Here is a 461,373-nt window from a genome sequence, read left to right as displayed (position 1 = left end):
ACCGAAAAAATCGTTTGTGGCTTGGTAAAGTCAATCCCCAATTTCTTTCCGCGCTCCATCACATCCGTTGGATTAACGATGGGTTGGGTCAAAAGTTCCTGGAGAAAATCACTCGCCACAAAAATTTCCCTCTGTTTATTGACAATTTGTTCAAGGAGTTCTTTCGTAATCATTGAAAAATTAATATTTGCAGGGATTTCAATTAAAGGCAGAGCATGTTGATCTGCAATTGAAATAAAGGATTGCGGAATTTCTTTTAGATATAAACCCGTATATAAAGCTACACCAGATAATTTTCCAAGGGCTAAAAGCCTCTTAAACTCCGATTGTTTTTCTTCATCTTCTCCAAGTCCGAACCCTGTCGTAATCAGGAATTCCCCTTCTTGAAGCCGATTAATATCCTCAATGACTTCCACAATGGTTACCCATTTCACCCAATTTTGTAACCCGTTTTTACCGGCAATCAATTTTGTTTGCTGCATAATCGGAAGTTGCAACGCTTCATGGATGCGAATTGCCAAAGAAACCAGTCCCTCTTCTTATTATTTCTAGCTATTATACATCGTGTATAAATCCAACTCTATTATTTCATCTTTTTGTAGAATTGTGAATCTTTAAAAAAGAATTTACTATTTTAATTATAGTAGAAAAAATATTATTCCAATTTATTTATAATAGTGAATTTGCTCTAGTGAGAGGGGTCAGAGGACATGGAACGTGATTATTTAATTAAACCGGTATTAGGTGCTAAATATCCTGTTGCTTCACATGGAAAAGGAATTTATATCTATGATATTGACGGCAATGAATATATTGATGGTGCTTCAGGGGCAGTAACCGCAAGCATTGGACATGGTGTACAAGAGGTTATGGATGCAATGGTTGAACAGGCCCAAAAAATTTCTTTTTCTTATCGGGGGCAATTTACTAGTGAACCTGCGGAAAAGTTAGCAAAAAAATTGAGTGATTTAGCGCCTGGAGATTTGAATTGGTCCTTCTTTGTTAATAGTGGCTCGGAAGCGACGGAAACCGCCATGAAAATTGCCATTCAGCATTGGAATGAAAAAGGGCTACCGCAAAAGAAACGGATTATCTCTAGATGGATTGGTTACCACGGTATTACAATCGGAGCCTTATCCATGTCAGGGCATGTATTAAGAAGGCGTGGATTTAATTCACTATTAGCAGATTATCCGACGATTTCGGCTCCATATTCGTATCGTCGTCCAGAGGGTATGACGGAAGAAGAGTGGGGGATTGCCTGTGCAGACGAGCTTGAGACGGCGATTCAACGATTTGGTGCAGATACGGTTGCAGCCTTTATTGCGGAGCCAATTGTGGGTGCCTCAGGAGGTGCGATCACACCTCCACCGGGATATTACGAACGGATCAGAGAAATTTGTGATCGTTATGACGTTTTATTTATTGCTGATGAAGTCATGACCGGTATTGGCCGTACTGGAAAGATGTTTGCAATGGAACATTGGGATGCTATTCCTGATTTGATTACTTTAGGAAAAGGTATGAGTGCAGGGTACACTCCTATTGCTGCCACTATTGTCAGTGACCGTGTTATGGCCCCAATCGTAAATGGCTCCAAGTCAGTTTTGGGCGGACATACCTATAGTGCCAATCCACAATCAGCGGCCGTTTCATTAAAGGTTTTGGAATATGTTGAGAAACATCAATTAGTTCAAAAAGCAGAAGAACAAGGACAGTATCTTTTTGAGAAATTAAAAGACTTATATAACACCTATGAAATAATTGGTGATGTAAGAGGAAAAGGACTCTTGTTAGGGATGGAATTTGTTTCAGACCGTGCCCAAAAAACATCCTTCCCTTCTCAATTGAATATAACAGGCAGAATCATTGAACGTGCATTTAAAAAAGGTTTAATCGTCTATCCAGCTGCGGGTGCAATCAATGGGGAAGGTGATTCAATTATCATTTCTCCGCCACTTATTATCACAAAAGCAGAAATTAACCGTTTAGTGGGCATTTTGGAAGAGGCAATTTCTGAGGTACAGTATGAGCTTACACAAACAGGAGGGAAGACCGATGCAGTCCCTGTCTAAAAAAGGCAAAGTAGCTTCATTAGAAGAGGCTCTCTCACATATTACAGATGGATGTACTTTAATGTACGGCGGATTCGGCGGAATTGGTACGCCCCCATCATTAGTAGATGGAATTTTAGAAAAAGGCTGTAAGGACTTACACTTAATCGGAAATGATACAGGTTTTCCTGATATCGGAATTGGAAGATTAGTCAGTGCCGGAAGAGTGAAGAAAATCATTACTTCCCATATCGGTTCTAATCCAATCGCAGGACAATTGATGACCGCTGGTGAATTGGAGGTAGAGTTTTCCCCACAAGGAACTTTGATTGAACGGATTCGTGCAGGCGGTATGGGATTAGGCGGCATTTTAACGGATGTTGGTTTTGGAACAATCGCTGAGGAAGGAAAAGATGTCGTTTCGGTGGATGGTAAGGAATATATGATTGAAAAAGCACTTACCTCCGAAGTTGCCATTGTTCATGCTTTAAAAGCAGACCCGCTCGGAAATCTTGTCTTTGATAAAAGTGCCCGTAATTTTAATCCACTTGTGGCGATGGCCGGGAATTTTACGATCGCCGAGGTAGAGGAAATTGTTCCAATTGGAGAACTGGATCCAGAGGCAATTGTTACACCGGGAATCTTTGTAAATATGGTAATACCGAGTAAGGGAGTGACATGGAAATGGGTTTGGGAGTAGAAGTAAGGCAACGGATTGCTAGACGTGCTGCGCAGGAAATTGAGGATGGTATGATTGTGAACCTTGGAATCGGAATTCCTACATTGGTTGCTGATTATATTCCTTCTGATATTTTTGTTCAGTTCCATGCGGAAAACGGGATATTAGGGACTGGCCCTACCCCGGTAAAGGGGGAGGCAGATCCGAACCTCTGCAATGCCGGCGGTTACCCTGTAACGTTAATGAAAGGAGCTTCCTATTTTGATAGTGCCATAGCCTTTGGAATGATTCGCCGCGGCTATCTTGATATCACGATCCTTGGCGCGCTCGAAGTAAGTGAAAAAGGAGATTTGGCCAATTGGATTGTTCCAGGAAAACGTGTTCCAGGAATGGGAGGAGCAATGGACCTCGCTCAAAAATCAAAGAAAGTGATTGTCCTGATGAATCACACGAATAAAAATGGCGAATCAAAAATTTTAAAGGAATGTACATTACCACTTACTGCTAAAAGTTGTGTGGATTTGATTATTACGGAAATGGCCGTAATTGAAGTTACTGAACAGGGCTTGCTGTTAAAAGAGGTAATGGAACCATATACCGTGGAGGATGTTATTAAGTATACCGATGCGCCTTTAACAGTAATGGTTGGGTTACCGAATTAAGGAGTGAAGGAAATGAATGAGGCTGTCATTGTAGCGGGTGTTCGTACGGCGGTAGGAGCATTTGGGAAATCTCTTAAAAATGTACCCGCCACTGAAATGGGACGACAAGTGCTGGAAGGGTTAATGGATAAAACCACTATAGAAAAAGAAGACGTGAATGAAGTGATTTTTGGCCATGGTTATGTTCATGGCGGCGGCTTAAATTCGGCAAGGATTTCTTCGCAATTAGCAGGATTCCCCGCCAGTGTACCAGGCAGTGTTGTCATCAAGGCATGTGGTTCAGGTTTAAAAGCGATTACGAATGCAGCACTAACGATTCAAACTGGTCAGGAAGAGGTCATCATTGCCGGCGGTGTAGAAAGTATGAGTCAGGTTCCATATCTAGTAAAAAATCGCTGGGGAAGTAAGTTCGGGAATCTTGAGATGGAAGATGCCTTATTAACAGACGGCCTTATTTGTTCGCTGGAAAAAGAACATATGGGCATGACCGCAGAGCGATTAGCAGAAATATACGGTATTTCTCGTGAAGAACAGGATCAATTTGCTTTAGAAAGCCATAAAAAGGCGGCACGAGCGATTGAAAACCACTATTTTGAGGAGGAAATTATTCCACTTGAAGTTAAAGATCGAAAAGGGAATTATTTTTTTCAAACAGATGAGTCCGTACGAATGGATATACAAGTAGGGAAGTTAACAAAACTTCCGCCTGCTTTCAAAAAGGATGGTTTGATTACGGCAGGTAATGCTTGTCCGATGAATGATGGTGCTGCGGCAGTATTGATGATGTCAAAAGAGAAGGCGGAAGCAAGAGGGATAAAACCGTTATTAAAGGTTAGAGCATTTGCAAGTGCTGGGGTAGAAGCAAATGTTATGGGAATTGGCCCTGTCCCAGCTACGAAAAAAGCTTTGCAAAAAGCAGGATTAACATTGGATCAAATTGGACGCATTGAACTGAACGAGGCGTTTGCTGCACAGGCATTGGCTGTAATAAAAGAATTAGATTTAGACCCTGAAAAAGTAAATGTTAACGGTGGGGCGATTGCACTTGGTCATCCAGTTGGGGCAACAGGTGCGAAATTAACGGTAACTTTAATGAACGAAATGTTACGAACCAATACAAAGTACGGCATGGTAACACTGTGTATGGCCGGAGGCATGGGGCTGTCTGTTATCTATGAAAACCTTTGCTTATAGTTTTGAAGATAAAGAGAATGAGGTGAAAAATGATGCAAACGATTGTAAATGATATTCAAGCTTGGCTAAAGGATCATTTTGAAGAGGGGACTCTTCTTTTGCAGCGCCTAGTTCAGGCTCCAAGTATTGCAGGCAATGAGGCTGGTGCTCAATCCATAATTGCTAAAAAATTAAACGAAATGGGTTTAAAGGTAGATGTATGGGAGCCGGATGGAAATGAACTAAAAGCGAATGAATATTTTTGTTCGCCAAGAGAACAATTTACTGGGAGCCCAAATGTTGTCGGAGTATTAGCTGGAACCGGCGGAGGCCGTTCGATGATTTTGAATGGTCATATTGATGTTGTTCCTGAGGGGGATCATGAACAATGGTCTGATGATCCTTATAGTGGTGTTGTGAAAGATGGAAAAATGTACGGACGCGGGGTCACGGATATGAAAGGTGGTTTAGTTTCATTTCTCCTCGCAATTGAGGCCATTCAAAAGCTCGATATTAAGCTTAAAGGTGATGTAATTTTCCAAAGTGTTGTGGAAGAAGAGAGCGGCGGGGCAGGTACATTGTCTACCCTTCTTAAAGGTTATAAAGCAGATGCTGCCCTGATAACAGAGCCTACCAATATGCGAATTTTTCCGAAACAGCAAGGGTCGATGTGGTTTCGAATCTTAGTGAAAGGGCGCTCTGCTCATGGTGGCACGCGCTATGAAGGGGTAAGCGCTCTTGAAAAAACCATGCTGGTGGTTAATCAAATTAGAGGTTTAGAAATCAGGCGAAACGAACAAATTGATGATCCTCTTTATGAAAAAACGCCAATCCCAATTCCGATCAACATTGGTGTTGTATCTGGTGGAACTTGGCCATCTTCTGTTCCAGATTTAGTTAAAATAGAGGGCAGAATGGGAGTAGCTCCAAATGAGAAAATGGAAGACGCTAAGCGGGAAATGAGTCAATGTTTGCAGCAACTTGCGGAAATTGATCCATGGTTTGCAGAACAGCCTGTTGTTTTAGAATGGTTTGGTGCACAGTGGCTTCCTGGTTCAATTGATATCGAACATGAATTGATGAATTCCCTTGTTCATCAGTACCGTGAATCAGTCGGTGAGGAACCGGTCATTGAAGCGGCACCATGGGGAACGGATGGGGGATTACTCACAGAAATCGGAAAAATCCCAACAGTTGTTTTTGGCCCAGGTGTAACGGAAATGGCTCATTATCCAAATGAATATATCGAAATGGAAAAAGTTTTTAAAGCGGCAGAAGTTATTGCGTTAACCCTGCTTCAATGGTGTAATTCTCAGAATTAACATTTAGGAAGTCCAAATCTCTTCTTTAGTAAAGAGGTTTGGACTTTTTTGATTTAGGCTATGTTAAAGAACAATGTTGATTTTTAAAGAAAGTTGATTGGAGCGGAAGGCACGAAGACTCCTGTGGGAGTACGGGGTAGGGGAGACCCCACAGGAGCAAAGCGACGAGGAGGCTCCCCAGACCGCCCACGGAAAGCGAAGTGCCTGGAGCGGAAATCAACAACCAAGTTTAACAGAGCCTTTATTTAAAAAGGATTTCTCGCATTTATTGACGAAACATGATATTTATCATGTATGTGACATGACAGGTATGACTACAAAAGGCAGATTTTCTTCTTTAATATGAGTGATAACATGATGTAGAAGGGAATCAAAAACATGATTGAACAAAACCAACGAAATTTGCGCAAGCAGGTTGCCCCGTTTGAAAAAGCAAATACAAAAGACAGTGTCTGGCAATTGGTCAATACACTTATTCCGTTTTTTCTATTATGGTTCATTGCTTATAAAAGCCTATCGGTTTCGTATTTGCTTACATTATTATTTGCGGTTATCGCTGCGGGATTTTTAGTAAGGGTTTTCATCATTTTTCATGATTGCTGCCACCATTCATTTTTTAAAAGCCGTAAGGCCAATAAAATTCTTGGCACTATAACGGGTGTGTTAACCGTTCATCCATATAGTCAATGGCAGCACGAGCATTCTGTTCACCATGCTACAAGCAGTAATTTGGATAAGCGGGGCACAGGCGATATTTGGATGCTAACGGTCGATGAATATCAGGCAGCGACGTTTTGGACACGTGCAGCCTATCGTTTTTATCGAAATCCAATCGTGATGTTCGGCTTGGGGCCAATATATGTTTTTCTTCTTAAAAATCGCTTTAACCGAAAAGATGCAAGAATGAAGGAAAGAATGAATACGTATCTAACCAACATCTTGATTGTTGTATTAGCCGCATTCCTTTGCTGGGGAATCGGCTGGGTTAATTTTCTTTTAGTTCAAGGACCGATATTCATGATTTCCGGAGCAGCGGGGATTTGGTTATTTTACGTACAGCATACGTTTGAGGATTCTTATTTTGAAGAAGATCAGGATTGGGAATATGTAAAAGCAGCTGTTGAAGGCAGTTCCTTTTATAAGCTTCCGAAACTGTTACAATGGGTGACAGGGAATATTGGCTACCACCATGTCCATCATTTAAGTCCAAGGGTGCCGAATTACAAGCTTGAAGCTGTACACAACCATACGGAGCCTCTTAAAAATGTTCCAACCATTACACTTTCGACAAGTCTAGCATCACTGAAATTTCATTTATGGGATGAGACGGCGAAAAAGTTTGTGGGCTTTAAAGATTTACGATCTTCAGTTAAAATGAAAAGTGTTAAACAAATATAAAAATGGATGCAGGATAAGGGCCAAGGTGTTCTTGTCCTTCATTTTTATTCCGTCGAGTAATGAGGTTTTGCTAATGATAAAAAAGTATATGACCTTCCAGAAGAGTAATGGGATCGCTCCTTATATTTGGACGGTTCTATGTATTCTACCGTTTTACTTTATTTTCCAATCTCAATCAGTAATTAAAATTGTTGTAGGAATTTTGCTTACCATTTTATTTTTTATTTTTTATCGTATTGCTTTTATTTCGAGAGGGTGGCCGGTCTATCTTTGGACATTAATTCTGATTGGTATTTCGATTACCTCGAGCAGTCTTTTTAGCTATGTTTACTTTGCATTTTTTCTGGCTTATTTTATTGGAAATATAAAAGACCGGGTTCCCTTTCTGATTCTTTATTTTATTCATCTGTTTAGTACATCGGCCTCTATTAATTACAACATAGTTGTTCATGAAAAGTTGTTTTTACAACAGTTGCCTTTTGTCATTATTATCTGGATCAGCGTGATTCTTCTTCCGTTTAGTATTTATAATCGGAAAGAACGAGGGCAGCTTGAGGAAAAGCTAGAGGATGCCAATAAGAGAATTTCGGAATTGGTTAAAATGGAAGAGCGGCAGCGGATTGCCCGAGACCTTCATGATACACTGGGACAAAAACTTTCTCTTATTGGACTAAAGAGTGATTTAGCGCGAAAATTAATTACGAAGGACCCCGAACAAGCGCGAAATGAATTAAAGGACGTTCAACAAACAGCACGAACTGCATTAAGTGAAGTGCGAAAAATGGTATCATCGATGCGCGGAATTCGGTTGAAGGATGAAATACAAAGAGTAAAACAGATTCTGAAAGCTGCGCAAATTCAGTTCAAGTGTGATGAAGAACCGACATTAACGAATGTTTCCCTATTAACAGAGAATATATTAAGTATGTGCCTGAAAGAGGCTGTAAATAATGTGGTTAAGCACAGCGGAGCTGCTTCCTGTACCCTGACCATTGAGCAAACATGGAATGGAATTGTAATGAAAATTAGTGATGACGGAGTTTTTAACCGTGTTGAAAAATTTCAATACGAAGGTCACGGATTGCTTGGAATGAAGGAACGTCTCGAATTTATTAATGGAAGTCTGGACCTTTTAACAGAAAAGGGCACAACCTTAATGATAAGAGTTCCGAATGATGTTACGCCGAGAGATAGGGTGGGGGATGGAAAATGATTTCAATTGTCATTGCGGAAGATCAGAAAATGCTATTAGGGGCCTTTGGATCCCTTCTTGACTTAGAAGATGATATGAGTGTAGTTGGGAAGGCATCTAATGGTGCAGAAGCTGTTTCCCTTGTTAAAAAGCTAAAGCCGGATGTTTGTATTATGGATATTGAAATGCCTGGAAAAAGCGGGCTTGAGGCAGCTGAAGAGCTTAAGGGCTGTGGCTGTAAGGTCATCATTTTAACTACCTTTGCGCGCTCTGGTTATTTTCACCGTGCATTAAAAGCAGGGGTGAGCGGCTATTTGTTGAAGGATAGTCCGAGTGACGAGCTAGCGGGTTCTATCCGAAGTGTAATGGCTGGAAAAAGAATCTATGCACCAGAGCTGATGGATGATGTTTATGGCGAGGAGAATCCCCTCACCGATCGTGAAAAAGAGGTACTTGAGCTGGTGGCTGATGGTAAAAATACAAAGGAAATTGCCGAGGAGCTTAGCATTAAAACCGGAACAGTCCGAAATTATATTTCGATTATCCTCGATAAACTGGAAGTAAAAAATCGGATAGAAGCTATTACCCAGTCCAAGGAAAAAGGATGGTTTAAATAAATTAATGCCTGTATCTTTTTTGAGATATAGGCTTTTTTAATTAATGAAGGACAAAAATAGGAAGGGGAGGGTGGAAAATGTCCTTCATGAAGCTGATGAAGGACAAAATTGAGTAGGGAACCGTGCAAAATGCCCTTCATGAAGCTGATGAAGGACAAAATTGAGTAGGGACCCGTGGAAAATGTCCTTCATGAAGCTGATGAAGGACAAAATTGAGTAGGGAACCGTGGAAAATGTCCATCATGAAGCCGATGAAGGACAAAAATCGGAAGGGGCCCGTGCAAAATGTCCTTCATAAAGCCGATGAAGGACAAAATCGGAAGGGGAGGGTGGAAAATGTCCTTCATAAAGCCGATGAAGGACAAAATTGAGTAGGGAACCGTGTAAAATGTCCTTCATGAAGCTGATGAAGGACAAAAATCGGAAGGGGCCCGTGTAAAATGTCCTTCATAAAGCCGATGAAGGACAAAAATCAGTTGGAACTGTGCAAAATGTCCTTCATGAAGCTGCTGAAGGACAAAATTGAGCAGGGACCCGTGCAAAATGTCCTTCATGAAGCCGATGAAGGACAAAAATCAGTTGGAACCATGCAAAATATCCTTCATGAAGCTGATGAAGGACAAAATTGAGTAGGGAACCGTGTAAAATGTCCTTCATGAAGCCGATGAAGGACAAAAATCGGAAGGGAACCGTGCAAAATGTCCTTCATGAAGCCGATGAAGGACAAAAATCGGAAGGGGCCCGTGGAAAATGTCCTTCATAAAGCAAATGAAGGACAAAAATCAGTTGGAACTGTGCAAAATGTCCTTCATGAAGCTGATGAAGGACAAAATTGAGTAGGGAACCGTGCAAAATGTCCTTCATAAAGCCAATGAAGGACAAAAATCGGAAGGGGAAGGTTCAAAATGTCCTTCATCGTGCTCCATAAGTCCTTCCAAGTTAGACAGCAGCCAAAAATCTCTTGATATGTTGATATACTTCTTCTGGACGTTCCTCGGGGACAGCATGCCCAGTTTCTTTTAAAACAATCAGCTCTGAATTAGTTAAATCCTTTTTTAATCGTTCTCCCACATGAAGCGGCATAGAGCGGTCGTGTTCGCCCCAAATTAATAAACAAGGTGTTTTGATTTTGTGAAGAACCTCAACTGGCAGATCTCCCTCACGGTGGCGAATCATTTTGGTAAGAGCGACAAAGATTTTATCCTGTAAAAATGGCTGCAGATAGCCATTTATCATTTCCTCATTAATTAATGAATGATTAAAAAGAGAATCCTGAAGGTTTTTCTTCACGCCGGTTCGGGCCAGCCAATATTTCACAAAGAGGTGGAAATAGGGAATGTAACTGGTGAGAATCAGCGGTAACCCAAACCGTTTCAAATAAGACGAACTGCAAAGCAGGATGGCTTTGTCAGCTAGCTCCGGCATCATATGCAGGATGTTAAGTACAATCTGACCACCCATGGAGTGGCCTAATAATGTCATTTTTTTTATCCCAAAAAGCTCGGTAAGTTTTATCACCGTTTGAGCAAGATTTTTATAAGAGTATACATAACGACTGGACTTATCACTTTTCCCAAAAGGGGGGAGGTCAATGGATAAAACTTGATAATCCTGCTTTAATAAAGGTATTAAATGGCGAAAGGTAAAAGTGGATGAAAGAAAGCCATGCAATAAAATAACCGTTTTGTCCGTTGTTGATTTTGGATAGAATTCATAATAAATATTGATGTTATTTACCTGCTGGTGCCCGGTTAACACAGCCTGTTCCATTTAATCCGCCTCCAACTCTTATTAAAAAATGGATGGCTATAATTTTCCCAAATACAATCTAATTACCCGCTAAAAAAAAATTACCAAAAATTTTTAAAATAAAGTGTTTGAATTTTTAGAAAATTATTAGTATAATAAAAAAAAACTAAAGGAGTTGATTTCCGATGGAAAAGAAATTACTTAATTCACCACAACAATCAAATGAAGAGATGGATTCAAAAATTGCTGAAATGGTGTTAAACAATGCCTTGCTCGAATTTCGCAAAGCAAAAATTCGGGAGGAAATCGATCACTCCTTACAGGAAAGAAATAAAGAAAAATTCCTAAAGCTGACAGAGGAATTAAAGAAAATTTCGTAGCTCACTAACCATAATTTTAATTTAAAAATCTGAACCCCTTTTCAATAAGAAAAGGGGTTCTTTGTGCTCTCTATTTTTTTGCCTAGCATTTTTTAAATACAACTTCTATCTATCATTTTGGCTGCATAGGATTTTGATAGAGGGAGGTACAAACCAATGAAAAAAAATAAGCCTTTTAGTTTGTTTATCCGGATCAATGGTGCAGTTTTATCGGTTATTTTCATTTTTATTCTAATTGCCGGAATGACGACAATCCTTTCGTTAAAAATGTCCTCGGATTCGGTAGGAGAAGTATTGGAAACATCTGATTTAAATAAACTATATCTTTACTTTTTTGGTAGTGAAAACAAATATTATATCCAAAATAGTAAAGATATTAAAGATATTCCATTAACAAAGGTTGGCTTTCAAATCGCAACCAATATAAAAATTAGCGATATTCGAACCTTCTTTGAAAGAGAATTGCCCGGTTTCGCTGAATTTAATACAAAAATTGAACTTGCCGGTCAAGGAACCGATTTAACCACACTACCAATCGAATCCGCACCACCGATGGATGTTTTATTAAAAGAAAGAGATATTGCCCAAAACGAATTAAATGAAAATGACTCAAACGAAAATAACAACACACCACCGCCAAGTCAAACCACAAATGGGAAACAAGTAGTGTTTATCTATCATACACATAGCTGGGAATCCTATCTGCCACTATTAAAGGGTGTTACAAACCCGGATGAAGCTGTTAGTTCCAACAATCGCGTTAATGTTGTGGGAGTAGGGGATTATTTGGTTAAGGATTTAGCTGCAAGGGGGATTGGCAGTGACAATAGCACAATTAATGCTACGCAAGAGCTTCACAAAAGAGGGTTGGATTATTACTCGGCTTACCAATTTTCAAGGGGCGTTGTGCAAGAGGCGATGGCTGGAAATCATGATTTGAAATTTATGATAGATATTCACCGTGATTCATTAGGAAGGCAAAAAACAACTACGACCATTAATGGGAAGAGCTATGCAAGGTTAGTTTTTATCGTCGGGCAGAATAACTCCAATTATGAAAAAAATACTATTTTGGCTAAAAACCTTCATAAGGCATTAGAAAAGAAATATCCAGGATTAAGCCGAGGGGTCGTTTCAAAAGATAAAAGTGAAGGAAATGGGGTTTACAATCAAGATCTTTCCCCACGGGCAATACTACTAGAAGTTGGGGGCGTCGATAACAATATGACAGAACTCCATAATGCAATCGATGCGTTTGCAGATGTGTTTAGTGAATATTATTGGCATATGAAAAATGCTAAAGCATTTTAACGGGAAAAGGAGGCCATGACTAGGCCTTCTTTTTGCATTTATGTAAATAAATGTTTTTAATGTGTTGAAAAATGTGATTGTTCAACATTTATTCACAAATTGTTCATATAGTTATATTGTTTATGGTACCAAGGTCAATTATGATGTGTATTGGAAAGGTTTTTAGGGGGTGGATAAAATGTTACCCGTTGAACGGAGAAAGCAAATTGTTACATGGTTGAACCAAGAGGGAGCCTTATCAATTTCAGAAATCAGTAAACGCCTCAATGTATCGGAAATGACGGTTTATCGAGATATTAAACCGCTACTTGAAGAAAAGAAAATTATCAAAACCTCAGGCGGGATATCTTTAACACCGATCACGAATGATTTCTTGAACGCTTGTACATATTGTTTAAAAGAATCGAATAATCGTCACCCTGTCCAAATCATTCTGAATGATTTACGGGTAGAACAATTATGCTGCCCACATTGCGGACTGCTTCGTTATAAAGATATTGAAAAGGATGTCTCGCAAATAATCTGCCGTGATTTCCTGAGCCATTCAACTGTGAGTGCAAGGATGGCCTATTACCTTATGGACGCTGATTTTAACTTAAGTTGCTGTCAGCCGCAGGTATTAACCTTTGAGTCACTAAAACATGCAGAGCAATTTCAAAAGGGATTTGGCGGAAACATTCGAAGGTTCCAAGAAGCAGTTGAGGAAATTCAGAAGAGAATGAATGGCGAACACGACTGCACCTGTCATAAGTAGATGCTGAACTACAAGGAAGGGAGGTGGAGCTATGAATGTAAAAAAGAAAAGCAGTCTATTTTTGCTTACGCTTATTATTTTCATTTGTTTATTTCCAACTATTTCTTCTGCACATGCTTATATTAAAAAATCAACACCAGTAGAAAATGAAATTTTAGAAAAATCACCATCTCAGGTCATGATTCAATTTGATGAAACGATCCAACCGGAGTTTAACTCCATTCAGGTATTTGATTCAGACGGGAAACGGGTGGATAAAAAAGATGGCCGGATTGATCCGAAAAAGCCATCGATTCTGGAAAGTGATTTAGAAAAAAATCTACAAAATGGAACGTACCGAATCGAATGGAAGGTTGTATCCAATGACGGACACCCTGTCCAAGGTGTGATTCCGTTTCAAATTGGAGAGAACAGCACAGGGAATGCTGTTATTCATCCAACATCAAAAGGGTACTCTCCCACCGTAGATTTAATCGTGATACGGTGGCTGCAATACATCAGTAATGCCTGTTATGTTGGTGTACTCTTTTTTGTCTTAGTAGTCATTTCAAAAGAATCTGTTGAAAAGCCATTAATCAAGACAGTAAAGTTTTCGTATATATTCTTATTGCTTAGTATCCTATTGAATTTGCCGCTTCAGGCAACGATTTTAACAAGCAGCAGCTGGATAGATGTATTTAATTTTTCAACCTTGCAAGATATGATTTTAAATACCCAGTTTGGAGATATGTGGCTTGTACAGGTGGTCATGCTTATTATCCTAGCGATTCCTACTTTTTTATTAAGCAGGAATATATCCAAAAATAATGTCCTTAATTGGATATGTCTTGTTTTGGGAATCTGTTTATTGCTAACGAAATCATTAACAAGTCACGCTGCCTCTACAACCAACAAATTTCTTTCGGTTTTGATTGATTTCGGGCATTTACTGGCTGCATCAGTCTGGATTGGAAGCTTAGTTGCAATGATTGTACTACTGCCATTGGTCAAAAGTTCTAAAACCAAGGATGTCTATTTAAATATCATCGGAAGATTTTATAAATGGGGCCTCATTCTGGTAGTACTTTTAGCGTTTACAGGAGTATTCAGCAGCCTTTCCTATATTCCAAATATATACTCCCTCACCCATACAGATTATGGGAAGGTGTTAGTTGGCAAGGTAATTTTACTTCTTTTCATGTTACTTTTAGCCGCTATTAACTTTTTAAAAGGGAGAAGGAGGAAGGCAAAGGGACTTACCGGTACGATTTGGAGTGAATTGTTGATTGGAGCAATGATTTTAATCCTCTCTGTTTTGCTTACCAATTTGCCGACAGCGATGTCCGCTCCTGGTCCTTTTTTAGAAACGAAAACAGCAAATCATGGAAATAAGGTGCAATTAAGAGTTACCCCGAATGTGATAGGCGAAAATTTATTTGAGGTTACGGTAAAAGATAAAAAAGGACAGCGTTTGAACGGGATTGAGCAAGTTACCCTTACGTTTACTTCTTTAGATATGAATATGGGGGTTAATACGGTTACCTTAAAGAAAAAAGCCGAAGGAATATACAGCCTCAAGGGCATGAGCCTTAATATGGCCGGCAGCTGGAGAGTGCATGTACATGTGCTAACAAAGTCGCTTGACACACTTGATAAAGATTTCCAATGTATAGTAGGAAGTCAATAATAATGAATGAGGAGAATTCAAATGAAAAAAATAGTAGGGAAGATGTCGAGAATTTTTATTCCAGCGGTGATTAGTTTATTTTTGTTTTCCAGTATTGCAAGTGCACATGTAACGGTTACTCCGAATACTTCAACAACTGGTGCATGGGAAACCTATACACTTAAGGTTCCAGTTGAGAAAAATGTTGCAACCACCAAAGTAACGGTAAAAGCACCAGCGGGAATCGAAATTATGTCTTATCAACCGGTAGCGGGCTGGAAATATTCAGCCGATAAGGATTCAAGTGGTAAGGTAAGAACCTTTACATTTGAAGCAACAGGGGAAGGAATTCAAGCTGGACAATTCCAACAATTTGTCTTTGTTGCTAAGAACCCAGATAAAGCTACAAAAGCAGCATGGGATGCTTTCCAATATTATAAAGACGGAAGTGTCGTAGAGTGGACGGGGGATGAAAATTCAGATTCTCCACATTCCATAACGGATATTGTTACTGCAACTTCTACAGATCATCACGATTCTCAGCCTGCTGCCCATGAAGATAAGAAGCCTGCAGAAACAACAACAGAAAAGTCTAAATCAAACAACGCACTTCCAATCGCAGCCATCGCGATATCTGCTGTGGCACTTGTACTTTCATTACGTAAAAGAGGGTAAATACTACACAAAAGACCGGGGTTTCACTACCCGGTCTTTTTACATAACCACACTATCAGGAGTTGTCTTCTGATTTGTCTTTTTTACTGCTTGGACTAAAATTTTAAAGCCTTTTAAGGAACGCTGGAAAATTGGACTTTGAATAAAGGTGTATAAAAATGTTGCAATAAAGACGGGTCCACCTAATACTAAGCCCATAATTAAGACAAGACTTTCAACAATCATCCGTGCCTGACTAACGGAAAATCTTGTTTTGTCGGAGATGGATAACATAAAACCATCGCGCGGGCCTGCTCCAATCCCTGCTGCAACATACATTCCCCCGCCAATCCCGGTAATGACGACGCCGGATAGAAGAATCAGGTAGTCCACCCATGTATGGGTTGCACGTGGAAGGATATCTAGCCAGAGGAAAAAATCCATGACCGGACCAATAATCAAAGCATTTAAGAAGGTTCCGATATTGATATACCTTCTGTCAGCTACAAAAGATACAATAACAAGGAGCAGTCCGCAAATGACTGACCATGTGCCAATCGAAAGACCAAAATGATTGTATAAAGCAACATTCAAAACTTCCCATGGATGTAACCCAACATGCTTCACCTTAACTGCAATCGCATTTCCTAGTCCAAAACAGACTAACCCCGCGAAAAATAAAAAATATCGAAAAAGGATAACCACCACTTTAACCCCCAAAACTCAAACTGGACTTATCAGAATTTTGAAACCTATCTTACGATTTTAAAATATAGCGATAGTATTAGCAATTCATTTTTTTGAAATCCGCTAATATCCGTTAATAAATGTTTGTTAAAATAGTTTTGAATTGTTTTATAATTAAGAGAGTGAAAATTTTCAATCAGATAAAATATTATCCTGAAAAACTAATAGCATGAGGTGATTGGTAATGAAACTGGTTGCAGCAGAAAAGCTTCAGAAAATGACGACAAGCATCTTTCAAGAGGTTGCTGACCGTAAGCAGCAGGCCATAAGGAATGGAAAAGATGTAATTGATTTAAGCGTTGGGAGTCCTGATTTACCGCCCCCTGAATTTGTGGTTGAAACGTTAATTGACTTTGCCAAGGATAAAAGCAAATACGGTTATACCTTAAAGGGAATTGCTGAATTTCATGAAGCGGTAAGTTATTTTTATCGGCATCGCTATGGAGTCAACCTTAACCCAGAAACAGAGGTACTGCAGCTTATGGGGTCCCAGGATGGGCTAGCGCATTTGGCTACTGCTATTTGCAATCCTGGTGATTATGTATTAGTCCCGGACCCGGGTTATCCGATTTACGAAGCAAGTGTAACGATTGCGGGGGGTGTGGTTTATCCGATGGCGTTGCTTGCGGAAAACCACTTTCTGCCACAGCTTGATGAAATACCGTTAGAGGTTTTAGAAAAGACGCGGATGATGATTCTGAGCTATCCCGGTAACCCGGTGACGGCCCTAGCTGATCAGGACTTTTTTGAAAAAGTAATACGGTTTGCCAAGCAGCATAATATTTTGATTGTTCATGATTTTGCTTATTCAGAATTAATTTTTGATGGTCATCCGCAAATTAGTTTTATGTCGGTTCCGGGAGCAAAGGAAGTTGGCATTGAATTTAATTCTCTTTCGAAAACCTTTAATATGGCTGGCTGTCGGATTGGCTATGTTGTCGGAAATGAAGAGGCGCTGAAAATTCTCGGTGCATTAAAATCGCATATTGACTATGGCATTTTTTATCCCATTCAACAAGCAGCCGTCAAGGCACTAACTTCGGACTTTACATCACTAAGTAATCAGCTGAAGGAGTACGAAATTCGCCGCGATGCGTTAATTGCTGGTCTTGAAAAAAGCGGCTGGAGTGTACCGAAATCTCCTGCGACCATGTTTGTTTGGGCGAGGATTCCGGAGGGGTGGACCTCTCGCCAATTCTCCTTTGAATTGATTGACCAGGCAGGGGTAGCTGTTATTCCAGGTGATGCCTTTGGGCAATTGGGTGAAGGCTATGTACGGATTGCGATGGTGCATCCTCCGGAACGTTTAACGGAAGCGGCAGAACGGATTCATGTATTCTTAAAGGAACACTCGTATAGTGTGAAGTAATGATTTTCATAAGCTATCTAGAGGTATTTCTTCTATTCTCACTTACTTAATCATATATCTATGTAAAAGGCCTTCAATTTAGGTAATTGAAGGTTTTTTATTTGGAAAGGGAAAGAGGGAAAATAATGCCAAGCGGAATGCACCAAGTAGTTTTAGATTTGCCCATCGAAGTGGTTTGGGGGTTCGTGAAGGATATGGATCATTGGGCGCCACTTGTCCCTGGCTATATTCACCATGAAAAATTAGATAACCGCAGTTCTACATGGGAATTTAAAAGTGACATCGGGATTATGAAAAAAAAAGTTAAATTATTAGTTGAAATAACGGAGTGGAATGAGCCGACAAAAGTGTCCTTTACCTTAAAAGGAATAAAAGAAAAATATAGTGGCGGGGGCTACTTTAAGGCGGAAGCTCTCAGCGCAAACAAAACCAAAATGACAGGATTCTTGGATGTTAGTGCAAGCGGCGCTACAGCACCAATGGTCAATTCAGTTTTAAAAAATTCCATTCCAAAGCAGGCAGAGGAGATGGCTCTAGCGATCTCCACAAAATTGGAAGAATTAAGGCGAGTATGAGAATATGAAAAACCCCGGATCATTAAGTCCGGGGTTTTTCATATTTAAAAAATAAAGTTAAGAAAATCTTAAGCATCGAATGATACAGTTAGTCCAAATTAGAAAACTTTGATTTTTATTGATATAGGAGGAGTTTCGATGCAAAAAGGTAAAGGAGCGAAAATCATTCTTGCTGCATCCCTGGTCAGTATGGGTTCGTTCTCATACATCCCTTCAACCTACGCTGCCACCATGGATCAAACAGCAGTTCCGACGAATTCTCTGGAGCAAAATCCAAATACTTTATCAGGATTAGAAATTGTCGGCGTTCCACTTGATCAAACCTTTTCTCCTAGTCTCAAGGAGTACTCGGCAACCGTAGAAAATAATATTCCGGAAATTAACTTGGCTATTAAAAGTGAAAATCCTGAAGCAAGTTTAACAGTAAATGGTCAGCCTTTCCATGATGGATTATACACAATTCATACGAGAGAGAACACATTTGAAATAGCTGTTAGGGATGGAAGTCATTCTGTCAATACGTATAAACTTACCGTTAACAGAAAACAAAATAATAATAATCTGCTGAAAAATATTAAACTATCAAAGGGAGAGTTATCGCCTAAATTTGATTCATCCATAGTGGATTACAGTATCAAGGTAGATAATGAGGTGAAAACCCTTACGGTTACTCCAGAATCTATGAAGAAAACTTCCAGCATTCAGATCAATAATAAACTGTTTAAGGGTGAGAGGGATACCGTATCGCTGCCAGAAGGAAAATCAATTATAACTATTTTGGTTACGGCTGAAAATGGTGAAATGAAAACCTATACTTTACATGTAACAAGGGAGCGTAAACAAGCAAGCAAACCTCCTGTTTCACCAGCCCGAACGGTAAAAGCTGCAAATAATTCAAAAGCAAGTGGATCAAATAGAGGGATGAATCAAATACAGAAAACCATTCCAACTAAGAGCGTTACCCCTGTGAGTACTCAGAACAATCGCTCAACAAGTCAGACTCAAGCCACCGTTCAAAAAATAAATAAAGCAACCTTATCCTCTCTAACAGTATCGACAGGTACTTGGAATAAGGATTTTATTACAGACGAATATACCTACCATTTATCAGTTGCGAGTGATGTGAAATCCCTTACCATCAAGCCGACAGCGAAATACAGCGATTCCACCGTCAAAATTGAAGGTGGAAGCAGTCAAAATATTAAGCTGGATGGTAAAAAAACGATTATTTCTGTAGTTGTAAGCAATGGGGAAGACCGAAAAACGTATGTTTTGATTTTTAAGAAAAAAGTTGAAAAAAGTACATCCTCTTCAACGAATAATGATACCGCAGATTCAACTGTAAGTAGTGAAGCTAGTACCCAAGTTACCAATTCAAATAATAACCTAACGACAGTACAAACAAGTGCATGGCAGGGAAAAGGAAATCATCAATCTATATCCTTTTGGGGAAGGATTACGGAGAGTATTAGTCAATTTTTTAGTAAATTATTTTAAAAACGAAAAAAGCCTGGCTTTCAGCAGGTTTTTTTCGTTTTAACAATTAACAGGATAAAACCAGTAATGTGTTGGTTCAGAAGGATCATGAATAATGAAAACGCTTTTTTAATTTAATAGGGTAAAATTTTATAAAAAGGAAGGATTTTTATTCTACAATTTCCGAAAATTATGTTATATTATTATTTAAAAATTTATTAGAATTTTTCGATTAAGGGAAGGTGAGAACATGACAACGGAATTAAAAGTAAATGACAGCAGTCTTCCATTGCGTAGAGATGTCAAATTACTTGGCCAAATGCTTGGTGAAATCCTTATCAGTCATGGTGGGGTAGAGCTATTCGAAAAAGTTGAAAAAATTAGAAACATGTGTAAATCCCTCCGAAATCAGTATGAAGAAGAAATCTATACCGCTTTAAAAAAGGAAATCTCCACCTTAAGTAATCCAATGCGTATGCAAGTGGTCCGAGCTTTTTCCATGTATTTTCATTTAATCAATGCAGCGGAACAAAACCATCGGATTCGCAGACGCAGGCAGTATCAATTGGAGTCAGAAAACGTTCAACCTGCATCAATTGAAAGTGCGATCCTCTCATTAAAAGAAAACCATATATCGAAAGAAGTCATTCAGGAAGTTCTAAAAACGTTGTCACTTGAGCTTGTGATTACTGCCCATCCAACAGAAGCAACAAAGCGGTCGATTCTTGAAATCCAACAGCGGATTGCTGCAATTTTGGAGAAGCTTGATAATCCAATGCTGACAAAAAGAGAGAAAAAGAAGCTCGAAGAGGGTTTATTTAATGAGATAACCATACTTTGGCAGACCGATGAATTACGGCATAACAAGCCGTCCGTAATGGATGAAGTCCGCAATGGCCTCTATTATTTTGATCAAACCCTTTTTGAGGTTCTTCCTGAAATCCATTATGAGGTAAAAGACAGCCTTGAAAGAAATTACCCTGAAGAAAAATGGGACGTTCCAAATTTTCTCCGTTTTGGTTCATGGATTGGCGGGGATCGTGATGGAAACCCAAATGTTACTCATGATGTGACTTGGGAGACTTTAATTCGCCAAAGAAGAGTGGTGTTAAAGAAATATAAAGGGGTCCTGACCGATTTAATGAAGCGGTACAGCCATTCCACTACAAGGGTAGACGTAAGTGAAGAACTCCTGCAACTGCTGGAGGCGCAAGAAGATAAGTATTTAACGGAAGATAAAAAGTGGCCAGTTAAAACGGAGGTTTATCGCCGAGTATTTGCGGTTATGATTGAACGGGTGAGACAGGTAGGGAAATCTGAGGTTGGTTATCAATCGGCTGAAGAGCTGTTAAAGGATTTATACGTCATTCAAAGCAGCTTAAAAAGCCATCACCCTGCTGCCCATGAATTGCGGTCCATTCGAAAGTTAATTCGCCAAGTCCAGTTGTTTGGCTTTCACCTTGCAACTCTCGATATCCGAAATCATAGCGGTGAGCATGAAGCTGCGATTACTGAAATCTTAAGGAAAGTAAGAATCACAGAAAACTATGCCGAGCTTTCCGAAGAAGAGAAGCTTACTATTTTGCAGAATATTTTAATCGACCCTCGTCCGCTTCTTTTGCTAAATGAAGATTATTCAGAAGAAACACAGGAAATGATTAAAGTATTTCAAATGATTAAAAAGGGTCATGAAGTATTTGGAAAACGTTCCATTTCTGTTTATCTTGTAAGTATGACAAAATCTCCAAGTGACCTGTTAGAGGTACTAGTTTTGGCAAAAGAGGCTGGAATTTACCGTCTCCATGCAGATGGTACTTTGGAAAGCCATTTGAATGTGGCCCCGCTTCTTGAAACCATTGATGATTTATCTGCAGGACCAACGATTATGGAAACACTTTTCAAAATGCCGTTATATCGTAATCATTTACAGTTTTTAGGTGACCGGCAAGAAATTATGTTAGGTTATTCAGATGGAAGCAAAGATGGTGGAACTTTAACTGCCAACTGGAAACTTTATAAGGCCCAAATTGAAATTCATGAGATGGCCAAACGTTATGAGATTGGACTGAAATTTTTCCATGGCCGCGGTGGTTCTCTTGGACGTGGGGGCGGTCCATTAAACAAGAGTATTTTATCACAGCCAGCTGAAACAATCGGTGATGGCGTGAAAATTACTGAACAAGGTGAAGTATTGTCTTCGAGATATTTACTTGAGGACATTGCCTATCGAAGCCTTGAACAAGCAACATCCACACTGCTTAAGGTTGCTACACATGTATCAAAAGACGCTGATCAAGGGAAATTACGAAATTCTGAATGGGAAAAAGCGCTTGATGAAATATCAAGTGAATCTTTAGGAAAATATCAATCGCTCGTGTTTAATGATCCTGATTTTCTTACTTATTTTAACCAAGCCACACCACTCCGGGAACTTGGGGATTTAAATATCGGTTCAAGACCAATGAGCCGGAAAAAACAGGGGAGATTTGAAGATTTACGGGCGATTCCATGGGTATTCGCATGGACGCAAAGCCGTCAGCTGTTGCCTGCTTGGTTTGCTGCGGGGACTGGTTTAGACAATTTTGCCTCAAAGAATGGGAAGAATTTGACTTTGTTACAGGAAATGTATCAAAAATGGCCTTTCTTCCAATCGACAATTGATAACTTGCATATGGCTTTGATGAAGGCAGATCTTACAACCGCCAAGGAATATTTGTCACTCGTTGAGGATCAAACCATTGCTGAGAGAATTTTTACCACTATTCTTGAGGAATTTGAAAAAACAAAAGCCATTCTATTAAAAATAACTGGTGATCAAGAATTGCTTGATCATACGCCAAATATTAAGGAATCAGTCTATAGACGTAACCCATACGTTGATCCGTTGAACTTTTTACAGGTTGAGTTAATAAAAGAATTACGCAGCCAGAACGAGCCTAATGACGAATTGTTAACGGAGGTATTACTAACCATCAGCGGAATTTCTGCAGGACTACGAAATACTGGTTGATAAAAAAAAACAAACTCTTGATTACGAGAGTTTGTTTTTTCTATTTTAATGATTCTGAAAATTATATATACTATTAATAAAAATAGAAATCGGGTGAATAGGTTGGCGACTTATAGTCATTCAAGTATTTTATCAGAAAACGAGATTGATTTTTTATTGGATTTATTGCCTATTTCACAAAGCCGAATACCCGATATTTACATATTTGAAGGCTGGCAGGAAATTGCCACACTATCGGGAAATCTATCTTCTCGCTATTATTTACTAAAGCATCTTGTCAAAACTTCTATTTTTTCGAGCTATAATTATCAACAATGCAAAATTTTTATCTATTTATTCAACCTGCCCTACCATGATCCATTATTAAAAAAGCTGCACGGCGTTTTTTGCTTATTTCATGAAATGCGCCATCATCATCAATTCACTACAAATAAACATAAGTTTTTACAGGCACTATCAGGCCCCCCATTACTAGGTTCATCTTATTCATTTTCATGGGTGGAAAAAGATGCAAATAAGCATGCCATCAAGTGGATGCGCAGAAATCGAAACAAAATAAATCATCAATTTCAGCTGCATTTCCATCAATGGGATATTAGAGTGAATGAAGAAAATAAACTAAGAATACTTCCGGGCTAAAAGTTTTTTGAAGATGCAATCAAACTGATTGGGTCTTCTTTTTTTTGAACAAATTGTTAAATTTCGGGGAAAAATAGCCTTTGAAATATAAATGTAATATTATCATAACTTTTTTGACAAATTTAGATGATATACTACTAATTGCAACAAAAAAAGTAATTATTGGGTCATTTGTATGAAAATGACCATATACATAATGATAGAATTTATGGTTAATAGACGAGAATACATAGAAATTTGTCAAATGCTTGGCTTGGATTTTGTCGAAATTCAATGGAAAATTTGGCAATGGGAAAGCAGGGAATCAATTGAAAAAGAAACTAACCGTACTTAGTACGCTTGTAATGCTTGGATTTGGAAGTGCCTATTCCATTCCAGCTGTAAAAGCTGCACCAAATAACGATTTACAAAGTATTAAAGGTCAACGTTCGGGAGTTCAAGCAGGTATTTCAAAAGCAAATGCTGAAGTTACTAAGGTGCAAAGTGATCTTGCTAGATTAATAGATCAATCAAACCGAGTCGATCAGGCGATTAAAGATAATAATTCCATGATGGCGAAAACAGAAAATAACATTAAGGATTCGAAATCCCAGGTTCAGAAAATAGAGCAAGAAGTTGCTGTTATAAAGAAAAGAATTGATACACGCAATGAAATCTTAAAAAAGCGTGCCGTATCATACCAAGAAAGTGGCGGAACAGTTAGTTATCTAGATGTCTTGTTAGGTGCCTCCAGCTTTAGTGATTTTATTGATCGAATTGGTGCTGTTTCTACATTTGTTCAAGCAGATCAGAATTTTATAAAACAGTATGAAGATGATAAAAAGGAAGTTGAAGTAAAACAAGCTGCCGTTCAAAAAAAGCTGACAGAGCTAAAGGAAATGAAAACAGAACTTGAAGGTATGCATGAGCAGATTTTGGATCAAAAAAAGGAAAATGATACATTAAAGGAAAAACTGAAACAAAAAGAACAAGAACAATTGGATCGTATTGCGAAACTAAAAGGAAAAGAAAAGCAACTTGCCTTAAAAGAATATGAAATGATTCATGCAAATGATGTTGCACCTGCACCTGCATCTGCACCTGTATCTGATGACAAAAATAGTTCAGATAATAATAGCAACAGTTCAAATTCTGACAATAATTCTAGTAACTCTTCTTCTTCATCCAATCAGTCCGATTCAAATGATAATACTCCAGTAGCGACTCACTCCGGTTCAAGCGGAAGTGTTCAAGATGTCATTACTGCTGGAAATAAATATATTGGAAATTCCGTGTATGTCTTCGGCGGCGGACGTTCAGCATACGATGTTGCCCATGGAAGATTTGATTGTTCAGGCTTTGTTCATTGGGCCTTTGCACAAGCTGGATATAATATTGGTTCAAGTACGGATTCCTTAAAGTATGCAGGCAGACAGGTTCCTTCAAGCCAAATGAAGCCGGGAGACCTTGTATTCTTTAACACATATAAGACAGATGGACACGTTGGAATTTATGTTGGCGGCGGAAAATTCATCGGTTCCCAAAGCTCGACAGGTGTGGCAATTGCGTCCATGTCAAATAGTTATTGGAAATCAAGATTTAACGGCCGCGTTGTTCGAATTATTGAATAAAAACAAAAAGAGAAGCGGGAAGCCCCGCTTCTCTTTTTGTTTTTGGGAATTTTGCTAGTACCGTGTTTGAACTGCTTGCAAAACTTTCCTTTATTAATATAAAAATTCCACTGAGAGTTAAAAAACTATAAGGACAAATCTGTATGTTTTATGTTTGCTCGTCAAAACCATCACCATTTCTTTGAATGCTTCAAAAATTTTTCTTTAATCTGGTAAGCTTTCTTTTCCAAAGGCTACTTCTTTTTCTGCACCTTCATCTTGATTGGTGGGATGGATCGTTTCAGCTTTGGTAAATTCCGGCTTCCAAGCGATACAAATGGCTCCACCAATAATTCCAAGAATGGTTCCGACTAAAATACCTCCAAGTGCTCCCATAATGGATAAAACTGACGAGAAAATCGCCAAGATTCCAAGAAGCGAGGAGAGCTTGGGCATAATATAGGACAAGACTCCCATTAATAGTGTCAGGCCGCCCCCCAAAAGGGGAAATAGGACAGAAGTAGCTGAAAAGCCATTCGAATGGGGATTATTAAATAAAAAAGGATTTACATTCAGAAAGTCGAATTTCCTGGAAATTGGAATTTGGCTTCTTTTTTGGATAAAAATAACTTTATTCTGGCAAGATAAGGTAACAATGTTAGGGGTTGTTTGGTCCATGGTAACTTTCTCATTCTTCCTAATCGCACTATTTCTAACTGGACTTCTTGCCCTATTTGATACGCAGCTATTTGGATACACCTTTATTTCAGCTATACATCATTTACTTTTTTCAGAAATTGCTGCTGGCAGATATATTGTCATAACTGGAGCGATAGTGGGCCTTATTTCGAGTGTTGTCATCGATATACGGATTTATTTATCGAAAAGAAAAGGTAAAAATACGGAAGGGAATCAAGTTTCGTAATGGAAAAAGAAAATATATCTTTAGGTCAACTCCTGACACTTCTTATTAACTTCTTATTGGGAAGTGCGATTGTTGTTGGAATTGGCGGTGATGCCAAAAATGATGCATGGCTTGCGGTAGGGTTATCCACTTTTTTAGGAGTTGGGGTTATTTGGTTTTTTTATACTTTAACAAATCAGCTTGAAGGTAAGAATTTGTTTCAAATTATGGAGTTTTGCATCGGGAGAAAACCGGCCATTATTTTAACCTTCCTTTATATTATTTATTTTATATATATTTCAAGTAGAGTGGTAAGGGATTTTGGAGAATTAATGGCTTCTGCAATTATGCCTAACACTCCGATTGAAGTTTTTTCGATGACATTTTCTCTCCTAATGGGGTATGTAATCTATCTTGGTATCGAAGTGCTTGCACGAACCTCTGAAGTTTTTACTCCATATTTATTTATTTTTTATCTATTATTAGCTATTTTTTTATTTGCAAGCGGCAATGCAAATATTGAGCAAATTCAACCAATCCTTGGAGAAGGGATTACACCTATTTTTAAAACTCTTTTTAAGGATTTGATTTTTTTCCCATTTGGTGAACTGATATCCTTCACTGTCATCTTTTCGAGTGTTACAAACAAGAAGTACAGTCTGAGATTTTCATTTATTGGGGTGGGAATTGCCTCCTTTTTACTTATGATTGCCTCTTTTTTAATGATTATCACGCTTGGAGTCGATTCAATGCTCCGCTCCAACTTCCCGCTTTTAAGTACAGGAAGGAATATTTCGGTAGGAAATTTTATTGAAAGAATCGATGCGATTGTTGTTTTCATTATGATGTTGGGAATCTTTGTGAAAGGGACCATTTTTCTATTTGGTGGTTTAAAGGGGTTAGAATATATTTTTCAGCTACCCTATCGTTATTTTGTACTCCCGATTTCTACACTTATAGCTTTATTTTCGGTGCTTGTATCCATTGATTTTGCTGATCATATCCAAGAAGGTTTGAAAATAGTTCCTTATTACTTACATTTTCCTTTCCAATTTTGTATTCCAGTGATTCTTTTCATTATTTTACTTTGGAAGCAAAAGAAAAAAAGGTCTAGTTAAATTGAGGTGTTTTCCTTATGTCTCCGATAAAACCGATTCGTAGTTTGCGCAAGAAAAAAATGAAAATGGATGATTATTGGAAGGAACTTCAACCACAGAATAGTGAGAATAATGGTACAATTACACACTTTTCGTTCCAAGAGTTAAAAAGTGAATTGGAATTTTCTTTTGGAAAGTCTGCTGATTTTCGGAGTGTTATGGCAGAGATTGACCATAAGGGAGCATTGCTAATTTATCTGGAAAGCATGGTGGATACGAAGACCTTGAAGGAAACGACTCCAAATTTATTTTCATCCCATTTTAATGAGGGGGGCTCCTTAAATTCGATTGAGGAACTTACTTCACTATGTAAAAAGGTTTTTGGAGGGACAGATTATCAGCTTTTAGGGACAAGGGAAGAAATTTGCCGGGCTGTATTAAATGGATCCATTGTAATCGTTATTGAGACAATCGAGAGAGCCATTTCTATTGGTATGACTAGTGATGAAAAAAGGTCGGTTACCGAACCTAGTACACAAACGGTGATAAGGGGACCAAAGGATGGGTTTATTGAGTCACTTTCAACCAATGTCAGTTTAATTAGAAGAAGGATTCGTAATAAAAATTTATATTTTGAGTCTTTTATTATAGGGGAAGATACGCAAACCACAGTATATATAGGATATATAAAAGGCATTGCGAATGAAGCCATACTGCAAGAAGTGCGAAACCGGTTAAAAAAAATAAAAGTCAGTGCCATCTTTGAATCGGGGAATATAGAAGAATTAATTGCTGATAAAACTTTTACCTTATTTCCTCTAGCCCTAAACACGGAACGTCCTGACACGGTTGCTGCTAATTTAATCGATGGAAAAATTGTCATCTTAATTGATGGAACCCCTTTTTGTTTACTTGTACCGGCTGTTTTAGTGGACTTTTTTGAAATTTCAGAGGATTATTATCAGCCATTTTTATTAGGGACATTTTTAAGGGGGATTCGTTATCTGGCATTTATGATTGCGCTGTTAACCCCTTCCCTATATGTTGGAATACTAACCTTTCATCATGAATTACTGCCGACCACCTTGCTGCTAAGTGTCATTGCCCAGCGCCAGGGTGTACCTTTCCCAGCTGTGGTTGAGGTTTTAATTATGGAGGTTACGTTTGAAATTTTACGCGAAGCAGGAGTGAGGATGCCACGGACGGTTGGGCAGATGGTTTCGATTGTTGGGGCTCTCGTCATCGGTCAGGCGGCTGCTGAGGCAGGCATCATCTCCAATATAATGATTATTGTTGTCGCGATCACGGCTATTGCCAATTTTGTCTCTCCGGTATACAGTTTTGCGTCTGCTTCAAGACTATTAAGGTTTATGCTTGTATTTTTTGCTTATATTTTAGGATTATATGGCGTTCTGATCGTCTTAGTCGCAATGGTTGCTCATTTAAGTTCTCTTCGTTCTTTTGGCGTTCCCTATTTGTCACCTATTGCTCCAATAATTGTTGAGGATCAGAAGGATGTTTTTTTTAGAATTCCTTATTGGGCTATGAAAAAAAGGCCTAAATATTTAAGAACGGAATTGGAAACTAAGGTTTTTTCAGAAGCCTCGCCAAGCCCTCCGCAATCGGAAGGTGGGAATAATGCTTGAGGAATAAATTATTTTGCTGGATTATTATTTGTAATTTTCTATTAACAGGCTGTTGGGATCAACGGGAGTTATCAGAAATTTCGGTGGTAACTGGTATGGCGATCGATAAAAGTGATGAAGGGAAATATTCTTTAACTAGTGAAGGAATCTCTGCCGAAGAATTGAATCCAAAAACCGGGACAGGTTTGACCCCCTCGATTGTTTTTACTCTTCACGGTAATACCATTTCTGAGCTCTCGCAAAAAATGAATGTGGGTGCTTCAAAAAATGTGATCTATTCACATATGCAGACTTTGATTATCGGAGAAGAGGTTGCAAAAGAGGGGTTAATGGAATTTATTGATTTTTTGGAAAGAAATCGTGAAGTACGGGATGATTTCAATATTATCATTGCTCATAATGTGAGTGCTGCTGATGTATTAAAGGTTACTTATCCCATTCAAAAATCGTCATCCTTAAAGCTGCACGTTCAGATCGATTCCATGGTACAGAACTGGGGAGGTGACCCAGATATAAGGTTAAATGATGTCGTCCAAGCCTTTACTTCGCCTGGTAGACATCCGGTAATGGCAGCGGTAACCATACAGGGAAATTCAGAAGAGGGCAGCAGTGTAGAAAATATGAAAGAAGTAGCTCCAAAAGCAATGGTGGTCCTTGATTCACTCGCCATTTTTAAGAACGGCAATCTTCTTGATTTTTTACCACTTAACGATACACGGAATTATTTATGGGTTGAGGATAAAATAATTCGTACCGTTTTGTCCGTCCCTTGTCAAAAAAATAAATACTTTGCAGTAAGGATTTACAATTCAAAAACTAGAGCGAAGGCAAGAATGATAAGAGGGTTACCTGTTATTAATATAAATGTCAGGTCAGAAGCATATTTGGACGGTACTCAATGTGCAAAAGATATGACAGAAATCAAAACTTATGAGCAATATGAAAAGTTCACCGAGAAAATGATTGAAAAAAACATGATGCAAACTATTCAAAAGGTTCAAGAGGAATACAAAACAGATATTTTTGGTTTTGGTGAAGAAATGTACCGTCAGGATTATCGGAATTTCAAAAAGGTTCAAGATCATTGGGATGAGCTGTTTCCCGATGCCATTATTAATGTCCATGTAAAGGTACAATTAAGAAGGTCGGGTATTCGGACCAAAAGTCTTCTAAATAACTCTAAATAACACGCCCATCTGCCTGAAAAGATGGGCTTATTCTTTTTTTTCAAAATTGGGTAATAGGGATAAGTGTCTAGTGCACATTTCTAGGTGCCTGAATAGGATATATAGAATTTAAATAAGGAGGTAATGAAAATGACTGGTGCAGGCTTTGCAGGCGGCGGCTTTGCCCTTCTAGTAGTATTATTTATTTTGTTAATCATTATCGGAGCTTCATGGGTAATATAAAAATCAGGAGGTAATGAAAATGTTTGGATATGGTGGATATGGTGGTTTTGGCGGCGGATGCTGCGGTGGTTTCGGATATGGTGGAGTAGGTTGTGGCTGGGGCGGCGGTTTCGCGTTAATCGTTGTCTTGTTCATCCTATTAATTATTGTAGGGGCGGCTTGCTTCTATTAAAATTTGATATGAAACGTGTATTTAATAAGCGCAGCGATTTATACAATCGCTGCTTTCTTTCATTTTATAAATGGACAAACTATCCATATTTACCATGGAAATGATTAAAGGTTGGGTGAGCATGGAATCCATGTTAAGGTTATATCAGAGCAAAACACTAGATAAAGGGGGAACTGAATATGAAACTTATTGTGAGTGTTTTTATGACGGCATTCCTTTTTCTTTTCATGCTTGTTCAACCTGGACTATTGGGGCGTGTTGATGCACAAACTCTTGAAACTGTAAAAATTTATAAAGTTCATGATGAAACACCAGTTCAAGTCGCACTTAAATATGGTGTTTCCAAATCAAAAATTATAAAAGTTAATGGAATTAAAAATAATAGACTTACCCCAGGTGAAAAAATTATTATTCCAAAGCAGATTTCTCAAAAAGAAAAGGATTTACTTGCAAGATTAGTGACAGCAGAAGCAAAAGGTGAGCCTTATAAAGGGAAAGTGGCAGTTGCTGCTGTTGTGTTAAATCGAGTGAAAAATGACCAATTTCCTGATTCTATTCACCAGGTGATTTATCAAAAAAGGCAGTTTCAACCTGTTGCCAATGGGATGATCAATAAGCCTGCTGTTGAAGATGCAAAAAAAGCAGTGAATGAGGCTCTGGCCAAAAACGGACAAATAACCGATGCCTTATATTTTTATAATCCGGATAAAACTGACAGCAAATGGCTTCGATCTAAGAAGACAATTAAAAAAATAGGTCATCATCGGTTTGCTATATAGAACCCTCTTGATCAATCAAGAGGGCTTTTGCTTTGTCCAGCGCCAACGTCTAGCCCCTCAAGGTTGCTTCGGCTTTTCTCTTCTTTCCATTTTTCAAATTCATCTAATTCCCCTGATATTTTTTTGATAGCGTATCCGATTACTGCTGCATCATCGACAATTCCTAATCCAACAATAAAATCGGGAATCATATCGATTGGGGAAACAAAATAGAGAATAGCGCCTATAACAGTCGCCATTGTACTCTTGGAAATATTTCTATAATCGCCTTTGGAATAGGCTTTAATTAGTTCAATCAAGAGTTCGATCTTACCGAAAGCGTCCCCTAATGAATTTTTCTTTTCTTTCACTTTGGTTGTTGCTTGTTTCATTAATTCATTTGTTTCTTGTTTCTGATTGATGAATTCCAATGCTTTGTCTTTATATTTAGTGAATTCTTTTTCGATTTTTTCTTTATTACCGAACAATATAATCACTTCCTTTTAAGGAATACATGGTTAGTTTACCACGAATGAGTAATAAAAAAACACGAGGTGCGTTTACACACCTCGTGTTTTTAATTTAAGCCGAAACTAAATTTCCTAACACAATTTCATCCACTTCGTCGCCTTCAAGTGTCTCCTTTTTTAATAAAGCATGCACTAATTGCTGATACTGTTGATGATGGTTTTGAATTAGGGTTTGGGCTTTTTCTAATCCTTTGTCAAAAAGTTCCTGCATCTTTGCTTCTTTATCTTGTTTATTAAATGTAAGAGTAAATCCATTTTGGAGCATTCCTGTATCAACCATTTGTTCAATAATTTGTTTTGCCTGCTGGACATCACCGCTAACACCAATACTATGTTCACCCAGCATCAATCTTTCAGCCACACCGCCGGCTAAAATCATTGCAATCCGCTCAAGTAAATCACTAGTGGTTGATAAATGAAGTTCTTTTGGAATTGGAGCAACATAGCCAAGTGCATCACCACGAGGAATGATGGTGGCTTTTCTAACAGAACCCGGTTTTGTAACAGAAGCAACTAGCGCATGTCCTGCTTCATGAATGGCTACACGGCGCTTGGTTTCAGAATCCTGTAAGGTACGTGATGTGCTTCCTAAAATTGTACGGTCTAGTGCATAATCAAGGTCTTCCTTATAAATCATATCTTTGCTGTTTCGAACAGCACGTCGGCTTGCTGTTTCAAATAAATATTGAAGCTCGGCACCAGAAAAACCAGATGTGCTCTCGGCTAAGTCATCCAATGAGGCAAGAACATCTTTAGCGATTGCCTTTCCCTTTGTATGAATAGCGATAATTTCCTTTCTTCCCTTTGTGTCTGGAAGAGGAACATGGAATGAGAAGTCAATCCTTCCGGGACGCAAGAATGCATCATCGAGCATATCTTTACGATTGGTTGCTGCGATAAATAGGATCCCGTCATTGTCATGACCGCCATCAAGCTGTACAAGAAGCTCTGTTAATGTTTTTTCAGCCTCTTCCCCGCCATGTGCTTTTCTTTTTCCAGCAAGAGCATCCACCTCATCAATAAAGATTACAGCTGGACTTTGCTTTCTTGCTGCTTGGAATAAAGAACGAACCCTGCTGGCCCCGACACCGACAAATAGTTCATTAAAGGCTGATCCGCTAGCGGAAAAAAATGACGCATTTAGCTCGTGTGCCATGGCTTGGGCTAATAATGTTTTACCAGTACCTGGAGGTCCGTATAACAGAACTCCTTTAGGCGGTTTAATCCCTAATTTTAGTGCTCTTTCCGGCTCCTTTAAGGTTGAGAGGGTTTGTAAAATTTCTTCCTTCATTTCCTCTCCAATACCTCCAACATCATCTAGTGTAGTGGAAGGTAGAGTACGTGCTTTCGCAACACTATTTTTCATGGAGTTGCCTATCCCGAAACCGCCCTTACTCTTTTGCAGGGCGAATGCTGCTCCGGCAAGAAGAATAATGACACCGCCAAGTACCCATTTTCCGTATGGGCTGCTATCCGAATAGGAATAATTAACATTATATTTTTCAACTAGCTTGTCTACCATTTGGCTGTTAGGGGGAACATGGGAAATATATTGAGCGTTTCCTGCTTTAATGTGAATACTGCCATCAGGCCGTTCAGTTAAAGTGACTGTCTTACCCTGCTGATTTTGGATCGTTTTCTCCACAGATGAGAATGGAATTGCTACCTCAGCTTTCGAATTTTGAACCACCCAAATAATACCCGTTACCACAACTATAAACGCTACAAAGAGCGGAATAAACTTTGAAACTATTCTTTTCGTTTTTTCATTCAATTAAGATCAGCTCCTTTAACAAGAGTACTACTCTATTATAAAAGGGATTTCAGAAAAAAGGACGTGGGAATCAGAGGAAAAAACATAGATGTCAGGAAAAAAGAGCCTTTCCGCAATCAGAAAGGCAGCTATATCGAATGAGAATTAAAGGGTCCGAAGCGTTGGAATAATGGGTGACAATACACTTTGAGCAAGGACACCGATACTCACTCCGTGGCTTTGCGCTTTGCTCCATTTAAAAACATGAACTTTTTCTGTCTTTCCTTCATACAAAAATAATAACTGATCGCCATCTTCGACAATCCCGATTTTTTTATAAGGGATATGATTCTCCTTAAGTACAATCTCAAATGCTTTATGTATTAAATTTAAGGTAGGTTGATCAAACGATGTAATATTCATTATTTCCTCCTAAATTTTTATATTATAATTAATAAATGGCTTTCTTCATTATATTCTTATTTCCTGGGATAAAAAAGAAATAATTGATGTCGATTAATTGAAGATTGCAAAGTATTCACAAGACATATAAGATTGAAGTTATGGACAAAAACTAATTGTCAAAAAAAGAGAGGAAGTCAAGATGGGAAACAAATTTAAAGAAGAAGTATTATCGCGCCGTACCTTTGCTATTATTTCCCACCCAGATGCCGGTAAAACAACATTGACTGAAAAATTGTTGTTATTCGGTGGCGCCATTCGGGATGCGGGAACGGTAAAAGCAAAAAAGACAGGGAAATTTGCGACAAGTGACTGGATGGAAATTGAAAAGCAGCGGGGAATTTCTGTTACATCCAGTGTGATGCAATTTGATTATGATGGATTTCGTGTCAATATATTGGACACTCCTGGGCACCAGGATTTTAGTGAGGATACGTATCGTACTTTAATGGCCGTTGATAGCGCCGTTATGATTATAGACTCCGCAAAAGGGATTGAGGAACAAACACTTAAATTATTTAAAGTTTGCCGGATGCGGGGAATTCCAATTTTCACGTTTATGAATAAGCTTGATCGCCAAGGAAAACCGCCGCTTGAGCTTCTCGCAGAATTGGAAGAGGTACTAGGAATTGAATCCTATCCAATGAATTGGCCAATCGGAATGGGGAAAGAATTCCTAGGGATCTATGACCGTTACCACAATCGCGTTGAGCAATTCCGTGTGAGTGACGAAGATCGATTTCTCCCTTTAAATAAAGAAGGCGAGATTGACGGGGATCACCCGATTAAGAATTCCGGTCTTTATGATCAGACACTTGAGGAAATCCTGCTCCTTAACGAAGCGGGAAATGAGTTTTCCGCAGAAAAGGTAGCTGAAGGTACGTTAACACCTGTTTTCTTTGGCAGTGCTTTAACGAACTTTGGTGTACAAACTTTCTTGGAATCTTACCTGCAATTTGCTCCGGCGCCCAAAGCACGAAATTCATCTATTGGGGAAATTGATCCGCTTGGTGAGAATTTTTCAGGTTTTGTATTTAAAATTCAAGCGAACATGAATCCTGCCCACCGTGACCGGATTGCCTTTGTTCGAATTTGTTCAGGTAAATTCGAACGCGGGATGACTGTAAATATCCCTCGCCTTGGGAAACAATTAAAGCTTTCCCAATCGACCTCGTTTATGGCGGAAGAAAGAAATACAGTGGATGAGGCTGTAAGCGGTGATATTATTGGCTTATATGACACAGGTACCTATCAAATCGGAGACACATTGACGACTGGAAAAGATGATTTCCAATATGAAAGACTGCCGCAATTTACACCTGAGCTCTATGTGAAGGTATCTGCAAAAAACGTCATGAAGCAAAAGTCCTTTTATAAAGGGATTCAACAGCTTGTTCAAGAAGGGGCAATTCAGCTCTACAAAACGTTTAGGATGGAAGAATACTTGTTAGGTGCTGTTGGACAACTGCAATTTGAAGTCTTTGAACATCGTATGAAAAATGAATACAATGCTGAGGTCCTAATGGAGCGTATGGGATCAAAGATTGCCAGATGGGTCGAAGGTGATGAAGTGGACGAAAATTTATCCAGCTCTCGAAGTTTGCTTGTAAAAGATCGTTATGATCATAATGTGTTTTTATTCGAGAACGAATTCGCGCTAAGATGGTTCCAAGAGAAAAACCCATCGGTCAAACTATATAACCCAATGGACCAACATGAATAATTGTTTAATAAAAACCGCAACCCCCATTTTATCTTATGGGGGTTTTTTCCTGTATAAAAATTATTTATAAACCCCCACAAACCTCTTTAACATAACCGTACTTTTGTAATGAAAAAGCGATATCAAAAAATCTAAAAGAAAGGAAAAAATTTACAAGAAAACGGTCTCATTTTGGACAATAAACTTGATGATTAACAGTTGTAACAAACTGTTATCTATTGGTAATGACCCCCCTAAAATCTATAACATCATCCGTATGGTATAATTGGGTGAATAGAGAGGTGAGTCTAATGCTCAGTTTGTTGTTCATGACCAAAAAGAAGAAAAAAACTCTAGAGGAATCGGTAAAATTAATTCAGCAAGGGGACCGTATCCTACTTAATGAACTGATTGAATCATACAAACCATTTATTGCAAAAACAGTTTCTTCTGTATGCAAAAGATATATATATGAAACGGATGATGAATTCAGCATTGGTCTTTTAGCCTTTAATGAAGCGATTGAAAAATATTCATCCGAGCGGGGAAGTTCCCTATTAAGTTTTTCTGAAGTTTTAATCAAAAGAAGAGTTATTGACTATATTCGTAAACAAACAAAAAATCAACATATAAGTCTTGATTTCCAAACCTCATCCATCGAAGAGGAGTCTCCCGGTACGGTAATTGTAAACGAATTATCTCTTGAAAATTATCATAAAAAGGCGGATGAGCAGCTTAGAAAAGATGAGATTATTCAATTTCAACAACTGCTGAAAACCTTTGATTTAAACTTCAGTGATTTAGTGGAAAATTCTCCAAAGCATGCAGATGCACGAAAAAATGCAATTCTTATCGCTAAAATGATTGTTGATCATCCGGAGCTTAAAGAAATATTACTTGAAAAAAAACGTCTTCCCATTAAACAATTAGAAAAAATGGTAGATGTCAGCAGGAAAACAATTGAACGAAATCGTAAGTATATTATTGCAATCGCACTTATTTTATCAGGTGATTATGTTTTTCTAAAGGATTATATAAAGGGGGTGCTTGAGACATGAAAAAAGGAATTGTAATGGAAATTGATGATGCATTTCTATTGCTATTAACCCCGGAGGGTGAATTTTTACGCGCAAGAAAAAGGAATCAGCCCTATGAAATCGGTGAAGAAATTCACTTTTTTCCCATTGAAAATAATGATTTACCTGCATCCCAATCCAGACGTTCTGTAAAAAATCTTTTCAAATTGAAACCTGTATGGGTAGGGTTAATGGTTCTCCTTTTAATTCTTGCTTCCTTTATTCCTGCTTATCAGGATAACAAAGCGTATGCCTATATGTCGATTGATGTAAATCCAAGTATTGAGCTTGGTGTAAATAAAAAGATGCAGGTGGTCGAATTAACAGGCTTTAATGAAGCAGGAAAGGAAATCATTGCGCATATTCCTAACTGGCAGAAAAAGGACGTATCTGACCTCACTCAAAACCTTCTTAGCGAGATGAAAAAAGAAGGCTATTTGATTGATCGTAAACAGGTCATTATTTCTACCGTTCGGACGGAACAGGCAGAAAAACCGGTTGAAGATGAGCTAAAAGAAAACATTGAGGAAATTAAAGAATCAGTAAATAAACAGAATTTAGAGGCCACTGTCCTAAGTGGTTCTGAAAAAGAACGGAAAGAAGCTCGTCAATTAGGGCTTACGACCGGGAAATACAAAGAAAATAAAATCCAATCGCTTCAAGGTGCTGATCAAACGGAAACAAAATGGATTAATGGAAAGTCTAAGAGCCAAAACGCAGTTCCTGCACCTACGGCACAACCCGCATTACCGCCGGGACAGCAGAAGAAACTTGATGGGGACAAAAATAAATCTAATAATGTCACTGTTAAAAAAGGAAAACAAATGAATCAACCTCCATCGAACCGTCCACAAGGTAAGATGAAAAATAAATCGGAAAAGAAATCGAAAAAACAAGAAAAAAAGGACCACAGTTCAAAGGATTCAAAACCTGGCCATAAAAATAATTCAAATCAAAAGAAAAATTCAAGTCACAAGAACCAAAACAATAAAGAAAACATTTCCAATCAGAAGAACCAAAACAATAAAGAAAACATTTCCAACCACAATAAACAATTAAGTAATAAGAATAAATCCAGTCACAAGGGAAATTCAAATCAAAAAGCAAAGGGAAAAGAGAAGCACCCTCAATCAAGCAAGACTAAAAATAGCCAAGAATCGTATCGTTACAAGCATAAAAATTAGTAAAAAGTCCGGCTATCCTGCCGGACTTTTTTTCAGCCAATTATGAAATTATTCTTGTGAGGAATTTCCTGATAATTGTGCCTGAGCCTGCTTGACCAGTCGCTTTGTTATTTCGCCCCCAACAGAACCATTTGCCCGTGAGACTGTATCTGATCCTAAGTGTACGCCAAACTCTTGCGCTATTTCATATTTAACTTGATCCAGGTACTGTTCAATGCCTGGAACTAATAATTTGTTACTGCTATTAGCCATAATCGTCAACTCCTTAAAATCGTTACAGAGAAAAAATCTCTGTATGCATAGTATTTTTCATTGCTTTATTTTAATGTGTGGTAATGTTTTTCGGATATGGATATCTTAGAAAAAATAATTTAGTCTGTTCCCTTTCCAACATCCTTCGAAGGGTGCATAAAAGGGTAAGCTTTTGGTTTCCGTTTACTCTCAAGTAATTCCTTATTTTCGGTTGTATTCCAGCCGATATCGTTTGTTGGATGAACCCACTCATCTCCAGCCATAATTTCAGGATCTGTTTCATCGGTCCAATTTTCTAAAGGAGAATTTTCAGATGCATACATACTGTCACCAATCACTACCCCATGCTTGTTAACAAATGGTGTTTCCATTTTTATACCAGTACCCTCAAAACTCGGAGCACTGATTTGATGTGGCAAGGTTTCATCTATATCCAATGGTTTTAGAGATTTTTCGCGATTTTGCTTCGTCATGAATCATTCACTCCTTTTTCTTATATTTTCCTACAGCAAAGAAAATTTATATTAAGAAAAAAAAGGAAATGAATGATTATTATTGTTTGATAAAAACTACTTGTGTAAGATTATTTTTTTGGGAGGATTATACGATGGCAAAAAGGAAAGCAGAAGTTAATGCAGTTGAAAAGTATTCTAAAACCCCACATAAAAATGTTCAGGAAAGTGAATTTTCAGCAGAATTTTCTCATGGAGAAGATGATCATTTAAAGGGTGCCAATCGAAATTCCAAATTAGGAAGAAAGGGAAGAGGGTAATGAAGCCAGGCAGCAAGGCACAAATTCCGAAAGAAGAATTCAGCATTGAATTTGGAGATGTAAACGGGACAAAGCTGTTTGAAACACTTCAAATACCAAATAAAAATAAGAAGAAAACAGAGTGTAAAAAACAATAAAAAGCCGGCTTTAAGCCGGCTCCGGCTGTCGAAAAAATTCGATAGCCTTTATTCGTTTACTTACTTACAATTCTATAAGGTATTTGATTAATATATTGGCAGTTCTACAGGTCCGTTGATTTCCGCTCCAGACACTTCGCTTTCCGCGGACGTTCCGGGGGGCCTCCTCGTCGCTTTGCTCCTGCGGGGTCTCTCTGCCCCGTACTCCCGCAGGACAATGAATTGCTTTCTTGAATCCGCCCACGCACGAAGAAAATGCGTTAGCATTTTCGAGGAGTCTCCGTGCCTTCCGCTCCAATCAACAGGCCCCTTAGCATGGAAAGTCTTTAAATAAAAATCGGTATTTAAGTATTTAAGTTTTAGAAAGAATGGAAAATTGCCGAGAAATATAATCTTCCTCGACAATCCGAGGCGGGTTAAAGCGCCTGACTATTTTTCCTTGAATGAGAAAATCACCGTTTCTTCGTTTGTCGGGTTAAAGTAAGCAACCAAACGGGTTGGATGGGCAATAATTCTTCCTGATTCAAGATATTCCTTAAGGTCAAAGGAAAGATTCTCAAGCATGGTATGCTTAAATAAATCTTTTTCATCAAGCCCTAAATCTATAAAAGACTGTCCTAATAAGGAAGGAACCTCCGAGATTTGTTTATAAATTTTTACGCGCTCTTCTTTTGTGAAACTCTGTTCCCACCAAGGCTTCCTTGGTTTATATTTATGATGGATCAGATAGTCGTATTTCATCAGTCCGATTACGATTTCCAAGTCCTTTATAGAGATATGTTCTAAGAAGGAATGCAGTCTACGGAATAAGTCCTCCAATTGATGGCCGATTCTTGACCATCCTTGTTCATCCCAGAAGGTTCCGAATTGTTGGAAGAAATCAAATGGTGAAGAAAAGACGTTTGTAACTAAATATTCTACTGTCAGGTCCATTCGATGGTCGTTCCAATATTTTTCTAATACATCTTCCACTTGTTTTATTTTGACAATGTCATCAAAGGAAAGTACGTTATTCCCCAAAATTTCATATGGCGAATGGTCCATATAGATATACCCATGGTCATTAGCACGAAGCCGTACTCCGGTTCCTCTGAGCATTTTTAAAAATCCAAGTTGTAATTCCTCCGGCCGTAATTCAAAAACATCATTAAACGTTTTTCTGAAGGAATTGTAGTCTTCTTCCGGCAGGCCGGCAATTAAATCAAGATGCTGATCAATTTTACCGCCATCTTTAACCATCGTTACCGTTCGAGTTAACTTTGTAAAATTTTGTTTTCGCATTACCAGTTCGTTTGTAAAGTCATTGGTGGATTGAACACCAATTTCAAAGCGGAATAACCCTTTGGGTGCCTCTTGATTGAGAAAATCAATGACTTCAGGGCGCATAATATCTGCAGTGATTTCAAACTGGAATACCGTCCCTGGCAGGTGTTCATCGATCAAAAAGCGAAACATGTCCATTGCATAACTTCTACTGATATTGAAGGTACGATCGACAAACTTAATCGTTTTGGCACCGTTTGCCATTAAATAACGAATATCCTCTTTAATTTTTTCTCTTTCAAAATAGCGAACCCCGACTTCGATAGAGGATAAGCAAAATTGGCAGCTAAACGGACAACCACGGCTTGTCTCAATATAGGAGACACGTTTGCCCAGATGCGGGATATCTTCTTCAAAGCGGTAGGGTGAGGGGAGCTCTTTTAAATCAAGCTTATTCAGTTGCGGCGTAATCACAGCTTGACCCTCATTCCGGTATGCAATGCCAGGGACATTTCGATAGTCTTTGTTTGTTTCAATTTCTGAAAGAAGCTGTTTAAAGGTTTGTTCCCCTTCGCCCATCACAATAAAATCGACCTGAGGAACTTTTTCCATCCATTCCGATGTATCATAGGAAACTTCAGGACCCCCAAAAACAATGATAATGGAAGGATCGATTTTTTTAAGCATGTTTACGACTTTAATTGTTTCTTCTATATTCCAAATATAACAGCTGAATCCTATAACGTCCGGCTTTTGCTGATAGAGGTCGGTGACAATATTCATGACCGGGTCTTTTATCGTATATTCTTTAATTTTTATATTAAATTCAGGCAAAGCATAAGCCTTTAAATAACGAATAGCCAGGTTCGTATGAATATACTTAGCGTTTAAAGTAGTACAAATGACTTTCATTCTATTTCTCCTTATTTATAATAAATAACATTTAATTATAACCCATTCTTGGCTAATAGAGTAGATGTTAAACAAATGAAGTTGTAGGGAACAGGTTGAACTGCTCTCTGTTATACCACAGTTTTAACCCTGTTATATAATTATGGAAACGCTTCAAAGTCATTTGTATTAGGGTTTTTTAATAAAAATTACAAAGTGTTATAAGGAACTTCCTGTATGTATAACATTTGTCACAGACTTATTAGAAACAATTGCCTTACAATACTCTTGGGGAAGTTAATCTATTTTACTTTTTTAGAATAAGCACATCGATGCTTTTTGTCTATCGGGAGGGGATACTATGTCGGTATTACCGAAGAAAAATGATTTGGGATTTTTTGAAATCCGTTTGGAATCTATTGGGGGATTAGGTGCGAACTTAGCTGGAAAAATGCTAGCTGAGGCAGGTGTATTAGGGCTTGGCTTAAATGGCTCTAATTTTTCGTCCTATGGTTCGGAGAAAAAAGGTTCTCCAGTGAAAAGCTTTATCCGCTTTTGTGAGCCTGAAGTTCAAATTAGGGATCACAGTCCAATCGAACAGCCACATATAGTAGGTGTGTTCCATGAAGCACTATACAAAACGATTAATGTTGTCAGCGGCTTAAATGCTGATGGGATCGTATTAGTAAACACAGCAAGAGATTTTGATGAAGTAAAAAGAGATTTAAAACTTGAATATGGAACACTTGCCATCGTTGATGCTTTAACGATTGCTGTGGAAGAAAAAACAAAGGTAAATACAGCAATGCTTGGAGCGCTGTATCGAATTTGTGATTTCTTGGACCCGGAGTCGATGCGAGATGTGATTCGTAAAACGTTTGAAAAAAAATATCCACATCTTGTAGAACCAAATATTCGTACCTTTAATCGCGGTTTTGAAGAAGTTCAATTTAAAACTTATCAAGTGCCGAATGGGGCGGAAGGTAAAGCATTTACTCGTCCACAGTCACTGTTGGGATTTATGACCCAAGAAATTGGCGGCTCCATTATAGCACAAGGTAATAGTATTTTAAAAGATTTGAGTGGCTCAAGACAAGGATTTCTGCCGGAATTTAACCGGGATAAATGCATAGACTGTGCAGCCTGTGATAATGTTTGTCCAGATTATTGCTTTGTATGGGAAGAAGGAGAAGATAAACGGGGCCGAAAGCAAATGTTCCTGAAAGGAATTGACTATCAATATTGCAAAGGCTGTCTAAAATGTGTAGAAGCATGTCCTACAGCTGCGCTGGGCGATCTTCGTGAGATGATTGGCTATGCAGATGCTAACCGCGTTAAGCAAAACTTTCCTTATGTAGCAGGGGGTAGATACTAATGGCAATTTTAGAAGATAAATTATTGGCAAATCAGGTTGCTGAACAATTATCAACCTTTGAATCTGGGAATGAAATGGCAGCGATGGCTGCTGCTCAAATCAACTATCATATCATGGGGTATTTCCCAATTACACCATCAACAGAAGTAGCCCAATTCTTAGATCAAATGAAAACGCGCGGAGAGCATGATATCAAATTAATTCCTGCAGATGGAGAGCATGGTTCCGCGGGAATTTGTTATGGTGCCGCAGCAACAGGTGCCAGGGTATTCAATGCGACAAGTGCAAATGGATTCCTTTATATGATTGAACAGCTGCCGGTACAAGCTGGTACACGTTTTCCAATGGTTATGAACCTTGTGACTCGTGCCGTCAGCGGGCCGCTTGATATTAGAGGAGATCATTCCGATCTATACTATGGCTTGAATATTGGCTGGGTCATTTTAACAGCCAAAACACCCCAGGCAGTTTACGATATGAATATTATTGCACTTAAAATTGCAGAACATTCTAAAGTACGCTTGCCGGTTATTGTTGCCTACGATGGCTTTTTTACTTCCCATCAAAAACGAAGAGTTGAATATTTCAAAGACCGAAGTAAAGTTCAACAATTTGTAGGGGAGTGTCCAACTGATTATAATTTTATTAGGGACCCGCAGAAACCGGTTACTATTGGAGCCCACATGAATGGGCAGGATTTGATGAATAACCATTTCCAGCAATCAGAAGCGTTATACAATGCTGGTGAAGTTTTTAAAGAGGTTGCAGCTGAATATGCAAAATTATCCGGAAGAGAATATCCAGTTCTTGATTTATATAAAATGGAAGATGCTGAGGTTGCCTTATTCCTATTAAACTCTGCTGCCGAATCGGCAAAGGATGTTGTTGACGGGTTACGGGCAAAAGGAATTAAAGCCGGTGTAATCAGCCCCAATATCATTCGCCCATTCCCTGCAAAGGAAATTCGGGAAGCACTAAAAAATGTGAAAGCCTTATTAGTTGGTGAACGTGCCGATTCATATGGTGCGCATGGACCAAATTTAACACATGAAGTGAAGTCTGCTCTTCAAGACGACAAAGCCAATCAAACGATTGTCTTAAGCCGCGTGTTCGGACTTGGCGGGAAAGACTTTTATGCTGGTGATGCACAGGAATTTTTCAACTTAACGATGGATGCAATGGAAAAGGGTTATGCTGAGAAGCCATTTGATTACTATGGGCATTTTCCTGGGAACCCGGAAAAGATTCTTAAGCCAGTTATTTCCCCGCAGCATGGGGATGTTTATAAATCTGGATTAATTGAAGTAAAAATGGATGAAGAAACAAATAAATTAAAGGTGAAAATCCCGCCGCTCCGAGCCTTAACAGGTAAACCGAAAAGAATTGCCTCCGGCCATGGAGCCTGCCCAGGCTGTGGAATTTTCGCAGGTCTTGAACTGTTTTTTAAAGGAATTGAAGGCGATATTGTCACGCTTTTCCAAACTGGCTGTGCCTATGTTACGACTACTGCTTATCCGCATAGTTCCCATAAGCAAACAATGATGCACAATTTATTCCAAAACGGGGCAGCTACACTTTCAGGAACAGTTGAAGCCTTTATGGAATTGAAGCGCCGGGGGGAAATTCAAGTATCGGATGATGCCACATTTGTTATGATAACTGGTGACGGCGGAATGGATATTGGAATGGGCTCTGCAATTGGTACAGCCCTTCGCGGCCATAAACTGATTATGCTTGAATATGATAATGAAGGCTACATGAATACGGGTTCGCAAATGTCTTATTCCACTCCTCTTGGCCATATGACAAGCACATCGGGGGTAGGAAAGGCACAGCACGGGAAAGCCTTCCATCATAAGGATACTGCTCAAATCATGGCAGCTACGAATATTCCATATGTATTTACAGGCTCTGAGGCATTCCCGCAAGATTTGATTAAAAAGGGAGCAAAGGCTCAGTGGTATGCACAAAATGTTGGGACTGTTTATGGGAAAATCTTGATTACCTGTCCATTAAATTGGAAATCGGATGACCGGTACGGTACAACCATTGTAGAAGCAGCTGTAAACTCCTGTTTCTTCCCACTTTATGAGGTGGAACAGGGAGTTACCAATATCACCTATAATCCGGAAGAGAAAAACAGACGGATTCCACTTGCTGATTGGCTTAAATATATGGGCAAGACAAAGCACCTTTTAAAAGATGAAAACAAACCAATTTTAGAAGAATTTGAAGCTGAAGTAGAAAAAAGATGGCAGCGGTTAAGAGCCAAGCATGAAAACCCTATGTTATAAGTGAAAAAAGGCAAAGCGCTTAGCGTTCTGCCTTTTTTTAGTAGAAAAGGAGTACTATAAAGGATTTTTGTTCTATAATGTAGAATATATAAACTTATAATATGATGAGTGGAGCTACATTATTGGAAGTCGTGGGGTGCGATACGTGGAAAAGCAGGTTCAGAAAAATAACGCTTTACCTTTAGATGAAGCGGGTAACATACATATAGAAGAAAATAGGAATACCCACGTTGGGATTAGAAATACCCCCAAGTATCCATTTCTTGAAGAATTAAGGAAACTAAAAAAAAGTGAACGGAAGTTTAGAATGATTTTTGAGGATTCGATTGATGGGCTCCTTTTATGGAATGATCAATTTCAGATTGTCGATCTTAATAGCAGTGCAGAAGACATATTTGGTCTTTCTAAAGACCTTTTAATTGGTAAGAATCTTTTTGGATTATTCAGTGAAACTAAGATCAAACCAGAAATCATCAAACATGTTGAACAGGCAATGGATAAGGGGAAGCATTCTTCGACGATTATCATTGAATCAGAAGAAGGCCAAAAAAGATATTTTGACTATTCATCAAAACACGAGATTGTTGAGGGCTTAAATCTTACGGTTATTAAAGATATTACCGAAAAGATAGAAATACAGGAGCAGCTTCGGAAATCCGATACGTTAAACGTAATTGGAGAGCTTGCTGCTGGGATTGCACATGAAATTCGTAATCCAATGACGGCCTTAAAGGGGTTTATTCAATTACTTGAAGGCAGTATTAAATTAGAACATGAAATGTATTACCAAGTTATAACGTCAGAATTACAGCGTATCGATTCAATTATTAATGAGTTTTTAATTTTAGCAAAGCCGCAGGCAAAACGGTTTCAGGAAAAAGATATTAAACAAATAATGAAGGAAACGGTTGACCTTCTGAACGCTCAAGCAGTCTTGCATAATGTACAATTTATTACAAGCTTTGAGAACAAGCTTCCGCTTATTTTTTGTGAACCGAATCAATTAAAAAAGGTTTTTATTAATATTATCAAAAATGCGATAGAAGTAATGCCGGATGGCGGTAATATCTTAATTAAAATCAACCAAACAGAAAATAACCAAATTCGGATTTCGATCTGCGATGAAGGGATGGGGATTCCGGAAGAAAAAATAAAAAAACTAGGTGAACCTTTTTATACGACTAAGGAACGGGGAACCGGCCTAGGTTTAATGGTAAGTTACCGGATTATTGAAGAACATCAGGGAACCGTTCAAATTGAAAGTGAAATAGGGAAGGGAACCACTTTTACCATTATCCTTCCACTTTTAGCAAATTCAAAATGAAAAGCAATCCAGGCGGATTGCTTTTTCTATTTTATCGTTTCTTTTATAGCAGTGATGAATTCAGTCAACCCATTTATTTCCTTCCGCTGTTTTATGAGTAATGTCCCTAATTCCAATGATTTTCTTTTTGCGGTTAATCTGACGTTTTCATCTTCAATACGGTCCAAATCAGCTACATGGGCAAGGCCAATTGTTCTTCTAATCAATTCACAGCCTGCAAATCCAAGGGCATCCTCAAAGTATTTTGAGACAACGTGGTTCAAAAATAATTGGGTATTTACTAATTTCTCTTTATTTTCTACTTCCCAAAGGCGGCTGAATTCTTTATGAAAAACATTCCAGACCGTTTCGACATGGTTAATAAAGATATTGCGGTTATCATTGTTAACAATGACTTGGAACAGTAGATTTGCAAATACCTGCCCTATATCAAAACCAGCAGGACCATAATAAGCAAATTCCGGATCAATCACTTTTGTCACGGAGTTATTTGCGAACATACTTCCCGTGTGCAAGTCACCATGAAGAAGAACTTCTGCTTCTGTTAAAAAACTTTTTTTCAACACGGAAACATGAAAGATTAAATCTTCGTCATTCCAAAGGGATTCAACATCCGCTCGCAAACCCTCTTCAAATTCATTCGTTTCAGCCTCATAATAAGGATCCGTAAAAATAAGGTCTTCTGTTATATTGCATAGTTCCGGATTAATAAATTTTTGTACCTGCTCCTTTTTTACCGCAGGTCCTAACCCATAATCGGAGGTATAAAATAATGTTTTCGCTAGATATTCACCAAGATGCTGTGAAATTAAAGGATAGGTTTCCCCATTGATAAATCCTGTTCTTGCAATGGAAAGATGGGAAAGGTCCTCCATCACAGTTACGGCTAATAAATCATTGGTATAATAAACTTCCGGAACGTAGGCTGGTGCTAGATGACCAAATATTTTTAAAGCATCGGCTTCTATTTTTGCTCTTTTAACGGTCAACGGCCAGCTTTCTCCAACAACTTTCGCATAAGGTAGCGCTTGCTTAATAATAATACTTTTACTGCTTTTTTGCTCTACGAGATGAAAAACTAAGTTTAAGTTCCCATCCCCAATCTCCTTACAGGTTATTTGAGAATCAGCATCAAATATATTTAGTTCTAATGCTAGCTGGACTGCGGTGGTTTCTGTTAATGGCTGGTATGTTTCTAGATTTAAAATACTCATGATTTATTCCTCCTGTTTATTAGAGGCTTTTTCAAAAGAAAAAAGCCTCTTTCTCATCTGAAAGAGGCTAAAGGACAATTGTTTTTTGTTCTTCGCACCTCTTATCTCTCAGAAAGTAATCTTTCTGTTGGAATTAGCACCGTGCCTTGTGGGAGAATTCCCGGCGCAGCTGCGCCCCATTTTACAATGGAATTACGGTCGGTTGCTGGGCTTCAAAGGGCCAAATCCCTCAGCCAGCTCGTGATAAGAGAAAATCTAATTTTCATTTTTTTCAATATGTTGAAATAATAACAGTCAAATAATAATAGTGTCAATGTTTTTAAAAATTATTTATAATATTCAGGTTTTCTAACTTCGAAAATTGGAATCTGCCGAATTTTTACTTTACAAGCCGTTATAAAAGTAATATCATTACTGACTAGAATTTCAATAATAATTTACTTTTTAAGCAGGTGAGAACATTTGAACACTTTTCCACCATCAAATCTATTAGAAAATCTACCGAAACAATTTTTTGCGTCATTAGTAAAAAAAGTGGGGCAGTACATTAAAGCAGGTCACGATGTTATTAACTTAGGCCAGGGTAACCCTGATCAACCAACCCCAAAACATATTGTTGAGAAGCTAAAAGAAGCCGCCGAGAAACCGATAAATCATAAATATTCACCTTTTCAAGGTTATCCATATTTGAAGCAGGCGGCAGCAGAATTTTATCAAAGGGAATATGGTGTTTCAGTTAACCCCGACAAAGAAATCGCGATTTTATTTGGCGGAAAAGCAGGTCTGGTTGAATTGCCGCTATGCCTGTTAAATCCCGGCGATACCATTCTAGTCCCCGATCCCGGATATCCGGATTATTGGTCCGGGGTAGCCCTAGCACAGGCAAAGATGGTTACAATGCCTTTAAGGGAAAAAAATCATTTTTTACCTGATTATGAGGAATTAACACCAGAAGCTTTAAAAAATGCAAAATTAATGTTTCTTAACTATCCGAATAATCCTACGGGAGCGACCGCAACAGAGGAGTTTTTCACTGAAACCGTTAAGCTAGCAAATGAACATAATTTTTGTGTTGTCCATGATTTTGCTTATGGTGCAATTGGCTTTGACGGGGAAAAACCTCTAAGCTTTTTACAGGTAGAGGGAGCAAAAGAGGTTGGAATCGAAATCTATACATTGTCTAAAACTTATAATATGGCTGGCTGGCGTGTTGGGTTTGCTGTAGGAAATGAAAGAATCATTTCTTCAATTGAGCTTTTGCAGGATCACTTATATGTTAGTCTGTTTGGCGCCGTACAGGAAGCAGCTGCGGAAGCATTAACGGGACCACAGGATTGTGTATGGGAGCAAAACCAGCTGTATGAGCGAAGACGGAATATTTTAATTGATGGACTTCGAACAATTGGCTGGGAGGTAACTGCACCGAAAGGATCCTTTTTTGCCTGGTTAAAGGTTCCCACTGGATTTACCTCTGAGGAATTTGCTAATCTTCTACTTGACCAAGCCCATATTATGGTTGCACCCGGGATTGGCTTTGGCAGCTTTGGTGAAGGGTATGTTCGTGTTGGGTTATTAACAGACGAGGAGAGGCTTAAAGAAGCTGTCAGAAGAATAAGTTCCTTGGAAATTTTCAAAAAATAGTTGACAGATTTTTTTTTTCTTGGGATAATCCTTTATAAAGTTAAGCAACGTTTAAAAGTGAATATAACGAATGTTTTCTTATCAAGAGCAGGCGGAGGGACCAGCCCTATGAAGCCCGGCAACCGACTTACCCAAAATGGTAAGCACGGTGCTAAATCTTGCAGCAAAAAGCTGAAAGATGAGAAGATGTTAGTTTTGAATGCTAACCTCTTCTTTTCGAAGAGGTTTTTTATTTAACGAAAGGTAGTTGAACATCTATGACTGAAATCATTGCTACATACCTACTTCATGAGGAAAAAAACCCGAAAAAAAAAGCGGAAGAAATCGCACTAGGATTAACGGTAGGTTCCTGGACAAATCTGCCTGAACTTGAAAAAGATCAATTGCGCAAACATAAGGGCAGGGTGGTGTCCGTTGAAGACTGGCATTCAGAAAAACCGTCAGTTATCCGGATTGCCTACCCAACCGTTAATTTTTCAAATGATTTACCGGCAATTCTAACGACTGTTTTTGGAAAGTTGTCCCTCGATGGGAAAATTAAACTCCTTGATTTAGTGTTTGGCCAAGAAATAAAAATGCAGTTTCCGGGACCTAGATTTGGAATTGAAGGCATTCGTGAAAAGGTAGGTGTCCAAGGGCGTCCCTTGTTAATGAGCATCTTCAAAGGGGTACTGGGAAAAGATCTGGCTTTTTTAGCGGAACAATTGAAACAGCAAGCACTTGGCGGAGTAGACCTGGTAAAGGATGATGAAATTCTTTTTGAAAATGAACTTACACCATTTGAAAAAAGAATTACAGAGGGTAAAAAAGTTCTACAAGCGGTTTACGAAGAGACAGGGCATAGAACCTTGTATGCAGTAAATTTAACGGGCAGAACATCACAGCTTAAGGATAAAGCTAGAAGGGCTGCAGAGCTTGGAGCTGACCTTTTATTATTTAATGTGTTTTCTTATGGCCTTGATGTCCTACAGGAATTAAGGGAGGATGATGGCATTGGATTACCATTGATGGCACATCCTGCGGTAAGTGGTGCGTTAACATCATCATCGCAATATGGACTATCCCATTCTTTATTACTTGGAAAGCTGTTACGCTATGCGGGTGCAGATTTGTCATTATTCCCGTCACCATACGGAACGGTTGCTTTAGATAAACCTCTAGCTTTATCGATAGCAGATGAGCTTACAAAAGAAGATACTTTTAAGACAGCATTTCCTGTCCCTTCTGCTGGAATCCATCCAGGATTGGTTCCACTGTTAATTCGTGATTTTGGTGTAAATTCCATTATCAATGCAGGCGGCGGCGTTCATGGACATCCGGATGGAGCAAAAGGGGGCGGCACAGCTTTCAGGCAGGCAATTGATACCAAATTAAAAGGTGATTCCTTGGTGGAAGGTGCTAAAGTTTATCCGGAGCTTAAAAAGGCTCTTGAATTATGGGGAAATGCGGAGGTTACGGTTTAATGACGAAACCTGTAATTTATTGTGATTTTGACGGGACGGTTACCGAGAGTGACAACATTATTGCCATTATGAAAAGATTTGCACCTCCAGGATGGGAAGCTATCAAGGATCAAATTTTATCCCAGCAAATATCAATCAGTGAAGGGGTAGGAAAATTATTTTCGTTATTGCCAAGTGATTGGAAAGATGAAATTACTGCATTTGCAATTGAAAATGCTAAAATTCGACCGGGTTTCAAAGAATTTGTTGAATTTGCCCGCAGTGAAAAAATTCCATTCTACATAATTAGTGGTGGAATCGACTTTTTTCTTCATCCGATTCTAGAGGAGTTCGGTCCCTTTGATGGAGTTTATTGCAATGGGTCAAATTTTTCCGGTGAAACAATCGAAATTTTATGGCCGCATGAATGTGATAAACTATGCAGCAATCAATGCGGCTGTTGTAAGCCGAGCATTATTCGACAATTAAACATAGAAGAAGATCCTTTCAAAATTGTCATCGGTGACTCTGTTACCGATTTAGAAGCAGCAAAACAGGCGGACTTTGTGCTCGCAAGGGATTTGCTTCAAGAAAAATGTGTTGAATGGGGAATTAATCACCAGGGGTTCAATACGTTCTTTGATTGTATCGAAGAAATAAAAAAAGAATTGGGGTGGATGAGATAAAATGCTAAAGAAAAGATGGTCTGAATTGGCGGATGTTAAAGACGAACTGGCAGAGAGAGATTGGTTTATGGGGACAAGTGGGAACCTTGCGATCAAAGTTAGTGATCATCCACTGCAATTTTTGGTTACAGCAAGCGGCAAGGATAAGCGGAAACGTACGGATGAGGATTTTCTTCTAGTCAATGAATTCGGCCGTGCTGTCGATCAAACTCATTTAAAGCCGTCTGCGGAAACTTTGCTTCATGTGGAAATTTATCAAAAAACAGGTGCCGGATGCAGTCTCCATGTTCATACGATTGATAATAATGTCATTTCTGAAGTGTATGGCGACCAAGGTGAGGTCACGTTTAAAGGCCAGGAGCTTATTAAGGCATTTGATATGTGGGAAGAAGATGCTGTCTTAAAAATTCCGATTATTCATAACTATGCCGATATTCCTACACTTGCTCGTGAATTTTCAGAGCATGTTTCAGGAGATTCCGGTGCTGTTCTAATTCGAAATCATGGGATAACAGTTTGGGGAAAAACCGCCTTTGAAGCCAAGAAGATACTTGAGGCATCAGAATTTCTGTTTCGTTATCAGTTACGACTATTAGAGTATAAACAAAATCAGTTATTTAAAGTGGTATAAATTAAATTATTTATAAGGAGAGAATGAAAATGGCTTATATTACATTCCAAAGTAAAGAAGAACAAATTCATGATCAGCAGGAGGTTGCAGGCTTCCTATCAAGTCAGGAAGTTATTTATGAGCAATGGGATATTTCAAAATTACCTCAAGCTTTAGTTGAAAAATATAACTTAAGTGATGAGGAAAAAGAGGAAATCTTAGCTGTTTTTGCAACTGAAATTGCAGATATTTCGGCAAGAAGAGGCTATAAAGCACAGGATGTAATCTCTTTATCTGATACAACACCAAACCTGGATGTTCTTTTGAAGAACTTTAAACAAGAGCATCATCATACAGATGACGAGGTTCGTTTTATCGTAAGCGGACATGGTGTATTCGTTATCCAAGGAAAAGATGGCGAGTTCTTTGAAGTTCATTTAAATCCAGGAGATTTAATTTCTGTTCCGGAGAATATAAGACACTACTTTACACTTGAAGCAGACCGTAAAGTCGTTGCTGTCCGTATTTTCGTAACGACAGAGGGCTGGGTACCAATTTATGAAAAAGAAGAGGTAAATCAATAAGAGATAATAACGAAGATACGGCCGGCAGATCTGCCGGCCGCTTTTATTTATAATTCTTAAAATCTGCAAATCTAGAAAACTGTGTCGAAAGAACGGAATAATTATAATGTTTTGTCTACTTTTGCGATACGGTTTACTTTTTGACAAATTCTTGTATAATTCATCAAGTAGCCTAATTTAGTGGATTAGAGTGTAAGAGTAAGGAGAAGGATGAAATTGTACAAGCATGGAAGTAGTTGTTCAGAAATGTTAGCAGAAATAAAAGTAAAAAGAGAACTTATGATGGAATGTGCAAATAAAAAAGGCTTTACAAGTGAAGAGACCATCAAATATAGTCAAGAGCTTGATGAATTAATCTACGAGTATCAGAAAGTTGCAGGTCAATCTACTAAAAAACAAGAGGAGGTAAAGCTTTCTTTTAAACAATCAATATTAGTATGGCCGAAGGTGATTGTGGGTTTTTAAAAAGAAAAGATTGGAGTGTGGATGCTGCTGCGATTCTTAAAAAGTTTCGATAATCAATACCATTGCAAGCAAGCCTGTAATAAAGGCATAGGTTGATGTTCTTTCATTACCGTCCCCATGACTTTCCGGAATTAACTCCTTATAGATAATAAACAACATAGCTCCTGCCGCAAATGAAAGTCCATATGGTACAAGCCCTTGAACAAATGCTGTCAAATAAAATCCCATTAATGAAGTAACAATTTCAATCGCACCCGTTAACGTCGCAAGGATGAAGGCCTTAAATTTACCCATCTTTTGATTGATTAGAAATAACGCAACTAGAAGGCCTTCCGGCGCATTTTGAAATCCAATTGCCAGTGCAATTAGATTCCCCGTCTCTCCCGTATTAGAGGCATAACTCACACCTACTGAAAGCCCCTCCGGGATATTATGAAGGGTGATTGCGGAAATGATCAAAAAAGCCTTTTCGTCAAACTGAATCCCGTATTGATTATGGTCAAGTTCAATATGCGGTATTTTCTTTTCTAAAATCGTTAATGTAAAAACTCCGAGAAGCACTCCAATAAAAAGTGAAAGAAACCCCCCGATTTTTAATGCTTCAGGAATAAGTCCTATTGTAGAGGCAGTCATCATAATCCCTGCACTAAAGGCTAATAGGATATCTTTAAAGCGGTGTGTAACGGAATGATGGATAAAAAGAATAATTAATGCACCCGCTCCTGTTGATAACGCAGAAAGAATACTTCCAATCAATACACCAGCCATTTACACTCCAATCCTTTCCCTTTCTTAAAGATAGGCTCTGTTAAGCATAGTTGTTGATTTCCGCTCCAGGCACCAACGGTTCGTGGGCTGTTCGGAGAGCCTCCTCGCCGCTTCGCTCCTGCGGGGTCTCGCCTGTCCCGTACTCCCACAGGACACTGAATTGCTTCCTTGAATCCGCCACGCACGAAGAAAATGCGTTAGCATTTTCGAGGAGCCTTCGTGCCTTCCGCTCCAATCAACGCTGTTCAAAAATCAACATTGTCCTTTAACGCAGCCTAATGATAAGAAATGGAATATTAATAATTTTAGATAACAATGTGATTTTTATCATTGTTTATATCTTAATATTTCATATAGTTATATTAAAGATATTAATAAACTTACATCAGGATTTTCTACATATGCTTCTAGATTTTTACATTCCCTTTCATTCCCACTCAGTTCCGTATTAACCAACATCCAGAAAAGCTCACATGTATTGAAGTCTATTCAAAAGTTCAAGAAAGGTTCATACACTCGCTTTTGAATTTAGACTAAAATTAACAAGTAAGGAAAAAACAGAAAATTAACTTAGTTTAGTACTATGCCTATGTTGCGATTCCTATATCGCAATAAAAGCATTTTCTATCTGAAAGCAATAGCTTTCAATTACCAGATTTTATGGAGGAGGGAAAGTCCTACATGCACATTGTCGTCTGTGTCAAACAAGTACCTGATACAAAAATTATTAAAATTAATCCCAAAACCAACACACTCGACCGCCGCAGTGCACCAGCCATCCTAAACCCTTACGATGCACATGCTGTACAGGAAGCTGTAAAGATTAAAGAGAAAACAGGCGGTACGATTTCTGTGTTATCCATGGGGCCACCTCAAGCAACAGAGGTCATTAAAAAAAGTATTGAAATTGGTGCAGATAGAGGCTATCTAATCTCAGACCGTGCATTTGCAGGGGCGGATACGCTAGCAACGAGTTATGCTTTATCTAAAGCGCTGGAAAGAATCAGCAAGGATTTTCCTGTTGATATGGTTATTTGCGGAAAGCATGCTATTGATGGAGATACCGGGCAGGTTGGTCCCGGGATAGCAAGAAGGATGGATATCCCTCCAGTTACAAATGTAATCGAAGTATCGGAAGTGAATTTAAACGAAAAGACCGTTTTATTAAGAAGAAAGCTATCCAGCGGATATGAATTAATTCAGGCAGAATTGCCATGTCTGCTTACAGTTGAAAAGGAAATTAACGAGATTGAATATGCACCTATGCCAAACATGTTGAAAGCAGCACGATACGAATCAATTGTTTGGACAGTTAGTGATCTGGAAAATGTGGAGCGCACACAGCTTGGTCTAAAGGGTTCCCCTACGGTTGTAGGAAAAATGTTTACCCCCCCAAGGCCGGAAGGTGGAGTGAAACAACTTGAAGGCTCTGCGAATGAGCAAGTGAAACAGCTCATGGGAGTCTTAATGGATAAAAAAGATCTGTTCGCCATCCAGTCATCAAAATAAACCTTTATCTTTTTAACGCAGGGAGGGATTTAAATGAATCTTGAGGAATATCGTGGAGTTTGGGTCTTTATCGAACAAAATGATGGGAAAATCGAAGGGGTTTCTTTAGAGTTGTTAGGTGCCGGCAGAAAATTAGCTGATAAGCTGCAAGTTCCGCTGGGAGGATTTTTACTTGGACAAGGCATTAAATCATTGGCAAACAAAGTTATTGAATATGGAGCAGATGAAATATATATCATTGATCATCCTATATTAAAAGATTATCGCACGGAGTCTTATATGAAGGGTGTAGACATGCTTGCCGAAAAGTATAAGCCTGAAATCATTCTTTATGGTGCGACACCGAATGGAAAAGATTTAGCTAGTGCAGTAGCGACCGATTTAAATACCGGTTTAACCGCAGATACGACAATGCTTGATATCGATTTAGATAACCGGCTATTAGAAGCATGCCGTCCTGCTTTCGGCGGTAATATTATGGCTACAATTCTTTGTAAGAAACATCGGCCGCAAATGGCAACAGTTCGTCCTAAAGTTATGAAAGCAGTGGAGCCGGTTGCAGGCAGAATAGGGAAGGTTATTGAAGAACAAATCACTCTCAAAGAAGAAGATATGCGTACGAAAGTACTACAAATTGTGAATGATGTCACAAAGAAGGCGAATTTAGCGGATGCCCACGTCATTGTATGCGGCGGAAAAGGGATGGGGGACGAAAAAAACTTTCAACTCATTCATGAATTTGCTGAAACAATTGGTGCGAGTGTCGGTGGAACGAGGGATGTTGTTGAAGCTGGCTGGCTTCCGCATTATCTTCAAATTGGTCAGACGGGTGAAACGGTTACACCGAAAATTTTCTTTGCAGTGGCAGTGTCAGGTGCCATCCAGCACGTGGTTGGGATGAAAAACTCAGATACCATAATCGCCATCAATAAGGATCCGAAAGCACCTATTTTCGACGTAGCAACCTATGGAATAGTGGGAGATGCTATGGAAATATTGCCAAAATTAATTGAGCAATTTAAACAGGTTCAGAAGGGCGGTGCAATAAGCTATGTCTGAGAAATTTGATGTAATCATCGTTGGAGCAGGTCCAGCAGGCTCAGCTTGTGCACTGGTTTGCGCAAGAAACGGTTTGAATGTATTGCTTCTTGAAAGAGGAGAATATCCTGGCAGCAAGAATGTTATGGGCGGCGTCTTATTCAGCAAACAATTAAGGGATCTTGTTCCTGAATTTTGGAAGGAAGCCCCACTTGAGCGTCCAGTTGTTGATCATAGGTATTGGGTGTTAGGTGAAGAATCAGCCATTCAAGTAGGGTATAAAGGTATGGAATGGGGTGCAGAACCCTACAATAGTTTTACCGTTCAAAGAGCCAAATTCGACCAATGGTTTGCGAATAAAGCAGTGGAAGCAGGGGCGTTGCTAGTTAATGAAACCGTGGTCACAGAATGTATTGTAGAAAACGGTAAGGTTGTTGGGGTTCGTACAGACCGTCCCGACGGAGAACTATGTGCCGACGTAGTGGTATTAGCCGATGGAGTAAACTCCCTTTTAGCTAAACAGCTAGGCTTCCGGAAAGAACACCCACCGGAACATGTTGCTTTATGTGCCATGGAAGTTATTAATATGCCAAAAGAAAAAATTAACGAACGGTTTAACATTGCGGAAAACCAAGGTGTAGCAATTGAAATTTTTGGTGAATCGACAAAAGGAAATTTTGGTGCAGCATTCCTTTATACGAATCAAGATAGCATAAATATTGGGGTCGGTACAACACTTGCCGCTATGATCAAAGATAAATTAAAGCCATATGATTTATTAGATCAATTAAAAAATCATCCAACGATTAAACCTTTGATTGAAGGTGGGGAATCTGCAGAGTATCTTGCCCACCTAATCCCTGAAGGGGGATACAGGTCAGTACAAAAGGTAGTTGGAAATGGTGTTGTTGTCGTTGGTGATGCAGCATCGCTTGTTAACGCTATGCACGGTGAAGGATCCAACTTGGCTATGTACTCTGGGGAACTAGCAGCACAGACAATTGTTCAAGCGAAAAAACGCGGAGATTTTAGCGAATCCAGCTTAAACCAATACCGCGAAGCTCTTAACAATAGTTTTATCATGAAGGACTTGGATAAATATAAAGATGCACCTCATACATTTGAGTCATATCCACAATATTTTAAAGAATACGCTCCAATGCTAACCAAAGCAATGGGTAAATTCTTTACTGTTGATGGTACACCTAAACGTGATAAACAAAAACAAATTATGAAGAGTTTTACAGACGGAAGAGGAACTTTCAAAGTGCTTACTGATATTTATCGTGTTTGGAAGGCGGTGAAATAATGTCAACGACAACTCTTGAGGAAAAACAATATCTTCTAAGATTTAAGTGCGACACGAAATCACACTTAACCGTGCTTGATCATGATGTTTGCATGACCAAATGTCCGGATAAACTTTGCACAGTATTTTGCCCGGCCGAGGTTTATAAATGGGAAGGAACACGGATGCAGGTAGGCTTTGAAGGATGCCATGAATGTGGAAGCTGCCGGATTGGCTGCCCACAGGAAAACATTAAATGGGAATATCCAAAAGGCGGACACGGGATTGTGTTTAGGTTAGCTTAAAACCGTGAGCATTTTGTGAGCAAATGTGAACATACAGTAATCGAGGATACCAGATTTGTTAGCTTTGATAAAAAGAATTGTTGTGCATTCTTCTGTGATAGTGAGGCAGAACCTGGAGTCATTGTTGTAGATTGTAGACAAATTGTAGGATTCCGTTTTGAAGCTGAAGATTAATAGGATATAAAAAATAGGGACGATGCTATTTAGTGAGCATCGTCTTTTTGTTTATCCTCTTCATCTATAAGTATTAGTAAATCGCTTAATTCAATTTCTAAGACAAAACATACTTTACCTAATGTGTCCCGTTGATAGCTTTTCCGGTGCTTTTTACTATTTATTCATACTACCTTTTTCTCGTACAGGTGCCTGTAAAGGGACAGCTGGTGCTAATATTTGTGCACCTGGTGCTACTGGTGGATGTATTTGATACCATTCAGGCAAAGCAGAGGACCGTTTAATAGGACCAGAACTACCGATTTGCAAAACTGAAGTATTGACCATTTCGGTGATTTTCAAAAAATAATTTTTATTCCTAATCGAGTTTTAAAATTCACATTTATCACCCCTTATGAATATATGCTCAATTGCTAATTTCTATTTATTCTTATTTTCAAGGAATCCATCAAGCAGATCTTCTTCATTTTTTAAATGAATAACGAACCTCCGAAAAGATCTCAAATTGGTTCTTTATTTACAGAAATACCAACACTAATTGTTTAAAAGAGCCAACATGAAAAGAACTCCCTTCGAAGGAGTCCTAATTCATCTATAATTTCTAGGGGTAAATTTATTATACCAATTTTATTTATGTAAAAAAGAGGAAAATACACTAAGGAATGCTAGTTCAATTTATCTAAAATATTTTTTTCTTAAAGAACATATTTGCCAAATCGAGCGGATAAAAGGTCGCTCTTTTTTTCTTCTTCAGTAAGGTCGTATTTTGAATCAATACTATATATTATTTATAACTAATTTTACCTTGTTTCTTATAATTTTGAATCAGTTGTTCAAATAGCTCATTATCTGTTGAAATTAAATATTGAGCTTCCCAAAGGCTGCTTCTATCGCAAAACCGTTAATATTTCATGACCTTTGAAAGAAATTCCCCCTTCGTGTTTGGAAGGCGGTGAAATAATGTCAACGACAACTCTTGAGGAAAAACAATATCTTCTAAGATTTAAGTGCGACACGAAATCACACTTAACCATGCTTGATCATGATGTTTGCATGACCAATGTCCGGAAAAACTTTGCACAGTATTTTGCCCGGCAGAGGTTTATAAATTGGAAGGAACACGGATGCAGGTAGGCTTTGAAGGCTGCCATGAATGTGGAAGCAGCCGGATTGGCTGCCCACACGAAAACATTAAATGGGAATATCCAAAAGGCGGACACGGGATTGTGTTTAGGTTAGCTTAAATTAAAAGGTGCTGTTTGCGAGAGCAATAGCACCTTTTTTTATGGCTCTTTTCTTAAACTTTGTTGCTCTTGATAAAATCTGATCCATATAGGGGCCTTTTCGGACAGGCTATGATGGATTCAAGGTAATCGTGTCTGAATCAGGGGGTCATTTGGACAACTTTTTTGAAACCAAGCAAAGGGCAATGTGTCCGAATGGATGCCTTAGGGTGAAAAGTTTACAGATTAAATCTGTTCGAAAAACAACAATCCTTGCGAAAACAGCCTTTTTTATTGAATCTGGTTGCATTTTTTCAAAAAAAATCTTTTATTATCCTTTTGGAAAGCAGAAAAGAAATCAAATTTACCACTATATGTATATTTTTTCACAATGGAGTGCAAAAAAGAGGGGAAAGCAGAAGGATTAACTTTATGAGGTTTAGCTGATTTTCTCTTTAATGGTGGATGGGGAAAGCTCGTCGTTTTCACAAGAAACAATAAATGTTTTGGCCAAATCGATTGCACAGTCCATGGACTGCATAAGATCGGAAGAATAAAAAGGATGATTCCAATTAAAGGAACCCTCATAATTTGATGGATAAATACTTACCTTCCAGTGATAATATCCTGTTGGCTGCTGAATGGTTTCACCTTGGATCCCGACTAACCAATGCGTCGCTTTCAAATCGATTTGTTGAATTCCAGACTCCTTTAAGACCATCATGTCATTTAATCCAATTGGGATTAATGCCTTTTGGTAAAAATCACGATAATTTGGAGTTTGCAGGATAATCAGCCTCCCTTTTGTTTGACTACCTTTATTATATGATGGTTTTTATGTTTTTTTGAGTAAAAATGTTAAAATTTTTTGAAAATTGTATGCGCCTTCACCCAATTGTCAAAATAAAGGATATGCCTATTCAATACAAGGATTAATGTGACCTATATCACAACAATTCTTCCATGTTCCTTTTATACTATAAGAAGTTAAATTTGAAGAGGTGACTTTAATGAGTGGCTGTATGAGTGGTTTTGGCGGTATGCCTCAAGCTGAATTAAGCAAAGGATTAAAACAGTTAAAGGGAGAGCATCCACCATTATTAGACCAATTAGATGAATTATTTAAATTAACAAAGCAAATTGAAGATGAAAAAGATATTGAACAAAATTTTACCGTATTAATTACAAAGGTGAAGGAATTCAAGGCCGAGCTTGATCCTCATTCTGAACGGGAAGAAGGAGTCCTTTTTCCGATGATGGGCGCATATATTGGAACTACTTCCGGCCCCATCGCTGTGATGGAATATGAACATGATCAGGCAAAATCGAAAATAGCTGCATTCCTTGAAAAAGCTGAAAATGACCTGCTTTCCTCTACTGAAAAGAAAAACTTAGCCGATTTAATCAAAAATGCCTATTTCATCTTAACCGAGCATTTCGCTAAAGAAGAAAATGTGTTGTTCCCAATGGCAGAAAGAATACTAACAGATGAAGAAAAAGAAGAGCTGTATAGAAAAATTCAAGAGATTAAATAAAGGATGGGTTCCCCCATCCTTTTTAAAATTATCCTTGATGCCACTCACGCAGCTTTTTGTCAGATGGTAAAAGTAGTGCTGTTAGTCCAAGTAACGGTAATACACCAATTCCAGTTACCATCATTTGTATACCTATTAGGTCTGCAATGTACCCAAGTCCTACCGAGCCAATGGCACCCATTCCAAACGCAAGTCCCACCGTTAAACCCGACATGAGTCCAATTTTTCCTGGAACAAGCTCCTGTGCATAAACAACCGTGACTGAAAAGCTCGTCATCAAGACGAAACCAGTACATAAAAGGAAGATAAAGGCCACGCCTGATGGCACAAACGGAATCAGAATCGAGAAAGGCACTGTTGTGAGCATGGATAAAGCAATGACTGTCTTCTTACCAAACTTGTCGGCGAGCGGCCCTCCAAAAAAAGTTCCAAATGCACCTGCTACTAAAAATGCAAATAAATAAAGCTGGGATTCTTTAATTGTCATAGCATATTGCTTTATGGCAAAAAAAGCATAAAAGTTGGTCATACCCGAAATGTACCAGGATCTTGCAAAGATTAAAAGTAAAATTAGCACGAGTGCCTTTTTAATATCCTTGGATATTCCTGTTTTTGCACCAGCGATTGCTGTTTGTTTCTTCAACCGCGCTGTAGAAACTTTTAATCTTTGATTATACCAACTTGCAATATAAATAAGTAAAATGACGGCAAGTGCTGCAACGATTGTAAACCAGGAAGCACCTATTTGGCCGAGCGGTACTAAGATAAGAGCGGTAATCAGCGGGGCTAATGCCTGACCGGTATTGCCACCAACCTGGTAAATCGATTGAGCAAGCCCTCGGCGGCTACCAGCTGCCATATGAGCAACCCTTGAGCCTTCCGGATGAAATACAGCCGAACCGAGGCCGATAAAAATAACGGATAACACAATAAGACCGAAGTTTGGAGCCATCCCCAAGCCAAGTACTCCGAATAATGTTAGAGTAAGTCCAATGGGTAACGCGAAAGGCATTGGTTTTTTATCCGTAAAAATACCGACAACAGGCTGCATGACGGATGAAACCATGTTTAAAGAAAAGGCAATGATTCCTAGTTGGGTAAAAGATAATCCCATTGATTTTTCCAAAATTGGAAACATCGCGGGCACTACGGATTGAATTGCGTCATTTAATAAATGGCAAAGCCCGATAATAAAAAGAATTTTAAACATCGTTGACTCATTCGCTTTTGGGGCTTTAGCGTTAAGAATTGCTTGTTGGTTCATTGTAGTCTCCTTTTTCAATTTGAACAAATTTTTTCTATTCTAATCTTACAAAATTTTCATTAAAAGTAGAATGAAAAATTTCTAGTTTCGAAATAATTTATTATTGCTTCAGAAGATGGATGAAGCCCAAAACGCATCCAAGGAGCGGTGGAAATGGTCTTCAAAAGGTGGATGAAGCCCAAAACACATCTAAGGAGCGGTGGAAATGGTCTTCAAAAGGTGGATGAAGCCCAAAACGCATCCAAGAAGCGGTGGAAATGGTCTTCAAAAGGTAGATGAAGCCCAAAACGCATCCAAGGAGCGGTGGAAAAGGTCTAGATAAGGTGGATGAAGCCCAAAACGCATCCAAGGAGCGGTGGAAAAGGTCTAGATAAAGTGGATGAAGCCCAAATCGCATCCAAGGAGCAGTGGAAATGGTCTAGATAAGGTGGATGAAGCCCAAAACGCATCCAAGGAGCGGTGGAATAGGTCTAGATAAGGTGGATGAAGCCCAAAACACATCTAAGGAGCGGTGGAAATGGTCTTCAAAAGGTGGATGAAGCCCAAAACACATCTAAGGAGCGGTGGAAATGGTCTTCAAAAGGTGGGTGAAGCCCAAAACGCATCCAAGGAGCGGCGGAAATGGTCTAGATAAGGTGGATGAAGCCCAAAACATATCTAAGGAGCGGCGGAAATGGTCTTCAAAAGGTGGATGAAGCCCAAAACACATCTAAGGAGCGGTGGAAATGGTCTTCAAAAGGTGGATGAAGCCCAAAACGCATCCAAGGAGCGGCGGAAATGGTCTTGATAAGGTGGATGAAGCCCAAAACGCATCCAAGGAGCGGTAGAAATGGTCTTCAAAAGGTGGATGAATCCTAAAACGCATCTAATAAACGAAAGAAATGTCCTTCATTAGGCGATGAAGGACATTTTGTGCAAGAATACGTATTCTATTGTTTTCATTATGTGTTTTTTGCAAGCGGTAAGGTTAATTCTACTTTTGTACCTTTTCCTGCAGCACTCAAAATCTTTATTTTTCCGCCAAAGGATTGAATAATCCTCTTACAGACAACCAAACCAAGTCCAGTTCCCGTTTCTTTTGATGTATAAAAGGGCCGAAAGATTTTATCCAATTCCTCCTTACTCATTCCTTTACCATTATCAATGATTTCCAGTTTGCAAAACTGTGAATCTTTTTGGAGAATTATTTCTAATTTTCCCGAACCTTCCATAGATTCAAACGAATTTTTTGCAATATTTAACACAACCTGTTTAATTTGGTCTTTAACACATTGAACCATTATCGGGTTCGAAGGAATGCCCCAACTACAATCTACATTGCATAAATTTCCCTCCGAAATAATCAACGGTTTCAGCTCTTGCAATGTTTCAACAATATTAACATTATTAGTTAACTGTGCAGTCGGTTTCCCTAGAATTAGAAACTCGCTGACAATCTCATTAATACGGTTTAACTCTGAATCAATCACTTCAAAATAATATTGGTCTTCTGGCGCAGTATATTTTTCACTCAAAAGCTGCATAAGTCCCTTCACACCCGTTAGCGGATTACGGATTTCGTGGGCAGTACTTGCAGCTAAAGTCCCTACTAGTTCTAATTTTTGTACTTCATTTTGTTTCCGTTCTTTAACCGTGTGCTTTTTTAATAGAATGTATTCAATAAGTAAAAATAGCACATGTGTGATAACTAGGATGATAAAAAGTGCTTCACTAAATTCTCCAGCAATCTCTTTTATATTTCGATTTGCAATTTTCACCTTGATATTCCAAGGCAAACGGTCCATTGGCAAGTGAATCCAATTATTTCCATCATTTATCGTTGAATCCTTGACATTTAGTTTTACGATTGGTTTGTTATTACCGTTTACTACAACCAGTTTGGATTTTGGTGTAAGAACCTTCATGAGGTTTTGCATATAATCAATCCGTAAGTGGGCAACAAGTATAGCCATTACGTGATGGTTTTCGTCTAAAACAGGTGTGGCTAATCCTAATATTCGCTGATTATTTTGGGTTATTTCTTGATGATCGGAGATAATCGTATCCTTTGTCTTAATCACATCTTGAATATATTTTTGCCGGGAAAACTCCACTGTGTAGTTTCGTAATTCTGAACCTGTGAGCACTTTCCCATTTTTATCAAGAAGATACAAGCCTCCATACCGTAGATCCTTATCGTGAATTTCTTTCAGTAAGGGCTCCACTTTTTCGGGAGAAGACAAATTCCCTTTAACAGAAAGAGATAGAATTTCTAAACTTGTGGTTGTCTCGCCAATAAACTGATCCCAGCTTTTTTGGTAAATGGATGCGACCCAGCGTGCCTGTTCTTTTCTTTCTTGATTGTGTTCTTTTAGAATGTTAGAAAAATAATATGAGCCTATAATAATAACAGGAAGAACTACTATAATTAGATATAAATAAAAGTTGCTCTTGAAATTTTTCATGTTAGTACCTCAAACATCGATAAGTTGACCAAATCATTATATCATCAGATTTAGTTTTTGAGAAAATATTCCTGCAATAAAAAAAATAGGCAGCTTATTTTTGAATGGGCACGTATCATGTGGTTCGCTTCACCGGTTAAATTGACATATTTTAAAAAGTTTTTTATAATAATTTTGAAATCAAGATAATTTTAAAATTGGAATTTACAGTTTTTAAAAAATAAAGAGGATGAAATTTATATGGAAAATGAAGCTATTTCTCAATCTTTAAAGCTGTTTATTGTTCTTTCAAGAGCGTATAAGGCAATTAATGAGCATGTAAATAAAGGAATTCAAGCAAGTGGTCTTAATCCGACGGAATTTGCAGTCCTTGAGCTTTTATATCACAAAGGTGATCAGCCAATGCAGCAAATTGGCGGTAAAATTCTTCTTGCCAGCGGAAGTATCACCTATGTAGTTGATAAACTAGAACAAAAAGGATTATTAAAACGAATTGCTTGTCCAAAAGATAGAAGGGTTACCTATGCCCAAATTACCGATGATGGAAAAAACTTTATTGAAGGGATTTTCCCTGAACACGCTGAAAGTATTCACAAATTAATGTCAAGTCTAACTGTGGATGAAAAGTCGGAAGCCATTGAATTATTGAAAAAACTCGGCTTACCTGCAGGGAAATTTTAATGCGGCCAATTGGTCGTATTTTTTTTTAACAGGAATATTAATGAGTAGTGTCGAAAACAACAAGAAGGTTAATATAAAGATAAAGGGGTTGTTAAAATGAGCTTTGAAAGCTATACATATCAACGGCCAAACTTAGATGAAATGAAAAAAAACTTTCAATTAGCGATTGACCGTTTTAAAAGTGCATCATCAATTGATGAGCAATCAGCAGCCATGGATGATATCAATAAACTAAGAAATGATCTTGGAACGATGTTCAACCTTTGTTATATTCGTCACTCGGTTGATACAAACGATGAATTTTATAAGGAAGAACAGGATTACATGGATGAAATCCAGCCTGAAATTGAGGGATTGGTGAATCAATATTACCAAGCACTTGTCGACTCTAAGTTTCGCATTGAATTAGAGAGAAAATGGGGGAAACAGCTTTTTGCACTTGCTGAGGGACAACTGAAAACCTTTAAACCGGAAATTGTTCCTTTATTGCAAAAAGAAAATCGCCTTTCCACCGAATATACAAAACTTCTTGCTTCAGCCAAGATTGACTTTGAAGGTGAGGAGAGAACACTTGCTCAATTAGAGCCGTTTACACAGGCAACCGATCGTGAGATGAGAAAACGGGCTAGCGTGGCAAAATTTAATTTCTTTGCCGAGAATGAGGCTGAACTGGACCGCATTTATGATGATCTTGTTAAAGTGAGAACAGAAATTGCCCAAAAACTAGGTTATAAAAATTTCGTTGAGCTTGGTTATTATCGGATGATGAGAACAGATTATAATGCCGAAATGGTTGCAAAATTCCGTGCCCAAGTAAAGGATTTCATTGTCCCGATTTCAACAAAACTAAAAACAAGGCAGGCAGAGCGAATTGGCCTTGACCATTTAAAATATTATGATGAGGGATTTGTCTTTAGGACAGGAAATGCCATACCAAAAGGGAGCCCGGAATGGATTATAGACAATGGTCAAAAGATGTATGAGGATCTTTCAGTCGAAACTGGTGCCTTTTTCAAATTCATGCGGGAAAATAATTTGATGGACCTTGTAGCGAAAAAAGGGAAAGCAGGCGGTGGTTATTGTACTTTTATTGAAAATTTTAAAGCACCGTTTATTTTTTCAAACTTTAACGGCACCTCCGGTGATATTGATGTTTTGACACATGAAGCCGGTCATGCCTTCCAAGTTTATTCGAGCCGTCATTTTGAAATTCCTGAATATTACTGGCCAACCTATGAAGCAGCTGAAATTCATTCAATGAGTATGGAATTTTTCACATGGCCGTGGATGGACTTGTTCTTTAAAGAAGATACCGAGAAATATCAATTTGCCCATTTAAGTGATGCTCTCTTATTCTTACCTTATGGTGTATCTGTTGATGAATTCCAGCATTGGGTATATGAAAATCCAGAAGCATCTCCAAAAGAACGGAAGCACCAATGGCGAGAGATTGAAAAGAAATACCTGCCGCATAAGGATTATGATGGAAATCAGTATTTAGAAAATGGCGGCTTTTGGCAGCGTCAAGGGCATATATATAACTCACCTTTTTATTATATTGATTATACACTTGCACAAATTTGTGCCTTCCAGTTCTGGAAAGGCTCTAGAGAGAATCAAGAAGAGGCTTGGAGAGATTATGTGAACCTTTGTAAGCTTGGCGGAAGCATGTCCTTTACCAAGCTTGTGGAAGCCGCAAATTTAATCTCACCATTTCAAGATGGCTGCGTCGAATCGGTGATTGGTGAAATCGAAAAATGGTTGAATTCTGTTGATGATAAAAATTTGTAAAAAGAAAAGCGAAGCCTGATTTATTTATAGGCTTCGCTTTTCTTTTTAAATTATGGCTGTGTTAAAGGACAATGTTGATTTTGAACATCGTTGATTGGAGCGAAGCGACGAGGAGGCTCCCCGAACCGCTTATTCCTGGAGCGGAAATCAACAACCAAGTTTAACAAGAGCCTAAATTATAGAACTGTTGCTGTTTCCGCCGATACTTTGATTTTACCTTCATGAATGATGGCTTCAACCTTTTTTGCATCGGGTTGATCTAGAATAAAGTCAGCCATTTTATCTTCAAGCTGTTCTTGAATAACCCGACGTAATGGGCGGGCACCGAAGGCAGGGTGAAACCCTAGTTCAGCAAGTTTTTCTTTTACTTCAGGTGTTATTGATAATTCAATATTTTGTTCGGTTAATGTTTCTTTTAATTCAGTAAGCATTAAATCAACAATTTTGAGAATATCTTCCTTCTCAAGTGTGTTAAACTCAATAATACTGTCAAAACGGTTTAAAAATTCCGGTTTAAAGAAGCTTCCTAAAGAATCCAAGATGGATGCTTCTTCAATCGCCTCACTTGTTCCAAAACCAACATGAATGGGCTTATAGCCAATACCGGCGTTACTTGTCATGATAATGACGGTATCTTTGAAACTTACCGTTCTTCCCTGGCTGTCAGTGAGACGACCATCTTCAAGAATTTGCAGAAACATATGCTGTACATCAGGATGTGCTTTTTCAATCTCATCCAATAAAATAATGCTGTAAGGGTTTCGACGTACTTTTTCAGTTAATTGACCTGCCTCATCATGACCCACATATCCTGGAGGTGAACCGATTAATTTTGAAACACTGTGTTTTTCCATATATTCACTCATATCCAGACGAATCATTGAATCCTTTGAACCAAATAATTCTTCAGCAAGTGTTTTTGTTAATTCAGTTTTACCGACCCCGGTAGGTCCTACAAAAAGGAAGGAACCAATTGGGCGCTGTTTTGATTTTAAGCCAGCACGGCTTCTTCTAATTGCTTTCGCAACCTTTTCCACCGCTTTTTTCTGTCCAATTACTTTAGATTCTAGATTTTCTTCCAGATGCTTCATTTTAAGCTGCTCATCTTCTTGAAGTTTGCCTACAGGGATACCTGTTTTTTTCTCAATGATTTCTTGGATATGTGCAGCTTCAACAGTTGGTCTTTCGCTATTATAAGCTTGGCTTAACGCTTTTTCCAGCTTGGTTTCCTCGTCTCGAAGCGTTGCTGCTGCCTCATAATTTTCTTTTTTTAATGCAGCCTCTTTTTCAGTTTGAATTTCCTTTAAGCGGTTTTCAAGTTGCTCTGTACTCTTATAATCCGAATTAAGATTCAATTTAGAACCCGCTTCATCAAGCAAGTCAATTGCCTTGTCAGGTAAGAAACGGTCTTGGATATATCGGTGTGATAATTGCACGCATGCATGAATTGCCTCATCTGAATAGGTAACTTCATGATAGTCTTCATATTTCTTTTGAATACCTTTTAAAATCTGGGTGGTTGCTTCTGGTGATGGTTCTTGAACATGAACTGGCTGGAAGCGGCGCTCAAGAGCAGAGTCTTTTTCAATTTGACGGTATTCTTTTAAAGTGGTTGCGCCAACAACCTGTAATTCACCACGTGCAAGTGAAGGTTTTAAGATATTTCCCGCATCCATAGAACCTTCAGCTGAACCAGCTCCAACAAGTAAATGGATTTCGTCAATAAATAAGATAATATTCTTACGTTCTTGTAACTCTGAAATCAATTGCTTAATTCTCTCTTCAAATTGGCCACGAATTCCTGTGTTTGCAACTAATGAAGCAACGTCAAGCAAATAAACTTCTTTATTTTTTAATTTATCCGGTACTTGTCCTTCGGCAATATTTAGAGCAAGGCCCTCAGCGATCGCTGTTTTACCGACACCAGGTTCACCAATTAAGACAGGATTATTTTTATTACGTCTATTTAAAATTTCAATTACACGCTTAATTTCTTCATCACGGCCGATGACTGGGTCAATAAGGCCTGCTTTTGCCATTTGTGTTAAATTACGTCCAAATTGGTCGATAAAACCGCCGCCATTAGAAGGACGTTTTTCATTTTGCATGTTTTGCTGACCATTCATTTGTCTATTTTCAATTGAATTCTTTGAGAAAAAAAGATCTTCAAATGGAAATCCTGAAAAAGCATTCATCGTTGGCCCGATTCCTGCCCCGATTGTATTTTTTCCTTTTGAATAGCATTCATGACAAAGTTTCATTTCTTTTCGCTGTCCATTTATGACGATGTTAAATTGTACAGTTGCATGGTTTTCTTTACACATTTGACATAGCATATTAAAAACCTCCTATAAATACATTATAAGGTGTTTGACTTTGACTAACTTTGACCTTATATCTGTAGTATACTCTGACCTTTTTTGACTTTCAAGGGGTTTGTTTATGGTAATTATTTCTTAAATATTAAAGTTAGCTCGTCTTTGTTTGTCCATCTCTTCATATAGTTAAATAGAGGGGGAGATGATGTGAAGAAAAATTGGTCAGCAGCTTTTCAAATTGCAGCAGTCTACGTTGGGACGGTCGTAGGAGCTGGTTTTGCCACAGGAAGAGAGATCGTTGAATTTTTTTCACGCTTTGGCTTCTTTGGCTTAATAAGTATTTTAATGAGCGGCTACCTCCTTGTTGTTTTAGGTTCCAAATTAATGAGAATAGCGGCTCATATAAATGCAAAATCCTATCAGGAGTTTAATGAATATTTATTTGGGAAGTGGGCAGGTAAAGCCATTAATATCATTATGCTTGTGATGCTTCTTGGTGTAAGTGCCGTGATGCTCGCTGGGGCAGGGGCAGTATTTGAAGAGCAATTGGGCCTTTCGAAAAACTTCGGAGTCCTATTAACCATATTTCTTTCTTTTATTGTCATGATGACTGGTACAAAAGGGCTTTTTGCAGTAAATTCTTTTGTGGTACCCTTAATGATTTGTTTTAGTTTATTGTTAATGGGCTTTTCTGTAAAATTGCCTCATTTCATGGATCAATTTTTATTTATTCCACATGTTGATGATGGCTGGAAAAGCGTGGTGGCTCCCTTTTCCTATACTGCGCTAAATTTAGCCTTGGCACAGGCAGTTTTAGTACCGATTGCCACAGAAGTAAAGGATGATTGGACAATTAAGTGGGGAGGAATACTAGGAGGAGCTGCTTTGACCCTTATACTACTCTCAAGTCATTTTACTTTAATCATGCTTCCAAATCTTGAGAATTATGAAATTCCTATGGCCATAATTATGAAACAAATTGCTCCATTTTTTTATTGGATTTTTGTGATGGTCATTTATGGGGAAATTTTTACTTCGGTAATCGGAAACGTATTTGGTTTAGATCGGCAGCTTAAGCAATATGTATCGGTCTCGACCATCACCTCTATTTCAGGGATTTTTGCCATTTCCTATGTAATTAGTCTTATAAATTATGGGAAATTACTGTCATACCTCTATCCGTTGTTCGGATACATAAGCCTGATATTCTTCATCTTGTTATGGATGAAGCAGTTACCCAATAGAATCAAGTAAATAAGGACTCAATTCTTTGAATGGAAATGATTTGCTCAATTTTCATTCTTTTTCCTATGATAAGGAAAAGGGTTTTTGAAAAAGATAGTAGGTGAAAGGAGTGAATGGTATGAGCAAATCACAGAGGCAGCATGAAAGGGAATGGACTGTTCGAAAACAAGATCAAAATCCGCATGGCAAAGTGAAATCCCTTAAACAGATTTCAAACGAAATAGGAAAACAGCCATAAAATTAAGTTAAATGGGTCTTGTTTAAGTAATTATACAGAGGAAAAAGGCAGCCGATGGCTGCCTTTTTAATGGCTCAAAACAATTTAATAAGCGCTTTCTTTTACAATCTTATAGTTTTTATGATTTACAACCGTACGCTGGTCCAATTCTAAATCACGGTAATTGTCCATGTATGTTAGATCGACTATTACAGAATTTTCATTTACCTTTTCCACTATTCCCTGTAACCCACCACGGAATTCAATGATATTTCCTATTTCTGCTATTTTCATTCAGTCTCTCCCCTTTGCCATACAATCTCATCTATCCCATTTAATTAACAGTTTGCACTACTTTTCCAATTTCGTAAAGGATTTTATTTGACAATTACGTTAATTTTGATAAAAAAATTAATTAACTATAATAGTAGATTTATTGTTTAAAAAAATTCTTAGAATTGAAGGGTATTTCCTCGGAAATTTCGACAAAAAATACTCTTTAATAAAGATTTACGATAAACTACTTTTGGAAAGGTGGTGCATATTGTGAATGGAGATGCTGTAAACGAAATACTGGAACAGTTAAAGGCCGGAACGCTTTCTGAGTATTATGTAAAGCAGGATGATTTTTTGGAATTCCGGCAAATTCTTGTTAAAAGAGAGGATTTTAAACATTTCCGAGGGATTGCTCAGAGGGGTGGAGATGTACTTTATCAATATTTGCAAGAGCCAAGAAGTTAAATTGGGTTCATATACTATTAGGAAAAGATTAAAAATGGAAGGAGGGCAATGATGATTAACCAAAGCATATTACCAGCATCAACGAATATGAAAGAGTTTGAGCGTTTTTTAAAGAGCTCCTTTGAAATCGGGGTTTTTTTAGACATGCATATCGCTCAGTTAAAAAATATAAGTGCACTTGCAAAACAACATGGAAAAAAAATGATTTACCATGTTGACCTCATACATGGGATAAAAAATGATGAATATGCGACGGAATATATATGCCAGGAATATAAGCCTTTTGGTTTAATTTCAACGAAATCTAGTGTGATACTGAAGGCTAAGCAGAAGGGAGTTATTGCGGTTCAGAGAATTTTCCTTCTTGACACTCATGCATTGGAAAAGAGCTATTCATTGATTGAAAAGACACGTCCTGACTTTATTGAGGTTTTACCTGGGGCTATCCCTTGGATGATTACTGAAGTAAAGGAACGCATTGGGATCCCCATTTTTGCAGGCGGACTTATTCGGACACCAGAAGAGGTGCAAAATGCACTGAATGCAGGTGCTACAGCCATTACGACTTCAAAACGGGAGCTTTGGGATACATTTGCAGTCCAAAAATAAAGTTTCAATAGTTTGGAATAAAAAAAGGATTGACAACGCTTTCATTGGTTTATATACTTTAATCAAGTTAATAGAATTGTGACGGAGATAAGGAGATTCACGCGAAAGACCATGGTTTGTGGTTTTTTATGTGTGAATCTCCTTTTTTGTTTTCTGTCAGAATGAACAACATATAATGAAAAAGGAGAGATGAAAATTGACACCATTTATTGGAGAATTAGTAGGAACCATGATTTTGATTGTCCTCGGTGCTGGAATTGGAGCGGGATCTTCGTTAAAAAAATCCTATTCTAATAATGCCGGATGGATTGTAATTACCATAGCGTGGGGACTGGCAGTAACAATGGGAGTTTTTGCAGTAGGATCGGTGAGTGGAGCACATCTGAATCCGGCCGTTACCATTGCGCTTGCACTAAATGGAGACTTCCCGTGGTCCGATGTGCCTGGGTATATTCTTGCCCAAATGATTGGAGCTATTCTCGGTGCAGCCCTAGTTTATTTACATTATCTGCCTCACTGGAAAGTAACAGATGACCCAGGAACAAAGCTAGGCGTTTTTGCGACAAGCCCGGCAATCTCGCATACATTTTCAAATCTATTTAGTGAAATTTTTGGTACATTTGTTCTTGTACTTGGTTTATTATTTATTGGAGCTAACAAGTTTACAGAAGGATTAAATCCACTGGCGGTTGGACTATTGATTGTCGTGATTGGAATGTCATTGGGTGGAACCACTGGATATGCAATTAATCCTGCTCGTGACCTTGGGCCGCGGATTGCCCACTTCCTACTGCCGATTCCGGGTAAAGGGAGCTCTAACTGGGGCTATTCATGGATTCCGGTTGTAGGGCCGCTGTTAGGCGGCAGCCTTGGAGCCGTAATCTATAAAGCTATATTTTTAGGGAAAGTTACCGGAGCCCTATGGGGAGTTATAGGACTTAATCTAATCGTACTATTCCTTGCATTTTTTGCAGGAAAAAAACAGAATATGAACAAGAATTTAAGAAGAAAAGCAGCTTGATATAAAATCAAAATTGGAGGGCGTAACCATGGAAAAGTATATTCTATCATTAGATCAGGGAACAACCAGTTCACGAGCAATTTTGTTTAATCAAAACGGGGAAATTGTTCATAGTGCTCAAAGGGAATTTACGCAATATTTTCCAAAGCCGGGTTGGGTTGAACATAATGCCAACGAAATATGGGGTTCTATCTTGTCTGTCATTGCTGAAGTTTTATCTGAAACAGGAGTTAAGCCAGAACAAGTTGCTGGAATTGGAATTACCAATCAGCGCGAAACGGCTGTAGTTTGGGATAAAGAAACCGGAGAACCCGTTTATCATGCAATTGTTTGGCAATCCAGACAAACGAGTGAAATTTGTGAGGAATTAAAAGAGAAAGGTTACGGTCAGCTATTTCGTGAAAAAACAGGTTTGTTAATTGATGCCTACTTCTCAGGGACTAAAGTAAAGTGGATTCTTGATCATGTTCCTGGGGCACGTGTAAGGGCTCTCCAAGGTAAGCTTCTATTTGGTACAATTGATACATGGTTGATTTGGAAGCTTTCAGGGGGAAAGGCGCATGTAACCGATTACTCCAATGCATCCCGTACTCTAATGTTTAATATCCATGACTTAAAATGGGATGAGGAATTACTTGGAATTTTAGGTATTCCTAAATCGATGCTTCCTGATGTTCGGCCATCCTCAGAAATCTATGCTAATACAGTAGATTATCATTTCTTTGGCAAGGAAGTGCCAATTGCCGGAGTTGCTGGCGACCAGCAGGCGGCATTATTTGGCCAGGCATGTTTTGAAAAGGGTATGGCAAAAAATACGTATGGTACGGGCTGCTTTATGCTCATGAATACTGGAGAAAAAGCAGTAAAGTCTGAACATGGATTATTGACAACGATCGCATGGGGATTAAATGGAAAAGTAGAGTACGCTCTAGAAGGAAGTATTTTTGTAGCGGGTTCAGCAATTCAATGGCTTCGCGATGGTTTAAGAATGATTAAGGATGCTAAAGATAGCGAAACATATGCAGCAAAGGTTGAATCTACAGATGGGGTTTATATTGTACCAGCATTTGTCGGGCTTGGAACACCTTATTGGGATAGTGATGTCCGAGGTGCTGTCTTTGGATTAACACGTGGAACAACAAAGGAACAATTTATTCGTGCCACACTTGAGTCGCTTGCTTATCAAACAAAGGATGTGTTATCGGCGATGGAAGCCGATTCAGGCATTCAATTGAAAACACTGCGTGTTGACGGTGGTGCGGTTAAAAATAATCTCCTAATGGATTTCCAAAGTGACCTTTTAAATGTTCCTGTTGAAAGACCTGTGGTAAATGAAACAACATCCCTTGGAGCCGCTTATTTAGCGGGACTTGCAGTTGGGTTCTGGAAGAGTCAGGAAGAAATCTCGAAGCAATGGGCAATCAGCCGGAAGTTTGATCCGAAAATGAACGAAGAGGACCGTAAACTTCTGTACGCTGGCTGGAAAAAAGCCGTAAATGCGGCAATGGCATTTAAATAAACTATTCTGTTTCGTAAATATATGGTATAATAATACACAAGTTAATATATTGGCAGGAGAATTTGGAGAGACCACAAAAACATTACCAGTTGGTAATGTCTTTTGTGGTCTCTTTTTATTTCCCCTTAAAAATATCTAAGCATATAATAATAAGGCTTCTTAATCGGGAGGAAAAAATAATGAAATTTTCGAATTTAAATCGTAAAGAAATTGTATCGAAATTGAAGGAAAAGAAGTTTGATGTTTTAGTTATTGGTGGTGGAATTACCGGAGCCGGTATCGCCCTTGATGCGTCTTCAAGAGGAATGATTACCGCACTGGTCGAAATGCAAGATTTTGCGGCAGGTACATCAAGCCGGTCTACAAAATTAGTGCATGGAGGATTAAGATATTTAAAACAATTTGAAGTGAAAATGGTCGCAGAAGTAGGGAAAGAACGTGCGATTGTCTATGAAAACGGCCCGCATGTCACTACTCCAGAGTGGATGCTCCTGCCAATGCATAAAGGCGGAACATTTGGACCATTCTCTACTTCTATTGGTTTACGTGTTTATGATTTCTTAGCAGGAGTAAAAAAATCAGAACGAAGAATGATGTTATCTGCACAGCAAACCCTTGCAAAAGAGCCGCTCGTTAAAAAAGAGGGTCTAAAAGGCGGGGGGTATTACGTAGAATATCGTACTGATGATGCAAGACTAACGATTGAGGTAATGAAAGCGGCGATAGAAAAGGGTGCAACTGCTTGCAATTATACAAAAGTTACAAATCTTATCTATGAAAATGGAATCGTTGTCGGTGTAATGGTCCAAGACCTGTTTACAGGTGAAAAATATCAGGTCCGTGCCAAAAAAATTGTCAATGCAGCGGGTCCATGGGTAGATCAAATACGGGAAATGGACCATTCGAAAAAGGGAAAGGTTCTTCAGTTGACAAAAGGTGTCCATCTCGTAATTGATCAGTCTCGTTTCCCTTTAAAGCAAGCCATTTATTTCGATACGCCAGATGGTCGAATGGTATTTGCAATCCCTCGAGATGGAAAGGCTTATGTGGGTACAACGGATACCTTTTATGATCAGGATAAAGCTCATCCTTATATGACATCAGCTGACCGCAGCTATATCATTAAGGCGATTAATTATATGTTTCCTGATGTGAAAATAACCGAGAAGGATATTGAGTCCAACTGGGCAGGAGTTAGACCACTTATATATGAAGAAGGAAAAAAGGCATCGGAAATTTCTCGTAAGGATGAAATTTGGGAATCCAAAACAGGTCTTATTACAATTGCTGGAGGAAAATTAACGGGATATCGGAAAATGGCGGAAACGATTGTGGATTTACTTGCAGCGAAATTTAATGATGAAGAGGGGACGAACTACCCGGCTTGTATGACGAAGGATATGCCAATTTCCGGCGGCGATGTTGGTGGTTCTATCCATTTTTTAGACTATGTTAGTAGAAAGGTAAAAGTTGGTCTCGAAGTGGGTTTAACGAATGAAGAGGCAGAACAATTAGCAAAAATCTATGGCTCAAATATTGAAGACGTTTTTGAACTTCTTAATACGAATAAAAATGATGCAGCTCGATATGAATTGCCACTCACATTATTTGCTATGTTAATTTATTCGATTCACTATGAGATGGCAGCAACTCCAATTGATTTCTTTAATCGCCGAACAGGTGCGATATTGTTCAATATTCAACTTGTACAAAAATGGAAGAACCAGGTTTTAGCTTATATGGCTGATCAATTTGGATGGAACGAGCAAGAAAAGCAAAAATATACCAATGAATTGGAAGAAGCCCTAATACATGCAGTAATACCAATTGATGAACAGAATAATGAATTTCCTAAGGCAGTAGGCGGAAATTAATAGATGATAGGCCGTAAATTTTTTGCGGCCTTTCTTTATTTTTGTGAGCTTTACTACTGTTCAAGTGAGTAAGAAAATGATATTCTATCCTTTGTATTATTTTTCACAATCTATGCCTTTTATTTAAAACATAATTGTGTCATTTTAGGGAAAAAATAATATTGATTGTATTGCTTTATTTATTAATCAATTAACGGTTTAGTTGACTAAAATGAACAAATTGTTTAGATTTATTAGGCAGGTAATAAATTTAAATTTATTATATTAATTGACATTAAAGGAGTTTGATTTACATGGCAGAAAAACAATTTAAAGTAACAGCTGAAACAGGTATTCACGCAAGACCGGCAACCTTGTTAGTACAAGCAGCTAGTAAATTCAATTCTGAAATCAATTTAGAATATAAAGGGAAAAAGGTTAATTTAAAATCGATTATGGGTGTAATGTCTTTAGGAATTGGTCAAGGAGCAGACATCGTGATTTCTGCTGAAGGAAACGATTCTGAAGAAGCTTTATCAAGCATTGAAGAAACACTGAAAAAAGAAGGTTTGGCTGAATAATGAGTTTTTTACATGGTATTGCTGCATCAAACGGTATCGCAATTGCAAAAGCTTACCGTCTTGTAGAACCTGATTTATCCTTTGAAAAGAAAACCATTGATGACACGAATTCAGAGGTAAAAAGATTTCGAATGGCAATGGAAAAATCTACGTCTGAGCTTGAAGTCATTCGCGACCGGGCAAAGGTAGAACTTGGGGAAGATAAGGCAGCCATTTTTGAAGCACATCTTCTTGTTCTAAGTGACCCTGAATTGACAGGACCGATTGAAGATAAAATTCAATCTGAAAAAATCAATGCTGAGTTTGCCTTAAAAGAAACGGCAGATATGTTTATAACAATGTTCGAACAAATGGATAACGAGTATATGAAGGAGCGGGCTGCAGATATTCGTGATGTGACGAAACGTGTTCTTTGCCATTTACTTGGTGTTCAATTGGTAAACCCAAGCATGATTGCCGAAGAAGTTATTATCGTGGCCGAGGATTTAACTCCCTCCGATACCGCTCAATTAAATCGTAAATTTGTAAAGGGCTTTACCACAAATATTGGCGGCCGTACCTCCCACTCAGCGATTATGGCAAGATCATTGGAAATTCCTGCAGTAGTTGGAACCAAAGCAGCTACAGTTGAAATTAATAATGGTGATATGGTCATTGTGGATGGACTTAAAGGTGAAGTACATATTAATCCGACACCTGAGCTAGTGGAACAATACCGTAAAATCCATAACGAATTTGAGGCACAAAAAGCTGAATGGGCAAAATTAGTTAATGAAAAAACTGTTTCTGCAGATGGTCACCATGTTGAATTAGCCGCCAATATCGGAACTCCGAATGATTTAAAAGGAGTTATGGATAATGGTGGTGAAGGAATTGGTCTATATCGAACCGAATTCCTTTACATGGGCAGAGATCAGCTTCCCACCGAGGAAGAACAGTTCGAATCCTATAAAGCCGTCTTAGAAGGAATGAATGGCAAGCCAGTGGTCGTTAGGACTTTAGACATTGGTGGCGATAAAGAATTACCATATTTGGAATTACCAAAAGAATTGAACCCATTCTTAGGTTTCCGTGCGATTCGTTTATGCCTGGAAGAGCAGGAAATTTTCCGAACCCAATTGCGTGCACTGCTGCGGGCAAGCAGTTATGGTAATTTAAAAATTATGTTCCCAATGATTGCAACCCTTGATGAGTTTCGCCAAGCAAAGGCAATCCTGGAAGAAGAAAAAGCGAAGCTTCAAAGCGAAGGGCAAACCGTTAGTGAAAAGATTGAGCTTGGAATCATGGTTGAAATTCCTTCAACTGCGGTTTTAGCTGACCAATTTGCCAAAGAAGTTGATTTCTTCAGTATTGGGACAAATGACCTCATTCAATATACAATGGCAGCTGACCGTATGAATCAGCGTGTATCCTATCTTTATCAGCCATATAGCCCATCTATTTTAAGATTGGTCAAAATGGTTATTGATGCTTCACATGCAGAAGGAAAATGGACAGGCATGTGTGGTGAAATGGCAGGAGATGAAACAGCAATTCCAGTTCTTCTAGGACTTGGTCTTGATGAATTTTCAATGAGTGCAACATCCATTTTAAAAGCCCGTTCATTAATTCGGAACCTCAAAAAATCCGATATGGAAAGTCTTGCGCAAAAGGTATTAAATATGCAAACAACTGACCAAGTAATCGAGGCTGTAACAGCAGCAACAAAATAATATACCTTAAAACCGGCTGAGAAATCAGTCGGTTTTTTTTGTGAAAAAAGAAGGGATTTTTAGACTAGTATGGAATTATAATATAGTAAGAAAGACTTATTAATCCTAAAAGTTGATAGGTCAATCGTACAATGTGCAGGAGCATGCAGGGGGTGAAAGGAATTATGGAACAGAAACCGTTACATTATGATGGTAGTTTACAACTAGACTCTTCACTAACTGAGTCAGTGGTTAATGAACCATTCCAAATGACCGATGAAATGAGAGTAAGTATTGGTCGTAACCCATACTCAGTTGATACAAATGAATAAGAGGCTGTTTTTGAGGATTTGTCTAAATGACAAATCCTTTTTATATGGGTTACTTTAAAGCAGAAATGTTGACCGAACCATTTTTTTTATTTAAAATTACCTCGAATTGAAAATATATTAATTAAAAGTTTGTGAAAAAGTTTGGTTAATTTCTATATTTTTGATTTAAACTAAAATGTCAACATACACGAACAGAAAGGTGATGGAAGAATGGCAAAAGTATTATATATAACTGCACACCCACATAATGAAACACAATCCTACAGTATGGCCGTAGGGAAAGCGTTTATCGATACGTATAAAGAAGTAAATCCGGGAGATGAAGTGGTTCATTTAGATTTATATAAAGAGAATATCCCCCATATAGATGCAGACGTTTTTAGCGGATGGGGTAAGCTTCGCTCTGGACAAGAGTTTGATCAGCTATCTGCAGAAGAAAAGGCCAAGGTTAGCCGGCTGAATGAATTAAACGAACAATTTATTGCCGCAGATAAATATGTTTTCGTTACTCCGTTATGGAACTTTTCATTTCCTCCAGTAATGAAGGCATACCTTGATTCTGTCGCAGTTGCAGGAAAAACATTTAAATACACGGAAAAAGGTCCGATTGGACTTTTGACTGATAAAAAAGCACTGCATATCCAAGCACGCGGTGGGTTCTATTCAGAAGGACCTGCAGCCCAAATGGAAATGGGCCACCGGTATATTAGTATTATGATGAGTTTCTTCGGTGTTCCAGCCTTAGAAGGACTCTTCGTTGAGGGGCATAATGCAATGCCTGATAAAGCACAGGAAATCAAAGAAAATGCCATTGCTCGTGCGAAGGATCTTGCGCATACGTTTTAAAGCAGTAATAAATTTTGGGAGACAGATTAACTCTGTTTCCTTTTTTTCTTGTAAGATTAAAGAAGAAAAACAAAGGGAGGAAATAAGGATGGAATTAAATCTAAAGGGTAAAACAGCGATTATCGCTGCCTCCAGCCAGGGGCTCGGTTTTGCGATTGCGGAAAGACTCGTAAGGGAAGGCGCAAATGTCATGATTTCAGGCCGGGATGAGGAGAAACTGAAACAAAAAGCAGCTTTGCTTGAAGCAATTGATCTTGGAAAAGTCAGCTACCATAGAACCGATGTAACAAATCCTCAGGAAATTAAGCAGCTTGTTCAAGTGACAATTGAAATCTTTGGTGAAATCCATCTGCTTGTAAATAATGCCGGCGGTCCGCCTGCAGCTGCTTTTGAAGATCTATCCGATAATGAATGGCAGAATGCATTTGAATTAAATCTATTATCCTATGTAAGGCTAATCCGCGAAAGCTTGCCTTACATAAAAAAACAAGGAGGAAAAATCCTTAATATCGCTTCTTCTTCTATAAAAGAACCGATTCCTGGATTAATTTTATCAAACACATTTCGAACTGGAATTGTCGGGCTTTCAAAAACACTCGCTTCTGAATTAGCACCATACAATATTTTAATTAATACAATTGCCCCTGGAAGGATTGCAACAGATCGAGTAAAACATTTAGACCAAGTCAATGCAGATAAGCAAGGTGTTGACCGAGAAGTTATTGAAGAGAAATCAAAAGCGGCAATTCCTCTAAAAAGATATGGGAAACCTGAAGAATTTGCCAATGTCGCTGCGTTCCTTTTATCGGATGCAAATACCTATATGACAGGAAGTTCGTTCCTTGTTGATGGGGGCATGATTAAAGCGATTTAACTTCCCGCTCCTTTTATTAGCCATTTCTAACGTTTACTTCCAATAATTGATGGTTATGGTAGTAATAAAGGGAGTGTTAGGATGCTGAAAAAATTGCGGATGCTGTTATTATTATCAATTGGAATCCTCAGTACATCTTTTTTAACTGGATGCGGGCTGCAATTTTCTGATGAACTAATTGTCAACCGATTTGCGGATGCCTTATTAACAAAAAATAATGAGCTTCAGTTTCGTTTTCGCATAAATGACCAAATATTAAATGACCGCCAATTATATAAGGTTAAAGTGGCCATCCATGATGATAAACTAGCAGCAGCTATTGGTCAAAGAGAAATTGTATATGGTGAAGAACAGGTCATTAATGGAGAATTTTTAGATGTGGGGCGAAGTGAAAAATATATTTTTATGGACCCTATTCCCTTAAAAAAAGACTTACATATCCATGAATTAGAAAATATGATTGAAAATAAGAATGCTGTATCAATAGAAGTATTCAACAATCAAGAGGTTTTTGGGCGTGCTTACCTAACTAATTTTTCTTCGGAGCTCTAAAGTGAAGATTAACTTTTCGTCAGGGTGGATACAATAAATATGTGCATAAATTTGGAGATTTTAGCGCGGGGACCGGGTCAAGAAAAATGACCTGGTCTTTTTCAATACTTTCAAAGAAATTTAGTGCTAAAATAGAGGTAAAATGAGGAGAGGAAGATAAATTTGTTAACTCCAGAAAATACGGTAATCGGATTTATTGGAATAGGCGTGATGGGAAAAAGTATGGCAAGCCATTTATTAAATGCGGGATTCCCTGTAGTTGTTTATTCGAGAACAAAGGAAAAAGCTACAGACCTTTTGGAAAAAGGTGCGACATGGGCTGGAAATCCCCAAGATGCGGCTGAGAAAGCCCAAGTTATTTTTACGATTGTCGGTTATCCGAAGGACGTGGAGGAAGTTTATTTTGGTGAGGATGGACTAATTGCCCACGCTAAAGCAGGAAGTTATCTAATCGATATGACGACTTCTGCTCCTTCGCTTGCCAAAGAAATATATGAGGCTGCTAAGAAGAAGGGAATCCAGGCCATTGATGCTCCTGTTTCAGGCGGGGATGTCGGAGCAAAAGAAGCAAAGCTCTCGATTATGGCTGGCGGTGAGCGGGAAGCTTTTGATGCGGTTCGTCCGATACTCGAGCACCTTGGAACGAACATTGTCTACCAAGGAGAGGCAGGGGCAGGGCAGCATACAAAAGCATGTAACCAAATTGCGATTGCTTCCAATATGATTGGGGTATGTGAAGCGATCATCTATGCAGAAAAAGCAGGATTGAACCCTGACACTGTACTAAAAAGCATTTCAACTGGGGCTGCTGGGAGTTGGTCTCTAAGTAATCTTGCCCCAAGAATGCTGAATGGAAATTTTGAGCCAGGGTTTTACATAAAGCATTTCATTAAGGATATGAAAATTGCCCTTGATGAAGCAGAACAAATGGGAATGGACGCCCCGGGTCTGTCATTGGCTAAATCCCTTTATGAACAATTAGCTGAAAAAGGTGAAGAAAACAGCGGAACTCAAGCATTGTATAAATACTGGAAGAACTAAAGGTATCGAATAAATTCCTTCTCTAAATAGAAACTAAAAGAGAATTATTTATAGGAGGAATTGCAAAAATGGCTAAACGGACAAAAAAAAATGATCCCCAGCAAAAAAATAAAAAAGGATTTGATTCATCACAGCTGAATGAAGAATTTGCTCATGAAATGGGTTCAGCTGCAACAAATAAAATCCATAAAGATAAAGCAAAGAAAGAAAAAGCACCAAAGAATAACGGGGAATATAAAGGCCAATAAAAGGAACACCCTCACTCTATTGCAGTGAGGGTGTCCTTTTTAATTCAGCTTTTTTAAATAGTTTTCTACCCCATTTAAACCTTTTTCTAATGTTTCCATTGAACAGGCGAAAGACAAACGGAAATAGCCTTCTCCATATTCTGAAAAAGCACTCCCCGGTACGACAGCTACTTTTTCTTCCTTCACAAGATTAAGGGCAAAATCAAAACTGTTTAACCCTACGGTCTTCGGTATTCGTACGAAAAAATAAAAGGCTCCATCCGGTTTCACAACGCTAAGTCCCATAGCATTTAACCGATCAAATACATACTCTCTTCTTTTCTCATATTCCATTTTCATAGGAAGGGCATCATTCATACCCGCTGTAAGGGCCTCAATCGCTGCTTTTTGGGCAATAGAATTCGCACAGGACACATTATATTGATGAACCTTTAGAATATGTTTGGTCAGTGTCTCTGGTGCAAATAAGAGGCCAATTCTCCAACCTGTCATCGAATGTGATTTGGATAAACCATTTATCACAATTGTTTTTTCTTTTAGGTATGAGGCAATGGACCTATGGGGCTGTTCATAGGTTAGTTCGCTGTATATCTCATCTGCAAGGATAAAGAAATCCTGATTCTTACAGAAGTCAGCAATTTCCCGTAATTCGTCTTCAGAGAGGCTCACCCCTGTAGGGTTGGATGGATAAGGCAAAACAATGCATCGTGTTTTTTCAGTAATGTGAGGTTTAATCATCTCTAACGTAAAGCGGAAATTATTTTCTGTCACATCCACATGTATAGGTGTTGCCCCCATCATTCGAATAATCGGTTCATATCCAGGATAAATGGGACCTGGCAAAATTACCTCCGTTCCTTCTGTTAATATCGTTCGGAACGCTATGTCAATTGCTTCACTGGCCCCCATTGTGACAATTACTTCCGTATCTGGCTGATAATGAAGGCCATATTTCTTTTCCATAAAGGTGCAGGCTGCTTTTCTTAATTCAAGCATACCCGCGTTATGGGTGTAAGATGTATAGTTTTCTTCAATGGCCTGTATTCCAGCTTGTTTTACATGTTCCGGGGTAGGGAAATCTGGTTGTCCAATCGTAAGGGAAATTAAATCTTCAATATGAGAAACCATATTAAAAAATTTTCTAATTCCGGAAATTTCAATATCTTTAACTCTTTGATTGATTAAATGCTCCATAGCTCGTTCATCCTTCCCATTTGTACCTATATGTCTTTAGTCCAGTTTGAATATAGATGGATATGTATCAATATTCTACCATCTAGGGGTGCTTAAGCATATGAAAAGCCGGACTTCTCCGGCCTTAATTCGTATATCTTTCTCCCAGTTTCTTAAAGACAGGTTTTTGATAGGAGCGGCGGTTACCCGGATTGGAGGGAGAATGCTGGATTTCCTTTATTCCTGTATAGGATTGTAATAATGCTTTTGCAATATTAAGTGAAAGATTTGCTTTTGGATTTCTTACTCTTTCATCTAGCTTCCCTAAATGGGGGAGCTCGGCAAAATCTGATTTTGTCGGAGGAATATGGAATGTGTACCTTCCGCACTCAACTAAAACATCAGATTGCTGCTGGCTGTTTTTTGGATGTTCTGAAAAATGAAGTCCTACTTTTTTAGCTTTACCTTCAACAATTAATTTTTTTAATGCTTCATGTTTTAATTTGTATAAAAATTTGGGATTAATAGCTGTTTTTGCATGGCGATTTACAATAAATACAGCCTGAGAGAGGTTTTCGATGGTAAAATTAAGTTTGGTAAGAGGGCGTTTCTGGTCCGGGTTCAAAATAAGTACTCCTTTCTGTAGTTCAAAAGCATCTTTATTATACACATTTTTTAATTGAAAAATAAGGGGTAGGACAATTGATATCAATAAAAAAGAAATAATCCCAGCCAAAATTTCCAATAATATTTAATATAGGTTTAACTTTCACAGCATAAAGCTAAAATAATAGAAAATTTTACCGGAATAATGAATAAATTCGATATTTTCACTTATTTAGATTGTAAAATAGAAATACACAAATGTAAAAACATTATTGTAAAAATATGCGAACTTTTTATGTCTAAAGGATGATAAAATGGAGCAGTCAATCAACCTACTATCTTCAAAATTTAGTGCGGACAAAGTAAGTGAATCATCATTAAACTATTTAAAACAATTCCCAATGGATGTTTTAAAAATTGACCAATCCTTCATTAAGGAAATCCCTAAAAACGAAAAGGATATGGCTATTACAACCACGGTTATTCACCTTGGAAAAAGTTTAGAATTAGAGGTCATAGCTGAAGGTGTAGAGAATCAAAATCAGGTAGAATTTTTAGCAGAAGCGAAATGTCATAAAATACAAGGGTATTATTATTCAAAACCACTGCCCGCATTAGAAATTGAGGAAAGATATCTAGTTAAGAAAAAATAAAAAAGTTTTCAATAAATAAAAATCCTTATCTCCATTAAAAATAGATAAGGACTTTTTTATATAGCTTTTTCATATCTTAGTGTGAAAATGGTTAGTTCTGGCTTGGCCATAAAACGAAAAGGGAGACGTGTTGTTCCAATTCCTCTATTAACATATAAAGTAAGATTCCCAATTGAATACAGTCCCTCAGTGTAAATTTGGGCAAAAGGCGGGGTAACAAGTGCCCCTAAAAACGGAATTTTCACTTGACCTCCATGACTATGTCCGCTGATCTGCCATTGTATTGGGTACTGTGATGCGGTATCCGCAAGGTCGGGAGCATGTGATAATAAAATTTTAAACCTATTGTTGGGTATATGACTTGAAGCTAAGGCGATATTGGGTTTTCCTAACATCGCATCATCTACTCCAATTAAATAGATGCTCGTACCATCTTCTAGTTTAATGGATTTAGATTCATTCAATAAGACTGTAAAATTTCCTGCCTCCATAATATTCCGATAAATGTCAGTGCCATAACCCCCATGATCATGGTTGCCAAAAATACAGAACTTTCCAAGTGGAGCATTTAACTGCTTCAAGAGTGGAATAATTTGATTCATCTTATTATATCGATTCGGTTCATCCATTAAATCTCCTGTAAAAAGAATGAGATCAGGATTGAGGTTATTAATTTTTGTCATTAGTTTTTTTAGCTGATGGAGATTATATTGAAAGCCCAAGTGGGTGTCACTAAATTGAATAATCCTTTTTCCGTCAAAGCTTTTTGGGATTAAGGGATGTTTGATTTCCAGGTTATTAGCGTCTAGCAGGGAAGGTTCAATCCGGTTGGCATAAAAATATCCTCCTGAACTAAGGCCGAAGATTGTGAGGAATGCACCGAATGAACGCTTTAAAAGGAATCTTCTTGTCATTTTTGTTTGCATCTTTTCTTCCATTCCACCTCACTTTTTATTTTTTTAAAATGGCTGTGTTAAACTAGTCAGTTGATTTCCGCTCCAGGCACAAGCGGTTCGCGGGCGGTCCGGGGAGCCTCCTCGCCGTTTATGCTCCTGCGCAGTCTCTCCCCTGCCCCGTACTCCCACAGGGGTCTTCGTGTCTTCCGCTCCAATCAACATGGTTAAAACATTGTACTTTAACACAGCCTTAAAAATAAACGTCATTTCGTATTTTCTTTAAAATTGGCAAAGAAAGCAAGTGTTTTTAACAAAAAGATCTTTTACGGCTGCTTAATACGTTAATATTCAAAACTTGGACAATTATTCATAAAAAAGAGATACCAAAAATTTGGCATCTCACAATTCATTGCATTTATTTATAACTAACTGCCCGGCAATTCAATGCTTTCCAGGAGGAAATAAATCGATCTTTACCAACTCTTACTTGTTTTCTACCTGATAATGGGTCATTTAAATAGACGAAATTCCTATCGTATCCAACGAGTACCACCGCATGGAGGTCTAAAGGCGTTTTAATGTATTGTTGCCCATGATACCATGACTCCCAGCGGTCTGGAAGCCTATAATCTCCAGTTGTCCAAACAACGACAGGATATCCATCTGAAACATGCTGTAATACCCGTTCAAAAGGCTGATTTGTTAAATTAATTGCCCGACCGGGTAGCTTTTGATTAATTAATTGAACCATTGGACGATCAAAAACTGCATAGCCCGGGGTCTTTCCTGTCATATCACCAACAAATCCTTCTGCGGGATTTCCCCACCTCCGAATATCACCATTCGTTTTTACGAGCGGGTCGGAATCCTTTTTAATCAGGCGGTAGAGCTCCATTTTATCCGTTTTGACACCTGCATATTGGAGAACCATTGTAAGGCTGGTGACTTCACATCCATACCTTAATTCAGGGTTTTGCCTAATTAGAGGTACATTAAGCAGTTGTGAAGCTTTTTTAGGGTTTACATTTGCAGGCTTCGATTGTTTTGCTTGTATTGGTATCATTTCATTTAATACGCCGGTTGAGTTAATATTTTGCATTTTTACCTGATTGTTTCTTTCAATAACAGCGGCTGGGGCCGTTTTTTTTGTTCTATTTGAAAGGGTATCATCATCTAAATTACTGCATCCAAGCAATGGAAGAATGGTGGCCAAAGCAAAAAGCTTCTTCAATACTTCTCCCCCTTTAAATGGACTTGAATTTAGGGTGTGATTGTATCTCTTCTTATATGATGGTATCCTGTTGGAAACGAACGTGAGAAGGCTTTTCTGCGTATTGTATATATTGGTATGGTATAATGAGAAAAATCTTTTTTGGAGGGCAAGTAAATGGATGCATTGGATATCCTAGCGGATCTTGAAAATGTCATTCCTTTTTTTCAACCAATTTTTAGTGCGGAAGAACATAGTGTGGTCGCATATGAAGTATTGGGAAGATATAAGTCAGAAGGGAACATCATTAGCTTAGGACCCTTTTTTCAGGATGATCAGATTCCGGATGAATATAAATTTGAAGTAGACCAAATTGTGGTAAGTAAGGCATTAGAAAAAGCACTTAATTTGGATGATCATGTCAAGATTTTTTTAAATCGAAATGCTGATTTATTAATGTATGGACATGGCGAACCATTTTTACAAGAGCTTTTAGAATTTGAAAAAAGAGGAATTCGATTGAGCAGAATTGTTCTTGAAATATCGGAACAAAATTATACAGGGGATTTCGATCAATTAGATCACTTACTGCAATACTATCGTACGTATGGGATCCAAATTGCGATTGCCAGGATTGATAGTGCAAAAAATTATTTTCAGCGAATTGGAGAAATAGAACCTGATATTTTGAAGGTCAATCTAGAAGCTTTAAAATCAACGTCAACTGGAACGAATTTTAATGACGTATTATTTACTCTGTCATTATTGGCCCGGAAAATCGGGGCAACATTATTGTTTGAAAATATTGAAATGAGTTATCAGCTCCAATTTGCCTGGAAAAATGGGGGAAGATACTATCAAGGATATTATCTCCATCCGCCAGAGGCAGAATTTATTCAAGGGGATATGTTAAAAGAACGATTAAAAGAGAAATTCCACGACTTTATTTCATATGAAAAAAGAAAATTAGAAGCGGTATATACGACCGCCGAGTTTTTTCAAATTAAAGTTCAGGAAATTGTTATAAAAAACAGGAAGACAAGTTATGAGGATTTATTTCAAGCTTTGATAAAAGAATTGGATCAAATCGCCTTCAGAATGTATGTATGTGATGAAGATGGCTTTCAAAAATCGGTTAATATCTTTAAAGAAAAAAATGACTGGATAACTCAAGCACAGTATCTTAATAAAAACTGGAGCTGGCGTCCTTATTTTTTAGAAAATATTATCAAAATGCGTAATGAGCGAAAAGGAATCTTGTCAGATTTATACAGTGATATTGAAACAGGTGAAACGATTCGAACTTTTTCTTTTCCCATGAATGGCGAAGAATATTTGTTTATCGACATATCTTATCAATATTTATTTGAGCATGAGCAGCTTTTATAATGTGACTTAATGCACCCTTTAATAAAAAAATTTTTCCTTTCCTCCAATTTTGCTTGGACAAATGCCGTTCCTTATTTTATTCTTTTAATATTGGCATATAAAAACTTGGTAGTTAAAATTAAACCATAATCCGTTTGGATAGAAACATGTCAAAAGAGAAACATAAATGTAGGAAGTTTGTTTGTGTTTGAAAGGAGATAGGCAAATGTCACAGCTTCAAGGTATATTAACTCGATTAAAAAACCTTCAGGAACAATCGGGGGGTGGAGAACCTGCACAACGTTATTTCGAGGTAAATGGCGAGCGCAAGTGTCAGGTAACGTTTCATCCTAAGACAGAAACATTTGAATTAGAAGTATACAATGAGAAGGAAAAACCAAAACGGTATCAATTTGATAATATTGATATGATTACAATTGAAATTTTTGATTTGATTCAATAAGGGACCTTCGGGTTCCTTTCTTTTTCGGTTTTGAACATGTAAAAACCGTACAGTATCAAAGGAACTATGGTAAAATAAAGAGGAATCAAACAAAAAATTTGAGGGGTTCGGCTCATGATAAGTCTTCACAGTGGGGAATTTTTAGAATTAAGTATAAAAGATTTTATGATCCCTTCCGAGCGGGTCGCACATGTTCAGATTGGGAACAATCTTGAGCATGCTTTATTAGTTTTAACCAAAAGTGGATATACTGCTATTCCTGTTTTAGACCCACATTATAAGCTCCACGGGTTAATTAGTACGCCGATTATCATGGATTCCATTTTAGGATTGGAACGGATTGAATTTGAAAAGTTGGAGAATAAACGGGTAGAAGAGGTCATGAAATCGGATATTTCACGGGTAAAGATTTCCGAATCGATTATAAAATGCCTTGAGCTGCTCGTAAATCAACCTTTCATTTGTGTTGAATCTGAGGATGGTTTTTTTGAAGGAATTTTGCCAAGAAGTACAGTATTAAATCAATTAAACAATTTAGTTAAAAGATTTATTAAATAATTGATCAGAGCTCCCTTGATAGGGAGCTATATTATTGAGTTTAAAAAGAGGTGTTATAATGGGGGATACCGCAGCAGAAAAGAGTATTGGAGGATCTCAAAAAAAGCGAACCAAAAAGCACCTGGTTTTAGCTGCTGTTATGCTCGCTATGTTTATGGGGGCAATTGAAGCAACTATTGTTTCAACAGCGATGCCTGCCATTGTTGCTGATTTAGGTGGCTTCCAATTATACAGTTGGGTGTTTTCAGCGTATTTGTTAATGAATTCTGTAACGGTTCTCATTTATGGAAAGTTATCAGATTTATTTGGACGAAAACCCATCATGTTTTTTGGTGTTATCATTTTTTTAATAGGATCGACACTTTGCGGTTTTGCCTCATCAATGAAAATGCTGATTATTTTTCGCCTCATACAAGGGTTTGGAGCTGGCGCTGTTATGCCGATTGCCACAACCATTGTAGGGGATATTTATACGGCTGAAGAGCGGGCAAAAATCCAAGGCTATCTTTCAAGCGTTTGGGGGATTTCTGCCATTACAGGGCCGGCTGTTGGCGGTCTGCTTGTTCAATATGTCAGCTGGCATTATGTTTTTTGGATCAATATCCCATTAGGAATTCTTTCTCTTGCTGGATTATGGCTGTTTTTACATGAAAATGTGGAAAAGAAAAAACACGAAATTGACTATCTCGGAGCTATTCTACTAACGGTTGCCATTTCTTCGCTTATGTTAGTTCTAGTTGAAGGGGGCAGTCATTGGGCCTGGAACTCTTGGCAGGCTTTATCGCTTTTTACATTGTGCGGGCTTACATTGGCAGCGTTTGTTTTTCAGGAGGGAAGGGCAAAAGAGCCTGTCATGCCATTTAATATTTGGAAAGAACGGTCCATTTTTATTGCAAATATTACCTCGTTGACAACTGGAATAATGTTAATCGGGATTTCAAGCTTTTTACCTACATTTGTTCAGGGGGTAATGGAACAAACAGCCATTATTGCAGGATTTACCTTGACGACAATGTCAATTGGCTGGCCAATTGCATCCACAATGTCTGGAAAAATGCTAATTTCTCTAGGGTATCGAACCACCTCGATTATTGGTGGAGTAGCATTAGTGCTTGGCAGTATCTTTTTTGTCACAATGTCCACTTCTGTCGGTCCTATCTGGGCCGCTGCAGGCTCATTTATTGTAGGAATTGGAATGGGGTTAACTTCGACTGCCTTCATCGTTTCCATTCAAAGTACTGTCGAATGGCAGCAACGCGGGATCGCAACAGCAGCTAATATGTTTATGAGAAATTTGGGGAACACGATAGGGGCTGCTTTATTAGGCGGAATTCTTAATAATCGGTTAAGCAGTTATTTAAATGAAAATGCTGCAGAAGCCGGGAAGAAACTAACTATTAATTCGGCTAATATTCTTTTAAATGCAAAAGAGCGTGCACAGTTAACTGAAACGGTAAGAGAAGTGCTTCAAAATGGTTTAACTCTATCCCTGCATACTGTCTACTATGTAGTTCTAATTTTTGCGCTAATAAGTTTGATTTTGGTTTTCTTTATTCCGAAAAAAGGGAATAGCTCTGTTTAAAAACAGAGCTTTTTTCCATTAAAAGGTTTTTTGAAAAAAAGTATAAGGTGGTTTAAACGTTGTCTTCACTGTCTGAATTTCAATTATTATCTGTTTTGGCTCAAGAAATGAATATGCGTAAGGCTTCTGAGCGCCTGTTTGTCTCCCAGCCGGCATTATCACAGCGCCTGCAAACCATCGAAAAAGATTGGGAGACGAAATTGTTTATTCGTTCTCAAAAAGGACTGGCGCTGACCCCATCAGGGGAGCAAGTTATCCAATTTGTAAATGAGGTCTTGAAAAAGGAAGAAAAGGTAAGGGAGTCGATTCATTCACTCCAGGGCGGTGTGTCCGGAACATTAAAAATAGCAGTTGCTTCAATAGTTGGGCAAAATTGGCTTCCTCAAGTATTAAAGCAATATATTGATACCTATCCCCAGGCAAAAATTTCGCTTGTAACTGGCTGGAGCAGTGAAATTTTAAAATGCTTGCATGATGACCAGGTTCATATCGGGATTATTCGCGGAACTCCTGATTGGAAAGGGGCTAAGATCCACCTCTTTAGTGATCCGCTATATCTAGTAGACAGAGTTATTACAAAGCCAGAGCAGGTTTTGGACACTGATCGTCCGTTTATTCAATTTAAAAGTGACTCTAACTATTATCAAGAAATTCAAGATTGGTGGATGAGAAATTTTAAGACCTCACCAAAAAGGACCATTGTTGTCGATCAAATTGAGACCTGTAAACAAATGACGTTTAATGGAATCGGCTACTCCATCCTGCCGTCGATTACCTTAAAAAGCGCAGAAAAAAATATATTTAAAATCCCGCTTCTCAATGAAAATCAGCTGCCGCTTAAAAGGGATACATGGCTTTTAGGTTATGAATCAGCTTTTCAATTGAAACAGGTAAATGCGTTTGTTGAATTAATCAAAGAATATATTTCTGAAAAAAAACAATAATCCCATTTTTTTTATTGTTTTCATCGCTTTCGTTTGTTAAAGTAATTTTTAGTACAAGCCATAGGGAGGAGAATAAATTATGAAAAAGATGGATGCACATGAAATTATTTCGTTTATCCAAAATAGTAAAAAATCTACACCTGTAAAGGTTTATTTAAAGGGTGACCTTGATGGAATTGATTTTGGAAGCAATTCAAAGGTATTTGTGAATGGAAATACAGGGGTTGTTTTTGGTGATTGGGCAGATGTTAATGCTGCATTAGAAGCCAATCAAGCAAAGGTTGAAGATTATGTAATTGAGAATGACCGCCGTAATTCAGCATTGCCATTACTTGATATGAAAAATGTAAATGCCCGAATTGAACCAGGTGTCACGATTCGCGATCAGGTTGAAATTGGTGATAATGCGGTTATTATGATGGGGGCTGTCATTAACATTGGTGCAGTTATTGGTGAAAATACAATGATTGACATGAATGTAGTAATGGGCGGCAGAGCAACGGTTGGGAAAAGATGTCATATTGGTGCCGGTGCTGTTTTAGCAGGAGTAATCGAACCACCATCTGCAAAACCTGTTGTGATCGAAGACGATGTTGTAATTGGAGCAAATGCAGTTGTACTCGAAGGTGTAACAGTTGGAAAAGGGTCCGTTGTTGCAGCAGGTGCAGTTGTAACGGATGATGTTCCACCAAATACAGTTGTTGCTGGAATTCCTGCAAAAAAAATAAAAGATATTGATGAAAAGACTAAATCGAAGACAGAAATAATGGATGCGCTTCGTCAATTATAATCAATAGGAGGAAAGCGTGGATAATCCACGCTTTTTTTCTAACCAAGGGAGTAACCTGAATGAATTCATATGTGAAAATTCGTCGTGATTTACATCAAATTCCGGAATTAGGGTTCCAAGAATATAAGACCCAGGCTTATTTATTATCTTATTTACAAGGTTTACCTCAGAATAGGCTGACGATTAAAAAGTGGAAAACGGGGATCTTTGTAAAGGTACATGGTCTTAATCCAAACAAAACCATTGGGTATCGAACAGATATCGATGGGCTGCCGATTTCAGAAGAAACAGGGCTGACTTATAAATCAACTCATGATGCGCAAATGCATGCGTGCGGTCATGATTTTCACATGAGTATTGCGGTTGGAACTCTTACCTATTTTGTGGAAAATCCTATCCAAGATGATTTATTATTTATTTTTCAACCGGCAGAGGAGGGCCCTGGGGGGGCGGAACCGATGCTGCAGTCAGAAATCATGCAGGAATGGAAACCGGATATGATTTTTGCCTTACATATCGCCCCAGAATACCCTGTAGGAACGATTGCTTTAAAAGAAGGACTACTCTTTGCTAATACGTCTGAACTATTTATTGATTTAAAAGGTAAAGGCGGCCATGCGGCCTATCCTCATCAAACCAATGATATGGTTATTGCTGCCTGTTCGTTAGTCAATCAACTACAGACCATCGTTTCTAGAAATGTCGATCCGCTGGATAGTGCTGTAATTACAATTGGTAAAATTACTGGGGGAACTGTGCAAAATATCATTGCCGAAACAGCTCGTTTAGAAGGGACTATTCGAACATTATCACCTGAATCAATGAAAAAGGTAAAACATCGAGTAGAGTCTCTGGTTAAAGGGATTGAAACAGGCTACGAATGCGAGGCCAAGATTGATTTTGGAGCGATGTATCATCAGGTCTATAATCATGAAAAATTGACAGGTGATTTTTTCGAATATATGAGTCGGCAAAATGAAGTAAAGGTAATTGAGTGCAAAGAAGCCATGACGGGTGAGGACTTTGGCTATATGCTTAAGGAAATCCCAGGATTTATGTTTTGGCTTGGAGTGGACTCGCCATTTGGCTTGCACCATTCAAGGTTAAATCCTAACGAAGATGCTATTGATGTTGCTATAAAGGTAATGACAAACTATATTACTTATCAAGGGAATAAAGCGTAAATCACAATGCGTTTTGTTTTATACTTTTTGGAAATCATGATAAAATTATAGCAAATAATGGTGAATTTTGTTACATAGAAAAAGTTTAATCTTCATCTAAAACGGTAAAACTGATGGAGGGGAAATCTAGGTTATAATTAAAATTAGTATTTATTTAAATTAATTATAATTTAATATTGACTCAAAATAAGAATTATCCTATAATGAAAAGTGTCAAAGGGATAGCAAATGAGAATTGCTATAAAGTTATCTCATTTAATTAATATTTGGAGGGATTCGATATGCCAGAACGTATGGTAGGTAAACAAGCTCCACGCTTTGAAATGGATGCAGTATTACCAAACAAAGAATTTGGAAAAGTTAGCCTTGAAGAGAACATGAAAAATGATAAATGGACAGTATTGTTCTTCTACCCAATGGACTTTACATTCGTTTGCCCAACTGAAATCACTGCAATGTCTGATCGTTACGAAGAATTCGATGACCTTGATGCTGTTGTAGTCGGTGCTTCTACAGACACCATTCATACTCACCTTGCTTGGATTAAAACAGATCGTAAAGAAAATGGTCTTGGCGATTTAAATTATCCATTAGCAGCAGACACTAACCATGTTGTTGCTCGTGAATATGGTGTGTTAATTGAAGAAGAAGGTGTTGCACTTCGCGGTTTATTCATCATTGACCCAGAAGGCGAATTAAAATATTCTGTAGTAAACCATAACAATATCGGCCGTGACGTTGATGAAACACTTCGTGTTCTTCAAGCACTTCAAACTGGCGGACTTTGCCCTGCAAACTGGAAGCCAGGACAAGCTACACTAAATGTTTAAAATAGAAAAGCGGAAGCGCCTTGTTCAGGGGCGCTGGAGCTAGACAATTTTTAAATCAAACACGATAGACCTAACCTTTAAAGTGTTAGGTCTATTTTTAAAATAGGGGGGATTGAAATGAAATTACGTGAGCCAATGCCGGAATTAACAGGTGCAACCGAATGGGTGAACGGTCAGGTGACGAAAGAAGAGTTAGTTGGAGAAAGGCCTACACTAATTCATTTTTGGTCGATTAGCTGCCACCTTTGTAAAGAAGCAATGCCACAGGTCAATCAATTCCGTGATGACTTCAAAGAAAAATTAAATGTGGTCGCTGTTCATATGCCTCGTTCTGAAAATGATTTAAACATTGAAGAAATCAAGCAAGTGGCTGCAGAACATGGAATTACCCAGCCGATCTTTGTTGACAGTGAACACAAACTTACGGAAGCGTTTGAAAATCAATATGTGCCTGCTTACTATGTTTTTGACCGTGAAGGTAAGCTTCGTCATTTTCAAGCAGGCGGAAGTGGCATGAAAATGCTTGAAAAACGGGTAAATCGTGTTTTGGATGAATTAGAAAAAACTGAATAGAATAATATAGTAATCAGAACTGTTCGTATTAAAACGAGCAGTTTTTTTTATGGAAAAAATTTCTTAAAAATGTAAGCAAAGGACTAGAAAAATACTTCGAAACCCGATATATTAAATATTGCGCCTTTATTCAAAAAATTGAAAATTGTAAGGAAAGGGGATTGAATGTGGAAACGTTTAAAAAATTAAAATCTTACTATTGGCCTTACAAAAAGTATTTTTTTATTTCCATGAGTTTTTTGTTAGTCGTTACAGCAATAACTGTTGTATATCCAATGATTTTACAGCAAACAATTGATGAGGTGGTGTTAAAAGAGAAGTATTATTTGGTTCCATACCTGGCCATTGGTTTTATTTTTCTAATGGGCATAAAAGGGGGAGCCACCTTTATCAATCAATACACAGGTGATTTATTTGGAATTACCTCCGTATATAAACTGCGAAATTCCTTATATGAAAAGCTGCAGTTTTTACCGTTTAGATACTATGATAATGCCAAAACGGGAGATTTAATGTCCCGATTAACGGCAGATGTCGAAGGATTTCGCTTTTTTCTTTCCTTTGGCTTTTCAGAATTACTTAGATTCCTCTTGTTAATCGCGCTTAGTGTAGCCGTGATGCTTTACTATTCCATCAGTCTGACCATCATTACACTCATCTCACTTCCCTTTTTAGCTATCATCGTTTATAAATTTGATCGTGCGGTGCACCCTGCCTTTAAGGGGATTCGACAATCATTTGGACGATTAAATACAAAAGTTCAGGAAAGCATCAGTGGTATCAATACTGTTAAATCTCTATCAAGAGAGGGATTTGAAATTGAAAAATTTAACGCTTCAAATGGTGATTATAAGCAGCAAAATATCTTCACCTCCACCATATGGGCAAAGTATTTTCCATTAATGGAGCTAATGGGAAATATCAGTGTTGTTCTTTTATTAGGATACGGCGGTACTCTTGTCATGAAGGGTTCATTAAAACCGGGGGAACTTGTCGCTTTTTATAGTTTGGTTTGGTATATTATTTGGCCGATTGTTAATCTTGGATTTGTAATTAATTTGTTTTCACAAGCAAAGGCTTCAGGGGAACGGCTTTTAGAAGTCCTAGAAGTGAATAACGAAATAACTGATCAAGATGAGGCAATTGATTCGGGCAGGTTAAACGGTCGAGTAGAGTTTAAAAACGTCTCCTTACGCTATGATGAGGGCTTAAAGGAAGCATTATTTGGTATTTCCTTTAAGATTGAGCCTGGAAAAGTAATTGGACTCATTGGCCCTACCGGTTCAGGTAAAACAAGCATTACGCAGCTTATGACGAGATTTTATGAACCAAGTGAAGGAGAGGTTTTGATTGATGGTAAACCGGTAAGCGATTTTTCTCTAAGGACCTTAAGAAGCAATATAGGGTTTGTATTGCAGGAATCCTTTTTATTTTCGACTACCATAAAAGAAAATATCTCCTACGGAAGACCTGAGGCAGACATGGATCAAATTATTAATGCAGCTAAACGGGCCCAGGCGCATGATTTTATTATGGAACTTCCGAATGGTTATGAAACGATACTTGGAGAACGGGGAATGGGCCTTTCAGGAGGCCAAAAGCAAAGAATTGCGATTGCCAGAGCTATTTGTGTGGACCCAAGTATTTTAATTTTAGACGATGCTACAAGTGCAGTCGATATGGAAACGGAATTAAATATCCAAAAGGCATTAAAAGAAGTCATGAAAGGCCGGACTACCTTCATCATTGCTCACCGGATTTCCTCCTTAAAGCATGCAGATGAAATTTTAGTATTAAATAATGGCCGGATTGTGGAACGGGGAAAACACGAGAAATTGTTCAATAATAATGGTCCATATCAACGGGTATTTGAAATCCAATATAAGGATTGGCAGGAAAAGGCATCATCTAAAACAGGTTAAAGGAGGGAATGTTTTTGATTGAAAAAAGAGCGCATCCAAGTATATTAAAACGGTTTCATTATTCCTCAGATCAAGTGATTGAAAAACCCTTTAACTGGATTCAAATGGCAAGGCTGTTTAGTTATCTTAAGCCATATAAGAAAAATTTATTACCTCTCTCAGCAATAATGGTCATCATCACCACAGCCATTCGCTTAACCATTCCGATTTTAATTGGAGTCTATACGCTAGATAAAGCCATCATCAATAAAGACATCCATTTATTGACCATCCTAGTTATCATCATTGCCAGCCTCTATTTCATATCGTACATTGCAAATATTTTTCGAATTCGCTGGATGAATGAACTGGGGCAGGGGGTCATCTACGATATTCGAAAGCATCTTTTTTCACATGTACAAAATCTTTCGCATCAGTTTTTTGACCAGCGTTCTGCTGGTTCGATTCTTGTTCGGATTATGAATGATATCAATTCATTGCAGGATTTATTTACCAACGGAGTTATTAATTCATTAATGGATTCATTATTGTTAATAGGTGTTTTGATTGTATTATTTTCACTTAGTCCGTCACTTGCCCTTGCTGTAATGCTCATTTTACCGATTATGTTCTTTATATCCACCAGCCTGCGCCGAAAAATTCGCAAATCTTGGCAGGTCGTAAGATTAAAACAGGCGAAGCTTAATTCTCATTTAAATGAAAGCATCCAGGGAATTCGCGTTACCCAATCCTTTACCCAGGAAAAGGAGAATATGGCTTTTTTTCAGGGCGTAAATCAGGAGAATTTCGAAAGCTGGAAAGTAGCCTCCCAAAAAAATGCGATGTTTAGGCCGCTTGTTGAAATAACCAATGCCCTTGGTTCTGCGGTTTTAATTTGGTTAGGGAGCTATCTTATTTTAAATGATTCAATGAAAATTGGTGAATTTGTTTCGTTTGCCTTTTATCTTGGAATGTTTTGGGAACCAATTTCAAGGTTAGGACAGGTGTATAATCAGTTATTAGTTGGTATGGCCTCTTCTGAACGGATATTCGAGTTTCTAGATGAAAAGCCGATTGTTTCAGAAAAAGACGACCCGCAGGAAATGAGGGATATAAATGGACATATTCAATTTGAAAATGTTGTATTCTCTTATAGTGAGAGTCGGCATGCATTAAAAGGAGTGAGCCTTGAAATAAAGGCGGGACAAACAACAGCACTTGTGGGGCACACCGGTTCAGGAAAGACAACGATAGCCAATCTTATCTCACGCTTTTACGACGCAACATCAGGGGAAATTTATATTGACCATCACAATATAAAGGATATCTCACTGAAGAGTCTTAGACGGCAAATTAGTGTGGTCTTGCAGGATACTTTTATTTTTTCAGGGACGATTATGGAAAATATTCGCTTCGGGAGACCTGATGCAACGGACGAGGAAGTCTTATATGCAGCAAAAGCTGTTGGAGCGTATCACTTTATTGAAAGGCTTCCAAATGGTTTTCATCATGAAGTAGAAGAACGTGGGAATATTTTATCCGTCGGTGAAAGGCAGCTTCTCTCGTTTGCCAGAGCACTTTTAGCAGACCCAAGAATTTTAATTTTAGATGAGGCGACAGCAAGTATTGATACAGAGACAGAAGTACTTATCCAAAAAGCTTTAAATACTTTATTAAAAGACCGAACCGCCATTATCATTGCCCATCGTCTTTCGACTATTCGAGATGCTGAACAAATCATTGTATTAGATCATGGTCAAATAAGTGAAAAAGGCAATCATGAAGAACTAATGGAGCTTCAAGGAGAGTATTATCATTTGGTAAGGGCGCAGTTTAACCGGGCTGAAGTTATGTAAATTATCCATAAATAGGTGTTTTTACCTTTTTTTGTAACCATTTTTATTTTTACTCGTCGGTTTAAATAAAAAGGGGTGTCGTGCGAATGAATAGATTCATTAAATGGATCCCAATTGTTTTTGTATTTCTTCTTCTTTCAGCATGCAGGTCGGATAGTAAAAGTGAGAGTGCCAAAATGGATTTTGCTACTAGCAAGACCGCCGATTCTGCCCAAAATGGAAGTCAAGCAAAAGCGTCATTACTATCAGCTGAGAACTTTAAAAAAGAAATGAATCAATCAATTGAAATCCAAATTCCCGAAAAAAAGGTCATTTATACTGCAGACTTAGAGCTTCGTGTGAAAAAGTTTGAACAGACCGTACGAAGAATCGAAGAAAAAGTAGAAAAATACGGCGGCTATATCGCGGAATCTAACGTAATAAAAGAGGGGAAAGAGCAGGTGAGTGGAAGCATTCGAATTCGAATCCCTCAAAAGTATTTTCAGAGTTTTTTACATGATGCCGAGGGGCAGGCTGTTGAAGTGATTCAGCGAAATATTACGGGTCAGGATGTAACTGAAGAATATGTGGATTTAGAATCCAGATTAAACTCAAAAAAAGTTGTGGAGGAACGCTTACTCTCTTTTATGAAAAAAGCAAACAAAACCGAGGACTTATTAAAAATTTCTGCAGATTTAGCATCTGTTCAGGAAGAGATTGAAACGATTGAAGGGAAATTAAAGTTTTTAGAAAATCAAACCGCCTTTTCAACGGTAAATATCATGTTGCATGAATATAAGGTGATTGTTCCTAATATTGATAAGGACAATCTTAACACCTTGGAGAAAACAAAAAAACAGTTTATGAAAAGTATCAATACACTTATAGCTGTCGTATCCTGGCTAGTTGTTTTTGTCATTGGCAATCTTCCAATTCTAATTATTATTTCAGTGATCGGTTTGCTTCTTTATCTTTACATCAAGAAAAGAAGAAATCATAGTCCAAGAGGATAAAGGATAAACGACTTATTACCGTGCAACGTTGTATATGCTAAAATGTACAAAGATAGAGAACCTGATTCTGGAGGAGAATTCTGTGAAAAAAAGCTTTGCAGTCATAGGACTTGGCCGGTTTGGCGGGAGTATTTGCCGGACACTTACAGAGGAAGGAATTGAAGTGTTGGCCATTGATAAAAATGAAGAAAGAGTGAATGAATATTCGATGATTGCTTCTCATGCCGCTGTAGGAGATACAACGGACGAAGCAGTTTTGAAAAGTTTAGGAATCCGCAATTTTGATCATGTAATTGTTGCCATTGGTGACGATATCCAATCAAGTATATTAACGACACTTATCTTAAAAGAGTTAGGTGTCCCCAATATAACTGTTAAGGCCCAAAATGATTACCATGAGAAGGTCCTCAGGAAAATTGGTGCGGACCAGGTTGTCCACCCTGAAAGGGATATGGGACGTCGGATTGCTAACAATTTAGCATCTAATAATGTCCTTGATTATCTTGAATTATCTGATGATCATAGTATTGTTGAAATTGTTGCCAATGGAAAGATCGCTGAGCATACGATTATGGATTTAGATATTCGCAAAAAATATGGCCTTAATATCGTTGCAATAAAAAGAGGCGAAGAGCTGATTGTTTCCCCGCAGGCTAAAGAAACACTTCGTGTGAATGATGTATTAGTTGTAATTGGAAGCGATGTAGACATAGACCGATTTGGGAAAAAGGCCATGGCATAAAATAGGCACCTTAAAAAACGGAAATGCCCTAAGTATTTCCGTTCAGATTGTCGAGAAAGGATATTTTTCTCGGCAATTTTTTATTATGTCAGAATGTACCATTTTTTCATTTGATATTCGCACCTGCTAACGGGCTTGTTGATTTCCGCTCCGGGTGCTTCGCTCCAATCAACGGGGAGAATCAACCTGATGAATTACCAAACACTTTTTCTAGCCTGTCTAAGAGTGACAATTTTTTTATATTTTGGCAGGCAGCAGTAGGAGAGCCTGCTCACTTACATTCTACAATCACCGTAACTGGAAGTAGCGTAGCCAAAGCAATTTTTTGAGTCTGTGAAGCTTCGCTCAACTTTTTCCTTTCTGAAATTAAAAAGAATTTTACCCGTTTTAGTTATGAGATTTAACCTAACCTTTTCTATGCGCTTTTCCCATATATGCCTTGTTACGACTTTTACTATTTAAAGGAAAACTCCAATAAACATAAGTTTACAAAAAGTTTCATCCTACTACCGACCTATTCTCTAAATGGAAATTTATATAAGATAAAGAACGAGATTAATACATTTGTCCTAATCAAGAATTAACATATAGAACAACACCCCGGTAAGGGTAAAGCGAATACAAATTTAATACGAAGAAGTGTGGAAATTCCCCATTACTATCCCACGCGCTTGAAGGATAAGAGTATAGTCCGTAAATAGAACCATCCCAACTATTTTGTAATTCATTGCTAGGAGAACAATTTCCGAAAATTTCCTAAAAATATCGATTTCTTTAAAAATGTGTCGATGATTCCACTAATCGTCGAAGGGTGAGGAACTGAATCATTGAATTTTAGACCTAAAAACTAACTTTAGACAATGATCATCTTAGTTTAAAGGAATGTCTTTATTGAACACTACAAAGTTGATTGGAGTGGAAGGCGCGAAGACTCCTGTGGGAGTACGGGATAGGGGAGACCCCGCAGGAGCGAAGCGACGAGGAGGCTCCCCAGCACGCCCACGGAAAGCGAAGCGCCTGGAATGGAAATCAACGGACCTGTTGAAAAGAATATATAATAATGTTGTATCAGAGTAGTGCGGTGAATTGTTAAAGAAGGAGAATAAATTAAAAGGCTATCGAATGTTTCGATAGCCTGAACGGAAACGCCTAACCGTTTCCGTTTTTAAACTTCCATAATGATTGGTAAAATCATTGGTCTCCGTTTTGTTTTTTCATAAAGGAATGGTGCGAGTGTGTCTGTTATTTCATTTTTTATTTCTGACCATTGAGTCGTTTTTCTTTCCATTACCTTATTGATATGTTTAGTAATTAAGTTTTGAGCATCATTAATTAAATCACCGGATTCTCTCATATAGACAAATCCTCTTGAAATTAAATCAGGACCAGAGGCAATTTTGAAATCCTTCATATTGATGCTGACTACGACAACCACTAAGCCTTCCTCTGAAAGAATTCTTCGGTCTCTTAGTACGATATTTCCAATATCACCAATACCGCTTCCGTCAATATAAACTGAACCGGAAGGAATTTTACCTGCTACTTGTGCCGTATTTTCTGAAAGAGCCAAAACCTCACCATTATCCATGATAAAACAGTTTTCTTCCTGTACCCCACAGTCAACGGCAAGTTTGGCATGCATTCTCTGCATCCGGTATTCTCCGTGAATTGGCATAAAAAACTTCGGCTTTATAAGACGGAGCATCAACTTTTGTTCTTCCTGTCCGCCATGCCCTGAAGTATGAATATTACTTAATTTTCCATGGATAACATCGGCTCCTGCTCTAAAGAGAAGGTTGATTGTTCGGCTGACGCTTATTGTATTACCAGGGATTGGCGAGGAAGAAAAGACTACTGTATCTCCCGGTATAATTTGAATTTGTCGATGTGTACCATTCGCAATTCTTGAAAGTGCTGCCATTGGTTCTCCCTGGCTTCCTGTGCAAAGAATGGTTACCTTATCTGCAGGAAGTCGGTTAATCTGATTGGATTCAATAAACGTTTCTTTTGGAGCAAGTATATATCCCAATTCAAGACCGATATTGATGGCAGCTTCCATACTTCTTCCAAATACAGCGATTTTTCGTCCATTTGTTACTGCTGCTTCTACTACTTGCTGTAGGCGGTGGATGTTTGAAGCAAAGGTTGCAAAAATGATTCGGCCATCAACTTTTCGGAAAATATCATGTATGCTCTCGCCAACACGGCGTTCCGACATCGTAAATTCAGGAATTTCACTGTTTGTACTATCAGAGAGTAAACATAAAACTCCCTCTTTTCCAATTTCGGCCATTTTGGTTAAATTAGCTGGTTCACCGACAGGGGTGAAATCAAATTTAAAATCACCTGTGTGGACAATTTGACCTGGAGGGGTTTTTACGACGATTCCATAGGAATCAGGTATACTATGTGTGGTGCGGAAAAAAGTAACAGATGTTTTACGGAACTTAATCACATCATCTTCTTTGATTTCAATCAGTTTAGCATTTCTTAGAAGACCATGTTCTTCTAGTTTATTTTTGATTAACCCAAGAGCAAGTTTACCACCGTAAATAGGAATATTGATTTCCCTAAGCAAATAAGGAATTCCACCAATATGGTCCTCATGTCCGTGTGTAACAAACAGCCCTTTTATTTTTTCTTCGTTTTTTACTAGGTAAGTGTAATCAGGAATTACATAATCAATTCCTAAAAGCTCGTCTTCTGGGAATTTTATACCAGCATCAATTAGGATGATTTCATCCTGAAATTGAACAGCATATGTGTTCTTACCGATTTCACCCAGTCCTCCCAGGGCAAAAACAGCAGTTTGATCATTTTTTACAAATTTCATAAATTATCAAATCTCCAATACTTTGTAATCTTCATTTTGTTGTTCATACTCTAAAAACGCACCTGAAACTGCTTGTACAAATTCAATGTTATAGCCGCGGTCTGCAAGCTTTTTCCGAACATCTCTTTCTGATTCTCCCTCCATATAAAGGGTTTTTGTGTTCTCTCTCACTGGTACCTGTTTAATGCTTTCTTGATAATATACTTTATATATCATGACAATATCGCTCCTTAATCGATCATACCTATTTCTATTATATAAAATTTTTACATCTTTTTCATGTGTTTTATTATATTTGACAAATAAACCAAGACATGGACGTTTAGTGAAAAGTATGTAAAAGCATCACTGCTTATCAATTTACAATAAGGAAGGAGCCCTTCGCAAGTATGAAGGGCTCAAAATTTCAGGCAATCGATTTTTTTCGTAGTAAATCTTTCCACTGTTTTAAGAGCTTCTTTCTTAGCTTCTTTAACATAGTGGATCATCTCCTTAACTTTATTTTAAACGATCCTTGTCCAATGTAAAGCAAGCCATGACAGATTAATGAAGATTTTTTTCAGATAAAAGTTTTTTGCTATTATTATATGGTGATTTTGCTAATTCTTTCATGGATAATCATGGAATTCAATTAATTGTTAACGAATTGACAATTTTTTTAGGAAGGGTTAGTGTTTTTATAGAAAAATATTATACGCAGCTTTTGAAGGAGTTTATTATGAAGAAGATTGTTTTTTTCGACATAGACGGTACATTATTGGATCATGAAAAAAAACTGCCTACGAGCACAAAAAAGGCTATCCAGCTTTTAAAGGATAGTGGTGTTTATGTCGCAATTGCGACCGGTAGGGCCCCGTTTATGTTTGAAAGTATACGCAAGGAACTTGGCATCGATTCATATGTTAGCTATAACGGTCAATTGGTTGTCTTTGAGGGGGAGGTAATCTATGAGAACCCCCTTAATCAAACTGAGCTTGAAAAACTATTGATTGAAACGGAGCAGAATGGACACCCTTTAATAGTAATGAATGAACAAACGATGAAGGCAACCGTTAAACAACATCCCTTTATCGACATTAGTCTGGGTACATTGAATTTTTCCCATCCTGAGCAGGATGCTACTTTTTATAAAAATAGGAAGATTTATCAATCCTTGCTTTTCTGTGAAGATAAAGAGGAATTAGTGTATTTTAATCACTATCCAAAGTTTAACTTTATTAGATGGCATGATTATTCTGTCGATGTTTTACCTAAAGGGGGTTCCAAAGCGGAAGGCATCAAAAAAATGATTGAGCGTCTGGGATTTGAATTAAAGGATGTCTATGCTTTTGGAGACGGTTTAAATGATTTGGAAATGTTAAAGGCAGTCGGTACCAGTGTTGCGATGGGTAATGGGGTCCCAGAGGCGAAAGAACATGCAGATTATATTACAACAGATGTCGCTGAAAATGGAATTTGGAATGGTTTAAAGGAATTACAGTTAATATAATAAAAGGCTGTGTTGATTTTTAACAAAGTTGATTGGAGTGTAAGGTGCGAAGACTCCTGTGGGAGTATGGGGTAGGGGAGACCCCGCAGGAGCAAAGCGACGAGGAGGCTCCACAGACCGCCCACGAACCGCTTGCTTCTGGAGCGTAAATCAACAACTAAGTTTATGAAAGTCTTAAAAAAAACTGCCGGCTCCTTAAGGAACGGCAGTTTTTTTATCTTTCAATGACGATTGCCCCTTCAATCGGTTTGAAAGGGTCTTCTTTATTAATATAATCATAAAACATAATCCCATTTAGATGATCAATTTCATGTTGGAAACAGATGGCCGGAAGCCCTTTTAGACGAAGTTTTACCTCTTCTCCATTCTCGTTGATGCCTTTTATCGTTACTCTTGCGTGCCTTGGTACAAAGCCTGGTATAGCTTCATCGACTGAGAGGCAGCCTTCACCTGATTGCAGATACGATTTTTCAACTGAGTGACTAACAATTTTTGGATTGAAAAGTGCGTAACTATATGCGGCTTTTTCGTCCTGTATATGAACAGCAATCATTCGTTTTGAAACATTGATTTGCGGAGCTGCTAAACCGATACCCGGTCTTAATTTGTATTTTTCAGCAATCTCAGGGTTTTGACTGTTTTTAACATATTCTAAAAGCTCTTGTAAGATCCGTTTGTCTTCATCAGAGGCGGGGAGGGGAACTTCCGCTGCTATTTTTCTGAGAGTTGGATGACCATCGCGTATGATATCTTCCATTGTAATCATGTGCTGTCTCACTCCTGTTTTCTGTTATAATAATGAATAAGATTAGTCTATCAAACAAAATTAAAAAAGTTAACCACTTTGTGATGTATCTAGATGGTTCTTAGATAAGGGGGATACACTTGCCTTTTGTGATCAAAAGACGTTTATGGCTTTCTATTATTACTACTGTGGTGATTTTATCCGGTTGTTTCAATCAAAAAACACCCGTTGAAAAAATCTATGATATTTTAGAAAAGGTTGTGGAGAAAGAAAAGGGATTTGAAAATCAGCAGGAACCGCTCGTAGCATTAGAAAAAAAAGAAAAAGCTACATATGAAAAAATTCTTGACCTTGGAATGAAACAGCATGATAAAGTTGTAAAGTTGGCTGATGCGGCTTTAGCAATGGCTGACAAGAGAGAGCAATATATGAACGAAGAAACCAAAAGTATCTTGGAGTCCAAAGAGACATTCCAAAAAATTAAGCAATATACAAATGATTTAAAGAATCCTAAACTAAAAAAAGCTTTGGAACATCTTTATCAGATTATGATCAATAGATATTCCGCCCACGATGAACTGAATAAGGAATATCTTAATGCCTTAAAACTTGATAAACAATTGTATGGATTGTTAAAAAATAAAAATTTATCCTTTGAGGACTTAGAGGCAAAAGTGAATAAGGTGAATGAATCCTATCAAAAAGTCTATGCGGCAAATAAAAAGTTTAATGAACTTACAAAGGAATACAATGATCAAAAGCTTGCATTTTATAAAATGTCAGGGTTGAAAATAAATGAATAATATTTAATTTTCTAATAAACCGGCTGAAAGAGCCGGTTTTTCTTTGTTATAACAGAACAGAAATTTGTTTGATTTTATATAACAGATTGTTTGTTTTAAATAATACAGCTGTGTTTAAGATGTCTCCTATTGTTAATGTAGAAATGATGAAAAATTATGAGATTTAGTATTTGACGCGTTTAAAAAGTTGATGTAAACTCGGATATGTAGATAATAATTGTATCAATAAAATAAACAAAAATACTGATACAGAATATGATGGGATGGAGAGATAAATTTCCATTCAATATTTTTTGTCTTTTAGGGTTTTTGGGTAACCTACAAAGGTGGAATGATTAATTTATACTTATGTTTTTTTGAAAAGAAAGGATGAGGTGACCTAAATGGCTTCTAAACTTAAGAACGCCCAGCTCGATGCGAAAAAGTCGCTCGAAATCGTCGAAGAACAGTTTCAAACATTTCAAATATTAAATGAAGAAGGCGAAGTCGTTAACGAAGCGGCAATGCCGGATTTAACAGATGCTCAACTTCAAGAATTAATGCGCAGAATGGTATACACACGTATTCTTGACCAACGTTCAATTTCTTTAAACCGTCAAGGAAGACTTGGATTCTATGCTCCAACTGCCGGACAGGAAGCATCACAATTAGCATCCCAATTTGCTTTGGAAAAAGAGGATTTTATTTTACCTGGATATCGCGATGTACCACAAATCATTTGGCACGGGTTACCACTTTATCAAGCATTCTTGTTCTCACGCGGACACTTCCAAGGAAATCAAATTCCTGAAGGTGTAAACGTTTTATCACCACAAATCATTATTGGTGCGCAATACGTTCAAACTGCAGGTGTAGCGCTTGGACTGAAAAAGAATGGCAATAAAGCTGTTGCTATCACGTACACAGGTGATGGCGGAGCATCACAAGGGGATTTCTACGAAGGAATTAACTTTGCAGGGGCATTAAAAGCGCCGGCAATTTTCATCGTTCAAAATAACCGTTTTGCAATTTCGACACCTGTAGAAAAACAATCAGCAGCGAAAACCGTTGCTCAAAAAGCTGTTGCTGCAGGAATTCCTGGAATCCAGGTTGATGGTATGGACCCATTAGCTGTTTATGCGGCAGTTCACGATGCACGTGAGCGGGCGATCAATGGCGAAGGACCAACCTTAATTGAAACACTTACGTATCGTTATGGCCCACACACAATGGCGGGAGACGATCCAACTCGTTACCGTACGGCTGAACTTGATAACGAATGGGAAAAGAAAGACCCACTTGTTAGATTCCGTAAGTTCTTAGAAAACAAAGGTTTATGGAGCGAAGAAAAAGAAAACGAAGTAATTGAACAAGCAAAAGAAGACATTAAAGAAGCAATCAAAAAAGCAGATGCGGCTCCGAAGCAAAAAGTGACTGATTTAATGTCGATTATGTTTGAAGAAATGCCTTCTAACTTAAAAGAACAATATGAAATTTATAAAGCAAAGGAGTCGAAGTAAGTCATGGCTCAAATGACAATGATTCAAGCGATTACTGATGCATTGCGTATTGAATTGCGTAATGATCCAAAAACATTAATATTTGGAGAAGATGTTGGCGTGAATGGCGGGGTTTTCCGTGCCACTGAAGGGCTCCATAAAGAATTTGGCGAAGAGCGTGTTTTTGATACACCATTAGCAGAATCAGGGATTGGTGGTTTATCTATCGGTCTTGCATTAACAGGATACCGTCCAATTCCGGAAATTCAATTCTTTGGATTCGTTTTTGAGGTAATGGATTCTATCGCAGGTCAAATGTCTCGTATGCGCTACCGTTCTGGAGGACGCTATAATATGCCAATTACAGTTCGTTCACCATTTGGCGGCGGCGTTCACACTCCTGAGCTTCACTCAGACAGTTTAGAAGGATTAATGGCACAGACCCCTGGATTAAAAGTTGTCGTTCCATCAACACCATATGATGCAAAGGGATTGTTAATCTCAGCTATTCGTGATAATGATCCAGTTGTATTCTTAGAGCATTTAAAATTATACCGTGCATTCCGTCAAGAAGTACCTGAAGAGGAATACACGATTCCACTAGGAAAAGCCGATGTGAAACGTGAGGGAACAGACCTTTCTATCTTTACTTACGGTGCAATGGTTCACGAATCATTAAAAGCTGCTGAAGAATTAGAAAAAGAAGGCCATTCAGTCGAGGTTGTCGATTTACGTACAATTAGTCCGCTTGATATTGAAACAATCATTGCATCTGTTGAAAAAACGGGCCGAGCAATTGTTGTTCAAGAAGCACAAAAACAAGCGGGTGTTGCAGCGACAGTAGTAGCTGAAATTAATGACCGTGCGATTTTAAGCTTGGAAGCACCAGTATTACGTGTAACAGCGGCTGATACTGTTTATCCTTTCTCCCAAGCAGAATCTGTATGGCTTCCTAACTATAAAGATGTGATTGAAACGGCTAAAAAGGTATTGACGTTCTAATATAATCGAAAAAAAGTCTGCTCTATTTCCCGCATAATGTTTGAATACACCTGCGAAAATAGAGGAAGTATAGGAGGATGAATTACAGTGTCATTTCAATTTAAAATGCCTGACATTGGTGAAGGTATTCACGAAGGTGAAATTGTCAAATGGTTCATAAAACCAGGGGACAAGGTTCAAGAAGATGATGTACTTTGCGAAGTGCAAAATGATAAAGCAGTAGTTGAAATTCCTTCTCCAGTAGAAGGTACTGTAATTGATGTTTTAATTGGTGAAGGCACTGTTGCAACAGTTGGACAGGTTCTTGTTACATTTGATGCACCAGGATATGAAGACTTGCAATTTAAAGGCGATCACGGTGATGATGAACCAAAACAAGAAGCAGCACCAGCAGCACCAGCACCTGAAACAAAGCAAGAAGCAGCACCAGCAGCACAGGCAGCAGTTACAGCAGCTGCTGTAACACAACCTCAAGCTGATGTAGATCCAAATCGCCGAATCATTGCAATGCCATCTGTACGCAAATATGCACGTGAAAAAGGTATTGAAATTGCTCATGTTGCTGGTTCTGGTAAAAATGGCCGGATCATGAAGGCTGATATTGACGCATTCTTAAGCGGTGGTGCACCAGCAGTACCAGTTGAAACTGCTGCTGTATCCGAGGAAGTAAATGTTGAAGTTCCAAAAGCAGCACCAATTCCACAAGGTGAATATCCTGAAACACGTGAAAAAATGAGCGGTATCCGTAAAGCAATTGCGAAGGCAATGGTTAATTCTAAGCATACTGCTCCACATGTTACCTTAATGGATGAAATTGATGTAACGAAACTTGTTGCTCACCGTAAAAAATTCAAGGAAGTAGCTGCAGCGAAAGGTATCAAGTTAACTTTCCTACCTTATATCGTAAAAGCATTAACAAGTGCTTTGAGAGAGTTCCCAGCATTAAATACTTCTTTAGATGATGCAACAAGTGAGATTATTCATAAACATTACTATAATATCGGTATTGCAGCTGATACAGAAAAAGGTTTATTAGTACCAGTTGTTAAGGATGCAGACCGTAAATCCGTGTTTAACATTTCAAATGAAATCAACGAATTGGCAACAAAAGCACGGGATGGAAAGTTAGCTCCAAATGAAATGAAAGGTGCATCTTGCACGATTTCTAATATTGGTTCAGCTGGCGGTCAATGGTTTACTCCTGTTATTAATCACCCTGAAGTAGCGATTTTAGGGGTAGGTCGAATTGCGGAGAAACCAATCGTAAGAGATGGTGAAATTGTTGCTGCACCAGTACTAGCTCTTTCATTAAGCTTTGACCACCGTATGATTGATGGTGCTACAGCACAAAACGCAATGAATCATATTAAGCGATTATTGAACGATCCTGAACTATTGCTAATGGAGGCGTAAAAAAATGGTAGTAGGAGATTTCCCAATTGAAACAGATACTATAGTCATCGGTGCAGGCCCTGGTGGATACGTTGCTGCTATTCGTGCTGCACAGCTTGGACAAAAAGTAACGATTGTAGAAAAGGAATATGTGGGTGGAGTATGTTTAAATGTCGGCTGTATTCCATCTAAAGCGTTAATCGCTGCAGGTCACCGCTATGAAACAGCTATGCATTCCGATCAATTTGGAATTACAGCAGAAAATGTAAAGGTTGACTTTTCAAAAGTTCAAGAGTTTAAAGGCAGTATTGTAAATAAATTAACAGGCGGCGTTGAAGGGTTATTAAAGGGAAATAAAGTAAACATCGCTCGTGGTGAAGCGTATTTTGTCGATGCCAATACACTTCGTGTGATGGATGAAACTTCAGCCCAAACATATACCTTTAAAAATGCAATTATTGCAACTGGTTCTCGCCCTATTGAGCTACCTGCATTTAAGTACTCAAAACGTGTTTTGAACTCTACAGGCGCACTTAATTTAAATGAAATTCCTGAAAAAATCGTTGTTATTGGCGGCGGGGTAATCGGTATTGAACTTGGCGGTGCTTACGCTAACTTTGGCAGCCAGGTAACGATTTTAGAAGGTGCCGATGAAATTTTAGGTATGGGTGTTTTTGATAAGCAAATGGCAGCCCTTGTTAAGCGTAATATGAAGAAAAAAGGTGCAGAATTCTATACAAAAGCATTTGCTAAGGGTGTAGAAGAAACCGAAAATGGCGTTGTTGTAACGTTTGAAACAAAAGGTGAAGAGAAGAAAATTGAAGCTGATTACTGTTTTGTAATGGTTGGACGTCGTCCAAATACAGATGAGATGGGCTTAGAGCAAGTCGGTGTTAAATTAAGCGAGCGCGGATTAATTGAAATTGATCAGCAATGCCGTACCAATATTAGTAATATTTACGCGATTGGTGATGTGGTTGCAGGCCCTCAATTAGCACATAAAGCATCATATGAAGCAAAAATTGCTGCTGAAGCGATTGCTGGTCATTCTTCTGAAATTGATTACCTAGGTATTCCTGCTGTTGTCTTCTCAGAGCCTGAGCTTGCATCAGTTGGTTATACTGAAGATCAAGCGAAAAAAGAAGGAATTGAAGTGATTGCAGCGAAGTTCCCATTTGCGGCAAATGGTCGTGCGCTTTCACTTGACAGTGCAGATGGATTCTTAAAATTAATCACTCGTAAAGAAGATGGTCTTGTAATTGGAGCTCAAATTGCCGGTGCTAGTGCATCAGATATGATTGCAGAACTTGGTCTTGCTATTGAAGCTGGTATGACAGCAGAAGACCTTGCAATGACTATTCATGCACATCCAACCCTTGGGGAAATAACAATGGAAGCGGCCGAAGTAGCTTTAGGAAGCCCAATCCATATTATTAAATAACACTGAATGGTTCTTTCCAAGAGGAAAGAACCATTTTTTTTAAGAAAGAGCTTTTCTCGAAAATAACTATATTTTTTTTACATATACTATAATATTCATGGTTTTAGATGAAGTTTGTGTGGTGATAATTTTGAGGGTTTATGTTGTGATGCTGCTGCAATTTATTATTTGGAGCGGTTATACTTTGATTGAGTGGTTATCAAAGCATGATCAATTAGTATATAAAGTCATTATGTTTTTTGTCTTTTTTTATTTGGCCTATTTGATTGGTAACGGTATAACGAAATCCTCAAGAAAAACATTATTTCTCACCGCTTTAAGCCTTGTGATCTACACCTCAATACATTACACACTAGAGCTCTATACCCACTAAAAAACTCCCTTTTTAGGGAGTTTTAGATTGTCGAGAAAAGATTATTTTTCTCGACATTTTTTTGCATATCAAAATATCAATTTATTGATAGTACCTGCAAAGGGCCTGATGATTTCCGCTCCAATCATCAGGGGGGCAAATAAATTATTTATTTCCTCAAATATTCGCCAGTCTCTACCTCTACTTTCTCGAAGATCTCAATAAAATTAGCTTTAAAAAATAAGCAAATTAGTTGGGAGGCCAATATCTTAACTATAATAAGGACGAACTTTTTCAAGAAGAAAGGAAAAATTAATATATTTGTAAATCAAGCTTAGAAGGTGATATCTTGAACTAATTCATTAATTGAAACAAAATCAGATTTTCTTTGGTTAAACACTTTTGATTTAAATATTGAATTCACCATTTTTTTAAAATAGTTAATGAGTTGAAATTTTATTAAATGCACGTGTTGATTGGAGCGGAAGGCACGAAGACTCCTGCGGGAGTATGGGGCAGGGGAGACCCCGGAAGCGCCAAAGCGCTGAGGAGGCTCCCCGGCACGCCCGCGGTAAGCGAAGTGCCTGGAGCGGAAATCAACAGACTTTTTACACAGACCAACCTATATGTATTATAATTATAAGTAATTAACGCGGTTAATTACTAAAGAGGGTGAATAAAATAAAGGCTATCGAAAGATTCGACAGCCAGGAACTCCCTTTTAGGAGTTTTTTAATTATTTTCTTGGATAATAATACATGACTCTTTCATTGAAAAGATGCAGTTCTCCTTGCATTTTTTTTGCAAGAAATTTACAAAATTCATTGGCTTTCCCTTTATCCCCATATGTGGATTGCTCTGGCAGGGTTACTTGAATGTAATGCTGCTCTCTTTCTTCGCCGTTCTCATCGCGAATTGCTTCTGTGTCAACACCAATTAAAATAGCAAAATACTTTTCATGGTCGGAATGTAAATAAAACCATTTTCCTTTTCCTTCTTCCTTTTCCTTTACTTCATAAGGAAAGGCAGCGTTTCCAAATTGCCAATCAACTTGATTCCCTGTTTTTGAGGTAATATCTTTATAATAATAAAAAAGTTCTTTTACTTCATCAATTGTAACTTGTTGTTTTGCAGATGCAGGCACTAGCTTGATGTATGCATTTTTCGCCAACATCATTCCCCCCTAACACTCCAATTATATCCCTTTCTATTTTAGCATTGAATAAAATCCAATGACAACCGTTACAAAAATAAGTTTCTTGTAATTTTAGTGAAAATAAATTACAATAATATTCTAAATATTTAAAGAATGGAGGAGTCCAATGGAATTATTTGAAAAGTTATATGATGAGCAGGAAAATGTAAAGGTGAGGTTTGTCGGTTTTACGACTGAACATACCCGCTATGACTTTGGAATCGTTTTTACGAATATGTTTTTTGGAAAACCTCTGGTAGTCTGCATGCAGACCGGCCGTTCTACCCTCCTCGACCCTAAAGACATCGAAGATATTGACCACTTGCAATCCGTTTTCCGAATTACCGACCGACAACAAGCAGCCGATCTAGCTGAATTTTTCAGCGTAACCATTCCTTCCGTTCATTCTTATACTCAGTATGAATAATGGGACAAAAAGGGTCCAGTATGGACCCTTTTTGTTTACATAAAAATTAAATGTGACATACAATTTAGGCTTGAAAAATTAAATGTGATATATTATTATTATCTCAAGGATGTTTTAACCGCTTACATTTCATATAAAGGGGATAGAAAAGATGGGTACAATCGTATGCCAAGCTTGCAATTCTACTATTGATCATTTTGAAGACGAAAAAGTTACAGTTTTATATTCTTCAAAATGCACTTGCTGTAACGAACACCATTCAAAAGAAGAAAAATAATTTATGTATAAAATAAAATAGGATTCCAAAGTGGAATCCTATTTTTTTATTTAATTGCCTTGTATTCCTTTATAACTCTAATTGTTTTTAATTCATCATCTTCAGGCCCCTGAACAGGAAGTCCTGCTTCGATGTTTTTCTGGGTATAGAGCAGGTTTTCCTTTGTAATAATCTCACCTGGGATAAAAATCGGAATTCCTGGCGGATAAACCATCACAAACTCTGCAATAATACGGCCTTCAGATTGTTCAAAAGGAATTACTTCCGTTTCTGAATAAAAAGCATCTCTAGGTGTTAAAGCAAGTAAAGGGATATCTGGAAGTAATACTTGAACTGGTTCGATTTTTTCTGCACGATCCTTAAATTCCTCAGATAGATCTTTCAAGGCATTTACTAAAATGTCAGCCTCATTATCAGTATCACCGAACGTAATAATACAAAGAATGTTATATAGATCAGATAATTCTACCTCTATATTATGCTTTTCTCTTAGCCATTTTTCTACTTCATACCCTGTTAACCCTAAATCTTTAACCGAAATAATTAGCTTTGTCGGGTCGTAATCGAACGTAGCTTTCGAACCTAAAATTTCCTCTCCAATACAATGAATGTGCTCAATCTCATTAATTCTTTTACGAATGGATTGTGCCAATTGAATTGATTTTTCTATGAGGTCCTTCCCTTTGGTAACCAACTGTTTACGAGCAACATCTAGAGACGCAAGTAATAAATAAGATGTGGAAGTCGTTGTCATCATACTGAGTATCGATTGAACATGTTTAGCAGATACAAGTCCTTCCTTGACATTTAAGATGGAGCTTTGGGTCATTGAACCTCCAAGTTTATGGACACTTGTTGCAGCCATATCAGCTCCAGCCTGCATAGCAGAGAGGGGAAGTTCATCGTGAAAATGGATATGCACACCATGTGCCTCATCGACCAGAACGGGTACGTTATAAGAATGAGCAACTTCAACTATTTTTTTCAAGTCCGCTGAAATGCCGAAATAGGTTGGATTGATGACTAGAACTCCCTTTGCATCCGGGTGCTGCTTTAATGCTCGTTCCACTGCATCCGTTGTAATTCCATGAGAGATCCCTAATTCCTCGTCGATTTCGGGATGAATAAATACAGGGATAGCACCAGAAAATACAATGGCTGACATAACCGATTTATGAACGTTTCTAGGAACAATGATTTTGTCTTCCGGACCGCAAACAGCCATTACCATAGCCATAATCGCTCCGCTTGTTCCTTGGACCGAGAAGAAGGTCCGATCGGCACCAAATGCTTCGGCAGCAAGGTCTTGAGCCTGTTTAATCATGCCCTTTGGTGCGTGCAGATCATCGAGTGGTCCGATATTAATTAAATCAATCGAAAGAGCATTTTCACCAATGAAATTTCGAAAGTCCGGATCCATACCAGCACCTTTTTTATGGCCCGGGATATGGAATTGAACAGGATTCCTTTTTGCATGTGCTAATAAACCGCTGAAAAGCGGTGTTTGATTTTGCGACAATTTAGTACCACACCTCTTTATTTCAAATACTTATATTTTCATTTGAATAAAAATACATAAAACATATGAATTATAGCACTATTCGTTCCCCTTGCATAGAGAAACGTTTCTTAAAAGTTAGTTTCCCTAAAAAACAGGAAAATTACCCTTTAAACGAGAAATAAACAACAATGAGTTATTGGAGGGGTACGAATGAATTGGCAAACTCGAGTCACTGATTTACTCAATATTCAATATCCAATTGTCCAAGGAGGACTAGCATACCTTGCTTATTCAGAACTTGCTGCTGCAGTTTCAAATGCCGGAGGTCTCGGGCAAATTACGGCTATGTCACTTGGACATCCGGAAAAATTAAGAGAAGAAATTAGGAAAGTTAAACAGATGACAGACAAACCATTTGGTGTTAACTTTGCTATTGGGCAGCATGGAAGATCCTTTGCGGATTTCTTACAGGCAGCTATTGAGGAAGACGTGCCAGTTATTTCAATGACAGGCGGGAATCCAGCTCCTATTTTTGAACAGCTAAAAGGAACTTCAATTAAAACCTTAGTCCTTGTTGCAGCAAGAAGACAGGCTGTTAAAGCAGAGGAACTTGGTGCGGACGCGGTTATGGTTGTTGGTCAAGAAGGAGGAGGACATCTTGGGAGAGATGATATCGGTACAATGGTCTTAATTCCACAAGTTGTCGATGCTGTTTCAATTCCTGTCATTGCTTCCGGAGGAATTGGTGATGGAAGAGGATTAATGGCTGCACTTAGTTTAGGGGCTGAAGGGATTGAAATGGGAACAAGATTTATAGCTACAAAGGAATGTGTTCATGCGAATGAACGATATAAGCAAAGATTAGTGGAGGGAAATGAGGCAGATACTGTTGTGATCAAGCGTTCCCTCGGTAGTCCGGGAAGAGCCATTGCAAATACATGGACTGAAAAAATACTTGAAATCGAAAAAGAGGATGGGGGCTATGAACAGCTAAAACACTTTATTAGCGGTTCAGCGAATATTCGCTATATTTATGATGGAGTAGAGGACGAGGGATTTGCATGGGCAGGTCAGGTTATGGGATTAATAAAAGACGTACCCACCGTTGAGGAATTATTTTCACGAATGATTTCCGATGCAGAACAAATTCGCAAAAAATGGGGAAAATAAGTTAAAGCAGAGATATATTAAGCAGGTGAATAGAATGGAGTACCAATATCCAATTGATTATCATTGGTCAACAGAAGAAATCGTGTATGTAATAAAATTTTTTGAAGCGGTTGAAAGGGCGTATGAAAAGGGAATTTCCCGTGATGAAATCATGAATGCCTATCGTCGCTTCAAAGAAATTGTACCAGGCAAGGCAGAGGAAAAGAAAATATGTGGTGAATTTGAAGAAACAAGCGGGTATTCTTCCTACAAGACCATTAAAAAGGCCAAAGAAGCAGATACAGGTGTTAAAATTTCTATGACATAATAAGAAAAGCTCCTGAACAAGTGTTCTGGAGCTTTTCTTATTTGTGATTTACGGCGATCTTGTATAATGGAGCAACTTGTTTAAATACTGTCTCGATTTCTTCAAGCAACTCTTCAGGTTTTAATTGAATAACTTTTTCGCGATCCATTACGAAGCCGGAAAGAATTTCAGCTTTTTTAACCGTTTGGAGCCGCTGGAAAAATGATTGTAATTCCTCTTTAGACAGTTCTTGATGTTTAACTGTCTCTGGTTTTGTGTGATCAACAGACCAAACAAAATCTTTAGGTGTTTCTTTATATAATTTATTTAATTTTTTTGTGAACCTTTCACCAATGACCTCTTTTTGTGGTGACTCATATATGACCGCAAACCAAATAAATAAATGGGTATTCCATAAACCGATTTGGAAATGAGGTAGCATCTTATAGCCGCGTGCATTATTTGCTAAGGCCACCCATGTGTCCTTTGGCGGATTGATCGTTCGTCTGGCGTGTTTTGCTACATGAACATACATTTCATCCCCTGTAAGGGCAGCTAATTGGGGAGAAAAATATTGTCCCAAGAACTCTAGCTTTGGACGAATGGTTTCCTTAAGCGCCTCCATTCTTGCTTCTAAACCATCTATTAAGAACACATCAAAATCCTCTTTTGTAAAACTTTTAAACTCCATTTTGCAACCCCCTGCAATAACCTTTGTCCACTATTGTAGCATATTGGCGGTTTTTGAAGAAATCTATTGCTTATCTAGGTTAACGCACAAATTTGTTACATCCTTACGTGTTGGTTCATAGTATAACAGTAAAAAATAGTCTGAAAAATTAGTAAATAACAATCGTGAAAGGGAGGAAAACCATGAAACAACTAATGAATTCAACGCTTAAAAAAGCCGGAGAAAAAGAAAGAACTGCCTATTTGAGATTGGAAATGGACTATGAGTTGGCTACTTTATTTGAAGCAATTGAGGAAAAAAATGAAAAGAAAATAAAAGAATGTAAGCAGAAATTGGAAAAAATCCGTCAGGAACTTTTACGTTTAAAAGCTCTTTAATTAAAACAGGTATTTCTTCTAAGGAGAAACTCTACAGGAATGATACAAAATAGAAAAGTAGTCGAACTTATCTAAAACGAACTCCAGTGACAAAATGGGAGTTCGTTTATTATTGCTTCCATTTGTTAATCTATTCACGAATGTATAAAAATGGAACAACAGAGTTGATGTGTTAAAGCAATTTGATTAAGCTATAAGTACATCAATCTTTTTTGGGTGTTCATACTACATACATTAGCTACAACGCGCGAAAATTAGTAAACATTGGAGGGACGAAATGAATTGGGAAAATATTTATAAGCTTGCACTTACTTGGGTGAAAGAAGCCGGGGAAAGAATTAGATCATCCTTTGATCAGACATTGAATATTCAAACAAAATCAAATGCGAATGACCTTGTCACAAATATGGATAAAGAAATTGAACAATTTTTTATTGGGAAAATAAGAGAAAGCTTTCCAGACCACAAAATTTTAGGCGAGGAAGGATTTGGAGACGAGTTAAAGGATTTAGAAGGAATTGCCTGGATGATTGACCCGATTGATGGAACAATGAATTTTATACATCAGCAGCGGAATTTTGCCATTTCGTTAGGAATTTATGAAAATGGAATAGGGAGAATTGGGATTATCTATGATGTAGTCCATGACGAATTATATCATGCCTTTAAAGGTAAGGGCGCCTATTTGAATGATAAGGTTCTCCCGGCTTTAAGTGAGACAAATATCCAAGAATCGATTATTGCCTTAAATGCTACTTGGGTAATGAAAAACCATCGTATTGATCATAATTTACTCATTCCACTTGTTAGGGATGCAAGGGGTACTAGGTCATATGGGACGGCAGCACTTGAAATGATCTATGTAGCGACAGGACGAGTGGATGCTTATATTTCGATGCGACTTTCCCCATGGGATTTTGCAGGAGGGGCCGTAATTGTAGAAGAATTAGGGGGAATCGTAACAAATTTAAGGGGAGAAAAGCTTGAGTTCCTAAATAAGGATTCACTTCTTGTAGCAAAGCCTGGACTTCACCAAACAATTTTAAAAGATTATTTAAAAGAAGGAAAATGGTAAAAATGAGCCTGAGAAATCAGGCTCACTTTTTTATAATTGACCGTTCTCACGCATTCTTTTTTTTGTTTTAAATCCCATACCCATAACTAAAATCACGGCAATAATACAGGCAAGTGTACCAATGATACTTTGTTCAGCAATCGCAACTCCAATACCAGCAATCAACGCCGCAGCAAGGATTGCGTATAAAAGTAAAGTCCATTTAATTTGTTTCATAATTATCCCTCACTGTTATTTTCAAGACTAATTTCCTTTATCTTTATTATTGTACATAAATTCTTTATAGGTTTCCACCTTAATTATGGTATAATGTTTTAGTTGTATTTGAAAAACTATAATAAGCTTTATTTTTATGAATAGAGGTAGGAGTGAATTTTTTGAAAATAAGAGAAGATATTCGCAATATTGCCATAATTGCCCACGTTGACCACGGGAAAACAACCCTAGTTGACCAGCTGTTAAAACAATCCGGAACCTTCCGTTCCAATGAACATGTTGAAGAGCGTGCAATGGATTCAAATGATCTTGAAAGAGAACGTGGAATTACCATTCTTGCTAAGAACACTGCAATTCAATATAAGGACACCCGCATCAATATTCTTGACACCCCGGGACACGCTGACTTTGGCGGAGAAGTAGAACGTATCATGAAAATGGTTGATGGGGTTTTACTTGTAGTTGATGCTTATGAAGGTACAATGCCGCAAACGCGATTTGTTCTAAAGAAAGCATTAGAGCAAAATCTTACGCCAATTGTTGTTGTAAATAAAATCGACCGTGATTTTGCCCGTCCAGAAGAAGTTATTGACGAAGTTATCGATTTGTTTATTGAACTTGATGCAACCGAAGACCAGCTTGAGTTCCCTGTTATATACGCTTCGGCCATTAATGGGACAGCAAGTACCAATCCACATCAACAGGATGAAAACATGCAATGTTTGTACGATTCCATTGTTGAAAACATTCCTGCGCCAGTTGATAACAGCGATGAACCGCTGCAATTCCAGGTAGCACTTCTTGATTACAATGATTATGTAGGAAGAATTGGAATTGGACGGGTATTTCGTGGGACCATGCATGTAGGTCAACAGGTTGCCCTAATGAAATTAGACGGATCTGTTAAACAATTCCGTGTTACCAAGATTTTTGGATTCTTTGGTTTGAAACGTCAAGAAATCCAAGAAGCAAAAGCTGGCGATTTAATCGCTGTATCCGGAATGGAAGATATTAACGTAGGGGAAACAGTTTGTCCGACTGAGCACCAGGAAGCATTACCTGTTTTACGGATTGATGAACCTACACTACAAATGACCTTCGTAGTGAATAACAGTCCTTTTGCAGGACGCGAAGGAAAATATTTAACGGCGAGAAAGATTGAAGAAAGACTTCGTGCCCAATTACAAACAGATGTAAGCTTACGAGTTGATAATACTGATTCTCCAGATGCTTGGATTGTTTCAGGTCGTGGCGAGCTTCATTTATCGATTTTAATTGAAAACATGCGTCGTGAAGGCTACGAACTTCAGGTATCTAAACCAGAAGTAATTGTTAAGGAAATTGATGGTGTGCGCTGCGAGCCTGTTGAACGGGTACAAATCGATGTTCCTGAAGAGCATACTGGTTCTGTAATGGAATCCATTGGTGCTCGTAAAGGTGAAATGATTGACATGATTAACAATGGAACAGGGCAAGTTCGTTTAATCTTTAATGTTCCGGCTCGTGGATTGATTGGATATACCACTGAATTTTTAACCATGACACGTGGATATGGAATTATCAACCATACTTTTGATAGCTATCAGCCAATGCTCCAAGGGCAAGTTGGAGGACGCCGTCAAGGAGTACTTGTTTCAATGGAATCAGGTAAAGCTTCGACATATGGTATCATGCAAGTAGAAGATCGTGGAACGATTTTTGTTGAACCAGGTACTGAGATTTATGAGGGTATGATTGTTGGGGAACACACGCGTGAAAATGATATTACTGTTAATATTACAAAAGTAAAACAAGCAACAAATGTTCGTTCAGCAAATAAAGACCAAACCTCGGTCATTAAAAAACCAAAAATTATGACCCTTGAGGAATCACTTGAATATTTAAATGAAGACGAATATTGTGAGGTTACTCCAGAATCCATCCGTCTTCGTAAGAAAATTCTTGATAAAAATGAACGTGAACGTATGGCTAAAAAGAAAAAATATGCTGAAATGAGTTAAGATAAGCTTTTTAGTAACCATCAGTGGCACAAAATGAGGGACCCTTTAGCATCCAGCGAAACCACTGATAAAAATAGTTTTAAAGGAGGTTTTGTGTGTGAATGTTGCAGAACGTCTTTCATTTTTTGCCGCACTTTATAAAGTAACAGAACAGCCTAAAGTTGGGATGTGGCTTTTATACTTAACAATTGTAGCCTTATCGATTGTGGTCTATAAGCTTGGCTTCGCCAAAAAGCTCCCATTGGGTAAATCCATTGTTATTTATATTTTTCTGTGTGTCGGCTGTACCCTTCTCACTTTTTTAGGAATCTTTTTGCCTGTTGCGGAGGGACTTGTCATAGCGGCATTAATCTTGATTATTTATAAAATTCGCTTGCATCAATCGAAAAAACACCAAGCTGAAGCAAAGTAATTGGGGGAAACGGAGATGAAAATGAAGTCCTTGCAGGATGCATTATATAATTGGCTTACGATTAAGGTTGTAAGTGATGCCCGTCCTGATGATACGGCTGCTAAGGAAACGGTTGAACTCTTTGAAGAGATTCTTGTATCTGATTATCATCTTGCAAATATCGAGATTACAACAGATGATGTCATGTATTATGTATCTTTTCTTCAAGAGGGTGAAAGTAAGAAACAACGTTTCCCCCGTGAGGTTATAGAGGTAATCTTAAACCAAATTAATGACGAACCAGATAAATATTGCAACTTCCCTGCGGAGGAAGAAGAATAAAAAAAGAAGGTGTCCCTTTGACACCTTCTTTTTTATTTGAAAATATTCATTAACAAAATGTACATAAAGACAATTACTTACTCATGAATTTTTCTTATAAGATGTATTTGATATCTCATTTTATATAGAGAGGAAGTAGGTTATGCAACTATTAAAGCAACGTACCGAATCAATTGAGTTATTGGTCATGAGAATATTAAACACCCGGATGGAATTATTCCTACAAGACAAAAGACGCTATTTAAATCTTGAAAAAGGTTATCAAGGGGAGGTGATATTTGACAAATTAACTGTAAAACTTGAAAGCGATCTCTATATAATAAATGACTTAAGTCTGAAGGTGAATAATCAGGTGTTTCAAATTGATACTCTTATCATTTCACAAGAAACCATTTTTACAATGGAAGTTAAGAATTATGAAGGAAACCACTATTACGATTCCAAAAAGGATGGGTTTTTTACTATATCCAATAATGAGATAAAAAACCCACTTGATCAGTTGAAAAGTAGTAAATTCCTACTCCGTCAGTTGCTCCAAAATATTGGTAAACAGTTCCCTGTTGAAGGATATGTTGTCTTTGTAAACCTCGAGTTTACATTATATGAAGCCCGCGTAAACATGCCCATTATTTTTCCTACTCAGCTTAATTCCTTTATGAAAAAATTAAATCAACTTTCATCAAAACTAAATGGTCGCCATCTGAAGGTTGCAGAACAATTAATCTCGGTGCATCGAAATATTTCACCCTATACTCGGTTACCACCCTATACTTATGAACGGGTTAAAAAAGGTTTAACTTGTGCCTTGTGCTATTCATTTTCTATTAATATTAAGGGTAACAAATGTGTATGTAGTCAATGTGGTCATGAAGAAAAAGTTGAATTTACTATGTTAAGGAATATTGGAGAAATAAAGCTCTTGTTTCCGGATAGAAAGGTTACCACTAGTGCCGTTTATGAATGGTGTAATGGAGTGTTTCCAAAAAAGATGGTTCGGAGGGTGTTGAAGGCAAACTTTATTTCAATAGGGGAGAGGCATCTAAGATATTTTGAGTAAATTATATAAGAGTATCTTAGGTGGATTACCTCTGACAAGTGGTTTAATTGTAAAAGGGTAAAAGGAACGGCTCTGGATTGCCCGAGAGAGCAATTTTTTCGTGAAAAGGGTAAAAGGAGCGGGCCTGGATTGCCCGAGAAAGTGTTTTTATTATGAAAAGGGTAAAAGGAACGGCTCTGGATTGCCCGAGAGAGCAATTTTTTCGTGAAAAGGGTAAAAGGAGCGGCTCTGCAATGCCCGAGAAAGTGTTTTATCATGAAAAGGGTAAAAGGAATGAGCCTGCAATGCCCGAGAAAGTGTTTTTATCATGAAAAGGGTAAAAGGAAGAAGCCCGCATTACCCGAGAAAGTGTTTTTATCATGAAAAGGGTAAAAGGAATGAGCCTGCATTGCCAGAGAGAGTAGTTTTTTGTGAAAAGGGTAAAAGGACCGGCTCTGGATTACCCTTAAGAACGAATTGATAAGAAAAAAGGCAAAAGCAATGCCCTTGCATTATCTGCAAGAGCACAATTTTCTGGTCAAATCAATAATGCATTACCACAAAATCACTTTAATCCTTGTATTGGTTCACCAATCGTCCTTTTCTGGTCGTTCGCGGTAAAAACGAAATTTTCCAGTATCAATCCTGGCTTTTGTTCTTTCAGATATCCTGATACTGCAATCCTGGCACATATATGTATGGATTGGACGATTACGCAGCCGTTTTGCTACTAGCGTTTCATCCTCAATTTTTTCTATCTTATCGCATATTACGCATTTTACTCTCATTTTAACCCCCCAATTACCTCTATGACCGCTATTTATTATTATAGTATATCATATTAAGCTTAGAGAAAAACCAGCGTTAGAAAGTTGATGAATAAAATAGATAGTAGTAATATTAGAATAACTGTTTTTAAAGGAGGTGTAACCATGGCTAACCTAGTGGAACCTAAATTAATTAAGCCCCTCTACGATGAGCTGCAAAAAGAGAGGTTCGTAACATTGGCAACAATAGATTACGAAACAGGCGGACCTAATGTCAGTGCAATTTCCTGGATTTTAGCAAAGGATGAGGGTACCCTTTATTTTGCAGTAGATAATCGCTCAAGAATCATTCAGAATATCGGTGAAAATAATCAAGTCGTCATTAATTTGATTGCCAATGAATCTACATATTCCATCCAAGGCACAGCTTACATTAAAGAGGAAAGACTACAGGATGTTCCCTTGAAATTGGCGTTAATTGAAGTATCTATAAACGAAGTCAGAGACGTAATGTTTTATGGTTCAAAAATTGTATCTGAGGTCAAGTATGATAAAACATATGACAAGGATGCAGCTGCCAGATTGGACAAACAAGTAATGGATGCCATGAAAAAAGCTTAGTTTTCACTAAGCTTTTTTCATTTATAATAATTAGACTGTTCTTCTTGTTTCTTATTCAAATTCTTTTCTTCGTTTGGTGATAGACTCTTATCCGGCTTATCCGTAGCATTCTTTGGATTTGGTGTAATGATGTCACCAGGTACCTCTGGCATTAATCTTCCTGCGACATCAGCAAGTTCTTCCATGATTCCTTGAATCGGTCTTCCCTTATTAATATCCGAGGAAATTTCCCTTAATCGTTCTGTTGTATCAGCATCTGCCACGACAATGGATTTTGCCCCATAAGGGTCCTTTTTTAAACTTTCCGCGACGGAATACTTTATGGTTCCTACCTGTGAACGTTCTAATTTTGAATTCACATCAATCCCTACGATTGCATAACGCCCAATGACAACGGCAGTGGCATCATTAACATTTGGGACACTAGTTGCCAATTCAACTAAGCGTTTAGAAATCTCTTGCCCCGTTTTTCGATCGACATTTTCAATATAGCTGTTTTTAACATTCACTAATGATGATTTATTTTCTTGTTTTTTATTGGCCTCATTGTTTGCACATCCGGCAATGCAAAATAATATAATAATTGCTGCCGCAATTTTCAACATCTATATTCACCTCCGGGAAACATTGATCGAACAGTTCAATTGATTTTGCTAACAATTATTGTGCATTAATCCTTCTATCTTTATTCGAATAAACATATATTTTACCAAAGTAGTACAGGTAACACGGCTTGTTGAAAATCACAAACAAGCCAAAACAACTAGAAAAGCGGGAGGCGTCTCTTTGAGTAAAATATACGTATTAGATACAAATGTCTTATTACAAGACCCGTATTCCATTTTTTCATTTGAAGATAATGAAGTGGTCATTCCTGCAGTAGTTTTGGAAGAAGTGGACTCAAAGAAAAGGTATATGGATGAAATTGGTAGAAATGCTAGGCAGGTTTCAAGGTTAATTGATGGCCTCCGAGCGGCAGGAAAACTCCATGAAAAAATCCCGCTGGAAAATGGGGGAACGATCAGAATTGAATTAAACCATCGCTCCTTTCATGAACTTCAGGATATTTTTATTGAAAAAACAAATGATAACCGAATTCTTGCGGTTGCAAAGAATTTATATATGGAAGAACAAACAAAAGAAAATGGAAAGCCAGTCATTATCGTCAGCAAGGATGCGCTAGTTCGGGTTAAAGCGGATGCGATCGGCCTTGATGCAGAGGATTTTCTAAACGACAGAGTAGTTGAATTTGAACATATTTACACAGGGTTTATCGAAGTTTTTCTGCCGATTGAATTACTTGGAAGATTTTACGAAAAAGGGGAACTGTATCTTTCGGAAATTGCCAATCATCCTTTTTATCCGAGCCAATTCCTCATCATGAAAGATGCGCTGGGAGGTTCGGCGTCTGCGATTGGGATGGTAGATAAAACGAGCAAGAAGGTAAAAAAACTGGTCTTAAATCAAGAGCATGTATGGGGAATTCATCCGCGAAATGTACAGCAGACGATGGCTATTGAACTACTGCTTCGTAAGGATATCACCTTGGTAACACTAATCGGTAAGGCTGGGACTGGGAAAACTTTGCTTGCACTTGCAGCTGGTCTAATGCAAACGGAGGACTTTAGGGAATATAAAAAACTCCTTGTTGCCAGACCGATCGTACCGGTAGGAAAGGACTTAGGATTTCTTCCTGGTGAAAAGCAAGAGAAGCTTAGACCGTGGATGCAGCCTATATTTGATAATTTGGAATTTCTTTTCAATACAAAAAAACCGGGAGAATTGGATGCGATTTTAGCCGGAATGGGTTCGATTGAGGTGGAAGCCTTAACCTATATCCGGGGAAGAAGTTTACCAAAACAATTCATCATTATTGATGAAGCACAAAATTTAACGAAGCATGAAGTGAAGACGATATTAACCCGGGTTGGAGAGGGCAGTAAAATCGTATTAATGGGCGATCCGGAGCAAATTGATCATCCTTATTTGGATGCATATAATAATGGGCTTACGTATGTGGTTGAAAAGTTTAAGGATCAGGATATTTCAGGTCATGTAAAGCTTTTAAAAGGAGAAAGATCGGGGCTGGCAAGACTTGCCGCAGACCTTTTATAAAAAACAAACGGGCGCTTAATAAACAGCACCCGTCTTATTTTATTTAATATTAAATTGTTTAACATTTTTAATTGGATTGTGTTGATTTGAGCCATCACCATAATAAAGATGTACTGGTCCATCAGAAGTTAATGGCTTGCCGTCTTCAGAAAATTTGAGGATAAACTCGAATGCCTCTTCAAGGGGAAATTCAATTTCCCCTTCTGAGGTTTCCACAACCACCATCTTTGCATCTGGGTTAGGCTCGGCATTTTGTAAAAAAGGTCTTAGTGGAATACCAAAAGTACCTGTTAACATCTTTATTTTTTCATATTTCTTTTCAGTCTTTAAGGTCGGCGGATAAACTGCTCCTTCCATGATTTCGCGGTCCCAATGTTTTGAAACAGCTTTCGTATATTCTTCGAGTGGATCCTTATCTTCCTTTTCTTGAGAAAAATAGGTAGTTAAATCAATACGGCGATCGTCAAAAATCCATACACTTGGATCAAGTGTAATCGTATATTTACTATTACCTGAAATTAAAATAATTTTATCCAAATTTTTTACCCCCGTTCATGACACGAATTAAGTATAACTTTTTTTTAGACGAATGTCATATTCGGGAGATAAAATGAATTTCAGCCTACACCTATATGTCATTATTCTTGCATTTTTATGCTCTAAACGTTAAAATTTAAAGATAAGTGGGATATCGCTCTGAAATGGGGGGATGAATGTTGGCGTCTGAAATGATCGTGAATCATCAGGAAAAAGCATATGCCTTATTGCAGGCTGACGCTGAAAAAATATTAAAGCTTATTAAGGTGCAAATGGACAATCTTACGATGCCTCAATGCCCTCTTTATGAAGAGGTATTGGATACACAAATGTTTGGATTATCAAGAGAGATAGATTTTGCAGCCCGACTAGGTTTAATTGATATTAAGGACGGAAAAGCACTTTTAGATCAATTGGAACGTGAACTATCCGCACTCCATGATGCATTCAAAAGAAAATAAATGACCAAAGAACTCAAACAGTAAAGATTTCCATTTGTTTGAGTTCTTTATTATTTTTACTCCCTTTTTTCACTTTAAAAATTATTAGAGGTCAGTAACTTTTCCTCAAGAAATATGTCCAATTTTCTATTATAATAGTATTGTTAAATTAAATCTGAAGATGAGGAATAAATGAATGGTAAAAAAAATATTAAAGTCCTACGACTATACCTTAATCCTCGCCATTATCCTATTGTCAGCATTTGGATTAGTAATGGTTTATAGTGCCAGCATGGCATCTGCTGTTCAACGGTATCGGCTACCCAGCGATTACTTTTACCAAAAACAAAAAATATTTTTACTAGGATCATTAGTGATTTTTATTTTTACAGCTATAATCCCATACAAAATAATGAAATTTACAAAATACTTTTTAGCACCAATGGTATTTTTATCGATTATTGCGTTATTAGGCTTATTTGCTTTTGGAACGGTTGCAGGAAATGCCCAAAGTTGGTATCAAATTGGCCCTATAAAAATTCAACCTTCAGAGTTTGTTAAGTTGGCAATGATTATTTATTTATCTGCCGTTTATGCAAAAAAACAGAATTATATCAATCAATTTAACAAGGGAGTGCTGCCCCCTTTAGTATATTTAATGATTGTCGTTGTTTTAATTGCAAAACAACCTGACTATGGGACGGCACTTATTATTGTTCTCATTGCTGGAACCATTATTATCTCATCAGGTATGAATTTAAAAAGTATGTCTAAATTACTGTTGATTGGGGTAGTCATTGGTTTAATTTTTATTGTTTTTGCAAGAGGGGAAATTTTTTCACAAAAACGGGTTGATCGTTTTTCCGTTCGAAGTGATCCTTTTAAAGAAGAACAAACATCCGGATATCATTTGGCTAATTCTTATATTGCAATTGGTTCTGGCGGGGTTAACGGATTAGGATTGGGAAGAAGTATTCAGAAACTAGGCTACCTGCCAGAATCACACACAGATTTTATCATGGCTGTCATTGCCGAAGAGTTAGGGGTTTGGGGAGTTGGCTTTGTAATTCTAACTCTGGCCTATATTGTTTTAAGAGGAATTTATATTGGTTTAAAATGTAAGGACCCTTTTGGGAGTCTCCTTGCAATAGGGATTTCCAGTATGATTGGAATTCAAACTTTCATAAACCTTGCCGGGGTTTCCGGAGTAATGCCCCTTACGGGTGTACCACTTCCATTTGTAAGCTACGGTGGTTCCTCACTGCTTATGCTTGCGATATCAGTCGGAATTCTTGTCAATGTCTCGATGTTTGTTAAATACGAAAACGCAAAGAATAAATCAGATCAAAAAGCGAACAAAAAACGTACCCAAGACGGGAAAGTATTCTATATTCAACAATAAAAAAGCTGCCAAACATGGCAGCTTTTTTATTTATTAGTTTTTCTGGACCTTGAATATAAGAGTAATAAATAACTTAACACCCCAAATAAACAAGTGATGAAAAAGGCGTGCAATAGAGCAATATAGAGATTTAGTCTGCTGAAAATAATCAAGGCGCCGGCAATCACTTGCAAGCATACAAGGCAAAATGAAATAATCCAGCCCCAATAAAGAACCTTTTGATCTTTATAATCGCGTATGGCCAAGTATGTAACATAGGCAATCCAGATAAATATCAAAGCTGCGGCAGTACGATGACCCATTTGTACCCATTCATAGATGTTGGTTGGTAAGGATGGAGCGTCGTTAAGACATAAAGGCCAATCACGGCAGACAAGGCTTGATTTTGTATGGCGGACAAGCGCGCCGGTATAGATGACAAGATAACTGTAGATGGAAACACCAACAATGTGAAACCCCATCCTCTTGTCGATAAAAAGCTTGTCTGCATCAAATTTCTTATCTATTTCAAAAATAAGCAGGGTAAGTAAAAAAACGGCTGCAAAGGATACAAGGGAAATTCCAAAGTGCAATGCCAGAACAAAGCTAGATTGGCCCCACATGACAGCAGCTGCCCCAATTAATCCCTGCAGAAGAAGGAAAAAGAAGGAGAGAAACGATAGAAACTTTGTTTCCCGAATATGACCAATGACCTTCCAAGTCCAAATGGATAAAATAAGGACCATCATACCTTCAGCACCGGAAACTAGCCGATGGGCAAGCTCGATAATTAATTCTGGAGTTATGTCAGATGGGACAAATTTATCCTCGCATAGCGGCCATGATCTTCCACAGCCCATTCCGGAACCCGTTTTTGTTACAAGTGCTCCGCCAAGTAAAACTAAAATCATCCCAATCGTAGTGGCGACAGCCAACCACTTTAAAGAACGTTGCAAAAAATTCACCTTCCAAACTTAGTTCAAAAATTTGTCAATGGATATTATTGTAAGTATAATAAATAAAATGGTACAAAAAAAGCCCTTATTCATCATAACGAAAAGAATGGAAAAAGAACAGAATTTCGATATTTTTTTTGATGATTTTTAAATTCTAATAAGGTTTGGATAATTTTAAATTTTCACTATTATTATAGTGGAAACTATTGAAACTTACCTAACAGTTTGTTAAAACTATAAATGATAGCTATATTTAGGAATTATTTCCCTATTATCAAGGAAATAACGGATTTTTGAGTATTCTGAAAATCACGGACACAATTTAGTAAAAAATTATTCAAAAAAAATTCACAAAAAACACTCGAAGTGTGATTTAATATACAGTGAAAGTGTTTTTTAAAACACTTCTTTTTTAAAACATATTCTTAACTTAGGAAATTATAAATTCAGACAGTATCTTTTCCAGATGATTAACTAGAAAAGATAAAATAAATTAGGTATCGTAACAACGGATATTGCAAATATTGTAATAAAGGATTAGGAGGAGAAAAAATGTCCAATACAAAGGCTTTTGGTGATACAGCTATAGAAAACGACGCATCAAGCCTGCAAACTGGTATCGAAAAAACGTCGGCATGGAAGGACTTTTTAGCCCTTATAAAAATTGGGATTGTCAATTCCAATCTCATTACAGCGTTTACTGGCCTATGGCTTGCACTTCATTTTACCGGACAAAGTTTTTTACATAACTTAGATATCGTATTCTTTACTTTAGCTGGATCAGCCCTTATTATCGCTGGGTCATGCGTTATTAATAACTGGTTTGACCGAGATATTGATCACTTAATGGATCGAACAAAAGCTAGACCGACCGTTACAGGGAAATTGGCTCCTGCAAAGGTATTGACATTTGGAATTATCCTAATAGGTATGGGAACACTGTCTTTATTATTTACTACTTTAACTGCAACAGTAATAGGACTGCTTGGAGTTTTTAGTTATGTTTTCCTCTATACATTATGGTCAAAACGACAGTTGGTTTCAAATACCATCATTGGAAGTATCTCAGGTGCTGTCCCGCCGTTAATTGGCTGGGCTGCCGTTGATGGAAATCTTGATAAAATGGCTTGGGCATTATTTGTTCTCATGTTTGCGTGGCAGCCTCCCCATTTTTATGCATTGGCAATGAGAAGGGTGAAGGAGTATAAAGCAGCAGGAATTCCAATGCTTCCAGTGGTTAAAGGATTTAAAACCACAAAAAGACATATTGTTCTATGGGTAGCAGTTTTATTGCCTATCCCATTTTTCTTGAAAAGTTTAGGAATCCCATTTCTAATTCTTGCAACCGTGTTAAATCTCGGCTGGCTTGCATTAGGGATTTATGGATATAGGATCAAAGATGATATTAAGTGGGCAAAACTAATGTTTGTGTACTCATTGCAATATTTAACTATTATATTTGTAGCGATGGTTATTGTTACATTGATTTAGTTTTGCGGTGATATTCTTCTACGCTAATGGAAGTTATTCTGCCATTGGTAATAGGATGCACACGGTGGGCTTTAAAATGAAGCCCCGCCGCAGGGTATTCTTACATAAAAGGATGAATCATTCTACATACTTCTTTGATCTAACATTTATATTAAAGAAATTTTTTACGAAAGAGGGGTTTGATTGAGCTATGAAAAGGCTTGCGAAATGGCGTTTAATTTCGTTGTTTGCGATCTTAGCGCTAATTCTCTCCGGATGTGGTGAACCGTTCCTATCAACGTTACAGCCCGCTGGTGAAGTTGCAGATATGCAATATGGTTTAATGAAGTTAAGTACTTATATCATGGTGGGAGTTATCCTAGTTGTCATGATCATTTTCGTCTTAGTTTTCTTCCGTTTTAGAAGAAAGGACGATAAAATTCCTAAGCAGGTTGAGGGGAGTCATAAATTAGAAATTATTTGGACAGTTATTCCGATTCTATTACTTCTAATTCTGGCTGTTCCAACGGTTGCTGCAACGTTCAAGCTTGCAGATGTGTCAAAAATGGATCAGAAAAACACTAAAGCACTTGTTATTAATGTGCGTTCCCATTTATATTGGTGGGATTTTGAATATCCAGGTCAAAAAATTGTAACTAGCCAAGAGTTAGTTGTTCCTACAAATGAAAAAGTTTATTTTAGCTTAAAGTCTATGGATGTAAAACACGCTTTCTGGATTCCAGCAGTAGGTGGGAAAATGGATACTAACACAGATAACATTAATAAATTCTGGTTAGAGTTCGACAGTAAAAAAGCTGATGAGGCAGGAAACTTATTCTATGGTAAGTGTGCTGAGTTATGCGGACCATCCCATGCATTGATGGACTTTAAAGTTAAGACAATGTCCCGCGATCAATTTGATAGCTGGGTGAAAGCAATGCAAAATGTAAAAGAACCACAAAAAGCGGATTCCGCTGTAGCACAGCAAGGACAGGAAATCTTCAATAAAAGTTGTGTAGCCTGTCATGCTGTAACTCCACAAAACAATAAACCTGAAGCAGCAAGACTTGCACCAAACTTAACAAACTTTGGTGATCGATCTCGTGTTGCTGGTATTTTGGATCATAATAAAACAGAAATAAAAAATTGGATTCGAAATCCTGAAACATATAAACCAGGAAATAAAATGACTGGTAAATACCCAGAAATGTCTGAAGATCAATTAAATGCTTTATCTGAGTATTTAATGGGCTTGAAAGTACAACAGTAGTAGGGGAATTGGTTGAAAGGGAGGTAAAATTGTGAGTACCTATGCTCAAAAAAAGGGATTCGGCGCAACTTTATGGGATTTTTTAACTACAGTTGACCATAAAAAAATCGCGATCCTCTATATGATTGCAGGCGGATTTTTCTTCTTAGTAGGTGGAATTGAAGCGGTCTTTATCCGTATCCAGCTTGCAGTGCCAAATAATGATTTTGTTAGTGCTGGACAATTTAATGAAATTATTACGATGCACGGAACAACGATGATTTTCCTTGCAGCGATGCCGCTAATTTTTGGTTTTATGAATGCGGTAATGCCTTTACAGATCGGGGCACGCGATGTAGCGTTCCCATATGTAAATGCTTTAGGATTTTGGTTATTCTTTTTCGGCGGTGTTTTCCTAAACCTTTCATGGTTTTTAGGCGGGGCACCAGATGCAGGCTGGACATCTTATGCATCACTAGCTGTTGCATCTAAAGGACATGGTGTTGATTTCTATATTTTAGGGTTACAGATTTCTGGTCTTGGAACCTTAATTGGTGGTATTAACTTCCTCGTAACCATCATCAATATGCGTGCACCAGGAATGACGTATATGAGGATGCCATTGTTTACTTGGACAACATTTGTAACATCTGCATTGATTTTATTTGCATTTCCTCCATTAACAGTGGGTTTAGTGTTAATGATGTTTGATCGCTTGTTCGGAGCGAATTTCTTTGAAGTTTCTATGGGCGGTAACACCGTTATTTGGGAACACCTTTTCTGGATTTTTGGACATCCAGAGGTTTATATTTTGATTTTACCTGCTTTTGGTATTTTCTCTGAAATATTCCCGATTTTCTCAAGAAAACGCTTATTTGGTTACTCCTCCATGGTATTTGCAACCGTTTTAATCGGTTTCTTAGGATTCATGGTATGGGCTCACCACATGTTTACAACAGGATTAGGACCAGTAGCGAACGCTATTTTCGCTGTTGCAACAATGGCAATTGGTGTACCAACTGGTATTAAAATTTTCAACTGGTTGTTAACAATTTGGGGTGGTAGTGTTAAATTTACTACACCTATGCATTGGGCCTTTGCGTTTATTCCATCGTTTCTTGCTGGTGGTGTAACAGGGGTTATGCTCGCATCCGCTGCTGCAGACTACCAGTATCATGATACGTATTTCGTAGTTGCCCATTTCCACTATGTAATTGTCGGTGGTGTAGTATTTGCCGTTTTTGCCGGAACTCACCTCTATTGGCCAAAAATGTTTGGTACAATGTTAAATGAAGCAATGGGTAAAATAACTTTCTGGTTATTCTTTATTGGGTTCCATATGACATTCTTTATCCAACACTTTTTGGGACTTTGGGGAATGCCGCGTCGTGTTTTCACATACCTTCCAGGTCAAGGATTTGACACGGCTAACATGATTAGTTCAATCGGTGCTGCCTTTATGGGTGCAGCAGTTATCGTAATGCTAATAAACATTATTGTCACATCTGTAAAAAATGTTAAAGTTGGTAACGATCCTTGGGGAGATGGTAGAACCCTGGAATGGTCGATTCCATCACCACCTCCATTCTACAACTTTAAGCAGCTTCCGCTAGTTCGTGGATTAGATGCATACTGGTTAGAAAAAATGGAAGGTAAAAAGGAAATGACTCCGGCTGAGCCGCTTGGTGATATTCACATGCCGAATTCATCATTCCTTCCATTTACAACGGCTCTTGGTCTTTTCATTGCCGCATTCGGTGCTATGTACCATGTAAATGATAAAGCATGGGCATTACCGGTTATGATTATTGGTTTACTTATTACTTTTGGGTCCATGTTCTTACGTTCAGTAATTGATGACCATGGTTTCCATATCCATAAAGAAGAATTACTTGAAGAAGAAAAGGGGGCTAAGGCATAATGCACGCTGAAGAAAAATTCACATATGAAAACTGGCCTGCTGAGCCTGAAAAATCCACCCTTGAGTCAAAAAATAAGTTCTTAGGATTTTGGTTTTTCTTAGGCGGGGAGACTGTACTCTTCGCTTCTCTCTTCGCAACCTATCTTGCATTAAAAGATAAGGTTCCGGATTCAAGTCAGCATTTGGCAAAAGATTTGTTTGAACTTCCGCTGACATTTGTTGCTACAATGCTTCTTTTAACAAGTTCGCTAACAAGTGTATATGCAATGTATCATATGAAAAACTTTGCCTTTAAGAAAATGATGGTATGGCTTGGATTGACTGCTTTATTAGGTGCCGGATTCCTTGGACTAGAGGTTTACGAGTTTAACAACTATGTTCATGAGGGGCATACCTTTACAAGCAGTGCATTTGGTTCTGCTTTCTATACATTAGTTGGTTTCCATGGTGGTCACGTTGCATTTGGTTTATTATGGTGTTTAACACTAATGTTCCGAAATGGAAAGAGAGGTTTAGACCTTTACAACGCGCCTAAATTTTATGTGTTTAGTTTATATTGGCATTTTATCGACGTTGTTTGGGTATTTATCTTTACAGTAGTATATTTAATGGGAATGGTGGGATAAACTGATGGCAAATCCACAGGTAAATTCAGGTAACCCAAGAGTTGACATTGAATATCGTCGGAAAAAAAGCGCTGAAGAAATGAGATATCAAGTTATTTCTTTCGCTTTAATGATTTTCTTGACTTTGATTGCTTTTGCAGCAGTTGCAGTCAAAGGGTTTACTGCATGGTTCACAGTACCATTTATTATTCTTTTGGCTGTGGTTCAAGTCATTTTTCAGCTCTATTATTTCATGCACATGAGCCATAAAGGGCATGAAGCTCCATCATTATTCTTGTATTCAGGGGTACTAGTAGGAGCAATCACAATATTAACATTTACTACCATCATTTGGTGGTAAGCAAAATAAAAAGAAAATCGGCTGAAAGGCCGATTTTCTTTTTATCATGATATAATGATATAAATATTGTCATTCTTGGCTTTAAGGTGAACAAAAGGGTATACTAATGGATGGCTTTTTAAAAATATATTGAGGTGATTTTCGGTGCTTACATTAGATATTTTTGGATTCAAAGCACTATGGAGCCCGTACTTTTTATCAATTTTAATTGCATTATTGGTTGGTTATTTTTTAATTACGATTAAATTCAGGAGCAAGTTTAATGACAGCGAGCCATTAACTAGAAAGCAAGCAGTGTACTTTGTATTATGTATTAGCCTTTTATATACCATTAAAGGTTCGCCACTTGATTTAATGGGTCATTTGATGTTTTATATCCATGCCACCACAATGATTTTGTTAGTGTTTCTTGTTGCACCATTGTTTGTATTAGGGATCCCGCCATGGCTTTGGAGAAAAGTGTTAAGTCTTAAAATAGTAAAACCTATTTTTAATCTAGTAACAAAGCCAATTTTGGCACTTTTACTTTTTAATGGATTATTTTCTTTGTATCATATTCCAGTTATTTTTGATAATGTAATGCAAAATGGATTTTTCCATGCTGGTTATTCGATATTGTTATTTTCTTCCGCGGTTTGTTTGTGGTGGTCATTAATATGCCCGCTTCCGGAACTAAAAGGTATAACCGGATTAAAAAAAGTAGGGTACCTTTTTATAAACGGAATATTATTGACACCCTCATGTGCATTAATTATCTTTGCAGATCATTCATTTTACGCGACTTATTCTGACCCAAATGTATGGGGGAGGGTAATGAGTTTATGTGTCGGATCTTCGACCTTCGAGGGTTTAAATCTTAGTGGACCACAACTATTTAGTTCCATGTCATTAGTGGATGACCAACAGTTAGGTGGAGTTATTATGAAGGTTCTTCAGGAAATCATTTTTGCTTTTGTATTAGGGCATGTATTTTTTGAATGGTACCGCAAAGATCAAGCTGAATCTGAGGCAGAACTAAATAAAACTTTAAAGCCAACCCTTGTTGAATAAAATCTCCCTGTCCCAATGGGAGATTTTTTTCCGAATTAAACCAATTTAGCTTTATGTTTGAAAAAGAATGTGAAGTACTTTAAAATTGCATTAGAATAATTAAAAAGCGAGGAAGCTTAAATGTCCTTACCTATTTTACCTACGATTAGTACGTCCTTTATCATTCTAAGTGCCATTACAATGGCAATTGGCTGGCGGCAAATAAAACAAAAACGAATTGATGCCCATAAAAAAACAATGACACTTGCGGCCATATTTGCTCTTATTTTCTTTATTATTTATGAGTCAAGAACAGTGTTTATCGGAAATACATCCTTTGGCGGTCCTGATAATATTAAGATTTTCTATACAGTGTTTTTAATCTTTCATATTACGCTTGCCACTACGGGAGCAGTATTAGGCCTTATTTCCATAATAACTGGCTATAAAAATAAACTTAAAGTTCACCGCAAACTTGGACCTATCACATGTATTGTCTGGTTTTTTACGGCCATCACCGGTGTAGCGGTCTACCTATTATTATATGTATTTTACAAGGGTGGAGAAACTACCTCTTTAATCAAAGCAATTCTCGGATTTTAAAGAAAAGACGCATGAGCAAATCATGCGTCTTTTTTTATTCAGCAAACTTTTCAATTTTACCTTTAATTTCTTCTAAAGTTTTTTTACATTGGTTTACAAGGCCGCTTGGGAAGTTTTCACCTTCACCATATTCTACTCCGTGTGGATAGTAGTATTTCCCTAGTAATGGTGTCATCAATTGAATAGTAGCTTTGTGCGAGCCCACGTCCCCCTGGGTGGCATAACCAAACACACGCAAGTAGAAAATGCCCTCTTTTAATTCAAATTTACGATCATATGTAACACGTTCATAATCCCATTGGCCTTCACGTACTAAGCCATGTTCATCCATGACCTCATCCAAGCGGTTTAAATCAGCTTTAAATTTTTCAATTCCAGTATTTTCGAATTTCACTTTTGAATTCCCTCCTAAAAACGTGCCATTACCCCTATGTTACATTATTCGGTATTATAGCAGATTTAATTCAATTTAATAATAGTTGAATTTGTATCAACTTGCAATGAATTCATTTACAGAATAATTTAATCTCTTGGGGGAATTCTATATTATTGTTAAGAATTTTATTATTATAGGGGGTATTTGTTATGGAAAAAATTCGTGAAATTATGACCGACAAGGTTGAAAGCTGTTCTTTACTTGATAATGTATTTGAAGTGGCAGTTAAAATGAAGGATTTAAATGTTGGGGCCATTCCCATCGTGGATAATGATAAGCTTGTCGGAATGATTACTGACCGTGATATCGTTTTACGATGTGTTGCAGAAAAACATCCTGCTTCATCGAAAGTGGAAGATATAATGAGTAACGATTTAATTACGGTTTCACCTGATGCTTCCAGCAGGGAAGCAGCTAAATTAATGGCGGAACATCAAATTCGTCGCCTTCCTGTTGTAGAAGGCGATAAGCTAGTAGGAATAGTATCACTTGGGGACTTCGCAATCAGGGATTTAACAGACGATCAGGCAAAACAAGCCCTTACGGAGATTTCCGAATCAAATTATAATGGAATTCAGCATTAAAGAACAAGAAAACAGGTGCCGTTGGTACCTGTTTTCTTGTTCTTAATGTTACTATTCTGTTAAGATGATGTATACATATCACTTAAAAAGATATAGATGATATAATTAATTTATCTATATTACATAGAAAAGTATTAGAGAGGGTGTTGGCCTCTGCGAACACTTATAAGAATTCTTGTTGTCTTGGCTCTTTTCTTATCCATTGGTTTTTATATAAGTGTAAAAGACGATAGCAGTGATGAGGTCTTAATAAAAGACCATCACACTTCAGAAATGAGTCCGACATTGCCGAAAAATCCAGATATAAAGCAAAGTAAAATCTCTCGGGAAAGGCCAAAAGAAGGGCTATCCCTACTAATTGGGAAAAAACTATCGGCTTTGGAAAAAGAACTTGGAAAGCCGCAGCGAATTGACGAATCAGCCTATGGTTATCAATGGTACATTTATAACTTAGATTATTCCCGCTATGTGCAAGTTGGGGTTGAAAATAACCGAATCGTAACAGTCTATGCAATTGGTAAGAATTTAGATGTTGCACCGTTTGAAATTGGCCAGCCAGTGGAGGAAATCTTTAATACTCAATATATTGATGCCAATATTGAAATTGATCAGGATGGGAACTCTTATCGGTTTGAATTGAATGATACAGATTTAAATATACGGCCTGTCGTCCGATTAGGAAATGTGTATGTACAACTCTATATTGATAAATTTACAGGAAATCTTTCAAGTGTTCGGTTCCTTGATGCTGATACCCTCATTAAACAGCGTCCTTATGAGCTTGTTTATAGTGGGAAATTAATAGAGGCCGATGAACCAAGTATTGAAATGTGGAGAGAGATTGAAGTAGGAGAAGAAAAGCAAATTTTTGACATTACAAATGTTTTAAGAGTAAGACATGATTTAAAGCCGCTATTGTGGGATGAAAAAACCGCGAAGGCTGCATATGGCCATAGTAAGGATATGGCTAAAAATAATGATTTTTCCCATACATCAAAGAAATTTGGCACCCTTTCCGATCGGTTAAAGTCAGCTAAGGTTGTTTATCAAGCTGCGGGGGAGAATATTGCTGCTAATTATATTGATGGACCAGCATCAGTTGAAGGCTGGCTAAACAGCAAAGGACATCGTGATTCCATGTTAAATAAAGATTTTTCCCATCTTGGTGTAGGAGTATTCCAAAAGTATTATACACAGAACTTTATTCAAAAGTGGAAACAATAAAAACAGCGGTCTATTGAAGGCCGCTGTTTTTTTTTATTCTTTCAAAATGACTAAAGACTAATTGGCTGCTTTCCCAACAACCGTATACTTTTAGAAATTCACCCACTTTAAAGGTTTCAATCTTTGTTGTTTTGGTAAGAGGAGTAATTTTTTTTACAGTGACTTGCTGCGATTTTGTTTGTAGCTTTATTTCCTGGACAAAAATGTAGCGATGATAATAATAGCGCTGTTTTTCCTCATAAATACTCTTAATTTCTCCAACTGCAACGGCCTCTTGAGGGATATTTTCTAGCGAAAGCCATTTAGTATCTTGTACCTTCATTTCTTTTTTTGTAATCAAATAAAAGTAAAGAAGGATAACAGGGATTACAATGGCGGTGACCATATGTTTGACCCCCTAAATATTATTTCTTTATGACAAAAAATGTTCCGGTTGCATAGGCAATTTTTTTACCATCATCCCGATGGACTTCACCGGTGACGACCAATGTTTTGTTGCCTTGGTGGATAATCTCGGCGTTACAGCGGAGACTTGCCCCAATTCCAGGGGCAATGTAATGGATATTCAACTGATTGGTAACAGCACCATATCCTTCTGGAAGAAGGTAATTTGCAAGTGTTCCCATTGCCGTGTCAAGGAGCGTTGCTGTTACTCCACCATGGACAATATCAAACGAATTGTTTAGAATCGGGTTTAATGGAATCGTTATTTCACAGCAGTTTTCGTCAAGCTTACTATCCATATGAAAAAACTGATCGATAAAAGATCGTTTACCTACGTTAATTTTTCTTTGCAAAACCTCTAAAAATTGGGCAATGGCAGTTATATCATTTTCAGTACCATTTTCTAAACATGCTTCTAATAATGTGAATAATTTGTCCTTCATCTTTTTACCTCTTTCATTTCATTTCAAGAACATCTTACCACTTATAAATAATTTAAGCATCATTAAGTCTTTCACACATTTTATTTTCTGACATATCGTAATATAGGCATGATGTCGGCAGAGGTGAAAAAAATGGCTCAAAAAAAACTACATCCATCTGTGGCGAAGTTTAAGGAATTTGTAAAGAATAATCCTAAGATGATCCAAGAGGTACGGAAGGGTAAAACCACCTGGCAGGAATTGTACGAGGATTGGTATCTGCTGGGAGAAGAGGATGCGCGATGGGAAAAAATTGGAAATGAAAATAATGACTTGTCTGAAAAACCAGAGGAACAGGAAACAAATACAGAAAAAAAGGGGGACTTAATATCGAATATAATGGGAATGGTTAACAAAATGGATCCAAATCAAATTCAAAACCATATTAACAATTTAAGTCAAGCAATTGGAGCGATTCAAGGTGTTTTATCACAATTTCAAGGGAGTAACGGGGCAAAACCGCCCGGAAAACCGCCAGAAGGGCCAATAAATCCTTTTACATTTCGAAAAGATTAAAAGAAAGGATTTTAAAATATGCGTAAAGATGTCCTAGAGTATTTAGGTGGACAAAAAGAGTTCAAGCAATTTATTCGGGAGCAGCCGCTCTGGTACCGAAAACTTAGCAGAAACCCTTATGATATACAATCATTAGAAATCGCGTCATTGCACTATTATAAGAAAACAATCCCACATCAAGTGGAAAAATTCTCTAACAGTGTACAAATGGCTTCAATGATGTTGAATATGTTTCAATCGATGAAAAATCAAGGGTAATCAAGACCACATAAAAAAATTATGTGGTCTTTTGCTTGTTTTATTTAGATTAAAAAACAAAAAGGAAGCGAACAATACAGGAAAGGAGTGATGGGATTGAAAAGGAATTTTTGGATGCTGACCCTTTCCATTTTTGTACTTTCCATTATGACAGGATGTCAAAACGATCTGCCCAAGCCGGAATCAAAGTCAAAAATAATACCATTTGTACAAGCTAGTACATATAAATTTGATTCTAACTCTGAATTAAACCAAAATTCAGAGGAAAAGCCTTCCTTATTTGTTCAATACAAAACAAGAGGGACGAATGTGATGGTGGAGTGTATTTTATCCGGGATTAGTTTTCGAGAATCTGACAGTTCAAAAGAAAAACTTGGGAAGATGGTTGTGTGGGTCGATGATAGGAAATTTCAAGAGGTTTCTACAGCGGCGTTTATCGTTAAAGGACTAACACCTGGAAATCATAAAGTAAGGCTTGAAGTGATTGATTTAAATAATCGGCCATATGGATTAACGAAAGAATTCATGGTAAATATACCTAAGTAAAAAGGAAAATTTCGCTTTCTCCTATCGTTCGTGTTAAAATATGAGTGGAGGTGGGCGACATGCTTGCTACATCTGAGCGAGTTGAATTAGTAGAAAATGCAGAAGAATTGGCTAAAATGATTTTAGAATCTGATGTTGTTGAACAATATCAAATTTCCTTATATAAATTGCGGCATAATCGGGAATCACAAAGGAAAATTAAACGGTTTATCCGCGTAAAAGACCTATATGAAGAAGTGCAGCGCTTTGGTAAATATCACCCTGATTATAAAAAAATCATGACAGAAGTCCGTGAATATAAGCGGGAAATGGATTTGGATCCGCTTGTAGCAGATTTCAAACTGGCAGAAAATGATTTGCAGGCACTTTTGGACGATATCAGTGTCTTAATCGGTGGATCTGTCTCAGAGCATATTAAAGTGCCTACAGGGAATCCATTTTTTGATACAGGACATAGCTGCAGTGGTGGCTGCAGCAGCGGCAGCTGTGGTTAATGGGATTAGAATCGGCTAAGGAAGCCGATTTTTTTATAGAGATAAAAAAAAAAATTCGACTTTGAGAATTGTCTAGCTCCAGCGCCTAGCCCCTCGAGGTTGCTTCGGTCCTGTCGATGAAGTCAAAGAACGACTTCACCGCCAGGACCTCCAGCACTTGTCGGGGCTGACCAAGGTGCTTCCGCTTTTCTAATTACAGAAAAGTTTGAATTGAAAAATACTGATTTGATATGCTAGACTAATTAAAATGAAGGTTTGTTGAAGGGGAAAAAAGTATGTTTGTTCAAAGACAAGGTTTAGTTATTTGGCTGTACTCATTAAAACAAGCCAAAATGTTACGGCGATTTGGGAATGTCCATTATGTTTCAAAAAAACTAAAATATGTGGTTTTGTATTGTAATCAAGAGGATTTAGAGGGAATTATGGAAAAATTAAGCTCTTTTTCCTTTGTAAAGAAGGTCGAACCCTCCTATAAACCTTTTTTGAACAAGGAATTTGAAAATTCGGCGCCGGACAAGGCAAAGGAATACGACTATAAAATGGGAATTTAAAAAGGTGAGGGCAGCTGCCCCCACTTTTTTAATGTAAAGGTAATAAATAATGATTTAATCGTAAAATCCCGATTAAATACTGATAATAAAGTTCTTTTTCATGGAATATCGTGGATGGTTTTACAGAGAGTTCATGAATTGTTTTGTTAAGGATTTCTGCTGTTTGGGCAAACAAACCATAACGTTGATTCGCCAAATAATTTGGATTTGGAATTCCTTCTCGGCAGATATATAAGGCTTGAAATTTTCCAGGATCTGTTGGCTTCAAAACAACGACTAAGGAGGTTACCTGCTTATCGTCGATGGTTGTATGTAATGCCATCATGTGCAGCAGACGATGCTGATTTGCTTTGGCAAGCTCTATTAACTCATATATATCAGAAAAACCCTCACCTAATTCAATAAAACGCTGGATCAATAGTCTGACTCCCCTTTTTTTTAGACTCAACAATACTTTATCATTTTGTGTAAAAATAAAAAACCCCGCAGAAATAAATCTGCAGGGTCCTTCTATATCCTTAACCAAGGATAGAAGGCAAAGGGAGAGGAGAAACCGGAGGAAGAACTTATGGGGAAACGTAAGTCTTCTCCGCGGTTGGCAACAACATCCTCGAATTGATGTTGTTAATAACATTATCCCCACAACGAAAAAGCTTATACACGCTTTTTTATTTTTTTCTATTATGATGTTGAAATGATTTGATATTTGGCTAGTTTATTCAATTATGGTAGGATAGGGGAAGAAAAATGATTTTTTAAATAAATGTGGTGATAGTTCTGAGAGTGGTTTCAGGTATTTGTAAAGGTAGACCCCTTAAAGCAGTACCGGGAAATACAACAAGGCCAACAACAGATAAGGTGAAAGAAGCCTTATTTAATATGATTGGGCCTTATTTTAACGGTGGAATCGGACTCGATTTATTTGCAGGGAGCGGCGGTTTGGGAATCGAAGCTCTAAGCCGAGGCTTGGATAAAGTGATTTTTATTGATCGTGACGCCAAAGCCATTCAAGTGATTCGCGAAAATATTAAATCGTGCAGCTTTGATGAAAAGATCGAGGTATATCGAAATGATGCTGAGCGTGCATTAAAGGCACTTATAAAAAGAGAAATCCGTTTCGATTATATTTTTTTGGATCCACCGTATAAAAAGCAGCAGCTTATTAACTTAATGCAAACAATTGTAGAAGAGAACCTTTTGAATGAAGACGGGATTGTTGTTTGTGAACACAGCCACGATGTAGAGCTTCCGCTATCGGTAGGGGCCTTAACACAAATAAAACATGAAAAATATGGGATTATTACGGTTACGATTTATTCGTCAATCTGTGAGTAGTGATAAGGGGGAGTCATTTTGGCTAGCATAGCCGTTTGTCCAGGGAGTTTTGATCCAGTTACATATGGCCATTTAGATATTATTAAGCGAGGGGCCAAAGTTTTCGACCAGATATATGTTGTAGTGTTAAATAATTCTTCTAAAAATCCTCTTTTTACAGCGGAAGAACGCATTCACTTGATTAAGGAGGTAACAAAACATATACCTAATGTAATTGTCGATGAATTTGCAGGTTTACTTGTTGAATATGCGAAAAGCGTTAAGGCGAATGCCATCATTCGCGGCTTGCGGGCTGTTTCCGATTTTGAATATGAGATGCAAATTACTTCAATGAACAGGGTTCTAAATGAAGAAATTGAAACATTCTTTATTATGACGAACAACCAATATTCCTTTTTAAGTTCTAGTATTGTAAAAGAGGTAGCCAAGTACAATGGAAAAATATCAGAACTGGTGCCTCCATATGTTGAAAAAGCGTTGCATGCAAAATTTTACAAACATGAATAAAAAAAGCCGGGCATAAGTAATTATGTCCGGTTTCTTTGTAATCTAAAAAATAAGATGACCGTATAAAGTGCAAGTGAAAATATCGTAATTATCGGTCCAGCCTCGATCATTCGTTCGTAAAAGCTATGCACCCAAGAACCTTTTTCAAAAAATCCAACAGGTACGGCACTGGTTGGATGGTCGGTTTGGTAAAAACGGAGGTAAACTGGCTTCCATAAGAGATAGGCAAAAATACTTGCGAGTATACCATGGATAATCCGCGCTATGAAAAATGGCTGAAAGCGAATATTTGCCTGGGCTAGAATACTTGCAACCTGTGCCTGAACACTGAAGCCGCTAAATGCCAGGATAAAACTTACCATCATGGTCTGTTGCAAAAGAGGTGCATCCTGTACTTGGCTTGTCAGCTTGCTTCCTAGTGTAAGTTCAAATATTCCAGAAATAAGAGGAATGCTTAAGTTTTCCGTAAAGGAAAACACGGAAAGAAGCATTTCAACAGCTTTAGCTAAAATCGCGGTAATATGTAAATGATACAGCAGTGTGTTTATGACTGAAAATAGGATAATAAATCCACCAATCATTAACAAGGTTTGAATGGAAGAGTTAACGGCATCGCCAAGCATTTTTCCGATGGGGCGATTATCCTTTAACCTTGTACGATGCAGGGTGGAAAAAGCTGATCGGATGATGAATTTACGCTTTGGTTCATCCTGATGGCGTCCCTTGTCTTTACCGTAAAAACGCATTATGATACCAACACAGATATTCCCTAGATAATGGGCCAAGGCCAGTATGATGCCCAATTTGGCATTATTGAAAAAACCAACAGCAACTGCACCAAAAATAAATAATGGATTCGAAGAGTTCGTGAATGAAACAAGACGTTCTGCTTCAATTTGAGTCAACTGACCTTCCTGGCGCAGGCGGGCAGTAAATTTGGCTCCTGCAGGAAACCCGGAGGCCATTCCCATCGCCCATACAAAACCTCCCACACCGGGTACGCGAAAAACAGGCCGCATAAGGGGTTCCAATAGGACTCCAATAAATTTAACGACTCCAAAGCCGATTAGCACTTCGGAAACGATAAAAAAGGGCAGCAAGGAAGGGAAGACAATTTCCCACCACATCTTGAGACCACGGACTGAAGCTTCCAAGGATTCCTTCGGAAAGCTGATAAGTGAAGCAGCTAGTATGGTAATGAATATGGATAAGACAATCGTTTTAACTTTTGAACGAAACACGAAGGGGACCTCCTTCCTTGGGGTAACAGTAACTATGCATTTCCCCCGTATCAATGATAAAATAAGAAATATTCACGCAAATGTCCTTTTACTACTCGTCCTCATATAAATCAAATATACTCATAGTTCGAGAAATTAGACCATAAGATTGAACGAGATTTCACTTTTGCGGGTGAGTGAGGTGGTAACTTTAATGGTACAGCCTAAAATAGGGTTAGCACTTGGATCTGGCGGAGCACGCGGGTTTGCGCATTTAGGTGTGATCAAGGTAATGGTGGAAGAGGGGATCCCATTTCACCTGATTGCAGGAAGCAGTATGGGTGCCCTTGTGGGGAGCTTTTACGGTGCCGGTATAGAAATGAATCGATTATACAAACTTTCAACAGCTTTTAAACGAAAGTATTTTTTAGACTTTACTGTTCCAAAAATGGGGTTTATTGCAGGAAAGAAAGTGAAGGAATTTGTCAGGGTATTTACGCACGGAAAAAATATAGAAGATTTATCCCTTCCAATTGGAATTGTCGCAACTGACCTTTTAACTGGAGAAAAAGTAGTGTTTCAAAATGGTCCTGTTGCAGAAGCCGTTCGGGCTAGTATCTCCATTCCGGGAATTTTTGTTCCGGAAAAGTACAAAGGGAGGATTTTAGTAGATGGGGGTGTTTCCGACCGTGTACCTGTATCGGTTGCAAAAGATATGGGTGCAGATATCGTCATTGCCGTGGATGTCTCGATGGTGAAACGAAACGCTGAAATCACCTCGATTTATGATGTGATTATGCAAAGTATTGATATCATGCAGACTGAGATTATCAATACAAGGGAGATTGCCGCGGACATTATGATCCGTCCTCCGGTTGAAATGTTTAGTTCACGCGCATTCACCAACATTGAAGAGATTATTAAGGCAGGAGAAGAAGAAATTAAAAAACATATTCCTCAAATTAAACAGGCTATTGAGCAGTGGAAGGGGTAAAAAGTGGAATGCGTAAGAAAATATATTTCAGTGCTATATTAATTATAGCGATTGTGTTAATTGGCGGTTTGTTTTATACACTCCCCTTTTATGTAACAAAACCGGGGATGGCTAAAGAACTTCATCCTATAATAAAGGTAGAAGATGGATACAAGGAAAAAGGCAACTTTATGTTGACAACAGTAAGAATGGGAAGAGCAACAATCTACTCCTATTTAGAAGCAAAAATAAAAAAATATGAAGAACTCTATCCAGTAGAACAGGTTTTAGATAAAACCGAGACAGATGAGGAGTATAATGCAAAACAGCTCTATCTCATGGCCCAATCCAAATTAAATGCGATTGATGTTGCGTACCGAAAAGCTGGCCTTCCGGTAAATTATAAATATAAAGGTATTTATGTGGTGGATGTCGTTCCGGGAATGCCGGCGGATGGCAAGCTTCAAGCAGGTGATCGAATTTTTAAGGTTGATGGCCATCAGTTCCCTTCCTCAGAAAAATTCATTGCCTATGTTGGTGAAAAAAATAAGGGTGCCCAAGTTACCTTAACGTTTATGAGAGATAAAAAAACAAAAACAGCCAAACTCTATGTCCAGCCGTTAAAAAAGCAGCCTAATCGAGTGGGAATCGGAATTTATTTAGTTGATGACAAGGAAGTAAAGGTAAATCCACCTGTTGAAGTAAAAACGGATGAAATTGGCGGCCCTTCAGCTGGATTGATGTTTTCACTCGAAATTTATAATCAATTAACAAAAGAAGACTTGACGAAAGGCTATCAAATAGCAGGAACCGGTACCATTGATGTGGATGGGACGGTTGGTCCAATTGGGGGAATTGAACAAAAAATTGTAGCAGCAGATAAAGCAGGAGCGGAAATTTTCTTTGCTCCTAATGAAAAAGGTGCAAAAGATTCCAACTACCGGGCAGCTGTGAAAACTGCCAAAGATATCAAAACAAAAATGAAAATTGTACCGGTAGATACATTTGATGATGCCGTTACCTATTTAGAAAAATTGCCTAAAAAGTAAAAGACGGTGCATAGCACCGTCAGATTGTCGAGAAAGGGTATTTTTCTCGGCAATTTTTTATTATCTGAATTTAAATTTCTTATTTTACCTAAATCGTTTGTTCCTGCTAACTGTCCTGTTGATTTCCGCTCCGAACACTCGCTTTCCGCGGGGAGGTCCTGGAGCCTCCTCGCCGCCTTGGCGCCTGCGGGGTCTCCAGTGACCTCTTTATCCCGCAGGAGTCGAGTGCCCTCCGCTCCAATCAACAGGGGGAGAATCAACCTAATGTATTGCAACACACTTTTCTAACATTGCCAAATGTGTTGCAATCTTTTTTATATTTTGGCAGGCTGCCGTAAGGAGAGCCTGTTCACTTGCCTTTTTCACCCCCCGTAAACGGCAGTAGCGAAGCCCGTGCAGCTCTTTTGAGTCTGAGAAGCTTTGCTCGATTTTTTCTTTTCTAAATTTATAAAGCATTTTTCCCGATTTAGATAGTCGATTCAATCTTACTTTTTCCTTATCTTCTCCCCAAACGTGACGTGTTACTACCTTTACCTTATTATTTGAACGGGTACATTGAGAGAGAAGTGGACAATGTTCACACCTCTTTGAATCCTATTTATATTCTCTATATCCTTCCCGATTTGTTGTTTTGTATTTTAATTCTGGACTATTAGGACAAACGTACAAATCACGGCCATTATCCTCACTATAAAATGGACGAACTTTTTCAAGAAGAAAGGAGAAATCAATATATTTGTCAATTAAAAGCGAAGAAGATCATCAGGAACTAATTCAGGTTTAAACATTAAATTCAGCACTTATTATTTATAATTTTTATATTATGAGGATGGCTCTATTGTTACGCCCTGTTGATTGGAGCGGAAGGCGCGAAGACTCCTGCGGGAGTACGGGGCTGGGGAGACCCCGCAGGAGCGCAGCGACGAGGAGGCTCCCCGGCACGCCCGCGGAAAGCGAAGCGCCTAGAGCGCAAATCAACAGCCCTATTTGAAGCGTATACATTAATATTATTACAATAAATTAACGCGGTAAATTATAAAAGTAAATATATAAAATAAAAAGCTATCGAAGGTTTTCGACAGCCTGACGGTGCATTGCACCGTCTTTTTACTTTACTATGATTGGAGTTTGTTTATATTCTTGCTGGATGAATTCATTTCTTAGGTCCAAAGGGATGCCAAATGAATAGATTTGTGCTGCTTTGATATCAAGCATAATTTCTTTTTGTTTATAGGAAGATAGTTTTGAAACGAGCGGGAGCTTAAGCTCGGATTTCACTTTGTTTAAGTATGTTTTTCCTTTTTGGGTCATCCCTAATAATCTTAAATAGTTTGCACCTTCAGGTTTGCTCATTTCTTCTTTTACTGCATTCGTTAAAATATGTACGCAAATTCGTTGCAGTCTTGTCCAGGTATAACGCTTAGTTTTTATTTTTTCCATGAATTCCTGAAAACTGCCAGCGGTTAAGGCAGCAGCTTTCAGCCGATTTTCAATTCCTTCTTCAACCTCATAAATATTCCTAAGCTCTTCCGGGGTACACTGAATCAGTCGAAATTGTAGATAGCTCCAATAATTTTCCCATTGATGAAATCCCCTATAATGATTGTAATACTCCTTTAATAATTCAGTCGTCGGTTCAGGGACATACTGGTCGATGGTAAATGTTCTATCATCAGTTGAAAAAAGGGCTTTACGTATACTTGTTGCACTCGCAATCGTTTCAGAAGCAAAATGCTCATCATGGTAATTGGCATTCTTTCGGGCAATGGTTAGCGGTTTTATTTTACTATTTACTTTTTTTATCGACTTTATATACTGAAATCCCAGGATGTTATTAGGCTTTGTTAGGTTTAATAAACCTTCTGTATCAGTAAAATCCTGAAACGAAAGTGATAATGCTTTTGGATAGCTAACACCCGATTTAATATGTCTTCTTACATTCTCATCAAAGATTTCTTGATGCTCTTCCAAAAAGTCAATGGTTTTTAAAAAGGAGGAAATGTCACCGCTTTCACTTCCAAAACAAAAAGATTCACAATGCACCGCATCTAATATAGAAATAGCCCCATCAGCAAAAAACTCTGCATTTTGGGTAGCAAATTGATATGGAAGCTCAAATACGAGGTCTACTCCCCCCGATAAAGCCATTTTCGTTCGGTACCATTTGGAAACTAGTGCAGGCTCTCCTCTTTGCAGAAAATTTCCACTCATTACTGCAATCACAATATCGGCATTCGAGGTTTCTCTTGCTGCTTGGACGTGAAAAGCATGTCCATTATGAAAGGGATTATATTCGACAATTACGCCAACAGCTTTCATTTGTATACTCCTTTAATTAATTTGGTAAAATCATTATACCAAGAATTCTCTCAGACTTTAAATTCGCCAATTTGATATGATGTTTGTAATAATGGTAAATGGTTACACTAATAAATGATTTGTTTTTATGAACTTTATTGCTTCAAAAATCACCTTCCTAGGTGTAAAGAAAAAACATTGACAAAAATTTAATCGAAGGCTATAATTACCTTTGTTGCCTTGGGGTGATTCAATTGAAATGGACATTAAGCCAATTACAAAAATATCGAAACAAGGATTTTCCGATTGATGAAACGATTCGGGTTGATGAGATTAAACAAGATGATCCTTCCATCCGAGAGGTATCTCCAATGTATATTACCGGCAGAGGAGATATTGATTCAACGAAAGTGACCTTTCATTTAAAAATCGAAGGTTATTTAATACTTCCTTGTTCTCGTACTTTAGTGGATGTGAAGCTTCCAATTTATGTCGAAACATCTGAAACTTTCCTCTTACAAACTTCGAATTACGAAATGGAAGAGGAAGTGCATCAAGTAAAAGGGGATTGTATTGATTTAATGCCAGTCATTAGAGAAATTCTTTTACTTGAGATTCCGATGCAGGTTTTTTGCGAAGATGTCACACATGAAGATGCTGCGCCACAATCCGGTAAGGATTGGGAAGTGATTCATGAAGAGGATCAATCGAAAAAAATTGATCCAAGACTAGCTGGACTTGCTAAGTTTTTTGACAATGACAATTCTTCCGAATCATAATCGGCAAAACATGGAGCAACGTGAAGACTTTAAGTAATTCGTCTTCATGACTTTCTTTAAACTCTTTAAGGAGGTGGGAAGAATGGCTGTACCTTTTAGAAGAACTTCTAAAACTGCAAAGAGAAAGCGTCGTACTCATTTTAAATTAAACGTACCTGGTATGGTAAGTTGCCCAAACTGTGGTGAAATGAAACTTGCTCACCGCGTGTGTAAAGCTTGCGGAACATACAAAGGAAAAGACGTTGTGAACGACTAATTTCATTGAGATAAAAAGCACAAGGAGCATAAAGCCCTTGTGCTTTTGTCGTTTAAAGGGGATGTTAATTTCCAAACTAAGTGATTAGTGCGATAATCAATGAGTAATTTTAAAAGAAGCAATCCATACATATTTCATATTGAAGGGAGAAAGGATTATGGCTTATACCATTGAAAAATCAGAAAAGGGTTATTTATTGTTTACCATCACAAGAGGCAATAAAAGAAATGCAGTAGATTATGATGTTATGGAAGGGCTTTCGAAAGCGATTCATCATGCAGCTGACCCTGATGTTTTGGCTTTGGTTATTACGGGAGAAGGAGAAAATGCCTTTTGTTCTGGAGGAGACCTATCTGTCTTTCACTTGCTTGAAACCGAAGAAGAAGCCTATTCAATGCTCTCAAAAATGTCTAAAATTCTTTACTCGCTGTTAACATTACCCATTCCTACTATTGCCCTTATGAACGGACATGCAGTTGGTGGCGGATGTGAGATTGCCATTGCCTGCGACTTTCGTCTAGCACGGAAGGGAATAAAAGCTGGTTTTATTCAAGGAAAGCAATCAATTACAACTGGCTGGGGAGGGGGAACGATTTTGGCAGAAAAGCTGCCAAATCCCCTTTACATGAAGCTGTTAATGGATGCTGAGGTTCATAAGATAGAAAGATTAAATGAGATAGGTTTGATTGACGCCCTTTATGAGACTGACCCTATAAAAGAATGTGAAACATTCTTGGAAAATCTCTTATTTAAGGACAAAGGTGTACTGCAATCCTATAAACAGATATGGATTGGAAGGTGGGAGGAAACGAAACTGCAAGAGAGAATAGAGAAGGAAGTCCGAAATTGTGCCCGCCTTTGGGAGAATGAATCCCACCATCAATATGTCAAAATGTTTATGAATAAAAAAACAAACAATTAAACCGAAAACAGGTGTTGTTTCAGTCTATCTTTTCTAGTAGATGCATATGTATGAATAAAAACACTAGGAGGGATCTGAATGTCGCCAACTCGCCAAGATGCATGGTCACAAGATGAAGATTTATTGCTTGCCGAAGTTGTTTTAAGACATATCCGTGAGGGAGGAACGCAGCTACAGGCTTTTGAGGAAGTAGGAAAACAGCTGTCAAGAACTTCAGCAGCCTGTGGTTTTCGCTGGAATTCTTTCGTTAGGAAACAATACAAGTCAGGAATTGAACTTGCCAAAAAACAAAGAAAGGAAATGAAAAAACAATTACCTCAAGTGGAAGAAGAAAAAAATGTTACCGAGGTTATGGTGGAAGCCGCCTCATCCATATCCAGTGGTGAATCTGTTAGTTTTCAAACCGTTATCCATTTTTTAGAGGGACTTCATAGGAAAGCTGAGGTTAGCTCCACCATTGAAGAGGACCGAGAAAAGTCAGTTGAAACAATAAAAGAATTAGAAAAGAAAATCTTCTATCTGGCAGCCGAAAATGAAAAATTGAGTAAAAACTTAAAAGCGATTGAGGAAGATTATCGATCATTGATTGAAATCATGGAAAGAGCAAGAAAAATGGTTGTTCTTCAGGAGGAAGACCGTCAGCAAAAGGTAAAATTCCAAATGGATAAAAACGGGAATCTTGAAAGAGTGGAAAAATAAAAAAGCGGACTTTATGTCCGCTTTTTTATTTTAATGCTGTGCTTCTACACCTGCAGGATACCATACAAGAGGATTTTCACCGCGGTCACGTTCCATATCATACTCAACAGCATCAAAATCCATCTTATTCCAAAATTCACTTGAATGAACTCTAGGATTAGTTTTAATAGGCAGACCAAAGCTTTTTGCAAATTCTACAAGCTGTTTGCCGTAGCCTTTACCTTGATAGTCAGGCAGTACTTCTAGCTTCCAAAGCTCTAAATAATTTTGTGGTGGATAGAAATAGCGGTCAAATTTCGCGTCAATTTGGTATAAACTCATTCTTGCTACTAGTTTGTCTCCAAAATAAATACCATAAAATGGTGAATCACTATGATCTTCCACCATATTGGCTTCTAAATCTTCTAGCATAGATAGCTCTTGAATTCCATATTGCTTAAACTTTTTAAATTCTTCAAGTGTTTTAAAATTGATTTTTAATTTTTCAACTTTTGACCCCATAAAGGAACCCCCTAAAAAGAAAGTGATTGGATACATCATCCGTATATCTTCAAGTGATACTGAATAACATGGATATGAGATAATTTTTGAATTATTCAAATCGAACTACTACGTTTATTATATAACAAAATTATATAAATTTCCTCCATTAAAACTTCAGGAAGCGTTTTCAAAGTTTGCAGGAAATTTCGTGAAGGTTGTAGAAACATATAATTATGGAGGGACTAAAGGGGTTTAGAAAGGGGTAATCATGTGCAAAAAATTTTAATAGCCAACAGGGGAGAGATTGCGCTTCGGATTATTAAAACCTGCCATGAGATGGGGATTGAAACAGTTGCTATTTATTCAGATGCCGATAAGGAAATGCCCTATGTTAAAGCCGCATCTAAGGCAGTGTATGTTGGTGAGCCTCCAGTTACTAAATCCTATCTGCAAGTTGAAAAAATTTTAGCTATTGCCAAAGAGGAAAAGGTGGATGCCATTCATCCTGGATATGGATTTTTATCCGAAAACAGCGGATTTGCCTTGAGAACAATTGAGGAAGGAATCATTTTTATTGGTCCAGAACCGAAAACCCTTGAGCTAATGGGGGATAAAATTGTTTCTCGGCAAACAATGGAACACGCTGGTGTTCCCGTGGTTCCGGGAAGCGCTCATGGATTAAAGACACTTGAAGATGCCTGCTCCTTAGCAGCAACAATTGGATACCCCATAATGCTGAAAGCAAGTGGTGGAGGCGGGGGAATCGGAATGGTGTTATGTGAAAATGAGCAAGCGCTCGGTAAAGCCTATGCATCGACAAAGTCGAGAGCAATGGCTTATTTTGGCTCAGATGAGGTTTTTATCGAAAAATATATTGCAAACGCAAGACACATTGAAATACAAGTTTTTGGTGACATACATGGAAATATCGTTCATTTATATGAAAGGGATTGTTCGATTCAAAGAAGACACCAAAAGGTGGTAGAGGAATCCCCGTCACCATTCCTTTCCAATGGAGTTCGTGAAAAAATGTATGATACAGCTGTTAAAGCAGCAAAAGCTGTTGACTACACTAATGCCGGGACAATTGAATTCATAGTAGATGAACAAGAAAATTTCTACTTTTTAGAAATGAATACGAGAATTCAGGTAGAACATCCTGTTACAGAAGAAATCACTGGACTAGACCTTGTTAGGTGGCAAATTTTGATTGCAGAGGGAGAAAAGCTTCCGAAAGTTCAATCTGAAATCACGTTAGAGGGGCATGCCATTGAATTCCGTCTTTATGCGGAAGACCCTGTACGTTTTTTGCCATCACCGGGTAAAATTGCAATTTTTGAGTGGGAAAGTGGGCAAGGTGTCCGGGTAGATGCCGGTTATGTAAGCGGAGGTACTATTACTCCTTTTTATGACCCAATGATAGCGAAATGTATTTTTCATGGTGATACTCGCGATCAAGCATTAATAATTGCAGAACGATTCTTTAAAAGCCTAAAAATTGATGGAATTAAAACAAACGCGCCGCTTTTCTTAAAAATACTGGCGAATGAAGATTTTAAAAAGGGTATCTATACAACAAATTTCTTAACAAAACAATTAAAAAACTAAGGAGAGAATGAGTATGAGAGAAATTACTGCTTCTATGGCTGGTACCATTTTAAATATTTTTGTTTCAAACGGTGAAAATGTGAAATTGGGGCAGGAGGTTTTAATGCTCGAATCAATGAAAATGGAAATCCCGATTGAAAGTCCCACAGAAGGAATTGTTAGAGAATGTAAAGTGAGCATTGGAGATTTTGTTAATGAAGGGGATGTTTTAATAGTAATTGAATAGCAGTTGATAAGGGGGGAGAACAATGGAAACACCTAATACGCTGAATAAACGATTGACCGAAAATCGTAAAAAAATTGAGGCTGGCGGGCTTAAAAAATATCACGAGAAGCTAAAAGAACAAAACAAGTTGTTTGTACGTGAGAGGCTTGTGTTATTGTTCGATGAAGGAATATATGAAGAAGACGGGAAATTTGCTAATTTCCAAGCGGGTGATCTACCGGCCGATGGGGTGGTTTGTGCGATTGGAAAGATAAACGGCCAAACTGTTTGTGTTATGGCAAATGATTCAACGATTAAAGCTGGATCTTGGGGAGCCCGCACGGTTGAAAAAATCATTCGTATTCAAGAAACCGCTGAAAAATTAAAGGTTCCATTACTTTATTTAGTTGACTCTGCTGGTGCGAGAATCACCGACCAGTTAGAGATGTTTCCAAATCGCCGCGGCGCCGGAAGGATTTTTCATAATCAAGTAAAGCTCTCCGGTATGATTCCGCAGGTTTGTATTCTTTTTGGGCCCTCAGCGGCAGGAGGGGCCTATATTCCGGCATTTTGCGATATCGTTATTATGGTGGATCAAAATGCTTCCATGTATCTTGGTTCGCCGCGCATGGCGGAAAAGGTGATCGGTGAGAAGGTAACCCTCGAAGAAATGGGTGGAGCCCGGATGCATTGTTCGGTAAGCGGCTGTGGCGATGTTCTTGCCTATAGTGAGGAGGAAGCGATAGAATCAGCAAAAAAATATATCGGGTATTTTCCGGCAAACTTTAAAGAAAGAACACAGTTAATTGCTGGAATTGTGCCAAAGGAAGGCCGTGAACTAGAAGAGATTATTCCGGAAAATCAAAATGCCCCGTTTGATATGTACCAATGTATTGACCGCTTAGTAGATGAGGGAAGTTTTTATGAGATTAAAAAGCTGTTTGCAGCGGAGCTTATCACGGGTCTGGCGCGAATCGACGGCAGGGCAGTTGGAATTATCGCCAATCAGCCAAAGGTAAAAGGGGGCGTCCTGTTTGTTGATTCTGCTGATAAAGCAGCAAAATTCATTCAACTATGTGATGCCTTCCATATTCCCTTATTGTTCCTTGCTGATGTCCCAGGCTTCATGATTGGAACAAAAGTAGAGCGAGCCGGAATTATCCGCCATGGGGCTAAATTAATTGCCGCAATGAGCTCGGCAACTGTTCCTAAAATTTCTGTCATTGTGAGAAAAGCATATGGTGCCGGACTTTATGCAATGGCTGGTCCTGCATTTGAGCCAGATTGCTGTATTGCTTTACCAACGGCACAAATTGCTGTAATGGGTCCGGAAGCAGCTGTAAATGCAGTTTATTCAAATAAAATAAACGAAATTGCCGATCCAAAAGAGAAAATCGCTTTTGTTCAGGAAAAGCACAAAGAATATAAAGAAAGTATTGATATCTATAAGCTTGCCTCGGAGTTAATTGTGGATGAAATTGTTGCCCCGGAGGAATTGCGGGATGTATTAGTTCAGCGTTTTGATTATTATGAGACAAAAGAATTAACATTCAGCGTTCGGAAACATCCGGTGTATCCAGTCTAAATAGAAATGCGGAAGCCCCTAGGCGCTGGAGCTAGACAGTACAAAGTCCCTTTTCACTTTTGATGAAAAGGGATTTTTCTTACCAAGTGAAAAACCTTCTGATAAAATAATAGAAAAGTGAAAAAATGAGGGATATGCTTGGAAATTGGAATTATTGGTGCCGGGTCACTTGGCCTATTATTTGCATCTTATTTGAGTCGTGTTTTTAAGGTTACACTTTATACACGAACAGAAGAACAAGCAATGGAAATTGAAAAAAACGGAATTATTTTAAAAAAGAACACTAATAGGGCTCAAGCCTTGGTCCGTGCTTTACCATTAAGTAAATGGGAAGGAACGGAAGATCTTATCATCATTACGGTAAAATCCTACCATCTAGAAGAGATTATTAAAAATATAAATAGACTATCAATAACTCCAAAAAACCTGTTATTTTTACAAAATGGAATGGGTCATTTAAAGCATTTAGAAACACTAACGGGAACACAGATTTTTGTCGGATCAGTTGAACATGGTGCATACAGGGAAAATGCTTTTACCGTCAGTCATAATGGAGAAGGCGTAACCAATGTTGCTGTCTTTCGCGGCGATACTTATGTGTTAACAGCATTAATCGAAGCCGGACCTAGTGAATTTCCAATCTTGATGAACGATGATTTTTACAAGATGCTGGTGAATAAATTAATTGTCAATTCGGTTATAAATCCATTAACAGCTATCCTTGGGGTGAAAAATGGTGAATTAATTAAAAATGAATATTATTTTAAAAATGTTGTTCATTTATTTAACGAAATCTCAATTCTATTAAATATAGAAAACCCTGATTTTCATTTGAAGAAAATAATCGATATTTGTCATAAAACAGCCGAAAATCGTTCTTCTATGCTAAAGGATATTGAAGCAAATCGAAAAACTGAAGTGGAAGCAATTTTAGGCTTCTTATCGGAAAAGGCAAATGAGGAGTTCAAAAAGGTTCCTTTAATTGAAAGTTTTTATCTCCTTTTAAAGGGGAAAGAGCTTGGAAAAGGTGGTTTGATATGATTACGTTTATTTCAACTGTTTTATCAGTCCTTTTCGTTTTACCGCCATTAGGATTTGTAGCGGCATATATTATATTTAGGATGATCACAAAGAATAAACGTAAATCTGTCCATAAGGCATTAGATTTTACAACCTTCTTATTTATTATTGCTGTTCATTTTTTAATCGTAACCATTTGGGGAAAATCGCTATTCTGGTTAATAATAATAGTGGTGATTCTAATTGCAATGACTTTTGCGGTGGTTCATTGGAAAATAAAAGGTGAAATTTTATTCGGTAAAGTGTTGAAGGGATTTTGGAGGTGCAATTTTATCGTCTTTTTCCTTTTTTACACGGCTCTTACATTTTATGGGTCAATTCATCGGGCCCTGACCTTTACCTTTTTTTCATAAATAATTTTGTTTTCAAGAATTTTCACAAGCAAAGTTTTTTTTGAAAAAGAGTGGTTAATGCTATACTCTTAAGGAATGAATATGGTTGATTAGAAAGGATGTACATAAATGGAGATTTTAAATCTCTCTTTACCGGCTGTAAACCGATTTGCTTCTAATTATTTGGAGCAGGCAGCTGATATACAATCATTTTTCCACTATCGTTATAATCAAATATCCGACGACCAGGATCGATTAACAGAGTTGAAAAATCGAAGCTTCCCCCGCGCAGAATTAACTGCACACATTAGAGAGTTCATGAAGAAATATCCCTCTTCAAAGGCAGTGGAAAATTCACTTGAAAAACTGTTAAATCCTAAAAGTGTAGTTGTCATTGGCGGGCAGCAGGCAGGAATACTAACGGGACCACTTTATTCGATACATAAAGTTATTTCCATCATTAAATTAGCTGAGCAAAAAGAGAGACAGCTTGGTGTACCTGTTATTCCTGTTTTTTGGATTGCCGGTGAGGATCATGATTTTCAGGAAGTAAATCACGTTTTTGTTCCGGTAGAAAACCGAATGGATAAATGGATTTATCCAGAGAAAGTTTTTCAAAAGAAAATGGTTTCTGATATTCACTTGGATAAAGATGTATGTCTTGCATGGGTACGAAATGTGATTGAAAACTTTGGTGAAACCAATCATACCAATCGTCTTATTGAATTTGCAGAAGAGCAAATAAGCAAATCGGATACGTTTGTAGACTTTTTTGCAAACATTGTCATGGAAATGTTTAAAGATTACGGCTTGTTAATTGTTGATTCAGGTGACCGATTTTTTCGCCAGATTCAAAAAGAATTTTTGACAGAACAAATTATTCATCATAACTCGATTACTTATTCTTTGCTAAAACAGCAGGATCTGATTAGTCAAAAGGGTTACCCGATAACGATTGAAGCACACGATCAGGCTGCGAATCTTTTCTATTGCGATGAAAGAATGAACGAACGAATTCTCCTGGAATACAATCTAGAAATAGACCGGTTTGTGGGGAAAAGTGGAGTCATCTCCTTTACAAAAGAAGAATTAGTGGAGATTGCAGCAAAAGATCCCGGCAGATTGAGCAATAATGTGGTAACAAGACCTTTAATGCAGGAATTACTTTTCCCAACCATTGCGTTCATTGCTGGCCCGGGGGAAATCTCTTATTGGGCAGAACTTAAGCATGTTTTTGAATTGTTTAATATGAAAATGCCCCCGATTGTGCCAAGGCTGAATATTACTCTGCTTGACCGCTCTGTTGAAACGGACATGAATGAGCTAAATTTAACTTTGTCTACTGTTTTAACCAAGGGGACAACAACCGACAAAGAATTGTTTCTTGACTCAATCAAAGATAAAGAAGCTGAAGAACTCTTCTTAGCAACAAAGGAACAATTGGCTTCGCAATACCGTCTGATTGAGGCAAAGACTGCCCAGCTTGATAAAGGACTTTTGCCATTATTAAAGAAAAATGAGAAAAAACTTGTAGAAGAAATTGAATTTATGCAAAAGAAACTAGATGATTCGGTAAAATTAAAACACGATGTCATCCTAAGAAAATATGGACGTGTGGATCTTTCATTAAGACCTGACGGGTTCCCGCAGGAGAGAACATGGAATGTGTTTTATTATTTAAATCAATATGGGCTTAATCTCATTAGTGATGTAATGCAATTAAGTTTTGAGTTTGATGGACGGCATAAAATAATTAAAATGTAGAAACTTCCCGTTTTGTGAAGTTTCTTTTTTTTGAGAAAAATTACAAGTTTTAAAGGGATTTTAAATCTTTAGAACGAATAGTAAAAATAAGTGGAGGAAAGTGGGGGAATGTGGTACATTTTATATAGAAAGTGGGGGTAGCGGGTATGTTCATGGGTGAATACCATCACAGCATCGATAATAAAGGCCGTATCATCGTGCCCTCCAAATTCCGTGATGATCTTGGTGAAATGTTCATTATCACGAGAGGTTTGGATCAATGTTTGTTTGGTTACCCATTAACAGAGTGGAAAGTGATAGAAGAAAAACTTAAAGGCTTACCACTAACTAAGAAAGATGCCCGTGCTTTTACTCGATTTTTCTTCTCAGGTGCAACTGAAAGCGAGTTGGACAAGCAAGGAAGGATTAATATTCCTGCCCCATTACTTCAATATGCAAAATTAGAAAAAGAATGTGTTGTCTTAGGTGTTTCCAATCGAATTGAGATCTGGAGCAAGCAGATTTGGGAAGACTATTTTGTGCAATCTGAGGATTCTTTTGCTGAGATTGCAGAAAATATGATTGGCTTTGATATATAATGGAAAAGTTATATAAACATAACTTATTATATATCGTTTGATTCGATAAGGAGAATTGGAAAATGTTTGAACATACAACTGTGTTATTAAACGAAGCGGTAGAAGGCTTAAATATCAAACCGGATGGTATTTACGTTGACTGTACATTAGGCGGAGCGGGCCATAGTGAGCTCATTCTTTCGAAATTAGGGGCAGAGGGAAGATTATTTGCCTTTGATCAGGATGAAGTGGCGATTGCCAATGCCAAAGAAAAGTTATCGTCTAATCTTGAAAAATTAACGATTATTAAAAGCAATTTTTTATATTTAAAAGATGAGCTCCAAGCCTTAGGAATTAAGAAAGTTGATGGTGTTCTTTATGATTTGGGAGTATCATCCCCACAGTTAGACACACCGGAAAGAGGATTCAGCTATCATCATGATGCTCCATTAGATATGAGAATGGATCGTGAAGCACACACTTCTGCCTATGATGTCGTTAATCACTGGGAATATGAAGATTTAGTCCGAATCTTTTTTCGCTATGGTGAAGAGAAATTTTCTAAGCAAATTGCAAGGAAAATTGAAGCAGCCCGAGAATCCAGACCAATTGAGACAACAGCGGAATTGGTTGAATTAATAAAGGACGCAATCCCTGCACCCGCCCGAAGAAAAGGCGGACATCCTGCCAAGAGGGTTTTTCAGGCGATAAGAATTGCAGTAAACGACGAATTATCCGTTTTTGAACAATCATTAAACCAAGCAATGGATATTTTAAATCCGGGAGGAAGAATCAGTGTGATTACCTTCCACTCATTAGAGGACCGAATTTGTAAGGCGGCATTTAAAAAAGCTAGCGTTGCCCCTGATTTACCCCATGGTTTACCGATTATTCCAGAACAATACAAACCAACGTTAAAATTAATCTCTCGAAAACCCATTCTTCCATCTGAAGAAGAACTCGAACAAAACAATCGTGCCCGATCTGCGAAGCTTCGTATTGCAGAAAAAATATAAAAAATTGCTGGAGGGGAAAAAATTTGAGTAATCTTGCCAGGAAATATCAAGAGCAGCAACAAGTGACTGAAACCGTTCAAGAAAAACTAATACAAAAAGTAAAAGCTAAGAAGTCCTGGCTTACACCCGGGGAAAAAGTACTCGGGATTGCGTTTGCCGGTATGGTTTGTTTTGGTGCTGTTCACATGATTTCGAACCAGTCGCAAATATGGCAGGTGAACAAATCGATTCAAGAAACTGAAACATCAATTGAGAAGCAAAAGAAAGTAAACAATGACTTAAAAGTACAAGTTAGCGAACTAAGTACGTATGAACGTATTTATGAAAAAGCAAAGGAAATGGGACTCGTTTTAAACGAAAATAACGTCAAGGTTGTGCAAAAATGATTAAGAAACAGCCCTATATGAATGTTGGAGCAGCCTGTTTATTTGGAATATTCGGCCTGCTCTTTTTTATATTGCTTTTCCGATATTTTTCAATCGAAATATCCGGGGAAGCTGCCGGTCAGCCGCTTGCAGCGAAGGCACAGAAAAAATATACAAGGGTCGGAACACTTGAAGCCTCCAGAGGGATTATTTATGATCGAAACGGAGAAGTCGTCGCAGAAGACACCGCTTCTTATACACTTCTTGCCATTTTAAGTAAAAAGATGACGACGGACCCGAAACATCCCATGCATGTTAAGGATCCGCATAAAACTGCAGAAGAATTGGCCAAATATATTGATATGGATGAGTCTGAGATTTATAGTAGATTAACCCAAAAATTGTTTGAAGTTCAATTTGGCTCTGCCGGAAAAGATATCTCGATTGAAACGAAAAGGAAAATTGAGGCTTTAAAGCTTCCGGGTATTACCTTTATCCCACAAATGAAGCGTTTCTATCCAAACGGGATATTTGCCTCTCATTTAGTAGGATATGCTGACCCTGATGAAAAAAAAGATAATAAAATAGTAGGACAGATGGGAATTGAGAAATCTCTAAATAATTACCTAACAGGCTCAAATGGAAAAATAAATTACGAAAGTGACTTATGGGGCTATATACTTCCGGATAAAAAGGAAAACATCACCCCTGCAAAGGATGGGGATGATGTTTATTTAACAATAGATCAGAAAATCCAAACATTTTTAGAAGATGCCATGAATAAGGTTGCAAAGGAATATAATCCGAAAAAAATTATTGCGATTGTAGCAGATCCGAAAACAGGTGATATTTTAGCGATGGGGCAGCGTCCGTCTTTTGACCCGAAAACGAAAGAAGGCATTACGGACAGCTGGCATAATGAAGCCATTGAAACCTCATATGAACCTGGTTCGACCATGAAGATTTTCACGCTTGCCGCAGCGGTGAATGAAGGGGTTTTCAACCCGAATGAATTGTATAAATCAGGATCCTATCAGGTTTCTCCAAGGTCACCGGCGATACATGATCATAATTATTCTGGCTGGGGAACCATCTCCTTTTTAGAAGGTTTGCAGCGTTCATCGAATGTTGCCTTCGCAAAAATAGCTCATGAAAAATTAGGCTTTGAGAAATTCCGAGAGTATTTAAGTAAATTCGGATTTGACCGGCCGACCGGAATCGATCTTCCCAATGAAGCATCAGGAAAAATTCAGTATAATTACCCAATCGAAAAAGTAACAACAGCCTTTGGACAAGGTACAGCGATAACACCAATTGAGCAAATTCAGGCAGCAACATCGATTGCCAATGATGGTAAAATGATGAAACCTCATGTAGTAGAGAAAATTGTCAATCACGATACCGGAAAAACGATTAAAGAAAACAAACCTGAAGTGGTATCCACACCAATAACTGCTGAAACCGCAAAAACTGTTCGTAATTATCTTGAAACAGTTGTTACTTCAAAAAATGGGACAGGCGGTCGCTACAAAATTGATGGATATAGCGTCGCTGGTAAAACCGGGACAGCGAATATCCCAAACCCAAATGGCGGGGGATATTTAACTGGTTCACAGAATTATATTTTCTCCTTTCTTGGAATGGCGCCAAAAAATGATCCGAAATTAATTGTTTATGTTGCAGTGCAACAGCCGCAAGTAGACAACTATGAATTTGGCTCACGCCCTGTTTCAGAGATTTTTAAACCGGTAATGAAAAATAGTTTGCAATACTTAAATATCCGTCCATCGAAACTTCAAAAGCCTAGTTCGATTAAGCTTGGAAATTTCACTGGTGATGCAATAACAGAAACTGTAAAAAATTTAAATAATCAAGGATTTAGTCCGATTGTGCTTGGAAAAGGACCGGAAGTAACCACCCAGCTTCCTAAAGCTGGAACAACCATTCTCGAAGGAGAAAAGGTTTTATTAGGTACGAAAGGTAAGATGTTTGCTCCTGATATGACAGGCTGGTCACTCCGTGATGTTATGCAGCTTGCAAAAATAGCGAATTTGAAGTTTAACGTTGCAGGCAGCGGGTATGTAGTGAAGCAGAATATTAGTCCTGGAGCTACGTTAAAAAAGGGAGATAATTTGATTGTACAATTGCAAACTCCCGAGCAGCAGTCAATAAACACAGAGGATGCCAGTCAAGAAAAAAAACCTGATCAAAATATTAGCGATTAAGGAAAACTCGCCCTTTCATCAAAGGGTGAGTTTTCTTATTTCTTAACGGTCTAATTTTTTTTGTACAAGCATATAAATGGAACGACCACACAAAGGAGGCTCGTTCAAAGTATGCGTGTTTCAAATGTAACTGTCCGTAAACGGTTAATGATTGCACTTTTCGTTGGAATACTTGTCTTTTTAATTATCGATGTCCGGCTTGGGTATGTACAGTTTGTTCTTGGTGATATGCTTACAGGAAAAGCCAAAGATTCGTGGAGCCGAAATATACCCTTTGAGCCTGAGCGAGGAGAGATTGTCGACCGAAATGGGGTCCCGCTTGCAACAAATGTCAGTGCTCCAACGGTTTGGGTTGTTCCAAGACAAATTAAAAACCCAGCGGAAACGGCTGAAAAACTTGCCTCCGTGCTAAATATAACTAAGGAAAAGGCATATAAAGAAATTACCCAGGGACAATCGATTGTCAGAATCAAAGAGGGAAGGAAAATATCCCATGAAAAGGCCAAAGAAATAAGGGCATTAGGTCTTGATGGAATCTATATTGGTGAGGATTCTAAACGCCATTACCCATATGGAAGCTATCTTTCTCATGTTCTTGGTTTTGCCGGAGTGGATAACCAGGGCCTGATGGGTCTTGAGAAGTATTATGATAAGGAACTTAGCGGGGACCGGGGTTCCGTAAAGTTTTATGCAAACGCAAAAGGACAGCGGATGAACGATATGGCGGATGATTATGAACCGCCTAAAAATGGTCTTAATTTAAAATTAACCATAGATACAAAGATCCAAACCATTGTGGAAAGGGAGTTAGATATTGCCGAGGCTAAGTATAATCCAGATGGAATTATAGCCATTGCTATGAACCCTAATAATGGAGAAATATTAGCAATGTCCAGCCGCCCTACATTTAATCCTTCTAATTTTAGAAATGTTTCGCAGGAGGTTTACAACCGGAATCTTCCAGTATGGTCAACCTATGAGCCTGGTTCTACCTTTAAGATTATTACCCTTGCTGCTGCACTAGAAGAGGGAAAGGTGAATTTAGAGAAGGATCAATTTCATGATCCTGGATATGTTACCGTTGCGGGGGCGAGGCTGAGATGCTGGAAGCGCGGAGGGCATGGCAGTGAAACATTTTTACAGGTTGTACAAAATTCATGTAACCCTGGATTTGTAGAATTAGGAGAGCGTTTAGGTAAAGATACATTGTTTAAATATATAAAGGATTTCGGATTTGGCCAAAAGACAGGAATTGATTTACAAGGAGAAGGTACAGGGATTTTATTTAATTTAAATCGGGTCGGTCCGGTTGAATTAGCGACTACGGCATTTGGCCAAGGGGTATCAGTTACCCCCATTCAACAGGTTACAGCGGTTGCGGCGGCTATTAACGGAGGAATTTTGTATAAACCGTATATTGCGAAAGAGATTGATGATCCTTTAACAAATGAAGTAGTTATGAGAAATTCACCCGTAGCAAAACGAAGAGTGATTTCTGAGGCAACGTCTAAAAAGGTTCGCAATGCACTTGAAAGTGTTGTTGCTCAAGGGACTGGTGGTAAAGCATTTGTTGACTCTTATCGAATTGGCGGTAAGACAGGGACGGCCCAAAAAGCACAAAATGGACGTTATCTAGAAAATAATCATATTGTTTCCTTTATAGGGTTTGCGCCAGCGGATGACCCGCAGCTAGTTGTTTATGTGGCTGTCGATAATCCGAAGGGTGTTGTTCAATTCGGGGGTCAGGTTACAGCGCCAATAGTTGGAAATATCATGAAGGATAGTTTGCGAGCCATGGGGGTTGAGCCACGTAAAAACCAAATTGAAAAGAAAAAGGCTTGGGATGATGTCCCGGTAATTGAACTGCCTGACCTGGTTGGATTGACAAAAAGTGAAATTGGCGAACAAATGATCAATTTGAAAATTGATGCAAGTGGTGAAGGTGATACAGTGGTAAGGCAATCCCCTGCACCGGGAACAAAATTAAAAGAGGGTTCGAAAATTAGACTTTATTTTGGCAATGGTGAATAGAATTAAAAGTAATGGGGTAGGCGGCTGGAATATGTATTCTGCCGCCTATTTTTCCGCTGCAATTAATGGTAGAATGGAATTTGGTTTTATTTTCATGTAAAATAAGAAAAGCTGATGCGCCTGGTTAGTCCTAAAAGCAACCTTAAGGGCTGGGCACTGGAGCTGGAATACTCGAAGTAGAATATTTTAACCTTCTTCAAATTAGGCAGCCATGTACTTCCTGGTCATGAGAGGATTTGAGAGAACATGAAGCTACAAAATCTACTTGAATATTTGCATTCATTAGTCCCTTATTCGGGCGCCAATCCGGAAATTTCATCGATTGAAAACGATAGCCGTAAGGTGCAAAAGGGAAGTTTATTTATTTGTATTAAAGGCTACACAGTGGATGGTCATGATTATGCAAAAGCCGCTGTTATGAATGGTGCAGCCGCTGTTCTTGCCGAAAAAATACTTCCGCTTGATGTACCGGTTATTTTAGTAAAGGATACTCATCGTGCCATGGCGGTCCTTGCCGATGCCTATTACGGGCAGCCATCGAAAAAAATGCATTTAATTGGCATTACCGGAACGAACGGGAAAACCACCACTAGTCATTTAATTGAAAAGATTTTTGCAGATGCGGGGAAGAAAACTGGCTTGATTGGAACGATGTATACAAAAATTGGTGATAGGACAATTGAAACCAAAAATACGACCCCTGATAGTCTGACATTGCAAAAAAATTTTCAGCAAATGGTCAAGGCCGATGTTGAACTAGCGGTAATGGAGGTTTCTTCCCATGCTTTAGATATGGGAAGGGTCCACGGCTGTGATTATGATGTTGCGGTTTTTACGAATTTATCCCAGGATCATCTTGATTACCATAAAACCATGGAAGATTACCATCGGGCAAAATGCTTGCTATTTTCCCAGCTCGGAAATACCTTTGAAAAAAGCAAACCGAAATTTGCCATTTTGAATGCAGATGAGCCTGCTTCGGTATTATTTGAAAAATCTACGGCTGCGCATGTCATTACATACGGGATTAACAACCATGCGGATATCCGGGCGGAAAATATTCAAATGAAGTCCTTTGGCACAAGCTTCGAATTAATCATTAACAAGGAAAGATATCCGGTTAAAATGCAGCTCTTAGGGAAATTCAATGTGTATAATGTGTTAGCAAGCGTTTCAGCTTCAATCGTTTCAGCCGTGCCCATAACGCAAATTATCCAGTCAATTCAAAGTATTAAAGGAGTGGCGGGAAGATTTGAACTAGTTGATAAAGGTCAAAACTTTACAATCATCGTTGATTATGCGCATACACCGGACAGCTTGGAAAATGTTTTGAAGACAGTCCGGCAATTCGCCCAGAAAAAAATATTTGTCGTTGTTGGCTGTGGGGGTGACCGGGACCGTACGAAAAGACCTCTGATGGCTCAAATTGCCTGCAAATTTGCGACAGACCCGATATTTACATCAGATAATCCAAGAAGTGAGGATCCAATGGCCATACTTAATGATATGGTTTCAGGAGTACAAGGTTTAAGCTTTGAAGTTATACCCGACAGAAAAATGGCAATTGAAGCAGCAGTTGAACGTGCATCTGAAGGTGATGTAATTCTTATTGCCGGTAAAGGTCATGAAACCTATCAAATTATTGGTAGCAAGGTATATGATTTTGATGACCGGCTTGTAGCTCAAGATGCACTCAAGGGGAGATAGGAGATGTATTTAGTTTATAATGATGTTGCCAATTTCATTCATGAAGTTCGGGGCGCCCATGATCCCACTCTAACTTTTTATACGGTAACGGACCAATCAGCGGCAATTCAGCCGAAAGGGATTTTTGTACCACTCAGTGAAGAATCAGGTGAACTAAAAGAGGCACTTGCCAATGGGGCAATCGCTGCCATTTGGGATAAAGAAAAACAGCTGCCGCGCTATACTCCGAACCACTTTCCGGTTTTTCTTGTGGAAGATCCGGAGGAAGCTTTGCGGATGATCCTACAACACTATATAGATAAATTAGATGGAGAAACAGAAAAAACAATGAATATAACAAAATTTGATTTTTTAAAGAAAAAACTTCTTAACAAAAATAAACAAACATATGATATTGCTGTGATGTTGAATGAATTATCAGATAAGTTAAATGTAGCTGATGAAGGAAGGAGGGGATAAAATGCTGGAGCAAGTTATTTTATTTACTATCATTATGGCATTTCTAATTTCTGTATTGTTATCTCCCATTTTTATCCCTTTCTTAAGAAGGTTAAAATTTGGACAAAGCATTCGTGAAGAAGGCCCGAAATCCCATCAAAAGAAAACAGGTACACCGACAATGGGCGGGATTATGATCTTATTCTCAATTATTATTACCACTCTAGTGATGACCGGAAAGTTTTCTGCGCCAACCGTAAAAACCTATTTGCTTTTACTAGTGACATTCGGCTTTGGGTTACTCGGTTTCCTTGATGATTTTATCAAGGTGGTATTAAAGCGAAATCTAGGGTTAACGTCCAGACAAAAACTTTTGGGACAAATCATTATTTCAGTCATTTTTTATTTTGTTTATAAACAAAATGATTTTCCGACGGAGATTACTTTACCTTTTGGAGATTATTCCTTTGATTTAGGTTGGTTCTATGTCTTTTTCATTATTTTTTGGCTTGTAGGTTTTTCCAATGCAGTCAATTTAACAGATGGACTTGATGGGTTAGTATCGGGTACAGCGGCCATTGCTTTTGGTGCATATGCTGTACTGGCCTGGAATCAATCGCAGGTAGAGGTAGCGATTTTTTCCGTTGCAATTGTTGGAGCAGTGTTAGGATTTTTAGTTTTTAATGCGCATCCTGCTAAGGTTTTTATGGGAGATACTGGTTCGCTTGCATTAGGCGGGGCGATTGCCGCTATTGCCATTTTAACGAAGCTTGAAATTCTGCTCATCATTATTGGCGGCGTATTCGTCATTGAGACCTTATCAGTTATTCTGCAAGTCATTTCTTTTAAAACAACAGGGAAGCGGATTTTCCGGATGAGCCCGTTGCATCACCATTATGAATTAGCCGGCTGGTCTGAATGGCGAGTTGTTGTTACTTTTTGGAGTGTAGGACTAATATTAGCGATTCTTGGAATCTATATCGAGGTGTGGTTGTAATTGAAACAGATTGAGACGTATCGTCATAAAAAGATTCTTGTTCTTGGACTTGCAAAAAGCGGGGTGACCGCTGCTGCACTTTTACATAAGCTTGGGGCATTTGTAACGGTAAATGATCGAAAGCCATTATCGGAAAACCCTGAAGCACGTGGATTGTTGGAAGAAGGGATCAAAGTTATTTGCGGTGACCATCCTGTAGAGCTTCTTGATGATGGGTTTGAACTAATTGTTAAAAACCCAGGAATTCCTTATAACAATCCAATCATTGAAGGGGCTCTTGAAAAAGGGATCCCTGTCATTACGGAGGTTGAATTGGCTTACCAAATTTCCGAAGCGCCGTTTATTGGGATTACCGGTACAAATGGAAAAACGACGACCACAACTCTAGTTTATGAAATGCTGAAGGAGGGACAAAAGCAGCCGCTGATTGCCGGTAATATTGGAACAGTGGCTTCAGGCGTGGCAGAAGAGGCGACGAAAGAAAATACGATTGTCATCGAGTTATCTTCCTTTCAGTTAATGGGGATTGAGGCATTCACTCCTAAAATTGCAATTATCACAAATATTTATGATGCTCATTTGGATTATCATGGCTCAAGGAAAGAATATATAAAGGCAAAAGCAAATATAACAAAAAATCAAACCGAAAATGATTATTTAATCGTTAATTATGATCAAGAAGATACGATGGAAATTGCCCGTCATTCCGGGGCTAAAATTATTCCATTTTCCACGAAAAGTGAATTATCTGAAGGGGCTTATCTTTGTGGTGAATGGATTTGTTTTAACGGTGAAAAAGTGATGGAAGTGAAAGATATTGCCCTGCCTGGTGTACATAATCTTGAAAATATTTTATCTGCGCTTGTCGCAGCCAAACTTACCGGGGTGGACAATCTCGCCATTCAAGAAGTACTCAAAACATTTACAGGAGTAAAACATCGTCTGCAATATGTTAGTGAAATAAACGGACGTAAATTTTATAACGATTCAAAAGCTACCAATATTTTAGCTACAGTAAATGCATTAGCTGCTTTCAAAACTCCTGTTATTTTATTAGCAGGTGGTTTGGACAGAGGAAATGAATTTGATGAACTGATTCCCTATTTAAGGAATGTTAAAGCGTTAATAACGTTTGGTCAAACTGCTCCGAAGCTTGAACGTGTAGCGAAAGAGGCTGGAATAAAAATGATGAAGCGTGTCGATAATGTTGGAGAAGCCGTGCCTGTGGCTTATCAGTATTCCCAATCAGGTGACGTTATTTTGTTATCTCCTGCATGCGCCAGCTGGGATCAATATAAAACTTTTGAAGTAAGGGGAGACATTTTTATCGAAGCCGTGCATAAGCTTAAGTAAGGGCTTGTCCAAAGGGAAGCGCAAGGCGCCTATCGGCCGCTAGCGCTAGACAATCATAGTGTTCTCCACCGAGGTTCGCTATAAGCCCTAAAACTGGTAGTTGAGGTGTTTAGTGGTGCCGACAAAGAGAACAACCCCTGATTTTATTTTGATGATTGTAACCTTCACGCTTCTTGCCATTGGGCTGATAATGGTTTACAGTGCCAGCGCTGTATGGGCAGAATATAAATTTCATGATTCCTTCTTCTTTGCAAAAAGACAAACCCTATTTGCAGGGGTAGGAATCGCTGCAATGTTTTTCATTATGAACATCAATTATTGGACTTGGAGGACATGGGCAAAAACGATCGTAATTGTTTGTTTTGTTTTATTGGTCCTTGTTTTGATCCCTGGGATTGGTAATGTTCGAAATGGTTCAAGAAGCTGGATTGGCGTAGGCGCATTTTCAATTCAGCCATCTGAATTCATGAAGCTGGCAATGATTTCCTTTTTAGCGAAGTACTTATCTGAACGGCAGAAATTTATTACTTCCTTCAAAAAAGGGCTTATCCCTTCACTTGGACTTGCATTTATTGCTTTTGCCATGATAATGCTCCAGCCCGATCTTGGGACGGGGACAGTAATGATAGGAACTTGTGTGGTGATGATTTTTGTTGCTGGTGCCCGAATTAGTCACTTTACTTTTTTAGGACTGCTGGGGGTTGCAGGATTCGTTGGGTTGATTGCTTCGGCCCCTTATCGTATTAAGCGGATTACCTCTTTCCTTGATCCTTGGTCTGACCCACTTGGAAGCGGTTTTCAAATCATCCAATCGCTGCTTGCGATTGGTCCGGGTGGTTTGTTTGGATTGGGTCTTGGTCAAAGCCGGCAAAAGTTTTTCTACCTGCCGGAACCGCAAACAGACTTTATCTTTGCGATTCTTTCTGAAGAGCTCGGATTTATCGGCGGTTCATTTATCCTATTGCTGTTTGCATTGCTCCTCTGGAGGGGGATTCGAATCGCACTGGGTGCTCCGGACTTGTACGGAAGCTTCCTAGCTGTTGGAATTATTGCAATGGTTGCGATTCAAGTTATGATCAATATCGGTGTAGTCACAGGACTGATGCCGGTTACGGGTATTACACTGCCATTCCTAAGCTATGGAGGGTCATCGCTGACCTTAATGTTAATGGCTATTGGTGTTCTATTAAATATTAGCCGTTATTCAAGATATTAATTAGATGCCCTGTTTTAATAACAGGGTATTTTTCACTATAAGGCAACTAAGCCCCTATCTTCAACTGACGGCTCGCCAATCGGCGAGTTTTCTTTACATTTACATAACATTCTTTTATCAATTACTTTATTTTATAGATTTTTATAGTAGAATGAGGAAGGTAATTACGTAGGCAGCAATTATTAATGAGGTGTATTTATGAAGATAGTTGTCAGCGGAGGCGGAACGGGAGGACATATTTATCCTGCACTTGCCCTTATAAGAGAAATTCAAAAACAGACAAAAGATGCGGAATTTTTATACATAGGAACGAAAAATGGTTTAGAGAGCAAGCTTGTCCCAAGAGAAAAAATTCCTTTTAAACCAATTCATATTACCGGGTTTCGGAGAAAAATCTCCTTTGAAAATATTAAAACAATTTTTCGATTCTTCAAAGGAACACGAGATAGCAAAAAAATCTTGAAAGAGTTTAAACCGGACGTTGTGATTGGAACGGGAGGCTATGTTTGTGGTCCCGTCGTATATGCAGCCGCAAAACTTGGGATTCCATCCATTATTCATGAACAAAACAGCGTTCCAGGTTTGACCAATAAGTTTCTAAGCCGTTATGTGAATAAAATTGCCATTTGCTTTCATGAAGCGAAAGAATATTTTCCTATAGATAAGGTTGTTTTTACTGGCAACCCCCGGGCATCAGAAGTGATTGGCCAAGATGGGGTGAAAGGAAGATTATCAGCCGGCTTAAGTGCAACCGCTCCTTCCGTACTTATTTTTGGCGGAAGCCGTGGTGCTAAACCGATTAATGATGCGGTTGTAAAAGCATTATCTGAATTTGGCAGTAAATCATATCAGGTTTTGTATATAACCGGTGATGTGCATTTTGAGGATGTAAAAAAAGAAGTGGAGTTAATCGGTAATCCAAGTAATGTCATCATTAAGCCGTTTATTCATAATATGCCCGAAGTACTCTCAGGAATTGATTTAGTAGTATCAAGGGCAGGTGCTACCACGTTAGCAGAGCTTACTTCACTTGGGATTCCAAGCATTCTTGTCCCAAGTCCATATGTTACCAATAATCATCAGGAAAAGAATGCAAGATCATTGAGCGAAAATGGTGCAGCAAAAATATTGCTAGAAAAAGATTTGAATAGCAAGAGTCTCGTTGGAAGCATTGACCAAATTTTATTAAACAAGGAAAAACTGAAAGACATGAAGGCCAAAGCGAAGAAAATCGGCGTTCCAGATTCCGCCAACAGACTTTATGATTTAATAAAAAGTTTGAGCTAGATACCATAGTTTATTAATTTAAGCGGAAGGCACGAGACCCATGCGGCGGAGTACGGAACTGGGGAGACCCCACAGGCGCTTCAACGGCCGAGGAGGCTCCCCGGAACGCCCACGGAAAGCGAGAGCCTGGAGCGTAAATGAGTTTATACAACTAATAAAAAAACTAACAAACGAAAAACTAAGGTAGCCCAAATTCACTTTAAGCATAAATTGTATAAAAAAGGTTTAGAAAGTCAGGGTGATTAAGTGAACGAAATAATTAAACAATTGAAGGAATTAGACATTGGAAAAGTAAAACAAAACGAACTGCTAGCAAACCATACCACCATCAAAATAGGCGGTCCAGCCGATTTATTTATTGAACCCTCTTCAACTGAAAATTTAATAAAAGTAATGGAATTAGTCCGTAAGCATCAATTCCCATGGAGGGCAATCGGTCGTGGTTCCAATCTTTTAGTTTCTGATAAGGGAATTGAAGGTGTGGTAATTAAACTAGGTACCGGCTTAGATCAACTTACTGTTAAGGATTCTGAAATTAGAGTCGGCGGCGGCTATTCACTTGTAAGCTTAGCTACAAAAATTAGTAAAATGGGTTTAACAGGCCTTGAATTTGCGAGTGGAATTCCAGGTTCTGTCGGCGGGGCAGTTTATATGAATGCAGGAGCACATGGATCGGACATTAGTAAAATATTATCGAAAGCCCTCATTCTTTTCGAAAATGGAACAATGGAATGGCTCTCAAACGAAGAAATGGAATTTACCTATCGAACATCTGTACTACAAAAGAAACGTCCGGGAATTGTGGTCGAGGCTGTTTTCCAACTTGAATCGGGAGAAAAAACAAGCATTGTTTCACAGATGCAAAAAAATAAGGATTACCGAAAAGAAACACAGCCATGGAATTTTCCTTGCGCGGGAAGTATTTTTCGGAATCCTCTTCCAAACTATGCCGGAAAGTTAATCGAAGTGGCTGGATTAAAGGGGCATAGCATAGGCGGGGCCAAAATCTCAGAAATGCATGGCAATTTTATTGTCAATGCTGGAAATGCAACAGCTGGTGATGTCCTTGCTTTAATACAATATGTAAAGGACACGATTTATAGCTTATATGAAGTTAAAATGGAAACAGAAGTAGAAATCATTGGCAGAAAATAGAAAAAGTGATATGTTAAATACCAAAATTTATTGCTTTTTTCTAACGTTAATTTTTCGTCCGAATGACAAATATTGTGATATAATTACTAATCATAAATAAAAAAACGGAAGAAAATGAATGACGGCATGATTATTCGTGCCGTTGTTTTCACTTTAAAAGCAAATTGGAAATTTTTTAAGCTATTTTTGGGGACAAGCTTAATGTTGTTCTTTTGACGGGGGGAAAGGAATGGATAAAGGTAAAATTGTTGCTTTAGAGGACAGAATACCTAAGTTAAAAGAGCAAAGACGGCGAAAAGCAAACAGAAGGCTTATTCTCCTGCTTCTTCTTTTTTTTACATTCATTGCAGCTATCGCCTATATGCAATCACCATTAAGCCATGTTAAACGTATTACTGTGATAGGAAATGATTTATATTCCAGTCAGGAAATTATCAAAAAAACTGGGGTCACGAAAAATACGAATATTTGGAAGGTTAAGAGCAAGGAGATTTCTCAAAAATTAAAGGAACTTTCAGAAGTTAACAAGGTAAAAGTTAAGATTCAATGGCCCAACACTATTATGATTACCATCCAAGAGCATAAACGAATTGCCTACCTGAAAAAAGAAGGCTCCTATTATCCAGTTATGGAAAATGGGAAAATACTTACGGAGAAATCGTTTAAAGAAATTCCGAGTAATTCTCCCATTCTTTTTGATTTCGAGGAAGGCACTGTCTTAAATGAAATGGTTGATGAACTAAAAAATCTTCCCGCTGAAATTGTAAATTCCATATCTGAGATTCACTATACTCCGAAAAAAACAGACAAATATCATATCTCCTTATTTATGAATGATGGTTTCGAAGTGAGTGCAACCTTAAGAAGCTTTTCAGAAAAAATGGTTCATTATCCTTCAATCGTGAGCCAATTAGACCCAAATAAAAAAGGGGTGATTGACTTAGAAGTAGGCTCTTATTTCAAGGCATATGATACAAAGACGGAGGAACAAAAAGGTGGGTAGGATAAAGGTCAAGGGTAATCACGTAATCTTGTCCCTTGTGTGTTTGGTGCTTGGGTATCTAATTGCCTTTTCCTATCATTTAACTCAAAGAGAACACATGAGTGATACGAAGAGGCTTTCAGACCAACAATGGGAGAAAACCCTTGATTTAAGGAACCAGTTGAATGCACAAAAGGAATCAAACAGAAAACTTGAAAAGGAATTAGCAAAAAAGCAAAATATGGTTTTTGAAAATGAAAAAGACCTTTCGAAGGAAGCGCAGGTCTTTTACAACCTTGCAGAAGATGCGGAGAAATACCGGATGTTTTTAGGAAAGGTAAAGGTAAAGGGCAGAGGGGTCAAAGTGACTCTGGCGGATGGTGCCTATAACCCTAAAGTGGTCAATGTTAATAATTATTTAGTTCATGAATTCCATGTGTTTAAAGTTATAAATGAATTATATATCTCAGGTGCAGCGGCAATTGCCATCAATGGCCAAAGGCTGACAAGTCATTCCTACATTAATTGCAATGGTCCTGTCATTACTGTTGATGGTGTGCAGCATCCGGCACCTTTTATGATAACGGCAATAGGAGACCCCGATGTTCTAACTGCTGCATTAAATCTTACCGGAGGGGTAAAGGATCAGCTTGTGAATGATAATATTGTTTTTAGCCTTGAACAAGAGAATGAAATAACTCTAAATCCTATTTTAGGGAATTAGTAGATGAAAACAATGTCCACAATTTAATATATTAAAAGGTTAGGTGAAAAAGGTGGACAAACCGAAGAAAAACTTAAGCTTTACCTTGATTACTGCCATAATCGGTTTTATGATTGCGATTCAATTTCAAACGATAAAAAAACCGGTTGATCGTGATACACGAGATATATGGGAGATTCGTGAGGCCTTGTTAAAGGAAAAGGAATTGCAGTCGACTCTTTTAAGTGAAATTCGTTCAAATGAGGAAAAATTGACCGCATATGAGTCGAAACGAAAGAAGGGTAAGGAGCAGGCACTGAAAGATACATTAAATGAGTTAAAGGTTGAAGCCGGGTTAACAAAGGTAACAGGCCCCGGAATTACCTTGAAAATCGAACCCGCGCTTGAGGAAATTGAATTAGGGGCATCTGTAACCCAAGAAGTTTCTCCGGATCTTTTGCAAAGATTACTAAATGAATTAAATATGTATGAGGCAAAATATGTCTCAATTGATGGACAAAGAGTGATTAATACTACCGTTATTCGTGATATTAATGCCCAAACGAAAATTGATGGACATACCATTAAAAGCTTGCCAATAGAGGTAAAAGTGGTCGCAGACAGTATCGATACTGCAGAAAAATTGTATAATCGAATGAAGGTTTCAAAGTCTATTGAGGAGTTTTACATTGAAAATTTGCGATTGACTGTATCTTCACCTAAAACAAAAGTGACGGTTCCCTCCTATGAAAATCCAATTCGAATTCGTTATATGGAGCCGGTTAAAGGAAATGAAGGAGGAGGCAATAAGTAATGTGGCTGCCCATACTTGGATTAATCATTGGGTCGGTTCTCGGGTTGTTTACTGATATTCGAATTCCCGAAGAATATGCAAATTATTTATCGATTGCTGTGCTCGCTGCACTGGACACATTGTTTGGGGGAATTCGAGCAAATCTGCAAAATATTTACGATGAAAAAGTATTTGTTTCCGGCTTTTTCTTTAATATCATCCTTGCAGCAAGTTTAGCTTTTCTAGGTGTCCATCTTGGTGTAGACTTGTATTTAGCAGCAGTGTTTGCATTTGGAGTCAGGTTGTTTCAAAATATTGCTGTCATTCGACGAATTTTAATAGCAAAATGGTCATCTAGCAAAGAAAAATTAGAAAAAAATTGATGAATTTTAAAGGGAATCATTTAGTTGTGACGAATAATTTTATAAGATATGTATAGGAAACTTTTTTTGAACAAAATAAAATTGTTGTTCGACTGAAGGAATGCTAAAGGAGGTGCCAAAGAATGAACAGCAATGAAATATATGTTAGTCTTGACATCGGTACATCCAGTGTAAAAGTTATCATTGGTGAAATGGTCAATGACTCATTAAATATAATTGGTGTTGGTAATGTAAAATCGGAAGGTTTACGTAAAGGATCAATTGTAGATATAGACGAAACCGTTCATTCAATAAAGAGAGCGATAGAGCAGGCAGAAAGAATGATTGGAATGGAAATTAGACAAGTCATTGTCGGAATAACGGGGAATCATGTCATGTTGCAGCCATGCCATGGCGTTGTAGCCGTTTCCAGTCCGAATCGGGAAATTACCAATGATGATGTCCTAAGGGTAATTGACGCGGCCCAAGTCGTTTCCATTCCTCCTGAAAGAGAAATCATCGGGGTAGTCTCCAAACAATTTATCGTTGATGGACTTGATGAAATCAATGATCCGCGCGGTATGATTGGTGTTCGTTTAGAAATGGAAGGGACCATCATAACAGGGTCTAAAACCATTTTGCATAATACACTCAGATGTGTTGAAAAGGCAGGTTTGGAGATTCTTGACATAACCCTTCAGCCGCTTGCTGCGGGTTCATTTGCCTTATCAAAGGATGAAAAAAATCTTGGGGTGGCCTTAATTGATCTTGGCGGCGGTTCTACCACCCTGGCAGTTTTTGAACAGGGTTATTTAAAATCAACCAGTGTCTTGCCGGTTGGTGGAGAGCATATTACAAATGATCTTTCAAAGGTTTTATGCACCTCTACGGAGGATGCCGAAAAAATCAAGATTAAACATGGACATGCTTTCTATGATGAAGCTTCAGAGGATGAAGTATTCAGTGTTCCGATAATCGGAAGTGATCAGCATCAACAATTCAACCAACTAGAAATTTCTGACATAATTGAAGCGAGATTAGAAGAAATTTTTGACTTGATTTTACATGAAATGAAACGAAAAGGCTTTAATGATTTGCCTGGAGGGTATGTGTTGACCGGCGGAATCGCAAATATGCAAGGAGTGCTGGAGCTTGCCCAGGTGATATTGCAAAATAGAGTTCGCATAGCTATACCTGATTATATTGGAGTAAGAGAGCCTCAATATACAACAGCGGTTGGTCTAATCAAATATGCTTACAAGAATGCTAGATTACCAGGGGGTCCTGTTGCTGCACCATCGCCAGTTTCGGAACCGATCGAAAAGAAAGTCCCAAAACAACAACAACAACAGCCAAAAGCAAAGGTAGAAAAGCAACCAGAAGAAAAGATGTCATCAAAAGTTAAAAAAATCCTTGGTTACTTTTTCGAATAAGCATACGAAAAGGAAAATCGACGAATTAGGAGGATTTGTCATGTTAGAGTTCGATACCAATTTAGATTCTCTTGCGACAATAAAAGTAATCGGTGTTGGCGGAGGCGGAAATAACGCAGTCAACCGAATGATTGAACATGGGGTACAAGGCGTTGAATTTATTGCTGTAAATACAGATGCACAGGCCTTAAATCTTTCAAAGGCAGAAGTAAAAATGCAGATTGGCGGTAAATTGACCAGAGGTCTTGGGGCTGGGGCTAATCCTGAAGTAGGAAAAAAAGCTGCTGAAGAAAGTAAAGAACAATTAGAAGAAGCTTTACGCGGGGCGGATATGGTATTTGTAACCGCAGGCATGGGCGGCGGAACAGGTACCGGAGCGGCGCCTGTCATTGCACAAATTGCTCGTGAGCTTGGGGCATTAACAGTGGGTGTCGTTACACGTCCATTTACCTTTGAAGGGAAAAAACGTTCTACACAGGCATCCGGGGGAATTGCTTCGATGAAGGAAGCGGTAGATACCCTAATTGTCATTCCAAACGACCGGCTTTTAGAAATTGTTGATAAAAGCACACCTATGCTTGAAGCATTCCGTGAGGCTGATAATGTACTTCGTCAAGGTGTTCAGGGTATTTCTGACTTAATAGCGGTTCCAGGATTGATTAACCTGGACTTTGCGGACGTAAAAACGATTATGTCGAATAAAGGCTCTGCATTAATGGGGATCGGTATTGCAGCTGGTGAGAATCGTGCAGCTGAAGCTGCAAAGAAAGCAATTAGTTCTCCATTACTTGAAACATCCATTGATGGGGCGCAAGGTGTATTGATGAACATTACCGGCGGTTCAAACTTGAGCTTGTACGAAGTGCAAGAGGCAGCCGATATTGTTGCAACAGCATCTGACCAAGAAGTAAACATGATTTTCGGATCTGTTATCAATGATAATCTAAAAGATGAGATTATCGTAACCGTCATTGCTACCGGATTTAATGAGGAAGTCATTCAGCCGAAAGTGGCTCGCCCTTCATTTGGGCAGGCTAAACCGCCAATTGGAAACGTTAAAAGAGAACCAAAGCGTGAAGAAGTACCACAAGAACCGGTACGCAATACAAATAATTCTCAAGAAGAAACTTTAGATATTCCAACTTTCTTAAGAAATCGGAATCGTAGAAGATAGATTTTTTTAAAAGAAAAGGCACGGTCCTGCATAGGGACCGTGCCTTTTCTTTTTATATGACTGGAAAAATACGACAAAATCTCTGACATATAGTGAAAATTTCTGCTTTTTTGTTTACAGAAAGTGACACACTTCAGCGCTCTATGTGCGTTATACTTTTTCCTAAACAAGATAAAAAACAGAATAATAGAAATATAAAGAGGTTTAGTTTTCTTTTGGGGGAATCAATGAAGGGGGAAGCTATTTGATTGTATATTTAGATGTAATCTGGGCTCTAAACCTTTTATTTGATACTCTGCTCCTATATTTAACAGCGATTTTTTTAAAGAGAAAGATTCGATTATGGAGGTTGTTATCTGGTGGATTTATCGGTTCCTTGATTATTTTATTATCGTTCACACCCATACATGCCTTTTCAAACCATCCGATTACAAAACTTCTCTTTTCGGTATTGATGATTCTTGCCACGTTTGGATATAAGCGACTGGTCTATTTTATAAAGGCATTAATGACATTATATGTTTCTACGTTTTTGATTGGTGGTGCACTGATTGGGGCGCATTATTTTCTACAAACAGAGTCCATCCTGCTTGCTGGACTAAAGGGGTTTGGAGATCCGATCAGCTGGCTGTTTGTTTTTATCGGGTTTCCGATTGCTTGGCATTTTTCAAAGAAGAATGTGGAAGGGATGGAAATGACGAAGATTCAGTTTGATCAAATTGTTAGTGTTAACCTTACGATCAATTCTGAGACCTATGCATTCAAAGGATTGGTGGATAGTGGAAATCAAGTGTATGATCCTTTAACAAGGCTTCCCGTTATGTTTATCTCGATTAAAAACCAAATGGAAGTTATGTCAGAACCAATCAAGCGGATGGCAGCGAATTCTGAGACTTTATTAATGGGAGAGGAAGAATTACCTTCAGAATGGCAAAACAAGCTTCGAATAATTCCTTTTCGTGTGGTTGGACAAGAGCATCAACTGATTATGGCGGTAAAACCTGACTCTATATTAATTGAGAAAAACGGTGATTGCTTCCTTTGTGAAAAGGGTCTTGTGTCGTTTACTATGCAAGAGCTTTCTCCCGATGATGCTTTCCAATGCATCGTCCATCCAAAAATGCTTACTGGACCTAGACAGCCCGGGAATACAGAAAAGGTAAGTTAATATTACTATACTCAGAAAAACATATTTTTAGAAGGAGGAACTTGCATGAAAAAATGGAGAATACGCTTTTCCTATTACTGGTATAAACTACTAATCAAATTGGGATTTAAAACGGACGAAGTTTATTATATTGGCGGAAGCGAGGCATTGCCCCCTCCATTAAGTAAAGATGAAGAAGAACTGCTTTTAAAAAAATTACCTGGCGGGGATAAAGCAGCACGATCCATTTTGATTGAACGAAATCTCAGACTTGTAGTTTATATTGCCAGAAAGTTTGAAAATACAGGAATTAATATTGAAGATTTAATCAGTATTGGTACCATCGGTTTAATTAAAGCAGTCAATACGTTTAACCCGGAAAAGAAAATTAAGCTTGCTACATATGCCTCGAGATGTATTGAGAATGAAATTCTGATGTACTTAAGAAGAAATAATAAGATTAGATCAGAGGTTTCCTTTGATGAACCATTAAACATTGATTGGGATGGAAATGAATTATTGCTTTCAGATGTACTTGGAACAGATGATGATATCATCACAAAGGATTTGGAAGCAAATGTGGATCGTAAGCTTTTAACAAAAGCCCTCCATCAATTAACAGATCGCGAAAAGCAAATTATGGAACTTCGCTTTGGTCTTACAAATGGAGAAGAAAAAACGCAAAAAGATGTTGCAGATATGTTGGGGATTTCCCAATCCTATATTTCGAGACTTGAAAAAAGAATAATCAAGAGATTAAGAAAAGAGTTCAATAAAATGGTTTAGTTTTGGAAAAAAAGAAAATTTTTCTAAGCAAAAAAGCTAATAATTTCGGGATGTAAGCACGATTTTCGATCTATTAGGGTCAATCAGCTGCCAAGTAAAAGTGCATATTTTTCCTGCCCAAGGAGATACTGTTTTTTGTACAGCAGCTCCTGTGAGGAGGGAAAAAGGATTGACTCGAAATAAGGTTGAAATTTGCGGTGTGGACACATCAAAGCTTCCAGTATTAAAAAACGAAGAAATGAGATTACTCTTCAAGCAAATGCAAGAGGGCGACCTAACTGCCCGTGAAAAGCTCGTCAACGGAAATTTACGACTCGTGTTAAGTGTTATTCAACGATTTAACAATCGTGGAGAGTTTGTTGATGACCTGTTTCAGGTGGGCTGTATTGGACTAATGAAATCAATTGATAACTTTGATTTAAGTCAAAATGTAAAGTTTTCCACCTATGCCGTACCAATGATTATTGGAGAGATTCGTCGGTATTTACGTGACAATAATCCGATTCGTGTTTCCAGATCTCTGAGAGATATTGCTTATAAGGCCCTGCAAGTTAGAGAAAGGCTAATGAGTGAGACGTCCAGGGAACCAACTGCCGAAGAAATAGCGAAGGTTTTAGAGGTTCCCCATGAAGAAATCGTCTTTGCACTTGATGCGATTCAAGACCCAGTTTCTCTCTTCGAGCCAATTTATAATGATGGCGGCGACCCGATTTATGTATTGGATCAATTAAGCGATGAACGAAATAAAGATATCCATTGGATAGAAGAGATTGCCTTAAAAGAAGGTATGCGCAGGTTAAACGACCGCGAAAAATTAATCTTAAGAAAAAGGTTCTTCCAAGGTAAAACGCAAATGGAGGTAGCTGACGAAATTGGAATTTCTCAAGCCCAAGTTTCTCGTCTAGAGAAAGCCGCAATCCGACAAATGAATAAAAACATCCAAAATTAAGCTGTCCAAAATGGGCAGCTTTATTTAATTGTCTAGCTCCAGTGCATAGCCCCTCTAGGTCGCTATCCTGCTCCTTCGGCAAAGCATATTCAAAAAGTGCCGTTCACCTCGTCGTATGCCTTCAAGGATGCAAATTCAGTGTTGTAGGCATGCTGATGAAGTCAAAAAAACGACTTCACCGTCAGGCCCGCAAGCAGCTGTTGGGTCTGATCACTAAGGAAAACTACTTAGAATAATCATCACAGGAACAAGCTGTGCTTGTTCCTAAGGCGGTTCCGCTTTTTCTTTTGTAATTCAAAATAAATTCCATCTTTTTATCATATATTTTCTATAGTATATAGAAAAATGGGAGTGAATAAGGATGGTTAAAATTTCTGATTTTCAAATAAAAGACGTTGTCAATGTCTCAGATGGGAAAAGGCTAGGGAATATCGGGGATATTGAAATTAATTTATCAACAGGAAGAATTGAAGCCGTCGTCATAAGCGGAAGCGGCAGGGTCCTCGGCCTTTTTGGAAAGGATCAAGATATTGTGATTCCATGGAAGAATATTATCAAAATTGGCCAGGATGTAATATTGGTCCGTTATAAAGGCTTTGAAGAAAAAATCTCTGATGAAGCCTAAATGTCACCAAGTTATCCTTGCGGTGACCAATCTTACTATTCATGTTAAACTATAGGAAAAAGAAGAGGTAGATCATGGATTCATTTGTTAAAGGAAATCAATCATTTTTTACAATACAAAGCTGGATGGAGAAATTCCCCGGTTTAGTTGCCGGTATTACGACCAAAAAAGGCGGGGACTCACTAGGGGAATTTGAAAAGCTAAACATGGGGTTTCACGTCGGTGACAATCCAGTTCATGTATGCTCCAATAGAGCGAAGGTTGCTGACCTGCTCCAATTCCCTTTGAAACAATGGGTTGGTGCTGAACAAACACATGATATTGTGATTCAAAAGATCACAAAGGCGGACCGAGGAAAAGGTTCTGATGCTTATGAACATTCGTTTAAAGGGACGGATGGTTTTTATACAATTGAAGAGGGCATTTTATTAACTCTCTGCTTTGCAGATTGCGTCCCTCTTTTTTTTATTGCACCGGAGAAACATTTGATTGGAGCCGCCCATGCCGGCTGGAAAGGAACGGTCAATGAAATAGCCGCCACTATGATTATGAAGTTTAAAGCGGAAGGAATTAGTCCTGACCAAATTTTTGTGGCAATTGGACCGTCTATTTGTGAAAAATGTTATATTGTAGATGACCGTGTTATTGATTTTGTAGAAAAAGCACTAGAAGATGTCGAAAAAAAGCCATATAATTTAGTAAATGATGGTCAATATTCATTAGATTTGCGTGAGCTTAACAAGCAAATTTTGATAAAGGCAGGTATACCTAATCAAAATATTCTCGTGACCGGTTTTTGCTCCAGTTGCGATGAAGGGGAATTTTTTTCCCATCGTCGTGATAAGGGACGGTCAGGAAGAATGATGAGTTTCATTGGTTGGAAGGAGAGCTAAAACGATTATGAAAGTAGCAGCAAAGCTTGAACATATTAATGAGCAAATATTAGAGGCATGTCGAACAGTAAATCGAAAGCCCGACGAAATAAAGGTCATTGCCGTTACCAAATATGTGAGTACGGAAAGAGCGATGGAAGCAGTTGAAGCTGGTATCTTAAATCTGGGAGAAAACCGTGATGAAGGTCTTCTTAAGAAATGGGAAGTGTTAGGGGACAAGCCTAAATGGCACTTTATTGGAACTTTGCAAACAAGAAAAGTAAAGAATATCATCGATAAAGTTGAATATGTCCATTCATTGGACCGACTTTCCCTGGCAGAAGAAATCAATAAGCGTGCAGTGAAACCAGTTAAATGTCTCGTTCAGGTGAATATTTCCGAAGAGGAATCAAAACATGGCTTAACACCTGAAGAAGCAATTGAATTTATTATACAGCTTCAGCCATTGAAAAACATTCGGGTTGAGGGCTTAATGACAATGGCACCTTTTACCGATGATGAGAACGTGCTTCGCAATAGTTTTCGCGGGTTAAGACAGTTGCGGGACCAAATCATGGAACTTCAACTAGATTATGCGCCTTGTACAGAGCTTTCGATGGGAATGTCTAATGATTTTGCAATTGCAATTGAAGAGGGAGCAACAATGGTAAGAATAGGAACAGCACTAGTAGGCGAAGATGGTTAGGAGTGGATGATGATGAGCATAAAGTCAAAATTAAAAACGTTTTTCTTTTTAGATGAGGAATTTGATGGAAATGAGGACATTGTAGAAGAAGTCCAGCCTGTCAGACAGCCCAAACCAGCTGCTAAACCTCAAAATGTTGTAAGCTTGCAAAGTGTACAAAAGTCTTCAAAGGTTGTACTCGTCGAACCGCGCACTTATTCTCAGGCGACTGAGATTGCTGATCATTTAAAAAATCGCCGTGCCGTTGTCGTTAACTTGCAGCGCATTGATAGTGAACAGGGAAGACAAATTGTAGATTTTTTAAGCGGTGCAGTATATACCATCAGCGGAGAAATTCAAAAAATTGGCGAAAAGATTTTTTTGTGTACACCTGATAATGTAGAAGTGTCCGGTAATATTACAGAAGCATTGGTAAAGGAAAGTGAATTTCAGGATACGAGGTGGTAAACGGAAATGGATTTAATTTTTAATCTATTAATTCAGTTAATCGGAATTTATCGTTGGATTCTAATCATTTATATTTTAATGTCTTGGTTCCCAAATATGAGCAGCTCGCAAATTGGTTCTTTCCTTGCACGAATTTGTGAACCGTTCCTAGAGCCATTTAGACGGATTATTCCTCCAATCGGCATGATGGATCTATCCCCATTGGCAGCATTTTTCGTTCTCTATTATGCTCCGGTAGGACTAAGAGCATTGCAAAGTTGGATTGTTTAATTTCGGTTTTACCGCTTTAGTTAGGAGACGGTTATGAATATTTATCAGCATTTTCGGCCTGAAGAGCTGGAATTTATTGATCAGGTATTACATTGGAAGGATTATGTGGAATCCTCTTATTCTACTAGGCTGACGGATTTCCTTGATCCAAGGGAACAGCATATTTTAAAAGTCCTGATTGGTGAAAATAGTTCAATTCAATACCGCCTCTTTGGCGGTAATTTAGGCGTTGAAAGAAAAAGAGCGCTAATTATTCCTGATTATTTTTCAGAGACCCTTGATGATTTCCAAATTGCATTATTTGAAATTGTATATCCCTCCAAATTTTTGACGATTGAACATCCAAAGGTATTAGGAACACTAATGTCATTGGGCTTGAAGCGGGGGAAATTCGGAGATATTCTGTTTGAGGAAGAAAGAGTTCAATTTTTTGCTTCAAAGGAAGTTAGTGATTATATTAAAATGAATCTGCAATCCATTGGGCGGGCCACCGTACGATTAAAGGAAATAGAACTTGATCAGGCAATTTCTGTACACAATGAATGGGTAGAAAGTGAAATGACAGTTTCATCCTTGCGTTTGGATACGGTAGTGTCTGGAATTCATCATCTTTCCAGGCAAAAATCGCAGCTTCTGATTCAGCAAGGCTTAGTTAAGGTTAACTGGACTCTAACCGAAAGCCCTTCCTTTGAATGTGGAGAAGGCGATTTAATCTCTGTCCGCGGACACGGCAGAGTGAAAATTTTGTCAATTGATGGAAAAACAAAGAAAGAAAAATGGCGAATACAAGTTGGGAAACAAAAATAATTTATATTTCAGCAGGAAAATCGAAAATCTTGTCGAATTAATAATGTTATACATACAGACGCATACATTGATGGAGGTGGCATCATGCCCTTAACGCCGTTAGACATACACAATAAAGAATTTAATAAAGGTTTTCGAGGCTACGATGAGGATGAAGTAAATGAATTTCTTGATCAAGTAATAAAGGATTATGAATTAGTTTTACGCGAGAAAAAAGAATTGGAAGAGCGTTTAAATGAAATGAATGAACGCTTGAGCCATTTTGTAAATATTGAAGAAACATTAAATAAATCAATTGTTATTGCTCAAGAAGCGGGTGAAGAGGTAAAACGAAGTGCGCAAAAGGAAGCTAAGCTGATTATTAAAGAGGCTGAGAAAAATGCTGATCGGATTGTAAACGAATCCCTATCTAAAGCACGAAAAATTGCAATGGAAATTGAGGATTTGAAAAAGCAGTCAAAAGTCTTCCGCACAAGATTTAAGATGCTAATTGAAGCCCAGCTCGATATGTTGAACACAGATGATTGGGATCATTTATTGGAATACGAAATTGATGCAACCGAACTAAAAGTTCACGAAGAAGAAGATTCATTAACTTGACGAATCTTTAGTTAATAGCATATAATTTTCTAACAGATTAAATAGTATGGACAATGACGATGAAAGGGACAGTACAATTTTTCGGATGCTTTTTCTAGCGAGCCGGGGAGGGTGAAAGCCCGGTAAAGTTGAAAAGTTGGAAGATCACCCTTGAGTCCCAGGCTGAAAATCTATATAAGGTTAGTAGGCTTTGGCGTATGATTCACGTTACGAATGGTTAAGCGGATGGGTATATATGTACTTGTCTATCAGGGTGGTACCGCGGGAAAACCTTCTCGTCCCTATTTTGGGATGAGAGGGTTTTTTTATTGTAAGGAAATATTAAAGAACAATATTGATTTTTAAACAAAGTTGATTGGAGCAGAAGGCACGAAGACTCCTGTGGGAGTACGGGGTAGGGGAGACCCCGCAGGAGCAAAGTGATGTGGAGGCTCCCCAGACCGCCCACGGAAAGCGAAGTGCCTGGAGCGGAAATCAACAACCATGTTTAACAGAGACAATTGTAAAAATGGTCTAATCTGTTCAATAGAAATATTTATTGGAGGAAGAAAAAATGGATTATAAAGATACGTTATTAATGCCAAAGACTGAATTTCCAATGAGGGGCAATCTTCCGCAAAGGGAGCCAGATATCCAGGCAAAATGGGAAGAAATTGATATTTATGCAAAAGTACATGATCGGACAAAAGGACGTCCAATGTTTGTCCTTCATGATGGACCTCCATATGCAAATGGCGATATCCATATGGGTCATGCTCTGAATAAAATTTTAAAGGATTTTATCGTTCGCTATAAATCATCGAGCGGTTTCCAAGCGCCATATGTACCGGGCTGGGACACACATGGTCTGCCAATCGAACAGGCATTAACCAATAAAGGTGTAAAGCGGAAAGAAATGACCGTTGCGGAATTCAGAAAGCTTTGTACTGAATATGCCTTACAACAAATTGATAACCAACGAACTCAATTCAAACGTCTTGGTGTTCGCGGTGATTGGGAAAACCCTTATATCACTCTGAAACCGGAGTATGAAGCACAGCAAATTAAAGTATTCGGGGAAATGGCGAAAAAAGGTTATATTTATAAAGGCCTAAAGCCTGTTTATTGGTCACCATCCAGTGAGTCAGCTCTTGCTGAGGCAGAGATTGAATACCAAGATAAACGTTCAGCCTCCATTTATGTTGGTTTTAAAGTGAAAGATGGAAAGGGTGTTCTTGATGCCGATACCCAAATTGTCATCTGGACAACAACTCCTTGGACGATTCCTGCAAACTTAGGGATCTCTGTTCACCCTGATTTAACGTATGTAGTTGTAACTGCAAATGGAAATAAATACTTAGTTGCCGAAGCTCTTTTAGAAGCTGTAACAAAGGAAATTGGCTGGGAAGAAACAGCTGTTGTACAAAAACTAAAAGGTTCTGAACTAGAAAATATCATTGCTTCGCATCCGTTGTACGGCCGTGATTCATTAGTTATGTTAGGGGAGCATGTCACAACAGATGCCGGTACTGGCTGTGTCCATACTGCTCCAGGCCATGGGGAAGATGACTTCTATGTTGGTCAAAAATATGGTTTGGAAGTACTTTGTCCAGTGGATGATAAAGGGCATATGACGAATGAAGCACCTGGTTTTGAAGGATTATTTTACGATCAAGCGAATAAACCGATTGCAGAAGCGTTAGAAAAAGAAGGGGCACTGTTAAAGCTTTCATTTATTACACACTCCTATCCACATGATTGGAGAACCAAAAAACCGGTCATTTTCCGAGCTACTGCCCAATGGTTTGCTTCAATTAAAGATTTCCGAAATGAGCTCCTTGAAGCGGTTAAGGAAACCAAATGGGTTCCTGCATGGGGAGAAACTCGTCTATTTAATATGGTGCGTGACCGTGGTGATTGGTGTATTTCCCGCCAGCGTGTCTGGGGTGTACCAATCCCAGTATTCTACGCAGAAAATGGGGAAGAAATCATCACGGATGAAACAATTAATCATGTATCAGACTTATTCCGCCAGTTTGGTTCAAATGTTTGGTTTGAACGTGAAGCGAAAGAGTTGCTTCCTGAAGGATTTACCCATCCGGGCAGCCCGAATGGCACATTTACAAAAGAAACAGATATCATGGACGTTTGGTTTGACTCAGGATCTTCCCATCAGGCTGTCTTACTAGAAAGAGAAGATTTAGTCCGCCCGGCAGACCTTTATCTTGAGGGTTCCGACCAATATCGCGGCTGGTTTAACTCATCACTTTCTACAGCTGTTGCCGTTACAGGAAAAGCTCCATATAAAGGAGTTCTAAGCCATGGTTTCGCACTTGATGGTGAAGGCCGAAAAATGAGTAAATCATTAGGAAATACAGTACTTCCATCGAAGGTTATGAACCAGCTTGGTGCTGATATTTTACGCTTATGGGTAGCTTCTGTTGATTATCAAGCGGATGTCCGTGTATCAGATGCCATTTTGAAACAAGTTGCCGAAGTGTATCGAAAAATCCGTAACACGTTCCGTTTCTTATTAGGAAACTTAGCAGACTTTAACCCAGCTTCTGATAAGGTTGCTTTTGAAAACTTACGAGAAGTGGATCAATTTATGCTTGTCAAATTAAATAAGCTAATTAAAAATGTCCGAAATGCATATGAAAATTATGAGTTTTCCGGTATTTATCACGCAGTAAATAATTTCTGTACACTTGACTTGAGCGCATTCTATTTGGATTTTGCAAAAGATGTCCTATATATTGAGGCAAAAGATAATCATGAACGCCGTGCCATCCAAACTGTTTTGTATGATTCATTGGTTGCTTTAACTAAATTGGTTTCACCGATTCTTTCTCATACAGCGGATGAGGTTTGGAAGTTTATTCCTGATGTTGAGGAGGAGAGTGTTCAATTGACAGATCTTCCTGAATACGTAGATTATGCAAATGCAAAAGATTTAGAGGAAAAATGGTCATCATTTATGAAACTCAGGGATGATGTCTTAAAAGCGCTAGAAGAAGCTAGAAATGAAAAAGTAATTGGAAAATCGTTAACAGCAAAAGTTACTCTGTATGTAAATGAGCAAACAAAAGCTCTTTTAGATTCGATTCAAGAAAGCTTGCAGCAGTTATTTATTGTCTCTGGTTTTGAAGTTGCAGGCTCTATGGAGGATGCACCTGAAAATGCTCTTAAACTTGAAAATGCAGCGATTGTTGTCACCAAAGCGGAAGGTGAGACATGTGAGCGCTGCTGGGTTGTCTCACCAGAGGTCGGCCAGGATTCAGAGCATAAAACACTTTGCCCGCGCTGTGCAGAAGTAGTAAAAGAAAATTATACACATTTAGCCTAAAGATTAAGCCCTGTGTTAACAGGGCTTTTAAATTTTTCCACCTCCGTTAATTGTTGTTTTTGATGTCAAATGTTTATCCGTGTCAGCTTTGGTCAGACGGTGGATAATAATGAAACAATAATGAAAGCGGAGGTAACAACTATGAATGCAATGCAGGAAAAGCTGTTTTTGGAACTCCGTCAAACAAAAGAAGAAATTGAACATTCATTAAAACACAAGAGTAAGCGGGAGTGGATTACCTCTATATTGGAGGAAGAACTTGCTGATATTGATTCTGCTATGGAAAAAATGAAAAGGGGCCAATATGGTCAATGTGAAATTTCAGGTGAATTACTGCCGGACGATTTATTACAGTTAATCCCCACGTTAAAGTCAACAAAAGATTCAGAGTATTTGGTTAGATTTTATAAAAAACCGATAAATTCCTCTTTTTAATCCATCACATTGTCGTTTCGCTATTCATTATGCTAAAATGCTAAGGAAGTAATGTTAAATGTGGAGGTATTTCTTAGTGTTTTATTACTTAATTGCGATTTTTGTTATTGTATTGGATCAAATTACGAAGTGGCTAATTGTAAGTAAAATGCATTTTGGCGAAAGCATCACCATTATAGAAAATTTTCTTTATATTACCTCCCATAGAAATCGAGGAGCTGCATGGGGAATTTTACAAGGACAAATGTGGCTATTTTACGTCATCACCTTGGTGGTCATTATTGCTTTAATTTACTATTTACAAAAAGCAGCAAAAGGTAAATGGCTGCTTGGAGTTTCCCTTTCTTTTATGCTTGGAGGGGCTATTGGGAATTTCATTGACCGGGTGATTCGTAAGGAAGTTGTCGATTTTATTCATACGTTTATTTTTGGTTATAATTTTCCAGTATTTAATATTGCAGATTCAGCATTAGTAATCGGCGTAATTTTATTAATGATTTCGATGCTGCGTGATGAGAGAGAATCAAAGGAGAAATCATATGGAGAAAATGGAACACACCATTCTTGAGGAACAAAAGGGCGACCGCATTGATAAAGTAATTTCTGCCCTTGATGAAGAATGGTCAAGAACACAGGTCCAACAATGGATAAAGGATGGAAATGCCCTCGTTAATGGACAAGTGGTGAAAACAAATTATAAATGTGCAGTAAATGATCTTATCGAGATTACGATTCCAGATCCAGAACCACTCGATGTGATTCCAGAGGAAATGGACTTAGATATTTATTATGAGGATACCGATGTGTTAGTTGTAAATAAGCCGCGAGGAATGGTCGTTCATCCTGCGCCAGGTCATTTAACGGGAACGCTTGTAAATGGCCTAATGGCACATTGCAAGGATTTATCTGGTATTAATGGGGTATTACGTCCTGGAATTGTTCATCGAATTGATAAAGACACCTCAGGTCTTTTAATGGTTGCAAAAAACGATATGGCGCATGAGAGCTTAGTAAATCAATTAGTTGAAAAATCAGTAACCCGTAAATATAAGGCAATTGTGCATGGGGTTATCCCGCATGATTTTGGTACAATTGACGCACCGCTGGGAAGGGATCCAAAGGACCGTCAAAGCATGACTGTGGTGGATGATGGCAAACATGCGGTGACCCATTTTCATGTGCTGGAGCGTTATAACCATTTTACCTTGGTAGAATGTCAATTAGAGACAGGGAGAACCCATCAAATTCGTGTCCATATGAAATACATTGGCTATCCACTTGCGGGAGATCCTAAGTATGGACCGAAGAAAACACTTGAAATTGACGGACAGGCATTACATGCAGGGGTACTGGGTTTTGTTCATCCGCGAACTCAGGAATATCTGGAATTTGAAGCACCGATTCCATCCGATTTTGAAAGGCTGTTAGATCAATTACGAAATAATCGTTGACACGGGAATAAAAAGTATTGTAAGATAACAACAGTTGAATATGACCTTTAAATCAGTCCTGTGAGGCTGAGAAGGTAACGGTTTATGTCTTTAGGGGGTTTTTGCCTAATTTCAGAATTGTCAACCTCTCGCCAAGCACAGCGGGAGGTTTTTTTATGAATAATCAAAAGGCAATTGTTCTTGATGAGCAGGCGATTTCGAGAGCTTTAACACGGATTGCTCATCAAATTATTGAAAAAAATAAAGGTATTGAAGAATGTGTTCTTGTTGGGATTCGGACTAGGGGAATTTATATCGCTGAACGCCTGGCAAAAAAAATTGAAGAGATTGAAGGTAAACCTATTCCTGTAGGAGAACTGGATATTACCTTGTATCGAGATGATTTGACGAAGAAAACGGATAATCAAGAACCACTTGTAAAAGGCTCAGATATTCCTGCGGAAATTACTGATAAAAAAGTTATTCTTGTAGATGATGTATTATATACAGGACGAACGGTAAGAGCAGGGCTAGATGCCATTATGGACTTGGGCCGCCCTTCTGTAATCCAGCTAGCCGTATTAGTAGACCGTGGACATCGAGAACTTCCAATTAGAGCCGATTATGTCGGGAAAAACATTCCGACATCAAGTGTGGAAAAAATCGTGGTTGAATTAGCAGAAATTGACCAAGTTGATCAAGTAAGTATTTATGACAAATAAATAGCACCCTTTTAATAGCAGTCCCGTGAGGCTGACAAAGGGGAAAAACCGGGTATACACTCAATATTCGGTAATTCTATCCTCTTTGTACCATTCCGGGCAAAGAGGTTTTTTTATGAAAAAAAAATCCATGCTAATAAATAAAGAAAAACCCCTTATGAAAACTGGAGGAGAAAAAATGTCAAGCTCACCAATTTTAGACGTAAAAGACGTTCCAAAGCCAGGACAATGGCTGACTTTAAGTCTACAGCATTTATTCGCAATGTTCGGTTCTACAATTCTTGTTCCGTATTTGGTTGGATTAAGTCCAGCGATTGCGCTAATATCGAGCGGACTTGGGACCTTGGCGTTTTTATTAATTACACAATTTAAAGTTCCTGCCTACCTTGGTTCTTCCTTTGCGTTTATCGCCCCGATTATTGCAGCAAAAACAGCAGGCGGTCCAGGGGCAGCAATGGTTGGCACTTTCATGGCAGGGCTTTTATACGGAATTGTCGCACTGATCATTAGCAGGGCCGGTTATCGTTGGATCATGAAACTCCTCCCTCCGGTTGTTGTTGGTCCAGTGATCATTGTAATCGGTTTGGCCATTTCCGGAACGGCTGTTGGAATGGCGATGAATAACCCAGTGACACAAAAATATAGTTTGCTTCATTTCTCAGTGGCTCTTGTGACACTTGCAGCAACCATTATCTTTTCAATCTACTTAAGAGGCATGTTGAGTATCATCCCAATATTAGGCGGAATCGTTATTGGTTATATATATGCATTAATAGTAGGGATTGTCGACTTCAGTCCAGTATTAAAAGCACAATGGTTTGAAGTTCCGGATTTTATCTTCCCGTTTATCAGCTATAAAGTTAAATTCACTTTGGATTTAGTCCTGCTGATGGTTCCGGTTGCCGTAGTGACCTTATCGGAACACATTGGCCATCAGCTGGTCTTAAGCAAAGTAGTTGGACATGATTATATTAAAGATCCTGGTTTACACCGATCAATTCTTGGTGATGGAACAGCGACACTCATTTCATCACTTATTGGAGGGCCGCCAAAGACCACATACGGTGAAAACATTGGAGTCCTTGCGATTACCCGTATCTACAGCGTTTATATCATTGCCGGTGCAGCAGTTTTTGCCATTATCTTTGGGTTTGTAGGTAAAATCTCAGCATTGATTAGCACCATTCCGACACCTGTTATGGGCGGTGTTTCCATCCTGTTATTCGGAATCATTGCTTCTTCAGGATTAAGGATGTTAGTTGATAGTAAAATTGATTTTGGGGATAAAAGAAACTTAGTTATTTCATCTGTTATCCTTGTCATTGGTATTGGCGGGGCATTCATTAAAGTATCTGATACATTCCAAATTCAAGGAATGGCCTTAGCAGCAATTTTCGGTGTTTTACTTAACCTTATTCTTCCTGGAAGACCTCCGGTGAGTGAAAATATGTTTGACGAAGATGAAGTGGAAAATAAGAAGAAAACAGCATAATTGCAAAATCCTTTTAAATGAAGTCCAGAGAGGCTTATAAGGGTGTAGTACAAAAACGATAGGTTAATGTTTGATAGCCTTGTTTTTAGTACAGAGTTTTTACACCCTGACACTAGAAAGTCAGGGTGTTTTTTCGATAAAAGAGAGGCGGGATGAACTTATGTTAACTCACTTATTGACAACAAATGAATTAAAGGTTGAAGAGATTTACCAAATTTTAAGTGATGCGAGGAAGTTTTCAGAAGGGATGAAATGGCAGCCGGCAAAACAGGTTTTTACCGCGAATTTGTTTTTTGAGCCTAGTACAAGAACAAAAAGCAGCTTTGATATGGCTGAAAGAAAGTTAGGCCTCGAAGTAATCCCATTTGAAGTGCTTACTTCAAGTGTCCAAAAAGGTGAGACTCTCTACGATACAGTAAAAACCTTGGAGTCAATTGGTGTAAATGCAATCGTTATTCGGCACCAGCAAGACCGGTACTTTGACGAATTAGTGGGCAAGGTAAATATCCCGATTATCAATGGCGGGGATGGCTGCGGCCATCATCCTACACAATCTCTTTTAGATCTTATGACAATTTATCAAGAGTTTGGCCGTTTTTCCGGTTTAAACATCGCTATTATCGGCGACATCCGTCATAGCCGGGTGGCACGCTCAAATGCGGATGTATTAACGAGACTGGGAGCGGAAGTTATTTTTTCAGGGCCGGAAGAATGGTTTGATAACCAAAGTTTAAGCTTATCGAAGTTTAGGCCCATTGATCAGGCCATTAAGGAAGCGGATGTAGTCATGCTTCTTCGTGTGCAGCATGAAAGGCACCAGCAAAAAGGAAGCTTTACAGCGCATGATTACCATAAACAATATGGTCTTACAATAGAAAGAGAAAAGTTAATGAAGCCGGAAGCCATTATCATGCATCCAGCCCCTGTCAATCGAAATGTTGAAATTGCTGACAGCCTAGTTGAGTGCAAGCGTTCGAGAATTTTTAAACAAATGGAAAACGGTGTATATGTCAGAATGGCTGCTTTAAAAAGAGCTCTAGAAAATCTTGAAGGAGGAAATAACAATGAAACTGCTTATTCAAAACGCTTATTACACAGCATCTAATGGAGAAAAAATTCAATCAGATATATTAATAGAAAATGGTGTGATTACTAAAATTGAGGAGAATATTACAGCGGCTGTTGATCGTAAAATTGATGCAGCAGGATTGCTTGTTACTCCTGGATTTATCGATTTGCATGTCCATCTTCGTGAGCCTGGTGGAGAAAAGAAGGAAACCATTGCAACGGGGACATTAGCTGCTGCTAAGGGCGGATTTACAACCATCGCAGCTATGCCGAATACGAGACCGGTTCCTGATTCCAAAGAACAAATGGAGTGGATGCAACAAAGGATCAAGGAAACAGCAAGTGTCCGCGTTTTACCGTATGCTTCAATCACAACCAGACAGCTTGGGCAAGAATTGACCGACTTTGCGGCACTTAAAGAGGCAGGAGCATTTGCCTTTACAGATGATGGTGTAGGGGTGCAATCTGCTGATATGATGCTGCAAGCGATGAAAAAGGCAGCAGAAGTGGATATGGCGATTGTTGCGCACTGTGAGGAAAACACGTTGATTCATAAAGGCAGTGTCCATGAAGGAGAATTTTCAAAAAATAATGGTTTAAATGGAATTCCATCAGTTTGTGAATCGGTTCAAATTGCAAGAGACGTCCTACTTGCTGAAGCGGCAAACTGCCATTATCATGTCTGCCATATTAGTACCAAGGAATCTGTCCGGGTAGTAAGAGATGCGAAAAGAGCAGGAATTCAGGTTACTGCGGAAGTAACCCCGCACCATTTATTACTTTCTCAAGATGATATTCCTGGACTTGATGCAAACTATAAGATGAATCCGCCGCTAAGGGATGCCAGCGACCGTGAAGCGCTCATTGAGGGTCTTTTAGACGGAACAATCGATTTTATTGCAACAGACCATGCACCACATACTGCAGAGGAGAAAAGCGAAGGGATGGTCGCAGCACCATTTGGAATTGTCGGCTTAGAAACGGCTTTCCCGCTACTTTATACAAACTTAGTATTAAAGAATATCATTACGCTTGAGCAATTAATTGAGTTTTTAACAAAGAAACCGGCAGAAGCATTTGGCCTGCCATATGGGAAAATCGAGGTTGGGGCACCGGCAGATCTTGTCCTATTGAACCTAACAGAAGAACAAAATATAAACCCAGAGGAATTTTTATCAAAGGGAAAAAACACCCCGTTTGGAGGCTGGGCATGTAAGGGCTGGCCGATCATGACAATCGCAGAAGGAAATATAGTTTGGGAAAAAGGATGTGTTACAGCATGAAGAGACAGTTGGTTTTAGAGGATGGAACGATTTTTATCGGTGAAGGTTTTGGCAGTGATAGCGAAACGGTTGGAGAGGTAGTATTTAATACTGGAATGACCGGATACCAAGAAATTCTATCCGACCCGTCCTATTGCGGACAAATCGTTACATTGACATACCCTTTAATTGGAAACTATGGGATTAACCGTGATGATTTTGAAACAATTAATCCGGCAATAAAAGGATTTATCGTAAAAGAAGTATGTGATTTTCCTTCAAACTGGAGAAGTGAATTTACTCTTGATGAGTATTTCCAAATGAAAAAAATTCCTGGTATTGCCGGGATTGATACACGTAAATTAACAAGAATTATCCGTCAGTACGGAACCTTAAAAGGAGCTATCTGCAGTATTGAAAAAGATGCAAATGAAGTAATTGAATCATTACGCAGCAAAACACTTCCAATCGATCAGGTAAGACAGGTTTCTACGAAAAATCCGTATCCAAGCCCAGGACGTGGAAAAAGAGTGGTTCTTGTAGATTTTGGAATGAAACACGGCATTTTACGAGAATTAAATAAGCGTGACTGCGATGTAGTTGTCGTGCCATACCATACAACTGCTGAAGAAATCCTTCAACTGCGTCCGGATGGAATCATGCTTTCGAACGGACCTGGAGACCCAAAAGATGTTCCAGAAGCAATTGATATGCTAAAAGGAGTATTAGGGAAGGTTCCTCTATTTGGAATTTGCCTGGGTCATCAATTATTTGCTCTTGCTTGCGGGGCAGACACAGTAAAAATGAAGTTCGGCCACCGCGGATCCAATCATCCGGTAAAAGACCTTGCTACTGGAAAAATCGCGATTACATCACAAAACCATGGCTATACTGTCGAAGCAGATTCTGTTAAAAATACAAAATTAGCAGTTACGCATGTTGCGTTAAATGATGGGACAGTTGAAGGTTTAAAGCATCTGGAATATCCTGCATTTACCGTTCAATACCATCCTGAAGCCTCACCAGGACCGGAAGATGCAAATGGATTATTTGAACATTTTATTGCGCTTATGGAAGAGAACAAACAGGAGGTAACAGCACATGTCTAAACGTACAGATATTAACTCCATTTTAGTAATCGGATCAGGCCCAATTGTAATCGGCCAGGCTGCGGAATTTGATTATGCAGGCGCACAGGCTTGTATCGCTCTTAAAGAGGAAGGCTACCGTGTTATCCTTGTCAATTCAAATCCTGCTACGATTATGACAGATACAGAGATGGCTGATGCTGTCTACATCGAACCTCTGACAGTAGAATTTGTCAGCCGCATTATTCGCAAGGAACGCCCTGATGCTCTATTAGCAACTCTTGGAGGGCAAACAGGTCTTAATCTTGCCGTTGAATTATCAAAATCAGGCGTTTTGGAAGAGTGTGGCGTAGAAATTCTCGGTACAAAGTTATCGGCGATTAACCGAGCTGAGGACCGTGAATTATTCCGGAATTTAATGAACGAATTAAACGAGCCTGTTCCTGATAGTGAAATTGTCCATGAATTGGCTGAGGCACAGGCCTTTGTTGAAAAAATTGGTTTCCCTGTAATTGTTCGTCCAGCCTTTACGCTTGGAGGAACAGGCGGTGGGATTTGTCATAATCCTGAAGAATTAGAGGAAATTATTACAAGCGGTTTGAAGAACAGCCCGGTTCATCAATGTTTACTTGAGAAAAGTATTGCCGGTTATAAAGAGATTGAATATGAAGTCATGCGTGATGCAAATGATAATGCCATTGTGGTATGTAATATGGAAAACATCGACCCGGTGGGAGTACATACGGGCGATTCAATTGTAGTAGCACCAAGTCAAACCTTAAGTGATCGTGAATATCAACTGTTACGTAATGTTTCATTAAAGATTATCCGTGCGCTTGGAATTGAAGGTGGTTGTAACGTCCAGCTTGCCTTAGATCCATACAGCTTTCATTACTATATCATTGAAGTAAATCCAAGGGTCAGTCGTTCTTCCGCACTTGCATCAAAAGCGACAGGATATCCAATTGCTAAACTGGCAGCAAAAATTGCTGTAGGTTTAACACTTGATGAAATGTTAAACCCGGTAACAGGAAAAACCTACGCAAGCTTTGAACCGGCACTTGATTATGTCGTGACAAAAATCCCAAGATGGCCGTTTGATAAGTTTGAATCCGGAAACCGTTCACTTGGAACACAAATGAAAGCAACGGGCGAGGTCATGGCAATCGGGCGTACATTTGAAGAGTCTCTGTTAAAAGCAATCCGTTCTTTAGAAGCTGGAGTGTATCATTTTGAACTAAATGGTGCAGCAGATATTGATGATGAATTAATTGAAAAGCGGATTCGTAAAGCAGGGGATGAGCGTCTCTTTTACATCGCTGAAGGTTTAAAACGAGGTTTAACGATTGAAACGATTCATCAATGGAGTAAAATTGATTTGTTTTTCCTTAAGAAGTTGGAAGGAATTATTCAGCTTGAAGCTAAACTCTCTGAAAATCCTTTTGATAAGGATCTGCTCCTTTTGGCAAAACAAAAAGGATTTACTGATGAAAAGATTGCAGAGCTTTGGAACAGTACGGAAAAAGATATTTACAAATTGCGAAAAGATACCGGACTTGTCCCAGTTTATAAAATGGTCGATACATGTGCATCGGAGTTCGAATCGGAAACACCGTATTATTATGGGACATACGAAGAGGAGAACGAATCTGTTGTAACGGGCAGAAAAAGCGTTGTTGTATTAGGTTCAGGTCCAATCCGGATTGGTCAGGGGATTGAATTTGATTATGCCACTGTCCATTCTGTTAAGGCGATTAAAGAGGCCGGCTATGAAGCAATTATTATTAACAATAACCCGGAAACTGTTTCAACTGATTTCAGTATCTCAGATAAGCTTTACTTTGAACCACTTACAATCGAAGATGTAATGAGCATTATTGATTTGGAAAACCCAATCGGAGTTGTCGTACAATTCGGCGGACAAACTGCCATTAACCTTGCTTCAAAGCTTGAAGATCATGGGGTGAAAATCTTAGGAACAGGCTTAGCGGACCTTGACCGTGCTGAAGACCGGGATAAATTTGAACAGGCGCTTGTCGCACTAAACATTCCTATGCCGCTTGGTAAAACAGCATTATCAGTAGAGGAAGCACTTGTGATTGCAGAAGAGATTGGGTATCCAGTTCTTGTCCGTCCATCTTATGTCCTTGGCGGCCGGGCAATGGAAATCGTCTACCGTAAAGAAGAACTTCTACATTATATGAAAAATGCAGTGAAAATTAATCCAGAGCATCCAGTCTTAATTGACCGTTATTTGACCGGTAAAGAGATTGAAGTAGATGCAATCTGTGACGGTGAAAATGTATTAATCCCAGGAATCATGGAACATATTGAACGTGCCGGAGTCCATTCAGGAGACTCAATTGCTGTATATCCGCCTCAAACTCTTTCTGAAGAGTGTAAACAGACTCTCGCTGAATATACAGTAAAACTGGCTAAGGGATTAAATATAATCGGCTTACTAAACATTCAATATGTGTTAGCAGGTAATCAAGTTTTTGTACTTGAAGTAAACCCGCGCTCAAGCCGTACAGTACCATTTTTAAGTAAAATAACCAATGTGCCAATGGCGAAAATTGCGACGAAAGCGATTTTAGGTACATCCATCATTGAACAGGGTTATACACCTGGGCTTGTTTCGGAAAAAGAAGGCGTATTTGTAAAGGTTCCAGTCTTCTCGTTTGCAAAATTAAAGGATGTCGATATTACCTTAGGGCCTGAAATGAAATCAACTGGTGAGGTAATGGGTAAGGATGTAACGTTAGAAAAAGCTCTTTATAAAGGATTAGTTGCATCAGGAATGAACATTCAAAAGTTTGGTACGGTATTATTTACGATTGCTGATAAAGATAAGCAGGAAGCACTGCAGCTTGCGAGACGTTTCTCCACTATTGGATACCGCCTTATGGCAACAAGCGGAACCGCATCTGTACTGGAAGCAGCAGGCCTGCCGGTTAAAGTAGTTGGTAAAATCGGTTCGGAAGGAAAAACCTTGTTAGATGTCATTCATCATGGAGAAGCACAATTCATCATTAATACATTAACAAAAGGAAAACAACCTGAACGCGATGGCTTCAGAATCCGCCGTGAAGCTGTTGAAAATGGTGTTCCATGTTTAACTTCATTGGATACTGCTGATGCAATTCTAAAGGTAATTGAGTCGATGAACTTCTCTACAGAAGCGATGACAAGCGAGAAAAAAAGAGAGGCGGTTTTTGCATGATCCGTAAAGAGGTATGCAAAATCATCAGCCAAGAGGAAATTGCTCAGGATATTTATGAGCTGACAGTCGCAGCTGATTTTGTAAAGGATATACGTTCACCAGGGCAGTTTGTCCATATTCGCGTTACCAGCAGCTGGGATCCACTTTTACGTCGACCGATTAGTATTTCATCCTACGATGATGAAAAGTTTACGATGATCTATCGAAAAGAAGGTCATGGAACTGGGATGCTTGCAGAAATGAAAGCAGGTATGGAACTTGATATTCTAGGACCACTGGGAAATGGTTTTCCAGTTGAAGAAGCTGCAGTTGGCGAAACAGCATTGCTTGTTGGTGGAGGCATTGGGGTGCCTCCGCTCTACGAGCTATCCAATCAATTGCGGAAAAAAGGGGTCAAGGTCATTCATGTCCTCGGCTTTCAAACAAAATCTGCTGTATTTTATGAAGAAAAGTTTGCGGAAAATGGGGCAACCCATATAGCTACTGCAGACGGATCTTATGGTTATAAAGGATTTGTAACCGATGTAATGAGAGATTTGAACTTTGATTTAATTTATACATGCGGTCCAACACCAATGCTAAGAGCCATTGAACAGAGCCATTCTGATAAGAAACTATTTTTATCGTTAGAGGAACGGATGGGCTGCGGTGTAGGAGCATGCTTTGCCTGTGTGTGTAAAACGGTGGAGGGTTCAAGCACTTCATATAAGAAGGTATGCAGTGATGGACCTGTATTTCGTGCCGGGGAGGTTTTAATATGAGCCGTTTAAATATCAATCTGCCTGGTTTAAACTTGAAAAATCCGGTTATGCCTGCCTCAGGTTGTTTTGGATTTGGCCGAGAATATAGCAAGTTTTATGATTTAAGTCTTCTTGGAGCAATTATGATAAAAGCAACGACAGTCGAGCCAAGGTTTGGAAATCCGACACCAAGGGTTGCGGAAACGACTTCAGGGATGTTAAATGCCATTGGATTGCAAAATCCGGGATTAGAAAAGGTCGTTTCGGAAGAACTGCCATGGCTCGCGCAGTATGATGTTCCGATTATCGCGAATGTAGCGGGTTCCCTTGAGGAAGATTATATAGCTGTTGCCAAGGAAATTTCAAAGGCTCCGAACGTTCATGCCCTTGAACTCAATATTTCTTGTCCAAATGTAAAAACGGGTGGAATCGCCTTTGGGACGATTCCCGAGGTGGCAAAACAGTTAACACGGAAAGTGAAGGAAGTTTCCGAAGTACCAGTTTATGTAAAGCTTTCACCGAATGTTACTAATATAGTGGAGATGGCTAAAGCAGTTGAAGATGGCGGTGCTGACGGATTAACAATGATTAACACCCTAGTTGGAATGAGACTCGATTTAAAAACAGGCAAGCCGGTTTTAGCGAATCGGACAGGCGGCCTCTCCGGTCCAGCAGTTAAACCCGTTGCAATTAGAATGATCTATGAAGTTAGTCAAGCAGTTAACATTCCGATTATCGGCATGGGCGGCATTACCTCTGCAGAAGATGTGATTGAATTTTTTTATGCCGGGGCAAGCGCTGTAGCCGTAGGTACAGCCAATTTCGTTGACCCATTTGTTTGTCCGGCAATTATTGAGGAATTACCTGTTTTATTAGATAAATTAGGATATGAACACATTAGTGAATGTCGCGGAAGGAGCTGGAAGCAGCATGAACAACTCGCTTATCATCGCGCTTGATTTTGCTAATGGTAACGAAGTAAAACAATTTTTACAACCATTTGCTGGAAAAGAACTTTTTGTGAAGGTGGGCATGGAGCTATACTACCAGGAAGGCCCTTCAATTATTCATTTGTTAAAGGAAGCTGGGCATCAGATTTTTTTAGATTTAAAGCTTCATGATATTCCAAATACGGTAAAGAGTGCAATGCGAGGTTTGGCTAAACTGGAATGTGATCTTGTGAATGTACATGCTGCTGGTGGCAGGGAAATGATGCAGGCCGCATTAGAAGGTTTAGAAGCTGGCACCTCTGCTGGCCGCAAGCGTCCTGACTGTATAGCGGTGACACAATTGACAAGTACTTCTGAGGAGCAAATGAATCGCGAGCAGTTGATTCCTGGATCCTTGATGGATTCCGTTCTTCATTATGCGTCGTTGACAAAGGAAGCGGGTTTAGATGGTGTCGTTTGCTCGGCATGGGAAGCGGGAGCAATCAGGGAAAAACTCGGCCCTGATTTTTACACAGTAACTCCTGGGATTCGAATGGTTTCCGATCATATCGGCGATCAAAAGCGCGTAGCTACTCCGGAATTTGCAAGAAATACGGGGGTTACTTCCATTGTCGTTGGGCGCTCAATTACTAGGTCAGCAGACCCATTAAAAAGTTATGAACAATGGATGGAAGCATGGAAGGGAGTAACAATATGAAACACTCGATTGCTGAAAAACTTTTAGGAATTAATGCAGTAGCGTTAAAACCGAATGAACCATTTACTTGGACTTCAGGGCTTCGTTCCCCGATTTATTGTGATAATCGTTTGACTTTATCCTATCCGGAAGTAAGAAGAGCGATTGCTAATGGGTTGCGTCAACTAATTGTTGAGAAATTCCCGGAAGCAGAAATTATCGCCGGCACGGCAACTGCCGGTATTCCGCATGCTGCCTGGGTAAGTGAATTGATGGATTTACCGATGTGTTATGTCCGTTCAAAGCCAAAGGGTCATGGAAAAGGAAACCAAATCGAAGGGAAAGCGGAACAAGGACAAAAGGTTGTTGTGGTTGAGGATTTAATTTCAACCGGAGGCAGTGTCATTACGGCTGTTCAGGCATTAAGAGAAGCGGGCTGCGACGTGCTTGGTGCTGTTTCGATTTTCACATATGGACTTGATAAGGGAAAAGAGGCATTTGAGCAAGAAGGAATTGCTGCTGTTTCCCTAACGGATTTTGCTACATTAGTTGAATCAGCAATTGAAAAAGGCTATATTAGTGAAAATGATAAAGATAGTCTTTTAACATGGAGCAAGAATCCTGCTGAATGGAGTAAGCGGTTCGAATAATAAATGAAAAGACCCCGGGGGACAGGGGTCTTAGGTTGTCGAGAAAGGGTATTTTCTCGGCAATTTTTTACTTTGTCAAATCTAAATAACAATTTTATTGGTTGTCCTAACAAAAGGGCCTGTTGATTTCCACTTCGGTCACTCGCTTTCCGCGGGGAAGTCCTGGAGCCTCCTCGGCGCTTGCGCCTGTGGGGTCTCCAGTGACCTCTCTATCCCGCAGGAGTCGAGTGCCCTCCGCTCCAATCAACAGGGGGGTAAATCAATTGTTTAGATCTTCAAAATATTGGCCAGTCTCTACCTCTACTTCTTTGCATATTTATGTTAATTTTGTGCCTGCGTTTAAATGGGGTGAAACTGTAAATAAAACACGTCCCCTAACCATATTGTTTATATTGAACGTATCCTAAAAAGATACCTAATATACATCATCTTAAAAGTAAAAGCAGATTAGTTGGGCTGCCACATTACAATAAGTATGAACTTTTTTAAGAAGAAACAAAAAATCAATAATATTGCAATCAAGTCTAGAACGTAGTCATTGGAACTAATTTATTAATAGAAACAAATTCATATTCACTTTGAGGAACCTCTTTTGGCTTAAACATTAAATTCACCACTTATTTCAAATAGTTAAGGATTTGAAATAAGTGGTGAATGCACCTGTTTATTGGAGCGGAAGGCACGAAGACTCCTGCGGGAGTACGGGGCAGGGGAGACCCCGGAAGCGCCAAAGCGCTGAGGAGGCTCCCCGGCACGCCCGCGGAAAGCGAAGTGCCTGGAGCGGAAATCAACCGACTTTTTGTACAGACCCAACCCTATAATATTAAAATGAATTTAACGCGGTGAACAATTAAAGAGAGCGAACGAAATAAAAGGCTATCGAATGATTTCGACAGCCTGAGACCCCGGAATCCCCGGGGTCTTTTTACTGTTTCTTCAATTTAAGTACCAATTCTTCATCCGGTGTTACATAGACCGTCTGCTGATTGTCATAGATCACGAATCCTGGTTTGGCACCGCTTGGTTTTTTAACAAATCGAACCCTGGTAAAGTCCACAGGGACCGAGCTTGAATTCCGTGCCTTACTGTAATAGGCAGCAAGTGAAGCGGCTTCCAAAATGGTTGTGTCAGTTGGTTCCTTACTGCGAATCACAACATGTGACCCGGGAATATCCTTCGTATGGAGCCAAATCTCATCTCTTGCCGCAAATTTATTGGTTAAATAATCATTCTGCTTATTATTTTTCCCGACAATAATTTCGGTATTATCAGATGCTGTAAAATAATCAAGTACAGGTTTTGCATTTTGCGCCTTTTTTCCATTCCGTTTCTGACGGTCGCGAATATAGCCGCCTTCAACAAGCTCCTCACGAATCTCAACGATATCTTTAGGGGATGCGCTTCCGACCTGCTGCAGTAGATTTTCAAAATAAGCGACTTCCTCGAGAGCTAATTGAATTTGTTCCTCGACAATCGATACCGAATTTTTTGCCTTTTGATATTTTGAGAAATATTTTTGGGCGTTTTCTGAAGGTGACTTCCTTGGATCAAGTGGAATCGCCACTGTTCCACCTGTCTCATCATAATAATCCAGGACCTCGATTTCTTTCATCCCTTTTTTAGCTGCGTATAGATTCGCGGTTAACAGCTCTCCATAGCGTTGAAATTGCTCCGCACGTTCAGCATCAAGTAATGTAGCCTTCAACTTAGCAATTTTTTTCTCATTCTTTTCCTTTTCATTGATAATGAATCGTTCAATGTCATTGCCCTGCTGCTTGACTCTGTCTCGTTCCGCCTTACCAAAATAAAACCGATCTAGCATTTCGCTAAGGGTTGGATAGTTCCGGGATTCTCCTTTTAAATGATGGAGTGGAAATAAATAAAAAGCTTCTTTTCCGCCCGCTGAAATAATCGAAGGTGTAATTTCATTATCTCGAATTTGTTTAATCATTCCAATAAACGTTTTTGGTAGGGTGGTGCGGTTAGCAAGCCCGCTTTGAAAGATTGCTTCTTTAGCAAATACTGGAGAAATACCGGCAAACTTCTCGACAAGTTGACGGTCCAGCTTACCGTCGTTAAAATCCAATTTCATTAACACGTCTTCTTCCACTGCTTGAAAGGGATTTTGCTTATTTTGCTCAGGAGGGAAGACATACGGCTGCCCTGGTAAAATTGCCCTGTAGCTGTTAACGCTAAAGGATATGTGTTTAATACTATCAAGGATGAGATTTCTGCTTTTATCAACCAAAACTATGTTGCTGTGCCTTCCCATAATCTCAATAATTAATTGTTTGTAACTTATGTCTCCAATTTCATTCCGACCTTTAATTTCAAAAATAATCAATCGGTCATTTTCTACTTGATAAAGATCTTCTAAAATATATCCTTCAATATGCTTTCTAAGCAGCATACAAAACATTGGCGGTTCACTTGGATTTTCATAAGCTTCATTTGTAAGCTGAACCCTGGCATAGCTCGGATGTGCGGATAATAGCAGCTTTTGATTCACACCATTGGCCCGGATTGTTAAAATCACTTCGTTTTTATATGGTTGATGCACTTTATTAATCCGCCCGCCTTTTAAGGATCGGGAAAGTTCGTTCACCATTGCTTTTGTAAATAAACCATCAAATGACATAGATAAACATCCTTTACTTGTCTTTATAGGTCAATTATATCGTACTCAATTAAAACCTGTCTTATTTTAAATTTTATCATAGCATTTTTTGGGACGAGCGCGAATAAGCTTTCTTTAGAGTAAGTCTATTAAAGGGGGAAGTGAGATGGTCGGATGAAGTTCCATGAAATGGAGATTAAACAAGTAGAAAAGGTCTTAGAAACCGACTTTTCTTCTGGTTTATCAACGGAGGAAATAAAAAAGCGCATAGCCCAGCACGGTCATAATGAATTAGACGAGGGAGAAAAGCAATCGGCTTTACTCTTATTTTTTAGTCAATTTAAAGATTTTATGGTTTTAGTGCTGCTGGCAGCAACATTAATTTCCGGTCTACTAGGCGAATATATTGATGCAATTGCGATCATTGCGATTGTAATCATTAATGGGTTTTTAGGTTTTTTCCAAGAGAGAAAAGCAGAAAAGTCTTTGCAGGCATTAAAGGAATTGTCCGCACCCCAAGTATCCGTCTTACGGGATGGACAATGGCTAAAAATTCCTTCTAAGGAAATAGTTATTGGCGATATTCTAAAATTTACAAGCGGTGATCGGATTGGCGCGGATGTCCGTATCATTGAATCGAAAAGCTTAGAAATCGAAGAATCTGCCCTAACGGGTGAATCTGTGCCCGTTTCCAAATCGATAGATGCCTTACAAACAGCAAATCCAGGTATTGGTGACATGGAGAATATCGGCTTTATGGGCACGATGATTACAAGAGGAAGCGGGTTAGGGGTTGTTATTGCAACCGGGATGAAAACCGCAATGGGGCAAATTGCTGATTTACTGCAAAACGCTGAGTCCCAGGAAACACCCCTGCAGCGCCGTTTGGAACAGTTAGGGAAAATTCTTATCACAGTAGCATTAGTATTGACCGTGCTTGTTGTAGTAATTGGGGTATTCCAAGGACATGAGTTGTATGAAATGTTCTTAGCTGGGGTTTCCCTAGCTGTCGCGGCAATCCCAGAAGGTCTGCCAGCGATAGTAACCGTCGCATTATCTCTTGGCGTCCAAAAGATGATAAAGAAAAATGCGATTGTAAGAAAGATTCAAGCAGTGGAAACCCTTGGCTGTGCCTCAGTTATTTGTTCTGATAAAACGGGAACAATGACGCAAAACAAAATGACGGTAACACACTTATGGAGCAGCGGGCATACATGGACTGTGGACGGTGTCGGGTATCAACCGCAAGGGAAATTTTATCGGAATGAAAAAACAGTTCATCCAAAGGATGAGAAAGCACTACAGCAAATGCTAATTTTTGGAATGCTGTGTAATCATTCTGATTTAGTCATGAACGAAGAAGAAATTATTCTTGATGGTGATCCAACAGAAGGTGCACTCCTTGTTAGTGCAATGAAAGCCGGATTTGACCGCCCTGCCTTATTAAAGGAATTTACGGTTATCAATGAATTTCCATTTGATTCAGCGAGAAAAATGATGAGTATGCATGTAAAGGATAAGCAAGGTAGGCATTTTATTGTGACTAAAGGGGCTCCTGATGTTATATTGGGAAATTGTGAATCCATTCTCTGGGAAGAGAAAACACAATATTTGGGGCAGGAAATACAGAATAAAGTTCAAGATGCCATCAACGGACTTGCTGCTAAGGCATTAAGAACCATTGCAATTGCCTTTAAACCGGTTCCAGCACATACAGTTATCATAAGCGAGCATGAAGCTGAGAAGAAATTAACCTTTATTGGAGTTCAAGGAATGATTGACCCGCCAAGACCTGAAGTGAAAGATGCGGTAAAAGAATGTAAAGAAGCCGGTATTAAAACCGTCATGATAACAGGAGATCATGTCATTACCGCAAAAGCGATTGCCTCGCAGCTAGGAATTCTAACAGGTAAAAGCAAGGTTCTTGATGGGAAGGCATTGTCTGATATGTCTGTTGAGGATTTAGAAAATGTGGTGGAGGATGTATCTGTTTTTGCTAGGGTTTCACCGGAGCATAAATTAAAAATTGTCAAAGCCTTACAAAATAAAGGACATGTTGTGGCGATGACCGGGGATGGGGTAAACGATGCACCAGCAATTAAAGCAGCAGATATCGGGGTGGCAATGGGAATTACCGGGACCGATGTAGCCAAGGAAGCATCGGCGCTCGTATTGTTAGATGATAACTTTGCAACCATAAAGGCGGCTATTAAAGAGGGAAGAAATATATATGAAAATATTCGAAAATTCGTCCGCTATTTACTTGCCTCCAATGTTGGTGAAATCTTGGTTATGTTATTTGCCATGATTTTAGGCTTGCCGTTGCCTTTGGTACCCATTCAAATTCTTTGGGTAAACCTGGTAACAGATGGGCTACCTGCAATGGCACTCGGTCTTGACCGACCTGAAGAAAATGTCATGAAGCGAAAGCCGCGAAGTCCAAATGAAGGTGTCTTTTCAAGAGGTTTGGGCTGGAAAGTGGTTTCAAGAGGTTTTCTTATTGGATTGGTTACATTACTTGCATTTATGATCGTCTACCAAAACGATTCAAGTCGTCTTGATTATGCCCAGACAATAGCATTTGCAACACTTGTAATGGCTCAGTTGATTCATGTTTTCGATTGTAGGAGTGAAAAGTCGGTACTCTCAAGAAACCCTTTCGGAAATCAATATCTTGTTTGGGCAGTAATTTCTTCTTTAGTGCTTGTACTGGTTGTCATATATTATCCGCCATTACAACCTGTTTTCCACACCCTGCCGATTTTAGCAAAGGATTGGCTGTTAATCATGGGATTATCCTCCGTTCCAACTTTTTTACTAGCGGGTTCATTTTTATTAAGAAAAACAAAATAAAGTATGATATAATCCAAAAGGTAGTAGAGGAAACACTCTATTACCTTTTTTGACTAACCGATCACATATGATTGGATGTGTATACAGAATGGTTATTAGCATGACAGGCTTTGGAAGAAGTAAAAAGGAATCGGGGGCATTTTCAGTAAATGTTGAGGTGAAAACCGTTAACCACCGATTTTGTGAATTTAATATTCGAATGCCAAGGCAGCTTTTGAAAATTGAAGATAAGATGAAGAAAAAATTAAATCAGCATATCCGCCGCGGTAGAGTTGAGGTTTATGTGACCATCGAAGGGGAAAGTGCTGTTACCCGCAAAATCCATGTTGACTGGAAATTAATAGAGGAATATTACCAATTTATTAATAGTGCCCGTGAAAAGTATGAGCTTGATGGAAAGGTAACCCTTCAGGATTTACTAAATAATAGTGAACTTATACATATTGAAGAAAGTGAATCAGGGAATGAAGAGCTTGAAAATTTAGTCCTCACTGCAACAGAGGAAGCTGTCATTTTATTAAAACAAATGAGGCAGGCTGAAGGGGAGGAACTTAAAAAGGACTTGCTCTCCGCACTAACTCAATTAGAGAAAAATATAGGTGCACTTCAAGAGTTTGCTCCATTAGTTCTTCAAAACTATCAAGAGCGGCTAATGAAACGAATGGAAGAGCTGGTAAAGGGTCAAATAGACGAAACAAGGATTCTAACAGAAGTTGCTGTATTTGCCGATAAGGCAGATATTAATGAAGAAATTACACGTCTAAAAAGCCATATCGGTCAATTCATTCAAACACTAAATGAACAGGAACCTATTGGCAGAAAACTTGACTTCCTTGTGCAGGAAATGAATAGAGAAGCAAATACAATCGGATCCAAGGCAAATGATGCGGGCATTGCCAAGAAGGTAGTGGAAATCAAAAGTTTGCTTGAAAAATTAAAGGAACAGGTTCAAAATATCGAGTAGTACCTGTTTAGAAAAGGATTTCCACGGTCAAAATATATTATTAATGATTGGATGAGAGACATGTTAATTAAATTGATTAATATTGGATATGGAAATATTGTTTCGGCCAATCGAATTATTTCGATCGTTAGTCCGGAATCTGCTCCAATAAAAAGAATAATTCAGGATGCCCGCGATCGTGGCTCCTTGATTGATGCAACATATGGACGACGTACACGTGCTGTGATTGTGATGGATAGCGATCATGTTATTTTATCAGCGGTCCAGCCAGAAACGGTGGCACATCGATTAGCCGACCGTGATGAAATTATTGATGAAGGGTAGGATGTAAGAAATATGCAGGAAAAAGGATTGCTTATCGTACTTTCGGGGCCATCAGGGGTAGGGAAAGGTACGGTCCGAAGGGAAATTTTTTCACATCCTGGTAATGCCTTTGAATACTCCATTTCCATGACAACTCGCAAGCCTCGTGAAGGTGAGGTAGATGGAGTCGATTATTTCTTTAAGTCACGGGAAGAATTCGAAAAATTAATCGACCAAGGGAAGTTATTGGAATATGCCGAGTTTGTCGGGAATTATTATGGTACACCTGTAGATTATGTGAGAGAAACACTTGATTCTGGAAAAGATGTTTTTTTGGAAATTGAAGTAAAAGGTGCCCGCCAGGTCCGTGAAAAATTTCCGGAAGGATTATTTATCTTTTTAATGCCGCCAAGTCTATCTGAATTAAAAAACCGGATTGTGACACGCGGAACCGAAACAGAGGACTTAATTCATAATCGTATGCTGTCTGCACGGGAAGAAATTGAAATGATGGAATTATACGATTATGTTGTGGAAAATAATCAGGTTGAGCTCGCTTGTGAACGAGTTAAGGCCATTATTATGGCAGAACATTGTCGCAGAGAACGAGTAGAGCATCGCTATAAAAAATTGCTGGAGGTTGAATAGAATGTTATATCCTTCTATTGATTCATTACTTGAAAAAATTGACTCAAAATATTCGCTTGTTTCTGTGGCGGCAAAACGTGCCCGAGTTATGCAGCAAGCAAGAAATGAAAAATTACCTAAATATGTTTCCTATAAGTTTGTGGGAAAAGCGCTTGAGGAAATATATAGTGGTGAACTTACTTACCGCATTTCCAAAAAAGCTGAAACTTCAGCGGAATAATTTAGATTTATTCCTTAAGGAAATCATAAAAAGAAGGTCTGACGGCAAAGGGACTCCTTATGTGTCAGGCTTTTTTATTTTGGGAGTGTTAAAGGTCAAGTTATTTTTAAAACAATGTCGCATTTTGTTGAAAAAAAGAGGAAATAGATGAAAAATTAACGGTTTTCTAGCATAATAAAAGAAATGACAAAGTGTGGAATAGAAGCGGGGGTTCTTTATGTTACAGGATAAAAAAATCGTATTATGTGTTTCAGGGGGAATAGCTGTATATAAAGCTGCTGCCTTAACAAGCAAATTAGTACAGGCAGGCGCACAGGTGAAAGTGATTTTGAGTGAGTCTGCTGCAAAATTTGTAACCCCATTAACCTTTCAGGCATTATCACGGAATGAAGTCTATATAGATACTTTTGATGAAAAAGACCCAAGTGTTATAGCCCATATCAATCTTGCAGATTGGGCGGACCTGATTCTCGTTGCACCTGCAACCGCCAATACAATCGCAAAGCTTGCAAATGGACTTGCGGACAATATGCTGACAACTACATTATTAGCAACGCAAGCACCTGTATGGATTGCACCGGCCATGAACGTACATATGTATGACCATCCGGCTGTGAAAAAAAATCTCGCTATTTTAGCGGAGTATGGGTATCAGTTTATTGAACCAAGTGAAGGCTATCTTGCCTGCGGTTATATTGGAAAAGGACGCTTAGAAGAGCCTGAAAAAATAGTAGAGTTGCTACAGTTGTATTTTCAAAAAGACGCTCCCTTACTTAAGGGGAAAAACGTAGTCATTACTGCAGGGCCGACAAGGGAAAAAATTGATCCGGTCCGGTTTATTTCGAATCACTCGACAGGAAAAATGGGTTATGCTCTTGCAGAACAGGCTAGAAAAAATGGAGCAAAGGTGGTTCTGATTTCCGGACCGGTTTTCTTGCCAGATCCTGCTGGAATAAAGGTAGTAAAAGTAGAAAGCGCGGAGGAAATGTACAAGGCAGCACTCCGGTTTTTTGACGATGCCGATGTTGTGGTTAAAACGGCTGCAGTTGCCGATTACCGCCCAAAAATGATCCATGAACAAAAGGTTAAAAAACAACCGGGGGACGCGGTAATTGAACTTGAAAGGACCAAGGACATTTTAGCTGAGCTTGGAAAAAGGAAAAATAAGCAGGTACTGATTGGCTTTGCTGCTGAAACCAATAATGTAGAGGAATATGCCCGCAAAAAATTATATAGCAAAAATGCAGATTTAATTGTTGCCAATAATGTTAAGGCAGAGGGCGCGGGGTTTGGAACAGAAACGAATATTGTCACGCTGTTTAAACGGGACGGAACGGTTAAGGAATTGCCAATCATGTCTAAACAAGCCGTTGCTGAAAAAATTATTGAAGAAATTTCCTCGATACTAAAGGACTTGGCTGAAAATGAAAATTGCTAGTGTTATTGTCGATGTCCCGACAAAACAAACTGATAAGCCTTTTGATTATTTAATTCCGGACCAATGGAAGGATACTATACAACCGGGAATGAGGGTAATTGTTCCATTTGGTCCCAGAAAGATACAAGGGTTTGTAACGGAGCTGAAAAACCAATCAGAATTTAAACAGTTGAGAGAAATATGTGAGCCGATGGACCTTGAACCGGTTTTAAATAAAGAATTACTGGAGCTTGGAAACTGGCTGACGGAACACACTCTTTGTTTTAAGATTTTTGCGTATCAAGCGATGCTGCCCGCAGCTTTAAAAGCAAAATATCAGAAAAAAGTAAAACTTGCCAGCAGGACCAAGCTTAATGATTTACCGGAGCCTCTTCCGCTATTCTTTCATCAAGACGGAACTATTCATTGGGACGAGGCATTAAAGTCCGGGATTGTACCTAAGCTTCAGCGGGAAGCGGCGAAAGGCCATCTTGAGGTGATCTATGAGGTAAAGGGTAAACTCAAAAAAAAACAAATTAAAATGATCCGACCATTGCTTCCTCTACCTGAATTAACAGCTGAAATGGCACAAATACCGGCAAGGGCCGCAAAGCAAAAAGAAGTACTCAGGTATTTTATTGAAAACTATCGTGAAATTGAACTAAAACAATTATTGGATGACTTACATACCACTAAGAGCACAGTCAATGCATTAATTGAAAAGAAAATTCTTTTTGAAAGGGATGCAGAAGTTTATCGAGACCCATTTGAGCATCGAACATTTGAACGGACTTTCAGCTTACCGTTAACTGAGCACCAGCAGAAAGCTATTGGGCCGATTTTAAATTCTATCAATGAAGATCAGCATGAGGTTTTTTTACTTTATGGTGTTACCGGTAGTGGTAAAACCGAAATCTATCTGCAATCGATTCAGGATTGCCTTGAAAAGGGAAAAGAAGCGATTGTCCTTGTGCCTGAAATAGCGCTCACTCCGCAAATGGTGAATCGCTTCAAAGGAAGGTTTGGAAATCTTGTCGCGGTTATGCACAGCGGATTGTCAGCCGGAGAAAAATACGATGAATGGCGGAAAATTTTACGCCGTGAAGTGAGTGTAGTGGTCGGAGCACGATCAGCCATCTTTGCTCCTTTTGAAAACCTGGGAATTATCATTATCGATGAGGAACATGAAACAAGTTATAAGCAGGAGGACATGCCGCGTTATCATGCGCGTGATGTTGCCATTAAACGTGCGGAAACCTATAATTGTCCGGTCGTACTCGGAAGTGCTACCCCCTCTTTGGAATCATTTGCCCGTGCTCAGAAAAGGGTGTATAAGCTCTTGTCACTTCCAAGCAGGATGAATAATCAAGCCCTTCCATCAGTGGAAATCATTGATATGCGCGAGGAATTGCGGGAAGGAAATCGTTCTATGTTTTCACGAAGCTTATTCGATAAGTTGAAGGATCGTATAGAAAAAAAGCAACAATCAGTTTTATTTTTAAATAAACGAGGACATTCATCGTTTGTGATGTGTCGGGATTGTGGTTATGTAATTAATTGTCCGAATTGCGATATATCCTTAACCTACCATCGTGCAAGTGAACAAATGAAATGCCACTATTGTGGATATGAAAGCTATGTACCGAAGCAATGTCCGGAATGCTTAAGTGAACATATCCGGTATTTTGGGACTGGTACTCAGAAAGTGGAGGCAGAACTCGGAAAAATTCTGCCTGAGGCAAGAATTATTCGTATGGACGTAGATACGACCGGCCGAAAAGGGGCACATGAAAAACTTTTACAAGAGTTTCAGGATGGAAAAGCCGATATTCTTTTAGGGACGCAAATGATAGCAAAGGGACTTGATTTTCCCAACATTACGCTTGTTGGCGTCCTTTCAGCTGATACGATGCTTCATCTTCCCGATTTCCGCTCCTCTGAGAAAACCTTTCAGTTACTAACACAGGTTAGCGGGAGGGCAGGTAGGCACAAATTGCCTGGAGAGGTAATTATTCAAACCTATACCCCAGAGCATTATAGTGTTGAACTTGCGGGTACTCAGGATTATGATCTTTTTTACAATAGAGAAATGATGGTTCGAAAAGTTCATCATTACCCGCCATTTTACTATTTAACCCTTATTACCGTCAGTCATGAGCAGTTGATGACAGTCGTTTCAGTAACGGAGAAAATTGCAGGTTATGTCCGCTCACGGGTATCGAATGAAACGGTTGTTTTAGGACCGACTGCCTCGCCTATTCCCCGTATTAATAATAGATATCGCTATCAATGTTTGATAAAATACAAGCGGGAGAAAGACCTTTCTAGAACGCTTAAAACAATTCTTGATCAATATCAAAAAGATATGGCCCATGGATTACAAGTCTCGATTGATTTAAATCCGTTTATTTTGATGTAGGCTGCTTGATTATATGACGTTTTCGATTATGAATAGAAACTTTTGGTGAAAATAAGTAGTAATAATATTCTTATTTTTTATCCTATATACAACCAAATATAGGGAGGAACAGATTTGACAATACGTAAAATTGTAAATTACCCTGCAGAAATTTTAGAGCAGCCTTGTAAACCTGTCATAAAGTTTGACCGGAAGCTTGGAAAATTACTGGATGATATGTATGATACAATGATTCAATATGATGGAGTTGGGCTGGCAGCCCCGCAAATAGGTCTTGACGTGAGAATAGCCATTGTTGATATTGATGATGAACATGGAACGATTGAAATGATTAATCCAAGGCTCATAGAGGCCAACGGGGAACAAACAGGACCTGAAGGCTGTTTAAGTTTTCCAGGCCTTTTTGGAGATGTCACAAGAGCTAATTATGTAAAGATAGAAGCCTTAAATAGAAAAGGGAAAAAGTATACGTTTGAAGCAGAAGGATTCCTTGCCCGGGCGATTCAGCATGAAATGGATCATCTTGATGGAGTTTTGTTCACTTCAAAGGTCATCAGATATCTTGAGGAAGAAGAGTTAAAAGGAGTAGAACCGGAATGACCAAAATTGTTTTTATGGGTACGCCTGATTTTTCCGTACCAGTATTGCGCCGAATCATCGATGATGGCTATGAAGTTATTGGGGTGGTGACTCAGCCGGACCGCCCTGTTGGCAGAAAAAAAGTGTTAACTCCTCCGCCTGTGAAAGTAGAGGCATTAAAGCATAAAATTCCAGTGTATCAGCCTGAAAGAATCCGAGAAAAAGAAGAACTTGAAAAAATTCTGGCACTTGAGCCGGACTTAATTGTTACTGCAGCATTTGGACAAATTTTACCAAAAGCACTTTTAGAAGCTCCATCACTAGGGTGCATTAATGTTCATGCTTCCCTGCTTCCGGAACTTCGCGGTGGTGCTCCCATTCACTATGCGATTATTCAAGGAAAAAAGAAAACGGGAATTACGATAATGTATATGGTGGAAAAACTTGATGCCGGAGATATCTTAACGCAAGTCGAAGTCCCAATAACGGATGAAGACAATGTGGGTACACTCCACGACAAATTAAGTAAAGCAGGTGCGGACCTCCTATCAGAAACAATTCCAAAGTTGTTAGCAGACAATCTTACTCCGATTCCGCAAGAGGATGCTGCAGCGAGCTTTGCCTCCAACATAAAACGTGAGCAGGAAAAAATTGATTGGGGCAAAACAGGGGAAGAAATCTATAATCATATTCGCGGTTTAAATCCTTGGCCGGTTGCTTTTACATTGATGAATGGCCAAGTTCTTAAGATTTGGGAGGCTGAAAAGGTATCTGGTACGAAAAGTGAGATACCTGGTTTAATCGTCGGAATCGAACCGGATGGTTTAGTGGTTAGTACCGGAAATAAAACCGCGATTAAAATAACTGAACTTCAGCCTTCCGGTAAAACAAAAATGACGGGTAAAGATTTTTTACGAGGAGCAGGTTCAAAAATTTCCACTGGCGTGAGACTTGGAGAGTAATATGACATCAAAAAGAAAAAATGTGCGTGAAGCTGCAATGGATTTGCTGGCAGCAATAGAAAAAAATCAAGCTTACAGCAACTTATTATTAAATAGTACAATTGAGAAAAATCAAATACCTTCTATAGATATAGGGCTATTAACAGAATTAACCTATGGAACGCTTCAAAGAAAAATGGCGTTGGATTTCTTTTTAAAACCCTTTATTAAAAATAGCAAGAAACTAGAAAACTGGGTGCCGCATCTTTTAAGATTGACGCTATACCAAATGGTTTACCTTGATAAAATTCCGGATCGGGCAGCAATCCATGAAGCAGTTGAAATTGCTAAGAAGCGCGGCCACAAGGGAATCGCCGGTTTGGTAAATGGTGTACTTCGCAGTATCCAACGCGAAGGTCTTTCAGCCCTTGACGAGATTAATGATCCAATAGAGCGGCTTTCTATCGAGACAAGTCATCCAGCATGGCTTGTTTCTAGATGGGTGGACCAATTTGGCTATGAAAAAACAAGAGAAATGTGTGAAATGAACGTCTTGGCTCCATTACAAACGGCAAGAGTTAATCTGACAAAAACCACCGTTAGAGAATGTATCGAGGAACTTGATGAGGAAGGATTCCTAATTGAAAAGAGTCCGATTATTCCGGAAGCGATTCGCTCATTGAAGGGAAACTTAGCCTCATCAAAAGCTTTTCAGACGGGTAAGCTTACGATTCAAGATGAAAGCTCAATGCTTGCTGCTTATGCTTTAGGTGCTAAAGAAAATGAGAAAATTTTAGATGCTTGTGCAGCCCCAGGTGGGAAAAGTACACACATTGCTGAAAAAATGCAAAGTACAGGTGTTATATATTCGATTGATTTGCATGAACATAAAGTTAAATTAATTCAAGACAATGCTAAGCGTTTACGTTTGGGTAATATTAAAACAATAGTAATGGATTCAAGGGGTGTTGGAGAAGAATATCCTGCAGAATCATTTGATCGGATTTTACTGGATGCACCATGCTCAGGTCTAGGTGTAATCAGAAGAAAACCTGATATGAAATATACGAAAAAAGAAGAGGATATCCTACATTTAAGCAAGATTCAACAAACATTATTAAATGCTGTTTCACCTTTAGTGAAAAAAGGTGGAATCCTAGTCTATAGTACCTGTACTGTTGATAAAGAGGAAAATGAGAAGACATTAGAGACGTTTTTACAGGATCATCCCGATTTTGCGGGAGATATGACCTTTAAAGACCGTATGCCCGAAGCCATTCAACCTTTGATTACTGGTTTTGATTTACAAATCTTCCCACAGGATTTCGGATCGGATGGCTTTTATATTTCAGTTTTAAGAAAGAAGGGGTAACCGTTGGAACAACTAAAAACAACTAAGACTCAAACAACATTGGACAACAAAAAAACATCTATTTATTCTTTGCAGCTCCATGAATTAAAGGAATGGCTCTCAGAAAACGGAGAAAAGCCATTTCGAGCAGAGCAAATCTTTGATTGGTTATATAAAAAACGAATTACCTCGTTTGAAGAGATGAGTAATTTATCAATAGATCTGAGGGAAAAACTCGAACATCATTTTGTTGTCACCACATTAAAAACCGTTATTCAACAAACATCATCTGATGGCACGATTAAATTTTTATTTGAACTGCATGATGGCTATTCCATCGAAACAGTGCTCATGCGGCATGACTACGGGAACTCGGTTTGCGTTACCACACAGGTAGGATGCCGAATCGGCTGTACCTTTTGTGCATCGACGCTTGGCGGGTTAAAAAGACATTTAGAAGCAGGAGAGATCGTTGCGCAGGTTGTAAATGTGCAGCAGGCACTTGATGAAACAGATGAAAGAGTAAGTTCGGTTGTGATTATGGGGATTGGAGAACCGTTTGATAATTATGATAACATGCTTTCCTTCCTTAAAATCATTAATCATGATAAAGGTTTGAATATTGGTGCACGTCACATTACCGTTTCCACTAGCGGAATTATTCCGAAAATTTATCAATTTGCTGATGAAGATATGCAGATTAATTTTGCTATTTCCCTGCATGCCCCAAATACTGAATTAAGATCGAGATTAATGCCAATCAATAAAGCATATAAACTTGATGACTTAATGAAAGCGGTACGGTATTATATCGATAAGACGGGAAGACGGATCAGCTTTGAATACGGACTTTTTGGCAGTGTCAATGATTCTGTAGAACATGCTGAAGAACTTGCTTCATTGTTAAAGGGGATTAAATGCCATGTAAATCTTATCCCTGTTAACTATGTTCCGGAACGTGATTATGTCCGTACTCCAAAAAATCAAATTTTTGCCTTTGAAAAAACGCTTAAAAAGCGTGGAATAAATGTTACAATTCGCCGAGAGCACGGTCATGATATTGATGCAGCATGTGGACAACTTCGTGCAAAGGAGCGGAAAGAGGAGACGAGGTGAAGATAAGTGAAAGCTTTTTTTAAAACCGATCAAGGTAGAGTTCGTCAAAATAATGAAGATAATGGCGGCGTTTTTCAAAATAAGGATGGGCACTTTCTTGCGATTGTAGCAGATGGGATGGGCGGCCACTTGGCTGGTGATATAGCCAGTGAAATGACCGTTCGGCACCTAAAGGATTTATGGGAGCAAGCAGAAGGATTACAAACAGCGGATCAGGCCGAAGAGTGGCTTAAAACGCATATTAATCAAGTGAATAAGCTGTTGTTTGAGCATTCAAAAAATAATCCGGAGTGTGAGGGGATGGGAACGACCATCGAGGCAATTATTGCGACAGATCGTTTTACATCCGTTGCACACGTCGGAGACAGCAGGTCGTATATTTTAAATGAGAGCGGATTTCAACAGTTGACAGAGGATCATACACTAGTAAATGAATTGGTCCGCTCTGGGCAGATTTCAAAAGAAGATGCAGAACATCACCCAAGAAAGAACGTAATCCTTAGGGCTTTAGGAACAGAGCAGGAGATAAAAATTGATTTCAAAACAATCATGTTTGAGGAAGGTGATTTCCTTCTTTTATGCTCAGATGGTCTGTCAAATAAAGTAAAAGAACAGGAAATGATTCAAATTCTCCAAAATGAAGAAATTCTAGAGGAAAAAGCAGAAACACTTATTAAAATAGCCAATGATAATGGCGGCGAAGATAATATCACCCTAATCATAGTAGCGTTCGATGATGAGAATGAAAGAGGGTGAAAATAAATGATTATTGGGAAAAGAATAAGCGGCCGCTATAAGATCCTTGAAATGATCGGCGGAGGTGGAATGGCAAATGTTTATTTAGCGCATGATATGATTTTAGATCGCGATGTTGCAGTCAAAATCCTGCGTCTTGATTTTGCCAATGATGAGGAATTTATTCGTCGATTTCATCGAGAAGCCCAATCCGCAACCAGTCTAGTCCATCCCAATATCGTTAGTATTTACGATGTAGGTGAAGAAGATTCCATTTATTATATAGTCATGGAATATGTAGATGGCCAAACATTAAAGCAATACATACAGGGACGGTCAGCACTTCATATGGAAGAGGCAATTGATATCATGAAACAATTGACCTCGGCAATTTCCCATGCCCATCAAAATCATATTATTCACCGGGATATTAAACCACATAATATTTTAATTGATCGAAATGGGAATGTAAAAATCACAGATTTTGGGATTGCGATGGCGTTAAGTGCTACCAGTATTACGCAAACAAACTCTGTTTTAGGTTCTGTTCATTATTTATCACCGGAACAGGCTAGAGGCGGCATGGCGAACCGGAAATCAGATATTTATTCACTTGGTATTGTGATGTTTGAATTATTAACTGGAAGACTGCCATTTTCGGGTGAGTCGGCTGTTTCAATTGCTTTGAAGCATCTTCAATCGGAAACTCCTTCGGTTCGCAGATGGTATGCAAACATCCCTCAAAGTGTTGAAAATATTGTTTTAAAAGCAACAGCAAAGGATCCTTTCCACCGCTATAACAGTGTAGAAGAAATGGAGGAGGATCTAAGAACCGCTTTAAACCCGGAAAGAATGAATGAGCGAAAATTTGTTGTCCCCATTGATGAGGAAGCAACGAAGGCGATACCGGTCATTACAAATGATCGTCCTTATCAAAATCTTGATGAAACATTAGTCCATAATACCGATAAAAATACCATTAAACCGAATGAACCTGTAAAAATTGGAAATGACAAAAAGAAACGTAAAAAATGGCCGATTATCTTAATTTCTACTTTTATTATACTTGCACTTCTTGGACTTTTTTCTTTTTTAGTTTTACCAGGCCTATTATCTACAAAAGATATTAAAATCCCGGATGTTAGCGGAATGAATGTTAATGATGCAGTTTCAAAGCTTAAGTTAGAAGGTCTTCAAGCAGGTGAAAAAATAGAAATAACCGATGAAAAAGTAGTGGAAGGGCATGTCATAAAAACAGACCCGGAGGCTGGAAATACGGTAAAAGAAAATCAAAAAGTTACGATTTATATTAGTTCAGGAAAAGAAAAATATGAACTGTCTGATTATACTGGGCGCCTATATAATGATGTCGTTCAATTTTTAGAAAGTAAAAACTTTAAAGATATCCTTAAAACTGAAGTTTATTCGGATAGTGACCCCGGGACCATTATCAACCAAAATCCCGGTAGCGGAGAAAATATTGTACCTGAGGAAACAGTCCTGCAGTTTGAGGTAAGTAAGGGACCGGAGAGAATTACTTTAAAAGACTTGAGGCAATATACAAAAAAAGCGGCAGAGGACTATGCGGATGAGTCAGGATTTGACATTGATACCTCGGAAGAACGATATGATGACAAGATCCCGGAAGGTATGGTTATTTCTCAATCGCCTGATCCAGGGGCACAATTACAGAAGGGTGATCATATTTCTGTCGTTATCTCTAAGGGGCAAGAGGAAAAACCGCCTAAGAATGTTCCAATTGAATTGAACATCCCATATGAACCTGCAACACCGGGTACACCACAGGAGATTCGAATCTATATTGAAGATATGAATCATAGTATGACAGAACCGGCTGAAAGTTTTGCCATTACCCAGGATACAAAAAAAATGATTGAATTAGAAATTCCTTATGGTAAAAAAGCAGGGTATAAAGTGATTCGTGATAACCAAGTAATTATTGATGAAAATAGGAAATACTCTGATGATGAGGAACAATAAGCTGAGTAACTTGAATAAATCATGATTATAAAATCATTAATATGAACAAGTAAGGAACAGGCAAGGAGTGTTGCTATGCCAGAAGGCAAAATTGTCAAAGCATTAAGTGGTTTTTATTATGTTCTTCACAATGAAGAACTAATTCAATGCCGCGGAAGAGGGGTTTTTCGCAAAAATAAGATTACCCCTTTGGTTGGCGATGAAGTCATTTTTCAAGCCGAAAATGATCTAGAAGGATATATCCTTGAGGTAAAGCAAAGGAAAAATGAGTTAATTCGTCCGCCCATTGCAAATGTAGATCAGGCTATTCTTGTTTTTTCAGCGGTTGAACCAGACTTTAGCACAGCTTTATTAGACCGTTTTCTTGTCCTGGTTGAATTTAATCATATTCAGCCGCTTATTTGTATTTCGAAAATGGACCTTACAACAGAGGAAGAATTACAAACCATTTCGGAATATGCGGAGCAGTATCAAAAGGCCGGCTATGAAGTCATCCTTACTTCATCGGAAACAGAGACGGGGATTGAACGGCTAAACCCGCATGTTGAGAATAAAATATCTGTTTTTGCCGGCCAATCGGGTGTAGGAAAATCATCCTTATTAAATGTCCTGCGGCCAGACCTCGAATTAAAAACCAATGATATTTCAACACATCTTGGCAGGGGAAAGCACACAACAAGGCATGTTGAGTTAATTAAAATCGGCAATGGGCTGATAGCTGATACTCCTGGTTTCAGTTCATTGGAGTTTACCAATATAGAGGCTGAGGATTTGACTTTTTGTTTTCCCGAAATAGCAAAGGCGAGTGAAAATTGTAAATTTCGCGGCTGCCTTCATGTAAGTGAGCCAAAGTGCGGGGTGAAAGCCGGGGTAGATTTAGGAGAAATTCCAACCTATCGTTATGAACATTATTTGGATTTTCTAAAGGAAATTAAAGAGAGAAAGCCGAGGTACTAACCATGGTAAAAATTGCACCTTCAATCCTTTCAGCGGATTTTTCTAAATTGGGAGAAGAAATTTTGGCGGTAGAAAAAGCTGGAGCGGATTATATTCATGTTGATGTCATGGACGGACATTTCGTGCCAAATATCACGATTGGTCCTTTAATTGTTGAAGCAATTCGTCCCGTTACAAAACTGCCGCTTGATGTCCATTTAATGATTGAAAATCCCGACCAATATATCGAAACATTTGTAAAGGCGGGAGCAGATATTATCACCGTGCATGTAGAGGCTTGCCGTCATCTCCATCGTACCATCCATCATATCAAATCTTTAGGGGTTAAAGCTGGGGTTGTTTTAAATCCAGCGACTCCTGTGGAGACGATACAGCATATTATTGCAGATGTTGATATGGTATTATTAATGTCCGTTAACCCTGGTTTTGGGGGGCAAAAATTTATTCCTGAGGTTCTGCCTAAAATAAAAAAGGTAAAAGAACTAGCGGAGCATAAGGGTCAGGAGCTTGAAATTGAAATTGATGGCGGAGTAAACCCTGAAACCGCTAAACTTTGCATTGAAGCAGGAGCAAATGTCCTTGTTGCAGGGTCAGCGGTCTATAATGAAGATGACTATGCAAGAGCAATATCAAGAATTAGAGGTTAGTAAGGAGAGAAGCCGGCGAAAGCTGGCTTTTTGCTTCCGGAAAGAAGGTTGTTTGTATGATTATCAATATCCTGGCTGGAGGCCCTGAAGAGGAACTCCCCGAATTAGCCCTTTTTTCAGAATCAGATGTGGTATGGGTAGGAGTGGATCGTGGAGTTTATCAACTATTAAAACGAAACATTACTCCTGAAATTGCTTTTGGCGACTTTGATTCGGTTACACCCGAAGAACTGGTTTTTATCGAAAGTAAAGTAAATCATCTAAATCGGTTTAAACCGGAAAAAAATGAAACAGATATGGAACTGGCGTTGGACTGGGCTTTAAAACAAAACCCAGTTAAAATCCGACTATTTGGAGCAACCGGGGGCAGGCTTGATCATTTATTTGCCAATGTCCAATTATTACTCCACTCTTTATTACAGAAAAATCAGACATCTGTTTACATAATTGATCGACTCAATGAGGTTTGGGTAAAGGGGCCGGGAAGCTTTCAAATTGAAAAAAGATCCGATAAAAAATACATTTCGTTTATTCCTGCTACTCCAAACGTTGAAAACCTTACCCTTGAAGGCTTTAAATATCCATTAAAAAATCGTCATATTTCCCTCGGGTCCACACTATGTATTAGTAATGAACTTAATAGTGAATATGGTACTTTTTCATTTACTGAAGGCATATTAATAATCATAAGAAGTCATGATTAAGATGGTACTGATTTCATTCGATTGAATAATATGGTAAGGGCTTTTGAAAAAAAGAGATGTGGATGACGTTGAGGAGGGACAATATGAAATTCTATACCATTAAACTGCCGAAATTTTTAGGTGGACTTGTCCGAGCCATGATAGGGGCTTTTAACAAAAAAGAATAGAGATATTTATAATTTTCAGCGCCCGTTTACGGGTGCTTTTTGTTTTAAGGAAGTATGAAAATTTTTAAAAAAGAAAAGGCATCCTAAATGGATGCCCAATCAAAACATTATTAAACGCGTTCTACTTTACCAGATCTTAACGCTCTTGCAGAAACCCAAACACGCTTAGGCTTTCCGTCAACAAGGATACGTACTTTTTGTAAGTTAGCACCCCATGTACGCTTGTTAGCGTTCATAGCGTGAGAACGTGCGTTACCAGTCGTGGTTTTCTTTCCAGTTACAACACATTTACGTGGCATAATGATTTCCCTCCTTAACACCAAAAGCTTTATACAGCATTTACATATTCAGATGCTTCCATCTGGATATAGAAAAATGGACGTGCCATATTTTCTAGCCTAAAGATACCTTAATAATTTATCATACAACCCGTACGATTGCAATACTTGTTAGGAAAGGTTTCAAGAAAAATTCCTTGACATCCATTGTTATTAAAAGCTCATAATATGAGGAATGACTTTAATTATTCTAGCGACTATAGTAAAATGACTGTAGTCAAGGAGCAATTTCCAAAAGGGGGAACGATTCATGTCCATTGAATTAAAAACAAAGTTCGGACAAATTGATATTTCAAATGAAGTAATCGCTACCATCGCTGGAGGAGCAGCAATCGATTGTTATGGAATCGTCGGTATGGCTTCAAAAAATCAAATTAAAGACGGTCTTACGGAAATATTAAGAAAAGAGAATTTTACACGTGGAGTTATTGTTCGCCAAGATAATGAGGAAGTACATATTGATATGTATATAATTGTCAGCTATGGAACGAAAATTTCCGAGGTTGCCCACAACGTGCAATCAAAGGTTAAATACACCCTCGATAAAACTGTTGGACTTGCCGTTGACTCGGTAAATATTTACGTTCAGGGAGTTCGAGTGACGAACCCATAAGTTCGTGTTACGAACCTCTGTAAGGAGGAAGGTTTGTGTCAATAACAGCTTTAGATGGAAAACGTTTTGCAGAAATGGTGATACAAGGAGCAAATCACCTGTCTGCAAATGCAAAAATGGTTGATGCGTTAAACGTTTTTCCCGTGCCTGATGGTGATACCGGTACAAATATGAACTTATCCATGACCTCAGGGGCAAAGGAAGTTAGAAATAATGTTCAGGAACATATTGGAAAGGTAGGCGTGGCTCTCTCAAAGGGATTACTAATGGGTGCACGCGGGAACTCAGGAGTGATTCTTTCTCAATTATTCCGTGGTTTCGCCAAGGCGGTTGAAACTAAACCCTACATTTCGGGCAAGGATTTTGCGCAAGCATTAGAATCCGGGGTTGAAACAGCTTATAAAGCAGTTATGAAACCAGTTGAGGGGACAATTCTAACAGTTGCAAAGGATTCCGCAAAAAAGGGAGTTCAGGCCGCTCAAAAAACTGATGATGTAATCACAATTATGGAGGAGGTTTTAAAGGAGGCGAAAGCTTCTTTAAAACGGACACCGGATTTACTTCCTGTTTTGAAGGAAGTCGGAGTGGTTGATAGTGGTGGTCAAGGGTTAGTATTTGTCTATGAAGGATTCTTAGCAGAACTAAAAGGAGAAAAGCTTCCGGATTCACCTGCCGCTCTTCCTTCAATGGATGAGATGGTTAATGCCGAACATCATAAGAGTATACAAGGTCATATCAATACAGAAGATATCGTATTTGGCTACTGTACCGAATTCATGGTGAAATTTGAAAGTGATAAGGCAGTGAAACACCCCTTTAAAGAAGAAGTGTTTCGGACGGATCTTAGCAAATTAGGAGATTCATTACTCGTCATTGCGGACGAAGAACTAGTTAAAGTGCATATCCACTCTGAGAAGCCGGGAGAAGTTTTAACTTACGGGCAACGTTATGGAAGCCTTATCAATATGAAAATAGAAAACATGCGGCAGCAGCATTCCAATATTGTCGGTGAAACTCATACCCCGCTGGTTTCTGATAAACAAAACATCCAAAAAGAAAAATCAGAATTTGGAATTGTTACAGTTTCAATGGGTTCCGGTATTGCAGAATTATTCAAGAGTATCGGAGCAAATGCAGTAATTGAGGGCGGCCAGACAATGAACCCGAGTACCGAGGATATTGTGAAAGCTGTTAAGGAAGTCAATGCAAAAAAGGTCTATATATTACCAAATAATAAAAATATTATTATGGCTGCACAGCAGGCTGCAGATATTACAGAAGAAGACATCTATGTGATTCCGTCTAAAACGGTCCCTCAAGGATTAGCAGCATTATTAGCTTTTAATCCTTCCACAGATGCAGAGACGAATAATACGGCAATGCAGGATGCTATGCAGCATGTGAAAACGGGACAAATTACATTTGCCGTCCGTGATACGCAAATTGATGGTTTAGAAATTGAAAAAGATGATTTCATGGGAATTGCCGAAGGGGAAATTATCGTAAAAAACAAAGGGAAAATTAAAGCGGCTGAAGAACTGCTTGTTAAAATGCTCGATGATGATTCAGAAATCCTGACGATTCTTTACGGTGAAGATGTAACCGAAGCGGAAGTGAAAATGCTTGCAGAATATGTGAAAGGGCAGTATCCAGACGTGGAAATTGAGATTCACTACGGTGCTCAGCCATTATATTCTTTTATCTTTTCAATTGAATAAGGAACAGATACAATAGAAGGGGGAGACCCCTTCTTTTTATGTGCAAAGAATGGAATCGTCCCTCTGAAAATTTTCTTAAAATAATTTTGACCGATAGATAGTTTAAACATAAGGGAGAGAACTCATTTGAAATATAGAAGTGTGTTTGACATTATTGGACCTGTTATGATAGGGCCATCAAGTTCACATACGGCAGGAGCGGCGCGAATCGGCAGGGTGGCGAGAAGTTTGTTTGGAAGAGAGCCGAAATGGGCGAACATTTCCTTATATGGCTCTTTTGCTAAAACCTATAAAGGTCATGGGACAGATGTTGCCATCGTTGGTGGATTATTAGATTTTGATACGGATGATGTCCGGATTATTCATGCAATTGATATTGCGAAAGAAAAAGGAATGAAGCTTCGTTTTATTGAGGAAGATGCGGTAACCGATCATCCAAACACAGCACGAATCATTCTGGGTGATCATAATGGGGAGCTTGAACTTGTTGGTATCTCTATTGGCGGGGGTAAAATTGAAATAACCGAGTTAAATGGTTTCGAACTAAAGCTATCAGGCAATCATCCAGCTATTTTAGTGGTTCATAATGACAAATTTGGAACGATTGCAAGCGTTGCCAATACACTTGCCAAATATCAAATCAATATCGGACATATGGAGGTTTCTCGAAAAGAGGTTGGGAAATTGGCCCTTATGACGATTGAAGTAGACCAAAATATTGATGATAAACTAATTAACGAATTAGAACAGCTCCCAAATATATTGAAAGCAACTAAAATTGTAGATTAAACAAAAAGCTCCAGCCCCCTATGTGCTGGAGCTGGACAATAAACAAAAGCGGAAATGGATACACCAAAGAGGAGGAAGGCTTGTGTTTCGAAATGTTGGCGAACTTTTAGAGCTTGCAAATAGTCAAAATAAAAAAATATCAGAAATTATGATTGAACAGGAAGTCACTGTTACCGGCCGTTCCAGAGAAGAGGTTATTGCTTTTATGGACCGTAATTTGCGGGTCATGGAGGAAGCGGTTGAACGTGGAATTAAAGGAGTAAAATCCCACTCAGGGTTAACAGGAGGGGATGCCGTTCTTCTCCAAGCGTATATTCAAAAAGGAAATTTCTTAACAGGGGAAACAGTGCTTGATGCGGTAAGCAAAGCAGTTGCCACAAATGAAGTAAACGCTGCAATGGGGACGATCTGTGCAACGCCTACTGCCGGATCAGCTGGTGTGGTTCCAGGAACATTATTCGCTTTGAAAAATAAATTGAACCCAACGCGTGAACAAATGGTAGCGTTTCTATTTACTGCCGGTGCCTTTGGTTTTGTTGTAGCAAATAACGCTTCTATTTCCGGTGCTGCTGGGGGATGTCAAGCGGAGGTAGGTTCAGCAGCAGGGATGGCTGCGGCAGCCATTGTAGAAATGGCCGGAGGAACTCCTGATCAATGTGCTCAGGCAATGGCCATTACCTTGAAAAATATGCTTGGTCTTGTCTGCGACCCTGTAGCTGGATTAGTTGAGGTACCCTGTGTAAAAAGAAACGCAATGGGTGCTGCGAATGCCATGGTCGCGGCCGATATGGCTTTAGCAGGGGTTACCAGCCGAATCCCTTGTGACGAAGTCATTGACGCAATGTATAAAATCGGTCAAAATATGCCGACTGCATTAAAAGAAACTGCTCAGGGAGGTTTGGCGGCAACACCGACAGGTCGCAAACTAGAAGCGAAGATTTTCGGTATTCCGCTAGAAGAACAGTGAATCCGGAATTAAACCAATCAGTAACTGTTTTAAAAGGAATTGGTGGGGAAACGGCTGAAACCTTGGCAGAAATGAAAATCTATACGATTCATGATTTGTTGGAGTATTTTCCTTATCGTTACCAAGACTATCGACTCCGTGACTTAACGGAGGTTCAGCATGACGAAAAAATTACGGTAGAAGGGAAGGTTCATAGTGAGCCTTCTCTTGCCTATTATGGGAGAAAGAAATCGAAGATTACCATTAGGCTTTTTGTGGACCGATACCTAATCAAGGTGGTTTTTTTTAACCAACCCTATTTAAAAAATAAATTCGTAATCAATGAAACCATTACCGTCACTGGAAAATGGGATGCACACCGGCAAACGATTACGGCTAATGAAATGCAGGTCGGCCCGAATTCGAAAGGGCATGATTTTGAACCTGTATACGCTTTAAGAGGAAAAATGACGACAAAAGGTATGCGGAAGTTTATTAGTCTTGCCTATCAGCAATATGGAAATAAGATTGAAGAAAATCTACCGCTATCACTTTTAAATAAATATCGGCTGCTTGGGCGCCGTGATGCACTTTGGGCCATGCATTTTCCTAATACCTCAGATGATGTCAAGCAGGCAAGACGTCGTTTTGTTTATGAAGAATTCCTTTTGTTCCAACTTAAAATGCAGGCCTTAAGAAAGTTTGAAAGAGAACAATCACCGGGAATATCCCAAAATTATTCGCAGCCAAAATTAAAATCTTTTATTGATGCACTTCCTTTTCCGTTAACCAATGCTCAAAAACGAGTCGTGAATGAAATTTTAGCTGACTTGAAGTCAGGCTTCCGCATGAACCGTTTGTTACAAGGGGATGTCGGTTCAGGAAAAACAGTCGTTGCTGCCATTGGTTTATATTCAAGTGTAACGGCTGGCTTTCAAGGAGCGTTAATGGTACCAACCGAAATATTAGCAGAACAGCATGCTGAATCCCTTAATAGCTTATTAGACCCTTTTGCGATTCGCTGTGAGCTGTTAACTAGTTCCGTAAAAGGGAAACGCAGACGTGAAGTTCTACAGGACTTAGCTGAAGGAAGGGTGGATATTCTAATTGGTACCCATGCGCTCATTCAGGAGGAGGTAACCTTTAAAAATCTTGGTTTTGTGATTACGGATGAGCAGCATCGTTTTGGGGTCGAACAGCGAAGGATATTAAGGGAAAAAGGTGAAAATCCCGACGTATTATTTATGACTGCAACTCCGATTCCCCGTACATTGGCGATAACTGTCTTTGGTGAGATGGATGTATCCATCATTGATGAAATGCCGGCAGGCAGAAAAAAGATTGAAACGTATTGGGCAAAACCTGAGATGCTAGATCGAGTCCTAGGATTTGTTGAAAAAGAACTGGGCAAAGGCCATCAAGCCTATGTTATTTGTCCATTAATCGAAGAATCGGACAAGCTCGATGTTCAAAATGCTATCGATGTTCATACAACCCTTACCCATTACTTTCAAAACCGTTATAAGGTTGGCCTTATGCATGGCCGTTTAAGCTCGGATGATAAGGATAGCGTTATGAAGGCTTTCAGTGCAAATGACGTTCAGATACTTGTTTCTACAACCGTTGTTGAAGTGGGCGTAAATGTTCCAAATGCGACGATGATGGTAATTTACGATGCTGAAAGGTTTGGTCTGTCACAGCTACATCAGCTCAGAGGGCGGGTAGGAAGAGGCAGCGATCAATCCTATTGTGTCTTGCTGGCGGCCCCAAAATCCGAAGTTGGTCAGGAAAGAATGAAAATTATGACTGAAACAAATGATGGCTTTGTTCTAAGCGAAAAAGATTTAGAGCTGCGTGGACCAGGGGATTTCTTTGGAAAAAAACAAAGCGGGATTCCAGAATTTAAAGTAGCAGATATGGTCCATGACTATCGTGCACTAGAAACTGCCAGAAATGATGCAGCATTGTTAATTCAATCAAAAGCGTTTTGGTCATCACCGGAATATAAATTTTTACGGAATGAGCTTGAGTGGTCAGGTGTTTTAGAAGGAGAAAAGCTAGACTAATTCTCATGAATTTAATGAATAATAAAGATGAGAATTGTCTAGCTTCGGCGCCTAGCCTCTCGAGGTTGCTTAGGTCCTGCCGATGAAGTCAAAGAACGACTTCACCGTCAGGCCCTAAAGCCTTGTCGGGGCTGACCAAGGCGCCTTCGCTTTTCTTATAAGCAGATGGCAAGTGTGAAAGTATTTCTTGCAATCTGCTTTTTCTACTTTTATACTACTATTAGTACCTAGTCATAAGAGCTCGGACGGTGTAAAATCATGAGAAGAAATAAAAAAGAACGGCAGCAATTGCTAACCTCTACCATAAAAGAAAATCCATTTACGACGGATGAAGAGCTTGCGGAAAAATTTCAAGTCAGTGTTCAAACCATCCGTCTCGATCGATTAGAGTTATCGATACCGGAACTTAGGGAACGAATTAAAAATGTAGCTGAAAAGCGATTTTCCAATGAGGTCCGTTCATTGCCACTTGATGAAATCATTGGTGAAATTATTGATATAGATTTAGATCATAGTGCGATATCCATTTTGGATATCAAAGAAGAGCATGTTTTTAAACGAAATAAGATTGCCCGCGGCCATCATTTATTTGCGCAGGCAAATTCTTTGGCCGTTGCTGTCATCAATGATGAACTAGCCTTAACAGCGAAAGCAAATATTCAATTTAAACGATCTGTAAAGCAGAATGAACGGGTAATAGCAAAGGCTAAGGTGTTAAAAATTGACGACGAACTCGGGAGAACCTTTGTTGAAGTCAATAGTTTTGTAAATAATGAGCTTGTTTTTATCGGAGAATTTGAAATGTACCGTTCGAAAAATCATTAAGGGATGAGACAAAATGAAACTTGCAATTGATGCAATGGGTGGCGACCATGCCCCAAAAGAAATAGTCCTTGGTGCAATAAAGGCTGTTCAAGAATTTTCTGATATACATATTACCCTTGTTGGGGACGAAAGTAAAATTAAGGAATATTTAACAGGGCATGAGAGAATTTCAATCCTTCATACAACTGAGGTAATCCTTGGAACGGATGAACCGGTACGGGCAGTCCGCCGTAAGAAAGATGCCTCAATGGTTTTAGCTGCAAAGCAGGTAGCAGAAGGCAATGCCGATGCATGTATCTCCGCCGGTAATACGGGTGCATTGATGGCAGCAGGACTGTTTGTAGTGGGCAGGATTGACGGCATTGACCGCCCGGCGCTCTCCCCCACCTTACCAACCATCGGAGGAGAAGGTTTTCTACTATTAGATGTTGGAGCGAATGCGGATGCAAAGCCGGAACATTTAGTCCAATATGCCATCATGGGATCTATTTATAGTGAAAAAGTAAGAGGAATTTCGAAACCACGAGTTGGATTGTTAAATATTGGTACGGAGGAAAAAAAGGGTAATGAATTAACGAAAGCATCCTTTGAACTTTTAAAAAAGACCAATATCAATTTTATTGGCAATGTGGAAGCTCGGGATTTGCTTGAAGGGGCAGCCGATGTGGTCGTTACCGATGGCTTTACAGGAAACATGGTATTAAAAACAATTGAAGGTACGGCTCTTTCCATGATGAAAATGTTAAAAACAGCTTTAATGAGCAGTTTAACAAGCAAACTGGCTGCTGCTGTTCTAAAACCAAATTTGTATTCGTTGAAAAGCAAGCTGGATTACTCCGAATATGGCGGAGCTGCACTTTTTGGTTTAAAAGCACCAGTGATTAAAGCACATGGTTCCTCGAATGCACAGGCCGTCTTTAGTGCCATTCGCCAAACAAGAGAAATGGCAGGAAATGATGTCGTTGGTTTAATAAAAAATGCTGTTGAAGAAACAAATGTTTCGAAAATTGAACAGTAAGAAGGAGTGCGAAAATGGGTAAAATTGCATTTGTTTTTCCAGGGCAGGGTTCCCAAACAGTTGGTATGGGAAAAGAAGCTGCTGAACAGAATTCTGAAATGATGAGCTATTTTACAAAAGCAGATGAAACACTTAATAGTTCTTTAAGTAAAATTATCTTTGAAGGCCCACAAGAGGAGCTGACGCTAACCGTGAATGCGCAGCCAGCCTTGTTAACAACAAGTATTGCATTGTTATCCTTGTTTGAAAAATCAGGGATTCAAGCAGGTTTTCTTGCTGGCCACAGCCTAGGTGAGTACACGGCTTTAGTTGCTTCCGGTGCCTTAACCTTTGAAGAAGGTGTATATGCCGTCAGAAAAAGAGGCGAGTTCATGGAAGTAGCCGTTCCGAATGGAGAAGGCACAATGGCGGCAGTGTTAGGTCTTGACCGTGTAAAGCTTGCAGCTGCATGTAACGAAGTGAGTGAATCAGGCTATCCGGTTTCTTTGGCTAATTTAAATTGTCCAGGGCAAATTGTTATTTCCGGTTCACGAAAAGGAGTAGAGCTTGCAGGTGAAAAGGCAAAGGAAGCAGGGGCTAAGCGCGTAATTTCACTTGAAGTTAGCGGACCTTTCCATTCTTCACTAATGAAACCAGCCGCTGCTGAATTAAAGGGTGTTTTAGATGGATTGAATATGCAGGATGCGAAAATTCCTGTTATCGCCAATGTTTCAGCGGAACCAATGGAGAAGGCTGAAGAAATCAAAGAAAAGCTAATTGAACAACTCTTTTCACCTGTGTTATGGGAAGATTCCGTTCAGAAGATGATTGAACTTGGTGTTGATACCTTTATCGAAGTTGGACCTGGGAAGGTTTTATCAGGATTAATTAAGAAAATAGATCGTTCCGTTAAAACGTATTCTGTATCGGACGCGTCAAGCTGCAAGGATGTAATTGAAGCATTAAAGGAGGGGCAATTATGAATTTAGCAGGCAAAGCAGTACTAGTAACAGGGGCATCAAGAGGAATCGGTCGTGAAATTGCTCTTGAGTTAGCACGGCAGGGAGCAAATGTGGCTGTGAATTTTGCCGGTAGTGAGGCAAAAGCTAATGAAGTAGTGGATGAAATTAAAGCGTTGGGAAGAGATGCTTTTACAGTAAAGTGTGATGTTTCCAATTCTGAAGAAGTAGCATCAATGGTTAAAGAGACAGTTGACCGCTTCGGAAAACTGGATATTCTCGTTAATAATGCAGGGATTACAAAGGATAACTTATTGATGAGAATGAAAGAAGAAGAGTGGGACGATGTCATCAGTATTAATTTAAAAGGGGTTTTTCTTTGTACGAAGGCTGTAACAAGACAAATGATGAAGCAACGCTTTGGAAGAATTATTAATATTGCTTCAATTGTTGGTGTCAGTGGTAATCCAGGTCAGGCTAACTATGTTGCGGCAAAAGCGGGTGTGATTGGTTTAACGAAAACAACTGCGAAAGAACTTGCTGCCCGAAATATTACGGTAAACGCGATTGCACCGGGATTTATCACAACGGATATGACTGACAAATTAACAGAGGATATCAAAACGGAAATGCTCAAACAGATTCCATTAGCCCGTTTTGGAGAACCTAAAGATATCGCAAAAGTAACAGCATTCCTTGCTTCTGATGACAGTTCCTACATGACAGGACAGACTCTTCACATCGACGGCGGCATGGTGATGTAATTTTTTATAATTAAACATTTATTATTTTAATCAAATACTCTATAATAGCTTGAGGGGAGGTGAACAAGCATGGCAGAGGTATTAGAACGTGTAACAAAGATTATCGTGGACCGTTTAGGTGTAGACGAGTCTCAAGTTACGCTTGAAGCTTCTTTTAAGGACGATCTTGGCGCTGATTCCCTTGACGTAGTTGAACTAGTAATGGAATTGGAAGATGAGTTTGATATGGAAATTTCTGACGATGATGCTGAAAAAATCGGCACAGTTGGTGATGCTGTTAATTACATAAATAGCAAAAAATAATCGTTGGATTTCTAAAAAGTTAGCTCCGTTTACAAACGGGGCTTTTCTTCAACTTGGCAGTTCAACCGTACTGCCAAGTTTCTTTGCGTTTTTAACAGAACTTTTTTAAACTATTACTAGTGAATGTATGTGAATACTAATTGCAAGGTGGAGACTTTCATGCGCAAAAATGGCAAGGAAAAAGAATCAAGCAGTCGCGCAAAAGAAAATCAATTCAAAGATTTTCAACAGAATATTGGAATTCATTTTGATAATGAGAAATTATTAAAACAAGCTTTTACCCATTCATCCTATGTGAATGAGCATCGCAGGAAGCCTTATGAAGATAACGAAAGGCTTGAATTTTTAGGAGATGCCGTACTTGAACTTACTGTTTCACAATTCCTTTATAAAAAGTATCCAATGATGAGTGAAGGAGAACTAACAAAACTCCGGGCCGCTATTGTCTGTGAGCCATCACTTGTTTCTTTCGCAAATGAACTTTCCTTTGGAAAATATATTTTATTAGGAAAAGGAGAAGAAATGACAGGAGGCAGAGAGCGTCCTGCATTACTTGCAGATGTATTTGAAGCCTTCATTGGGGCGCTTTATTTAGAAAAAGGAATTGGTACAGTGATTGAATTTCTTGAAAAGGTGGTTTTTCCTAAGGTTAATGCGGGTGCTTTTTCTCATGTGATGGATTTTAAAAGCCAGCTTCAGGAACTTATCCAACGCGATGGGACAGGCGTGATTGAATATCGAGTTCTCCAGGAAATCGGACCTGCACATAACAAAGAATTTGTTTCAAGGGTCTCATTAAATGGTGAAGAATTAGGGACTGGTACTGGTAAATCCAAAAAAGAAGCAGAACAGCATGCAGCCCAAATGGCGCTTGGAATTTTAAAAGGAAAAACAACCATGTAATACATCTTAACGCGCTTTAAGGGAGGATTTTCAAATGTTTTTAAGGCGGTTGGACATCATTGGATTTAAATCATTCGCTGACCGTATCGGAGTGGATTTTGTCCCTGGCGTAACGGCTGTGGTTGGGCCAAATGGCAGTGGGAAAAGTAATATTACGGATGCAATCCGCTGGGTATTGGGAGAACAATCAGCAAAATCATTAAGAGGGGCAAAAATGGAAGACATTATTTTTGCCGGGAGTGATTCGAGAAAACCACTTAATATTGCTGAAGTAACCCTAACTTTAGATAATCAGGACCAGGGTTTATCAATTGATTATAATGAAGTAAGTGTAACAAGAAGAGTATCCCGTTCTGGTGATAGTGACTATTTTATTAATAAACAGCCGTGCAGACTAAAGGATATTGTGGATCTTTTTATGGATTCCGGATTAGGAAGGGAAGCCTTTTCCATTATCAGTCAAGGAAAGGTTGAGGAAATCTTAAATAGTAAACCGGAAGACCGAAGAACAATTTTTGAAGAAGCTGCCGGAGTATTAAAATATAAAAATCGTAAGAAAAAAGCTGAGGGGAAGCTGTCGGAAGCACAAGAGAATTTGAATCGTGTGACAGATATTCTCTACGAGCTTGAAAGCCAGGTGGAACCGCTTAAAATTCAAGCATCGATGGCAAAAGACTTTTTAGAGCAAAAAGAAGAGCTTGAAAAAATTGAAGTAGCACTAACAGTTTATGAAATTGAAGAACTCCATCAAAAGTGGGAAAAGTTAACTCATCTGCTAGAAGAGCATCAACAAGAAGAATTAAAGCTCTCGACCCAGCTGCAAAAGAAAGAGGCTCAAATTACTGAAACAAGGGATCACGTAACAGCCATTGATGAGTCGGTTTCTGATTTACAAAATGTTCTCCTTTATGCAAGCGAAGAACTTGAAAAATTGGAGGGCAGGAAGCAAGTTTTAAAGGAACGAAAGAAAAATGCTGCTCAGAATAAAGACCAATTAATCAAAAATATTTCTGAACTAGCGGAGAAGGTGGACCTGCTTAAAAAGAATCGCGATACGCAAGCAGAGTCGGTTCGATTTTTAAGTGAGCAGGCACAATCACTTAAAGCTCAGTTAAAGGAAAAGCAGGAGAAGCTCCAATTATTCGCAGAAAACATGGATGAAAAAATTGAATCATTAAAAAGTGAATATATTGAATTGCTGAATGATCAGGCAGGAGCTAAAAATGAACTAAGGATGATTGTCCAGCAGCTTGAGCAGCAAGAGAAGAAGAACTTACGGCTCGACGAGGAAAATAGCAGATTTATTGAGGAACGCCAAATTGCTGCAGAGAAAAAATTATCTATCCAAAATAGATTAGCAGAAATCCAGAAAAAGCTGGGCGATCATGTTGTATTATTTCGCGAGCAGCAAAAGAAGCTGGAGTCGGCTAAAAACAATTACCAAAAGCAAGAAAAAACCTTGTATCAAGCTTATCAAATACTGCAACAGGCTAAATCAAGAAAAGAAATGCTTGAAGAAATGGAAGAGGACTTTTCGGGCTTTTTCCAAGGCGTTAAAGAGGTTTTAAAGGCACGCGGGAAAAAGTTATCCGGAATTGAAGGTGCAGTTGCAGAACTAGTAACAGTGCCAAAACAATATGAGACCGCCCTTGAAACAGCCCTTGGGGGTGCATTGCAGCATATCGTTGTTGATACAGAGGTAAATGCACGAATGGCCATTCAATTTTTAAAACAAAATTCGTTTGGGCGCGCGACCTTTTTACCGCTTAGTGTCATAAAAGGACGGCCATTGTCATCTTCCCAACTGTCTTCCATCGAAAATCATCCTTCCTTCATTGGAACTGCAGTAAGTCTAGTCCAGTTCAACCAAAGATACGCAGAAGTAATGAATAATCTTCTTGGCAATGTGGTGATCACAAAAGACTTAAAGGGTGCTAATGAATTGGCAAAAATCCTTCAATATCGCTCCCGCCTCGTAACCATTGACGGTGATATTGTAAACCCTGGCGGTTCCATGACAGGCGGTGCCCTTAAGCAAAAAAATTCCTCGCTGTTAACACGAAAAGGTGAGCTAGAAGATTTGAAAACAAAGCTCACGGTAATGGAGGAAAAAACCTCTGGATTAGAGAAAACGGTGAAAGCGCTAAAAGAAGAGGTTCAAACAAATGAAGGTCTTCTTGAAGAAATTCGCAAAACTGGTGAGGAATTAAGGGTAAACGAGCAATCACTAAAAGGGGATTTACATGGTGCTGAGCTTGAGGAAAAGAATATAAATGAGCGTTTAAGCATCTATGATTTAGAAAAAGGTCAATTTTTCGAAGAACGAGATCGTTTAACAGAGAGAAAAAGGGAATTATCCCATGATCTTGAAACCTATCAAGAGAAGATTGCTGGCCTTGATGAGCTTATAGCAAAGCTAACCGAGCAAAAGACCCATGATTTATCTTCAAAAGAAACCTTAACAAATGAAATGAATGAATTAAAGGTTGAATTTGCTTCTAAAAATGAACAGTTGACGAATGCAAAAGAACGTTTTGCGATTACAAAGGAAGATTTAGCTGAAAGCGAAGAAAAATTAGCGATTTTATCGGACGACTTGCAGATGCTTTCATCAGAAATGACTAATAGCTCTTCTGGAGAGGAACAATTGGAAGAACAAGTAGTCAGGAAGCAACAGGATAAACAAGAAACGATTGGGCTTATTTCATCAAGAAGAAAGGAACGCTTGGAGCTGCAAACAGTTCTAGAGGATTTTGAGCTCGAAGCAAAGGAACTTAAGCGTCTTCACCGTGGAATGACCGAAGTGTTAAAGGATGAAGAAGTCAAAATTAATCGTTTGGATGTAGAACTTGAAAACCGTCTGAGCCACCTCAGAGAAGAATATTTATTATCTTTTGAAGGGGCAAAAGAACAGTTCCCGTTAATGGTTCCAATTGAGGAAGCCCGAAAAAGGGTTAAGTTGATTAAATTGGCAATCGAAGAGCTTGGCAATGTAAATCTTGGCGCGATTGAAGAATATGAACGGGTCTCAGAGAGATATGAATTTTTAAATGAACAAAAAAACGATCTCCAAGAAGCAAAAGAAATGCTTTTCCAAGTGATTGAAGAAATGGATATGGAAATGAAGAAACGGTTTGAACAGACGTTTGAAGGAATCCGAAATCATTTTGAACCGGTATTTCGCGCTTTATTTGGAGGCGGCCGCGCCGATTTAAGACTTACAGAACCGGAGAATTTATTAAATACGGGTGTAGAAATTGTTGCGCAGCCCCCGGGGAAGAAACTACAGAACTTGGGACTTCTATCCGGAGGAGAAAGGGCGTTAACCGCTATAGCCTTGCTATTCTCAATTTTAAAGGTTAGGCCGGTGCCATTTTGTATTCTTGATGAGGTCGAGGCTGCCCTTGATGAGGCAAATGTTCACCGTTTTAGTCAATATTTAAAACGATACAGCTTAGAAACCCAGTTTATTGTCATTACTCATCGAAAAGGGACGATGGAAGAGGCAGATGTTCTTTATGGGGTAACAATGCAGGAATCTGGTGTTTCAAAGCTTGTGTCGGTTCGGTTAGAGGAAACAAAAGAGCTTGTTGAATCTTAAGATAGGGAAGTGAAATCATGAGCTTTTTTAAAAAATTAAAAGAGAAAATTACGAAACAAACGGATTCTGTTACGGAAAAGTTTAAGGAAGGTCTTACAAAAACACGGGATAGTTTTTCCGGTAAGGTAAATGATCTTGTTGCCAGATACCGTAAAGTTGATGAGGACTTTTTTGAAGAATTAGAAGAAATCCTCATTCAGGCGGATGTGGGCTTTGAAACAGTAATGGAATTAATTGATGAACTGAAAATGGAAGTAAAACGCCGCAATATTCAGGATCCGAAGGAAGTTCAAAGTGTAATTTCCGAAAAGTTGGTGGATATTTATAATGCGGGTGAAGAGCTATCTTCGGAGTTAAATATTCAACCGGAGGGACTTACTGTTATTTTATTTGTAGGTGTCAACGGGGTTGGAAAAACAACAACGATTGGAAAGTTGGGACATAAGTTCAAAAGTGAAGGAAAAAAGGTGCTGATGGCCGCCGGGGATACTTTCCGTGCCGGTGCAATCGAACAGCTTGAGGTATGGGGCTCGAGAGTAGGTGTTGAAGTAATCAAGCAAGCGGAGGGTTCTGACCCGGCAGCGGTTATGTATGATGCAATTCAAGCAGCCAAAGCCCGTAAAGCAGATATTCTATTATGTGATACAGCTGGACGATTGCAAAATAAAGTAAATTTAATGAAGGAACTCGAGAAGGTCAAACGGGTAATCGAACGGGAAATTCCCGGCGCACCACATGAAGTTCTCCTTGTTCTTGATGCAACTACAGGTCAAAATGCGCTTATCCAGGCGAAAACCTTTAAAGAAGTAACGAATGTAAGCGGGATCGTATTATCAAAATTAGACGGAACAGCAAAGGGCGGAATTGTCCTTGCTATCCGCAACGAATTAAAAATCCCAGTAAAATTCGTTGGCTTGGGTGAAAAAATGGATGACCTGCAAGAATTTAATGCAGAACAATATGTATACGGATTATTTGCCGACCAAGTAGAAAAGACAGAAGAATGATTTCTCAGAAAAGCAGTATTTTTAAAGTACTGCTTTTCCTTTTTATAAAATTCTGTTTAATAAAACGGTTGATTGGAGCGGAAGGACGGGACAGGGGAGTACCCCGCAGGCGCTTTCATCGCCGAGGAGGCTCCCCGGACCGCCCGCGGAAAGCGAAGTGCCTCGCGGCAGGCAAAAGGCAGCCTGTCACTGCGATGATTATTCTAGGAAGCTTTCCTTAGTGGAGCGTAAATCAACAGACTAGTTTTACAGAGCGCTATGATGAAATCTGCAAAAATATGAATCAAGTAACGTTGGAAAGGCCTTATCTTGACAGGGACAGGTCCACTGTGTAAACTACATTGTAAAGGCTTTTCACTTAACAACAGGAGGGATGAGCATGCTTGAGAAAACCACACGGATGAATTATCTCTATGATTTTTACTATTCGTTGTTAACTCCAAAGCAGCAAAGCTATATGTCTCTCTATTACTTAGATGATTACTCACTAGGAGAAATTGCCGAAGAGTATAATGTCAGCCGACAGGCCGTTTATGACAATATTAAACGGACGGAAGCAATGCTCGAGGAGTATGAGGAAAAGCTGCTGCTGTTTCAGAAATTTCAAGAGCGCAGCAATCTATTAAAGCATGTAAGAGAATTGCTAAACGCGGAACAACCTTCAAAGCAGGCGATGCTTGAAGCAGTCGCCGAGCTTGAGAAACTGGATTAGGAGGCGGCATGTATGGCGTTTGAAGGATTAGCCGACCGACTGCAAAGTACCATTCAAAAAATCCGCGGTAAAGGGAAAGTCTCTGAAGCGGATGTAAAAGAAATGATGAGAGAAGTTCGTCTCGCCTTATTAGAAGCAGACGTAAACTTCAAGGTTGTAAAAGAATTTGTCAAAAAAGTCAGTGAACGGGCAGTAGGACAGGAAGTCCTAAAAAGCTTAACTCCTGGACAGCAAATCATTAAAATTGTTAATGAAGAGTTGACAGAATTAATGGGTGGCGAGCAAAGTAAAATTGCTGTTTCGAATCGCCCGCCAACTGTAATTATGATGGTTGGTTTGCAGGGGGCAGGTAAAACAACAACTACTGGAAAGCTTTCGCTTCTACTGCGGAAAAAGTATAACCGGAAACCATTGCTGGTTGCCGCCGATATTTATCGTCCAGCCGCGATCAAGCAGCTGGAGACACTTGGCAAGCAATTGGACATGCCGGTTTTCTCACTTGGTGACCAAGTGAGCCCGGTAGAAATTGCGAAGCAAGCCATTGCGAAGGCAAAGGAAGAGCATCATGACTATGTCTTAATTGATACAGCCGGACGACTTCATATTGATGAAACTTTAATGGACGAGTTAAAGGACATTAAGGAACTTACAAAACCCGATGAAATCTTTCTTGTTGTCGATGCAATGACAGGTCAGGATGCTGTCAATGTTGCCCAAAGCTTTAATGAAACTCTTGGGTTAACTGGCGTAGTGTTAACAAAGCTTGATGGGGACACCCGTGGTGGTGCTGCCCTTTCAATTCGTGCCGTTACCCAAACCCCGATTAAATTCGTCGGTTTAGGTGAAAAAATGGATGCACTTGAACCGTTTCATCCAGAACGGATGGCATCGCGAATTCTAGGCATGGGGGATGTACTGACGCTTATTGAAAAAGCTCAGGCCAATGTCGATGAGGAAAAGGCAAAAGAACTCGAACAAAAGATGAGAACAGCATCCTTCACTCTTGATGACTTTTTGGAACAATTAGGTCAGGTTCGTAATCTCGGACCGCTTGATGAATTATTAAAAATGATGCCGGGAGCTAATAAGATTAAAGGACTGAATAATCTTCAAATCGATGAAAAGCAAATTGCTCATGTTGAAGCGATTATACGCTCGATGACCAAAGAAGAAAAACTTCATCCGGAAATCATGAACTCAGGCCGCAAAAGAAGGATTGCCAAAGGAAGCGGTAGAACAGTACCTGAAGTTAATCGCTTGCTTAAGCAATTTGAAGACATGAAAAAAATGATGAAACAAATGTCAGGGATGCAGCAAAAGGGGAAGAAAAAAGGCGGATTTAAATTTCCGTTTAAGTTTTGAGACCATTTTTGTGTAAAAAATTTGGAACCGTGCTCCTGCGCCAAAGCTTATTCGGAGAAGCATTGTTAGGCTCGTCGCAAGCCTGCAATGAAGATAATTCAGCGTAGAAGGCTCGTAAAGAGAAAAACCTTTACAAGCTAATTTCTTTCTGTTAATATTATTTCTTGTGTGAAACATATTCGGAGGTGCTTATATAAAATGGCAGTTAAAATTCGTTTAAAACGTATGGGAGCTAAAAAAACTCCTTTCTATCGTATCGTAGTAGCAGATTCTCGTTCTCCTCGTGATGGACGTTACATTGAAGTCGTTGGAACTTACAATCCAGTTGCACAGCCAGCTCAAGTTCAAATCAACGAAGAATTAGCTCTTAAATGGTTACAAGACGGTGCTAAACCATCTGATACAGTTCGTAACCTTTTCTCTAACCAAGGCATCATGGAAAAATTCCATAATGCAAAATTAAGCAAGTAAGGATTCGCAAATGAAACAATTGATCGAAACAATTGTTATGCCTTTGGTTGATTTTCCGGAAGACGTTCGCGTCGATGTTAAGGAAGATGAGCAGCGAATCACGTTTCATCTTTCCGTCAACAAGACGGATATTGGTAAGGTGATTGGAAAGCAAGGGCGCGTTGCAAAGGCCATTAGAACTGTTGTCTATGCAGCAGGATCATCACAACAGAAGAAAATATTTCTAGAAATTGGTGAATAGCTTTTTGCATCTAGATTAAAGGGAGGGATATATATCCTCCCTTTTTTGCTAACTTTTTTAACTCACTTATTAGATGGGTAAAGGAGACCTACTATGCAAATTATTCAATCTGTTGTGGTTAAGCAGGTATTAACGGAAAAGAGCAAGGAAAAACTGTTTGAAAAATTTAAAGCTCAAAAACTGCAGCTTCAAAAGGAACGGGATCAGCTGCTCTTTGAATTAAAACGTTTAGAGAAATCAAAGAATTTTTCACCGGGTGCATTGAAAAAACATTTTGAAAAAGAAATTCAGATGCGTCACGAAAAAGAGAAGCTTCTAGATTTTCAAATTGAACAATTACATATTCTGCCTATCGGCAGTGAACTAAAGGAAAAAGAAGTACAAGCCCTGATCGAAATAAAGGTTGGAGACATATGGGATGAGAAATTCGGACAACCTACGATTATTATCCGAGATGGGATTATTGATGATATACGATAGAGGTGAACAATGGCATGGAAAAATGGTTTAATGTCGGGAAGATTGTCAATACACATGGCATCAGAGGAGAAGTAAGAGTGATATCAAAAACCGATTTCCCTGAAGAACGGTACAAAACAGGAAATATTCTTTACTTATTTTTACCGAAAGCAAAGGACCCAATTGAATTAAAGGTTAAAAGCCACCGCTCCCATAAAAATTTTGATTTGCTGACATTTGAAGGTTTAGAAAATATTAATGAAGTAGAAAAATTTAGGGATGGAATTTTAAAGGTTCCGGAATCCTATCTTGGTCAATTGGAGGAAGATGAATTTTATTTTCACGAAATTATCGGCTGCTTGGTTGCGACTACCAAGGGTGAAGAAATTGGCAAAGTCACTGAAATCCTTACCCCGGGTGCTAACGATGTTTGGGTAATAAAAGGCAAGGGCGGTAAGGAGACATTAATTCCCTATATCCATGATGTAGTAAAGAAAGTAGATGTAAAAGAGAAGGTCATTTTAATCGAACCGATGGAAGGGTTACTTTCATGATGAAAATCGACATCCTTACTCTTTTTCCGGAAATGTTTACAGGAGTATTGGGACAATCCATATTACACAAGGCTGCTGAAAAATCTGCGGTTAAATATAATGTTGTGAACTTCCGTGAATATGCCGATAACAAACATAATACTGTGGATGACTATCCGTATGGCGGAGGTGCAGGGATGGTACTTAAACCGCAGCCAATTTTTGATGCTGTGGCGGACCTAAAAGAAAAAGCTGCCAGCCCAAATACGAGAGTAATTTTACTCTGCCCTCAGGGGTCACGGTATGACCAGAGAAAAGCGGAAGAATTGGCTCGCGAGGACCATTTAATTTTTATTTGCGGACATTATGAGGGGTACGATGAAAGAATACGCGAAAATATTGTCACAGATGAAATTTCGATCGGAGATTATGTTTTAACGGGCGGGGAACTCGGTGCAATGGTTGTGATTGATAGTGTTGTCCGCCTATTACCGGAAGTGCTGGGAAATGAAGAGTCTCATATGAAAGACTCGTTTAGCACCGGACTTTTGGAACACCCGCATTATACACGTCCGGCTGATTTTCGCGGTTTAAAGGTTCCGGAAGTTTTATTGTCCGGAAATCATAAATTAATAGAGGAATGGCGAAATAAAGAGGCTTTAAGACGAACGCTGTTACGGAGGCCGGATTTATTAGAAAAGATAGATTTGACCGATGAGCAGGAAAAATGGCTACAAGAGGTAAAAAAAGAATCCAAGTAGTTATTGCACAGTGTTGCTGTTTATGTTATGATACTATTTGTGACTTGGGCTGTTGTTTAACAGTTTGGTCTTATAACGATGTTCCGCTGCAAGTAATAGCTAAATAGCTATGCAAGAGCATCTGTTGGAAGGAGTTGAATACGATGCATAAATTAATCGAAGAAATCACAAAAGAACAACTTCGCTCTGATCTTCCTGCGTTCCGTCCCGGGGATACTGTACGTGTACACGTAAAAGTTATCGAGGGTACTCGTGAGCGTATTCAGTTATTTGAAGGTGTTGTGATTAAGCGTCGTGGTGGTGGAATTAGCGAAACTTTTACAGTTCGTAAAGTTTCTTACGGAGTAGGCGTTGAGCGTACTTTCCCTGTACACACACCAAAAATTGCGAAGCTAGAAGTTATTCGCCGCGGTAAAGTTCGCCGTGCTAAACTTTATTACTTACGTAAACTTCGCGGTAAAAAAGCAAGAATTAAAGAAATTCGCTAATATGAAAAAAAAAGAGCTTGCTCTGCAAGCTCTTTTTTCTATCGATTTATGATTAGGCACTTCCGCGTTAAAATATTAAAGTTTCATTAAAAAATTATGTCCCATCGTGTTAAATCTCTTGAAGTTATGTAAAATATGCTTTATAAACTTATTTTTTTGCAAAAGATTGGTGGGAATTTAATGTCAAAAAAGAAAAATGAACTATGGGAATGGACAAAGGCGCTTCTAATAGCTGTTATCTTAGCGGCAGTTATTCGTTATTTTTTATTTGCCCCGATTGTAGTGGATGGATTGTCGATGATGCCAACACTGAAGGATCAGGACAGAATGATTGTAAATAAGTTTAGCTATAAAGTAGGGGAGCCGCATCGGTTTGATATCATTGTCTTCCATGCTCCTGAGCATAAAGATTACATAAAACGCGTAATTGGACTTCCGGGCGACCGGATTGAATATAAAAATGATACCCTATACGTGAATGGGAAAGCGTATAAAGAACCGTATTTAGATAAATATAAAAAACAAGTTACAGATGGACCATTAACAGAGTCATTTAAACTCGAAGAAACGGCTGTAGGTCAAAAGACCGTTCCAAAGGGCGAATTGTTTGTAATGGGAGATAATCGGCGTTTCAGTAAGGACAGCCGACATATTGGTGCAGTCCCTCTAAGTAAAGTAATCGGCAAGACAAGCATAGTTTATTGGCCGTTAAAAGATGCACATATTATTAAAGTAAAATAGAAATCTGAGAGGTGGTGGCTAATTTGACGATCCAATGGTTTCCCGGCCATATGGCCAAGGCTCGCAGAGAGGTCACGGAGAAATTAAAGCTGGTTGATATCATTTTTGAATTAGTGGACGCGAGAATCCCTTACTCTTCCAGGAATCCAATGATCGACGAAATCATTCAGCATAAACCAAGACTTGTTTTATTGAATAAAGCAGATATGGCGGATAAAGAGGCAACAAAGGAATGGATTGCCTTTTTTGCAGAAAAGGGAATCCGTGCAATTGCCATTAATTCACAAGCAGGAGTAGGAATGAGGGAAATTGCTCAGGCGGCCCAAGAAATCCTAAAAGAGAAGTTTGCACGCTTAAAAGCAAAGGGTGTAAAACCCAGGGCGATTCGGGCGATGATTGTCGGAATTCCAAATGCAGGGAAATCTACTCTAATTAATAGGCTGGCAAAAAAAAATATTGCAAAAACCGGCAACACACCGGGTGTAACAAAATCCCAGCAATGGATTAAAGTCGGTAAAGAAATGGAATTACTGGATACACCGGGGATATTATGGCCTAAATTCGAAGACCAAGAGGTCGGAATGAAGCTAGCTATTACAGGAGCGATTAAGGATACCCTGTTAAACCTACAGGAGCTGACAATCTATTCGATTAGGTTTCTGGAAAAAGCCTACCCTGACCGCTTAAAAGAGCGGTATCAGCTTGATGAAGTCCCTGCTGACGTGGTGGAGTTGTTTGACCATATCGGGAAATTAAGAGGCTGTTTAATGGGCGGCGGCTTAGTTGATTACGATAAAGTAGCTGAGCTCGTAATTCGTGAGATTAGATCAGAAAAATTTGGCCCTCTGACGTTTGAGCGGCCAAAGGATTTCTTCGTTGAGAAGGAATCTAACTAAATCAGGCTCTCCCTAGGGGGAGCTTTATTTTTTGGCTGTGTTAAAGGACAATGGTGATATATTGTACGGCGTTGATTGGAGCGGAAGGCACGTAGACTTTTTGAAAATGCTAACGCATTTTCTTCGTGCGTGGGCGGATTCAAGAAAGCAATTCAGTGTCCTGTTGGGAGTACGGGACAGGGGAGACCCCGCAGGAGCGAAGCGACGAGGATGCTCCCCGAACCGCTTGTGCTTGGAGCGGAAATCAACAACCAAGTTTAACAGAGCCTATTTTTTAGGAAAAACAGGTGAACGATATGAAAAGACTATCCATTGCTGAAATTGAAGCGCATTTAATGACCATCGAAGATGACTCAAATCCATTCCTTCTTGAGCTTGAAAGTGATGAACGTAAGGGAGTTCAAACCGCTATTGGCCGATGGAAAAAAAGACTGGAACAGAAGCAAGTTCTTCAAGCGAAATTTTTTGAAATGAATCATTATGAACGAAAATACAGGGCGGAAGGTTTTCAGCTTATTGCTGGTGTGGATGAAGTCGGAAGGGGGCCGCTGGCTGGTCCGGTTGCGTGTGCCGCTGTAATTTTACCGGAAGACTTTTACTTGCCGGGAATTGATGATTCCAAGAAACTAACCGAAAAAAAGCGGGAGGAATATGACGCTATTATTCGGAAAGAAGCTATTGCTCTAAGTATCGCTATGGTACATGCTGATGAGATTGATAAAATAAATATTTATGAGGCAACAAAAAAAGCAATGAAATCTGCCATTGTTTCTTTGGAGCCTAAACCGGACTTCTTGCTAATTGATGCGATGAAACTCGACACTCCTTTTCCTGCTGACTCAATTATCAAAGGGGATGCCAATAGTGTCACCATTGCGGCTGCCTCCATCATTGCCAAGGTGGCTAGAGACAAGATGATGAAAGAATTATCGAATGAATATCCGAAATATGGTTTTCAACATAACATGGGCTATGGGACAAAAGAGCATCTTTTAGCTATAGAGAAATATGGGATAACCCCTTACCACCGAAAAAGTTTTGCGCCAATTAAAGATTCTATTGCAAAATATTGATGGCAATACATAAAAAGGTATAAAGGGTATATGCTATTAAACAGGCTTAGGCCTGTTTTTTAATTATGGTAAAAAAATAATTGTCTGCCATATTTGGAAGGATTTATATGATGAAAATGGCTAAATAAGTATTTGTCTTACTTATATTTTTAAGATGAATATAATTTTTATGTATTATGGTGGACAAGGTATGTGACATTATATACAATGTAAACGGAGTCAATTTTTTGAAGAGTTTGATAGGAGGATGGGAAATGAATATCCATGAGTATCAGGGGAAAGAAATCCTCAGAAAATATGGGGTAGCAGTTCCAAATGGTAAAGTGGCATTCACAGTTGAAGAAGCGGTGGAAGCTGCAAAAGAACTAGGCACACAAGTATGTGTGGTAAAAGCGCAAATCCATGCTGGCGGACGGGGTAAAGCTGGCGGTGTTAAAGTGGCAAAAAACCTTGATGAAGTTCGTACATATGCAAACGAAATTCTTGGTAAAACCTTAGTTACACACCAAACTGGCCCAGAAGGCAAGGAAGTAAAACGCTTGCTTATCGAAGAAGGCTGCGACATTAAAAAAGAATACTATGTTGGTTTAGTATTAGACCGTGCAACTTCCCGTGTTGTCTTAATGGCATCTGAAGAAGGCGGAACAGAAATTGAAGAGGTTGCAGAAAAAACTCCTGAGAAAATTTTTAAAGAAGTAATCGACCCGGTAATTGGATTAATGCCTTTCCAAGCACGCCGTATCGCATTCAATATCAATATTCCAAAAGAATTAGTCAATCAAGCTGTAAAGTTTATGACAGGTCTTTACAATGCTTTTGTTGAAAAGGATTGCTCGATTGCTGAAATCAATCCGTTAGTCGTAACAGGTGACGGAAAAGTTATGGCGCTAGATGCTAAATTAAACTTCGACTCTAATGCACTATACCGCCAGAAAGATGTTTTAGAATATCGTGACCTTGAAGAGGAAGATCCAAAAGAAATCGAAGCTTCTAAATATGATTTAAGCTATATTGCTCTTGATGGAAACATCGGCTGTATGGTTAACGGTGCTGGTCTTGCAATGGCAACAATGGATATCGTTAAGCATTATGGCGGAGATCCGGCTAACTTCCTTGATGTTGGCGGCGGTGCAACTGCTGAAAAGGTAACGGAAGCATTCAAAATTATCCTTTCTGATCCAAACGTAAAAGGTATTTTTGTTAATATCTTTGGTGGAATCATGAAGTGTGATGTTATTGCCGAGGGTGTTGTCGAGGCAGCTAAACAAGTTGGACTTTCTATTCCGCTAGTTGTTCGCTTAGAGGGAACAAATGTTGAGTTAGGTAAGAAAATCCTTGCTGAGTCTGGCCTTAACATTACTGCTGCTGAATCCATGGCAGATGGAGCACAAAAAATCGTTTCATTAGTGAAATAGGATCTTAAGAAAGGGGAATTAACGTGAGCGTTTTTATTAATAAAGATACCAAAGTAATTGTTCAAGGGATTACAGGTGGAACTGCCCGCTTCCACACAAAACAAATGCTTGAATATGGTACAAAAATCGTTGGGGGTACCTCTCCTGGTAAAGGTGGACAAGAGGTAGAAGGAGTACCTGTTTTTAATACAGTAAAAGAAGCTGTGGAAGCTACTGGTGCTACTGCTTCTGTAATTTACGTTCCTGCGCCATTTGCCGCAGATTCCATTATTGAGGCTGTTGATGCCGAATTGGATCTTGCAATTTGTATTACTGAACATATTCCAGTACTGGATATGGTAAAAGTTAAACGTTACATGGAAGGCAAGAAAACCCGCTTGGTTGGACCTAACTGTCCTGGTGTTATTACTGCTGATGAGTGTAAAATTGGAATCATGCCTGGATACATTCATACAAAAGGCCATGTTGGTGTTGTTTCCCGCTCCGGAACATTAACATACGAAGCGGTTCATCAATTAACACAAGCAGGTATCGGTCAAACAACAGCAGTTGGTATTGGTGGAGATCCTGTAAATGGAACAAACTTTATCGATGTATTAAAAGCATTTAATGAAGACCCTGAAACTTATGCTGTGATCATGATTGGTGAAATCGGCGGTACAGCAGAAGAAGAAGCTGCTCAATGGGTAAAAGCAAACATGACAAAACCAGTTGTTGGCTTCATCGGCGGCCGTACTGCACCTCCAGGAAAGCGTATGGGCCATGCTGGCGCCATCATTTCAGGCGGTAAAGGTACTGCTGATGAAAAAATCCGTGTCATGAACGAATGCGGCATCAAAGTTGCTGACACTCCATCCGTAATGGGTGAAACATTAATCGAAGCATTAAAAGAACAAGGTTTATACGAAAAGTGCAAAACGCATTAAACTAGAAAAGCGGAAGCGACCTCGAGGAGCGAGTCGCTGGAGCTAGACACTAGTTAAAGCATAAGAAGTCATCAAAGACCAACAGATAGTCCCTCGTATCTTGAGGGGCTATTTCTACTGTTTTAAAAATTCTATAGGGAGGGTCCTATTTTGGACGATTTTAAAGAAAAATTAATCCACTTGCTCCATTACCCCAATATTTCCTGGAATGCCGTATATCAAATGTTAAAAAAAGATCCCGCACTTCATTCACTTTATCACCTGCATACACAATTACTTCAACAAAAGTCTTCATTTCCACCCTTAAATACCTTTCAAGATACAGGTCAAACTTCCTTTCTAACTTTCCAATCTGACATCATTCATGAACAAATCCGCCAATATAAAACAAATGAAATTATTGTTATTTCGATTTTTGACAAAGAATATCCAGCTGTATTAAAGGAAATTTATCAGCCTCCTTGGGCATTATTTGCAAAAGGAGATATATCGTTGTTGGATAAGGAGCCAAAGCTTGCTGTGGTAGGCTCTAGACAGGCTACACTTTACGGAAAAAATGCAATCAGGCTTATATTTCCAAAATTAATCGATGACGGGGTACTCATTGTCAGTGGTCTTGCCAAAGGAATAGATGCACTGGCCCACGATACTGCTATTAAAAATGGTGGAAAGACAATTGGTGTGATTGCAGGAGGAATATATCATATCTATCCTAAGGAAAATATGAACCTGGCATTAGAAATGATGAAAAATCAATTGATTATTTCAGAATATCCACCGGATACGAAGCCGCTCAAATGGCATTTTCCGGCACGGAATCGAATCATCAGCGGTCTTTCAAAGGGCACCCTTATAATAGAAGCTAAACGTAAAAGCGGGTCGCTTATTACGGCAAATTACGCAGTAAACGAGGGGCGGGAGGTGTTTTCACTTCCGGGAAGCATATTTAATCCCTTTTCAAGTGGGACGAACGATTTAATCCAACAAGGGGCAAAGCTAGTAACGAGTGCAGAGGATATCTTAGAAGAACTGAAATCATGAATCATATTTTACAAAAATTATGCAAATAATGAATAAAAAATAAAAAATATAGAAGGTTTTTTCGCATTTTTTGGAGAAATAAGCTTAAATAACTTGAAATTATTTCTAATCTGTTATACATTTTCCAACAGATGATTCGATTGGAAAAAGAGGCCGTTTCATGTGAAAACGGTTTCTTCACATGACATGTTCATTGACAAGAACAAGGAATATGTTCAATAATAATGGATATTTTGATATTTAATTTTCTTTTTAAGCATATTTTGAATATCAAGGAATAATATTGTCGATAAATCGAAAACTTTGGGATAAGTCATTTTTGTAAAGTATTTTTCCAGTCCATATTTTTTAATATTGGAATAAAAGGAAAGCTTGTCAAATTGTAAGCATCTTAGAAACAGGCTAAAGCCCGCTTCAAGGCGCTTCCACATTTCTTCTATCCCTCTTAAGGAGGATTACCTAAATGTCTGAGTATCTTGTAATCGTAGAATCGCCAGCAAAAGCGAAAACGATTGAACGGTATCTAGGAAATAAATATAAAGTTAAAGCATCAATGGGGCATGTCCGCGACCTTCCAAGGAGCCAAATGGGTGTAGAAGTTGAAAAAAGCTTTGAGCCGAAATATATTACAATTCGGGGAAAAGGTCCTGTTCTCAAGGAATTAAAGACAGCTGCTAAAAAGGCAAAAAAAATCTTTCTGGCAGCTGACCCGGATCGTGAAGGGGAAGCCATTGCCTGGCATCTTGCCCATAGCTTGGACGTTGATATTCATTCTGACTGTCGAGTTGTCTTCAATGAGATTACAAAGGATGCAATAAAGGAATCCTTTAAGCATCCGCGGCCAATCAATATGGATCTTGTTGATGCCCAGCAGGCGAGAAGAATTCTAGATCGTTTAGTTGGTTATAATATCAGCCCGCTACTATGGAAAAAAATCAAAAAAGGATTAAGCGCAGGCCGGGTTCAATCGGTTTCCGTACGTTTAATTATTGATAGGGAAAAAGAAATTCAAGCTTTCATTCCGGAGGAATACTGGACCATTGAAGGTGAAGCAGTAAAAGGAAAAAGCCAATTTCGTGCGGCATTCCATTCAATCTTGGGTAAAGAAAAAATTGAACTACATTCGGAAGAGGATGTTCAAAATGTCTTGAAACAAATGGAAGGCAATCAATTTACGGTAACGGCTGTTACTAAGAAAGAACGGAAAAGAAATCCGGCTCCGCCTTTTATCACTTCGACCCTCCAGCAGGAGGCGGCTCGGAAGCTTAATTTTCGGGCAAAGAAAACTATGATGTTAGCCCAGCAGCTATATGAAGGAATTGAGCTTGGTAAGGAAGGTACCGTTGGTTTGATTACATATATGAGAACCGACTCAACCCGCATTTCAGATGTTGCCCAAGGAGAGGCGGCTAAATATATTCAAGATGAATATGGTGAACAATACCTAAAAGAAGAACAAAGAAAAGAGAAAAAACAATCAGGTGCACAGGATGCTCACGAAGCAATTCGTCCAACGAGTACTTTTAGAGATCCTAACAGTTTAAAAGAATTCTTATCTAGGGACCAATTGCGTCTATATAAATTAATTTGGGAACGCTTTTTAGCAAGCCAAATGGCCCAGGCTGTTATGGACACAATGAGTGTGGATTTACAAAATGGAAATGTTATTTTCCGAGCGACAGGGTCAAAGATAAAATTTCCCGGGTTTATGAAGGTGTATGTTGAGGGAAGCGACGATCAAGTGGAAGAAAGGGATAATATGCTTCCTGATTTAAAAGTAGGAGATGAAGTGTTTCAAAAGGATATTGAGCCGAAGCAACACTTCACACAACCTCCGCCTAGATATACGGAGGCAAGACTCGTTAAAACGCTTGAAGAATTGGGAATTGGCCGTCCTTCTACCTATGCACCAACCTTGGATACGATTCAAAAAAGGGGATATGTTGCCCTTGATAATAAACGGTTCATTCCGACTGAACTGGGGGAAATTATTAATGAAGCGATTCAGGAATTTTTCCCTGATATTCTCGACGTTGAATTTACAGCCAGGATGGAGAAGGGATTAGATTATATTGAAGACGGCAAAATCCGCTGGGTGGAAATCATCGATGAATTTTACAAGGACTTTAAGGTTGATTTAGAGAAAGCTGAAAAGGAAATGGAATCAGTTGAAATAAAGGATGAGCCTGCAGGTGAGGATTGCGAAAACTGTGGAAGCCCGATGGTATTTAAAATGGGACGCTACGGAAAATTTATGGCCTGCAGCAATTTCCCCGATTGCCGTAATACAAAACCAATTGTGAAAGAAATCGGGGTTACTTGCCCGAATTGTAAAGAAGGCAATATCATTGAGAGAAAAAGTAAGAAAAAACGCCTTTTCTATGGATGCGACCGCTTCCCTGAATGTGATTTTATTTCATGGGATAAACCGCTGCCAAGAAACTGTCCAAAATGCGAAACGTATCTGGTTGAGAAGAAATTAAAAAAAGGTGTTCAAGTACAATGTCCGAATTGCGATTACAAGGAAGAGCAGCAAAGCTAAGAGTGGGCGGATGCCTACTCTTTTTTTCTTCGTTTTAAAAATATTTTAAACCAAAAAACTTTTTTGTTTTTGAAACGTATAGTAAAATGCAAGATGGACTAAATTGAGGGAAAAGTATACTATAGATGTTTGGTTACATAATTAAGAAAGTGGTCTAGGAGGACATTCATGAAAGAAATGACAGTTAATGTTATTGGAGCAGGACTTGCGGGCAGTGAAGCAGCCTGGCAAATTGCAAAACGTGGGATTAAAGTTCACCTTTATGAAATGCGACCTGTTAAGCAAACTCCTGCTCATCATACAGATAAATTTGCAGAATTAGTCTGCAGTAATTCTTTAAGAGCAAACACGTTAACGAATGCTGTTGGTGTGTTAAAAGAAGAAATGCGAAAGCTAGATTCCGTCATTATCGCGGCAGCGGATGCCTGCTCAGTTCCTGCCGGTGGTGCTTTAGCAGTTGATCGGCATGAATTTGCGGCAAAAGTAACAAACTTGGTTAAAAATCATGAAAATGTCACGGTCATTAATGAGGAAGTAACTAAAATTCCTGAAGGACCGACAGTTATTGCAACAGGGCCGCTGACAAGTCCTGAACTTTCAGCGCAGCTAAAGAATTTAACAGGGGAAGAATATCTTTATTTCTATGATGCTGCAGCACCAATTATTGAAAAAGAAAGTATTGATATGGATAAGGTATATTTAAAATCCCGTTACGATAAGGGAGAAGCAGCATATTTAAATTGTCCGATGACAGAGGAAGAATTTAACCGATTCTATGAAGCGTTAATTTCAGCTGAAACCGTTCCATTAAAAGAATTTGAAAAGGAAATTTTCTTCGAAGGCTGTATGCCAATTGAAGTAATGGCGGCTAGGGGAAAGAAGACGATGCTCTTTGGCCCTTTAAAGCCGGTTGGTTTAGAAGACCCGAAAACAGGGAAAAGACCTTTTGCAGTTATTCAGCTAAGGCAGGATGATGCGGCAGGAACATTATTTAATATTGTTGGGTTTCAAACTCATTTAAAATGGGGTGCACAAAAAGAGGTGCTCAGCCTTATACCGGGGCTTGAAAATGCTGAGATTATTCGTTATGGCGTTATGCACCGGAATACATTTATTAATTCCCCTAAGGTTTTGAGAGCAACCTATCAATTCCGTGAGCGGGAGGATTTATTTTTTGCAGGGCAAATGACCGGAGTAGAAGGATATGTAGAATCAGCAGCTAGCGGATTAATTGCCGGAATTAACGCATCCCGTTTAGTTGAAGGAAAAGAAACGGTGGAGTTTCCCGATGAAACTGCAATTGGAAGTATGGCACACTATATTACCACCACGAATGCGAAAAATTTCCAACCGATGAATGCAAATTTTGGACTTTTTCCTGAATTACCAGTCAAAATTAAGGGGAAACAAGAAAGAAATTTACAGCATGCAAATAGAGCGTTAGAAACAATTCAGAACTTTATGAAAGTTTTGTAAAATTACTTGCATGGGCTATGGAAGTATGTTACGATTTAGTAGGCCTTGCTTGCTGGAAGCATGATAAATGTGAATGTTTTATTAACATTCTATCTCGATTATTTACAAATAGAGAAGAATTACTCAAAATATAGAATTGAACATTTTCAACATGATTTTAGTACATTTATTGTTCACGTTTGAACAAGGAGTTCACGATGCTTTTTTCATTCTTGGGTTAATCGGAAAATAGAAAACTCCAAAAGAGGAGGGTTTTAATTAATGGAGCAATTTCATGCTACTACGATTTTTGCGGTTCACCATAAAGGTGAATGTTCGATGTCAGGTGATGGGCAAGTCACATTTGGAAATGCGGTTGTAATGAAGCACACAGCAAGAAAAGTCAGAAAGATTTTTAATGGTAGAGTATTAGCCGGTTTTGCTGGATCCGTTGCGGATGCTTTTACATTGTTTGAGTTATTTGAAGGTAAACTTGAAGAGTATAATGGAAACCTTCAAAGAGCGGCAGTGGAACTTGCTAAGGAATGGCGCAGCGATAAAATGCTGCGAAAGCTTGAAGCGATGCTGATTGTTATGAATCGAGAGAGTTTGCTTCTTGTTTCCGGAACAGGAGAAGTCATAGAGCCTGATGATGGTATACTTGCGATTGGTTCCGGTGGCAATTATGCCTTAGCTGCAGGCCGCTCTTTAAAGAAATACGCAGGGGATCATTTATCTGCAAAAGAAATTGCCAAAGCTTCTTTAGAAATAGCTGCTGAAATATGTGTGTATACGAATCACAATATTATTGTTGAAGAGCTATAATGGGAAGGGAGTCCTGATCAATGGGAAAAACAACAAATTTAACCCCGCGCCAAATCGTAGAGAGACTTGACCAATATATTATTGGGCAGAAGGATGCGAAGAAAGCTGTAGCTGTTGCACTTAGGAATCGATATAGAAGAGGTTTGTTAACCGAAAAATTACGGGATGAAATTATTCCGAAAAATATTCTAATGATTGGACCCACTGGTGTTGGTAAAACAGAAATAGCCCGCAGGATTGCTAAGCTAGTCGGGGCTCCTTTTGTTAAGGTTGAGGCAACCAAATTCACTGAGGTGGGCTATGTTGGCCGTGATGTAGAGTCAATGGTCCGCGACTTAGTGGAAACTTCTGTTCGGTTGGTGAAAGAAGAAAGAATGCTTAATGTTAAGGAACGGGCAGAGGAAAATGCAAACAGCAGACTTGTAGACCTGCTGGTACCTTCAGCAAAGAAGGCAACCGGTTATAAAAATCCACTTGAAATGTTATTTGGCGGTGGAAACTCTCAAAGTGAACATGAATCATTGCAAACCGATGATTATTCGATTAACGAAAAGCGAAAAATTGTTAAGGAAAAGCTAGCATTAGGTCAACTAGAGGATGAAATTGTTTCTGTTGAAGTGGAAGAGCAGGCCCCATCCATGTTTGATATGCTTCAAGGCTCCGGTATTGAACAAATGGGCATGAATATGCAGGATGCCTTGAGCAGTTTTATGCCAAAGAAACGGAAAAAAAGAAAATTAACCGTCCGAGAAGCTAGAAAAGTATTAACGAGTGAAGAAGCCCAAAAGTTAATTGATATGGATGAAGTAACCTCAGAAGCGGTTTACAGAGCAGAACAAAATGGCATCATTTTTATTGACGAAATCGATAAAATTGCAAGCAAGAATTCGGGTGGATCATCAGCAGATGTTTCTCGTGAAGGGGTTCAAAGGGATATTTTACCTGTTGTCGAGGGGTCAACGGTGGTAACCAAATATGGTTCGGTTAAAACGGATCATGTCTTGTTTATTGCAGCCGGAGCCTTCCATATGGCAAAGCCTTCTGATTTAATTCCGGAATTACAAGGCCGATTCCCAATTCGGGTTGAATTAACAAAATTAAATGTAGAAGATTTCTTCAGGATTCTTATTGAGCCTGATAATGCCCTTATCAAACAATATCAAGCATTATTGGAAACTGAAGGTATACAAATTGAATTTTCTGACGATGCTATTCGTAGAATCGCTGAAGTTGCTTTTGACGTGAATCAAAATACGGATAATATTGGAGCAAGACGTCTCCACACCATATTAGAAAAACTTTTGGAGGATTTATCCTTCGAAGCACCTGATATTACAATGGAGAAAATTACGATTACGCCGCAATATGTCGACGACAAACTTGGAGCGATCTCAAAAAATAAGGACTTAAGTCAATTTATTCTTTAAAAGAGGGTGTTACCAGCCCTTTCTTATGGGGAAACATTAAAAACACCTAATATTCAAAAGATGATTGTCACATAAAATTTAATATTGGTTGCAGATCATTAGGAGGAAGAATTACATGGATTTACTTTCAAAAACTAGAAAAATTAATGCGTTATTACAAAAGGCTGCAGGAAAGCCGGTAAACTTTAAAGAAATGGCTGAAACACTAAGTGAAGTGATTGAGTCAAATATTTATGTTGTTAGCCGTCGTGGTAAATTATTAGGTTTTGCAGTTAATCAGCATTTTGAAAATGAACGCATGTCAAAAATGTTGGAAGAGCGTCAATTCCCTGAAGAATATACGAAAGGTTTATTTAATATTCAAGAAACATCTCCAAACCTTGATGTTAATAGTGAATATACTGCCTTTCCAGTTGAAAACAAAGAACTTTTCCCTGAAGGCTTAACGACTGTTGTTCCGATTATTGGCGGCGGTGAACGGTTAGGAACATTAATCCTCGCAAGAGTACAGGAAAAATTCCTGGATGATGATTTAATTCTTGCGGAGTACGGTGCAACCGTAGTAGGTATGGAAATCCTTCGGGAAAAAGCAGAGGAAATTGAAGAAGAAGCTAGAAGTAAAGCAGTTGTACAAATGGCGATTAGTTCGCTGTCTTATAGTGAACTTGAAGCAATTGAACATATTTTTGAAGAATTAAACGGTCATGAAGGCTTATTAGTTGCATCAAAAATTGCCGATCGTGTTGGGATTACCCGCTCTGTTATTGTCAATGCATTAAGAAAGCTCGAAAGTGCAGGCGTAATCGAGTCTCGTTCCCTTGGCATGAAAGGAACGTACATTAAAGTCTTAAACGACAAGTTCTTAGTTGAGCTTGATAAATTAAGATCTAATTAATAAAAAGTAAACCTAAAAAGGAGAATCCCCTATTTCAAAAAATAGGGGATTCAATTTTTTGAAACTAGTTCTTGATTTGTGTTCTATATTTATGCTATATTATTTCATGGTGTTAATACACACGCTTGTTGATTTAAACAGACGGTGCTGTTAAACAAAACAGTTTTTGTTTAAAGATGAGATAAGCGGAGGAAAACAAACCATTAGGAGGAAAAAACATGTCAGTCATTTCTATGAAACAATTGCTTGAAGCTGGTGTACATTTTGGACACCAAACTCGCCGTTGGAACCCAAAAATGAAGAAATATATCTTCACTGAGCGTAACGGTATCTATATCATCGACCTTCAAAAAACAGTTAAGAAGGTAGAAGAAGCTTATAACTGGGTAAAAGAACTTGCTGGTAACGGCGGAACAGTTCTTTTCGTTGGTACTAAAAAACAAGCTCAAGATTCTGTTAAAGAAGAAGCAGCTCGTTCAGGTCAGTACTATGTGAACCAACGCTGGTTAGGTGGTACATTAACAAACTTCGAAACAATCCAAAAGCGTATTGGCCGCTTAAAAGATATTGAAAGAATGTCAGAAGACGGTACTTTCGATGTTTTACCTAAAAAAGAAGTTGTTCAATTAAAGAAAGAACAAGAACGTCTTGAAAAATTCCTAGGCGGAATCAAAGATATGAAACAGCTTCCAGATGCATTATTCATCATTGACCCTCGTAAAGAGCGTATCGCAGTTGCAGAAGCTAAGAAATTAAACATCCCTATCGTAGGTATTGTTGATACAAACTGTGATCCGGATGAAATCGATGTAGTTATTCCTGCGAACGACGATGCAATCCGTGCAGTTAAATTATTAACTGGCAAAATGGCGGATGCAATCCTTGAAGCAAAACAAGGTGAAGAAGTAGCAGTAGAAGCTTAATTCTATAGTGCCAACGAACAAAAAGGTGATAAGAGGGAGACCCTTTATCACCTTTTTTTAAAGAAAATTCAATGCTAGGCTGGTCCCTTGGGTAACAAACAAAGGTGTAGTTTAAAAGGCAAGAAGGTTTATCTTAGGTTTGATTGGCTAAGATATGAATACATAGTATATAAGGAGGAAATACATTATGGCAGTAACGGCTCAAATGGTTAAGGAACTTCGTGAAAAAACAGGCGCAGGAATGATGGATTGTAAAAAAGCTTTAACAGAAACAAATGGTGATATGGAAAAAGCAATTGATTACCTTCGTGAAAAAGGAATTGCAAAAGCTGCAAAGAAAGCAGATCGTATTGCTGCTGAAGGAACAACTTACGTTTTAACAGAAGGAAACGAAGCAGTTATCCTAGAAGTGAACTCAGAAACTGACTTCGTTGCAAAAAACGAAGGTTTCCAAACACTTGTTAAGGAACTTGCTGAACACCTTCTAAAAAATAAACCAGCAACAGTAGAAGAAGCTTCTGAGCAAAAAATGGAAAATGGTGCAACAGTTTCTGAATATATCAATGCTGCAATTGCTAAAATTGGTGAAAAGCTTTCCCTTCGCCGCTTTGTAATTGTATCTAAATCTGATAATGATGCATTCGGTGCATACCTTCACATGGGTGGTCGTATCGGTGTTTTATCTGTACTTGAAGGCACTCCTGATGCAAGTGCAGCAAAAGATGTTTCCATGCATATCGCTGCGTTAAATCCAAAATATGTTTCTCGTGATCAAGTCTCACAAGAAGAAGTTGAGCGTGAGCGCGAAATCTTAACACAACAAGCTCTTAACGAGGGTAAGCCGGAAAATATCGTTGCAAAAATGGTTGAAGGCCGCCTAGGAAAATATTTTGAAGATGTTTGTGTTCTTGACCAAACATTCGTTAAAAACCCTGATCAAAAAGTACGCCAATTCGTTGAATCAAAAGGTGCTACTGTTCGTGAATTCATTCGCTATGAAGTAGGCGAAGGCATCGAAAAACGTGAAGATAACTTTGCAGAAGAAGTTATGAACCAAGTAAATAAAAAATAATTTAAATAGGGAGCACATTGTGTTCCCTATTTTTGAAGCATGAAGAAATTAAATGGTAATACATCATCAAAAATTCGGAGGTTTATATGGGTAGTCCTAAGTACAAACGCGTCGTTTTAAAATTAAGCGGGGAAGCACTTGCGGGAGAGTCGAGCTTTGGAATTAAACCTTCTGTGATTAAATCCATTGCTGCTCAAGTAAAAGAGATTGCTGAACTTGGAGTTGAAGTAGCTGTTGTTGTTGGCGGCGGCAATATTTGGCGCGGGAAAATCGGCAGTGAGATGGGAATGGACCGGGCAACGGCTGATTATATGGGAATGTTGGCGACGGTAATGAATTCCTTAGCACTTCAAGATAGCTTAGAGCATTTAGGGATTGAATCACGTGTGCAAACTTCAATTGAAATGCGTCAGGTTGCAGAACCCTATATAAGACGTCGTGCAATAAGACATCTAGAAAAGAAACGTGTAGTAATTTTTGCAGCAGGTACTGGAAATCCATATTTCTCAACGGATACAACTGCAGCACTCAGGGCAGCAGAAATTGATGCAGAAGTAATTTTAATGGCAAAAAATAATGTGGATGGGGTATATTCTGCAGACCCTCGTTTAGATAAAAATGCAACTAAATATGAGGAGCTTTCTTATCTTGATGTAATCAAAGAAGGATTGGCCGTAATGGATTCCACTGCTTCTTCTTTATGTATGGATAATGATATTCCGCTTATTGTTTTCTCAATTATGGAACAAGGAAATATTAAACGCGCTGTAATGGGTGAAAAAATTGGAACAATTGTTAGGGGGAAAAACTAATGCCAAAACAAGTCATCTCCACCGCAAAAGATAAAATGTCAAAAGGGATTCAAGCATTTACACGTGAGCTTGCAAGCATTCGTGCCGGTAGAGCAAGTGCATCCCTATTAGACCGGATTACTGTTGATTATTACGGAGCACCAACTCCAGTAAACCAGGTTGCTGGAATTACAACACCTGAGGCAAGACTTCTGGTTATTCAGCCGTATGACAAATCCATTCTTGGTGATATCGAGAAGGCGATTCTAAAATCCGATTTAGGTTTGAATCCATCAAATGATGGGATGCTCATCCGGATTGCGATTCCACAACTGACGGAAGAACGCCGTAAAGAACTTGTTAAATTAGTAAAAAAAGAATCAGAAGAAGCAAAAGTAGCGATTCGAAATGTACGTCGTGATGCAAATGAAGACTTGAAAAAGTTAGAGAAAAAAGGCGATATTACTGAAGATGATCTTCGTGGTTATTCTGATGATATTCAAAAATTGACAGATGAAAATATCAGTAAAATTGATCAAATTACAAAAGACAAAGAGAAAGAAATTATGGAAGTATAACAAATTTACTTGGCAGGGCGACCCTCTATTTTAGGGGGTTTTTTCACTATTTGAGCTAAGATTCTTTTTTGAGATTTATCAAAATAAGTTTTCTGAATATTATTCTTAATTCCTTATATTTTACATAAGTTAGTTATTAGAAGATATCTTCATGTTTTTTTGGTATGATAAAAACATGCTAAAATGATCATTCATAGGATTTATTATTGGTTCGATTAGAGAAAAATCTATTATCGGAGTATATGATTAACTTAATTTGGAGGAGCATTGTCATGTTTAATAAAATAAGGCTTTGGAAGAATCAAAATAACTCTTCCACACTCCGAGAAAAAATAGAAGAGATAAAAAAATTACCGATTCCTGAGCATGTTGCGATTATTATGGACGGGAATGGAAGATGGGCAAAAAAAAGGGCATTACCACGAATAGCAGGACACCATGAAGGGATGAAGGTCGTTCGTAAAACTACACGTCTTGCCAATCAGCTTGGAATTAAAACCTTAACCTTATATGCCTTTTCAACTGAAAATTGGAAACGACCTAAAAACGAAGTGGAATATATCATGAAATTACCTGAGGAATTTCTAGGTGCGTTCCTTCCGGAATTAATTAAAGAAAATGTTCAAGTGAAAATGATGGGATACAAAGATAAACTCCCTGTACATACATTACACGCGATTGAAAAAGCTATTGAAGAAACAAAAAATAATAATGGACTAGTCTTAAACTTTGCGCTGAATTACGGAAGCAGGGCTGAAATCATTGATGCAGTCAAACAAGTCGTAAGTGATTGCAGAAGTGATATAATGAATGAAAATGATTTAAATGAAGAGGTTTTTTCCTCGTATTTGATGACAGCAAACATGACGGACCCTGATCTATTAATTCGAACAAGTGGTGAAATTCGCCTGAGCAACTTCATGCTTTGGCAATTGGCTTACACAGAATTCTGGTTTACTGAGGTTTTATGGCCGGACTTTGGTGAGGAGCATCTGCTTGAGGCGATTGAAACATTTCAAAATCGTCAGCGCCGGTTTGGAGGAATATAGTCCATAAAGGTGTGAAACTAATAGATGAAGCAAAGAATCATAACAGCAGTCGTGGCCGCCGCACTTTTTGTTCCGATTGTGTTTTATGGAGGACTCCCATTCGTCCTATTATCGTATTTCTTGGCAACTGTTGGCTTGTACGAGCTTTTAAAAATGAAAAACCTTTCTATTTTTACCGTACATGGCTTTTTGGCAACATTGTTTCTTTGGGTGATTATATTTCCAAAACAATATGACCACATCATGAATACTTTTTATTATACAAAAACAGAAGTGGCCATTGCTTTTGTGTTGTTGTTGTTGGCCTATACAGTTATAACGAAAAACCGATTTACTTTTGAAGATGGAGCTTTTTCCGTACTGTCTTCCGTTTATGTTGGAATGGGGTTCTATTTTTTCATGGAAGCTCGTGATGCCGGCCTTGTTTATATTTTTTATTCCTTGTTTATCATGTGGGCAACCGATTCTGGTGCATATTTCATCGGTAAAGCTGCCGGTAAGAACAAATTATGGCCGGAAATAAGTCCAAATAAAACCATAGAAGGTTCCCTTGGCGGTGTAGTATGTGCTCTTATTGTCGGCGTTTTATTTGCTTTATTTTCCGATTTTAATGCATCATTACTTGAAATATTAGGGATTACCATAGTGTTATCTGTTTTTGGACAAATCGGTGATTTGGTTGAATCGGCGTTTAAACGTCATTTTAATGTAAAGGATTCTGGGAAAATTTTACCTGGACACGGTGGGATTCTTGACCGATTTGACAGCCTATTGTTCGTATGGCCATTGTTGCATTTCTTCCACCTTTGGCCCAATTTATAAGTGGTTTATTTTTTGGGAGTTGAATATAGTTGAAAATAATTAGCCTACTGGGTGCCACAGGATCCATTGGAACCCAGACTCTAGATATTATTCGCGAGCATCCTGATACCTTTCAGCTAGGTGCAATGTCTGTTGGAAAGAATATTGACTTGGCAAGAAAGTTCATCTATGAGTTCAGGCCACAGCTTGTTTCAGTACAGGATTATCAAGACTGCGCAACCTTAAATACTGAGTTTCCAAATACAAAATTTACATTTGGGCACGAAGGTTTAATTGAGGTTGCTATTTATGAAAAAGCAGAAATTCTTGTAAATGCGGTGCTTGGGAGCGTTGGACTAAACCCGACATTACAAGCAATTGAAACCGGGAAGGTCATTGCAATTGCCAATAAGGAAACACTTGTTACAGCCGGACATCTTGTCATGGATGCTGTGAGAAAAAATAATGTTAGTCTACTTCCTGTCGACAGCGAACACTCTGCTATTTTTCAAGCGCTACAAGGAGAAAAGCATAAGAATATAGAAAGATTAATTTTAACAGCATCTGGCGGAAGTTTCCGTGACCGCTCGCGTGCGGAATTAGAAAATGTTACGGTTAAAGATGCTTTAAATCATCCAAACTGGTCAATGGGTGCAAAAATTACCATCGACTCGGCCACAATGATGAATAAAGGATTAGAAGTAATTGAGGCACACTGGCTTTTTGATATGCCATATGAGAAAATCGATGTCTTGCTTCACAAAGAGAGTATTATTCATTCAATGGTTGAATTTCATGATAGCAGCATAATCGCCCAGTTGGGAACTCCGGATATGAGGGTGCCTATCCAATATGCTCTTACCTATCCGGAACGCGCTCAGCTCCCGTCAGCAAAACGATTAGACTTAGCGCAAATTGGCAAACTGCATTTTCAGGAAATGGATCAAGATCGTTTCCGCTGTCTAAGGTTCGCCTATCATGCCGGAAAAGAGGGCGGAACAATGCCAACTGCTTTGAACGCTGCGAATGAAGTGGCTGTTGCAGCGTTTTTGGAAGGGAAAATTCGTTTCTTGCAAATTGAAGATTTGATTGAAAAAGCAATAAACGCTCATCAAACGATGGCACACCCAAGTTTAACTGATATCCAAGAGGTCGACAAAGAAACGAGACAATATGTACGTTCACTTCTATAAGGAAAGCTCGGAGCGCCAAAGGCGCTTTAGCTAGACAGTTATCGAAGTTAAAAGTTACTTCCTTATCCTGATAAAAGGTGGTTTTACTATTGACAACAGTTATAGCCTTTATTGTAATCTTTGGCGCACTTGTCTTTTTTCATGAATTGGGTCACTTAATTTTTGCAAAACGAGCAGGTATTCTTTGCCGGGAATTTGCAATTGGCTTCGGCCCAAAGGTTTTTTCACATAAAAAAGGAGAAACAACCTATACCATTCGCTTGCTTCCTATTGGAGGATTTGTTCGTATGGCAGGTGAGGATCCTGAAATGGTTGAAATCAAGCCTGGATACCGTATTGGCTTATTGTTTGATAAAGATGAAACAGTAAATAAAATTATTTTAAATAATAAAGAAAAGTATCCTGATTGCCGGATCATTGAAGTTGAATTTGCTGATATTGAAAAAGACCTTATCATCAAGGGGTATCCAGATGATGAGGATGACCAACTAAAGACTTTTGTGATTCATCCAAAAGCAATGATTGTAGAAAATGGAATCGAATCTCAAATTGCTCCACTTGATCGCCAATTTGGAGCAAAAACATTATGGCAAAGAACGATGGCTATTTTTGCAGGGCCAATGATGAATTTTGTTCTCGCTTTTATCATTTTTATTGTGATTGCCCTTTTGCAAGGGGTTCCTACTAATGATCCTAAATTAGGTGAAATTACTGCTGATGGGGCTGCAAAAGCTGCAGGGCTTCACAAGGGAGATGTAGTCCAAAGTATTAATGGTGCCGAGGTTACCAGCTGGGCTGATGTGGTAGAAATCATTCGAAATAGCCCGAATAAAAAATTAGATTTTACAATTACCCGAGATGGGAAAGATATGGATGTGCAAGTAACGCCAATTGAAAAAACGGTTGATGGAAAGAAAATGGGGTTAATCGGTGTATATAGCCCTGTTGAAAAATCACCTATTCAAGCTATTTCTGCCGGGGTTAAAGATACGTATACCTGGACAATGCAAATCATCGGGATGCTTGGAAAATTGGTTACAGGTCAATTCTCAATTAATATGCTTTCTGGTCCAGTAGGTATTTATCAAGCTACCGATACAGTTGCGAAATCAGGTATTTATTATCTAATGAAATGGGCAGGAATCTTAAGTATAAATTTAGGCATAATGAATTTACTGCCAATACCGGCACTTGACGGTGGAAGATTAATGTTTTTTGCAGTTGAAGCACTTAGAGGGAAACCAATCGACCGTCAAAAAGAAGGGATGGTTCACTTTATTGGGTTCGCTTTGCTAATGCTTTTAATGCTAGTTGTAACTTGGAATGATATCCAAAGATTTTTCTTATAAAGTATTCTAGGTACCTTTTAAGGGGTACCTTTCTTTTTTGATTAGGCTAGGCTTGTTAAGGACAATGTTGATTTTTGAACAACGTTGATTGGAGCGGAAATCCACAACCAAGGTTAACAAGTCTTTGACTAAAATTAGATGAAGTTTCCTGTCGAATAAAGACGAATCAACTTGGTTGATATGATATAATTATTTTTTGAATAGGCTGTGTTAAAGGACAATGTTGATTTTGAACAGCGTTGATTGGAGCGGAAGGCACGAAGACTCCTGTGGGAGTACGGGACAGGGGAGACCCCGCTGGAGCGAAGCGACGAGGAGGCTCCCCGAACCGCCCACGGAAAGCGAAGTGCCTGGAGCGGAAATCAACAACCAGGTTTAACAGAGCCTTTGAATAAAAGACAATAGAGATTAAAGATAGATGGGAGAGAGAATGATGAGCGAAAATGCCTTAGGCAGTAAAGAGCGATTCTTACTCTTGCTCCAGCAGCTGCAAATGCAAGAAGATGCTGTGGTAGCACAATTTCCAAATGCACAAATTGAAAAACTAATCGTCGAAAAAAAAGCCCGTAAGTGGCATTTTCAATTTCTATTAGAAAAAATCCTTCCCTACAATGTATATATCCGCTTTACGACCCAATTGGAAAGAACATTTTCAAATATTGCCCGTATTTCGTATGAGATAAATGTTACCGAGCAAACCTTTTCACCGGATTTATTATTAGAGTACTGGAACCATTGTATCCAGCAGATTGATGGCATTGCTCCGCCTTTATTAAAGCTATTAAATGAACAAATCCCGACGATTAACGGGAATAAAGTATCGCTTTCAGTACGAAATGAAACCGAGGGTCTTGCACTTTCACGAAAATATGGAGGTGTGATCAGCAAGATTTATCAATCCTTTGGCTTTCCAGTTCTAACAATTGAAACGAATGTCCAAAGTCTAGAAAAGAACGATGAATATGAAAAATTTTTACAAGCTAAACAAAAAGAAGACCAGGAACGCGGGCTTCAAGCACTCGTAGAGCTACAGAGGAAGGAAGCGGAAAAAGAGCAATCGAACGGTGATATTCCGCAAGGTCCGCTTACAATTGGTCTTACAATTAAGGATGATCAAGATTACCGCACGATGATTGATATTGTTGATGAGGAAAGAAGAGTAACTGTTCAAGGGTACATTTTTGATGCTGAAACGAGAGAACTTAGAAGCGGACGTACCCTGCTAACCTTTAAAGTTACAGATTATACAAGTTCAATCATGGTTAAAATGTTCTCGAGAGATAAAGAGGATGCAGCCCTATTTCAACATGTTAAAAAAGGAATGTGGGTAAAGGTTAGAGGAAGTATCCAGAATGACACATTCGTCCGTGATCTTGTGATGATTGGAAATGATATAAATGAAATAAAACCAGCAGGCCGGAAAGACACTGCTCCAGAAGATGAGAAGCGTGTAGAACTCCATCTTCATACTCCGATGAGTCAAATGGATGCCGTTACACCTGTAAGCACCCTTATTGCTCAGGCGAAAAAATGGGGCCACAAAGCAATTGCTGTTACCGATCATGCAGTTGCTCAATCTTTTCCGGAGGCATTCGGTGCAGGTAAAAAGAATGACATTAAAATTTTATATGGAATTGAGGCCAATCTAATTGATGACGGCGTCCCGATTGCTTATAATGACGCACATCGGCTTTTGGCTGAAGATACCTACGTAGTTTTTGACGTAGAAACCACGGGGCTTTCAGCTGTATATGATACGATCATCGAGCTTGCTGCTGTAAAAATACATGATGGGGAAATTATTGACCGCTTTGAGTCATTTGCAAATCCACATCATCGTTTATCAGCAACAACGATTAATTTGACCGGTATTACGGATGATATGGTCGAAAATGCACCAGAGGTAGCGGAAGTCATCCGCAATTTCCATGACTGGGTTGGAGATGCTGTCCTTGTCGCTCATAATGCATCCTTTGATATGGGCTTCCTGAATGTCGGCTACAAAAATATTAGTCTAGAAAAAGCGAAAAATCCGGTAATCGATACGCTGGAACTCGGTCGTTTTCTATATCCTGAACTAAAAAATCACCGCCTAAATACGCTGGCGAAAAAGTTTGATATTGAATTAACCCAGCACCACCGTGCTATTTACGATGCGGAAGCAACAGGCTATTTATTGCTAAAAATGCTTAAGGATTCACTTGAAAAGGGTATTGAATATCATGATCAGTTCAATGACAACATGGGGAAAGGAAATGCCTATCAAAGAGCACGTCCATATCACTGCACCCTACTAGCACAAACTGAAGTAGGTTTAAAAAATTTATTTAAATTAGTTTCTATTGCACATATTGAGTACTATTACAGGGTGCCTCGTATACCTCGCTCCGTTCTTCAAAAATATCGCGAAGGAATCCTTGTTGGTTCCGCCTGTAATAAAGGGGAAGTATTTGAAGGGATGATGCAAAAATCCCCTGAAGAGGTAGAAGCCTTTGCTCAGTTTTATGATTATCTTGAAGTAATGCCAAAACCTGTGTATGCGCCAATGATCGAAATGGAATTAATCCGAGATGAGAAGGCGCTTGAAGAAATTATTGGGAACATTGTTAAGCTTGGAGATAAGTTGGGTATCCCCGTTGTTGCAACGGGAAATGTTCATTATTTAAACGAAAACGATAAAATTTATCGAAAAATATTAATTAACTCTCAAGGTGGTGCAAATCCACTTAACCGTCACCAGCTTCCAGATGTTCATTTCCGCTCGACGAATGAAATGCTTGATGAGTTTTCATTTTTAGGTGCGGAAAAGGCTAAGGAAATTGTTGTAACGAATACCAATAAAATTGCCGATATGATTGATGTTATTAAACCAATTAAAGATGATTTATACACGCCAAAAATTGAAGGCGCAGATGACGAAATGAGAGAAATGAGTTATGCCATGGCTCGTAAAATTTATGGTGATTCGCTTCCGGAAATAGTGGAAGCCCGTTTGGAAAAAGAATTAAAAAGTATCATTGGCCATGGGTTTGCCGTAATTTATTTGATTTCGCATAAACTCGTTAAAAAATCGCTTGATGATGGATACCTTGTTGGTTCACGTGGATCGGTCGGTTCCTCATTTGTTGCAACTATGACGGAGATTACCGAGGTAAACCCACTTCCGCCACATTATATTTGTCCAACCTGTAAACATTCCGAGTTCTTTAATGATGGTTCGGTTGGTTCCGGATTTGATTTACCTGATAAAGATTGCCCTGAGTGCGGAGGGAAATACCGAAAAGATGGACATGATATTCCGTTTGAAACCTTCCTTGGCTTTAAAGGGGATAAGGTTCCGGATATTGACTTGAACTTTTCCGGTGAGTATCAGCCGCGCGCACATAACTATACAAAGGTGCTTTTCGGTGAGGAATATGTCTATCGTGCTGGAACAATCGGAACAGTTGCCGATAAAACGGCTTTTGGCTATGTTAAGGCATATCAACAGGATAATAATCTCCAAATTCGGGGAGCAGAGGTTGAAAGACTGGCTTCCGGATGTACAGGAGTAAAACGGACCACGGGTCAGCACCCGGGTGGGATTATTGTTATTCCAGATTATATGGATGTATATGATTTTACACCGATCCAGTTTCCAGCAGATGATAAAACTTCAGAGTGGCGGACCACTCATTTTGATTTCCATTCGATACATGATAATGTACTAAAGCTTGATATACTCGGACACGACGATCCAACCGTAATCAGGATGCTGCAGGACCTTAGCGGAATTGACCCAAAAACGATTCCGACTGATGATCCGGAAGTGATGAAGATTTTTAGTGGAACCGAATCACTCGGGGTAACCGAACAGCAAATCATGTGTAAAACCGGAACATTGGGTATCCCGGAATTTGGAACAAGATTCGTTCGGCAAATGCTTGAAGATACAAAACCGACAACCTTTTCTGAACTTGTTCAAATTTCCGGTCTATCCCACGGGACAGATGTATGGTTAGGAAATGCCCAAGAACTAATTCATAATCGAACTTGTACGCTTAGTGAAGTTATCGGCTGTCGTGATGATATAATGGTCTATTTAATTTACCAAGGACTTGATCCGTCTTTTGCTTTTAAAATTATGGAATCCGTTCGTAAAGGGAAAGGCTTAAGTGAAGAAATGGAAGCAGAAATGCGCAAAAATGAAGTTCCGGAATGGTACATTGATTCCTGCAAAAAAATCAAATATATGTTCCCGAAAGCCCATGCTGCTGCATATGTATTAATGGCCGTAAGGATTGCCTTTTTTAAAGTACATCTGCCGCTTCTTTATTACGCAGCCTACTTCACTGTCCGTGCTGAGGATTTCGATGTGGAAGCAATGGCCCGCGGTTCAGAAGCTATTCGGGCAAGAATTGAGGAAATCAATGCAAAGGGACTTGAGGCGTCAAATAAAGAGAAAAACCTTTTGACTGTTCTTGAATTAGCTTTAGAAATGACGGAAAGAGGATTTTCATTTAAGAAAATTGATTTATACAAATCTTCCGCCTCAGAGTTTATTATAGAGGGAGATTCATTAATTCCACCGTTTAATTCTATCCCTGGTCTAGGAACAAACGTTGCTTGGAGTATTGTAAAGGCAAGGGAAGAAGGCGAATTTTTATCGAAAGAAGACCTGCAGCAGCGTGGAAAAGTATCCAAGACCATTCTTGAATATTTGGACAAACAAGGCTGCCTTGGATCCCTGCCAGAACAAAACCAGCTGTCGCTTTTCTAGATGTCTACCTCCAGCGCCTAGCCCCTATGGTCTACAGCCGATCCGTCAAAAGGTAAAGAGTAACCTTCTCGCCGGCTCGTCTTATGCTATGCCTGAGGCTGATCACTAAGGAAAGCTTCAAAGAATAATCATCGCAGGAACAAGCTGTGCTTGTTCCGAATGCGCTTCCGCTTTTCTTGTTTGCATATATATAGTGACTATGGTATAGTTTTATTGGAAATACTAAGAAATACTCTCGAATCAAGGAGTGGGGCAACCCACTCTTTCTTGTTTGTAAATAGGGTAAATTGATAAAACTTTCCGTGAACTACATATAATATGGGTGAAAAAAGTCGGTAAAAGGAGGTTAAGCATGAGCAAAGTAACTGAAGTAGTAGAAAAGCTAGCAGAACCAATCCTTGAAGAACTTGGTTTGGAGTTAGTCGAGATTGAGTATGTAAAAGAAGGAAAAAGCTGGTTTCTCCGCATATATATTGATAAAGATCTCGGAGTCGATATTGAAGACTGCGGAGTAGTGAGTGAACGTCTTAGTGAAAAACTCGATGAATTGGATCCGATTCCCCATAATTATTTCCTTGAAGTATCTTCACCCGGTGCTGAACGTCCTTTGAAAAAAAGTAAGGACTTTGAAAAAGCAATTGGAAAAAATGTATTCATAAAAACATATGAACCTATTGATGGTGAAAAAAGCTTTGAGGGTCTATTACAAGCGTTTGATGGGCAGACCGTCATCATAGAGGTAAAAATAAAAACTCGCAAAAAAAACATTGAAATTCCTTATGAAAAGATTGCAAATGCACGACTGGCTGTTTCTTTTTCATAATTGAGAAATTTAAATAATGGTTAGGGGGATACAAGAAAATGAGCAGCGAACTATTAGATGCTCTTACCATACTGGAAAGAGAAAAAGGAATTTCCAGAGATGTTTTAATCGAAGCGATTGAAGCGGCACTTATCTCAGCATATCGCCGTAATTTTAATCAGGCACAAAATGTGAGAATTGATTTGAATTTACAATCAGGATCAATGAGGGTTTTTGCTAGAAAAGAGGTAGTGGATCAAGTATTTGACCCGCGTCTTGAAATTTCAATTGAAGATGCACGAAGAATTAATCCAAATTACCAAGTAGAAGATGTAGTTGAAATGGAAGTAACACCTAAAGATTTTGGGAGAATTGCAGCTCAAACAGCAAAGCAAGTGGTGACACAGCGTGTTAGAGAAGCTGAAAGAGGTATTATTTATTCTGAATTTATTGATCGTGAAGAAGATATCATGACAGGTATCGTTCAAAGACTGGATTCTAAGTTTATCTATGTAAGCCTTGGCAAAATTGAAGCATTGCTTCCGGTTAACGAACAAATGCCAAATGAACGCTATAAACCACATGATCGTATCAAGGTATTTATTACAAAGGTAGAAAAAACAACAAAAGGACCGCAAATCTTTGTATCTCGTACACATCCGGGATTGCTCAAACGCTTGTTTGAAATCGAAGTACCTGAGATCTACGATGGAACGGTTGAAATTAAATCCGTTGCCCGCGAGGCAGGAGATCGTTCCAAAATTTCCGTTCATTCCGATAATGCTGAGGTTGATCCGGTGGGTTCTTGTGTCGGACCAAAAGGAACACGTGTTCAAGCAGTTGTGAATGAGTTAAAAGGTGAAAAAATTGATATCGTAAAATGGTCAGATGATCCTGTTGTCTTTGTTGCTAATTCCTTAAGTCCTTCTAAAGTTTTGGATGTTATGGTAAATGAAGCGGATAAAGCAACAACAGTAGTTGTCCCAGATTATCAACTTTCCCTTGCAATTGGTAAACGCGGTCAAAACGCAAGACTGGCAGCGAAGTTAACGGGATGGAAAATTGATATTAAATCAGAAACCGAAGCACGTGATATAGGAATTTATCCACGTGAAGAAACAATCAGACTTTTTGATGATCAAGTCGAAGACGATCATTTCGAATTCGAAGATGAATTAGATTAATTGGTGGAGGTGAATGATCGTGAACACGCGTAAAAAAGTTCCAATGCGTAAATGTGTGGCAACTGGTGAAATGAAGCCCAAAAAAGAACTCGTTCGCATCGTTCGCTCACAGGAAGGAGATGTCTCCATCGACCTGACCGGGAAAAAATCAGGCAGGGGTGCATATCTTTCAAAGGACAAGGAAGCTGTCCTTCAAGCCAAGAAGAAAAACATCTTATCTAACCACCTACAGGTTTCTATAGAAGAATCATTGTATGAAGAACTACTAGAGCTGATAGAGAAGGAGAACAGACTATCCAAATGAACCAGCAACAATGGATGTCATTGCTTGGCTTAGCCAATCGAGCACGTAAGATCACATCGGGTGAGGAGCTTACCGTCAAACAGATTCAGAGTGGAGGCGCAAAGCTCATTTTATTATCAGCAGATGCATCTGGAAATACAACCAAAAAAATTTCAGACAAGTGTAAATCGTATGAAGTTCCATTGAAAATAGTGGAAAATCGTCATCTTCTTGGCCATGCAATTGGTAAAGAAGCCCGCGTAGTTGTAGCTGTTTTGGATGATGGATTTGCTAAAAAACTGGTAACGTTGCTCGATTAATTTTAGCGGGGGTGAAAAAATGAGTAAAATACGTGTTTATGAATATGCAAAGAAACATAATGTTTCAAGTAAAGATGTAATTACAAAATTAAAAGAAATGAATATAGAGGTTTCTAACCATATGGCAACAATTGAAGATGCAGATATAGTAAAACTTGACGTAACCTTTAACAAAAACACAAGCAATACACAACAGAAACAAACAAAACCGCAACAGCAGAATCGTTCAAATCAAAGACCACAACAGCAGGGAGAGAAGCCACAGGTGCAGAGTAAAACAAGTCCAAAGGCTTTTGATGATGATGACTCAAAAAACGCTGCTCCTAGTAAGGTAAAAGTTGTCTCTCCTCCAAAAACGGCTGAAGGTAAAAAGCAAAACCAAGAATTCCAATCAAAGGAAAACAAAGTTTTCAATTCAGGAAAAGGTAATAAAAAACCTTTTAATAATAATCAAAATCGCAATAATAATAACAATCGTAAAAAGAACCATACACCTGTTCAACAAGCACAGCCACAAAAGAAGAAAGAAAAAGAGCTACCGGCTAAAATTACCTTTAGCGAATCTTTGACTGTTGGAGAGCTAGCTAAAAAAATATACCGTGAGCCTTCTGAAATCATCAAGAAGCTCTTTTTACTTGGTGTTATGGCGACAATCAACCAAGTATTAGATAAAGATGCGATTGAATTGATTGCAAGTGAATATGGAGTTGAGGTTGAAGAGGAAATCAAAATCGATACAACCGATTTAGAGGTCTATTTTACAGAGGATCCAACGGAAGAACTTGTAGAAAGACCAGCGGTTGTTACGATTATGGGGCACGTTGACCATGGGAAAACAACTTTACTTGACTCTATTCGGAATACAAAAGTAACCGAAGGAGAAGCGGGTGGAATCACCCAACATATTGGTGCTTATCAAGTAGTTGAAAACGGGAAGAAAATCACCTTCCTAGATACACCGGGACATGCTGCCTTCACGACGATGCGTGCTCGCGGGGCAAAAATTACCGATATTACCATCCTTGTTGTTGCTGCAGATGACGGTGTAATGCCGCAAACGGTTGAGGCCATTAACCATGCAAAGGCTGCTGAGGTTCCAATTATTGTAGCTGTTAATAAAATGGATAAGGAAGCCGCAAATGCCGATCGTGTTATGCAGGAATTAACAGAGCATGGATTGGTTTCAGAAGCATGGGGTGGGGATACTATCTTTGTACCACTTTCTGCAAAAACAGGGGATGGAATCGATAATTTATTAGAAATGATTCTCCTTGTCAGTGAAGTAGAGGAATATAAAGCGAATCCTAACCGAAAGGCTTTAGGTACAGTTATCGAGGCACAATTGGATAAAGGCCGCGGATCTGTTGCAACCTTACTGATTCAAAACGGTTCATTAAAAATCGGGGATCCGATTGTTGTAGGAAACACTTTTGGTCGTGTTCGGGCAATGGTAAATGATAAAGGACGCCGTGTCAAAGAGGCAGGCCCATCGACTCCTGTTGAAATTACTGGGCTTAACGATGTTCCACAAGCTGGAGATCGCTTTGTTGTTTTTGACGACGAAAAAACGGCACGTCAGGTTGGGGAAGCTCGTGCACAACAGGCACTTGCCGCACATCGTGGCGAAAAGTCCCGTGTTAGCTTAGAAAACTTATTTGAACAATTAAAACAGGGTGAAATGAAGGACTTGAATGTCATTATTAAAGCAGACGTTCAGGGATCAGCTGAAGCTGTTGCCGCCTCGCTCATGAAAATCGATGTAGAAGGCGTTAATATCAAAATCATACACAGTGGTGCTGGAGCGATTAACGAGTCTGATATTACGCTCGCTGCTGCTTCTAACGCGATTGTGATTGGTTTCAATGTTCGTCCAGATGCAAATGCTAAGCGTGCTGCTGAAGCGGAGGATGTTGATGTACGTCTACATCGCATTATTTATAAAGTAATTGAAGAAATTGAAGCGGCCATGAAGGGAATGCTTGATCCAGAATTTGAAGAAAAGATTATTGGTCAAGCTGAGGTCCGCCAAACCTTCAAGGTTTCCAAAGTGGGAACGATTGCTGGTTCATATGTAACGGATGGAAAAATCACCCGCGACAGCGGCATTCGCTTAATTCGAAACGGCGTAGTCATCTTTGAAGGGCAAATTGATGCCTTAAAACGCTTTAAAGATGATGCAAAAGAAGTTGCACAAGGGTATGAATGCGGAATTACCATTAAAAACTTTAATGATGTTAAAGAGGGAGATATCATTGAAGCCTATGTAATGGAAGAAGTAGAACGGAAATGATCATCGGCTCGGCCGTATGTGAATGCATCATCTACGATGCCCATTCATTAAAGGATAAACGTTCCGTTCTGCAACGAATCCTAACTCGGTTAAGGCAAAAATTTAATGTTTCTGTTTCAGAGGTAGATTTCCAGGATGTATGGCAAAGAACAAAAATTGCCATTGTTGTGGTTACCCAGGCAAAAGTTTCAACCGAACAGGAACTACAGAATGCCTTACGATTGATTGATTCGTTCCCAGAGATAGAGAGAGCGATCACCGAGATTGAATGGCTTTAGATTAAGAGGTGAATGTGATGAGCCACAGAGCAAATCGTGTGGGAGAACAAATGAAGAAAGAACTGAGTGACATCATCGGACGTAAAATTAAAGATCCACGGATTGGTTTTGTGACGGTTACAGATGTCCAGGTTACTGGAGATCTCCAACAAGCAAAGGTATATATATCCGTATTAGGCGATGACGAACAAAAGGAGAATACATTAAAGGGTCTGGCTAAAGCGAAAGGATTTATTCGTACAGAAATCGGCCACCGTATTCGACTGCGCAAAACACCAGAAATCATCTTTGAATTCGATGAATCCATTGATTACGGAAATCGAATTGAAAACCTTCTTCATCAATTACACCATGAAGATAAACCACTTCAAAAGAATGATGAAGAGTAGATATCGATGGATAGACATTTGTCTATCCATTTTTTGATAGGGAGTGAATTTGTTGGAAGGTATTTTACCATTATTTAAACCAGCCGGAATGACGTCACATGATTGTGTATTTAAATTAAGGAAGATATTAAAGACAAAAAAAGTTGGACATACAGGTACACTTGATCCAGATGTAACCGGAGTCCTTCCAATTTGTATTGGAAAGGCCACGAAGGTAGCAGAATATATCACAGATGCCGGCAAAGCGTACGAGGGAGAAGTAACAATTGGGTATTCTACGACAACAGAGGATGCATCTGGTGAAGTAGTTGAAGAGAAAAAAGTTAACCGTTCTATTCCAAGAGAAGAAATACTCCAAGTCCTACAATCCCTGTCTGGTGAAATTGAGCAGACCCCGCCAATGTTTTCAGCGGTTAAGGTCGATGGTGTCCGCCTTTATGAATATGCGAGAAAAGGGATTGAAGTAGAACGGCCAACCCGGAAGGTTTTCATCAAATCCATTGAACTTCTTGATGATAGGGAAGTATTCTCGGGAGACACGATATCCTTTCGATTTCGAGTCAGTTGCAGCAAAGGAACCTATATCCGAACCCTGGCAGTAACAATAGGTGAAAAACTTGGCTATCCAGCCCATATGTCAAAATTAACAAGAATTCAATCAGCAACCTATACGTTAGAAGATTGTTTAACCTTTGATGAAATAGGAAACTTAATGGAAACAGGAAGGATCAAAGAAATATTAAGGCCTCTAGAATCAGCACTTTCCCATTTGCCGAAATACGTAATTAATGATACAGTAGCAGAGAAAGTAAAGAATGGTGCGATTTTACCGATTCCAGAACATTTAAAAAATAGTAACGGACCTATAGTCACTGAAACTGGGGAAGGACAGGCACTCGCTATCTATGCAGAGCATCCAGGCAAGCCCGGACTTATGAAACCAGTTAAAGTGTTAAGAAATGATCACGATTAATCAAGGTACGGTATAGAAAGAGTGAGTTTCAATTGGAAGTAAAGAAGCTTAATTTTCCTAATTTTACAGACATTAGTGATTTACCGCCATTATCAATGGCTCTCGGATATTTCGACGGAGTTCACCTTGGCCATCAACAAGTAATTTTAGAAGCAATGAGACAGGCGAAAGAGCTTGGTTTGAAGAGCGCTGTCATGACTTTTGATCCACATCCATCCGTGGTGCTGGGGAAATCTGAGCAGCATGTCCGTTATATTACACCATTATCAGAAAAAATTTACATCTTCGAAAAGATGGGTATTGATTATGTATTTATTATTCATTTTACTACGGAATTTGCCAACCTTCTTCCGCAAGAATTTATCGACCAATATGTAATAAACCTAAATGTTAAACATGTCGTGGCGGGTTTTGACTTCACATACGGAAGAATGGGAAAAGGGACAATGGAAACCATCCCTTTCCATTCAAGAGAACAATTCACCTTTTCAGTCATTCCAAAGCTAACCAAAAAGGAAGAAAAGGTGAGCTCGACCCGGATAAGGAATTTATTAAAAGAAGGGAGAACAGCTGAGCTTCCCGATTTATTAGGAAGAAACTATACAACTGCGGGAACCGTTATTCATGGTGATAAACGCGGAAGGACAATTGGATTTCCTACCGCGAACGTGGATGTTGGGGAGGAATATCTATTACCTCCGCTTGGTGTTTATTCGGTGAGAATGAAGGTAGATGGAAAGTGGTACAACGGGGTATGTAATCTCGGGATAAAACCTACTTTCAATAATGAAGCGAAAAAGCCCTCAGTTGAGGTTCATTTATTCGAATTTAATCAAATGATTTATGGTAAAGAGGTAAAGGTTGAATGGCATCAATTTATTCGCAAAGAACAAAAGTTTTCGGGTATTGAAGAATTGGTAGCGCAAATTGAAAGAGATAAACAAACTGCGCTGAATTATTTTAAAAAATTCGACAAAGTCTCCGAAGATTGTAGTGAATCAACCACTTTCTTACATTAAAATCAAGGTTTCACTTGCATTTTAGACTGAAACATTGTATTCTTATTAACGTATTAAAAAACCTTTGCTTGGCAAGTCGAGTCACCGACGCTTGCTCAGTAACAGGGGATTCATATTTTAGGAGGTGAATTAGGATGGCAATCACTCAAGAGCGTAAAAATGAAATTATCGCTGAGTATAAAACTCATGAAAACGATACTGGATCTGCAGAGGTTCAAATCGCTGTCCTTACTGAATCAATCAACAATTTGAATGAGCACTTACGTACTCACAAAAAAGATCACCACTCACGTCGTGGTTTGTTGAAAATGGTTGGTAAGCGTCGTAATCTTTTATCATACCTACGTAACAAAGATGTTCAACGTTACCGTGTGCTAATCAATAAGCTTGGTCTTCGTCGATAATCAACAGAAGCGGGATTTTTCCCGCTTTTTTGTTAGCTTTTTAAAAGAAAATTGGAAACGTCTTAACCAGTCCCGATAAGCTCTAGAATTGTACAAAAATAAAGAATCCTCTATACATATTTAAAATCGCGGAATTATGTGCATACTATTCTTATATTTGAAATTTCTAACATAAGCTTTTTACGGCTTTTTATATATGAAAAATGATGATTAAAGCGAAAATATTTTTCGAATCATCCTCTGAAATGATTTTTGACCTGAGAGGGGTAACAATATGGAACATAAGAAACATGATTATTCCATGGAGTGGGCAGGCCGCAAGCTGACTGTCGAAATTGGACAATTAGCAAAACAAGCAAATGGTGCTGTCCTTGTCCGTTATGGTGATACAGCAGTTTTAAGTACAGCAACTGCTTCAAAGGAACCAAAAAACCTTGACTTTTTTCCGTTAACTGTAAACTACGAGGAACGTTTATACGCAGTCGGTAAGATTCCAGGGGGCTTTATTAAAAGGGAAGGGCGTCCAAGTGAGAAAGCGATTCTAGCGAGCCGCTTAATCGACCGTCCAATCCGTCCATTATTTGCTGACGGATTCCGTAATGATGTACAAGTTATCAGTATTGTAATGAGTGTGGATCAAGACTGTTCTACTGAAATGGCAGCAATGTTCGGTTCGTCATTGGCATTAAGTACATCTGATATTCCATTTGAGGGTCCCATTGCGGGAGTCGTAGTTGGCCGTGTCAATGGAGAATTTGTAATTAATCCTACTGTTGAGCAATCAGAACAGAGCGACATCCACTTAACTGTCGCCGGTACAAAGGATGCCATTAACATGGTTGAAGCGGGTGCAAATGAAGTACCTGAAGAAACAATGCTTGAAGCCATTATGTTTGGACACGACGAAATCAAACGCTTAATTGAATTCCAGGAGAAAATTGCTGCAGAAATTGGCAAAGAAAAAATGCAAATTTCGCTTTACGAAATTAATAAAGAACTTGAAGCAGAAGTCAGAGCAATCTGTGAAGCAGATATGATTAATGCCATTCAAGTTCAAGAAAAACACGCACGTGAAGCTGCGATAACTGAAGTGAAAAAACAAGTTTTAGCTAAATATGAAGAACAGGAAGCAACGGATGAGAATTTAAAACAAGTTAAGCAAATCCTTGACAAAATTGTTAAGGGTGAAGTTCGCCGCTTAATTACTGTGGAAAAGATTCGTCCAGATGGCCGTAAAATTGATGAAATCCGTCCACTATCTTCTCAGGTGGGGCTACTTGCACGTACGCATGGATCTGGTTTATTTACACGTGGTCAGACTCAGGCTTTAAGTATCTGTACACTCGGTGCAATGGGAGATGTTCAAATACTTGATGGTTTAGGTATTGAGGAAGAAAAACGCTTTATGCATCATTATAATTTCCCTTCCTTTAGCGTTGGAGAAACTGGTCCTATTCGCGGCCCGGGTCGTCGCGAAATCGGTCATGGTGCATTAGGAGAACGGGCACTTGAACCAATTGTTCCGAATGAAAAGGATTTCCCATATACCATTCGATTGGTTTCTGAAGTTTTGGAATCCAATGGTTCTACTTCACAGGCAAGTATTTGTGCAAGTACTCTTGCTATGATGGATGCCGGTGTACCGATTAAAGCACCTGTAGCAGGAATTGCAATGGGACTAGTAAAATCCGGAGAACATTACACTGTTTTGACAGATATTCAAGGAATGGAAGACCATCTTGGCGATATGGACTTTAAAGTAGCTGGAACCTCTAAGGGAGTAACTGCTCTTCAAATGGACATCAAGATTGAAGGTCTATCCCGTGAAATCTTAGAAGAGGCACTTCAGCAGGCGAAAAAAGGAAGAATGCAAATTTTAGATTCCATGCTTGCAACAATTAATGAACCAAGAGCTGAGTTATCAAAATTTGCTCCGAAAATTTTAACGATGACAATCAACCCGGATAAAATCCGTGATGTTATTGGACCAAGTGGCAAGCAAATTAATAAAATTATTGAAGAAACTGGTGTTAAAATTGATATTGAGCAAGATGGAACAATCTTTATTGCATCTGCAGATCAGGAAATGAATCAAAAGGCTAAAAAGATTATTGAAGATATTGTACGTGAAGTAGAGGTCGGACAAATGTACCTTGGTAAAGTAAAACGGATTGAAAAATTTGGTGCATTTGTTGAAATTTTTGCCGGAAAAGACGGATTAGTCCATATATCTGAACTTGCAGAAGAGCGGGTTGGAAAAGTAGAAGATGTTGTAAAAATTGGTGATGAAATACTTGTCAAGGTAACAGAAATTGATAAACAAGGCCGCGTAAACCTTTCACGGAAAGCTGTTTTAAAGGAACAGAAAGAAAAGGCTGAAGAGCAGCGATAATGGATAAACCCCGGTCTTGTCAAAGCTGCCAGACAAAAGAAAGTCAGGGGAACCCCCTGACTTTCTTTGTGTAAATAACTGTCCGCTTGTTTTATGTTCTACCTTGTCCCTTTTATTCATAATGTTTATGGAAGGGGGAACGGGAAGATGAAAAAAGTGATTATATTTATGCTGATTTGTTTGGCTGGATGGGTCTCGGTAAATAATCCAATTGTAAATCCGTATGTAGATACCCTGAAGGATTCTGCAATGATGGTTTCAAAGCAACATTCCAATCCTCTTTATGAAAGCATTGTTAAAAATGCTCCTACATATGAGGTCCCACCTTCCAATGCCAAAGTTGACCCAGTTTGGAAGGCGATACCAGGTTATAATGGATTAAAGGTTGATATTTCAGCCTCCTATAAGAAGATGAAAAGTAAAAATCAATTTGATGAGAAGAAATTGGTTTTTACACAAACTTCACCGAAAGTGCACTTAAAGGATTTACCGCCTTCACCTATATATAAAGGCCATCCTGATAAGCCAATGGTTAGCTTTATTATTAATGTAGCATGGGGAAATGAATTTTTATCGGATATGCTTGCAACCTTAAAAAAACATCATGTTACCACAAGCTTTTTTCTGGAGGGCAATTGGGTGAAGAAGAATCCGGATCTGGCCAAAATGATTGTTGACGCTGGTCACGAAGTGGGGAACCATTCCTATTCCCACCCGGATATGAAGAGACTTACTGCCTCCCAAACGAGAGTGGAAATGATAAAAGCGAATGAAGTCATTGAAGCGGCAACTGGGAAAGTATGCAAATGGTTTGCTCCGCCTAGCGGAAGCTATCGTAATGAGACTGTGACGGTGGCAAATCAGTTAAAAATGAAAACGGTTATGTGGACCGTCGACACTGTCGACTGGCAAAAGCCAACTCCAGATGCCCTTATTAATCGTGTAATAAGTAAAGTTGATAACGGCTCGATGATTTTAATGCACCCTACCGAGTCAACTGCTAAATCTCTTGACCGCCTCATTACTTTAATTGAGAAAAAAAATCTAACAATTGGTACTGTTTCAGAGTTAATGAGCGAGGAAAGAATAATGAAATAACATCGGAAGAGTAGCATAAAATATAAGTAATGAGGTTTTGAGCTGTTATAATCAGGAGGAATTCGATGATAAATAGATACACTTGTCAAAATGGAGTAAGAATTGTATTAGAACAAATTCCTACCGTTAGATCTGTAGCCATTGGTGTATGGATTGGTACCGGATCTAGGAATGAGCATCCCGAAATTAATGGGATTTCCCACTTTTTAGAGCATATGTTTTTTAAAGGTACAACCACACGGTCTGCAAAAGATATTGCTGAATCCTTTGACAGTATTGGCGGTCAAGTGAATGCTTTTACCTCAAAAGAATATACTTGTTATTACGCCAAAGTTCTCGATACTCACTCGAAATTTGCTTTAGATGTATTAGCTGACATGTTTTTTAATTCAACTTTCGTAGAAGAAGAATTAAATAAAGAAAGAAATGTTGTCCTAGAGGAAATTAAAATGTATGAAGATACTCCTGATGATATCGTTCATGACTTATTAAGCCGTGCCGTATACGAGGATCATTCGCTTGGTTATCCAATCCTGGGAACGGAAGAGACACTTAATACGTTTACGGGTGAAAAGTTAAAAGAATATATACATGAGCGCTATACTCCGGAAAATGTTGTCATTTCAATTGCCGGTAATGTTTCAGATGCGTTTATTAATGAAGTGGAAAAATACTTTGGCTCGTACACTGGTGGCAACCATGAATCACGTGAAAACACCCCTGTTTTTCATTCTAATCAGATTTCTAGAAAAAAGGAAACAGAGCAGGCCCATTTATGTTTAGGTTTTGAAGGATTAAAGATTGGTCACGAGGACATCTATAGTTTAATTATCGTAAATAACGTCCTTGGCGGCAGTATGAGCAGCAGATTGTTTCAGGAAGTCCGTGAGCAGCGTGGTTTAGCGTATTCTGTTTTCTCTTATCATTCCGCTTATCAAGATAGTGGAATTGTCACAGTATATGGGGGGACAGGGGCTAAGCAGCTCGATTTATTATTTGAAACCATTCAGGAAACATTGGATAAGTTAAAACAAGATGGAATTACCGAAAAAGAGATTACGAATACTAAAGAACAATTAAAAGGAAGCTTGATGCTGAGTTTGGAAAGCACCAATAGCAGAATGAGCCGTAACGGGAAAAACGAATTATTGTTAAAACGTCATCGTTCATTGGATGAAATTATTGAACAAATTGATCAAGTAACCAAGCAAAGCGCAGATGAAATGGCAAGGTCCATTTTCACTGATCAATTTTCCGTTTCCTTAATCAGTCCTGATGGAGAATTTCCAAAGGGCCTAAAATAAAAAGAAACAGTTCGAGGACTCGAACTGTTTTTTTTTATAGTCCAGCTCCAGCGCCTAGCCCCTCGAGGTTGCTTCGGCCCTGACGATGAAGTCAAAGAACGACTTCACCGTCAGGGCCTCCAGCACTTGTCGGGGCTCTTCAAGGCGCTTCCGCTTTCTTGTTCTATTCTTGGACTTCCCCTTATAAAATAGAATATAGAAAGTGAAGGGAGTCCGTATTGATGAGACTGAGTGAGTTAAGTGGAAAAGAAATTGTTGACGTGAAAAAAGCGGAGCGACTTGGAGTCCTTGGTCAAACGGATCTTGAAATTAATGAGGGAACGGGCCAAATTCAAGCTCTTCTCATCCCATCCCTCAAATGGTTTGGTTTTCGAAAACAGGGAGAAGAAATTAGAGTTCCTTGGAATCATATTAAAAAGATTGGAACAGACATGATTATCATCGATATTCCTGAAAATGAAGATGAATAAAGAATAGACTAAGGTTCAAAGCCCAAGCAAATGGATATTTGCTTGGGCTTTTTTTATGAACTAATCATGAATAACTCACAGATTGATGTTCTCCTACATAAGATGTTGAAGTGAATAGAAGAAACAGATTTCTGAATTGGATTTTTTTAAAAAGAAGGTGAATGTTTTCATGCTGACAGGGATGCAGATAGCCGTAATCGGTGGTGATGCAAGACAGCTGGAAATTATCCGGAAGTTAACCGAGTTAGATGCCAGATTATCGCTCATTGGCTTCGAACAGCTTGATCATGCCTTTACTGGTGCTGTTAAGGAAAAGTTAGATGAGGTGGATTTTTCTACTATAGACGCCCTTATCTTACCCGTGCCCGGTACAAATTTAGAAGGACAGGTTGAAACAATCTTTTCAAATGAGAAGGTTATTTTGACAGAAGATATGCTTATAAAGACACCTGAACACTGTACGATCTATTCAGGGATAAGTAATGCATTTTTAAATGAAATCACGACTAAATCGAAGAGAAGACTTATCCAACTTTTTTCAAGGGATGATGTAGCTATTTATAATTCGATTCCTACGGTTGAAGGAACGATTATGATGGCCATCCAGCATACGGATTATACGATTCACGGATCAAATGTAATGGTTTTGGGCCTAGGAAGATGTGGTATGAGTACTGCTCGAGCCTTTCATGCCCTTGGGGCGAAGGTAAAGGTCGGTGCACGAAAAAGTGAACATCTTGCAAGAATTACAGAAATGGGCGTAACACCTTTTCATTTAAGTAATCTTGTAAAAGAAGTGTCGGATACCGATATATTAATCAATACGATTCCGCATCCAGTGGTAAGTGCTGCTGTCATTTCTAAGCTGCCTGCCAATACACTCATTATTGATATTGCCTCTAAACCGGGTGGAACTGATTTTAGATATGCGGAAAAACGGGGAATAAAGGCATTGCTCGCACCAAGTTTACCAGGGATTGTAGCTCCTAAGACTGCCGGATTAATTCTCGCGGATGTTCTGACACAATTACTTCAGGATGACCTATTAAATAGAAAGGGGAAAGAATAATGAGTTTAAAAGGAAAAAGAATTGGCTTTGGATTAACAGGGTCACATTGTACGTATGATGCTGTATTCCCTGAAATTGAGAAACTAGTGCAAGCAGGTGCCGAAGTCGTTCCGGTAGTGTCCTATACCGTAAAAAGTACCGACACCCGCTTTGGCAATGGCGAAGATTGGGTCAAAAGAATTGAAGACCTTACCGGTAATAAGGCCATCGACTCCATTGTTAAAGCAGAGCCGCTGGGACCCAAAATGCCTCTTGATTGTATGGTCATCGCACCATTAACAGGGGTTTCCATGAGTAAATTCGCAAACGCTATGAACGACAGTCCTGTTTTAATGGCAGCCAAAGCAACACTAAGGAACCTTAAGCCGATTGTGCTCGGAATTTCTACGAATGATGCATTAGGTTTAAATGGGGTAAATTTAATGAGGCTGATGGCTACCAAACACATTTATTTTATTCCTTACGGACAGGATGATCCGGTTAAGAAACCAAATTCAATGGTAGCAAGAATGACAATGTTAATGGAAACGGTGGAAGCTGCAATTGAAGGAAAACAGATTCAACCCGTACTGGTAGAAAGATTTCGAGATGATGTTTAATTATTCCCTCTTTCGTATGAAAATGGTTATTTCTTTTAAAGGAATATGTTAGAATATATAAATAATTCAAATGCTGGAGATGGTTATTCTCTTCATGCGAATTGTTTTTACTAATTAAATTATTTCCAAAAGAAATAACTGGATAAGAGATTGAAAGGGGTCTTATAGTAATGAGTCAGCAAAGCGGATTTAACGTCGCAGTAGTCGGAGCAACAGGAGCAGTTGGACAGCAGATGATCCAAACCTTAGTAAAGGAAAATTTCCCTTACAAGAAATTACTATTATTATCATCAAGCCGTTCAGCAGGACAAAAAATTGTCGTGAACGGTGAAGAATATACGGTTCAAGAAGCGAAGCCTGAGAGCTTTGAAGGTATTGATATTGCATTATTTTCAGCAGGCGGCAGTGTTTCCAAAGAACTTGCGCCGGAAGCCGTAAAACGCGGGGCAATTGTTGTTGATAATACGAGTGCATTTAGAATGGATGCCGATAAACCATTGGTAGTGCCGGAAGTAAATGAAACAGATTTACACCAACATACAGGGATTATTGCCAATCCAAATTGTTCAACTATCCAAATGGTCGTTGCCTTAGAACCAATTAGACAAAAATTCGGTCTAAAAAAAGTTATTGTTTCAACTTACCAAGCCGTTTCAGGTGCAGGTGCAAAAGCTGTGCAAGAATTAATGGATCAAACGAAATCTATTTTGGCAAATGAACCAGTGGAACCAAAAATTTTACCAGTAGGCAGCGATAAAAACCACTATCAAATCGCTTTTAATGCCATTCCGCAAATTGATAAGTTCCAAGAAAATGGTTTTACTTTCGAAGAAATGAAAATGATCAATGAAACGAAAAAAATCATGCATTTACCTGAATTAGCTGTATCAGCTACATGTGTCCGTCTTCCAGTTGCAGTAGGTCACTCTGAGTCAGTTTATTTTGAAATTGACCAAGAGAATGTCAGTGCTGATGAAATTAAAGCTTTGTTAAAGGATGCACCAGGCGTCATTTTACAAGACGATCCAGAAGACCAGGTTTATCCAATGCCAGCAAATTGTGTTGGAAGTAACGATGTATTTGTTGGAAGAATCAGAAAGGACCTTGATGAAGACCAAGGTTTCCATATGTGGGTCGTCTCTGATAACTTACTAAAAGGCGCTGCCTGGAACTCTGTACAAATTGCACAAAGTTTAGTGAAACTTGGTTTAGTGAAAGAAAAATAGAAAAGCGGAAGCGCCTTGCCCAGGGGCGACAAGCATAAGGCGGGCCGGCGAGAAGGTTGCCTTTTACCTTCTTGACGGATTGACTTATGACCTCGAGCCCCTAGGCGCTGGAGCTAGACAAATAAAGTTTTCATAAAGAGGCAGGTTTTGAATGTCAACATGAAAATTATCGTGCAAAAATTTGGAGGTACATCTGTCAGGGATGAAAAAGGCAGGAAACATGCTAGTGTTCATATTGAAAAGGCGTTAAAAGACGGTTATAAGGTAGTCGTAGTGGTTTCAGCAATGGGAAGAAACGGGGATCCTTATGCAACGGATACCCTTCTTTCCTTAATTGGCGGGAATAACAGTAAAATAAGTAAACGCGAACTAGATTTGCTTATGTCCTGCGGTGAGGTCATTTCGAGTGTTGTTTTTACAAACAAGTTGCTTGAGTCAGGAATCAAAGCTGTCGGATTAACGGGCGCCCAGGCGGGGTTTCGTACAAATAGCGAACATACAAATGCTAAAATCGTAGAAATGAAATGTGACCGGATTTTAAGAGAATTGGAACATGCTGATGTGGTTGTCGTGGCAGGGTTTCAGGGAGCAGCAAAAAATGGGGATATCACAACGATTGGAAGAGGTGGAAGTGATACTTCTGCAGCTGCATTAGGTGCTGCCCTGAATGCGGAATGGATTGATATTTTTACCGATGTAGAAGGAGTTATGACCGCTGATCCCCGGATAGCAGAAAATGCAAGGCCGCTTTCAGTTGTTACTTATACCGAAGTATGTAATATGGCCTATCAGGGGGCAAAGGTGATTCATCCAAGAGCGGTAGAAATTGCGATGCAATCGAAAATTCCCATTCGAATCCGCTCAAATTATTCTGAAAGTCTCGGGACACTCGTAACAACCTTAAATAAAGAAAATCGCGGCAGTGATATTAAGGAACGAATTGTAACCGGAATCGCTCATGTTTCCAATGTAACGCAAATTAAAGTTTTTGCCAAAAAAGATCAATACTACTTGCAAGCCGAGGTTTTTAAGGCAATGGCAAATGAAAATATTAGTGTTGATTTTATCAATATTTCTCCGAACGGTGTTGTTTATACGGTGACGGATGAGATGACGGATAAGGCGATCAAAACTTTACAGGATTTGGGTCATGAACCTGCAATTGAACGCAACTGTGCAAAAGTTTCCGTTGTGGGTGCTGGAATTGCCGGTGTCCCTGGGGTGACTTCCAAAATCGTTACTTCGTTGTCTGATCATGGAATTCGAATTTTGCAGTCAGCTGATAGCCATACCACCATTTGGGTTCTCGTCAAACAAGAAGACCTAGTCAAATCAGTCAATGCACTGCATGATGCATTTCAATTGGAAGAAGAAGCAATTGAAGTATATCGAAATGAAATGTAAGGTGTAAACTGTATGAGGCAAGGAGTCTATATAAAAGACTCATTCTAACCCGGCAACCAAATGGAAGGAGCTTAGAAAATGGTTCATTTTGGTCGAGTATCGACGGCGATGGTGACTCCTTTTGATAAAAAGGGGCATGTTGATTTTTCAAAGACCACTCAATTAGTCAATTATTTGATTGAAAATGGAACTGATTCACTTGTGGTGGCTGGCACAACAGGTGAATCTCCCACATTGACAAAGGAAGAAAAACTTGCTTTATTTGCTCATGTTGTCAAAGTTGCTGCCAAGAGAGTTCCGGTCATAGCCGGAACTGGCAGCAATAATACGTACGCATCCATTGAACTCACCAAAAAAGCAGAAGAACTTGGCGTTGATGCAATAATGGTTGTGGCACCATACTATAATAAACCAAATCAAGAGGGATTATATCAGCATTTTCAAGCAGTAGCTGAAGCAACATCTCTACCAGTGATGGTTTACAATATTCCAGGGAGATCCTCGGTCAATATACTTCCAGAAACAATTATTCGACTTTCCAAAATTCCCAATATAGTTGCAGTAAAAGAAGCTAGCGGTGATTTAAATGCAATGACCCATATCATTGCTAATACAGATGAAAACTTTGTATTATACAGTGGTGATGATGGCTTAACATTGCCAGTTCTGTCGATTGGCGGTGCCGGTATTATTTCGGTTGCGTCACATATAATTGGAAATGAAATGCAAGAAATGATAAAGGCCTATTTTGATGGGGAGAATTCTAAAGCAGCGAATCTCCATCAGCAATTGCTGCCAATCATGCAAGGCCTATTTGCAGCACCAAGTCCTGGTCCGGTCAAAACAGCGTTACAGCTTAATGGGTTAGATGTAGGTTCAGTAAGGCTTCCATTGGTCCCATTAACCGAACAGGAACGCACCAGATTGACGGCGCTCTTAAAAAAGTAATAATTAAAAAAATCCAATCGATTTTCGGTTGGATTTTTTTAGTTTAATGGAGTAGATTGCCTCAAATCGCAGAATATGGTTGTAATGATTTTCGTGTTTCAAGTATAATAATCATAACTGATTTCGGTCGGCATAAATAACGTAGGAGGATTCAAACATTGATCACAAGCAAAAAAAATAATTCCATTAAGATAATTTCTCTTGGTGGTATCGGAGAAATCGGAAAAAATATGTACCTTGTCGAAGTGGACAAGGATATATTTGTCATTGATGCCGGCTTAATGTTCCCCGAGGAAGAAATGCTCGGTATCGATATCGTAATCCCAGATATGACCTATTTGACAGAGAATAGAGACAGAGTAAAAGCTATTTTCCTTACCCATGGTCATGAAGATCATATTGGTGCACTCTCTTATTTATTAAGGCAGGTAAATGTTCCGGTTTATGGCATGAAATTAACATTAGCTCTTGCAAGCGCAAAACTTAAGGAACAAGAATTTAACGGAACACCAACGTTTATTGAAGTGGATTCCGATACCATTTTAAACATGAATTCTGTAGATATCAGTTTTTTTAAAACGAATCACAGTATTCCGGATTCTGTTGGCGTTTGTATTCACACTTCTGAAGGTATTATCGTCTATACGGGTGATTTTAAATTTGATCAGGCCGCAACGAAGCTTTATAAGCCTGAAATTGGAAAAATGGCTGCGATTGGGGAAAAAGGAGTACTATGTCTGTTATCGGATAGTACAGAAGCTGAAAAGCCAGGCTATACCACCTCAGAGGCAATTGTTGTAAGAGAAATGTCCAATGCATTTTATAATGCACCTGGAAGGATTATTGCTGCTTGTTTTGCATCTGATATTAACAGGATTCAGCATATTTTTGATTCTGCAATAGAAAACCGCAGAAAGGTTGCGGTCGTTGGGAAAAGCCTCGAACGAATTTATCATATTGCACTTGATTTAGGTTATTTAGAGGTTGAAGAAGATTTAATCATCCCCATTAGTGAATTAAAAGACTATAAAGACAATGAAGTAGTCATTTTAATGACAGGAAACCAAGGTGAGCCGATTGAAGCCTTGCAGAAAATGGCGAAACAAACGGCTAAATTCGTCAATATTCAACCGGGTGATACCGTTTTAATTGCTGCTTCACCATTAAGGGGAAGCGAAGTGTTTTTAGCGAAAACGGTTGATATGCTGTTTAGAGCTGGAGCAAATGTCATTTCTGGTAAACGGACTATTCACGTATCCAGCCATGGAAGTCAAGAAGAATTAAAATTTATGATTAACCTGATGAAGCCTAAGTATTTCATACCAGTTCATGGAGAATACCGCTTGCTTCAAGCACATCGGAAATTGGCACTGGAAATTGGCCTCAAGAACGAACAGATTCTAATCCCTGAGCGTGGAGAAATTGTTGAAATTAAAGATGGGAAAATTGGTTTTAGCGGTAAAGTGCCTTCAGGGAATGTTCTGATTGATGGGATTGGTGTCGGTGATGTTGGAAATATTGTATTGCGGGATCGAAAACTTTTATCCCAGGATGGCATATTGATTGTGGTTGTTACCTTAACAAGACAGGATAAAAAAATTGCAGCCGGTCCTGAGATTATTTCACGAGGGTTTGTTTATGTTCGTGAATCAGAAAAGTTGATGGATGATTCGACAAAATTGGTTCGTGAAATCGTGGAAAGGAATATTGCAAAGGAAACCTTCGAATGGTCAAGCCTAAAGCAGGACATCCGCGATGAACTAAACCGCTATTTATTTGAAAAAACAAAAAGAAGACCGATGATTTTACCAATCATCATGGAAATTTAATTTTAAAGGCACTGGAAATTCCAGTGCCTTTTATTATTTGAAAAAAAGGCATGAATTTCAAGCAGACGTCAATACTAAAGTCATCATGTGTGAAGGGAGTCTAGGGATGGATATTTTAAATAATATTTTTCGAAATGAATCCGAAAATCCAGACGGAGGGGAGCCTCAAAAAGAGGAAAAACCATCTTCCAATTTAATAGAAAAAATTCAACAGCTTGGTCAAACAAATGTTCCTCAATTATCATCTGACTCGAGAATCCACTGTTTAACGATTGTCGGACAAATAGAAGGTCATTTAGCATTGCCGCCGCAGAATAAAACAACGAAGTATGAACATCTCATACCGCAGTTAGTTGCCATTGAGCAGAATCCTAAAATTGAAGGAGTGCTCATTATTTTGAATACGGTAGGCGGGGACGTGGAAGCAGGTCTTGCCATTTCAGAAATGCTTGCAACGATTTCAAAACCGACTGTTTCTGTTGTTTTGGGTGGGGGGCATTCTATAGGGGTACCTATTGCCGTTTCCTGCGATTATTCCTTTATTGTAGAAACCGCAACGATGACCATCCATCCGATTCGCTTAACAGGGCTAGTCATTGGTGTTCCTGCAACATTTGAATATTTAGATAAAATGCAAGAGCGGGTCGTGAACTTTGTTACAAAGCATTCAAAAATTACCGAGGATACATTTAAAGACCTAATGTTTGCAAAGGGCAATCTGACTCGGGATATTGGGACAAACGTAATTGGTGCCGATGCTGTAAAAAATGGTCTAATTGATGAAGTTGGCGGAATTGGAGCTGCGATGAAAAAGTTAAATGAGTTGATTGATTTACAAAAAGAAGAAAAAGAAGGGCTGATTCAATGATTCTTTATACGATGATGCCGCAAGAACTTATTTTTCCAAGCGAAACAGAAGCTTTCTCGAAACAGCAATTGATTAACTATCAAGGGGTTCCACTATTAGTGGATATGATGGATCCTCAAAATGTTCAGGTAATCCGTGTACTAAGCAGTGATCCTCAGCATTTCCTAGACGATCGATTTTGTCCGGGAGCAAAAATTTCTTTTTCGAACAGTGAAGGTTTGTCCGCATTCTAACAGGCATTATGGTATAATTAGGACAAGAAGACAAGAGCAGCCAAGCAGGCTGCTTTCTTCCTTTTTATCCTAAAAATGCTATTTCAGAATAGTTGAAGAGTTAATATAAACGATTACAGGTGATTTAATGGCGAAAAAAAAGAGAAGGCAAGCCAAAAAAAGAGACAGTCAATTAAAAAAGACTGTTCAATATGAATTAACAGCATTAGCGTTATTAGCTTTAGCCATTATTTCAATGGCGAAGCTTGGGGCAGTGGGGAAATCTTCAGTCTTATTCTTCCGTTTTTGGATGGGAGAATGGTATATGCTCTGTTTAATTGGATTAGTGGTGATGAGTGTATATTTAATGTGGAAAAGAACCGTGCCCTTTTTTTTCAATCTTAAATTAGTAGGTTCTTATTTTATTATCTCATCGATTCTACTTTTAAGCCATGTTACGTTGTTTCATTTACTATCCAACGGTGGTAGATTTAAAAATCCTAGTGTAATAAATAACACCTGGGAATTGTTTATGATGGAGGTAAAAGGGGAAACCAGTACAACCGATCTTGGCGGCGGGATGATTGGAGCCGTGTTATTTGCATTATTTCATTTTCTATTTGCGGAAACCGGGACCAAAATTGTTGCTTTTATCTTTGTTCTGATTGGTTTTATTTTAATAACGGGGAAATCATTTGGAGACTTTATTGGAAAAGTTCTCATGACCATTTTTGCCTTTGGAAAAAGTCAGTGGATTGCGTTTAAAGCAGACATGGCTGAGTGGAAACAAAAACAGGAAGAGCGGAAAGTAGAAAGAAGGAACCAGCAGCGGGAGCAACGGGGAAATCGACGTTCTAGAGTTCAGCCTGAAAACGTCGATCCGACTGAGCCGGAAGAGATTAGAATGCCTGAACCTATCATATCAAGTTTTGCTGACAGGGCCTATCAGGATGACGTACCATCAGTAAGTGAACAACAAGAGGGAATGCAGGAAAATGCGATGGTACCAACCGTAGAAGAAGATGATCAAAGTCCGCCGATTACGTTTACCGAGGTGGAAAATACAGCTTATGAACTGCCACCTCTTAGATTGCTGCGGATGCCGCGGAAAACAGACCAAAGTGGTGAGTATGAATTAATCCATGCAAATGCTGCCAAGCTTGAACGGACGTTTCAAAGTTTTGGTGTTAAAGCTCGTGTAACTCAAGTTCATTTAGGGCCGGCAGTAACCAAGTATGAGGTTCACCCAGACGTCGGGGTAAAGGTTAGTAAAATCGTCAGCCTGAGTGACGACTTAGCACTAGCGCTAGCTGCAAAGGATATCCGGATAGAGGCACCTATTCCCGGAAAATCAGCTATTGGCATCGAAGTGCCTAATTCAGAAGTAGCAATGGTTTCACTAAGAGAGGTTCTTGAAGCAACGCAAAATGATAAGCCTGAAGCCAAGCTGTTAATAGGATTAGGCAGGGATATCACAGGGGAAGCGGTTCTTGCAGAACTAAATAAAATGCCCCACTTACTGGTTGCCGGTGCTACAGGAAGCGGAAAGAGTGTTTGTATCAATGGAATTATTACTAGTATTTTAATGCGGGCAAAGCCGCATGAAGTAAAATTAATGATGATTGATCCAAAAATGGTTGAATTAAATGTTTATAATGGTATCCCCCATTTATTAGCACCAGTCGTGACTGATGCAAAAAAGGCATCTCAGGCATTAAAAAAGGTTGTTAGTGAAATGGAAAGACGCTATGAATTATTCTCCTATACTGGAACTAGGAATATAGAAGGTTATAATGATCATATGAAACGCCACAATTTGGAAACGGGTGAAAAACAGCCATTATTACCTTATATAGTGGTTATTGTTGATGAGTTAGCAGATTTAATGATGGTGGCCTCCTCAGATGTTGAAGACTCCATTACAAGATTGGCGCAAATGGCTCGAGCAGCCGGGATTCACTTAATTATTGCAACACAACGTCCATCTGTTGATGTCATTACAGGGGTTATTAAAGCAAATATTCCATCAAGAATAGCTTTTGCGGTTTCAAGTTCAACCGACTCTAGGACGATCCTTGATATGGGTGGTGCGGAAAAACTTCTGGGCAGAGGGGATATGCTTTTCCTCCCGGTGGGGGAATCGAAGCCAATTAGGGTTCAGGGAGCCTTTCTCTCCGACGATGAGGTTGAGGATACAGTAAACTTTGTTATTGGACAACAAAAAGCACAATATCAAGAAGAAATGATTCCAGACGATCTCCCCGAAACCACCGGTGCAGTGGACGATGACCTATATGACGAAGCAGTTAATTTAATTATTGAAATGCAAACGGCCTCTGTTTCGATGCTGCAGCGGAGATTTAGAATTGGATACACGAGAGCTGCCCGGCTCATTGATGAAATGGAAGCACGCGGTGTCGTTGGACCATATGAAGGTAGTAAGCCGCGCGTAGTATTGTTAACAAGTAAACCAAATGAGGAGATTAGTTCCTAAATAAATGAAAAAAAGAGCCAGCTTCTGGCTCTTTTTTTCTATAATTTCACTAAAGAAACATATAATATTGGGAAACTCCTTATTGCAAAAGTCCTATATGATATATTTGGAAGAGGAATTATATCATATTTGCAAGTTCAAAACACTTGAAATTTCGACAAATTTCATCAATTGTGGCTTTTTTCGACAAAATGAATAATTTCTATTTATTTATCACCGAAAAAATGTTATATTATTTTCGATTAGTAGGAATGATTATACATCAGATGTCTGATGTCTTAGGAAAAGGCTGGAGGAACCTGCATGTCTATTAGGTCAGATAATCGGCACTTGTATTTACAAGTTATCGATCGGTTAAAGCAAGATATTGAAGAAGGTGTTTATAAAGAAAAAGAAAAATTACCTTCCGAATTTGATCTTGCAAAACATCTAGGTGTAAGCAGGGCTACTCTTCGAGAGGCGCTTCGTATTCTCGAGGAGGAAAATGTGATTATAAGGCGCCACGGAGTGGGAACCTTCGTAAACTCGAAGCCATTGTTTACTTCTGGGATTGAACAACTTAATAGTGTCACTGACATGATTAAGCAAGCGGGGATGAAACCGGGGACGATATTCCTAAGTTCATCTACCCAAAGACCTACCGAGGAGGATATTCGCCGTTTCTCATGTTCTATAAATGAGGAAATGGTTGTCATGGAACGGGTCAGAACTGCAAATGGGGAACCGGTTGTCTATTGTGTTGACAAGGTACCTGAAAATATTTTGCCCGAAACTTTTTCTCACGGGAAAGAGTCAATCTTCAAGATTTTAGAAGAAGAGGCGAATCGCAAAATTACATATGCAGTTGCCCAGATTGAACCAATTGGTTACCATGAGAAAATTTCCCCAATTCTAGAATGTGACCCTGAAACTGCTTTGCTTGTTTTAAAGCAAATGCATTTCGATGAAACGGATGAACCTATACTTTTTTCGGTAAACTATTTTAAAGCAGATAAGTTTAGTTTTCGTGTGCTTCGGAAAAGATTTTAATTTTTTTTAGGCGATTATGAAAACGGAAACATTTCTGCTTTCTTCGATTTCTACTTAATCAAAACAACAATCTTTAGGGGGTCAATATCTTGAAAAAGCGTAAAATTGGAATGGCGCTATCACTCGTTCTTGCTGCTGGAACACTTCTAGGTGCTTGTGGAAAAAGCAATGACAACACAAACGATACTGCTAAAGATGGCGGCAAGAAAGAAAAAGCCTTTACTGTAGCAATGGTTACAGATGTCGGCGGTGTTGACGACAAATCATTTAACCAATCTGCTTGGCAAGGTCTTCAAGATTATGGTAAAGAAAATGGATTAACAAAGGGTAAAGAAGGATTCGATTACCTTCAATCTACTTCTGATGCTGACTATTCAACAAACTTAAATACACTTGCACGCCAAGGCTTTAATTTAGTATTTGGAATTGGTTTCCTCATGCACAATGCTGTGGATGAAATTGCTAAACAACAACCTAAAAATAATTTTGCTATCATTGATGATGAAGTAAAAGAACCAAATGTTGCCAGCGTCCTATTTAAAGAGCAAGAAGCTGCATTCCTTGCTGGTGTTGCGGCAGCCCTGCAAACAAAGACAAACAAAATCGGTTTCATCGGTGGTATGAAAATCCCTGTTATCGAACGTTTTGAGGCTGGCTTCTTAGCAGGTGTAAAAGCTGCTAAGCCTGAAGCAAAAGTTGATGTACAGTATTCAGGTGCATTTGATAAAGCAGAACTTGGTCAAACTATTGCTTCTAAAATGTATTCTTCTGGTGATGACGTAGTATTCCATGCTGCTGGTGCGACAGGTAACGGTCTATTCAAGGAAGCTTCTGACCTTAAGAAGAAAGATCCAAGCAAGGAAATCTGGGCAATTGGTGTAGACCAAGACCAAAGCTTTATGGGTCCGGATGTTGTCTTAACATCTGCAATGAAACGTGTTGACCTTGCAGTTAAAGATATTGCTACAAAAGCGAAAGAAGGCAACTTCCCTGGAGGCCAAACAACTGTATACGGCTTACATGAGGATGGAGTTGGCTTAGCGCCGATTAACAGCAAGGCATCTAACAAGGCTGCAATTGAAAAAGCAGTAAAAGATTGGACAGATAAGATTAAATCTGGTGCTGTAAAAGTTCCTGGAACACTTAAAGAATTAAAGACATTTAAAGCTAAATAAATAAGAAAAGCGGAAGCGCCTTGTTCAGCCCCGACAAGTGCTGGAGGGCCTGACGGTGAAGTCGTTCTTTGACTTCATCGGCGGGACCGAAGCAACCTCGAGGGGCTAGGCGCTGGAGCTGGACAATTCTCAAAGTCAAGAAATAATTCATTTTACTATAAAATGCGGGTTTAATTACCGGCCCGCTTATTTTTTTGAACCTTAAATGAAGAGTAGAATTATATTTTTAATTCTACTTTTCAGTTAGGGTTTACCTAGGGAAGAATTCCCATTTTTTTAATAAAAATTAAGGTCTGACCTCTTACTACTTATGTATAAAATTTCAAAAACCTTTTAAAAGGAAGTGAGATATGATGGAATATGTTATTGAAATGCTTAATATCCGCAAGGAATTTGGCAGCTTTGTTGCAAATGATAACATTACCCTTCAATTGAAAAAGGGAGAAATCCATGCGTTACTGGGGGAAAATGGAGCCGGGAAAACTACATTAATGAACGTCCTTTTTGGTTTATATCAACCAGAGCAAGGGGAGATTCGGGTTCATGGTAAACCTGTAAAAATATCAAATCCGAACATTGCCAATGACCTTGGAATTGGAATGGTGCATCAGCATTTTATGCTTGTTGATAAATTTACGGTAACAGAAAATATCATTTTAGGAAAAGAAATCACAACCGCCGGAAGGATTGATCTAAAAAAAGCGGAAAAAGAGGTTCGTGACATTTCAGAGCGTTATGGGTTAGCCGTTGATCCACAGGCTAAAATTTCGGATATCAGCGTAGGGATGCAGCAGCGTGTAGAAATTTTAAAAACACTCTACCGCGGGGCGGAAATTTTGATCTTTGACGAACCTACCGCAGTTTTAACGCCTCAGGAAATTCATGAACTTATTCAAATCATGAAAACGTTGATAAAAGAAGGTAAATCCATCATTATCATTACTCATAAATTGAAAGAAATTATGGAGGTTGCTGACCGCTGTACTGTTATTCGTAAAGGAAAAGGGATCGGTACAGTTAATGTCAGTGAGACCAACCCAAATGAACTGGCGAATTTAATGGTTGGACGTGAGGTTGTTTTTAAAACGGAAAAGAAACCGCCAAATCCGAAACAAGATGTGCTAGAGGTCAAGGATTTACTAGTGAAGGACTCACGCGGTGTAACGGTTGTAAATGGACTTAGCTTAACAGTTCGTGCGGGTGAGATTGTTGGAATTGCCGGAGTCGACGGGAATGGCCAATCAGAATTCATCGAGGCCATTACTGGGTTAAGAAAGGCTGATAGCGGAAGTGTGAAAGTAAATGGAAAAGAACTTTTCGGACTTTCACCGAGAAAAGTAACTGAATCCGGGGTCGGTCATATTCCACAAGACAGACATAAGCATGGTCTAGTTTTGAACTATCCAATTGCTGAAAATATGGTGCTGCAAACCTATTATAAAAAACCATACTCAAAGAATGGAATATTAAATTTTAAAGAGATATATAACAAAGCAAGAAAATTAATATCAGAATTCGATGTTCGAACTCCTAGTGAATATGCTTTGGCACGTGCATTATCTGGTGGTAATCAGCAGAAAGCGATTATCGGCCGTGAAGTAGACCGAAATCCGGAATTACTGATTGCTGCACAACCTACACGCGGTTTGGATGTCGGGGCAATTGAGTTTATTCACAAACGTTTGATTGAGCAACGAGATAATGGTAAAGCAGTTTTACTTGTATCTTTTGAACTGGATGAAATTATGAATGTCAGTGACCGGATTGCCGTTATTTATGAGGGTAAAATTGTTGCAGTGGTAAACCCAAAAGAAACCACGGAACAAGAACTGGGATTGCTGATGGCCGGTTCGAATCGAAAAGAAGCGGGGGAAGGAACACATGTCTAAACGCTTACGCAATATTTTAACACCCCTTATTGCTGTTATTTTAGGGGTAATTGTTGGGACCATCATCATGTTAGCAAGTGGTTATGACCCTGTTGCCGCCTATGCAGCATTGTGGGATGGTGCTTTCGGTGATATTTATTATATTGGAGAGGTAATCAGGCAGGTAACACCATATATTTTAGCAGGACTTGCCGTTGCCTTTGCCTTTAGAGTTGGGTTATTTAATATCGGTGTTGAAGGTCAATTTATTGTTGGCTGGCTTGCCGCCGTTTGGGTAGGGGTATCTTTTGATTTACCCAAAATCATTCATTTACCGTTAGCAATCATCGCAGCAATGGTTGCCGGTGGACTTTGGGCCTTTATTCCAGGCCTGTTAAAAGCACGTTTCCGTGTACATGAAGTAATTGTTACCATTATGATGAACTATGTTGCTTTGCATACTGTTAACTACATTATTAATAATAAATTAAATCAAGGGTCATCTAAAACCGGAATGGTTCGTGACTCAGCGTCATTACGTTCTCCATGGCTTCAAGAATTAACTACCCATTCAACCATGCACTGGGGGATCATTATTGCCATCATCTGCTGCTTTATTATGTGGTTCCTATTAGAAAAAACAACCCGTGGTTATGAGCTGCGTGCCGTAGGATTCAATCAAGATGCAGCACATTATGCAGGGATGAGTGTAAATAAAAATATAATTCTTTCAATGGTGATTTCCGGATGCTTCGCAGGAATAGCCGGTGCAATGGAAGGTCTTGGTACTTTCGGATATATGGCGGTTCAAGGCGGGTTTACAGGAGTAGGCTTTAACGGAATTGCGGTTGCATTATTGGGCGGTAATACTGCACTTGGAGTATTTTTCGCAGCCCTTTTATTCGGTATTTTAAAAATTGGAGCATTATCCATGCCGCTTGAGGCAGGAGTACCAAAGGAATTAGTGGATATCATTATTGCCTTGATTGTATTCTTTGTTGCTTCAAGTTATATCATAAGAATAGTTCTTGACCGATTCAGTAAGAAGGGGGTGAAGTAAGTGAGCTTAATGGAGATTTTGACGATTGTAGTACCTTCCACCTTATTATGGGCAGCTCCACTTGTCTTCACTGCATTAGGCGGTGTATTCTCTGAACGTTCCGGTGTTGTTAATATCGGACTTGAAGGATTAATGGTTATAGGTGCTTTTGCAGCAGTTGTCTTCAACTTAACATTTGCCGGTACATTCGGTGCTGCAACTCCTTGGATATCGTTATTAGTAGCAATGGCAGCCGGAGCGATTTTTTCCATTCTCCATGCCGTGGCGGCAATCACATTCCGTGCGGACCATACGGTTTCCGGGGTGGCCATCAACTTGCTTGCAACAGGGCTTACCTTATTCCTTGTTAAATTAATTTACAATAAAGGTGAAACGGACATTATCCAACAAAGCTTTAGTAAAATCGACGTTCCAATTTTAAAGGATATTCCTGTTATCGGAAAAATCTTTTTCCAAAATACCTACTGGACTTCATTTGTAGCTATAATTGTTGCAATTATCGCATGGTATATTATTTATAAAACTCCATTCGGACTGCGTCTTCGTTCAGTAGGTGAACACCCAATGGCTGCAGATACAATGGGGATTAACGTAACCAAAATGCGTTATTTAGGGGTTATTATTTCCGGTGCTCTGGGCGGAATTGGCGGCGGCGTTTATGCTGAATCGATTTCTTCAAACTTCAGCCATTCCACGATCAGTGGTCAAGGTTTTATGGCACTTGCTGCAATGATTTTTGGTAAATGGCATCCGCTGGGTGCGATGGGTGCGGCACTATTCTTTGGTTTTGCCCAAAGTATCAGTATTATCGGCTCAAGTTTACCTTTTTTAAAAAATATTCCGGATGTATACCTATTAATTGCTCCATATGTATTAACGATTTTAGCTCTAGCTGGTTTTATCGGCCGGGCAGAAGCACCAAAAGCAGATGGGGTGCATTATATTAAAGGCAGTCGTTAAAATTTCTTAAACCCTTGGACCAAAAGTCCAAGGGTTTTCTACGTTTGAAACTTGTGTGGACCAACGTGGCAAATTATAGTAAAAGTATACGTATGTTTAACTAAGGAAAAGATAAAATAACTGCATGAATTTTTACATATGGTTAGATAAGGGATTTTTTTAATTTGAAGGAGGTATGAAAATGGATGCTGCTGCAGAAAAAATGACAGAAATGCAAGGATACAAGCTTCATGTCATTGAAACAGATAAATATAAAACCAATACATTTATATGGAAAATGAAAGCACCATTATCACAAGAGAACGTAACAAATAGGGCGCTGCTTCCCCATGTTTTACAAAGCAGTTCGGCAAAATTTCCATCTACTACAGCACTTCGTTCATATTTAGATGAATTGTATGGGGCAACCTTGTTTGTGGATTTATCAAAAAAAGGTGAAAATCATGTTATAAGTTTTACGATCGAAATAGCTAATGAAAAATTTCTAAGTGACCCAAGTCCTTTATTGAAAAAGGGTTTTGAGTTATTGGCAGAAATATTAACAAAACCAAATGCTTCCGACAAAGCTTTCGATTCCGAGACAATTGAGAAAGAAAAACGAACATTAAAGCAGCGAATTCAATCTGTTTATGATGATAAAATGAGATACTCCAATGTCCGTTTGATTGAAGAAATGTGCAAAGGGGAGCTGTATGCTCTCGATGTAAACGGGAACTTAGACGATGTTGATAAAATCACACCAGAGACCTTATATGAATTTTATAAAAAAGCATTTTCTGAAGATGAATTAGATTTATATGTAATTGGTGATGTGAAAGAGGAAGAGGTTAAAAAAATAGCTGATGAATTGCTCAAATTTGAAAAGCGAACACCGAAAAAAACGAACGAAGCTAATCAAAAGAAGATTGAGCAAGTGAATGAAGTGAAAGAAAAGCAGGATGTCAAGCAAGGGAAATTAAATATCGGCTACCGCACGAATGTTCGCTACGGGGACCCCGATTATTTTGCCCTGCAAGTCTTCAATGGTATTTTCGGTGGTTTTTCTCATTCTAAACTATTTATTAATGTAAGGGAAAAAGCCAGCCTTGCCTACTACGCCGCAAGTCGCTTGGAAAGTCATAAAGGATTAATGATCGTCGTTTCGGGCATTGATTTAAAGAATTATGATCAAGCAGTTGGAATTATCCATGAACAAATGGAAGCGATGAAAACGGGTGATTTCACGGACGAAGAATTAACCCAGACGAAAGCTGTGATTCAAAATCAAATGCTTGAGACTATAGATACCTCAAGAGGCCTAATTGAAGTTTTATATCATAATGTGGTAGCTGATACCGATATTCATTTAAGTACCTGGGTTGAAGAAATGCAAAAAGTAACAAAGGAACAAATCGTGGCTGTTTCAGAAAAAATTCAGCTTGATACGATTTATTTCTTAACAGGAACGGAGGCGGGCCAATAATGGAGATACTTAAGTCTGACCAGCTCCAAGAAGAACTTTTTCATGAACAAATGGACAATGGACTCCAAGTCTATATTTTACCGAAAAAGGGCTTTAATAAAACCTATGCAACCTTTACGACCAAATATGGTTCTGTTGATAATTGCTTTATTCCGCTTGGGAAAAATGAGTATGTTAAGGTGCCTGATGGGATTGCCCACTTTTTAGAGCATAAGTTATTTGAAAAAGAAGATGGCGATGTTTTTCAGCAATTTAGCCGTCAAGGTGCATCCGCCAATGCCTTTACTTCGTTTACAAGGACTGCTTATTTATTTTCCAGCACATCTGATGTAGAAAAAAATCTAGAAACGTTGATCGATTTTGTACAGGAACCTTATTTTTCGGAAAAAACAGTGGAAAAGGAAAAAGGAATCATTGGACAGGAAATTACGATGTACGATGATAATCCCGACTGGCGTCTCTATTTTGGCTTAATTGAAAATTTATATCAAAACCATCCGGTTAAAATTGATATTGCCGGGACAATTGAGTCAATTTCCCATATTACGAAAGATTGGCTTTACGAATGCTACAATACTTTTTACCATCCAAGCAATATGTTATTGTTTATTGTCGGACCGGTTGATCCAAACGCAATTATGGACCAAGTAAGAGCAAACCAGGCGAAAAAACCATTTAAAGACCAGCCGGAAATCAAACGGAAATTTGACGAAGAACCAACTGAGGCTGCGGAAAAGAAACAGGTGCTTGAAATGAATGTGCAAACGCCTAAGTGCTTAGTAGGAATCAAAGCTCTTCATGTGGATCAAAAAGGCGATGACCTGTTAAAAAATGAATTGACGACCAATATCTTGCTTGATTTGCTATTCGGTAAGAGCTCGGAAAATTTTGATCAGCTCTATAAAGAGGGGCTGATTGATGACTCGTTTTCTTATGATTATACCCAAGAGCAGGGGTTTGGATTTGCGATGGTCGGCGGGGATACAAGGGATGCAGATCAACTTGCTGAAAGACTTGAAAAAATGCTGCTGGATGCAAAGAATGGCAGCATCTTTACGGAAGAGCAACTGGAGCGGACGAAAAAGAAAAAAATAGGATCGTTTTTACGTGCAGTCAACTCTCCTGAATATATTGCCAATCAATTTACCCGGTATGCATTTAATGATATGAATTTATTTGATGTTGTTCCTACGCTTGAAAAGATAACCTTAAAGGATGTACAGCAATTGGCATCTGAAATTGTTTCTGAAGAGCGATTTTCGGTTTGTCAGGTTATTCCGAAGAAAAATTAGTTTAGGAAAGCGTCGTAAAACGGCGCTTTTTTATTTTATAAATAGAAAGAGTGAGGCTTTTGAAAAAATATGCACTCATCACGGGGGCAAGTGGAGGAATCGGACAAGCGATTGCTTTAACATTAGCTGCAAAAGGCTACCATTTATATTTACATTACAATCGAAATGAAAAAATGATAACGGATTTAATGGAAAAGTTGCAATTGTATGGCGGGGAGTATATGCCTATTCACGCGGATCTGGCCGACTCAAATGGATACAAACACATTTGTTCACAAATTTTTTCACTTGATGCCATGATTCATTGCGGCGGCAACAGTCTTTATGGACTGCTAGTGGATTTGTCACAGGAAGAGGCGGCAGCACTTATGAACATACATGTTCTTAATCCTTTAATGATGACCAAAGAATTATTGCCGAAATTATATCGTAAAGGGTCAGGGAGTATTGTGGTCATCACTTCCATTTGGGGACAAACTGGAGCTGCCTGTGAAGTTGCCTATTCCACTGCGAAGGGCGCACAAATTGCCTTTGTAAAAGCCTTAAGTAAGGAAGTAGCACGGAGTGGCATTCGTGTAAATGCGATTGCTCCGGGCGCCGTAGCAACGCCGATGATGACGGGTTTTACTAAGGAAGAATTGGAATCAATCCATGAAGAAATCCCAATGGGAAGGCTTGGATTACCGGAAGAAATCGCAAAAGGCACCGCCTTTTTATTATCCGAAGAATCGTCGTATATAACAGGACAAATTCTTGCCATAAACGGCGGCTGGTACACTTAAAAATTAATTTCTAGGATGAATAAATCTCTTCGGAAAGTCACAAAATATCCTTGTACTATTCTAAAGGAGGGTATTAATATGTCTGTTTTAGATAACTGGAAACAGTGGGAAGACTTTTTAGCTGATCGTCTGCATCATGCGCAAAATGAGGGAATGAGTGAGGGAGCTGTCACCAACCTTGCATTTCAAATTGGAGATTATTTAGCAAGCCAGGTAGAGCCAAAAAATGAGCAGCAAAGAGTTCTTTCAGATTTATGGTCTGTTGCAGACAAACAAGAACAACAAGCTATTGCCAATATAATGGTTAAACTTATTTCAAATAATGGTACTCGTTAAGAGAGAGGCAGGTCCTCTCTTTTTTTCTTTGTTTATATTTTCTCCAGATTTAAGGTCATTCTCCTTGTTTTTTCTTTCATCTTCACTCAAAATCATTTATTATAAGGTTTAGATATCGGAATGTGAAAATTTGTCGAATCAATCACGCCTATACTTAGGGGGTTTTTATTGTGGAGAAAAAAGAATGGTATTTAGAATATGAGATTCAAAAAAACCGTCCCGGTTTGTTGGGCGACATTTCATCACTATTAGGTATGCTTGCTATTAATATTGTAACAATTAATGGTGTGGATGAAGGCAGACGCGGCCTTTTAATTAAAGCAAAAGATGATGATCAAATTAAACGTTTAGAGTCAATTCTTAATACAATGGATACAATAAAATTAATTAAGTTGAGAGAACCAAAGCTGCGTGATCGTCTTGCCGTCAGACATGGACGTTATATCCAGAGAGACGCGGATGATAAAAAAACATTCCGCTTTGTAAGGGATGAACTTGGATTATTAGTTGATTTTATGGCAGAATTGTTTAAGCAGGAGGGCCATAAGTTAATTGGAATTCGCGGGATGCCTCGTGTGGGCAAAACAGAATCTCTTGTTGCGGCAAGTGTTTGTGCGAATAAAAGATGGTTGTTCGTTTCTTCCACTCTTTTAAAACAAACAATCCGAAATCAGCTAATTCAAGATGAGTACAATGAAAATAATTTATATATTTTGGATGGGATTGTCTCAACAAAACGCGCAAGTGAACGCCACTGGCAGCTTGTTCGTGAAATAATGCGCATGCCTGCCGTGAAAGTGATTGAACATCCAGACGTTTTTGTTCAAAATTCAGAGTACACGCTAGATGATTTTGATTATATTATCGAACTAAGAAATCACGCGGACGAAGAGATTACATATGAGGTAGTAGAACAGAGTAACATACTCTCCGGCTCTGATTTTGGAGATTTTGATTTTTGAAAATTGGAAGGTGTTAAAAGTTGACTGAATTAGGTAATCGACTAAAAGAAGCCCGATTAGCCAAAAACTTGAGTTTGGATGATGTACAGGCCATTACAAAAATCCAAAAGCGTTACTTAATTGGTATTGAAGAAGGAAATTATACTAGTATGCCCGGGAATTTTTATGTTCGTGCCTTTATAAAGCAATACGCAGAGGCGCTTCAACTAAATCCCGATGAAATTTTTGAAACCTATAAAAGTGATATCCCTATCACTCATAATGAAGAAATAACGGATCAATTATCGAGGGTGAAAAGCCGCAAAGCGATTTCAGAAGGGAATTCGAAATTTTTTGATGTGCTCCCGAAAATACTAATTGGTGTTTTTGTTATTGGGGTTGCAGGGTTAGTCTATTATTTTCTATTAAGTCATGCGAGCAGTGATTCGAATGAATCCGTTAATAAGGTAAATGACCAGGCGAAAATTGAAAAATCTCAAAATCTTGAAGAAGCAAAAGCGACAGAAACAAAAAGTTCAAAAGCTACAAAAGTTAAAAACAGCGCAAATGAAAAAAAGAACAGTGTGGATACCTCTGCAGAAACTGTTTCTAAGCAGGATTTAAAAGTGGTTCAGAGCAGCGGCCCAAATACCACATTTAAATTAAGCAATACAGATAAGTTTAAAGTGAAATTGGTTTCAAAGGGTCAAACATGGGTGAATATAAAAAATGGCAAGGGCTATTCTTTTTTCCAGGGGATGCTTACAACAGATGGTACAAAAAGTAAAACAGTAGATTTATCCAAAGAAAATCAAGCTGTGATTGTTGTAGGAAGGACATTGGATACTGAAATCTATGTGAATGATCAAAAGTTAGAGTATGAAGTGGCACCGACTGAAATGGTTCGTCAGAACATTACGATTCAATATGTTCCGAAGAACAAATAGTCATCGAAATGATGACTATTTTTCAGTTTATTATTAAATTGAAATAGTTTCAGTTTATTTCAATTGTGTTCTTGTTTTTTAATTAGGAGGAAATTTTTATGAATATACCAAATAGGATAACGGTATCGAGAATATTATTAATTCCTATATTCTTAATCATTATGCTAGTCCCCTTTAAATGGGGAAATTTACATTTGCTTGGAGTAGACCTGCCTGTTACCCATTTTGTCGGGGCTCTCATCTTTATTATTGCCTCTACTACTGACTGGGTAGATGGTTATTACGCCCGTAAATATAATCTTGTGACAAATATGGGGAAATTCCTAGATCCCCTTGCTGATAAATTACTTGTTTCCGCAGCTTTGATTGTGCTAGTTGAGCTGGGGTACGCTGCGTCATGGATTGTCATTGTTATTATTAGCAGGGAGTTTGCGGTTACCGGACTACGCCTGCTGCTTGCCGGTGAAGGCGAGGTTGTTGCAGCCAATATGCTTGGGAAAATTAAAACCTGGACGCAAATCATCGCGATTTCTGCACTTCTTTTACATAATATTTTATTTGAAATGGTCTCATTCCCATTTGCTGATATTGCTTTATGGGTAGCATTGATTTTTACCATCTGGTCGGGCTGGGATTATTTTGCGAAGAACAGCCATGTGCTAAAGAATTCTAAATAATAGGAAGTGATGGATTGTGAACGCAGAAATTATTGCGGTTGGCTCAGAGTTACTTCTTGGGCAAATTGTCAATACAAATGCACGGTTTATCTCCCAGCATTTAGCAGGTGCAGGCATTAATGTCTATTATCATACCGTAGTTGGAGATAACCCTGATCGTTTAAAATCAGCTATCGAGATTGCCGAAGACCGATCTGATTTGATTATTTTTACAGGCGGTCTGGGGCCAACGAAGGATGATTTGACGAAAGAAACGATTGCAAAGCATATCGGTAAGGAATTAGTTTTTGACGAAAATGCCTTGGAGTCAATTGAGGCATATTTCAAAAAGACAAATCGTCAGATGACGGAAAATAATCGGAAACAAGCACTTGTATTAGAAGGCTCTTACGTTTTGGCCAATGATCATGGGATGGCACCGGGAATGGTGGTTGAGAGTAAACGGCATGTTTATATGCTTTTGCCTGGACCGCCGAAGGAAATGGAACCGATGTTCATTGAATACGGTCTTACGGCATTGTCATTGCAAGTAAAGAGCAATGATAAAATTGTATCCAGAGTGCTGCGCTTTTTCGGGATTGGCGAAGCCGCATTGGAAACTGAAATTATCGATCTCATTGATTCACAGAGTAATCCTACGATTGCGCCATTAGCTGGAGATGGTGAGGTAACCTTAAGACTGACGGCGAAGCATCAGGACCATGATACGGCTATTAAAATGCTCGATGAGGTTGAGCAAAAGATTAGTGCCCGAGTCGGACAATTTTTATATGGCTATAACAATACATCGCTAGTTGAAGAGTTAAGCAAAGTTTTAAAAGCGAAGAATGTAACGATTGGGGCTGCCGAAAGCCTGACAGGCGGAATGTTTCAGAAGGAGTTAACCTCCGTCCCCGGTGCAAGTTCGATTTTAAAAGGCGGCGTGGTTTGCTATACAAATGAAGTGAAACACCAGGTGTTAAAAGTGAAGCAGGAAACTATTGATATGTACGGAGTTGTAAGTGAGCAGTGTGCGCTGGAATTAGCTGAAAATGTTTCAAGTCTTGTAGGTGCGGATATTGGCATCAGTTTTACAGGTGTTGCCGGACCGGATGAACAGGAAGGAAAGCCGGTTGGTACGGTTTATATTGGACTTTCTATTCAGGGACGGCCGGGTGTTGTGGAAAAAGTAATCCTTGCTGGTTCAAGGGAAGCGAACCGGACCCGTGCGGTGAAATTTGGTTATTATTATTTGCTTAAACATTTAAAAGAATCACAGAATGCTTAGAGGCGTTCTGTGATTCTTTTTTGTTTTGATGGTGGTTTTGATTGGGGGGATGAGTGGTGGGGAATAAAGAGGTGGACGTGGAAAATAAAACGGGGAAAGTGGAAAGTATTTTGTGAAAATCGGAAAATAAAATACTTCAAGTGGAAAATAAGGACTTGAAATACCTAATTTTCATCAAAAATTTGACTCTATTTTGATAGTACCTTGGATTAATAGTCTAATTTTCGGGTCTTTTAAGGGTATTGGAAAAAAAGATGGCTCAAGTGGAAACTAAATAGTGTAAACTGGAAAATTTTATACTCTAACTGGAGAATAATATGGAATATGTGGTAAGTACAATCAATCGCCAAAAAATTAAAATGTAATTATCAGATAATAATTGGAATTCCTTTATTTGCCTTGGACAAATTCATATAAAAGTTCCATTTATCCGACGGATTTACCTGTTTTTACATATAGATTCCACGCAATTTAGTCGAATGAATGTTCGTCTTTTTTCTCGACAAAAAGATGAAAAGAGGTTATATTATTAATAGGTTTTAATTTAATAGTTTGTGGCTTTAATCATTATATTTATATATATGAGGAGGAACGATTTAGTGAGTGATCGTAAAGCGGCTTTAGAAATGGCTCTAAAGCAAATAGAGAAGCAATTTGGCAAAGGCTCAATCATGAAAATGGGTGAGCAGACAGAAACAAAGATTTCAACAGTACCAAGTGGATCATTAGCACTTGATACAGCTCTTGGTGTTGGGGGATATCCAAGAGGACGTATTATCGAAATATACGGACCGGAAAGCTCGGGTAAAACCACAGTAGCATTACATGCAATTGCAGAAGTACAAGCAAAAGGCGGCCAAGCAGCGTTTATCGACGCCGAGCATGCACTCGATCCAACTTATGCACAAAAGCTTGGTGTAAACATTGATGAGTTATTATTATCACAGCCAGACACAGGTGAACAAGCCCTTGAAATTGCTGAAGCACTTGTTCGAAGCGGTGCAGTCGATATTATTGTTATCGACTCAGTAGCAGCCTTAGTTCCAAAAGCGGAGATTGAGGGCGAAATGGGAGACGCTCACGTAGGTTTACAAGCACGTTTAATGTCTCAAGCCCTTCGTAAACTATCAGGTGCTATCAATAAATCAAAAACAATCGCAGTATTTATTAACCAAATTCGTGAAAAAGTTGGAGTTATGTTCGGAAACCCCGAGACAACACCAGGCGGTCGTGCGCTTAAGTTCTATTCAACGATCCGTCTTGAAGTCCGCCGTGCAGAAACCTTAAAACAAGGAAATGACATGGTCGGTAATAAAACAAAAATTAAAGTCGTCAAAAATAAAGTTGCACCTCCATTCCGTACAGCAGAAGTGGATATTATGTATGGTGAAGGGATTTCTAAAGAGGGTGAGATCATCGATCTTGGCTCAGAATTAGATATCGTTCAAAAGAGTGGTTCTTGGTATTCTTATAATGACGAAAGACTTGGCCAAGGACGTGAAAACGCGAAACTATTCTTAAAAGAAAACCCTGAAATTCGTCTGGACATTCAACAGAAAATTCGTGATCACTACGGATTAGATGGAGATAAGACTGTTACCGAGACAGACGAACCAGATCAAATTGAACTAATTGACTAATAAAAAAGAGCAAATCCGGACATCGGCTTTGCTCTTTTTCAAAAGAATGAATTTCAATACATAAAAATGTATATTTATTCAAAACAAAATTCCTCCAAAGTTTGTAAATCATTGAACAATTTCAAAATATTTCTAACGTCTGTCTGTATCTACCCTTGACAATAAATTTGCGCACATTTACAATTAACATGTATATTTTACATTTTTGGAAATATTACATTGAAAAGCCATGGTGCTTGCTGTATGTTGAGTCTAAACAATGTACATGCCGACACTTAAAAATGTAACAAAAGTTCATAGCAAGAGGAGGTGTAACGATGGAACCAATTACACTCATCTCCATTTTGCTTGGCCTTATCGTCGGTGCCGTTGTTGGCTATTTTATTCGTAAATCCTCTGCCGAAACAAAAATTGCAGGAGCAAAGAGTGCTGCAGAGCAAATCCTTGATGATGCAAAGCGTGATGCTGATGCATTGAAAAAAGAGGCATTGCTCGAGGCGAAGGATGAAATTCACAAGCTTCGTACTGAAGCTGAACGTGAGGTTCGTGAACGAAGAAATGAACTGCAAAAACAAGAAAACCGTTTACTGCAAAGAGAAGAGAATTTAGATCGAAAAGATGAATCGTTAAATAAGCGTGAAACTCTTTTAGAAAAGAAGGATGATTCTCTAAACCAAAGACAACAGCATATTGAAGAGATGGAAAGCAAAGTGGACGAGTTGGTTAGAACACAACAAAGTGAACTCGAACGAATTTCGAGCTTGACGCGCGAAGAAGCAAAAGCGATTATATTAGATCGTGTTGAGCAGGAACTTTCTCATGATACAGCCATAATGATCAAGGAAAGTGAAAATCGAGCGAAAGAAGACGCCGACAAGAAAGCAAAAGAAATTTTATCGCTGGCAATCCAGCGTTGCGCTGCTGACCATGTTGCGGAAACAACTGTCTCTGTAGTCAACCTGCCGAATGATGAAATGAAGGGTCGTATTATCGGCCGTGAGGGACGTAATATCCGTACTCTTGAAACATTGACAGGGATTGATTTAATTATCGATGATACGCCAGAAGCTGTCATTTTATCAGGGTTTGACCCAATTCGTCGTGAAACTGCACGACTTGCACTGGAAAAACTAGTTCAAGATGGTCGGATCCATCCTGCACGTATTGAGGAAATGGTAGAAAAATCTCGTCGGGAAGTTGATGAGTATATTCGTGAGGTTGGAGAACAAACGACATTTGAAGTCGGTGTTCACGGGCTACATCCGGATCTTATCAAAATTCTTGGCCGTTTGAAATTCCGCACAAGCTACGGGCAAAATGTTCTTAAACACTCGATGGAGGTTGCACAGCTTTCAGGGCTGCTTGCAGCTGAACTTGGAGAAGATGAAACATTAGCACGCCGAGCAGGATTACTTCACGATATCGGAAAAGCGATTGACCATGAGGTGGAAGGAAGCCATGTTGAAATCGGGGTTGAACTTGCTACGAAGTATAAAGAACACCCTGTTGTCATAAACAGTATTGCTTCTCACCATGGGGATACAGAACCAACATCCATTATCGCTGTACTTGTGGCTGCAGCCGATGCATTATCTGCAGCTAGACCAGGGGCACGCAGTGAGACTCTTGAAAACTATATCCGCCGACTAGAAAAGCTCGAAGAAATTTCCGAGTCATATGAAGGCGTTGAAAAGTCATTTGCGATACAAGCTGGTCGTGAAGTTCGAATCATTGTTAGACCAGATGCAATCGATGATTTGGCTGCACATCGCTTAGCACGTGATATTCGTAAGCGCATTGAAGAAGAACTTGATTACCCAGGACATATTAAAGTGACAGTTATCCGTGAAACACGGGCTGTAGAATACGCAAAATAAAGCGGTGCATTCGCACCGCTTTATTTTTTGCCTAAGATTAAAGGGATTAATATTGTGTTACAATTTAAGATAGAAGATAATTTTAGAGAGAAAGGGTAAAAAAATGAATATATTATTTATCGGTGATGTTGTAGGGTCACCAGGCCGAGATATGGTCAAAGAATATTTACCTAAATTAAAAGAGAAATTCCGCCCTAATTTTACAATCATCAACGGAGAGAATGCAGCTTCAGGAAAAGGAATCACGGAAAAGATTTACCGTGAATTTTTAAGTTTCGGGGCGCAGGCAATCACACTTGGGAACCACGCTTGGGATAATAAAGAAATCTTCGAATTTATCGATAGTGCCAAAAATATGGTCCGGCCTGCAAATTTTCCGGAAGGGACTCCTGGCAAAGGGCTTGGATTTTTTAAATTGAACGATGTTGAAATTGCTGTGATAAATTTACAAGGGCGTACCTTTATGGCTCCATTAGACTGTCCTTTTAGAAAAGCAGATGAATTGGTGGAAATTGCACGTGCTCGGACCCCATTTATTTTTGTTGATTTTCATGCTGAGGTAACGAGTGAAAAGCAAGCGATGGGCTGGTATCTTGACGGCCGAGTCTCAGCTGTTGTTGGGACTCATACACATGTTCAGACAGCGGATAATCGTATCTTGCCTGAAGGGACAGGATATCTAACCGATGTTGGAATGACGGGTCCTTATGATGGGATTCTCGGTGTAGAAAGGGATGCGGTTCTCAAGAGGTTTCTAATGAGTCTCCCAGTTCGCTTTGAAGTGCCAAAAACAGGCCGAACACAGCTAAGTGCAGTAATGATTGAATTGGATCGGAAAACCGGCAAATGTAAAAAGATCGAGCGAATCTTAATAAATGATGACCATCCATGGTATTCTTAAACCCTTCTATATGCAGGGTTTTTTCGCATTTTAATTGAACTTTTTTTGTCCAAGCCGGAATATGTTTTTTGCCGCCCGAATATAGTAGCAGTGGAGTATTATATATACCTGATTGGTTCATGAACTGCTCATGCGGGATCGGGATTAAACAAGGAGGAGCTAGGAATGGAAATATTAAAAGTTTCAGCAAAGTCTAATCCTAATTCTGTAGCTGGTGCGCTTGCCGGAGTTCTTCGTGAAAGAGGGGCAGCGGAGATACAGGCAATTGGTGCGGGTGCATTAAATCAAGCCGTTAAGGCAGTAGCGATCGCTCGAGGATTTGTAGCACCTAGCGGAGTTGATCTGATTTGCATCCCTGCGTTTACCGATATTTTAATAGACGGGGAAGAACGCACAGCTATAAAGCTCATTGTTGAGCCGAGGTAAACAAAGTAGAAAGTATTAAATAAAGGGCTACAATAATCAATCCTTTACCTGCCGGTTTAAAGCTGAGCAGGTATTTTTATGTAAATTTACCAGTGAAATTATTATATTGGTATATATAAAACAATAGTAGGATATAGGATATGGACAATAAAAAAACTGTAGTAGGACAGCATGATTCTACGTTTTTTAATTAACAATTTAATTCGATAAAACATTACCAAAACAGGCAGTTTTTTAATAATAAAAAAATATTCATATTTTAGTCAATATTTTTATTTAAAGGGTTGCAATTTTTAGTTCATAGGTCTATTATTGTAAGCGTTTAGTACGTATCTAAATATAAAACACTTTTTGGCTTTAAAGTGTAAAAGTCTAGTGGTTTACTTGGAAATGTGCTATAGTATTAGATGATTAGTTTACTTATTTTTTACATATCCAAAGGGGTGTAAGTCATGATCAATCAACTTTCGTGGAAAGTTGGAGGACAACAAGGGGAAGGTATTGAAAGTACTGGGGAAATCTTTGCAATTGCATTGAATCGCCTGGGGTATTACTTGTATGGTTATCGTCACTTTTCTTCACGTATTAAAGGCGGTCATACAAACAACAAGATTAGAGTAAGCACTACAGATGTTCGTTCAATTTCTGATGATCTTGATATTCTTGTTGCGTTTGACCAAGAAACGATTGACGTTAACTACAAAGAACTTCCTAGCAGCGGCGTAATTCTTGCAGATGCAAAGTTTAATCCAAAGAAACCGGAAGATACGGAAAGCTCGTTGTATGCGGTTCCATTTACTGAAATGGCTACAGAATTAGGTACTTCTTTAATGAAAAACATGGTAGCAATTGGTGCTACATCTGCGGTATTAGATTTAGACATTCATGTTTTTGAAGAAGTAGTTCGTGAAATTTTTGGTAAAAAAGGCGAGCAAGTAGTTGCGAAGAACATGGATGCAATCAAAGCCGGCTTTGAGTATATGAAAGAAAAAATGGATGCTAACGTTCCAACAATGGAACTTGCAAAAGCTGATGGTAAAAAACGGATGTACATGATTGGTAATGATGCCATTGCTCTAGGTGCTATTGCAGGTGGATGTCGTTTTATGGCAGCATATCCAATTACTCCTGCTTCAGATATCATGGAATATTTAATTAAAAAATTACCTGCTCTTGGCGGAACAGTTATTCAAACTGAAGATGAAATTGCTGCATGTACAATGACAATTGGTGCAAACTATGGCGGCGTTCGTGCCCTAACTGCATCTTCTGGCCCTGGGTTATCATTGAAGATGGAAGCAATTGGCCTTGCAGGTATCACTGAAACTCCAATTGTAATTGTTGATACACAGCGTGGAGGTCCTTCAACAGGATTACCAACAAAGCAAGAACAATCAGACTTAATGGCCATGATTTATGGTACGCACGGAGAAATTCCAAAGATTGTTATGGCTCCAAGTACGGTTGAAGAGGCTTTCTATGATACAGCAGAAGCGTTCAACCTTGCTGAAGAATATCAGTGCCCAGTAATTGTTTTATCTGATCTTCAATTATCATTAGGTAAGCAAACAGTGGAACCACTTGATGCTTCTAAAGTTGAAATTAGACGCGGTAAACTTGTAACTGAAGAACTTCCTGAAATTGAAAACAAAGGTTATTTCAAGCGTTATGAAGTAACAGAAGATGGTGTATCACCGCGTTCAATTCCAGGAATGAAAAATGGTATTCACCACGTAACAGGTGTTGAACACGCTGAGACTGGTAAACCATCTGAATCAGCAGCAAATCGTATTGCTCAAATGGACAAACGTTTCCGTAAGGTTGAAAATATTCGTTTTGATACACCTGTTTATAAAAATGCACCACATGAAGATGCTGATCTCCTAGTTGTAGGTTTCAACTCAACTCGTGGGGCTATTGAAGAGGCAATGGGCCGATTGGATAAGGACGGAATGAAAGTTAATCATGCACAGGTTCGTTTAATCCATCCGTTCCCATCAGACGAAATTCTTCCGCTTATTCGTTCTGCGAAAAAAGTACTTGTTGTTGAAAATAATGCAACAGGTCAGCTTGCTAATATTATGAAAATGAATGTTGGTCATGCTGAAAAAATTACGAAGTTTGTTAAATATGATGGAAATCCATTTTTACCACATGAAGTTTATTCAAAATGTAAGGAGTTGTTCTAAGTGGCCACTTTTAAAGACTTTAGAAATGATGTAAAACCGAACTGGTGCCCTGGCTGTGGCGACTTCTCTGTACAAGCTGCAATGCAACGTGCAGCTGCAAATGTTGGTTTAGAACCTGAAAATCTTGCGGTTATTTCTGGGATTGGATGTTCTGGTCGTATCTCTGGTTATATTAATGCTTACGGCTTCCATGGTATTCATGGACGTTCACTTCCAATTGCTCAAGGTGTTAAAATGGCAAACCGTGATTTAACTGTAATCGCATCCGGCGGTGACGGTGACGGTTATGCTATCGGTATGGCACATACAATCCATGCGATTCGCCGTAATTTAGACGTAACGTATATCGTTATGGATAACCAAATTTATGGTTTAACAAAAGGTCAAACATCACCACGTTCTGCTGAAGGCTTTAAAACAAAGTCAACTCCAGGTGGGTCTATTGAACAAGCAATTTCTCCAATGGAAATGGCATTAACAGTAGGTGGTACTTTTGTAGCACAAAGCTTCTCAACCGATTTAAAAGATTTAACAGCTTTAATTGAAGCTGGAATTAAACATAAAGGTTTCTCTTTAATTAACGTTTTCAGTCCTTGTGTTACTTACAATAAAGTGAACACATATGACTGGTTTAAAGAAAACTTAACAAAGTTAAGCGACATTGAAGGTTATGATCCATCAAACCGTGAAATGGCTATGCAAACATTAATGAAGCATAATGGCCTTGTGACTGGTCTTATTTACCAAAACACTGAGCGTGCTTCTTATCAAGAATTAATTAAAGGATACTCTGAGGAGCCTTTAGTAAATGCTGATCTTAACCTTGATCAAGCGCATTTTGATAAACTAGCAGCAGAGTTTATGTAATAGAATTTGTAAAAACCCGTGGGTACGAACCACGGGTTTTTTTTATCAACTCTATGAAATTCCAAATTCCTCCTTTCGAAGGTTTAATCTCTAGCTGCTTAGTCTACACTTTATGTATTACGTGAGGATTGTCACATATTTTTTTTGGAAAATAAGCTACAATTAGCCATTGAGCGGTGAATTCTACAAAGGTATATTTTGATTGCCCAACCATTTTATCGTTGGTGTGTAGATAGGGATTTTCTATTGTTTTCATTCCTATAAACCTTTATACTATAATAATGTGCAGATTATTGTGCACCCTTTCCAAACTACAAATAAATGGTAAGGACTGGCAAATTTAATTTTCATAGAGGAAGCATCTTATGATTAAAATCAAGAAAGGAGATTTTTCCTGATGAATGAACAACAACGTTTAGATAGTAAACAAGTAAAGTCTGCTAATTCTTCGGACAAAAAATCCGCCAAGGATTACAGTAAGTATTTTGAACAAGTGATAACGGCTCCTTCGTTAAAGGAAGCGAAAAAGCGCGGAAAAGAAGAAGTTAAGTATCATAACGATTTTTCCATTCCGGAAGAATTTCGCGGCATGGGTGAAGGGCGTAAATTCTATATTCGCACCTATGGATGCCAAATGAATGAACATGATACAGAGGTAATGGCAGGAATCTTTTTAGCTTTAGGCTATGAGCCGACAGATAACACGGAAGATGCCAATGTTATTCTTTTAAATACTTGTGCCATCCGTGAGAATGCAGAGAACAAGGTTTTTGGTGAATTGGGTCACTTAAAGGCATTAAAAATGGAAAAACCCGACCTGCTTTTAGGTGTTTGCGGCTGTATGTCCCAAGAAGAGTCTGTCGTCAATAAGATTTTAAAAACCTATCAACAGGTTGATATGATTTTTGGAACCCACAATATTCACCGCCTGCCAAACATTCTGCATGAAGCCTATATGTCAAAAGAAATGGTGATTGAAGTTTGGTCTAAGGAAGGCGACGTAATTGAAAATCTTCCAAAAGTCCGCCGCGGAAATATTAAGGCATGGGTAAACATCATGTACGGTTGTGATAAATTCTGTACGTACTGTATTGTGCCTTACACACGTGGAAAAGAGCGCAGCCGTAGACCGGATGAAATTATTCAGGAGGTTCGTCATTTAGCTGCACAAGGATACCAAGAAATTACACTTCTTGGTCAAAACGTGAATGCCTACGGCAAAGACTTTGAGGATATCAACTACGGTCTAGGTGACTTAATGGATGAGCTAAGTAAAATTGATATACCAAGAATACGTTTTACCACAAGCCATCCACGTGATTTTGATGACCATTTGATTGAAGTGCTTGCCAAGGGTGGCAATTTAATGGATCATATCCATTTACCTGTTCAATCCGGCTCAACGGAAGTACTAAAAATCATGGCTAGGAAATATACGAGAGAACAATATTTAGAGCTTGTTCGTAAAATAAAAGCTGCGATTCCAAATGTTGCATTATCGACTGATATCATCGTTGGATATCCAAATGAAACGGATGAACAGTTTGAAGAAACCTTATCACTCTACCGTGAAGTTGGGTTTGAAATTGCTTATACATTTATTTATTCTCCACGGGAAGGTACTCCTGCTGCCAAAATGCAGGATAATGTTCCGATGGAAGTCAAAAAAGAGCGTTTGCAGCGTTTGAATAATCTTGTGAACGAGCTTTCTGCTGAAGCAATGAAAAAATATGTAGGCCAAGTCGTGGAAGTCCTTGTCGAAGGTGAAAGTAAGAACAATCCAGATGTTCTTGCAGGATATACATCTAAAAACAAGCTTGTTAACTTTTTTGCTCCCAAAACTGCAATTGGCAAGATTGTAAAAGTAAAAATTACAGATGCAAAAACATGGTCATTAAACGGAGAAATGGTGGAGAAATTCGAACCGGCAGAGGTGAAGTAAAGTGACGAAGTATACAAAAGACGATATCGTCGCTCGTGCAACAGAGCTAGCGCGTATGATTGCGGAAACAGAGGAAGTTGATTTTTTCAAGCGGGCAGAAGCACAGATTCATGAAAACCCTAAAGTTAAAGTATTAATTTCTGATATTAAAGGGTTACAAAAGCAAGCGGTAAACCTGCAGCATTATGGAAAACCGGAAGCTTTGAAGAAAGTGGAAGACAAAATTGCATCCATTGAACAAGAATTGGATGAAATTCCTGTTGTCCAAGATTTTAAACAATCACAGCTTGAAGTGAATGAATTACTACAGATCATAGCTTCAACGATTTCTAATACGGTTACCGATGAAATCATTACTTCAACCGGCGGAGATGTATTGATGGGTGAAACGGGTGCCAGCTTGAAACATGGCGGCGGTGCTTGCGAAGGCCACGATGATTGTGATCACGAACATTAAAAATTGTAAGCCAGGCTTTTATAAAGCCTGGTTTTTCTTATGATTAGGTTATGTTAAAGGACAATGTTGATTTTGAACAGCATTGATTTGAGCGGAAATCAACAACCAAGTTTAACAGAGCCTATGATTAAATACCTTCTAAGTCCAGCACGCCCTTCATAAAAATAGGAAGAGACCTCAAAATCCTGATTACTTCGGAACATACATAAATATCCCGCATAAAATGAATTATGACTAAACTTTTAACCAGTGTTCTTCAAAATATATCGCACACTAGTCTAAATATTAGCATAGGATGAAATGAAACTGAATGAGGAGGGTTCGCGCGAAATGGGAGAATACAGAGAGATAATTACGAAAGCCGTAGTCGCGAAAGGACGTAAATTCACCCAGTCCAATCATACGATTAGCCCGGCGCATAATCCAACAAGTATTCTTGGCTGTTGGATTATCAACCATAAATATAACGCGAAAAAAGTCGGCAAGACAGTAGAGATACACGGCTCCTATGATATCAACGTTTGGTATTCATATAATGATAATACTAAAACAGAAGTAGTGACCGAACGTGTTCAATATTGTGATGTCATAAAGTTAAAGTATCGTGACCATGACTGCCTTGATGACAATGAAATTGTTGCACGGGTGCTGCAACAGCCGAATTGTTGTGAAGCCGTCATTTCCCCTAATGGTAATCGCATCATCGTCCATGTTGAAAGGGAATTCCTTGTCGAGGTAATTGGCGAAACAAAGGTTTGTGTAGTCATTAACCCTGAAGGATGCTCCTGTGACGATGAAGAATGGGGAATGGATGTTGACGACGAAGAATTCGAAGAACTAAACCCAGATTTCTTAGTCGGCTCAGAGGAAGAATAAAGATACTAGGAAGTTTTTACTTCCTAGTTTTTTCTTTTTTCTTTGCAGGGGATGTTTTCAGACTTTTGATTAACAAATTCTGCATTCGTCCTGTTTATAATAAAGGTAAGGGAGTGAGGAGAATGAAAATCTATCAGTTACAGTTAAAATGCTTTAAACTGGATGAAATGAAGAAATTTTATACAGAGGATTTAGAAATGGAACTCATAAGTGATGCAGAAACTTATTTTGCAGTAAGGGCGGGGACAACCAAACTAATATTTGAACTGGACAATCATTCACCATATTATCATGTTTGCTTCCGGACAAACTCGGAATACTATGACAAAATGTATGTGAAACTTGCTGAAAGAAAGCTTTTATTACCGGATGAAGACGGGCATTACAGCATGTTTTGGCAAGGAAAACAAGCGTATTTTCATGATCCGGACGGTAATATTCTCGAAATGCTTGAAAGACCTTTTCACTGGGGAGAAAATCGGCCGAAATCCTCATGGTATGATGTTGGAGAGATTGGTTTGCCCGTTCCTTCCGTAAAGGATATGCAAAATCTTTTGTTTTCGAAAGTATCCGACAATCAAAAGAGGAAAGTGAAACCTTTGCTTTTTATGGAGATAAACAGGGGGTTTTTGTGATTGTAAGGGAGGGAAGAAATTGGTATCCAACAGACCGAAGTGCAACGATTCATCCTATTACCGCTATTGTGTCCGGGTTACAGTCGGAGAGGTTCAATCATCCTGATCTTCCGTATACCATCATTGTGAGAAAGGAATGGAATGAAAGTGTTCCAGCAGTACAATTCCGGATGGCACGTCCAACGAATCAAATCGATAAAATAATTGAATTTTATCGAAATGGCATTGGTTTGGAACAGATTGGCGAGTTTCGCGGCCATGAAGGGTATGATGGAGTGATGTTCGGTCTGCCTAATAACAGTTACCATTTAGAATTTACTCAGTCAGAGGAAAAGGTGGAATTGCCAATCCCGACAAAAGAACATTTACTAGTTTTTTACCTTCCTAATCAGTTTGAGTTGGAGCGAATGATACATAGACTGTCGGCGATGGGGTACGGTGAAGTCACCCCTGAAAACCCTTATTGGGGAAGAGGCGGTGTTACGATTGAAGATCCCGATGGCTGGCGAATTGTCTTGATGAATTCTGTGGGCATTTAAAAGGATTGAATGATTTGAAGGGAAAATAAGCACCCTATCTCTAGGAGGTGGGTTGTGTATGAATCCAAAACAGCCTGGAAATAAAAAGCTGCCTGATTTTGACAAATTAAATGACCGGATCATTGCGGAAAGACCATCCGAGCCCATGTTAGTGATTAAAACCAATCTTGATTCAAAAAATGTAAAGGAAGAAAATCCTTATTATCATGGAGAAAACACAAAAGAATTTCAAGAATTTTTTGATGAATAGAAAAAGCCAGTGATTGCTCCTGGCTTTTTAAATTGTCTAGATCAAGCGCCTTTCTTTTTCCCATTCAGGCTTTAATAACGAAAGGACATACGTGTCATGGGATTGATTATTTTGTTTGATGTAGCCGCGAAGTAATCCTTCCTTTATGAAACCTATCTTTTTAAGAAGGTTAACTGATGCCACATTTTCGGGATATACAACCGCTCCAATCCGATATAAATCTAATTTTTCAAAACTAAATTGTAAAACCTCATTAATTGCCTCAGATGTATATCCATTTCTCCAATAATGAGGGTGTATTTCGTATCCAATCTCGGCTCGTTTATTTTTTAGCTGTAATCCATTGAGTCCTATAGTACCAATAAACTTTTGATTCCCTTTTAAGACAATCCCCCAGCGAATCCCTCGTTTTTCAATAAAATTTCTTTGAAACATATCTATTAATCTTGAAGCTTCAGCAGGGAAAGTAAAACGGTCAGTCCCATAGTATTTCATTACTTCGTCTAATGATAAAATTTCATATAGGCTGTTCACATGCTGGTGGCCAATTTCAATTAGCCTAAGTCTTTTTGTTCCTAAAATGGGAAATGCCATCTTATCCCTCCATTCTTTTTCATTTCAAATCAGTTTTTCAATTATTTTTACTGTATACTCAGTGTATTACGTTGCATATAAAAAAGGAAGGAAAAAAGGAAGTGAGTGGGGAAAATGAGCACGGATCATTATATCAAACTAATAGAAAATGAATTATTGCCTAATATACAATTAATCTCTCCCAATCCATTTGACCCCATTTTTGTTCGAAATCAGTCGAAGTCATGGATAACAATTGGAAATGGAAATTATGCCGGTGTTTTTTCACATGGTTCTGATCCAGGTCGTGTTGTCAAGGTTTACGGAAGAAGTCCTGAGGAACTGAAAAAAGAAATTGAAGTCTATAAGCGATTAGGTAATCATGAAACTTTTTCGAATTTAATAGCTTATGGGGAGAATTATTTAGTACTAAAAAAGCTTGAGGGAATTACGTTGTTTAATGCAATCATAAAGGGAATTCCGATACCGGAAACGGTAATAAAGGATATTGATCGTGGCTTAGACTATGCCAGATCAGTTGGTTTAAACCCCTATGATGTTCACGGGAAAAATGTCGTGATGTATGAGGGAAGAGGCTATATCGTAGATGTCTCGGATTTCTATAAAGTGGGATATTGTAGTAAATGGGATGATCTGAAAAAAGCCTATTATAAAATTTATCAACCATTTTTATTAAAACATCATCCAAGGATTCCTTTTTTTATCATTGATGGGGTTAGAAAAGGATACCGGGTTTATCGGAAATTAAAGAAGCGAAGGAGTTGAGTAAAATCACTCTTCTCTTATTCTATGAATATAGTTAAAAAATAGTAAAAGGGAAGAATTATTTTCCAATATTCTGATACTATAGAGGGGAGAAGGGAGGAAGGATGAAATGCAGTTTCCGTTCTATATCTTTGGAATACACCCCCATTTTTTATTCGAATCACTTGCTTATTTCATCGGCTTTCGCGTTTATTTATATACAAGAAATAAGGAAAGGATTCCAATAGACAAAGCATTGTGGGTTGTTGTCGGTGCTACATTAGGTGCAGCTTTGGGTTCAAAACTGCTTTATTGGTTTGAGGACCCCAAAAAGACGCTGGAACATTGGAATAGTATCCTATATTTAATGGAAGGGAAAACCATTGTCGGTGGTTTATTGGGCGGATTAATTGGGGTGGAAATTGCGAAGAAATGTATCGGATGGACACGTTCCACTGGAGATGATTTTGTTCTTCCTCTAGCAGTGGGTATGATGATTGGGCGGATTGGCTGTTTTTTAACTGGGTTAGATGATCATACCTACGGGGTTGCAACAACATGGTTTACAGGTGTGGACTTTGGCGATGGTGTAAAAAGGCATCCAACACAGCTGTATGAAATTTTTTTCCTAGGAATTCTTGTATTCTGTCTGTTTCAAATGAAAAGAAAAAAATTCGGTTGGGAGGGGCTTTTGTTTCAACTCTTCATGCTTAATTATTTAACGTTTCGCCTTTTAATTGATTTTATCAAACCAACACCGCATCCTTATTGGGTTTTTAATAATATCCAAATTGCTTGTTTGCTTGGAATTACGTATTACATATGGCTGGTAAACAAAAAACAAACCGAAAAGAGGAGAGCACTTTATGCCTAATCGTCCGTATTTGTTTTATGAATTGACCAATAGTATTTGTTCCACCTGTTTGCGAAAAGTCGAAGCTAAGGTCATTATTGAAAATGAAAAGGTTTACCTCGTGAAGAATTGTCTGCAACACGGCAGGGAAAAGGTCTTAATTTCAACAGATGTTGAGTATTACAAATGGTGCCGTGAGTTTATTAAGCCTTCGGAAATGCCATATCGCTGGAACACACCAATTAAATATGGATGCCCCTATGACTGCGGTCTATGTCCCGACCATGAACAGCACAGCTGCTTAACACTACTTGAAATTACCGAGCGCTGCAATTTAAAATGCCCGATTTGCTATGCAGAATCCTCCCCGCAAAAGGGAACCTTCCGTAGTTTAGAAAAAATTGAGTTTATGTTAGATCAAATTATTAAAAACGAACGGGAACCGGATATTGTGCAAATAAGCGGTGGGGAACCAACGATTCATCCGCAGTTTTTTGAAATTCTTGATCTCGCAAAATCAAGACCAATCCGGCATATAATGGTCAATACAAACGGCCTCCGGATTGCTAATGATAAAGAATTTGTGAAGAAGCTCGCCACCTATTCACCAGGATTTGAGATTTATCTCCAATTTGATAGTTTTGAAAAAGATGCACTTGAAGAATTAAGAGGCGTAGATTTAAGAGATATCAGACAAAAGGCAATCGAAAACCTAAATGAATACAATATTTCTACGACACTAGTAGTTACTTTGAAAAAAGGGCTAAATGATCACGAAGTAGGAAAAATCATACAATACGGCCTGCAGCAAAAATGTGTTCGCGGTGTGACTTTCCAGCCGATTCAGGCGGCAGGCAGATTAGAAGAATACGATCCAGCAGTCAACCGTTTAACATTAAGTGAAGTCCGCCAAATGATCATCGACCAATCCAATGTATTTGGCTCAAAGGATATCATCCCTGTCCCATGTCATCCTGATTGCCTTGCAATGGGTTATGCTCTCAAACTCAATGGAGAGGTTACTCCTTTAACTGGGTTAGTGGATCCAAAGATTCTGTTAGAAGGGGAACGCAATACCATTGTTTTTGAACAAGACGAAACAATCAAAAATATGATTTTCAAATTATTCTCGTTAAATCATTCGCCCGATTCCTCTGCCTTATCGTTAAAGGATTTATTATGCTGCCTGCCAAAGGTGGCGATGCCGGGAGAAATCGGCTATGATAATGTTTTTCGCGTCATTATCATGCAATTTTTAGATGCCTACAATTTTGATGTCCGTTCTGTTAAAAAATCGTGTGTACACATTGCTCATCCAGATGGAAGAATTATTCCGTTTGATACCTATAATTTATTTTACCGTGACGACAAGGAACTTGAGTTACTGAAAATCAGGGAAGAGCTTGAGGGGAAAACAACCGTTAAATAGTTAATTTTAAAGGAGCTGAGTGGTTTGGACCAAAATCAGGATGGGAAAGGCGGAAATGGATCTTTAAAAGACCTTTGGAGAGGGATTGGAATATCAGTTGGGATTTATTTATTAGGTCTTCTGATCATGTTTGCCGTTCCAATGATTACCATTTTTTATATCTTTGCTGCCCCGATTGCCCTTATTATTTTGACCGTTGTCAGCTTTTCGAAAGGAAAAAAACAATTAGGTCAGGGATTATTGATTGGTATTGGTCTTAATATCTTGTTGTTTGCTGCATGTTTTGGTATTATCATTTTCAATCTTGGATGACAAAATGATTCCCTATAGTGCCAGAGACCTTTTAGAAGGTATCTGGCATTTTTTCGCATAAATTGGTAAAGCTTTGTTTGTTATAAATAATGAATAGTTGTGCATCTGCGGGAATTGGCTCGTCTAATTTTTGATTGATGTGAAGATCACCGCCATCGGCAATAAGAGTGGCTCCTTTGTTAAGAAGATCCAAAAATGCGTCTCGGTAGGTTTTCCAATGAGCTTGTTTTGTAATTTCGAAGACAGATTCCCCTGCCTCAGTGCTCAATAATTCTGAATACATATGTGTTACACCGTGAGAAAAGAGTGATCTAACTGCAGCATGTGAAATCATTTCTTCCGTCGGGATAAATTCATCAACATTGACTTGCTTGAATAATGGTAAATGGTTTTGATTAATGACTTCTGCCGTTACATGGATTGATTTATTTAATTTTTCCTCCATTGTTGTGATGGCAGTGGCAATTAATAACGTTTTCCCATCGACTAACAGGGGATCTTTTTTAGGAAAGGTTTCTTGTGATGATCGATCAGCAAAAATAATAACCCCTTTTGCCTTTGACAAGTTTGCTTGCTTTAGGGTTTCCTCATTTGTAGCATCCCCGCGAACATAAAACAAGCGTTCTTCCATTATTGGTGCAGTTTCGACATGATCAATTACGACAATATCAACTTTTTTATCAGTTTTAAAAATTTCTTGAATGGCTAATTTTGTTTTTTCACTCCATCCAATTAAAATAAAATGATTTTTACCTGTATATTTCATTTTCCCTCCAGCTTTATGCTTTTCAAATAACCTAAATGAGGCAAAGATTTTCCCAAAGAATAAACTTAAAAGGCCAACTCCGGTAATATAAAGAAAAATGGTAAAGGTTTTTCCAACATTGGTGACAGGAGCATAGTCACCGAAACCAACTGTTGCTAACGTAGTAAGAACCCAATAAACACTAGTAAGATAGGACTCAAAGGTTTTGGGTTCAAGAGAATAAGCAATAAATGAAGCGATTAAGATGTAAAAAAGAATAAAGGGCAGAAAAATTCTACCCCTTACCATGGTTAGGTAATAGAGGAATTTGATTAATTTCATGCCCATAAAATCATGCCAAGCTTAAAAGAGAAACAAATAATTTTCTTTATGTTTCCCGAAATAAACGGTAAATTAAACATAGAAAATACAGTTGTTTTTTATCTACTATATAACAACATTTACTGGAGTGATTGTATAATGCATTCAATAAAAATAATCAAAAAAAATCAACAAAAAACAAGCTTATGGTCGGGTGGAAAAACAACCCAATTGGCTATTTACCCGGAAAATGCGGACTATTCTTTGCGTAATTTTAATTGGCGGATTAGTACTGCTGAAGTAGAAGTTGAAGAATCCCTTTTTACGCACCTACCAGGAATCAATAGAGTCATTATGATTCTTGAAGGTGAAATGTACCTTGAGCATGAAGGACAACGTTCAGTGTATTTAAGGCCGTTTGACCTGGACCGTTTTGATGGAGAGTGGACAACACGGAGTAAAGGGAAGGTAACAGACTTTAATTTAATGTTGGCAAATGGATTTGAGGGGGATCTTTCTGCGATCCATCTTGGAAAAGTGAATCCTGATGTTAGGTTGGTATTAAATGGACAAACTGAGATTTTCTATTGTGTCGATGGAACGGTTCATGTTGACGCAAGTGAAGATGAAGCATTCTTGTTAGAAAAGGGTGACACAATGATTATCAACTCAGAAGTAAGGAATATCACCTTACAAAGGGATAAGGACATTAATACTTCTATTATAAGAGCTAGTATTTATTAAGAGAGAATCTACCTTTTAGGGTAGATTTTTTTATGGGAAAAATACGAAAAAAATTTTTTCTTAAAAACTATTGATAAAAGAAAATTTCTTTCATATAATCAGAGTATGCCTTGAAAGTGCTTTCATCAATTATTGGCCAAATAATGATATAAAGTTTTTCAACAAAATGAGAGAAAAAATTTTATAGACGTTCGAAAGGGCTTACAAAAAAAGGGAAGGTGAATTCAACGTATGACAAGCTTATTGCTTACCTTATTAGCTATTATTATTGTTATAATCGGAGTTTCAGTGTTTAAATGGCATGCATTTATAAGTTTAACAGTCGCAACTCTATTTCTAGCCATTTTTTCAGGTTTATCGATGGATAAAATTGTTAGCGGAATTGAAACAGGAGTTGGCGGTGCTTTAGGTCATTTAGTCGGTATTTTAGCATTAGGTACAATTTTAGGTAAAATGATGGCTGAATCAGGAGCAGGCGTTCAGGTTGCGAATTTCTTCGTTAATAAATTTGGCGTAAAAAAACTTCCATGGGCCATGATGTTAGCCGGTTTTATTATCGGGATCCCTGTATTCTTTGAAGTTGGAATCTTAATTGTACTTCCATTGGTTATTTCAATCCATAAAACATCAAAACAAAATATTTTATTGATTGCCCTTCCAGCCATCGCAGGATTATCTATCGTGCATGGTTTAGTGCCACCGCATCCAGGTGCAATTGCCGCTATTTCGATTTATAATGCGAACATGGGAAAGGTACTGCTATATTCCCTGCTTATTGCAATCCCATCTGTAGTCATTGCAGGTCCAATATTTGCTAAATGGGTTCACAAGCGGGTCATTCCAGAGAATGAGCCTGAATTAATTAAAATCAATATGGCAGCACAGAAATTACCTAGCACAGGATTATCATTCTTTATTATATTACTACCTGTAATCTTAATGATTTTCTCAGCTGTCGCTCCATATATAGGGATTCCAAGCGGAATTACGAAATTTTTCATCTTTATCGGTAGTCCGCTTATTGCACTCTTAATCGCTTGTTTTGCCGCTTTCTACTTCCTTGGAATTCGTCAAGGCATTGATAAAAATGGGATTAAGAAATTTACGGAGGAATGCTTCCTTCCAGTTGGTTCTATCATTGCTATTATTGGTGCTGGGGGCGGATTTAAACAAATCCTTATTGATAGCGGCGTAGGTGCTACAATCGGTGATATGTCACAGAATATCCACCTATCACCACTTGTGTTAGCATTTATGATTGCAGGACTAATTCGTATTGCAACTGGTTCAGCAACTGTTGCTTTAACAACGGCAGCAGGAATTGTGGCACCTATCGTTCAACATATGTCAGGTGTCAATATGGAGCTTCTCGTAATTGTTACAGGTGCAGGTTCACTAATGTTCTCACATGTAAATGATGCAGGCTTCTGGATGGTGAAAGAATATCTAGGCTTGTCTGTTAAGGAAACCTTTAAAACCTGGACAGTATTAGAAACGATTTTGTCATTCGTAGCTTTTGGTGTAGCTTTAATTGTAAATATGTTTATTTAATGAAAAAACCTCCTTCATCGAATACAGGTGAAGGAGGTTTTTTTTATAGATGAAAATTTATTTCGTCTCTTGGTTTATCTTATTTAGATTGGCAATATTTAAACATAAGGCATCGATCATACTTATTTGAGCAATTTGTGATTCAAATCCCACTGATAGGTACTCGATTTCCTCGGTATTGGTATAAAGTGCTACATCAACGTTTAAACTAATTGGGGATTTAGGAAATCCCGTTATTCCAATCGTTTTGGCACCGGTTTCATGAATGATTTTTAAAATATTCATAGTCTCTTTGTTTGACCCTGAATGAGAAATGATAATGGCTGTGTCCTCTTCGGTTAAATGGGAAGCAGACATCAGTTGATAATGGGTTTCCATATAGGAGGAAGCTCTAATACCAGCCCGACCGAGCTTGGAGAAGGCGTCCATTGCAATAATGGCAGAACCGTTTGTACCAAAAACCTCAACCCGTTTAGCCTGAAGGATGAAATCGATTGCCATTTTAATTTTATTATGATCAACGATTTGTAATGTATTTTGTAATGTTCTTATATTTGATTTGAAAATTTTTTCCGTCAGAGTTTTTTCGTTATCCTTAAATGACACTTCTTCATGAATGGTCCGTATCGGAGTCATAATTTCTGAGGCAAGAGCAATTTTCATTGCTTGAAAACCTTTGAAACCAATCCGTTTGGAAAATCGAAACACAGTGGCATCCGCTATATTTAAATCATCCGCTACTTCGTTGATGGTACGGTGAATAATTGTTTCAGGTTTTTCTAATATATAATCAGCAATTTTTTTTTCTTTTTCGCTAAATTTGGCATAGTTGGATCGGATGGAACCTAAACAATTTAGTGTCATACATGAAACTTTCCTTTCAATATGGTCCTAATCTGAGTATAGCATAATTGATGAATGAAAAAAATTTTTTCATGAAACCGTTTGCTAGGTGAAATTTTTTTCGTATAATTAAATTGTATGAAAAAAAATTTCATAAGATGTAAAAAAAATATAGATTAGTGAAAAATATATTCTTTTTTGCAACAAAGATTTTCTAGGAGGAAAATAGAATGAATTCAAAATATGTAATCGGAGTAGATATCGGAACAACAAGTGCAAAATCTGTTCTTTATGCCGTAGATGGAACAGTTATCGCAAATCATGGAATTGAATATCCCTTATTTTCTCCAACACCTGAAACGGCTGTACAGGATCCGGAAGAAATATTTCAGGCCGTTATCAATACAGTCAAAAATATCATGCAGAAAAGTCATATTGACCCGGCGAATATTCTCTGTGTTTCCTTTAGTTCTGCCATGCATAGTTTAATTGCAGTTGACCAGGAAGGAAAGCCATTAACAGAATGTATAACTTGGGCTGATAATCGAAGCTCTGACTGGGTCGAAAAAATTAAAACAGAAATGAATGGACACGAAATTTATCTTCGTACGGGAACACCGCTTCATCCAATGACCCCATTAGCGAAGTTAGTTTGGCTGCGTAATGACTATACTGAGCTTTTTACCAAGAGTTCAAAATTTATTTCTATTAAAGAATATATTTTATATAAGCTGTTTGGAAAATATGTTATCGATTACTCCATTGCGTCTGGAACAGGCTTGTTTAATATCTATACATTAACATGGGACGCGGAAGCGCTTAATGTTGCAGGGGTAACAGCGGATAAACTTTCGGAGCCTGTCCCGACTACCTATCAATTAAATGGGATGAACGCGGGATACGCCAAAGAGATGAACCTGCTTCCGACGACACCATTCGTTGTTGGCGCCGGGGATGGACCGTTATCGAATCTAGGAGTCGATGCCATTGAGCCAGGAGTCGTTGCGGTGACAATTGGCACAAGTGGAGCTATTCGGGCTGTAACGGATCGGCCGATGACTGACCCTAAGGGAAGAATTTTTTGCTATGCCTTAACAGAAAATCATTGGGTCATTGGCGGCCCTGTCAATAATGGCGGAATGATTTTCCGCTGGGCTCGCGATCAGCTGGGTGATGCGGAGGTTGCGACAGCGAAACGTTTGGGAAAAGACCCCTATGAGGTGTTGACAGAAATTGCCGACCGGGTAACGCCTGGTGCTGATGGATTATTATTTCATCCCTATTTAGCTGGGGAAAGAGCACCATTGTGGAACTCAAATGCCAGAGGATCATTTTTTGGCCTTGGTATGCATCATAAAAAAGAACATTTAATCCGCGCCGTGCTTGAAGGAGTCATTTTTAACCTTTATACCGTTCTTTTGGCGTTGTCGGAATTAATGGGAGAGCCGAAAAAGATTCAGGCTACCGGGGGGTTCGCCAGATCTGAGCTATGGCGGCAGATGATGGCTGATATCTTTAACCAGGATGTATCGATTCCGGAGAGCTTTGAAAGCTCTTGTTTAGGGGCAGCAATTTTGGGGCTTTACAGTATGGGCGAAATTGATTCATTAAATGCAGTTTCGGAAATGGTCGGCGCGACCTACCATCATACACCAAATAGCGAGAATGTATCGATTTATGAAGATTTAACGCCAATTTATATCCGTCTATCACGGATTTTGCAGGAAGAGTATGAAAATATTGCCGCATTCCAGAAGAAATGGGTGTAAAAGGCTTTTTTGGGGTTGAAGACTGTCCTTCATCGAATGATGAAGGACAATTTTTTTGAGCTATTAAAGAGATTTAGTCTTCATTGAGGGGATGAAGACCATTTTCATAGATGTGAGGAAGAGATATGGTCTTCATCGAATGATGAAGGACAATTTTTTTGAGCTATGAAAGAGATTTAGTCTTCATTGAGGGAATGAAGACCATTTTCATAGATGTGAGGAAGAGATTTGGTTATCATCAAGGGAATAAAGACCATTTTCATGGATAAGAGGAAGAGATTTGGTTATCATCAAGGGAATGAAGACCATTTCCATGGATAGCAGGAAGAGATTTGGTCTTCATCGAAGGAATGAAGACCATTTTCATAGATGTGAGGAAGAGATTTGATTATCATCAAGGGAATGAAGACCATTTTCATGGATAAGAGGAAGAGATTTGGTTTTCATCGAGGGGATGAAGACCATTTTCATAGATGTGAGGAAGAGATTTGGTTTTCATCAAGGGACTGAAGACCATTTTCATAGATGTGAGGAAGAGATTTGGTTATCATCGAGGGGATGAAGACCATTTTCATGGATGTGAGGAAGAGATTTGGTTATCATCGAATGATGAAGGACAATTTTTTTGAGCTATGAAAGAGATTTAGTCTTCATCAAGGGAATGAAGACCATTTTCATAGATGTGAGGAAGAGATTTGGTTATCATCAAGGGACTGAAGACCATTTCCATGGATAAGAGGAAGAGATTTGGTCTTCATCGAATGATGAAGGACAATTTTTTTGAGCTATGAAAGAGATTTAGTCTTCATTGAGGGAATGAAGACCATTTTCATAGATGTGAGGAAGAGATTTGGTTTTCATCGAGGGAATGAAGACCATTTTCAAGGATAAGAGGAAGAGATTTGGTTTTCATCGAAGGAATGAAGACCATTTTCATAGATGTGAGGAAGAGATTTGGTTTTCATCAAGGGAATGAAGACCATTTCCATGGATAGCAGGAAGAGATTTGGTTTTCATCGAGGGGATGAAGACCATTTTCATAGATGTGAGGAAGAGATTTGGTTTTCATCGAAGGAATGAAGACCATTTTCATAGATGTGAGGAAGAGATTTGGTTTTCATCGAAGGAATGAAGACCATTTTCATGGATAAGAGGAAGAGATTTGGTTATCATCAAGGGAATGAAGACCATTTTCATAGATGTGAGGAAGAGATTTGGTTTTCATCGAGGGAATGAAGACCATTTTCATAGATGTGAGGAAGAGATTTGGTTTTCATCGAGGGAATGAAGACCATTTTCAAGGATAAGAGGAAGAGATTTGGTTTTCATCGAAGGAATGAAGACCATTTTCATGGATGAGAGGAAGAGATTTGGTCTTCATCGATGGAATGAAGACCATTTTCATAGATGTGAGGAAGAGATTTGGTTATTCATCAAGGGGATGAAGACCATTTTCATAGATAAGAGGAAGAGATTTGGTTTTCATCAAGGGAATGAAAACCATTTCCATGGATAAGAGAAAGAGATTTGCTATTGGATAACAATTATTTATTTTTTATAAATTCAAAAAGTGTTCATTTTTTGTGGGTTATTTTACAATGTATAAAGTATTCACCAATGTTAAAATTTGAATGTAACCGGATTCAAAGAGTTTCAGATTCATTCATGTTACTAACTTCAAGGGAGAGATTGTTTTGAAGACAGATGTTCAGATTGCTCAGGAAGCACAAATGAAGAAGATTCATGAGATTGCAGATTACCTTGGAATTCATGAACACGAATTAGAACCATACGGAAGATATAAAGCGAAGGTTTCATTAGAAGTCTTAAAGAGACTAGAGAACAAACCAAATGGCAAGCTTATACTTGTTACAGCCATTAATCCAACCCCAGCCGGAGAGGGAAAAACGACGATAAATGTTGGACTTTCAATGGCATTAAATAAGATTGGGAAGAAAACAATCACCGCATTAAGAGAACCATCGCTCGGACCATGCTTCGGCATAAAAGGCGGTGCAGCAGGCGGGGGCTATGCCCAAGTCGTGCCAATGGATGACATTAATCTGCACTTTACCGGAGATTTCCATGCGATTACTTCTGCACATAATTTACTGGCAGCACTGTTAGATAACCATATACATCAAGGAAACGCGCTTAACATCGATCCAAAGAGAATAGTTTGGAAAAGGGTTCTCGACATGAATGACCGGGCTCTCAGAAATATCATTATCGGTCTTGGCGGTAAAGCAGACGGCTTTGTTAGACAAAGCGGCTTTGATATTACGGTAGCATCAGAAATAATGGCTATACTATGTTTATCAACCAGTTTATCAGACCTGAAAGAACGACTTTCCAAAATGGTCGTAGCCTATGCCACTGATGGAAAGGCTATTACTGCGGGAGAATTACAAGCAACCGGAGCAATGGCGTTATTATTGAAAGATGCTATTATGCCCAACCTAGTGCAAACCCTTGAAAATACTCCTGCGTTCATCCATGGGGGACCTTTCGCAAATATAGCCCATGGATGTAACTCGGTTATGGCGACAACCATTGCTTTAAAACTAGCGGAATATGTCGTAACCGAAGCCGGATTTGGAGCCGATCTTGGTGCGGAGAAATTTTTTGATATTAAGTGTAGATTTGCCGGTCTAAAACCGGATGCTGCCGTGATTGTTGCGACCATTCGTGCGCTTAAGATGAACGGCGGTGTTCCTAAGAATGAACTTGGCTTTGAAAACCTTCCTGGACTTGAAGCAGGAATTGCGAATCTCGAAAGACATCTTGAAAATGTTGAGAAATTTGGTGTTCCTGCAGTTGTTGCGATCAATAAATTCCCAACAGATACAGATGCAGAGATTGAGCTGTTACGAGAAAAATGTGCCACAAAGGGTGTAGAAGTTGTTCTAGCTGAAGTCTTTACAAAGGGCGGCGAAGGCGGAATTGAATTAGCCCATAAAGTAGTAGAAATTTGTGAAACTAAAGAAGCACATTATGCCCCCCTTTATGATGTTGATGGAACCATCGAGGAAAAAATCACTACGGTTGCAACAGAAATCTACCGTGCCGGAAGAGTGGAATTCACTTCTGCTGCTAAAAAACAGATTGATGAAATCGCAGCTCTTGGTCTAGATAAGATGCCAATTTGTATGGCAAAAACACAGTATTCATTCTCTGACAACCCGGGACTATTAGGTGCGCCAACCGGATTTACTTTAACAGTCAGAGAGGTGAAGGTTTCTGCAGGTGCCGGATTTATTGTGGCACTGACCGGCGACATTATGACAATGCCAGGTCTCCCAAAGACTCCGGCGGCGAATGGAATGGATATTACAGAAGATGGAGAGATTATTGGTCTTTCTTAAATGGAGGAGTTTTAATGGGTATAAGACTTAATGGAAAGCCAGTCGTTCAGTTTTTAAGGGAACATATTAAATCACGTGTTGGTGAATTAAGAAAGAACCATATTTTTCCCACGCTTTTATTGATTCGACTTGGAGAACGTGAGGATGATATTTTCTATGAAAAAAGTATTTTAAAGAATTGTGAACTTCTAGGAATTAAGGGAACAGTTAAACAACTTCCTTCTTCGATATCAATGGATCAACTTAAAAAGGTTTTCGTGGAGGCCAATAACAATCCTTCTATTCATGGAATCATGATTTTCAGACCTCTTCCGGATCACCTGGATTTGAATATCATTCGTAATTTAATTGACCCTATCAAAGATATTGATGGCATGTCCCCAGTAAACCTTGAAAAGGTCTTTGAAGGCAATTCCACTGGGTTCGCACCATGCACATCAAAAGCAGTGATGGAAATATTGAAATATTATGATATTCCTCTAAATGGAGCAAATGTTGTTGTAGCAGGCAGAAGTCTTGTTGTCGGTAAGCCGCTTGCCATGCTTTTCTTAGAAGAAAATGCTACAGTGTCAATCTGTCATTCGAGGACAAAAGAGATGCCGTCTCTCACATCTAAGGCAGATATTGTCGTTGCGGCCATTGGTAAAGCTAAGTTTATGACCGGAGAATATTTTAGTGAAAATTCGATTGTTGTCGATGTAGGTGTTAACGATGATGGCACTGGAAAAATTTGCGGGGATGTCGATTTTGATTCCGTTTTGGAAAAAGTCAAAGCGATTACGCCGGCAACAGGGGGAGTCGGAATTATCACGACGACAATTTTGTTGGATCATGTGGTGCAGGCATGTGAAAGATTAACTGGTATTTAAATAAATTAAACGTAGAAGCAGACTCTTTTATTCTGCCTTCTTTTGGAGATTTTTACATATAGGGGGAATTCCTTTGTTAGAAAAAAGCTGCAATGATTTTATCGAGGAGCTTTCATCAAAATCACCCGTGCCGGGTGGAGGCGGTGCTTCAGCATATGTAGGAGCACTTGGAATGGCATTGGGGAGTATGGTCGGAAACCTTACCATTGGGAAAAAGAAATATAAGGATGTTGAAGAGGATATCATCGAACTTTTGAATAAATCAGAAGTGATAATTGGTCAACTGAAAGCTTTAGTTCAGAAGGATGCCGAAGTATTTTACCCGTTGTCACAGGCCTATGGCTTACCTACAGCAACAGAAGAGGAAAAGAACTATAAGGAGTCCGTTTTGCAGGAAGCTCTTATTGAAGCATCAAGGATACCGCTTGAGATTGCAAAAAACTGCTTAGAAGCAATCTTATTACATGAAGAATATGCAAAAAAAGGTACTAGGATTGCTATTAGTGATGTCGGTGTGGGGGTTGCATTTTGTAAGGCGGCACTTCAAGGGGCAAAGCTCAATGTATTGATTAATACGAAAATCATGAAGGATCAGGAGCTGAAAAATAAGATTGAAAATGAACTTTTTGAAATTGAGAGAGTTGGATTAGCTAAGGCGGATCAAATCTATCAGGAAGTTGAAAAGTTGTTGAGTTGAATTGTGGAGGCTGGAATTTTCCGGTCTTCTTTTTTTGGAAGTTATAATAACGGATATTTTCCAGGTTGATGAAGTTATTTTCTAGTTTTATCAAAATACTCCCCGCTTTAGTCTATTTATTTTCCCCTTTTGTAATAATACTTTCCACTTTCTCAGCCTATAACCAAAGTCCAAGTTCGTAATTTTGTCATGATTAATAAAATCTTGAGGTTAAAAATCAATGTAGAATAAAAAGGGAAAATAGTTTTTGAAAGGTCTGGTCTCATGAAAATAGTAATGTTCTATATGATAAGTCTGTTGGTAATCATCATCGCAGGTTGCGGGGGAACAAAAGACTTTCAAGTTAAGCTTTCAACACCTAATACCTTTACGGAGGGAAAGATCTTTCCGATGCAAATTAAAATTACAGATCAAAAGGGAAGTCCGGTCAAGGGAGCTCATGTTACGGCAGAATTAAATATGAAAACCATGGACCATGGAACAATCCCTGTAACGGTTGAGGAAGCCGAGGACGGGAAGTATATTGGCCTAAGTAATTTAGCCATGAATGGGGATTGGATTGCCACCATAAAAGTGGAGAGAAACGGAAAATCTGTTGAAGAGGAAAAGGAATTTTCAGTCGAGGCTGCTACAAAGGAAAATGTCCATAGGGTAACAAAACAGGTCTCCCTGCCAGATTTTAATCTAAAAGACCAAAACGGAAACCAAATCACAAAAAAGGACTTTTTAGGGAAAACTGTGGTATTGACCTTTACGTATGTCAAATGTGCAGATCCTACTGCTTGCCCAGTATTATTGGCGAATTTTCACCATTTACAAGAAGACCTTAAAACAAGGGGGATAGATACAGACAAAATTCTGCTCGTATCCGTCTCTGTTGACCCAGAAAATGACACTCCACAAGCGATGAAAGAACATGCAAAAGAAATGAACTTTGACATGACCTATTTTAAAATGTTGACTGGAAAAATGAGTGAAATCAATAAAGTAGCCAATACCCTCGGTGAGCATTTTAAAAAACATGGTAATGTTGTCATGCATGACAATAAAACGTTTATTTTTAACCCTAATGGGGAATTAACGCACGAATTTAGCGGGAGCATGATAGATAGGGAAGAATTATTTCAAGTAGTAGCTAAAAATAAATAATCTAAAAAAATGCCAGGCACCATGTGAAGTTTTCACATATGCTTGGCACTTATTTTTTAATTACCGTTAGGCTTTACGAGCCCATGTTTTTTAATATGATATTGTAAGCTTTGTCTCGTGATTCCAAGTGTTTTGGCTGCTTTAGAGATATTCCAATCCACTTCGTCCAGTGTCTTTTGGATGTAGTGTTCCTGTGAGTTCGAAAAAATCGATTTAAAAGGATTCTTTTTTAACTCTTTTTGCTTTTCTACTTTTATCGAAGGTGCTGTTAATATTTTTTTCTTCATATAGGCTGGAAGGTGGTCGGTTCCAATCTCCTCATCATTTTCATTGGCTCGTATGATTAAATTTTCGATTAAATGCTCCAATTCCCTTGTGTTACCGGGCCAATGATATTGAAGCAACATCGAATGCAATGCATTTGAGAGATGAGGTACCTCTTTATTAAATTTCCTCTTATATTTTTCAATGAAAAACTGAATGAAAAAGTGAATATCTTCTGTTCGCTCGCGCAGTGGAGTAATAAAGAGACTTGTGTGTGCAAGCCTGTAAAACAAATCAAGACGCATCCTGCCGTCGTCGATTAATTTTTCCGGATCTTCGTTGGAGGCACTAATTACCGTGCATTCTACAGGTGTTACCTCATTGGACCCAACCCTGCGAACTAATCGCTCCTGAAGAACACGAATTAATTTAGATTGTAGGGTCATGGGCATCGAGTTAATTTCATCTAGAAAAAGTGTGCCGTTTTTGGCATATTCAAAAAGTCCAATTTGGTTTGATGCTCCTGTAAAGGCTCCCTTGACGGTTCCAAATAATGTACTTTCTAATAGCGTTTCCGGGATAGCAGCACAGTTTATCGCAACAAAGGGACTTTCCGCTCTTGGACTGTGATTATGCAAACTTTGTGCAAATAGTTCTTTACCAGTTCCTGTTTCCCCAACGATTAACACATCGGTATTATGGACTGCAATGTTCTCCGCTTCCTGAATTAAGTTTTTCAGCGCCATACTCTTGCCCTTAATATCATTAAAGGCAAAAGTTGTTCCATTTTTATTGGGCCGATCATTGGCGTCGGAATTGACAATTTGCCTTCTCATTTCAATCGTTTGATGGAGCTGATTTTTAAGATGGGATTCATTTGTACTAATCGAAAATACAGCGACCGTTTCCCCGTCTTGTTGGATTGGGTACGTACTATAATTTACATATTTAGGTACTCCATTAACCGTGGAGTGTGCTCGATACCGGGAGAATATAGGTTTACCAGTTTTAAAAGTATGTTTATGCTCTGAATACTGCGGGTTATAATTATAGGCCTCCCAAAGATGTTTTCCAAGAATTTCTCTGCTGTCCAAACCTTCTAACTTTTCCTGCGCATTGTTATAGAGCACAATCTTCCCATCCCTATCACTCATCATTACGCCTTCGTTCAGAGATTCTATAATTTTTTCAAGGCAGTATACCCTAGCTTCCTGATTGGTTAAAAGATTAGTTGTATCTTTTATACATAAAATCAAATATTCCGCGTTACTTGAGAATTTTTTAACCTCTATTGCCAGCTTCTTTTCGTTTATGGTCACTTGAAAGATTTGATTCTCTTCTAAAGGTTCCTGGTTACATGGCAGAAAAAGAAAGATATCCATCCCAACCGTGAGATTCAATTGAAGGTCATCTTTCACATCATAAAATAAAATTTCATTATGATCGTCTAAAACAATAACTCCATCTACAAAACTTCTAATCAGTGAACTGATTGATGCTGGATTCATTAAAAAGCCCTCCTTTATACACACCCATTTCAGAATATATTATTTATAAGGAAAAGTTAAAACAGTCTGCATGCAAAAAACATCTGCATAATAGAAAGTTTGATTTTACAAGAATGGAAACTTAATTACTTTAGTGCTTTATTAGGTTATTGCAAAAAATATCTGCGTTTTTTTAAACTATTTTTTAAAAGTAAAGGTTATTAAAAAAAATTTCAACCTCTATAATTTCACACTTTTCTGAAAAAGTAAAGAAGATGGCAGGACTATGGCATATTTCTTGCAATAAATAGAATGAGGAATTTTACTAGATTTTATTTTTAAAAGAAAGTGAGTGGTGTGCAGTGAAAAAACGCAGTTTTATTCTTTCCGGTTTGTTAGTGATCTCATTGTTGGTAACAGGCTGTGCAAGCAATCAATCGTCGGGTACCACATCAAGTAAGGATGCAATTAAAATCGGCTGGGTAGGTCCTTTGACAGGTCCGACATCAACAGATGGTACACTTAGCCGGAATGCCGCACAACTTGCCATTGAACAATTTAACAAAGATGGCGGTGTGGATGGTAAAAAGGTCGAGCTTGTTGCGGAAGATGATCAAGGAAAACCGGAGGAAGCATTAAAAGCCGTACAGAAGCTGATAAATAGTGATAAGGTTTCGGGAATCGTTGGCGGTGGTTACAGCGGTCCGATGAAAACGGTTACACCAAAGATTCAATCTGCTAAGGTTCCGATGGTTGTGGCCTATGCAGTTCATCCAGATATCACAAAAGGCGGCCATTATGTAAATCGTGTCATTTACACGGCAGATGTTCAAGGAAAGGCAATGGCTGATTATGCGGTTAATGATCTGAAAAAGAAAAACATTGCCGTTATGTATGTAGATATTGATTATGGAATCTCCATCTATAATGCCTTTAAAACCGAAGCCAAAAAACTTGGAGCTAATATCGTGATTGAGAAACCATTTAAAATGGGGGATAAAGATTTTAGCTCTGTTTTAACTGCTGTGAAAGAGTCGAAACCAGATGCTTTATATGTTGTTGGCTACTATAATGAGGCAGCAGGAATCGTTACACAATCGAAGGAATTAGGGATTAATGCACAGTTTTTAGGAGTAGATGGTTTTGATTCACCTAAATTCCTGGAATTGGGTAAGGAAAATACACAAGGTGCAACCTTTACTACCTCGTTCTTTGCAACAGATACAAGGGAGGCAGTTCAAAACTTTGTTAAGGCATGGCATGACAAATATAAAGATAGTGAACCAGATATGCTCTCATCCCAAAGCTTTGATGCAACGGAAGTTATATTAGAAGCCATGAAAAAGGCTGGAACAGATCGAGAAAAATTAGCTAAAGCAATTAACGAAACAAAAGATTTTGAAGGAACTTCAGGGAAAATTTCTTTTGATGCCCAACATGAAGTAGTAAAACCGGTCATCTTTATGACAGTGAAGGATGGAAAATTCCAATACGTAAAATCTTTGAATTACTAAGGTTCATTTGGACTTGAGCGGGATGAGGAGGCCTTGGGTCTCCTCTTTGCTTTTGATATAAGAAAAATCGAAAGGAATGAGGTAAAAATGTTAGCACAACAGCTTGTAAACGGGTTTGCAATAGGTTTTGTCTATATCCTTGTCTCTGTTGGCTTGACGATGGTGTATGGAGTACTGAAACTATTGCATTTTGCACATGGCGTTATTTATATGGTCGGCGCCTTTGCTGCCATGATTGGAATTATGTATCTTCATTTACCGTTTTTGGTCGCTTTAATTTTTGCGATGGTCGTTTCCGCAATCCTCGGGATGGCAATTGAACGCTTCGCTTATCGTCCACTTAGAGGTGGGCACCCAATTACAACATTAATTAGCGGTGTAGGTGTAGCGATCTTTCTCGAGAATTTATTTCAAGTTATTTTTTCTTCCGATACACAGCCGTTTCCAGAAACAGGGACAACCAATACCATCTATCATCTCAGTCAATCAGTCTCGCTTACGAATTATAAATTTTATATAATCCTAGCCGGTGTCATTGGACTCGGACTTCTATTCGCCTTCTTAAAATTTACGAAAATGGGCTTAGCAATTCAAGCAGTAGCACAGGATATGCGCGCAGCATCTTTAATGGGGGTAAATTCCAATCGTGTTGTTTCGGTGACGTTTATGCTTGGGTCTGCTCTTGCAGCAGCTGCCGGTGTATTAGTTGCTTTAAATTACAATTCTTTATTTCCAAGCATGGGCTCGATTCCTGGTCTAAAAGCATTTTGTGTTGTGGTACTTGGAGGATTAGGATCCATCGGCGGCACGATTATCGGTGGATTAATCCTTGGCCTGGTAGAAACGATGAGCGATGGATATTTGTCTGGAATGGTGATTGATAAAGATGCGATAGCCTTTGTTATTTTAATTTTTATCCTATTAATTAAACCGTCCGGATTGTTTGGGAAAAAAGTCGAGAAAGTGTAGGTGAGGGTGATGGATGCAATATTTAATCCTTATTATGTTGACATTATTGTTTTCTTAATTATCTATATCGTACTTGGTTTAGGACTGAATTTGATTACCGGTTACGCAGGTCAAGTATCACTTGGACACGCTGCCTTTTTTGGAATTGGTGCCTATTCCTCAGCAATCCTGTCTACGAAAGCTGATTTAAATCCGTGGCTAGCGATTCTCTTTGCCATTGTAATTACTTTTATTATTAGCGCAATTTTAGGATTACCATCTCTCAGGGTCCGTGAAGATTTTCTTGCAATCACCACACTGGGAATGGGTTTAATTATCCAGTCCTTTTTTAAAAATGCCAGCATTACCGGTGGGGCTTTCGGGATTGATATGATACCTACTCTCTCTCTGTTTGGGATGAAGCTTGAGAATGTGAGTTATTTGGTACTTCTTTTGATTGTCATGCTGATAGGGATCTATGTAGTCAGGAAAATGACTCAGTCCCGAATCGGGCGAGCCTGGATGGTTATTCGTGAAGATGATGTTGTCGCCCAATCAATGGGAATCAACACCACCTATTACAAGGTATTGGTGTTTGCAATCGGCGGCGCATATGCCGGTGCGGCAGGTGCTTTCTTTGCTCATAAAGTTACTTACATTAGCTCGGACTCTTTCGGTTTTTCGATTTCCGCGACAATCTTGAGCATGGTGGTAATCGGTGGCCTAGGCAGTATTCGTGGCACATTATTTGGTGTAAGTGTACTTTATTTATTACCTGAGTTGTTCCGCCTATTCCAATTCACTTTTATCGATATGAAATATCTCGATATGTATAAAATGATGCTCTATGGCTTGCTGATGGTTGTAATGATGCGTTACCGTCCAAATGGAATTTTTGGTAAACAAGGTGCGAAAAAGGTATTAGTCAAATCTCTTCGTAAAAGGAAATCAGCAAAGGGCGGTGAACATGTTGCTTAAGATAGAAGGAATCACTAAACGATTCGGTGGTTTAGTTGCAGTAAGCGATGTAAGTCTTCAGGTAAAGCAAGGAGAAATTTTTGGACTAATCGGTCCGAATGGTGCAGGGAAAACAACATTTTTTAACATGTTAACAGGGATCTATAAACCAAATGAAGGGAAAATTCTTTTTGAAAATCAACCGGTTCAAGGATTAAAGCCATTTCGAATTGCGAAATTAGGAATTTCCCGCACTTTTCAGAATATCCGTTTGTTAAAAGAGGAAACTGTCCTCGAAAATGTTATGGTCGGGATGTTTGGAAAGACGCATTCAGGACTCTGGTCTGCCATTTTGGGCTTACGTTCTGCAAAAAATGAAGAAGAGATCGTTAGGGAAGATAGCCGAAAAATTTTAGAGCTTGTTGGTTTAAAAGGATTTGAAAATGAGCTCGCTAACAGTCTTTCTTATGGAAATCAGCGGAGGGTCGAAATAGCACGTGCATTGGTTTCGAAGCCAAAACTGCTCCTTCTCGATGAGCCGACAGCAGGAATGAACGATGAAGAAACAGACGAAATTGGCAAGCTTATTTTTAAAATTAGAGAAAATGGTACAACGGTTATCTTGATTGAACATAATGTTGGCTGGGTCATGGGTCTTTGTGATCAAATTGCCGTTTTTGATCACGGTGAAAAAATTGCCGATGACGTACCGGAAGTGATTATAACAAATCCTGAGGTAATCGAGGCATATATCGGTAAAGAAGATGTGGAAAGGGAGAACGAATATGCTGCAAATTCATAATCTCAATGTGTCCTACGGAAGCATCCACGCTGTAAGAAATCTTTCCCTGGAGGTACAAAAAGGAGAGGCAGTGGCCCTAATTGGGGCAAATGGAGCTGGGAAAACAACCACCGTTAATGCGCTTTCCGGTGTCATTTCTTCAAAAGGTTCGATTCAATATGAGGGGAAAGAGATTAATGGGATGGCTCCACACAAAGTCGTAAAAGAAGGAATTATTATGGTACCGGAGGGCAGGCGGATTTTTCCAAAGTTATCGGTGGTTAATAACCTAATTATGGGAGCGTATGCGAGAAAGGTATCAAAAAAAGAATTGCATCAGGAAATTGAGAAGATTTATGAATTATTTCCCCGTTTGGAAGAGAGGCGCCAGCAAATGGCTGGTACATTGAGCGGCGGGGAACAGCAAATGTTGGCCATCGGCCGCGCACTAATGGCTAAGCCAAAGCTGCTTATATTAGATGAACCTTCGATGGGCTTGGCGCCTATTGTCGTAAAAAGTATTTTTTCAACGGTAAATAAAATTAAGCAAGAAGGATTAACGATTCTTTTAATTGAACAGAATGCATCAATGGCCCTATCGGTAGCGGACCGTGGATATATCTTGGAGAATGGAGAAATTCATTTACAGGATACGGCCAAAAATCTACGTGAAAAAGATGTAGTTAAAAAAGCATATCTAGGGTAATCAAGAAGCAGGAGTTTCTGTGAAAACTTTGACAGAACTACTTGAATACATGAAAAATCCATAAGGCAAGCAAAGTTAAATCTGCATGCAAATTTCATCTGCAGACCAGAGAATAGAACCGTTTACAAGGACTATACATGTTTTATATTATCCTAGCCGATAATGTGCAAAAAACATCTGCGGTTTATATGAATGAAATACATTTTTCTAACCAATGTATCGCAAAAGCTAAACTGAATTTTTAGTGTAATAGAGCGTTTTTAAATAAAATTCACAAAATATTAACCTAATTCAACCAACTTGGCACGGTACTTGCAATATATAAAAGCAAGAACAACATTTAATCTAGGAGGAATTATTTATGTCGAAACCAGAAATCTTATATTCCGTTAAAGCGCAAAGAGGACCTGAGCTCCGTTGTAAGGGCTGGAGACAGGAATCAATCCTAAGAATGCTTGAAAATAATATGGAAAATGCTGAAAAACCGGAGGAATTAGTCATTTATGGCGGTATCGGTAAAGCGGCTCGTAACTGGGAATCCTACCATGCTATCGTCAAATCATTAAAAGAACTTGAAGACGATGAAACATTGGTTGTGCAATCTGGAATGCCGGTTGCAATCTTTAAAACTCATAAATATGCTCCGACCGTTGTAATGGCAACAACAAATATTATGAAAGCCGATTGGCCAACATTCTACGATCTTCAAGACAAAAACTTAACGATGTATGCAAACTATACGGCTGCACCATGGGAATATATCGGAACGCAAGGCGTTATCCAAGGAACTTTTGAAACACTTTCTGCGATTGCACGTCTACACTATAACGATTCACTTGTTGGAAAAATCCTACTAACAGCAGGTGCAGGTGGTATGGGCGGTAACCAAACAAGGGCAATGACGATGCACGGTGGTGTGGCCATCCTTTGTGACTCTAACGTAGAAATCATTAATCGCCGGATTGAAAAGAAATTTATTGATGTTTTAGTAGATTCATTGGATGAAGCAATTGTAATGGCTAAGGAATACGCGGCTGCTGGAAAGCCACTAGGAATTGGTGTTGTCGGTAATGCTGCAGATATTTTTGAGCAGGTACTTCAATCAGGATGGTTACCAGACATTTCTACATCCATGACACCTGCGCATGACCCGATTTCGTATTTGCCATCTGGATACACAGTTGCAGAAGCAGAGGAACTACGTGATACAAACCGGGAGCTTTATTTAGAAGAAGCCCGCACAACCATGGTACGTGAGTTAGAAGCTCTTATTAAATTTTTAGACCTAGGCGTTAAGTCCTTTGAATACGGTACAAGTATCCGTAAAGAGTGTATCGATGCCGGTATGGATGAAAAAGAAGCAAAACGTCTTCCAGGCTTTGTTGCAGAATACATTCGCCCATTATTCTGTGAAGGCCGTGGACCATTCCGTTGGGTATGTTTATCCGGTGAAGCAGAAGATTTACGTAAAATCGATGAAATGATTCTTGAAGAGTTCAGCGACGATTTATTGGTAACCCGCTGGATTAAACTGGCAATGAAACATATTCCAATCGAAGCGTTACCAGCACGTATTTGTTACATGGGCTTTGGTCAACGTAAGAAATTCGCTTTAAAAGTAAATGACATGATTCGAAATGGTGAACTTGCAGGACCAGTTGCCTTCTCCCGTGACAACCTTGACTCTGGTTCGATCGTTAACCCTACATTTGAATCTGAAAACATGAAAGACGGCGGCGATTTAATCTCCGACTGGCCAGTATTGAACGGTCTATTAAACGCAGTGGGTATGTGTGATTTGATTGCCCTTCAAGCGAACTACTCTATGGGTGAAGCCGTTCATACCGGTGTAACGATGATCGCAGACGGAACTGCAGAATCTGATATGAGACTTGAAGTAGCCATGACAGTTGACTCCGGAATCGGGGTTATCCGCCACGCACAGGCAGGCTATGAAACTGCCCGTGATGTTGCCAACGGTAAAGGAAAGCTTACAGATGAAAGCATTAAAGTACCATTATGGTGGTCACCAAAAGCAACATTTGGTCCGAAAGATTTAGAAAAAGAAGATGTAAAGGCTTAATAAATGAAATAAAACTAGATAGTAGAGATCGTCATCTTGCAGGTCTCTACTATTCTTTTGTTATTTTAAGAGTCTACATAGCAATTACTAACCACGAAATGACAGAAAATGTTGGGGGGGGTTTTAAAATGTCTGATACAAAAGTGAAGATAAAAGTAGATTTATGGATTTCAAATGCTGCTGAAGTCATTACCTGTGCAGGAGAAGGCATGAGTGAAATCGGTGTCTTGGAAAATGCCTGGGTTGCCGTCAAGGATGGGAAAATTGCCGGTGTCGGAACGGAAGCGGAAATCAAAGAAAGCTTTGAACTAGAAGGATCTGATGTAATTGACGCAAAGGGGAAAGTCGTTGCTCCAGGATTTATTGATTCTCACACCCATTTAGTATTTTACGGTACAAGGGTAGAGGAATATGCAGCTAAGGTGGCAGGATACACTCCTGAGAGATTAGAAGAACTAGGAATTTCAATGGGGCCGAATCGGACCGTTGAATTAACAAGGAACAGACCTTCAGAAGAATTGTTTGAACAATCAAAAAAACGGCTGATGACGATGCTCAATTATGGAATCACAACAGTGGAAAGCAAAAGTGGCTATGGTTTGACAACTGAGAGTGAAATCAAAATTTTAGAAGTTAGTAGAAGGCTGCACGAAGAAACACCGCTTGATGTGTTAAACACTTTTTTAGGTGCTCACGGATTCCCTGAAGATTTAACAAAGGAAGAATACCTGGATGTAATCATTAATGAAATGATTCCGCGGGTAGGAGAACGTGGTCTCGCTGAATTTTGTGATGTCTGGTGTGATGACGGTTATTTTACAGCAGAGGAATCAGAGAAAATCCTAAAAGCTGGACTGAAATATGGGATGAAGCCCAAAATTCATGCGGATGCTTATTCCTATATTGGCGGTACGGATTTGGCTGCTGAGATGAAAATGGTTTCAGTCGACCATTTGAATTATACACCAGTTGCAGTGATGGAAAAGCTTGCGGAAGCAAACGTTACAGGAGTGTTAATGCCATCCCTTGATTTTGCGGTAAGCCATAAAAGACCATTTGATGCACGAAAAATGCTGGATTTAGGCATGCAGGTGGCACTGGCAACGGATCTTTGCCCGGCTAGTTATACGCAATCCATGCAATTTGTCATTAACCTTGCATGCAGACTCTATCAATTCTCCGTAGAGGAAGCCATTAAAGCCGCAACATATGGTGGGGCAAAAGCGCTTGATCTTAATGACAGGGGTACGATTCAGGAAGGAAAAATAGCCGATTTGCAAATTTGGGATGTCCCAACTTATAAACATGTTGCATATGAACTTGGAACAAACATTGTGGAAACAGTAATCAAAAACGGTAAGGTTGTCGTTTGCCGTTAGGAGGGACTTTTATGAAAACACAAGTATCGAAAGCTGCTGAACATGTAAATGCAGAACGATTGCAAGAATTATTTTTAGAACTTGCCAAAATTAACGCTCCAAGCGGAAAAGAAAGCCTTGTGGCGGAATATTTGAAAAAGGTGCTTCCAGAGCTTGGTTTTACCCTGGAATTTGATGAAGCACATAAAAACTTTAATGGTGAAGTCGGTAACCTGATTGCGTATCGTGAAGGTACAGATTCGTCGATTCCGCCTCTATTTTTCTCGACTCATATGGATACCGTTTTACCAACTGAAGGTTTGAAACCAGTCATTAAGGATGGTGTGATTTATTCTGATGGTACGACAATTTTGGGCGCAGACGACAGAGCTGCGTTAGCCGCTTATTTAGAAGCCATTCGCGCCATCATTGATAGCGGTGTGCCACATGGCGCCATTGAATTCATTCTAACTGTAAATGAACAACCGGGTCTTGTTGGGGCAACTTATATGGACTATAGCAAGGCGAAAAGTAAATTAGGCTATATTTTTGACAGCAGCGGTGATGTTGGCCAAACGATTTTAAAAGGGCCATATAGCAGCCGGATTTGGATGGAAGTTAAAGGGAATGCAGCACATATTGCCTTGAATGCTGAGGAAGGAAATAGTGCTTTCATTCTTGCAGCCGAAGGATTAACGAACATGAAGCTCGGTGCAATCGATGAAGAAACGCTAGCAAATATTGGAATTATTAAAGGAGGGGAACTGACATCGATTATCCCGGGAAGTGTAACGGTTGCCGGTGAAGTACGAAGTTTTTCTAAAGAAAAATTAGATACCCAACTTAAACATATGGAAGAAGTCATGAAGCAGGCTGCCGAGAAAAAAGGTGGAAAGGTAGATGTCCGCATCGAGAAAAAATATCTTGGCTTTGATATTCCGGAAGACCATATTTTAGTGAAAAACACCTTAGAGGCTGCGCAAAATATTAACGTTAAGCCGTATTTAACGGAAACCTTGGGCGGGGCCGATACAAATGTGTTAAATGAAAATGGGCTTACCACGATCACACTTGGATTAGGATTCCAAAATATTCACTCTTTCAGGGAATGTATCAGCATCGAAAACCTTATTAATACGGGTAAATTAACAGCAGCATTAATTGAACAATGGTATGTGAACCATAAAAATTCCTAAAGGAATGCAAAACATCCCAGATTAACATTTTTAGAGAATGGTAGTATAGTGAGGATTTTGTCGAGAAATTGATTTATAATATTGGATAAAGTCGAAATATTTTGGCGGAACATTATAGGAGATGGGACCGATGAGCAGCAAAGAATTAGTAGAGTTAAAATTAGTAGACTTAGACGGTTTTTCTTTAGACCGCTATAAAGTGGAAAGTGTTGCTAAAGGTGAAGCGAAAGTTGCAATCCCAGAAGCAAACTGGCAACGGGTAAGAGAAAGCCGAAAACGAGTCGAAAAGGCCATTAATGACGGAAAAGTAGTTTACGGTGTCAATACTGGTTTTGGAAAATTAAGTGATATCGAAATTAATCCTGAAGATAATGCAAAATTACAGTTAAATTTATTGCGAGCTGATGCTGTTGGAGTTGGTGAACCACTCCCAATTCCAGTTGTAAGAGCGATGATGACGTTAAGAGCTAACTCATTATCAAAAGGTTTCTCAGGTATTAGAGAAGAAACACTGCAACTGCTTCTTGATATGATTAATAACGATGTACATCCGGTTGTGCCATGTAAGGGTTCCGTTGGGGCAAGCGGTGATCTCGCACCCCTATCCCATATTGCTATTTGTTTAGTGGGTGAAGGGAAAGCCGAATACAAAGGCGAAATCCTGCCAGGCGGAGAAGCCTTAAAACGTGCTGGTCTAAAACCAGTTTCTTTAGAAGCGAAGGAAGGGTTGGCTCTTATCAATGGAACACAAGCAATGTCAGCAGTTGGTACAATTGCACTAAACGAAGCAGAACGTGTTGGTTTAGCCGCAGATATGGCAGCATGCCTAACAATGGAAGCATTAAATGGTATTATTTCTGCCTTTGACAATGAGCTTTTAGCGGTGAGACCTCACCCAGAACTTGAATTTGTGGCATCACGGATGAGGAACTGGCTTGAAGGCAGTAAACGGGTAACACGCCAGGGAGAGATCCGTATTCAGGATTCTTATTCGATTCGCTGTATTCCACAGGTTCACGGTGCATCCTGGCAGGCATTTAATTATGTCAATGAACGCCTAAGTGTTGAAATGAACGCTACAACAGATAATCCGATTGTACTTGAAAGCGGTGAAATTCTTTCAGGAGGCCATTTCCATGGACAGCCAATCGCACTATCAATGGACTTTCTAAAAGTAGCTGCAGCAGAATGGGCGAATATTTCTGAGCGTAGAACAGAACGTCTTGTTAACCCGCAATTAAGCGGATTATCTCCATTCTTAGCAACAGATCCAGGATTAGAATGCGGTTTGATGGTTGCACAATATGCCGCAGCATCCCTTGTTTCTGAAAATAAAGTCCTTGCCCATCCTGCAAGCGTTGACTCGATTCCTACATCGGCCAACCAAGAGGACCATGTGAGTATGGGAACCATTGCTTCACGTCAAGCACGAGAAATCATTCATAATTCCGCTAGAGTCATCGCGATTGAAATGATTTGTGCTTCACAAGCGATTCACTTAGAAAATGCAGAAAAAGAATTAGCCCCGGCAACAAGAGCCTATTTAGAAAAAATCCGTGAAATCTGCCCGCCGCTTGAAGGCGACCGTGCCATTTCGGATCAAATGGAAGAGCTTGCACAATTTATCTTAAAAGACAATTCATTAGTTAAATAATATTCTGGAGGCCGTCCATGAAATAGAGATTAAGGATGGGCCTCCTTTCTAAAAACTCCATTGAAAAAATTCCCCATGATCAATCACAATTTACTCCGAGATTTACTTCAAGTTTTCACCGCATTTTTAAGGCTATCCAGGAATAATTAGTTTATAAAAAGTCTGAATTTTCAGTTAAATAAATTTAATAATCTTAGGGGGTCAATTATGAAAGCATTAAAGTCTTTATCTATGGTTTTAGTTTTAATGGTTATTCTATCTGCCTGTGGGACAAGCCAGACAAGCAACAGCGGGGAGAAAGTAAAGGAATCTGAAAAGAAAACGCTAAAGGTTGTAACCAATGCCGAATATGCTCCATTTGAATTTCTCGATAAAGGACAAATCAAAGGCTTCGACCTTGATTTTATCAAAATGGTAGCGAAGGAAGCGGGATATGACATTAATGTGGTAAATACCGGCTGGGATCCACTATTCGTTGAAGTAAAAGGAAAAACTGCAGATTTTGGTATTTCCGCCATTACGATTAATGATGAACGAAAACAAACCTATGATTTCTCAACACCATACTTTTTATCTACAAATGAAATTCTCGTACCAAAAGACAGCCCAATTAAAAGTGCTGCGGATTTAAAGGGTAAAAAAGTAGCCGTTCAAAATGGAACTACCGGTCAAGAAGCGGTAGAAGCATTAATAGGAAAAAATAATCACGATCTTAAGAAATTTAAAAGTAACAATCTAGCGATTATGGAATTGAAGAGCGGCGGGGCAGATGCCGTTGTCGCAGATAATACAGTTGTCGAAGAATACGTTAAAAATAATCCGAATGAGAACTTAGTCGTAATAAAAGACGATACAGCATTTGAAAAAGAATTTTATGGGTTAATGTTTCCAAAAGGCAGCGGGCTAAAAGCTGACTTTGACAAGGCGATTACGAAAGTGCTTGAAAACGGTGAATATGCAAAGATTTATCAACAGTGGTTTAAGTCAGACCCAGATGTAAATGCATTGAAGCAATAACCAAATTTATAGGTAAGGTTGTGTAAGTGGGGTGGTCAATTGTGGCCACCCCGCTATTTATTTTTTCTAGACTAGAATGCTCTATGGCGATTGGAACGGTTTATCCGACAATTGGGGCATTCAAAACGATAAATGGGAACATGCTATCCGACAATGAGAGGACCAAATCCAACAATTAGAGCATACTAGGAAAGATTTGCATGCAAATTTTATCTGCAGCATTTGATTGGAACCGTTTACGCAATTCGAACTATTTGTCGAATAATGAAGTGTTTCGCTGTGCAAAAAACACCTGCGGTTAAGAATAGAATACAAGATTTTTTAATCAGAATGGAGAATAGATTTTTACATAGATTCCTAAGATTTCAGCCCTTTTTAAAGGAAAAACACAAAATTCCCCCAATTCAACCAACTTGGCACGGTACTTGCAGTATATAAAGACGAGTATACCAAATTACATATTAGGAGGAATTAGTAATGACAAAACCAGAAATCTTATATTCAGTCAAAGCACAAAGAGGACCAGAACTTCGTTGTAAGGGCTGGAGACAGGAATCAATCCTAAGAATGCTTGAAAACAATATGGAGAATGCTGAGAAACCTGAAGAGTTAGTAATCTACGGCGGTATCGGTAAAGCAGCTCGTAACTGGGAATCCTACCACGCGATTGTTAAATCCCTAAAAGAACTTGAAGATGATGAAACATTAGTTGTTCAATCTGGTATGCCGGTTGCCGTATTCAAAACCCATAAATATGCACCAACCGTTGTGATGGCAACGACAAATATTATGAAGGCGGACTGGCCAACATTCTATGATCTTCAAGATAAAAACTTAACAATGTATGCAAACTATACGGCTGCACCTTGGGAATATATCGGTACACAAGGCGTTATCCAAGGAACTTTTGAAACACTTTCTGCGATTGCACGTCTACACTATAACGATTCACTTGTTGGAAAAATCCTACTAACAGCAGGTGCAGGCGGTATGGGCGGTAACCAAACGAGAGCAATGACGATGCACGGCGGTGTAGCCATCCTTTGCGACTCTAACGTTGAAATTATTAACCGCCGGATTGAAAAACAATTCATTGATGTTTTAGTAGATTCATTGGATGAAGCCATAGTATTAGCAAAAGAATATGCGTCTGCTGGAAAGCCACTGGGAATTGGTGTTGTCGGAAATGCAGCTGATGTATTTGAGGCAGTATTGGAAAAAGGGTTCTTGCCGGATATAACAACATCCATGACACCAGCTCATGACCCAATTTCTTATTTACCATCTGGCTATACAGTGGAAGAGGCAGATCATCTCCGCGATACGAATCGCGAGCTTTACCTTGAAAAAGCCCGCGCGACAATGACTCGTGAATTGAAAGCATTGATTAAATTCCTAGATTTAGGGGTGAAATCCTTTGAATACGGTACAAGCATCCGAAAAGAGTGTATCGATGCCGGTATGGATGAAAAAGAAGCAAAACGTCTACCAGGCTTCGTAGCAGAATACATTCGTCCATTATTCTGTGAAGGTCGTGGACCTTTCCGCTGGATTTGTCTATCTGGTGACGCAGAAGACTTACGCAAAATCGATGAAATGATTCTTGAAGAGTTTAGCGATGACCTGCTAGTAACCCGCTGGATTAAACTGGCTATGAAGCATATTCCAATCGAGGCACTTCCGGCACGTATTTGTTATATGGGCTTCGGACAGCGTAAGAAATTTGCTTTAAAGGTAAATGATATGATTCGAAAAGGAGAACTTGCCGGACCAGTTGCCTTCTCCCGTGACAACCTTGACTCCGGTTCAATCGTGAACCCAACATTTGAATCTGAAAACATGAAGGACGGCGGCGATTTAATCTCTGACTGGCCAGTATTGAATGGTCTATTGAATGCGGTTGGAATGTGTGACTTAATTGCGCTTCAAGCAAACTATTCCATGGGTGAAGCAGTTCATACCGGCGTAACGATGATTGCAGATGGTACAGAAGAATCCGATATGAGACTGGAAGTAGCAATGACTGTTGACTCAGGGATTGGGGTTATCCGCCATGCCCAAGCAGGTTATGAAATTGCCCGTGATGTTGCCAACGGAAATGGAAAACTTACAGAAGAAAGTATTAAAGTGCCATTATGGTGGTCACCAACAGCAACATTTGGACCAAAAGATTTAGAGAAAGAAGAAGTAAAGGCTTAGTTCCTTAAAAGGATGGTAGGGGCCGGATCATGTCCCTGCCATCATTTTTGTAAATCAGCAGTTTTAAACCGTCTCCCTCATTAGTCCTTGCTTATAATCTATCAATATATGTTCTATTCATATTAGGGGGTATTCTTTTGGAAAATCAACAGCTGCAATATTCTTCTGAAATCGAATCTCAGTCATCTGGTAAACTTCAAAAAAAATTAAAACCACGTCATGTGTCAATGATTGCCTTAGGCGGAACAATCGGAACGGGTGTTTTTCTTGGAAGCGGGCCAGCCATTCAAACAGCGGGACCGGGTGGGGTTTTAGTAGCCTATGGAATTATTGGAATTATGGTGTATTTTGTCATGACTGGGCTTGGGGAACTGGCAACCTTTATGCCGACAAGCGGTTCGATTAGTACTTATGCCACACGTTTTATTGACCCAGCACTTGGATTTGCATTTGGTTGGAACTACTGGTTGTCATGGGCAATGACCCTTGCCGCTGAACTTTCGGCCTCTGTCCTGTTAATGAAATATTGGTTCCCTGATAGTCCATCACTGTTGTGGAGCGGATTATTTTTAGCCTTCCTCTTCTTTTTAAATGTCTTATCTGTTAAGGGTTTTGGTGAAGGAGAATACTGGTTTTCTTTTATTAAAGTAGCAACAATCATCATCTTTATCGTGGTTGGAACCTTAATGATTTTTGGAATCATGAATGGCCATCAACCTGCTGGATTTCAAAACTTTACTGTAGGTGATGCACCGTTTGTTGGCGGTTTTATCGGAACATTAGGAATCTTTCTTGTTGCTGGATTCTCCTTTTCAGGGACTGAATGCATAGGTGTTGCTGCAGGAGAGAGTGAGGATCCGGTCAAAAATATCCCACGAGCCATACGGAGTGTTTTTTGGCGAATTCTTCTGTTTTACATTTTAGCGCTTCTCATTATCTCGTTTCTTGTACCTTATACGAATGAAAGTCTTCAAAACTCAACTGTTATGGCCAGCCCTTTTACTATCGTGTTCAAAAGAGCGGGGCTAGCTTTGGCCGCTTCAGTGATGAATGCCGTAATTCTAACATCAGTTTTATCAGCCGGAAATGGCTGTCTTTATGTGACGAGCCGGATCATGTATGCAATGGCTCAGGAAGGACAAGCACCACGAATTTTTGCTAAAGTAAACAAACGTGGTGTCCCTGTTGCAGCTCTTGTTGCTACAACATTTGTCGGAATGTTAGCTTTTTTAGCATCCTTTGTAGGGGATGGAACCATCTATCTTTGGTTAATGAACTCCGTCGGGGTGACGACATTTATTTTCTGGCTTGGAATTGCGGCTAGTCATTACCGTTTCCGTAAAGCCTATGTGGCACAAGGGCATTCGATAAAAGATCTTCCATATCGCGCAAAATGGTATCCTTTTGGACCGATTTTTGCTTTCGTGGTTTGCTTGGTGATTCTGATTGCTCAAGACTATCAGGGGTTCACTTCAGGACATATTGATTGGATGGGGGTTATTGCAGCCTACCTGGGCATCCCTGTGTTTCTTGCGTTTTGGATTGGCTTTAAATTTATTAAGAAAACGAAAGTTATTCCTTTGGAAGAATGTAAGATTGATGTCAAAGAATTTCAGAGCTAACAAAATTAGGCCACAGTTCTTGGAACTGTGGCCTAATTTTGTTCTTTTTTAAGGATTGATTCATTATTTTCAATTGCAAAGATTTTTGTCCATCTTTTAGTTTTTTCGTATTCCAGACATTGATTCCTTGGATTTAATATAGCTGTTGTTTTTTTGTCAACAAATTTTAAGCGGACATACAAATTTAGTCAATGAACGTAATACAATGTAAAAAAATTAGGAGTGATTTACATTGTCTTGGCTAATCATCTTGGCATTTGCAGCATCATCAAGCATAGATAATTTAGGTATTGGTATTTCTTACGGTGTTCGAAAGATCCGAATTGGCATTGGGGCAAACATTTTAATGGCCATTATTTGCTATCTTATGAGCCTTGCTGGTATTACTTTTGGAATTTGGGTTTCGCGTATTCTGCCTGGCATCTTTCCAGTGGTAATTGGAGGATTATTGCTCTCAATTATTGGAATTAGAATTATTTTGTTAGCAGCTCCCCGAAAGAATGTGGCAATAAAGGAACATGATGGATATGACGGTCAATCCACTAGTATAAAAACGGTTATCAAAAATCCAGAATTAGCCGATGTGGACCAATCGGGAGAAATTGGCTGGGGGGAAGCCATGCTTCTTGGTGTTGCTTTATCATCTAACGCACTTACGAATGGCTTAGGTGCAGGCTTACTTGGATTTTCGCCCCATGCTATTTCTCTAACAGCTGCAATTGGCAGTCTAATTAGTGTTTGGGCAGGTGTTAAGTTAGGTTTTAAATTATCCGCAGTTCGGATTGGCCCCTATACATTGGGGCAATTTGGTACCATTATTAGCGGAATCATTATTCTCATTATTGCGATAACCGCTTTCTTTTAAAATAACTGAATTGACAAATATTAATGACAATATTGACGAATTGTCAACGTGTAGATATATTAGTGAATAGATTTAAGGCCATTTGGAACTGGGGAATACTGTGAAGGGGTATATGAATATGGGGGAGTAGGAAATGTCAGAAGATCAAAAAAATAGCAATATTGGGTTGGTGTTAAAAGATTTATTAAAACAACAGTCCTTATCCATGAGGAAATTGAGCGAGCTTACGGAAATCGACACTGCCACCATTTCACGTATTATTAATGGTAAACGAAAAGCTACACCTGAACATTTAAATAAATTTGCAGTCTCTCTTGGAGTTCCGTTTGCAGCTTTATTTCGTGCTGCAGGGTACCCAATTGATCAAAAGACAGAAAAAAGCTATTCAGATGATCTTAATGCAACGGTGGATAATATTGAAAAAATCCTAGAATCTTCTAATTTGTATAATAAAAAATTTACAATTGAAAGTGTAGAAAAACAATTAGTGAAATACGAGCAGTTCGCGCAAACGGAAGAAGGGGAAGAAACCATCCTAAATAACTTTGAGAAGAAGCTCCAAAAATTAGGGGGAATAGGTCCATTTATTAGTCATTTAAAAGTAATGTTTGAACAATTTTGTACGAAGAAGGCTTCTTCACATCATTTGGCCGTTATAGGAAGTGCCCTTTTATATTTCATCATGCCAGTTGACGTTATTCCGGATTACATCTTTCCGATTGGTTATTTAGATGATGCCGTCGCCGTACAGCTTGTATCGAATTTACTATCAATGAAAAAATGAAAACAGATCCAAATTATTAAAAGTTTAAATTGAACAATTTTCTTAATGGCATATTTTATTTTAAGTTTAGTATAGGAAGGCGAATAATTTTGGGAGATAAAGAAATTAACCTAGTAGAGCATTTGGATGAATTACGTAAAAGACTAATAATCACAGTTGTGGCCTTTCTGATTTTTCTAGTGATTGGACTCGTTTATTCCAAAGAGATTTATGTTTTTTTTATGGGGAATTTAGGTTATAAACTTATGGTTTTAGGGCCAAGTGACATCATTATGATTTATTTTCATCTTGCATCGGTTGTTGCCATTGCAGGATCGATTCCTGTTGCAGCATGGCAGATTTGGATATTTGTTATACCGGCATTAAAACCTTTAGAAAGAAAGGTTGCTTTAGCCTATATTCCATCCTTATTTTTACTATTTATCGGAGGTTTGGCTTTTGGATACTTTTTCATTTTCCCAAACGTCATGAGGTTTCTCATCGGTTTGGGTAATGGTTTAATGACTACCTCTTTTACAGCAGAAAAATACTTTAGCTTTTTAATCAATATGACTTTACCGTTCGGTGTTGCCTTTGAATTGCCTCTTGTCCTGATGTTTTTAACAACGATGGGAATTGTCAATCCTTTTCGAATAGCTAAAATGAGGAAATATGCATATTTAATCTTGGTCATTATTGCTTCTATGATTTCTCCGCCAGAGCTCATCTCTCATCTTTCAGTAGCAATACCGCTTATTATTATTTATGAAGTAAGCATTATGTTATCAATCATGGTTTATAAACGAAAGCAAAAAAGTTACAGTGGTATTCACTTTTGAAAAATAATAATCTTGAAGATTCACATGGTATGGTTACTCCATGTGAATTTTTTTTCTGCACAAATTATAGTGTTTTTTAAATTTTCGCATTTTTTGATAATATAGAGGTAGGTTTTTATATAGAAGGGAGTATCTGTCATGGTTTTATATCTAGAAAATGTTTCATTAAAACGAGATGGTTCTTGGATTTTACAAAATATATATTGGCAAATTGAAAAGGGGGATCACTGGATATTATTTGGTTTAAATGGTGCTGGGAAAACAGCCATTCTTCAACTGATAAATGCTTTTTACTTCCCGACTAGCGGAAAAGTCACAGTGCTCGGTCTTGAATTTGGAAAGACGTATTTAGGAGAAAAGCTCCGGAAACAAATTGGTTTTGTTTCGTCGTCATTACAGGAAAAATTTCACCCTGGCGATAATGCATTTGAGGTTGTTTTAAGTGGGGCTTTTGCTTCCATAGGTTTGTATGAAATTCCTACAGATGAGATTCGTGAAAAAGCGACTAATTTACTTGAAAATCTTGGCTGCATTGAGTATGCGAATCGAAACTATGAAACCTTGTCCCAAGGGGAAAAACAACGGGTCCTGATTGCCAGGGCATTAATGGCCGAACCTTCACTGCTAATATTGGATGAGCCAACGAACGGACTAGATTTTATCGCGCGTGAACAATTGTTGGAATCGATTGAATTGATTTCGAAAAATCCAGATGCACCGACAATGATTTATGTCACCCACCATGTGGAAGAAATATTACCTGTTTTCTATAAAACCTTGTTACTTAAACAGGGAGAGGTTTTTGCGGCAGGAGGAACATGTGAAATGATCTCCGGAGAACAGCTTACCGAATTTTTTGGATTGCCAGTTAAGGTTTTTTGGGAAAACAACCGGCCATTATTATCAAAATTGCAGGCGGCAGAAATAGATTAGGAGATTTCAACATGGGCACTATCGGGGTGACAGTGCCCGTGTGGTCGAAAAAGAAGAGTTTGCGGTCATCGAAAAAGGTTCTAAATGCCTGCAATTGAAAGAAAAGAGTACTAACGGTAACCAAGAGAGGCTCTAGATGCCCACAAACAATAAAAAAGAGTTCACACGGTAACCAAGAGAGGCTCTAGATGCCTGCAAACAATAAAAAAGAGTTCTCACGGTAACCAAGAGAGGCTCTAGATGCCTTCAAACAATAAAAAAGAGTTCTCACGGTAACCAAGAGAGGCTCTAGATGCCTTCAAACAATAAAAAAGAGTTCTCACGGTAACCAAGAGAGGCTCTAGATGCCTTCAAACAATAAAAAAGAGTTCTCACGGTAACCAAGAGAGGCTCTAGATGCCTTCAAACAATAAAAAAGAGTTCTCACGGTAACCAAGAGAGGCTCTAGATGCCTTCAAACAATAAAAAAGAGTTCTCACGGTAACCAAGAGAGGCTCTAGATGCCTGCAAACAATAAAAAAGAGTTCCCGCGGTAGCCAAGAGAGGCTCTAGATGCCCGAAAACAATAAAAAAGAGTTCCCGCGGTAACCCAGCACTATCTAGGGTCGCCGCTTTTGCAGCCTTATACAACTCATCACTGGCTGTCGTTTATAAACGCTAAGCCCGAACTACTGCAAATGAATCAATCAATAGATCCGATTAAAACACTAAAAACAGCAATTGATATGATATTAAAATAATATTAATATTGAATGCACTTTCACATTTCCATTCTAAAACCGTAACTAATCCCCGTACTTGTAGGATTTTCTCAATAGGAAATTTTTTCTTCAAGTTTCATACTTTGTTCAATATTTCACAATATTTTCTTCAGAATACATGCTAAGATAAAATCACAAAAGGTAATAAGGAGTGATCAACATGATGCTGTGTGAATGGGAGACTTTTTCAACTGATTCTGAGACCTATACATTAGATACGTTTGAAGCAGTAGTTGAGGACGAATTTGAGGCGATGATGTTAAAAAAAAATGAGCAGATTCCTTCCTATATTTGGACCGTCAATTATGTAATCATCGTAAAAAGAAGCTCAAAGGTCACAACAGACATTTATTTTGAAAAAATACCGCGTAATCCTGATTGTGAGTGAAAAAATTTTGGATTAACATGTGAAATAATTCACAATCATGACCTATTGGAGGGAATAAATATGGTAATCGATGAAAAAGTCAAGCAAACCCAAACAGTCGCAGAAACAATTGATAAATTAGTCGAGAATGGTTTAAATGCATTGGCAGAATTCCGCAGCTTTAATCAAGATACAATTGATGAAATCGTCAAACAAATGGCGTTGGCGGGACTTGACCAGCATATGCCACTTGCAAAACTTGCCGTTGAGGAAACAAAACGAGGCGTGTATGAAGACAAAATTATCAAGAATATGTTTGCGACCGAATATGTCTATCATAATATTAAATACGATAAAACGGTCGGAATAATTAATGAAAACGATCATGAAGGCATCATTGAAATTGCCGAGCCTGTGGGGGTAGTTGCAGGAGTTACACCGGTTACCAATCCAACATCTACCACAATGTTTAAGGCATTAATTTCAATTAAAACAAGAAACCCGATTATTTTTGCCTTCCATCCATCTGCACAAAAATGCAGCAGTGAGGCAGCAAGAATACTAAGAGATGCCGCAATTAAAGCCGGTGCTCCGGAATATTGTATTCAATGGATTGAAACACCATCCCTTGAAGCTACCCAAACCTTGATGAATCACCAGAATATTTCGCTCATCCTTGCTACAGGTGGAGCCGGCATGGTCAAATCTGCTTATAGTTCTGGTAAACCGGCATTAGGAGTTGGGCCGGGGAATGTTCCATGCTATATAGAAAAATCAGCCAATCTAAACCAAGCAGTAAATGATTTGATTTTATCGAAAACCTTTGATAACGGTATGATTTGTGCATCTGAGCAGGCCGTTATTATAGATAAAGAGATTTATAATAACGTGAAAAGAGAAATGATTGCCAACAATTGCTACTTCCTTAATGAAGATGAAAAAGAGAAGGTGGAAAAACTAGTCATAAATGAACATTCCTGCGCCGTAAACGCGGATATCGTTGGAATGCCTGCATTTAAAATAGCTGAAATGGCCGGGGTAACGGTTCCCGAAGGCACCAAAATTCTGATTGCCGAATTAACAGGTGTAGGGCCGGCATATCCCCTTTCAAGAGAAAAATTAAGCCCGGTTTTAGCCTGCTACAAGGTGAACGGTCTCGAAGAGGGGCTTAAAAGAGCAGAAGAAATGCTCGAATTTGGCGGTTTAGGCCACTCTGCTGTGATTCACACCAATGACCAAACAGCTATTAGAGAATTTGGCATGCGAATGAAAGCCGGCCGGATTATTGTTAATGCACCTTCTTCACAAGGGGCAATTGGTGATATTTATAATGCCTATATGCCTTCACTAACATTGGGATGTGGTACGTATGGAGGAAACTCTGTTTCTACCAATGTTGGTGCCATCCATATGATTAACATTAAAAAGGTTGCGAAAAGGAACGTGAATATGCAGTGGTTTAAGGTTCCATCCAAAATTTATTTTGAAAAAAATTCAACTCAATACTTAGCAAAAATGCCAAAAATCTCGAAGGCGTTTATTGTCACAGACGCTGGTATGGTGAATCTTGGCTATGTGGACCGCGTACTCTATTATTTAAGAAAACGTCCTGATTATGTACACTGTGAAATCTTTTCAGAAGTGGAGCCGGACCCTTCCATCGAAACCGTGCTGAAGGGGGCGGAAATGATGGCAAAATTCCAGCCAGATGTCATCATTGCCCTTGGAGGTGGTTCTGCCATGGATGCTGCGAAAGGAATGTGGCTCTTCTATGAGTATCCGGATTCTGAATTTTTTGGCCTAAAACAAAAATTCTTAGATATCCGTAAGCGGATTGTAAAATATCCGAAGTTAGGGGAAAGAGCCCAATTCGTGGCGATTCCAACCACATCTGGAACTGGCTCTGAAGTGACCTCTTTCTCAGTTATTACCGATAAAGAGGCAAATATTAAATACCCGCTGGCCGATTATGAATTGACACCTGATGTCGCCATCATTGACCCACAATTCGTGATGACGGTACCAAAATATATTACGGCTGACACTGGACTCGATGTATTAACCCATGCAATTGAAGCGTATGTTTCCTGTATGGCAAATGATTTTACTGATGGCTTAGCCATGAAAGCCATTCAATTAGTATTCGAATATTTACCAAGGGCCTATAAAAATGGAAATGATGAAGAAGCACGTGAAAAGATTCATAATGCATCCACAATTGCCGGTATGGCATTTGCCAATGCCTTCCTTGGAATCAACCATAGTCTTGCACATAAGTTGGGAGCTGAATTTCATATTGCCCATGGCCGTGCCAATGCGGTTCTCTTGCCACATGTCATTCGTTATAATGCAACAAAGCCGACGAAGTTTACGGCATTCCCTAAATACAATCATTTCATAGCGGACAAACGATACGCAGAAATCGCCAGAACCCTTGGACTTCCTACTCGGACAACAGAAGAGGGTGTTGAAAGCCTCGTGCTGGCCATTATTAAACTAGCTAAAGAGCTTGATGTTCCAATGAGCTTAGAAGTCAATCATCTTGATCAAGTTGAATTTGAGAGCAAGGTGGAATTTTTAGCAGAGCGTGCCTTTGAAGACCAATGTACGACCGCAAATCCGAAGCTTCCGCTAGTTACGGAATTGGCTGAGATTTATCGTTTGGCATATAAGGGAGTTTAATCTCCGCTAATCAGAAGAGAGTCTTCCTTGCAAAGGAGAGGTTCTCTTCTTTGCTTTTTGAAGGTTTCTCCTTTCATTTTTCATAAAATTCTGTTACAATCACTCGAAATAGGGGGTGTAATCATGGCTGGTAACGTAACAGAATTACTTGGTGCTCCGTATGAAAATTTAATTGAGGCCCAAGTTGATAAAAGTCCAAGCGAAATTGTTATTTCGAATAACGATGGCGAAACCTATTACATAGTAACGCCTGAAGTATATGAAAGCGATCTTAAACAACACGGATATGAGATCGTAGTGTCTGCCGGAGAGTAAAGTTACTCTCTGGTTTTTTTATGAAATTTTAAATATTCTCCTAAACTTTCATTTAAACCACAATATATTACAAAATTATTTCATTTAGCTAACAATTTTCGACATAATCTAGCAATCTCTCCAAATAGTAAGTAAACTGGAAAAGTGATTATATAGATAGCGTGGGGGAGAAAATGAAAAAGAAACTTTTAACATTGGTAGCAGCTACAGTATTTGGGACTTCTTTATATAGCACTTCAGCAATGGCCATGAATATTAAGGTTAAAAAAGGAGATACCTTATCAAAGTATTCCAAGCAATACCATATTTCAGTTGCTAAAATAAAATCTGCGAACAAATTAAAAAATGATCGAATCATTGTCGGGCAGAATATTAATATCCCCGTAAATGGAAAAAGTGTTGCCAAAGTGAGCACCACTCCGACTTCATACATATATACAGTAAAAAAAGGCGATACACTGTCAGGAATCGCTAAAAAATATCATACAACTGTAAACCAATTGAAGTCATTAAATGGACTGAAAACAGATTTTATCCGACTAGGTCAAAAACTTAAAGTCAGCGGTAAAATGACCACTCAATCGATTAAAACGAATGAAACCACAAGTTCTACCGCGGAAGAATTAAATTCAGATCAGTTGATACGCGATGCTAAAGCAGTGATTGGAACCCCTTACAAATGGGGAGGAACGACAACAAGCGGCTTTGATTGCAGCGGTTTTATTTACTATGTAATAAAAAAACAAAAGCCTATCTCTCGTCAGACGGTTGCTGGTTATTGGAGCATGATGAAGCCGGTATCTTCTTTATCGGTTGGTGATTTTGTTTATTATGAAACGTATAAATCAGGTCCTTCGCATATGGGGATTTATGTAGGGAATGGAAAGTTCATTCATTCCGGATCATCTCAGGGAGTCGAAATTTCCGATATGGATAATTCTTATTGGAAGCCTCGGTATCTAGGTGCAAGGCAATTTTAGTTTATTGAAGGAACTCTTATTTTGAATAAGAGTTCCTATTTTTATAGAGTAAGAGATTGCTTTTATTGACTGGTCAAGGCTGAGAAATCTGTGGCTTTTTTCAAATCTTTATCCGAAATGTTAACATGCGCCTTTTTAAATTCAGCTTTTAAAACAGTTGCAATCTTTTCCTGCGTGACCTTTGTTTCTTTCACTTGATCTGTAAGGGTATTTTTCATTTGTGCGAATGATTTTTTCGCCTTTTTATCTGTCAATTGAATAATATGGTATCCATATTGAGTTTTGACCGGGTCACTGACTTCTTTTAGTTTTAAAGCATAGGCTGCTTTTTCAAAATCCGCGTCCATTTCACCAGTTCCAAACCACCCAAGATCACCGCCATTTGATGAACTTGCTGGATCTTGTGAATACTTTTTCGCCAAATCTTCAAATTTTTCGCCTTTTTTGAGTTTAGCTTCCACTTCATCTGCAGTTTTCTTATCGTTGACCAAAATATGACGGGCACGAATTTCTGGCTTGTAACTAGCGTATGCATCCTTTAATTCTTGATCGGTAACTTTAAGGGTTTTATATACCGCTTTCTCCTCTAAAAGATTTAGCTTCACTACGTTCCTATAGTCGGCCTCATCTTTGTAGCCGTATTGCTGTAAAGTGGTTAGAAATTGATCACCCAGTTGTTCTTTTACTTTTTTAACCTCCGCATCAATTGCAGATTTAGTAACGGTATATTCTTTAGACAAAACTTTTTCAACCGCAAGCTCTTGAAGTGTCTGTGTACCATACTTTGTTTTCAATGCTTGATATAATTCATCTTGTGAGATATTTCCTGAATCGGATTTCATGACGGTACTATTGCTGCAAGCAGACAATCCCAGTGCACTGATCATGATGCCCGTAAGAATCCATTTCTTCATTCTTCCACTCCTAAAATTTGTAATCTATTAGATGTTAAAAACTATATTAATGAATGAATATGAATAAATAATGAACAGGCTAAGAAGAATGTAAGAAGAAATTAAGAAATAATTTAGTAGATTTTAATAGAAATTTAAGAAAATAAAGGGACCAAATTTAAACAATAAAGGAGTCGTTTTATTGTGAAATAAAAAAAGCGATGTATTATAACTTAAAAATAACATCGCTTTTATTTATTTCCTTAGACACTTCCATTTCTTGAGCAGTAGTTTATTGTCGTTACACAACATTTATAATAGAAACTATCTAAACGAAGCACGGGTCATTAAAATAAATTACTTCGGTTAAGATCAAATTTCCGCCCATTTCTAGCATTGCATCTCTAGCTTCTCTTTCAGTAGAAAATTCAAATATTTTAATACTTTCCTCCGTATGCAAGGTGATTACCCACATATAAAATGTCCCCGTTTCTTCTTAATTTTTATGACTTCGACAATAGTAGAAAGTTAATTTGCTTGAGCAGCTAGTTCTAAAATTTGATAATTTTCCTTTGTAAAAACAAAACCCTCAAGGATGGTTCTGGCTGTACGAACTACCTTTATTGCATTGATATGGCCGGCAAGCAAATCTACCTTTGTTTCCATAATTCCGGCAGGGTGTGCCAATCTAACAATTTCATGGTTAGGTATTACAATATCTGATAAAATAGTATCCCTCAGGAAAGCAGCCGCAGTTGTACAAATCGCGCCTGTAATCGCAAGCGCTTGATGCGGCTTTTGCATGGACATCATTCTGATTGTCAGATCCATATCCGACGCTTTTCTCATCGTACCTGTTGAATCAATATACTCCATTGGAGGGGCAATGATAGTCATTTTCGGTACGGCAGGAGATTTTTTAGTTGCGTCCTCTTTTTTAGAAAAGTGGCACATTTCAGCTGCTGCAGATCTAATTTCTTCTAAATCCATTAATTTTTCAGGAGTGTACTCGTTAGGCGATTCATTTCCAATAAGCCCCACATCCTGTGCTCTGACGAAAACAAGTGGATTGGCAACGTCAATAATCGAAATGGGTATGGTTCCATTTTTTGTTTCAATCCAGTCCAATGGTTTTCCGGTCGGAAAAAGCCTTCCGGTTACAGCCCCTTCCGAACGGGTGAAGGAAAGGTAAATAGGGGAACCTGTTCCCGGGACACCAGGGATTGAACAACTTCCTTCTGTTTGAACTTTCCCATTTTTTACTTCAACTTCAGATATAATTAACTTGTTTGTGTTTGTATTTAATATTTTGATTTTTGTAACTGGTTCAATTGGATGTACAAGACCTTGTTCAATTGCATAGGGCCCAACTGCAGAAGAAATATTGCCGCAATTACCACTAAAATCTACGAATTGATTATCAAGGCTTACCTGTGCAAAGGTATACTCAATGTCTACACCTTGAATAGTAGATTTTTTAATAATAGCAGCTTTACTAGTTAAGGAATTTGCACCGCCAAGCCCGTCAATTTGCCTTTGATCGGGACTGCCCATGATATCAAGAAGAAAGTCCTCCCAAATAGCACGATTTTCCGGCATGTGCTCATAATTGAGAAATACTCCCTTACTGGTTCCACCACGCATAATGACAACTGGGACTCTCATGTTACAAAACCACCTTTTTGATTTTTTGAAAAACTGTTGTTCTTTTGAAAACATAATATGATAAGCTAGATCATAAGTAAAATAGATAATTTTGTAGGAAAATACAAAAAAAAATTTATAACTCTATGAATGGAGGATTCCAATGGACGAGAAAGATTGGGTTGCGATCAAAGTTTTGTTCGAAGAAAAAAATATTAGCAGAGCATCGGAGCGGCTATATATTTCACAGCCAGCTTTAACCTACAGATTGAAGAATTTAGAAAAAGAGCTTGGAACGGAATTGTTTTATAAAATAAAAGGAGGGATTGAATTTACTTCAGAGGGTGTTTATTTAGCTGATTATGCAGAAGAAATGATAAAAAAACTTCAACAAACGAAAGATTACATCCTTAATATGAAGGAGGAAGTAAGAGGAACTTTGCGATTAGGAGTATCGAGTAACTTTGCACAATATAAGCTTCCTAAACTATTAAAGCAGTTCTCTACCGAATATCCTAATGTTCAATTTAGTGTTAATACGGGTTGGAGTACCAGTATTATGAACTTACTTAATGCTTCAAGTGTCCAATTGGGAATACTGCGCGGAAATTACGATTGGTATGGAGCTAAAACGATGCTCCACGAAGAAAGACTTTGTCTTATTTCCAAACGTGAGGTCGACATGAAAAAATTGCCGGAACTTCCCTTTATTCATTATCAAACAGACAGTTCCCTAAAAAATCTTATTAATGGCTGGTGGCACGACCGATTTACAGAACCGCCACTCGTAACAATGGAAACGGATCGACAAGAAACCTGCAAAGAAATGGTTAAAAATGATTTAGGAATTGCAATATTGCCTGAAATTTGTTTGCAACCCTCTGATAATTTATTTACTTATGGATTGTCTTACAAGAATGGTACACCTGTTTTAAGAAGTACGTGGTTAATGTACAATAAAGACGAATTGCAGCTAACAACTGTAAAAACTTTTATAAATTTTTTAAACCAAAATCCTAATTTATGAAAAAAGTGTAAGGAAAAGTTATACTTTTTTCTTGTCTTCACTCTATAAATCGCTTGCAATAAAATAAACGAACGGGATTATAAGTTTTTTTTTAGAAAATATTAAAAAAATATATATTTTACTTATTTTGATTGATGAAATATTCTAAAAATATAGTTTTCAGAGAATTAATAGGGTTGGAAATAACCATTATCTTTTTTTCTCTGGGTTTGTAAGCGATTTCTTTGATGGAGGGGATTTATATTATTACTTTTTTAGGAGTTTCAATGGTTGTCGTATTTACTTACTTGATTATGTCAAAGAGATTATCTCCGGTTATAGCCCTTGTAGTGGTTCCAATTGTCTTCGCATTAATTGGCGGCTTTGGCTTAAAGCTGGGAGATATGATGATGGAGGGTTTAAAGGTTGTTGCCCCTTCAGCGGCACTATTATTGTTTGCAATTCTTTTTTTCGGTATTTTAATTGATGCAGGATTGTTCGACCCGCTTATTAAGCAAATGTTAAGATTCGTAAAAGGGGATCCGGTAAAAATCGCCATTGGAACTGCAATCATTGCCTTGCTAGTTGCTCTTGACGGAGACGGTACAACTACACACATGATTACGATTTCAGCAATGCTGCCCTTATATTTGCGATTGGGCATGAGTCCACTAGTACTTGGGACTATATCAATGCTTTCTGTCAGTATAATGAGTGGTATGACTCCATGGGGAGGGCCTGCTACAAGGGCCATTGCCTCTTTGGGCCTTGACGCAAATGAATTTTTTCTCCCGCTCTTACCTACCTTGTTTGCTGGAATTGGAAGTATCCTTGTTACAGCCTATTTTCTAGGCAAAAAGGAACGAAAAAAAATTGGTGTAATTACTATAGAGCCACCTTCCAGAAACCTTTCAGCTATTCCTGAAGCCGCTATTGCGATTGAGATGCCAGGAAATATCAAGCGTCCCAAACTAATATGGTTCAATCTGCTGTTAACAATTGCGGTAATGGTTGTTTTGGTAATGGGAATATTACCGGCTCCGGTACTATTTCTTATTGGGTTTGTATTAGCTTGCCTGATCAACTATCCAAATTTGGAGCAACAAAAAGAGCGGATAATGGCACATGCAGGAAATGCGTTGACGGTTGTTACACTCGTTTTTGCAGCGGGAATCTTCACGGGTATTTTTTCTGGAACAAAGATGGTGGACGCAATCGCTCATTCACTCGTTTCGATTATTCCCGATTCTTTAGGGTCATTCTTTCCAGCAGTAGTAGCTCTGACAAGTATGCCTTTTACTTTCGTTTTGTCAAATGATGCTTATTATTTTGGAGTGTTACCAATCTTGGCGGAAGCGGGGTCCACATATGGGGTAGACCCATTAGAAATCGCCAGAGCTTCTGTATTGGGCCAGCCTGTACACTTTTTAAGCCCTTTAGTAGCCTCTACACTGCTATTAGTAGGAATGATTAATACCGACCTGGGAGAGTTCCAGAAGTCTGCATTTAAATGGTCTGTATTCTGCTCTTTCGTTATCATTATCGTTGCTATACTAACTGGTGCATTTAGTATTTTTTAATAATGAAAAAACCAGAGCTACTTTAGAAATTTGTAAAGGAGCTCTGGTTTTTTTAAATAATGGTGTTTATTTTATTGTATGACAAATAATTTTTACAATGGTTCTTGCAAAATTAAAAATAGTAAATAAACGGGTGTCATTGAGAAACTGTGATGCTGGTAATGGATCAATATAGTTAATCATACTTTTGAAATGGTAATCCCCCACTTTCGGAAGAATTTTTTCAAGGGCACTCCCAGGGGCGAGTGGTCCTTTGTTAAAATAAATAAAACCGACTTGGTTTTTTTCTCCCAAACAAGCATCAATACTGATAATTAACGGCTTTTTATGTTGCTTATGGATGTCTTTCAAAATATCCTTTAAGTTAAAGGCATGTACGGGTTCTTTCAAGGTTCCGTATATATGATATGGAACATCGCTTTCTCTAAGCATCGTACCCACTAGTGGTCCCAGTGAGTCTCCGACATATCGATCTGAGCCAATACATAGAAAAACAATTTCCCTATTGTCAAGGATAGAGCGTGTGATGATTTCTTCGATAATTCCTGAAGAGACCTCAATTTCTTTTTCTTCCATCATTTCCTTCACTTTGATTTTAAATAGAGTGTTCCCTTGTTCTGAGTTTCCTTGATAATTATAAAAAGGACACATTTCAGTTCCCCCAAATGGCATGTAACGTATTTTTAAAAATGTATGTAAAACAATTATATCAACTTAAGCTTCTTTCAAGTAAGTTAAACTTTGGTACGATGGGAAGAATTCTTTTTTAATCCCAATCTCACAACAATTCCAAAAGAAATATTAGAATTAAACACAGTTGCGGCTTTTTATGAATTTCTGAAAGAATTTTATTTTAAAAGGATTCCCTAACTAACGAATTATAGTTATAGTAGAAAGAATTAGGTAATTTATACTGTAAGTTTCAGTGAATAAAAAGAAAAATCTTGAATTTTCAGGAAAATGGATTGACACATTTTATCGAAAAATGATATAAACACAATAAGAATTTTAATAAATAAACGTATTAAAGGTAAAATAATTTTAGTATGTGGGAAAATAGGGGGAGTTACATCATGGGACAACGTAGTAAAATTTTAGATTGTACGATTCGGGATGGTGGTTTGGTTAATAATTGGGATTTCAGCGTCGAATTTGTTCAAGACCTGTATAATGGACTAAGTGAAGCTGGCGTTGAATATATGGAGATTGGTTACAAAAACTCACCAAAGCTTCTTAAAGCAACGGAACCCAATCCATGGAGATTTCTTGACGATAACTTCCTAAAAGAAATCATTCCTGAGAAAAAGTTTACGAAGTTATCTGCTTTAGTAGATATTGGTCGTGTAGACCCTAATGACATCCTGCCACGCGAACAGAGTGTTTTAGATATGATCCGAGTCGCTTGCTATATCCGAGAAGTGGACAAGGGCTTGGAACTTGTTAAAATGTTTCATGATTTGGGGTATGAGACTACCCTTAACATTATGGCGTTATCAAGTGTACCTGAAAAGCAACTAATTGAAGCTTTTGAATTGGTACGAAACAGTCCTGTAGATGTTGTGTATATCGTTGACTCCTTTGGAAGCTTAGATCCTGCTGATATTGAACATCTCGTGAAAAAGTTTAAAGATTTGGTGCCTAACAAAGAACTTGGAATTCATACACATAACAATATGCAGTTAGCGTTTGCCAATACAATCGCTGCAATGCGAAGTGGAGTTACTTTCTTGGATTCCTCTGTATATGGTATGGGTCGTGCAGCCGGTAACTGTCACACAGAGCTTCTTGTTAGCTACATTCAAAAAACAAGCTATGAGCTTAAGCCTGTTCTTGGTATTATTGAAAAACATATGCTGGAAATGCGTCAAAAATGGGAGTGGGGCTATATCATTCCTTACATGATTTCCGGTGTATTGAATGAACATCCACGTGTTGCAATGGCATACCGTAATACTGAGGATCGTGATAAGTTCGTTGATTTCTATGATAAGGTTACGTCACCAGAAGTGGAAATGGCGACCGTTACAAAATAATTAGGATTGTGAAATCGATTAGGTATCCAAGTAAAAACCCTTCTTCCAACCTAAGGGAAGAAGGGTTTTTCGATGTATTTAAATGCCGCCCCATACGCTTTCAGCAATTTTTACGATATGCTTTATCTTTTTCCATTGTTCCTCTTCTGTTAAAACATTTCCTTCTTCTGTGCTGGCAAATCCGCACTGAGGGCTTAATGCCAAGTTTTCTAATGGAATCGATTGACTTGCTTCATTAATTCTTGCTTTAATCGTTTCGGGATCTTCTAATTCAGGGAATTTAGAGGTAATTAATCCTAATACAACGGTTTTGTCATCACGTTTAAAGCTTTTAAGTGGTTCAAAATCACCTGAACGATTATCATCATATTCCAAGAATAAGCCATCTACATTTAAATTTGCAAAAATTGCATCAGAGATTTGATCGTATCCTCCGCTCGTTATGAAAGTAGATCGGAAGTTACCACGACAAATATGCATCGTAATTAATAAATCATTAGGCTTCTTAGCAATGGCATCATTTAAGCAGCGTACTCTAGTATCGATAATGTCTTGTACATCCATGCCAAGTTTTTCAACAACAGCCTTAATCCGTTCTTCGGAAACAAAATCAATCCAGGAAGTATCGTCTAATTGTAAGTAACGGCAGCCCGCATCATAGAAAGCTTGAATGGCCTTTTGGTAAGCTGTTACTGTATCATGGTAGAACTGCTCTGTGTCGCCATTGTAATACTCATCGCCCTGAATTCTTGTGAATAACATATTGGGGCTTGGAATGGAGAACTTAGCAACTTGAGTTCCATCACCGTATTGATCAACGGCATGCTTTAGGAATTTGAAGTGCTCTAACATATAATGACCATTAAAGTCGATTTTACCAACTACCTTAATTGCTTTATTTTTTGTTTTGGCACCTTTGAAGTTACTTACATACTCCGCTTCGAATTCCTCAACACCTTCTAAACCAGCTAAAAAGTCTAAATGCCACCATGCACGTCTAAACTCACCATCCGTGATGGATTTAAGGCCTGCCTCAATTTGTTTCTGTACCAGTTTTTCAATTTCTTTATCCTCTATCACCTTAAGGGCTGCATGATCGATTTCCCCGTTTGCATATGCTTTTCTTGCTGCTTTAATCTGTTCCGGTCTTAGAAAACTACCGACATGGTCTGCTTTAAATGGAGCCTTGACTAGTGTTTTGGTCATAATTAATTTCCTTCTTTCAATAAAAATTAAAAACCCCTCTTCATAAATAAGAAGAGGGGGGCATAAACGTAATCGATTCTCTTCTTATCTTCTAGCAAAACGCTACTGGAATTGGCACAGTACAAAAAGTCTGCTGCCGAGGTTTCAAAGGGCCAGTCCCTCCACCTCTCTTGATAAGAATATTCTAAAATATTTAACTAATATTTACGTTACACCTGTTCTAGTATTCTGTCAACATTTTTGTGAAGTGTTTAACAAAGTAATATCAGTTATGTAAAGCCCATGCTAGTGTCCAGCCTTATTTCTTTTAGTGGCTATTTTCGCTTATGGAATGGGAATCCTAACACATAAAAACCCTCCAAAAAGGAGGGGAATCGTACTCCAATATGAAGCTATTTAATCTTGCTGTACAATCAAGGATTATTATTTTTCGCCTTACTTCCTGCCCAAATCGCTAAAATTAGAAGGATAACTCCAAAAATGATGCTGTTCCATAAGGCGCCGGTGTTATCAGTAAAGTTGTATACCCACGGAGAGAAAAATACCCATATACCAATTAAACCTGTAAGCCATAGCTGCCACATCAAATATCGACCCCTTCCAAAAGAAGATTCGAATATTGGAGTACTTACCTTATCCTATTCACCTTTTTTGAAAAACATTACTTAAACGTTAAAAACAATTTTTATACTGTCTTCAGCAATTAAGAAAAAATGCGTAATTCATTGCATACAATTTTACACATGCCTTGGCTAATCATTAATGTTAATATGAGAAATTCAGTTTATAATGTCTCAATGTTGTGACATTGTCTGGAGGTTAAGATATTTGGAGAATCAAAGAATGAATTCGATCCTGTTATTATTTGTGGTGTTTGGCGGCTTTTTTATCTTTGGTTTATCGGAAAATGTAAAAGGCCCTGCTCTGCCGGTCATGCAATCCGAATTCAAACTGCATGAATCTCAGCTTGGTTTCTTGCTTGCCTTAAATTCTTTTGGGTATCTGCTGGCGTGCTCATTTACTTCAAACCTGTCCAATAAGATCGGAATTAAATGGATAGGAATCCTTGCATTTGCCTCGATGACATTGTAGGATATTTTCATGTTCTTGTCTAAGGGGTATACATCATTAACGCTATCTTATTTTATGTTATATCTGGGAAACGGCATACTCGAGATTGGGCTTGGAATCATGGCTGCCCGCATATTTACTAAGAACACGGGGACAATGATGAACCTTGCCCATTTTTTTTATGGCCTCAGTTCAATCGGGGCTCCTATTTTGGGTGCTTCCATGATGGGATGGAATGTTTTGAATGGGGAACTTGACTGGCGAGGTATGTATTTAATGGTTCTTTCACTATCCATTTTGCCCATCATTCCTTCATTTTTTGGAAGGTTTCCAGAGGAACATCAAAAAGATGGTGAATCCACATCGTTTCGAAATCTGATTCGGGATCCGATTGCTTGGAAGATTGTGGCCATCCTTTCGTTTGGAGTGGTGTCTGAAATATCAATCGGAAGCTGGCTTGTTTATTATTTGGAAAATGCTTATGATTGGTCATTAAATAGAGCATCGGGAATGCTTTCGTCCTTTTTTCTGTTCTTTACCCTTTCAAGGCTGTTTGCCGGACCCATCACGGATAAAATTGGATATACCCTTTCCATTATGTTTTTTTCTGCTTTTTCTGGTGTATCCAGCCTTGCTGCCATTTTCAGCGGAGAAAAAGGGGCCATTCTTTTTGCCATTGCAGGTATTGGGATTGCTCCAATTTATCCGACCGTTATGGCGTTGCTTGCCAAACAATACTCTAAAGGAGTAGGGACAGCGATCACTTTTACGGTAACTCTCTTAGGAATTTCCAGTATAATGGGAAATTTGCTTGTCGGTTTTATCATTGATTTTTTCAATCGGGTATGGGGGCAGAGGAGTGCAGGAGGTGAACTAATTGGCCTTCAGGCTGGTTATGTGTTTATCGCAGGATTGGCCATACTATGCTCAGTTTGCAGCGTATCTTTATATAAAACCCTTCGAAACCTTAATAAGGTTGAAGGAAAGGTAAAAGGTTCAGAAATCGGATTCTGAACCTTTTTATAATAAAGGAATTTAACCTAATGATTCAGTTTATAAATTTCCCGAGCCATTGATTCTAAAATATAAATAACAGGTACCTGTGTTGTAATATTCGATTCTTCAAAAACTTCCTCTGTTACATAATAAGCAATGTTGATATCAGAGATTTTTGCAATCGTTGAGAATTTATTGTTTGTAATACTAATAATTTTACTGCCTTCCTGTTTAAGCTGGTTAAGATGCGCGACGGTAAAATTATTTTCTCCAGATACAGATAAAGCAATGGTGACACTGTTAAACATGAGCTTGGAGTGAATCGGAAAGTGTGGATCCTTAATATACAAAGAAAATTTCCCTAAGCTTGAGAAATATCTTGCACCATATTCAGCAAGAATACCAGAGCTCCCAATTCCAATAAAAATAACATTATCTGCCTCGGAAACAAGCCTTGCAGCCTCGCTAATTTTTTCTTCTAAATCGCCCTTTAATGTTCGCTCAAAAAAATCAACTACCGATTGTTGAGAACTCTTTACTATCGTTTTTTTTTGCTCTTTTGACAGCATTTTAAGCTTTACTTTAAATTCGGAAAATCCCTCACAATTAAGTTTCCTGCAAAAACGTAAAATTGTTGCTGTCGATACATGGGTTTCATCTGCCAGTTCACGAATTCGCATATAAGCCACTTTCTCACTATTTTGACTAATATAGTTGTATAAAGAAGTCTCTAGTTCATTAAATGAAGCGATAATCTCATTTGAAAACATGGATTAAGTATTCTCCTTTATTAAAAAATGGATAATCGCATTTTAACATACATATTCAATGGAAAACACTGTGTTACATTAATGTAACAAGTTACTTCTTTTGTTATTAAAAACTAGATAATCTGCATTTATTTACTAGCCTACTAAACGTAGTTATCATTTTATTGTAGTCTTTGTTTTTATTTTAAAAGGAAGAGAATTAATAAATTCACTTAAAAAACAAATATTAATGATGGAATAAATTTTGGAGGTACTTAGAATGAAAAAATATGATTTTCCCGAAGGGTTCCTATGGGGAGGGGCTACTGCGGCCAATCAAATAGAAGGCGGTTTTAATGAAGGGAACAAAGGACTAAATATTGCCGATGTCCTTCCAGGTGGAAAAGAGCGGTATAAAATTTTACTAAACCCAGGTTTTGATTTTGAGATCCACCCTGATCAATATTACTATCCAAATCATGAAGCAATTGACTTCTACCATCGATATAAAGAAGATATTGCCTTGTTTGCCGAAATGGGGTTCAAAGCCTTCAGGATGTCGATTGCCTGGACGCGAATTTTTCCAAACGGCGATGAGGTAGAGGCAAATGAGGAAGGGCTGGCATTTTACGACTGTGTGTTTGATGAATTGAATAAACACGGTATTGAACCAGTTGTAACCATTTCCCACTATGAAATGCCTCTGCATTTGGTAAAAGAATATGGCGGTTGGAGAAGCCGGAAAGTGGTGACGTTCTTTGAAAGATATGTAAAAACCATTTTTAACCGATACAAAAATAAAGTAAAGTACTGGATGACTTTTAATGAGATCAATAGCAGTTTGGTGATGCCGATACAAGGTCTTGGTTTTTCCATTCAAAAAGAACAGGATAGATACCAGCCTACCTTCCAGGCCTACCATCATCAATTTCTTGCCAGCGCTCTTGCGGTTAAAATGTGTCATGAGATTATTCCGAATTCCAAAATTGGCTGTATGATTCTTTTTGCACCTGTTTATTCCTTTGATAGCAATCCAGAAAATGTGATGTATGCCCTTCAGGAAGAACAGCTTTTTAATTATTATTGTACGGATGTGCAAGTACGGGGGGAGTATCCGGCGTTTATTAATCGCTACTTTAAAGAACATCATATTGAATTAGAAATTCAAGAAGGTGACTTGGAATTAATGAAAGAAGGGACGGTTGATTATATCGGCTTTAGTTATTACATGTCCCGTACAGAGAAGAAAGCGAAGACGGATGAGGATAGTTCGGAAGGGAATATTATTGGCGGCATTAGAAATCCATTCTTAAAAACAAGTGACTGGGGCTGGGAGATCGACCCAGTCGGATTACGCATTACATTAAACAAATTATACGACCGCTACCAGAAGCCGCTGTTTGTTGTCGAAAATGGGTTAGGCGCCTATGACAAGGTAGAAGAAGACGGCACAATAAACGACGACTATCGAATTAACTATCTTCGTGAACATATTCAAGCAATGGGTGAAGCTATAGAAGATGGGGTTGAATTAATGGGCTATACAAGCTGGGGCTGTATTGATATGGTAAGTATGTCGACAGGCGAGTTCTCGAAACGGTATGGGTATATTTATGTAGACAAACATGACGATGGCAGCGGTACATTAGAACGCAAAAAGAAAAAATCCTTCTTCTGGTATAGGGATGTTATCTCTACAAATGGAGAGAAACTTTAATTTTTCAACAAAAAGAGTGCTTAAATCTAAATGGATTAGGCGCTTTTTTGTTGAAGTTAAAATGGAATAACGCGGATGAAAGAACTTAAGCTTATATTAAGGTTCTCCCATTAAGATGGAAAACAGATAGAGACAAAATTTAAATTTGGGGGAATTAACTTGAAAAAGAATTATACAAGAATTGTTCTGGATTTATTAATGGCAATCACTTTTGTGTTGTTAATGGATCCAAGGGTATTAAATGGTTTACCTTTTCATGAAGTGGCAGGTTTGGTAATCGGAGTAGCGATTCTTACACATATCGGATTGAACTATCGCTGGGTGATTAATACAACTAAAAAGATTTTCGATTCTAAACTTCCTAAAAAAACAAAATTTAGTTATTTGTTAAATATCCTGCTTTTAATTTCTATGGCTACCGTCATTATTACAGGTATATTTATTTCAAGGGTAGTTTTTCCAAATCTTGCGGTACAAAGTGGACACTCGATTCGAGGAATCCACAGTTTCTCAGCAGACGTAACGCTTGCATTAGTGGGCCTTCATGTTGGGGTCCATTGGCAATGGGTAATGAGTATTTGTAAAAAGGCGTTTAAATCAAAAGATGGAAAACTTAGAAAAGGGGTAATTGCAACAGTAGTCCTATCCATCGCCCTTTTAGCAGGCGGAATTCAATTGTTTTCCGCAACAGCTTCTTCAAATATTGCTGATTTTGCACCTAAACAAATACAACAAAGTGAGCAGGCATCTAACAATGGGAATACAGGGATAACAACAAATACAGTACAGGGACAGCCTAGTGGAGATTTTCGTGAAGGAAAATTTCATGGAAAAGATGGACATGGTGGCAGCAGCAACCCGTTTCGTGATGTTCTAAATTATTTTGCGATTTGGGCGGCCATCATCATACCAACTTATTATTTTGAAAGGCGAAACCTGACGAATAAACGAAAATCAAGAAACTTAAATCTTCAAAATTAGTAATCAAGGTTCAACAACTATTGAAATCAATCATCTTTCACACGATCCAAGAAAAAGTGAAAGAAGGCACATTTTATGTTGCCATAAAGGTTCTAGCCCTCCTATTAAAGCAGGGCTATTTTTTTATGGATATTAAATTCCACACATGAACTAAATGAACAAAATATATTTTATTTATGAAAAAAACTTAATTTGGGAAACGTTCTCACTTCAGAATATTTTGATTATACTTTATTTGCAATTAAAAGAGGTGAAAACAATCTTGAAGGAGTGGAAAACTTATGTGGGTCATTACTGTCTATTTAAAAGAAGAAATTACCATGTTTGAATTTAATAACGAAAAAGAAGCAAGAGAAGCTTTTGGCAACGTACAGGGTTATAAGGTTCTATCTGAGGTTATTTACTATAACGACATTGAAAATTCACTGCACCTTCTTCAAACATAGATTGTAAAGTAGACAGCTGTGTGTCCCCTTTTGCTTTGTAGAAATATAGGGCAGGACAAACATCCATTTTAACTGACATGTTATATTACCATTTCCTTTAAAGGATAAAGATGCATATTAATATTGTAAACAACCTTAAGGAGGTGCGTTTACTATGTGCGGATGGTGCGGTTGTGGTGGTTATGGCTATGGCGGATTCGGTGGATATGGAGGATTTAGTCCATTTGTTTTAATTGTTGTATTGTTCATTCTTTTAATTATTGTTGGAGCAAGCAGTTTCTATTAATAACACACAGAAAATGAGGTGGTCTGGATAAGACACCTCATTTTTCTGTGTTTCAATGGGTGTATCATCTCAATATTGTAATCATTTCACAATTTTATGAATAAATATTGAGGAATGAACGATAAAGGAGAGGATTAAACTGACTCCAACGGTATTGCTTGTTGTAGTAATCTCATCCCTTGCCTACATTTTTGGAGGTTTTCTCGTTTTATTTAGGAAAAATTGGTCGGAAAAAACCTTATTGTCCTTGGTCGCACTTAGCGCTGGTTTATTGATATCCATTGCTCTTTTGGATTTAATTCCTGAAGGACAAGAAGGCCTAGAACATAGTACTTTGTTTGTCCTAATTGGTTTCCTTATTATGTATTTTATCTTTCTGCCAACAACAACAAACGGGAAAAATGGGTTAGAAAACAGTGATAATGCAACCATAAGGGGATTATCTATTGGAATGCTGCTTCACAATTTTTTTGAGGGGTTATCTATCGGGATCAGTTATTCTGCATCTTTTGAATTAGGTGTCTTTGTTTCAATCGCACTGGTAATTCATAAAATTCCAGAGGGACTTTCTTATACTTCCGTTATGCTTGCTTTTTTAAATGGCCGCAGAAAAACGACAATTTATCTTATCGTTCAAGGAATTTTCACTTGGTTAGGAGCAGGATCTGCAATTTTAGTATCTGGGCTTAAAGATTATCAAGAACAAATTGTGGCCATAGGCTTATCCATAACAGCCGGAATTTTCCTATATCTTTGTGGAACATTATTATTGCCATTAATTAATCGTGGAACCTTTAAAATTACACCATGGTTCTTTTTAGGTGGAATCTTACTTTATTTCGTGTTACATAGTATATTTTAGTAGTTTAAATGGGGGACTGCTTCGTGCTTCGGCGGTCCCTTCTTATTGGACTAACGGAAAATTTATATAATTGGAACGGAGTAACAATAGTTTATGCAGTATGGCACTTAATTAAAACAGCCTAGCCCTTACTAAAGGCTGTTATTTTTTTGTGTCTAGTACGCTCTCTACTGTATCGATTTCATTATTTCTTTTTCTTTGCTTCCTTTAAGCAATATCTTGGCTTCAATTAGTGGTGGTGGCATTAGCAATGCAATTAAATCCGGCGGAACTGGTCACATGGCTTTGGCGTTATTGCTATTATTGACCTGGTCGATTTCAACGGGACTTAGCCCATTCTCAGGTCTTAATGTAATGGTCAGCCGTTTTGCCGGTGTTTCAGGAGTACAAACAGGTCTACGGCTAAATGGCCTCCATCTCTCTATTTTAGCCTTAATTGGCATCACTATTATCTCCTTAATCGATTAGAGAGGAAGAAAAACATCCTTCACTGTATTAGTGAAGGATGTTTTTTTTAGAGGGCATCTCAATTATGAGGAATGTCTCATTTTACATCTCACGAATCCTAGTAAGCCAGGTTTAGGAATTGAAGTCGATTCGATTAAATTTTAAAGGCAAATGAACTTTATAAAAACATGGGATTAGGTTTCTGTGACGATGCGGCCGAAATGCAATAGTTAATTTCAGGCTGGAAATTTGATAATAAGCTTCCGTGTCTTGTACGATAAAAAATGGGGTGACTAAAACGTCACATTCCATTGTTTGAACAAGAAATTTAGGAAAAGGACAGATTGTGATGAAATTTGTGCTAGCGCCAGATTCATTTAAGGAAAGTATGACTGCGAAGAATGCTGCCCTTGCAATGGAAAAAGGAATCAAAAAGGTTTTTCCTAATGCAGAATGTGTCATTGTTCCGATGGCAGATGGCGGGGAAGGTACTGTGGAATCCCTTGTGAGTTTGTCAAACGGCGAGGTCATCAAAGCAGAAGTAATCGGGCCATTAGGAAAAACTGTTACAGCAGAATATGGCCTTTTAGATGGAGGACAAACCGCAGTTATTGAAATGGCAAGTGCAAGTGGATTAGGACTTATTAAACTCGAAGAACGAAATCCACTATTAACGACTACTTATGGGACGGGTCAATTAATTAAGCATGCACTCGATAAGGGTGTGAGCCGTTTTTTAATAGGAATTGGCGGAAGTGCTACCAATGATGGCGGAATGGGAATGCTTCAGGCACTTGGAGTTTCTTTTAAGGATCAAGGTGGAAAAGAGCTTCCATTTGGCGGGGGCGCATTGGACCAATTACATTCGATTGACATAAGTGGATTGGATGAACGGCTTAAAACGGCAAAGATTGATGTCGCTTGTGATGTAACCAACCCCTTAATTGGTGATAATGGTGCGTCAGCCATTTTTGGGCCACAAAAAGGGGCAAATTCGGAAATGGTGAAACTCCTTGACCAAAATTTGGCTTATTTTGCCCAAGTCATAAAGACTCAATTGCAGCTCGATATTGCATACATTGAAGGTGCAGGAGCGGCTGGCGGACTTGGCGCGGGATTATTGGCGTTTTTAAATGCCCGACTAAAAAAAGGGATTGAACTTGTCATCGAGTATACGGGACTTGAGGAGAAAATCATAGGGGCGAATTACGTTTTTACAGGAGAAGGCAGCATTGATGGTCAGACCTTGTTCGGTAAAACACCGTACGGAGTGGCTGGAGTTGCAAAGAAACACTCCGTTCCTGTAATAGCTTTTGCCGGTAGAATTGGCAATGGTGTTGAGGTTTTATACAATAATGGATTTAACGCCATTATCGGTATCTTAAAAGAGGTTACCCCACTCGAGGAAGCTCTCAAATCAGGCCAAGAAAACTTAGCTTTTGCTGCAGAAAATATTTGTCGAGTGTTAAAGGGATAAAGAAAACACAATCGCAGCTCGTATACAAGCGCCGTTTTGTGTTTTATCCGCTGAAAAGTAGTTTACTTTGTAAAAATCTGCTGAAAAATTTACAGGTGAATTTGCCTAATGATTTTTTATACGATAATTATTCAATTAAAATATGGTCGCTTTAAAAATTAGCTAATGTTGAAGTTAATGATTAACTGAATACCCACCTAAATATTAAAACATTTTAATATCCGAAATTTCACATCGTATTTATCGAGGATTCTCGCAGAATAAAGCTTTCGTTGCGAAAGCATTTAGAATTAAGTTAACAAAGTAAGGTAAATTCTGCTGTATGTTTTGCAGCGTTTTTGTATTTACAAAAAAAAACCTTGATTTCTCAAGGTTTTGTACGTCCCGAAGAGGATTCGAACCTCCGACCTACAGTTTAGGAAACTGTTGCTCTATCCTGCTGAGCTATCGGGACAAAGTGGAACTTAATTATTTTGTTTGCACACCCAAATTTTACTCATATCCCGTCCTGCCCTCAGAATGATTAATCAAGAAGCAGTTCGGTCAGTACGCTGAAGCATATTCATGGAAGCAAATTCATTCGTGCTGAGCTATCGGGACATATTTTTTGGAACGTCTTTAAGTATAATGAATTGGATAAAAAAGGTCAATAAAAAGTTCTTTTATTTACATGTTGCCTGACGACATGTGAAGTTTTCAGACCTCTTTCTCTAAAAATTAGCCAAACAATCAAGCTAAAAGTAATGAGCAGACCTTCCATCGATAAGATATACCAAGGGTAGGGGCCGAGGATATCCAATAAACTGGCGGTAGTAGGTTTATAACTTAAAAACATATAATTACCGCCTACCAGTTTATTGGTCAATATGACGAATGGCAATAGCACATTTAGAAACACAAAGAGTTTGACTACAGACCAGATGGTGGGCCTGTATTCGTGCACCCAGGTGAAATACAATGGCACCCAAATAATCATTAAGTGCGTGTAGAAAAAATGAAAAAAGCGAAAATGCGGAAAATCGAAATGTAATACCGGTGTAATGAGTGCCTGAGTTGCACCGAGCAATGCTGTGAAGAGTAAAATTTCATAGATTATTTTTTTGCGAGTAAGCAGGAGTAAAACGGTTAAGATTAGACTGATGTTGCAAAGCTCAAGAGGCAGAGCGGAGCTGAGTTCCCAGCTACCATTTATAAGCATCCAGATATGATAAATGATTTCAAAGGCTAATAGGGCTAACGCTGTTCCAATTTCTGCCGTTCTCCACTTTATTTTGTTTCGGAAAAAGTAAATCCAAGCTGCACCAAGAATCAGGATAGTGAGGATTGCCAAATGGCTGACTGTATACATTTCAAAGACATATCCATTATTACTGCCTCCAAACCATTTCGGCATACACCCACCCCAATTCTCTGTATTTTTCTATATAAAATTATATGCAGGTGGATCGAATGGCTAGACTAGGTTAAAAGGTCAATGTTTTATTTATAAAATTCTTTACCGCAGCCTTTTATAAAAGGTTTATCTGCGATACCGCCCCGCTCGCTATGAATACCCCCAAAAACTAACTTGGTAATTTCCACATGTGCCCCACACCATTCCAATATGATATAATAGTTTGTCGAAGATACTCGAAATGATGAAAACGTGGAGGTCATTATGGCAGCTGGATATACGCCGATGATACAACAATATTTAGCAGTAAAGGCAGATTATCAGGATGCCTTTTTATTTTTTCGCTTAGGCGATTTTTATGAAATGTTCTTTGATGATGCTATTAAAGCATCGCAAGAATTAGAGATTACGTTAACGAGCCGGGAAGGCGGGACGGAAGACCGGATTCCGATGTGCGGCGTTCCGTACCATTCTGCGGCCAACTATATTGAACAATTAATCGGTAAGGGCTATAAAGTAGCCATTTGTGAACAAACCGAAGACCCGAAACAGGCCAAAGGGGTTGTCCGCCGTGAAGTCGTGCAGCTGATCACCCCTGGGACCGTGATGGAGGGAAAAGGGTTATCAGATAAAGAGAACAACTATATTGCTTCGATTACCGCTTTTGATGATCAAACCTATGGTTTTGCCTACAACGATATTTCAACAGGTGAAAGCAAAGTAACATTACTTTCAAACAACTTTGAAGAAGTACTCAATGAAATCGCAGTATTAAGTGCCAAAGAAGTAGTAGTGAGGAGCGATTTTGCTGGGGATCTTCAAAAGAAAATGCGTGAACGAGATGTTTTGGCGATTTCTTTTGAGGATAATAGTTCAATAGAAATGAATTTTGCTGGGCTGCTGGAGGACTTAAACCAAGATAAATTGAAACAAACTGCAGCAAGGCTTTTTAACTATTTGTACCGCTCGCAAAAGCGCAGCCTCGACCATCTTCAACCCGTGACAACTTATCAAATCCATCAATATATGAAAATTGATTATTATTCAAAGCGAAATCTTGAGTTAACAGAAACCATCCGTTCAAAAGGGAAAAAAGGATCCTTATTATGGCTTTTGGATGAAACGATGACCGCAATGGGGGGCCGCATGCTCAAGCACTGGATTGACAGGCCTTTGATTAATAAAGAGGAAATTGTGCATCGACATACCCTTGTTGATGTCCTGATTAATCACTATTTTGAGCGCCAAGAGCTTCGTGAAAAAATGAAAGAAGTTTACGACCTAGAACGTTTAGCAGGCCGCGTTGCGTTCGGGAATGTAAATGCTAGGGACTTAGTCCAATTAAAACGTTCCCTGCTCCAAGTCCCATTTTTAAAACAAATCTTACAAAACATGCAAAACCAAGAAATGATTCAAATTGCGGAATCTCTTGATCCTTGTGAAGAAGTAACCGATTTGTTAGAGCAGGCGATTGTCGAAAATCCGCCGCTTTCGTTAAAAGAAGGAAACATCATCCGCGATGGTTATCATGAACAATTGGATCAATACCGGGATGCGAGCCGCAACGGGAAAACGTGGATTGCCCAATTGGAACGGGAAGAGCGTGAAAAGACGGGCATTAAATCCTTGAAGGTCGGTTATAATCGCGTTTTTGGCTATTATATAGAAGTAACCCGTGCGAATCTGCATCTGTTACAAGAAGGGCAGTACGAACGGAAACAAACGTTAACAAATGCTGAACGATTTATTACACCGGAATTAAAGGAAAAAGAAGCGTTAATTTTACAAGCGGAAGAAAAATGTGGGGAGCTCGAATATGAGCTATTTACCGAAATTCGTGAAATTGTAAAAGAGCAAATCCCAAGGCTGCAGGCTTTGGCTAAAGCAGTCAGCGAGCTCGATGTCCTACAGTGCTTTGCACAGGTAAGCGAGGAGCGCCGTTATGTGAAGCCGAAATTTTCAGATGAACGTCGTGTTGTGATTAAGGATGGCCGTCACCCGGTTGTCGAAAAAGTTCTCAACTCACAAGAATATGTTCCGAATGACTGCTTTATGGATGGTGATCGCGAAGTTCTTCTCATCACAGGACCAAACATGTCCGGTAAAAGTACGTACATGCGTCAAATTGCGTTAACGGCAATTCTTGCGCAGATTGGCTGTTATGTACCGGCAGAGGAAGCTGTCCTGCCGATTTTTGATCAAGTGTTTACCCGGATCGGGGCGGCAGATGATTTAATTTCTGGGCAGAGTACATTCATGGTAGAAATGCTTGAAGCCAGAAATGCGATTGTCAATGCAACACAAAACAGCTTGATTCTGTTTGATGAAATCGGCCGCGGAACTTCCACATATGATGGAATGGCGTTGGCACAAGCGATCATTGAATATATTCATACCCGAATTGGGGCGAAAACACTTTTTTCAACGCATTATCATGAACTAACCGTTTTAGAAGAAGAACTATCCAAATTGAAAAATATTCATGTTAGTGCGATTGAGCATAATGGCAAGGTAGTTTTCCTTCATAAAATTAAAGAAGGACCTGCGGATAAGAGTTACGGGATTCATGTAGCCCAGTTGGCGGAACTGCCGCCGGAATTGATTGATCGGGCAAATGAGATATTGACGGCGTTAGAGCAGCCGGATATTCAGGCAATTCCAAGGAAATCGGAGGCTCATGTAATTCAGGCTGCTCCGGCAAAACCTGATACAGTGGTGGAACAGCCGGCCCAGTTATCCTTTTTCGACGAACCTGCTGAGAAGAAGAAAACAGACCTATCTTCAAAAGAAAAACGTGTGTTAGATAAAATTAAAGAAATAGATTTATTGGATGTAACACCACTTCAGGCGATTAATTTGTTGTACGAGCTCCATAAAAAGTTGAAATAGGGGGTGACGTAAATGGGCAAGATTATTCAATTGGATGATATCCTGTCCAATAAAATTGCCGCGGGAGAAGTTGTTGAACGACCTGCATCTGTTGTAAAAGAGTTAGTGGAAAATGCGATTGATGCCGGAAGTACGGTAATTGAAATTGAGGTTGAAGAAGCGGGTCTTGCGAAAATCCGTATTACGGATAATGGCTACGGGATTGAAGAAGACGATGTGTTAATCGCATTTCAGCGCCATGCCACAAGTAAAATTAAGAATGAAAGTGACCTCTTCCGAATCCGGACACTAGGGTTCCGCGGCGAAGCCCTGCCAAGTATCGCATCCGTTGCAAGGTTAGAGATGAAAACTTCAACAGGAGAAGGTGCCGGAAATCGAGTCTTAATTGAAGGCGGAAAGGTCGAAGTGTTTGAAAAAGCATCAAGCCGCCGCGGTACTGATATCACGATTACGGATTTATTTTTCAACACGCCTGCTCGCTTGAAATATATGAAAACCATCCACACTGAGCTTGGGAATATTACGGATGTGGTCAATCGTTTGGCGCTTTCGCATCCAGAGGTGGCCTTTCGCTTAATTCATAATGAACGGAAATTGCTGCAAACGAACGGAAACGGTGATGTTCGTCAAGTTTTGGCGTCCATATATGGTCTAGGGATTGCTAAACAGTTGGTGCCAATAACAGGAACGTCACTTGATTATAAAATTAGCGGTTTTGCTTCCATGCCGGAAGTAACGCGGGCATCACGAAACTATATCTCAACGATGATCAATGGACGTTTTATTAAAAACTATCCATTGGCGAAGGCCATTCAAGAAGGCTATCATACATTGCTGCCGATTGGGCGCTTTCCGATTGTCCTTCTAAACATTGAGATGGATCCACTGCTGGTTGATGTGAACGTGCACCCTTCGAAAATGGAGGTTAGGATTAGTAAGGAAGCGGAGTTAAATGAGCTGGTGACATCGATCATCAAAGAGATGTTTAAATCGAAGATTCTAATTCCTACTGCTTATACGGTTGCAAAAAAAGAACTGCCGAAGTCGGAGCAGACTTCATTGGTTCTGGATGAGGGAACAAGGGAAATACCAGCAGCGAAGGTAATGGAGCCGCAGCCTATTCCGGCTCCGGTAATTCAAGAAACCCGACCTCGGCTGGAACCATCATTTTTTAATCATCCGATTCAAAAAGAACCGGAAACCTGGGATTTTCCAGAATCGTTTAAAGAATTTCATGAAGAACCTGTCGAGCAGGAGATGGAAGAAGATACGTTCTGCGAACCGCCTGAGGTTGAAGAGCAAAATGAAAGCCGGGTTCCGCGAATGTACCCGATTGGGCAAATGCACGGAACGTATATTTTTGCCCAAAATGAAAATGGCTTATATATAATCGATCAGCATGCCGCCCAGGAGCGGTTAAAGTATGAATACTTCCGTGAAAAGGTTGGACAGGTTGCTTCTGAATTGCAGGAAATGCTGGTTCCGTTAACCTTTGAATATTCCACAGATGACTTTTTAAAGATCAATGAAAACATCCATGAACTTGAAAATGTCGGTGTTTTTCTTGAAGAGTTTGGATTAAATAGTTTTATTGTCCGTTCTCACCCGCAATGGCTGCCAAAGGGTGAGGAGAAGGAAATCATTGAAGAGATGATTGAGCAGCTGCTTTCGATGAAAAAGGTGGATATAAAAAAATTGCGCGAGGAAGCGGCAATCATGATGAGCTGTAAGGCATCCATTAAAGCCAACCGGCATTTGCGCAATGATGAAATTCAGGCATTGCTTGATGATTTGAGGAAAGCATCGGACCCGTTTACGTGTCCGCATGGAAGACCGATCATTGTGCATTATTCCTCATATGATATGGAGAAGATGTTTAAACGGGTGATGTAAGAAGAGCCAGGCGATTCGCCTGGCTCTTTAATATTAAGGCTGTGTTAAAGGACAATGTTGATTTTGAACAGCGTTGATTGGAGCGGAAGGCACGAAGACTCCTGTGGGAGTACGGGACAGGAGAGACCTCGCAGGAGCGAAGCGACGAGGAGGCTCCCACGAACCGCTTGTGCCTGGAGCGTAAATAAACAACCAGGTTTAACAGAGCCAATATTAAAAAAATTTATACTTAGCAGGTTATGGGGAAACGAATATTGAATATAATTATGTTTGGATTTGATTCGAGCATAATTTTAAGGATTGTCGAGGGAAAAAACATGAAAACACAACTAAGAGCGGATTTAATGCTTCTTATGATTACATTTTTTTGGGGGGCGTCTATTTTACTTACGAAGATTGCGCTCTATCATATGGAAGAATATAATTTAATCGCCTTGCGCTTTATGATTGCATTTCTTGTATCAGGGCTTGTATTCTATAAACACTTATTAAAAATTAATTTTCAAACAGTAAAATATGCCTTTATTTTAGCAGGTATTTTGTTTTTTGTTTATGTTTTTGCTACTTTCGGTACAAAGTATACATCCGTTTCGAATGCCGGTTTTTTAATGAGTTTAACCGTCATTTTTATTCCGGTTATAATAACCCTATTTTTAAAACAAAAGCCTGAAAAAAAAGTTGTATGGGCGATCGCTTTATCGCTATGTGGTATAGGGCTTTTAACATTGAATAATCAATTCAAAATAGCAAACGGTGATTTATTATGTATCCTTTGTGCTTTATTTTATGCAGTTCATATTATTGTTACGGGAAAGATAGCAGGAAATGTTAATCCTATTTCTATAGGAGTCTTGCAGCTTGGTTTTGTTGGAGTTTTTAGTACCATTTTCTCCTTAATTATGGAAACGCCTAAATTGCCGGACAATCCGGAAGCATGGTTTTCCACTCTTGTCTTAAGTATTTTTTGTACAGGTATACCTTTTATTGTTCAAATCATTGCACAACAATATACTACCCCCACTCATGCTGGCCTTATTTTTACTTTAGAACCTGTTTTTTCTTCAGGATTTGCATTCATTTTTACTGGGGAAACTCTTTCAAACAAAGGTTACCTGGGTGCAATGCTATTATTAATCAGTGTGCTGATTGGCGAATTAGATTTTAAAAGTCTTTTAAAAGTAAATTATAGGAAAAATATTGAGTAAGTATAATGCAATAAGTCAGGCAGTTTGCCTGGCTTTTTGTATGCGTTGTATATTTTACTCACTATTTGCAGTAAATTAAACAATCAGCGATACTTCATGTGAGGTATCGCTTTTTCATTCCAAAATTTAGAAAAAATAAATGACACTTTTAATTCCTCTGATGTTAAAATATAGAAAAAAGTATTTTGGAGGTTTATATGTTTGCGGGGGATTTTATGTTTCAGTTTGCGCCTATTTTTATAGGAGTGATATTTATCATCGTTATTTCTACAATTTTGTTTACTATTGTAAAAGGAATAACACAGTGGAATAAAAATAATCATTCTCCAAAATTAAACGTAAATGCACGAGTAGTTGCAAAAAGAACTGCAGTACGTGGGGGTGGAGAAACTAGGGCCCATAGTGATTATTTTGTAACATTTGAAGTTGAAAGTGGAGACCGAATGGAACTTGAGGTAAAAGATGATGACTTCGGTATGCTTGTTGAAGGAGATCAAGGCGAGTTAACGTTTCAGGGAACAAGATATCTTGGGTTTATTCGCTCTGCTAATGTTAAAGAAGTACTGTAACAGACAAAGCTGCCTTGTGGTGGCTTTTCTTCTTGAAAAACAATTGAATTTTTGTTAACCATAATTTTGCATAAAAGAAAGGAAATCTTATAAAAAAAGGAGTGTATAATTTGGGATTCATTTTTGGATTAGGAATAGTATCGCTAATTTTTTTTGTAATAGTATCCATTTTATCGATAGAAAAACAGTTGCGGCAGCTAATAGGACAAACGAAAGAATAGTTGATTTGTTAAAACAAATCAAGAATGGCAAGGACACTGGAGTTTGAATATTACTATTATACGGATTCGAAAATTTTTTCGTCGAACTAATAAGTATGTTGGCATAGGTGGGGAAATATGTTTAAATGAATTTGAAATATTGAATTATTTTTAAGGGGGACGGAAATGCCACCAATTGTATCTGATGCCCACAAAGAGAACAGAAAGAAAGAAATCTTGAATAGTGCCTTCGTGTGTTTTGCCAAAAAAGGATTTCAAGAGGCAACCATTAATGATATTGTTGAACATTCAGGAATCAGTAAGGGAGCCATTTATAATTATTTTAAAAGCAAAGTTGAAATTTATTTGGAATTGATGAGTAATCAAACTGTTCAAGTATATGAGAATAAGAAACTGGAATTATCGAAAAAAAAATCAGCGATTGAAAAATTAAATTTCTGGTTTGATGCTTACCTTGAAATGGATCCTTTTTTGGAAGAAAATAAAGCGCATTTCGCGATTCATATTGAGTTTAAGCTTCATGCATCAAGGAATCCGGAGTTAATGGAAGTTCTAAACGAGCGCCGCCATAAATATTTTGTTAGGGAAATTGCCGAGATTATTTCAGAGGGGCAGATGGCTGGTGAGATTAAGCAAAATGTTCAGCCTGAAGTATTTGCAGATTTATTTTGGTCCGTTATAGATGGAGTAGTTTCTCAAACGATTGTATACAAAGATTATCCATATCAACAGACAATAAACGAAGTGAAGGAAATGTATTTACAAAGAATAATGACTACTTCTTAAATTTTTTTGTGTACAGCTAAAGGAATGTTGAAAAATTTGGAAGTTCAAATTAAAATAAACCTAACAGTCGGTTTTTTAAAGGTTAAGTTTATTTTTTTACCCTATAAATAAACCGTCTGGTCGTTTTTTTAAAAATAGGCACTTACAAGCGGGTGTTATTACCTGAAGGAGGCAATCGTATGAACAGGGTCGACATTTCAATTTAGTGTTCATCGCCCATATGAAGCCCACTTTCCTAGGCTCATTAACGGTATTTGGTGTTCATCGCCCATATGAAGCCCACTTTCCCAGGCTCATTAACGGTATTTGGTGTTCATCGCCCATATGAAGCCCGCTTTCCTAGGCTCATTAACGGTATTTGGTGTTCATCGCCCATATGAAGCCCACTTTCCTAGGCTCATTAACGGTATTTGGTGTTCATCGCCCATATGAAGCCCACTTTCCCAGGCTCATCAACGGTATTTGGTGTTCATCGCCCATATGAAGCCCGCTTTCCTAGGCTCATTAACGGTATTTGGTGTTCATCGCCCATATGAAGCCCACTTTCCTAGGCTCATTAACGGTATTTGGTGTTCATCGCCCATATGAAGCCCACTTTCCCAGGCTCATCAACGAGATTTGGTGTTCATCGCCCATATGAAGCCCATTTTCACATGCTCATTAACGGGATTTGGTGTTCATCGTCCCCATGAAGTCCATTTCCATCAGGATCATCCATGAACGTTGTGCTTCATGAAGATCATTAGAAATTTCCTACATTGTTGGAACATTTTCAAGACAGATTCATAGAATTAAAATAAACCGTCTGGTCGTTTTATTTATAAAAGAGCAAATGGCAAAGGAGGGAAAGAACAGTGCCGCCTTATGAATACCAAATATTTCTTGAAACCCAAAAAAAGGAATTGGAAAGAAAAGCGGAGAATGCCTGGATCCATTTAAATCATTACCCTCAAAAACACCAAGACGCAATTTCCGAAGATAAATATTATGGATTATTAATCAAAATAATGAGGCTTCTAAAATGATCTTATTAATTAAAAAAGAAGACGTTTGAACAATTCTAGTTCTGAACGTCTTCTTCCGCTTGAAACCATAAGCAATATTAATATGTTAATCCATGACCAAAAGGAATTTCCCTAATCTCGAATTCTTGAACTACACTATAAAACGCCCACATACAATTAGCATTTCATCACCGTAGCTAATCCTTAATAATCAACCCCATTAATGCAGCAAATTGAATCGCCTGATAAGATGAAACTTTACACCCTTTTAAATCATCCATTGCTACAGTCAGTGTATTAAAATTAGAGGTGCTGATGTCGATTCCCTTTAGGGATGTTTGATCAAAGTTTGCCTCGTCAATATTAGATAATTGAAACTCGATATTTTTAAGTTTACAGTTAAAAAAATCTGTGGTTTTTAATGAAGAGTCCTGGAAGCTTACTTTTTCCAGCTTGGAATCTCCGAATGTTGTTAAGTTTAAGACGGAATTTTCAAATTGAACATTTCCAAAACGAGAGTCCGTAAAATCGACACCTAATAATTTACTATTTTTAAAGACGACTCTGTGAATAGACGACTTGCTCAAATTGGCGTTCGATAAATCGCAGTTCTCGAAGACAACATCCGTTATATCGATATTTTGAAAATCGGTGTGGTTAAACCTACTATTCTTAATCACCATATTAGATAGACGTGCTCTGCTAACCGTTTCGTTTTCAAAAACGGAATCAACAATTTTACACATTTCCAATTCAGGGTCTTCTTCATAAAAAATATCTTGGAAATTCCTAGTAGGTAATTCATCTGAAAGTTTTGGTAATTCAATCTTCATTTACAATGCCTCACTTATTCAATAATTTGTTAAATTAAAAATATAATTTTTTTCCAATAAAAAGTGGCATGGAACCGTCTACTCTATGAAAGGAGGCCTAAAATGGTTCACACGAATATAAAACAATCGGAAATGCCCATTGATAACTTAGCAGAATTTAAGCAATTATTCAATGCACATAAAAAACATGTTTTTGCAATGGCCTTATCGATACTTAGAGACTTTGAATGGCTGAAGATGTGCTGCAGGAAGTGTATATCAAACTTTTTCAGCATATGAAACATCAAAGGATTTCAAATGTGAAAGCATGGTTGTTAACAGTATCCAGGAATACAGCATTAGATCTTTATCGAAAGAAAAAACGGGAAATTACGGGATTTGATGGTGATTATTTCGAAAGGCTGCAATCTATTTCGGAGGATCCTATAGACAAAATGGTTTTATCCAAATACTTAGAATTGCTTAATCAAGAGGAGAGGCAAATCGTCATCTTGAAGGATATCTCGGGAATGAAGCATAGAGAAATTGCCAAAATCACAGAAATGCCGTTAGGAACAGTTCTTTGGAAATATAACGTGGCCATGAAAAAACTTCGAAAAGGAATAGAGCAGGGAGGAATGGTGTTGAAGAAGGAAAAAATTCTGAAGCACTTGGACAATGCAATAGAAAAGCAGGTACCGGATATTTGGAATGAAGTACAGAATAAGGTACATAGGACAGACAACCTAGGATATCAAGGAGATATTATAATGCAAAATAATGTCACGGCCAAAAACAAAAAAAGAGGTCTATATAAAAGAATAACTATTGCTGCTGCCATTTGCCTAATTACCGTATCAACTTTAACTTTTACCCCCGCATTGGCAGCTATTCAAGAGGCATTGGATAAAATATTTTCAAGTAAACATATTGATGATTCAGGTTTAAAAATGGCGATTAACGAAGGACACGGCCAAACGGTAAATCAAACTTATTATGATAAGAAACATGATATAACCGTGCGCTTTGAGAGTGTTTTAACAGATGATAAGGAGACAAAACTCTTATTAACCTATCAAAGTAAAAAAACAAATTTAAAGCATTATTATGTCGACATTTTTGAGGGGAAAAGCTCAATCAAATTGATGGTTGGTAATACACCAAAAAAACGATTACATTCTGTTGGATGGGGCAGTAGGTATTATGATGCAAAGGAAAATAAAGTGGTCGAAGCCGAATCATTTGATTCAATAAAAGAATATGAAGGGCAAAATATTCGTTTGGAAATTGAAAATTTAACCATATATGATGATCAAAAAACAGGTGAAGTAAAAACCATATGGCCGCTTGAGTTTAAACTAGGCGAATCCGCAATTTCAACAAGGGAAACAGTAAATGTAGATAAAGATTTCACGTTTGAAAACCAAAATTACAGGATTAAGCAAGTTGAGTTTTCAGCGATGGAAACAAGAGTGGTCATTACGGGTTCTGATACTAAACTTATCACTGAAAATGGTGAAAAATACCACGTGATGAGTAAATTGGAAAATCAATTCCTACATGCAAGGAAATTTAATAAAAAATACGGTTATATCGTTGATAAGAAAAAATCTGGTGTGTTTTTAAGATCAGCTGGTAAAAGGGTGGATCCCATTTTTAGTAAAGGTGAGGTACAGGGAGCAGATGACGAATACATTATGTTTTTTGCTCCGGTTAAGGACCGCCAAAACTGTGTGCTTGAAGTTGGAGAGGGTATTAAAATTCCATTGAAGAAGTAAATAATGATTAGATAGGGCTTGGCAGCGCCAGGCTCTAATTTTTTTGAAGGTGGTTTTGAATATAGTATAATGCAGGAAAAGAGGTGATCGTATCCTAGCTATTATATTTTGGACCATAATAATTGTTTGTTTTATCTTCAGTTTTGTTGGGCTTGTTTATCCGATTATTCCGTCCGTTTTGCTGATATGGGGTGGTGTCCTGCTGTATCAATTCGGTATTAATTCAAATGAACTTTCCTGGGTTTCGTGGACCATGCTTGTGATCCTTACTATTTTATTATTTTTAGCGGATTATTTGGCGAATCTTCACTTTGTGGACAAAGCGGGGGGATCCAAGTGGGGGATGCGGGCAGCTACAATCGGATTAATTGTCGGCAGCTTTATCATTCCTCCTTTTGGTGTTATTTTAGTTCCTTTTGTTTTGGTCTTGATTGCCGAATTAGTGCAAAAGAAAACGTTCCAGGGTTCGATAAAAGTGGCGTTTGCTACATTAATTGCTTTTTTAAGCGGAACTTTTGCAAAAGCATTTATTCAGTTAATTATGATTGTTGTCTTTATATTGGATGTAGTTTTTTAGGAATTTGTTGTTTAATCATTAATTGAGTGTTTCAAGTAAAAATTTAAAAGTGGCAAATATCCAGATAATCCGGCAAATAAATCATCCAAACGGGTCAAAAAAATGAGGTGCAAATTAAAAGGGTCGAAACCATCACAGATTTCGACCCTCTAAAATTATTTATTTCGCCGCAGTTTGCAGCATTTTAATATATTTCAGTGATTTTCCAGTACCAATTGCAACTGATTCAAGTGGATTTGACGCAAGGGAAACCGGAACAAATATCTCCTTACTCAACCATTCTTCCATTCCATTCATTAAGGCGCCGCCACCTGTTAAAATCACGCCTCGGTCAACGATATCACCGCTCAGCTCTGCAGGGCAGTCCTCAAGCGTTGCCCGAATTGCTTCTAAAATTTGTAATAATGACTCTTTCATAGCATTACGAATTTCATAGGATGATAGTTTCACCGTTTTTGGCAATCCAGTCACTAAATCTCGTCCACGGACATCCATGAATTTTTCTTCATGATCAATCAGGGCATAGCCAATTTCCATTTTAATATTTTCAGCTGTTCTTTCCCCAATTAGCACATTATATACTTTACGTACGTGTTGAATAATTTCTTCGTCAAGACGGTCACCGCCCACTTTAATGGAGTGACAAGCCACGACGCCGCCAAAGGAGATAATGGCAACCTCGGTATTTCCACCGCCAATGTCTACGACAACATTTGCTACCGGTTCATCGACCGGCAAACCTGCACCAATCGCTGCAGCCACTGGTTCTTCGATTAAGCTTATTTTTTTTGCACCTGCGTTCCGAACAGCATCATGAATCGCTCTTCGCTCAACACTGGTCGATCCAGACGGGATACAAACCACGACATTTGGTTTACGGATGGAAAAACCGCCTATTTTAGCAGCTTTCTTCATAACTGCTTTTAGCATATCGGTGGTTACATCATAGTCTGCAATGACCCCATCCTTTAACGGGCGGATTGCGACAATTTTTTCCGGGGTTTTCCCAATCATTTGTTTTGCCTCGGTACCTACTGCCACTACTTGCTTCGTAGTGGTATCAATTGCCACCACGGAGGGTTCATTTAAGGCAATTCCCTTGTTTTTTGTATATACCAATATATTAGCAGTTCCTAAATCAATACCAATTTCTGATGTAGATAACATGTTTTTTTCACCTTTTTCTCTAGTATTCTTACAGAATAACCTACGAATACCCTACCACGAATTTGGGGGTAATTTGTCGATTGTAAATGAAACGTTACCCATTTGTAATGTTAATGAACAAGCCTGCTTTATTGGAAATATATTTGTCATAAAAAATTCACTTTGAAATAATGCATAGAAAGGTTATTTTTTGATTATACTTATTTGATGTTCAACTGCTTTTTAAATATGTGTTACGATAGGAACGTGAAGGAGTAATCTTTCACTCAAAATGGAATAAGGGCAGTGTGAAAAGATTGGATTCAAAACAAAAGTTATTAGTCATTATTGGGCCGACAGCAGTTGGGAAAACGAAGCTTAGCATTGAAATGGCGAAAAGGTTTGAGGGGGAAATTATCTCGGGTGACTCCATGCAGATTTACCGTGGAATGGATATTGGTACTGCAAAAATAAAGCTCGAAGAAATGGAAGGGATTCCGCACCACCTTATTGACATTCGCGAGCCGGATGAAAGCTTTTCTGTTGCGGAATTTCAACAACTCGTTCGTGCCAAAATCAGTGAGATTGCAGAAAAAGGTAAGCTTCCCATCATTGTCGGGGGTACCGGACTTTACATACAGTCTGTCATTTATGATTACCAATTTTCCGATGCAGCTGCCGATGAGGAGTTCCGCCTGCAGCTGGAAGAAAGAGCGAAGAATGAAGGTGTTGAGGTACTTCACCAGGAATTAACCCAGATTGATCCGGAGAGTGCTGGGCAAATTCATCCAAACAATGTTAGGCGGGTTATTCGGGCACTCGAAATTTATCACTGCACTGGAAAAAAGATGAGTGATGTGCAAAGCGAACAACAGCCGGACCTTCTATATGAGACAGCGCTTATTGGATTATCAATGGACCGAGAGATACTTTATAAGCGAATTAATATGCGTGTCGATTTAATGATGGAGGAAGGGCTTTTAACAGAAGTTAAACAGCTCCATGACCAAGAACTAAGGGATTGCCAGTCAATCCAAGCCATTGGCTATAAGGAAATTTATGATTTCCTTGATGGAAAAATCAGCCTCGAACAGGCTGTTGAAAACCTCAAACAAAATTCACGCCGCTATGCAAAAAGGCAGTTAACTTGGTTTCGAAACAAGATGAGTGTACAATGGTTTGATGTAACAGAAGTGCAGAATTTCCCGAAAAAATTAACGGAAATTTCACATTATGTTGAAGGAAAGCTACAAGTAAAATCGAATACATATTAGTAGAGATAAAAGAGGAGGATATACTAATGAAAACAACCATTAATATTCAGGATCAATTTTTAAACCAATGCCGGAAGGATAACACCCATGTAACCGTATTCCTATTGAACGGTTTCCAATTAAGGGGTCAAATCAAAGGCTTTGATAATTTTACCGTCCTGTTTGAGTCGGAAGGAAAGCAGCAATTAGTTTATAAGCATGCTATTTCAACCTTTGCTCCGCAAAGAAATGTTCAACTTGATTTGAATGCTGAATAAAATCCAAATATAAATTTGAGCCCAAATCTCTGGGCTCTTTTTTATTTTTCAAAATAAAATGTATAAAAACTGAATACACATAGATTGAGGGAATAATGATTATTTTGAGAGCAGACTGTTTTTCAGATTGAGAGGTGAAAGCTTTGGATCAACAATTCAGAGAGAAAAGTAACGGTCAAATAAGAGTTGTCCTCAACACACAAAAGAAAAAAAACATTCCAAAAAAAATGCCTGACTTTCAAGTTGTTCCAAAGGAAATCCCCCCCGAGCATTCGGCTTTAATTGAAATAGAGGAAGAGCTTGGTGCTTTGGTTGGCATGGATGAAATGAAAAAAATGATAAAAGAAATCTATGCCTGGATTTATGTCAACAAAAAGCGGGAAGAAATGGGTTTAAAGGCAAAAAAACAAGCCCTTCATATGATGTTTAAAGGAAATCCCGGAACCGGAAAAACGACCGTGGCCAGATTGATTGGTAAACTTTTTCAAAAAATGAATGTTTTATCAAAGGGGCACTTAATTGAGGCGGAACGGGCTGACCTTGTCGGGGAATATATCGGTCATACTGCACAAAAAACACGCGACCTTGTGAAAAAAGCGCAGGGCGGTATTTTATTTATTGATGAAGCCTATTCCCTAGGGCGCGGCGGAGAAAAGGATTTTGGCAAAGAAGCGATTGATACGCTTGTTAAGCATATGGAGGATAAGCAGCATGAGTTTATTTTAATCCTTGCCGGTTATTCTCGGGAGATGGATTATTTTTTAACCTTAAACCCCGGTCTCCATTCGCGGTTTCCTCTTGTAATTGATTTTCCTGATTATAACATTGAGCAGTTGTTGGAAATTTCTAAACGGATGCTGGCTGAAAGAGAATATACTTTCAGTCATGAAGCGGAAAAAAAGGTAAAAGATCATTTAATTTGGGTTAAAGCGGTGTTGAGCCCGACTAGTTTTTCAAATGGCCGTTATGTGCGAAACATTATTGAAAAATCAATTCGAGCACAAGCGATGAGGCTGCTCATGTTAAATTCATATGATCGGCATGAATTAATGACGTTGCGAAGCAATGATTTGATTTTTGAGGAAGATTAGAAAGAAAGACGGAGATTCAATCCCCGTCTTTTCTTATGAACCTTTAAATTATATAATCGAAATTATCTCCATATAAATAGAAAGATGAGAAATTTTAAATATAAAAAACCTTCCTCAAATCTATGGGAAAGGATTAATAATGTTCAATTCTTCGAATCGGCAGTTTCCAATCAAAGGTATAAGAACAGACTCGTAAAACAGTCACGATTGCAAATAAGGTATACAACTCCCATGGACTAGATGTAATCTTTAAGCCAATGATGATTCCAGCTAGAATCGCCCAAACGGCATATATCTCAGCCCGTAGCACAACCGGTTTTCTTCCTGCCAATAAATCACGAATAATTCCACCGCCAATTCCTGTTAAAACAGCAGCGACAATAATCGCACTCATGGGATGGTGCATGTTAGAAGCATAGATGGCTCCTTGAATGGCGAAAGCCGAAAGTCCAATCGCGTCAAATAAATTTCCCCATTTTTGCCATTGCTTTAGTAAATTTGCAGGAAACAAAAATACCGCTAAAATGGCAATAATGGCTATTTGAAAAAGTAATCCCTGCTCCCATAGGGCCGATACAGGGACACCAATTAACAGGTTTCGAATCGCACCACCGCCAAAGGCTGTAACAATTCCTAAAATAAAAACTCCCAAAATATCATATTCTTCTTCCATTGCCACAATTGCTCCACTAACAGCAAAAGCAATTGTACCTATCATACTCAGCACTTCCCAAGTCATTTCTTCTCATATCTCCCCAAAATTTCTTTTTTCTAAAACGTTATATAAAAATAATATATTCATATAAGCAAATATGATTTTAACATTTAAAGGTAATAAATCAACTGATTTTTGGTGGAAATTAGAGAATTTTGGACTGATTTGATATGATGGGGGAAGAACTTTTCGAAAGGAAGAATGCTGATGGAATATGCGGAGACAAAGGAAACCGTTGAAAAAGCAATTCTTGTTGGATGTCAAACACAAGAGATGGACGATTTACGTTTTCAATATTCGATGGATGAATTAGCTTCCTTAACAGAGACAGCACAAGGTGAAGTCCTGATTTCGGTTGTTCAAAAACGTGAACGCATCCATCCTGCTACATACTTAGGCAAAGGGAAAGTCGAAGAATTAAAGGCATTAACGGAAGAGCATGATGCCGATCTAGTCATTTTTAATGATGAACTTTCCCCAAGCCAAAAGAGAAATTTAGCAAGGGAAATCAGTGCCCGGATTATTGATCGAACCCAACTGATTCTTGATATCTTTGCGCAAAGGGCACGTTCTAAAGAAGGAAAATTACAGGTAGAGCTCGCACAGCTCCAATATCTTTTGCCGCGCCTAGCCGGACAGGGTACCGCTTTATCCCGTCTTGGTGCCGGAATTGGAACAAGAGGACCAGGGGAAACAAAGCTGGAGTCGGATCGGCGTCATATCCGCCGCAGGATTGATGATATTAAAGGACAGCTCGCTGTGATCGTTCAGCACCGAGACCGATACAGAGAGAGACGAAAGAAAAATAAAACCTTTCAAGTTGCCATTGTCGGCTACACGAATGCTGGAAAATCAACTTTGTTTAATCGTCTATCCGAGGCAGAGTCCTATGAGGAAAATCAGTTGTTTGCAACCCTTGATCCGATGACTCGGAAGTTAATTTTACCAAGCGGGTTCCTCGCCTTGATTACCGATACAGTTGGTTTTATACAGGATCTTCCGACCACCTTGATTGCTGCCTTTCGCTCCACATTGGAAGAGGTGAAGGAAGCAGATCTGCTGCTTCATGTTGTCGATATGTCCAATCCGGATTATTTTCATCATGAAAAAACAGTTAATAAACTGCTTGAGGACTTAGAAGTTAAAGATATCCAGCAATTAACCGTCTATAATAAAAGAGATCAGAAGCACCCGGATTTTGTTCCGACAGCTAATACCCCATCTGTTTTTATTAGTGCATTTGACAAAGAGGATCGGAATGAGCTAAAAAGAAAAATGGAAAGTGTCGTTATTGAAGTGATGGTTCCGTATCAAGTAGAAGTTCCATCTACTGAAGGAAAACTGTTGTCCTTATTAAAAAATGAAACCGTATTGCGTGATCTCAGTTTTAATGAGGAAAGTCAGCTTTACCAATGCCGGGGATATTCACTTATGGACCATCAGATTACAGGACAATTAGAGAAATTTAAAGTGTAGAATAGGAGATACAAAATGTTTCAACAGTTGAAAAATGGGGAAAAGCTTCAGCCAATTGTCAAGGAAGTGGAGAAACAAGTTGCTAAAGTACATAAATGGATTGAAGAAAGAGCTGAGGTAAATCAGTTTCGGGTGTTGCAGAGTTATCAAAAACATAAGGTAAGTGATTCGCATTTCATCCCGTCAACAGGTTACGGTTATGACGACATTGGCCGAGATACATTGGAATTAGTCTATGCTGATGTGTTCGGGGGAGAGGCAGGTCTAGTCCGCCCGCAAATTATTTCCGGTACTCACGCGATTTCCATCGCATTATTTGGAGTACTCAGGCCAGGTGATGAGCTTTTATATATGACCGGAAAACCATATGATACGCTTGAAGAAATTGTTGGGATTCGCGGAAACGGGGTCGGGTCGCTAAAAGAATTTGGGATTAGCTATGATAGTGTATCTTTAAGTAGCACGGGTTCAATTGATTGGGATTCGGTTGCAGCTAAAATCAAGCCGAATACCAAGATGATTGGTATCCAACGTTCAAAGGGCTATGCAACAAGACCATCGTTTACGATTGCGGAAATCAAAGAAATGATTGCATTTGTAAAAGAAATCAAAAGCGATGTTGTCGTGTTTGTGGACAATTGCTATGGTGAATTTGTTGAAGAATTGGAGCCATGTCATGTTGGTGCGGATCTAATGGCCGGTTCGCTGATCAAAAACCCTGGCGGTGGAATTGCCAAGACGGGTGGCTATATTGTTGGGAAAAAACAGTGGGTTGAGGCTTGTTCTTACCGAATGACTTCACCTGGTATTGGAGCGGAAGCAGGTGCTTCTCTTTACAGTCTTCAGGAAATGTATCAAGGGTTTTTCCTTGCTCCACATGTGGTAGGGGAGGCTGTGAAGGGTGCTGTATTTACCGCGGCTATGCTTGAAAAATTGGGGATGAATTCATCACCTAAATGGGATTCGGAGCGGACAGACCTGATTCAAGCGGTGCAATTTGATGACCGCGGTAAAATGGTGGCTTTCTGCCAGGCCATTCAATTTGCTTCGCCGATTAATTCACATGTCACTCCGTATCCTGCTTATATGCCTGGATATGAGGACGATGTGATTATGGCGGCCGGAACCTTTGTTCAGGGGGCTAGTATTGAGCTGACGGCAGATGGTCCAATTCGGCCACCGTATGTGGCTTATGTTCAAGGCGGTCTCACCTATTCACATGTTAAAATAGCTGTTTGCCTGGCAGTGGATCGTTTGCTGGAAAAAGGATTAATTCAACTAAATTAGCTAAAACTATGGGGGTTGCTACATGTGGCGGCCCTTTTTCGGGATTATATAATCGGACTAAGTACCCGTGAAGGGAGAAAGCGGGTTGCATGGGAACTTAGAGGTGTTCTAGGTGCCCGTGAAGGTGAGAAAGCGGGTTGCGTGGGAACTTAGAGGTGTTCTAGGTGCCGTGAAGGTAAAAAAATAGGTTGAGCGGGACACAGACAAGGTGTCATAGTGCCCGTGAAGGTGAAAAAATGGGTAGAGCGGGAACAGACAAGGTGTCATAGTGCCCTTGAAGGTGAAAAAATGGATAGAGCGGGAACAATCAGTGCCTCATAGTGCCCGTAAAGATTAAAAAATTCGTTGCTCGGAAACTAAAAAAAGCTCAAAGTACATATGAACATAAAAAATTATAGATAATGGGCTCTAATGTTTATTTTAAAATAATACCGTTACATAGTAATAACCGTCATTTTAATCTGAAAATTTTCAATGAAAAAAACCATGTAAGAAAATCTAACATATAATTGACATATTTTCTAACACCAAATATAATAACAATATGAATTACGAAAAAGGGAGGCGAGGATAGGTGAGCGGAAAAGAAATTCGCCGTTCCATGCCACTGTTTCCCATCGGAACAGTCATGCAGCTAACGGAATTAACTGCAAGACAAATCCGATACTACGAAGAGCACGAATTAATTTCTCCAGCAAGAACGGATGGAAACAGGCGTTTATTTAGTTTAAATGACATTGACCGGCTTTTAGAGATCAAGGATTTAATTGATCAAGGGGTCAATATGGCTGGGATCAAACAGCTATTTCTTGTGAAGGAGCAACAAACCAATATTATTCAACAGCAGTCTGAAAAATCCAAACGCGAGTTAACGGATGAACAGCTTAGAAAACTACTTCGCAATGAATTGTTGCATAGCAACAAATTGAGTCGTCCAACTTTAAGACAGGGAGATATGTCACGCTTTTTCCATTAATCATTTAATTATTAGTAGGGGGTAATAAAATGGCTAAGTATACTAAAGCAGATATTCAACGTTTGGCACAAGAAGAAAATGTTAAATTTATTCGTTTACAATTCACAGATATCCTTGGAACGATTAAAAATGTCGAAATTCCAATCAGCCAATTAGAAAAAGCATTAGATAACAAAATGATGTTTGATGGTTCTTCTATTGAAGGATTTGTACGAATTGAAGAATCCGATATGCGCCTTCATCCTGACCTTGATACTTGGGTTGTTTTCCCTTGGACTGCGGAAAAAGGTAAAGTTGCCCGCTTAATTTGTGATATCTATACTCCGGATGACAAACCATTTGCCGGTGACCCTCGTAATAACCTGAAACGTGTTCTAGCAGAGATGAAAGAACTTGGCTTCACAAACTTTAACTTAGGGCCTGAGCCGGAATTCTTCTTATTTAAGTTAGATCAAAAAGGTGAACCAACATTAGAACTTAATGACCAAGGCGGCTACTTTGACTTAGCGCCAACCGATTTAGGGGAAAACTGCCGTCGTGATATCGTCCTTGAGCTTGAAGAAATGGGCTTTGAAATTGAAGCATCTCATCATGAAGTAGCTCCTGGGCAACACGAAATTGACTTTAAATATGCGGATGCCGTTACAGCTTGTGACCAAATTCAAACATTTAAGCTTGTTGTAAAAACCATCGCACGCAAACATGGTTTACACGCAACATTTATGCCGAAACCATTATTCGGAGTGAACGGTTCCGGAATGCACTGTAATCTCTCTTTATTTAAAGATGGTAAAAATGCATTTTATGAGCCAACAGGTGACCTTGAATTGAGTGATACAGCTCGTCAATTTATCGCTGGAATCTTGAAGCATGCTCCAAGCTTTACAGCAGTTACAAACCCAACAGTTAACTCATATAAGCGTTTAGTACCAGGTTACGAAGCACCTTGTTATGTTGCTTGGTCTGCACAAAACCGTTCACCATTAATTCGTATTCCAGCTTCACGTGGAATGAGCACACGTGTAGAAGTGCGAAGCGTTGACCCAGCAGCAAACCCATATCTTGCACTAGCGGTTCTATTAAAAGCAGGATTAGATGGAATTAAAAATAATATTACACCTCCTGCTGCAGTCGATCGCAATATCTATGTAATGAGCAAGGAAGAAAGAATCGAAGAGGGCATTATCGATCTTCCTGCAACATTAGCACAAGCATTAGATCAGTTAAAAAACAATGAAACTATGGTTGCTGCTCTAGGTGAACATATTTTCGAACATTTTGTTGAAGCGAAAGAAATTGAGTGGGATATGTTCCGTACAGTAGTTCACCCATGGGAAAGAGAACAATACATGTCTATGTATTAATACAAAAAACTCCTAAGCACATTGCTGCTTAGGAGTTTTATTATTATGCAAGTAAGCTTTTTGGATTTAGGGGGCTCCATTTATTCTGAACCATTTTGCTTGAATTGCTTATAACCGGTCAGAACTAAATCACCACTGATCCCTGCGGTAATCGAGATGGTCATTTTTTCAACATAAGAATTAGGGGAAATATACAAAACAAGGAGCAGTGAAGCAAAGGCGCCAAGAAGCATTTCTTCTAAAAATCCAAGGTATATAAACTTTTTGGTCTTACGCGGCATGATGATTTTTCCGTGCTTTCGAACATGTCCAATAATTCCAACTATACCACCAATTACGAAAGAGAAAATAATGTCTTTTAACACAGTTTCTCAACCTCCTTAAGCCTAAATTTTTGACCTAAGGTAAATCTTGGTGTAATTCCATTATATTAAAATTGTATTCTATAAAGAATGGGTAAAAAATACTGAATTTTCAATATTTGTAAAATAAAAATAGTGAAATCTCCAAAAAAAAGAGTCAGCACATTATTTTGTACTGACTTCTTATTATTAATGTATATGTCGATAAACACCAATCACTTTTCCCAAAATTGAGACATTCCTTAAAATGATTGGTTCCATTGCGGAATTTTCCGGCTGAAGGCGAATATAATCCTTTTCTTTAAAAAATCGTTTACAGGTTGCCTCATCTTCCTCAGTCATAGCGACAACAATATCACCATTATTTGCGGTTGGCTGCTGTTTAACAATGACATAATCCCCATCAAGGATTCCTGCTTCAATCATACTTTCACCCATAATTTCCAACATAAATACATGTTCATCAGATGGGGCAAGTCTTTCGGGAAGTGGAAAATATTCTTCAACATTTTCTATCGCTGTAATCGGAAGCCCGGCGGTTACCTTACCGACAACAGGAACATTGACAACGTTATTTCTTGGGATTTGAGCTGTTTCATCTACTTCTAAAATTTCGATTGCTCTTGGTTTAGTAGGGTCTCTTCTAATAAGCCCTTTACTTTCTAATCTAGCTAAATGACCGTGAACGGTAGAGCTGGAAGCAAGACCGACTGCCTCACCGATTTCCCGAACAGAGGGTGGATACCCTTTTTTCTTTACCTCGCCTTTAATGAAATCAAGAATATCCTGCTGCCGTTTAGAAATTTTAGCCATGGTAATTTCCACCTCGCTACTAGTAATTGTTACCTTAATTATAGCATGTTCGCCAATTTTATACAAACATAAGTTCGAATATCATTGACAACAAACAAACGTTCGTTTTATAATAAAATCAATTAAAACGAACATATATTCTGTTGAGAGGTGTTTGTAATGAAAAAAATATGGACCAAATATTCATTTTCTATTATTCTAATTGGATTAAGCTGCCTGCTAGCTTTTATACTTTCGATTGATTTTAGTTCAACTGCAAATGACCACTATAAAAAAATTACTGTTTCGGAAGGTGATTCCCTTTGGAAAATTTCTAAGGAATACTCAAATGAGCATTCTCTTACCAATAAGGAATTTGTAAATTGGGTTAAACTCCATAATAAAATAGAAGATGAACACATTTATCCAGGTGAAGAGATTGTTATTCCCGTTAACAAGAAAACCTTTTCTACTACAGAGTTAGCAAGTGCAGCTGAAGAATAGAAAGAGAGAATAAGTATGAAAGCAATTATTTATTGCCGAGTCAGTACAACGAAAGAGACACAGGAAACCTCACTTAAAAGGCAGGAGGAAGAACTCATCCAGCTCGCTAAACAGTATCATTTTGATGTTGTAGCCATCATTAAGGAACAAGCAAGTGGTTATGAACTGGAAAGAGATGGGATCCTTCAACTGCTTCAAAAAATTAAAGATGAACCGATCCAGGCCGTATTAATTCAGGATGAAACGAGACTGGGCAGAGGTAATGCAAAGATTGCTCTGTTGCATTGTGTTTTAAAAGAAGATATAAAGCTTTTTAGTATATCACACAACGGAGAACTGCAGCTTTCTGAATCAGATTCAATGGTGTTACAAATTGTTGGGATGGTAGAGGAATACCAGCGCAAGCTCCATAACATCAAAATAAAACGTGGTATGAAAAGGGCAGTCCAGCAAGGATACAAACCTGAGAAAAATCTTAAGAATCTCGGAGAAAACTCAGGCAGGGAAAAAATTGATGCACCTATTGAAGAAATTGTCAGGCTAAGAAAAAACAAATTGACCTTTGCTGAAATTGCCGCTACCTTAAGGGGATTTGGTTATAATATTTCAAAAGCAACCGTACATAGACGATATCAAGAATATATTCAAAAAGAAGAAGATTAAACAATTACCTTGTCAGACGGAGCTTTTTCTAGTAAAATCAGTTGTCATGGATTTAGTATTTATGATAACTTGCTTCGAAAGGTGGGTTTAATTTGCTTTCAAAGGAAAAATTAGCGAGAATTAATGAATTAGCAAGAAAATCAAAATCAACTGGATTAACGGAACTAGAAGCAAAAGAACAATCAAAATTAAGAAGTGAATATTTAGCTGTTTTCCGTTCTAGTATGTTAAATACATTAACGAACACCAAAATTATCGATCCACTAGGTAATGATGTAACACCTGATAAAATCAAGGCTAGAAAAAAGAATAACTTACATTAAAAGAGGGCAGGAATACATTTTTGTATTCCTCTTTTACATATTAAAGCGCTTTCTGTGGGAAAATATAAAATGATAAGGCTTACAAAAACTAATTTTGATGCAATTAGTTGAATAAATCGGAACGGGACTATAATATTATTGGTGTACTTATAATCCTATTATTCAGGAAAGGATGTAATTTATGTTTGATATGATTGATGCATTATCGGTAACCTCCATTCGCACACTTTCTATTGATGCGATTGAAAAAGCTAATTCAGGCCACCCTGGAATGCCAATGGGTGCTGCACCAATGACTTATACATTATGGACTCGCTTTATGAACCATAATCCAAAGAATCCTCAATGGTTTAACCGTGATCGTTTTGTATTATCCGCCGGACATGGTTCCGCGTTGTTATACAGCATGCTTCATTTGTCCGGTTACAATGTAACAATGGATGATTTAAAGCAATTTCGTCAATGGGGCAGTAAAACACCTGGTCACCCGGAATATGGTCACACTGAAGGGGTAGAAGCAACAACAGGACCACTTGGCCAAGGTATTGCCATGGCGGTCGGAATGGCAATGGCAGAGCGCCATGTAGCAAGTGTTTACAATAAGGATAAATATGAACTTGTGAATCATTATACATACAGTATCTGTGGTGATGGTGATTTAATGGAGGGTGTGTCTGCTGAAGCCGCATCACTTGCAGGTCATTTAAAATTAGGACGTTTAGTTGTTTTATATGATTCAAATGATATTTCTCTTGATGGAGACCTAGATAAATCGTTCTCTGAGAGTGTTAAAGAACGTTTTCAAGCCTATGGATGGCAGTATATTCGTGTAGAAGATGGCAACAACCTTGAAGAAATTTCAAAAGCCCTTGAAGAAGCGAGAAGTGATTTAGACCGTCCAACAATGATTGAAGTGAAGACAGTCATTGGCTATGGTTCACCAAACCGCGCAGGAACTTCCGGTGTTCACGGTGCTCCATTAGGTGCGGCTGAATTAAAATTGACAAAAGAAGCTTATAAGTGGACCTTTGAAGAAGACTTCCATGTACCACAAGAAGTATATGAAAACTTCCAGAAGCTTATTGTTGAAAATGGAGAAAAGAAAGAAAAAGAATGGAATGACCTTTTTGAACAGTACAAAAAGGAATACCCTGAACTTGGTTCACAGCTTGAAAAAGCATTAAATCATGAACTTCCAGAGGGCTGGGACAAAGATATTCCAGTTTACCAAGAGGGAAAAAGCCTTGCTAGCCGTGCATCTTCAAGTGAAGTGCTTAATGGCATTGCGAAAAATTTACCAATCTTAATTGGCGGCTCTGCAGACCTTGCTGGATCAAATAAAACTTTAATCAAAGGCTCTAATGACTTCATGCCTGATTCCTATGAAGGCCGTAATATCTGGTTTGGCGTTCGTGAATTTGCAATGGGAGCAGCAATGAACGGAATTGCGCTTCATGGCGGTGTTAAGGTATTCGGCGGAACATTCTTTGTTTTCTCTGACTACTTACGTCCATCCATTCGTCTAGCTGCGTTAATGGGATTACCAGTTACGTATGTGTTTACCCATGACAGTATTGCAGTTGGGGAAGATGGTCCAACACATGAGCCAATCGAACAAATTGCCGCTTTGCGAGCAATGCCGAATCTTTCCCTCATTCGCCCGGCAGATGGGAATGAAACAGCGGCAGCATGGAAACTTGCTGTTGAGTCAACAAACAAGCCAACGGCTCTTGTACTGACTCGCCAAGATCTACCTACGATCAAAGGTACTGATGTAAATGCGTATGAAGGTGTTTCAAAAGGTGCTTACGTTATTTCTGCTTCTGAAAAAGAAACTCCAGACGCATTGTTGCTAGCAACTGGTTCTGAAGTAGGACTAGCTGTGGAAGCTCAAAAAGCATTAGCAGGAGAAGGTATACAGGTTTCTGTAGTCAGCATGCCTTCTTGGGATCGCTTTGAAGCTCAATCAAAAGAATACAAAGATTCTATTCTTCCTAAGAATGTGAAAAAACGTCTTGGAATTGAAGTGGGTTCTTCCTTAGGCTGGCATAAATATGTAGGAGACGAAGGAGATGTACTAGCCATTGATAAATTTGGCGCCTCTGCTCCTGGTGAAAAAATTATGGAAGAATACGGCTTTACAGTAAATAACGTGGTGGCTCGTTTAAAAGCATTATTATAAAAATATTACCTTTTCATTGAGAGGACAGCTTATAATGGCTGTTCTCTTTTTATATTGATATCGTTTTTAAATCTTAGAAATTTTCCACCGTATTAAGGTGAATTTGTAGGCTTTTTATTACATATATGAAAATCGACAAAAATAGTGAAAGTTTTTGCCGCCGAAAGACAAAAGTTTTGATTTTGTTTTTTTATAATAGAAAAAAGGGCTTTTGGCGAAGGAGAGATTGTGGTGAGAAACTATCGGCTATATTTAATAGAAGATGAATTTGCCGCCCATTACTTCGGAAGAGAGAGCATGTTTTTTCAGCTTTTTCGTGAACATGAAAGAGCATTCGGCGAGCTAAAATATATTACAGGAAAACAAATTACTTATATAACCAAAACGGTTGAGGTATTAAAAATTCATAAACTTTTGCAGAAACAACTTGGTAAAATAAAGGGATTTAAGGCGGACCATGGCACATATTCTATTGAATTGAATGGAAGACTAAGTACAGCAAAATTAGCCGTCTTCCAGGATTTCATATCAGTAGAAGCAACTGGCAGCTATGAAGCAGAAACAGTGTTTTTTGAAGTTCTTAGGAAATGTGAATCTTCGTTTTTAGCAATCGACTTAGAACACGAGCGTTTTGGCTGGTTAAAGCCGATTAAAGAAAGAAAATATGTATAATTAAAAACGGATATTGTATATTCCTAATAATTTTAGTACACTGTGTATGGTAGACAACATGAAGGAGGAAATTTAATGATGTACGTTCTAGTTGGTATACTGGCCTTAGCTGCTGGTGTAGCACTAGGATTTTTCATTGCTCGTAAGTATATGATGAGCTATTTAAAGAAAAATCCGCCAATTAATGAACAAATGCTTAAAATGATGATGATGCAAATGGGTATGAAACCTTCACAAAAGAAGATCAACCAAATGATGAATGCTATGAATAAGCAGCAATCAAAATAAAAGACAAGCACTCGTGTAAATGGGTGCTTTTTTTCATGCTTTTCAATTGAATTTCGAAATCTTTATTATTTTTCGAAAATTTGTTAAAATAAAAATCCTATAGATAGAGATTTCGGGGGAGTGTACATGAAGGTCTTTTTGGATTTGGGCTGGTTTTTTAAGCAAGAGAAAAAATCGTACATAACAGGAACGCTTTTATTATTATTCGTCGCGCTGCTTCAACTGGTTCCTCCGAAAGTAATCGGGATAATTGCAGATCATATAAAGGAAGGAACAATGACAACCGGTATCTTGGTAGAGTGGGTGGGTATTCTTGTTGTGGTTGCTCTGATGATGTATGGATTGCGATATTATTGGAGAATGATGATATTTGGTTCATCGGTGAAACTCTCTAAAATTCTACGAAACCAGTTGTATCAGCATTTCACCAATATGTCTCCGTCATTTTATCAAAAGCGCCGTATTGGTGACCTGATGGCCCATGCGACCAATGACCTGCAGGCCATTCAGCAAACAGCAGGTGCCGGTGTTCTTACCCTCGTTGATTCACTGTCTACTGGTGGGTTCGTTATCTTGGCAATGGCGTTTTCAATCAGCTGGAAGCTTACGTTAATTTGCCTTATTCCGATGCCGTTTATGGCGATGTTGACCAGCTGGTTCGGCACAATGCTGCACCGAACTTTTCACAAAGCACAGGAGGCGTTTTCATCCTTAAATGATAAAACACAGGAAAGCATTACCGGGATAAAGGTTATTAAAACCTTTGGTCAGGAAAAAGAAGATATCGAGGATTTTCGAAAACAATCAGAGGATGTGGTTCAAAAAAATATCGTTGTTGCGAAAATAGATTCGCTTTATGATCCGACGATATCGGTTATTGTTGGGATTTCCTTTTTCCTCTCGATTGTCTTCGGTGCAAAATATGTGATCAATGGGGAGCTGACCATTGGGGAACTGATTTCATTTACCACCTATTTGGGACTCTTAATTTGGCCAATGCTCGCGTTTGGTTGGTTGTTTAATATTGTTGAACGTGGACGCGCTTCTTATGACCGTGTATCAACACTTCTTGGTGAACCGATAGAAATCCGCGATTCTAAAGAAGCATTAGATTTAGTCCCAACAGGAGATATACAATATGAAATTTCGGAGTTTACTTATCCAGATGAGACGGAAGCTAAGTTAAAGGATATCTCCTTTGTATTAAATCAAGGGGAAACGCTCGGAATCGTTGGTAAAACAGGTGCTGGAAAAACGACGCTATTGAAACTGCTCGTCCGTGAATTCGAAAATGACCGCGTGGAAATTTTGTTTGGTGGAAAAAGCATTCAAGCATACAAACTGGAAAAACTTCGCGAGGCGATCGGGTATGTTCCCCAAGATCATTTTCTATTTTCAGCAACTGTGGCTGAAAATATTGCCTTTACCCATCCTGATGCTCCTCTTAGTGATATTCAGGCGGCTGCTGCACTAGCGAAAATTCACGAGGATATTCTTCAATTTACGGATGGATATCAAACCGTTGTAGGGGAACGTGGCGTATCGCTTTCCGGTGGGCAAAAACAACGGATATCGATTGCTAGAGCGCTCCTGATGAATCCAGAAGTGTTGGTGCTGGATGATTCCTTGTCTGCTGTTGATGCAAAAACCGAGGAAGCAATACTGTCCGCCTTACGAGAGAACCGAGCAGGGAAAACGACCATCATTACTTCGCATCGGTTAAGCGCAATTCAACATGCTAATCTGATTCTTGTTTTAGATGAGGGGAAAATCATCGAAAGAGGGACGCATGATGAGTTGATGGATTCTAATGGGTGGTATAAAGAAATGTATTTACACCAGCAGCTTGAGGAGTTGGTAGAGCATGGGGGGCACTAAGATGGAAAAAGCAGCTTTTATGAACAAAACAACAGATAAAAAAGTCTTGTTTCGGCTGCTCTCTTATACAAAACCACATAAAAAAGCACTGAGTTGGGGGTTCCTATTCCTTTTGCTCACCACGATAGGAGATATCGTCGGTCCGATTCTCGTAAAAATATTTATCGATGATTATTTAACACCTGGGAAATTAACATTTAAGCCCTTACTGATATTAGGTTCAGTGTATATGGGAATCCAAATCATCAAAGCCATCTTGATGTTTTTTCAATTAGTTAAGTTCCAAGAAATTGCCTTAAAAATCATCCAACAATTGCGGATTGATGTGTTTTCTAAGGTTCAGGCCTTGGGGTTACGTTATTTTGATCAAACACCGGCAGGGAGTATCGTTTCAAGGGTGACCAATGATACCGAAGCGATAAAAGACATGTTTGTGACGGTCTTGGCCACGTTTATTCAAAGTGGATTTTTGTTAATTGGAATTTTTATCGCGATGTTTATCTTAAATGTAAAGCTTGCTGTTCTTTGTGTGGTCATCATCCCAATTGTGTTGCTGGTCATGAACCTCTACCGAAAATACAGCTCCCGCTTTTATACCGATATGCGCGAACGTTTAAGCCAATTGAATGCAAAGTTAAGCGAATCATTATCAGGAATGTCAATTATCCAAATGTTTCGTCAGGAAAAAAGACTCCGGAAAGAGTTTGCGGATATCAACGAACAGCATTATCTAGCTGGAATGAAAAACATCAAGGTGGATGGGCTTTTATTAAGACCGGCTATTGATCTGATTTATGTCTTTGGATTAATCATTGTATTAAGTTATTTTGGTATTACTTCCTTCCAACATACAGTTGAGATTGGTGTCCTATATGCGTTTATCAGTTACTTGGACCGTTTTTTTGAGCCGGTGAATCAAATGATGATGCGCCTGTCCTTGTACCAGCAGGCAATTGTTGCCGGGGGCCGTGTATTTAAATTGCTGGATGAAGAAGAGCTGGCACCTGCCCAGCAAGAAGAAGAGTCACTGAACATTGAAGCTGGAAGAATTGAATTTAAGCATTTAAGCTTTTCCTATGATGGGGAGCGGGATGTGCTAAAGAATATATCGTTTACGGCAAACCCGGGAGAAACGGTTGCCCTTGTCGGACATACTGGAAGCGGGAAAAGCTCGATTATTAATTTATTGATGCGTTTTTATGAATATGAGCGTGGTGATATTCTAATAGATGGCGTATCAATTCGTGAGTTTTCGAAAGAAGTATTAAGGGAAAAGCTGGGGCTTGTTTTGCAGGATCCGTTTTTGTTTTATGGGACGCTCAAGGATAATATCCGTTTGCATAATACGGAATTAACGAACGAACAAGTAGTGGAAGCGGCCAAGTTTGTTCAAGCTCATGGTTTTATTGAAAAGCTGGAAGATGGATATGATCATAAAGTGGTGGAGAGGGGTTCTACTTTTTCCAGTGGTCAAAGACAATTGATTGCGTTCGCGCGAACGATTGCAGCGAACCCGAAAATACTTGTATTGGATGAAGCAACCGCTAATATTGATACGGAAACAGAAGAGGCGATTCAAACTGCCCTGGCAAAAATGCGCAAAGGGAGGACAACGATTGCCATTGCCCATCGCTTATCAACAATCCAGGATGCGGACCTTATCCTAGTCCTCCATCAAGGGGAAATTGTCGAGCGTGGAACCCATCAAGAACTACTCTCCCAGGAAGGACTTTATCATAAAATGTTCTTATTACAGAATGGTGCGATGGAACGCTATGAAAATGCGATAAATGAATAAGAAAGAGCCCGGCAGTTTGCTTGCCAGGCTCTCTTATTGACTCACTAATTGGTGAGTTTTTTTTATATAAGTTCGATTATATTCATTTAGTAAATGATCAAGCTCCTGGCTGTAGCGTATAGCAACGGAGGAACTCAAGCCGTTGGTGATCGCGACTTGAATTAATTCAGCTCGCTTTTTTTCGATTAATGCGATTAGTTCTTGTTTGATCACGGCCGATGTCCTTTCCGGAAAACTCCTAAATTGTATGTTCGAAGAATGAATTATCTAAAACTATTAATTTGTTTTACTAGTATAACCTATTGTGGGAATAAATTCAAAGGGATTTGTAAAAAAATATCCATTAGGGCAAGGGATATTATTGGAGTTTTGAGAGTATTTTCTAATAGGGGAAGGAAATGAGCGATAGTCACAAAATATTCATGGTAATCATTATCTTTTAGGCAAAACTTTTGTTAGAATGAAATAGGTATCGACTATATTGGGAGTGTTTATATGTCTGATGTAAATATTTTTCTAGCATTAGGTGCGGGATTTCTTAGCTTTATCTCACCTTGCTGTCTGCCTTTGTATCCGGCATTTTTATCGTATATTACTGGAATGTCAGTAGGGGAACTGAAAAGTGAAAATGCTATGCTTCAAAGGCGGAGTTTGCTACATACATTATTTTTCCTCATAGGTTTTTCGTGCATCTTTATTGCCATTGGATTCGGAACCTCCTTTGTAGGCAGTTTTTTCCGAGAATATAAAGATCTTATTCGCCAGCTGGGCGGAATATTTATTATTTTCTTTGGTTTGATGATTGTGGGGATCTTAAGCCCAGAATTCTTGATGAAAGACCGTAAATTCGAATTTAAAAATCGTCCATCCGGTTATATTGGATCCATATTAATTGGAATGGCCTTTGCGGCTGGCTGGACACCATGTACCGGACCCATTCTTTCTTCTGTTATCCTTTTAGCAACATCAAACCCGGGTTCTGGTGTCTTATATATGACTGCGTATTCTCTTGGATTTGCGATTCCATTTTTTATTCTCTCCTTCTTTGTCGGACGCATGAAATGGATCAAGAAATATAGTCAGAAGATTGTAAAAATCGGAGGCTATATCATGATTGTCATGGGGATTATTCTCTTCTTCGACTGGATGACAAAAATTATTACTGTTTTTCAAAGCTTATTTGGCGGCTTTAGTGGTTTTTAATTTGAAATAACTTGAAAATCCTGTGAATATTCTTTGTTTTCAAATATAATAGACTCATAAATGGATAATTTTTATTCGAGGATGCTCGTTTTGCATCCATAGTGGGGGAAGTGAATTGGCAAGAATATTGATAGTGGATGATAAAAGTTTAATGAGAAATACCTTAAAGGCGATTTTAAATAAAACAGACCACGTTGTTGTCGGGGAAGCAGAAAACGGAATGGAAGCTATCCAGCTTTTCAAAGAATTGAAACCCGATATGGTAACAATGGATATAACCATGCCGAAAATGAGCGGACTAGAAGCGATTAAAGTTATTCGCCGGGATTTTCCTGAGGCAAAGGTGATTATGTGCTCAGCAATGGGTCAGCAAAAAATTATTATGGAGGCCATTGAGGCAGGGGCAAAAGATTTTATTGTTAAACCATTCGACGATTGCCGCGTGATGGAAGCACTCAATCGGGCTTTAAAATAGATAACCATTTCAGGGGTTTTCCCGAAATGGTTTTTCATTTTCCAGTTTGTGGATGTATTGCTTTGATTTTTTTAAAATGGGATTAAAATCTGATTAATAAGTTGCAAATATCTTTTTCTAACATAAATTTTTGATATATAATGAGTAAGAAAAATATGTAGATAAGGAATGAATATCCTATGAACACGGTTGTTATCTCTTCAATCGGTGCTGCATTTATGGCCATTATGGTCATGTTCGTCCGTCTTAAAGCGGCAAAAAAACCGACAAATGCAAGAAAAATTATCTTACCTCCCTTTTTCATGGCGACAGGAGCGTTAATGTACGTGGTTCCCAAGTTTAGGCTGAATGGATGGGAAATCGTTGAGGCAGTCGTTGTAGGGGCTCTATTTTCCATTTTTCTAATTAAAACCTCGAAGTTTGAAATTCGAGATAACGATATTTATTTAAAACGTTCAAAGGCTTTTATTTTTATCTTAGTGGGTCTGTTGGTTATTAGGATTGCTTTAAAATCAGTACTAAGCTCAACTATTGATCCGTTCCAATTAAGCGGAATGTTCTTCCTGCTTGCATTTAGTATGCTTTTGCCATGGCGAATTGCCATGTATGTGGACTATAAGAAGCTTTATAGGGAGCTTCATTTGACTAAAAAGTAGTACGGTGAGCACTGGTCCTTTTGGGGATCGGTGTTTTTTATTTAAGGGGTGGCCTAAAAAGGGTTAAAAAAAGAGAGACAAAAATAAAAACCGTCAACATTTCTGGACGGTTTAGAACAAATGCTCATAGGGAGCCACATCAATTCTATTTTCAAAAAGTTTTTTACGTAAAAATTTATGATCCCTTTTCGGAGTAGCCTGGATATAACCGCGAATTACTAATTCCTCGGTAATTTTTGGAGCATTCTCTTTTAACGCAATTTCTCCAATTTTACCGGCAATTTTATGCCTCGCTACATCACGGAATAATTCGGGAACTGGACTTACCAAATCTTCAAGAAGGAGTTTCTCTTCGTCGCTCCACAGGTGACGGGATTCGTTCACATAGAATTCTTCCCAGTCCATTACGGACTTACCGTCTTCTTTCGGCATCTTTTTCAAAAACTTACGGAACATAAAGAATCCGCCAATTCCAAACGAAGTAATCAGGAACACAACCCAAAATAAAATAAACCATAAAAACCAACCATGAAGCATTTTCTTCACCTACAAAAAAACATTTTTTCATCTTATTATAGTCTGTTTGCAGGAAAGAAGACAAGTAAACCGGTAAAACTTTACGATTTGGTGAAAGGTATTGTAAGCAGGTTGGTTTTATTAGTATAATAATATTCGTCCACATTTATGGGGCTGAAAGGGGTACTGGTGTCCTCCTCGGTCTTCAAAACCGCATGAGACCACCGTGTGTGGTCTGGTGGGTTCGATTCCCACGCAGTCCCGCCAAAAAATATGCAATTTTCAGTAGTTTTTTTGTTTAACTGTTCATTTAAATATAATAGGTTTCTTCTTTTAAAGATTTAAAAAGCTATTGTAGGTTCATAATTATATGCATAAGCACTTTAGTCCTTGTGCTTTTTGATCTTTCTTCTACCAAGTTCATCTTACCCCTAAATTTTTATACTTTGCAAAATAACCACAAAGAATACAAAAGAGAATCTGAATGAATTCAGATTCTCTTTTGTGAAAATAAGAAGAGCAAACTTCAGATTTGCCCTTCTTATTTTTTATGCATTTGGATATTCCTTTAAAAAGTCGACAAATGCTTTAACTGGCGATAGGGAAAGCGACCTTTCACGGTAAAGCAGCCAGGATTTTCTTGTTATTAGTTTGTTATTCTTTTTAGTGATTTTTATTTTATGAACATCTTCATCTTTTAATAAGCACATAGAAGGCAGAATTGCGTAGCCCAGACCCATTAGAACCATTTGTTTACATGTATCAATGCGGTCTACTTCCATGTTAATGGTAGGAGGGGTCTCAAAGGTTTCCTGCCACCAATTATCGATTGTTGTCTTTAAGGATTGGTCAGTTTCGTAATTAACCCTAGGAAGTTTAGGTAAGTCCTTAATATTTTTGATCGGATCTTTGGAGACGATGACAATAGGTTCCTCACGAAACAAATATTTTCCTTCGGGCCAGACATAATTACCTCTTACAAAACCGAGATGAACTTCTTCTTTATGAAGCATATGGTTAATCTCAGTGCTCCAGCCAGTTTTTAAATGAATTTCAACATTTGGATACAGTGACGCAAATTCTTTTAAAATGAAAGGGAGTTCAAACCTTGCGATAGTACTTGAAACTCCCATTCTTAGTACTCCTTTAATTTCATGGCCCATGTTTTGGACGTATTCTTTTGTATTTCGAAGCTGTAAGATCATATTTACGGCATATTGGGCAATATATTCACCTTCGGAGGTGAATTCTACTCCTCTTTTTCCTCGAGCAACAATCATCGTTCCAAATTCTTTTTCCAATTGCTGTAACCGATAGGTCAAAGCCGGTTGGGAAATGTAAAGTTTTTCAGCTGCTTTAGTAATATTACGCTCTTCATAGATCGTCTGAAGAATGGTCCAATCCTTCTCATTCATCGTTTCAGGAATCCCCCTATCCATAAGCAATACTTATCTAATAATAGCAAATAAACAAATTATTTTTATGATTCCTATTATACTATTATTATAAAAATTGAAATATAAAAATAACAATTTATTTAGTTCTCGTGCAAAAAAATAGAGAAGAATACCTATAATAGACCTACCTTCCATTAAGGTGCGTCTATTTTTTAATGAAACTATTTCCGGTTTTTATTGGTGTGATAATATGTATTAGCTATTTGTTTGTGATATTTATCACTCGCATATATCACTTTTTGTTATTTTGCTATTATTAGGCTGTAATTTAAACGTATGAGAATATCACTTTTCTAAGATAAAAAAATTTTATGGTAGTTTATAAACAATCAGTATTTTTTTTATTCAATAAATTATGATAATTTTTAAATACCACCTTTAATAAGCTTATTAAGTTGAGAAAAAGTAACAAAGAAGAGACTTGGATAGAAGATGAAAAATGGGAGGGAATTGTCATAAGTAGAACTACGGGGCTTAACATTGCAAATCGTATGGATCGTTTACCTATTTCTTCGATTCATAAGAAAGTTATTTTTGCTTTAGCAGTTGCTTATTTTTTTGAATTTGCAGATTTGAATACGTTTTCATACGCTGCACCTGCATTAGTGAAACAGTGGAATTTGCCAATGCATCTTATAGCCACCATTAACTCCAGTGCCTTCTTCGGAATGTTTTTGGGGGCTTCCTTAGGCGGCTGGCTTGGCGATAAAGCAGGAAGAAAGAAATCTATTATTATATCACTAGTACTATTATCTGTATTTTCGGCGTTGAATGCCCTTTCTTGGGATGTATGGTCACTTTCAATTGCCAGATTTGTAACAGGGATGGCTACTTCAGCTTTATTGGTGAATGCAAATACTTACATCATTGAATTCTTCCCAAAAGCTGTTCGTGGGAAGTATCAAGGATTGGCAGTAGCAATTGGTATTACGGGTATCCCAATTACGGGTTATGTTGCTAGTTGGGTAATTCCTATGGCGGATTTTGGATGGAGACTTGTATTTGTATGGGGAGCGTTGGGAATCTTCGCTTTATTCGGAATCGTAAAATTGTTTGAAATACCACGTTGGTATGAAATGAAGGGACAAGTAAATAAAGCGAAAGCAACCATTGAACAAATTGAAAAAATCGTTGCAAGTGAAAAAGGTCCTTTAGCTAAGCCAGATCCTGAGATTGCAATTGCTCCAGTAACTACAGGTAAAATGTCTGATGTCTTCAAGGGAATTTACCTTAAACGTACAACCATTCTAATTGTAGTTTGGATTCTTCAAACAATCGCTTTCTATGGATTTGGATCATGGGTTCCAACTTTATTGGTAAAACAAGGAATTGATATCTCGCATACCCTACTTTATAGCACATTAATTACCTTAGGTGCTCCATTAGGTTCATTAACAGGTGCAATGATTTCGGACCGCTTTGAGAGAAAAACAAATATTATTGCTTCCTGCTTCTTCATTGCCATTGCTGTCTTCTTATTCGGGGCCACATTGAATCCTGTTTTGATCGTTATCTTTGGTTTCCTTATTAACTATATCGAAAGAACCTTCTCATCAAATCTATATACTTATACATCAGAACTTTACGGAACAGAAGTGCGTTCTTTTGGTCAAGGATTGACATATGGAATTGGCCGTGCTTCCAATGTTATCGGGCCATTTATTATTAGTTTTGTATACACAGGATTTGGATACTTAAATGTGTTTGGTCTTATCTCAGTTGTTTGGGCTTTAACAGCTGTAGCAATATTCTTTGGTCCACGTACTTCTAAGAGAAGTCTTGAAGAAATCAACGGGACTCAATCGAACAATAAATATCAAGCATCATCTAATCTTTAATCTAAAAAACGGCACCCTGCGGGGTGTCGTTTTCAATCACCGACGCTAAATATATAGTTATCAGAATATTGGGGATACTGGGGGCAATACAATATGTTTGATTATGGGCAATTACATAAAATTCCAAATGTTATTATGAGAGGAGGAACCAGCAAAGGGCTTATCTTAAGAAGATCAGACCTTCCTGCAGATCCTGCTTTAAGGGATGGAGTCATCTTATGGATTTATGGCAGTCCTGACAACAGCCAAATTGATGGTTTAGGAGGGGGAACCTCAACAACCAGCAAATTAGCAATCGTTGGTCCTTCCACACATCCTGATGCACACATTGATTACACTTTTGGTCAAGTTAGCCTGGATCGGCAAGTGGTTGACTATAATGTTACTTGCGGAAATTTTGTTACTGCAGTTGGATTGTATGCTGTGGAAGAAGGATATGTCCCATTAACTGAACCAATCACTGCTGTGAACATATATAACACAAATACAGATAAGATGATATTTGTGGAAATACCGGTGAAAAATGGACAAATCAATATGAGGGTGAATTTTCGATCACTGGTGTTCCGGAAAAGCAGCTCAAATCATGCTTAACTTTTTAGATGCAGGTGGAACATTTACAGGAAAAACACTCCCATCCAGTAACCCTTCAGATATCATCAAGCTGGAGGATGGAAGGGAATATGAAGTTAGCATTGTTGATTGTGTCAATACGCTCATATTTGTGCGCGCAGAAGATGTTGGTCAAACTGGAACAAAGCTTCCCAACGAAGTAAACGCAAATACTAATTTACTTGATATACTAGAAAAAATTCGTGTCAAAGCCGGAATCAAGATTGGCCTTATCAAAGAAGGTGAACAGGTTTCCCCTTACACTCACGCATTGCCAAAAAGAGTAATGGTCTCAAATCCAAAGGACTATCAAACGGTTGATCAACAACATGTCAAAAATGAAGATATTGATGTTCTTTCACGTTATATTACGATGTGATCCCTTCATCGTGCCCATGCAGTAAGCGGAGCAATGGGTCTTGCGGCGGCATTAAAAATTACGGGAACCATTCCGAATCAAATTGTTTCCGGGGGGCTTAATGGAATCCGGGTTGGACATCCTTCAGGAACCTTATATGAAGCTGCAGAGGTGGAGAAAATTGGAGATCAATGGCAGTAGATCGGTCTGGAAATGGCCGCACAGCAAGAAGGCTAATGGAAGGTTATGCATATGTACCTGCTTCTATTTTTACAGGTGGGAAGCATGCAGCAATGGTTTAACACTATTTTGATAGGATTATTTTGGATTTAAATGATCTTACGGAGAGAAGCTAAACTAGTTTTAGCTTTTTTTTTTAGATACTAGTCTTAACCTTTTTTATATCACTAATAATCTATCATAAATTAATTCTATGTACTTGTATAAATTTTTAATATTTTTTTTATTCCTAATATTATATTAAAGTTATATTAAAGATGATAAATCATGAAAGGAGATTTAAAAATGGAGACAGATGTTTTAGTAGTCGGTGGCGGGAATGCTGCTCTTGCTGCTGCACTTTCAGCTCGCGATCATGGGGTAAAGGTGTTGATAATTGAAAGGGCTCCTAAATTTTATCGCGGCGGAAATAGCAGGCTCACCCGGGATTATAGGGTGATGAATACACGTGAGAATAAGTATATGACTGGGATGTATCATGAGGAAGAATTCCTGGAGGATTTACGGCGTGTTGCTGGGGGGGAAATAAATGAACCTATTGCAAGATTAGTGGTGCGTAAATCCGAGGAACTTCCGGACTGGCTTAGCAAACAGGGGATTCAATGGCAGCCGGCACTATCTGGGACCCTTCATTTAGGAAGAACGAATATCTTCCAGCTTGGCGGCGGTAGGGCTGTCATCAATTCCTACTATCAAACGGCTAAAGCAAAAGGGGTAGAAGTCTGGTACGATTCAATGCTTGAAGATATAGAAATGAGTGGCACTAAGTTCAAAGCTGCTAAAGTTCGCAGGAAAAATGGGATCGAGACGATCAAAGCAAAAGCGATCATATTTGCTTCTGGCGGTTTTGAAGCCAATATAGAATGGCACAAACGTTACTGGGGAGACGCTGCTGAGAATTTCATTATCCGTGGTACCCCATATAATCAGGGGAATGTTCTAGAGATGCTGCTAAATAAAGGTGCAGCCAAGATAGGAGAACCCGATGCGTTTCACGCCGTCGCGGTTGATGGCAGGGCGCCAAAGTTTGACGGAGGAATTGTTACCCGGCTTGACAGTGTTCCATTTGGGATTGTAGTAAATAAGAATGGTGAGCGCTTCTACGACGAAGGAGAAGACTTCTGGCCAAAACGCTATGCCATTTGGGGAGGACTGATTGCCCGGCAGCCAGATCAAGTTGCTTACTCGATCATTGACAGTAAGACACTTGGAAAATTCATGCCTTCGGTATTCGAACCAGTATCTGCAGGAACAATCGAGGAATTGGCGCAAAAACTGGGCCTAAACCCTATAGCAGTTGCTAAGACGGTTAAAGACTTTAACAAGTCCATTCGTCCGGGAACTTTTAATCCAGGTGAATTAGACGACTGTAAAACAGAAGGATTAACTCCGGTGAAAAGCCATTGGGCGGTTCAGATCGATAAGCCTCCGTTTTATGCTTATCCACTGAAGACTGGAATTACATTTACATACCTTTCAGTTGCAGTAAACGAGCAGGCGAGGATCAAGTGGAAGAATGGAAGCCTTTGTGACAATATGTTTGCGGCAGGAGAAATGGCAGCAGGTAATGTACTGCGCCGTGGGTATTTGGCTGGTTTTGGACTCACGATGGGCGCAGTATTAGGAAGAATTGCAGGGGAGGAAGCAGCAAATGGAATCAAAAGAGCTACTAGATGATGGAAAACGACAAATGAGATTATGTAACTCTTGTCGCTACTGTGAGGGATACTGTGCCGTATGGCAATCGATTGAGTGGCGCCGGGATTTTACAGATAATGATATGACTTATTTGGCCAATTTGTGCCATGATTGCCGAGACTGCTACCATGCATGTCCATTTACAACACCACATGAATTTGGCATTAATCCGCCAAAACTATTTGCGCAATTGCGTGAAGAAACCTATCGAAAGTATGCAAGCCCGAGAATATTTGCCAAGGTACTCGGAGAAAAACGCAGCGGCTTTTGGATTACATTTTTCTTTGGAATCATATTAATGTTCACTTTAATTTTGGGAACCAACGGGACTTCTGGGCTTTTAGAAGCGCATGTAGGAACAGGAGCATTTTATAAGTCTATTTCAGAAGCTGACATGATTATTGTTTTCTTGGCCTTAGGAGTTTGGATGGTTGGCGGCTGGTTGAACGGAATGAGCAGATTCTGGAAGGACATTAAGTCGGCTAAGTCTGAAAAAATCCTTGGAAAAGATATTGTGACTGGTACAAAGTATGCGCTAAGCCTTCGTTATTTAGGAGGAGAAGGTGCAGGCTGCAATTATCCAACAGAGGAGCCTTCTACAATCCGCCGCAAGTTTCACCATTTTGTATCTTATGGTTTTATGCTTGACCTTGCTTCAACAACATTAGGGGCTTTTTATGCTCATATATTACACATTCCTGCGCCATATCCTGTGTACCATCCAGTAGTCATTCTGGGAACCCTAGGTGGCCTTGGAATTATTATTGGAACGATTGGACTGTTGGTGCTTAAAGCAAAAAGCGATCCTGAAGTCGGCGAGGAAAAAGCGGCAAAGTCAGGAACTTCATTTATCGTTTCATTACTAGTTGTGGCAGTGACAGGGATGATCTTGTTGCTGGCTCGTGAAACGGCCGCAATGGGAATTTTGTTGGCAATGCATTTAGGAAGTGTTGCAGCTCTATTTTTCACAGCTCCGTATACTAAATTTGCACACTTTGTATATCGTTATTTAGCACTTATCCGTTATGCACAAGAAGAGCGCATTGCACATCATCCTGTTCAAGAAGAAGTGAAAGCTGGATAACAGCCTGTTAAGACAGGTACAGCAGTTGTAGGCAAACATTGATTACAGTATAATACAAGCAAAATATTTCAAAAAAACAAAGCAATGCCAGGAATAGGTAATCCTATATGTAAAGTAGAATTTATAAATAAAAGGGCTTTAGGTGAATTAAAATAACCGAAAGCCCTTTTATTATGATCTAATTTTTAACGGATTGCCAAATAATAAAAAATTAAATATTTCTCTCTTCAAAGATGGTTTGGAGAATGACCCAATCCTTTTCATTCATTGAAACATTTAACCTCCTTATCTATAAAAACAAAATTTCAATATTCAACCAACAAATCAACAAATGTTTTTTTGAACATTATGCTGATATTATTAGCAACGTAAAACAAGATTGACCCTTTGCGATTTTTTCATTCTATTATAAAAAGTTTTTATGGTGGTTAAATAAGCAATCAATATTTCTGGTATTCATTAAGAGCTGGAGTTTCTTAAGGATATTTGGAAATCGCGACAACACAGTCAAATTGATGGTTTGGACGGTGGAACATCCACAACCAGCAAATTAGCCATTGTTGGCCCTTCATCACATCCTTATACACATATTGTTTATCCTTTCAGCAAAGTCAGCCTCGACAGGCAAGTGGTTGACTATAATGTTAGGTTAATGGAAAGTTAGGCATATCATATGACTTGCCTCTATCTTTTAGGTTTTAGGCAAAGAGTACGCCAAAATGCTTGATAGTTTTCTAATATTTAATGTTCTTTCCTTATTTACAGGCCTAAATAGAAGTGAAGCTTCTTTTCTTTTTTGGTCATTACATCAAGTGCTTCATCACTCAATGGTTAGTAATTAGTGAGGTTATGCCATGTAGGGGTAAACCATTTTTTAAGAATCCAATCATAAAAATTTTCTATTAACTCATAAAATAATTGATATTTTTTAAATAGAAAAACTATTATATGGTTCTATTAGAGATTTATCTTAAGAAAGGAGCTTCCAACATTGAGATCCCATAAAGCAGTACCGGATTCATCCAGAACAACACCCAGGAAGTGTAAAGAATGTGATCTTAATGTTAACGGATGTTTCAAAACCTGTTCTAGTTTAAGTTTCGGAAAGAAATAATAATAAAATTTAAAATAACTAACAAATGTACAAGAATTAAGTTTTATAAAAATTGGAGGGATGTAAATGTGGATTTTAACTGTTTATTCAAATGAAAATAATATAAGTATGTATGAGTTTAACTCGGAGAAGGAAGCAAGAGAAGCTTTAAAGAATTGCAAAGGGTGCAAAATTCTTTCAGAGGTTGTTTACTATAATGATCATTCCACATTAGTAATGATCTAATTTTTTTAACCTGATTTTGTCAGGGTATGATTAAGGCTGTAGTTTAAAGGCTAAAGAGAAGTTTACCCTTAATTTTATATCAAATCGTTATAAAAATGGTGTTATTAATAATATAAAGGTTTCTAGCATTTTAAAAGTAAGGTTTAGATTTTACACTTTATCACGTATACTAAAACTACTGGATTTGACAAGGGTATAAGTGAATAAAATAGAAAATACTAGTGATAATCTCTTTAACATACCTGTTTGAAGTGGATTTGGTGGGGATAATTCTGTTTATAATAATTCTTATATAGCACCCTCGGTCTTCAAAACCGCATGAGATTTGCGTGCCGGGTCTGGTGGGTTTGATTCCCACGCAGCCCTGGCAATTTTGAAACTAATAGTAAATGTTAACTCGCATGATGAATTTTTACTCGAGCGGTTTTTTCCTTTTAATATGTTGAACAAACATTTCGATAGTGACTAGGCACGAGTTCATAAGTCAAATTGATAAATTACTGAACAATTTCAAAAACTGTCCCCTGGTTAAAATCAGTCACTTTCATAGAGCCATATACCCCTAAATATAGTCTGGTTTGATCCAGATTCGTTCCCAAACTAACGTAATAAGCGGATTGAGGCCCAAAATTATAATCGGTTTCAATAACACTGAAATCATTTAGTTTACCATCTGTTCTTACCCTGGTATAGGCTAAAACTCCTCTAACCGGAGGTCGAGATTCATCATGTCTCGCAAGATCGGTAAATACAACGCTTCCCGTTAACGTGGGGATTCCATTCCCCATATAGGTTTGCACTCCTGTAAGCGAAGTTCCTCCAAACTTATCGGGCCTTTGATCTTTATGATAATAATTAGTTAAAGGCGGAAGACGCCTCGCTGAAGTGTTAACTGCTTCATCAAAATAAGCAATAGTTTTCTCATCCAAAGCCGGATTTGCTGAGCAGCCCCTTATAATTGAAGTAGGAAAAGCACCTTCCCACCCTCGCCAGCCAAAGTTAATAAATCCTTCTTGGTCAGATTCGGTGTTTCTTAAAGAAGCTTGAACAAGCTGAGTAACTGGTATTGGTTTATAATGAACGAATGAAAAAATGGATTCTACCAAATCCTGTCCGACATTTCCCACATTTTTGATATATTGGTAATAAAACCTTTGAAATGAAATGCCTGTTATATTGCGAACCCCTTTGGCAATAACCGTAAGTGTTTCCTGAATAGGAACGGGAAGTTCATTAAAACGTGTGACTACAGGCGGATTCTCGATAAAAGTATTCTTAACTACGTCAATTTCAATAATTTTTCCGGCTATTTCCAAATTATCTTGGCTTACATTAAACGGATCATAGCCTGAACCGCCATCTCCGGTTGTTAAAACAAGTTTTCCTGTTTCAGGTGAAAAATTTAAGCTATTGACACCATTATGATTCATAAAGGGTCTTCTTAAGTTAAGCAATGTTCGTCGTTTTTGAGGCTGGCCATTCGATTGTAAAATCCATTCTTCCACTGTATCAATATGATCATATTGAGTTTCTCGATTTATCCATTTTTGGTTTAATGTTTTGGGATCACACGGGTCAGGACTAAAATGTTCAGAAAGAGCACCTGGACCTTGTGTTCCTGCTACTGAATAATGAAGATAAAATAAACGGTTATTATAAAATTGGGGATGAAACGCCAGCCCCAGCAATCCCCGTTCATCATAACCACCACCAGAACCTCCTAGTTTTATGATTCGCGGGCGAATATCTAAAAAAGTCCGTATAACTCCATTGTCTATGTAAAAGATCTCACCTACTTGGGTTGCAATAAATAATTTCTCAATCGAGTCACTGGGAAGTATAGTTGATCTCAAAACAGTGGGTAAATTAATCTTACTAACAACGGGCCGTAAACGAACCTTAACTTTTATCACCTAACTTCCCACTCCTTCAATTGTTTTTTTTATAAAAATATGAGCAGAACTGTTCTATTAGTACCAATTTAGGCTGGGACTGAAAAGGCATAATACCTGCTTAACCGCACGGGAGTTTTTACCAGTGTGTTTTTTCATTTAAAGATAAATTCCCTCATTGGTATGTAGAACTTTTATGTGGAACAAGATTTTTCGGGTGGTGCCAGGCACTGTTATTATGTGGGTTCCTTCATTATTTTTTAATTCATACTTTACAGATAGGAATTATGAGTTTATAATACAATTAATCTAATAAAAGAATTAATCAGACCGAATTTAAAGTTGTTGTACTCAAGAAGAGTTTTATGTAAAACTGAAGGAGTGTTTATGATGAGAAAAAACGATGATAAAAAGCGAAATAAACTTATCAATAAACTAATTTTTTTAAATGTATATAACAAAGAAGATCAACAGCTTTATAAGCTGCCACTATCGAAATTAGAATATGAATATAGGAAATTTAAATTACAAAACCATCCGCATGGTGAGTTTGGCTCAATTCAATGGGTTTAAAAATAGATTAGCTTGCAAAATGGCACAGGTAATTGCATTAGACTGTATGGTGTTTCCGCACCTGCAGTCTTTTTTTTATACATGCAAGGCTAGAAAATTAGAAACTGAGTTTACTAAGTTTAAATGACAGAATAACGTGGAATACTAAATTATCATAATCTAAAAAATTGTTAACATATTTAGACAAAAAGGAAAGAAGAATATATACTTATTATCAGGAAAAAGCATGAAAAGAGGAGAAATAATGGATATAAAACGTCAGAATGTCGATTTTGGTAATTCGATCTTTCAAACCCTTGTGGATGGTTATTACTTTGAGATTCCTACTAATGTAGTAGAAATAACGAAGGAAAAGGCAGACGGTCACTACCCGACTACTTTTAATGATCCCCAATCCCTTCTTCAAAATATGCTCATTTCAACCACGATAGATGGTGTAGAGAAATATTATCTGGTAGGCGATTCAGCGGAAAAACAGGTGTTAGGAAATATTCACATCAACAAGCTTCATGATAAAACAGAATCTGAGATTCCTTACGTAATTTTCCTTGCGTCAGTTGCCTATTACAATGTATTAAAAGGAAAAGACAAAGAAGATACTAGAGTAAACATTAATTATTTTTCAACCATGCTTCCAATTTGGTTACTTAAGAAAACGAACAAGTTCAGTGATATGCAAAATAAAATGGCAAGCCGATTTAAAGGGGAGCATCAGGTAGCGATTCTAACTCCAGGGTTAGAAAGAGTTGTAACCATTCACGTTGAAACAAGCAAATGCCGGATTGAAAGCGAAGTTGCTCGTTGGGCCATTAAAAAAGATTTTGATTTACAGGATCGTGAGGAAGCAAATTCATTTAAAAACTATGAAACTCTAATTGTGGATCTAGGAGGAGGGACCGTTGATCTTGCCTTGCTCCAAGCAGGTCTTCAATCTCCTAAAAGCAGGGATTCTTTGAACTGTTTCGCTGATATTTCATACTTAAAACACATCGAAAAACTGAGAAATGAAAAGTTACTAGAGTACTTTGAGGATGTTCGCTCGCTAGAAGAATTCATTATAAAAACAATAGAGAAAACAAAAATGGAGCAACGCGATGGAAATAGCGGGAAAAAAGTGGATCTTACAGAACAAATCCATGAGTCATTGAGGGAGTACACGCAAATATTATTAACGAAAATTGAAAACACCTTTCCATCCCCTAAAGATAAGGTCTATAAATATGTTTATATAGGTGGAATAGCTGGAATCCTTAAACAATTCATCGAAGAATCAATTGATAAAAGGTATGGGGTCGAAATAAGAGAACAAAATCATCTATTCCTACCTGATTCAAGAAAACTAAATTTATATGGTTTAGAAATTTTAAGCAGGCATGAAACCAACGTAGTTTTCGCCTAAGAAGGGGAGAAGAACGTATGAGCAACAAAGAGCATCTTCATGGTGATAAGACTGGATTCGGATTGTACAATATGGATTCGTCACTGGGTGCACAGATGTTTGCACCATTTTACGCTCTATCAAACTTTTTTTTAACGGCTGCTAATCTCCAAACGGATGTGTTCAGATTAATGAATATAGAATCAGGAAGTAAAAACGAACCTGCAGAGTTGACTTTAAAAACATCGAAAATTTCTCCAAAGGTATATTCATTTCTTGAGCAAAAATCACAGGCAAATGAATTGGAGGATTATATAACAAAGCTTGTTGAGCAGGATATGAAGAAAATTGAAAAAGCAGAGACAATAGATACTCTTCGTGAAGAGTTTTTAGGGAGGATCAACTCACTTAAACAAGAATTTGCCTCCCGTCTCGATGTTGATCATATCGGGGTGGGGTCCGTTCAAACAAACGAATTACGGGATTTTGTAACGAAACTAGGTGAGCAAAAATTAGATAAGGATCAATTCCAAACGCTGTTAAAATCTCTTCGCAGCGAGTTATTAAGTGAGATTCACTTACTTAAAAATGAACTTAGTTTTCGTTCTGTCGATCCTGCTAACCCAAATACCACAAGGCCCACTTTGGAACAGGCTAAAGTAGAGAACGATTTGAAAGAAGGCCAATTGGTCGAAAGTGATCAGGTTACAGGGACTATTGAAGAAGTAATAGATATGGATTTTTAAAAAATGAAGTAGCAGAGAGATGTTCTGCTACTTTTTCGTTATTTTAAAAAGATTTCTTTCACAAATTCAAATAACAATTATGAAATTAACTCATGTAGTTAGGTAAATGAAAATAGAAAATATTTAGAAATATAGAAAAAATTCTTGTGAAAAAAATGAAGTCTTGCTAGAATAATAAAAGTATCAGGAACAGGATTAAATTTTTTTAATTCATCCGGGACATTTTATGTCCTTATGGGACTTAATTTGTCCCTTTGAAATATTCATCTAGTTCTAAGTTCATTTACAATTTATTTTCAAGGAGGAATTTTTTTTGGGGACAAACGTATTAAACTTATCATCTTACAAGTTTTATAGTAACGGAGAATGGAAAGAAAGCCTTTCAGGCGAAACCATTAACATCATGTCACCTTACCTTTCGGAAGTAATTGGAAAAGTGCAAGCAATCACAAAAGAAGAGGTGGATGAAGCGATTTATTCGGCCTATGAAGCGCAAAAATTATGGGCAGAGTTCTCTCTTCAACAACGTGCAAGCTACTTATATAAATGGGCAGATGAATTAGTAAGCAGGCAAGAAGAAATCGCTGAAATGATTATGAAAGAAGTAGGCAAAAGCTTTAAAGATGCCAAAAGTGAAGTTACCCGCACAGCGGAATTTATCCGTTACACCATTGAAGAAGCCCTGCATATGCATGGCGAAAGCATGAGGGGCGAAAGTTTTCCAGGTGGCTCTAAAAATAAAATTGCCATTGTTGATCGCGTGCCATTAGGGGTAGTATTAGCGATTTCTCCCTTTAACTACCCGGTAAACCTAGCTGCAGCAAAAATAGCACCGGCCTTAATGGCAGGAAACGCTGTTATTTTTAAACCAGCGACACAAGGTGCTATCAGCGGTACAAAAATGATTGAAGCCCTTGACGAAACAGGGTTACCAAAAGGTCTTGTCAACCTTGTTACAGGCAAAGGTTCTGTGATAGGTGATTATTTAGTCGAACATAAGGGAATTAATATGATTTCATTTACGGGCGGGACCCAGACAGGCGTTAGATTAGCCAAAAAATCAGCCATGGTTCCTCTTGTCCTTGAGCTTGGTGGAAAAGATCCCGGCATCGTCTGTGAAGATGCCGATTTGAAAGAAGCAGCTAAACAAATCATCAGCGGCGCGTTCTCTTATTCCGGTCAACGCTGTACAGCAATTAAACGTGTGCTTGTAAATGAAAACGTAGCCGATGAGCTTGTGGGATTATTAAAAGAAGAAGTGGAAAGATTGACTGTGGGTTCTCCGGAAGATGGCTGTACCATTGTTCCTTTAATTGATATGAAATCCGCCGATTTTATTCAAATTTTGATTGCTGATGCACTTGGTCATGGGGCTGAGGTTGTAATTGGAAACAAAAGGGAACGTAATTTGATTCATCCAACTCTACTTGATTATGTTAAAGGCGAAATGCGTGTGGCATGGGAGGAACCGTTTGGACCTGTACTACCAATCATTCGCGTTTCATCTGATGAAGAGGCAATTAAACTTGCAAATGAATCTGAATATGGCCTCCAGGCAAGTATTTTTACAAAAGATGTGAACAAAGCGTTTGCGATTGCGAATAAAATGGAAGCCGGATCCGTCCAAATTAATGGTCGTACCGAGCGCGGCCCAGATCATTTTCCGTTTATCGGTATAAAAGGATCGGGAATAGGAGTTCAAGGAATTCGTAAGAGTATCGAATCGATGACACGGGAGAAAGTAACCGTTTTAAACCTTACAGAGTAGCCAATTTTTCATATACCTTACATATTTATTAAAGGAGTTAGATTTAACGATGGTAGAAAAACAATTTAAAATAATAGAAGAATCAGGAATTCATGCAAGACCGGCGACACTATTAGTTCAAACTGCAAGTAAATTTGATTCTGGAATTAATATGGAATATAAAGGAAAAAGTGTAAACTTAAAATCGATTATGGGTGTAATGTCTTTAGGCATAGGTCAAGGGGCAGAAATCAGCATTTCTGCAGAAGGCAGTGATGAGGAAGAGGCATTAAGAAGCCTCGAAGAAATCTTAACAAAGAAAGGTTTGGCTGAATAATGAGCTTCTTACATGGAATTGCTGCCTCAAATGGGATTGCCATTGCCAAGGCCTATCGTCACGTTGACCAAGATTTATCTTTTGAAAAGAAAACGATTGATCATACTGATGCAGAAGTAGAACGTTTCAATGCCGCAGTAAAGAAAGCAAATTCAGAGCTTGAAGCCATTCGCGACAGAGCCAAAGTGGACCTTGGTGCAGATAAAGCAGCCATTTTTGAAGCGCATCTTCTTGTTTTGAATGATCCTGAATTAACGGGTCCGATTATAGATAAGATTTATACTGAGAAAGTAAATGCAGAGTCTGCCCTAAGCGAAACGGCAGATATGTTCATTATGATGTTTGAACAAATGGATAATGAATATATGAGAGAACGTGCTGCAGATATTCGTGACGTGACAAAACGTGTTCTCTCGCATTTACTAGGTGTTCAAATGATGAATCCAGGAATGATTTGTGAAGAAGTTATCATGGTGGCAGAAGATTTAACGCCATCTGATACAGCACAATTAAATCGACAATTTGTAAAAGGTTTTACGACGAACATCGGGGGTCGTACATCGCATTCAGCGATTATGGCCCGTTCAATGGAAATCCCTGCTGTTGTTGGTACAAAAACAGCTACAGAGGAAATCAACCATGGCGATCTAGTGGTTGTGGATGGCTTAAAGGGGGAGGTTCACATTAACCCAACAACTGAAGTGGTTGAGCAATTTCGTAAAATGGCTGAAAAATATGAAATTCAAAAAGCGGAATGGGCAAAACTTGTCAACGAAAAAACAGTTTCTGCCGATGGCCACCACGTTGAATTAGCGGCTAACATTGGTACACCGAATGACTTAACAGGGGTTATGACAAATGGTGGGGAAGGTGTAGGACTTTATCGGACTGAATTCCTATATATGGGCAGAGATCAACTTCCAACAGAAGAAGAACAGTTCGAAGCGTATAAGGCTGTATTAGAAGGAATGAATGGAAAGCCAGTAGTCGTTCGGACACTTGATATCGGGGGGGATAAAGAACTTCCATATTTAGACTTACCCAAAGAAATGAATCCATTTTTAGGATTCCGTGCCATTCGTCTATGCCTGGAAGAACAAGATATTTTTCGCACTCAGCTTCGAGCCCTGCTGCGAGCAAGCATTTATGGAAACTTAAAGATCATGTTCCCGATGATTGCAACACTCGATGAATTCCGTTCTGCTAAAGCTATCTTGGAAGAAGAAAAGCAAAAGCTTGTTTCTGAAGGATTACAAATAGCCCAAAAGATTGAACTTGGTATTATGGTTGAAATTCCTTCAACTGCCATCTTAGCAGATCAATTCGCAAAAGAAGTGGATTTCTTCAGTATAGGAACGAATGATTTAATTCAATATACAATGGCAGCAGATCGGATGAACCAAAGGGTTGCCTATCTTTATCAACCGTATAGTCCATCGATTTTACGATTAGTAAAAATGGTGATTGATGCAGCACATGCTGAAGGTAAATGGGCTGGAATGTGTGGAGAAATGGCAGGAGATGAAACGGCAATTCCAATACTTCTTGGCCTTGGCCTTGACGAATTTTCAATGAGTGCCACTTCTATTTTAAAAGCCCGTTCACTCATATGTAACTTGAAAAAATCGGACATGGAAAAGCTTGCAGAAGAAGTTTTAACTATGCAAACTACCTCCCAGGTTATTGAAGCGGTAAAATATACAACAAAATAAATACTTTTTTTTAGGGGGTGGTTTTCTTGAAATCAAATGAAGAAACCCTTAGAGATTTAAAAGAGGAATTGCTTCGGATCGGTTCAACGAACCAAAGGGATTATGATTTGTTGAAGAAAAAAGGCCTGGTTTTAAGTACAACCATTTGCCGAAGATTAAAATTAAGCTGGCCAATGGTTGTTGAGAAAACAGGGGTTGTATCTTCAAAAAGGTAATAAAGATATACTTTTTACATTGAGTCGTTTTTTAATATTAAAAATATTGTTTAGCCTCCTTACTAAAGTGGAAATTCAATTAGTTAAGGAGGTTTTTTTGGTTTAATGCTTTTCTTTTAGTTCTATAAATGATTTCTAAACACATTTTTGTTAACTGTGATTTTATTAAACTATCACGTTGACTGTATGGTTTTGATTGTGATATAGTTAACATAACAAAAAAGGGGTGAGTAAGTTGGGAAGTTGTATCGAATTGGTGAATTAGCACGTATAATGGGTATTTCTAAAAGAACCATTGATTATTACACCCAAATAGGCTTACTGAACCCTGTGAGAACGGATTCGAATTACCGATTGTATGGAGAAGATTGTATTAAAATTTTGGAAATGGTTGAACATTATAAAACTCTTAATATGCCACTTGAGGAAATTAAATCTTCTATTAAAATGCTAAATTCCGATAATGGGATTGATAAAGTGAAAGTAGAAAAACATTGTGAACAAATTGCTATCCTTATGGGACATCTTAAAGAGGAAATAAAGGTGATTGAGCCTATTCTTCAAAAATTAAACCAAACTGAAAAAGAAATGCTTGTAAATAAGCTTTCTTCACAGGGGGTTATACTGGCTCAAACATTGTTATTATTATTTGATTAAACGTTTTAGAATACTAGGAGGTGTATTCCTAACTTACTAGTAAGTTAGGAGATTATTGATAATTATTAATTTAATGATCATTGCAATTTTAATTGCATTTACGGCATTTTTCGTATCCTATGAATTTGCCATTGTGAAAGTCCGCAGTACACGAATTGATCAGCTTGTTGGCGAAGGAAACAAGAATGCAATTGCGGCCAAAAGAATTGTTTCGAATCTTGATGAATATTTATCCGCATGTCAGTTGGGGATTACCGTTACCGCATTAGGATTAGGTTGGTTAGGTGAACCTACAGTGGATCATATTCTACATCCTTTATTAGTAAACCTTAATTTGCCAGAATCCGTTTCAAGTATTGCATCGATTGTTATCGCATTTGCTGTAGTCACATTTATTCACGTCGTAGTAGGGGAACTTGCCCCTAAAACATTTGCGATACAAAAAGCAGAAACGGTTACATTACTTTTTGCGAGACCAATGATGCTTTTTTATAAAATTATGTATCCCTTTATAAAAGCATTAAATGGCTCAGCCCGTTTGATTACAGGTATCTTTGGATTGAAACCTGCTTCCGAACACGAAGCTGCTCACTCTGAGGAAGAGCTCCAAATCATTATTTCAGAAAGCTATAAAAGCGGGGAAATTAATCAGTCTGAATATAAATATGTGAACAATATTTTTGAATTTGATGATCGTATTGCAAAAGAAATAATGGTTCCCCGTACTGAAATTGTGGCGTTTGATAAATCACAATCATTAGAAGAGTGTCTTAAAATTGTTACAGAGGAAAATTATACGAGATACCCAGTCATTGATGGAGAAAAGGATAACATCGTCGGAATGTTGAACATTAAAGAAGTCATGACTGAATTTATTAAAGGAAAGGGTTTAGGAACTACTGTTGAACATTATGTTCGTCCGGTCATCCAAGTAATTGAATCAATTCCAATCCACGATTTATTAGTTAAAATGCAAAAAGAACGTGTTCATATGGCAATTCTTTTAGACGAATATGGTGGTACCGCTGGTTTAGTGACAGTTGAGGATATTCTCGAAGAGATTGTTGGTGAGATACGGGATGAATTTGATGCAGACGAAGTACCGGAAATTAATAAAATTAATGAACATAAAACGATTGTAGATGGTAAAGTCCTTATTGAAGAAATAAATGATTTATTTGGTTTAGATATAGACGATGAGGATATTGATACCATTGGCGGATGGATTTTATCCCAAAAGATGGACGTGACTGCAGGCGAAATTATTTGTCATGGTCATCACGAATTTAAAGTCCTTGAAGTGGATGGTTACCATATCAAATCATTAGAAATAGTAAAGTCAGTAAAACAGGAAGTCCTTGTTTAATGCAGAATCCCTCTTATTTTAGAGGGATTTTTTTTGATTTAAATATGTAAGATTAATTACATGGAAAATGGACATCGTTGAACTTTAACCCAGTTGATTGGAGCGGAAGGCACGAAGACTCCTGCGGGAGTACGGGGCAGGGGAGACCCCGCAGGAGCGTAAGCGACGAGGAGGCTCCCCGGAACGCCCGCGAACCGCTTGTGCCTGAAGCGGAAATCACCAGATAAATTTAACACATCAAAATAAAAAGAATTTATCTTAAAACTCGAATGTTAGTACAACTCCCTTAATATAGTTAAAATGAATAGCCATCTATTGTGTCTAATCGGTACAAGTTTTCTAGTTTTTTTATAGATGGTTCCACACCGTTCACCCAATTCCAACTAAGTATTGTAATCTAAAATGCCGAAAAGCATAAAGGCAGTTACTCAACCATCTTTTAATGCCTTGCACTTTTCTATTGATAAGGAGGAACTCTATGCTACATATAGTGGCCTGTATTAAGCAAGTACCTGACACGAAAATTATTAAAATGAATCCAAAAACCAACACCATGGACCGCAGGACGGCACCTGCCATCTTAAATCCTTACGACTCCCATGCGGTCGAAGAGGCCGTCCGACTAAAAGAGCGGTATGGTGGAACGGTATCTGTCCTAACGATGGGTCCGCCGCCAGCGGTGAAGGCGATTAAAAAATGTATTGAAATAGGGGCTGATGAAGGGTATTTGATCACGGACCGAAGATTTGCCGGAGCGGATACGTTAGCAACCAGTTATGCTCTTACGAAAGCCTTAGAAAAAATCTCAAAAACCAATCCTGTGGATCTCGTCATCTGTGGGAAAATGACCATTGACGGAGATACCGGTCAAGTCGGCCCTGGAATTGCGAGGAGGCTCGATATTCCGCCGCTTACGTCGGTGAACAAAGTAGTGGAAATTAATAAAGACGAGGGGTATGCTATTGTCCATCGCAAATTGGAGGACGGTTTTGAAGTTATAAAATCCACTTTACCTTGTTTATTTTCTGTTGAAAAAACCATCAATGAAGTTCCCTATTCTTCTTTTCCGAACATGTTAAAAGCAGCGAAATACGAGCCGATTATCTGGTCTGTTGATGACTTGGAGGGTGTGGATATTAAACAGCTTGGGTTGAAAGGATCTCCCACCATTGTTTCGAAAGTATGGGCACCGCCGCCGCCAGCAGGGGGAACGATGATTGAAGGCAATCCATTAGAACAAGTGGACCAATTGCTTTCCGTCATTCTTGAAAAGAAAGAATTGTTTACGGTCAAGGAGGGATAATGGATGGATTTTAAAGATTATTCAGGTGTTTGGGTATTTATCGAAGAAAAAGACGGGGAAATTGCTCCAGTTTCTCTTGAGCTATTAGGGGCAGGGAGGAAATTGGCCGATAAACGTGGATGTGAGCTGGCGGGCGTTTTAATCGGGGAAAATATTAAATCTTTAACTAAAACGATTTTTGAATATGGAGCGGATTCTGCCTATGTCTACGATCAGCCGATTTTTAAACATTACCGAACAGAATCTTTTATGAAGGCGCTTCTAGATTGTTCCAATAAATATAAACCTGAAATTATCCTTTACGGTGCAACCTCAACCGGAAAAGACCTAGCCAGTGCGGTCGCTACCGACTTGCCAACCGGATTAACAGCAGATACGACCGAGCTGGATGTGGAAGAGGAAACCGGTTTACTTTTAGCCAGCCGCCCAGCCTTTGGGGGAAATATTATGGCGACGATTCTTTGTAAAAAATATCGCCCGCAAATGGCAACGGTCCGTGCCAAGGTCATGAAGGCGCTGACTCCGCAATCAGGCAGATCTGGCAAGATTATTGAAGAAACCATTTCCTTACAAGAAGAAGATATTCGGACAAAAGTATTAGAAATTGTGAAGGAAACCACAAAAAAGGTCCGAATCGACGAGGCAGATATTATCGTTGCCGGAGGAAAAGGGTTGGGGAGTGCAGAAGGGTTTCAGTTAGTTCACCATTTAGCCGATACGCTTGGCGGAGCTGTCGGTGCCAGCCGGGATGTAGTGGAAGCGGGGTGGATCGCTCATCCTCACCAAGTTGGGCAGACCGGGGTAACGGTCACGCCAAAGATTTATTTTGCAATAGGAATCTCTGGAGCGATTCAACATGTCGTTGGGATGAAAAACTCCGGTTTGATCATTGCCATAAATAAAGATCCGGAAGCGCCTATTTTCCAATCTTGTCACTATGGAATTGTCGGTGATGCCTTTCAGATTGTACCAGTATTAATAGAACAGTTTAAGAAAGCATTATCAAGAGAGGAGGTAGAGAGCTATGCCGGAGAAGTTTGATTGTATAGTCGTCGGGGCAGGGCCTGCAGGGATCTCCTGTGCCCATGATTTAGCAAAAGGCGGCGCAAACGTTTTGCTTATTGAAAGAGGAGAGTACCCAGGTTCCAAAAATGTCATGGGGGGTGTCCTCTATCGAAAAATGATGGAGGATATTATCCCGGAGTTCTATAAGGAGGCTCCGATAGAACGTCCGATCGTTGAGCAGCGATTTATGATGATGGATAAGGAGTCTGCTGTCACCTTTAGTTATAAAGGTTTGGAGTGGGCCAAGGAACCCTACAATAACTTTACCGTATTACGAGCAAATTTTGATCAGTGGTTTGCCGAGAAGGCGGTCGAACAAGGTGCAATTTTAGTATGCGAAACCGTCGTATTAGAATGTATTGTTGAAAATGGAAAGGTAATAGGTGTCCGAACAGATCGTCCAGACGGAGATATTTATGCAGATGTCGTCGTTTTAGCAGACGGGGTGAACTCACTTTTGGCCCAAAAGCTTGGGTTTCACAAAGAGCTAAAACCAGAAGAAACGGCCTTGGCCACGATGGAAATTTTGAAGCTTGATAAGAAAATCATTGAAGACCGTTTCAACCTTGAAGAAAATCAGGGTTGCACGATTGAATTATTTGGAGATGCCACAAAAGGAATTCTCGGCACAGGGTTTTTGTATACCAATAAAGATACATTAAGCATTGGTGTCGGGACACTTCTATCAGGGATGATTAAACATAAAATAAAACCATATGACTTACTTGAATATGTAAAAAACCATCCGATGATCCGCCCGTATATTCAAGGCAGTGAGCCAGCAGAGTATTTAGCTCACCTGATTCCAGAAGGCGGATTTAATTCGATGGGGAAAATTGTCGGGAACGGCGTCATCGTCATCGGGGATGCTTCCCAGTTGGTCAATGCAATTCATCGGGAAGGTTCGAATTTGGCGATGACTTCTGGCAGACTGGCTGCGGAAACGGTTCTTTTAGCAATGCAATCGGAAAATTTTTCTGAAAGTATGCTCAGCCACTATAAAGAAAAATTATTTGCAGGATTTGTCGGCCAAGATATGAAAAAATATAAAGATTCAACCCATCATTTTAATAAATTCCCGCAATATTTTGAAGAGTATATTCCAATGATCAATAAAGCTGCAAGTCAAATGTTTACCGTTGATGGATCGTCCAAATGGGAGAAACAAAAGAAAGTCATAAGAGGTATAGGATCTGCGAAAGAGAAGATGAAACTTGCCCGCGATGTTTATAAAGCCTGGAAGGTGATGAAATAATGAGTGAACAGAAAAAATTTCAGTCTATCGAAGAAAAGCAATATCTTGTTCGCTTTAATGCCGATACCAAATCACATCTCCATGTAAAAGATAATGATATTTGTTTAACGAAATGCCCCGATAAAATCTGTACCATTTTTTGCCCGGCTGAGGTATATAAATGGGAAGATATCCGCATGCATGTTGGGTATGAAGGCTGTCATGAATGTGGCAGCTGTCGGATTGGCTGTCCGCATCAGAATATTAAATGGGAGTATCCGAAGGGCGGCCACGGGATAGTTTTCAGGTTAGGATAACACTAGATTTATATTTATGGGGCTATCTATTTAGATAGTCCTTTCCTTTGTTGAAGGATGAATAATTTGATTGGGTAATACATTTTTTGCTATCACCTGTTTCAAAAAAGGAACAGCTAAACCATTCAAGAAGTTATTTTAAATAGACAAATGGAGGGATACAATGAATAAGAATTATGACGTGATCATCACAGGAGCGAGGTGTGCAGGAGCAGCTTTGGCTATCCAGCTTGCTGAAGCAGGTTTTCAGGTACTGCTTGTGGATCGTACAACCTTTCCAAGTGATACCTTGTCAACCAATACATTCTTTAATAACACGACAGTGATTCTTAGGGAGATGGGGGTATTGGAGCAACTATTAGAAACAAATGTCACACCTGTCCGGAGAATTAAATTTCAGTTCGAGGACACCGTGATTGAAGGTCCAATACCTGTGGTTGATGACGAGGATACTGCTTATTGTATTCGAAGAACCCATCTGGATCATATCTTGCTTAACCAAGCAAAATCCTATAAAAATATTAAAGTAATCGAAGGGTTTCGAGTTACAGATGTAATCTATGATGAAAATACAGTAGCAGGTGTAAAAGGGGAAGATAGGTCTAAAAAGGTACAAGAGTACCGAGCTCGTTTGGTGGTTGGTGCGGACGGAAGAAACTCTAAGATTCGAAAACTAGTAAAGAGTCAACTGAAAATCAGCAGTCCTTCCAAAATTGCCATTTATTTCGGATATTTCTCAGGGATTCATCATGATTCTGTTCCTAAATTTGAGGTATATAAGAAAAAGGATAAAATGGCGATTTTTTTTCCTACAAACGATGATTTATATGTAGTGGTTGCTAATTTTCCTGTAGAAAATAAGACCTTGGTTGATAACTTTAAAGAAGATTCAGAAAGTAGTTTTCGTCAATTTATCGATAATTATTTTCTAAACACAACATTAAGTTATCGTCTAAAGGATTCAAAATTGACAGAACCAATTAAAGGATTGATTGGCTATGATAATTATTGGTACCAGGGAATGGGTGCTGGTTGGGCATTGGTTGGAGATGCCATTTGTTTTAAGGATCCGGCAATGGCTCAAGGAATCCATGATGCAATCCGTGGGGCTCAAATCTTAGCAGATATCTTAATTAAAAATAATAATTGGCAAACAAATGAATGGGAACCATTAGCTGAAAAGTATCAAAAATCAATGGAAAAAGAATTTATTGTTCGTTTTTATATGGGCTGTGAGCTTTCTAAGAATGAAATTATCACAGAACAACAAGATGCTATCAATAAAATCATTAGTACCCATCCATCTGCCATCGAGAAATTTCTAGGAATCTATAATTATGCCAATGAACCTGCGGATTTTGAAAAAGAACTCCAAAGGATTATAGGAACTTTCTCTTGAATTTACAGTATATAATTTTTCCAAGCAACTTCTCTTTTAATGTTTTAAATGGACAATTGTAATGGAAAATAGCCTTTTAAATAAAGGAAATAATGTACCTAAAATAATGGCAGGGATATCGATGACAGACCATAAGATGTGATATAACTTGATATCTCTGCTTTTTCCGATGGTTGCCTGCCGTAAGCCGCTGTCAAAAATCCAAAACGCCCTGATCACTGTGTAAAATGAGTAAATTCCCAATAAAGCAATTTCCCACCATGTTAATTGAATAAATAGTGTGTTCATTTTCTCCATCTCCTTGACAAGTGAAGGTGTTTGTTTAAATTATAATCCACCTTTGTTTGTTTTTGTGATTTTTGCCAAAAAGTACATATATTGTTCAATAAGTTATGTCAACAAACAAAATAGGCTATTTGTATTTTATTTTACAGTTTTTATAAAAACTCTGTTAAACTTGGTTGTTGATTTCCGCTCCAATCAACGTTTTTCAAATCAACATTGTCCTTTAATACAACCTTTACAAAAATAGTGTAGAAGGAGGTCATGTTTAGTAATTTTTATCCATTCACTTTTTTCGTTTCCTTATATAGTATTAAGAAATAAATAGATTGGTCTCTTGAGTGGTGATTTTTACAAAAGGGAGGAGAATATTTTGAATACAGATCAAGCTTATGCCCTCTTAATGGATGCAGGCGTCAAAGAAGAAACGAGTATTGTTACGATTAGACGATGGCTGCGCGAAAGAAAGATTTATTTCGAAGGAAAAGGAAACCGAAATAATGAATACATAATTGATAATATGGAACAAGCATTATTCATGTTAAAGGATGCTGGAGTAGCTGAAAGTGACAGTGCACAAATTGTCGGACGCTGGCTGAGTGAAGGGAAAATTAAAAACGTGAGGAATAGGAAGAAGAACACAGTTACTGATCCCAGTAGGGCTGAGACCAATCCATTTTTAAATAATCCTCAAGATCAATTGAAGATTATCCAGCAATTAAAAGAAAAGATTAATGCTCAAAATGAACATATTAAAGGAATGGAGCAACTCCACAAAACTTCCATATATACCTTAAAACAGCAAAGAGATAAATTAAATAGAGAAGTTGCTATCCTCGAGAGTGAAAAAAGTGAAATACAGAACGAAAGCATGAATTTACTAAGAGAAAACAGGGATTTACGCAATGAAATTTTAAAATTAAAACAAGATCCTTCTTATAGAACAAAAAGAATCCCTGAGAGTAAACCAAGTACTTCACAACCTAAAACGCATCATTTTCGCCAAAAATTAGGTCTTTCCAAAACAGCAACCGAAAAAGAGATTGTAACAAGCTATAAAAAACTATTAAAAATAACCCATCCAGACCATGGGGGAAATGCCGCAGCCTTTCATTATATTAAAACTGACTATGATCATTTTAGAAATAGTAACAGGGATTAAGGAATTTAATTAACGTAACTTATTTTTCGAATGAATAGAATAATCTATTAAACCTCTTTTGCTAGGAAGGGAATCTCGAGTTAGCAAAAGAGGTTATCAGTGATCGGAAGAGGAAATTGACCCTTAGTTTTTAAAACCCATAATACCCTCGAAGCAAATAAGAAATCCATTTACAATGTGGATGACTTCGAATATTTTCCACTAACCCTTTAACAATAGCTATACTGTATACCGGTTCTTGCAGATGCTGTTTTAACAGCATTAACGATTCTTTTTCAATCGATTCATCCATTTCCCCTATTATTTGTTCAAGATTATCAAGAATTTGTTCCCCCGTGATTTCCTCATTAAGAGGCTCCAGCAAATGAAGAAGTTCCCTAGAAACAAATGGAATGGTCATATGTTGAGCCAATAAGTTTGTCTTTTCCGCTAATGATACCGAAAGTAATTGCAAATCAAGTGGAACATTGTAAAATACAAATAATTGTGAGTAAGTATTCATAAATCCCTTAATGGAAAACATTAAATCATATTGTATTTCTTCCACTTCATCCCCATATAACCGTTCAATCATCCTTAGGATACTTTTCTCAATTAATTTATCATAGTACTTCATTTTCAAAATGAGTTCTTTATTAAGGGTTTGTGACTGCTCTTTCATAATAACCTTTGCAAAATCCGAATGCTTCTGAAAATTATAGTAGATTGCATAATAAAAATCATATAAAAGCTTTTCAACATTCGAATTTATGACTAAGTAGTCAATATCAGAAATAATTTGCATCATAAATTGATCAATTAATGCGATAATTAATTCGTCCTTTGACTTGAATGAAAGGTAAAATGCCCCCTTGGATATGCCGCAATAATCAGTTATTTGTTGAACAGAAGTGGCTTCAAATCCTTGCTTGGCAAAGAGTTCTAAAGCCTTTTCCATAATTAGTTGTCTTTTAACCATTAAATCGCACTCCTATTACCTTTCGTTTGACAATTGACCGATTGGTCATTATTATAAGGAATTGAGTTTATTAAGTCAATTATGGGTAGGTGTAAAAGTGAAAGGGTTAGTTAATTTTGTTCTTCAAAATAAATTGGCAGTCTGGCTGCTCACGATCATCATTACGGTTTCCGGTATATATTCCGGCACACGAATGAACATGGAGACTATTCCGAATATATCGATTCCTTACCTAATGGTAACGGATGTTTACCCGGGAGCGACTCCCAAGAATGTAATGGAAGATATATCAATGCCAATCGAAAAGGCGGTAGAAGGTCTTGATCACGTAAAGTCCGTTTATTCCAATTCCTATTCTAACATGGCTAGTATTCAGGTGGAATACGAATATGGTATTGATATGGACGAAGCAAAACGGGAACTAAAATCTGCATTAGAGAATGTGAAATTGCCAGATGGGGCAAAAGAGCCGACAACATCAGCGATAAGTATGAACATGATGCCGGTTGTTGCCCTAAGTGTCAGTAGTTCCAAAGAGGATATTGTTGGATTGACCTCAACTGTAGAGGAAAGTTTACTTCCCAAAATCAAGAAAATCGAGGGAGTTGCGGATGCAACAATCACAGGTCAGCACATCGATGAAGTAGATTTAACGTATAATAAAGCAAAAATGACTCAATTCGGTTTAACAGAAGATAAAGTCAAACAAATGATCCAGGCAAGTAATATGGCAGTTTCATTAGGACTTTATGAGTTTAAAGCAGGTGAACAAGCGGTTGCAATCGACGGCAAGTTCATGTCAGTTAAAGAATTAAAGAATATGTTAATTCCAGTTACACCTTCTGCGACCAATCGTTCGCCATTTGTGAAACTGAGTGACATTGCTTCAATTCATGTAGTGGGTAAAGTGCAGTCCATTTCACGTACAAATGGCAAAGAGGCAATTGCGATCCAAATTGTCAAAGGTCAACAAGCTAACACTGTTGATGTTGTGAACAAGGTGAAAAAGGTAATAAAAGATGAAAAAGCAAAAGTAGAAGGACTTGCGATTGATGTGACCCTTGACCAAGGAAAACCTATCCAAGAGTCCATTACAACAATGATTGAAAAAGCAGTATTTGGTGGGTTGATTGCTGTATTAATCATCCTCCTCTTCTTGCGTGATTTTAAATCAACGATTATTTCAATCGCCTCGATTCCTGTTTCCATCTTTATGGCGCTATTGATTCTTCATTGGATGGATATTACGTTGAATATTATGACACTTGGAGCGATTACCGTTGCAATCGGCCGTGTAATTGATGATTCCATCGTTGTAGTTGAAAATATTTATCGACGATTACATTTAAAAGAAGAGCCATTAAATGGACGGGCTCTGATTCGTGAGGCAACAATTGAAATGTTCAAACCAATCCTGTCATCAACCTTAGTAACGGTTGCAGTATTCGCACCGCTGATTTTCGTTGGTGGCATGGTCGGGGAGCTATTTGCACCGTTTGCATTAACGATGGCGTTTTCGCTTGGGGCTTCCTTACTTGTGGCCATTACCATCGTTCCTGCTTTCTCTCACTTCTTATTTAAGAAAAAATTATATGGTGAAAAGACAGAAAAACAACATAAAGAAGTTGGTAAATTAGCAAAATGGTACAAAGGTTTTCTTAACAAGTCGCTTAACCATAAAGTGATTGCTTCTATCCTAGCGATCCTTTTATTAGCAGGGAGTTTGGCCTTAACCCCGTTAATCGGCTTTAGTTTTATGGGTAGCCAAGAGGATAAAGTGATGTACTTAACGTATACTCCAAAAGCGGGCGAACTTCGTAAAGATACCTTAGCAAACGTCAAAGCTGTTGAACAAAAAATGGAAAAACGTGATGATATTGATATCGTTCAAGTATCAGTTACAGAAGCTGGAGACACGTCAACCGCAATGTTTGGCGGAGCAGGCGGCGGAGGTTTAATGTACCTCATCTTTGATCCGGATACGAAGAATTTCCCGAAAGTGAAAGAGAAAATTGAAAAGTATGTAGCGGGTATGAATCAATCAGGAAAATGGAAGAGTCAGAACTTCTCTTCGATGTCTGGTTCTAATGATGAGGTCAGCTATACCCTCTATAGTGAAGATTTAAATAAACTTTATAAGTCTGTTGATAAGGTAGAAAATGTTTTGAAAAAGAATAACGGCTTGAAAGATGTTACTTCAAGTGCGGAGGACCCTTTTGTTGAATATACATTCCGTGTGGCGCAAGATGAATTGATAAAATACGGTTTAACCACCGGTCAGCTCGTTGGAATGCTAAGTCCGCAAAAAACAGAGAATGTATTAACTACGGTAGAAAAAGACGGTAACGCATTAGATGTAATTGTTCAGCAAGAACAAAAGAAGCAGCCTAACTCGATTAAGGATCTGTTAGATAAACAAATCCCAACAGCAATCGGTAAAAACGTTCCTCTTTCCGAGCTTGTCAAAGTCAAAAAAGGAACAACCTTAAATACGCTTTCACGCAGTAAAGGTGAATACTACGCAACTGTTTCTGGAAAAGTGAAAGGCAAGGATATTTCTAAGGTAACCTCTGAAGTCGGTAAAAAAGTGGATAAACTTGATTTACCAAAAGGGGTTACGGTTAGTGTGGCTGGTGTCCAGGCAGATATGTCTGATACATTTACGAAACTTGGTGCAGCCATGGCTGCTGCAATTGCCATCGTATATTTCATCCTTGTGGTAACCTTCCGTGAAGGTGTCGCACCATTTGCCATCCTGTTCTCGTTACCATTTGCCGTCATCGGTTCATTTGTGGGTTTATTCATCGCAGGTGAAACCATTTCTGTATCCGTTATGATGGGGCTGCTGATGTTAATCGGGATTGTGGTCACGAATGCGATCGTTTTGGTAGACCGGATTATCCATATGGAACGTGATGGATTGAGTATGCGTACTGCTGTTTTAGAAGCAGGAGCAACGCGTTTACGTCCAATCCTGATGACCGCTATTGCTACAGTTGGTGCGTTAATCCCATTAGCGCTTGGAGAAGGCGGCGGAGGTTTGATTTCAAAAGGACTTGCGATTACAGTAATTGGAGGTTTAACAAGTTCGACCTTATTAACCTTAGTGGTTGTACCAATTGTATATGAAGTCCTATCAAAATTATTTAAGAAAAACCGTAGAGAAATACAAGAAAATTAATGAAATCTGACCTATAAAGTGAAATCTTTAAATGTAATTTATGGAGCTGCTAAAATAATTGGGCGGCTCCTTTTTCATATTAGTCAATAAATAAAAAACTTATGGCTTTTTCGTTAGATCCTATTTGATATACTAGAAATATAATACGCTTTCAAACCATGGAGATCTGTATATGAAATTACCCAACAGGAAATTGAAATTATTTACTCAGATGGTATTGCACATATCGATTGTTATCTGCACTACTACGATAGTAGCAGCTATTTTTTTTACGAAAATAATTAATGATCTTTCAACACAATATCTTGGTCACGAGGCAATGTCTGTAGCAAAATTAGCAGCACAAGATGATAGGATTATTCGGGCTTTTAAAAGCGAAAACCCGTCAAAGGAAATTCAACCGATTACGGAGAGGATGAGAAAGCAAACAGGCGCGAGTTATATCGTGATCGGAAACAAACAGGGAATCCGTTATTCCCACCCGAATCCAAAATATATCGGTAAATCAATGGCTACAAGCAATCAGCCTGTTTTTAAGCAGCACATTTCCATTGTATATTTTGGTGAAGGAATCTCGGGTCCTGCGATCAAAGCTAAAACCCCTATTCTGGATGAAAAGGGAAAGATAATTGGTGTTTCCTCTGTCGGTTTCTTAATGGTAGATGTAAAAAAAAGAATTCTTACCTATAGAGAAGAAATTATTGTACTCGCTCTATTGCTACTCGTAATGGGAGTAGCAGCTTCTTTTTTTATTGCAAGGAGAATAAAACAGAAAATGTTTGGTCTCGAACCTGAGGAAATTTCTTATGTTTTTAAAGAAAAGGAAGCAATACTAGAATCGATTCGGGATGGAATCATAGCGGTAGATAGTGATTTTCATGTACTTTCTGTGAATAAAAGAGCACGGGAATTGCTTTCGGGGAATTTTCCGCTGCATGATTCGATTATCCAAACCTCTCGTTTAAGAGAAATGATTCAAGAAGTTATTGAAACCAAAACAGGAAGATCCAATCAAAAGATCCTGTTGGGTGATCAAGTGTTTGTTATCGATTTTTCAATCGTATCACAAATGAGCGAAATTGCAGGCGTTGTCCTAACAATCCGTACAGAAATTGAAATTGAGCAATTGTTTGATGAAGTTTCAAAAATTAAATCTTACTCCGAAAACATTAGAGCCCTCAATCACGAATTTCTTAACAAATTAAATACGATATATGGATTATTAAGTATTGAAGAATACGATAAGGCCAGGGATCTCATATCGAGTGAAGTGGAGGATCGCCAAGATACAATCGTATTTTTAATGACAGCTGTTAAGGACCCCTTCCTCGTAGCCTGTTTGCTAGGTAAAATAAATCGATCAAAAGAGTTAAAGGTAGACTTAAATATTGATCAAGAAAGTCTTCTTTCTGAGCTACCTGAATCAATGGATACGAAGCTGCTTGTATCCATTCTCGGTAATATTATTGATAATGCGATGGAAGCCGCAAAGGAAAAACACGAAGTGGGGGCAACAGTAATAGTCTCTTTCACCGATATTGGCAGGGATCTTGTTTTTGATATTCAAGATAATGGATCCGGTATTCCAAACGAAAAGCAAAATACTATTTTTACAGAAGGATATACAAGCAAAGAAGGGAAAAATCGCGGCATTGGTCTAAGCATCGTTAAGAATTCCCTTGAGCAATTAAATGGTCAAGTATTTATCACGAACAGCCTTTTGGGAGGTTCTAAATTTACACTTGTGATTCCGAAAAGATAAAGGAGAATGTTCATGGCAGGAAACCCTATTCAGGTCTTGATTATTGAAGATGATCCAATTGCGGCAAATATTTATAAAAAATTCACTGAAAAAATTGAGGGATTTGAGGTTTCTGCTATTGCAAATTCAGGGGAGGATGCGCTTGGCTATCTTCATACATTTAGACCCCAATTAATTTTGTTAGACATCTATCTGCCGGATATGAATGGCATCGACTTACTTCGAGTAATTAGAATGAAAATTAGGGGAATAGATATAATTCCCATCACCGCTGCAAATGACGCAGAAACCGTTACAGAGGCGATTCGCGGGGGTGTTTTTAGTTATTTAATTAAACCAATTGATATTAAGAAGTTCACGAATGAATTGACTAGATATAAGCTAACGATGGAGCAGCTTCAGATTAAAAAAACGATGGTTCAGAAGGAAATCGATTCCTTTTTCTCCTTAGCAGACCCTGCTACTCCTAAACTAAGGGAAGAAAAACAACTTCCCAAAGGCATCGATCGATTTACATTGATGAGAGTCCGTGACAAGCTTCATTTTGAAAAAGGGAGTGTAAGTGCAGAGGAGTTAGCTGTCCTTCTTGGAATCACAGATTCCACTGCACGAAAATATTTAGAATATCTTTCATCTATTGATGAAATGGAAGTAGATATCCAGTATGGTTCGGTGGGCCGGCCAGAACGTAAATACAAATGGAAAAAGAAATGATGACCTGAGGATTGGTGAAAGCCAATCTTTTTTTGTTTTCTTTTATATTTACAATAAATGTAAATTTTTGGTTTATTATTTTAATTCAACTAATTTAGATAATATTTTAATTTTTCTGCCTAAACTATAAAGTTATCTTAATAGCTTCTTCAAACGACGGTTTGAAAGCGTTATCTAGCTTTATTTTAGGGAGATTTGAGAGCGCTCTCTTGCTCAAAGGTTCAAATTTACTATTTTACGATATTAAAAGGGGTGCAGTTTATGACAGGTCATGATATTTCATTGCTCATTGTTGCAGTATGTGGTATTTTGCTGTTAGTTTTCCTTATTGTTTCAAAATTACGGTTCCACCCTATGTTAGCATTATTGGTGGTTTCAATTGGTGTAGGGTTTGCATCAGGTCTTGATGCTGAAACCATTGTCACTTCCATTGAAGACGGTGCTGGTCATACACTGGGAGGGGTCGGACTGCAGGTCGCAATTGGTGCCATGATTGGAAAACTATTGGGTGATTCCGGTGCAACTGATCAAATCGCGTCGGTTATTTTAAAACGATCCACCAAGCGAACCTTACCATGGTTAATAGGTGCGGCAGCGTTTATTATTGGAATCCCCATGTTCTTCGAGGTAGGATTGATCATGATTTTACCACTTGTCTTCTCGGTCGCAGCCCAAGTGGAAAAGCAAGGGAATTTAAAAGGTTCAGCATTCATTTATATAGGCGTACCTGCGATAGCAGCTCTCGCAACCATGCATGGTATGGTACCGCCGCATCCAGGTCCTCTTGTCGCGATTGAAGGGTTTAAATCAAATCTAGGGGTTACGATGATTTATGGTCTTATTTGTGCAATTCCTTCAGCGATTTTGGCGGGACCTGTATATGGTAAATTTATTGCTCCACGGATGACCGTTCGTCCCGATCAACTTTTACTTGAACAATATACCGCAGCTTCCGTAGGATCAGAGAAAACTTCAGTATCAAATGACGCCTCAAAATTTTTGGCTGCAACAGTAGAACACCGTCCGGTCTCAACTGTAACCGCATTTGTAGTTATTTTGCTGCCAATGGTTATCATGTTAAGTCGTACATTAGCTGAAACGGTGTTTAAGAATTCGGTCATGTTTAATAAAATCACTGAATTTATAGGAGAGCCCGTTATTGCTTTGCTTATTGGTTTAATCGTAGGGATCATTTTATTGGGATATGGACGCGGAGTAGATACAAAAAGACTTCGCGATTCATTTGGTGCGAGTCTTAAGCCTATTGCAAGCATCTTGTTAATTATCGCAGGGGGCGGTGCCTTTGCAAAGGTACTTGTTAATTCCCATGTAGGTGATGCAATTATCCATCTATCTTCGGGGATGAAACTCTCTGCCATTGCAATTGGCTGGCTGATCGCTGCGTTATTATCTGTCACAACTGGGTCTGCTACCGTGGGAATTGTTGGAGCTACAGGACTGTTGGCACCGCTAGTTGGGTCAGATCCTAGTATTAATAAGGAATTATTAGTAGTAGCCATTGGAGCGGGTTCCTTATTCTTTAACTACGCTAATCATGCAGGCTTCTGGTTAGTAAAAGAATCTTTTGGAATGTCAATGGGAGAAACCTTTAAAACGATTACCGTTATTCAATCAATCATAGGACTGGTAGGATTAGTTATGGCACTGCTATTAAATTTACTACCCCATTTCTAAATAAAATTTTACTCCTATCTGAGATTAATTATTTGTATGAAGAATTTTTCACTTTAGCAGCCAACTAAATTCTTCAAATATAAAGAAGCCTAGGTTTTGGAGGTTTAAAATCTAGGCTTTTTAAATGTAAGAGCTTGTTAACACCAGCCACCATCATCACAATCCGTATATTTGGCATCTGGGCCATCTGTTATGGTAACGTGCTGGTAAATTTTTTGCTGGTCCGCTTCAAAATGATGATCCAAATCGTATTGAAGATTTCCAGAAAGCATGATTTTTCCAATACAAGTATTTTCTAAATATAACTCCATTTCACCGTTTTTAATTTTCCCGGTTACACTATCTGTCACATCTATTTTTTGTTGTTTCAAAGCCATCTTCTTTCAACTCCTACAGTATGATACAGCTAGTTTCCCCATTTTCTTCTAAAGTTTTATGGAATATAAAGGTAGAAATAAAAGCGAAATATTCAGGCATTTAATATTGACTTACGACCAGTTTTGAGTAACGATAGTAATACATAATATTAGCTTGGAGGATCACCTATGAACTTTGTAAGTACACGTGGAAATGTAAGTAAAATTGGTTTTATTGATACAGTTTTAATGGGGCTCGCAAATGACGGAGGACTTTTAGTCCCGGAAAAAATCCCGCAAATTCCTGCTGAAAAACTGCAGGAAATGTCTAAGCTTACGTATCAGGAATTAGCTTATGAAATCTTCTCTTATTATGTAGAGGGGGAAATTCCGGATAACGAGCTAAAGGAATTAATCGAGAAAAGCTATGCAACTTTTCGCCATCCAGAGGTAACACCTGTCCAAAAAGTGAAGGATCACATGTATGTGTTGGAATTGTTCCACGGTCCAACCTTTGCTTTCAAAGATATTGCGCTGCAATTCTTAGGAAATCTATATTCCTATGTTTCCAAGAAAACAGGTGAAACCATTCATATTCTTGGTGCCACCTCAGGGGATACTGGTGCATCAGCCATTGAGGGCGTAAGAGGAAAAGAAGGTATTCGCATTTGTATTTTGCATCCACATGGAAAAGTAAGTAAGGTACAAGAACTGCAAATGACGACCGTTCATGACGAAAGTGTTTTGAATCTTGCGATAAAAGGTACGTTCGATGATGGCCAAAGAATCATTAAGGAATTGTTTGCCGATGTTGAATTTAAAAATAAATATCATCTCCGTGCCATTAATTCGATTAACTTTGTCCGAATTTTAGCACAAACCGTTTATTATTTTTATGCATATTTCCAAGTGGCAAAAGAGACAAACGCAAAAAGTGTTAACTTCAGTGTCCCAACAGGGAACTTTGGAGATATATTTGCCGGGTATCTTGCAAAGAAAATGGGTCTTCCTGTTGGAAAGCTTATTGTTGCAACGAATGAGAATAATATTTTAGAAGGGTTTATCCATGAGGGAGTGTACAAGCCAGGTGAGTTCCAAAGCACTTTTAGCCCTTCTATGGATATCCAAGTTGCCAGTAATTTCGAACGTTATCTGTACTACTTAGTTGGTGAAAATCCAGGAAAAGTAACGGAGTTAATGAATCAATTCAAGGCAGAAGGAAAAATTGCCGTAACTGAGGAGCTGCTTCTTCAAGTTAAAAAGGATTTTGCCGCACATGGAGTAGTGGGAGAAGAATGCTTAGAAACGATTAAGAAGTACAATGATGAAACGAACTATTTATTAGATCCACATACAGCTTGCGGGGTTGCTGCATTCGAAGTATGCAATGAACCAAATGAGGTTTGTGTCACTCTTGCAACAGCTCATCCAGCTAAATTTAATGAGTCAATCGAACGTTGTGGTATTAAGCAGACTTTCCCGGAACAAATCAGTCAATTGTTTAATAAACCACAATATCTAGAGGTTATTGAGGCGGACAATCAAATAATTGTTCGGGAGTTAGAGAAGCTATTTAGTTTTGCTGCTAATTAGTTATAAATATCCTGGTGTACAATAAGTCACTGAGAGGCGGCGACTCTGCCTAATAATCAAATATATTTTAATCTAGCCCCTTCCATAAAGGGGCTTTTCAATTTTCCTCGTTTCTTGGTCTATCCCGGTACAAATCTAAAATGATGTATGATTTGACAAAAAATTCTTAAAATTATATTGTCCTATTGAAATAATAGTGTTAAAATCTGAATATTATAAATTTCTGGCAATAGAAAAATAGAAGACTACTTTATCAATTTTTCTAAAAGAAAGTACATATGTAGTCAAAGAAATTGGGGAGGAAGAAGATGAAGAAAAGTTTTGCTATCATCGTTTGTGGATTGCTATTATTGCTTTCCGCATGCGGAGCAGGAAGCAAAGAAACCGCTGGGGAGAAAAAAGAGAAGGTTGTGAAAATAGGCATTACACAGCTTGTCGAACATCCATCTCTTGATGCTGCACGAGAAGGTTTTATCAAAGCACTAAAGGATGCAGGCTATGAAGAAGGAAAGAACTTGAAGCTAGATTACCAAAATGCCCAGGGAGACATGAATACCAATATGTCGATCGCTCAAAAATTGGTGGATGACAAGGATGATCTTATTTTGGCGATTGCCACTCCTAGCGCACAGGCTGTGGTCAAGTCTACGAAAAATATTCCAGTCTTGTTTACCGCCATTACCGATCCAGTTGGGGCTCAACTGGTTCAAAGTCTTGATAAGCCGGGTGGTAACGTAACAGGAACCTCTGATACACATCCAGAAGCGATCAAAAATACGATTGATGCCATTAAAAAGTTTGTTCCAGATGCCAAGAAGGTGGGTATCATCTATAACAATGGTGAACCTAACTCAGTTGTTAATGTGAAAAACGCTAATGAAGCTATTAAGGCAGCAGGGCTTAAATCTGTTGAAGTGACGATTTCTACTAGTTCCGAAGTAAAGCAGGCAGCTGAATCCTTGGTGGGGCGTGCAGATGTACTTTATATTCCTAAGGACAACACTGTCGTATCTGCTCTTGAATCCGTTATCAAGGTAGCGAATGCGAAAAAGATCCCAACCTTTGTAGGTGAAGGGGATTCCGTCAAAAGAGGAACCTTTGCATCGTATGGTTTTGACTACCATGACCTTGGTTACACTACGGGGAAAATGGCTGTGGAAATTCTAAAGGGTAAGAAACCAAGCGAAATTCCTGTTGGTTTCCCAGAAAACCTTCAGCTGATGATTAATAAAAAAGCGGCTGAGCAGGAAGGAATCAAATTAACAGATGATCAGTTAAAGGATGCTAAAATAGTAGGGGAATAAAGGATTTAATTTCTTAAACCTTTTATAAATTACGAAAAATACCACCTTGGTTTACAAGGTGGTATTTTTTGTTGCTGGGTTAACAATTTGAAGTATTTTATTGATCTAGGTATATAATTCAGGTGAAAATTCTAAAAGAACTGGTTTACAGTTTACTAAATGCAAATAATTTCTAAGCAGGAGTTAGTGAATCAGGCAACAACTACTCTATCTTTACAACGATTTCTAACTTCTTATTAAATGCAATTGCGGGCACACTAGATGTAACTAATAAGTAGGTGGCGGTGGGCAAAGGTTTTAATGATTTCTTCCGCACCAGTCACTGAATAAACAAGTCGCAAGTCATGCATAGATAGGGTATCGATTTTGGGAGGTTTTAAAATGAGAAAACAACTAATCGAAATGTTAGAAGTTCGTAAAGACGAAATGATTCAGATTCGTCGTTATTTGCATGAAAACCCAGAGTTATCTTTTAAAGAAGAAAAAACGGCTCAATATATTGCTGATTATTACAATGGTAAGGATGTTGAGGTACAAAGAAATGTAGGAAATGGATATGGGATCATCGTGACAATTGAAGGTGGAAAGCCTGGAAAAACGATTGCGCTTCGTGCCGATTTTGATGCCCTTCCAATTATGGAAGAAACAGAGCTTCCCTTTAAATCAAAGAATGAAGGGGTTATGCATGCTTGTGGTCATGATGGGCATACGGCCTATTTAATGATTCTTGCGGAGTGCCTGATTCAATTAAAGGATCAAATACCTGGTACAATTAAAATCATCCATCAGCATGCAGAGGAAGTACCTCCTGGTGGAGCAAAGAGTATCGTAGACTCTGGGGAGCTTGATGATGTAGACAATATTTTTGGGATTCATTTACTTCCCATAGCTCCAGCGGGTCATGTCGGCTATCACAGCGGTTTTTCGTTTGCCGGGAGATCTTATTTTAAACTTGGGATTCAAGGAGTCGGCGGGCACGGCTCTTCCCCGCATAGGGCAAACGATGCGATTGTTGCAGGGTCTTATTTTGTAACAGCCGTACAAACAATTATAAGCCGACGGTTAAATCCCTTTGACGCTGGCGTTATAACCATTGGTTCTTTTGATGGAAAGGGTACATTCAATGTCATTAAAGACCGTGTGGAACTTGAGGGGGATATCCGTTACATGAAGGTGGAAACAAAGGGAATTATTGAAAAAGAGGTTCGCCGTATTGTTAGCGGTATTGAAGTGGAATTTGGTGTCCAGTGTGAGTTAACCTACACTTCCGATTATCCGCCACTTTATAATGATCCTGAGGTAACAGCAGCGGTAAAAGAAAACCTGGAAAATGCGAATGACCCGGATATAAAGGAAGTAGAAGAATATCCAATGATGTCACCATCTGATGACTTTGCTTATTATTTGGAAAAAATCCCAGGTTGTTATTTTTATATTGGCTGTACCCCAAAAGGTATGGAAAAACCTTTTTTCAACCATCATCCAAAATTTGATATTGATGAGGATTCACTCATTGTAGCTGCAAAATCAGTAGGGTATGTTGTTTGTGGATACTATGGGTTAGAGTAACATGACATACTTAATGTCGTGATTGCCTATTTTTAAAAAGTTTTTAAGAAATTATTTGAGAAAAATCCTATAATAATATAAAATCCAATTATATACAATATAATTGGAGACTCTAAAAATGGAATATTTATCGCTAAAAGACCATGTGTATAACTATATCGTTGAGCAAATTAACAGTGGAAAATTGCTTCCCGGTAAAAAGGTAAATGAAAATCATATTTGCGAAATGCTGAAAGTCAGCAGGACACCGGTAAGAGAGGCCCTCATACAGCTTTCATCAGAGGGGTTGCTTGACAATGTTCCAAGAAAAGGGTTCGTCATAAAAAGCCTTACAAAACAAGAGGCGGAAGAAACATATTTCATCATCGGTGCATTGGATGGTCTGGCTGCTTCACTGGCGGTTCCGCTTTTAACGGAGAAGGACATAAAAGAGATGGAATTTTATATCCAAAGTATTGATCTTGCCATTAATACAGAGAATTACCGGATGTATGATAAGATGCAGCAAGCTTTTCATGGTGTCTATTTAAAAATCTGCCCGAACAAGAGCCTAGTAGATCTTTTGCTGCAATTAGAAAAGAAGTTTTTAATAAATTTAGGTGAAATTGGTCCAAAGGATCAACTGAAGGAAAGATTATCGCAAATAAATAATGAGCATAGAACGATGATGGAACTTTTTAAAAGCAAGGATTCTGTTGAATTAGCCAGTTTCATGAAAGACGTACATTGGAATATTCATAAGGTGGAGAACCTGCAGCTCTAGAATATAAACTAATGTTAAGGAAAACGATTTTGTCCAACAGCGACAAAGTCGTTTTTTTATTGACTGTTAAATATAAAGTATATAATATAATATATACAGGTAATTAAATATTTCGATAAAAGAGACTGAATATTTGTGATTATTTTTTAGCCTTTTTTAGTAATCCTTAGTTTGTACTTGAATAATGTAAAATCTAAGTTAAGGTACGACCATGGATTGCTAGACTTTTGCAAAAGTGAAAGCGTTTTAAGATAAATTGCAAAAGATCATCATAAATCTAAGGGGAGAATGGAATATGGAAAAGAAAAATCTAGACTTGGCAATTCAACTTCGTCATGAACTTCATGCTCATCCGGAATTATCAAACCATGAAGTATGGACAAAGCAGCATTTAATTGATTTTCTCAAAGAAAACACGAAGCTTGAAATTGTAGATAGAGGCCGTTGGTTTTATGCCATCTATCATTCTAACGTGGGTAAAAGAAATGTAGCATTCCGTGCGGATTTTGATGCACTTCCAATCGAGGAAACAATTGAACTTCCATATGGTTCTAAGTTTCCAGGGGTTTCACATAAATGTGGTCATGACGGACACTCTGCAACTTTGGCGGGTTTTGCCCTTGAAATTGATCAGTTAGGTTCCGACAACAATATCTTTTTCCTATTTCAGCATGCAGAAGAAACAGGAGACGGTGCTGCCGAGTGTGCTGTTTTCATAAAGGAAAATAACATTGATGAGATTTTTGCTTGGCATAATATGAGCGGCTTTAAACATAATACCGTTTTCGTTATTGATGGGACCGCACACTGTGCATCTAAAGGTATGACGATCCAAATGGAGGGTGTTCCATCTCATGCCAGCGAACCGGAAAAGGGAATCAATCCGTCCTTCGCTATTGCGAAGATAATTGATGCGATCCCTGGATTTGTTGACCCCGAAATCAATAAAGGAATTGTTCTCTGTACTGTTGTTCAGGTAGATATTGGTGCAAAAGCCTTTGGTGTTAATGCCAGCAAGGGTTCGCTTCGAATGACGATTCGTGCACTCTATGAAGAAGAATTGGATAGACTACAAAAGAATTTGGAAGATATTGCGAAGGCCGAAGCAGGGAAGTATGGTCTGAAGGTTCGCTTCGAATATCAGGATGAATTCCCAGAAACGTCAAACTACAAAGAAAGCTCTGACAAAATTCGTCAGGTCTGCAAAGAAAAAGGGATTCCAATGAAAGAGCTAACTGAAGCGTTCCGTGGTTCTGAAGATTTTGGCCATTATACAAAATTAACAAAAGGTTCTTACTGTTATATTGGAAACGGAGAAAACTATCCGAATCTGCATAGCTATGAATATAACTTTCGAGACGATCTCATTGAAACAGGAGTGGAATTGTTCAAAGGACTTGCTGAACAGTAAAGGAAAGTTAAATTGGATAGTTTGTAATAATTAGGAAGTTAGTATGAAGAATCTTCATGCTAACTTTTTTAATGTCATAAAAAAGAGAAGAATCCTTATCCTTAAATTCAGGTCTAAAAGTTTTAAATTTGAATATAAATCATATCAACGAAACTAGTAGACGATATAAAAAAACTTGGACAACCTTTTACAATAAATAGAATATAGATTCGGAGATTACACTCCTTTTAGATAGATTAAAAGAATAACAAAGTAAAAGGTAACTAAATTTGGGAGGGGATTCAATGAAAAAAGTGCTGAAATCGATTGCTGTTTGTGGTGCCATAACACTGGCACTTGCAGGGTGTGGGAAAGCTTCAACCACGACGAACAATTCAAATGGTGATTCAAAAGAAAGAACACTAGTATTTGCGACAAGTGCGGACGGCGGGGCTTTTGCACACAAAGAGAATGGAAAATTTGCGGGCTTTGACATCGAGGTGGTAGAAGCGATTGCAAAAAAAGAAAGATATAAGATCCAGTGGAAGGATATGAAATTCGATGGAATCATTCCATCCTTAAAGACGAATCAGGTGGATGGGGCTGCTGCAGCCATTACGATTAAAGAAGAGCGCAAGGCGGTAACCAATTTCACCGATCCTTATTTTGATAGTGGTCTGGTGCTCGTAGTAAAAGAGGGAAGTAATATAAACGGTCCCGCTGACTTAAAGGGAAAAAGCATTGTTGCTAAAAATGGAACTTCCGGATTGGAAAAGGCAAAAGAATTAGCGAAGCAATATGGGGCAAGGGTGAAAATTTTAGAGGATGAGCCGACTCTCTACTTAGATGTTCAAAATGGACAATCCGATGCGTTAGTTAACGACTATCCATTTGTAACCGACAAAATGAAATCCGGTACAGCGAAAGGCCTAAAAAGAGTTGGGGAGCGCTTAACCGGGGAACAATATGGGATCGCTATCGCAAAGGATGAGGAAAAGGTTTTAGAGGATTTCAATAAAGGGTTAAAAGAAATAAAAGACGATGGCGAATACGATGCATTGCATAAGAAGTACTTTGGCGAATAAGTGTTTTCATTCTGCAGGAAATACAACATAGATATGAGATGAACAAAAAGGCGCATGAGATGAATGCGCCTTTTTTCAAACATAGAAGAAAGAGGGGTTACGATGAGAGGAATTGAAATGGTATGGCAGGACTTCCCTAACCTTTTAGTAGGAGCGGGAAAGACTCTTGAAATTGTCTGTATTTCATTACTTTTTGCGACAATCATCGGTTTAATCTTTGGGATGTTTCGGATAAGTTCCAATCGAATCTTACAAAGCATCACCCGAGTGTATGTAAGTATCATTCGTGGTACACCCTTATATGTTCAAATTATTTTCGTCTATTTTGCCATCATGCCCATGATTGTCCCCGGGGGCCTATCTCCGATGGTTGTTGGAGCGATGACGATTTCCATCAATGCAGGCGCCTACCTTGCCGAAGTATTTCGTGCTGGTATTGCATCAATTGATAAAGGACAAGAGGAAGCGAGCAGCGCTCTTGGGTTCACAAAACGGCAAACATTTTTTTATGTTATTTTACCGCAAGCAGTAAAACGAATGACTCCAGCCTTTATGAACCAGTTTAGTATAAGTTTAAAAGATACCTCTCTTTTAGCCGTTATCGGAGTAGTTGAACTGACGTACAGTGCCCAAATTGGCTATGCGCAAAACTATGAGATATTCGCCTATCTTTTTACGATTGGATTAATGTACTGGGTATTATACACCTCGATTAACTGGTTAACTGAGCTTGTGGAAAGGAAGGTGTCGAATTAATGCTGGAAATGAAAAAGATACATAAAACCTTCAGCTCCAATGATGTCTTAAAAGGTATTGATTTATTTATTCCTAAAGGACAAGTTGTTTGTTTAATCGGTGCGTCTGGTTCGGGAAAATCAACGCTTCTGCGTTGTATCAATCAGCTCGAAGTTCCATCAAGTGGAGAGGTTTATTTTGAAGGAACCTGCGTAACAGAAAAAGGGCATGACATTACGGTTACGAGGCAGAAAATGGGGATGGTTTTTCAGCAGTTTAATTTATTTCCTCATAAAACGGTTTTAGAGAATATTACGCTGGCACCCATTAAAATTAAAAAAATGACCAAAGCTGAAGCAGAAAAGATTGCCATGAATTATCTAAAGAAAGTAGATTTGACTGAAAAAGCAAGTGAATATCCGAAAAGTTTATCAGGCGGACAGCAGCAGCGGGTGGCTATTGCACGAGCCCTTTCAATGAATCCGAAGGTGATGTTGTTTGATGAACCAACTAGCGCTCTAGATCCGGAAACAGTTGGAGAAGTATTACAGGTTATGCGTACCCTGGCTAATGAGGGTATGACGATGATTATTGTCACACATGAAATGGGATTCGCAAGAGAAGTTGCTGATCGAATTTTATTTTTAGATCAAGGTGTGATTGTTGAAGATGGACCACCTAAAGAGATATTTGGAGGAGCAAAAAGTGAGCGGCTTCGTTCATTTCTAGATAAGGTCCTTTAAGGATGTATTTGTAGCTTCCCCCTTCCTTATTCGAAATAAAGAAGAGAAAGAGTGAAAAAAATGAAAAAACCAATCATTGGCATTACAACATCTTATGTTAAGTATAATGACAACATGGAAGGTGTGTATATTCATCACGATTACCACCGAGCTGTGGAACGAGCCGGCGGTATCCCGATACTTCTTCCTGTTGTTAAAGATGAAGAGGCCATTAAACAATATGTTACGCTTTGCGACGGGATCATTTTTAGCGGCGGTGAAGATGTTGATCCACAATCTTATAGGAAGCCTCCACATGTAAAAATAGGTTTTTTTCGAAGCGAGAGGGACGAATTCGAGATAAAGTTATTTGACTATTTTTCAAAAACAAAAAAGCCAATATTTGGGATTTGCAGGGGAATACAACTAATCAATGTTGCCTGTGGCGGAACACTTATACAAGATATTCCTTCTTTAATAGAAAAAGAAGTCCATCTTCATGAGCAGACCATTCCCCGACCTCTGCCATTCCACCATATAAAACTGGAGAAAAATAGCTTGATTAATGGGATTTGGGGACATCAAGATACACTAGTAAATTCTCTTCATCATCAAGCGATAGAGGAATTAGGAAAAGGCCTTGTCATTACAGCGCTAGCTGATGACGGAATTATTGAGGCGGTCGAAGGAAAGGATTATCCATATTTGGTCGCCGTTCAATGGCATCCTGAATCGATGTCAGAAAAACATCCGGAGATGCAGGAATTATTTAATCGATTAGTAGAAGTAAGCAAATACCATTTCAATAATGGTTTAGAGACCGTTGGGTAATTGGCTTGTCAGTATTAAATGATCATTTCAATACATACAATCTTCTTAATTAAGGATTAGATTTTTAGATATTAAGGAGATGGAGAGATGAACTTCGAGATGCAAAAAGCGTTAATGTTAGCGGAAAATATCAATGATTTTATAAAATTCGTTCAAAAAAATTATGAAAACAAAGATAGAAGCCGTGTGGAGAAAGATAAAATCTATCAAATTAAACTGCTGATTGAGGATTTTAAGTTTCAAATCATTGCAGATGAGTTGATCAGAATCAATCAGTTTTCTTGGGATGAAAAATATACGCTCTATCTTGTTGATGGATTTAATAAAGGAATCAGCATTATTGATGAATATGTAAAAAATAATTATCATGAGTTATTCATTTTTACAGCGAGACTTTATACATTAAAGAATCTCAGTCTGCCATTAGAAGAGTTAAAAAACAATTGACCTCTAAAAAGGGGTCTTTTTGTGCGACGGGCAGTCGCATGGAGTGTTGATCTAGTCGACACTCTTCTTTTCATTATCTGACAGAGACGTCATCTCGGTGAAACGACTGGTTGATGATGATGATACTGAAT

The 461,373-nt window shown here is 38.5% G+C and carries 446 protein-coding genes, 2 tRNA genes, 3 pseudogenes, 3 riboswitches and 1 other annotated feature (1 of these 455 only partly in view); of the genes and pseudogenes, 383 read left to right on the top strand and 68 right to left on the bottom strand.

Translation table 11 applies throughout. From position 1 onward, the window contains the following. Positions 1 to 521, bottom strand: partial view of a PucR family transcriptional regulator gene (locus E2K98_RS02215; RefSeq protein ID WP_133332662.1) — the 5' end (the start) only. The gene continues 655 nt to the left of window position 1, outside the view; the window shows 521 of its 1,176 coding nt (coding positions 1-521); the start codon lies at positions 519 to 521; its stop codon lies beyond the left edge, outside the window. A gap of 189 nt (positions 522 to 710) precedes the next feature. Here E2K98_RS02215 and E2K98_RS02210 point away from each other — a divergent pair, with 189 nt between their 5' ends. The 11 genes from E2K98_RS02210 (at position 711) to E2K98_RS30700 (ending at position 9,933) form a co-directional block, all read left to right on the top strand. Continuing rightward, positions 711 to 2,075, top strand: a complete 1,365-nt coding sequence (locus E2K98_RS02210) for an aspartate aminotransferase family protein (RefSeq protein ID WP_133332661.1) — start codon at positions 711 to 713, stop codon at positions 2,073 to 2,075. Beyond that, positions 2,059 to 2,754 (top strand): CoA transferase subunit A, encoded by a 696-nt coding sequence (locus tag E2K98_RS02205; protein ID WP_133332660.1) that lies wholly within the window; start codon positions 2,059 to 2,061, stop codon positions 2,752 to 2,754. Before E2K98_RS02210 ends, E2K98_RS02205 begins: the two co-directional genes overlap by 17 nt. Beyond that, positions 2,739 to 3,395 carry a 3-oxoacid CoA-transferase subunit B gene (locus E2K98_RS02200; RefSeq protein WP_133332659.1) on the top strand — a complete coding sequence of 219 codons (657 nt, stop codon included), beginning with the start codon at positions 2,739 to 2,741 and terminating at the stop codon, positions 3,393 to 3,395. Before E2K98_RS02205 ends, E2K98_RS02200 begins: the two co-directional genes overlap by 16 nt. Positions 3,396 to 3,407: 12 nt before the next feature. Then, positions 3,408 to 4,589 carry a thiolase family protein gene (locus E2K98_RS02195; RefSeq protein ID WP_133332658.1) on the top strand — a complete coding sequence of 394 codons (1,182 nt, stop codon included), beginning with the start codon at positions 3,408 to 3,410 and terminating at the stop codon, positions 4,587 to 4,589. Positions 4,590 to 4,621: 32 nt separating this feature from the next. Continuing rightward, positions 4,622 to 5,890, top strand: a complete 1,269-nt coding sequence (locus E2K98_RS02190) for a peptidase (RefSeq protein ID WP_133332776.1) — start codon at positions 4,622 to 4,624, stop codon at positions 5,888 to 5,890. Positions 5,891 to 6,268: 378 nt separating this feature from the next. Beyond that, positions 6,269 to 7,288, top strand: a complete 1,020-nt coding sequence (locus E2K98_RS02180) for a fatty acid desaturase (RefSeq protein WP_133332657.1) — start codon at positions 6,269 to 6,271, stop codon at positions 7,286 to 7,288. Between the two features lie 73 nt (positions 7,289 to 7,361). Beyond that, positions 7,362 to 8,501: a sensor histidine kinase gene (locus tag E2K98_RS02175; protein ID WP_133332656.1), complete on the top strand. Its 1,140-nt coding sequence runs from the start codon at positions 7,362 to 7,364 to the stop codon at positions 8,499 to 8,501. Next, on the top strand, positions 8,498 to 9,097 hold the full coding sequence (locus tag E2K98_RS02170; protein WP_133332655.1) for a response regulator transcription factor: 600 nt from the start codon (positions 8,498 to 8,500) through the stop codon (positions 9,095 to 9,097). Before E2K98_RS02175 ends, E2K98_RS02170 begins: the two co-directional genes overlap by 4 nt. Before the next feature lie 212 nt (positions 9,098 to 9,309). Beyond that, on the top strand, positions 9,310 to 9,468 hold the full coding sequence (locus E2K98_RS30705) for a hypothetical protein (protein WP_165976146.1): 159 nt from the start codon (positions 9,310 to 9,312) through the stop codon (positions 9,466 to 9,468). Between the two features lie 69 nt (positions 9,469 to 9,537). Continuing rightward, positions 9,538 to 9,726 (top strand): hypothetical protein, encoded by a 189-nt coding sequence (locus E2K98_RS02165; protein WP_133332654.1) that lies wholly within the window; start codon positions 9,538 to 9,540, stop codon positions 9,724 to 9,726. Between the two features lie 69 nt (positions 9,727 to 9,795). After that, positions 9,796 to 9,933 (top strand): hypothetical protein, encoded by a 138-nt coding sequence (locus tag E2K98_RS30700; protein ID WP_165976145.1) that lies wholly within the window; start codon positions 9,796 to 9,798, stop codon positions 9,931 to 9,933. Positions 9,934 to 10,036: 103 nt separating this feature from the next. On the opposite strand, the gene E2K98_RS02160 is transcribed toward E2K98_RS30700, so the two are convergent. Then, positions 10,037 to 10,867 carry an alpha/beta fold hydrolase gene (locus tag E2K98_RS02160; RefSeq protein ID WP_133332653.1) on the bottom strand — a complete coding sequence of 277 codons (831 nt, stop codon included), beginning with the start codon at positions 10,865 to 10,867 and terminating at the stop codon, positions 10,037 to 10,039. 164 nt (positions 10,868 to 11,031) lie between these two features. On the opposite strand from E2K98_RS02160, the gene E2K98_RS02155 reads away from it, so the two are divergent. The 5 genes from E2K98_RS02155 (at position 11,032) to E2K98_RS02135 (ending at position 15,611) form a co-directional block, all read left to right on the top strand. After that, positions 11,032 to 11,226 (top strand): IDEAL domain-containing protein, encoded by a 195-nt coding sequence (locus tag E2K98_RS02155; protein ID WP_133332652.1) that lies wholly within the window; start codon positions 11,032 to 11,034, stop codon positions 11,224 to 11,226. A 156-nt stretch (positions 11,227 to 11,382) separates the two neighbouring features. Beyond that, positions 11,383 to 12,537, top strand: a complete 1,155-nt coding sequence (spoIIP, locus tag E2K98_RS02150) for a stage II sporulation protein P (RefSeq protein WP_133332651.1) — start codon at positions 11,383 to 11,385, stop codon at positions 12,535 to 12,537. A gap of 178 nt (positions 12,538 to 12,715) precedes the next feature. Further along, a complete protein-coding gene (locus E2K98_RS02145; protein ID WP_133332650.1) occupies positions 12,716 to 13,291 on the top strand; it encodes a DeoR family transcriptional regulator in 576 nt (191 codons plus the stop codon). Between the two features lie 31 nt (positions 13,292 to 13,322). Next, positions 13,323 to 14,957, top strand: a complete 1,635-nt coding sequence (locus E2K98_RS02140) for a copper resistance protein CopC (RefSeq protein WP_133332649.1) — start codon at positions 13,323 to 13,325, stop codon at positions 14,955 to 14,957. A 21-nt stretch (positions 14,958 to 14,978) separates the two neighbouring features. Further along, a complete protein-coding gene (locus E2K98_RS02135) occupies positions 14,979 to 15,611 on the top strand; it encodes a YcnI family copper-binding membrane protein (RefSeq protein WP_133332648.1) in 633 nt (210 codons plus the stop codon). Positions 15,612 to 15,650: 39 nt separating this feature from the next. Here E2K98_RS02135 and E2K98_RS02130 read toward each other — a convergent pair whose 3' ends face one another. After that, positions 15,651 to 16,298, bottom strand: coding sequence for a YczE/YyaS/YitT family protein (locus tag E2K98_RS02130; protein WP_133332647.1), 648 nt, complete (start codon positions 16,296 to 16,298; stop codon positions 15,651 to 15,653). A gap of 223 nt (positions 16,299 to 16,521) precedes the next feature. Between E2K98_RS02130 and E2K98_RS02125 the strand changes: the two genes are divergently transcribed. The 6 genes from E2K98_RS02125 to E2K98_RS02100 all read left to right on the top strand — a co-directional run bounded on the left by E2K98_RS02125 (position 16,522) and on the right by E2K98_RS02100 (position 25,016). Next, positions 16,522 to 17,706: an LL-diaminopimelate aminotransferase gene (locus tag E2K98_RS02125; protein WP_133332646.1), complete on the top strand. Its 1,185-nt coding sequence runs from the start codon at positions 16,522 to 16,524 to the stop codon at positions 17,704 to 17,706. A 125-nt stretch (positions 17,707 to 17,831) separates the two neighbouring features. After that, a complete protein-coding gene (locus tag E2K98_RS02120; protein ID WP_133332645.1) occupies positions 17,832 to 18,281 on the top strand; it encodes a CoxG family protein in 450 nt (149 codons plus the stop codon). 138 nt (positions 18,282 to 18,419) lie between these two features. Continuing rightward, positions 18,420 to 19,778 carry a cadherin-like beta sandwich domain-containing protein gene (locus E2K98_RS02115; protein WP_133332644.1) on the top strand — a complete coding sequence of 453 codons (1,359 nt, stop codon included), beginning with the start codon at positions 18,420 to 18,422 and terminating at the stop codon, positions 19,776 to 19,778. A gap of 229 nt (positions 19,779 to 20,007) precedes the next feature. Continuing rightward, a complete protein-coding gene (ppc, locus tag E2K98_RS02110) occupies positions 20,008 to 22,767 on the top strand; it encodes a phosphoenolpyruvate carboxylase (RefSeq protein ID WP_133332643.1) in 2,760 nt (919 codons plus the stop codon). A 102-nt stretch (positions 22,768 to 22,869) separates the two neighbouring features. After that, the gene (locus E2K98_RS02105; RefSeq protein ID WP_133332642.1) at positions 22,870 to 23,406 is read left to right on the top strand and encodes a hypothetical protein; all 537 of its coding nucleotides are present in this window, start codon (positions 22,870 to 22,872) and stop codon (positions 23,404 to 23,406) included. A 308-nt stretch (positions 23,407 to 23,714) separates the two neighbouring features. Beyond that, positions 23,715 to 25,016, top strand: a complete 1,302-nt coding sequence (locus E2K98_RS02100; protein WP_133332641.1) for a coiled-coil domain-containing protein — start codon at positions 23,715 to 23,717, stop codon at positions 25,014 to 25,016. 204 nt (positions 25,017 to 25,220) lie between these two features. Here E2K98_RS02100 and E2K98_RS31545 read toward each other — a convergent pair whose 3' ends face one another. After that, a complete protein-coding gene (locus E2K98_RS31545) occupies positions 25,221 to 25,673 on the bottom strand; it encodes a DUF6114 domain-containing protein (RefSeq protein WP_235824684.1) in 453 nt (150 codons plus the stop codon). Here E2K98_RS31545 and E2K98_RS02090 point away from each other — a divergent pair. From E2K98_RS02090 to E2K98_RS02060, 7 genes are all read left to right on the top strand, one after another. Next, positions 25,672 to 25,920, top strand: coding sequence for a hypothetical protein (locus E2K98_RS02090; protein WP_133332640.1), 249 nt, complete (start codon positions 25,672 to 25,674; stop codon positions 25,918 to 25,920). The genes E2K98_RS31545 and E2K98_RS02090 overlap by 2 nt on opposite strands. Continuing rightward, positions 25,920 to 27,017 carry a GerAB/ArcD/ProY family transporter gene (locus tag E2K98_RS02085; protein ID WP_133332639.1) on the top strand — a complete coding sequence of 366 codons (1,098 nt, stop codon included), beginning with the start codon at positions 25,920 to 25,922 and terminating at the stop codon, positions 27,015 to 27,017. The genes E2K98_RS02090 and E2K98_RS02085 overlap by 1 nt, the downstream gene beginning before the upstream one ends. 17 nt (positions 27,018 to 27,034) lie before the next feature. Further along, the gene (locus tag E2K98_RS02080; RefSeq protein ID WP_133332638.1) at positions 27,035 to 28,642 is read left to right on the top strand and encodes a spore germination protein; all 1,608 of its coding nucleotides are present in this window, start codon (positions 27,035 to 27,037) and stop codon (positions 28,640 to 28,642) included. Further along, complete coding sequence (locus E2K98_RS02075; RefSeq protein ID WP_133332637.1) at positions 28,639 to 29,829, top strand: Ger(x)C family spore germination protein; 1,191 nt, start codon at positions 28,639 to 28,641, stop codon at positions 29,827 to 29,829. The genes E2K98_RS02080 and E2K98_RS02075 overlap by 4 nt, the downstream gene beginning before the upstream one ends. Before the next feature lie 129 nt (positions 29,830 to 29,958). Beyond that, positions 29,959 to 30,051 carry a YjcZ family sporulation protein gene (locus E2K98_RS02070; RefSeq protein ID WP_133332636.1) on the top strand — a complete coding sequence of 31 codons (93 nt, stop codon included), beginning with the start codon at positions 29,959 to 29,961 and terminating at the stop codon, positions 30,049 to 30,051. A 19-nt stretch (positions 30,052 to 30,070) separates the two neighbouring features. Continuing rightward, on the top strand, positions 30,071 to 30,223 hold the full coding sequence (locus E2K98_RS02065; protein WP_081810763.1) for a YjcZ family sporulation protein: 153 nt from the start codon (positions 30,071 to 30,073) through the stop codon (positions 30,221 to 30,223). 179 nt (positions 30,224 to 30,402) lie between these two features. After that, a complete protein-coding gene (locus tag E2K98_RS02060; RefSeq protein WP_235824683.1) occupies positions 30,403 to 31,002 on the top strand; it encodes a cell wall hydrolase in 600 nt (199 codons plus the stop codon). 11 nt (positions 31,003 to 31,013) lie between these two features. Here the strand turns inward: E2K98_RS02060 and E2K98_RS02055 are convergent, their stop codons facing one another. From E2K98_RS02055 to E2K98_RS02045, 3 genes are all read right to left on the bottom strand, one after another. Next, a complete protein-coding gene (locus E2K98_RS02055; RefSeq protein ID WP_235824682.1) occupies positions 31,014 to 31,469 on the bottom strand; it encodes a YkvA family protein in 456 nt (151 codons plus the stop codon). Positions 31,470 to 31,563: 94 nt separating this feature from the next. Beyond that, positions 31,564 to 33,285 (bottom strand): AAA family ATPase, encoded by a 1,722-nt coding sequence (locus tag E2K98_RS02050; RefSeq protein ID WP_133332635.1) that lies wholly within the window; start codon positions 33,283 to 33,285, stop codon positions 31,564 to 31,566. Positions 33,286 to 33,429: 144 nt separating this feature from the next. Next, positions 33,430 to 33,687, bottom strand: coding sequence for a hypothetical protein (locus tag E2K98_RS02045; RefSeq protein WP_133332634.1), 258 nt, complete (start codon positions 33,685 to 33,687; stop codon positions 33,430 to 33,432). A 181-nt stretch (positions 33,688 to 33,868) separates the two neighbouring features. On the opposite strand from E2K98_RS02045, the gene E2K98_RS02040 reads away from it, so the two are divergent. The 3 genes from E2K98_RS02040 to E2K98_RS02030 all read left to right on the top strand — a co-directional run bounded on the left by E2K98_RS02040 (position 33,869) and on the right by E2K98_RS02030 (position 37,688). Continuing rightward, positions 33,869 to 35,449 (top strand): peptide chain release factor 3, encoded by a 1,581-nt coding sequence (locus E2K98_RS02040; protein WP_133332633.1) that lies wholly within the window; start codon positions 33,869 to 33,871, stop codon positions 35,447 to 35,449. A 281-nt stretch (positions 35,450 to 35,730) separates the two neighbouring features. After that, positions 35,731 to 36,486: an RNA polymerase sigma factor SigI gene (sigI, locus tag E2K98_RS02035; protein WP_235824681.1), complete on the top strand. Its 756-nt coding sequence runs from the start codon at positions 35,731 to 35,733 to the stop codon at positions 36,484 to 36,486. Beyond that, positions 36,483 to 37,688, top strand: a complete 1,206-nt coding sequence (locus tag E2K98_RS02030; protein ID WP_133332631.1) for an anti-sigma factor domain-containing protein — start codon at positions 36,483 to 36,485, stop codon at positions 37,686 to 37,688. The genes sigI and E2K98_RS02030 overlap by 4 nt, the downstream gene beginning before the upstream one ends. A 48-nt stretch (positions 37,689 to 37,736) precedes the next feature. Here E2K98_RS02030 and E2K98_RS02025 read toward each other — a convergent pair whose 3' ends face one another. Continuing rightward, the gene (locus tag E2K98_RS02025) at positions 37,737 to 37,940 is read right to left on the bottom strand and encodes an alpha/beta-type small acid-soluble spore protein (protein WP_133332630.1); all 204 of its coding nucleotides are present in this window, start codon (positions 37,938 to 37,940) and stop codon (positions 37,737 to 37,739) included. 119 nt (positions 37,941 to 38,059) lie between these two features. Further along, a complete protein-coding gene (locus E2K98_RS02020; RefSeq protein ID WP_133332629.1) occupies positions 38,060 to 38,413 on the bottom strand; it encodes a DUF3905 domain-containing protein in 354 nt (117 codons plus the stop codon). Positions 38,414 to 38,547: 134 nt separating this feature from the next. On the opposite strand from E2K98_RS02020, the gene E2K98_RS30695 reads away from it, so the two are divergent. Then, the gene (locus E2K98_RS30695; RefSeq protein WP_165976144.1) at positions 38,548 to 38,712 is read left to right on the top strand and encodes a hypothetical protein; all 165 of its coding nucleotides are present in this window, start codon (positions 38,548 to 38,550) and stop codon (positions 38,710 to 38,712) included. Further along, the gene (locus E2K98_RS30690; protein WP_165976143.1) at positions 38,712 to 38,849 is read left to right on the top strand and encodes a hypothetical protein; all 138 of its coding nucleotides are present in this window, start codon (positions 38,712 to 38,714) and stop codon (positions 38,847 to 38,849) included. The genes E2K98_RS30695 and E2K98_RS30690 overlap by 1 nt, the downstream gene beginning before the upstream one ends. A 429-nt stretch (positions 38,850 to 39,278) precedes the next feature. On the opposite strand, the gene E2K98_RS02015 is transcribed toward E2K98_RS30690, so the two are convergent. After that, positions 39,279 to 41,024: a B12-binding domain-containing radical SAM protein gene (locus E2K98_RS02015; protein ID WP_133332628.1), complete on the bottom strand. Its 1,746-nt coding sequence runs from the start codon at positions 41,022 to 41,024 to the stop codon at positions 39,279 to 39,281. Between the two features lie 340 nt (positions 41,025 to 41,364). Between E2K98_RS02015 and E2K98_RS02010 the strand changes: the two genes are divergently transcribed. From E2K98_RS02010 to E2K98_RS02000, 3 genes are all read left to right on the top strand, one after another. Then, a complete protein-coding gene (locus E2K98_RS02010; RefSeq protein ID WP_133332627.1) occupies positions 41,365 to 42,378 on the top strand; it encodes a 2-oxoacid:acceptor oxidoreductase family protein in 1,014 nt (337 codons plus the stop codon). Next, on the top strand, positions 42,378 to 44,672 hold the full coding sequence (locus E2K98_RS02005) for a thiamine pyrophosphate-dependent enzyme (protein ID WP_133332626.1): 2,295 nt from the start codon (positions 42,378 to 42,380) through the stop codon (positions 44,670 to 44,672). The genes E2K98_RS02010 and E2K98_RS02005 overlap by 1 nt, the downstream gene beginning before the upstream one ends. 145 nt (positions 44,673 to 44,817) lie before the next feature. After that, complete coding sequence (locus E2K98_RS02000) at positions 44,818 to 45,996, top strand: PAS domain-containing sensor histidine kinase (RefSeq protein ID WP_235824680.1); 1,179 nt, start codon at positions 44,818 to 44,820, stop codon at positions 45,994 to 45,996. A 26-nt stretch (positions 45,997 to 46,022) separates the two neighbouring features. On the opposite strand, the gene mtnK is transcribed toward E2K98_RS02000, so the two are convergent. Then, the gene (gene mtnK, locus E2K98_RS01995) at positions 46,023 to 47,210 is read right to left on the bottom strand and encodes an S-methyl-5-thioribose kinase (RefSeq protein ID WP_133332625.1); all 1,188 of its coding nucleotides are present in this window, start codon (positions 47,208 to 47,210) and stop codon (positions 46,023 to 46,025) included. A 98-nt stretch (positions 47,211 to 47,308) separates the two neighbouring features. Next, a riboswitch (SAM riboswitch) is annotated at positions 47,309 to 47,460 on the bottom strand. Positions 47,461 to 47,672: 212 nt separating this feature from the next. On the opposite strand from mtnK, the gene E2K98_RS01990 reads away from it, so the two are divergent. The 6 genes from E2K98_RS01990 (at position 47,673) to E2K98_RS01965 (ending at position 52,638) form a co-directional block, all read left to right on the top strand. Beyond that, positions 47,673 to 48,851, top strand: coding sequence for a pyridoxal phosphate-dependent aminotransferase (locus E2K98_RS01990; RefSeq protein ID WP_133332624.1), 1,179 nt, complete (start codon positions 47,673 to 47,675; stop codon positions 48,849 to 48,851). Between the two features lie 75 nt (positions 48,852 to 48,926). Continuing rightward, a riboswitch (SAM riboswitch) is annotated at positions 48,927 to 49,036 on the top strand. Between the two features lie 72 nt (positions 49,037 to 49,108). Beyond that, on the top strand, positions 49,109 to 50,314 hold the full coding sequence (gene mtnW / locus E2K98_RS01985) for a 2,3-diketo-5-methylthiopentyl-1-phosphate enolase (protein WP_133332623.1): 1,206 nt from the start codon (positions 49,109 to 49,111) through the stop codon (positions 50,312 to 50,314). Then, positions 50,314 to 50,979, top strand: a complete 666-nt coding sequence (locus E2K98_RS01980) for a 2-hydroxy-3-keto-5-methylthiopentenyl-1-phosphate phosphatase (RefSeq protein WP_133332622.1) — start codon at positions 50,314 to 50,316, stop codon at positions 50,977 to 50,979. Before mtnW ends, E2K98_RS01980 begins: the two co-directional genes overlap by 1 nt. A gap of 1 nt (position 50,980) precedes the next feature. Beyond that, on the top strand, positions 50,981 to 51,610 hold the full coding sequence (locus E2K98_RS01975; RefSeq protein ID WP_026574678.1) for a methylthioribulose 1-phosphate dehydratase: 630 nt from the start codon (positions 50,981 to 50,983) through the stop codon (positions 51,608 to 51,610). 29 nt (positions 51,611 to 51,639) lie between these two features. After that, positions 51,640 to 52,173, top strand: coding sequence for a 1,2-dihydroxy-3-keto-5-methylthiopentene dioxygenase (locus E2K98_RS01970; RefSeq protein ID WP_133332621.1), 534 nt, complete (start codon positions 51,640 to 51,642; stop codon positions 52,171 to 52,173). A gap of 216 nt (positions 52,174 to 52,389) precedes the next feature. Next, positions 52,390 to 52,638, top strand: a complete 249-nt coding sequence (locus E2K98_RS01965) for an aspartyl-phosphate phosphatase Spo0E family protein (RefSeq protein WP_133332620.1) — start codon at positions 52,390 to 52,392, stop codon at positions 52,636 to 52,638. Positions 52,639 to 52,674: 36 nt separating this feature from the next. Here the strand turns inward: E2K98_RS01965 and E2K98_RS01960 are convergent, their stop codons facing one another. After that, positions 52,675 to 53,406 carry a ZIP family metal transporter gene (locus E2K98_RS01960; protein WP_133332619.1) on the bottom strand — a complete coding sequence of 244 codons (732 nt, stop codon included), beginning with the start codon at positions 53,404 to 53,406 and terminating at the stop codon, positions 52,675 to 52,677. A gap of 681 nt (positions 53,407 to 54,087) precedes the next feature. Between E2K98_RS01960 and E2K98_RS01955 the strand changes: the two genes are divergently transcribed. Genes E2K98_RS01955 through E2K98_RS01940 form a run of 4 tightly spaced genes read left to right on the top strand, consistent with a single transcriptional unit; the run spans position 54,088 to position 57,546 of the window. Continuing rightward, positions 54,088 to 54,915 (top strand): electron transfer flavoprotein subunit beta/FixA family protein, encoded by an 828-nt coding sequence (locus E2K98_RS01955; RefSeq protein ID WP_133332618.1) that lies wholly within the window; start codon positions 54,088 to 54,090, stop codon positions 54,913 to 54,915. 33 nt (positions 54,916 to 54,948) lie between these two features. Further along, the gene (locus E2K98_RS01950; RefSeq protein WP_133332617.1) at positions 54,949 to 55,974 is read left to right on the top strand and encodes an electron transfer flavoprotein subunit alpha/FixB family protein; all 1,026 of its coding nucleotides are present in this window, start codon (positions 54,949 to 54,951) and stop codon (positions 55,972 to 55,974) included. Beyond that, positions 55,967 to 57,262, top strand: a complete 1,296-nt coding sequence (locus tag E2K98_RS01945) for an FAD-dependent oxidoreductase (protein WP_133332616.1) — start codon at positions 55,967 to 55,969, stop codon at positions 57,260 to 57,262. Before E2K98_RS01950 ends, E2K98_RS01945 begins: the two co-directional genes overlap by 8 nt. After that, entirely contained in the window at positions 57,262 to 57,546 is a 285-nt protein-coding gene (locus E2K98_RS01940) for a ferredoxin family protein (protein WP_133332615.1), read from the top strand. The genes E2K98_RS01945 and E2K98_RS01940 overlap by 1 nt, the downstream gene beginning before the upstream one ends. Positions 57,547 to 57,876: 330 nt before the next feature. On the opposite strand, the gene E2K98_RS30685 is transcribed toward E2K98_RS01940, so the two are convergent. Beyond that, entirely contained in the window at positions 57,877 to 58,062 is a 186-nt protein-coding gene (locus E2K98_RS30685; protein WP_165976134.1) for a hypothetical protein, read from the bottom strand. A 618-nt stretch (positions 58,063 to 58,680) separates the two neighbouring features. Between E2K98_RS30685 and E2K98_RS01935 the strand changes: the two are divergent. Then, positions 58,681 to 58,964: pseudogene (locus E2K98_RS01935) on the top strand (ferredoxin family protein). A 418-nt stretch (positions 58,965 to 59,382) separates the two neighbouring features. Here the strand turns inward: E2K98_RS01935 and E2K98_RS01930 are convergent. Next, positions 59,383 to 59,667, bottom strand: coding sequence for a hypothetical protein (locus E2K98_RS01930; protein ID WP_133332614.1), 285 nt, complete (start codon positions 59,665 to 59,667; stop codon positions 59,383 to 59,385). 286 nt (positions 59,668 to 59,953) lie between these two features. On the opposite strand from E2K98_RS01930, the gene E2K98_RS01925 reads away from it, so the two are divergent. Further along, the gene (locus tag E2K98_RS01925) at positions 59,954 to 60,478 is read left to right on the top strand and encodes a hemerythrin domain-containing protein (protein WP_235824679.1); all 525 of its coding nucleotides are present in this window, start codon (positions 59,954 to 59,956) and stop codon (positions 60,476 to 60,478) included. 28 nt (positions 60,479 to 60,506) lie between these two features. Here E2K98_RS01925 and E2K98_RS01920 read toward each other — a convergent pair whose 3' ends face one another. Beyond that, positions 60,507 to 61,742, bottom strand: a complete 1,236-nt coding sequence (locus E2K98_RS01920) for an MFS transporter (protein ID WP_133332613.1) — start codon at positions 61,740 to 61,742, stop codon at positions 60,507 to 60,509. A gap of 569 nt (positions 61,743 to 62,311) precedes the next feature. On the opposite strand from E2K98_RS01920, the gene E2K98_RS31970 reads away from it, so the two are divergent. Beyond that, positions 62,312 to 62,437, top strand: coding sequence for a hypothetical protein (locus tag E2K98_RS31970; RefSeq protein ID WP_268884010.1), 126 nt, complete (start codon positions 62,312 to 62,314; stop codon positions 62,435 to 62,437). A 246-nt stretch (positions 62,438 to 62,683) separates the two neighbouring features. Here E2K98_RS31970 and E2K98_RS01915 read toward each other — a convergent pair whose 3' ends face one another. Then, a complete protein-coding gene (locus tag E2K98_RS01915; protein ID WP_133332612.1) occupies positions 62,684 to 64,186 on the bottom strand; it encodes a PAS domain-containing sensor histidine kinase in 1,503 nt (500 codons plus the stop codon). A 240-nt stretch (positions 64,187 to 64,426) separates the two neighbouring features. On the opposite strand from E2K98_RS01915, the gene E2K98_RS01910 reads away from it, so the two are divergent. Both E2K98_RS01910 and E2K98_RS01905 read left to right on the top strand, forming a co-directional pair. Then, positions 64,427 to 64,867, top strand: a complete 441-nt coding sequence (locus tag E2K98_RS01910; protein WP_133332611.1) for a MarR family winged helix-turn-helix transcriptional regulator — start codon at positions 64,427 to 64,429, stop codon at positions 64,865 to 64,867. 96 nt (positions 64,868 to 64,963) lie between these two features. After that, entirely contained in the window at positions 64,964 to 66,658 is a 1,695-nt protein-coding gene (locus E2K98_RS01905; RefSeq protein WP_133332610.1) for a M3 family oligoendopeptidase, read from the top strand. A 176-nt stretch (positions 66,659 to 66,834) separates the two neighbouring features. Here the strand turns inward: E2K98_RS01905 and E2K98_RS01900 are convergent, their stop codons facing one another. Continuing rightward, on the bottom strand, positions 66,835 to 68,994 hold the full coding sequence (locus E2K98_RS01900) for an ATP-dependent Clp protease ATP-binding subunit (RefSeq protein WP_133332609.1): 2,160 nt from the start codon (positions 68,992 to 68,994) through the stop codon (positions 66,835 to 66,837). A gap of 189 nt (positions 68,995 to 69,183) precedes the next feature. Here E2K98_RS01900 and E2K98_RS01895 point away from each other — a divergent pair, with 189 nt between their 5' ends. Beyond that, entirely contained in the window at positions 69,184 to 70,230 is a 1,047-nt protein-coding gene (locus E2K98_RS01895; RefSeq protein ID WP_133332608.1) for a YkvI family membrane protein, read from the top strand. A 109-nt stretch (positions 70,231 to 70,339) separates the two neighbouring features. Beyond that, positions 70,340 to 70,459 (top strand): DUF6254 family protein, encoded by a 120-nt coding sequence (locus E2K98_RS31540; RefSeq protein WP_231510828.1) that lies wholly within the window; start codon positions 70,340 to 70,342, stop codon positions 70,457 to 70,459. A gap of 84 nt (positions 70,460 to 70,543) precedes the next feature. Here the strand turns inward: E2K98_RS31540 and E2K98_RS01890 are convergent, their stop codons facing one another. Further along, positions 70,544 to 70,732, bottom strand: a complete 189-nt coding sequence (locus E2K98_RS01890; protein ID WP_026574693.1) for a YkvS family protein — start codon at positions 70,730 to 70,732, stop codon at positions 70,544 to 70,546. 252 nt (positions 70,733 to 70,984) lie between these two features. Between E2K98_RS01890 and E2K98_RS01885 the strand changes: the two genes are divergently transcribed. The 13 genes from E2K98_RS01885 to E2K98_RS01830 all read left to right on the top strand — a co-directional run bounded on the left by E2K98_RS01885 (position 70,985) and on the right by E2K98_RS01830 (position 82,346). After that, entirely contained in the window at positions 70,985 to 71,179 is a 195-nt protein-coding gene (locus E2K98_RS01885) for a hypothetical protein (protein WP_133332607.1), read from the top strand. 48 nt (positions 71,180 to 71,227) lie between these two features. Further along, positions 71,228 to 71,788, top strand: a complete 561-nt coding sequence (locus E2K98_RS01880) for a glycerol-3-phosphate responsive antiterminator (RefSeq protein WP_133332606.1) — start codon at positions 71,228 to 71,230, stop codon at positions 71,786 to 71,788. Between the two features lie 196 nt (positions 71,789 to 71,984). After that, on the top strand, positions 71,985 to 72,809 hold the full coding sequence (locus tag E2K98_RS01875; RefSeq protein ID WP_133332605.1) for an MIP/aquaporin family protein: 825 nt from the start codon (positions 71,985 to 71,987) through the stop codon (positions 72,807 to 72,809). 28 nt (positions 72,810 to 72,837) lie between these two features. After that, positions 72,838 to 74,328, top strand: coding sequence for a glycerol kinase GlpK (gene glpK / locus E2K98_RS01870; protein WP_133332604.1), 1,491 nt, complete (start codon positions 72,838 to 72,840; stop codon positions 74,326 to 74,328). A 179-nt stretch (positions 74,329 to 74,507) separates the two neighbouring features. After that, positions 74,508 to 76,202, top strand: a complete 1,695-nt coding sequence (locus E2K98_RS01865; protein WP_133332603.1) for a glycerol-3-phosphate dehydrogenase/oxidase — start codon at positions 74,508 to 74,510, stop codon at positions 76,200 to 76,202. A 293-nt stretch (positions 76,203 to 76,495) separates the two neighbouring features. Next, positions 76,496 to 76,762 carry a phosphocarrier protein HPr gene (locus E2K98_RS01860; RefSeq protein WP_026574699.1) on the top strand — a complete coding sequence of 89 codons (267 nt, stop codon included), beginning with the start codon at positions 76,496 to 76,498 and terminating at the stop codon, positions 76,760 to 76,762. After that, positions 76,762 to 78,474, top strand: coding sequence for a phosphoenolpyruvate--protein phosphotransferase (gene ptsP / locus E2K98_RS01855; protein ID WP_133332602.1), 1,713 nt, complete (start codon positions 76,762 to 76,764; stop codon positions 78,472 to 78,474). The genes E2K98_RS01860 and ptsP (E2K98_RS01855) overlap by 1 nt, the downstream gene beginning before the upstream one ends. Positions 78,475 to 78,638: 164 nt before the next feature. Then, positions 78,639 to 78,785, top strand: coding sequence for a hypothetical protein (locus tag E2K98_RS30680; protein ID WP_165976142.1), 147 nt, complete (start codon positions 78,639 to 78,641; stop codon positions 78,783 to 78,785). A gap of 210 nt (positions 78,786 to 78,995) precedes the next feature. Further along, positions 78,996 to 79,631, top strand: a complete 636-nt coding sequence (locus E2K98_RS01850) for an FMN-dependent NADH-azoreductase (RefSeq protein ID WP_133332601.1) — start codon at positions 78,996 to 78,998, stop codon at positions 79,629 to 79,631. A gap of 88 nt (positions 79,632 to 79,719) precedes the next feature. Beyond that, complete coding sequence (locus tag E2K98_RS01845; protein WP_133332600.1) at positions 79,720 to 80,505, top strand: SDR family oxidoreductase; 786 nt, start codon at positions 79,720 to 79,722, stop codon at positions 80,503 to 80,505. Positions 80,506 to 80,586: 81 nt separating this feature from the next. Further along, positions 80,587 to 81,057, top strand: coding sequence for a hypothetical protein (locus E2K98_RS01840; RefSeq protein ID WP_133332599.1), 471 nt, complete (start codon positions 80,587 to 80,589; stop codon positions 81,055 to 81,057). A 162-nt stretch (positions 81,058 to 81,219) separates the two neighbouring features. After that, positions 81,220 to 82,098 carry an NAD(P)-dependent oxidoreductase gene (locus E2K98_RS01835; RefSeq protein ID WP_133332598.1) on the top strand — a complete coding sequence of 293 codons (879 nt, stop codon included), beginning with the start codon at positions 81,220 to 81,222 and terminating at the stop codon, positions 82,096 to 82,098. 68 nt (positions 82,099 to 82,166) lie between these two features. Next, a complete protein-coding gene (locus E2K98_RS01830) occupies positions 82,167 to 82,346 on the top strand; it encodes a hypothetical protein (protein ID WP_133332597.1) in 180 nt (59 codons plus the stop codon). A 39-nt stretch (positions 82,347 to 82,385) separates the two neighbouring features. On the opposite strand, the gene E2K98_RS01825 is transcribed toward E2K98_RS01830, so the two are convergent. Together E2K98_RS01825 and E2K98_RS01820 are read right to left on the bottom strand one after the other, a co-directional pair. Continuing rightward, the gene (locus tag E2K98_RS01825) at positions 82,386 to 83,540 is read right to left on the bottom strand and encodes an aminotransferase A (RefSeq protein ID WP_133332596.1); all 1,155 of its coding nucleotides are present in this window, start codon (positions 83,538 to 83,540) and stop codon (positions 82,386 to 82,388) included. Between the two features lie 124 nt (positions 83,541 to 83,664). Continuing rightward, positions 83,665 to 84,144, bottom strand: coding sequence for a YkyB family protein (locus E2K98_RS01820; protein ID WP_133332595.1), 480 nt, complete (start codon positions 84,142 to 84,144; stop codon positions 83,665 to 83,667). 295 nt (positions 84,145 to 84,439) lie between these two features. On the opposite strand from E2K98_RS01820, the gene E2K98_RS01815 reads away from it, so the two are divergent. Then, positions 84,440 to 84,778 (top strand): EAL domain-containing protein, encoded by a 339-nt coding sequence (locus tag E2K98_RS01815; RefSeq protein WP_133332594.1) that lies wholly within the window; start codon positions 84,440 to 84,442, stop codon positions 84,776 to 84,778. Positions 84,779 to 84,834: 56 nt separating this feature from the next. Here the strand turns inward: E2K98_RS01815 and E2K98_RS01810 are convergent, their stop codons facing one another. The 3 genes from E2K98_RS01810 to E2K98_RS01800 all read right to left on the bottom strand — a co-directional run bounded on the left by E2K98_RS01810 (position 84,835) and on the right by E2K98_RS01800 (position 86,905). Further along, positions 84,835 to 85,704: a metallophosphoesterase gene (locus tag E2K98_RS01810; protein ID WP_133332771.1), complete on the bottom strand. Its 870-nt coding sequence runs from the start codon at positions 85,702 to 85,704 to the stop codon at positions 84,835 to 84,837. Positions 85,705 to 85,737: 33 nt separating this feature from the next. Then, entirely contained in the window at positions 85,738 to 85,941 is a 204-nt protein-coding gene (locus E2K98_RS01805) for a hypothetical protein (protein ID WP_133332593.1), read from the bottom strand. Positions 85,942 to 86,089: 148 nt separating this feature from the next. Further along, positions 86,090 to 86,905, bottom strand: coding sequence for a C39 family peptidase (locus tag E2K98_RS01800; RefSeq protein WP_133332592.1), 816 nt, complete (start codon positions 86,903 to 86,905; stop codon positions 86,090 to 86,092). 156 nt (positions 86,906 to 87,061) lie between these two features. Here E2K98_RS01800 and E2K98_RS01795 point away from each other — a divergent pair, with 156 nt between their 5' ends. The 13 genes from E2K98_RS01795 (at position 87,062) to E2K98_RS01735 (ending at position 100,667) form a co-directional block, all read left to right on the top strand. Continuing rightward, positions 87,062 to 88,273 carry an EAL domain-containing protein gene (locus E2K98_RS01795; RefSeq protein WP_133332591.1) on the top strand — a complete coding sequence of 404 codons (1,212 nt, stop codon included), beginning with the start codon at positions 87,062 to 87,064 and terminating at the stop codon, positions 88,271 to 88,273. A gap of 205 nt (positions 88,274 to 88,478) precedes the next feature. Then, positions 88,479 to 88,715, top strand: a complete 237-nt coding sequence (locus E2K98_RS01790) for a YkuJ family protein (protein ID WP_026574712.1) — start codon at positions 88,479 to 88,481, stop codon at positions 88,713 to 88,715. A 114-nt stretch (positions 88,716 to 88,829) separates the two neighbouring features. Further along, complete coding sequence (cbpB, locus tag E2K98_RS01785) at positions 88,830 to 89,273, top strand: cyclic-di-AMP-binding protein CbpB (protein ID WP_133332590.1); 444 nt, start codon at positions 88,830 to 88,832, stop codon at positions 89,271 to 89,273. A gap of 58 nt (positions 89,274 to 89,331) precedes the next feature. Further along, positions 89,332 to 90,855 carry an MDR family MFS transporter gene (locus tag E2K98_RS01780; protein WP_133332770.1) on the top strand — a complete coding sequence of 508 codons (1,524 nt, stop codon included), beginning with the start codon at positions 89,332 to 89,334 and terminating at the stop codon, positions 90,853 to 90,855. A gap of 59 nt (positions 90,856 to 90,914) precedes the next feature. After that, entirely contained in the window at positions 90,915 to 91,799 is an 885-nt protein-coding gene (locus E2K98_RS01775; RefSeq protein ID WP_133332589.1) for a LysR family transcriptional regulator, read from the top strand. Positions 91,800 to 91,878: 79 nt separating this feature from the next. Next, positions 91,879 to 92,589 (top strand): 2,3,4,5-tetrahydropyridine-2,6-dicarboxylate N-acetyltransferase, encoded by a 711-nt coding sequence (dapD, locus tag E2K98_RS01770; RefSeq protein WP_133332588.1) that lies wholly within the window; start codon positions 91,879 to 91,881, stop codon positions 92,587 to 92,589. A gap of 59 nt (positions 92,590 to 92,648) precedes the next feature. Then, positions 92,649 to 93,773 carry an N-acetyldiaminopimelate deacetylase gene (locus E2K98_RS01765; RefSeq protein ID WP_133332587.1) on the top strand — a complete coding sequence of 375 codons (1,125 nt, stop codon included), beginning with the start codon at positions 92,649 to 92,651 and terminating at the stop codon, positions 93,771 to 93,773. A gap of 281 nt (positions 93,774 to 94,054) precedes the next feature. Next, positions 94,055 to 94,603, top strand: coding sequence for a peroxiredoxin (locus E2K98_RS01760; protein ID WP_133332586.1), 549 nt, complete (start codon positions 94,055 to 94,057; stop codon positions 94,601 to 94,603). 117 nt (positions 94,604 to 94,720) lie between these two features. Continuing rightward, a complete protein-coding gene (locus tag E2K98_RS01755; protein WP_133332585.1) occupies positions 94,721 to 95,176 on the top strand; it encodes a TlpA family protein disulfide reductase in 456 nt (151 codons plus the stop codon). A gap of 167 nt (positions 95,177 to 95,343) precedes the next feature. Then, entirely contained in the window at positions 95,344 to 97,098 is a 1,755-nt protein-coding gene (locus E2K98_RS01750) for an ABC transporter ATP-binding protein (protein WP_133332584.1), read from the top strand. A gap of 17 nt (positions 97,099 to 97,115) precedes the next feature. After that, positions 97,116 to 98,933 carry an ABC transporter ATP-binding protein gene (locus E2K98_RS01745; RefSeq protein WP_208025311.1) on the top strand — a complete coding sequence of 606 codons (1,818 nt, stop codon included), beginning with the start codon at positions 97,116 to 97,118 and terminating at the stop codon, positions 98,931 to 98,933. Positions 98,934 to 99,019: 86 nt separating this feature from the next. Beyond that, positions 99,020 to 99,925 carry a DUF4349 domain-containing protein gene (locus E2K98_RS01740; RefSeq protein WP_133332582.1) on the top strand — a complete coding sequence of 302 codons (906 nt, stop codon included), beginning with the start codon at positions 99,020 to 99,022 and terminating at the stop codon, positions 99,923 to 99,925. A gap of 82 nt (positions 99,926 to 100,007) precedes the next feature. Further along, positions 100,008 to 100,667 carry a potassium channel family protein gene (locus tag E2K98_RS01735; protein WP_133332581.1) on the top strand — a complete coding sequence of 220 codons (660 nt, stop codon included), beginning with the start codon at positions 100,008 to 100,010 and terminating at the stop codon, positions 100,665 to 100,667. A gap of 1,165 nt (positions 100,668 to 101,832) precedes the next feature. Here E2K98_RS01735 and rnjA read toward each other — a convergent pair. Further along, on the bottom strand, positions 101,833 to 103,500 hold the full coding sequence (rnjA, locus tag E2K98_RS01730; RefSeq protein WP_133332580.1) for a ribonuclease J1: 1,668 nt from the start codon (positions 103,498 to 103,500) through the stop codon (positions 101,833 to 101,835). A gap of 6 nt (positions 103,501 to 103,506) precedes the next feature. Beyond that, the gene (locus E2K98_RS01725; protein ID WP_133332579.1) at positions 103,507 to 103,716 is read right to left on the bottom strand and encodes a DNA-dependent RNA polymerase subunit epsilon; all 210 of its coding nucleotides are present in this window, start codon (positions 103,714 to 103,716) and stop codon (positions 103,507 to 103,509) included. Between the two features lie 502 nt (positions 103,717 to 104,218). On the opposite strand from E2K98_RS01725, the gene E2K98_RS01720 reads away from it, so the two are divergent. After that, positions 104,219 to 104,989, top strand: coding sequence for a Cof-type HAD-IIB family hydrolase (locus tag E2K98_RS01720; RefSeq protein ID WP_133332578.1), 771 nt, complete (start codon positions 104,219 to 104,221; stop codon positions 104,987 to 104,989). 214 nt (positions 104,990 to 105,203) lie between these two features. On the opposite strand, the gene def (E2K98_RS01715) is transcribed toward E2K98_RS01720, so the two are convergent. Further along, positions 105,204 to 105,755 carry a peptide deformylase gene (gene def, locus E2K98_RS01715; RefSeq protein WP_133332577.1) on the bottom strand — a complete coding sequence of 184 codons (552 nt, stop codon included), beginning with the start codon at positions 105,753 to 105,755 and terminating at the stop codon, positions 105,204 to 105,206. A 128-nt stretch (positions 105,756 to 105,883) separates the two neighbouring features. On the opposite strand from def (E2K98_RS01715), the gene E2K98_RS01710 reads away from it, so the two are divergent. The 5 genes from E2K98_RS01710 to lpdA all read left to right on the top strand — a co-directional run bounded on the left by E2K98_RS01710 (position 105,884) and on the right by lpdA (position 111,850). Continuing rightward, entirely contained in the window at positions 105,884 to 106,537 is a 654-nt protein-coding gene (locus E2K98_RS01710) for a YkyA family protein (RefSeq protein ID WP_133332769.1), read from the top strand. 383 nt (positions 106,538 to 106,920) lie between these two features. Next, the gene (pdhA, locus tag E2K98_RS01705; protein WP_133332576.1) at positions 106,921 to 108,036 is read left to right on the top strand and encodes a pyruvate dehydrogenase (acetyl-transferring) E1 component subunit alpha; all 1,116 of its coding nucleotides are present in this window, start codon (positions 106,921 to 106,923) and stop codon (positions 108,034 to 108,036) included. A gap of 3 nt (positions 108,037 to 108,039) precedes the next feature. Then, positions 108,040 to 109,017 carry an alpha-ketoacid dehydrogenase subunit beta gene (locus tag E2K98_RS01700; RefSeq protein ID WP_026574728.1) on the top strand — a complete coding sequence of 326 codons (978 nt, stop codon included), beginning with the start codon at positions 108,040 to 108,042 and terminating at the stop codon, positions 109,015 to 109,017. An 87-nt stretch (positions 109,018 to 109,104) separates the two neighbouring features. Continuing rightward, entirely contained in the window at positions 109,105 to 110,430 is a 1,326-nt protein-coding gene (locus E2K98_RS01695) for a dihydrolipoamide acetyltransferase family protein (RefSeq protein WP_133332575.1), read from the top strand. 4 nt (positions 110,431 to 110,434) lie between these two features. Then, entirely contained in the window at positions 110,435 to 111,850 is a 1,416-nt protein-coding gene (lpdA, locus tag E2K98_RS01690; RefSeq protein WP_026574730.1) for a dihydrolipoyl dehydrogenase, read from the top strand. A gap of 1,088 nt (positions 111,851 to 112,938) precedes the next feature. Here lpdA and E2K98_RS01675 read toward each other — a convergent pair. Next, positions 112,939 to 113,373: a DUF1885 family protein gene (locus E2K98_RS01675; RefSeq protein ID WP_208025305.1), complete on the bottom strand. Its 435-nt coding sequence runs from the start codon at positions 113,371 to 113,373 to the stop codon at positions 112,939 to 112,941. Positions 113,374 to 113,524: 151 nt separating this feature from the next. Here E2K98_RS01675 and E2K98_RS01670 point away from each other — a divergent pair, with 151 nt between their 5' ends. Then, positions 113,525 to 113,824, top strand: coding sequence for a DUF3055 domain-containing protein (locus tag E2K98_RS01670; protein WP_133332573.1), 300 nt, complete (start codon positions 113,525 to 113,527; stop codon positions 113,822 to 113,824). Positions 113,825 to 113,975: 151 nt separating this feature from the next. After that, positions 113,976 to 114,101: a GapA-binding peptide SR1P gene (locus E2K98_RS01665; protein WP_081810767.1), complete on the top strand. Its 126-nt coding sequence runs from the start codon at positions 113,976 to 113,978 to the stop codon at positions 114,099 to 114,101. Between the two features lie 46 nt (positions 114,102 to 114,147). Here the strand turns inward: E2K98_RS01665 and E2K98_RS01660 are convergent, their stop codons facing one another. Beyond that, positions 114,148 to 115,620: an aminotransferase class I/II-fold pyridoxal phosphate-dependent enzyme gene (locus E2K98_RS01660; RefSeq protein ID WP_133332572.1), complete on the bottom strand. Its 1,473-nt coding sequence runs from the start codon at positions 115,618 to 115,620 to the stop codon at positions 114,148 to 114,150. A gap of 192 nt (positions 115,621 to 115,812) precedes the next feature. Between E2K98_RS01660 and E2K98_RS01655 the strand changes: the two genes are divergently transcribed. Then, positions 115,813 to 116,772 (top strand): NAD(P)H-dependent flavin oxidoreductase, encoded by a 960-nt coding sequence (locus E2K98_RS01655; RefSeq protein WP_133332571.1) that lies wholly within the window; start codon positions 115,813 to 115,815, stop codon positions 116,770 to 116,772. 34 nt (positions 116,773 to 116,806) lie between these two features. Then, positions 116,807 to 117,079, top strand: a complete 273-nt coding sequence (locus tag E2K98_RS01650) for a UPF0223 family protein (RefSeq protein ID WP_133332570.1) — start codon at positions 116,807 to 116,809, stop codon at positions 117,077 to 117,079. Between the two features lie 37 nt (positions 117,080 to 117,116). Here the strand turns inward: E2K98_RS01650 and E2K98_RS01645 are convergent, their stop codons facing one another. Further along, positions 117,117 to 117,749, bottom strand: coding sequence for a YktB family protein (locus E2K98_RS01645; protein ID WP_133332569.1), 633 nt, complete (start codon positions 117,747 to 117,749; stop codon positions 117,117 to 117,119). 182 nt (positions 117,750 to 117,931) lie between these two features. Between E2K98_RS01645 and E2K98_RS01640 the strand changes: the two genes are divergently transcribed. Next, positions 117,932 to 118,126, top strand: a complete 195-nt coding sequence (locus E2K98_RS01640; protein WP_133332568.1) for a hypothetical protein — start codon at positions 117,932 to 117,934, stop codon at positions 118,124 to 118,126. Between the two features lie 277 nt (positions 118,127 to 118,403). Continuing rightward, a complete protein-coding gene (locus E2K98_RS01635; RefSeq protein WP_133332567.1) occupies positions 118,404 to 119,201 on the top strand; it encodes an inositol monophosphatase family protein in 798 nt (265 codons plus the stop codon). Positions 119,202 to 119,231: 30 nt separating this feature from the next. Here the strand turns inward: E2K98_RS01635 and E2K98_RS01630 are convergent, their stop codons facing one another. Continuing rightward, positions 119,232 to 119,417, bottom strand: a complete 186-nt coding sequence (locus tag E2K98_RS01630; protein WP_133332566.1) for a YlaF family protein — start codon at positions 119,415 to 119,417, stop codon at positions 119,232 to 119,234. A gap of 161 nt (positions 119,418 to 119,578) precedes the next feature. Between E2K98_RS01630 and typA the strand changes: the two genes are divergently transcribed. From typA to E2K98_RS01610, 4 genes are all read left to right on the top strand, one after another. Further along, on the top strand, positions 119,579 to 121,417 hold the full coding sequence (typA, locus tag E2K98_RS01625; protein ID WP_133332565.1) for a translational GTPase TypA: 1,839 nt from the start codon (positions 119,579 to 119,581) through the stop codon (positions 121,415 to 121,417). A 97-nt stretch (positions 121,418 to 121,514) separates the two neighbouring features. After that, complete coding sequence (locus E2K98_RS01620) at positions 121,515 to 121,829, top strand: YlaH-like family protein (RefSeq protein WP_026574742.1); 315 nt, start codon at positions 121,515 to 121,517, stop codon at positions 121,827 to 121,829. A 15-nt stretch (positions 121,830 to 121,844) separates the two neighbouring features. Continuing rightward, positions 121,845 to 122,150, top strand: coding sequence for a hypothetical protein (locus E2K98_RS01615; protein ID WP_308913150.1), 306 nt, complete (start codon positions 121,845 to 121,847; stop codon positions 122,148 to 122,150). A 142-nt stretch (positions 122,151 to 122,292) separates the two neighbouring features. Continuing rightward, positions 122,293 to 123,207, top strand: a complete 915-nt coding sequence (locus tag E2K98_RS01610) for a nuclease-related domain-containing protein (protein ID WP_133332564.1) — start codon at positions 122,293 to 122,295, stop codon at positions 123,205 to 123,207. A 566-nt stretch (positions 123,208 to 123,773) separates the two neighbouring features. On the opposite strand, the gene E2K98_RS01605 is transcribed toward E2K98_RS01610, so the two are convergent. After that, positions 123,774 to 123,974, bottom strand: a complete 201-nt coding sequence (locus tag E2K98_RS01605) for a YlaI family protein (protein ID WP_133332563.1) — start codon at positions 123,972 to 123,974, stop codon at positions 123,774 to 123,776. Positions 123,975 to 124,118: 144 nt separating this feature from the next. Between E2K98_RS01605 and E2K98_RS01600 the strand changes: the two genes are divergently transcribed. Next, positions 124,119 to 124,574 (top strand): pyridoxamine 5'-phosphate oxidase family protein, encoded by a 456-nt coding sequence (locus E2K98_RS01600; protein WP_133332562.1) that lies wholly within the window; start codon positions 124,119 to 124,121, stop codon positions 124,572 to 124,574. Between the two features lie 17 nt (positions 124,575 to 124,591). Here E2K98_RS01600 and E2K98_RS01595 read toward each other — a convergent pair whose 3' ends face one another. Further along, positions 124,592 to 125,179, bottom strand: a complete 588-nt coding sequence (locus tag E2K98_RS01595; protein WP_133332561.1) for a YhcN/YlaJ family sporulation lipoprotein — start codon at positions 125,177 to 125,179, stop codon at positions 124,592 to 124,594. A 181-nt stretch (positions 125,180 to 125,360) separates the two neighbouring features. Here E2K98_RS01595 and E2K98_RS01590 point away from each other — a divergent pair, with 181 nt between their 5' ends. Then, a complete protein-coding gene (locus E2K98_RS01590; protein ID WP_026574747.1) occupies positions 125,361 to 126,689 on the top strand; it encodes a PhoH family protein in 1,329 nt (442 codons plus the stop codon). Between the two features lie 39 nt (positions 126,690 to 126,728). On the opposite strand, the gene E2K98_RS01585 is transcribed toward E2K98_RS01590, so the two are convergent. Beyond that, complete coding sequence (locus E2K98_RS01585) at positions 126,729 to 127,226, bottom strand: molybdopterin-binding protein (RefSeq protein WP_133332560.1); 498 nt, start codon at positions 127,224 to 127,226, stop codon at positions 126,729 to 126,731. Positions 127,227 to 127,405: 179 nt separating this feature from the next. Between E2K98_RS01585 and E2K98_RS01580 the strand changes: the two genes are divergently transcribed. Further along, on the top strand, positions 127,406 to 127,687 hold the full coding sequence (locus E2K98_RS01580) for a YlaN family protein (RefSeq protein ID WP_026574749.1): 282 nt from the start codon (positions 127,406 to 127,408) through the stop codon (positions 127,685 to 127,687). Between the two features lie 175 nt (positions 127,688 to 127,862). Beyond that, positions 127,863 to 129,068 carry an FtsW/RodA/SpoVE family cell cycle protein gene (locus E2K98_RS01575; protein ID WP_133332559.1) on the top strand — a complete coding sequence of 402 codons (1,206 nt, stop codon included), beginning with the start codon at positions 127,863 to 127,865 and terminating at the stop codon, positions 129,066 to 129,068. 26 nt (positions 129,069 to 129,094) lie between these two features. Here the strand turns inward: E2K98_RS01575 and E2K98_RS01570 are convergent, their stop codons facing one another. Then, positions 129,095 to 130,003, bottom strand: a complete 909-nt coding sequence (locus E2K98_RS01570; protein WP_133332558.1) for a COX15/CtaA family protein — start codon at positions 130,001 to 130,003, stop codon at positions 129,095 to 129,097. 552 nt (positions 130,004 to 130,555) lie between these two features. Here E2K98_RS01570 and cyoE point away from each other — a divergent pair. From cyoE to E2K98_RS01535, 7 genes are all read left to right on the top strand, one after another. After that, positions 130,556 to 131,494: a heme o synthase gene (cyoE, locus tag E2K98_RS01565; RefSeq protein WP_133332557.1), complete on the top strand. Its 939-nt coding sequence runs from the start codon at positions 130,556 to 130,558 to the stop codon at positions 131,492 to 131,494. A gap of 190 nt (positions 131,495 to 131,684) precedes the next feature. Further along, positions 131,685 to 132,743, top strand: a complete 1,059-nt coding sequence (coxB, locus tag E2K98_RS01560) for a cytochrome c oxidase subunit II (protein ID WP_133332556.1) — start codon at positions 131,685 to 131,687, stop codon at positions 132,741 to 132,743. A gap of 28 nt (positions 132,744 to 132,771) precedes the next feature. Next, positions 132,772 to 134,643: a cytochrome c oxidase subunit I gene (gene ctaD / locus E2K98_RS01555; RefSeq protein ID WP_165976152.1), complete on the top strand. Its 1,872-nt coding sequence runs from the start codon at positions 132,772 to 132,774 to the stop codon at positions 134,641 to 134,643. Further along, positions 134,643 to 135,269, top strand: a complete 627-nt coding sequence (locus tag E2K98_RS01550) for a cytochrome (ubi)quinol oxidase subunit III (protein ID WP_133332554.1) — start codon at positions 134,643 to 134,645, stop codon at positions 135,267 to 135,269. The genes ctaD and E2K98_RS01550 overlap by 1 nt, the downstream gene beginning before the upstream one ends. 4 nt (positions 135,270 to 135,273) lie before the next feature. Next, positions 135,274 to 135,609 carry a cytochrome c oxidase subunit IVB gene (gene ctaF / locus E2K98_RS01545; RefSeq protein ID WP_133332553.1) on the top strand — a complete coding sequence of 112 codons (336 nt, stop codon included), beginning with the start codon at positions 135,274 to 135,276 and terminating at the stop codon, positions 135,607 to 135,609. Between the two features lie 144 nt (positions 135,610 to 135,753). Then, on the top strand, positions 135,754 to 136,659 hold the full coding sequence (ctaG, locus tag E2K98_RS01540; RefSeq protein WP_133332552.1) for a cytochrome c oxidase assembly factor CtaG: 906 nt from the start codon (positions 135,754 to 135,756) through the stop codon (positions 136,657 to 136,659). Between the two features lie 120 nt (positions 136,660 to 136,779). Beyond that, positions 136,780 to 137,241 (top strand): DUF420 domain-containing protein, encoded by a 462-nt coding sequence (locus E2K98_RS01535; protein ID WP_133332551.1) that lies wholly within the window; start codon positions 136,780 to 136,782, stop codon positions 137,239 to 137,241. A 34-nt stretch (positions 137,242 to 137,275) separates the two neighbouring features. Here the strand turns inward: E2K98_RS01535 and E2K98_RS01530 are convergent, their stop codons facing one another. Then, positions 137,276 to 137,635 (bottom strand): YugN family protein, encoded by a 360-nt coding sequence (locus E2K98_RS01530; protein WP_133332550.1) that lies wholly within the window; start codon positions 137,633 to 137,635, stop codon positions 137,276 to 137,278. A 191-nt stretch (positions 137,636 to 137,826) separates the two neighbouring features. Here E2K98_RS01530 and E2K98_RS01525 point away from each other — a divergent pair, with 191 nt between their 5' ends. Then, positions 137,827 to 138,261 carry a CBS domain-containing protein gene (locus E2K98_RS01525; RefSeq protein ID WP_133332549.1) on the top strand — a complete coding sequence of 145 codons (435 nt, stop codon included), beginning with the start codon at positions 137,827 to 137,829 and terminating at the stop codon, positions 138,259 to 138,261. Positions 138,262 to 138,414: 153 nt separating this feature from the next. Next, complete coding sequence (locus E2K98_RS01520) at positions 138,415 to 139,485, top strand: CAP domain-containing protein (RefSeq protein ID WP_133332548.1); 1,071 nt, start codon at positions 138,415 to 138,417, stop codon at positions 139,483 to 139,485. Between the two features lie 10 nt (positions 139,486 to 139,495). Here E2K98_RS01520 and E2K98_RS01515 read toward each other — a convergent pair whose 3' ends face one another. Further along, the gene (locus tag E2K98_RS01515) at positions 139,496 to 139,870 is read right to left on the bottom strand and encodes a hypothetical protein (RefSeq protein ID WP_133332547.1); all 375 of its coding nucleotides are present in this window, start codon (positions 139,868 to 139,870) and stop codon (positions 139,496 to 139,498) included. A gap of 19 nt (positions 139,871 to 139,889) precedes the next feature. Next, positions 139,890 to 140,372, bottom strand: a complete 483-nt coding sequence (locus tag E2K98_RS01510) for a PaaI family thioesterase (protein WP_133332546.1) — start codon at positions 140,370 to 140,372, stop codon at positions 139,890 to 139,892. Between the two features lie 132 nt (positions 140,373 to 140,504). On the opposite strand from E2K98_RS01510, the gene E2K98_RS01505 reads away from it, so the two are divergent. The 5 genes from E2K98_RS01505 to E2K98_RS01485 all read left to right on the top strand — a co-directional run bounded on the left by E2K98_RS01505 (position 140,505) and on the right by E2K98_RS01485 (position 142,776). Further along, on the top strand, positions 140,505 to 140,927 hold the full coding sequence (locus E2K98_RS01505) for a YlbD family protein (protein WP_133332545.1): 423 nt from the start codon (positions 140,505 to 140,507) through the stop codon (positions 140,925 to 140,927). Positions 140,928 to 140,945: 18 nt separating this feature from the next. Further along, positions 140,946 to 141,185: a YlbE-like family protein gene (locus tag E2K98_RS01500; protein ID WP_133332544.1), complete on the top strand. Its 240-nt coding sequence runs from the start codon at positions 140,946 to 140,948 to the stop codon at positions 141,183 to 141,185. A 96-nt stretch (positions 141,186 to 141,281) separates the two neighbouring features. Further along, positions 141,282 to 141,731, top strand: a complete 450-nt coding sequence (locus E2K98_RS01495) for a DUF6130 family protein (protein ID WP_133332543.1) — start codon at positions 141,282 to 141,284, stop codon at positions 141,729 to 141,731. A gap of 59 nt (positions 141,732 to 141,790) precedes the next feature. Further along, positions 141,791 to 142,225, top strand: a complete 435-nt coding sequence (locus E2K98_RS01490; protein WP_133332542.1) for a YlbF family regulator — start codon at positions 141,791 to 141,793, stop codon at positions 142,223 to 142,225. 275 nt (positions 142,226 to 142,500) lie between these two features. Then, positions 142,501 to 142,776, top strand: a complete 276-nt coding sequence (locus E2K98_RS01485) for a YlbG family protein (RefSeq protein WP_026574767.1) — start codon at positions 142,501 to 142,503, stop codon at positions 142,774 to 142,776. Positions 142,777 to 142,804: 28 nt separating this feature from the next. On the opposite strand, the gene E2K98_RS01480 is transcribed toward E2K98_RS01485, so the two are convergent. Further along, a complete protein-coding gene (locus tag E2K98_RS01480; protein WP_133332541.1) occupies positions 142,805 to 143,194 on the bottom strand; it encodes a DUF7147 family protein in 390 nt (129 codons plus the stop codon). Positions 143,195 to 143,553: 359 nt separating this feature from the next. On the opposite strand from E2K98_RS01480, the gene rsmD reads away from it, so the two are divergent. Beyond that, a complete protein-coding gene (gene rsmD / locus E2K98_RS01475; RefSeq protein WP_133332767.1) occupies positions 143,554 to 144,111 on the top strand; it encodes a 16S rRNA (guanine(966)-N(2))-methyltransferase RsmD in 558 nt (185 codons plus the stop codon). A gap of 18 nt (positions 144,112 to 144,129) precedes the next feature. Continuing rightward, a complete protein-coding gene (coaD, locus tag E2K98_RS01470) occupies positions 144,130 to 144,618 on the top strand; it encodes a pantetheine-phosphate adenylyltransferase (protein WP_133332540.1) in 489 nt (162 codons plus the stop codon). 20 nt (positions 144,619 to 144,638) lie between these two features. On the opposite strand, the gene ylbJ is transcribed toward coaD, so the two are convergent. Continuing rightward, on the bottom strand, positions 144,639 to 145,859 hold the full coding sequence (gene ylbJ, locus E2K98_RS01465) for a sporulation integral membrane protein YlbJ (protein WP_133332539.1): 1,221 nt from the start codon (positions 145,857 to 145,859) through the stop codon (positions 144,639 to 144,641). Positions 145,860 to 146,052: 193 nt separating this feature from the next. On the opposite strand from ylbJ, the gene E2K98_RS01460 reads away from it, so the two are divergent. Together E2K98_RS01460 and E2K98_RS01455 are read left to right on the top strand one after the other, a co-directional pair. After that, positions 146,053 to 146,832: a patatin-like phospholipase family protein gene (locus E2K98_RS01460; RefSeq protein ID WP_133332538.1), complete on the top strand. Its 780-nt coding sequence runs from the start codon at positions 146,053 to 146,055 to the stop codon at positions 146,830 to 146,832. A gap of 8 nt (positions 146,833 to 146,840) precedes the next feature. Continuing rightward, positions 146,841 to 147,860, top strand: coding sequence for a SepM family pheromone-processing serine protease (locus E2K98_RS01455; RefSeq protein ID WP_133332537.1), 1,020 nt, complete (start codon positions 146,841 to 146,843; stop codon positions 147,858 to 147,860). Between the two features lie 261 nt (positions 147,861 to 148,121). Here E2K98_RS01455 and E2K98_RS01445 read toward each other — a convergent pair. Next, a pseudogene (locus E2K98_RS01445) lies at positions 148,122 to 148,544 on the bottom strand (transposase); the annotation flags it as partial. Positions 148,545 to 148,967: 423 nt separating this feature from the next. Then, a complete protein-coding gene (locus E2K98_RS01440) occupies positions 148,968 to 150,179 on the bottom strand; it encodes a nucleotidyltransferase (protein ID WP_133332535.1) in 1,212 nt (403 codons plus the stop codon). Between the two features lie 233 nt (positions 150,180 to 150,412). On the opposite strand from E2K98_RS01440, the gene E2K98_RS01435 reads away from it, so the two are divergent. The 4 genes from E2K98_RS01435 to E2K98_RS01420 all read left to right on the top strand — a co-directional run bounded on the left by E2K98_RS01435 (position 150,413) and on the right by E2K98_RS01420 (position 152,814). Then, positions 150,413 to 150,937, top strand: a complete 525-nt coding sequence (locus tag E2K98_RS01435; protein WP_133332534.1) for a YceD family protein — start codon at positions 150,413 to 150,415, stop codon at positions 150,935 to 150,937. 82 nt (positions 150,938 to 151,019) lie between these two features. Continuing rightward, positions 151,020 to 151,193 carry a 50S ribosomal protein L32 gene (gene rpmF / locus E2K98_RS01430; protein WP_024029176.1) on the top strand — a complete coding sequence of 58 codons (174 nt, stop codon included), beginning with the start codon at positions 151,020 to 151,022 and terminating at the stop codon, positions 151,191 to 151,193. Positions 151,194 to 151,350: 157 nt separating this feature from the next. After that, the gene (locus E2K98_RS01425; protein WP_208025304.1) at positions 151,351 to 152,115 is read left to right on the top strand and encodes an enoyl-CoA hydratase/isomerase family protein; all 765 of its coding nucleotides are present in this window, start codon (positions 151,351 to 151,353) and stop codon (positions 152,113 to 152,115) included. Positions 152,116 to 152,193: 78 nt separating this feature from the next. Further along, the gene (locus tag E2K98_RS01420; RefSeq protein ID WP_133332533.1) at positions 152,194 to 152,814 is read left to right on the top strand and encodes an RsfA family transcriptional regulator; all 621 of its coding nucleotides are present in this window, start codon (positions 152,194 to 152,196) and stop codon (positions 152,812 to 152,814) included. 30 nt (positions 152,815 to 152,844) lie between these two features. Here the strand turns inward: E2K98_RS01420 and E2K98_RS01415 are convergent, their stop codons facing one another. Continuing rightward, the gene (locus E2K98_RS01415; RefSeq protein WP_026574780.1) at positions 152,845 to 153,315 is read right to left on the bottom strand and encodes an N-acetyltransferase; all 471 of its coding nucleotides are present in this window, start codon (positions 153,313 to 153,315) and stop codon (positions 152,845 to 152,847) included. 252 nt (positions 153,316 to 153,567) lie between these two features. Here E2K98_RS01415 and E2K98_RS01410 point away from each other — a divergent pair, with 252 nt between their 5' ends. The 48 genes from E2K98_RS01410 (at position 153,568) to pyrE (ending at position 203,935) form a co-directional block, all read left to right on the top strand. Next, positions 153,568 to 154,905, top strand: coding sequence for an acetyl-CoA carboxylase biotin carboxylase subunit (locus E2K98_RS01410; protein WP_133332532.1), 1,338 nt, complete (start codon positions 153,568 to 153,570; stop codon positions 154,903 to 154,905). A gap of 13 nt (positions 154,906 to 154,918) precedes the next feature. Then, positions 154,919 to 155,131 carry a biotin/lipoyl-containing protein gene (locus E2K98_RS01405; RefSeq protein ID WP_133332531.1) on the top strand — a complete coding sequence of 71 codons (213 nt, stop codon included), beginning with the start codon at positions 154,919 to 154,921 and terminating at the stop codon, positions 155,129 to 155,131. A gap of 22 nt (positions 155,132 to 155,153) precedes the next feature. Then, positions 155,154 to 156,695 (top strand): acyl-CoA carboxylase subunit beta, encoded by a 1,542-nt coding sequence (locus E2K98_RS01400; protein ID WP_133332530.1) that lies wholly within the window; start codon positions 155,154 to 155,156, stop codon positions 156,693 to 156,695. Positions 156,696 to 156,833: 138 nt separating this feature from the next. Then, positions 156,834 to 157,736: a 2-dehydropantoate 2-reductase gene (locus tag E2K98_RS01395; protein WP_133332529.1), complete on the top strand. Its 903-nt coding sequence runs from the start codon at positions 156,834 to 156,836 to the stop codon at positions 157,734 to 157,736. Next, the gene (locus tag E2K98_RS01390; protein ID WP_133332528.1) at positions 157,733 to 158,128 is read left to right on the top strand and encodes a DUF3397 domain-containing protein; all 396 of its coding nucleotides are present in this window, start codon (positions 157,733 to 157,735) and stop codon (positions 158,126 to 158,128) included. The genes E2K98_RS01395 and E2K98_RS01390 overlap by 4 nt, the downstream gene beginning before the upstream one ends. A gap of 108 nt (positions 158,129 to 158,236) precedes the next feature. Then, entirely contained in the window at positions 158,237 to 159,871 is a 1,635-nt protein-coding gene (bshC, locus tag E2K98_RS01385; protein WP_133332527.1) for a bacillithiol biosynthesis cysteine-adding enzyme BshC, read from the top strand. Between the two features lie 146 nt (positions 159,872 to 160,017). Beyond that, positions 160,018 to 160,449 (top strand): division/cell wall cluster transcriptional repressor MraZ, encoded by a 432-nt coding sequence (mraZ, locus tag E2K98_RS01380; protein ID WP_026574786.1) that lies wholly within the window; start codon positions 160,018 to 160,020, stop codon positions 160,447 to 160,449. A gap of 62 nt (positions 160,450 to 160,511) precedes the next feature. Further along, positions 160,512 to 161,444: a 16S rRNA (cytosine(1402)-N(4))-methyltransferase RsmH gene (gene rsmH / locus E2K98_RS01375; RefSeq protein ID WP_133332526.1), complete on the top strand. Its 933-nt coding sequence runs from the start codon at positions 160,512 to 160,514 to the stop codon at positions 161,442 to 161,444. Between the two features lie 23 nt (positions 161,445 to 161,467). Beyond that, a complete protein-coding gene (gene ftsL / locus E2K98_RS01370; RefSeq protein WP_133332525.1) occupies positions 161,468 to 161,830 on the top strand; it encodes a cell division protein FtsL in 363 nt (120 codons plus the stop codon). Then, positions 161,827 to 164,034, top strand: a complete 2,208-nt coding sequence (locus tag E2K98_RS01365; RefSeq protein WP_133332524.1) for a penicillin-binding protein — start codon at positions 161,827 to 161,829, stop codon at positions 164,032 to 164,034. The genes ftsL and E2K98_RS01365 overlap by 4 nt, the downstream gene beginning before the upstream one ends. 111 nt (positions 164,035 to 164,145) lie before the next feature. Beyond that, positions 164,146 to 166,065 (top strand): stage V sporulation protein D, encoded by a 1,920-nt coding sequence (locus tag E2K98_RS01360; RefSeq protein ID WP_133332523.1) that lies wholly within the window; start codon positions 164,146 to 164,148, stop codon positions 166,063 to 166,065. A 246-nt stretch (positions 166,066 to 166,311) separates the two neighbouring features. After that, a complete protein-coding gene (locus tag E2K98_RS01355; protein WP_133332522.1) occupies positions 166,312 to 167,772 on the top strand; it encodes a UDP-N-acetylmuramoyl-L-alanyl-D-glutamate--2,6-diaminopimelate ligase in 1,461 nt (486 codons plus the stop codon). Between the two features lie 3 nt (positions 167,773 to 167,775). Then, on the top strand, positions 167,776 to 168,231 hold the full coding sequence (locus E2K98_RS01350; RefSeq protein ID WP_133332521.1) for a hypothetical protein: 456 nt from the start codon (positions 167,776 to 167,778) through the stop codon (positions 168,229 to 168,231). A 1-nt stretch (position 168,232) separates the two neighbouring features. Next, positions 168,233 to 169,207, top strand: a complete 975-nt coding sequence (mraY, locus tag E2K98_RS01345) for a phospho-N-acetylmuramoyl-pentapeptide-transferase (RefSeq protein ID WP_026574792.1) — start codon at positions 168,233 to 168,235, stop codon at positions 169,205 to 169,207. Beyond that, positions 169,208 to 170,560, top strand: a complete 1,353-nt coding sequence (gene murD / locus E2K98_RS01340) for a UDP-N-acetylmuramoyl-L-alanine--D-glutamate ligase (RefSeq protein WP_133332520.1) — start codon at positions 169,208 to 169,210, stop codon at positions 170,558 to 170,560. Between the two features lie 115 nt (positions 170,561 to 170,675). Beyond that, positions 170,676 to 171,776 (top strand): stage V sporulation protein E, encoded by a 1,101-nt coding sequence (gene spoVE, locus E2K98_RS01335; RefSeq protein ID WP_026574794.1) that lies wholly within the window; start codon positions 170,676 to 170,678, stop codon positions 171,774 to 171,776. 198 nt (positions 171,777 to 171,974) lie between these two features. Beyond that, positions 171,975 to 173,063 (top strand): undecaprenyldiphospho-muramoylpentapeptide beta-N-acetylglucosaminyltransferase, encoded by a 1,089-nt coding sequence (gene murG, locus E2K98_RS01330; protein ID WP_133332519.1) that lies wholly within the window; start codon positions 171,975 to 171,977, stop codon positions 173,061 to 173,063. Positions 173,064 to 173,309: 246 nt separating this feature from the next. Continuing rightward, positions 173,310 to 174,218 (top strand): UDP-N-acetylmuramate dehydrogenase, encoded by a 909-nt coding sequence (murB, locus tag E2K98_RS01325; RefSeq protein WP_133332518.1) that lies wholly within the window; start codon positions 173,310 to 173,312, stop codon positions 174,216 to 174,218. 229 nt (positions 174,219 to 174,447) lie between these two features. Further along, positions 174,448 to 175,221, top strand: a complete 774-nt coding sequence (locus E2K98_RS01320; RefSeq protein ID WP_133332517.1) for a cell division protein FtsQ/DivIB — start codon at positions 174,448 to 174,450, stop codon at positions 175,219 to 175,221. Continuing rightward, the gene (locus tag E2K98_RS01315; protein WP_133332516.1) at positions 175,187 to 175,924 is read left to right on the top strand and encodes a DUF881 domain-containing protein; all 738 of its coding nucleotides are present in this window, start codon (positions 175,187 to 175,189) and stop codon (positions 175,922 to 175,924) included. Before E2K98_RS01320 ends, E2K98_RS01315 begins: the two co-directional genes overlap by 35 nt. Positions 175,925 to 175,976: 52 nt before the next feature. Next, a complete protein-coding gene (locus E2K98_RS01310; protein WP_133332515.1) occupies positions 175,977 to 176,717 on the top strand; it encodes a DUF881 domain-containing protein in 741 nt (246 codons plus the stop codon). Then, positions 176,717 to 177,079: a small basic family protein gene (locus E2K98_RS01305; protein WP_133332514.1), complete on the top strand. Its 363-nt coding sequence runs from the start codon at positions 176,717 to 176,719 to the stop codon at positions 177,077 to 177,079. The genes E2K98_RS01310 and E2K98_RS01305 overlap by 1 nt, the downstream gene beginning before the upstream one ends. A gap of 122 nt (positions 177,080 to 177,201) precedes the next feature. Further along, the gene (gene ftsA / locus E2K98_RS01300; RefSeq protein ID WP_133332513.1) at positions 177,202 to 178,491 is read left to right on the top strand and encodes a cell division protein FtsA; all 1,290 of its coding nucleotides are present in this window, start codon (positions 177,202 to 177,204) and stop codon (positions 178,489 to 178,491) included. 40 nt (positions 178,492 to 178,531) lie between these two features. Continuing rightward, complete coding sequence (gene ftsZ, locus E2K98_RS01295) at positions 178,532 to 179,665, top strand: cell division protein FtsZ (protein ID WP_133332512.1); 1,134 nt, start codon at positions 178,532 to 178,534, stop codon at positions 179,663 to 179,665. A 244-nt stretch (positions 179,666 to 179,909) separates the two neighbouring features. Beyond that, positions 179,910 to 180,833: a sigma-E processing peptidase SpoIIGA gene (gene spoIIGA, locus E2K98_RS01290; protein WP_133332511.1), complete on the top strand. Its 924-nt coding sequence runs from the start codon at positions 179,910 to 179,912 to the stop codon at positions 180,831 to 180,833. A 45-nt stretch (positions 180,834 to 180,878) separates the two neighbouring features. Further along, the gene (gene sigE, locus E2K98_RS01285; RefSeq protein ID WP_133332510.1) at positions 180,879 to 181,598 is read left to right on the top strand and encodes an RNA polymerase sporulation sigma factor SigE; all 720 of its coding nucleotides are present in this window, start codon (positions 180,879 to 180,881) and stop codon (positions 181,596 to 181,598) included. A 169-nt stretch (positions 181,599 to 181,767) separates the two neighbouring features. Continuing rightward, a complete protein-coding gene (gene sigG / locus E2K98_RS01280; RefSeq protein WP_026574805.1) occupies positions 181,768 to 182,547 on the top strand; it encodes an RNA polymerase sporulation sigma factor SigG in 780 nt (259 codons plus the stop codon). A 361-nt stretch (positions 182,548 to 182,908) separates the two neighbouring features. Next, positions 182,909 to 183,172: a YlmC/YmxH family sporulation protein gene (locus tag E2K98_RS01275; protein WP_133332509.1), complete on the top strand. Its 264-nt coding sequence runs from the start codon at positions 182,909 to 182,911 to the stop codon at positions 183,170 to 183,172. Between the two features lie 74 nt (positions 183,173 to 183,246). Then, the gene (gene pgeF / locus E2K98_RS01270; protein ID WP_133332508.1) at positions 183,247 to 184,065 is read left to right on the top strand and encodes a peptidoglycan editing factor PgeF; all 819 of its coding nucleotides are present in this window, start codon (positions 183,247 to 183,249) and stop codon (positions 184,063 to 184,065) included. 7 nt (positions 184,066 to 184,072) lie between these two features. Beyond that, positions 184,073 to 184,750, top strand: coding sequence for a YggS family pyridoxal phosphate-dependent enzyme (locus E2K98_RS01265; RefSeq protein WP_133332507.1), 678 nt, complete (start codon positions 184,073 to 184,075; stop codon positions 184,748 to 184,750). Positions 184,751 to 184,762: 12 nt separating this feature from the next. Continuing rightward, entirely contained in the window at positions 184,763 to 185,197 is a 435-nt protein-coding gene (locus E2K98_RS01260) for a cell division protein SepF (RefSeq protein ID WP_133332506.1), read from the top strand. Between the two features lie 6 nt (positions 185,198 to 185,203). Further along, positions 185,204 to 185,467: a YggT family protein gene (locus E2K98_RS01255; protein WP_133332505.1), complete on the top strand. Its 264-nt coding sequence runs from the start codon at positions 185,204 to 185,206 to the stop codon at positions 185,465 to 185,467. 33 nt (positions 185,468 to 185,500) lie between these two features. Then, positions 185,501 to 186,274 (top strand): YlmH family RNA-binding protein, encoded by a 774-nt coding sequence (locus tag E2K98_RS01250; RefSeq protein ID WP_133332504.1) that lies wholly within the window; start codon positions 185,501 to 185,503, stop codon positions 186,272 to 186,274. Between the two features lie 84 nt (positions 186,275 to 186,358). Then, a complete protein-coding gene (locus tag E2K98_RS01245; protein ID WP_133332503.1) occupies positions 186,359 to 186,874 on the top strand; it encodes a DivIVA domain-containing protein in 516 nt (171 codons plus the stop codon). A gap of 50 nt (positions 186,875 to 186,924) precedes the next feature. Then, positions 186,925 to 187,160 (top strand) — a binding site (T-box leader). A 267-nt stretch (positions 187,161 to 187,427) separates the two neighbouring features. After that, positions 187,428 to 190,199, top strand: a complete 2,772-nt coding sequence (ileS, locus tag E2K98_RS01240; RefSeq protein WP_133332502.1) for an isoleucine--tRNA ligase — start codon at positions 187,428 to 187,430, stop codon at positions 190,197 to 190,199. A 141-nt stretch (positions 190,200 to 190,340) separates the two neighbouring features. Beyond that, entirely contained in the window at positions 190,341 to 190,634 is a 294-nt protein-coding gene (locus tag E2K98_RS01235; RefSeq protein ID WP_133332501.1) for a hypothetical protein, read from the top strand. Between the two features lie 76 nt (positions 190,635 to 190,710). After that, positions 190,711 to 191,202: a signal peptidase II gene (gene lspA, locus E2K98_RS01230; protein ID WP_026574815.1), complete on the top strand. Its 492-nt coding sequence runs from the start codon at positions 190,711 to 190,713 to the stop codon at positions 191,200 to 191,202. Then, the gene (locus tag E2K98_RS01225) at positions 191,174 to 192,085 is read left to right on the top strand and encodes an RluA family pseudouridine synthase (RefSeq protein ID WP_133332500.1); all 912 of its coding nucleotides are present in this window, start codon (positions 191,174 to 191,176) and stop codon (positions 192,083 to 192,085) included. Before lspA ends, E2K98_RS01225 begins: the two co-directional genes overlap by 29 nt. A 155-nt stretch (positions 192,086 to 192,240) precedes the next feature. Beyond that, entirely contained in the window at positions 192,241 to 192,786 is a 546-nt protein-coding gene (gene pyrR / locus E2K98_RS01220) for a bifunctional pyr operon transcriptional regulator/uracil phosphoribosyltransferase PyrR (RefSeq protein ID WP_133332499.1), read from the top strand. 178 nt (positions 192,787 to 192,964) lie between these two features. Next, positions 192,965 to 194,278 carry a solute carrier family 23 protein gene (locus E2K98_RS01215; protein ID WP_133332498.1) on the top strand — a complete coding sequence of 438 codons (1,314 nt, stop codon included), beginning with the start codon at positions 192,965 to 192,967 and terminating at the stop codon, positions 194,276 to 194,278. Between the two features lie 160 nt (positions 194,279 to 194,438). Beyond that, positions 194,439 to 195,383, top strand: a complete 945-nt coding sequence (locus E2K98_RS01210) for an aspartate carbamoyltransferase catalytic subunit (RefSeq protein ID WP_133332497.1) — start codon at positions 194,439 to 194,441, stop codon at positions 195,381 to 195,383. Continuing rightward, positions 195,343 to 196,629 carry a dihydroorotase gene (locus E2K98_RS01205; RefSeq protein ID WP_133332496.1) on the top strand — a complete coding sequence of 429 codons (1,287 nt, stop codon included), beginning with the start codon at positions 195,343 to 195,345 and terminating at the stop codon, positions 196,627 to 196,629. Before E2K98_RS01210 ends, E2K98_RS01205 begins: the two co-directional genes overlap by 41 nt. Then, positions 196,626 to 197,717, top strand: coding sequence for a carbamoyl phosphate synthase small subunit (locus tag E2K98_RS01200; protein WP_133332495.1), 1,092 nt, complete (start codon positions 196,626 to 196,628; stop codon positions 197,715 to 197,717). Before E2K98_RS01205 ends, E2K98_RS01200 begins: the two co-directional genes overlap by 4 nt. Beyond that, entirely contained in the window at positions 197,710 to 200,919 is a 3,210-nt protein-coding gene (gene carB, locus E2K98_RS01195; protein ID WP_133332494.1) for a carbamoyl-phosphate synthase large subunit, read from the top strand. Before E2K98_RS01200 ends, carB begins: the two co-directional genes overlap by 8 nt. After that, entirely contained in the window at positions 200,916 to 201,680 is a 765-nt protein-coding gene (locus tag E2K98_RS01190; protein WP_133332493.1) for a dihydroorotate dehydrogenase electron transfer subunit, read from the top strand. Before carB ends, E2K98_RS01190 begins: the two co-directional genes overlap by 4 nt. Beyond that, positions 201,677 to 202,618, top strand: coding sequence for a dihydroorotate dehydrogenase (locus E2K98_RS01185; RefSeq protein WP_133332492.1), 942 nt, complete (start codon positions 201,677 to 201,679; stop codon positions 202,616 to 202,618). Before E2K98_RS01190 ends, E2K98_RS01185 begins: the two co-directional genes overlap by 4 nt. Further along, positions 202,590 to 203,306 (top strand): orotidine-5'-phosphate decarboxylase, encoded by a 717-nt coding sequence (gene pyrF / locus E2K98_RS01180; protein ID WP_133332491.1) that lies wholly within the window; start codon positions 202,590 to 202,592, stop codon positions 203,304 to 203,306. The genes E2K98_RS01185 and pyrF overlap by 29 nt, the downstream gene beginning before the upstream one ends. After that, positions 203,303 to 203,935: an orotate phosphoribosyltransferase gene (gene pyrE, locus E2K98_RS01175; protein WP_133332490.1), complete on the top strand. Its 633-nt coding sequence runs from the start codon at positions 203,303 to 203,305 to the stop codon at positions 203,933 to 203,935. The genes pyrF and pyrE overlap by 4 nt, the downstream gene beginning before the upstream one ends. Positions 203,936 to 204,860: 925 nt before the next feature. On the opposite strand, the gene E2K98_RS01165 is transcribed toward pyrE, so the two are convergent. Continuing rightward, positions 204,861 to 206,573 (bottom strand): Rqc2 family fibronectin-binding protein, encoded by a 1,713-nt coding sequence (locus tag E2K98_RS01165; RefSeq protein WP_133332488.1) that lies wholly within the window; start codon positions 206,571 to 206,573, stop codon positions 204,861 to 204,863. A gap of 153 nt (positions 206,574 to 206,726) precedes the next feature. Here E2K98_RS01165 and E2K98_RS01160 point away from each other — a divergent pair, with 153 nt between their 5' ends. The 17 genes from E2K98_RS01160 to spoVM all read left to right on the top strand — a co-directional run bounded on the left by E2K98_RS01160 (position 206,727) and on the right by spoVM (position 224,574). Beyond that, positions 206,727 to 209,405: a calcium-translocating P-type ATPase, SERCA-type gene (locus tag E2K98_RS01160; RefSeq protein WP_133332487.1), complete on the top strand. Its 2,679-nt coding sequence runs from the start codon at positions 206,727 to 206,729 to the stop codon at positions 209,403 to 209,405. Positions 209,406 to 209,493: 88 nt separating this feature from the next. Continuing rightward, a complete protein-coding gene (locus tag E2K98_RS01155; RefSeq protein WP_133332486.1) occupies positions 209,494 to 210,369 on the top strand; it encodes a YicC/YloC family endoribonuclease in 876 nt (291 codons plus the stop codon). Between the two features lie 60 nt (positions 210,370 to 210,429). After that, entirely contained in the window at positions 210,430 to 210,693 is a 264-nt protein-coding gene (gene remA / locus E2K98_RS01150; RefSeq protein WP_133332485.1) for an extracellular matrix/biofilm regulator RemA, read from the top strand. Between the two features lie 12 nt (positions 210,694 to 210,705). Then, positions 210,706 to 211,320, top strand: a complete 615-nt coding sequence (gene gmk, locus E2K98_RS01145; protein WP_133332484.1) for a guanylate kinase — start codon at positions 210,706 to 210,708, stop codon at positions 211,318 to 211,320. A 1-nt stretch (position 211,321) separates the two neighbouring features. Continuing rightward, complete coding sequence (gene rpoZ / locus E2K98_RS01140; protein WP_133332483.1) at positions 211,322 to 211,540, top strand: DNA-directed RNA polymerase subunit omega; 219 nt, start codon at positions 211,322 to 211,324, stop codon at positions 211,538 to 211,540. Positions 211,541 to 211,757: 217 nt separating this feature from the next. Beyond that, on the top strand, positions 211,758 to 212,978 hold the full coding sequence (gene coaBC / locus E2K98_RS01135; RefSeq protein ID WP_133332482.1) for a bifunctional phosphopantothenoylcysteine decarboxylase/phosphopantothenate--cysteine ligase CoaBC: 1,221 nt from the start codon (positions 211,758 to 211,760) through the stop codon (positions 212,976 to 212,978). Beyond that, positions 212,965 to 215,376, top strand: a complete 2,412-nt coding sequence (gene priA / locus E2K98_RS01130; protein WP_133332481.1) for a primosomal protein N' — start codon at positions 212,965 to 212,967, stop codon at positions 215,374 to 215,376. Before coaBC ends, priA begins: the two co-directional genes overlap by 14 nt. A gap of 114 nt (positions 215,377 to 215,490) precedes the next feature. Next, positions 215,491 to 215,976 carry a peptide deformylase gene (gene def / locus E2K98_RS01125; RefSeq protein ID WP_133332480.1) on the top strand — a complete coding sequence of 162 codons (486 nt, stop codon included), beginning with the start codon at positions 215,491 to 215,493 and terminating at the stop codon, positions 215,974 to 215,976. Continuing rightward, positions 215,973 to 216,917, top strand: coding sequence for a methionyl-tRNA formyltransferase (gene fmt / locus E2K98_RS01120; RefSeq protein ID WP_133332479.1), 945 nt, complete (start codon positions 215,973 to 215,975; stop codon positions 216,915 to 216,917). The genes def (E2K98_RS01125) and fmt overlap by 4 nt, the downstream gene beginning before the upstream one ends. 1 nt (position 216,918) lies before the next feature. Next, positions 216,919 to 218,268, top strand: a complete 1,350-nt coding sequence (gene rsmB, locus E2K98_RS01115) for a 16S rRNA (cytosine(967)-C(5))-methyltransferase RsmB (RefSeq protein WP_133332478.1) — start codon at positions 216,919 to 216,921, stop codon at positions 218,266 to 218,268. 3 nt (positions 218,269 to 218,271) lie between these two features. Further along, complete coding sequence (rlmN, locus tag E2K98_RS01110) at positions 218,272 to 219,363, top strand: 23S rRNA (adenine(2503)-C(2))-methyltransferase RlmN (RefSeq protein ID WP_133332477.1); 1,092 nt, start codon at positions 218,272 to 218,274, stop codon at positions 219,361 to 219,363. 6 nt (positions 219,364 to 219,369) lie between these two features. After that, positions 219,370 to 220,119: a Stp1/IreP family PP2C-type Ser/Thr phosphatase gene (locus E2K98_RS01105; protein WP_133332476.1), complete on the top strand. Its 750-nt coding sequence runs from the start codon at positions 219,370 to 219,372 to the stop codon at positions 220,117 to 220,119. Between the two features lie 6 nt (positions 220,120 to 220,125). Continuing rightward, positions 220,126 to 222,099, top strand: coding sequence for a Stk1 family PASTA domain-containing Ser/Thr kinase (gene pknB / locus E2K98_RS01100; protein ID WP_133332475.1), 1,974 nt, complete (start codon positions 220,126 to 220,128; stop codon positions 222,097 to 222,099). Positions 222,100 to 222,174: 75 nt separating this feature from the next. Continuing rightward, on the top strand, positions 222,175 to 223,056 hold the full coding sequence (gene rsgA, locus E2K98_RS01095) for a ribosome small subunit-dependent GTPase A (RefSeq protein ID WP_133332474.1): 882 nt from the start codon (positions 222,175 to 222,177) through the stop codon (positions 223,054 to 223,056). Positions 223,057 to 223,058: 2 nt separating this feature from the next. Then, on the top strand, positions 223,059 to 223,703 hold the full coding sequence (rpe, locus tag E2K98_RS01090; protein ID WP_133332473.1) for a ribulose-phosphate 3-epimerase: 645 nt from the start codon (positions 223,059 to 223,061) through the stop codon (positions 223,701 to 223,703). A 56-nt stretch (positions 223,704 to 223,759) separates the two neighbouring features. Beyond that, positions 223,760 to 224,407, top strand: coding sequence for a thiamine diphosphokinase (locus tag E2K98_RS01085; RefSeq protein ID WP_133332472.1), 648 nt, complete (start codon positions 223,760 to 223,762; stop codon positions 224,405 to 224,407). Between the two features lie 83 nt (positions 224,408 to 224,490). Then, positions 224,491 to 224,574 (top strand): stage V sporulation protein SpoVM, encoded by an 84-nt coding sequence (gene spoVM, locus E2K98_RS01080; RefSeq protein ID WP_035424179.1) that lies wholly within the window; start codon positions 224,491 to 224,493, stop codon positions 224,572 to 224,574. A 110-nt stretch (positions 224,575 to 224,684) separates the two neighbouring features. On the opposite strand, the gene rpmB is transcribed toward spoVM, so the two are convergent. Beyond that, a complete protein-coding gene (gene rpmB / locus E2K98_RS01075) occupies positions 224,685 to 224,873 on the bottom strand; it encodes a 50S ribosomal protein L28 (protein WP_007087786.1) in 189 nt (62 codons plus the stop codon). 289 nt (positions 224,874 to 225,162) lie between these two features. Between rpmB and E2K98_RS01070 the strand changes: the two genes are divergently transcribed. The 89 genes from E2K98_RS01070 to E2K98_RS00630 all read left to right on the top strand — a co-directional run bounded on the left by E2K98_RS01070 (position 225,163) and on the right by E2K98_RS00630 (position 321,431). Continuing rightward, positions 225,163 to 225,525, top strand: coding sequence for an Asp23/Gls24 family envelope stress response protein (locus E2K98_RS01070; RefSeq protein WP_026574843.1), 363 nt, complete (start codon positions 225,163 to 225,165; stop codon positions 225,523 to 225,525). Positions 225,526 to 225,560: 35 nt separating this feature from the next. Beyond that, entirely contained in the window at positions 225,561 to 227,243 is a 1,683-nt protein-coding gene (locus tag E2K98_RS01065) for a DAK2 domain-containing protein (protein ID WP_133332471.1), read from the top strand. 126 nt (positions 227,244 to 227,369) lie between these two features. Then, positions 227,370 to 228,032, top strand: coding sequence for an L-serine ammonia-lyase, iron-sulfur-dependent subunit beta (sdaAB, locus tag E2K98_RS01060; RefSeq protein ID WP_133332470.1), 663 nt, complete (start codon positions 227,370 to 227,372; stop codon positions 228,030 to 228,032). Positions 228,033 to 228,114: 82 nt separating this feature from the next. Next, complete coding sequence (sdaAA, locus tag E2K98_RS01055) at positions 228,115 to 228,999, top strand: L-serine ammonia-lyase, iron-sulfur-dependent, subunit alpha (protein ID WP_133332469.1); 885 nt, start codon at positions 228,115 to 228,117, stop codon at positions 228,997 to 228,999. Continuing rightward, the gene (recG, locus tag E2K98_RS01050) at positions 228,996 to 231,044 is read left to right on the top strand and encodes an ATP-dependent DNA helicase RecG (protein WP_235824677.1); all 2,049 of its coding nucleotides are present in this window, start codon (positions 228,996 to 228,998) and stop codon (positions 231,042 to 231,044) included. Before sdaAA ends, recG begins: the two co-directional genes overlap by 4 nt. Positions 231,045 to 231,302: 258 nt before the next feature. Continuing rightward, entirely contained in the window at positions 231,303 to 231,869 is a 567-nt protein-coding gene (fapR, locus tag E2K98_RS01045; RefSeq protein ID WP_133332467.1) for a transcription factor FapR, read from the top strand. Between the two features lie 13 nt (positions 231,870 to 231,882). Next, entirely contained in the window at positions 231,883 to 232,887 is a 1,005-nt protein-coding gene (gene plsX / locus E2K98_RS01040) for a phosphate acyltransferase PlsX (protein WP_133332466.1), read from the top strand. A 14-nt stretch (positions 232,888 to 232,901) separates the two neighbouring features. Then, complete coding sequence (gene fabD / locus E2K98_RS01035; RefSeq protein ID WP_133332465.1) at positions 232,902 to 233,849, top strand: ACP S-malonyltransferase; 948 nt, start codon at positions 232,902 to 232,904, stop codon at positions 233,847 to 233,849. Beyond that, on the top strand, positions 233,846 to 234,589 hold the full coding sequence (fabG, locus tag E2K98_RS01030) for a 3-oxoacyl-[acyl-carrier-protein] reductase (protein WP_026574851.1): 744 nt from the start codon (positions 233,846 to 233,848) through the stop codon (positions 234,587 to 234,589). The genes fabD and fabG overlap by 4 nt, the downstream gene beginning before the upstream one ends. Positions 234,590 to 234,658: 69 nt before the next feature. Further along, the gene (locus tag E2K98_RS01025; protein WP_118922655.1) at positions 234,659 to 234,892 is read left to right on the top strand and encodes an acyl carrier protein; all 234 of its coding nucleotides are present in this window, start codon (positions 234,659 to 234,661) and stop codon (positions 234,890 to 234,892) included. A gap of 159 nt (positions 234,893 to 235,051) precedes the next feature. Then, the gene (gene rnc, locus E2K98_RS01020) at positions 235,052 to 235,795 is read left to right on the top strand and encodes a ribonuclease III (protein WP_133332464.1); all 744 of its coding nucleotides are present in this window, start codon (positions 235,052 to 235,054) and stop codon (positions 235,793 to 235,795) included. A gap of 34 nt (positions 235,796 to 235,829) precedes the next feature. Next, positions 235,830 to 239,396, top strand: a complete 3,567-nt coding sequence (smc, locus tag E2K98_RS01015; protein WP_133332463.1) for a chromosome segregation protein SMC — start codon at positions 235,830 to 235,832, stop codon at positions 239,394 to 239,396. Positions 239,397 to 239,413: 17 nt separating this feature from the next. Continuing rightward, positions 239,414 to 240,403, top strand: a complete 990-nt coding sequence (ftsY, locus tag E2K98_RS01010) for a signal recognition particle-docking protein FtsY (RefSeq protein ID WP_133332462.1) — start codon at positions 239,414 to 239,416, stop codon at positions 240,401 to 240,403. A gap of 379 nt (positions 240,404 to 240,782) precedes the next feature. Next, positions 240,783 to 241,115 carry a putative DNA-binding protein gene (locus tag E2K98_RS01005; RefSeq protein ID WP_133332461.1) on the top strand — a complete coding sequence of 111 codons (333 nt, stop codon included), beginning with the start codon at positions 240,783 to 240,785 and terminating at the stop codon, positions 241,113 to 241,115. A gap of 12 nt (positions 241,116 to 241,127) precedes the next feature. Beyond that, entirely contained in the window at positions 241,128 to 242,477 is a 1,350-nt protein-coding gene (ffh, locus tag E2K98_RS01000; RefSeq protein ID WP_133332460.1) for a signal recognition particle protein, read from the top strand. Positions 242,478 to 242,675: 198 nt separating this feature from the next. After that, positions 242,676 to 242,948 (top strand): 30S ribosomal protein S16, encoded by a 273-nt coding sequence (rpsP, locus tag E2K98_RS00995; RefSeq protein ID WP_026574858.1) that lies wholly within the window; start codon positions 242,676 to 242,678, stop codon positions 242,946 to 242,948. 10 nt (positions 242,949 to 242,958) lie between these two features. Then, the gene (locus tag E2K98_RS00990) at positions 242,959 to 243,189 is read left to right on the top strand and encodes a KH domain-containing protein (protein WP_133332459.1); all 231 of its coding nucleotides are present in this window, start codon (positions 242,959 to 242,961) and stop codon (positions 243,187 to 243,189) included. 93 nt (positions 243,190 to 243,282) lie between these two features. Next, positions 243,283 to 243,669, top strand: a complete 387-nt coding sequence (locus E2K98_RS00985; RefSeq protein ID WP_133332458.1) for a YlqD family protein — start codon at positions 243,283 to 243,285, stop codon at positions 243,667 to 243,669. A gap of 14 nt (positions 243,670 to 243,683) precedes the next feature. After that, positions 243,684 to 244,202, top strand: coding sequence for a ribosome maturation factor RimM (gene rimM, locus E2K98_RS00980; RefSeq protein ID WP_133332457.1), 519 nt, complete (start codon positions 243,684 to 243,686; stop codon positions 244,200 to 244,202). Beyond that, positions 244,202 to 244,942, top strand: a complete 741-nt coding sequence (gene trmD / locus E2K98_RS00975) for a tRNA (guanosine(37)-N1)-methyltransferase TrmD (RefSeq protein ID WP_165976150.1) — start codon at positions 244,202 to 244,204, stop codon at positions 244,940 to 244,942. The genes rimM and trmD overlap by 1 nt, the downstream gene beginning before the upstream one ends. A gap of 143 nt (positions 244,943 to 245,085) precedes the next feature. Then, the gene (gene rplS / locus E2K98_RS00970; RefSeq protein WP_026574863.1) at positions 245,086 to 245,430 is read left to right on the top strand and encodes a 50S ribosomal protein L19; all 345 of its coding nucleotides are present in this window, start codon (positions 245,086 to 245,088) and stop codon (positions 245,428 to 245,430) included. A gap of 180 nt (positions 245,431 to 245,610) precedes the next feature. Beyond that, positions 245,611 to 246,171 (top strand): signal peptidase I, encoded by a 561-nt coding sequence (gene lepB / locus E2K98_RS00965; protein WP_133332455.1) that lies wholly within the window; start codon positions 245,611 to 245,613, stop codon positions 246,169 to 246,171. A gap of 23 nt (positions 246,172 to 246,194) precedes the next feature. Next, positions 246,195 to 247,067: a ribosome biogenesis GTPase YlqF gene (gene ylqF / locus E2K98_RS00960; protein WP_133332454.1), complete on the top strand. Its 873-nt coding sequence runs from the start codon at positions 246,195 to 246,197 to the stop codon at positions 247,065 to 247,067. A gap of 296 nt (positions 247,068 to 247,363) precedes the next feature. Next, the gene (locus E2K98_RS00955) at positions 247,364 to 248,140 is read left to right on the top strand and encodes a ribonuclease HII (RefSeq protein ID WP_133332453.1); all 777 of its coding nucleotides are present in this window, start codon (positions 247,364 to 247,366) and stop codon (positions 248,138 to 248,140) included. A 254-nt stretch (positions 248,141 to 248,394) separates the two neighbouring features. Beyond that, a complete protein-coding gene (gene sucC, locus E2K98_RS00950) occupies positions 248,395 to 249,555 on the top strand; it encodes an ADP-forming succinate--CoA ligase subunit beta (RefSeq protein WP_026574867.1) in 1,161 nt (386 codons plus the stop codon). 23 nt (positions 249,556 to 249,578) lie between these two features. Further along, the gene (gene sucD / locus E2K98_RS00945; protein ID WP_026574868.1) at positions 249,579 to 250,481 is read left to right on the top strand and encodes a succinate--CoA ligase subunit alpha; all 903 of its coding nucleotides are present in this window, start codon (positions 249,579 to 249,581) and stop codon (positions 250,479 to 250,481) included. 150 nt (positions 250,482 to 250,631) lie between these two features. Next, positions 250,632 to 251,522, top strand: a complete 891-nt coding sequence (gene dprA, locus E2K98_RS00940; RefSeq protein WP_133332452.1) for a DNA-processing protein DprA — start codon at positions 250,632 to 250,634, stop codon at positions 251,520 to 251,522. 463 nt (positions 251,523 to 251,985) lie between these two features. Next, positions 251,986 to 254,064 carry a type I DNA topoisomerase gene (gene topA, locus E2K98_RS00935; protein WP_133332451.1) on the top strand — a complete coding sequence of 693 codons (2,079 nt, stop codon included), beginning with the start codon at positions 251,986 to 251,988 and terminating at the stop codon, positions 254,062 to 254,064. A 168-nt stretch (positions 254,065 to 254,232) separates the two neighbouring features. Continuing rightward, the gene (gene trmFO, locus E2K98_RS00930) at positions 254,233 to 255,540 is read left to right on the top strand and encodes an FADH(2)-oxidizing methylenetetrahydrofolate--tRNA-(uracil(54)-C(5))-methyltransferase TrmFO (RefSeq protein ID WP_133332450.1); all 1,308 of its coding nucleotides are present in this window, start codon (positions 254,233 to 254,235) and stop codon (positions 255,538 to 255,540) included. A 261-nt stretch (positions 255,541 to 255,801) separates the two neighbouring features. Further along, complete coding sequence (gene hslV / locus E2K98_RS00925) at positions 255,802 to 256,344, top strand: ATP-dependent protease subunit HslV (RefSeq protein WP_026574872.1); 543 nt, start codon at positions 255,802 to 255,804, stop codon at positions 256,342 to 256,344. 20 nt (positions 256,345 to 256,364) lie between these two features. After that, a complete protein-coding gene (hslU, locus tag E2K98_RS00920; protein ID WP_133332449.1) occupies positions 256,365 to 257,771 on the top strand; it encodes an HslU--HslV peptidase ATPase subunit in 1,407 nt (468 codons plus the stop codon). A gap of 115 nt (positions 257,772 to 257,886) precedes the next feature. Next, positions 257,887 to 258,666: a GTP-sensing pleiotropic transcriptional regulator CodY gene (gene codY, locus E2K98_RS00915; protein WP_026574874.1), complete on the top strand. Its 780-nt coding sequence runs from the start codon at positions 257,887 to 257,889 to the stop codon at positions 258,664 to 258,666. A gap of 218 nt (positions 258,667 to 258,884) precedes the next feature. After that, complete coding sequence (rpsB, locus tag E2K98_RS00910; protein WP_133332448.1) at positions 258,885 to 259,589, top strand: 30S ribosomal protein S2; 705 nt, start codon at positions 258,885 to 258,887, stop codon at positions 259,587 to 259,589. A gap of 187 nt (positions 259,590 to 259,776) precedes the next feature. Beyond that, positions 259,777 to 260,661 carry a translation elongation factor Ts gene (gene tsf / locus E2K98_RS00905; protein ID WP_133332447.1) on the top strand — a complete coding sequence of 295 codons (885 nt, stop codon included), beginning with the start codon at positions 259,777 to 259,779 and terminating at the stop codon, positions 260,659 to 260,661. 86 nt (positions 260,662 to 260,747) lie between these two features. Then, positions 260,748 to 261,473, top strand: coding sequence for a UMP kinase (gene pyrH / locus E2K98_RS00900; RefSeq protein ID WP_133332446.1), 726 nt, complete (start codon positions 260,748 to 260,750; stop codon positions 261,471 to 261,473). Then, positions 261,473 to 262,030, top strand: a complete 558-nt coding sequence (frr, locus tag E2K98_RS00895) for a ribosome recycling factor (RefSeq protein ID WP_133332445.1) — start codon at positions 261,473 to 261,475, stop codon at positions 262,028 to 262,030. The genes pyrH and frr overlap by 1 nt, the downstream gene beginning before the upstream one ends. Before the next feature lie 272 nt (positions 262,031 to 262,302). After that, positions 262,303 to 263,079, top strand: coding sequence for an isoprenyl transferase (locus E2K98_RS00890; protein WP_133332444.1), 777 nt, complete (start codon positions 262,303 to 262,305; stop codon positions 263,077 to 263,079). A 24-nt stretch (positions 263,080 to 263,103) separates the two neighbouring features. After that, entirely contained in the window at positions 263,104 to 263,901 is a 798-nt protein-coding gene (locus tag E2K98_RS00885; protein ID WP_133332443.1) for a phosphatidate cytidylyltransferase, read from the top strand. Between the two features lie 29 nt (positions 263,902 to 263,930). Further along, complete coding sequence (gene dxr / locus E2K98_RS00880) at positions 263,931 to 265,073, top strand: 1-deoxy-D-xylulose-5-phosphate reductoisomerase (RefSeq protein ID WP_133332442.1); 1,143 nt, start codon at positions 263,931 to 263,933, stop codon at positions 265,071 to 265,073. 89 nt (positions 265,074 to 265,162) lie between these two features. Next, a complete protein-coding gene (gene rseP / locus E2K98_RS00875; protein WP_133332441.1) occupies positions 265,163 to 266,422 on the top strand; it encodes an RIP metalloprotease RseP in 1,260 nt (419 codons plus the stop codon). 433 nt (positions 266,423 to 266,855) lie between these two features. Continuing rightward, a complete protein-coding gene (locus E2K98_RS00870; protein ID WP_133332440.1) occupies positions 266,856 to 271,181 on the top strand; it encodes a PolC-type DNA polymerase III in 4,326 nt (1,441 codons plus the stop codon). 352 nt (positions 271,182 to 271,533) lie between these two features. Further along, the gene (gene rimP / locus E2K98_RS00865; RefSeq protein WP_026574884.1) at positions 271,534 to 272,004 is read left to right on the top strand and encodes a ribosome maturation factor RimP; all 471 of its coding nucleotides are present in this window, start codon (positions 271,534 to 271,536) and stop codon (positions 272,002 to 272,004) included. A 38-nt stretch (positions 272,005 to 272,042) separates the two neighbouring features. Next, positions 272,043 to 273,167 (top strand): transcription termination factor NusA, encoded by a 1,125-nt coding sequence (gene nusA, locus E2K98_RS00860; protein WP_133332439.1) that lies wholly within the window; start codon positions 272,043 to 272,045, stop codon positions 273,165 to 273,167. Between the two features lie 19 nt (positions 273,168 to 273,186). Next, positions 273,187 to 273,471 (top strand): RNase P modulator RnpM, encoded by a 285-nt coding sequence (rnpM, locus tag E2K98_RS00855; RefSeq protein WP_026574886.1) that lies wholly within the window; start codon positions 273,187 to 273,189, stop codon positions 273,469 to 273,471. Continuing rightward, entirely contained in the window at positions 273,468 to 273,770 is a 303-nt protein-coding gene (locus E2K98_RS00850; RefSeq protein ID WP_026574887.1) for a YlxQ family RNA-binding protein, read from the top strand. The genes rnpM and E2K98_RS00850 overlap by 4 nt, the downstream gene beginning before the upstream one ends. 19 nt (positions 273,771 to 273,789) lie before the next feature. After that, on the top strand, positions 273,790 to 276,060 hold the full coding sequence (gene infB, locus E2K98_RS00845) for a translation initiation factor IF-2 (RefSeq protein ID WP_133332438.1): 2,271 nt from the start codon (positions 273,790 to 273,792) through the stop codon (positions 276,058 to 276,060). Continuing rightward, on the top strand, positions 276,057 to 276,338 hold the full coding sequence (locus E2K98_RS00840) for a DUF503 domain-containing protein (RefSeq protein ID WP_133332437.1): 282 nt from the start codon (positions 276,057 to 276,059) through the stop codon (positions 276,336 to 276,338). The genes infB and E2K98_RS00840 overlap by 4 nt, the downstream gene beginning before the upstream one ends. A 17-nt stretch (positions 276,339 to 276,355) precedes the next feature. Beyond that, entirely contained in the window at positions 276,356 to 276,727 is a 372-nt protein-coding gene (rbfA, locus tag E2K98_RS00835; protein ID WP_026574890.1) for a 30S ribosome-binding factor RbfA, read from the top strand. Positions 276,728 to 276,779: 52 nt separating this feature from the next. After that, complete coding sequence (truB, locus tag E2K98_RS00830; protein WP_133332436.1) at positions 276,780 to 277,700, top strand: tRNA pseudouridine(55) synthase TruB; 921 nt, start codon at positions 276,780 to 276,782, stop codon at positions 277,698 to 277,700. Positions 277,701 to 277,732: 32 nt separating this feature from the next. Beyond that, positions 277,733 to 278,719: a bifunctional riboflavin kinase/FAD synthetase gene (ribF, locus tag E2K98_RS00825; protein ID WP_133332435.1), complete on the top strand. Its 987-nt coding sequence runs from the start codon at positions 277,733 to 277,735 to the stop codon at positions 278,717 to 278,719. A 134-nt stretch (positions 278,720 to 278,853) separates the two neighbouring features. Next, entirely contained in the window at positions 278,854 to 279,123 is a 270-nt protein-coding gene (gene rpsO / locus E2K98_RS00820) for a 30S ribosomal protein S15 (protein WP_026574892.1), read from the top strand. 274 nt (positions 279,124 to 279,397) lie between these two features. After that, entirely contained in the window at positions 279,398 to 281,515 is a 2,118-nt protein-coding gene (pnp, locus tag E2K98_RS00815) for a polyribonucleotide nucleotidyltransferase (RefSeq protein WP_133332434.1), read from the top strand. A gap of 147 nt (positions 281,516 to 281,662) precedes the next feature. Beyond that, entirely contained in the window at positions 281,663 to 282,613 is a 951-nt protein-coding gene (locus E2K98_RS00810; protein WP_133332433.1) for a polysaccharide deacetylase family protein, read from the top strand. A gap of 65 nt (positions 282,614 to 282,678) precedes the next feature. After that, a complete protein-coding gene (locus E2K98_RS00805) occupies positions 282,679 to 283,917 on the top strand; it encodes a M16 family metallopeptidase (protein ID WP_133332432.1) in 1,239 nt (412 codons plus the stop codon). Between the two features lie 221 nt (positions 283,918 to 284,138). Next, on the top strand, positions 284,139 to 284,387 hold the full coding sequence (locus tag E2K98_RS00800) for a YlmC/YmxH family sporulation protein (protein WP_026574896.1): 249 nt from the start codon (positions 284,139 to 284,141) through the stop codon (positions 284,385 to 284,387). A 169-nt stretch (positions 284,388 to 284,556) separates the two neighbouring features. Continuing rightward, positions 284,557 to 285,456: a dipicolinic acid synthetase subunit A gene (dpaA, locus tag E2K98_RS00795; RefSeq protein WP_133332431.1), complete on the top strand. Its 900-nt coding sequence runs from the start codon at positions 284,557 to 284,559 to the stop codon at positions 285,454 to 285,456. Next, entirely contained in the window at positions 285,453 to 286,055 is a 603-nt protein-coding gene (locus E2K98_RS00790; protein ID WP_208025310.1) for a dipicolinate synthase subunit B, read from the top strand. The genes dpaA and E2K98_RS00790 overlap by 4 nt, the downstream gene beginning before the upstream one ends. Positions 286,056 to 286,225: 170 nt before the next feature. Further along, a complete protein-coding gene (gene asd, locus E2K98_RS00785) occupies positions 286,226 to 287,281 on the top strand; it encodes an aspartate-semialdehyde dehydrogenase (RefSeq protein ID WP_133332429.1) in 1,056 nt (351 codons plus the stop codon). Between the two features lie 159 nt (positions 287,282 to 287,440). Beyond that, on the top strand, positions 287,441 to 288,685 hold the full coding sequence (dapG, locus tag E2K98_RS00780; protein WP_133332765.1) for an aspartate kinase: 1,245 nt from the start codon (positions 287,441 to 287,443) through the stop codon (positions 288,683 to 288,685). 78 nt (positions 288,686 to 288,763) lie between these two features. Beyond that, positions 288,764 to 289,633, top strand: a complete 870-nt coding sequence (dapA, locus tag E2K98_RS00775) for a 4-hydroxy-tetrahydrodipicolinate synthase (RefSeq protein WP_133332428.1) — start codon at positions 288,764 to 288,766, stop codon at positions 289,631 to 289,633. A gap of 161 nt (positions 289,634 to 289,794) precedes the next feature. Further along, positions 289,795 to 291,462, top strand: coding sequence for a ribonuclease J (locus tag E2K98_RS00770; RefSeq protein ID WP_133332764.1), 1,668 nt, complete (start codon positions 289,795 to 289,797; stop codon positions 291,460 to 291,462). A gap of 106 nt (positions 291,463 to 291,568) precedes the next feature. Continuing rightward, positions 291,569 to 292,330: a ClpP family protease gene (locus E2K98_RS00765; RefSeq protein ID WP_035424180.1), complete on the top strand. Its 762-nt coding sequence runs from the start codon at positions 291,569 to 291,571 to the stop codon at positions 292,328 to 292,330. Then, positions 292,327 to 292,563, top strand: a complete 237-nt coding sequence (locus tag E2K98_RS00760) for a YlzJ-like family protein (RefSeq protein WP_133332427.1) — start codon at positions 292,327 to 292,329, stop codon at positions 292,561 to 292,563. Before E2K98_RS00765 ends, E2K98_RS00760 begins: the two co-directional genes overlap by 4 nt. 127 nt (positions 292,564 to 292,690) lie before the next feature. After that, entirely contained in the window at positions 292,691 to 295,036 is a 2,346-nt protein-coding gene (locus E2K98_RS00755; RefSeq protein ID WP_133332426.1) for an FtsK/SpoIIIE family DNA translocase, read from the top strand. Between the two features lie 303 nt (positions 295,037 to 295,339). Beyond that, complete coding sequence (locus E2K98_RS00750; RefSeq protein ID WP_026574906.1) at positions 295,340 to 296,065, top strand: GntR family transcriptional regulator; 726 nt, start codon at positions 295,340 to 295,342, stop codon at positions 296,063 to 296,065. An 89-nt stretch (positions 296,066 to 296,154) separates the two neighbouring features. After that, positions 296,155 to 297,240, top strand: coding sequence for a BMP family lipoprotein (locus tag E2K98_RS00745; protein ID WP_133332425.1), 1,086 nt, complete (start codon positions 296,155 to 296,157; stop codon positions 297,238 to 297,240). A gap of 353 nt (positions 297,241 to 297,593) precedes the next feature. Continuing rightward, positions 297,594 to 299,129 carry an ABC transporter ATP-binding protein gene (locus tag E2K98_RS00740; RefSeq protein ID WP_133332763.1) on the top strand — a complete coding sequence of 512 codons (1,536 nt, stop codon included), beginning with the start codon at positions 297,594 to 297,596 and terminating at the stop codon, positions 299,127 to 299,129. After that, the gene (locus E2K98_RS00735) at positions 299,122 to 300,168 is read left to right on the top strand and encodes an ABC transporter permease (RefSeq protein ID WP_133332424.1); all 1,047 of its coding nucleotides are present in this window, start codon (positions 299,122 to 299,124) and stop codon (positions 300,166 to 300,168) included. The genes E2K98_RS00740 and E2K98_RS00735 overlap by 8 nt, the downstream gene beginning before the upstream one ends. Beyond that, the gene (locus E2K98_RS00730; RefSeq protein WP_026574910.1) at positions 300,169 to 301,128 is read left to right on the top strand and encodes an ABC transporter permease; all 960 of its coding nucleotides are present in this window, start codon (positions 300,169 to 300,171) and stop codon (positions 301,126 to 301,128) included. Positions 301,129 to 301,309: 181 nt separating this feature from the next. Further along, complete coding sequence (gene yfmF, locus E2K98_RS00725; RefSeq protein ID WP_133332423.1) at positions 301,310 to 302,590, top strand: EF-P 5-aminopentanol modification-associated protein YfmF; 1,281 nt, start codon at positions 301,310 to 301,312, stop codon at positions 302,588 to 302,590. Beyond that, complete coding sequence (yfmH, locus tag E2K98_RS00720; protein WP_133332422.1) at positions 302,590 to 303,882, top strand: EF-P 5-aminopentanol modification-associated protein YfmH; 1,293 nt, start codon at positions 302,590 to 302,592, stop codon at positions 303,880 to 303,882. Before yfmF ends, yfmH begins: the two co-directional genes overlap by 1 nt. 59 nt (positions 303,883 to 303,941) lie before the next feature. Beyond that, a complete protein-coding gene (ymfI, locus tag E2K98_RS00715) occupies positions 303,942 to 304,664 on the top strand; it encodes an elongation factor P 5-aminopentanone reductase (protein ID WP_133332421.1) in 723 nt (240 codons plus the stop codon). Positions 304,665 to 304,742: 78 nt separating this feature from the next. Then, a complete protein-coding gene (locus E2K98_RS00710) occupies positions 304,743 to 305,000 on the top strand; it encodes a DUF3243 domain-containing protein (RefSeq protein ID WP_133332420.1) in 258 nt (85 codons plus the stop codon). A gap of 170 nt (positions 305,001 to 305,170) precedes the next feature. Beyond that, a complete protein-coding gene (locus tag E2K98_RS00705) occupies positions 305,171 to 305,962 on the top strand; it encodes a DUF3388 domain-containing protein (RefSeq protein ID WP_133332419.1) in 792 nt (263 codons plus the stop codon). 20 nt (positions 305,963 to 305,982) lie between these two features. Continuing rightward, positions 305,983 to 306,888, top strand: coding sequence for a helix-turn-helix domain-containing protein (locus E2K98_RS00700; RefSeq protein ID WP_133332418.1), 906 nt, complete (start codon positions 305,983 to 305,985; stop codon positions 306,886 to 306,888). A gap of 98 nt (positions 306,889 to 306,986) precedes the next feature. Next, on the top strand, positions 306,987 to 307,565 hold the full coding sequence (pgsA, locus tag E2K98_RS00695; protein ID WP_133332417.1) for a CDP-diacylglycerol--glycerol-3-phosphate 3-phosphatidyltransferase: 579 nt from the start codon (positions 306,987 to 306,989) through the stop codon (positions 307,563 to 307,565). Between the two features lie 16 nt (positions 307,566 to 307,581). Then, positions 307,582 to 308,832, top strand: a complete 1,251-nt coding sequence (locus E2K98_RS00690) for a competence/damage-inducible protein A (protein ID WP_133332416.1) — start codon at positions 307,582 to 307,584, stop codon at positions 308,830 to 308,832. Positions 308,833 to 309,431: 599 nt separating this feature from the next. Beyond that, positions 309,432 to 310,472, top strand: a complete 1,041-nt coding sequence (gene recA / locus E2K98_RS00685; RefSeq protein WP_133332415.1) for a recombinase RecA — start codon at positions 309,432 to 309,434, stop codon at positions 310,470 to 310,472. 317 nt (positions 310,473 to 310,789) lie between these two features. Beyond that, a complete protein-coding gene (rny, locus tag E2K98_RS00680; RefSeq protein ID WP_026574920.1) occupies positions 310,790 to 312,349 on the top strand; it encodes a ribonuclease Y in 1,560 nt (519 codons plus the stop codon). Between the two features lie 103 nt (positions 312,350 to 312,452). Then, on the top strand, positions 312,453 to 313,250 hold the full coding sequence (locus E2K98_RS00675) for a TIGR00282 family metallophosphoesterase (RefSeq protein WP_133332414.1): 798 nt from the start codon (positions 312,453 to 312,455) through the stop codon (positions 313,248 to 313,250). Positions 313,251 to 313,415: 165 nt separating this feature from the next. After that, positions 313,416 to 313,676: a stage V sporulation protein SpoVS gene (gene spoVS / locus E2K98_RS00670; protein WP_003211281.1), complete on the top strand. Its 261-nt coding sequence runs from the start codon at positions 313,416 to 313,418 to the stop codon at positions 313,674 to 313,676. Between the two features lie 452 nt (positions 313,677 to 314,128). Beyond that, a complete protein-coding gene (locus tag E2K98_RS00665; protein ID WP_133332413.1) occupies positions 314,129 to 315,865 on the top strand; it encodes a 2-oxoacid:acceptor oxidoreductase subunit alpha in 1,737 nt (578 codons plus the stop codon). Next, complete coding sequence (locus tag E2K98_RS00660) at positions 315,866 to 316,732, top strand: 2-oxoacid:ferredoxin oxidoreductase subunit beta (protein ID WP_133332412.1); 867 nt, start codon at positions 315,866 to 315,868, stop codon at positions 316,730 to 316,732. Between the two features lie 397 nt (positions 316,733 to 317,129). Beyond that, positions 317,130 to 318,674, top strand: coding sequence for a tRNA (N6-isopentenyl adenosine(37)-C2)-methylthiotransferase MiaB (gene miaB, locus E2K98_RS00655; RefSeq protein ID WP_133332411.1), 1,545 nt, complete (start codon positions 317,130 to 317,132; stop codon positions 318,672 to 318,674). 1 nt (position 318,675) lies between these two features. Then, positions 318,676 to 319,131 carry a RicAFT regulatory complex protein RicA family protein gene (locus E2K98_RS00650; protein ID WP_026574925.1) on the top strand — a complete coding sequence of 152 codons (456 nt, stop codon included), beginning with the start codon at positions 318,676 to 318,678 and terminating at the stop codon, positions 319,129 to 319,131. A gap of 330 nt (positions 319,132 to 319,461) precedes the next feature. After that, complete coding sequence (locus E2K98_RS00645) at positions 319,462 to 320,007, top strand: outer spore coat protein CotE (protein WP_026574926.1); 546 nt, start codon at positions 319,462 to 319,464, stop codon at positions 320,005 to 320,007. Between the two features lie 122 nt (positions 320,008 to 320,129). Beyond that, positions 320,130 to 320,642 carry a VOC family protein gene (locus E2K98_RS00640; RefSeq protein ID WP_133332410.1) on the top strand — a complete coding sequence of 171 codons (513 nt, stop codon included), beginning with the start codon at positions 320,130 to 320,132 and terminating at the stop codon, positions 320,640 to 320,642. A 170-nt stretch (positions 320,643 to 320,812) separates the two neighbouring features. Beyond that, positions 320,813 to 321,181: a VOC family protein gene (locus E2K98_RS00635; RefSeq protein ID WP_133332762.1), complete on the top strand. Its 369-nt coding sequence runs from the start codon at positions 320,813 to 320,815 to the stop codon at positions 321,179 to 321,181. Positions 321,182 to 321,239: 58 nt separating this feature from the next. Further along, complete coding sequence (locus E2K98_RS00630; protein WP_133332409.1) at positions 321,240 to 321,431, top strand: hypothetical protein; 192 nt, start codon at positions 321,240 to 321,242, stop codon at positions 321,429 to 321,431. 36 nt (positions 321,432 to 321,467) lie between these two features. Here E2K98_RS00630 and E2K98_RS00625 read toward each other — a convergent pair whose 3' ends face one another. Then, complete coding sequence (locus E2K98_RS00625) at positions 321,468 to 322,025, bottom strand: GNAT family N-acetyltransferase (protein ID WP_133332408.1); 558 nt, start codon at positions 322,023 to 322,025, stop codon at positions 321,468 to 321,470. A 114-nt stretch (positions 322,026 to 322,139) separates the two neighbouring features. On the opposite strand from E2K98_RS00625, the gene E2K98_RS00620 reads away from it, so the two are divergent. The 4 genes from E2K98_RS00620 to E2K98_RS00605 all read left to right on the top strand — a co-directional run bounded on the left by E2K98_RS00620 (position 322,140) and on the right by E2K98_RS00605 (position 325,363). Then, the gene (locus tag E2K98_RS00620) at positions 322,140 to 322,790 is read left to right on the top strand and encodes a protein kinase family protein (RefSeq protein WP_133332407.1); all 651 of its coding nucleotides are present in this window, start codon (positions 322,140 to 322,142) and stop codon (positions 322,788 to 322,790) included. 109 nt (positions 322,791 to 322,899) lie between these two features. Beyond that, positions 322,900 to 323,643, top strand: coding sequence for a prolipoprotein diacylglyceryl transferase (locus tag E2K98_RS00615; protein WP_133332406.1), 744 nt, complete (start codon positions 322,900 to 322,902; stop codon positions 323,641 to 323,643). Further along, positions 323,636 to 325,051, top strand: a complete 1,416-nt coding sequence (locus E2K98_RS00610) for a radical SAM protein (protein WP_133332405.1) — start codon at positions 323,636 to 323,638, stop codon at positions 325,049 to 325,051. The genes E2K98_RS00615 and E2K98_RS00610 overlap by 8 nt, the downstream gene beginning before the upstream one ends. Before the next feature lie 24 nt (positions 325,052 to 325,075). After that, entirely contained in the window at positions 325,076 to 325,363 is a 288-nt protein-coding gene (locus tag E2K98_RS00605; protein WP_133332404.1) for a hypothetical protein, read from the top strand. Positions 325,364 to 325,394: 31 nt separating this feature from the next. On the opposite strand, the gene E2K98_RS00600 is transcribed toward E2K98_RS00605, so the two are convergent. Further along, positions 325,395 to 326,450 carry a potassium channel family protein gene (locus E2K98_RS00600; RefSeq protein ID WP_165976141.1) on the bottom strand — a complete coding sequence of 352 codons (1,056 nt, stop codon included), beginning with the start codon at positions 326,448 to 326,450 and terminating at the stop codon, positions 325,395 to 325,397. Between the two features lie 138 nt (positions 326,451 to 326,588). Between E2K98_RS00600 and E2K98_RS00595 the strand changes: the two genes are divergently transcribed. Both E2K98_RS00595 and E2K98_RS00590 read left to right on the top strand, forming a co-directional pair. Next, entirely contained in the window at positions 326,589 to 327,173 is a 585-nt protein-coding gene (locus E2K98_RS00595; protein ID WP_165976140.1) for a HutD/Ves family protein, read from the top strand. A 231-nt stretch (positions 327,174 to 327,404) separates the two neighbouring features. Beyond that, positions 327,405 to 328,724 (top strand): GntT/GntP/DsdX family permease, encoded by a 1,320-nt coding sequence (locus tag E2K98_RS00590; protein WP_133332401.1) that lies wholly within the window; start codon positions 327,405 to 327,407, stop codon positions 328,722 to 328,724. Positions 328,725 to 328,781: 57 nt separating this feature from the next. Here the strand turns inward: E2K98_RS00590 and E2K98_RS00585 are convergent, their stop codons facing one another. Then, positions 328,782 to 329,588: a MurR/RpiR family transcriptional regulator gene (locus E2K98_RS00585; protein ID WP_133332400.1), complete on the bottom strand. Its 807-nt coding sequence runs from the start codon at positions 329,586 to 329,588 to the stop codon at positions 328,782 to 328,784. A gap of 209 nt (positions 329,589 to 329,797) precedes the next feature. On the opposite strand from E2K98_RS00585, the gene gntK reads away from it, so the two are divergent. The 6 genes from gntK to E2K98_RS00555 all read left to right on the top strand — a co-directional run bounded on the left by gntK (position 329,798) and on the right by E2K98_RS00555 (position 337,416). Continuing rightward, positions 329,798 to 331,336: a gluconokinase gene (gntK, locus tag E2K98_RS00580; RefSeq protein ID WP_133332399.1), complete on the top strand. Its 1,539-nt coding sequence runs from the start codon at positions 329,798 to 329,800 to the stop codon at positions 331,334 to 331,336. A gap of 1,318 nt (positions 331,337 to 332,654) precedes the next feature. Next, the gene (locus tag E2K98_RS00575; RefSeq protein WP_133332398.1) at positions 332,655 to 332,852 is read left to right on the top strand and encodes a hypothetical protein; all 198 of its coding nucleotides are present in this window, start codon (positions 332,655 to 332,657) and stop codon (positions 332,850 to 332,852) included. A gap of 178 nt (positions 332,853 to 333,030) precedes the next feature. Further along, positions 333,031 to 334,701: a formate--tetrahydrofolate ligase gene (locus E2K98_RS00570; protein WP_133332397.1), complete on the top strand. Its 1,671-nt coding sequence runs from the start codon at positions 333,031 to 333,033 to the stop codon at positions 334,699 to 334,701. A 14-nt stretch (positions 334,702 to 334,715) separates the two neighbouring features. Continuing rightward, the gene (locus tag E2K98_RS00565; RefSeq protein WP_133332396.1) at positions 334,716 to 335,570 is read left to right on the top strand and encodes a bifunctional 5,10-methylenetetrahydrofolate dehydrogenase/5,10-methenyltetrahydrofolate cyclohydrolase; all 855 of its coding nucleotides are present in this window, start codon (positions 334,716 to 334,718) and stop codon (positions 335,568 to 335,570) included. A 73-nt stretch (positions 335,571 to 335,643) separates the two neighbouring features. Continuing rightward, positions 335,644 to 336,267, top strand: a complete 624-nt coding sequence (locus E2K98_RS00560; RefSeq protein WP_133332395.1) for a cyclodeaminase/cyclohydrolase family protein — start codon at positions 335,644 to 335,646, stop codon at positions 336,265 to 336,267. Between the two features lie 264 nt (positions 336,268 to 336,531). Next, positions 336,532 to 337,416: a FixH family protein gene (locus E2K98_RS00555; protein ID WP_133332394.1), complete on the top strand. Its 885-nt coding sequence runs from the start codon at positions 336,532 to 336,534 to the stop codon at positions 337,414 to 337,416. Positions 337,417 to 337,472: 56 nt separating this feature from the next. Here E2K98_RS00555 and E2K98_RS00550 read toward each other — a convergent pair whose 3' ends face one another. Next, entirely contained in the window at positions 337,473 to 339,188 is a 1,716-nt protein-coding gene (locus E2K98_RS00550; protein WP_133332393.1) for a sigma-54 interaction domain-containing protein, read from the bottom strand. A 341-nt stretch (positions 339,189 to 339,529) separates the two neighbouring features. Here E2K98_RS00550 and E2K98_RS00545 point away from each other — a divergent pair, with 341 nt between their 5' ends. The 20 genes from E2K98_RS00545 (at position 339,530) to E2K98_RS00450 (ending at position 363,707) form a co-directional block, all read left to right on the top strand. Next, positions 339,530 to 340,681, top strand: a complete 1,152-nt coding sequence (locus tag E2K98_RS00545; RefSeq protein WP_133332392.1) for an ABC transporter substrate-binding protein — start codon at positions 339,530 to 339,532, stop codon at positions 340,679 to 340,681. Between the two features lie 87 nt (positions 340,682 to 340,768). After that, a complete protein-coding gene (locus tag E2K98_RS00540; protein WP_026574941.1) occupies positions 340,769 to 341,650 on the top strand; it encodes a branched-chain amino acid ABC transporter permease in 882 nt (293 codons plus the stop codon). Between the two features lie 9 nt (positions 341,651 to 341,659). Then, positions 341,660 to 342,607, top strand: coding sequence for a branched-chain amino acid ABC transporter permease (locus E2K98_RS00535; RefSeq protein ID WP_133332391.1), 948 nt, complete (start codon positions 341,660 to 341,662; stop codon positions 342,605 to 342,607). After that, on the top strand, positions 342,597 to 343,388 hold the full coding sequence (locus tag E2K98_RS00530) for an ABC transporter ATP-binding protein (RefSeq protein WP_165976139.1): 792 nt from the start codon (positions 342,597 to 342,599) through the stop codon (positions 343,386 to 343,388). Before E2K98_RS00535 ends, E2K98_RS00530 begins: the two co-directional genes overlap by 11 nt. Then, positions 343,372 to 344,073 (top strand): ABC transporter ATP-binding protein, encoded by a 702-nt coding sequence (locus E2K98_RS00525; RefSeq protein ID WP_133332390.1) that lies wholly within the window; start codon positions 343,372 to 343,374, stop codon positions 344,071 to 344,073. The genes E2K98_RS00530 and E2K98_RS00525 overlap by 17 nt, the downstream gene beginning before the upstream one ends. A 361-nt stretch (positions 344,074 to 344,434) precedes the next feature. Continuing rightward, on the top strand, positions 344,435 to 346,156 hold the full coding sequence (hutU, locus tag E2K98_RS00520; protein ID WP_133332389.1) for a urocanate hydratase: 1,722 nt from the start codon (positions 344,435 to 344,437) through the stop codon (positions 346,154 to 346,156). Between the two features lie 128 nt (positions 346,157 to 346,284). Next, a complete protein-coding gene (gene hutI / locus E2K98_RS00515) occupies positions 346,285 to 347,535 on the top strand; it encodes an imidazolonepropionase (RefSeq protein WP_165976138.1) in 1,251 nt (416 codons plus the stop codon). Positions 347,536 to 347,546: 11 nt separating this feature from the next. Further along, the gene (locus E2K98_RS00510; protein WP_133332388.1) at positions 347,547 to 348,710 is read left to right on the top strand and encodes a M20/M25/M40 family metallo-hydrolase; all 1,164 of its coding nucleotides are present in this window, start codon (positions 347,547 to 347,549) and stop codon (positions 348,708 to 348,710) included. Positions 348,711 to 348,840: 130 nt separating this feature from the next. After that, complete coding sequence (gene hutH / locus E2K98_RS00505; protein WP_133332387.1) at positions 348,841 to 350,364, top strand: histidine ammonia-lyase; 1,524 nt, start codon at positions 348,841 to 348,843, stop codon at positions 350,362 to 350,364. Between the two features lie 207 nt (positions 350,365 to 350,571). Then, positions 350,572 to 351,381, top strand: a complete 810-nt coding sequence (locus tag E2K98_RS00500; RefSeq protein ID WP_133332386.1) for a basic amino acid ABC transporter substrate-binding protein — start codon at positions 350,572 to 350,574, stop codon at positions 351,379 to 351,381. Between the two features lie 477 nt (positions 351,382 to 351,858). Further along, complete coding sequence (gene hutU / locus E2K98_RS00495; protein WP_133332385.1) at positions 351,859 to 353,580, top strand: urocanate hydratase; 1,722 nt, start codon at positions 351,859 to 351,861, stop codon at positions 353,578 to 353,580. 170 nt (positions 353,581 to 353,750) lie between these two features. Then, complete coding sequence (locus E2K98_RS00490) at positions 353,751 to 355,202, top strand: amino acid permease (RefSeq protein ID WP_407921198.1); 1,452 nt, start codon at positions 353,751 to 353,753, stop codon at positions 355,200 to 355,202. Between the two features lie 232 nt (positions 355,203 to 355,434). Then, positions 355,435 to 356,067 carry a sporulation membrane protein YtaF gene (gene ytaF / locus E2K98_RS00485; protein ID WP_133332384.1) on the top strand — a complete coding sequence of 211 codons (633 nt, stop codon included), beginning with the start codon at positions 355,435 to 355,437 and terminating at the stop codon, positions 356,065 to 356,067. 133 nt (positions 356,068 to 356,200) lie between these two features. Beyond that, positions 356,201 to 356,851 carry a DUF1232 domain-containing protein gene (locus tag E2K98_RS00480; RefSeq protein WP_133332383.1) on the top strand — a complete coding sequence of 217 codons (651 nt, stop codon included), beginning with the start codon at positions 356,201 to 356,203 and terminating at the stop codon, positions 356,849 to 356,851. An 89-nt stretch (positions 356,852 to 356,940) separates the two neighbouring features. Then, entirely contained in the window at positions 356,941 to 357,669 is a 729-nt protein-coding gene (gene tatC, locus E2K98_RS00475) for a twin-arginine translocase subunit TatC (RefSeq protein WP_133332382.1), read from the top strand. A 138-nt stretch (positions 357,670 to 357,807) separates the two neighbouring features. Beyond that, positions 357,808 to 358,602: an ABC transporter ATP-binding protein gene (locus tag E2K98_RS00470; protein WP_133332381.1), complete on the top strand. Its 795-nt coding sequence runs from the start codon at positions 357,808 to 357,810 to the stop codon at positions 358,600 to 358,602. A gap of 921 nt (positions 358,603 to 359,523) precedes the next feature. Further along, positions 359,524 to 359,751 carry a hypothetical protein gene (locus E2K98_RS00465; RefSeq protein ID WP_133332380.1) on the top strand — a complete coding sequence of 76 codons (228 nt, stop codon included), beginning with the start codon at positions 359,524 to 359,526 and terminating at the stop codon, positions 359,749 to 359,751. A gap of 60 nt (positions 359,752 to 359,811) precedes the next feature. Continuing rightward, positions 359,812 to 362,412, top strand: coding sequence for a bifunctional acetaldehyde-CoA/alcohol dehydrogenase (adhE, locus tag E2K98_RS00460; RefSeq protein WP_133332379.1), 2,601 nt, complete (start codon positions 359,812 to 359,814; stop codon positions 362,410 to 362,412). Between the two features lie 123 nt (positions 362,413 to 362,535). After that, complete coding sequence (locus tag E2K98_RS00455) at positions 362,536 to 362,727, top strand: hypothetical protein (protein ID WP_035424183.1); 192 nt, start codon at positions 362,536 to 362,538, stop codon at positions 362,725 to 362,727. A 173-nt stretch (positions 362,728 to 362,900) separates the two neighbouring features. Further along, on the top strand, positions 362,901 to 363,707 hold the full coding sequence (locus E2K98_RS00450; RefSeq protein ID WP_133332378.1) for a C40 family peptidase: 807 nt from the start codon (positions 362,901 to 362,903) through the stop codon (positions 363,705 to 363,707). A 62-nt stretch (positions 363,708 to 363,769) separates the two neighbouring features. Here the strand turns inward: E2K98_RS00450 and E2K98_RS00445 are convergent, their stop codons facing one another. Both E2K98_RS00445 and E2K98_RS00440 read right to left on the bottom strand, forming a co-directional pair. After that, positions 363,770 to 364,621, bottom strand: a complete 852-nt coding sequence (locus E2K98_RS00445) for a peptidylprolyl isomerase (protein ID WP_133332377.1) — start codon at positions 364,619 to 364,621, stop codon at positions 363,770 to 363,772. A 507-nt stretch (positions 364,622 to 365,128) separates the two neighbouring features. Continuing rightward, positions 365,129 to 366,265 (bottom strand): 2-methylaconitate cis-trans isomerase PrpF family protein, encoded by a 1,137-nt coding sequence (locus E2K98_RS00440; protein WP_133332376.1) that lies wholly within the window; start codon positions 366,263 to 366,265, stop codon positions 365,129 to 365,131. A 142-nt stretch (positions 366,266 to 366,407) separates the two neighbouring features. Here E2K98_RS00440 and E2K98_RS00435 point away from each other — a divergent pair, with 142 nt between their 5' ends. Together E2K98_RS00435 and E2K98_RS00430 are read left to right on the top strand one after the other, a co-directional pair. Next, the gene (locus tag E2K98_RS00435) at positions 366,408 to 367,271 is read left to right on the top strand and encodes a LysR family transcriptional regulator (RefSeq protein ID WP_133332375.1); all 864 of its coding nucleotides are present in this window, start codon (positions 366,408 to 366,410) and stop codon (positions 367,269 to 367,271) included. Positions 367,272 to 367,513: 242 nt separating this feature from the next. After that, positions 367,514 to 368,830, top strand: coding sequence for a CitMHS family transporter (locus tag E2K98_RS00430; protein WP_133332758.1), 1,317 nt, complete (start codon positions 367,514 to 367,516; stop codon positions 368,828 to 368,830). A gap of 66 nt (positions 368,831 to 368,896) precedes the next feature. Here the strand turns inward: E2K98_RS00430 and yyaC are convergent, their stop codons facing one another. Beyond that, positions 368,897 to 369,481: a spore protease YyaC gene (gene yyaC / locus E2K98_RS00425; RefSeq protein WP_235824676.1), complete on the bottom strand. Its 585-nt coding sequence runs from the start codon at positions 369,479 to 369,481 to the stop codon at positions 368,897 to 368,899. A gap of 422 nt (positions 369,482 to 369,903) precedes the next feature. Here yyaC and E2K98_RS00420 point away from each other — a divergent pair, with 422 nt between their 5' ends. Continuing rightward, positions 369,904 to 370,863, top strand: a complete 960-nt coding sequence (locus E2K98_RS00420) for an aldolase catalytic domain-containing protein (protein ID WP_133332374.1) — start codon at positions 369,904 to 369,906, stop codon at positions 370,861 to 370,863. 78 nt (positions 370,864 to 370,941) lie between these two features. Here the strand turns inward: E2K98_RS00420 and E2K98_RS00415 are convergent, their stop codons facing one another. Both E2K98_RS00415 and E2K98_RS00410 read right to left on the bottom strand, forming a co-directional pair. Continuing rightward, a complete protein-coding gene (locus E2K98_RS00415) occupies positions 370,942 to 372,069 on the bottom strand; it encodes a 5-methyltetrahydropteroyltriglutamate--homocysteine S-methyltransferase (RefSeq protein WP_133332373.1) in 1,128 nt (375 codons plus the stop codon). Between the two features lie 81 nt (positions 372,070 to 372,150). Beyond that, positions 372,151 to 372,249: riboswitch (SAM riboswitch) on the bottom strand. A 233-nt stretch (positions 372,250 to 372,482) separates the two neighbouring features. Beyond that, entirely contained in the window at positions 372,483 to 372,653 is a 171-nt protein-coding gene (locus E2K98_RS00410; RefSeq protein ID WP_133332372.1) for an SPW repeat protein, read from the bottom strand. Positions 372,654 to 372,897: 244 nt separating this feature from the next. Here E2K98_RS00410 and E2K98_RS32190 point away from each other — a divergent pair, with 244 nt between their 5' ends. Continuing rightward, positions 372,898 to 373,161, top strand: coding sequence for an MFS transporter (locus tag E2K98_RS32190; RefSeq protein WP_328591952.1), 264 nt, complete (start codon positions 372,898 to 372,900; stop codon positions 373,159 to 373,161). 9 nt (positions 373,162 to 373,170) lie between these two features. Further along, positions 373,171 to 374,154 carry an MFS transporter gene (locus tag E2K98_RS00405; RefSeq protein ID WP_328591951.1) on the top strand — a complete coding sequence of 328 codons (984 nt, stop codon included), beginning with the start codon at positions 373,171 to 373,173 and terminating at the stop codon, positions 374,152 to 374,154. Positions 374,155 to 374,180: 26 nt separating this feature from the next. On the opposite strand, the gene E2K98_RS00400 is transcribed toward E2K98_RS00405, so the two are convergent. Next, complete coding sequence (locus tag E2K98_RS00400; RefSeq protein ID WP_133332371.1) at positions 374,181 to 374,906, bottom strand: MurR/RpiR family transcriptional regulator; 726 nt, start codon at positions 374,904 to 374,906, stop codon at positions 374,181 to 374,183. Between the two features lie 259 nt (positions 374,907 to 375,165). Between E2K98_RS00400 and E2K98_RS00395 the strand changes: the two genes are divergently transcribed. From E2K98_RS00395 to E2K98_RS00370, 7 genes are all read left to right on the top strand, one after another. After that, positions 375,166 to 376,602 carry a glycoside hydrolase family 1 protein gene (locus E2K98_RS00395; RefSeq protein ID WP_133332370.1) on the top strand — a complete coding sequence of 479 codons (1,437 nt, stop codon included), beginning with the start codon at positions 375,166 to 375,168 and terminating at the stop codon, positions 376,600 to 376,602. A gap of 159 nt (positions 376,603 to 376,761) precedes the next feature. After that, positions 376,762 to 377,583, top strand: a complete 822-nt coding sequence (locus tag E2K98_RS00390) for a DUF4405 domain-containing protein (RefSeq protein ID WP_208025303.1) — start codon at positions 376,762 to 376,764, stop codon at positions 377,581 to 377,583. Positions 377,584 to 377,864: 281 nt separating this feature from the next. Next, positions 377,865 to 378,029 (top strand): hypothetical protein, encoded by a 165-nt coding sequence (locus E2K98_RS30675; protein WP_165976137.1) that lies wholly within the window; start codon positions 377,865 to 377,867, stop codon positions 378,027 to 378,029. 154 nt (positions 378,030 to 378,183) lie between these two features. Continuing rightward, positions 378,184 to 378,315 (top strand): sporulation protein YjcZ, encoded by a 132-nt coding sequence (gene yjcZ, locus E2K98_RS00385; RefSeq protein ID WP_081810770.1) that lies wholly within the window; start codon positions 378,184 to 378,186, stop codon positions 378,313 to 378,315. Between the two features lie 241 nt (positions 378,316 to 378,556). Beyond that, positions 378,557 to 379,177 carry a ZIP family metal transporter gene (locus tag E2K98_RS00380; protein WP_133332369.1) on the top strand — a complete coding sequence of 207 codons (621 nt, stop codon included), beginning with the start codon at positions 378,557 to 378,559 and terminating at the stop codon, positions 379,175 to 379,177. Positions 379,178 to 379,396: 219 nt separating this feature from the next. Next, entirely contained in the window at positions 379,397 to 379,645 is a 249-nt protein-coding gene (locus tag E2K98_RS00375) for a hypothetical protein (protein WP_133332368.1), read from the top strand. 328 nt (positions 379,646 to 379,973) lie between these two features. After that, on the top strand, positions 379,974 to 381,101 hold the full coding sequence (locus E2K98_RS00370) for a glycerate kinase family protein (protein WP_133332367.1): 1,128 nt from the start codon (positions 379,974 to 379,976) through the stop codon (positions 381,099 to 381,101). Between the two features lie 380 nt (positions 381,102 to 381,481). Here the strand turns inward: E2K98_RS00370 and E2K98_RS00365 are convergent. Together E2K98_RS00365 and E2K98_RS00360 are read right to left on the bottom strand one after the other, a co-directional pair. After that, a tRNA-Arg gene (locus tag E2K98_RS00365) sits at positions 381,482 to 381,555 on the bottom strand. A 192-nt stretch (positions 381,556 to 381,747) separates the two neighbouring features. Next, positions 381,748 to 382,494 carry a YwaF family protein gene (locus E2K98_RS00360; protein WP_133332366.1) on the bottom strand — a complete coding sequence of 249 codons (747 nt, stop codon included), beginning with the start codon at positions 382,492 to 382,494 and terminating at the stop codon, positions 381,748 to 381,750. 264 nt (positions 382,495 to 382,758) lie between these two features. Here E2K98_RS00360 and mutS point away from each other — a divergent pair, with 264 nt between their 5' ends. The 5 genes from mutS to E2K98_RS00335 all read left to right on the top strand — a co-directional run bounded on the left by mutS (position 382,759) and on the right by E2K98_RS00335 (position 390,057). Continuing rightward, positions 382,759 to 385,383 (top strand): DNA mismatch repair protein MutS, encoded by a 2,625-nt coding sequence (mutS, locus tag E2K98_RS00355; RefSeq protein ID WP_133332365.1) that lies wholly within the window; start codon positions 382,759 to 382,761, stop codon positions 385,381 to 385,383. A gap of 12 nt (positions 385,384 to 385,395) precedes the next feature. Then, a complete protein-coding gene (gene mutL, locus E2K98_RS00350; protein ID WP_133332364.1) occupies positions 385,396 to 387,276 on the top strand; it encodes a DNA mismatch repair endonuclease MutL in 1,881 nt (626 codons plus the stop codon). 317 nt (positions 387,277 to 387,593) lie between these two features. Continuing rightward, positions 387,594 to 388,481, top strand: a complete 888-nt coding sequence (locus tag E2K98_RS00345) for a DMT family transporter (protein WP_133332363.1) — start codon at positions 387,594 to 387,596, stop codon at positions 388,479 to 388,481. A 197-nt stretch (positions 388,482 to 388,678) separates the two neighbouring features. Next, on the top strand, positions 388,679 to 389,050 hold the full coding sequence (locus tag E2K98_RS00340; RefSeq protein WP_133332362.1) for a DUF2500 domain-containing protein: 372 nt from the start codon (positions 388,679 to 388,681) through the stop codon (positions 389,048 to 389,050). A 386-nt stretch (positions 389,051 to 389,436) separates the two neighbouring features. Next, on the top strand, positions 389,437 to 390,057 hold the full coding sequence (locus E2K98_RS00335) for a TetR/AcrR family transcriptional regulator (protein ID WP_133332361.1): 621 nt from the start codon (positions 389,437 to 389,439) through the stop codon (positions 390,055 to 390,057). A gap of 1,201 nt (positions 390,058 to 391,258) precedes the next feature. Here E2K98_RS00335 and E2K98_RS00330 read toward each other — a convergent pair. Beyond that, positions 391,259 to 391,894 (bottom strand): pentapeptide repeat-containing protein, encoded by a 636-nt coding sequence (locus E2K98_RS00330; protein WP_133332360.1) that lies wholly within the window; start codon positions 391,892 to 391,894, stop codon positions 391,259 to 391,261. Between the two features lie 227 nt (positions 391,895 to 392,121). Between E2K98_RS00330 and E2K98_RS00325 the strand changes: the two genes are divergently transcribed. Together E2K98_RS00325 and E2K98_RS00320 are read left to right on the top strand one after the other, a co-directional pair. Next, complete coding sequence (locus E2K98_RS00325; RefSeq protein WP_133332359.1) at positions 392,122 to 393,651, top strand: sigma-70 family RNA polymerase sigma factor; 1,530 nt, start codon at positions 392,122 to 392,124, stop codon at positions 393,649 to 393,651. A gap of 91 nt (positions 393,652 to 393,742) precedes the next feature. Next, entirely contained in the window at positions 393,743 to 394,228 is a 486-nt protein-coding gene (locus tag E2K98_RS00320; RefSeq protein WP_133332358.1) for a DUF456 domain-containing protein, read from the top strand. A 159-nt stretch (positions 394,229 to 394,387) separates the two neighbouring features. On the opposite strand, the gene mreBH is transcribed toward E2K98_RS00320, so the two are convergent. After that, the gene (mreBH, locus tag E2K98_RS00315) at positions 394,388 to 395,395 is read right to left on the bottom strand and encodes a rod-share determining protein MreBH (protein ID WP_026574978.1); all 1,008 of its coding nucleotides are present in this window, start codon (positions 395,393 to 395,395) and stop codon (positions 394,388 to 394,390) included. Positions 395,396 to 395,691: 296 nt separating this feature from the next. Here mreBH and miaA point away from each other — a divergent pair, with 296 nt between their 5' ends. The 3 genes from miaA (at position 395,692) to spoVK (ending at position 397,996) form a co-directional block, all read left to right on the top strand. After that, positions 395,692 to 396,648, top strand: a complete 957-nt coding sequence (gene miaA / locus E2K98_RS00310; RefSeq protein WP_133332357.1) for a tRNA (adenosine(37)-N6)-dimethylallyltransferase MiaA — start codon at positions 395,692 to 395,694, stop codon at positions 396,646 to 396,648. A gap of 26 nt (positions 396,649 to 396,674) precedes the next feature. Beyond that, on the top strand, positions 396,675 to 396,905 hold the full coding sequence (gene hfq / locus E2K98_RS00305) for an RNA chaperone Hfq (protein WP_026574980.1): 231 nt from the start codon (positions 396,675 to 396,677) through the stop codon (positions 396,903 to 396,905). A gap of 143 nt (positions 396,906 to 397,048) precedes the next feature. Next, positions 397,049 to 397,996 carry a stage V sporulation protein K gene (spoVK, locus tag E2K98_RS00300; RefSeq protein ID WP_026574981.1) on the top strand — a complete coding sequence of 316 codons (948 nt, stop codon included), beginning with the start codon at positions 397,049 to 397,051 and terminating at the stop codon, positions 397,994 to 397,996. Positions 397,997 to 398,129: 133 nt separating this feature from the next. Here spoVK and E2K98_RS00295 read toward each other — a convergent pair whose 3' ends face one another. Next, on the bottom strand, positions 398,130 to 398,735 hold the full coding sequence (locus tag E2K98_RS00295; RefSeq protein ID WP_133332356.1) for a trimeric intracellular cation channel family protein: 606 nt from the start codon (positions 398,733 to 398,735) through the stop codon (positions 398,130 to 398,132). A 183-nt stretch (positions 398,736 to 398,918) separates the two neighbouring features. Here E2K98_RS00295 and hflX point away from each other — a divergent pair, with 183 nt between their 5' ends. The 4 genes from hflX (at position 398,919) to glnA (ending at position 403,814) form a co-directional block, all read left to right on the top strand. Further along, positions 398,919 to 400,187, top strand: a complete 1,269-nt coding sequence (gene hflX / locus E2K98_RS00290) for a GTPase HflX (RefSeq protein ID WP_133332355.1) — start codon at positions 398,919 to 398,921, stop codon at positions 400,185 to 400,187. A gap of 15 nt (positions 400,188 to 400,202) precedes the next feature. Continuing rightward, the gene (locus E2K98_RS00285) at positions 400,203 to 401,474 is read left to right on the top strand and encodes a methionine gamma-lyase family protein (RefSeq protein WP_133332354.1); all 1,272 of its coding nucleotides are present in this window, start codon (positions 400,203 to 400,205) and stop codon (positions 401,472 to 401,474) included. A 574-nt stretch (positions 401,475 to 402,048) separates the two neighbouring features. Next, entirely contained in the window at positions 402,049 to 402,450 is a 402-nt protein-coding gene (locus tag E2K98_RS00280) for a MerR family transcriptional regulator (protein WP_133332353.1), read from the top strand. Between the two features lie 29 nt (positions 402,451 to 402,479). After that, complete coding sequence (gene glnA, locus E2K98_RS00275) at positions 402,480 to 403,814, top strand: type I glutamate--ammonia ligase (protein WP_133332352.1); 1,335 nt, start codon at positions 402,480 to 402,482, stop codon at positions 403,812 to 403,814. Between the two features lie 80 nt (positions 403,815 to 403,894). Here glnA and E2K98_RS00270 read toward each other — a convergent pair whose 3' ends face one another. Together E2K98_RS00270 and lexA are read right to left on the bottom strand one after the other, a co-directional pair. Continuing rightward, positions 403,895 to 404,179, bottom strand: coding sequence for a DUF4257 domain-containing protein (locus tag E2K98_RS00270; RefSeq protein WP_133332351.1), 285 nt, complete (start codon positions 404,177 to 404,179; stop codon positions 403,895 to 403,897). 186 nt (positions 404,180 to 404,365) lie between these two features. Continuing rightward, positions 404,366 to 404,989 carry a transcriptional repressor LexA gene (lexA, locus tag E2K98_RS00265; protein WP_026574987.1) on the bottom strand — a complete coding sequence of 208 codons (624 nt, stop codon included), beginning with the start codon at positions 404,987 to 404,989 and terminating at the stop codon, positions 404,366 to 404,368. A gap of 159 nt (positions 404,990 to 405,148) precedes the next feature. Between lexA and yneA the strand changes: the two genes are divergently transcribed. The 8 genes from yneA (at position 405,149) to E2K98_RS00225 (ending at position 413,276) form a co-directional block, all read left to right on the top strand. Next, positions 405,149 to 405,472 (top strand): cell division suppressor protein YneA, encoded by a 324-nt coding sequence (gene yneA, locus E2K98_RS00260; RefSeq protein WP_133332350.1) that lies wholly within the window; start codon positions 405,149 to 405,151, stop codon positions 405,470 to 405,472. 15 nt (positions 405,473 to 405,487) lie between these two features. After that, positions 405,488 to 406,135, top strand: coding sequence for a YneB family resolvase-like protein (locus E2K98_RS00255; protein WP_133332349.1), 648 nt, complete (start codon positions 405,488 to 405,490; stop codon positions 406,133 to 406,135). A gap of 92 nt (positions 406,136 to 406,227) precedes the next feature. Continuing rightward, the gene (locus E2K98_RS00250) at positions 406,228 to 406,458 is read left to right on the top strand and encodes a DUF896 domain-containing protein (protein ID WP_133332348.1); all 231 of its coding nucleotides are present in this window, start codon (positions 406,228 to 406,230) and stop codon (positions 406,456 to 406,458) included. Positions 406,459 to 406,639: 181 nt separating this feature from the next. Then, positions 406,640 to 408,640: a transketolase gene (gene tkt / locus E2K98_RS00245; protein WP_133332347.1), complete on the top strand. Its 2,001-nt coding sequence runs from the start codon at positions 406,640 to 406,642 to the stop codon at positions 408,638 to 408,640. Between the two features lie 231 nt (positions 408,641 to 408,871). Further along, on the top strand, positions 408,872 to 409,312 hold the full coding sequence (gene sirA, locus E2K98_RS00240; RefSeq protein WP_133332346.1) for a sporulation inhibitor of replication protein SirA: 441 nt from the start codon (positions 408,872 to 408,874) through the stop codon (positions 409,310 to 409,312). Between the two features lie 75 nt (positions 409,313 to 409,387). Continuing rightward, positions 409,388 to 409,600, top strand: coding sequence for a YneF family protein (locus E2K98_RS00235; RefSeq protein ID WP_026574993.1), 213 nt, complete (start codon positions 409,388 to 409,390; stop codon positions 409,598 to 409,600). A gap of 126 nt (positions 409,601 to 409,726) precedes the next feature. After that, positions 409,727 to 411,478 (top strand): ABC transporter transmembrane domain-containing protein, encoded by a 1,752-nt coding sequence (locus E2K98_RS00230; protein ID WP_133332345.1) that lies wholly within the window; start codon positions 409,727 to 409,729, stop codon positions 411,476 to 411,478. A gap of 1 nt (position 411,479) precedes the next feature. Further along, entirely contained in the window at positions 411,480 to 413,276 is a 1,797-nt protein-coding gene (locus tag E2K98_RS00225) for an ABC transporter ATP-binding protein (protein WP_133332344.1), read from the top strand. A 33-nt stretch (positions 413,277 to 413,309) separates the two neighbouring features. Here the strand turns inward: E2K98_RS00225 and E2K98_RS00220 are convergent, their stop codons facing one another. Further along, on the bottom strand, positions 413,310 to 413,489 hold the full coding sequence (locus tag E2K98_RS00220; protein ID WP_081810772.1) for an aspartyl-phosphate phosphatase Spo0E family protein: 180 nt from the start codon (positions 413,487 to 413,489) through the stop codon (positions 413,310 to 413,312). Between the two features lie 282 nt (positions 413,490 to 413,771). Between E2K98_RS00220 and E2K98_RS00215 the strand changes: the two genes are divergently transcribed. From E2K98_RS00215 to E2K98_RS00205, 3 genes are all read left to right on the top strand, one after another. Beyond that, entirely contained in the window at positions 413,772 to 414,479 is a 708-nt protein-coding gene (locus E2K98_RS00215; protein WP_133332343.1) for a cytochrome c biogenesis CcdA family protein, read from the top strand. A gap of 115 nt (positions 414,480 to 414,594) precedes the next feature. Continuing rightward, positions 414,595 to 414,954: a response regulator gene (locus E2K98_RS00210; protein ID WP_133332342.1), complete on the top strand. Its 360-nt coding sequence runs from the start codon at positions 414,595 to 414,597 to the stop codon at positions 414,952 to 414,954. A gap of 179 nt (positions 414,955 to 415,133) precedes the next feature. Continuing rightward, positions 415,134 to 415,610 carry a CcdC family protein gene (locus E2K98_RS00205; RefSeq protein ID WP_133332341.1) on the top strand — a complete coding sequence of 159 codons (477 nt, stop codon included), beginning with the start codon at positions 415,134 to 415,136 and terminating at the stop codon, positions 415,608 to 415,610. 111 nt (positions 415,611 to 415,721) lie between these two features. Here E2K98_RS00205 and E2K98_RS00200 read toward each other — a convergent pair whose 3' ends face one another. Then, positions 415,722 to 416,147, bottom strand: a complete 426-nt coding sequence (locus E2K98_RS00200) for a DUF2621 domain-containing protein (protein WP_133332340.1) — start codon at positions 416,145 to 416,147, stop codon at positions 415,722 to 415,724. A 149-nt stretch (positions 416,148 to 416,296) separates the two neighbouring features. Here E2K98_RS00200 and E2K98_RS30670 point away from each other — a divergent pair. Next, positions 416,297 to 416,393, top strand: a tRNA-Sec gene (locus E2K98_RS30670). A 281-nt stretch (positions 416,394 to 416,674) separates the two neighbouring features. Here E2K98_RS30670 and E2K98_RS00195 read toward each other — a convergent pair. Beyond that, a complete protein-coding gene (locus E2K98_RS00195; RefSeq protein ID WP_133332339.1) occupies positions 416,675 to 417,541 on the bottom strand; it encodes a LysR family transcriptional regulator in 867 nt (288 codons plus the stop codon). 437 nt (positions 417,542 to 417,978) lie between these two features. On the opposite strand from E2K98_RS00195, the gene E2K98_RS00190 reads away from it, so the two are divergent. The 7 genes and pseudogenes from E2K98_RS00190 (at position 417,979) to E2K98_RS30665 (ending at position 424,752) form a co-directional block, all read left to right on the top strand. Further along, positions 417,979 to 419,421, top strand: coding sequence for an MFS transporter (locus E2K98_RS00190; RefSeq protein WP_133332338.1), 1,443 nt, complete (start codon positions 417,979 to 417,981; stop codon positions 419,419 to 419,421). 93 nt (positions 419,422 to 419,514) lie between these two features. Beyond that, positions 419,515 to 420,015 (top strand): PrpF domain-containing protein, encoded by a 501-nt coding sequence (locus E2K98_RS31965; protein ID WP_268884009.1) that lies wholly within the window; start codon positions 419,515 to 419,517, stop codon positions 420,013 to 420,015. Then, positions 420,008 to 420,592: pseudogene (locus tag E2K98_RS31960) on the top strand (PrpF domain-containing protein). Before E2K98_RS31965 ends, E2K98_RS31960 begins: the two are co-directional and overlap by 8 nt. Before the next feature lie 324 nt (positions 420,593 to 420,916). Further along, entirely contained in the window at positions 420,917 to 422,308 is a 1,392-nt protein-coding gene (gene tcuA / locus E2K98_RS00180; protein ID WP_133332337.1) for an FAD-dependent tricarballylate dehydrogenase TcuA, read from the top strand. Further along, positions 422,283 to 423,413, top strand: a complete 1,131-nt coding sequence (tcuB, locus tag E2K98_RS00175) for a tricarballylate utilization 4Fe-4S protein TcuB (RefSeq protein ID WP_133332336.1) — start codon at positions 422,283 to 422,285, stop codon at positions 423,411 to 423,413. Before tcuA ends, tcuB begins: the two co-directional genes overlap by 26 nt. 466 nt (positions 423,414 to 423,879) lie before the next feature. After that, positions 423,880 to 424,077: a PrpF domain-containing protein gene (locus E2K98_RS00170; protein WP_133332755.1), complete on the top strand. Its 198-nt coding sequence runs from the start codon at positions 423,880 to 423,882 to the stop codon at positions 424,075 to 424,077. Positions 424,078 to 424,593: 516 nt separating this feature from the next. Beyond that, entirely contained in the window at positions 424,594 to 424,752 is a 159-nt protein-coding gene (locus E2K98_RS30665; RefSeq protein WP_165976136.1) for a hypothetical protein, read from the top strand. Between the two features lie 497 nt (positions 424,753 to 425,249). Here E2K98_RS30665 and E2K98_RS00165 read toward each other — a convergent pair whose 3' ends face one another. Continuing rightward, positions 425,250 to 426,665: a PQQ-dependent sugar dehydrogenase gene (locus E2K98_RS00165; protein ID WP_133332335.1), complete on the bottom strand. Its 1,416-nt coding sequence runs from the start codon at positions 426,663 to 426,665 to the stop codon at positions 425,250 to 425,252. Between the two features lie 369 nt (positions 426,666 to 427,034). Here E2K98_RS00165 and E2K98_RS00160 point away from each other — a divergent pair, with 369 nt between their 5' ends. From E2K98_RS00160 to E2K98_RS00095, 14 genes are all read left to right on the top strand, one after another. Then, the gene (locus E2K98_RS00160; protein ID WP_133332334.1) at positions 427,035 to 427,217 is read left to right on the top strand and encodes a Fur-regulated basic protein FbpA; all 183 of its coding nucleotides are present in this window, start codon (positions 427,035 to 427,037) and stop codon (positions 427,215 to 427,217) included. Between the two features lie 244 nt (positions 427,218 to 427,461). Further along, positions 427,462 to 428,616 carry a ParM/StbA family protein gene (locus E2K98_RS00155; RefSeq protein WP_133332333.1) on the top strand — a complete coding sequence of 385 codons (1,155 nt, stop codon included), beginning with the start codon at positions 427,462 to 427,464 and terminating at the stop codon, positions 428,614 to 428,616. A 17-nt stretch (positions 428,617 to 428,633) separates the two neighbouring features. Beyond that, entirely contained in the window at positions 428,634 to 429,341 is a 708-nt protein-coding gene (locus tag E2K98_RS00150; protein WP_235824674.1) for a hypothetical protein, read from the top strand. A 313-nt stretch (positions 429,342 to 429,654) separates the two neighbouring features. Beyond that, positions 429,655 to 431,109 carry an NADP-dependent glyceraldehyde-3-phosphate dehydrogenase gene (locus tag E2K98_RS00145; RefSeq protein ID WP_133332332.1) on the top strand — a complete coding sequence of 485 codons (1,455 nt, stop codon included), beginning with the start codon at positions 429,655 to 429,657 and terminating at the stop codon, positions 431,107 to 431,109. A 49-nt stretch (positions 431,110 to 431,158) separates the two neighbouring features. Beyond that, positions 431,159 to 431,425 (top strand): phosphocarrier protein HPr, encoded by a 267-nt coding sequence (locus E2K98_RS00140; RefSeq protein ID WP_133332331.1) that lies wholly within the window; start codon positions 431,159 to 431,161, stop codon positions 431,423 to 431,425. After that, entirely contained in the window at positions 431,425 to 433,137 is a 1,713-nt protein-coding gene (ptsP, locus tag E2K98_RS00135) for a phosphoenolpyruvate--protein phosphotransferase (RefSeq protein ID WP_133332330.1), read from the top strand. Before E2K98_RS00140 ends, ptsP (E2K98_RS00135) begins: the two co-directional genes overlap by 1 nt. A 26-nt stretch (positions 433,138 to 433,163) precedes the next feature. Further along, the gene (locus tag E2K98_RS00130; protein WP_133332329.1) at positions 433,164 to 433,352 is read left to right on the top strand and encodes a hypothetical protein; all 189 of its coding nucleotides are present in this window, start codon (positions 433,164 to 433,166) and stop codon (positions 433,350 to 433,352) included. A 243-nt stretch (positions 433,353 to 433,595) separates the two neighbouring features. After that, positions 433,596 to 434,009 carry a MerR family transcriptional regulator gene (locus E2K98_RS00125; RefSeq protein WP_133332328.1) on the top strand — a complete coding sequence of 138 codons (414 nt, stop codon included), beginning with the start codon at positions 433,596 to 433,598 and terminating at the stop codon, positions 434,007 to 434,009. Positions 434,010 to 434,064: 55 nt separating this feature from the next. Next, on the top strand, positions 434,065 to 435,375 hold the full coding sequence (locus E2K98_RS00120; RefSeq protein ID WP_165976135.1) for a hemolysin family protein: 1,311 nt from the start codon (positions 434,065 to 434,067) through the stop codon (positions 435,373 to 435,375). A 478-nt stretch (positions 435,376 to 435,853) separates the two neighbouring features. Next, positions 435,854 to 436,678: an electron transfer flavoprotein subunit beta/FixA family protein gene (locus E2K98_RS00115; RefSeq protein ID WP_133332327.1), complete on the top strand. Its 825-nt coding sequence runs from the start codon at positions 435,854 to 435,856 to the stop codon at positions 436,676 to 436,678. A 3-nt stretch (positions 436,679 to 436,681) separates the two neighbouring features. Further along, positions 436,682 to 437,719, top strand: a complete 1,038-nt coding sequence (locus E2K98_RS00110; protein ID WP_133332326.1) for an electron transfer flavoprotein subunit alpha/FixB family protein — start codon at positions 436,682 to 436,684, stop codon at positions 437,717 to 437,719. Beyond that, a complete protein-coding gene (locus tag E2K98_RS00105; RefSeq protein WP_133332325.1) occupies positions 437,703 to 438,998 on the top strand; it encodes an FAD-dependent oxidoreductase in 1,296 nt (431 codons plus the stop codon). Before E2K98_RS00110 ends, E2K98_RS00105 begins: the two co-directional genes overlap by 17 nt. Continuing rightward, entirely contained in the window at positions 438,998 to 439,294 is a 297-nt protein-coding gene (locus E2K98_RS00100) for a ferredoxin family protein (RefSeq protein ID WP_208025302.1), read from the top strand. Before E2K98_RS00105 ends, E2K98_RS00100 begins: the two co-directional genes overlap by 1 nt. Positions 439,295 to 439,457: 163 nt before the next feature. Beyond that, the gene (locus E2K98_RS00095) at positions 439,458 to 440,693 is read left to right on the top strand and encodes an NAD(P)/FAD-dependent oxidoreductase (RefSeq protein ID WP_133332323.1); all 1,236 of its coding nucleotides are present in this window, start codon (positions 439,458 to 439,460) and stop codon (positions 440,691 to 440,693) included. Positions 440,694 to 440,729: 36 nt separating this feature from the next. On the opposite strand, the gene E2K98_RS00090 is transcribed toward E2K98_RS00095, so the two are convergent. Then, positions 440,730 to 440,981, bottom strand: a complete 252-nt coding sequence (locus tag E2K98_RS00090; protein WP_133332322.1) for a hypothetical protein — start codon at positions 440,979 to 440,981, stop codon at positions 440,730 to 440,732. Positions 440,982 to 441,348: 367 nt separating this feature from the next. Here E2K98_RS00090 and E2K98_RS00085 point away from each other — a divergent pair, with 367 nt between their 5' ends. Continuing rightward, positions 441,349 to 442,137 carry a hypothetical protein gene (locus tag E2K98_RS00085; protein ID WP_133332321.1) on the top strand — a complete coding sequence of 263 codons (789 nt, stop codon included), beginning with the start codon at positions 441,349 to 441,351 and terminating at the stop codon, positions 442,135 to 442,137. A 130-nt stretch (positions 442,138 to 442,267) separates the two neighbouring features. Here E2K98_RS00085 and E2K98_RS00080 read toward each other — a convergent pair whose 3' ends face one another. Next, on the bottom strand, positions 442,268 to 443,095 hold the full coding sequence (locus tag E2K98_RS00080; protein ID WP_133332320.1) for a TetR/AcrR family transcriptional regulator: 828 nt from the start codon (positions 443,093 to 443,095) through the stop codon (positions 442,268 to 442,270). A gap of 97 nt (positions 443,096 to 443,192) precedes the next feature. Here E2K98_RS00080 and E2K98_RS00075 point away from each other — a divergent pair, with 97 nt between their 5' ends. The 4 genes from E2K98_RS00075 (at position 443,193) to E2K98_RS00060 (ending at position 450,447) form a co-directional block, all read left to right on the top strand. After that, positions 443,193 to 446,276, top strand: a complete 3,084-nt coding sequence (locus E2K98_RS00075; protein WP_133332319.1) for an efflux RND transporter permease subunit — start codon at positions 443,193 to 443,195, stop codon at positions 446,274 to 446,276. A gap of 172 nt (positions 446,277 to 446,448) precedes the next feature. Then, positions 446,449 to 448,038, top strand: coding sequence for an ATP-binding protein (locus E2K98_RS00070; RefSeq protein ID WP_133332318.1), 1,590 nt, complete (start codon positions 446,449 to 446,451; stop codon positions 448,036 to 448,038). Positions 448,039 to 448,050: 12 nt separating this feature from the next. Continuing rightward, positions 448,051 to 448,752 carry a response regulator gene (locus tag E2K98_RS00065; RefSeq protein WP_133332317.1) on the top strand — a complete coding sequence of 234 codons (702 nt, stop codon included), beginning with the start codon at positions 448,051 to 448,053 and terminating at the stop codon, positions 448,750 to 448,752. 261 nt (positions 448,753 to 449,013) lie between these two features. Continuing rightward, positions 449,014 to 450,447 (top strand): GntT/GntP/DsdX family permease, encoded by a 1,434-nt coding sequence (locus E2K98_RS00060; protein WP_133332316.1) that lies wholly within the window; start codon positions 449,014 to 449,016, stop codon positions 450,445 to 450,447. A gap of 137 nt (positions 450,448 to 450,584) precedes the next feature. On the opposite strand, the gene E2K98_RS00055 is transcribed toward E2K98_RS00060, so the two are convergent. Next, positions 450,585 to 450,824 (bottom strand): YusG family protein, encoded by a 240-nt coding sequence (locus tag E2K98_RS00055; RefSeq protein ID WP_133332315.1) that lies wholly within the window; start codon positions 450,822 to 450,824, stop codon positions 450,585 to 450,587. A 168-nt stretch (positions 450,825 to 450,992) separates the two neighbouring features. On the opposite strand from E2K98_RS00055, the gene thrC reads away from it, so the two are divergent. From thrC to E2K98_RS00005, 10 genes are all read left to right on the top strand, one after another. After that, on the top strand, positions 450,993 to 452,396 hold the full coding sequence (gene thrC / locus E2K98_RS00050) for a threonine synthase (RefSeq protein ID WP_133332314.1): 1,404 nt from the start codon (positions 450,993 to 450,995) through the stop codon (positions 452,394 to 452,396). A gap of 308 nt (positions 452,397 to 452,704) precedes the next feature. Continuing rightward, on the top strand, positions 452,705 to 453,700 hold the full coding sequence (locus E2K98_RS00045; protein WP_133332313.1) for an ABC transporter substrate-binding protein: 996 nt from the start codon (positions 452,705 to 452,707) through the stop codon (positions 453,698 to 453,700). Positions 453,701 to 454,081: 381 nt separating this feature from the next. Beyond that, positions 454,082 to 455,269 (top strand): amidohydrolase, encoded by a 1,188-nt coding sequence (locus E2K98_RS00040; RefSeq protein WP_133332312.1) that lies wholly within the window; start codon positions 454,082 to 454,084, stop codon positions 455,267 to 455,269. Positions 455,270 to 455,387: 118 nt separating this feature from the next. Further along, complete coding sequence (locus tag E2K98_RS00035) at positions 455,388 to 456,032, top strand: GntR family transcriptional regulator (RefSeq protein ID WP_133332311.1); 645 nt, start codon at positions 455,388 to 455,390, stop codon at positions 456,030 to 456,032. Positions 456,033 to 456,327: 295 nt separating this feature from the next. Next, positions 456,328 to 457,443, top strand: a complete 1,116-nt coding sequence (locus tag E2K98_RS00030) for a M20 metallopeptidase family protein (RefSeq protein ID WP_133332310.1) — start codon at positions 456,328 to 456,330, stop codon at positions 457,441 to 457,443. Between the two features lie 284 nt (positions 457,444 to 457,727). Beyond that, the gene (locus E2K98_RS00025; RefSeq protein WP_133332309.1) at positions 457,728 to 458,507 is read left to right on the top strand and encodes a transporter substrate-binding domain-containing protein; all 780 of its coding nucleotides are present in this window, start codon (positions 457,728 to 457,730) and stop codon (positions 458,505 to 458,507) included. A 102-nt stretch (positions 458,508 to 458,609) separates the two neighbouring features. Further along, entirely contained in the window at positions 458,610 to 459,263 is a 654-nt protein-coding gene (locus E2K98_RS00020) for an amino acid ABC transporter permease (RefSeq protein WP_133332308.1), read from the top strand. Further along, the gene (locus tag E2K98_RS00015) at positions 459,263 to 459,985 is read left to right on the top strand and encodes an amino acid ABC transporter ATP-binding protein (protein WP_133332307.1); all 723 of its coding nucleotides are present in this window, start codon (positions 459,263 to 459,265) and stop codon (positions 459,983 to 459,985) included. The genes E2K98_RS00020 and E2K98_RS00015 overlap by 1 nt, the downstream gene beginning before the upstream one ends. A gap of 60 nt (positions 459,986 to 460,045) precedes the next feature. After that, the gene (locus tag E2K98_RS00010) at positions 460,046 to 460,795 is read left to right on the top strand and encodes a gamma-glutamyl-gamma-aminobutyrate hydrolase family protein (protein ID WP_133332306.1); all 750 of its coding nucleotides are present in this window, start codon (positions 460,046 to 460,048) and stop codon (positions 460,793 to 460,795) included. Between the two features lie 87 nt (positions 460,796 to 460,882). Then, positions 460,883 to 461,242 (top strand): hypothetical protein, encoded by a 360-nt coding sequence (locus tag E2K98_RS00005; protein WP_133332305.1) that lies wholly within the window; start codon positions 460,883 to 460,885, stop codon positions 461,240 to 461,242. Positions 461,243 to 461,373: the final 131 nt, after the last annotated feature.

This window comes from Bacillus salipaludis, assembly GCF_004358205.1.
Note: the sequence above shows the minus strand (reverse complement) of the source record. Positions and strands in the feature narration are given on the sequence as shown.

Coding starts and splice junctions, on each gene's coding strand:
- mreBH (WP_026574978.1), bottom strand. CDS start 395,395: ATGTTATCTACATCAGAAATTGGTATTGATTTAGGAACTGCTAATATA.
- ftsA (WP_133332513.1), top strand. CDS start 177,202: ATGAACAGCAATGAAATATATGTTAGTCTTGACATCGGTACATCCAGT.
- codY (WP_026574874.1), top strand. CDS start 257,887: ATGGATTTACTTTCAAAAACTAGAAAAATTAATGCGTTATTACAAAAG.
- E2K98_RS00735 (WP_133332424.1), top strand. CDS start 299,122: ATGTCTAAACGCTTACGCAATATTTTAACACCCCTTATTGCTGTTATT.
- E2K98_RS00095 (WP_133332323.1), top strand. CDS start 439,458: ATGAATAAGAATTATGACGTGATCATCACAGGAGCGAGGTGTGCAGGA.
- E2K98_RS30680 (WP_165976142.1), top strand. CDS start 78,639: ATGGAACAGAAACCGTTACATTATGATGGTAGTTTACAACTAGACTCT.
- ppc (WP_133332643.1), top strand. CDS start 20,008: ATGACAACGGAATTAAAAGTAAATGACAGCAGTCTTCCATTGCGTAGA.
- E2K98_RS00595 (WP_165976140.1), top strand. CDS start 326,589: ATGCATTCAATAAAAATAATCAAAAAAAATCAACAAAAAACAAGCTTA.
- E2K98_RS01210 (WP_133332497.1), top strand. CDS start 194,439: ATGTTAACTCACTTATTGACAACAAATGAATTAAAGGTTGAAGAGATT.
- E2K98_RS01605 (WP_133332563.1), bottom strand. CDS start 123,974: ATGAGAGTAAAATGCGTAATATGCGATAAGATAGAAAAAATTGAGGAT.
- E2K98_RS01815 (WP_133332594.1), top strand. CDS start 84,440: ATGGAGCAGTCAATCAACCTACTATCTTCAAAATTTAGTGCGGACAAA.
- hutI (WP_165976138.1), top strand. CDS start 346,285: ATGTCTGATACAAAAGTGAAGATAAAAGTAGATTTATGGATTTCAAAT.
- fapR (WP_133332467.1), top strand. CDS start 231,303: ATGAGAAGAAATAAAAAAGAACGGCAGCAATTGCTAACCTCTACCATA.
- E2K98_RS00440 (WP_133332376.1), bottom strand. CDS start 366,265: ATGAGAGTCCCAGTTGTCATTATGCGTGGTGGAACCAGTAAGGGAGTA.
- mtnW (WP_133332623.1), top strand. CDS start 49,109: ATGACTGAAATCATTGCTACATACCTACTTCATGAGGAAAAAAACCCG.
- E2K98_RS31965 (WP_268884009.1), top strand. CDS start 419,515: ATGTTTGATTATGGGCAATTACATAAAATTCCAAATGTTATTATGAGA.
- E2K98_RS01925 (WP_235824679.1), top strand. CDS start 59,954: ATGAGTGGCTGTATGAGTGGTTTTGGCGGTATGCCTCAAGCTGAATTA.
- rpmB (WP_007087786.1), bottom strand. CDS start 224,873: ATGCCACGTAAATGTGTTGTAACTGGAAAGAAAACCACGACTGGTAAC.
- E2K98_RS00465 (WP_133332380.1), top strand. CDS start 359,524: ATGATGCTGTGTGAATGGGAGACTTTTTCAACTGATTCTGAGACCTAT.
- E2K98_RS00765 (WP_035424180.1), top strand. CDS start 291,569: ATGGATATTTTAAATAATATTTTTCGAAATGAATCCGAAAATCCAGAC.
- pyrE (WP_133332490.1), top strand. CDS start 203,303: ATGAAACACTCGATTGCTGAAAAACTTTTAGGAATTAATGCAGTAGCG.
- E2K98_RS00565 (WP_133332396.1), top strand. CDS start 334,716: ATGGGTATAAGACTTAATGGAAAGCCAGTCGTTCAGTTTTTAAGGGAA.
- mraZ (WP_026574786.1), top strand. CDS start 160,018: ATGTTCATGGGTGAATACCATCACAGCATCGATAATAAAGGCCGTATC.
- rpsB (WP_133332448.1), top strand. CDS start 258,885: ATGTCAGTCATTTCTATGAAACAATTGCTTGAAGCTGGTGTACATTTT.
- E2K98_RS01235 (WP_133332501.1), top strand. CDS start 190,341: ATGAATGCAATGCAGGAAAAGCTGTTTTTGGAACTCCGTCAAACAAAA.
- E2K98_RS02205 (WP_133332660.1), top strand. CDS start 2,059: ATGCAGTCCCTGTCTAAAAAAGGCAAAGTAGCTTCATTAGAAGAGGCT.
- pyrH (WP_133332446.1), top strand. CDS start 260,748: ATGGGTAGTCCTAAGTACAAACGCGTCGTTTTAAAATTAAGCGGGGAA.
- E2K98_RS01865 (WP_133332603.1), top strand. CDS start 74,508: ATGAAATTTTCGAATTTAAATCGTAAAGAAATTGTATCGAAATTGAAG.
- dapD (WP_133332588.1), top strand. CDS start 91,879: ATGAAAAAGATGGATGCACATGAAATTATTTCGTTTATCCAAAATAGT.
- pnp (WP_133332434.1), top strand. CDS start 279,398: ATGGAACATAAGAAACATGATTATTCCATGGAGTGGGCAGGCCGCAAG.
- E2K98_RS00630 (WP_133332409.1), top strand. CDS start 321,240: ATGAATCCAAAACAGCCTGGAAATAAAAAGCTGCCTGATTTTGACAAA.
- E2K98_RS00445 (WP_133332377.1), bottom strand. CDS start 364,621: ATGAAGAAATGGATTCTTACGGGCATCATGATCAGTGCACTGGGATTG.
- E2K98_RS01350 (WP_133332521.1), top strand. CDS start 167,776: ATGTATTTAGTTTATAATGATGTTGCCAATTTCATTCATGAAGTTCGG.
- E2K98_RS01665 (WP_081810767.1), top strand. CDS start 113,976: ATGGGTACAATCGTATGCCAAGCTTGCAATTCTACTATTGATCATTTT.
- E2K98_RS01155 (WP_133332486.1), top strand. CDS start 209,494: ATGGTTATTAGCATGACAGGCTTTGGAAGAAGTAAAAAGGAATCGGGG.
- E2K98_RS00450 (WP_133332378.1), top strand. CDS start 362,901: ATGAAAAAGAAACTTTTAACATTGGTAGCAGCTACAGTATTTGGGACT.
- spoVS (WP_003211281.1), top strand. CDS start 313,416: ATGGAAATATTAAAAGTTTCAGCAAAGTCTAATCCTAATTCTGTAGCT.
- E2K98_RS02140 (WP_133332649.1), top strand. CDS start 13,323: ATGAATGTAAAAAAGAAAAGCAGTCTATTTTTGCTTACGCTTATTATT.
- E2K98_RS02070 (WP_133332636.1), top strand. CDS start 29,959: ATGACTGGTGCAGGCTTTGCAGGCGGCGGCTTTGCCCTTCTAGTAGTA.
- pknB (WP_133332475.1), top strand. CDS start 220,126: ATGATTATTGGGAAAAGAATAAGCGGCCGCTATAAGATCCTTGAAATG.
- gntK (WP_133332399.1), top strand. CDS start 329,798: ATGAATTCAAAATATGTAATCGGAGTAGATATCGGAACAACAAGTGCA.
- fmt (WP_133332479.1), top strand. CDS start 215,973: ATGACCAAAATTGTTTTTATGGGTACGCCTGATTTTTCCGTACCAGTA.
- sigE (WP_133332510.1), top strand. CDS start 180,879: ATGAAAAAATGGAGAATACGCTTTTCCTATTACTGGTATAAACTACTA.
- E2K98_RS00015 (WP_133332307.1), top strand. CDS start 459,263: ATGCTGGAAATGAAAAAGATACATAAAACCTTCAGCTCCAATGATGTC.
- hslU (WP_133332449.1), top strand. CDS start 256,365: ATGGGAAAAACAACAAATTTAACCCCGCGCCAAATCGTAGAGAGACTT.
- E2K98_RS00005 (WP_133332305.1), top strand. CDS start 460,883: ATGAACTTCGAGATGCAAAAAGCGTTAATGTTAGCGGAAAATATCAAT.
- E2K98_RS31540 (WP_231510828.1), top strand. CDS start 70,340: ATGAGCAAATCACAGAGGCAGCATGAAAGGGAATGGACTGTTCGAAAA.
- def (WP_133332577.1), bottom strand. CDS start 105,755: ATGATTACAATGGAAGATATCATACGCGATGGTCATCCAACTCTCAGA.
- rimM (WP_133332457.1), top strand. CDS start 243,684: ATGGAAAAATGGTTTAATGTCGGGAAGATTGTCAATACACATGGCATC.
- E2K98_RS02020 (WP_133332629.1), bottom strand. CDS start 38,413: ATGACGAAGCAAAATCGCGAAAAATCTCTAAAACCATTGGATATAGAT.
- E2K98_RS02030 (WP_133332631.1), top strand. CDS start 36,483: ATGAAAAAAGGAATTGTAATGGAAATTGATGATGCATTTCTATTGCTA.
- E2K98_RS02085 (WP_133332639.1), top strand. CDS start 25,920: ATGGAAAAAGAAAATATATCTTTAGGTCAACTCCTGACACTTCTTATT.
- ileS (WP_133332502.1), top strand. CDS start 187,428: ATGGATTATAAAGATACGTTATTAATGCCAAAGACTGAATTTCCAATG.
- E2K98_RS01500 (WP_133332544.1), top strand. CDS start 140,946: ATGCGTAAAGATGTCCTAGAGTATTTAGGTGGACAAAAAGAGTTCAAG.
- E2K98_RS02065 (WP_081810763.1), top strand. CDS start 30,071: ATGTTTGGATATGGTGGATATGGTGGTTTTGGCGGCGGATGCTGCGGT.
- E2K98_RS00800 (WP_026574896.1), top strand. CDS start 284,139: ATGAGACTGAGTGAGTTAAGTGGAAAAGAAATTGTTGACGTGAAAAAA.
- E2K98_RS01635 (WP_133332567.1), top strand. CDS start 118,404: ATGAATTGGGAAAATATTTATAAGCTTGCACTTACTTGGGTGAAAGAA.
- dpaA (WP_133332431.1), top strand. CDS start 284,557: ATGCTGACAGGGATGCAGATAGCCGTAATCGGTGGTGATGCAAGACAG.
- E2K98_RS00535 (WP_133332391.1), top strand. CDS start 341,660: ATGGATGCAATATTTAATCCTTATTATGTTGACATTATTGTTTTCTTA.
- E2K98_RS00470 (WP_133332381.1), top strand. CDS start 357,808: ATGGTTTTATATCTAGAAAATGTTTCATTAAAACGAGATGGTTCTTGG.
- ffh (WP_133332460.1), top strand. CDS start 241,128: ATGGCGTTTGAAGGATTAGCCGACCGACTGCAAAGTACCATTCAAAAA.
- E2K98_RS00415 (WP_133332373.1), bottom strand. CDS start 372,069: ATGACCAAAACACTAGTCAAGGCTCCATTTAAAGCAGACCATGTCGGT.
- topA (WP_133332451.1), top strand. CDS start 251,986: ATGTCTGAGTATCTTGTAATCGTAGAATCGCCAGCAAAAGCGAAAACG.
- E2K98_RS01265 (WP_133332507.1), top strand. CDS start 184,073: ATGAAAGTAGCAGCAAAGCTTGAACATATTAATGAGCAAATATTAGAG.
- E2K98_RS00340 (WP_133332362.1), top strand. CDS start 388,679: ATGTTTGCGGGGGATTTTATGTTTCAGTTTGCGCCTATTTTTATAGGA.
- rpsO (WP_026574892.1), top strand. CDS start 278,854: ATGGCAATCACTCAAGAGCGTAAAAATGAAATTATCGCTGAGTATAAA.
- E2K98_RS01940 (WP_133332615.1), top strand. CDS start 57,262: ATGTCAACGACAACTCTTGAGGAAAAACAATATCTTCTAAGATTTAAG.
- E2K98_RS01810 (WP_133332771.1), bottom strand. CDS start 85,704: ATGCAAACAAAAATGACAAGAAGATTCCTTTTAAAGCGTTCATTCGGT.
- pyrR (WP_133332499.1), top strand. CDS start 192,241: ATGAATAATCAAAAGGCAATTGTTCTTGATGAGCAGGCGATTTCGAGA.
- tkt (WP_133332347.1), top strand. CDS start 406,640: ATGTTTGATATGATTGATGCATTATCGGTAACCTCCATTCGCACACTT.
- E2K98_RS00420 (WP_133332374.1), top strand. CDS start 369,904: ATGGGACAACGTAGTAAAATTTTAGATTGTACGATTCGGGATGGTGGT.
- E2K98_RS02045 (WP_133332634.1), bottom strand. CDS start 33,687: ATGAATATTACATCGTTTGATCAACCTACCTTAAATTTAATACATAAA.
- E2K98_RS00370 (WP_133332367.1), top strand. CDS start 379,974: ATGAAATTTGTGCTAGCGCCAGATTCATTTAAGGAAAGTATGACTGCG.
- E2K98_RS00750 (WP_026574906.1), top strand. CDS start 295,340: ATGTCTATTAGGTCAGATAATCGGCACTTGTATTTACAAGTTATCGAT.
- E2K98_RS01825 (WP_133332596.1), bottom strand. CDS start 83,540: ATGGAGCATTTAATCAATCAAAGAGTTAAAGATATTGAAATTTCCGGA.
- E2K98_RS00990 (WP_133332459.1), top strand. CDS start 242,959: ATGAAACAATTGATCGAAACAATTGTTATGCCTTTGGTTGATTTTCCG.
- E2K98_RS01400 (WP_133332530.1), top strand. CDS start 155,154: ATGGAAACACCTAATACGCTGAATAAACGATTGACCGAAAATCGTAAA.
- rsmH (WP_133332526.1), top strand. CDS start 160,512: ATGTTTGAACATACAACTGTGTTATTAAACGAAGCGGTAGAAGGCTTA.
- E2K98_RS01525 (WP_133332549.1), top strand. CDS start 137,827: ATGGAAAAAATTCGTGAAATTATGACCGACAAGGTTGAAAGCTGTTCT.
- infB (WP_133332438.1), top strand. CDS start 273,790: ATGAGTAAAATACGTGTTTATGAATATGCAAAGAAACATAATGTTTCA.
- nusA (WP_133332439.1), top strand. CDS start 272,043: ATGAGCAGCGAACTATTAGATGCTCTTACCATACTGGAAAGAGAAAAA.
- E2K98_RS00045 (WP_133332313.1), top strand. CDS start 452,705: ATGAAGAAAAGTTTTGCTATCATCGTTTGTGGATTGCTATTATTGCTT.
- dapA (WP_133332428.1), top strand. CDS start 288,764: ATGGTTCATTTTGGTCGAGTATCGACGGCGATGGTGACTCCTTTTGAT.
- E2K98_RS01755 (WP_133332585.1), top strand. CDS start 94,721: ATGAAATTACGTGAGCCAATGCCGGAATTAACAGGTGCAACCGAATGG.
- gmk (WP_133332484.1), top strand. CDS start 210,706: ATGCAGGAAAAAGGATTGCTTATCGTACTTTCGGGGCCATCAGGGGTA.
- E2K98_RS30665 (WP_165976136.1), top strand. CDS start 424,594: ATGTGGATTTTAACTGTTTATTCAAATGAAAATAATATAAGTATGTAT.
- mtnK (WP_133332625.1), bottom strand. CDS start 47,210: ATGAGTATTTTAAATCTAGAAACATACCAGCCATTAACAGAAACCACC.
- dapG (WP_133332765.1), top strand. CDS start 287,441: ATGAAAATTATCGTGCAAAAATTTGGAGGTACATCTGTCAGGGATGAA.
- E2K98_RS00665 (WP_133332413.1), top strand. CDS start 314,129: ATGATCAATCAACTTTCGTGGAAAGTTGGAGGACAACAAGGGGAAGGT.
- E2K98_RS00615 (WP_133332406.1), top strand. CDS start 322,900: ATGCAGTTTCCGTTCTATATCTTTGGAATACACCCCCATTTTTTATTC.
- smc (WP_133332463.1), top strand. CDS start 235,830: ATGTTTTTAAGGCGGTTGGACATCATTGGATTTAAATCATTCGCTGAC.
- E2K98_RS01950 (WP_133332617.1), top strand. CDS start 54,949: ATGAATCTTGAGGAATATCGTGGAGTTTGGGTCTTTATCGAACAAAAT.
- E2K98_RS00640 (WP_133332410.1), top strand. CDS start 320,130: ATGAAAATCTATCAGTTACAGTTAAAATGCTTTAAACTGGATGAAATG.
- E2K98_RS02125 (WP_133332646.1), top strand. CDS start 16,522: ATGAAACTGGTTGCAGCAGAAAAGCTTCAGAAAATGACGACAAGCATC.
- remA (WP_133332485.1), top strand. CDS start 210,430: ATGTTAATTAAATTGATTAATATTGGATATGGAAATATTGTTTCGGCC.
- E2K98_RS00065 (WP_133332317.1), top strand. CDS start 448,051: ATGGCAGGAAACCCTATTCAGGTCTTGATTATTGAAGATGATCCAATT.
- E2K98_RS00010 (WP_133332306.1), top strand. CDS start 460,046: ATGAAAAAACCAATCATTGGCATTACAACATCTTATGTTAAGTATAAT.
- fabG (WP_026574851.1), top strand. CDS start 233,846: ATGAATTTAGCAGGCAAAGCAGTACTAGTAACAGGGGCATCAAGAGGA.
- E2K98_RS01780 (WP_133332770.1), top strand. CDS start 89,332: ATGGGGGATACCGCAGCAGAAAAGAGTATTGGAGGATCTCAAAAAAAG.
- E2K98_RS00295 (WP_133332356.1), bottom strand. CDS start 398,735: ATGACTTGGGAAGTGCTGAGTATGATAGGTACAATTGCTTTTGCTGTT.
- E2K98_RS00330 (WP_133332360.1), bottom strand. CDS start 391,894: ATGAAGATTGAATTACCAAAACTTTCAGATGAATTACCTACTAGGAAT.
- E2K98_RS01980 (WP_133332622.1), top strand. CDS start 50,314: ATGACGAAACCTGTAATTTATTGTGATTTTGACGGGACGGTTACCGAG.
- asd (WP_133332429.1), top strand. CDS start 286,226: ATGAGTCAGCAAAGCGGATTTAACGTCGCAGTAGTCGGAGCAACAGGA.
- yfmH (WP_133332422.1), top strand. CDS start 302,590: ATGGAGATACTTAAGTCTGACCAGCTCCAAGAAGAACTTTTTCATGAA.
- trmD (WP_165976150.1), top strand. CDS start 244,202: ATGAAAATCGACATCCTTACTCTTTTTCCGGAAATGTTTACAGGAGTA.
- E2K98_RS01205 (WP_133332496.1), top strand. CDS start 195,343: ATGAAACTGCTTATTCAAAACGCTTATTACACAGCATCTAATGGAGAA.
- carB (WP_133332494.1), top strand. CDS start 197,710: ATGTCTAAACGTACAGATATTAACTCCATTTTAGTAATCGGATCAGGC.
- priA (WP_133332481.1), top strand. CDS start 212,965: ATGAAAATTGCTAGTGTTATTGTCGATGTCCCGACAAAACAAACTGAT.
- E2K98_RS00360 (WP_133332366.1), bottom strand. CDS start 382,494: ATGCCGAAATGGTTTGGAGGCAGTAATAATGGATATGTCTTTGAAATG.
- E2K98_RS01600 (WP_133332562.1), top strand. CDS start 124,119: ATGGCTAACCTAGTGGAACCTAAATTAATTAAGCCCCTCTACGATGAG.
- ptsP (WP_133332330.1), top strand. CDS start 431,425: ATGAGCTTCTTACATGGAATTGCTGCCTCAAATGGGATTGCCATTGCC.
- E2K98_RS00090 (WP_133332322.1), bottom strand. CDS start 440,981: ATGAACACACTATTTATTCAATTAACATGGTGGGAAATTGCTTTATTG.
- hutU (WP_133332389.1), top strand. CDS start 344,435: ATGTCGAAACCAGAAATCTTATATTCCGTTAAAGCGCAAAGAGGACCT.
- E2K98_RS00200 (WP_133332340.1), bottom strand. CDS start 416,147: ATGCTTCATGGTTGGTTTTTATGGTTTATTTTATTTTGGGTTGTGTTC.
- E2K98_RS01765 (WP_133332587.1), top strand. CDS start 92,649: ATGAATTCATATGTGAAAATTCGTCGTGATTTACATCAAATTCCGGAA.
- E2K98_RS00225 (WP_133332344.1), top strand. CDS start 411,480: ATGGAAAAAGCAGCTTTTATGAACAAAACAACAGATAAAAAAGTCTTG.
- lepB (WP_133332455.1), top strand. CDS start 245,611: ATGTCAAAAAAGAAAAATGAACTATGGGAATGGACAAAGGCGCTTCTA.
- E2K98_RS00110 (WP_133332326.1), top strand. CDS start 436,682: ATGGATTTTAAAGATTATTCAGGTGTTTGGGTATTTATCGAAGAAAAA.
- E2K98_RS00435 (WP_133332375.1), top strand. CDS start 366,408: ATGGACGAGAAAGATTGGGTTGCGATCAAAGTTTTGTTCGAAGAAAAA.
- E2K98_RS01920 (WP_133332613.1), bottom strand. CDS start 61,742: ATGAACCAACAAGCAATTCTTAACGCTAAAGCCCCAAAAGCGAATGAG.
- E2K98_RS00055 (WP_133332315.1), bottom strand. CDS start 450,824: ATGGCTTTGAAACAACAAAAAATAGATGTGACAGATAGTGTAACCGGG.
- E2K98_RS01245 (WP_133332503.1), top strand. CDS start 186,359: ATGCCCTTAACGCCGTTAGACATACACAATAAAGAATTTAATAAAGGT.
- E2K98_RS00020 (WP_133332308.1), top strand. CDS start 458,610: ATGAGAGGAATTGAAATGGTATGGCAGGACTTCCCTAACCTTTTAGTA.
- hslV (WP_026574872.1), top strand. CDS start 255,802: ATGGAGCAATTTCATGCTACTACGATTTTTGCGGTTCACCATAAAGGT.
- E2K98_RS01595 (WP_133332561.1), bottom strand. CDS start 125,179: ATGTTGAAAATTGCGGCAGCAATTATTATATTATTTTGCATTGCCGGA.
- E2K98_RS02155 (WP_133332652.1), top strand. CDS start 11,032: ATGGAAAAGAAATTACTTAATTCACCACAACAATCAAATGAAGAGATG.
- E2K98_RS02080 (WP_133332638.1), top strand. CDS start 27,035: ATGTCTCCGATAAAACCGATTCGTAGTTTGCGCAAGAAAAAAATGAAA.
- E2K98_RS01905 (WP_133332610.1), top strand. CDS start 64,964: ATGAGCTTTGAAAGCTATACATATCAACGGCCAAACTTAGATGAAATG.
- E2K98_RS01215 (WP_133332498.1), top strand. CDS start 192,965: ATGTCAAGCTCACCAATTTTAGACGTAAAAGACGTTCCAAAGCCAGGA.
- E2K98_RS01890 (WP_026574693.1), bottom strand. CDS start 70,732: ATGAAAATAGCAGAAATAGGAAATATCATTGAATTCCGTGGTGGGTTA.
- ftsZ (WP_133332512.1), top strand. CDS start 178,532: ATGTTAGAGTTCGATACCAATTTAGATTCTCTTGCGACAATAAAAGTA.
- hutH (WP_133332387.1), top strand. CDS start 348,841: ATGAGCAGCAAAGAATTAGTAGAGTTAAAATTAGTAGACTTAGACGGT.
- E2K98_RS00255 (WP_133332349.1), top strand. CDS start 405,488: ATGAAAGCAATTATTTATTGCCGAGTCAGTACAACGAAAGAGACACAG.
- E2K98_RS01165 (WP_133332488.1), bottom strand. CDS start 206,573: ATGTCATTTGATGGTTTATTTACAAAAGCAATGGTGAACGAACTTTCC.
- E2K98_RS30700 (WP_165976145.1), top strand. CDS start 9,796: ATGTCCTTCATGAAGCCGATGAAGGACAAAAATCGGAAGGGGCCCGTG.
- E2K98_RS30675 (WP_165976137.1), top strand. CDS start 377,865: ATGTGGGTCATTACTGTCTATTTAAAAGAAGAAATTACCATGTTTGAA.
- E2K98_RS01615 (WP_308913150.1), top strand. CDS start 121,845: ATGAAAATGAAGTCCTTGCAGGATGCATTATATAATTGGCTTACGATT.
- E2K98_RS02015 (WP_133332628.1), bottom strand. CDS start 41,024: ATGAAAGTCATTTGTACTACTTTAAACGCTAAGTATATTCATACGAAC.
- E2K98_RS01655 (WP_133332571.1), top strand. CDS start 115,813: ATGAATTGGCAAACTCGAGTCACTGATTTACTCAATATTCAATATCCA.
- E2K98_RS01005 (WP_133332461.1), top strand. CDS start 240,783: ATGCTTGAGAAAACCACACGGATGAATTATCTCTATGATTTTTACTAT.
- bshC (WP_133332527.1), top strand. CDS start 158,237: ATGGAGATTTTAAATCTCTCTTTACCGGCTGTAAACCGATTTGCTTCT.
- E2K98_RS01320 (WP_133332517.1), top strand. CDS start 174,448: ATGGATAAAGGTAAAATTGTTGCTTTAGAGGACAGAATACCTAAGTTA.
- coaBC (WP_133332482.1), top strand. CDS start 211,758: ATGTTACAGGATAAAAAAATCGTATTATGTGTTTCAGGGGGAATAGCT.
- E2K98_RS01630 (WP_133332566.1), bottom strand. CDS start 119,417: ATGAAACAAATTAAATGGACTTTACTTTTATACGCAATCCTTGCTGCG.
- E2K98_RS01405 (WP_133332531.1), top strand. CDS start 154,919: ATGAGAGAAATTACTGCTTCTATGGCTGGTACCATTTTAAATATTTTT.
- E2K98_RS02180 (WP_133332657.1), top strand. CDS start 6,269: ATGATTGAACAAAACCAACGAAATTTGCGCAAGCAGGTTGCCCCGTTT.
- E2K98_RS00850 (WP_026574887.1), top strand. CDS start 273,468: ATGAACCAGCAACAATGGATGTCATTGCTTGGCTTAGCCAATCGAGCA.
- E2K98_RS00525 (WP_133332390.1), top strand. CDS start 343,372: ATGCTGCAAATTCATAATCTCAATGTGTCCTACGGAAGCATCCACGCT.
- E2K98_RS01490 (WP_133332542.1), top strand. CDS start 141,791: ATGCTTGCTACATCTGAGCGAGTTGAATTAGTAGAAAATGCAGAAGAA.
- E2K98_RS00645 (WP_026574926.1), top strand. CDS start 319,462: ATGGGAGAATACAGAGAGATAATTACGAAAGCCGTAGTCGCGAAAGGA.
- E2K98_RS01850 (WP_133332601.1), top strand. CDS start 78,996: ATGGCAAAAGTATTATATATAACTGCACACCCACATAATGAAACACAA.
- E2K98_RS01305 (WP_133332514.1), top strand. CDS start 176,717: ATGTGGCTGCCCATACTTGGATTAATCATTGGGTCGGTTCTCGGGTTG.
- spoIIP (WP_133332651.1), top strand. CDS start 11,383: ATGAAAAAAAATAAGCCTTTTAGTTTGTTTATCCGGATCAATGGTGCA.
- E2K98_RS00215 (WP_133332343.1), top strand. CDS start 413,772: ATGTCTGATGTAAATATTTTTCTAGCATTAGGTGCGGGATTTCTTAGC.
- E2K98_RS00160 (WP_133332334.1), top strand. CDS start 427,035: ATGAGAAAAAACGATGATAAAAAGCGAAATAAACTTATCAATAAACTA.
- E2K98_RS31545 (WP_235824684.1), bottom strand. CDS start 25,673: ATGGACCAAACAACCCCTAACATTGTTACCTTATCTTGCCAGAATAAA.
- tcuA (WP_133332337.1), top strand. CDS start 420,917: ATGGAGACAGATGTTTTAGTAGTCGGTGGCGGGAATGCTGCTCTTGCT.
- E2K98_RS00285 (WP_133332354.1), top strand. CDS start 400,203: ATGTTTCAACAGTTGAAAAATGGGGAAAAGCTTCAGCCAATTGTCAAG.
- E2K98_RS01970 (WP_133332621.1), top strand. CDS start 51,640: ATGGCTTATATTACATTCCAAAGTAAAGAAGAACAAATTCATGATCAG.
- E2K98_RS00585 (WP_133332400.1), bottom strand. CDS start 329,588: ATGACACTAAATTGTTTAGGTTCCATCCGATCCAACTATGCCAAATTT.
- E2K98_RS01200 (WP_133332495.1), top strand. CDS start 196,626: ATGAAGAGACAGTTGGTTTTAGAGGATGGAACGATTTTTATCGGTGAA.
- rbfA (WP_026574890.1), top strand. CDS start 276,356: ATGAGCCACAGAGCAAATCGTGTGGGAGAACAAATGAAGAAAGAACTG.
- E2K98_RS01915 (WP_133332612.1), bottom strand. CDS start 64,186: ATGAAAAATTTCAAGAGCAACTTTTATTTATATCTAATTATAGTAGTT.
- lexA (WP_026574987.1), bottom strand. CDS start 404,989: ATGGCTAAAATTTCTAAACGGCAGCAGGATATTCTTGATTTCATTAAA.
- E2K98_RS00035 (WP_133332311.1), top strand. CDS start 455,388: ATGGAATATTTATCGCTAAAAGACCATGTGTATAACTATATCGTTGAG.
- E2K98_RS01845 (WP_133332600.1), top strand. CDS start 79,720: ATGGAATTAAATCTAAAGGGTAAAACAGCGATTATCGCTGCCTCCAGC.
- pgeF (WP_133332508.1), top strand. CDS start 183,247: ATGGATTCATTTGTTAAAGGAAATCAATCATTTTTTACAATACAAAGC.
- E2K98_RS01085 (WP_133332472.1), top strand. CDS start 223,760: ATGATTATCAATATCCTGGCTGGAGGCCCTGAAGAGGAACTCCCCGAA.
- E2K98_RS01185 (WP_133332492.1), top strand. CDS start 201,677: ATGAGCCGTTTAAATATCAATCTGCCTGGTTTAAACTTGAAAAATCCG.
- E2K98_RS02135 (WP_133332648.1), top strand. CDS start 14,979: ATGAAAAAAATAGTAGGGAAGATGTCGAGAATTTTTATTCCAGCGGTG.
- E2K98_RS01250 (WP_133332504.1), top strand. CDS start 185,501: ATGAATATTTATCAGCATTTTCGGCCTGAAGAGCTGGAATTTATTGAT.
- E2K98_RS02115 (WP_133332644.1), top strand. CDS start 18,420: ATGCAAAAAGGTAAAGGAGCGAAAATCATTCTTGCTGCATCCCTGGTC.
- tsf (WP_133332447.1), top strand. CDS start 259,777: ATGGCAGTAACGGCTCAAATGGTTAAGGAACTTCGTGAAAAAACAGGC.
- hflX (WP_133332355.1), top strand. CDS start 398,919: ATGGAATATGCGGAGACAAAGGAAACCGTTGAAAAAGCAATTCTTGTT.
- E2K98_RS00710 (WP_133332420.1), top strand. CDS start 304,743: ATGTCTGTTTTAGATAACTGGAAACAGTGGGAAGACTTTTTAGCTGAT.
- E2K98_RS01960 (WP_133332619.1), bottom strand. CDS start 53,406: ATGGCTGGTGTATTGATTGGAAGTATTCTTTCTGCGTTATCAACAGGA.
- E2K98_RS01515 (WP_133332547.1), bottom strand. CDS start 139,870: ATGGTCACCGCCATTGTAATCCCTGTTATCCTTCTTTACTTTTATTTG.
- E2K98_RS01975 (WP_026574678.1), top strand. CDS start 50,981: ATGCTAAAGAAAAGATGGTCTGAATTGGCGGATGTTAAAGACGAACTG.
- E2K98_RS00870 (WP_133332440.1), top strand. CDS start 266,856: ATGAGCGAAAATGCCTTAGGCAGTAAAGAGCGATTCTTACTCTTGCTC.
- E2K98_RS00625 (WP_133332408.1), bottom strand. CDS start 322,025: ATGGCATTTCCCATTTTAGGAACAAAAAGACTTAGGCTAATTGAAATT.
- E2K98_RS00530 (WP_165976139.1), top strand. CDS start 342,597: ATGTTGCTTAAGATAGAAGGAATCACTAAACGATTCGGTGGTTTAGTT.
- E2K98_RS02200 (WP_133332659.1), top strand. CDS start 2,739: ATGGGTTTGGGAGTAGAAGTAAGGCAACGGATTGCTAGACGTGCTGCG.
- E2K98_RS01575 (WP_133332559.1), top strand. CDS start 127,863: ATGGTAAAAAAAATATTAAAGTCCTACGACTATACCTTAATCCTCGCC.
- E2K98_RS02120 (WP_133332645.1), top strand. CDS start 17,832: ATGCCAAGCGGAATGCACCAAGTAGTTTTAGATTTGCCCATCGAAGTG.
- E2K98_RS00205 (WP_133332341.1), top strand. CDS start 415,134: ATGAACACGGTTGTTATCTCTTCAATCGGTGCTGCATTTATGGCCATT.
- E2K98_RS00890 (WP_133332444.1), top strand. CDS start 262,303: ATGTTTAATAAAATAAGGCTTTGGAAGAATCAAAATAACTCTTCCACA.
- E2K98_RS01070 (WP_026574843.1), top strand. CDS start 225,163: ATGTCCATTGAATTAAAAACAAAGTTCGGACAAATTGATATTTCAAAT.
- ftsY (WP_133332462.1), top strand. CDS start 239,414: ATGAGCTTTTTTAAAAAATTAAAAGAGAAAATTACGAAACAAACGGAT.
- E2K98_RS01910 (WP_133332611.1), top strand. CDS start 64,427: ATGGAAAATGAAGCTATTTCTCAATCTTTAAAGCTGTTTATTGTTCTT.
- E2K98_RS00510 (WP_133332388.1), top strand. CDS start 347,547: ATGAAAACACAAGTATCGAAAGCTGCTGAACATGTAAATGCAGAACGA.
- E2K98_RS01420 (WP_133332533.1), top strand. CDS start 152,194: ATGTCGCCAACTCGCCAAGATGCATGGTCACAAGATGAAGATTTATTG.
- rnjA (WP_133332580.1), bottom strand. CDS start 103,500: ATGAAATTTGTAAAAAATGATCAAACTGCTGTTTTTGCCCTGGGAGGA.
- E2K98_RS00040 (WP_133332312.1), top strand. CDS start 454,082: ATGAGAAAACAACTAATCGAAATGTTAGAAGTTCGTAAAGACGAAATG.
- E2K98_RS00195 (WP_133332339.1), bottom strand. CDS start 417,541: ATGAATGAGAAGGATTGGACCATTCTTCAGACGATCTATGAAGAGCGT.
- hutU (WP_133332385.1), top strand. CDS start 351,859: ATGACAAAACCAGAAATCTTATATTCAGTCAAAGCACAAAGAGGACCA.
- E2K98_RS00070 (WP_133332318.1), top strand. CDS start 446,449: ATGAAATTACCCAACAGGAAATTGAAATTATTTACTCAGATGGTATTG.
- E2K98_RS01275 (WP_133332509.1), top strand. CDS start 182,909: ATGGTTAAAATTTCTGATTTTCAAATAAAAGACGTTGTCAATGTCTCA.
- E2K98_RS01930 (WP_133332614.1), bottom strand. CDS start 59,667: ATGATGGTCTTAAAGGAGTCTGGAATTCAACAAATCGATTTGAAAGCG.
- E2K98_RS00500 (WP_133332386.1), top strand. CDS start 350,572: ATGAAAGCATTAAAGTCTTTATCTATGGTTTTAGTTTTAATGGTTATT.
- E2K98_RS00760 (WP_133332427.1), top strand. CDS start 292,327: ATGATTCTTTATACGATGATGCCGCAAGAACTTATTTTTCCAAGCGAA.
- E2K98_RS00675 (WP_133332414.1), top strand. CDS start 312,453: ATGAATATATTATTTATCGGTGATGTTGTAGGGTCACCAGGCCGAGAT.
- thrC (WP_133332314.1), top strand. CDS start 450,993: ATGAACTTTGTAAGTACACGTGGAAATGTAAGTAAAATTGGTTTTATT.
- rimP (WP_026574884.1), top strand. CDS start 271,534: ATGAGCAAAGTAACTGAAGTAGTAGAAAAGCTAGCAGAACCAATCCTT.
- miaB (WP_133332411.1), top strand. CDS start 317,130: ATGAATGAACAACAACGTTTAGATAGTAAACAAGTAAAGTCTGCTAAT.
- rpe (WP_133332473.1), top strand. CDS start 223,059: ATGGTAAAAATTGCACCTTCAATCCTTTCAGCGGATTTTTCTAAATTG.
- E2K98_RS02195 (WP_133332658.1), top strand. CDS start 3,408: ATGAATGAGGCTGTCATTGTAGCGGGTGTTCGTACGGCGGTAGGAGCA.
- cbpB (WP_133332590.1), top strand. CDS start 88,830: ATGATAAGTCTTCACAGTGGGGAATTTTTAGAATTAAGTATAAAAGAT.
- yjcZ (WP_081810770.1), top strand. CDS start 378,184: ATGTGCGGATGGTGCGGTTGTGGTGGTTATGGCTATGGCGGATTCGGT.
- E2K98_RS00755 (WP_133332426.1), top strand. CDS start 292,691: ATGGCGAAAAAAAAGAGAAGGCAAGCCAAAAAAAGAGACAGTCAATTA.
- E2K98_RS02005 (WP_133332626.1), top strand. CDS start 42,378: ATGGCAATTTTAGAAGATAAATTATTGGCAAATCAGGTTGCTGAACAA.
- plsX (WP_133332466.1), top strand. CDS start 231,883: ATGAAACTTGCAATTGATGCAATGGGTGGCGACCATGCCCCAAAAGAA.
- ctaF (WP_133332553.1), top strand. CDS start 135,274: ATGGCAAATCCACAGGTAAATTCAGGTAACCCAAGAGTTGACATTGAA.
- rsmB (WP_133332478.1), top strand. CDS start 216,919: ATGACATCAAAAAGAAAAAATGTGCGTGAAGCTGCAATGGATTTGCTG.
- E2K98_RS00115 (WP_133332327.1), top strand. CDS start 435,854: ATGCTACATATAGTGGCCTGTATTAAGCAAGTACCTGACACGAAAATT.
- E2K98_RS00410 (WP_133332372.1), bottom strand. CDS start 372,653: ATGTGGCAGCTATGGCTTACAGGTTTAATTGGTATATGGGTATTTTTC.
- E2K98_RS00550 (WP_133332393.1), bottom strand. CDS start 339,188: ATGAATCCAGCATCAATCAGTTCACTGATTAGAAGTTTTGTAGATGGA.
- E2K98_RS30690 (WP_165976143.1), top strand. CDS start 38,712: ATGAAGCCAGGCAGCAAGGCACAAATTCCGAAAGAAGAATTCAGCATT.
- frr (WP_133332445.1), top strand. CDS start 261,473: ATGCCAAAACAAGTCATCTCCACCGCAAAAGATAAAATGTCAAAAGGG.
- E2K98_RS01650 (WP_133332570.1), top strand. CDS start 116,807: ATGGAGTACCAATATCCAATTGATTATCATTGGTCAACAGAAGAAATC.
- cyoE (WP_133332557.1), top strand. CDS start 130,556: ATGTCCAATACAAAGGCTTTTGGTGATACAGCTATAGAAAACGACGCA.
- E2K98_RS01460 (WP_133332538.1), top strand. CDS start 146,053: ATGGTACAGCCTAAAATAGGGTTAGCACTTGGATCTGGCGGAGCACGC.
- E2K98_RS02160 (WP_133332653.1), bottom strand. CDS start 10,867: ATGGAACAGGCTGTGTTAACCGGGCACCAGCAGGTAAATAACATCAAT.
- E2K98_RS00105 (WP_133332325.1), top strand. CDS start 437,703: ATGCCGGAGAAGTTTGATTGTATAGTCGTCGGGGCAGGGCCTGCAGGG.
- E2K98_RS01315 (WP_133332516.1), top strand. CDS start 175,187: ATGATACAAAGACGGAGGAACAAAAAGGTGGGTAGGATAAAGGTCAAG.
- E2K98_RS01415 (WP_026574780.1), bottom strand. CDS start 153,315: ATGGGGTCAAAAGTTGAAAAATTAAAAATCAATTTTAAAACACTTGAA.
- E2K98_RS00740 (WP_133332763.1), top strand. CDS start 297,594: ATGGAATATGTTATTGAAATGCTTAATATCCGCAAGGAATTTGGCAGC.
- E2K98_RS01725 (WP_133332579.1), bottom strand. CDS start 103,716: ATGATATATAAAGTATATTATCAAGAAAGCATTAAACAGGTACCAGTG.
- E2K98_RS01610 (WP_133332564.1), top strand. CDS start 122,293: ATGCAACTATTAAAGCAACGTACCGAATCAATTGAGTTATTGGTCATG.
- E2K98_RS02190 (WP_133332776.1), top strand. CDS start 4,622: ATGCAAACGATTGTAAATGATATTCAAGCTTGGCTAAAGGATCATTTT.
- E2K98_RS01830 (WP_133332597.1), top strand. CDS start 82,167: ATGGCTAAACGGACAAAAAAAAATGATCCCCAGCAAAAAAATAAAAAA.
- E2K98_RS00345 (WP_133332363.1), top strand. CDS start 387,594: ATGAAAACACAACTAAGAGCGGATTTAATGCTTCTTATGATTACATTT.
- pdhA (WP_133332576.1), top strand. CDS start 106,921: ATGGCTTCTAAACTTAAGAACGCCCAGCTCGATGCGAAAAAGTCGCTC.
- E2K98_RS01700 (WP_026574728.1), top strand. CDS start 108,040: ATGGCTCAAATGACAATGATTCAAGCGATTACTGATGCATTGCGTATT.
- ptsP (WP_133332602.1), top strand. CDS start 76,762: ATGAGTTTTTTACATGGTATTGCTGCATCAAACGGTATCGCAATTGCA.
- rnc (WP_133332464.1), top strand. CDS start 235,052: ATGCGCAAAAATGGCAAGGAAAAAGAATCAAGCAGTCGCGCAAAAGAA.
- E2K98_RS02175 (WP_133332656.1), top strand. CDS start 7,362: ATGATAAAAAAGTATATGACCTTCCAGAAGAGTAATGGGATCGCTCCT.
- E2K98_RS00235 (WP_026574993.1), top strand. CDS start 409,388: ATGATGTACGTTCTAGTTGGTATACTGGCCTTAGCTGCTGGTGTAGCA.
- pyrF (WP_133332491.1), top strand. CDS start 202,590: ATGAACAACTCGCTTATCATCGCGCTTGATTTTGCTAATGGTAACGAA.
- E2K98_RS01670 (WP_133332573.1), top strand. CDS start 113,525: ATGGAATTATTTGAAAAGTTATATGATGAGCAGGAAAATGTAAAGGTG.
- E2K98_RS00955 (WP_133332453.1), top strand. CDS start 247,364: ATGAAAAGACTATCCATTGCTGAAATTGAAGCGCATTTAATGACCATC.
- fabD (WP_133332465.1), top strand. CDS start 232,902: ATGGGTAAAATTGCATTTGTTTTTCCAGGGCAGGGTTCCCAAACAGTT.
- E2K98_RS01840 (WP_133332599.1), top strand. CDS start 80,587: ATGCTGAAAAAATTGCGGATGCTGTTATTATTATCAATTGGAATCCTC.
- E2K98_RS02090 (WP_133332640.1), top strand. CDS start 25,672: ATGGTAACTTTCTCATTCTTCCTAATCGCACTATTTCTAACTGGACTT.
- E2K98_RS01225 (WP_133332500.1), top strand. CDS start 191,174: ATGGAGAAAATGGAACACACCATTCTTGAGGAACAAAAGGGCGACCGC.
- glpK (WP_133332604.1), top strand. CDS start 72,838: ATGGAAAAGTATATTCTATCATTAGATCAGGGAACAACCAGTTCACGA.
- E2K98_RS02165 (WP_133332654.1), top strand. CDS start 9,538: ATGTCCTTCATAAAGCCGATGAAGGACAAAAATCAGTTGGAACTGTGC.
- E2K98_RS00805 (WP_133332432.1), top strand. CDS start 282,679: ATGATAAATAGATACACTTGTCAAAATGGAGTAAGAATTGTATTAGAA.
- E2K98_RS01505 (WP_133332545.1), top strand. CDS start 140,505: ATGGCTCAAAAAAAACTACATCCATCTGTGGCGAAGTTTAAGGAATTT.
- glnA (WP_133332352.1), top strand. CDS start 402,480: ATGGCTAAGTATACTAAAGCAGATATTCAACGTTTGGCACAAGAAGAA.
- E2K98_RS00080 (WP_133332320.1), bottom strand. CDS start 443,095: ATGGTTAAAAGACAACTAATTATGGAAAAGGCTTTAGAACTCTTTGCC.
- E2K98_RS01880 (WP_133332606.1), top strand. CDS start 71,228: ATGATGATTAACCAAAGCATATTACCAGCATCAACGAATATGAAAGAG.
- E2K98_RS00060 (WP_133332316.1), top strand. CDS start 449,014: ATGACAGGTCATGATATTTCATTGCTCATTGTTGCAGTATGTGGTATT.
- E2K98_RS00635 (WP_133332762.1), top strand. CDS start 320,813: ATGGCACGTCCAACGAATCAAATCGATAAAATAATTGAATTTTATCGA.
- E2K98_RS00230 (WP_133332345.1), top strand. CDS start 409,727: ATGAAGGTCTTTTTGGATTTGGGCTGGTTTTTTAAGCAAGAGAAAAAA.
- E2K98_RS01955 (WP_133332618.1), top strand. CDS start 54,088: ATGCACATTGTCGTCTGTGTCAAACAAGTACCTGATACAAAAATTATT.
- E2K98_RS01255 (WP_133332505.1), top strand. CDS start 185,204: ATGGATTTAATTTTTAATCTATTAATTCAGTTAATCGGAATTTATCGT.
- E2K98_RS02040 (WP_133332633.1), top strand. CDS start 33,869: ATGGGAAACAAATTTAAAGAAGAAGTATTATCGCGCCGTACCTTTGCT.
- E2K98_RS00810 (WP_133332433.1), top strand. CDS start 281,663: ATGAAAAAAGTGATTATATTTATGCTGATTTGTTTGGCTGGATGGGTC.
- hfq (WP_026574980.1), top strand. CDS start 396,675: ATGAAAACAACCATTAATATTCAGGATCAATTTTTAAACCAATGCCGG.
- E2K98_RS01860 (WP_026574699.1), top strand. CDS start 76,496: ATGGCAGAAAAACAATTTAAAGTAACAGCTGAAACAGGTATTCACGCA.
- yyaC (WP_235824676.1), bottom strand. CDS start 369,481: ATGTGTCCTTTTTATAATTATCAAGGAAACTCAGAACAAGGGAACACT.
- E2K98_RS01535 (WP_133332551.1), top strand. CDS start 136,780: ATGTCCTTACCTATTTTACCTACGATTAGTACGTCCTTTATCATTCTA.
- E2K98_RS01025 (WP_118922655.1), top strand. CDS start 234,659: ATGGCAGAGGTATTAGAACGTGTAACAAAGATTATCGTGGACCGTTTA.
- E2K98_RS01360 (WP_133332523.1), top strand. CDS start 164,146: ATGCGTGTTTCAAATGTAACTGTCCGTAAACGGTTAATGATTGCACTT.
- mutS (WP_133332365.1), top strand. CDS start 382,759: ATGGCAGCTGGATATACGCCGATGATACAACAATATTTAGCAGTAAAG.
- E2K98_RS00335 (WP_133332361.1), top strand. CDS start 389,437: ATGCCACCAATTGTATCTGATGCCCACAAAGAGAACAGAAAGAAAGAA.
- E2K98_RS02010 (WP_133332627.1), top strand. CDS start 41,365: ATGTCGGTATTACCGAAGAAAAATGATTTGGGATTTTTTGAAATCCGT.
- E2K98_RS01720 (WP_133332578.1), top strand. CDS start 104,219: ATGAAGAAGATTGTTTTTTTCGACATAGACGGTACATTATTGGATCAT.
- E2K98_RS02025 (WP_133332630.1), bottom strand. CDS start 37,940: ATGGCTAATAGCAGTAACAAATTATTAGTTCCAGGCATTGAACAGTAC.
- E2K98_RS00405 (WP_328591951.1), top strand. CDS start 373,171: ATGTTCTTGTCTAAGGGGTATACATCATTAACGCTATCTTATTTTATG.
- E2K98_RS00620 (WP_133332407.1), top strand. CDS start 322,140: ATGAGCACGGATCATTATATCAAACTAATAGAAAATGAATTATTGCCT.
- E2K98_RS00600 (WP_165976141.1), bottom strand. CDS start 326,450: ATGAAATTAATCAAATTCCTCTATTACCTAACCATGGTAAGGGGTAGA.
- E2K98_RS01805 (WP_133332593.1), bottom strand. CDS start 85,941: ATGACGTTTATTTTTAAGGCTGTGTTAAAGTACAATGTTTTAACCATG.
- trmFO (WP_133332450.1), top strand. CDS start 254,233: ATGAAAGAAATGACAGTTAATGTTATTGGAGCAGGACTTGCGGGCAGT.
- E2K98_RS01355 (WP_133332522.1), top strand. CDS start 166,312: ATGAAGCTACAAAATCTACTTGAATATTTGCATTCATTAGTCCCTTAT.
- rpmF (WP_024029176.1), top strand. CDS start 151,020: ATGGCTGTACCTTTTAGAAGAACTTCTAAAACTGCAAAGAGAAAGCGT.
- E2K98_RS31970 (WP_268884010.1), top strand. CDS start 62,312: ATGGTCTTCAAAAGGTGGGTGAAGCCCAAAACGCATCCAAGGAGCGGC.
- murG (WP_133332519.1), top strand. CDS start 171,975: ATGAAGATAGTTGTCAGCGGAGGCGGAACGGGAGGACATATTTATCCT.
- E2K98_RS30695 (WP_165976144.1), top strand. CDS start 38,548: ATGGCAAAAAGGAAAGCAGAAGTTAATGCAGTTGAAAAGTATTCTAAA.
- pgsA (WP_133332417.1), top strand. CDS start 306,987: ATGAATATACCAAATAGGATAACGGTATCGAGAATATTATTAATTCCT.
- sucC (WP_026574867.1), top strand. CDS start 248,395: ATGAATATCCATGAGTATCAGGGGAAAGAAATCCTCAGAAAATATGGG.
- spoVM (WP_035424179.1), top strand. CDS start 224,491: ATGAAATTCTATACCATTAAACTGCCGAAATTTTTAGGTGGACTTGTC.
- mraY (WP_026574792.1), top strand. CDS start 168,233: ATGCTGGAGCAAGTTATTTTATTTACTATCATTATGGCATTTCTAATT.
- tcuB (WP_133332336.1), top strand. CDS start 422,283: ATGGAATCAAAAGAGCTACTAGATGATGGAAAACGACAAATGAGATTA.
- E2K98_RS02145 (WP_133332650.1), top strand. CDS start 12,716: ATGTTACCCGTTGAACGGAGAAAGCAAATTGTTACATGGTTGAACCAA.
- rsgA (WP_133332474.1), top strand. CDS start 222,175: ATGCCAGAAGGCAAAATTGTCAAAGCATTAAGTGGTTTTTATTATGTT.
- E2K98_RS01425 (WP_208025304.1), top strand. CDS start 151,351: ATGGCTTATACCATTGAAAAATCAGAAAAGGGTTATTTATTGTTTACC.
- E2K98_RS00325 (WP_133332359.1), top strand. CDS start 392,122: ATGGCTGAAGATGTGCTGCAGGAAGTGTATATCAAACTTTTTCAGCAT.
- mutL (WP_133332364.1), top strand. CDS start 385,396: ATGGGCAAGATTATTCAATTGGATGATATCCTGTCCAATAAAATTGCC.
- E2K98_RS00455 (WP_035424183.1), top strand. CDS start 362,536: ATGGCTGGTAACGTAACAGAATTACTTGGTGCTCCGTATGAAAATTTA.
- E2K98_RS01945 (WP_133332616.1), top strand. CDS start 55,967: ATGTCTGAGAAATTTGATGTAATCATCGTTGGAGCAGGTCCAGCAGGC.
- adhE (WP_133332379.1), top strand. CDS start 359,812: ATGGTAATCGATGAAAAAGTCAAGCAAACCCAAACAGTCGCAGAAACA.
- E2K98_RS00590 (WP_133332401.1), top strand. CDS start 327,405: ATGACAAGCTTATTGCTTACCTTATTAGCTATTATTATTGTTATAATC.
- E2K98_RS00555 (WP_133332394.1), top strand. CDS start 336,532: ATGAAAATAGTAATGTTCTATATGATAAGTCTGTTGGTAATCATCATC.
- E2K98_RS00840 (WP_133332437.1), top strand. CDS start 276,057: ATGATCATCGGCTCGGCCGTATGTGAATGCATCATCTACGATGCCCAT.
- E2K98_RS01790 (WP_026574712.1), top strand. CDS start 88,479: ATGTCACAGCTTCAAGGTATATTAACTCGATTAAAAAACCTTCAGGAA.
- E2K98_RS01550 (WP_133332554.1), top strand. CDS start 134,643: ATGCACGCTGAAGAAAAATTCACATATGAAAACTGGCCTGCTGAGCCT.
- E2K98_RS01390 (WP_133332528.1), top strand. CDS start 157,733: ATGATTACGTTTATTTCAACTGTTTTATCAGTCCTTTTCGTTTTACCG.
- E2K98_RS00540 (WP_026574941.1), top strand. CDS start 340,769: ATGTTAGCACAACAGCTTGTAAACGGGTTTGCAATAGGTTTTGTCTAT.
- E2K98_RS00480 (WP_133332383.1), top strand. CDS start 356,201: ATGTCAGAAGATCAAAAAAATAGCAATATTGGGTTGGTGTTAAAAGAT.
- E2K98_RS01900 (WP_133332609.1), bottom strand. CDS start 68,994: ATGCTATGTCAAATGTGTAAAGAAAACCATGCAACTGTACAATTTAAC.
- E2K98_RS01510 (WP_133332546.1), bottom strand. CDS start 140,372: ATGAAGGACAAATTATTCACATTATTAGAAGCATGTTTAGAAAATGGT.
- rpsP (WP_026574858.1), top strand. CDS start 242,676: ATGGCAGTTAAAATTCGTTTAAAACGTATGGGAGCTAAAAAAACTCCT.
- E2K98_RS01260 (WP_133332506.1), top strand. CDS start 184,763: ATGAGCATAAAGTCAAAATTAAAAACGTTTTTCTTTTTAGATGAGGAA.
- E2K98_RS01645 (WP_133332569.1), bottom strand. CDS start 117,749: ATGGAGTTTAAAAGTTTTACAAAAGAGGATTTTGATGTGTTCTTAATA.
- E2K98_RS00985 (WP_133332458.1), top strand. CDS start 243,283: ATGCAAATTATTCAATCTGTTGTGGTTAAGCAGGTATTAACGGAAAAG.
- E2K98_RS01160 (WP_133332487.1), top strand. CDS start 206,727: ATGAAGTTCCATGAAATGGAGATTAAACAAGTAGAAAAGGTCTTAGAA.
- E2K98_RS00400 (WP_133332371.1), bottom strand. CDS start 374,906: ATGTTTTCAAATGAGATTATCGCTTCATTTAATGAACTAGAGACTTCT.
- E2K98_RS01485 (WP_026574767.1), top strand. CDS start 142,501: ATGTTTGTTCAAAGACAAGGTTTAGTTATTTGGCTGTACTCATTAAAA.
- rpoZ (WP_133332483.1), top strand. CDS start 211,322: ATGTTATATCCTTCTATTGATTCATTACTTGAAAAAATTGACTCAAAA.
- yneA (WP_133332350.1), top strand. CDS start 405,149: ATGAAAAAAATATGGACCAAATATTCATTTTCTATTATTCTAATTGGA.
- E2K98_RS00395 (WP_133332370.1), top strand. CDS start 375,166: ATGAAAAAATATGATTTTCCCGAAGGGTTCCTATGGGGAGGGGCTACT.
- E2K98_RS00025 (WP_133332309.1), top strand. CDS start 457,728: ATGAAAAAAGTGCTGAAATCGATTGCTGTTTGTGGTGCCATAACACTG.
- E2K98_RS01190 (WP_133332493.1), top strand. CDS start 200,916: ATGATCCGTAAAGAGGTATGCAAAATCATCAGCCAAGAGGAAATTGCT.
- E2K98_RS01440 (WP_133332535.1), bottom strand. CDS start 150,179: ATGAAAGCTGTTGGCGTAATTGTCGAATATAATCCCTTTCATAATGGA.
- rny (WP_026574920.1), top strand. CDS start 310,790: ATGGAACCAATTACACTCATCTCCATTTTGCTTGGCCTTATCGTCGGT.
- rplS (WP_026574863.1), top strand. CDS start 245,086: ATGCATAAATTAATCGAAGAAATCACAAAAGAACAACTTCGCTCTGAT.
- E2K98_RS02210 (WP_133332661.1), top strand. CDS start 711: ATGGAACGTGATTATTTAATTAAACCGGTATTAGGTGCTAAATATCCT.
- E2K98_RS00885 (WP_133332443.1), top strand. CDS start 263,104: ATGAAGCAAAGAATCATAACAGCAGTCGTGGCCGCCGCACTTTTTGTT.
- E2K98_RS01455 (WP_133332537.1), top strand. CDS start 146,841: ATGCGTAAGAAAATATATTTCAGTGCTATATTAATTATAGCGATTGTG.
- E2K98_RS00140 (WP_133332331.1), top strand. CDS start 431,159: ATGGTAGAAAAACAATTTAAAATAATAGAAGAATCAGGAATTCATGCA.
- E2K98_RS00610 (WP_133332405.1), top strand. CDS start 323,636: ATGCCTAATCGTCCGTATTTGTTTTATGAATTGACCAATAGTATTTGT.
- E2K98_RS01740 (WP_133332582.1), top strand. CDS start 99,020: ATGAATAGATTCATTAAATGGATCCCAATTGTTTTTGTATTTCTTCTT.
- E2K98_RS02060 (WP_235824683.1), top strand. CDS start 30,403: ATGAAACTTATTGTGAGTGTTTTTATGACGGCATTCCTTTTTCTTTTC.
- E2K98_RS00150 (WP_235824674.1), top strand. CDS start 428,634: ATGAGCAACAAAGAGCATCTTCATGGTGATAAGACTGGATTCGGATTG.
- E2K98_RS01365 (WP_133332524.1), top strand. CDS start 161,827: ATGATTAAGAAACAGCCCTATATGAATGTTGGAGCAGCCTGTTTATTT.
- E2K98_RS01795 (WP_133332591.1), top strand. CDS start 87,062: ATGGATGCATTGGATATCCTAGCGGATCTTGAAAATGTCATTCCTTTT.
- coxB (WP_133332556.1), top strand. CDS start 131,685: ATGAAAAGGCTTGCGAAATGGCGTTTAATTTCGTTGTTTGCGATCTTA.
- E2K98_RS00030 (WP_133332310.1), top strand. CDS start 456,328: ATGGAAAAGAAAAATCTAGACTTGGCAATTCAACTTCGTCATGAACTT.
- yfmF (WP_133332423.1), top strand. CDS start 301,310: ATGGATGCTGCTGCAGAAAAAATGACAGAAATGCAAGGATACAAGCTT.
- lpdA (WP_026574730.1), top strand. CDS start 110,435: ATGGTAGTAGGAGATTTCCCAATTGAAACAGATACTATAGTCATCGGT.
- E2K98_RS00155 (WP_133332333.1), top strand. CDS start 427,462: ATGGATATAAAACGTCAGAATGTCGATTTTGGTAATTCGATCTTTCAA.
- E2K98_RS01640 (WP_133332568.1), top strand. CDS start 117,932: ATGAAACAACTAATGAATTCAACGCTTAAAAAAGCCGGAGAAAAAGAA.
- E2K98_RS00100 (WP_208025302.1), top strand. CDS start 438,998: ATGAGTGAACAGAAAAAATTTCAGTCTATCGAAGAAAAGCAATATCTT.
- E2K98_RS02170 (WP_133332655.1), top strand. CDS start 8,498: ATGATTTCAATTGTCATTGCGGAAGATCAGAAAATGCTATTAGGGGCC.
- E2K98_RS01760 (WP_133332586.1), top strand. CDS start 94,055: ATGCCAGAACGTATGGTAGGTAAACAAGCTCCACGCTTTGAAATGGAT.